Source organism: Chryseobacterium nepalense (assembly GCF_023195755.1).
Lineage (GTDB): Bacteria > Bacteroidota > Bacteroidia > Flavobacteriales > Weeksellaceae > Chryseobacterium > Chryseobacterium nepalense.
Genome location: NZ_CP096203.1, coordinates 3,633,303 through 3,989,211, shown reverse-complemented (window position 1 = coordinate 3,989,211; position 355,909 = coordinate 3,633,303). Strand labels below are relative to the sequence as shown.

Sequence of the window (355,909 nt, the reverse complement as noted above, 5' to 3'; positions counted from 1 at the left end):
AATTTATGCCCCGATTAGTTCTTAGTTAGTATTGTTTTTGGAAGGAAGACAAAGGTCCATATTTTTTATTTCAAAAAAAAATATTGTAGTTATTGATTATTTAAAAATATATTTGTATGTATATTTAAGCAGGAACAATGATACATACAAAACACTCATTACGAGTACGTTACGGAGAAACAGATCCCATGAAATACGTTTATTATGGTAATTATGCAGAGTACCTCGAAATTGGCCGCGTAGAACTTTTCCGCAGTATAGGAATGTCTTATAATGAGATTGAGAATCAAGGAATTTGGCTGCCTGTTTCGGAGTATAAAATTAAGTATTTGCGGCCTGCTTTTTACGATGAAAAACTGGAAATTCATACTTATGTTAAAAAAATTCCCGGTGTGAGAATTGAATTCGAGTATGAAATTTTTAACGAGGAAAATATTAAAATTACAGAGGCTTCTACCACACTGTTTTTTCTTGATGCTAAAACCAATAAAGTAGTGAAATGCCCGAATTACCTCATGGCACTGATTAAAGAAAACTGGAAAGAATAAATAAAGAATAATGAAGATTGCATTTTTGGGCCCGGAGGCCAGTTTTACACAGCTTGCAGCGATTCAGCTTTTCCCGGGAGAAGAGCTTATTCCTCAACCCAATATTCTCGACTGCTTTAAAGCGGTAGAAAAAGGCGAAGTGAATACAGCCGTTGTTCCCCTAGAAAATTCTATCGAAGGTACGGTTTCCATGACACTGGATTATTTATATAAAACAGCCGGAATAAAAATACTGGCTGAAGCAGTGATGCCGATTGCCCATCATCTGATGGTACATCCTGACTCAGATTCGGGGCCTGTTGAGAAGATTTATTCCCATCCGCAGGCTTTGGCGCAGAGTTTCCACTTTTTGGATATGCATTTTAAGGAAGTTCAGAAACAGGACTTCTCTTCAACTGCTGCTGCTGCAAGATATGTTTCAGAAAATGCAGACAGGAATTTAGCAGCCGTTGCCAATCAGTTTGCAGCCAATCTGTACGGACTGAAGATTATTCATCACAATATCCATGACTTTGAGCAGAATCATACAAGATTTATTATCATTTCCAAAGATCCGGGGAGCTATGACAACGAAAGCCTGAAAGTTTTAGGTGAAAAATCAGGATTGCTGGTAACCCTTCCGGAAGATCATGCAGGAGGCCTTCATCAGGTATTATCCGTATTTGCATGGCGAAAAATGAATCTCAGCAAAATAGAATCGAGAACGCTTAAAACAGGACTGGGAAATTATTTCTTTTTCATTAACGTGGTTGGAAAATGGGAATCTGCACTTCATCATAATGCTTTGGAAGAATTAAAAACGCTGGATGCAGAAACGTACTTCCTGGGAAATTACAAAGAGTTTGGATTAGAAAGTTAAAAGTTAATTTATATCCGAAAGATTTTTTAATGTAAATCTTTTGTCATAGAAATACAAATTGCAGTCAGCATACTTGTAAAACATTTAATTATATTTGATGTTACCAAATCCGAAGCAGATGTATATCCTGATCATCATTTTATTAATTATCATCATCATTCTTTTCAGAAGTCTGAATAAAAGGATCAGGAATCTCGAGAACGAAATTTCGAAAATCAGGGAAGAACAAACCGGAAACCGCAAAGAGGAAATAAAAGATCTTCCGGAGAGACAATTGTTTCCATTATCAGAAGAGATTATTGAAGAAAAGGAAAGATCTCACGATAATAAGAATACCGAAGTGCCCAACGTAAAAATCAGTCCCGTATTTGATTTTTTAAAGCAGAATGCCATTGCAATAGCCGGGATTTTCACATTGGTTCTCGGAATCGGGTATTTCGTGAAATATGCGATTGACAATAACTGGCTCGGTGAAGTTTCAAGAGCAGCAATAGGTTTTGCTGCAGGTGCGGGAATAATTACTGCCGGGCATTTTCTAAGAAAAAATTATACAGTTTTTGCTTCCATTATCACTGGTGGCGGTATTGCCGTACTGTATTTTACAACAACCATTGCATTTCGGGAGTACCATCTGTTTTCGCAGCAAGCAGCATTTTCAATGACATGTTTTGTAACACTGGTTTCCATATTTCTTTCTTATTATTACAAAAGTGAAATTCTTATTATTTTTTCGCTGTTCGGAGGATTTCTTGCTCCGTTGATGATCAGCACCGGACAAAGCAATTATCCTTTTCTTTTTATCTATATAACCGTCATTAATACCGGAATGCTTGCGATTGCATTCCTTAAAAAATGGAAGAGCATTGGCTGGATTTCATTTATTTTCACCTGTATCTACCTTTTTTACTGGACGCTGACAAAGACTGAAATCAACACAGTATATTTTTATGTAATAAGTTATATTATTTTCTACGCATTTGCATTACAGAAATATTTCACGGAAAAGAAATTGTTGCCCACTGATATTCTGATGCTTATTCTGGTGAACTTTACAGGAATTATTGGGACGGTATTTATTTTCAAACAATTACAATATGATCCCGTTATTATTTTCCCCGTTGCATTTGCTATAATCAATGGAATTCTGTTGTACAGAGAACATTCGGAAAAAAAATTCGGCAGCGCGCATTCCATATTTTCGGGGATTGCAGTGAGTCTTATTACGGCAGCTTTCGCACTTCAATTCAGTACTCATTTAATTACCACGGTCTGGGCTATTGAAAGTACCCTTCTCCTTTTCATCTGGAGGAAAACCCGTATTAGTATTTTCAGGAATTTTTTTTATATCCTCTTCCCTCTTGTGATTATTGCGCAAATAATGACCTGGGTAGAATATATAAATTCCCGGAATCTTAAAATCATTTTCAACCCTGTGTTTCTAACGAGTTTGGTAACTGTTATCACCATTTTTATCAACCTTAGCCTGCTCAGAAAAATACACCAGAAACAAAAAGACAGCAGCTTTTTTGAAAACCTGTTTTCGGCGGTAAGCTATGCGGTTATTTATATTGCCATTTTATCAGAAATCATTTATCATATTTCGGACGAACCGATGATCATTATTTTTACCATCGGAATGCTTTTCAGTTTGTATTTTATTTTTATTATTCTGCTTTTCAGAAAAAAACTTGGGATCGCAAAAATACTTGAATACGGACTTTTGTATATTTTTTTCTCCCTGATTATTCTGAACACCATCATCGCCGGCTCCGGAATTATTACCCATATTATTATGAAAAATGTTGACCTAAACCATTATTTCATGTATGGGCTGTATCTGATTCCTTTGATCTTTACCATAATAAAAATCATTCCCCATTCATCTTTTTTCACAATAAAGCTTTCCTATTGGCTTTTAGTAACTGCTGTTGTAACCGCTGTAAGCATGGAAACACATCACATTTATCTTTTAACCTTCTCGGAAAATATCGTCGGTATGAAAAAACTTCAGGAATACTTTACTCTACTTTACCTTCCGATTATATGGGCTATACTGGCAAGTATTTTTATTTATAAGGGGTTGAAAACCGATGCCAGAGAATATGCTAAGGCCGGCTTCGCTTTATTGGGCGTCACGATTGTCAAGCTCTATCTGTATGATGTCTGGAAAATGGATAATGTTTCAAGGATCATTGCATTTATCATACTCGGTTTTATTTTACTGCTCAGCTCTTTTTTATTCCAGCGACTGAAAAATATAGTAGTAACGATGGTTGAGAAAAAGGAAGAACCGGACAAAACAACCTGAAAATGGTTTATTTTTAATGATTTGATTAAATTATTATAAAATTTTCTTTACGCTTTCTAAAAAATAACTATATTTATCAAGTTTTTAACAGATACTTATTCCAAAAACATTATGAAAAAATTGCTCTACTCCTTTTTATTATTGTCTTCTGTCACTTTATTTGCACAGAAGAATGCTTCTACAAAATTTGCAGTGGCTGATGATATTGTCGGAACAGTAGATATGTTTACTGCCAATCATAAAACCGCTATTCAGAATACACAGACTTACAAATCTGCAGCAGAACTTCCGCAAAACCTTAAAAAATACAGCTTCATCGCTGAAAACGGTTTGGTAGTTTATAAATTAAAAAGCGACGAAGGAGCAATCGACAGGATTCCGCTTTCCGAACTTAACGTGCATTATGGCCTTGCCAAAGATACACCTGTATTCATTGACGGCTATGAATTTAAAAACAGTGATACAAAAGTTTTCGGTGATATCCTGAATAAAATGGAAGTTATAGACAACCATGGGGCAAAAGCCGTTTCCATCACAACTGCTATTAAGAAATAATTTTTTTAAACATTATATAAAAAAGGATACTTGTGTAAGTATCCTTTTTTTATTTATTCATTACAGCACAACATTAATATCTATTGTTCCATTTCTTTTTAAGTTCTTCATAGATTTTCTTTTCCGTTGCATTGTTGCCCGGCTGATACAATGTTACATCCCGGATCTCTTCCGGAAGGAAATCCTGATCAACAAAATTACCGTCATATGAATGTGCATATTTATATTCCTTCCCATAATCCAGATCTTTCATCAGTTTGGTAGGAGCATTTCTCAGGTGAAGGGGAACAGGAAGATTTCCGGTTTTTTTAACCAGAGCCAGCGCCTCATTGATAGCCATATAGGTCGAATTGCTCTTTGGAGAGACCGCCAGGTAAACTGCCGTTTCACTCAAGATAATCCTTGCCTCCGGATTCCCGATCACATTTACCGCCTGGAAACAGTTGTTGGCCATAATCAAGGCATTAGGATTTGCCAATCCGATATCTTCAGCAGCCAGTATCAGCATTCTCCGGGCTATGAACTTAATATCTTCTCCTCCCGCAATCATCCTTGCCAGCCAATACACCGCTCCATTTGGATCGCTTCCGCGCATTGATTTGATGAATGCTGAAATGATATCATAATGCTGTTCGCCGTTTTTATCATACAGTGCCATCGTTTCCTGCAGTACTTCCAGAACATCTTCATTACCGATCTCTTTTTTGGAAGAATTGATATATTGATTGAGCACCAGCTCCACAGAATTGATCAGTTTCCTTGCATCACCGCCGGAATATTGTATGAATGCTTCTTTTTCAACAACCTTAAAATCAGACTTTTCATCAGTATTAAATTTATCAAGAGCGATATCTATTAATTCCTCAAGTTTTTCATAGCTCAGTGCTTTCAGAATATAAACCTGACTTCTTGAGAGCAATGCGGAAACCACTTCAAAACTGGGATTTTCCGTGGTTGCCCCAATCAGGACGATCCATCCTTTCTCTACAGCATGCAACAGCGAATCCTGCTGTGATTTGTTGAATCTGTGAATTTCGTCAATAAATAAAATCGGAGATTTTCCCGAAAAAAGATTCTGTTTTTTAGCATCTTCAATGACATCACGGACATCTTTAACCCCCGAAGAAACTGCAGAAAGCTTATAGAATTTCCTTCCCGACTGTTCTGAAACAATTTCTGCCAAGGTTGTTTTTCCTGTTCCCGGCGGCCCCCAGAAAATTAAAGAATTCAGTGTATTATTCTGCAGCATTTTCCTTATGGTTCCCTTCTCACCTGTAAGGTGTTCCTGCCCGAGAACATCTTCCAGTGTCTTCGGTCTTAGTTTTTCTGCTAATGGAATATTTTGATTCAAGGTAGGTAAAAGTATTTGTTAAAGTTAAATATTGTGAACTGGTATTAATATGTAATGCAAAGTTAATAAAGTAATACAAATCTTATTCCTGTCACAGCATAAAAGAAACCCGCCAATGTATTGACGGGTTTTTGGGGCTAATTGATTTCTTATTCTCAAGGTAGCTTTTAATTTTTCCTCTACAGGCAAACATTTTTTTTATTCACCAGCAGTATATTATACTGATCCGTAAGCGTATTCAGTTGCTGATTGATGACTGTTTCGTATGGTGATAGCGGCATTTCCACCAGAAGATGAATCGTATCAATGCTGTCACGCAATGCATAATAGGCGGCATCCACCTCTTCTCTTTTAGACTTAATAGCTTCTGTACTTGCATATCCATATTCCTGGGCGCGGGAAAGATAGGCAGTATTAAACAGGTCATTGGCTGTTTTCATCTCATTGATCCATGCAGAAAGATTAAAGGTAGCAACCGCATTTGTAAGTTCGGGCTTATTTTCCCAATCTCTGATGAGATTATTAATCGTTGCGGTTTCTGTCCGATAATTTAAACGCACAATACCGCTTCCATACAGAGCCATATTATCGAGAAGCAATTGTGCCTTCTGTTTTTTATCTGCTTCGAAATGATAAGAATGCCCCAGAAGAAAATAATAAATTCCTTTGACGGCATTATCTCTTCTTTCATCCAACTGCAAAAGGTCCTGCGTTTTCCCGTTGTCCAAGGTTTCTTTGTACAGGTTTTCAAGCTCATCAATCCTGGTGTTAAAGGTTGAAAGTTTGGCATCGATCTGTAAGGTTGAAGGATTGTTCAGGGCGATAATTCCTGAGAAGTCTTTTACGTATTGCAGGTATTCTGCATCGCGGAGTTTAGGTAAATCAATAAAATTCATTTGTGTATTATTTTTATTATTTAAACCGTACGATACGATTTTTTATTTATCTGTTCCGGTTAGCCCCCTTCATCAATAAGATTACCTTCCGGATATTTCCGAAAATCTCCTGCAGGCTGCAGGAAGCTTTCGGGGTTTCCCGAAAAGCTGTTGCGAGGGTGCGACAAACTTTCGGGTGTTCCCGAAAAGTCATTACAGGGGTGCAACAGCTTTTCGGGAAAACAGGAAATTACTTGCGGCTTTCAGCCTGGGTTTTCCAGAATTCTACCTGTTCTTAACTTTTTATGTTCTTCTTTATTGCCGATAAGGTTTTGGGAAGAAGCATTTTATCAAAAATACATAATTTTCTTTTAGAAAATAACACGGATCGCAATAATTTAGGTTACAGCAATTTCACAAATCGACCAACACCAAAATATCTCCGATAAACACCCTCCTTTCCTGCCGAAACTTCCGGTATATTTCCGCCAACTTCCGATTTTTTACCCTATTTTTGCAATGTTTTGAAACGTACAGCCAACAAAATCATCACCTTTCCTTTGGTAATTCTCATCAGATTCTACCAATGGTTTATTTCTCCGCTGCTGCCTAAAAACTGCAGGTATGAACCTACCTGTTCGCATTATATGGTAAAAGCGTTACAGGTGCATGGGCCTTTGAAAGGATTCTGGCTGGGCATCAAAAGAATTTCAAGATGTCATCCTTGGGGAGGAAGCGGCTATGATCCCGTTCCGCCCCGACACAATAAAATTTAGAATATAACAAACTATAAAAGAATAGAAATGAGCAATATTTTTTTCAGAATGTACCTCGTTATTTTTGCGTTTATTACCCAGTGTTTATTTGCGCAGAATTATCCGGACGGAATGTCGGAAGGAACTTTAAAAATCAACAATGCAAATATTCCTGTAAAGATCTACAGTACTACGGAACTTGGAGACCTTAACGTGTTCCCGGACAGAAAAGTAGAAGGAAACGTACTGATTATTCTGAACGAAGCTAATTTTGAACCTGCCTATTTCAACATCAGTGCTCTTACTCTGGATAAGCTTAAAACAGCTCACTACCAGTTTTTGGATAAAAATTTCAAGCTTATAGAAACACCGGCCACGAAAGATAATATCGCAGCTTTCAAGTACGCGGTAAAATCAAGTAAACCGATTGCTTCATCAGATCAGATAAACCTGGAGACTTCTTTTAAGATCTGGGATCCTACAAAAGGAATTGTACTGGGACCAATAACCCTGCATTTTTACAGCTTAATGTTCATTTTCGCATTCGGTTTCGGGTATGTTTTAATGAACAGGATCTTTAAAATCGACAATGTCAACCAGAAATACCTGGAGCCATTATTTACCTGGACTTTGGTAGGAACAATTCTGGGGGCACGTTTGGGACACGTCATCTTTTACCAGCCGGAATTATTCAAAGAAGATTTCTGGAGCGTATTTTTACCGATCAGTACTAAAAATGGCCTTAAATTTACCGGGTTTTCAGGATTGGCAAGTCATGGGGCAACCATCGCACTGATTTTTACCACCCTTTATTATTCATTCAAAATTATTAAGAAAAATCCTTTATGGGTGTACGACAGACTTGGAATTGTTGTAGCACTGGGGGGTGCGTTCGTAAGACTTGGAAATTTCTTTAACTCCGAAATTATCGGAAAGCCGGTGGACCCCAACTCACCCTTCGCTTTACTTTTCCCGCAACAAAGCAGCGAGTACGGCGTGACGGTGCCACGTTATCCATCACAGCTTTTTGAAGCATTCGGATATATCTGTCTGTTTGTCCTGTTGTGGATTTTATACAGAAAAACCAATAAGAAATATCAGCAGGGATGGTTGTTCGGATTATTTTTCATCATTCTTTGGGCAATAAGATTCTTTGTAGAATTCCTGAAAGAGCCACAGGGTGATGAATTCATTCAGTTCGGAGGACTGAATACCGGACAGGTATTATCAATTCCTTTTATGATTGCCGGCGTCGTAATCATGATTATATCTAAAAAGTTCAGAATCACACAGGCGGAAAATGAAAAACCTGAATAATTCTTAAGATATTTTATTACAAACAAGTAAAAGCAAGTCGTGAAGGCTTGCTTTTTATTTGGTTATCATTTTTTGATTAAGATTATTCAATTATCTTTTGTCTTAGAATCGAAGATTATATTCTTTTACTCGGTGAATGTTATTTCGGTGTAGTCAAACAAAGTTCAAGACTGGAATCTGACGTATTCTCTCGTCTATTATCTTTAAAAGCTTCTCATAAAAGCTTCTCCACTTTACCATTCAATTCAGAAAATACATTCCCAAACTCATTAATTACATCAGATGGAAGCATGGATTCTTTGGAATGTTTCTCTGAAGCAAATTCAGCTGCTTTTCCATGGAACCATACGCCCAACACTGCTGCTTCCTGCTCTGTATACTGCTGTGCCAGGAATGAAGTGATAATTCCCGTAAGAATATCGCCGCTCCCGCCTTTGGCCAGCCCGGAATTGCCTGTGATATTATAGAAAACCTTGCCTTCCGGGGTAACAATCTGGGTATGATGATCTTTTAAAACAATATAAATCTGCAGCTCCCGGCTTTTACTTTTAGCCAGCTCCGTTCTTTCAAAAGAATTTTTCGTTTTTCCGAAAAGCCTTTCAAATTCTTTGGGATGGGGAGTGATAATCGATTTCTTAGGAATTAAATTTAAACTGGCAGGATCCTGAGCTATAATATTTAAAGCATCTGCATCAAGAATCAACGGTTTTGAATAGCTTTTTAAAAACTTAAGAAGACTTGTCGCTGTTTTTTCATGGGTTCCGATTCCGGGACCTATTCCGCAAACAGCTGTTTCATCAACATCGAAACTTTCAATACAATCTTTTCCGCCTTCGATAAACATGGCCTCCGGATCAGAAGTCTGCAAAATTTCGTATCCGCATTTTGGAGCCAGTGTAAAAGTGAGACCTGCACCTGTCTTCAGAGCAGACCTGGTAGAAAGTACTGCCGCTCCCATTTTCCCATAGCTTCCGGCGATAATATTTACCTTTCCATAAGTTCCTTTATGCGAAAATTCACTTCTTATTTTAAAAATAGTTTTAATGATCTCATCATCAATTACAAAATCTTCCGTTTCAGTTTCATCAATATAATCCTGACTTAAATGAATATCCAACACCTGAACTCTTCCTGCAAACTTTCCGGTTTCGGCATGGAGAAAAGATTTTTTCCAGAACTGGAAACTTAACGTATAGTCTGCCATAAAAACAACCGAATCAGAATCTGAAACAGCATCAGCCAGAAGACCAGAAGGCAGATCAATGGAAATTTTTATGTTTTTTTTCTGATTTAAAAACTCTACCAGGTTTTTCATATCACCGTCCAGACTTCTTGAAAGTCCGGTGCCGAAGAGCGCATCAATAATCACTGTTCTGCTGTCAAAACGATAATTGAATACTTCTTTAAACTCCCTGACTGTTATTCCTGAAATTTCTTTGATGTGCCTGAAATTTTCCTGAGCATCGGAAGAAAACTTAGCTTTTGTATGAGTAAATACATCTATATCGAATCCTTTCTGGTAAAGCATTCTGGCAATAGCAAAACCGTCGCCCCCATTATTTCCGCTTCCACAGAAAACAACAAAATTACGGTGATGATTACAGTTTTCAGAGATCCATTCCACGCATGATTCTGCAGCTCTTTCCATAAGCTGTACAGAAGAAACCGGCTCATTTTTTATAGTGTATTGATCACAGTCGCGAATCTGCTCTGCTGTAAAAATTTTCATTGATTGATATTTAATAATGTGCTATCAGCAATTTACAAAAAAGTAATTTTAAAAAAACCGGTACATATAAAATTTATAATAAAATATTAGAAAACAGTCCTTATCTACGCAAATTATTCGCTAAAGAAGGAATTAAAATGAAACAATTACATATTTTTTTGTAAATTAACCTGATTTTAGACAATAATTAAAAATATAAATATGGGATTTGTTAAAGAATTTAAAGAATTTGCGTTCAAAGGGAACGTGCTTGATCTTGCAGTCGGTGTCATCATTGGTGCTGCGTTCAGTGCCATTGTAAAGTCATTTGTTGATGACATCATTACACCACTTCTTCTGAATCCGGCTTTGGAAAAGGCTAATGTTAAAAATATTGCAGAACTTTCCTGGGGAGGGGTAAAATATGGTAATTTTTTATCTTCGGTTATCAGCTTCCTTATAGTTGCTTTTGTTCTATTTCTTCTTATTAAAGGTGTAAACAGTCTTAATAAAAAACCGGAAACAGCACCTCCGCCACCGGTACTTACGGAAGACCAGAAATTACTTACAGAAATAAGAGATTTACTTAAAACTAAAAATAATATATAAAGAAAAGCACTTCGTATGAAGTGCTTTATTATTGTGATTAATATTGTACTACTGAATCTGTAAAATACTGGATATCTGCTCTGCCAATGAAAGCCCGATTCTGTCCTGAGCTTCCAGTGTTGAAGCACCGGTGTGTGGTGTCATGGAAATTTTCGGATGATTGAGGATTTCTTTGGAAGGTGTAGGCTCATTGATAAAAACATCCAGTCCTGCGAATTTCACTTTTCCTGAATTTAAGGCTTCGATCAATGCTGTTTCATCGATAACGCCACCTCTTGAGCAGTTTACGATGGCAACTCCGTCTTTCATCATTTCAAATTCATTTTTACCGATCATATATCCGTCTTTTTGCGCCGGCACATGAAGCGTTATAAAATCTGAATGTTTAAGAACATCCTGTAGCGGTTCCGTTTCGATATCAACATTGATGAACTGGTTGTTATAGAAAGTTACCTTAATACTTGCTCTTCCCACATTGCTATCTGCTGCTACCACTCTCATTCCAAGGCCGAGTGCAATTTTAGCAACCTCCTGCCCGATTCTTCCCATTCCTACAATACCGATTGTTTTTCCTTTCAGTTCAATACCGGCTGCATATGCTTTTTTCAGGGCTGCAAATTCGGAATCACCTACCAAAGGCATTTTCCTGTTGGAATCCTGCAAAAATCTTGCTCCGGAAAACAAATGGGCAAAAACCAGTTCTGCCACCGATTCTGAAGAAGCTGAAGGCGTATTGATTACATGAATACCTTTTTCTCTGGCATAATCCACATCAATATTATCCATTCCTACACCACCTCTCCCGATGATTTCGAGGGACGGACAATTGTCAATAATATCTTTTCTGACCTGTGTGGCACTTCGTACCAGCAATGTGCGGATCTTATGCTCATTAATATAATCCATCAAAAACTCCTGAGGAACTTTTGCAGTGATTACTTCAAAACCTTTTTCAGTGAGTGCATCAATACCGGATTGATCCAGGCCGTCGTTTGCTAAAACTTTCATAAACTTTGTAGATTAAAGTAAAGACTAGCGATTAACCCAAAAATTAATCGTTTAATCTTTGAATTAAATTTTTATTCTCCGTCTTCTTTAAAAACTTCAATGGTAACCTGTTTTTCAACAAGATCAGTAAATTTACCTTTATACCGTGTTGCTCTTACCAGGTGATTATCGATCCAGTGGTAATTTCCCCCTCTTGGCTTTCCGCATAATACACTGTGGTATTTGAAACCGTGTTTATCCAGCCAGTCAATGGTAATCTGTTTCAGGTTTTCTGTTCTCGATGTGAAAAAACATATCTGGTGACCTTCATCATACCATTTGTTGATGGTTTCCAATGCATCGGGAAAAGGCTCGCAGGTAACCATTCTTTCTGGTTCTTCGTTCGGAACGTCCTCTGTAATGGTTCCATCGATATCAATGAGGTAGTTTTTTACGCCGTCTTTCAGGATAGGGCTAATGTGATCTTTGTACTCTAATTCCATCATAAAAAATTGAATGGCAAAGTTACGTTTTTTACATCAATAAGCCCTGCTAAACTTATTAAATGTAAAATTTTTAAACTAAAATTTGACAATTAGCGAATAATTTTAACTACAATAACTCTTTTATATAATTTAAGTTAAAAATTTTCTTTTTTTGATAACGTCCATTTACAGATATCTTTGAATATCAAAATCATGATGTTTTACCAAAAATTTTCAGAATACATATATTACGCTTACATTTGTAGAAATGGAAGAATTCGTAGTTTTAGTAAACCCCGAAGATCAAATTCTCGGTTTAATGGAAAAGCAGCAGGCACACATCAACGGCCTTCTGCACCGTGCTTTCTCTGTATTTTTGTTCAACAGTAACGGTGAAATGCTTTTACAAAAAAGAGCTTCCGGAAAATATCATTCCCCATTAAAGTGGACCAACGCGGTCTGCTCTCATCCCAGAATTGAAGAAACATATTTAGAGGGAGCCAGACGCCGAATGAAAGAGGAGTTGGGAATTGACGCTGAACTTTCAGAAAAATTCAGCTTTATTTATAAGGCAGATGTAGGAAACGGGCTATGGGAACATGAACTTGATCACGTTTTTACAGGGATTTTTGAAGAAGAATTTCATCTTAATAAAGATGAAGTAGAAGAAATACGATATATTTCAATGGAGGATCTCGACAAAGAAATAGCCGGAAATCCTGAAAATTTCACAGAGTGGTTCAAGATTATCCTTGATGAATATAAACACCATTTTAATTCATGAAAAAAATTTTTCTCGCATTTGTTCTTTTAACAGGAACTTTATTGATGGCACAATCAATTCCAACAGAGGTATATGATCATGAAAACTACTCTATCATTTATCCTCAAGGCTGGAAAGTCACCAATGACAGCGAGATAGTCAATATATTTCCACCAAGCCAGATAGGAGCCATTACCATTTCGGAATATCATGCCCTGAATCTGCCGAAATCCGAAACTAAAAAATTCATCCTTGCCCTTTACAAATCGTCCGATGACGAAAAGAAAGTAATTTCTAAAAGCGGCAAAAAAGGATATACAGAATATTTTTACGAATACCTTGACGAAAAAGAAAAGCTCGTTTGGCTTACCAAAGTCTACCAGAAAGATAAAGACCTGTACCTGATTTCCATCAACTGCGGACAGAAATACTGGAACGGCAATTTTATGAAGCTTTTCAATGAAGCTTTTGACAGTTTTAAAATAAAGAAATAGAAATAAAAATTAACTATGAAGAAAACAGCATTGTACGACAAGCACTTATCTTTAGGCGCTAAAATCGTACCTTTTGCAGGTTTTGAAATGCCTGTACAATATTCCGGAGTTACTGAAGAACACTTTGCCGTAAGAGAAAAGGCAGGTTTGTTCGATGTTTCTCACATGGGACAGTTTTTCATTGAAGGAACGGGTTCCAAAGAACTATTGCAGTACGTTACAACCAATAATGTAGATGCATTGGAAAATGGAAAAGCCCAGTATTCATGCCTTCCTAACGAAAACGGAGGAATCGTGGACGATCTTATCGTTTACAAAATGGAAGACGACAAATATTTCGTGGTTGTTAATGCTTCAAACATTGATAAAGACTGGGATCACATCTCAAAATATAATACTTTCGGAGCGAAAATGACGAACGCTTCAGACGATATGTCCTTACTGGCAGTTCAGGGTCCGAAAGCTACCGGGATTCTTCAGAAATTAACGGAAACCAATCTTTCAGAAATTCCTTATTATCACTTTACCGTAGGTTCCGTAGCAGGAGTAAATGATGTCATCATATCCAATACCGGTTACACCGGAAGTGGCGGTTTTGAAATTTATTTTAAAAATGAAGATGCGGTAACGCTTTGGGATGCTATTATTGAAGCAGGTGCAGAAGAAGGTATCATTCCTTGCGGACTGGCATCCAGAGATACGCTGCGTCTTGAAAAAGGGTTTTGCCTGTATGGAAACGACATTGATGATACGACATCGCCTATTGAAGCAGGATTGGGATGGATCACCAAATTTGACAAAGATTTTCTTTCGAAAAAAACATTTGCCAAGCAAAAAGAAGAAGGCGTTACCAGAAAACTGGTTGGTTTCGAATTGACCGACAAGGGAGTTCCGAGACACGATTACCCTGTTGTAGACGCAGAAGGCAACGTGATCGGGAAAGTAACTTCCGGAACACAATCTCCAATGAAAAAAGTAGGATTAGGTCTTGCTTACGTAGATAAGCCTCACTTTAAAATCGGTTCTGAGATCTTCATCCAGGTAAGAAATAAAAATATTCCTGCCAAAGTGGTGAAAGCGCCTTTTGTGTAGTTGAATATATATACAAGAATATAACCGCAGAAATATTATACCTGCGGTTTTTTTATTTCATTCAGTTTAAGACTGTGTATCTATTAATTCCCAAAAGCCGTTTTTCTGTTCATTTGCAGATTTTAATATTCCTTCTTTCCTTAATTTAGTAGCTGCCCATCTAACATCATATTGCCACGTATAAAATAAATCACCAGAATTTAATAGTTCTTTTTCATAATTAATCCATATAAATTTACAAACTTGAAGTAATCTCGCCTTTCCACCACTATTTCTAAGAGCTATTATAATCCAATCTTTTAAATTCTCCTTTTTCATTTTACTAGTTTATAATTTTAAATTAAAAATTCTCTCAAAGCTTCCACATTCTTCTTATCATTTCCCACGAAAATTTTATCATTGGTAATAAAAACCGGACGCTTCAAAAACGTATAATGATCCAATAACAATTCTTTAAAATCCTTTTCTGTTAAAGACTTTACATCCAGGCCTCTCAATTTAATCTGCGTAGACTTTTTACTGAATAATGTTTCATAAGATTGGGTTTTCTCATACATTTCGGCTAATTCCTCTTCCGTAACCGGTTCTTTTCTGATCTCGCGCAATTCCCAGTCTGATAAATCAAATTGCGCTAAAATCTTTCTGCAGGTATCACACGTATTCAGGTGAAAAACTTTTTTCATTTAAATAATATTCTAATCGTTAACAGAAAATATTCATTTTCATTCTTCAAAAGTAAGATTTAATCTAAAATTTTAAAAATTATAAATACCTTTATTCAAATTTTAAAAGAATGGAGAACAAACCTGTGACTTTTCAGTTTATTTCTGAACCTTCAGACGTAAATTACGGAGGAAATGTGCATGGAGGAAGCGTGATGAAATGGATTGACCAGGCCGGCTATGCATGTGCCACCACCTGGAGCGGGAATTATTCTGTTACTGTATATGTGGGCGGAATCCGGTTTTATGAGCCGATAAAAATCGGGGAAATTGTAAAAGTGGAAGCGCAGGTGATCTACACCGGTTCTTCAAGCATGCATATCGCCATCAATGTGTTCTCCAGAAATCTTAAGCAGCCTAAATTCGATAAGAAAACACACTGTATCATTGTATTTGTGGCAGTTGATGAGAACGGAAAAAAACTTCCGGTCCCGAAATGGATTCCCGAAACCGAAGAAGACAGACAGAAAGAACAGTACGCTATACGGCTAATGCAGCTGCGTACACAGATTGAAGATGAAATGAAACCCTTCCTGTAATGCATAGAAAAGATTTTATCAAGCTTTCATCGTTGGGATTCCTAGGTTTATATTCCTGTGGAATTTCTCCATTTAAAAAAAGACAAAATACATTGGCAATTCAGTTATACACCGTACGGGATGCAATGTCGGCAAACCCTGAAAAAACACTCGAAAGACTGGCAGCCATGGGCTTTACCGGACTGGAAATCTATGCGTACAACAGTACTTTTTTCGGAAAAACCCCTCAGGAATTTCAGCGCATTCTTAAAAATACAGGATTGAGAGTCATCAGTTCACATCATATAACAGGAAATTTTAATAAAGGACAGGGAACTTTACTCTATAACTGGGAAAAATCTGTGGAAGATCTTCATTTTATTGGTTCAGAATATATGGTTTGCTCTTACCTTTTTCCGCAGGAACGAAATTTGGAAAACTATAAGAAACTTCCTGAACTGCTTGAAAATTCAGGAAAAGTTACAAAAGAAGCCGGAATTCAGTTTGCGTACCATAATCACGATTTTGAATTTGAAAAGTTTGATGACAACCGAAATGTTTATGATTTTATTTTAGAAAATTCTTCACCGGAACTGGTTAAAATGGAGCTTGATCTTTACTGGATTTCAAAGGCAGGAATCGATCCGCTGATGTATTTCGAGAAATATCCCGGAAGATTTCCGCTATGGCACGTAAAAGATATGAAAGCCGGGACAAAAGATTTCACCGAGATCGGAAATGGTACCATCGATTTTGAGCGAATTTTTAAAGCCGGAAAGCAGGCGGGTCTTCAATATTGGTTCCTGGAGCAGGATTCCAGTGATAAAGATATTTTTGAGAGTATCTGCATCAGCAACGAATTTATTGCTAAAAACCGTTTCTTTTTAAAATAATTTTTATCTTTGTACAACAAAAAGGAAATGGTGTTCTTCCTTACCCAACCGCTTTCAAAAAGCTGATGACGCCTGATTAAGAAAGATTATTAACAATAATTTGATCAGGAAAATTATGTCTCCAAAACAAAGAACCCATACTCACGTAATACAACTTCAACTTCGTTTATTTTCACGTAAATACCCGGCATTGTTATATGTCATTAAATGGCTTTTCATTAGCTTAATCATTGGAATCACTGCAGGAACCGCTTCCGCAGGCTTTCTGGAATCATTGTCGTGGGCAACCCGTTTCAGGGAAAGCCATGTCTGGCTGATTGCCTTTCTTCCGCTTGCCGGACTTGCTGTTGGAATGCTGTATTATTACTTTGGAAAAGATGTGGAAGCGGGAAACAACCTTCTCATCGAAACCATTCATGAACCGGCGAAAAAAATCATTCCTTTTAAAATGGCCCCGTTTGTTTATATCGGAACTATTGTCACCCATTTTTTCGGGGGCTCGGCAGGGCGTGAAGGAACAGCGTTACAAATTGCAGGGGCTATTTCAGACCAATTTACAAAACTTTTAAAGCTGAATGAGCAGGATCGAAAAGTGCTTATCATCTCAGCAATTGCTGCCGGATTCGGTTCTGTGTTCGGAACTCCATTGGCAGGAGCGGTTTTCGGGCTTGAAGTTTTTCTCATAGGAAAAATTCGATACAATGGTATTTTTCCGGCTTTTGCATCCGCTATTCTGGCAGATCAGGTTACCCGATTGTGGCATGTTCATCATACAGAATATCTTATCGGAGTAATCCCTAAAAATGATTTTCTGCCTTTTATTTATTCTGTGATAGCAGGAATTGTTTTCGGGATCTGTGCTGCTGCTTTCAGCAGGCTAATGCATTATGGAGATTTTATTTTTAAATCAAAATTTGCATATCCGCCTTTACGCTCTTTTGTTGGAGGAATTATTATTGCCGCAGCGGTTTTTGCAATGGGAACAACACGATATATCGGACTGGGAATTCCCGTTATTGAAGAAGCTTTCGGAAAACAGCTTCCTTTGTATGATTTTGTGCTGAAAATGTTATTTACAGTCGTAACGCTTTCAGCGGGATTTAAAGGAGGTGAGGTTACCCCATTATTTTTCATCGGAGCCACTTTGGGAAGCGCTTTGTCTATATTCATTCCGCTTCCCTATGGATTACTGGCGGGAATGGGGTTTGTAGCAGTCTTTGCAGGTGCTACCAATACTCCCCTTGCCTGCACTCTGATGGGAATTGAGCTTTTTGGTGCAGAATGTGGAATATATGTTGCCATTGCCTGTATTGTAGCTTATTTATTTTCAGGAAATAACAGTATTTACACAAAACAAAAAATCGGGGAAGCTAAAAACAGCAGGTTCAGATATTTTAACAATAAGAATTTTGAAGATTTGTAAAATGATCGCAGAATTTCCAAATTCAGGGTGCATTATAATTCCATAATTCAATTCGGAAAGATACTTCCTGAAACTTTATATTTATAGTTTAATTTAAATATCTCTTTGATTGTCTGCAACCTTAGCCCCGATTGCAGCAATTGTCTGAGCTCATTTTTATAATTTTCGGCGCGGCGGCTTCGCCGAAAATTATAAAAATAGCGAGTGCGGAAAGCGCGAACAGCTCCTGAAAATTAATTTTTTAAAACCTGCATGCGCAATAGCAGTTTTCAATAATTACAAAAACCTTTTGGTAATCCCAAAAGGCTTCTGCGTATTAAATGTGGAAATGTTTATTTCTAATGAAATAATTCTCTTTTATACAAGATCCTTACAAGTATATACTTGTGGACATGCTATGTATTGGATGCAATATTTAGGGCCTGTTACAGATCCTGCGCAGTCGCATCCGCAAAGGGAAAGATCAGGCGTTCCGCTAATACCACCCGTAATGTTTTTAAGATCAGCTTTTTTTAATTTTGTGGCGTTTTTCAAAAAATTTTTCATTGTGATTTGGTTTTGGTGATTAATTACAGTTTCAAAGTTAAACAAATATTAATTATTCACAGCATAATTTAATATTAAATTTTATAATTAATTTATTTTGTTCAACTTAATATTTTTATAACGGTAAACTATACTAATTTATTTCTTAAACAGCTGAATTTATTCTGTAAATTCCAGATCCCTGTTGTGAGTTTCGGAAATCGTAAGCGATGAGTAGAAAGCAAGTGTAAAAACGATAAGACCTACTAATGCGGCACTTACAATTACCGTAAAATCATTTTTAAAAAAATCAAAAGCGAGGATCATTACCGGAACTAAACCACGAACCATATTGGGAACAGTAGTAGTTGCCGTATTCCTGATATTTGTTCCGAATTGTTCTGCTGCCAGTGTGACAAACATAGCCCAATATCCGGTGCCTAAACCAAGCCAGACACAGAAAATATAGTATTTTGTTTCCGTATCCGTATTGCCAAACAGCATGAAGGCAACACCTATAATGGTAAAAATCAGCATATAAAAAATAGCCATTTTCCGGGATTTCAGAAGATGCGAAATAAACCCGCTTGCCAGATCACCTACGGAAATTCCTATATATGCCCACATAATAGCTTTACCTGGACTCAGGTCTTTAATTCCCAGTTCAGGAGCAAACTGATTGGCAAGTACCGCCAGAATCCCGATACAATACCAGGTCGGTAATCCGATTGCAATGCATTTCAAATATCTTATCAGACGATCTTTATGGGTAAAAAATGTAAGAAAGTTACCTTTGGAAACAGATTTGTGTTCAATATTTTTATAAATCCCGGATTCCGAAACACTTATTCTCAGGAATAATAATAAAATACCGAGTACTCCTCCTATGATGTAAGAAATATTCCAGCCACCAGCCAGCTCTACCGTAAGCTGCGCGACTACTGCGCCCATCAGTCCGAAACCGGCAACAACAGAAGTTCCAATGGCTCTCAGATTTTTCGGCAGGCTTTCGGAAACAAGGGTAATTCCGGCTCCAAGTTCTCCGGCAAGACCTATCCCTGCCAAAAATCTTAATCCTGCATACTGATACACTAAATGTTCTTTTGGAAAATACGGTAAAAAACCACAGGCAATATTTGCTAAAGAATAAACCAATATGGATCCGAATAAAACCGACAACCTGCCTTTCTTATCGCCGAAAACTCCCCAGAATATCCCGCCTATCAGTAATCCTACCATTTGCGCATTGAGAATAAAGGTTCCATCCGTATCCGGATTTAAGCCTAAAGCTTTTAAACTGGGAATTCGTACAATGCCGAACAGAAGCAAATCATAAATATCAACAAAGTATCCCAAAGCGGAAATGATAACAGGAATCGAAAAAATGTACTTCAGTTTCGAAGAAGTGGAAAGTTCTTGCATCTCGGAGTTTTAATTTTGCTAAAAATAAAAAACCTTTCAATTTCTTGAAAGGTTTTTATGAAATATCTTTGAATATCGATTATCTCGCAATATTTACAGCTCTTGTTTCCCTGATTACGGTTACTTTTACCTGTCCAGGATATGTAAGCTCGTTTTGGATTTTTTCTGAAATATCATAAGACAGCTGGGAAGCGACTTCGTCATTCACTTTGCCGCTTTCTACCATTACTCTTAGTTCTCTACCCGCCTGAATTGCATACGCTGATGAAACCCCATCAAAACTTAACGCTGCAGATTCAAGATCTTTCAATCTCTGAATGTAGGATTCCAACACCTGTCTTCTTGCTCCCGGTCTTGCTCCTGAGATCGCATCTGCAACCTGGATAATCGGGGACAATAACGATGTCATTTCCACTTCATCGTGGTGAGCACCGATAGCGTTTACCACTTCTGCATTTTCGCCGTATTTTTCAGCCCACTGCATTCCTAGTAAAGCGTGAGGAAGTTCAGATTCCTGTTCAGGAACTTTACCGATATCGTGTAACAGACCTGCTCTTTTTGCTAGTTTCACATTTAATCCTAATTCAGCAGCCATGGTTGCGGCAATGTTTGCCACTTCTCTTGAGTGTTGCAGTAAGTTTTGACCGTAAGAAGAACGGTATTTCATTCTACCAACGATTTTGATCAGTTCAGGATGTAATCCGTGGATTCCTAAATCAATGATCGTTCTTTTTCCCACTTCAATGATTTCTTCTTCAATCTGTTTTCTGGTTTTCTCTACCACTTCTTCAATTCTCGCAGGGTGAATTCTACCGTCTGTTACCAATCGGTGAAGGGATAATCTGGCGATTTCTCTTCTAACCGGATCGAAACATGAAAGAAGAATTGCTTCAGGAGTATCGTCTACAATAATTTCCACTCCTGTTACCGCTTCCAAAGCACGGATATTTCTTCCTTCTCTACCGATGATTCTACCTTTTACTTCATCTGATTCAATATTGAATACCGATACGGAATTTTCAATGGCCTGCTCAGTTCCGATTCTCTGAATCGTTTGGATTACGATTTTTCTTGCTTCACTTTTAGCATTAAGCTGAGCTTCTTCCATGATGCTCTGCACGTGTGCCTGAGCTCTTGTTTTGGCTTCTGCTTTCATAGTTTCCACCAATTCTGCTCTTGCTTCTTCTGCCGTATAGTTGGAAATTTTTTCAAGAATTTCAACTTTTTTAGCGGTTGCAAGATCAAGTTCCTGCTGTTTCCTATCTAAAATTTCGTTTTTCTTGGCATAATCCGCGATTTGTTTATCGAGGTCCTTTTCCAGTTTTCCGGCCTTGCTAAGTTCATCGTTCAGTTTGTGTTCCTTATCCTTAATCCTTTTTTCAACCTCCTGCATTTTCTTTTCTCTTACCTGAATATCAGCATCATGCTGTGATTTCAGCTCCAGGAATTTTTCTTTTGCCTGAAGGTTTTTTTCTTTCTTTATGGACTCGGCCTGTACGTTGGCTTTTTCTATAAGGTTTTCGGCATTTTTCTTTGCATCATCTATAATAAATTTTGCTTTAGTATTGAGTGAACTTTTGGAGAAAAACACTCCTACTGCCGCTCCGATTACTAAACAAACAACGCCGACTATAACTTCTATCATAATGTATATTGAGTTTTAATTGTATTACATAAAAAAAGCCCACAATAATCCAGAGATTGAGAGTAAACTCCTAATCAACACGATTTGAACTGATTTCCACTGTCTGTAATCCGGACGAACCGGCACGCCATTCAATGGACATTTGTTCGGTAATTGTTTAGCGTTGAGTTTACCTTTAATGTGTTAGAATTATTGTAGGCAGCACTTTCCGGGAAAAAAAATCTATTTCCCTGTTTCATTCAACGATTGATTAATGTTTGTTAATCTTTCGTTGGTAGATTGTATTGTTTTTTCGTAGTTCATAGACACTACTTCCGCATTGGTTCCTAATTTCAGGGCACACATTGCCAAAGCATCCTGTTTGTCTCTCACATCGAAATTCTGTTCAAAATCTTTAATCATATTTTCAATCTGCTTCCCAACTTTGCGCAACGTTTCTTCTTCAGCTGCGGGTACGTTCAGCGGATATACTCTTCCTGCAATATTAATGGTTATTCTTCTTACTTCCATTATAATCCACTGTTTTGAAGCTGTGCAATACAGAAATCTATTTCTTTCACCAACCTGTTGATGTGATTTTTCATCAATCTGTTGTGTTCAGGATTTCCTGATATTGCTGAATAAAGTTTTATATTTTTTTGTTCTTCTGCTAATACCTGATTTTTTTTCCTTTCTTCATCATACCTTTTTTTCAGGTCTTCATGCTCCATGCTTAATTCCGAGAATTTTTCAGTAAGACTTTTGTAATTCTTTTGTAATAGCAAAATCTTTTTCTCTAATTCTGAAAAATTGTTTTCTAAATCTTGAAGCATTTCAGGTTTTGTATATTCTAACTAGTAGCAAAAATAACAAAATATTAACACTAACAAAAATAAAAGTCTTTATATTTTGATTTCAAACATAAAAGGAGGCACAAATGCGCCTCCTTTTTATCTCTTATTCTATTTTCTTATTCAAATTTCAGTACGAAGAAAACAGCTCTTGTCTGTAAGGTAGACATTGCTGCAGTCCAGTACGGAGGTGTTGTCGCATTATCTGCCACAATCTCGTTATTCATAATGAATGTTCCTCTGATTGCTGGTGTAAGCTTAAATTTATTAAAGTAAAACTGGATGCCCATTTCTGCAGACCATGCAAAATTGTGTGTTGTAGATCTGAAAACCTGCTGTAGGTTATCATCAGTAGAGTCTGAATTTGACTGTAGATTAACAATATAATTAACCCCTGCTGCAACATATGGTCTTGAATTGTACCATCTCTGTCCATGGAATTCCAGCAACACAGGAACGTCAACCAAAGTTGTTTTAATTTCTCTTACTCTGTCTTTTTCAGCCAAAGGAATAGGAATAAAAGGATCGTTTGTCAAAGTACCCGCTGCATACTGATCGTTAGACTGCGTATTGAAAGTTAATTGTCTCTGACCGAATTGTAACCCTGGTTCTAATCTTAAATCCAAATAATCGTTCAGTCTCCATTTTGCAATTAATCCGGCACCAAAACTGTAACTCTCTTTAGAGGTAACAAGATTCTGGTTATTACTTGAGCCATATCTTGGATTCAGAACGATACGGTAGTCTAGTCTGTTACCATTCAGATAAAAACCCCAGCTGAACTTTTGCTCATCAAAGTCTTCCAACTTATCCATTCTGTTTCGGGTTCTGAATTGCGCGTTTGCTAACAACGCAACATTTACTGAGGCTAAAACCAGTGCTTTTAATAAAAATTTATTCATAGGTTACTTTGTTGCTTTATAAATTGTGGCTATACCTAAACTTAGTTTTTTATATTCAACTTTTTTAAATCCTGTATCTAAAAGAATTTGTCTCATCTTTTCCCCGAAAGGAAAAGCATTTACAGAATCCGGAAGGTATGTGTATGCCCTATTATCCTTGGAAACCAGTCTGCCAATAGCAGGTAATATATTTTTAAAATAAAACATATAGAATGGCGCCATGAAACCCTCAACCTTTGAAAACTCCAGTATATAAACACTCTTGTTATCTTTAACAACTCTTCTCAACTCTGCCAAACCTTTGGTAAGGTTTTCAAAATTCCTCACTCCAAACGCAACGGATACCGCATCAAATCTGTTATCCTCGAAAGGTAAGTTTTCCGCATCTCCTTTTTGCATGGAAATTTTGCCGTCTAATTTAAGTTTTTTTATTTTAATAACGCCAACATTTAACATTTGTTGCGATAAATCCAATCCGATCACTTTTGAGCCTGTGCCTTTTTCAACAGCAATGGCCAGATCTCCCGTGCCGGTAGCGACATCCAGCACTTCCTGCGGGCTGTCTTTTTTCATCCAGCTCACTAAAGTATTTCTCCATAAAACATCAATTTTCATGGACAGCACATGATTGAGCAGATCATACTTCGGTGCAATATTGTCGAACATATCCTCTACCTGGCTTTTTTTAGTAGCTTCAGAGTTGTAGGGCGTAATTTTGGTAATATCTTTTGTCAAAACTTAAAACTTGTAATATTCTTTATAATAATTAAGGTAATCCTGTTTTCTGAAGATCTTTGATCTTGACTCTACCTTCTGAACGTTTTTGATTACTTTATCATAATCCTCATCTACGTTATAGTAAAAATCGTCGGTAAACAGTTTGTTGAAGCGTCTTGCTCCTCCAAAATAGGCTTTTCCGTCGATTATGGTTTTATCCAATGCCAAAAGTAGTGAATCTTTCTTAAGATTGTAGCCATAATACTGCTCATTGATATAATAATCCTGATGTGCAATATTAATAAGCCCTCTTATTTTATTAACTTCGAAAGCAGAATCAAACAACAATTTTTTATTCTGGTCAAACACTTTAATGGAATTTTTCCCTTTATTAAGGTCAACGTGAACGGTCTGCCCTCCTGCGATAGTTCCTTCTGAACCGTTGTTTATTTTATAATAGAATGTATTTGCCGTAGGATTGTCCACTACATAATAATTCCTTTTGGCCAGAAAGAGAAAGTAAATCCCAAAGGCAAAGATAAATGCCGCAATTGCAATAAGTAAGCCTTTTAAGGATGCATTATTTTTCATATGATTGTAAAGTACAATTTTTGCAAATTTAATAATATTTTTAATTCTCTGTTATTAATATTAATTATTAACTTTGCATCTTTAAAAAATCATTTAAACGAATGCCGAATACGATCATAATTGGTTCTGGATCTTACCTTCCCGGCAGAATTATCGGGAGAGACTATTTCTTAGGTTCAGATTTTTATTCAGAAGACGGGGTGAAAATTGATAAACCTGCTGAAGAAACGATTGCAAAATTTGTAGAAATTACAGAAATTGAGAACAGAAGATTCATAGAAGAAGATCTATCCAATTCACAAATCGGGTACGAGGCTGCCAAAATTGCGATTGAAGACGCGAAAATAGATCAGGAAGAACTTGATTATATTATTTATGCCAGCAATTTCGGAGAAGTCACGGTACACGGATATGCGGATTTCATGCCAACCATGGCGGCAAGAGTAAAGAATAAGCTCGGCATTAAAAACAGAAAATGTGTAACATATGATATGCTTTTCGGGTGTCCGGGATGGGTGGAAGCGATGATTTTGGCCGACAACTTAATTAAAGCTAAAGTAGCTAAAACCATTCTTGTAATCGGCGCAGAAACATTAAGCAGGGTAACTGATCCTCACGACAGAAACAGAATGATTTTTGCAGATGGAGCAGGTGCTGTTGTTGTAAAAGCAACAGACGATGAAAATGTAGGAATCATTGCCCACAACACCATTTGTGACAACGGCCCGGAACTGGATTATTTAGCAAATGGCCCTTCCATTAATAAAGAATCTGACCAGACGCGTATTTTTGTAAGAATGCAGGGAAGAAAAATTTACGAATATGCCCTGAAAAACGTTCCTGCAGCAATAAAAGAAACTATTGAAGACGCGGGACTTTCTATAGAAGACATCAATAAAATTCTGATTCACCAGGCTAATGCCAAGATGGATTATGCCATGATCGAAAGACTTCACAAGCTTTATAATGTGAAAGATTATGATCATTCTATTTCACCAATGACGATTCAGGAATTCGGAAATTCTTCTGTGGCAACCATTCCTACCATGTTTGATTTAATAATTAAAGGAAAAATGGAAGGTCAATCGTTTAAAGATAAAGGTAACATTGTGATGACTTCGGTAGGTGCCGGAATGAATATCAATGCTATCGTTTACAGATTTCCTTAATAATATTTAATTAAAATAACAAAAAGCACAGGGAAATTATTCTTTGTGCTTTTTTTAAACGATTATGCAAAGAAACTTTTTAATTATTGCTGCCGTCTTCCTCCTGCTGGAAGCATACATTTATCAGGCGATCAGAACCCTTACGGATAATTCCTGGATCAGGATCGGCTATTGGGTTATTACCCTAGTAGTATACGGTTTTTTCGCATACGAAATTTCTAACTTCAGCAGAGCCGACAGAAGTATGATGAGGGCCCAGATCATGATATCACTATTTTTGATCTTTATTCTGCCTAAAATTTTTGTCGTTTTATTTCTTTTAATTGATGATATCCTGAGAACCGGAGGCTACCTGATCGGACTGGCAGGATCTTCAGAGAATTTCTTTCCTGAAAGAAGAAAATTTTTAAGCATCGTAGGATTAGGACTCGGAGGTGTACTTTCCGCTCTTTTTATTGATGGAATCACCTTTGGGAAGTACCGTCATAAAGTAAGAAGAGTAAGGATTAATTTTGCCAATCTTCCGAAAAGTTTCAAAGGATATAAAATTGTACAGATTTCGGACGTACACAGCGGAAGTTTTTCGGATCCTTCCAAGCTGGAACATGCCATCAACCTTATCAATGAACAAAATCCTGATCTTGTACTATTCACAGGAGATATGGTGAATAATGTGGCTGAAGAATTTAAGCCATTTATCCCGTTGTTTTCAAAGATTAAAGCAAAAGATGGCAAATTTGCCGTTCTTGGCAATCATGATTATGGCGATTATATACAATGGAACTCACCGGATGAAAAGAGAAAAAACCTTGATACATTGATTGATTATGAGAGACAGGCTGGTTTTGATATGCTTCGGAATGAGCACCGCATTATTGAGAAAAACGGTGAAAAGCTATACATTCTGGGGGTTGAAAACTGGGGATTGAAACCTTTTCCGCAATTCGGGAGAATTGATGATGCGTTGAAAGGAGTTCCGGAATCGGCTACAAAAATTCTGATGAGCCACGATCCTACCCATTTCGATTATGTCGTAAAAAAACACCCGGGAAATATTCATCTGACCCTTTCCGGACACACGCACGGAATGCAGTTTGGGCTCGACCTTAAAAATATCAAATGGTCTCCGGTACAGTACAAATATCCGAAATGGGCAGATTTATATGAAAGTGAAGGAAAAATGCTGTATGTAAACAGAGGTTTTGGAGTATTGGCCTATCCGGGAAGAGTGGGTGTTTTACCCGAAATCACGCTTTTCGAACTGGCATAATTATCCATCTAATTAAGACATTAAAATGAAAGATACGGGAGAAAGACATATCATACATCAGCAATTTGCCAATAAATCTGAATTGTATCTGCACTTAATGCATATTGCAACCTATGAATACGCCAAAAAACTTGTAAAAGACAAAAAAGTCTTAGACTACGGATGCGGTTCGGGGTATGGTTCACACATGCTTTCTTTGACTGCTGCAAGCGTCACTGGTGTTGATATCAGCAAGGAAGCGGTAGACTTTGCAAATAATGAATATAAAGCTCCCAATCTGAATTTCAAAACAATTGCTGAATTAGGAAATGAAAAATTTGATGTTATTACTTCCTTTCAGGTTATTGAACATGTTCCTGATGATAAAAAATATACTTCTGCGCTAAAACAGCTTTTAAATCCCGGCGGAATCCTGATTATTTCAACTCCGGATAAAAAATACAGGCTGTTTAACTATATTCAGCAACCCTGGAATATTTTTCATCTGAAAGAATATACACCGGAAAGCCTGGAAAAATTGCTTAAAAAATATTTTAAACAGGTTGAAATTTTAAAAATAGGTTCAGATTCAGATTTAATTTTAGAAGAAATAAAAAGAACAAAAAAACAGCGAATAGCAGTTCTTCCATCCACTTTATCAATCTATCCTTACTCATTGAGAGTTTTCCTTTTAAATGTTCAGAAAAAGATATTTGAGCTTTTAAGAAAAATCAGGACTGGGAATAAAAATCCACTCCGGTCAGAGGACAATACTTCAGCTGATTTTGCATCGCAGTATTCCTATGAAGATATTGTATTTAAAAAAGAAATGCAATATTCTACAGATCTTCTGGCCATTTGTAAAAACGAAGAATAGAACTTTAAAAAATGTAATCTTTCATACGGGAAGTAGCCATTTCTTTCTCGTTGATCCAGTTGAGGAGATTATCCAGTTTGTCCTCCATTTTTTTGCCAGAATTCAGCCTTCTGTAAAAAGGAACATCAAAATGATATCTTGCGAAATCGGTAAACTGCCAGGAATTTAAATAGATCAGCACAAAGTCATCATTCTTTAATGTTTCAAAAACCATATTCCGGTAATACTTCATCGGCAGAACCTGAAACACAAAATCATTATATGGGAGCTGGCTGTAAGGTGAGATACTCTCCGGAACAATACTCAATCCGTCCTGCTCAATAATCTCCGTATCTCTTTTAAGTCTTTTGAAAGGAAAAAGTATACCGGCATTATCAATATTTGAAATATAACTGAACTCCATCAATTTCAACCTTTGATAAGAAATTTTATTGTCCTTTTGGCGGATTCCCTTGATCTGCTTTTCCAAAAAATCCTGAGTCATTCTTTTTGTATCTTCTATTTCTTCAGGACTTGAATTCTGATTGTAAAAAGCAATTTCATGCCCTTGGGATGAAATTGCTTTTAGTAAATTCTGCAGCTTTTCTGCTAAGGAAATTTCCACAAAAAAGCTTGCCTTTATATCATGTATATCTAAAATTCTTAAAATAGCTTTCGTATTATTTTCTGAAATTTTCAGCCTTTCCTCATCGGAAACTTCAGCGCCATCTTTACATTTTGCTACAATATTTACGACGTTAAAAGTTAATAATATCATTTAAAGTTAATTTTAAATAAAAAATATAATTAATTAAAAATCAGATGTTAAATAAAGTTATATTTAAAGCTATACTTTATCTATTGCTTTTTATTAAGTTTTATTCTTAAATTTTTAATCATATCTTTTGTCATTTCAGAAATTCCATATTCATAAGACAATCCCCAGTCTTTTTTCGCAACAGAATCATCAATTGATGCCGGCCAGGAATCAGCAATCTGCTGTCTGAAATCAGGCTTATAATCGATTTCAAAACCCGGTATTTCTTTCTTAATTTCTTCAGCCAATTCTTTTGGAGTAAAGGACATTCCGCCTAAATTATATGAAGAACGTACGCTGAGATTTTCTTTTGGAGCTTCCATAAGTTTAAGCGTTGCATTGATCGCATCATCCATATACAGCATTGGCATTCCGGTATTTTCAGAAATGAAGCTTGTGTATTTCCCTTCTTCAATCGCTTCATAAAAAATCTCTACGGCATAATCTGTAGTTCCTCCGCCGGCAGGAGTTTTCCAGGAAATAAGACCCGGATAACGAATACTTCTCACATCTACTCCATGCTTATCAAAATAATATTCGCACCATTTTTCTCCCGCCATTTTGGAGATTCCGTAAACGGTAGTAGGGTTTAACACTACGTCCTGACCTACATTTTCTTTTGGAATTCCTTTTCCAAATACAGCAATTGAACTTGGCCAGAAAATCTTCTGAATAAGTCCTTCTTTTGCCATTTCACAGAAGTGAAGAAGAGGTTCAAGATTCAGCTTCCAGGCAAAAATTGGCTGTTTTTCTGAAGTTCCGGATAATAATGAAGCCAGATGATACACTGTGGTGATTTCATAATCTTTAATGATCTGTCTCACCAGCTGGGTATTGGTTACATCCATTCTCTCATAATATCCTGCTGAAGTAATACCTTTCTGCCATCTGTCAAGACCTGAAGCAACTACGTTTTCTGCTCCATGAATTTCAACAAGTCTGTTAGTAAGTTCGGTACCGATTTGCCCTAAGGCACCCGTAATGAGTATTTTTTCCGTGTGGGATTCCATTTTATTTTTATTAGTTGATAAAAGCAAAAGTAATATTTTAAAGTCTATCTTAAAACAAAATCGTAAATTCGGTTGTAAAATTTGTAAATGAAAAAGATTATTATTTCTTTTATTTTATTTACTTCCACAGTATCAGCGCAATATACTGACATTAACATTCTAAAGGAAGTAAAGGTAAAAAATAAAGGTGTTGTTGTTTCGGCGCATCCTCTTGCAAGTGAGGCAGGTGCCAAAATATTGAAGATGGGGGGAAATGCTTATGATGCCATTGTTGCCACTCAGTATGCGCTTGCAGTGGTTTATCCGCAGGCCGGAAATATCGGAGGAGGCGGTTTTTTGGTAGGTGTAAAAAATAACGGTGAAAAATTCACACTTGATTATCGTGAGACTGCACCTTCAAGGGCTTCCCACGATATGTATCTAGATAAAACAGGAAAGGCAGATACAGACCTTTCCCAAAACGGAAGGCTTGCAGTAGGAGTCCCGGGAAGTATAGCCGGTTTTTTTGCAACACTGAAGCATTGCAGACTACCCATGGAACAACTTATTCAGCCGGCAATAGATTTGGCCGAAAAAGGATTTGCCATTACCCGCCAGGAAGCTGATCTTTTAAACGCCAATAAAGAAAAATTTGAGCGTCATAACAAAACAGGTATTGCTTTTGTAAAAAATATTCCATGGAAAACCGGCGACCTGCTTATTCAGAAAGAGCTGGCAGAAACTTTAAAACGCATCCAGAAATCCGGGCAAAAAGGATTTTATGAAGGCAAAACCGCTGAACTTCTGGTTGCTGAAATGAAAAAGGGAAACGGAATTATTACATCTGAAGATCTTATAAACTATAAAGTTATTGAAAGAAAAGCATTGGATTTTGATTATAAAGGAAACCAGATTGTATCTATGCCACTGCCATCAAGCGGCGGTATTCTTCTGGCACAAATGCTGAAAATGGCATCTTATGAAAATCTGGAAAAATACCAGCAGAATTCTACAAAAGCTGTTCAGATTATGGTGGAAGCAGAAAGAAGAGCTTATGCTGACAGGGCAGAATACATGGGAGATCCCGCTTTCATCCAGGATAAAACTTCATATCTTATTTCAGATGAATACTTAAAAAACAGGTGGAAAAATTTTAGTTTTAGCAAAGCCACCCCAAGTGCAGAAGTCGGAAAAATCATAAAGCAGCCTAAAGAATCAACAGAGACTACGCATATTTCAGTAATTGATAAAGATGGTAATGCAGCTGCTGTAACCACTACTCTGAATGGCTTATATGGAAGTAAAGTTGTTGTTTCCGGCGCAGGTTTTTTTCTAAATAATGAAATGGATGATTTTTCAATTAAGCCTGGCGTTCCGAATATGTTCGGAGCTGTGGGCGGAGAAGCAAATTCTATACAGCCTAATAAAAGAATGCTGTCTTCAATGACTCCCACAATTATTCTGAAAAACGGAAAACCTTATATGGTTGTAGGGACACCAGGAGGAACAACAATTCCCACTTCTGTTTATCAGTCTATTGTAAATGTAGTAGATTTTAAACTCAGTGCCAATCTGTCTGTCAATGCTCCAAAATTCCATCATCAGTGGCTTCCGGAAACGGTTGCTTTTGAAAAGAACTTTCCTGAAAGCACTATTAATGATATGGAAAAGCTTGGATATAAAGCTGAAAAATGGGGACAAATAGGGAGAACAGAAATGATTATGATTGACGATGAAGGGAATATTCATGCTGTTGCGGATGGCAGAGGTGATGATTCCGTAGCAGTGGAATAACAATTACGTTTTTTATTCTCCAGGACTTTATATAATTAGTTTCGGCGGGGCTTTCAGCCCCGCCGAAACTTTTACTGATATTTGTCATCAGAAACAGTAAATTTTTCATAATTTTCGTTCTTTAAAACAATTTCATTGAAAGCAAAAAAACTTTATCAGCAGCTTTATTTTCAGGTGGTGATCGCTATAATTGCCGGAATCCTTTTAGGAAAATTTTACCCTGAACTGGGAGAGAAGATGAAACCTTTGGGTGACGGCTTTATTAAACTGGTAAAAATGATTATTGCTCCGGTAATCTTCATCACCCTTACGTTGGGAATCGCTCACATGACAGACCTGAAAAAAGTAGGAAGAATTGCCGTTAAAGCGATGATCTATTTTTTAACCTTTTCAACATTAGCACTGATTATCGGACTTGTGGTTGGAAATATTTTACAGCCTGGCCATGGACTGAATATAGATCCTACTACCCTGTCCGGAGATGTGTCACAATACCAACAAAAAGCACATGAATCTACCCTTACCGGGTTTATCATGAATATTATCCCCGAAACACTTTTTAGTCCGCTGGTGGGCGAAAATATTCTTCAGGTTCTGCTGGTAGCCATTCTGATGGGTGTTGCTTTGGTGTTAACAAAAGAAAAGAGCGCGAAAGTAACCGAATTTCTGCAGGATCTTTCCACACCGGTTTTCAAAATTGTTCATATGCTGATGAAGCTGGCACCGATTGGAGCTTTTGGAGCGATGGCTTTTACAATTGGTAAATATGGACTTCATTCTGTTTTGAACCTCATATTTCTGGTGGGGACTTTCTACATTACTTCTGCATTGTTTGTGGTGCTGGTTCTAGGTTCTGTAGCGTGGTACAATGGTTTTAATATTTTCAAACTGATGTATTACCTTAAAGAAGAATTACTGTTGGTTTTAGGAACAAGTTCGTCTGAATCTGCACTTCCCGGAATTATGGAAAAATTGGAAAAAGCAGGCTGTTCAAGAGCTATCGTAGGTTTGGTGGTTCCAACGGGATATTCTTTCAATCTTGACGGAACCAATATTTATATGACACTGGCCTCATTATTTATTGCTCAGGCTCTTAATATTCATCTTCCGATTGAAAAGCAGATGATGCTGCTGTTAGTAGCCATGCTGAGTTCAAAGGGCGCTGCAGGTGTTACAGGAGCGGGTTTCGTGACATTAGCTGCAACGTTGGCCGTTGTTCCTGAAATTCCTATTGCGGGAATGACGCTGATTTTGGGAATTGATAAATTCATGAGTGAATGCCGTGCCTTAACCAATGTAATCGGGAATTCCGTAGCAACAGTTGTGGTTGCCAACTGGGAAAAACAACTGGATAAGGATCAACTGCAGTATTCTCTGAATCATCCCCGTGATATAGAAAAGAAATTAGAAATTTAATTGATGAAAAAATTATTCTATATTAAGCTTTTGGCCTCTTTATGCATATTAATTCCTTTTTCTGGAAATTCACAAATCAGCAATGACAAAATTCAGCAAATAGTCTTATCAAAAAGATTAATTGGAAAAAAAATAATCTTTGGAAAATGGACAGAAACGAGAGGAACAGAAACACATCTTACTTATCTTGGAAGAGTTAAAACAAATGAAGGCAAAACTTATAAAATAATGAATTCAACGTGGATTTGGGGATTATCTCGACGATCAACAAATAGAATACTTATTTTTAACGGAGAGAATCAATATTTAGGAAATTACACTGTTGGCGTAGATACAGATTTACCCACGAAGCTGATAAATAAAATTTTAATCTTTCAAAATACAAATTTGCATTGTAATAAAAATATTGTATCAAAAATCAGTCTTAAAAACGGTTTACCTAAAGAATTTTTCAAGGAATGCACCAATGGATATGGAGACATTTATAAATTTAACTGAATTAATAATTTAAATTAAAATATTCAAACTCGAAGGCTGCACTTTTACATGAATAGGTGACTTTATCTTATTGAACTCACCGTCAATATGCCAATTTTTGGTGTTTACCTTAAATTCCACTTCTGATATAGGGAGATAAGTAATATAGTTATCATCTTTCAGTTTTTTGGTAAACATTCTGAATGCAAATAACGGAGAATAAGTGATTGGAAATTTCTTTACCAGAACCATATCCACCAGTCCGTCACTTTTGCTTGCATGTGGTGCTATATATGCATTATTTCCAAACTGGCGTGTATTGGCAATATTCACCATAAGGTATTTACCATCGTATTCTTTATACTTTTCATCCAAAAATTTAACTTTTTTCGGCTTGTATTTGAAGAATGTTTTAAGGGAAACTTTAATATAATTTTTAAAACCCCGCGTTGTTTTTTCAAATTCTTTCACCACTTTACCATCGAAGCCGGTCCCCGAAACGTTAATGGACAGTCTTCCATTGATGGTAAAAGTGTCAATTTTTCTGGATTTCTTTCGTTTGAGTTTTTCAAGAAGTTCATCAAGATTCTTGCTAAAATTGGTCTCGTTGGAAAATCCGTTTCCGGAACCTGCCGGAAAAATAGCCAGAATTTTTTGTGTATTGATGAGATTACGGGCTACCGTTGAAATAGTTCCGTCTCCTCCTATCGCTACAAAAATATCAATTTCATCAAAATGATTATGAATAAAATCGTCGGTTCCCAAAATGGATTCTGAAATATAATACAAAGGATTTTTCACCTTGGCATGCAGTTCAGTAAGAAACGGCTGATAGTTTCTTTTGGCCGAAAAGGGATTGATAATGAAGGCTACTTTTTCCATTGATGCAAAAATAAAAAATGCTTTCAGATTAGAAAGCATTAAATTCAGTTAATTTTCATTCTTCTGGCAAAATCCGGCTTAATATATCCGTTCAGATCTTCCCATGAAATGGTGAGAATAATATCTCCGATATCATAATTATGGCTGATCTCATTCATATTGTAATGAAAATACAGGTTGGAATCATCAAAATAAAAATTCCTGGTCACCGGAAAAGTAATAGCAGAAAGAGCTGCATAAGCTTCCCGATCATAGGTTTTAATCTGCTGCATCATGGTTGTTTTTTCCAGGCTCAGTTTTAATATCCTGCGGATGGTTTCTTCGGAAAGAACTAATACGTCTGATAATTGAAGTTTCTTCTGATTTTTAAAATCGAAAACTTTCTCTTCATAATGATATTGAACTTTATTCTCATTCAGAAACTGACTGCTGTAATATTGAACAGCTACATAATTATTTCTGTTCATACGCACATTCATCTGAGAAATATAAGACCATTGTTGCTGCTGTTTTGCATCCGGCAGGCCACGAAAATTTTTCGTTCTGTCAAAAACAGATTCTTTTTCTTTATCAATATAAACCTGAAGTCCGTTTTTGGAGTAATCTGATATTTCTTCGCCGGAATAAATTTCCGAAAGAAATTTTTTATTGTCAAGACCGGGGAACCATAACAGCTTAGATGAATAACGCAATACAACAGAATCAGAAATTTTCAGGGTATCTTCTTCTATGACAGAATCTACAGTAGTTCTACCAAATCCGTTTTTTTCTGAATTTTTATTTTCATTTCCAAATTCTTTGCAGGCAAAGATGGCTGAAAGGAAAGACAATATCCATATGAAATAGATTTTTTTCATCATTTTGTATCGATCTTGGTATCGGCTTAATAGGTTATGCCCATTCTTTTTTCGAATTCAGGGCTAATGGTACCTTTCAGCTCTGTCCATGAAATAGGAATGGTAATATCTCCTGCAGCAAAAGCGGCAATTTCATAAGGACTGTAGTGAAAATAAAGGTTTTTTTCGTCAAAATAGAAATTTTCCGTTGCAGGAATCACATCTACCAAAAGCATCTCCGAATTATTAACTGCTCCGGTATTATCTGTAGTTCCGCTGTTTATTTTATTAATATTTTTCAGAAGCATGGATTCAATTTTCGATGTCGACATGCTGGTGATATCTTTTAGCTGAAGCTTTTTACCGTTTTTTACATCAAAAACTCTTTCTGAAAAACCATAATTGTCATGAGCACCTCCTTCATAAGAACCCCAGATATACTGAATATGTACATAATCATTCAGCTTTGATTTAAGTTTCATAGCTTTATCAGAATACCACTCCTGGGAAAAATTCATATCTGAAATCCAGTCTTTAGAATTTTTTTTAATGCTGTTGAAGTATTCGTTTTTATCTTTTTCAAGCCAATCCTGAATGCCGTTTTTCGAAAAATCACGGATATTTTTTTCTTCGAAATAAATGCTGTCCAGAAGTGCATTGTTTTTAATGTCAGGAAATACCAGCATTGTAGCTGAATATTTAACTTTAAGAGAATCACTCAATTTTAAAGAATCACTCACCTTTACAGAATCTACCATAAATGTATTTGCGTGTACAGAGTCATTCTTAATAATTTCCGTGCTGCTGTTTTCGTTTTTTTTACATGAAATGATAAAAAGTGGCGAAAGAGCAAGAGCGGCTATAGTGTTTTTCATAATTCTTTTTCTATATACATGCAAAAACCATTCAAAAAATGAATGGTTTTAAACTTATTTTAAAAATTATGTGGTTTTATTTTTTCACCAGGCTGATTACCTGATTCTCCTGTTTGGATGCTACCCCCCAAATCTGTTTGAATGCAGGATAATATTCTTTCGGATAGTTCGGGCTCAAAACTTTTGTGGTGGAAATCACTTCCAAAGTATTGCCTTTTTGCTCTGCGATATAGCTATACTCAATTTCTTTATCTTCGGTAACAATTTTTTTATTTTTCGGCATTTCTTCAATCGCATATCCTTCCGGAATCTGAAGAATGATCTTTTTCACTCTTGTAAAAGGTGTGATAAAATCAATCATGTATTTTCTTTCTTCCGTCTGATCAAATTCATTGGAGTTTTTATTCAGGAAAAGCATCGGATTGATGATGATCTTTTTGCCGACTTTATCAATAAGGTTTTCGGATGAAAACTTCATAGTGCTTTCAAAATCACCGTTTTCCATAACTTTAGAGTCAATATCGGTAAAATCTATTGCATAATTTTCTTTGTATTGTTTTTTGTATTTATCGGCATTTTCATCGTAGAATTCTTTGGCAAACATAGCATATGTTCCGGTATCTCTGTCTGAATAACTTCCGGAAATACTTCCGTCTTCATTAATTTTAGCCGTTGCCGTGAGATAGGTAAAGCTTGCTTTGGCATTGCTCATTGTAAGCTGCTGTGCTTTATCTTTAGAAAGCAGGATTCCAAACTGATTCCAGTCTCTTGCGGGAAGTTGGTCAATGGACGACTGCTTTACCGTAGCATCATACAGATGGAAACCGTCTTTCGTTTGAATTGCTGCAATTACAAAATTCATGTTAGAAACATTTGGAGAAACAAGGTTAATGAGTCCGTTACTTACTGTTGAAATAGCAAGAGGATCTGCTTTAATACCGGCCTCACGCAACAACATTACCAAGAAGAGATTAATTTCTGCAGCATTTCCCGTTTTTGTTTCAAGCATTTTTTTAATCCCGTCTTCCACATAGAGACCTCTGTCTTTATTCCATATAAAAGTATTTTTCACATAATCAAAAATGGCATTGGCTTTATCCAACTCATTGGAAATACCTGCAATATTGGCCGGCATGTTTTCCTTAGCTAGTTTTGTTTTCTTCAACTCCTCTCCAAAATCTTCACGTTCATAAAGACGATCTTTAATCTGCTCCCACGATGATGAGTAGAGTTTCAGTTCCCTAAAATTTGTAGAGTGAAGCTCTGCACCTATTTTTGTCCTGTAATTTCTGTCATTGTTTACAAACTTTTCCGTTTTGAAAGCTTTCAGATTTTCATAGGCAAACCGATAGGTTCTATAGCTCGCTCCATGTAAAGTTCTTTCATCAACTTCTTTATATTTTGGCAGCAGAGAACCTGTATAATTAAGATTGTATGCAATATTGGCAGGACTGTCCAAAACGTATTCCGTATAAAGGGAAGGGGCATCTGTTTCAATCAAAATTTCAGGAATAATGAAAAAAAAGGGAGATACTACCTCATACTGATATTCAATAACAGAACCGTTTTTCACATTAGGAAATGCAAGCTTGCTAATAGAAATATTTTTGCTTTCTTTGCTTTTATAGCTCGAGCTTTTGTCAACTTTTGTGGCTACAGCAACTCCGTTTTCAAGATTATAAGTGAAGGCCTTTACTTTGTTAAGCGTTTCTCTATTACCACCATTCTGATACAGCGGTATTTCGAGATTCAGCCATTCTTCAGCTTTATCTTTATCATAAATTTTTATCCTGTAAAATGTATTTTTGATAAGATTACCATTTAAGTTATCAACGCTGAAATGTAATGATCTGTAAAGAATTTCCGCCGGAGCATTTTCATCCAGAGTTGATTTCTGTTTAGATAAATCTGCATCATTGAATTTTGGCGGATCGAGAAATTTATGTTTTTGAGCATTCACAAAAATAAATTGAGCTGAGCAAAGAGCGATGAATACTATTTTTTTCATGTTAAATTTTAGATATTAAAACTTTTGAGTTGTCTATGTTAATTGTTTTTTTTCTGAAATTGATATAATCGTTATATTTCTCTTTCGGGTAAATACCTTTATTAATTCTGATGGATCTTGTGACCTTCAGCGATTCTCCGTTTTTCACAAAACTCAGTTTGTACGTTCCGAATTCCGAATTCAGTACAATATTTTCCGGAAGCTCTTCCACTTTATATTGCTGCGGAAGGATAAAGCTTACTTCATATTCATCTTCAAAAGACTGTCTCAATTCGAATGGCAATTCTCTGTTTTCTTCATTTTTATAAACATTGTTAGAAAAAATAGGAACTGCTCTGAAAATAATACTGTTTCCCGCATTTTTAGAATAATTGTTGGCTTTAAAATCCAGGTCGTATTTCGCAACTGCATTATCTTTATCATTCAGGAAATTTTTCATCTCGATTTTTTCAAAATGCAAAACATCCAACATATTTTTTACGGCTTCGGTTCGTTCTTTTGAAGACATGGAAGCAAGAGCAAGATTGTTATCATACTGAATTCCGGTATAAGAAAAACTTCCTTCACCCGAAATACTGTTATCTTCATTAATTTTGATTGTGAGCTTCTGCTTTTCTTTACTTTGTTCAGCGGTGTAATCCGGAGTATTAATAAGTTCAATACCTTCTTTTCTGATCGAAAGAACATTTCTTGCCGTTGTATTGTAACTTAAATGATTAAATGCCACTTGCTGGGAAGTATTTTCCAGCCAGATATTCCCTTTTTCTGTCGGCACCATTAAAATAACGTGATTGCCACCCATCTTTGGGAAATCTTTATCAAAAGATACAGGCGAAGTACCTGAATTAACTACTGAATAATACGATGGAATACCGGCTTCATCCAGCAAAGTTTTCATATAATTGGTAAGTCCTTTACAGTCACCATACCCTTTTTTCTGCACTTCATCAGGAAGCATAGGCTGCCATCCTCCTATTCCAAGCGCTACAAAAATATATCTTGTTTTAGCCTGCATATGCTGGTACAGCTTTTTTACTTTTTCTTCTGTTGCTCCTTTAAGATCAAGGCTCATCACCTCAGCTTTAATAGCAGGTGTAGATACAGAAACCGGCTGTAAAATGCTATTATAATACCAGCTTCCGAAATCTCCCCAGTTATTGATACTTCCCTGTTTTCCTTCAAGATTGAATTTTGTTAAAGCAAAGCTTACTTTAGGCAAAATTTTCACAGGTTGAGGCAGTAAAAACACATCATCTATAGCCGGAACATTTTTATACGTATAGTTTTTTTCGCCGGCATTTTCACTTTCAGTTACTGAAGTGTAATTATAGGGCGACGGATAAATTTTTGTTTTAAGATCTATTCCGGATTTATTGACAATTTTCATTTGCGCTTCTTCCAATGATACTTTCGTTGATCTGAAAGGTGTAAAATCAGGTAAGAATACCGTATTTTCATCACCGATCTGATAAGAAAATTCAACGGTGTAAGGATATTGTGTCGCCATATAAGGTAAAACCATTACCCTGTTATCCGAATAAAATGTTCCCTGATTATTATTTGCAAAATCATTGAAATCAGATTTGGAAAAAGACTTTATTTTTTTCCCGGCTTCATCATAGATATTCACCTTTACATCGGAAATACTGTTTCCTTTTTCATAAGGAATGAATACCTGGGCATCCGAATCTCCATCTTTATTGAGAACTGTTGTTACGGTATAATACTGGTATTTGATATCATCGATCTTATTGATCTGGACAGTAGTGAAATCTTTTCTGATAACTGCGTCTGCATTCTTCTTCAAATTTTCAGGAATTGCCGAAGCAGGAAAGCTCTGTGCATAATACAATGATGCTGTGGAAAGAGCTACGGTACAAAGTATTTTAATCATGGTTATTAAAATTTAGCAAAAATAAGAAAATCCTTTAAGTGTTTATAATTATTTTTTTTATGTTAAACAGGATTTAAAATAAAAGGAAAAGACCTCATTACTGAGGCCTTTATTATGTTAAATGCTATTATATTATGCATCAATTTTTGCATATTTTGCATTCTTCTCAATAAATTCTCTTCTCGGAGGAACCTCATCTCCCATAAGCATGGAGAAGACACTGTCTGCTTCTACTGCATTATCAATAGTTACCTGCTTAAGAATTCTGTGTTCAGGATTAAGAGTGGTTTCCCAAAGCTGTTCAGGATTCATTTCTCCAAGACCTTTGTAACGCTGTACTTCCACTCCTTTTCCGTCCGGAGACATTTCGAGGGTAAATTCTTCACGCTCCTTCTCATTATAGGCATAGACCTTTTTATTTCCTTTTTTCAGTAAATATAAAGGCGGCTGAGCAATATAAATATATCCGTTTTCAATCAGTTCTTTCATATATCTAAAGAAGAACGTCAGGATCAGGGTAGAAATGTGGGAACCATCGATATCGGCATCGGTCATGATAACAATCTTGTGGTATCTCAGCTTAGCCATGTTTAAAGCTTTGCTATCCTCTTCTGTTCCAACAGAAACTCCAAGAGCGGTGTAGATATTTTTTATTTCCTCATTATCATACACTTTATGAAGCATTGATTTTTCAACGTTAAGAATTTTACCTCTTAATGGAAGAATCGCCTGGAAAAACCTGTCTCTTCCCTGTTTTGCCGTTCCACCTGCGGAATCTCCCTCTACAAGGAAAATTTCAGATTCTGCAGGATCTTTTGAAGAACAGTCTGAAAGTTTTCCCGGAAGCCCGGAACCTCCCATTGGAGATTTTCTCTGCACCATTTCACGGGCTTTCTTTGCTGCCTGTCTAGCTTTTGCCGCTAAAACCACTTTCTGTACGATTAATTTCGCTTCGTTAGGGTTTTCTTCAAGGAAGTTTGTCAGCATTTCGCCTACAATCTTGTCTACAGCACCGGAAACTTCAGAGTTCCCTAATTTTGTTTTTGTCTGCCCTTCAAACTGAGGTTCCATTACTTTTACAGAAATCACGGCTGTTAATCCTTCACGGAAGTCATCTCCTGTAACCTCTACTTTTTCCTTTTGAGGAATACCCAGATCATCGGCATATTTTTTAAGGGTTCTCGTCAAAGCACGTCTGAAACCTGCTAAGTGAGTTCCTCCTTCATGTGTATTGATATTATTAACATACGAGTGAAGATTTTCGGTAAATGATGTGTTATAACGCATGGCTACTTCCACCGGAATATCATCTCTTTCGCCTTCCATGAAAATCACATTTTCCATAATGGATTCACGGTTTCCGTCAATGTATGCAACAAATTCTTTTAGCCCGCCTTCGGAATGAAAAACTTCAGACCTGAAAGACCCGTCTTCAAGTTTTTCTCTTTCGTCAGTTAAGGTAATTGTAATTCCTTTATTAAGGTAAGAAAGTTCTCTTAAACGGCTCGCTAAAGTATCATAGTTATAAACCAGTTCGGTAAAAATAGTATCATCCGGCTGGAAGAACTGTTTGGTTCCTCGCTTGTCGCTGTTTCCGATTTCTTCAACACCGGTCTGTGCTTTTCCTCTGGAATAGATCTGCTGATAAATGTTTCCATCTCTATAAACGGTGGTTACCATTTCATTGGAAAGTGCATTTACACAAGACACCCCAACTCCGTGAAGACCTCCGGAAACTTTATAAGAATCTTTATCGAACTTACCTCCGGCCCCGATTTTTGTCATTACAACCTCAAGAGCAGATTTTTGTTCTTTTTCATGGAAGTCTACCGGAATACCTCTACCATTGTCACTTACTTCAATTCCGTTTCCTTCTTTAATGCTGACAAAGATGGTATCGCAGTATCCTGCCAAAGCCTCGTCAATAGAATTATCCACTACTTCATAAACCAAATGATGTAGACCTCTTACTCCTACATCACCAATGTACATTGAAGGACGCATACGAACGTGCTCCATCCCTTCCAATGCCTGAATACTACTAGCTGTATATTGTTTCTGACTCATATAAAATATTAAAAATCCTGCTAAATGCAAAGACCCACAAATATCGTGATTTTTTTCGAGTTATGAAAGTTAAAATATGTCAAAAACCACGAGACTTTTCCACAGAATCTGAATAGAATTTACTCATAAAAAATACAAAGTTAAAATCTTCAATCTGAATAATAACTGTCGGAAATCATATTCGTATATAGGCAATTTATCCTTACATTTATTTACTTAAAATTTAGTATTTATGGACGATTTCCTTGCAGCTCGTGCCCAAATGGCAATGTCCCTCGGTTTTCATATTATTTTTTCGTGTGTGGGAATGGTTATGCCTTTTCTGATGGCGTTTGCCCACTGGAAATATTTAAAAACAAATAATGAAATCTACAAAGGTCTCACCAAAGCATGGAGCAAAGGCGTCGCCATACTTTTTGCCACCGGAGCTGTTTCCGGAACGATGCTTTCTTTTGAACTCGGACTTCTTTGGCCACACTTCATGAAACATGCAGGCCCTATTTTCGGGATGCCATTTTCCCTGGAAGGAACAGCCTTTTTTATAGAAGCTATTGCCATAGGATTTTTTCTTTACGGCTGGGACAGATTCAACAAATGGTTTCACTGGTTCTGTGGCTTTCTGGTAGGTATAAGCGGTTTAGCGTCCGGAATTTTAGTCGTTGCAGCCAATGCATGGATGAATTCTCCTGCCGGTTTTGATTATATTAACGGACAGTACCTGAATATAGACCCTATTAAAGCAATGTTTAATGATGCGTGGTTTCCGCAGGCGCTGCATATGACAGTCGCTGCATTTTGCGCCACAGGATTCGCCGTTGCAGGACTTCATGCCTATATGATTCTTCGCAAAAAGAATATTGAATTTCATACCAAAGCTTTTAAAATTGCTGCCGGATTCGCATTAATAGGAGCGTTTGGAGCACCTCTTAGTGGTGATGTTGCCGCGAAATCTGTTGCGGAAAGACAACCTATCAAATTAGCAGCAATGGAAGCACATTTTGAAACGGAAAAAGGTGCAGCTTTTGTGATTGGCGGTATCCCGAATGAGCAAAAAGCAGAAATAAAATATGCCATAAAAATCCCTAAAGTCTTAAGTTTTCTCGTAAGCAATGATTTTAATTCTGAAGTAAAAGGACTGAAAGATTTCCCAAGGGATGAATGGCCGCCGGTTGCTGTAGTGCATTTTGCCTTTCAGATTATGATTTTCTTCGGAGTGGTGATGATTATTATAGGAATTATTTATTTATATGCTGCGTTTTTTAAAAAAGAGTGGCTGAAAAAGAAGTGGCTGCTGAAAACATTCTTAATAGCAACACCTTTTGGATATATCGCACTGGAAGCCGGATGGACCGTAACGGAAGTGGGGAGGCAGCCCTGGATTATTTACGGAATTATGAAAACTGTTGATGCCGTAACACCGATGCCCGGAATTCAGTATTCATTCTATTTCTTTACCGCTGTTTTTGTTTCACTGTCTTTCGTTATTATTTTCCTTCTGACAAGACAGATCAAAATGGTCCCGAAACTTTACGATCCTACGGATCCTCAGTTTAACGATAAACAAAAAAAATTATGATATACGTAGTTATAGGTTTCCTCTGGCTGTCGATCTGTCTTTATGTGATTTTGGGCGGAGCAGATTTTGGAGCAGGAATCGTAGAGCTTTTTACGAGAAAAAAGAACCGTCCGAAAACCCAAGTGATCATGTATGAATCGATTGCTCCGGTGTGGGAAGCCAACCATATGTGGCTGATCATCGCTATTGTTATTCTTTTTGTAGGGTTTCCTGAAATCTATACCACCCTATCAACTTATCTGCATATTCCTCTGGTTTTAATGCTTATCGGGATCATTGCGCGAGGAACGGCATTTACATTCAGGCATTATGATGCCGTGAAAGATGAATGGCAGAGGCTATATACGCAGATTTTTTATTTTTCAAGTCTTCTGACGCCTTTTTTTCTGGGATTAATTGCTGCTGCAACTATTTCGCATTCTATTAATCCTGATGCCAAAGGGTTTTTAGATCTCTATATTTTCAGCTGGCTGAACTGGTTCGGGGTTGCTGTAGGACTTTTCACGGTTTCCATCTGTGCTTATCTGGCTTCTGTTTTTGCTTTGAGAGAAACAGTTGACCGCCTCGAACTTAATTTAATGATTAAAAAATCGAAACAAACGATGATTTTTGTTGTCATTACAGGAGCACTTGTTTTCTTAACAGCTTATCTGTCTGATATTCCCTTGATCATGTGGGTTTTTTCAAAGCCACTGGGAATGATGGCAACGGCTTTTGCAACCATTTGTCTCCTGTTGATTCTCAGAGCTATGAATACCAAAAAACTTCTTCCTGTAAGGGCATTAGCCGGGTTTCAGGTGATTATGATTTTAGTTGCAGCCACCTACCAGCATAATCCCAATATTATTCTTTTCGGAAACGGGCAGCACCTTTCTTTACTGGAGCATATTGCAGCTCCGAAAACCATTTCCGCTTTAGGCTGGGCACTGATTTTAGGGTCTATTTTTATTTTACCGTTTTTATTTTACCTGATGGCTTCGTTCAGCAAACTAAGAAGATAATATTAAATAACAACATTCAATAAAAACTTGTTATGGTGGAATTTGATCTGAAAAATTTTAAACTCATTTCATTGAGCCAGTATATTTACAGATTATTTAAAAATCATCATGACACTTATCTGATGGAAGTAACCTGCGGAACTCACGGTGTATGGGAAGTCTGGATACAACTTACTCAAGATGAAATTTTACTTTATAAAAACGAAGGAAATAAAGGATTGGAAAAAACAGCAAATTTGATTTCTTATCACTGTTATAATCCCGATTACCAGAAAAGATATTTGAAAATAACAGAATAATAAATTTTTACTTTTTACGCACCACAATTTCCACCCGCCTGTTTTTTATCATATCTTCTTCAGTACGTTCAGGATAAACGACGGGATTGAGATGTCCCATTCCGGTAACTTTTATCCGGCGCGAATCTATTCCCTGCTTTTCGAGAAATTCTCTGATCGCATGAGCTCTTGTCCAGGAAAGATTAAAAGTTTTCAGATCGAGATCTTCACCATCGAAATTATCATAATCACAACAGATATGTCCCTGAAGCTCCACTTCAAGAGATGGGTTATTTTTCAGCACATCAGCCAGCTGAATCAGAACTTTATTTCCTTTTGGAAACCAGACATGGCGCCCTCCGATAAAATTGACATTCGGTAAAGAATAATTCTCTCCAACTTTCATATCAGCAACCTTCCTGCTGAAAAAGCTTTCAAACGTTCTGCCTGATTTTATTTCGCCCGCCCTCAGCACCTGATCAATAAAAATATCTACTCTCCTGTTTTTACGGCGCAATTCTTCGGTACTGTTGTCATTGATCTGCTTTTCTTTTCCCAAACCAACAACGCTTTCCAGAGCAATCGTATTTCCGATTCTTGCCTGAAGATATTTATTCACTGCATTAGCCCGACTTTCAGATAGCTTTTTATTATACTCCGAACTTCCGGAAATATCACAGTTTCCAAAAATCCTGAATTTCAGATTGCTTTTCAGGTTTACCAGACTATCTAATTTTCTTCGGGATTCTTTCGTGAGTGTATAACTGTCATAATCGAAATAGACAGAAGTGAGCATCTGTGACTGAACACTTATACAACAGAAAACCAGCAATACGAGAGTTTTCATCTGATAGTTTTTAATGGAAACGGAGAATTAATAGAAATAGTCTGTCTATTTTTTAAAAAATTATGGGGAAGCGCGAACTACCCCATAAATTAAATTATAAACTTTTTATATTATTAAGATTCTTCAAATTCTTTTAATATTTCTATCATTTCGTCTTCCCCACCTTTCAATTCTTTAATTTTATTTATTAGTTCAGGTTTAGATTCTGTAATTCTTAATAAAATTTTCTCATTATTTTCAAATAAGCCAACTTTAATAGGTTCCCTTTTAGAATCTAAAAACAAATAATAAATTGCAGTATAATGCATTTGAGGGATAAATTGCTTATACAATTTAATATTTCCATCATATAAAAGCTGCATTAAACGATTTCTGGAAATTTCTTTATGATAAATCTTTTTTTTACCATCTAAGTCTGAAAAAGATAGTTCTTTAATATCTTGGGGCTGAACTGTATATAATTTTTTACCATTATCATCAACAACTTTTACTTTACGAAAAAAGCTGTCTTCGTCGATATTTACTCGTGATGATTCTTTAATCATTGGTATATCAACTTTTACTCTTAAAGAGTCATTATTTTCTTTGACAATTAAAACAGCTGTTAAATGTCTTTGGCTAAAAGTAAAAATGTAAAAAAAACAAAAAAAGAATGCCGTACTAGTTTTCATAAATGAGTTTTATGCTAACTTTATCAACAAAACCTCATCAATCTTTTCAACTTTCACCAGATTATTCTTTGTCAGAGTTTTTGAAGCTTTATCCCATTTTTTACCGGAAAGCTGGCTTCTTTCTTTCACTTCTGCCAAAGTAAACGGTTCTTCCTGGGAATTTAAAATTTCAAGAATCACTTTTTCGTCTTCACCTAATTCTATTTGCGGAACTGCTTTTTCAGGTCTCATCTGCGGGAAGAACAATACTTCCTGAATGGATGCATTATTCGTTAAGAACATGATCAGACGGTCCATTCCGATTCCTAAACCTGATGTTGGCGGCATTCCGTATTCCAGGGCTCTTAAGAAATCTTCGTCGATAAACTGACCTGCTTCATCATCCCCTTTTTCAGACAATTTTAACTGATCCTCAAAACGTTCTCTCTGATCAATCGGATCATTCAGCTCCGAGTAAGCATTCGCTATTTCTTTTCCGCAAACCATCAGCTCAAAACGTTCCGTAAGACCTTCTTTGCTTCTGTGTTTCTTCGTCAAAGGAGACATTTCGATAGGATAATCGGTAATGAAAGTTGGCTGGATGAAGTTTCCTTCACATTTCTCCCCGAAAATTTCATCAATAATTTTTCCTTTACCCATTGTTTCGTTCACCTCAATTCCGATAGACTTTGCGAAATCAAACAATTCCTGCTCTGTTTTCCCTGTAATATCAAAACCTGTGAATTTCAGGATTGCATCCGTCATTGAAATTCTTTGGTAAGGCGCTTTAAAATCTACTTCATATTCACCAAAAGTAGCCTTTGTCGTACCGTTTACCTGAATAGCGCAGAATTCCAGTAATTTTTCCGTGAAATCCATCATCCAGTTGTAATCTTTATAAGCTACATAGATTTCCATGGCTGTAAACTCAGGATTGTGAGTTCTGTCCATTCCTTCGTTTCTGAAGTTTTTGGAGAATTCGTATACCCCGTCGAAACCGCCCACGATCAATCTTTTCAGGTATAATTCATTGGCAATTCTTAAATATAATGGAATGTCTAAAGCATTATGATGTGTAATGAAAGGTCTTGCCGCTGCTCCTCCCGGAATAGACTGTAAGATCGGAGTTTCCACCTCAAAATATCCGGCATCATTAAAGAATGTCCTCATCGCATTAAACAATTTGGTTCTTTTCACGAAAACATCCTTTATCTGAGGATTTACCGTTAAATCTACGTAACGCTGTCTGTATCTTAGTTCCGGATCATTGAATGCATCATGCACCACTCCGTTTTCATCAGTTTTTGCCTGAGGGAGCGGTCTAAGTGATTTTGTAAGAAGGGTGAAGTTTTTTACCAAAACCGTTTTTTCGCCAACCTGCGTTGTGAAAAGTTCTCCTTCAACCCCGATAATATCTCCTATATCTAAAAGATGTTTGTATACCTCATTGTATAAAGTTTTGTCTTCACCGGTACAGATTTCATCCCTGTTGAAATAAACCTGGATTCTGCCTGTAGAATCCTGCAATTCAGCGAAAGATGCCTTTCCCTGAATTCTTCTTGACATTAATCTTCCTGCAATCTTAACCTGTTTATTATCAGCGAAATCCTGTTTTATAGATTCTGTAGTATCTGTAATTACATATTCATCTGCCGGGAATGCGTTAATCCCCATTTCAACAAGCTTGTTCAGCTTTTCTCTTCTGATAATTTCCTGTTCTGATAATTGCATTATTTCTATATTTCAATAACGCGCAAAGATAAGGGTTTTTGTCCTTAAAATTCAAAATTTTGTCTCATTTCAAAGTAAATTGGGTAAGATTATTGCTAAATAAGGATAAAAAAAACTGTCTCCCGTAATGAGAAACAGCTTTATTATTTTTCAGGATGAAATTATTTTTTCTTTAATGTTAAAATATATTCCACCATTTTTTTTGCCTCTTCTTTTGATACCTGAGGATGAGGTGCCATCGGCACACTGCCCCAGACTCCACTGCCGCCTTCTATAATTTTGGAAGCAAGCAGTTCAATATCTTTTTCAGCATATTTATCTGCAATTTCCTGGTAAGAAGGTCCTATCATTCTTTCATTAACCGCATGACATCCGGAACAGTCCAGACTTTCGATCATCTGTTCTCCGGAAAGACTGCTTTTTGCAGATCCCGCATCAACCCTTTTTTCCGGAGATGCTGTATCAACCGGTACATTTTCTTTTTTGGAACAGGAAATCAGGAATAAGCCCATGATCCCCGTAAGAAAAAGTCTTTTCATTATTTCGTAAGCGTATCAGCTTTTGCATCTTTGGCAGGAACTGACATCGCAGCATTCACATCAGCTTCCGGTGTATCTCTTGTGGTTGCGCTGGAATCCTGCTGTACTGCAGTTGGGGCGTCCGGCTCAGGCAACATTGTGTTGCTGTCTTGTAAGTCATGATTTGGCTTTTTAGAACAGTTAGCCACTAATAAACCTCCGATAAATGCGATTGCTAATACTTTTTTCATTTTCTATAAAATTATTAAGCAAAAATATAAAAAATAAAGTTTTAAACTCATGATAATTATCCGATTTAAAAATATTTCTGAGAAATAAATTACTTCTTTAAGACTTTATGCAGCAGGTTTGTCATCATTAGAATGATAATGGATGGGAATTAATTTTTCCGGATTTTATTTTTTGTATTGAAAAAAATATTTACATTTGTGGCATGTTTAATATCAACAACAATAAAAATTGGTGGTGGCTTTCAAACTCTTCGTCGGGTCTGAAGTTATTGTCGTGTTGGTGATTCTTGTACAGCGATTATAATTTAAAATTATATAATAAAGACTTTGACGTATTCCGTTGAAGTCTTTTTTTTGTTTAAATCATTTAAAGAAACTGCAATGTTCAGTAAAAAAATAAAAATAAAAACCGTTTCCAGAAAAAGTCTCGGAGATCTTCAGACTCCGATGAATATTTACCTGCAAGTGCGTGACAAATTCAGGGATACCATTCTGCTGGAAAGTTCGGACTCTAAAAATATCGAAAATAATTTTTCGTTTATTGCCATTAATGCCATCGCCGGTATTGAAGTTAAAAACATCCATGAATATGAGGTTAAACTTCCAGGACGACAGCCCATAAAATGTGATTTAGATAAAGATATTGCCGGTATTTTTAACGAATTTTCAAATGTGTTTGAATGTGAAAAAACACATGATCCAATTGCAGAAACCGCTCAAAGCCTTTTCGGATATACCAGTTTTGAAGCCGTACAGTTCTTTGAAAAACTTGAATTTAAGCCACAGAGTCCGGAAGTAGAAATTCCTCTTATGCGCTACCGGCTCTACCAATATGTGATTGCCATTAACCATTATAATGATGAAATGCACCTTATTGAAAATCAAATTGAAGGAATAAGATCTGACATATACACACTGGAAAGCTTTATTAAAAACAAAAACCCCGCAATTTATCCTTTTGAAAAAAACGGAGAAGAAACCTCGAATATTACGGATGAAGAATATATTGACCTGGTAAAAAAGGCACAGAAACATTGTATGAGAGGCGATGTATTCCAGCTGGTTCTGAGCAGAAGATTTGAGCAGAAATTCAAAGGTGACGAGTTCAATGTGTATCGCGCTTTGAGAAATATCAATCCTTCACCCTATTTATTTTTCTTTGATTACGGAAACTATAAATTATTCGGTTCAAGTCCTGAAAGCCAATTGATTATTAAAGATAACAAAGCGATTATCCATCCTATTGCGGGAACTTTCAAAAGAACCGGCGACTTTGAAACCGATTTGCAATCGGCTGAATCTTTAAAAAAAGATCCTAAGGAAAATGCAGAACATACCATGCTCGTTGACCTTGCGAGAAATGATCTCGGAAAGCTGGGAAAAAATGTGACCGTAACAAAGCTCAAGGAAATACAGTTATTTTCACACGTTATTCATATGGTAAGTGAAGTTACAGCAGATTTACCGGAAAACACAAAGCCGTTTGAAATGATGGCGGCAACCTTTCCACAGGGAACTTTAAGCGGAGCCCCAAAACATAAAGCTTTGCAGCTTATCAATACCTACGAAAAAAATTCCCGTGGCTATTACGGCGGGTGCATCGGTTTTTTCGGATTGAACGGAAGCTGCAACCAGGCCATCATGATCCGTACCTTTTTAAGCAAAAATAACACGTTGTATTATCAGGCAGGCGCAGGACTGGTCGCGAAATCAAGTCCTGAAAGTGAACTGCAGGAAGTCAATAATAAGCTTAATGCGTTGAAAAAAGCAGTGGAAAAGGCAGAAAAGCTGGCAGAATAATTAATGAAAAAATAAAATGAAATATAACCCAACAACCAACAACCAACAACCAGCAACTAAAGTTCTTGTCTTCGATAATTACGACAGCTTCACCTATAATCTGGTTCAGATGATCGAAAGAATACTTCAGATTAAAGTAGATGTAGTGAAAAACGACGAAATTACGCTGGAAGAGATTGATCAATACGATAAAATTGTACTTTCACCCGGACCCGGAATTCCTGAAGAAGCCGGAATTTTACTGGAATTAATTAAAAAATATGCTTCCACAAAAAGTATTTTAGGAGTTTGCCTCGGTCAGCAGGCTATTGCAGAAGCTTTTGGAGGAAGCCTTATTAATCTTTCGGAAATTTTCCACGGTGTTGCAACATCCGCAGAAATTATAAAACAGGAGACGAAAATTTTCAAAGATCTCAACAGCGGAATGGAAGTGGGAAGATACCACAGCTGGGTAGTGAATCCCAAAGATTTTCCTGAAGAGCTTGAAATAACAGCAGTAGATAAAGACGGAATGATCATGGCATTGCAGCATAAAACCTATGATGTTCATGGCGTACAGTTTCACCCTGAAAGCATTCTGACACCGGAAGGAGAAGTGATTATCAGAAACTTTCTGCTGGATTAATAATTTATCTAAATCAAAATCAATGAAAGAGATTCTTGAATATCTTTTCAATCATCATACTTTGTCTAAATCGCAGGCAAAAGCCATTATGATTGAAATTGCACAAAATAAGTTTAATGCTACTGAAGTAACCGCTTTTGTAACCATTTTCCTGATGCGGAATATTACGCTGCCTGAACTTCAGGGATTTCGTGAAGCTCTTCTGCAAATGGCTGTTCCGGTAAAAATTAATGCAGATGATGCGATTGACATTGTGGGAACAGGTGGCGACGGAAAAAATACCATAAACATTTCTACATTAGCGAGCTTTGTTGTTGCTGGTGCCGGACAAAAAGTAATAAAACACGGAAATTACGGAGCATCAACTCTCACAGGTTCTTCAAATGTTCTGGAACAAGCAGGATATGTCTTCAAAAAAACTTCGGAAGAACTACAAAAAGAACTGGATCAATCCAATATTTGTTTTCTTCACGCACCTTACTTTCACCCTGCCCTTCAATCCGTAGGCGCATTGAGAAAGTCACTCGGACTAAGAACATTTTTTAATCTTCTGGGTCCATTGGTGAATCCTGCCAAGCCCCGGTTTTCAGTAATAGGTGTTTATAATCTTGAGATTGCAAGAATTTATCAATACCTGCTGCAAAAAGATGAACGTGAATTTATGATCGTTCACGGAATGGACGGTTACGATGAAATCAGCCTCACCTATGACACGAAAATCATTACCAAAGAGGGCGAGAAAGTATATTCGACATCGGATCTGGACTTCGAACCTATAACTGCTGAAAGCATTCAGGCGGGATCATCTATTCAGGAAACAGCGGAAATATTTAAAAACATTTTACAAGGAAAAGGAACGTCACAGCAAAATGCAGTGGTTTTGGTTAATGCTGCCGTTGCGCTTCTTCATACAAAAAAATTCGGGGATTACAACGAATGTCTAACCCTTGCTAAAGAAAGTCTTTATAGCGGAAAAGCACTGAACAGCTTCGAACTGTTATTAAAATAATACCTTATGAATATACTTGATCAAATCGTTCAGAGAAAAAAGGAGGAAATTGAGTTTTCAAAGTCGAAAATTTCTGTTCAGCTGCTTAAAGATTCAGCATTCTTTGAGAGAAAAACCTATTCTTTGAAGAAAACCATCAAAACCAAAAGCGGAATCATTGCCGAATTTAAAAGAAAGTCTCCTTCAAAAGGAATTATTAATGACAATGTTTCTCCGTTAGACGTCGCTTCAGCGTATGAAAAGTCTAGAGCAAGCGCAATTTCGGTATTAACAGATCAGGATTTTTTTGGAGGAAGCTTTGATGATATCATTCAAATACGGCAACAGATCAGTATTCCTATTTTAAGAAAAGATTTTATGGTGGATGAATATCAGTTTTATGAAGCTAAAAATATGGGAGCCGATATCGTATTGCTTATTGCTGCCTGTCTTTCTGTTTCTCAAGTTGATGAATTTACAGATCTCGCTCATCAGCTCGGATTAGAGGTTTTGCTGGAAATTCATACCGAAGAAGAATTAAAACATTACAACAAAAATATTGACCTGGTTGGAATCAACAACCGGAATTTAAAAGATTTCCGTGTAGATCTCGAACATTCCGTTCAGTTAAAAAACCTGCTTCCAAAAGAGACCTTTTCCGTTGCCGAAAGCGGAATTTACAGCATTGAAGATTTCTTGTATTTGAAAGAAAAAGGGTTTGACGGTTTCCTTATGGGAGAATACTTTATGAAAGATGAAAATCCGGGAAATAAGTTCAGAGAATTTGTTTTGAATGTAACAATGTAACAGTTTAAAAATTTAACAATGATGGAGCAGCAAAAACTACTACCCGGAAATGATCTGTTGAAACTGAAAGTTTGCGGTTTAACACAACTGGAACAAATCGAAGAGCTGACTGCAATGAAAACGGATTTTCTTGGTTTTATTTTTTATGAAAAATCATCCAGATATATTTTAAATCATTTGAATTTAAAACAAATTGGAGAAATCAAACATCGGGGAAAAGTCGGGGTTTTTGTGAATGAAAGTTTAGAAAGAATAGCGAAGACCGCAGAAAAAGCAAAATTGAATTTTATCCAGCTCCACGGCGATGAAAGCAAAGATTTTACTATTGAATTAAGAAAAAAAATACATCCGGAAACCGGAATTATTAAAGTCATAAGAATGGGAAATCAAAACTCACATGAGTTACCGCAAATTATCCATGAAAACCAATCAGCAGATTATTTTCTTTTTGATACCGATTCTACAGCCTTTGGCGGAACCGGAACAACTTTCGACTGGAACATTTTGAACTCCATTGAAATCTCACTTCCCTATTTTCTAAGCGGCGGCATTTCATCAGAGAATATTGAAAAAATAAAGCTCTTAAAGCAAAAACCCTTCGCCATCGATATCAATTCGCGCTTTGAAATAAAACCCGGTGTCAAAGATTTGGAAAAAATAAAAATGCTAAACAAATATATCCACAAAACGGAGTCCTGAAGGGACGACCTATAACAGAATCGGATGTAAGTCCGATTTAAATTACATCAAAATAATTTAAAAACACAAACAGATGTCACAATCATTAGTAAAAAATTATGTACACATTGTTTTCAGCACAAAACATCGGGAAGATTTCATTGATGAAAAAATAGAAAAAGAATTATTTTCATACATCGCGGTCATTTGTAAAAATTTAGAAAGTACAGCATTGCAAATTGGAGGAACAGATAATCATATTCATATTCTTTGCATTTTGTCAAAGAAAATTGCATTAATGAAATTAGTTCAGGAAATTAAAGCCAATTCATCAAAATGGATAAAAACAAAAGGAAAAGAATATGAAAATTTCTTCTGGCAGGATGGCTACGGAGCTTTTTCAGTGACTGAAGAAAATGTATTTGTTGTCAGAAAATATATCAGAAACCAAAGACAGCATCACCAGCAAATCCATTACAAAGATGAGCTGATAGGCATTCTTGAAAAACATAAAATGAAATATGATGAAAAATATTTATGGGATTAGTTTAATTGGACTGCATCCAATCCTGACATAGGCCGTCCCTTCGGGACTCGCCCAATCAAAATAATATAACTTTAAAAACCAAAATATGAATTACAAAAATCCCGATAAACACGGATATTACGGTGAATTCGGAGGAGCTTTCATCCCCGAAATGCTCTATCCCAATGTAGAAGAATTACAATCCGGTTATCTTGAAATCATTGAATCTGAAAGTTTTCAACGAGAATATCATAGCTTATTAAAAAATTACGTTGGGCGTGCAACCCCTTTGTATTTTGCCAAAAATTTAAGCGAGAAATACAATACCCAAATATACCTCAAAAGAGAAGACCTTAACCATACCGGAGCCCACAAAATCAACAATGCGATCGGCCAGGTTTTATTGGCAAAACGACTCGGAAAAAACAGGATTATTGCAGAAACCGGGGCAGGTCAACATGGAGTAGCTACTGCAACAGCATGTGCTTTATTAGGTCTCGAATGTATTGTTTACATGGGCGAAATCGACATTCAGAGGCAGGCTCCGAACGTTGCCCGTATGAAAATGCTCGGCGCAGAAGTCATTCCCGCAACTTCAGGTTCCAAGACATTAAAAGATGCGGTGAATGAAGCCTTGCGCGACTGGATCAACAATCCCTCAACCACACATTATGTCATTGGAAGTGTGGTGGGACCACACCCTTTTCCGGATCTCGTAGCCCGATTTCAGAGTATTATTTCAAAAGAAATCAAAGAACAGCTGCTGGAACAGACGGGGCGTGAAAATCCTGATTACGTCATTGCCTGCGTTGGTGGCGGAAGCAATGCTGCAGGGGCTTTTTACCATTTTGTAGAGGAAGAAAATGTACAACTGATCGCAGCCGAAGCCGGAGGTTTCGGAGTAGATTCGGGAAAATCTGCTGCCACAACTGTTCTGGGAACTTTAGGCATTCTTCATGGAAGCAAAAGTCTGGTGATGCAAACAGTTGACGGACAGGTCATTGAACCCCATTCCATTTCCGCAGGTCTGGATTATCCGGGAATTGGGCCGTTCCATGCTAATTTATTTAAAGAAAACCGGGCAGAATTTTTCAGCATTAATGATGAGGAAGCCTTGCAATCGGCGTTTCAGCTCACCAGGATCGAAGGCATTATTCCGGCTCTGGAAAGTGCTCATGCTTTAGCCGTTTTGGATAAAAAAAGATTCGAAAAAGATGATCTTGTGGTGATCTGCCTCAGCGGCCGTGGGGATAAAGATATGGAAACCTATCTGAAACATTTATAAATAAATAGTATTACGTTTTTATCAACCCGTAAAAGAAGTAAATTATTAAAGAAAACATAATCAAAGATTTTACACTTTTGAAAGCTGTTGGTTTTGATTAATATTTACAAATATCTTTTGTCTCTTTTGCGGTTAAAACAACAACATTAAAAAAGGTTTAAAATGAAAAAACTAAACATATACTTCACTGCAGGAATTCCTCAACTGGAAGACACCGGAGAAATTATAAAACTTATTCAGGCTTCCGGTGCGGATATGATCGAAATCGGAATGCCTTATTCCGACCCGGTTGCCGACGGACCTGTTATTCAGAAGGCTCACGAATTGGCATTGAAAAACGGAATGACCATCGACAAGCTTTTCTCACAATTAAAATCAATTAAAAATGAAACAAACATTCCTTTGATTTTAATGGGTTACATCAATCCAGTGCTAAGCTTCGGCTTTGAAAGGTTTTGTAAAGAATGTTCCGAAAGCGGTGTTTCAGGACTTATTATTCCTGACCTGCCTCCCATTGAATTTGAAAGAAACTATCATTCAATTATTAAAAAATACAACCTGAACTTTACTTTTCTCATCACTCCGGAAACATCAAGTGAAAGGATCTTGTATCTGGATTCTTTAAGTTCCGGGTTTCTGTACGCCGTAAGCTCATCATCGACCACCGGAAATCAAAATGCAGATTTAAAAAATGAAGACTATTTTTCAAGAATCTCCTCTTTAGCTTTAAAAAATCCAGTAATGATCGGCTTCGGGATTAAAACAAAACAGGATTTTGAAAATGTGACCCAAAAAGCCGCCGGCGGAATTATAGGAACTGCCTTTGTCGATATTTTACTCAGTCATAGAAATTGGAAGAAGGAGGCTATAGATTTCATCCATTCGATCAAAGCGTAAAAATCACTAAATTTGTGTCATCAAAAAATAAAATGAATACACATCAGAATAAAGTTGTAGAATTTGAAGATTTGGGAACAAGAGATTACCAGTCAGCGTGGGATTATCAGGAGTCTCTGATGAAAAACATCATTGATCTTAAAATCAAAAACCGAGATCTGCCTGCAGAAGAGCATGCTACTACACCCAACCACTTCCTTTTAGTAGAACATCCGCATGTTTATACCTTAGGAAAAAGTGGACATGAAGAAAATATGCTCGCCGGAATCGACAAATTAAAGGAAATCGATGCGACTTTTGTAAAGGTAAACCGCGGCGGTGACATTACCTATCACGGATACGGACAAATTGTGGGCTATCCAATTTTAGATCTTGAAAACTTTTTCACCGATATTCATAAATATATGCGAAATCTGGAGGAAGTGATCATCAGAACCATTGCAGAATACGGACTGAAAGGCGAACGTTCCGAAGGGGAAACCGGAGTCTGGCTGGATGTAGGAAAACCTTACGCCAGGAAAATCTGCGCAATGGGCGTGAAAGCTTCTCGATGGGTTACGCTGCACGGTTTTGCACTAAATGTAAATACTGATATGCGCTATTTCGAATACATCATTCCGTGCGGGATCAAAGACAAACAGGTAACTTCCTTAAAAAGAGAGCTGGAAAGAGAACTTACACCTGAAGAAATGGAAGATATTAAAGAAAAAATCAAAAAGCATTTTACGGAGGTTTTTGAGGCGGAATTGCTTATGAAATAATTTTTTAACTATAGAATCTGTCCGTGTAGACAGATTTTTTTTTTAATAATTATTCTGCATGCAACAGATGAACAAACTGTAAAAATGACCGAAAAAAACTGGCTGATTTTTCTTCAAAGCTTTGACGTCAGGAATTTTCAAAATCACATTACTCCTGAAAGCTGACAGTACGGAAAAGTATCTTCCTTTGTTGGAGAAGGAATTTTCCGGTTCTTTATCCAAAAAGAAGAAAATGATTTAACATTTACTTTCAAGCATTTTAAAAACTACACTCAATAATTAAATTGCACACAATTTAATTTGGCAACATTTTTGCATAGACTAATTCAAAATAAAATAATTAACAAAATGTCATTAATAGAAGATTTAAACTGGAGACATGCTGTAAAAGCATATGATCCTACAAAAAAACTCAAAGAAGAAGATTTAAATAAAATTTTAGAAGCAGCAAGGCTTGCTCCCACTTCATCGGGTTTACAGCCATTCCGTGTTATTGTTGTTGAAAATCAGGAATTAAAAGAGAAAATGGTTCAGGGAGCCTTAAATCCTGAAGTGATGAGAGATTCTTCCCACGTATTGGTATTCGCCGCATGGGACAGCTATTCCGATCAAAAAATCGATAAAGTATATGATTATCATACTGATGTGAGAGATCTGCCTAAAGGCCGTTTTTCAAGCTACACTGATAAACTTAAAGAAATATACGGAGCGCAAACTCCTGAACAGCATTTCGCTCATACGGCAAGACAAACTTATATTGCTCTCGGACTTGCCATGGCTCAGGCTGCAGAACTGAAAATCGACAGCACCCCTGCAGAAGGGTTCAGCAATGAAGTGGTGGATGAAATTTTAGGACTGAGCGCTTTAGGATTAAAGAGCGTAAGTTTACTGTATCTGGGATACCGGGACGAAAAAAACGACTGGCTTTCCCACATGAAAAAAGTGAGAATTCCGATGGAGGAATTTATCATTAAAAAATAATCACCACCTTAATTTTTTCACATCATGGAACAACAGGAATCTTTAAAACTGCAAAACCAACTCTGCTTTCCGCTGTATGTAATCGCAAAAGAGATCACCGGCCTTTACCGTCCGTTCCTTGATGAGCTGGATATTACCTATCCCCAGTATCTTGTAATGATGGTATTATGGGAAAATGACGGTCTCTCAGTAAACCATATCGGAGAAAAGCTGTATCTCGACAGCGGGACACTGACGCCCTTATTGAAAAGGCTGGAAACCAAAGGTTTCATCCTGAGGAAAAGAAAAAAAGAAGATGAAAGGGTGGTTGAAGTATTCACCACGGAAACAGGGAAAGCTTTAAAAGCAAAAGCCTGTGAAATTCCGGAAAAAATATATAAAAAGATCGATGTATCCAAGCAGGATTGGATTGATCTTAAGACAAGTGTATTAAAAATATTAAATAAAATAGAAAAATAAATGAAAACCTTATATACAACAAAAGTAACAGCAACAGGAGGCAGAAACGGACATGTAAAAAGCGACAACGGAGTCCTTGATTTAGATGTTAAAATGCCGAAAGCATTAGGTGGTGCCAATGATGAGTTTGCCAACCCGGAAATGCTTTTCGCAGCGGGATACTCAGCGTGTTTTGACAGTGCACTGAACAGGGTGATCTCTTTATCAAAAGTCCAGACAGGAGAGACAACTGTTACTGCGGAAGTAAGCATCGGACAAATTGAAAACGGAGGTTTCGGGCTGGCTGTTCAGCTTGATGTCAATATTCCAGGAGTTCCCCTGGAAGAAGCACAGTCTTTAACAGAAAAAGCACACCAGATCTGTCCTTACTCCAACGCTACAAGAAATAATATCGAGGTGAAACTTTCGGTAACGAATAATTAGAAATTAGCTTTTACCTGTAATGAAGTTTAAACCTTCGGTTTGCGGTTAAAATAAAATCTGTTTCTCAGGAAGCAGATTTTTTCATATCACAGAAACTATCTGGTCACAGAATCTGCTTTTTTAAAAGCGTCCACTTTCTGGTACGCATTATTCTTTTCTTTCTCTTTTTTATCAGAAATTAAAATTCCGAAAAGATGGTCGATCTCATGCTGGAAAATAACGGCGGTAAATCCTTCCACCATCTCAGAATATTTTTGCCCTTTTAAGTCAACATATTCCAGCTGGATCACTTTGCTTCTGTAAAACTGATCCCTGAAATCAGGAATCGAGAGGTCGCCTTCCGGACCGAGATTCTGCAGCTCAGATCTCCAGACAATGACCGGATTGATAAAGTATTCCAACGGTTCACCGGGTTTATCAAACCGCTGTACCCAGATCACTTTGCGGTTGATTCCCACTTGCGGTGCCGCGATTCCTACTCCGCCATCCGTTGACAGCAGGGATTCTTTCATTCTTTTAACTAAAACTGCGGTATTTTTATCCAACGGATCAATTTCCGTAGAAAGACTTAGTAAAGTTTTATGCTGATGTTCATCAGTAGTCTGGTAAATCGGCAGTGCAGTATTGGTATCTCCCTGATTAATTATAAAAATCTCATCAGAAGAAAGTTTCTGTGCGTTCAAAAGACTCATTAAAAAGATGAAGAGAAATGATATTTTTTTCATATTACCGGAATATCAGACAAAAATAAAAGATGTTTTAAATTTTTCAAAGCCGATTCGTATTATTTAAGATCATAGTAACTTTTCGGGATCTCTTTGTATACAGATTCTCAGATGATCGTGAATAACTTTATTGATTTTTTTAAGTTTTATTTAAATTCTAAAATTAAGACTTAAATAAAATCTGCCTAATCCATGTAATCAGCAAAAATAAATTGAATCTACAAGAACATTTCTTACCTCTTACTTCTTACTTCTTACCTCTTACCTCTTACCTCTTACCTCTTACCTTCAATACGTTTTCGTCATATCCGCAGGCAATATCAGGTTAAAATCTGTTGGCACATACTCTTTTTCCGGAATTTTCAGCTCAGGATCTTCCGATTCAAAAACGGAGATTACAGCCATTTTAAGATCAGGATTCTTTTGTCTGATGTACCAATAAATTCCACCAAACTCTTTGCTGTGGTAATTTCCGTTGTAATGAATGAATGTTTTTCCGGACTGAATATTTTTAAGAATCGATTCCGCCATGGTGGCATCTTTAATGGCTTGTGCGGAGACAAAATTCATTACTTTCATTTCTTCCGCGTGGTCTCCCATCATTTTTTTCATTTCCTGATAACCTGGCGTTTCCAGAGTGACTTTTATCGGAAGCTGTGCAATATGGGTTTTATCTTTCGCCGGTAAACTGTTCAAAGATTCCAGTCCTTCCTTTGAAGTCTGGGAAGCATATCTTCTGGGAACATTGGTGGCAATGAAAGGCAGTTTTTTGGCTTTTGCAAAATCAACCAAAGGTTTATAATCTGTTGAAAAATTATTCCACAAACGGGCAGAATCTTTCAATCCTTTGGAATCGAATGTTCCGGAAAGATACTTATTAAGCTGTTCCTGATTGTCTCTTTCAAACATTTCTGCACCCAGGATCAGCTGTCCGTTTTTCTTTTGGTAAAGCGCCTCGGTAACTTTCAGCTGGAGCCAGTGATTGATAGAGTTATTATGATTTTCACCAAAGAAAATAATATCGTAATCAGCAAGTTCCTTAACCATTTTTTCGGTGCTGATTTCTTTTCCTTTTTTATTATAGAACTGATAAGCTTTAAAATTCTGGGCATTCAATGAACAGAAAAAAACAAGCAATACTATTGAGAAAATGTTTTTCATTTTTATTTATTTTTTAACACAAATAATTTTCACAAATATCACAATACTTTTTGATTTTTCAGGTCCATGATAATTTAATAAAAGGATTTGGGTTATTTATGAAATATTTTTGCAAATTGTGTTTAAATCAAAAAAGCCGCCCTGCACAAAACAAAACGGCTAAAAAAACGATCTAACTATTTATTTTTCAAGGTCTGCAACAAGGTTTTTCCATTCCTGTAGTTCTGGAATACCAGGCTTTCTTTTTCCAAAAAACTGTACGATGAAATCTCCTTCTTTGTTGAATACTTCAATAGCGGTAACCTCTCCGTCTTCCGTAGGTTTCTTCACGATCCATGCTTCAGCGATTTTTGTGACATCAAGGTGAAGGTTAAAATCCGGATCCATCACATTGAACCATTGCTGGTGCCAAAGTGTTTTTTTCACATTCCCGGTATGAATCTGGATAATTCCTCTGTTTCCAACAAAAATCATGATTGGCAGCTGTTTTTCAGAAGCGTCTTCCAAAACGTTAACTACTTTCGAGCTGTCGATTTTTTTGGTAAAACCTTCCGGAGCCAGTCGTAATGCCTGCGTTCTGCTCACCCCGAATTTTCTGGTCATCATAAAGAAATCATGCGTATCTTTCAGGTCCGTCCAGGCTTTTTGGAAACCTTCCACATCAATTTCGGAATCCGGCTTTTCTTCCGCTTTAGGAGCTACCGCTTCGCATTCTATGATTGAATGCTGCTCCTCTGCTTTAAATTTTTCCACTATTGCATCAAAAGCAGCCTCATTACTGTCTTTGGTTAAATAGATTTTATGTAATGCCAGTCCGTCTTTTCCGAAGAACTGCAGGCTTTTTTTATCACCTTCCACCACTGCAAAAGCGAACTTCCAATGGTTAAGAAAAATTCTGAGGTCAATATCCTCTCCCACGAAAAGCTGTGCATGAGGACTGCTGAAATCACCATTCAGGTAGGTTCCTTTTCTTTCATGAACACATTCGTCATTACGGGTAAGCGCCATTACTTTTCCCAGCTGTTCCGCTTCCGTCAGAATATCTTTAAATTCCGGCTTTAAAACCGTTACACCTTCGCCAACATTCGTAGCCAGCAGTTCTGCTTCGCTTACACCCAGCTCTGCCGCTGCATTGCGAATTCTCAAATGAGGATTATCTGCTTTAAGAGCTTCCCATTTTTCTTTAAGATCGTGTACTAATGTGCTCATTATTTTATTTTTTAATGGTTAAAATTGTATAATTTCTTGTTATTGTTTCTTCTGATGTTTTGCTTTTGATCTGCTCTTCCCGTTCTGAAATTTTCATTCTTTTAAAATTGCTTTTCGAGATTATTTCTTCCATTTCAGCGTTGCTGTACAATTTGAAATCAAACTGTGTGAAAGGCAGTTTTTCCATGAAATTCCGTTGTCCGAATGTGAGTACAAAGGTTCCGTTGTCCTTCAGAACCCGGTATATTTCATTTAAATATTCAACAGGCTGTTCCCAGAAATACACGGTGTTTACCGTAAATATCTTGGCAAAAGTTTTATCCTGAAATGGTAATTTCCTTCCCTCATACAAAACAAAATCCGCCTGACCTTCAAAATGCTTATTCAGTCTTTTTGCCTCGTTGTGCATGGTTTCGGAAATATCAATTCCGGTATATTTTATATTTGTAGCTTTGTTTAAAATGCTTTTTACGTGGTCAGCATTTCCGTGCCCGATTTCAAGGATGTATTCATCGTCTTCTATTAAAAGCGTCTGAATACTTTCCAGTGTCATTCCGATATTGGTGTCATTCATTATCTCACCAATTTCAATTCCCTTCTTTCCCTGCGGATTGGCAAGGTTCTGTGCTAATATTTTTAAATCCTGTTTTTCCATTTTATCCAAAAATAATCATTGGCCTGCCCGTAATCGGATGATCACAGATCGTGCAGGGAAAATTGTAGGCTTCACTGATATTTTCAGCGGTAAAAACTTCTGTCGGTGTTCCACAGGCCGTCACACGTCCAGATTTCATTAATAAGATTTTATCCGCGTACTGCGCCGCAAGATTCAGATCATGGAGTACAACAATGGCTGAATTCGTTTTTTCTGTAAATTTTTTGATGATTTCCAATGCTTTGTACTGATGTTTTACGTCCAGATTATTCAGAGGCTCATCAAGAAAAAGAACTTTGTGGGCAATTTCATTCTGGAGCTGTGCCATGACCCTGGATAAGTGCACTCTTTGCTTCTCGCCTCCTGATAACGTATTGTATTCTCTTTCTTTAAGATGGAAAATATCGGTTTCGAACATCATGGAATTCATGGCTTCATAATCTTCCTGAGCCGGTTGTGCATCGAAATACGGGTAGCGTCCCATCATCACAACATCTTTCACCTCAAGCGGAATATCATTGCTGTTGTGCTGTGAAAATTTTGCCTTATGTTTTGAAAGCTCATTGACTTTCCAGTCGCTGATATTTTTATCTTTAAATAAAACCCGTTGTTTTGACTTTACTTCATTCGCAAGGATACTCAACAAACTTGATTTTCCGGCTCCGTTCGGGCCTACGATAGCCAAAAATTCACCATATCCGAGATGAACATCCACCGAATCCAGAATATGAAATTCTTTGTGTCTATAACTGATCTGATGTGCCTTTATCATGACAGTGATTTTTTGAATTTAATTAAAATGGCAATGAAAATCGGACCTCCCATTAATGCTGTTAAAATCCCGACAGGAAGCTCCGAAGGTTCAACAATGCTCCTGCTGAATGTATCTGCCGTTAATAATAAAATACTTCCGCAGATTGCTGATAAAGGCAGGATAAAAGCATAATCTGATTTAAATAAAAGTCTTAAAATATACGGTACAATAAGTCCGACAAACCCAATTGTTCCCGAAAATGCCACACAGCTTCCGATCATTAATGCCGTAATAATGATAATCTGTTTTTTCAAGGCTTCGACGTTGATTCCCAAGTGTTGCGCATCTTTTTCACCCAGCATCATGGCATTCAATGCTTTACCTTTAGGCAACAGAATGCTGTAGGAAATCAGAAGGACAATTCCTAAAATGATGTTCTTCGTCCAGGTCGCAGCGGCTAAACTTCCTAAATTCCAAAATGTTAAATCTCTCAATTGTTCGTCTTTTGAAATATAAATCAAGAATCCGGTGATAGAAAATCCGATGGCTGTAATGGCAACTCCGGACAACAGCATCATAACCACATTGGTTTTTCCTCCCCTTGTTGAAATTTTATACACCAACAACATTGATAATAATGAACCGGCAAAAGCGGCAATACCCACCAGTGAAAATTGTACAGCTTCAGGAAGATACTGTCTGAAATGTCCTCCTAAAACAATCGTAATTGCAGCAAGTAACGTTGCTCCCGATGTCAGTCCGATTAAATCTTCTGTTGCCAGCGGATTTTTAAACAGTCCCTGAAGGCTCGTTCCGGAAACGGCAAGCATACTTCCGATAAGTATGGCCATCATAATCCTGGCAGCCCTTACGTCCCAGACTACATATTGATCACTTAAAGACAAGTGCAGATCATCTTTTATAACTTTTCCCAACACTTCAAAAGCAGATTTGCCGGCGAAATCATAAACTCCGGTATTAAGTGACCATACTGCTATGATGAGAAGCAGTATGGCACTTATGGTAAGGTAAACGTATAATTTACTTTGCGTTTTCAATGAGAAGTTTGTTTAATTCCACAGCAGCCTCACCCAGCCTTGGCCCGAAACCGGAAACCAGTCCGCCATCCATTGCGATGATCTTTTTATTTTTACCGGCGTTGGTTTGGGCAACACCCGGCATTTTAAGCGCGCCTTCATTTCCTCCTGCACCCTGCAGTCCGCTGGTGAAGAAGAATAAAACATCAGGGTTTGCTTTTACCACAGCCTCCGGTGTTAAAGGTTTAAAATCTTCAAAGTCATTAACTGCATTTTCGCCTCCTGCAATTTCAATTAAAGAAGCCATTGGTGTATTTTTTCCTGAAACCATCAGCATATTTCCTCTGGCGTAGATGAATAATACTTTCGGCTTCTTAGCGATCGGCTGAATCTGCTTCAAATCAGCATCAATTTTATCGTTGAGCTTTTGATAATCTGTATTTCCGATGGCTTTTGCAACATCTGCAATTAGCTTTTTGGTTCCGTCTACGGTAAATTCCTGCTTAAAAATTTCAGTTTTAATTCCTGAAGATTTGATTTTACCCATCAGTTCAGGATTAATGTCTTTATCTGAAGCTAAAATCAATGTCGGAGATACGGCCATGATCGGCTCAATTGTCATTGATCGTACATGCCCTAAATCTTTCGCTGTCGCTTTAAGAGATTCCGGATAAGTACTGGTAACATCTGTTCCCACGATTTCTTTTTCGTGGCCTAAAGCTGCTACAATTTCCGTGATCCCACCATTAAGCGTTACAATTTTATTACTTGATTTCGGTGTTTCGGCTTTTGTTTCCGTTTTAGTTTCCGTTTTAGCACCTTCCTCCTTTTTACAGGAAAATACTGCCATCAGTACAGAAGCTGCAAGGATGAATTTTTTCATAGATATACTTATTATTTGTTTATTTTAATTTGATGTAACGCAACGTCCACAAAGGATTTGTTAAAAATAATTGTGAATATTTCCGTTCGCAAAGGCGTTGCACTCAGCTAAGTACACTGATATTAAATATTATTAATTTATAAAGGTTTATATTCGAAAGAAGGAAAACCTCTTTCGTCTTTAACTCCCTGATCGTCCGTATTGGCTTTGGTAAGTCTGGTAAATCTCAGCTTGAAATAATACCCGTTGGGATCTTTGAGAATATAAAACCGGTCCCCGTAAACTTCCAGACCATTGGTACCTACAGGATTTCTCCAGTTGGAACCGATTACGCGCTGATCGTTGTAGATGAATTTGGAAGAATTAATATCAGAAGTTTTAAAATTATTATACGCTTCCACTCCTGAAGTTCCTGCAGGAACAATTACCTCGTAAGCGCCTGTTCCACCAACATTATTGATCGTTACAAAGTCGGCATAAATATAGCTTCCTGCTCCGGCAATCGTGTTGGTAAATACCGTGAAACACAGGTCCCATTTTTTCTTTTCGGGTTGAATGGATACTTCATTTTTATTTTTTAAACTGATAAAATTATAGTTATAGAGAGCATTTTTGGCTACCGTTATTTCAAAATAATTGTTTCCATCTATATCAGCAGATTTTACTTTATATCCTTCTCCTGAGCGTATAATCTGCACTTTTTTCCATCCGCGGCTGTCGCCTCCCGTAGCTACGGAACCAATGGGTACGGAACCATTATAGATTTCTTTACCCATATTGACAAGATAAACCGCATTCTCAGAATCATTGGCTTTAATTTCTTCAATAGCAGTATATCCGGAAGGAAAATTTCCTTTAACATCATCGATATAAACCTCGTTGGCAGGATTGAAGTTGGCTACCTGAACCTGATTTTTCAAGGTGGAAACGCTAGCTTCCGTTACCTGACTGAAATCCGTAACATTAGGGATTTTAGCTGCAGCCATCATGATGGAAGAATTCAACACGACTTTAAATTCCGGTCCTGAATACAGGGCGAGATCCCAATCGGTTCTTCTGGTCAGTTTTTGTACAGGTCCTTTCGTTATCGGGTCTGTTTCGCTGAGGTCGATCCACACCTGATTGGGTTGTGTTGCCCCACCTACCTTTGGATCTGCAATGGCACCTTCTATTTTGGCTACCGATACAGGATCTTCATTATCATTAATACAGGATTGAGAAATAAAGGAAGCTCCTACAAGCAAACAATAGAGTATTTTTTTCATTTTTAATGTATTTAAAAATTATAATTTAACCTCATGAAATAACTTCGTCCATAGAACAGATTCTGCAGTCCGGAAGAGGCATTGTGGGTATCTCCCGATTGAATGGTATTTTTCACACTCGTCACGTCGAAGATATTTTTGATCCCTGCGCTTATTTCAAAATGATTTTTAAAGAAAGGTTGGCTCACCGTGAAATTCAACATATTGAAATCCCCGATTTCCCCTAAAATATATTGCCCCGAATCTCCCGGATCGTTTTCTTTTCCCTGATAAGTGTACCGTCGCTGAGTTCCGGTGTATTTATAATACAGTGCAAACAATGTTTTTGTAGAAGGCAACGTGTAATTGGCGGCAAGATTCGCTTCAGCATAATAATTATAATCATCAGGTGAAGTAATGTTTCCTGTATTTAAAACCTGTGAAACGCCCATAACCGAAACTCCTGCATTTAAAGAAAGATCTCCTTTTCTTATATTAATTCCTCCTCCGAATAAGATTGATCTGTAATCGTCTACATTTAGGAAAGTTATTTGCAGCGGGCTGTTGTTGATGATCACATCTTGTATTCTGTTTTGCACGTCCAGGTACATTCCCGATAGGCTAAAATTAAATTTCCAGTTGCTGGAGTTGGTTAAAGCATAATCCCAGAAAACGGAAGCAGAATAACCGGTTTCAGGTTTTAAATTTTCATTTCCTCTGATGTCGTGATTGTTATCTACTACAAAAGTGTATAATTCATCGTAAGTTGGAAATCGGTTGGCTGAACCGAAAACAGCACGGATGTCCGAATTTTCAGAGGTTGTAAATCTTAATGTTCCCGAGTAATTATATTGCGAACTGAACCTGTCGCTCAGGGCCAGCCTTACTCCGGGACGGAATGAAAACCAGTCATTTACTTTCCATTCAGCTGATAAGAAATTAGCATAATTGAATATAGCGCGTTCAATACTTTTTCCATTGTTATTGCTTTCAAAAGTAGTTGCATCGGCAAAACCCTTCGTACGGTCTAATTCGTATCCAAGCTGGAAATTAATTTTTTCGTTATCTAAAAAATTACTGAACATTCCTCTTGAGTACAATACGTCGGATTTGTAGAATGTAATTTCAGAGTCTCTGGAGATTTCCTGTCGGTTGGGAACATCATACGCATAAACCTGTGATTTTCTTTCCTGGCTTTGATAAGAGAAGTCTCCGTTATAGTTAATTCTTCCGAATTTTGTCTGAATATTAAACTGGTGAATCCAGCGGTTGGTACGATAATCTTTGTCGTTTGCGGTATATGTTCTGTTTCCTCCACCCAGAGGAAGGTCTGTGACTAAAGGATTATAATAATTAATTTCTTCCGTAAGAAAGTTCAGCTTATAAAAGAAACTTGTATTGTCTTTATTGTAGCGGATTGTTCCGTTTGTGGTGAGCTGATCTTTCGGCTGCCAGTCGTACCCGCGCTTTCCGTCGTTATTTTCACTAAAATATTTATATCCGTTAAGCGAACCTTTATAACCTTGGAAATCATTATGATTAATATCTGCAGAAAGAGACCAGTTGTCATTAAACCTATAACCAAGATTCAGTGACTGGATATGGCGTCCATTTCCTTTTTTGAACCAGTCGTAGTCTTTTCCCACCGTTTCTTCCTGTATGGATGCCAGCGCGGTAAACTTTTTACTGTAATTTTTTTTCGTAATGATATTGATGACTCCGGCTACCGCATTATTTCCGTATTCCACGCCCATTGAACCTTTTACTACCTCAATTCTTTCGATATTGTTGACATTGATTTTGGTAAGATCTACCAGATTTCCCATGCCTTCATCGCTTACAACCGGAATATTATCAATAAGTATCTTGGTATATTCACCGCTGAGCCCCATAATATTCGCACTGGAGTTTCCTGAACTTTTACTGGGTTCTATTAAAATATTAAGATTTTGATTAAGCACTTCGGCAACATTGGTTACCGCCATATTTTTGATCTGCTGCGCATCAATTACTTCAACTTTATAGATCGATTTGTCAATAGATTGCTGTATAAATTGCCCGGTAATAATTACCTCATCTATTGTTTTCTGCTTAAGAGAATCTTTTTCCTGTGCATTCACCCATAAAACAACGGATAAGGATAGTATGGAAAGCACTTTCTTTTTCATAGACGAAAAATTTTTGACAAATATATAATTTTATTTAGAACAGTTAAAAATAAATATTATAATTTTGTGGAATGATTCTAAATAAAAATAATGTTATGAAACTAAGACTACTTTTAGGAACTTTACTTTTTACAACAATGGCTGCACATGCGCAGGTAGCAACACTTAATGAAAACTTTGACGGCTTTACCGCAGGGAACACTACTTTCCCACAAGGCGGCTGGTCGGCCATAACGGCTTCTCCAACCCAGGAATTTCCACCGGTATCTCCCAGAATGATCGTTGCAATAGACAATAATAATTCTGCTAATAAGTTCGTACAGTCTTATGCCGGAAACAACGGTTCTGCACCGTCTTACCTCATTTCTCCTCAAATTACAGCTCCTGCAGGCGACAAAACATTATCTTTCCAGACTACTCTGGTTTCTCCGTCGCCCGGTCCCGGAACGATTCAGGTAGGACTGGCTTCGAATCCCGCGGATATGTCTACCTTTGTTGCCGTTGGAAATCCAATCACTGTATCAACAATCGGAGCCGTTCAGAATATCAGCCTTACCATTCCGGCTTCTTCTTCACAGTATATTGTATTCCGCTTTACCCCTTCGACAACGCACGTGGCAGTACAGATTGATAATGTAGTATATAACACTGCTTCAAATCTTGCTGTTTCCGATCATATCAAATCTCAGGAATCTGTAAGATTTGCAGTGAATGCAGAAAATACTGTGTTACAGTTTATCACTAAAAAAGATCCGGAAAACATCAGTATTTATTCTGCATCCGGACAAAAAGTGGCGGGCGGCAAATTAGCCGGAAGATCTTTCGATATCAGCACATTGCAGACAGGAGTATATTATATCATTATTAAAACCGAAGAATGTTCTGCAGTAAAATCCAAGTTTATAAAGAAATAAGATTAATTAGACAGCCTTACGGCAGGAGACTGATTTATGATTTCATAGATCGGTCTTTTTTTATGTTTTAATAGTAGCCTGAACCTAATTATTTTCTTTAATAATTAAAATCAAATTTAAAACACGACAAAAATCATATTTTATTTAGAACAAATAAAAATAAATAATATATTTTTGTAGAATAATTCTAAATAATAATTTACATCTGATATTATGAAAACAAAACTACTTTTCGCTTCAATGTTCGCATTAGGGGTACAGCAGACTGTTCTTTCACAGGTTGATGCCAACGGATATACTACAGTAAATATGTCTATGGGTGCCAGTTACCAGAACCGTGTATTTTTCGATCTTAGTTCCAATACTATACAATCCCAGCCTGCCAATACCTGGGATATTGCGTTTTTCAGAAATTCGAGCATGAATTTCGGGACGAGAATCAATGATGCACAAAATATAGAAGTCTATCAGGCTTCCGCTAATCCGAACGACTGGAATTCCATTACCACAAACGTTGTTTCTTCATACGGATCACCATTATATAATCTTGACAATACAACATCTATCCAGGAAGGTGCTTTTGAACAGGGAACGGCTACTTACGGCTGGGGTGAATATAATCCGGGAAATCATCATATTGAAGGAAAGGTAATTTTTATCCTGAAATATGTTTTGAGCAATACTTATTATAAATTTATGATTGACGACTATTTCGGAGGGTATACTTTTAAATATGCCAAATGGAATGCCACCACTTCATCGTGGGATACTACGGTTTCAAAAACCATTGCCAACGGAACTGACGATGCTTATTTTAATTATTTCTCTTTTGCAACCGGAGATAAGGTGACCAATCTTGAGCCTTCAAAGGCTAATTGGGACTTTATGTTCACCAGGTACTGGACCGATTATCCATATACCGATCCAAATACAGGTCAGTCCGCTACCATGAAGTACAGGATGTCCGGTGTGATTCAGAATTCTAATATTAGCGTAGCGAAAGTACAGCCGGAAACACAGGCAACCACCACCACTATTCTTCCTTCATCTGCTGCATTTTCAAACAATATTACAGCAATCGGCCATTCGTGGAAACCGACGATGGGCGTATACAATGATGTGGTGTATTACATCAAACAGGGATCTGAATACTATAGAATGTATTTCACATCAAATGAAGGTTCACAGACCGGAAATATGTATTTTAAGTATAAAAATATCACTTCTGTTTTAGGGACAACCGATATTGCCGGTAAAAAAGCTTCTTTCGGAATTTACCCCAACCCGACAACAACAGATAAACAGGTAACTGTTTTATTTGATGTTAAAGAAAAGCTCAGCAACAAAGGGAATGTGGAAGTGTATGATCTATCAGGCAAAAAAGTGTATTCTGCTGAACTGACTAACCAGGCAGGTTTTTACAAACAGGATCTGAATCTTTCCCACCTCTCTTCAGGACATTATCTTGTGAAGATAACGTTCGGCGGACAAACGGAAACGAAAAAGCTGATCGTGAAATAGGCAATTGTGAATATCAATTGAGAATTTTAAAATTAACGATTCACAATTCACTTTCAAAATAATACTTTCTATTTTTTCTATAATAAAAGGCTGCCCTCATAGTGGACAGCCTTTTAGATTTTCACGGAATTGATTCTTATTTTTTTAAAGTGTTTTAAAACCTTTATACACTTCAGTAGAACTTTCCAGCATTTTAGATACGTCTTTTCTGAAATTGAGCAGATGATCCTGTCCGCTGTGGCGGTTCAGGTGGTCTTCGGTTTCCCATAATTCCACCATAAAGAATGTTCCTTTATTGTTTTTATCTTCTATGAGGTCATATTGAAGGCAGCCTTCTTCTTTTCGGGTTTCTCTTACCAGCGTCTGAAAAAGCTCAACAGCTTCCATTAAATAGTTTTCATTGAATTTAAAAACGGCAACAACATGTATGTTCATAGTATTTTTTTAATGATGTAAAAGTAAAATATTTTCAAATCAAAAATATTTTTTATTACCGTTATTTTTCAACACAGAGGCTTTTTATACTAAAAAACAGATTTATAAATCGTTATGGAACTCATAATGATTACGAGAAGCCCAATAACCACAAACATGCTTTTTACAGGAAGTTTCGCCGTAAGCATCGCAGAAAAAGGTGCGGTAAAGATCCCGCCGATCAAAAGTCCGAGAATGATATTCCAGTGCTGAATGCCCAATGTAAGCATAAACGTAATGGCTGCAGTAAGCGTTAAAATAAACTTGGCAACCGTAGAACTTCCCACTGCAAACCTTGGCGTGAAGGAATTTTTGATTAACGTTCCTGTTACCAAAGGTCCCCATCCTCCGCCGGCGAAAGAATCTATAAATCCTCCTGCTAAACCAAGTCTCGTAAGATTTGTTTTTCTTTTTAATTTTTTATCCTGTTTTTTCTTAAAGGCATTTGAGAAAATCCGAATTCCCAGATACAGTGTATAAAAAGAGATAACCGTTTTGGTTATTTTTGAATAATATTCGCCAAGATATGTCAATGAAATGGCACCGATCACAGCACCGATCACAGCGGGAACCGCAAGCCTTTTCACCAGATTTTTACTCACATTTTTCAGCCTTATATGACTAATGCTTCCTGCCGCAGTGGTAAAACTTTCCGCAGAGTGAATACTTGCACTTACCGCATGCGGCGGAATACCCAAAAACAACAGGGTGGTAGTACAGATTACGCCATAGCCCATTCCCATGGATCCGGCTACAATTTCAGCTAAAACCCCCACCAGCAGCATCCAGTAAAAAATATAGTTATCTTTAGCAAGGATCGTGAAAAGCTCATCCAGATATCCGAGTTCGAACATGGTGAAAACAGTAAGAGACAACACAGCGGCCGTTACAAAAAATACATTAAGCCTGAACTGAACTTTCCTGGAGATGATCATTGCTGTTTAATTTTATGTTGATAAAACAAGTATGTATTTACATTACAAGATCATGACAGCGCCAACTGTAGAATTGCTTGTTTCGTCGATCAGGATGGCATTTCCGGTATTTTGGCTGTCCTCAAAACTATCGAAGACAAGAGGCGAAGCCGTTTTCAATCGGACTTTTACCACTTCATTAAGCCTGATATTTTCCGTAACCGGTATCTTTTCTAACGTATTGACGTCAATTCTATACTCAATTTCTTTTACAAGGGTCTTCAGAAGTTTACTTTTATGTTGAATAAAATACTTACTCCCCTCTGTTAATTCCTTTTTATCCAACCAGCAGACAACCGCTTCAATTTCATTTTCCGTTTTTGGAAGGCTGTCCGGTTTAACAAGGAAATCACCGCGGCTGATATCAATATCATCTTCAATGTGAATAACGGCAGGCTGTCCGGCAAAAACGGCATCAACTGGTTTTCCGCCGGTTTCAATTGCTGATATTTTTGACTTGATATTTTGCGGAAGTACCGTAATTTCATCACCCTTTTTGTAGACTCCTGAAATTATTTCTCCGGCATAACCTCTATAATCATGAAGCGCATCGGTTTGTGGGCGGATCACATACTGAACCTGGAATCTTGGACTTTCAAATTCATCACTATTGCGAACCTGAACGGTTTCCAGAAACTCAAGCAGTGAAGAACCATCGTACCAGCTCATATTTTCTGATTGAGTAACAATATTGTCGCCATAAAATGCTGAAATAGGAAAATAACTCACATTTTCAAGTCCTAATTTTGCAGCTACTTCTTCATATTGGTTTTTAATATCATTAAAAACTCTTTGCGAATAATCAACAAGATCCATTTTATTGATAGCAACCGCTACATTCTTGATTTTCAGCAATGAAGCAATAATAGAATGCCTTTTAGTCTGCTCGATGACCCCTTGCCTTGCATCGATAAGAATAACAATCAATTGTGAGTTTGAAGCTCCGGTAATCATATTTCTGGTGTACTGAATATGCCCGGGAGCATCGGCAATAATAAATTTTCTTTTGGGCGTCGAAAAATAGCGGTAAGCCACATCAATAGTAATTCCCTGCTCTCTTTCAGCCCGCAATCCGTCTGTTAAAATCGCAAGATCTATTCCGTTTTCATTCTTATTTTTTGATTGCTTTTCCAGTGCTTCCAGCTGGTCCACCAATATATTTTTACTGTCATAAAGAAGCCTTCCGATGAGGGTACTTTTACCGTCATCCACGCTTCCTGCAGTGATAAATCGTAATATGTCCATGTTTTTTCTTAATTATGAGTAATAAGTAATGGGCAATAAGTAATCTTTGAATTCAATAAATTGTATTACTTATTATTATGTCAAAAATTTATATTCAATTTTAAAAGTAAATTTTACGTACGATTGGCATTATTTATTACCAATTGCTCATTACTTATTAAAAATACCCTCCTTTTTTTCTGTCTTCCATCGCCGCTTCCGTCACTTTATCATCGATTCTGGTTTCACCGCGTTCTGAAATTCTGGAAGCCGTGATTTCGTTCACAACCTCATCAAGAGTTTCCGCGTAGCTTTCTACGGCTGCCGTGCAGGTCATGTCTCCTACTGTTCGGTACCTGACTTTTTTATTGACAATTGTATCGTGCTCATCAATCCGGATAAAATCCGAAACGGCAATCAGCTGCCCTTCGTGTTCAATCACATCACGATCATGCGCAAAATAAATGGATGGAAGCTGAATATTTTCTCTCTTGATATAATTCCATACATCCAGTTCGGTCCAGTTGGAAATCGGGAAAACCCTCACATTTTCACCTTTACTGATTCTTCCGTTGTAAATATTCCAGAGTTCGGGGCGCTGTAATTTTGGGTCCCATTGCCCGAATTCATCCCGCACGGAGAAAAAACGTTCTTTCGCTCTTGCTTTTTCTTCATCTCTTCTTGCTCCTCCGATACATGCATCAAAACCGAATTCTTCAATGGTATCGAGTAAAGTATGCGTCTGCAGCCAGTTTCTTGAGGCAAATTTTCCTTTAGGCTCGGCTAATTTTTTAGCTTTAATGGTGTCTTCTACACTCCTCACGATGAGTTCTGCGTCAATCGTTTCTGCAAGATAATCCCTGAACTGCAATGCTTCCGGGAAATTGTGTCCTGTATCGATATGAACCAACGGAAAAGGGATTTTCATGGGTGCAAAAGCTTTCCTGGCCAGATGAACCAATGTTATGGAATCTTTTCCGCCGCTGAAAAGCAAAGCCGGTTTTTCAAACTGTGCGGCAATTTCCCGCATGATATAAATACTTTCAGCCTCCAGCTGTTCCAGGTAGTCTAGTTTATATGTATTCATTTTGAAAGTAATATTTGAATTAATGCGAATGAAGACCGCATTCTTTTTGTGAATTTTCCCACCACCAGCGTCCTGCACGCGGATTCTCGCCTTCAACAACAGCTCTCGTGCATGGCTCACAGCCGACACTGATGAATCCTTTTTTATGCAAAGGCAGCTCCTGAACCTTATTCTGTTGCAGATAAACGAGAACCTGCTGGTAATTCCAGTCAATTAGCGGATTGTATTTGTATAGCTTCCGCTCTTCATCCCATTCGATGACCGGCATATTTTCCCGGTTTTCCGACTGTTCCGAACGCAGACCTGTGATCCAGATTTCTGCATTTTCAAGAGCACGATTTAAAGGTTTAACCTTTCTTATAAAACAACATTCTTTTCTGTTTTCTACAGAATGATAAAACGCATTGATCCCTTTTTCATTCACATATTTTTCCACATCCGAAGGTTCCGGGAAATAGACTTGCGTTTTTATTTTGTACCTCGAGTTGTTTTTTGAAAGCAATTCATAGTGTTCATAAAAAAGCCTGCCTGTATCCAGTGTAAAAACCTTTATCGGAAGTTCATTTCTGAAAATAATATCGGTGATAACCTGATCTTCCTGACCAAGCGATGTTGAAAAAACAGCTGTTTCCGGAAATCGTAAAGAAATAAATTTCAATCCCTCCTCTGCTGAAAGCTGTTTGAGTGTTTCTGCATCTTCTTTTGAAATCATAATTTATTCATTTGAAGTAATGCAAATATCTAATAAAATTATTATCCCACCAAAAAAGTAGACTAATAATTCAAAAAAAAGGATCAGGTCAGTCGACCAGATCCATTAAAGTTTTTCTTTCGAGAATGTTAAGCGAAGCATCTCTCACTTCAATCAGCACATCATGCAGGCCACAGTGATCTTCCGTACAGTCTTCACATTTCTCGTAAAAATTCAGGCTTACACAGGGAAGCAGGGCAATTGGCCCGTTGACAAGGCGGATAATTTTAGCAAGCTTTACATTTTCCGGATTCTCTTTAAAAAAATAGCCTCCTCCTTTCCCTTTTTTACTATCAAGGATGCCGGCTTTTTTCAATTCGAGCAGGATATTTTCAAGAAACTTCAAAGGGATCTTCTTATGATCTGCAATTTCGGAAATAAGAATAGGCCCGTCGTTTCTTTTTTCTACAAGGTACGACAGCGCTTTAAACGCATATTGGGATTTTTTAGACAGCATTACTACAAAAATAAGAAAATAGTTTTAAATGCATTAATAACCTGATAAATTGAAAGATCCGGATATAAACCACATGTATTTTGCAGAACTAATTAATTTAATTTGATTTAAGCTAAATACTGCTGACATCCAGTTGTCACAAGGTCGGATTAATTTTGGCATATAATTAAATATCAAAAAATGAATTTATCATCAATCCGCATTATTACTGCAGAAATAGAACGATTAATCAAGTTTTATGAACATATCACAGGATTGTCCGTTGTACGATATACTCCTGATTTTGTTGAATTACGGACATCAACAACGACATTAGCCATCGGAAGTACAAAAACATTACAGTTTTTTGGCGGTAATGATATAGCTCAACCGGAACAAAACCGCAGCATTATCATTGAGTTTAAGGTAGATGATGTTGATCAAGATTATGAAAGATTATCTGCTTATCTTCAGGGAAGCATCGTACAGAAACCAACAATAATGCCCTGGGGAAATAAATCACTTTTATTTCGTGATCCTGACGGAAATCTTGTTAATTTTTTCACCCCTGTCACACCAGAAGCAGCAGGAAGAACTGAGCGAAATTAATACTGCTCCATCAACCAATCAAAGTCCCGTGAAGAATATTTTCAGGGACTTTCACTTCTTACTTTATTCTATTAAGGTCAAAATAGCTACTTTTGCTATATGTTCAGCAAACAGGAAGCACAACAGTTAAAAAAAGAGTTTTGGACGGCCTTTGGAAAATCTTTCCCGAGAAAGTGGATTTTATACGATACCAAGATTAAGGATATGTCGTTCAAGTTTTACGCAGATAATAAAAAGGCGGAGGTCTCTCTTGATATCGAAATGAAAGATGAAGTTTTCAGGGATGCCTATTACAATAAAATCTGGTCGCTGGAAGATATTCTGAAAGATTTTATCGGCGATTTTCATAAAGAAGAATTTTACACGCTGGAAAACGGAAAAGTCATCAGCAGGATCTGGATTGAAAAGCACGGCGTTTCCATTTTCAATAAAAATACATGGCAGGAAACTTTTCAGTTTTTTGTTGATAAAATGGATGCCTTTGAAAGATTTTATTATGAATATGAGGACTTTATAAAAGATGTTTAATTCTATAACAACCGATTTTTTATTTGCCAAATGGCAAATGCCACTATATTCTCTTTCCTTATCTTGCATCCATGAAAGAATTATTTGACTTTATCCTCAGATTCGGGAATCTCAACCAGCAGCAGATGGATTTTATTTCAGCAAAAGCAACAGAGATCAGTCTGCCCAAAGAAGAATATTTTTCTGAAGCAGGAAAAATTTCAAAACAGGTGGGATTTATCATTGACGGCATTTTAAGGGTATGTTATTATAACAATAAAAGCGAGGAAATTACCAAATATTTTATCGAAGAAAATAATCTGGTGGTGGATCTTGAAAGTTTTGACAATCAGATTTGTTCAAGCTCCTATGTCCAGGCCGTAACAGACTGTAAGCTTGTTGTTTTTGAAAGAAAAGACTGGATGGAACTCCTGCAGACCATCGTAGGTTTTGATGCCATCGTTCATAAAATCATTTCCAGAGCTTTGATGCAGAAGGTGGAAAGAAGAAGTCCACTCGTGACAGAAGATGCGACCACCCGTTACCTGAAGTTTCTGGAAATCTATCCTACGGCAGTCAACAGAATTCCGCTTTCTTACGTGGCTTCTTATCTTGGGGTGACACAGTCCTCTCTAAGCAGGATCAGGAAGAATATCACTTTGTAAATTTGTAATCTGGAAAATTAATTATTAAGGTGTTTAAAGAGTTTTCTTAAACCACCCGTCAAAAATTCCTAGAATTTTTGACATCCCTCTAAGTGAGGGGTATGTATGCGCTTAAAATACCAAGTGTTCTTTAAGTTTTATCATTTTTTCTCTTTTTGCCAAATGGCAAATGTCATCCTGTTTTATTATCGGAATTTTACATCAGTTAAAATATAAAAAATGAAAACAGTATTAATTACAGGCGCCAACAGAAGTATTGGCCTTGAAACCGCAAAACAACTTTCAGAAAAAGGATTATTTGTGTATTTAGGAAGCAGAAATCTCGCAAAAGGAGAAGCCACTGTAAAAGAATTATCAGAAAAGGAATTCCAGAATATCAAAGCGATTGAAATTGATGTTACCGATCCGGAATCCATTGTGAAAGCAAAAAACACGATTGAAAGCGAGCAGGTAAAACTGGATATTCTGATCAACAATGCAGGAATTTTAGGCGTAAACCCTCAGACCGCTGCCGAAACATCCGTTAATGACATCCGGGAAGTTTTTGATACGAATTTTTTTGGTGTAATCAATGTTACCCAGGCATTTTTAGATTTGCTAAAAAAATCAGACAGCCCAAGAATCAGCAATATTACTTCCGGATTAGGCTCACTTACTTTACATACTGATCCTGAATGGAAATATTATCACATAAAAACCGCCGCGTATGGCCCTTCCAAATCGGCTCTTAATGCGTATACTATTGCCTTAGCTTATGAGCTGAGAGAACTTCCATTCAAGGTTAATGTAATTGATCCGGGTTATACAGCAACCGATTTTAATGGCCACAGCGGTCCCGGTTCTGTCGAAAGCGCAGCTTCGTTCATTATTAAACATACAATAGCGGATGAAAATGGGCCGACCGGACAATATTTCAGTAATGATATTGAGGATGAAACCGGAATCAGTCCGTGGTAGATTTTCAATAATAATTAAAAGAGAGACTTAAAGCCTAAATTATATTGGAGATGGAAGCTGGGAGATGGAAGCCGGATTGTTTACCTTAGCTTTAACCTTATTCTTTCAATTCCAAACTGTATCACTATTATAATAAAATGCGGATTATTGAATCATTCACGATTTGGATACATCATTCGTGGATTAGGCTACTTTTAAAAACCACCTTCTTATCACCTTTGTACCATCATTTAAAACAATAAAAAATATTAAAAATGGAAACAAAAAAAGTATGGTTCGTGACAGGAGCGTCTAAAGGTCTTGGGTTTGAACTGGTGAAAAAATTATTATCTGATGGCTATAAAGTAGCTGCAACAAGCCGTACGGTAACATCTTTAACAGATGCATTCGGAGAAGTTTCCGAAAGTTTTCTCCCGTTGAGTATGAATATTACGGATAACAATGATGTAAAATCTGCTTTGGATAAAACGGTAGGACATTTTGGCAATATTGATGTGATCGTTAACAATGCAGGATACGGACAATTGGGTACCCTGGAAGAATTAAGTGATGCTGAGGCAAGAGCAAATTTTGACGTTAATGTTTTCGGAACACTGAATGTGATCAGGAATGCAATGCCTTATCTCAGAGGACAAAAATCCGGGAATATTTTCAACATTTCATCTGTTGGAGGATATTACGGAGGTTTTCCGGGCTGGGGAGTTTACTGTTCCACCAAATTTGCGGTAGCCGGTTTTACAGAGGCTCTGGCCGAAGAAGCGAGAGATTTCGGAATTCACGCAACGGTTGTTTATCCTGCTTATTTCCGTACGGACTTCCTGACAAAAGATTCGGTAAAAACGCCTGAAAATTCTATTGAAGCCTATGAAGCCGCAAGAAGTTCAGAGAAAGCACATTTGGATGAGATTAACGGTAATCAGCCGAATGATCCTGAAAAAGCAGCTGATGTTTTAATACAGATCAGTAAAGAGAAAAATCCGCCGGTACATTTGCTGTTGGGGGTAGGAGCTCCGGAATTCCTGAACAATAAGATTGAAGCGATTACAAAAGATGCCAGAGATTGGGAAAGTTTAACCTTATCTACAGCAATTTAAAAAATCAGTATCCAACATTCAAACAAAAGCTTTATACTGAAAAGTATAAGGCTTTTTTATTCTGTTAAAACAGAGAAAGCTGGATCGGTTTTGGTGGAGAAGGCTTCTGAGCGTCACCAAAAACCGTTTTCCCGCCAAACCGCCATGAATTCTGTCTCTCTTCTTCAATCACTTCCTGAATATCAAAATCAGGGGTAAAATCCTGTTCGGTTTTTACAACAATATCGTGAAGTTTATTTAATGTTTTTAATTTATCGGAATTACCGAGCTTTGATTTTTCGATTCCTTTTCTGATGATACTGATGCTTTCATCATATACTTTAGTGGGAACAGGAAAAGGATGACCGTCTTTTCCGCCGTTGGCAAATGAAAATCTTGCCGGATCATTAAACCTTGATGGCGCCCCGTGAATTACTTCACTCACTAAAGCCAGCGACTGCATCGTTCTTGGCCCTACTCCTTCCAGCATCAGTAAATCTTCAAAATTTTGAGGCTGCTGTTCTCGGGTCACATACAACAGTGCTCCGAGACGTTTCAAGTCAACATCGGAAGCCTGTACATCATGATGCGCGGGAAGAATTAACCTTGCAAAATCGCTCATGATTTCTGCGGAATCGGTATGGGAAATTTCCAGGATGCCTTTTCTGCTTTGCGAAGCGTCTGAATCAGTAAGATTTAAAATTTTACCTCTCGAAATTCCGTTAATTCCCGTGTGTGGTTCTTCTACAAATGACTTAATATTTTCAGAATGCCAGTGATATCTTCTTGCCGTACTGTCGGATTCATGCATTCCCTGCTGAACGATACTCCAGTTTCCGTTATCTGCCAGGATAAAATTATGCAGGTATAACTGATAACCATCCTGAATGGCCGTATTATCTACTTTTGCCGAAAGCTTGCTGGCTCTTACCAGTTCGTTTCCATTCAAGCCTGTTTTGTCAGCAATTTGAATCAGTTCCGAAGGAGTCTCTCGTGAAAACTTTCCTTTTCCGCCGCAGATATACAATCCGAGAGTCTGGGAATTTGGGTTGATGGAACGTTTCAACGCTCCCATAACGGAAGTGGTAATCCCTGAAGAATGCCAGTCCATCCCCATCACAGCACCAAAACTCTGAAACCAAAACGGATCTGCGAGTCTTCTCAGCACCTCATCTTTTCCATAATCTGCGAGAATCACCTCAATAATGGAAAGGCCGAGAACAGACATGCGTTCATACAACCACGGCGGTACTTTGCCATAGTGAAGCGGTAAATCTGCTGTTCCGGAACGTTTCATGATGTAAAGGTAGGACTATTAGAATTAAATTTTGATGATTGAGCTCAGTATTTTCAAGCATGAATCAGCTAGAATATTGTTGATGAATAGTACAGTATTATTGAATATTAGAGAAAAATTTGTGTTTAAATAAACAAAAAAGCCCTGCGAAAATTCCACAAGGCAATTATTAAAATATGATCTTTAATTATTTCAATGCAGCTAAAGCGGCTTCATAATTTGGTTCGTCGGCGATTTCCGAAACCTGTTCTGTATACACTACTTTATTGTCGGCATCAGTAACGATTACGGCACGGCTCAGAAGTCCTTTCATTGGAGAATCCGTGATAGTTACTTCATAATCGTCCCCAAAGTTGCTTCTGAAGTCTGAAAGGGTTTCAACATTATTCAGGCCTTCCGCAGCGCAGAATCTTCCCAAAGCAAAAGGTAAATCTTTAGAAACATTAATAACAACAGTATCTTCCAATGCAGAAGCTTCTTCATTGAATTTTCTTGCAGATGATGCACACGTAGGCGTATCAATACTCGGGAAGATATTGAATACTTTTTTCTTTCCGCTGAAGTTTTCAAGCGTTTTCACCTGCAAACCTGAATCTACCAGTGCAAAATCCCTGATGGTGGAGCCTACTTCCGGTAATTTCCCGATCGTGTGCACTTCATTTCCTTTTAAAGTAATTGTTGTTGACATAATTCTTTTTTTAGTTCCTCAAATTTAATTAAAAAACAGTGCTTTTTATCCGGTTTGAGGTTAAATTAATCTTAAAGTGGAAAATATTGGCTTATAATCATCTAAAAAATTAATTTTTACCTAAATTTGTGAGTCTTAAAAAATCAAATAATAAATAACAGTATAATGTCAGACAAATCAAAAATCTATTACACCCTTACAGATGAGGCTCCGATGTTGGCTACACACTCGTTTTTACCGATTGTAAAAGCTTTCACAAAATCAGCAAACATTGAGATTGCAGTACCGGATATTTCTTTGGCAGGAAGAATTTTAGCAAACTTCCCGGAATTTCTGAAAGAAGATCAGAAAATCGGTGATGCTTTGGCTGAACTGGGTCAATTGGCTACACAACCTGACGCTAATATTATCAAATTACCTAATATATCTGCTTCGGCACCTCAGCTTGATGCAGCAATCGCTGAACTGCAGGCTAAAGGTTTTGCAGTTCCTGATTATCCGGCTGAGCCAAAAAACGATGAAGAAAAAGCCATTAAAGCGAAGTATGCAAAAGTTCTCGGAAGTGCTGTAAATCCTGTGCTAAGGGAAGGAAATTCTGACAGACGTGCTCCTAAAGCTGTTAAAAACTATGCCAAGGCAAATCCTCACAGAATGGGCGACTGGGCTTCTGACAGCAAAACAGATGTTGCTCACATGGAAAGCGGGGACTTCTACGGAACGGAAACTTCAACCACTTTAGAAAATGCAACAAAATATAAAATTGTATTTAAAGGAAATGACGGTTCTGAAACTCAGCTGAAAGATTTCGCCAATCTTCAGGCTGGAGAAGTTATTGATTCATCCGTAATGAACCTTAAAGCCCTGAAAGCATTTGTTCAGCAGGCAATTCAAGAGGCTAAAAACAGAAATGTACTTCTTTCCGCACACCTTAAGGCTACGATGATGAAAATCTCCGATCCTATTATTTTCGGAGCTATTGTGGAAACTTTCTTTAAGGATGTATTCACTAAATATGCTGAAACATTTAAGTCTTTAGATATTAATCCTAATAACGGTCTTGCTGATCTTTTCGATAAAATTAAAGGAAATGCGCAGGAAGCTGAAATCAAGGCTGATATTGAAGCGGCTTTGGCGAACGGACCAAGAGTGGCCATGGTAAATTCTGACAAAGGAATTACCAATTTCCATGTTCCTTCCGACATTATCGTGGATGCTTCTATGGCGGCTTTGGTAAGAGGAGGCGGAAAAATGTGGAACAAAGACGGAAAAGAAGAAGATACGGTTTGTATCATTCCGGATCGTTCGTATGCAGGTTTCTATCAGTCTGTTATTGATGATATGAAAGCGCACGGAAAATTAGATCCAACAACAATGGGCTCTGTTCCGAATGTTGGTTTAATGGCTCAGAAAGCGGAAGAATATGGTTCTCACGATAAAACATTCCAGGCTTCTGCGGAAGGAACAATTGAAGTTCAGGACGAAAACGGTAACGTTCTTCTTTCTCAGAAAGTAGAAAAAGGAGATATTTTCAGAATGTGCCAGACAAAAGATGCGCCTATCCAGGATTGGGTGAAATTAGCCGTAAACAGATCAAGATTATCCGATACGCCTGCTATTTTCTGGCTGGATAAAGGAAGAGCACACGACAGGGAAATCATCAAAAAAGTTGAAAAATATTTAGCGGATCACGATACCAATGGTCTTGACATAAGAATTATGGATGTAAAAGATGCGATGACCGAAACTTTAAAGAGAGCAAGAGAAGGAAAAGATACAATTTCCGTTTCAGGAAATGTATTGAGAGATTATCTTACTGACCTCTTCCCTATTCTTGAGCTTGGAACTTCTGCAAAAATGCTTTCTATCGTTCCATTAATGAACGGTGGTGGTCTTTTTGAAACGGGAGCCGGAGGTTCTGCACCAAAACACGTTGAACAGTTTGTGGAAGAAGGCTATTTAAGATGGGATTCTTTAGGTGAATTCCTTGCATTACAGGCTTCTTTAGAACATTTAGCACAAACTCAGGGGAACACAAAATCTCAGGTTTTGGCGGATGCATTGGATGAAGCAAATGCTAAATTCTTAGCGACTGATAAATCTCCTGCCAGAAAAGTGGGACAGATCGACAACAGAGGTTCTCATTTCTATCTTGCCATGTATTGGGCTGAAGCATTAGCGAACCAAACTTCCGATACAGAACTTGCTGCTGAGTTTGCTCCGGTTGCACAGGCTATGAAAGAGAACGAAGAAGTAATCAACGCTGAGTTGATTGGTGCTCAGGGTAAACCTCAGGATATCGGAGGATACTACAAAACGGATACGTACAAAACGTATACTGCAATGAGGCCAAGCACGGTTTTAAATGAAATCATTGACGGAATTTAATTTGTCAAAAATGATATTAATGAAAGCTCCTTTTTAGGGGCTTTTTTTGGCTAAGCCAATTTTGATTATAATTAACCTGTAAACGGATATGCCCGTTTCTATTGATAAAAAATCATAATAAATCCTCCCGGTAATGAGAGGATTTATTGTTGATGTCGTAGAAAATTAAAAAGATGCCCTACGCATGTGCCTTTCTCATTTTAATCATGCTTAAAATAAACAGTCCTAAGATTCCCAACAAGAAATATCCTTCTGCAACTTCCAGCTGAACCTGTGGTTTTATAACCGCCACAATCCCGTAGCTGATGGCCGAGGTGATGATAAAAGCAACACCGCCGGTAAGACCTCCCGCAATGCCGGCAGAATTCGGGAACCTTCCGATACAGTAGGAGAAGTAATTATTGAAGATAAACCCTGCAGTAACGTGTATCAAAAATGCAAAGGCAACCAGACTGTAAATATTATTGGAAAAATACGAGGCAATAAACATCAGGACGATTAATAGCAGCTGAATAAAATTGGCATTCCGTATTTTCGGCAAAAATGCTTTATTAATGAGTGCTTTTCCTAAAAATCCTCCTGCCATCCAGGCAAATCCCAGAATCAGCGAAACGTAGCCCGCAACTACTTCGGAGTAGCCCATTTTATGCTCAATAATGAAAGACCCGCAGAGATTAAAAAACATAATCATCGAATAACTCAGTCCACACATAATCATTCCGTAAAAGAAATCTTTAGCTTTGAACATCGTATTGTATTCTTTAATGAGAAATTCCAGATGGAACGGATTTCTTTTTTTCAATGTTTCGCCTGAAAAAATAAATTCCAGAATTAAAACCAACAAGCTGTAGCCTGCCAATACATAAAAGTTGGACTGCCATCCGAAATTTTTCTGTAAATATCCTCCGATAAAAGGCGCAATAATAGGACCTACCGACCAGACAATGGTCATAATGCTCAGGTAATGTTTCCGCTTCTCTCCTTCGTAGACATCGACAAAGAAAGCTCTTTTGGCAACAACAGCAAATCCCGACAACATTCCCTGCAGAACTCGCATGGCGTAAATTACAAAAATATTATGGGTGGTTGCCGTAATTAGAAAAGATACTACGAACAGACCAAGTGACAGCATGGAAATTCTGTACCTTCCGAATGAATCTACAATACTTCCCGCAAAAAACTGGGTTAATCCATAACTGATTAAAAATATGGAAAGCGTCAGTTGAATATTGCTTTCCGGCTGGTGCAGCTCTGTTGCCATACTGGGCATGGACGGCAGATAAATGTCTGTTGCAAGACCCGACATCGGAATGACAGCGAATGCCAGGATCGTTGCAATAAACTTATTTTTTTCTTTAAGTGTAATCATTTTAGACTCTGTAAAACTCAGACTTTGAATTAATAAATCTGAATGGTAATGTTTAGTTATTAACCAATTTCATTGCGCCTTCGCTATATCGTGCACCAACGTTTGGATATTTATTTAAAATTAAATCAATCGTCTGCAGGTCAGATGCAGAAAGTTCAATATTTGATGCTTCGATATTTTCTACTAAATATTGGATACGTTTTGTGCCCGGAATAGGAATAATGTCCTCCCCTTGATTCAGAACCCAGGCTAAAGCTATTTGCGTTCCTTTAACACCTTTGGATTGAGCAAATTCATTGATTTCTTTCGCCAGATTTCTGTTATTTTCCAGATATTCTTCCTGATAGCGAGGCAGCGATTTTCTGAAATCATCGTCCCCGAAATTTGCAGTTTCATTAATATTCGAAAAAAGCCCTCTGGCCAACGGAGAATACGGTACTAAGGTAATTCCCAGTTCTCTGATCGTTGGAAGAATTTCTTTTTCGATATCTCTTGTCAGTAAAGAATATTCAGACTGCAATGCGGTGATCGGATGAATTGTATGCGCTTTCCTAATAGATTCTGCAGATGCCTCAGACAATCCTAAATATTTTACTTTTCCCGCTTTTACCAGGTCAGCCATGGCTCCGACAGTTTCTTCAACAGGAATATTAGGGTCTATCCTGTGTGCATAATATAAGTCGATCTCATCAATTTTCAGCCGTTGAAGACTCAGATCTACAGCTTTTTTAATCCACTCCGGTGAACCGTCAAAATACGTTCCGGGAACTCCACTATGGCCGGCTTTTCCGTCTTTAAAGCGAAATCCGAATTTGGTAGCAATAAAAATTTTATCGCGGTTTGGAACCAGCACTTTTGAAATCAGTTTCTCATTTTCGCCATTGGCATACATATCTGCCGTATCCCAAAAGTTTATACCCGAATCCAACGCCTTATGCAATGTATCTATGCTCTGTTGTTCGTCAGTTGGTCCATATGCTGTGCTCATTCCCATACATCCTAATCCAATGGCAGACAATCGTTCTCCTGTTTTTCCTAATGTTCTAAATTTCATGATAACTGTGATTTAAAATTTACAGTACAAAATTATAACAGCCCTACTTTGTATTCAATATAGAATTCAAACAAAGAATTATAAAAATCAAACAACAGCAGTTCTTACTGCATTGGGTGATATTCCGGTCTGCCTTTTAAAATAATTGGTAAAATAAGAAGGTTCTTCAAATCCCAAACCATAGGCTATTTCGGCAATGTTCCAATCTGTATGTTTCAGCAATGCATTGGCTTCCTGAATAATCCTTGCTGCAATCTGCTGACTGGTGGTTTTTCCGGTGATCTCCTTTACAGACCGGTTTAAAGAATTAACATGAATAGAAAGGCTTTCGGCATAATCAACAGGACTTTTTAACTTTAAAAACCTTTCCGGGCTGTCAATAGGAAACTGTCTTTCTAGTAATTCCATGAACAAAGAAGCTATTCTCTGTGAAGCATTCTGGTAAGATTCGAAATTTTCCGCGGGATGTATTTTCATGGCTTCATGGATCAGCAGATGCAAATAAGCCCTAAGCATATCATATTTATGCAGATAATCCGACTGAATTTCGGTCATCATCTTTATAAAGATGTCCGCAACAGTTTTCTGTTGTTCCTCATTAATAAAGAAAACCGGAGTTCCACCGATTTTAAAAAGGCTGGAATCCTGAAGATTTCCCAAACGGTTCCCGTCATGCACAAAATGATCGGTAAAAAGACAGAAATATCCTTTCTGGTTATTATCTTCTGCTTCCCAGGAATAAGGAATTAAAGGATTTGAAAATAATATAGCAGGGCGATCTACGTAAATCCATTTATCGGCGTAATGCAATTTACCCTTCCCTATGATCAATGAAATTTTATAATAATCTCTTCTGCTATAAGGTGTTATTAAAGAACAATTCTCGCGTGAAAATACATTGAAATGACCTACTCCCGGTGTTTTAATACATTGCAGTCCTACACGTTTGTAAAAACCTTTTATTGTTTCGTTAAATTCCATTTATCAAAATTATAAAAATCAAACAACACTTAATATAAAAATAACAGTAATAGATAAAATAAAAATAACCGGTCTCGTGACCGGTTATTAAAAAATTGAATGTATAGTTGGATGATGAATAAGTTCTATTTCCGTTCGTATATCATTTTTAATTTGTAATTTTAAGAGGGTAAATTTTCAAAATTATTTCATTAACACTGAAAATCTCAATATCATGGAAAATATAAAATTTGAAATATCTCCCTATGAGGATGAGTTGCAGATACTGATAGACGGTAAAAAATCCGGCTATATGTCTATCGAGGTTGATGGCAGACTGTTAATTGTATATTACACCAAACTTAACGAAAACCATGAAGGAAAGGGATATGCTAAAATGCTACTGGATGAACTCGTACGCTATGCAGAAGAAAAAGATCTCCTGATAGATCCTGAATGCGATTTTGTACGGCAGCAGTTTGAAAATCATCCTTCACGCTATAAAAATATCTGGCACACCTAATTATTCGAATTCCCACCATTTTTCAAAATGATGTTCTGCTGTATTAAGATCGACAGGCTGACCGATCATTGGTATTACAACAGAAAGGTTCTTACTTTCTGCCAGGCTTGTCACTTTTTTTAAAGGTTCATTCCAGGAATGCAGAGCAAGGGCAAACTTGGAAGAATGTACGGGGATAATATTTCTGGCTTTTACATCAATACTCGCCTGAATAACATCTTCCGGTAAAGCATGAATATATTTCCAGGCTTCATTATACTGTCCGTTTTCGATGATTGCGTAATCAAACGGCCCGTAAGTTTCTCCAATTTTTTTAAAATGGGTATCATAGCCGCTGTCGCCACCGAGAAATAGTTTTTTAGTAGGCGTATTCAGAACATATGAAGTCCATAAAGTAGCATTTCGCCTCATCTTACGGCCCGAAAAATGTCTGGCCGGAGTAAATATGATTTTAATCTCATTTTTCAGATCAACTTCAGTTTCCCATTCTTCTTCAATCAGCTGCTGCGGTGCATAGCCCCATCGTTCAAGATGTGCACCTACTCCCAAAGGTAGAATAACTTTCCCAACTCTGTTTTTAATCGCTTTTACCGTAGGATAATCAAGGTGATCATAATGATCGTGAGTGATGACCAGATAATCAATGGCAGGAATATCTTCAGGTTTAAAAACATCTGCCCCCGGAAATGCTTTATTGAAAAACTTAAAAGGAGAGCCGTACGAACTGAGCACAGGATCAATAAGAAAAGAAATTCCGTCGGTCTGGATATAATAAGAGGAATGCCCAAGCCATATAAAAACGTCCTGATCTTTTGGCAGACTTTTCAGGTCTGTATGTATTGAGGGAATTCTTGATAAAGGTTTGAGATGAGGATCTTTTTTGTCAAACAGAAAATTAAACATTACTTTGGGCATGGAATAACCTTCTGCCAACGCCGGAGTATAAGAAATATTCTGGAACTGCTTATTTTTATAATATCGGGAACGTTGCATTTTAATCAACCGCTCTCCTTTTGCTTCTGAACCAAAAACCTCTTGTCCGGTAATGATAAAATACACCAAGACAAGTAAAACAGCAAGACTAATAACTATGTAAATCATTTTTTTAGATAAATGTTAATAGATGACAATATCATATATGACGGTTACAGAAAATAAAACCTTTAATTTATATGAAAAAAGTACGCCTTTTTTCTAAACATAATAACTAAAATTTTAATTTTGAAATAAAAAAAGTGCAGAAAAATTATTTCATCCTGTTATTTCTTCTGTTGATTACAGCCTGCGGATCTGTCCGGAAACACAACGAACTGCAGAAAATATCTATTCCGCCTGAAAAGCTGAAACAGGATGTGGATTTTGCTTACTCCAAGATCAAAGAAATGCACCCCCAGCTTTTCTTGTATATTTCACAGCAGGAATTTGATCATAAATTTGACAGTGTAAAAAAGACCATTAATTCACCACTTACACCGCTTCAGTTTTATTTTAAGCTGCAGCCGGTAATTTCAGATATCCGTGAAGGTCATCTTTCGCTGAGAATTCCGTCCAAAAGGATCAGTAAAAAAGAAATCAGAGACCTGGAAAATAAAAAAGGAATGTTCAGCCGCTTTGATTATTACATTCAGGGGAACCGTCTTTTTATTATCCGAAATAAAGATTCTATTGAAAATATCAAACCCGGAACAGAAATCCTGGCCATTGATCATACACCTGTCTCTTATTATATCGACAGATACAGAAGGCTCATCAGCACCGACGGATTTAACACTACCTTTAAGCCGTATTTTCTGAAAGACCTCTTTTTCAATTATTACGTGGCAGAAAAAGGCTTCCAAAATAAAGCCCTTATTGAAACGGTTTATAATGGCAAGAAAAAAAACTATCAGCTGACACGAGAATCAAAAACCGAGAGTGATTTAAAAAAAGAAAAAGAAAACAAAAAAAGAACGGATGAGAAAAAAATCAATGATTACGTTGCTTTTAATGATTCTTACAACAGAAATTTTAGGTTTCTTGGTAAAGACAGTACCATTGCTTACATTCAGGTGAAGAGTTTTTCGGGAGTATATTCAGGAAAGTTTTATAAAAATGCTTTTGAAAACATAAAGAATGCACAATCAAAATATCTTATCATTGATATAAGAAACAATTACGGAGGTTCGCTGGAAGAAATTCACAAGTTGTATTCCTATCTTTCTCCCGAACCGTATATTTTGATCAAACCTTCCGAGGTAAACTCTGCAACAACACCATTAAAAACCAATTATTTCAGAAAAAGCAATGCTTTGCAATACACTTTCAAAACTCTCGCTTACCCTGCTTTTTTCTTTGCACAGACTTTCAGCACTTACAAAAAGGACGGGAAATTTTACTATAAAATAAAAGCTGACAAACTCTCAAAACCCGATAAAAATGTTTTTACCGGAAAAGTTTTCGTGTTGATTAACGGAGCCAGTTTTTCAGCATCATCCATTCTTACTTCTAAACTTAAAAATGATAAAAGAGCTGTTCTCGTCGGCGAAGAAACCGGCGGTGCCAATGACGGAACAGTAGCCGGATTTTATTCATACCAGACTCTGCCCAATTCAAAGATAGATCTGCCGATCGGGCTTGTTTTTGTACAACCTGATATTACCCCTACGCATACAAAAAAAGGCGTTGTTCCCAACGTTCCCGTTCGGGAAACAATGGACGATATCATTAATAAAAGAGATCCTCAGCTCAACTGGATTCTTAAAGAAATTGAAAAAGAAAAAACGATAAAATAATCATATTAACTGATGATTAAAAACACATTGAAGGTATTTAAAATACTTGCTTTTATAATACTTACATGGTTTCTCGGACATTCAATCTTCATTGTTTATGATGGACTTTCTGACAATGGTACAAAAGCAGATCTTGCCGTTATATTAGGAAATAAGGTTAATGAAGACGGAACTTTGTCCAAATGACTGGAAATGCGACTGAGAACCGGAGTGCAATTATTTAAAGCAGGACGTGTAAAACAAATTCTGGTAAGTGGCGGACTGGGAAAAGAAGGCTTTTATGAAGGAGATAAAATGAAAGAGTTTCTGAAAACCCATGATGTTCCCGATTCCGTAATTATCGTCGATAATCTCGGAAATAATACCAGAGCCAGTGTGGATAATACTTTAACCCTAACAAAGCGGATGTCTTTCGATAGCCTTATTGTTGTTTCCCAGTACTTTCATGTTTCCAGAACGAAAAAACTGTTCAGGGATCGGGGCTTTAAAAATGTAAGCAGTGCAAGTCCGGATTATTTCGAATGGCGGGATATATATGCCATAATAAGAGAATTTCCGGCTTATTATACACAATAAAAGGTTTCGGCGGGCTTTCAGCCCGCCGAAACTGCTAGGTAAGCTCGTTGACAAGAGATTCAATCTGCCGGATGTGTTTCCCGTATAGTCGGCTAAACCACCATTTACCGATAAAAAACAGCAAAGGCATCACGATAAGAATACTGCCGATAAGAATGCCGGCGATTTTCAGATGGGAAAGGGGCACCGGCCTTGGAATAAACTCAAGGACAATAATAATTTCGCACACTAAAAACGGGACAAAACAAAGATAGAAAGAAAGATAATACTGCTTATTGAGATCAAACTGGTGAAGCAGGTCTTTCAGGCTGTCGTAGGTCTTCATCATCGGGCTGCTCATATTGTTATACAGTTTAAAAAACTGACTGAAAAAAAAGAAAGTCACGAAAACCATCGAAGCAATAAGAATGGTAATATAAAATTTAAACTTAAAAGGGCCGGAAGATAAAGCGATCACAGTGAACGCAAAAATAAAAATCCCTATCGTAGACCAGAATTCCATGCGCATATTGCTTCGGATTTTTTCAAGAGGAAGATTAATTTTATTCTTCTGCTCCATGCTGATTCCCGGTGTTCCGTCAAAAGAATCGTCCTGATTCCATGTATTTTTTAATTCATCTATATTCATGACATTTGATTTTACTATTGTGATTTATTAGAGTTTAAAATATCTTTAAGTTTGTTTTTAGCACGGTTCATCTTTACCCGCACATTTCCTTCAGAGATTCCCATCTGCTCAGCAATTTCTTTTCCGGAAAAATTTTCGAGATAATAAAAAATAAAGGCCTTGTCGATAGAGCTCAGCTGGTTGATGGCTTTGTACATATCACTCAGCTTTTCTTCTTTTTCATTATTAAATTCTTCATGGGCAATTTTATATTCGGTGTAAGATCCGCCGCTGATAAAACTTCTTTTTTTCTCATTCTTAAGAAAAATAATAGCGGTATTAAGAGCGATACGATACAGCCAGGTAGAAAATTCACTCTGTCCTCTAAAATTAGGATATGCCTTCCAGACCTGATAGGTAATTTCCTGAAAAAGATCGTCCCGGTCGTCCTTATCGTCCATGTACATTTTAGAAATCTTGAAAATGATTCCTTTATGTTTTTCAATTTTATCTAAAAAATCCTGTTCCGTTGAGGCCATAATTTTCGTCTCTCTGTGAGGTTAGTTGCCTTCTTAAAAAAATGTTACAGCAAATGCCCATTTTTTTTAATAATTCTGAATTGAAATTGATTCGCACGCGTTTAACTAATTTATACAAATGATTCAAAAATTCTAATAATACTCTCCTAAAAAAATTCATAATTTTAAAAATCCGGTCTGGTTTATCATAAAAAACTGATAATAAAAGCTATGAGATGATTTTATGGCTTAATATTTGTGATTCCTGAGTAACACCAAAAAATATAAATATGCCTTTTATTACAAAACAGGACGATCAAAACGTCCAGCTTTATTATGAAGATTTAGGATCAGGACAGCCTATTATTTTGATTCACGGATGGCCGCTGAGCGGAAAATCATGGGAAATGCAGATTCCTGTTCTTCTCAATCTAGGATACCGCGTTATTTCTTATGATAGAAAAGGTTTTGGGAAATCATCCCCAAGCCTTGATGGCTATGATTACGACGGATTGGCAAAAGATCTTCATGAAATTATCACACAGCTCGAACTTAAAAATGTGATCCTTTTCGGATTCTCAATGGGTGGCGGCGAAGTAGTGCGTTACCTTACGAATTACGGAACCGAAAACATCGATAAAGTAGCATTAATTTCATCCATCATCCCGCTGGTAAAAAAGAAAGATGATAATCCGGATGGTGTGCCGCAGGAAAAGCTGGATGAGATTATGAATGCTTTAAAAACAGATCGCATTACGTTCCTGGAATCATTCCACAAAGATTTTTACAATGTCGGACTGCTCTCAAAAACAGTCAGCCAAAAACAGCTAGAGTATGATTGGGCCATTGCTTCATTCGCCAATCCTATCGCGACGATCAAATGTGCAGAAAGCTGGGCCAATACGGATTTCCGTCCCGAACTTAAAAATGTAACGGTAAAAACACTCATCGTACATGGAGATTCAGACAATATCGTTCCTATTGACACTGCAGGAAAACAGGCTGCTCAGGGAATTATCAACAACGATTTCATGATCATAGAAGGAGCGCCGCATGGTCTTAATGTAACCCACGCAGAAGAACTGAACGGTATTATCAGCAGATTCCTTACGTCACAATAACAATTCTCTTCAATATATGTCTTGATTTCATTTAATCAAAATTCGCAGCACCTTTGGTGCTGCGAATTTATTTTATATTATAAACTACATAATTTTTCAGCAATTCCCCTCCTTTGGAGGGTTGGCGGAAATTCAAAGAATTTACGACGGGGTGATTTAAAACGCTCTTCACAATTATTCACCATATCATTAAAACAAGCATTCATTGCTTCAACAAATCCCTCTTTGTGTCTTCCTGTAAGGATCTAAACCAATTAATAAAATGCACAATAAATCATTGTTGAAATGCTTTGACTCCGTCGAACCTAAAGGTTTCAGCATGACAAGCTAATGAATAGAAAAGATTCTTCACGCCGCTCCGCTCTGCTCAGAATGACAATAGCCCATCCTTGTTACAATCTAAAAAATATAATCCGTACTCAGGAAATTAGAATCATGATCCCGTACAATTGTATTCAGAAGGTTTTTATTAGATTCCGTTACTTTCGCGGCCACCAAAGATCGGATTGAGAATGACCGCAATGCATCAAAAACCGAAAGCGTACCTTCAGCACTGTCTTTTCTTCCCGTGAAAGGAAAAACATCCGGACCACGCTGTGCCTGACAATTGATATTCACCCGGCTTACGAGATTAACAAACGGATCAATCAGTTTCGATACTTCCATCGGGTCTTCACTGAAAATGCTTACCTGCATCCCGTGATCCGCATTCACCTGGTAATCGATCGGTTCATCAATGCTCTCAAAAGGAACCACCGGAATTACCGGACCAAACTGTTCTTCATGGTAAAGCTTCATATCGCTGTTAACAGGATAAACAACGGCCGGAAAAAAGAAAGATTCTTCACCGAAACCACCATTTTCATTGAGGACTTTTGCTCCTTTCGACTTTGCATCTTCAATACATTCTTTCAGATAAGGTGGTTTATTCACTTCAGGGAGCGGTGTTATTTTAACATCTTTTTCCCACGGCAGCCCCGGTTTCATGGCAGCAACAGCAGCGGTAAGCTTTTGGGTAAATTCTTCAGCAACATCTTTCTGCACAAAGATCAGCTTAAGAGCCGTACAACGCTGACCGTTAAAAGATAACGACCCCAGGATACATTCGCTTACCGCAACATCCAGATTTGCATTTTTAGTAACAATGGCAGCATTTTTCGCATCCAGGCTCAAAATAGCACGTAAACGATTAACCTTCGGATGAAGCTTTTTCAGACCATTGGCCACTTTACTGGAACCGATAAAAGCCAGTACATTTACCTTTCCGCTTTCCATGATCGGGGTGATGATCTCAGCGCCTTTTCCGTAAAGCGTATTTACCGTTCCTTTAGGAAATGCTTCCTTAAATGCTTTTAACAGCGGATAATGTGCCAGAACACCATGTTTGGGAAGTTTAAACAAAATCGTATTTCCCATAATCAGTGCAGGAATAAGTGTGGTAAATATTTCATTTAAAGGATAATTGAACGGTCCCATGCTTAACACTACGCCGAGAGGAGCTCTTCTGATCTGTGCAATTGTACCTTCTTCCTGCTGGAAACGGGACGACTCGCGGTCAAGATCTTTCAGCGCATCAATAGTCTGGTTGATATAATCTACCGTTCTGTCAAATTCTTTTGTAGAATCGGCCAATGTCTTTCCGATTTCCCACATCAGCAGCCTTATGATCACGTCGCGCTCCCTGATCATAAGGTATACAAACTTTTGCATACATTTAATTCTCCCTTCCACAGACATCGTTGGCCACTCTCCCAGCCCGTTGTCGTAGGCTTTTACGCAGGCATCCAGCACTTCCATTGCTTCTTTCGGTCCGATATTGGGAACGCTTCCCAACAGCTTTCGCTGCAGTCCGTTTTCCGTAGGAATGCAGACCGGCGAATAGATTTCCTGTACATCTCCGCTCCACACCACCAGTTCTCCATTCAGGAGATATTCGCGCTGATGGATTTCGGGAACTTTATATTCTTCCGGAATTTCGTTGTAGGATTTGAATATTTCGTGAAATGAAGGGGTGTTTGATGATTCCATAGATCTTTTTTATTGTATTATTATTTAGTGATATTATTTGAATAGAATAAAGGTAGACCTAAAAATTGATTTTAAAAAGAGCGAATTAATAGATTTGCTCTATTTAAAATAAATGTCATTCTGACGAAGGAAGAATCTCACCACGATAAACACTCAATCATCCGTGCAAATCCGAGAAATCTGCGGTTAAAAAGATTCTTCACGCCGCTCCGCTCTGTTCAGAATGACAACAACCAACAAAAACAATTATTTTATTGTTTTAAAATCATTACTTCATCTTCGTGGTCACAACAATAGCTCCGTTCTTCGCTTTCCTGCCATAAGCCGCAATCGCTTCTTCTCCTCTCACGACCCGGATGTTTTCAATCATCTTCGGATCAATATTTCTGAATTTCTTTTCGTTCATTCTTTTCCCGTCAACCACATACAGCGGAAGATTAGTTCTGATGCTTACCGTTTGTAGCCCTCCTACCACCATACTCACGCGTTTAACGGAATCCTTTATGACCACCGACTCTACATTTCCTTTCGTTGTCTCTTTCAGCATATTGTCTTTCTTTGGCTCGCATTGCTGGGCTTTAACAGCCGTAAATCCTCCGGCGGTCAGGATAAAGCCCACCGCAAACTTTGCAAACAGTGTGTTGATATAGGAAAACTGCAGGTCGCGGTTGAGCTGTGACGTTTTAAAACGGCCGCAGGTATCTTCAGAATTTTGCGAAAAGGCATCAACAATTCCTTCATCCGGAAAGGTGGTAAAATCTTTTACGGTTTTTACACATACAGAGCAGAATCTTCCCTGTTCAGCGGGAGCCATCAGATCCCAGTTTTCATGACATGGTGTCGGTATCGTTAATTTCATAGCAGATCTTTTCTTACAAAGATGCAGTATCCATTAAAAAGGTTGGAAATGGTAACATTTTATTTCCAATAATTCTTCCGTACAAATCATAAAAAACTCAGCGGGGTGCTGAGTTAATTCCATTATTCGTTTTTAGGCTGATCGTTTTCTTTGTCTTTTCCGGATGAAGAATTTTTGGCCGCTTTTACCAGTTCATTCACATCGCTGTAGAAAAGCTCCCATCCCGATACTTCCTTCATGCCCGTGAGCAAATTGAAATACGATTTAAGGTTTTTCTCAAGAACCTTCCGGATGGCCGATGCGCTGGACATCTGCCGGAGGTCTGCATTCGCTTCCGCCTGATCGGCGAAGATCAGTTCAAAAGCGTCATGCTTGGTTTTCATCTCGTTAAATGCTGCATCCAGGGAAAGTGCGGTGACTTTCTGTTTGTTTTCGGGACGTTCCAGTTCCTCAATCAGCTTTTTCATCTGGGCGGTCTGGGATGAATAACTCAGCCGGTCCAGATCCAGTCCGAACTGCTTGAATACCTGGTACAGATCTTCGGCCAGCTGTTGGTTGACTGCCGTGGGAAGCTTGCGGTAACCGTTCAGAAATGCTTTGAGGTTTTTGTAAGCAACGTCGCGTTCATAATCGGCGGTAGCAACATCTGTTCCTTTTCCGCTGTAGATCTGCTTGGTATACACCTCATCGTACGCTGCATAAGAAGTCTGTATCGCTGATACAAGAGGATGGTTGGAAATAACAGGGTATTTTCCCGATTGGGCATTCGAAATAATTCGTTGGGCAAGAGTAGCCAGATCTTTGGTACTCAATTTAGTAAGAGCAATTTTCATTTGTGTAAATTTTTAGATCACTGTTCCAAATATATAAAAAAGTTGTTAGGTTACAAACAACTTGTTGGAAACCTCCGGAGTCCTCCGGAAGTTCCCCGCACTTTGCGCAAGACCAAAGAAGTCCTCCGGAGGTTTCCCGCAACTTGCAGGAGACCTCCGGAGATGTACGGAAGAGTCCCGCAGACTGTTGGAGACTTCCGGAGGTGTACGGAGATTTGTTTCAGGGTTGTTTTTAAATTACGTAGAAATACGGAATGGAATGTGGTGGTGGTTTTTTATTTTTAACGGCTATTTGTTTGATAAATAAGCAAGAAATTATGCTGCTACGGGAAACCGTAACGGGATATTATCTGTTCTTATTACATTTGAACATGATATTTAAAGAAATTAAAAAAACTAAACTATGGGATTTTTTGACTTTTTAAAAAAGAAAGAATTAAATGAAATACAAGAATTAAAATCTGATTTGGATGCTTGTAATCAATCTAGAACTCAAAAAGAAAAAGATCTGGAAAAGTATTCTCCAATAATAGATCTGGAAAAAGAAAAAAAATCCATCATATCAGAAATCGCACAGGAACAGACTAAACTTATAAAATTAAATCAACAATATATAGATGCAATTACGGTCTACAAAAAACTGAAAAATGATATTTCAATATTTGAAAATAATTTAGAACTATCTGAATTCGGTATTTATGAGCCTATATATGATTTTGAAAAATCAGATGATTACAGGATCGAACAGAATAAAATTATTGAGCTCCAAAAAGCAATGATCAAAGACGGAACAGCCGCAATATGTAGAACAAACTGGACAGTTGACGGAAGTCTTTCGAAAGGAAAAGCATCAACAAATAGATTCATTAAGCTGATCTTACGAGCTTTTAACGGTGAGGCGGATTCTCTTATTGCAAAAGTAAAATGGAATAATGTAAATCAGATCAAAGAGAGGTTGAATAAATCTTTTGAAACTTTAAATAAACTTGGTGAAAGCCAGACAGTAGAAATTACTCAAAAGTATTTTAAACTCAAAATGCAAGAGCTTATTCTTGAATATGAGTACAGAGAAAAAAAGCAGCAGGAAAAAGAAGAACTCAGAGCTTTGCAAGAAGAATTGCGAGAGGAAGAAAAAGCCAAAAAGGAATTTGAAAAAGCTCAAAGAGAAGCTGAGAAAGAAGAGGCCTATTATCTGAAAGTCCTTGAAAAGGTGAAGAAAGATTTTGCTGACAAAAACGGTAATCCGGAAGAATTACAAAATAAAATATCGGAATTAGAAAAAGAATTGGAGGAAGCTCAACTCAAGAAAGAAAGAGCTTTATCAATGGCTCAACAAACGAAAAGAGGCCACGTTTATGTCATTTCAAATATTGGTTCGTTCGGAGAAAATGTGTTTAAAATTGGAATGACCCGAAGGTTAGAGCCTATGGATAGAATTAAGGAATTAGGAGATGCCTCAGTTCCATTCAGGTTTGATGTCCATGCATTAATTTATAGTGATGAAGCAAGAACTTTAGAATATGAGTTGCATAAAGCATTTTCAGAAAAAGCCTTAAACTTGTTTAATTTCAGAAAAGAATTTTTCAATGTAACTCTTGAAGAAATTGAGAGGAAAATAAAAGAGCTTGGTTTCTATGCCGAGTTTACTTCCGAGCCTGAAGCAATGGAATATAAAGAAACGTTAGCCATAAAGAATAAGGAAAATATTGAAGTTGTTGAAAGAGAAACACTGGAATCCGAATTTCCTCAATCCCTCATATAAGCAAACAATAATTAAAAACAATAACCATGAATAAACACTACTTAATGTCTCAAATGAAATCTACTGGAACAGCGTATCTATGCTGGTTTTTTCTGGGATGTCATTACGCTTATCTTGGAAAATGGGGATTACAGATTCTTTATTGGATTACTTTTGGCGGGTTAGGTATTTGGGCTCTTATCTATTATTTTAAAACAGTTCTGAAATCGACAAAATTTGACTTTTAAATTATTTACTTAGACGTTGTCTAATAATTTTAATAACAAACTATAATTTTTTAGTATCTAATTTAACAATACAATAAATATTACAAATCTTAGATATAAGTTTCTATTTTTGGTAGTTAACATTTACACTTATAATGAGAAGTTGATTTAACGGATTAAAATTTTTTTTAAAATATGCAATATTTAATGGTATTGTTAACTTAAATGATCTCAATGAACAATAGTAATTAATAAAAAATTAAAATCAATAATTGCAAAATTATTTATAATCTTAAATATTTATAATCATGAAAATAACAGCAAAAAAAGAGCAGGACGGATTGATCCTTGCTAAAGAACTTGAACAAGGTAATGAAATTTATTCAGCAATTTTATGGATTAGTAATGCTTCATCCTTAAAATTAATGTTTGGAGTAGAAGAGCATACAGATGATATAGTTCGACAATTTAAGGAATCTGTTGAAGATATTATTGTAAAGAATAATTTGAGCATAGACCTCGATGAAGTTGAAATCAAGCGTAGCGATGACGATACATTTAAATTGATAAGATCTTTAATTAGTACTTCTTCCGGTTACAGCAGTATCAGTCTCTCCGGAAATTTTGTAAATGGGATTAGAACCCCTGATTGTTTTGTTTATAGACTATTATAAATATAATGATCTCAAAATTATAAAAATCAATCCAATCTCCTATACAATGAAGATTTATTGAGAATGTATCACCACATCTTACGGAGTGCCCAACCAAAAACATTGTACAGATTACAAACCCGATCTCGCGGATTTGTAACTGTGAGCATACAAAACAAAATATGATACTATGAAAAACTAATATCAATTTTTCTTTTTCTTCCTGTATTTTCATTTGCTCAGACCGAATGGGAATACGTTGGAACAGATAATGCAAAGAGTGAATATTATGTGAAAGATTATTATAAAAAAGAATATTCTGAATATATCTCCACTTGGTTGAAAGTAGTACACCCTGACAAATTTGTAAGAACAAAAAAAGGTACAGTTAAAAAAAATGGAACTATTTCTATGCAAAAATGGAAATTCAACTGTTCAGAAAAAATTATGGCTTTAGTAAGCTATGCTGAATACTTAGATGGAAATTTGATAAAATCTGGTGAAGGACTTGAAAACAATACAGATGTTGTCCCCGAATCTATTGGAGAAAGTCTATTAAACTATCTATGTTCAAAATTTTGATATAATCCACACTAATAAGAAAAACCTGCTTTTGGCAGGTTTTTCCATTAATAACACTCTGAAATTTTTATATTTGAACAATAATCTTGAAGGATAAGCAACATGGCTAACAGAATACAAAAAATTGAAAATAATGTTCAGGACATCCATTCTGTCGCCTGGGAAAAACTTTGCGAATATGTTGATAAAGTTGCCCAAGAAGAAAGAGAAGAGTTTTCGCCATTAGATGAACTTGGACAGGAATTGTTCTCTCAAATTTATACCCTTCCTGAGAGTATTTCAAAACTGAAAAAAGTAAAGAAGGTCTGGCTTTATGGAAGTAATTTAAAACGCATTCCGCCGGAAATCGGGCAAATGGAATCTCTGGAATATTTCGACCCTTATACCTCGTACCACTTATATTGGTTTCCTTATGAAATCACCCGCTGCAAAAACTTAAAAGACAGCAGAGTCAGTACAAGAGCCTTGTACGGCAATTACAAAAACAGAATGGATTTTCCGGATCTCAGTAATAATCCTATACGTTATTTGGGTGATACCGTACAATGCAGCATTTGTAGCAAAGCGATGAGCTATGAAGAAACCAATCAGATATGGATTTCACTAACAGTAGGAACCGATGTATTGCCGTTATTAGCAAATGTATGTTCAACCCAATGCCGGGAAAGATTGCCCAAACCACCGGAGGGTTATATTCAATTTCCACACAAAGGAGGTTCAGCAGTAAAGCAGCTGCCGGATGAAGATGAAATGTTTGAATTGGAAATGATAAAACAGGACAGAGAAAGTAACATCCCAACAGAATCCGTTACAGAAGATGATAAAGCCTCCGGAAACGAAGTGCCGGTACTGCTAAAGCTGATTAGGAAATTGTGGGAGAAATAAAACAAAACCTGCCAACAGCAGATTCTCTTATTTTTAAACTTTGTCAAAAATCGGAACTTTGACAAAGCGGGGTCACCATACGGAAGTCGCTCCGTCAGTTCGAGTGTTTTTCGAAGCGTAGCGCAGAAAATGTATCGAGAACGCATCACCAACTTCTCGATACGCTTTTTCCAAAAGCTACTCGAAGTGACGACTTTCCCTGCAAAGAATAACGGCTTCCGTCAGTTCGAGTGTTTTCGCAGCGCAGCGCAGAAAATGTATCGAGAACGTATCACCGACTTCCCGATACGCTTTTGCAAAGCTACTCGAAGTGACGGGATTTTTACCATCTAAAAAGATTTTTATCCTAAAACCCTATAGTACCTAATCTGATTTTTAAGAATCCTTTGTGATCAGGCAACCATTCAACCCTTTTTTCGTCTTGTATATAGAACGTACCATTTTTAAAGATGTGCAACCTTTAACAATAATACGGTCTAGCCTATGTAACAGTAAATTATATGCGTATGAAAAAAGTGATTTATATTTTGGGATTTCTATCAACCTGTAATCTGTTCTTTGCGCAAAAAGATCATATTGCCTTTTTTGCAGGATTAGAATTACAACCTTCCTTTAAAAAATACCTGCCAGCTTTTCAAATGAATGGAAGAATATATGTGAATGACCGTATTTCGTTGGGTGGCGAACTGGCGTATACCCAACAGAATCATTCGGAAGATTTTGGATATCAGTCGAATAGAACCAGATCTTATCATACTACCTTCAACGTCCTTGCCCAAAATGATCTGATCAAAAAAGAAAATTTCTCTTTAAGCGTTTATATTTCTACGGGGATTTATTTTCTAAGCCTGGTAAATCCTGATGAAACATATACGGAAATGTCTTACAATCAAATCAAGGGAGTATGGTTTGTGAATGAATATGAAGTACCACGAAGATTAAGCCGGGATTTGTTTTATAATATACAGCCGGGACTGGATCTTTCTTATAAACTGGGAAACATCAACAAAGAAAACGTCGGGATCTATCTTACGTCTAGGATCGGTTATCAGTTTGTGGTGGGAAACGGGAGTTTTATCAACGGAACTCAACTGACCAAGCCTGTTTTTTCTCTGGGAATAACGTTTAACGGGCCTAAATAGAACGATAGATTTAAAAAAACCTGCTTTTGAGCAGGTTTTATTATTGTCCGTCATTGCGAGCAAAGCGAAACAATCCATTCAAATAATTTTCAACCATTCAACAGATTGCTTCGTCGTTCCTCCTCGCAATGACGTTAGAATAAACTTTCATCCACAAAATTAGGGAGCGTTACTTTGAGTTTTGGTTCTGCTTCCATGGCTCTTTTGATGGCGAAAACAGCTCCTTCATTTCTGGCCCAGCTTCTGCGGGAAATTCCGTTATTAACATCCCAGAACAGCATGGATTTTAATCTTCGGTCGGCATCATCGCTTCCGTCAAGCAGCATTCCGAAACCTCCGTTGATCACTTCGCCCCATCCTACTCCGCCTCCATTGTGAATAGAAACCCAGGTTGCCCCGCGGAAACTATCGCCGATCACATTGTGAATCGCCATATCTGCGGTAAATCTTGATCCGTCATAAATATTGGAAGTCTCGCGGTACGGCGAATCCGTTCCCGAAACATCATGGTGATCCCTTCCTAACACTACCGGTCCGATCTCCCCATTGCGAATAGCTTTGTTGAATGCTTCCGCAATCTTCATTCTTCCTTCCGCATCGGCATACAGAATCCTGGCCTGTGATCCCACGACCAGTTTGTTTTCCTGTGCTCCTTTGATCCACTGGATATTATCTTTCATCTGCTGCTGGATTTCCTCCGGAGAATTCTGCTGGATTTCCTCTAAAACGGCGCAGGCAATATCATCCGTTTTCTGAAGATCTTCCGGTTTTCCGCTGGTACAAACCCAACGGAACGGCCCGAAACCGTAATCGAAACACATCGGTCCCATAATATCCTGAACATAAGAAGGGAATTTAAATTCTCTTCCGAGTGTAGGATTTTCTGCCATTACATCGGCTCCTGCTCTGGAAGCTTCCAGTAAGAAAGCATTTCCATAGTCGAAGAAATAGGTTCCTTTGGCGGTATGTTTGTTGATCGCTTCTGCGTGTCGTCTCAACGTTTCCTGTACTTTTTCTTTGAATAATTCGGGATTTTCAGCCATCATCTTATTGGATTCTTCAAAGCTCTGCCCTGCAGGGTAATAGCCTCCCGCCCACGGATTGTGAAGCGACGTCTGGTCTGAACCGATATCAATTCTTATATTTTCCTGATCAAATTTTTCCCAAACCTCAACAATATTTCCAAGGTAAGCCAGGGAAACGGTTTCTTTGTTTTCCTGCGCTTTTCTTACTCTGAAAACGAGTTCATCCAGGTTTTCATGAATTTCGTTTACCCATTTCTGATCGTGGCGGATTTTGGTGATCTTCGGATTTACTTCCGCGCATACTGTAACACAGCCTGCGATATTTCCTGCTTTCGGCTGCGCACCGCTCATTCCGCCCAATCCTGAGGTTACGAACAGTCCGCCTTTTGGTTGTTTATTAATTTTTCTGAATGCATTCAGTACCGTGATCGTTGTTCCGTGAACAATTCCCTGCGGCCCGATGTACATATAACTTCCCGCTGTCATCTGTCCGTACTGCGTAACGCCTAATGCATTAAACTTTTCCCAATCGTCCGGTTTGGAATAATTCGGGATCATCATTCCGTTGGTTACGACCACTCTCGGTGCATCCTTATGCGAAGGAAACAATCCCATCGGATGCCCGGAATACATGACCAGAGTCTGCTCATCCGTCATTTCGGACAGGTATTTCATCGTTAAAAGATACTGCGCCCAGTTTGAGAAAACCGCTCCGTTTCCACCATAGGTAATGAGCTCGTGCGGATGCTGCGCCACTGCATAATCCAGATTGTTCTGAATCATCAGCATGATTGCTTTTGCCTGCTCCGATTTACCGAGATATTCTGAAATTGGCCTTGCCTTCATCTCATAATCCGGACGGAACCGATACATATAGATTCTTCCGTATTTTTCGAGCTCTTCCCTGAATTCAGGCAATAATTCTGCATGAAACTGAGGCTCGAAGTATCGCAAAGCATTCTTCAGGGCAAGTTTTTTTTCTTCTTCCCCTAAAATCTCTTTCCGTTTCGGAGCATGGTTGATATTGGTTTCGTAAGGTTTCGGCTGTGGCAGTTGGCTCGGGATGCCCTGCTGTATGTGTTCCTGGAAAGTCATATTACAGTTTAAAGTTCTATGTTTAACGTTTACAATTGGTTGAAAATTCAAAGTTTTAAAGATATTCAAATTCAAAAATTCCTGCAACTAATGTTTGAAATTTGGCACTCCTGAAATTCCCTTCTTGTGGAGGGTAGCGAAAATTCAAAGAATTTTTGACAGGGTGGTTTTATGCTGTGTTATTTATTATTTGTTGTTGCTCTTTTAACCACACGTCTTCTCCCGTTGGTCGAATCCACCAATGCCTCTTTCATTTTTATTTATAAATCGGAATCGGCGAATCTCGTTCCTCGATTTCCAAGGGAGGGGAATTTTATTCGTTAAATAATTCCAAATAGGGAAATTTTTTGAGGGCATGAGGAGGAATTTTCAAAAATAAAAAAACCTCACTTAGTATTCAATGAGGTTTGTATTATTTGATTAAGGTTTAATTATTATTCTTTACAAGGATCCAACCGGTGAAGGTTCTGCCGTCCGGAAGGGTAATGACGTACCAATAACTGGAAGTAGGGATTGCACGTCCCTTAATGGTTCCGTCCCAGAAAAACTGCGTGTTTGAACTCTGCTCGAAAACCTGATACTGGTACCGGTCGTAAATTTTAACCGTTGACATCCTGTTTCCGAATACCTGAAGGTCTTTAACAATCCACTGATCATTGATACCGTCTCCGTTCGGAGTAATGGCATTTTTAATATCCAGAACAACGCCCTGCTGTTTTACAATACAATCACTGTTTACGTATTTTACATAGAAGGTAGTAATTCCCGTTGGTAAATTATAAAACGTATTTCCGGCCTGCCATGTTACTCCGTCGATAGAATAAAGAATCGTCTGCAGACCTGTGGCATAAACAGCTGCCGTATTTCCGTTGAACTCCAGTTTTTCTATTACGGGAACATCAAAATGCTTGACTTCAAATGTATCGGTGAAAGTACATCCGTTTTGGGCTGTAACAGTAAGCGTATAGTTTCCTAATACAGTAATCCCGGTTATCGTATCTGTTGTAGAGATAATCTGTCCTGCCGGATTGGTCCACACATAGCTGGTGATGGTATATCCTTCAATATGCACTGTATAATCCAAAGAACCTTCCGGACAGAAATAAAGAGTAGGAATATCGAACACCGGAGTTGGTTTCAATGAAAGATTAATCTGTACAACATTCGGACAAGAGCCTGGAACACTTATTTTTACATATATGATGTTGGAACCTGCACCCTGAATGTAATTAAAGGCTGAAGGTGATGTAATCGCATTCGTCCCATTATTAAGATCAGCCAGAGAAGGATAATACGTGAAAGTAACATTTGCTCCTGTATAGATCTGGTTCTGGAACTGGGTGAGATCAATGCTTTCCGTTCCGTTATTTCCTATGTCGCAGACCGCAATCTGGAAAGGTCCGGGATTCTGTAAAACAAGTTTGTTTCCAAAATTGAAATTAACAGATGCAATATCGTCACAGCCAGGAATATTCTGAACTTTTACCCACACCTGAGCCGGGAAAGGATTCGCTGTAAAATTTCCGGGATTGGCAATCGCATTCGTTCCGTTCTCCGCATCCTGCTGGGTAAGATAAAAAGAGAATGAATTGGCAGGGTTTGGAATATCAACCATGAGGTTCGTAAAATTCAGCAGATTTACTTCATAGTTTCCATCTAAATTTTCATCACAGACTGTTATCGTTGAATTAATGGCTTTAGGCGGAAAATAGGTTTTAAGCTGAATAGGAGCCACTGAATAACATCCGGTAGTCTGCGACTGAAATCTTGCCCACACCTGAACGGAAGAAACAGTTGTTGTAACCGCCGGCCCGATCTGATTGGCTGAATTTCCTGCATTAGCCTGAGCTGCTGTATTGTAATAAGTAATTGTTATTGATGACAACGGATAGGTATTCTGTGAAGCTATAAATAACTGAGGAACCGCATCACTGAGCTGGAAGGTTTCATTCAGATTAAATTCTTCGTCACATTTTTCCAGAACGGCAGGATTCAAAACAACCGGCGGTAAAAAAGTGATCTGAATATTGAGTTTTGATACAGAAAAACATTCACTGTTATTGAATTTTACTTTTACATACACTGTTGCATTTCCTGCAGAAACAGGAAACTGGGCAGGATTTGCAATCTGATTGGAGAATACATTGGTAGCAGGGTTATAATTCAGGTAATACGTAAAACTTACATTTGACCCTGAATAAATCTGGGCCTGGGCCTGGGTAAGATTGTAGTTTTCGCTGCCGTCATTGTTATTATCGCAAATCGTATTAAGTGTTAAAGTAACTTCAGGGTTTACTGTAGGTGTTGAAGTCAGACTTAGATTTACCGGATAAATCTGTTCACAATTATAGGATGTTATTTTTACAAAAATCTGCTGGGTTCCGCTCAGGGTAATATTTGTAATCGGATTTGTTCCTGCTATGGCATTTGCAGAAGTCTGATAAAAAATAGTTGTTGCATTCTGATTTCCGATAATTGCCGGAGAAAACTGGGAAAGCTGTACATTTTCCGAATTATCATTATTGAAATCACACACCGTGAATGCAGACTGTACAATTACCGGATGTACAAGATTTACCACCAACGGCCGCACCGTATAACAATCATCAGAATTTTCGAAACGAACAAAATAAGTCTGTGTTACGAGGTTTCCGTCTGTCGTAATCGTCTGGTTGGGACTGATAGGATTAATTCCGGCATTGGCATTTGCTGCTGTGGTATAAAATTCCGTCACGGGAACCGAAGTTGGAGAGACCAGCATTCCAGCAGAAAGTGTATTGAGATCTACTGCAATATCATCCGTGCCGTTAAAACAGATGTAAGCTTTCTTTTCATTAGCAACAATTTTAGTGAAAGTTACATTCATATTTACGGTGGCCACTGCAAAACATCCGTTTGGAATTTCCACCCTTATGAAAATAGTATAAATCCCGCTTTTAATAGTATTTAAAACCGTTCCGGTTCCGGTAAATGCTTCATTATAGGTATTATATGCTTCAAATACAACGCCGGTTTGGGTGGTAATAAGCGGACCAATAACCGTTGAATAATTGAATGGTTCCTGATTATCTGCATTGATATCACAGACCGTATAGGTAAAATTTACAGGGTTATTTAAGTTTACTCCCGGGCTGAGCTGAAAATTTACAGGTCCTAAAATATACGTGCAATTAGCTTCCTGCAGCCTTATCCAGAGATTTGTAGCAGCTGTAATATTTACTGCAACAAGGGCATTGGTATTATTCTGGGCATCTGATTGTGACAAATAGTAAGAAATTCCGGTGGTTCCGGGAGGAAAAAGTTCTGTATTAAATGAGGCAACATCATAGTTGGACTCTATTCCATCATTATTGGTATCACAGATTTCAATCGTATTTTTAAGTAAACTTTTAGAAATAAGATTTAAAGTAAGTACCGCGATCCTGAAACAGGAAGGCGCAGCCGGATTCTGAATTCTGACATATAAAACGGTATTGGCTGTAAGCGTATAATTATTTGGCAGGGGATTCACGTTGTTTTGCGCATCCTGCTGGCTGGTATGAAAGCTAAACTGAAAACCTGCAGGATTCTGCGTTGTAAGATTCCCCTGAAAACTGCTTAACGTAAGATTTACAGAAGTATTTCCACAAAAATTCTGAGTATAGTTTTTTGCAATAGGATAAGTAGGATCAAACGTTACCGGAAAATCATCCGTTAATATAAGATCACTGTTTCCGCAGATATTAAATTTTACGTTGGCTGTAAAGGTATCATTTTGAGTAGGACAAACAGTTGTCTGAACTCCTGTACCGACACTCTGTCCTGCAGAATTTGTCCATGTAACCTCAGGTTCTATGACATTTCCCAGCGGACTGAATTTCCATCCTTCCTGGAGAGCCTGCCATACGCCGGTATTCCGGTTTGCAGGAGATGCGCCTTGTGTTCCGTCGCTGTTGAGAACGCCGATCAAAGCGTTTTCGAATTTTCTTGTAGGACAAGGAGTAGGCTTTTTTTCAACAAAAACTTCGATGATATTGGTTGTTTCGTGCAAAACAATTTGTGAGGAAGATCTGTCGGTACATCCGGACACGCGGCCCTCAAAAAAATTAATGACAAATTTTCTGTAAGGTGCTGTACCGATCGTAGAATAATAAATTTCCGATGCATCTCCTGCAGAAAATACCATATCGTGATACACTCCGAAAATAGAATTTTTAGGAAGATTTGGGCTTGGGTTTGCCCACTGTACATTTGGATAATTGATATTTCCAAGCTGAGCGAGGTCAAATGTCACCATTCCGTTGGATCCTATTACCAGCGATTGAAAATATTGATTGTAGAAGCAAAATTTAAAAGGCAGATCCAGTTTTGCTGCAAAAAGGTCATCATAGTTTGCATTAAGTGATGTTCCCTGATTTATCGGAATCGCGGGACTGTATGGCTCCTGGCTGACCTGATAACTTGCTGTCTGCCTGAGTACGGGATATTCAACACTTAAGGCAATACATCCGTTTGGGTCCAGATTATTATTACAGGTAACATTAAAACTTTCATTTCCGGCGTTATCTTTTACCTTCACATTCACGGGAACCTGTGAAAATGTAAATACGCTTATAGAAACGAACAAAATTTGTAAATATTTCAGCATATTTAATTATAATTAATCACTATTTAATGATAAATTTAATAATTAAAACTGTTACATTTTCTTTAGTTATAAATATTTATACTAAATTAATATGTATAACATTTATATAATTTTCTTTCAGCATTAGTTTTGAATTAAAAAATTTAATTGTTTCTTACATTCAGGAAATAAAAAAACCTTACCGGTTAAGGCAAGGTTAACGTATCAAGTCGTCGTTTTGTTCTTCGTGATCATCTTCATTATCACTATATCCCCAGTAGCTGTTTTCTTCATCCTCCCCGATATCATCGGTTCCGGCCTGATCATCAGCTCCGGGAATGTCAAGTCCTTTGTCTAATTTATCATCGTCGGTACTTTCATTAAAGACTGGTTTTCCATCACCATCTAAAGGGATATGTTCTTCCTGATTAAATATATCTTCATTAGGTTGGTAATCTCTCTGTTCCAATCTTCTTTCCTGTTCCTGTTCGCTGTTTTCGGGTATCATAATATTATATATTTAGTGTTATTACAACATAAACAAAAATAATTCCAAGTCTAAAAACAGGTGGTTTGATTTAGCAATTAAATATTAATATTTGCATATTAAATTTACTAATAATTTAATTAGCTTTTCTATCTTTCTGAATAAATTTCAGGATTGGCCGCAGCAGGCATTTTTTCACCTTTTGAAACGGCAATGAGATTTTCTGCCGCTATTTTTGCCATTCCGTTTCTCGCTTCAACTGTTGCCGAACCGATATGCGGGAGAACACAAACGTTTGACAGTTCCAAAATCGGATCATCTTTGTATATAGGCTCCGGATTGGTTACATCAAGTCCGGCTCCCCAAATTTTATGTTCTGTAAGCGCTGCATAGAGGTCTTTTTGATTGTGAAATCCTCCCCTTGCGGTATTGATAAAAATGGCATTCTCTTTCATTTTCTCAAAAACCGATGCATTGAAAAGTTCCGTCTGTTCGGGTTTAAAATTCGCATGAATACTTAGTACATCCGACTGTGAGATGAGTTCTTCGAAGGAAACATATTTTGCATCCAGTTCAGTTTCAGCTTCTTCATTTCTGTGACGATTGTGATATATAATGTCCATATCAAAAGCTGCCTTTGATTTTTTAGCCATTTCATAACCGATTCTTCCCAATCCGAAAATTCCCAGTGTCTTTCCGTAGAGCTCCTGACCAAGTGCATGAAGCGGATCAAAATCTCCCCAGTTTCCTGATTTTACCTTTTCATAATTGTAACTTGCCCTTCTTGCCACCGATTGCATGAGAAGAAATGCAATATCCGAAGTCGCTTTACTTAAGACATCAGGTGTATTTCCTACCGGAATTTTTCTGCGGTCTGCTTCCTGAATATCAACATGATCGAAACCTACTGAATATAAAGCAATTGCTTTCAAATTCGGACATTCATTGAAAAAGTCTTTGTCAAATTTGAATTCAGTTCCAACACTTAAAATCATATCGTGACTCTGGCAATACCCTATCCATTCTTCTCTTGATAGATTATCGTGGTCAGGAATAAAAATTTCAAAACCCGCATCCTTTAACATATGAATCCCTATTTCCGGAATTTGTTTATTGATAAATACCTTCATTGTAATGTATTGATTTTTTTTAGATGCTGATATTTCATCAAAAAACAAACCACCAAAGAAAAGTCCCATTAAAATTGATAAATGAGACACACTATTTTAACGCCAAATTTTATTGCAAAACTATAAATTCGTATTGCCGAGCATCGGAACAAATTTGTAAGCCCCGAATTCTTCTTTTTCAAATTCGGTTGGTGAAATTTTAGTAAACCTGTATAAAACCTGTTCATCTGTGGGACCTAAAGGAATCACCATTTTACCGCCGACTTTAAGCTGCTTCAGCAATTCCGTAGGTAAAACGGAAGCCCCACAGGTCACAATAATTTTGTCAAAAGGTGCAAAAGTAGGAAGCCCTGCAAAACCGTCACCAAAACTCTGAAATTTCGGATAAAGACCCATTTCTCGGAATTTCTTTTTGGAAAAATCAAAAAGATCTTTTTGCCTTTCAACGGTGAACACCAAGGCTTTCATGGCCAGTAAAACTGCCGTCTGATAACCACAACCCGTGCCGATTTCCAGTACTTTCTCACCTTCTTTTACCTGTAAAAGTTCCGACTGTTCCGCCACAGTAGAAGGATGAGAAATCGTCTGATGGGCAAGAATAGGAAAAGCTCTGTCTTCATAGGCAAAATCTTCAAAAATACTTTCTATAAAGAGGTGCCTTGGAACCTCATTCATTGCGGAAAGTACCTTTTCATCCGATATTCCGATCCTGTTCCTGAGATAATCCACCAAAATCTTTCTTTTACCTTTGTGTACAAACGAGTCTTGCGCCATTTAATTTAGTTTATATTTCAGGGATAATTTTTTACAAAAGTAAAAAAACATTCAGTATTTATCAACCTAAAAATGATCATCCGCCTACCGTTCTTTAAAATTCTTATATTTACAAAAATTTAATAAACATATGTTAAAAGCAGGTTTGGTAGGTGCCGGACATTTAGGAAAGATTCATCTAAAGCTTCTGAATCAATCGGATAAATATGAATTTGTAGGTTTTCATGATAAAGATATTGAAAATGGAAAAAAGCTGGAAGCGGAATTCGGATATCCTTATTTTGAAAATTTTGCTGAATTGCTGGATAAAATCGATATGCTGGATATTGTGACACCAACCATTTATCATTATGATTATGCTTTACAGGCAATTGAAAAAGGCCTTCATTTTTTTATAGAAAAACCCGTTACCCAAACCCTTGAGCAGGCAGAAGAGCTTTTAAAACAATGCCGGGAAAAAGGAATCAAAGCGCAGGTGGGCCACGTTGAGAGATATAATCCTGCTTTCATTGCAACAAAAGAGTATATTAAAAACCCGATGTTCATTGAAATCCACAGACTTGCGGAATTTAATCCGCGCGGAACGGATGTTTCGGTAGTGCTGGATTTAATGATACACGATCTTGATATCCTACTAAGCATCGTAAAATCTAAGGTAAAAAACATCCACGCAAGCGGTGTTTGTGTCGTGAGTAAAACTCCGGATATTGCCAATGCCAGAATTGAATTTGAAAATGGCTGCGTCGCTAACCTTACTACTTCCAGGATTTCCATGAAGGCCATGAGAAAGAGCCGCTTTTTCCAGAAAGATGCTTATATTTCCGTAGATTTTCTTGAGAAAAAAGCTGAAGTTATCCGAATGAAAGACGCACCGGAACATCCGACACCTTTTGACATGATTATTGAAAATGCAGAGGGTGAAAAAAATCAGATTTTATTTGAATATCCGGATATTCAGCCGAATAACGCAATTCTTGATGAACTGAATTCTTTTGCGGATTCCATTGTTGAAAATAAAAATGTTGAAGTTCCCATTGAAGACGGAACAGAAGCTCTGAAAGTAGCTTTACGGATTATGGAACTCATTTCCTGATTTAAATGAATTTAAATAAAAATCGGCTGTCAATAATTTGCAGCCGATTTTTTTTGCGTCATCTGATAAAACCATAAAGCGCATTCCAGAACTTATCATACACTTCGATATGCGGTAAATGGCCTGCATTTTCAAGTTCCACCAATTTTGAACCTTTGATTTCCTGCTGTGTTTTTTTTCCCAACAACTGATATTGCCCCATTTTAGGCTGCAGTTCCTTTGGCGTCCTGTCTTTTCCTATAGCGGTACGATCTCTTGTTCCGATAATCAAAAGTGTTGGAACTTTAATATTCTTAAATTCGTAGCAAACAGGCTGATTGTAAATCATATCCGAGGTTAAAGCAGCATCCCACGCTACTTTCGGATAATCAGGATGGAGAGTCCAGCCTGCAATTAAGTCCAGCCAGGGCTGATATTCAGGTTTCCATTTATTATCGTAATAAAATGTGAGCTGGTAATTTTTATAAGATTCTGCTGTGTTCTTCAGCTCTGACTGATATGCCTGATCGATGGTCTGATATGCTGCAAATGTTTTATAATCTTCCAGCCCAATCGGATTTTCAAGAATCAATTTTTCCACTCTTTCAGGATAAAGAAGAGTAAATCTTGTGGCTACCATTCCGCCCATGGAATGTCCTAAAACGATAGCCTTATCTATATTAAGATGATCTAAAACTGCTTTTGTATTTTCGGCAAGCTGCGAAAAAGAGAACTGATAATTTTGTGGTTTAGATGATTTTCCGAATCCGATCTGATCCGGAATAACTACTCTGAAACCTTTATCAGAAAGGTCCTTTGCTGTCTTTTCCCAATAGGCTCCATTAAAGTTTTTGCCATGGAGGAGCATAATAGTCTTTCCATTCGACTCTTTAGGCTGTACATCCATATATGCCATTTTCAGATCGTTATTCTGGGATTTAATATCCAGAAAATACACTTTAAATGGGTACTGATAGTTGGTGAGTTCGGCATCAAGTGGTTTTATCTGCGAAAAAAGAAATTCCGGAACAAGAATCAGTACTACAATAGTTAGAATATTTTTAAGATATTTCATAGTGGTTTATTTACAATTACATTTAAAACTGCTGAGAGAACAGTTTATTTTGATTCATGAATTGTTCAAACACTATACCACAGCAGGTTCTTTTTTAGGGAGATTCATCAGAACAATCGCGAAAAGAATCAATGCAATTCCGAGCCATTGAACAGCCGCCACTTTTTCGCCCAACAATACGAAAGCCATTGTTACTGAAACCGGCAGCTCCAGAGATGAAACAATACTTCCTAAACCCAACCCTGCATTAGGAAAACCTATATTAAATAAAATCGGTGGAATAATCGTACCGAATAATGCCAGAATAAAACCGTATTTCCATAAAATTGAATACCTGAAAGCGTGAATATGGTCTGTATTTTCTGTAAAATTGAGATAGAAAGTCTTTAAACTGTCAATATGCAACGGACCAACTTGAGCAAATATCAAAAACAAAAAGATCACCAAAGAACCTCCCGCAAGCATAATGATGCTTTTCCTGAAAACCGGAAGGTGTGTTGCCAGTTTGTTTGAAGTAAACATGGTAAGAGTGTATGAGGCTGCTGCCATTAATCCCCAAAAAACACCTTTGAAATCAATTTCAATTTGTGTGTTGACCAGGTCTGTAGCCAACACTGTTCCTGCCAGAACGATGAGTACCGATATAATTTTCCGCATCTGTGGCAGTTTTTTGGTTGTGAAACTTTCAACAATAACACTGAACCACACCGACTGCATCAGCAAAACAATCGCAACTGAAACATTAATATACTGAACGGCAATATAATAAAACAGACTTGTACAACCTAAAGATGTACCCGCCAACAGTAAGTTTCGTACTTCTCCGGAACTGGGTGACGAAAGTACTTTTTTTGAAGTAATGGTCTGGATAAAATTCAATATCAATAGCCCGATTAAACCTAATACGAACTGCGATGTCGTAACTTCTGAAGTTGTATAACCATCCTGATAAGCAAGTTTTACAAAGGTTGCAAGCATTCCGTAAATGCTTGCTCCGATTCCTACAAACAAAACTCCTTTCAATACATTTTTCTTCTGCATGATTCATTTTTAAAAGCCCGCAAAGTTACGGCTTATAAATGGAATAATTCGATATGATGCGTATAGATAAATTCTCCGGCGCAAGCGTAGCTTGCGCCGGAGAATTTTATTGTTATCTGACTTATTTTTTCACTATTAGTTTTGATGTTTTATCAATACCCATTCCTTTTACTTTTACCAGATAAGTTCCGTTTGTCAGCTTATCGGTAGAAATTGATTTTTTCATATCAGGAGAAATTTTATTTTCAGATAAAATCAGTTTTCCGGACATATCATAAATCTCGACATTTACTTTACCTAAAACGTTGTCTGGAAAATTAATGAAAAACTCATTTTTAGCGGGATTAGGATAAACCGTAATTGTATTATTGGCAGTATTAACCTCACCTGTTGCCAAAATACAGTCTGCCGGCGTGGTAAAATCTTCTATCTGATCATTAATATTTGTTTTGGATCCTGCTGATGCATTAACTCCAAGCCCTCTTTTCGCAAAAGCCCTCCAGATCATACATCGGTCCGCGCCTTGTGTAGTAGCAAGTTCGGCATTAAGAATTGCATTTCTTCCATCTATAAATGTAGGATTACAAACCTGAAGTTTCAAAGCGTCTGTTACCAGCTGAAGTATTCTTGAGCTTCCGTTGGTATTAGCAGTAACATCCGATGAATAGCCATATTTTGCTACATATTGCCAGTGAAGATCCCAAAGCACTGAAGCCCATACAAATCCTATTGAATGTACATCCGGAACTATCTGTCCGTTTGAATTTGTATATTCCATACCATTCGTATCACCATAAGTATAATCATTGATTGCGAAATCCGGTGAATATTTTGCCTGTCTGATTCCTCCTCCTGATATAGGCTGCCCTATGGCATAAGTACCGATTCCTCTCGCTACCGATGCATTGTCGCCCGGTTTATTGGTTAGCATTAATGCAAAAAAATCCGACCAGCCTTCTCCCATTTGTTCTTTGCTTACAGTAGAACTTAAACAGCCGGAACCTGTCCCCGTTAATCTGTTTGAAATACCGTGTCCATATTCATGAACGACAATTCCATTATCAAAACTTCCATCAGGAGTTATACTGAGTGCAGGATCATTTTTTAAAGTTACATTAACAACGGTATTAACAGAAAGCTGATCTTTAATATACTCTCCTTCAGTATTCGAGATTAAAACAGAAGGAATTATTATTGAAGCATCTGTACCAGACATGTTTCCAACCGTATTACCATTAGCTAAACTGTTATAAATAATGACAGCAGACGCTCCGGCATTCTGGGCATTCTTTACCTTTTCAGTAAAACTGCAGGTTCCCCTTTCTATCAAGCCTATTTTTCCGGTAAGTGAACCTGCGGGTATCGCTGTACAACCATCCAGCACGGAGGACAATTGAACGTTACCGGTAACTCCTACAGCATCCAAAGCATTTCCAAATACCGCGGTTCCGGCTATAGGCTGTCGGTTTACAGCAGTACCCGGAGCATTATAGAAAAAGATCCTGTTTACAGTGGACCAAAGAAACATCTGCATTCTTGGCCTGCTTCCATCAGCCGGACTTGAAAAGTTTGCATTATTTGTACCGCCTCCATCCTGAGCTTCAGCCTGTACATAATCGTTTCCTATACCTCCTAATCCAAAATTCGTATTTTGAAAATTCCTTGCTGAAGGAGTAAATCCAAACGTGTAGAAAATATCATGGATTCTATTATTCAGATAAAATAAATTGGTAATAGAAGCAGATTGATTGGTAAAAGGATCGTCATTAATTCCAAAATAATAATTAAAATTTCTGGTTGCACCAGCATCCGGAGAATATCCGGCTAGATTTGCTGCGGCATTGTCTTCATAAGCATAGACATTATTTCCTCTTGTTATTGTATACCGTGTATTACCATCGTAATGCCATCCTTCCGGAGAAGCTGACAAAATCCAGGGATTGCTCACAATAGTTCTGGAGCCGAAAGTAGGAGCTTCAATGGGTAAAGGAAAAACATTATAACTTGCGTTATCCGGAGCCAAGAGCGAGAAACTATTGTCAGAATGTTCGAATACCGGACCTATTAAATCTCTTTGAGAATTGATTGTACCATGAGAATATGCATCATGATGGAAATTGCATGACAGATTAAGATCTGTTTTGCTGATTATATTTCCATTATTAGCGTCAATAAGGACATCCCAATAATGTAAGGCATCAGGTTCCGGGAAAGAAAAATGATAGGCTAACTTTAAAATCCCACTGTCATAAACATAAGTTAGTCTTTGCTTTACCATTTTCCCATTTTCAGGTTCGGGATCTTTAAATTCTAATATTGAATAAGATTGTATTTCCGGTAGTTGAAGATATTCAGAAATTTTTTGTAGTGCTGTAGCTTTTGTTATTGCAGAATTGCCTGATATTGCTGAGCTGTAATCTTTCAGGAAAGTATCTGAATAATAAATAATTTTACGGTCTCTGATGAGCGCCGTTCCTTCAGCATTATAAACAGGATATCCATTATACATCTGCTGAAATTTCACAATTTCACCATTCATCGATTTTGAGTTATCAATATTGTCAATGACGAAGTTGATAAGATCAGATTTTTTGTATTCTCTGATTTTATTTTTAGAAATGTAATCTCTTATTAATGCCTGATTATCCTGTCCAAAAAAAATTGAGGGTAAAAATGCATAAAAAGCAACCAGTAATTGTAATTTATATTTTTTCATAACTTCAAATAAGTAGACCAAAATAAAAATAAAATACAATAAAAACAACAATAAATTAAATATAATTACAAAAATAGTCAAAAATATTATAATTTAATAAATTTTAATATTTTACAAATTACACTTATTTATTTAATTAAATTAAAATTATTCATAAAACGATATTAAAATAAAAAAGCCACTCAAAAGAGTGGCCTATTTCAAAAATATGTGAAGATTATTTACCTTCTTCCATTTTTCTTTTTAATTCTGCTAATGCATCGATATCTCCAAGAGTTGATCTTTCTTCATTGTTTGAAGATGAAGTGTTGTTAGATCTGTTGTTAGAAGCTTCTCTTGCATTCTTTTTCTCTTCATCTCTGAAGATACCTGTGTGAGAAACTACTACTCTTTTGAATTCTTTGTTGAATTCGATTACTTTGAAATCAGCTTCTTCTCCTTTCTTGATTTTAGATCCGTCTTCCTTCTCTAATAATCTTGACGGGCAGAAAGCCTCAACTTCAGCATCTTCGAACTGTACAGAAGCTCCTTTATCATGAACTTCTACTGCTTTACCAGCGTGGATTGTTCCTTCAGCATACTTTGTTTCAAACGCATCCCAAGGATTTTCTGTCAATTGCTTGTGACCTAGAGATAATCTTCTAGCCTGGATATCAAGTTCTAAAACTACAACATCCAGTTTATCACCAACTGCACAGAATTCAGATGGGTGCTTGATTTTCTTAGTCCAAGAAAGATCAGAGATGTAGATTAATCCGTCGATACCTTCTTCTAATTCTACGAATACACCGAAGTTAGTGAAGTTTCTTACTGTTCCTACATGCTTAGATCCTACAGGATATTTAGCTTCGATATTTTCCCATGGATCTTTGCTTAATTGCTTGATACCAAGAGAAATTTTTCTTTCTTCTCTGTCTAAAGTTAATACTTCTGCTTCTACCTCATCACCTACTTTCACGAAGTCACCTGCAGATCTTAAGTGAGTAGACCAAGACATTTCAGAAACGTGGATTAATCCTTCTACACCTGGAGCGATTTCTACAAATGCACCATAGTCAGCAAGAACCACTACTTTTCCTTTTACTCTATCTCCAACTTTAAGGTCAGCAGAAAGAGCATCCCAAGGATGAGCTTCAAGCTGCTTCATACCCAATTGGATTCTTGTTTTCTCATCATCGAAGTCAAGGATAACCACTTTCACAGTCTGTCCGTCTTCAAGGATTTCAGACGGGTGGTTCACTCTAGACCAAGAAAGGTCTGTAATGTGGATCAATCCGTCTACACCACCTAAGTCGATGAATACACCGTAAGAAGTAATATTCTTAACAGTACCTTCAAGAACCTGACCTTTTTCAAGCTGAGCGATGATTTCTTTTTTCTGACCTTCGATATCTGCTTCGATCAATGCTTTGTGAGATACTACAACGTTTTTGAACTCAGGGTTGATTTTCACAACTTTGAACTCCATTGTTTTACCTACGAACTGATCGTAATCTTTGATTGGCTTAACATCAATTTGAGAACCAGGTAAGAATGCTTCGATTCCGTGTACGTCTACGATCATACCTCCTTTCGTTCTTGATTTTACAAAACCGTTTACGATTTCACCTGTTTCGTGAAGTTCGTTTACTTTATCCCAAGCTTTAAGCGTTCTTGCTTTTCTGTGAGATAACTGTAACTGACCAGTTTTGTCTTCTCTTCTGTCTACCATTACTTCTACCTCGTCTCCTACTTTAAGGCCTTGGTTGTAACGGAATTCGTTGAGAGAAATAACACCTTCAGATTTGAAGTTGATGTCTACGATAGCCTCTTTGTCAGTTAATCTAACTACTTTACCAACCAATACGTCATTATCGTCCAGGTTGTTTAAAGATCCGTTGTAGATTTCCTCAAGATCGCTTTTCTCTTTTCTAGCATCAGCATCAAGACCGGACTCGAAAGAATCCCAGTCAAATTGTTCAGGTGCTACGTTTTGATTTAATAATAATTCTGCTGAATTTGTCTCTTTTGACATAATTCTAATAAAATTTGTATTCCTTCTCTTTCAACGGTTTGATAAATGTGAATTGAAAAATACGGAAGTAATTAATTTATAGTTATTTACTTTTCAAACCTTTTCGCCACAAAAGTGGTGCAAAGGTACGAGATTTATTTTATAATAACAAGCAGATTTTCTTTCTGTTATGATTAAAAAAGTTATACTTAAAAAACAAGCGTGATTTATATTAAATTTTATTTAAGCATTTAACAACATTTATTTACAACAATCAAACAACCAATATAAAAACTATATATTATGAATAAAACTATTTTTTTAATGATGATGAGTATCCTTATGTACGGCTCAGGTACGGCAAAAGCATGCACTATTTTTTCCTGTTCCAGAGGCGGAGAAGTATATGCAGCAGCTAATGAAGATGATACTACACCTTTTAACAGAATATGGTATAACCCGGCTACCAAAGACCGCTATGCTTCTGTTTGTTTCGGAGCACCGGATATGCAAATTGCTTCAGCAATGAATGAACATGGGCTGTTTTTTGATTATGCCGCAGCCAATTATGATTTAAGTAAGCTCAACCTGACAAACCCTTATAAAGGCGATATCATGTGGGAGGTTTTAGGAAAATGTAAAAACGTAAAAGAGGCCATCGTAATCTTAAAAAAATATGATTACATCTCCCAGTCTCAGGTCTTATTAGCTGATAAGGAAGGAAACTCTGTACTGATCAATCCAAAAGGTATTTTTGAAAAAAAAGGAGACTTTCAGATCAATTCAAATTGTAATATGATCAATGGAAAACTAGCATGCAGAAGACCTGAAATCGCCAATGAAATGCTCTCGGAATCTACGCAAAATAACATTAATTTTCTAAAAACCATTCTGGATAAAACCCATCAGGAAGGAGAACTGAACACTTTATATTCTACGATATGCGATCTAAAAAGAGGCATTATCTACGTATATCTTTTCCATGATTACAATACAGTATATAAAATTGATTTAAAAGCTGAGCTGAAAAAAGGATACAGAATAGAAAATCTGGCAGATCACTTTCCTGCTTCCTTTGCTTATGAAAGTTTCTCAAAAAATCACGCCCTATACCTTAAAGAATCTATTTTCCAGGAAATGAAGGATAAAGGCATGGAGCCTACCATTGATCGTTATATTGGGGAAAGCAGAACATCTCCTTCAAAAAATAAAAATTTAGATCCTGCCTTACTGGAAGTCGCCTTACAACTTATAAAATATTCATGGAATGAGCACAATAACGGCAGCATGTGGGATTATTGGTTCAGCAAGCCTCTTGGATATGAAATTAAACAATATAAAGATTCCAAAATTGATGCAGCACAAAGGATTTTAACGTATTTATCTGCTCAGAACAATCCAGATATCAAACTGCAAAACTTTATATATGAAATCTTGGGATTCATTAATCTTGTGCAGGGAAATAATAATTTAGCCAGAGATTTATATGAAAAAGCAATACATAATCCCGAACAGACTTACAATGTTACTCTTGTTCGGGGGAAAGAGATTCTTAAACGGATGAATAATCTAAAACAATAAACAAAATCCCGTCTCTCAAACTCCTTCATTACCGCCATGTAAATTCACTACCTTTGCACCATGGAATTACAATCGATCTACCAAAAACTACAGATTCAGGAGATGAATCAGATGCAGAAATCTACATATAAAGCTACGGAAAATAATCAGGACGTTGTTTTGCTCTCTCCTACCGGATCGGGGAAAACATTGGCTTTTTTATTTCCCGTTCTCCGAAATCTCAGCAAAAATGCATCAGGAATTCAGACTTTGATTTTGGTTCCGGCAAGAGAACTGGCCTTACAGATCGAACAGGTTTTCAAATCAATGGGAACAGATTTTAAAGTTTCGGTTTGTTATGGCGGTCATGATAAAAAAATTGAAGTCAACAACCTTATTGAAGCTCCGGCAGTGTTGATAGGAACTCCAGGAAGAGTAGTTTACCATATAAGAAATAACAATTTTGATCCGAAAACCATTCAGGTTCTGGTTCTGGATGAATTTGACAAAGCGCTGGAATTGGGATTCCATGATGATATGGAATTTATTTGTAATTCGTTAAAAGGTCTATCACAAAGAATATTAACGTCTGCAACGGCAATGGACGATATTCCTGCATTCACCGGACTTAAAGACGAAAAGATCATCAACTTTTTAAAATTAAATGAGGTAAAACCCGATATTCAATTAAAAAAAGTAATGACCACATCGGAAGAAAAGCTGGACACTTTATTTAATTTAATATGTAAGATAGGAAATAAGAGAACCCTGATTTTCTGTAATCACCGCGATGCTGTTGATAGAATTTCCGAGCTTTTGCATCAAAAAGGAATTGACAGGGAAACATTCCACGGAGGCATGGAACAGGATGAAAGAGAACGGGCACTTTTAAAGTTCAGAAATGATTCGGCAAGAATTTTAATTACGACAGATCTGGCGGCAAGAGGGTTAGACGTCCCAGAAGTTGAATCCATTGTACATTATCAGTTACCTCCGAAAGAAGATGCTTTTATCCACCGAAACGGTCGTACTGCAAGGATGAACGCGAAAGGTTTCGCTTATCTGATCATGACAGAGGAAGAAAATTTTCCTTTTATTAAAAATGATACCCCAGAAGAGAATGTTAGTGGTTTTGACAAAGTTCCTGAAAAAACACCCTTTCAGACTATCTACATCAGTGCCGGAAAAAAAGATAAAGTAAACAAAGTGGATATTGTGGGATATCTTCTGAAAAAAGGCGAACTTCAAAAAGAAGATGTAGGCGTAATCGAAGTAAAAGATACAACTTCTTATGTTGCGGTTTCAAGAAATAAAGTGAATTCTGTTTTACGAAAGCTTGCCAACGAAAAGCTGAAAGGCAAAAAAGTGAAAATGGAAGTGGCTTATTAATTTATAAAAAAAGTTACTTTCAGGAGAAAGCAACTTGAAAACCACCATTAAATATGTATTATAAGATATTTATTTAAAATTTTATATTATATCCCAGCATAAACTGTGTTCCAAATATGCTGAAATGCTGCGCATCATAACTTGACTGCTGATACCTTCCGTTAAAAGTGACGGCATTATAAATTTCGTCATACGAGGTACCGGAAGGGAGGTTCATCAACCCCCATTTAGGAATAACATTAAAGATATTCATGACGCTCAGATTGATGGTATTTTTATCATTAATATTATAGTTGATTGCAAGATCTGATGTTACTCTGGGACTAAATTCCAGATATGATTGCGAAGCTGCAGAAGGGTCATTCCAGGCAAGGCTGGCTCCCGGCATTCCGCTATTCGCATAGACAGCTTTTCCAAACAGCGTATTGTTGAGTGAAAAATTCCATTTTTTAATGGCATAATCTATTCCAAATACTGCTTTTAAAGAAGGTCTTGATGTTGTAGCAAGCGCTTCTTCCGTTCTGTTGAAAGGAGCTACAAGGTTTAATCCGTCCAACTTGCTTGAATTCTTTGTAATTTCAGAGTGATTGATATTCATTGCCAGGTTGAGGGCCATCTTTCCTGTAGCTATATTAATATTTCTGTAATTTGCAACAAGGTCAACACCTAAAGTATTGGTATCTACTCCATTAATAAAGAAGCTTGCTGCCGTAACATTGGAAACCCCGATTGCTGCTAACGGATTTAAAATGGTTGCCTGATCACTCATTCTGGAGCTCAATAAAATTCTGTCATAAAGCTTAATCAGATAGCCATCTATGGTAATTGAGAAATTTTTATTGGGCTGAATACCAAGTCCAAAAGTGAAGTTCAGGGATTTTTCGGCATCAAGACTAGGAATTCCTACCGCTTTGGCCTCTTTTCCGACATTATTAAAAAGCCCTTCCGATACAATGGTTCCGTTTGAAAAAACATTCTGAATAGTTGACAGATAAACCTGTTGAAGGGACGGAGCCTTAAATCCTGTAGACGCAGAAGCTCTTGCTATCAATTTTTTTCCTATAATATTCTGTTTAGCACTTACCTTCCACACCAATGCATTTCCAAAATCACTGTAATTTTCAAAGCGTGCTGTAGCATTAAGCGAAGTAGCATCCGAAATATCAAATGCCGCATCTGCATATACACCAACATTATATCGTGAAAATATTCCAGCATCATCCTGAGAAATCCCCGGAAAAGATATGGCTCCCGTCTGATAATAGGAAGCATAATCCCCGGCATAGATTTCATACTCTTCTCTTCTTGCTTCCGTACCAAAAGCCAATGCCACACTTTCTGAAAACCTTTTGGTAACATCTATATTACCCACAATATTATTGAATCTAAAACCACCGGGCTTAAAATTAATAGGACTGGATGCTCCTAAAGAGGAGTTAAAAGTATTTCCAACCGTATATAAAATTTTATTGCCCCCAAATGTAGCGCTCATATCTATATTCCAGTCATTTTCAGTTTTATTTTTATATCCGAGTGTAGCTCCATAATCCGTGAGATCACCAATAAAAGTCGGAGTAAATCCATCCGGTGAATTAATCACATTATTAGGATTCACCCAATAAGGAGTTCTGTGATTAGCAAAGCTATTCACCTTTTTTACTGCGAGTGAAGCATTTGCATAAAGACTCGAATGTTCAGACAAGATAACGGATGAGTTTACAAGAAAACTTATATTGCTTTTTTTAGGGTAAGCATTCTTATTTTGCGCATCTGGATATTTTGCAAGGTATGATTCCACTACATTTTGATTTGCCCCGAAGGTTTGTGCTTCCCAGTAAGCATTTACCTTTCCGTTTCTGTAGGCATAATCATTATTTTGAATATTTGACGAAAAAGTGACAAATCCTCCGTTTTTAAATGTTGTTCCGGTAATGATATTAAAGTTTTGAGAAAATCCGTCGCCTTTGGAAAACATTCCGAAGTTCGCGTTGGCTTCAGTAAAATCTATTTTATCCTTTAAGATAATATTGATAACACCTGCAATTGCATCAGAGCCATATTGTGCAGAAGCTCCATCGCGAAGAATTTCTATCTTTTTTATAGCAATACTGGGAATAGCGGAAAGATCGGTTCCCGTTTCACCTTTTCCAATTGTATTTTGAGTAAAAATTAAAGAAGACTGATTTTTTCTTTTTCCGTTTATAAGAACAAGTGTTCTGGAAGACCCCATGTTTCTTATTTCAAAAGGATCAAGCAATGAAGTAGCATCCTGCACTGCAGCACTTGTAGAATTAAAGGAAGGGATTCTATACTGTAGAGTCTGCCCTAACGGAGTATATCCGGACGACTTGATAATAGATGCATCAATATTATCAATCGGAAGGGGCGTAGTTACACTTGATCTTGGAGCGGCTCTCGTGCCAACCATAACAAGCTCATCAATTTTGGTGGTTGCCACCGAGTCTTTCTCCTGTGCTTTTAATAAGCTTACGGAGCATATCAAAAATGCAACCGCAACATAATTTTTTTTCATCATTCAGTTTTTTGTAATCAATTTTAAGTAATATATTGAATAATATTTAAATTTATACATAATAAATTATCAATTATTCAATACAACATTTTAATAAATCATTTAAAACTTAAAGAAAAATTTAATTTTTTTCCAATAATTCTATTTAAGTAAAATTATTATCACCATTTAATGATATATGATTAATCTTTTTTTAATATGCCATGCATATAAATTTATCAATAAATATATTTCTTGTTACATTTGCTCTTTTTGGTGTTAAGAATGTTCAATAAAAAAACCTTGTCATTCCGACAAGGTTGGTAATTTATTAAATGTATTAGCCAAAAATGATATCTATCTTACACCCGTTACTTTTGTAGGAAGAATGTATACTGATTTGGAAGCCGTTATAAATAATACATTATTATCCTTACCTCCGAATGTCACATTTCCTGTCCAGTCCTCATCAATAGGAATATGGTAAATCTTTTTTCCTTCATGATTGAAAACATGAACCCCATTTCCTGTAAGATAAAGGTTTCCGTGCTTATCGATCGTCATACCATCGGAGCCCATCTCACAGAAAAGTTTCTTTTCAGATAATTTTCCTTCACCCAGCATATCATAGACATATGTTTTTCCGGCACCAATATCTGATACATACAATTTTTTGAATTTTTCACTGCCAACAATTCCATTCGGCTGCGTAAAGGTTTCAATTTTTGTTACGTCACCATCTTTATTTCTGTAATACAAACTCTTATGAGGTGTTTCCTTCTTAAAATTGATCCAGTAATCTCTTTCATATAAAGGATCCGTAAAGTACATTCCACCGAATTTATCATTCCATACATCATTAGGACCATTCAGTCTTTTGCCTTCTACATTTGTCAGCAAGACTTCAATTTTTTTGTCTTTTGAAATTTTCCAGATCTCTCCTTTATTATCCGAGCAGGTGATTAGATTATCATCTTTGTCGAAATGAGTACCATTGGCTCTTCCCGTATTATTTAGAAACTCAACAATCTGGTTGGTTTTCCAATCCCAGTAATAAATCTTATCGTTGGGCTGATCGGTAAAATAAACATTTCCTTCTTTATCCGAAGAAGGTCCTTCTGTAAAAGTAAACTGATCCGAAATTTTTTTCGGCTGTACGTCTTCATAAAACATAGTATTGGTATTTACTGATTTGCAGTTGAGTACTACTAAAACCAAACCAATAGGGACAAACCGCAGAATATTTTTCATACAACATTAATTTTAATGGCACAATTTACGATTTGTACAATCAGATTCAAAGTTATTTTCTCATTTGCAGACATTAATAACGGATCCATTGCAGTTATTTAGTTTTTCACTGGACCGAAAATAAAAACGCTGACTAAGAATGATTTTTACCCCGTGATTCAACTTTTCCGGAAGTGTTTTGCTGATGAGATTTAAAAAATTTTTATCTTTGAAAATTAGGATTCTAAAAATGAAGATAAATTTACCAGATAAGCTGTATTATTCCATAGGAGAAGTTGCGAAAGCATTTGATGTAAACACTTCATTAATAAGATACTGGGAACAGGAATTCCCTATCATTAAGCCTAAAAAGAACAAAAAGGGCAACCGTTATTTCACTCCCGAAGACATCAAAAATCTTCAGATCATCTATCATCTGGTTAAGGAAAAAGGCTACACGCTCGACGGCGCCAAAATTGCCCTTACCACCAACAGCAAAATCTCGGAAACAATTACATTAATCGACAGGCTTGAATTTGTAAAAGCTGAACTGTTGAAACTTAAAGATTCTTTGGTGGAAAAAGATTCGGAATAAGTAAAATTTGAAGTTAATTTCTTTTTATCAGGATATTTTTCAATCATTTTCCTGAATTTATATTCTGAAATCATCCAATTGCAATCCGCTCATTGTTAATAACTGACAGAATTGTTAAGTTTGCGGCGATGAAAAAAAATTATTACCAACAGCTTGCATTCATGGGAATGCTGCTGATTATTTTGTTTGGATTTCAAAAATACAGGAGCAAAGAAAAGGAAAACTTCTCCGATGTGCATTTTATCGTCAATAATACAACTGCTCTACATTTGGCAGAATTTGATCCGAATGATCTTGATGAAAAGCAATGGCAACATTTAGGGTTCACTAAAAAGCAGACGTCAACCATTCTTAATTATAAAAAAATAGTAGGCGGAAAATTTCTTTCTAAAGAGCAATTTAAAAAATGCTTTGCGGTCTCGGAAGAAAAATTTTCAGAACTGGAACCGTACATATTATTGCCTGAAAACAACAGGGAAGCAAACATGAACGGTTTTGCTCATTTTAAAAAGAAATCAATAATGGTTTCGCGAAAATTTAATCCCGATTTTTATGCTGTAGCTGACTGGATAAAGCTTGGATTTTCAGAGCGGCAGGCGGAAGCTATTATTAAATATAAAAACTATTTGGGCGGAAGTTTTGTAAGCAAAGAAAAATTCAAAGAGTGTTTTATTATTAGCGAAGAAAATTATCAAAAGTTATCATCTTATCTTATTCTTCCTGAAAAAACACCTGCCGGATTTAATTATTACAAGAATAATTCAATTTCCGGAAAAACTAAAATTCAATACCGTCCTTTCGATCCGAATCTATTAGACACCGACGGCTGGAAATCGCTGGGCTTTTCTGATAAGCAGTCACAGATTATTGTCAATTACCGTGAACGGAATTTAAAGGGAAGCTTTAAAAACCTGGAAGATATTCAGAAATGTTTTGTAATATCCACTGAGAAATTTGAGGAACTGAAGCCGTTTATCAGATTAAATCAAGAATCCATTGCAGCCCGGCACAACACTGTACCGTCTGAAATTAAACAGCAGGAAAAAACAGACTTTTCTAAAATTGATCTGAATTCGATTACTTTCAGACAGCTTTTAGAATTTGGATTCGATGAAAAAGCAGCCGGCTCTATGATTGGTTTCAGGAAAAAACTGGGTGGATTTATGAATAAGGAGCAGATATTAACAACGTATAACATCGATATACCATTAATGGAGAAACTGCTTTCCACAGCTCAGCTTAACACATCGAATGTTATAAAATATACCTTGACCGAAGCGCCGGAAGAATGGCTTAAAAGCCATCCCTATTTTAAATATTCCGCAGATAAAATTATTTTCTACAGGCTTACCGAAAAAGATGAAAAGAAATTGTGGAAACTTTTAAAGATCAAACCGGAATATGAGGCTAAAATGAAGCTTTATCTTAAATGAGTTAAAAACTACTAAGTTAAATTATGGAAATATATACATAGCGTCGGGCTTTAGTCCCGATGTTTCAATAGGGACAAAATAAAGGTTTAGCTAAAACCTAAAATAAGTTAACCTTACAAATTAATCAAAAGTTTTACTGGAACCCTCAACCAGTTTTTGAAGTGATGATAATTCCTCTTCTGTCAGATCTCTCCATTTTCCAATAGGCAGATCCAGTTTAATATTCAAAACACGTATCCTTTTGAGTTTTTTCACTTCATACCCGAGGTATTCGCACATTCTCCGGATCTGGCGGTTTAGTCCCTGTGTAAGAACAATCCGGAAGTTCATTTCATCAATTTTTTCAACCTCACATTTTTTGGTTACTGTGTCTAAAATCGGTACACCATTTCTCATTTTTTCGAGAAATTTCGGCGTAATCGGCTTATCGACCCGTACGATATATTCTTTCCCGTGGTTATTTCTTGAACGCAGGATTTTATTAACAATATCGCCGTCACTCGTCAGAAGAATCAGGCCTTCACTTGGTTTATCAAGCCTTCCGATGGGAAAAATTCTTTTCGGGTGGCTGATGTAATCGATGATATTATTTTTCTCTCTTTTGGTATCTGTCGTACTAACGATTCCTACAGGCTTATTAAATGCAATATAAACATGGTCTTCCTGTGGCTCACGGATCGGCTTTCCATCTACTTCAATCACGTCTTCATCGGAAACTTTCGTTCCCATCTCCGGAATTTTTCCGTTGATCTTGATTCTCCCTTCTTCCAGAAGCTTATCTGCTGCTCTTCTGGAGCAGTAACCGACTTCTGATAAATATTTATTGATACGCGTTTTTTCCATTAATCTTCTCCGTAACCTGTATAATTTTTATTGCTGAAAATCGTCACCCCATAGCTTATCCCGATAAAAAATGGATTTGAATTCCCTAATTTATGACTCTCCAGGAAAATACCTCCTTCCTGGCTGATTCTTTTTGAATAAGAGACTTGCAGCCCCAATCTTCCACCCCAAAATTCAGCATCGGAAACCACTGTATGATTAAGCTGTTTTCCGTAATTCAGTTCAATATAAAATGGCCTGTCGCCGGGATCAAAAATAAATTTCGGCTGTACCATCAGATAAATCAGATGATAGTTGTCCTGAATAAAACTATATCTGAACCCTGTTCCTAAAGCAAAGTTAGGAAGAAAATTATAACCGCCTATCGCCGTAATGCCATACATGATTTTCTGTGGCGGCTGTGAAGTGATATATTGCGTATTGTTGGGAATTTCTTTCTCTTTATTTAATTTAAAACCAAGATGCAGGGAGGGGTTAAAATAAAATCCCATCGTCTGTTTTGCAGCTTTGGTTTCCTGAGAAAAAGCTTTTAAAAAAGAAAGTAAGGCAAATGCTATTATTAATTTTTTCATGACAGATTAAATCTAAAATCATTTTCCAGAAAATTAGAAGTTGCATCCTCAATCTTGTAATCCCCGATTTTGGTTCTTCTCAACTGTGTAAGATATGCTCCAACTCCAAGCTCCTGCCCGATGTCATGTGCAAGGCTTCTGATGTAAGTACCTTTTGAACAGCCTACGTTAAAACTCACCAGCGGAAGGTCAATTTTAATTTCATTGATATAAAAAATAGTTGTTTTCCGGGATTTCATTTCAACTTCCTCACCTGCTCTGGCCAGGTCATATGCTCTTTTCCCTTCAATTTTTATAGCGGAAAAAACCGGCGGAATCTGGTCTATTTCTCCCACAAATTTTTCTAATGCGCTATGAATATGTTCTTCCGTAATATGCGAAATATCCTGGTGAAGAATTTCCGGCTTTTCGGTATCGTAGGATTCGGTCTGAACACCAATTTTTATCTCTGTCCAATACTCTTTAGGCGCATCCTGGATTTCCGGAATTTTTTTCGTGAATTTTCCACAACATACAATCAGAAGTCCGGTCGCTCTCGGATCTAATGTTCCTGCGTGGCCGATCTTAAATTTTTTTGGGAGGTTAAATTCTCTTTTGAGTTTATATTTCATTTTATTGACCGCCTGAAAAGAGGTCCAATCCAAAGGCTTGTCCAATAAAAATAGATGTCCTGACTGTAAGTCTTCAGCTGTCATGGTCGATGGATAATAAGTAATGGGTAATGAGTAATGTTTGATTTATTCTAGCCTATTGAAAAAAATAAAAATAAATCAGCAAAGCTATTCCAACAAAAATACGATACCAGCCCCAAGGTTTAAAACCATATTTATTTAAAACTCCGATGAATGCTTTAATCGCAATCAATGCAACAATAAAAGCAACAATGTTTCCTATAATAAAAATAACTATATGATCCTGTGAAGACATAATCATCTCGTATCCTTTCTGTGGATTTGCCGTTTCTTTGCCCCATGTTTTTACAAAAACAGAATATACTGTAACAGCCAGCATCGTTGGAACGGCAAGGAAAAATGAAAATTCTGCCGCTGCTTTTCTCGTTAAACCCTGCGTCATCCCGCCGATGATAGACGCGGCACTCCGGCTGGTTCCCGGCATCATCGCCAGACATTGCCAAAAGCCAATGGTAACCGCTTTTTTTATGGTAATTCCTTTTTCATCATCAATTCTGGGATTTTTAAACCATTTATCCGCAAATAAAAGAACTACCCCTCCTAATACTAATACCGACGAAATAGCGATCTGATTTCCCAAAACCGCTTCTATTTTATCATCAAAAAGGTATCCTAATACAAGAGCAGGAACTACCGCAAAAGCGAGCTTAAAGTAAAACTGTAAATTTTTCAGATCAAAAAATTTTTTCCAGTAAGCAACAACTACAGAAAGTATGGCTCCAAACTGAATAGAAACCTGGAACATTTTTAAAAATTCATCTTCCGGCATTCCCATTAAACTGGCCGTAAATCCCATGTGCGCCGTAGAAGAAATTGGGAGATATTCTGTTAATCCTTCAATGATTGCAATAATTATTGCTTTGATTAAATCCATATTTTTTTGTATTTATCAAAAAAAACTTTGTCAAAGTCCTGAACTCTGACAAAGTTTATATCCTAAAATATTGTTTATTTTCTTTTTAAAATAGCATACACCTCGATCACAAATCCTATGACTACAAACAGCGGTGCAATTCTGATTCTACGGATAGAAAAGATCCCGTCATTCCATGAATTCGGATCAAATTTTCCGTCTACGGTATTGGCATCGGCACCCATCATCAGAAGAAATCCAACGATGATAAATGCAAGACCTATCAGCATCCACTTAAAGTTTTCCTTTCCGAAATAAAAGTTTGTTTCCTGAGGTACTTCATTGGGTTCTTTTCCGAAGTCTTCTGCGGAAAATTTATTTGTTTTTTTGCTCATTTTAAGAATAATATAAATCGTCAACGTTTGATCTTAAGAATCTCCAGGTAGCAACTACCGTACTCAGGACCGTGATAAAAATTCCTACTCCGAATACCAATAATACCAGCCAGAAATACTGATTATTGTCCTGTACGAAGGCTGAACCGATCTGGCTTGTAAAATAGTACCAGATCCCGAACAATGCCAAAAGCCCGATTACGGAACCAATTGCCCCAAGAACAACCGCTTCAATAATAAAAGGCTTAAGAATAAACCTTCTTTTCGCTCCTACAAGCTGCATGGTTTTAATGATAAATCTTTTGGAGAATATTTTCAAGCGGATTGAATTGTTGATTAATACAACCGCCAAAATTAAAAACAATATAGAAAAACCTAAGATCCACTTTAGAATCCTGCTCAGGTTATTATAGACATCCACCATCAGCGTACTATCATTTTTTACTTCAGCAATGCCCGGAACGGCTTTGATTACTTTCAGCGCCTCATCAATTTTGGCAGGATCTACATATTCCGGTTTTAATGCAATTTCTATAGATGATGGAAATATATTTTCTTCGAAAAGGGCATCCGTATCGATTCCCATGCTTTTTTTAGCTTCCTGAGATGCCATTTCACGGCTGATATAAGTTGCTTTTTTCACCGGAGCCAGCGTCTGAATTTCCTTGAAAACTTCGGCTTCCATTTTCGCAATCTTTACAGAATCTTTAGCATTATAATTTTCAGCGAAGTAGGCATTTACCACAAGCTGCTCTTTGATATAATCGGAATATTTCTGGGCATTGATTAAAATAAGTCCCATTAATCCCAATAAAAATAACACTAAGGCAATACTTATTACCACTGTAATATTGCTAGACCTAAGCCTTTTCTTATTAAATTCATCTACAGATTTAGCCATTAATATTAAAATTTTTGGCTAAAATAGAAAAAAACTTCCGAAATTTGGGAACGAAAAAGAGAAAATCACTGTTAATAAAATCATAAAAAACATTGAGTGTAAAAGCAAAAAAGCATCTTGGTCAGCACTTCCTGACAGATGAAAACATCGCAAGAAAAATCGTAGAAGGTCTGAGTTTTGAGGGCTACAAAAATGTAATGGAAGTGGGCCCGGGAATGGGAGTTCTCACCAAATATCTGCTGGAAAAAGACCAGCATATTTACCTCGCAGAAATCGACAACGAATCTATTGAATATCTGAAAAATAACTATTCTAAAGTAACGGAAAAAACTTTTGTCGGTGATTTTTTGAAACAGGATTTTCAATTTACCAAAGGTGAGCAAATCGCTATTATCGGAAACTTCCCGTATAATATTTCATCCCAGATTTTGTTTCAGATCGTAGATCATTATGAGCTGATCCCCGAAATGGTGGGCATGTTTCAGAAAGAAGTTGCTGAAAGAACAGCCGCGGTTCCGAGAACGAAAGATTACGGAATCCTTACTGTTTTGATCCAGGCCTATTATGATACTTCATATTTGTTCACGGTTCATGAAAATGTGTTCAACCCGCCTCCCAAAGTAAAATCAGGGGTTATCCGACTTACAAGAAATCCCAAAGAAGGACTTTCCGGAAATGAAGTTTTGTTTAAACAGATCGTAAAAGCAGGGTTTAACCAGAGAAGAAAAAAACTTTCAAATGCTCTGAAAATTCTCAATATTCCGGAGGTTTTAAAAACCCATGAATTCATGGACAAAAGAGCGGAAGAACTGAGCGTTGCAGATTTTATTTCATTTACTCAACTATGGAAAAATAATTTGTAATACATTCTAACTCATAAAAAACCTCCTGAATAATGATTAGGAGGTTTTTTTTATTATTTCAAAGTATGATTAATTTTCTAATTTGTGGACTTTTTTAGTTCCTTCATACATTTCGTACTGTAAAAAACGGGTCTCCAGTTTTCCATTGAAAAGTTTGATTTTTCTTGAAGGGCGAAGTCCTATTTTCTTTACCGCTTCCAAATCCGAAGAAATAAGCCATGCCAGAGTATTAGGATAATTGGTCTTGAAGGTATCTCCTATTTTTTTGTAAAAATCATCATCAGTAATAGAAATTCTCTCATCGTATGGAGGATTGAAAACCATTAATAGCGGGAAAAGTTCTTTTTTAGAATCGAAAAAATTCTGTTTCTTAACTTCTATAACGTCTTCCATTTCTGCAGCTTCGATGTTTATTCTCGCGGCATTCAGCATTCTGGCGTCAATATCATAGCCTATTATTTTTCCGGTGAATTCTTTTATTCGATTGACTCTGAATTCTTTTATTTTCGCAAATAAATCGGCATCATAATTTTTCCAGTTCTGGAAAGCAAATCTCTTTCTGAAAAGTTGTGCCGGAAGATCCATAGCAATCATGGCTGCCTCAATTAATAGTGTACCGGAGCCGCACATCGGATCAAGGAAATTTCCCTTTCCATCCCATCCCGCAAGCTGAAGCATTCCGCTTGCCAAAACTTCATTGATGGGTGCTTCCCCCTGCTCTCGTCTGTATCCTCTTTTAAACAAAGGATCTCCTGAAGAATCCAGGGAAATGGTAATCAATTCCCGGTCTATATGAAGATGGAATTTAATATCAGGATTTCGGGTTTCAACATTGGGGCGTCTTTTGAATTTTTCCTGAAAATAATCAACAATAGCATCTTTCATCTTCAGGGTTACGAATTGTGAGTGCTTAAATGTTTCTGAATTTACCGTTGCGTCAATCGCAAATGATTGTTCAACATCCATAAATTCTTCCCAATTGAATTTGAAAAGCCTGTCGTAAAATTGATGTTGATTGAAGGCTTTGAATTCATGAATGGGAACCAGAATCTTTAAAGCCGTTCTCGCAGAATAATTTATTTTATATAAAAAACCTAGATCTCCTTCGCAGTTGACCGCCCTGTTTTTTACTTCCACCTTTCTTCCGCCGAGTTTTTTAATTTCTTCCGCTAAAATCTGTTCTAACCCAAAAAATGTTTTTATCTGAATTTGTATATTTTCTGTATCCATATCTTATTATTAAAAGTTTAAATATTTAAGAATTAAAAGATTAGACATTCTGATTATTGCATGATTGAATATTTCGATCTTTCAATATTAAATACTTTTTCCTTTTACCGCACAAATTTAGTTATTTTTGCATTATGGAATGGTTTGAATCTTGGTTTGATACCCCTTATTATCATTTGCTTTACAGTAACAGAGATTACACGGAAGCAGAAAACTTCATTACAAAACTTACGGCAGACCTTCAACTGCCGCCAAATGCTAAGATTATCGACCTTGCCTGCGGAAAGGGAAGACATTCTGTTTTCCTTAATAGATTAGGATATGATGTTTTGGGTCTGGACCTTTCCAGAAAAAGCATAGAATTTGATAAAAAATTTGAGAATCAGACATTATCATTTGACGTCCATGATATGAGGAATCCCATTGATGCGGATCCTATGGACGCCGTATTCAACCTCTTTACAAGCTTTGGATATTTTGATAATGAAAATGATGACAAAAAAGTTTTTCATTCGGTTTTTAACGCTCTTAAACCAGGAGGCTTTTTTGTGCTGGATTATCTGAATGAAGAATTCGTACGGAAGAATATTGTTCCTGAAGCTGTCGTAACGCGTGAAGATATCGAATTTAAGATTACAAAAAAAATAGAAGGAAGACATATAATTAAAGATATCCGGTTTGAAGATAAGGGAAAACCTTACCATTTTTTTGAAAAAGTAAAACTTCATACATTGGAAGCGATAAATAGTTACGCTGAAGAATGCGGTTTTGAACGAATTAAAATCTGGGGCGATTATCAGCTGAATGAATTTGATAAAGAAAAATCCCCCCGCTGCATTAATTTATTTAAGAAAAAATGATAACTGTTCTTTTACTGATTTTAAGTGTTGTTTCCGGAGTATTTTTAGGAAAATATTTTGGAAAAAAAGAAAAGCTGGCTAAAAACTTATTAATTTTAAGTGCCGGATTTTTGATTACCATCTGTCTTAACGAAGTCTTTCCTCAGGTATATACTGCGGAAACAGGAACCAGTCTGGGTATCTTCGTCATTATCGGTGTTTTACTGCAGATGATTCTGGAAGCGCTCACCAAAGGTTTTGAACACGGTCATTTTCATCATCATAGCGAGCATAATATTCTTCCCGCGGCGTTAATGGTAGGACTTTTTATTCATGCATTTATTGAAGGAATTCCTCTGGCAAATGATGAACATGAACTTTCTCCTTATCTCTGGGGAATTGTTTTTCACAATCTACCTATATCTTTTATTTTGGGAGCTTTTCTATTTAACAGAAAAAATGAATCCAGATCTGCACCATCCTATCCTTCATTGCTGATTATAGCTTTATTTGCGCTGGCTTCGCCGATGGGAATGCTGTTGGGTAATTACTTTGATCCGGATCTGCAGCCTTATTTTCTGGCTATTGTAGGAGGTATCTTTCTGCATATTTCTTCAGTCATTATATTTGAAAGCAACAAAAACCATAATATCGACTGGTTGAAAATTGGTTTGGTAATTCTGGGAGTTTCGTTGGCTTTGGTGATGCATCTTTTTCATGATCATGGACATTTGGGACATCATCATTAGATTACATAACTTCCTGATTATAAACAAAGCTCCGAAATTATCGGAGCTTTTATTTTATATTAATATTATATATATTACATTAGAATTTCCATCCAAAGGTAATAAAGAAGTTATTTCTCACATTTTTCACATCCGATACTGCATATGCATCACTTGAGATCAAACGGCTCGGAGAATAATATCCTGCTTCATAAGCATTATCAACAACTCCATATAAAAACGGATTGCTATATTTTGAGGTTACATTCTGATACGATGCGTCAATATAAAATGATCTGAAATCATATCCCAAACCTACTGAAAGTGCATTCCTGTCATTTAAAATAAGATTATTGTAAGACTGACCTGTGATACCGCCATTATCCGTATATCTGTCAACATTTAGTGCATCAAAAGGACTTGAAGCATACGCATACCCTCCTCTTAATCTGAATTGTTTAATTCTGTATTCTGCTCCGATCTTTACTTCCGAAAGATTTTTATAATTGTCTTTGAAGAAATCATTCAGTTCAGTCTCTGCATCTCCGTATACTTTATATTTAGGCTTTGTTAAACCCAATGTATAATCGACGTTTAAAGCAAAACTTTTATTAGCAATAAATGCAGCACTCACGGTAGCTTTCATCGGCGAAGTCAGCTTTCTGTCTTCAACAGCATAATCATCACCGTAAATCGGGTCATTATAAAAACTATAGCTTCTGTCAATATTCCAGAAAGTAGGAGTTTCCAATGCAGCACCCAGTCTAAAATTTCGCCCAAATTTTCCAATTACCCCCAGTGATGCTGAAAAACCGTTTCCTCTTTCATAAAAAGGAGTGTTTTGCTTACTGAAGTATTCTGAGCTGCCATTTGATAAAGAATTAAAAATTGCAGTATCAGATTGGTCAATTGACGAATTGAAAAAATTAAGACCCGCTCCAAGATATAAATTATTGTTATAATTTGCACCTACACCAAAACTCGTTTTAGACATATAGCCATATCTGTCATATGCGTGTCTGCCTAATGAAGAACTCGTAGCATCAGGAAAATCATAAATTAAGTTACTATTTCCGGGAGTTTCAATATAATTATCGATCGATTGATTAGAGTAATTCACACCAATGTTGATGAATTTCCATGCACTTTCGGTCATCAATTGGAAGGTCATTACCGCTCCGACATTTCCAAGATCTCCTTTGTTGATCGTATATCCGTAAGACGATCCGGCATAAGAAGATGTGTTCTTATTGCTGGTAACAGAAAGCGTTCCCGAAATTTCTCCTGAAATGGCAACTCCAAGACCGGCAGGGTTGGTAAGAAGAGAATTGGCATCCCCTCCCAGCGCACCGTTAGATCCTGCCATGGCATTAAATTTTGCTGAACCGATATTAGGTGCATTGGAATAAACATCCGTCGTATTCCTTATCACTGAAACATCTTGAGCCTGCGCAAAAAATGCAGCAGAAATACTCATTATTGCTAAAGATTTTTTTAACATTATTTTTTTGAATAGTTATTTAATTTAAATTATCTGCCACCACGGAAGCCGCCGCCTCCACCGCCGCCGGATCTAAAACCGCCGCCGCTTCCTCCGCCAAAGCCACCGCCTCCTGATCTGAAGCCACCGCCACTGTTGGAATTATTAAAGCTGCCATTATTTCTGAAACCGCCGTCATTTCTTGGTTGGGAAGGCTGCTGATAATTGTAATTTGGTCTTGGCTGACCTTGGTTACGGAACCCGCCCTGAGGTCTCACCCCATTTTGATTTCTGAAACCACCATTGGTAGTATTTCCTTGTCTGAAACCACCGCTGTTATTAGATCCTCTAAAGCCTCCATTATTTGCATTGTCTCTGAAACTTCCGCTACCGGTAGAACTTCTTCTGAAACCGTTTGAACTGGTAACTCCGTATTTATTGGCAAAACTTCCGTTATAAGTATTAAATCCTCTTCCGTTAACACCGCTTCTTCTGTAATAAGGAGCATAGTAATTACCTCCCCAGTAGCCGCCGTAGCCCCAATATGGATTATAGCCTCCCCATCCCCAATAAGGATTATAGCCCCAATAAGGTGAATATCCCCAGCCCATATTCCAGCCGGCACCCCAACCCCATGAGCCTCCCCATGAAAGTCCGATGCCCCAGCCACCGCCGTAGCCCCAATACGGATTATAGCCTCCGTACCAGCCGCCCCAGCCCCAAGGATTACCCCAACCCCAGCCCCACGAGTTATCGTAGTAGTTGGTTTCACTTCCTGCATACATTCCCCAGTCTGAGTCGGTTGCTGTATTATTCCAGTTATAGTTGTTCCAGTCTTCATAACGCCCTGTTCTGGAATTGATCTCTGCATTCTGAATAAGATTAGAATCATCCTGATAATAATTATAATCCTCTCCTACCCTGTTTCCTCTGTCGTTGATAATTACGCCTTCCGGAAGGGTGTCTTTATTCGGGTCGTAATAAACGCCATCTGTCTCACTGTATCCACCCATCTGGGCACCGCAGGACATAAGTAATAATCCGCCTGCCACCGCTAAAATCCCTTTGGATTTAATGGCGCCAAGCAAATTTTTATGTATATTTCTTTTCATGATAACGTAAAAATTTTTTATTTAAATTATATTTGCAAAATGTACCAAAAATGTACCATTACCACAGGTACAAAAATCTATCAAAAATAGATTTTTATTTTTAGATAACAATAATAGCGAAAAGTTAAAAAAATTAAAAAAAAATTAATGGCAAAATTAACCTCAAGAAGCGAAGATTACAGCAAATGGTATAACGAGTTGGTAGTAAAAGCCGACTTAGCTGAAAACTCAGGAGTAAGAGGATGCATGGTAATTAAACCATATGGCTATGCAATCTGGGAGAAAATGCGTGACGAAATGGATAAAAAATTCAAGGAGACCGGTCACGTAAATGCATATTTCCCGCTTTTTGTGCCCAAGAGCTTATTTGAGGCTGAAGAAAAAAATGCAGAAGGTTTTGCTAAAGAATGTGCCGTTGTTACCCACTATCGATTAAAAACAGATCCGGATAACCCTTCTAAACTGATTGTGGATCCCGATGCAAAACTTGAGGAAGAACTGATCGTACGACCTACTTCAGAAGCCATTATCTGGAATACTTATAAAAACTGGATTCAGTCTTACAGGGATTTACCGATATTGATTAACCAATGGGCGAATGTTGTACGTTGGGAAATGAGAACACGTCTTTTCCTGAGAACTGCTGAGTTTCTTTGGCAGGAAGGACACACCGCTCACGCCACAAAAGATGAGGCGATTGAAGAGGCTGAAAAAATGAATAAAGTCTATGCCGATTTTGCAGAAAACTTTATGGCAATGCCTGTCATTCAGGGATTAAAAACACCTTCCGAAAGATTTGCCGGAGCTGATGAAACCTACTGTATAGAAGCATTAATGCAGGATGGAAAAGCACTTCAGGCAGGAACATCTCACTTCTTAGGTCAGAATTTCGCCAAAGCTTTTGATGTAAAATTCACCAATAAAGAAGGAAAAATAGAACACGCATGGGCCACTTCGTGGGGAACTTCCACACGTCTCATGGGAGCGTTGATTATGACTCATTCTGATGATTTCGGATTGGTGCTTCCTCCAACACTGGCACCTATTCAGGTTGTAATTGTTCCGATCTTTAAAGGTGAAGAACAGCTTGCTGAAATCAGTGAAGTAGCATTGGATATTCAGGCTAAACTAAGAGCAAAAGGAATTTCCGTGAAATTTGATGATGACACTCAGAACAAACCGGGCTGGAAATTTGCAGAATACGAGTTAAAAGGTGTTCCTGTAAGAATTGCAATGGGTCCTAGAGATCTTGAGAACAAATCGGTAGAAATCGCACGAAGAGACAATCTTACGAAAGAAGTGCGCTCTATTGAAGGACTGGATTCTTACATCGAAGATTTGTTGAAAACCATACAACAGGATATCTATAACAAAGCTTTCGAATTTAGAAAGAACAACATAACAAAAGTTGATTCATACGATGAATTCAAAAAAGTTCTGGAGGAAAAAGGAGGATTCCTATATGCACATTGGGACGGAACTGCAGAAGAAGAAGAACAGATCAAGGAAGAGACTAAAGCAACCATAAGATGTATTCCTTTGGATGATGATATCGAGGAAGGCGTATCTCTTATTTCCGGAAAACCTTCAAAAAGAAGAGTTTTGTTTGCAAAAGCATATTAACTTATCTTAAATGAGATTTTGAATCTGCAAAAATCCGATGGATTTTTGCAGATTTTTTTTTATCACAGCCGTTTGGACGAGTTTTTGATAGCATTCTACAACATTAATCTCAAAATAATTTACTATGTCTCTAAACATTATTGATCTTATTAAAGGACAGCTGGGACCGGCTTTGGTATCGCAGGCTGCTTTACAGTATGGCGAAAGCGAATCGGGAATTTCAAAAGCGATCGGCGGATTATTGCCTGCTGTAGTAGGAGGACTGGCCAATAACTCTGATAATCCTTTAGTATTGGATGCTATCATGAATTCCTCTTCACCGGATATCCTGAATAACCTTTCAGGAAATTCTTCAAATAATTCATCGATTGCCAGTGTACTTACGCAGATATTCGGCGATAAGATGAACGGACTTGTGAATTCTGTTGCTACTTACGCAGAAATCAGCAATAATTCTTCAAACTCTCTTTTACATTTGGTTACCGGCGCAACTGTGGGCACCATCAGCAAATACGCTGCAGATAATAATCTGGATAAAGCCGGAATTTCAGGTCTTCTTAATGACCAGAAAGGGATTGTTTCAACTTTATTGCCTGCAGGGCTTTCCTTTGCTTCTCTTAATATGGGAGACTGGGATGCAAGATATAAATTTGACAATGATAGAGATAAGATCAACATGCCGGCTCAGGAGGAACCTAAAATTCAAGTTACCAGAAGTACAACCCTTAATGGAACTTTTCCCGATAAAAATAAAGATAAGGACGGGTCTATATGGAAATGGCTTTTGCCTTTTTTATTGCTGATTGCCGCAGCCTATTTCATTTGGAGACAGTGTGAACAAAGAGAAACAACGACAACCACTATGGTAACTGATTCCGGCGAAGTGGTAACCGATACCGCAACTACTACCGGAAACAATACCGCGACAGGAATATCTGCTACTCAGGTAGATGAAGATATTGATCTGAACGGCACTCCGTTAAAAGGCTACAAAGGAGGTATGGAAGACCGAATGATTGCTTTTCTGAAATCAGACGGTTATAAAAATGCACAAAATGATGACGCATTAAAAGATACGTGGTATAATTTTGACCATGTAAATTTTAAAATGGGAAGTGCCAACCAGCTTGAAGCAGGATCTGAAGGCCAACTCCAAAATCTGGCAGCTATTTTAAAAGCATACCCTGATGTTAAGGTTAAAATAGGAGGTTATACGGATAAAACCGGAGATGAAAACACTAACCAAAAATTATCTGACGATCGTGCAAAATTTATAAGATCATGGCTGGATAAACAAGGTGTTGGATCACAAATTACCGGAGCAGACGGATATGGAAGCGAGTTTGCAACTGTTGATGCCTCTGCTTCTGATGCCGAAAGAGCCGTTGACCGTAAAATGGCGGTGCGTTTTGCAAAATAATTTTATTTAAATATATATTACAGATCCCGAAATGTTTCGGGATCTTTTATTGATGATTTTGTAGTTTTCATTTATTTAATTACTTTTGTTAGTCATTTCTAACATTTTTATGAATCTGAATTTAAAGAACGCCTGGCGACGAGATAAAACCTCAAATTCACTATCTGAAGTATATTCTTCGGTGAAAGTTCCTCAGAACGGAAGTTTCTGGAGGAAATATCTTGCCTTTGCCGGCCCGGGACTGATGGTTGCCGTAGGTTATATGGATCCTGGGAACTGGGCTACTGATATTGCGGGAGGAGCACAATTCGGATATACGCTGCTTTCCGTAATACTGATCTCGAATATTTTCGCGATGGTGTTACAACATTTATCCGTAAAACTTGGAGTAGTTGCCGAAAGAGATCTTGCTCAGGCCTGCAGGGATCATTTTAGTCCCACTACCAACTTTATATTATGGATATTTTGCGAAATTGCCATAGCTGCATGCGATCTTGCCGAAGTGATTGGATCAGCCATTGCGCTCAATCTCCTTTTCCAGATTCCTCTTACCTGGGGAATTGTTATAACGACAATAGACGTGCTTTTCATTCTTCTGCTCCAGTCTAAAGGATTCCGGTGGATTGAAAGTATTGTAGGCGGGCTGATTTTTATTATCCTCGCTTGTTTTGTTTATGAACTGGTGATTTCAGAGCCTGCCGTGAACGAAATTTTCGGAGGACTTCTGCCGAAAGCAGAAATCGTTCAGAATCCGGCGATGCTTTATATTGCTATAGGAATTTTGGGGGCAACCGTTATGCCGCATAATTTATACCTACACAGCAGCATTGTTCAGACGAGGGATTATCCAAGAAATAGTGAGGGAAAAAAAGAAGCCATAAAATTTGCAACATTAGACAGCACTTTTTCTCTGATGCTTGCGTTTTTTATTAATGCCGCCATCCTTATTCTGGCTGCTGCTACTTTCCATGTTTCCGGAAATCATGATGTAGCGGATATTCATGATGCCTATAAATTACTAACTCCCATTTTAGGCGCTTCCATGGCAAGCATTATTTTTGCCGTTGCTTTACTAGCCTCAGGGCAAAATTCTACTTTAACAGGAACTCTTGCCGGGCAAATCGTAATGGAAGGTTTTCTGAATATTAAATTAAAACCCTGGCTGCGACGTCTTATAACAAGATTGATTGCCGTAATCCCTGCGTTGATTGTCGCCATTCTTTATGGTGAACAGGGCACTACGGATCTTCTCGTACTGAGCCAGGTCATATTATCCATGCAGCTGAGCTTTGCCGTTGTTCCTTTAGTGATGTTTACCAGTGATAAAGCGAAGATGGGAGAATTCGTGAATAAACCCTTTCTAAAAATCTGTGTCTGGATCATTTCTTTTATTATAATTGTTTTAAATGTTTATCTTCTGTATCAGACATTTTTTGGAGAAGGAATTTAAATAGATTTAATTATTTAGATTAAATTAATAAGCCACGCCTTCAAAAATTCTTGAATCTTCGCCACCCTTACTACTACCCTAGCCGCGATAGTAACGGATACCCCACAGCACGCGTTGGCGGTGAAAGCATGCGGCTGCGCGAGGAGTATGAGTGGATAGCGCGAAAAAGCTCCTAAAAAATGATTGATGATTGATCGTTGATAGTTTTTCCGTAAACTTCTAACCTCTAACTTATAACTTTCGTCTGCCTTATTGTCACCCTTTCTCCTTTGGCAGAATGTTTGTCAATACTAACCCAAATAAATATTGAATTATGGAAAATCAGGATATCAACGAAGAAAGCATCAATAATCAGGAAGAAACGAATATTCAGAATGAAGCGATATCAGAAGACAATGTGACAGCAAAACCTTCTGCGGAGGAACTTTTGGCAGAGGAAAAAGACCGTTACATCAGATTGTACGCCGAATTTGAAAACTATAAAAAAAGAACGTCTAAAGAAAAAATGGAATTTTTCCAGTATGCCAATCAGGATATGATGGTTTCTATGCTGGGCGTTCTGGATGATTTTGAAAGAGCTTTAAAGGAAATTGCCAAAAATGGTAATCCTTCGGATCTTCAGGGCGTTGAACTGATCTACAATAAATTTAAAAGCAAATTGACCGAAAAAGGACTGAAAGCAATGGAGGTAAATCCGGGAGACAGCTTTAATGTAGACTTCCATGAAGCCATTACTCAGATTCCTGCTCCGTCAGAAGATCTTAAAGGTAAAATTGTAGACGTGATTGAGACAGGATATACTTTAGGAGATAAAGTGATCCGTTTTGCAAAAGTAGTAACCGGAAATTAAAATTTATGAATGATAAATGATGAGTGATAATTGATGTATATTCATTTATTTACCCATTTTAAATATCTATTATCATTTATCAATAATCAATTATAGAATAGACATGTCAAAAAGAGATTATTACGAGGTTCTTGAGATCAGCAAATCTGCATCAGCCGACGAGATAAAGAAAGCATACCGTAAAATGGCCATTAAATATCACCCTGATAAAAATCCGGGCGATAAAGATGCTGAAGAAAAATTCAAGGAAGCTGCAGAAGCTTACGAAGTACTGAGCGACGAACAGAAACGTGCCAGATATGACCAGTTCGGACATGCGGGAGTTGGCGGAAACGGTGGTTTCGGAGGCGGCGGCTTTGGTGGCGGAATGAACATGGAAGATATTTTCAGTCAGTTCGGAGATATTTTCGGAGGCGGCTTCGGAGGTTTTGGTGGCGGAGGCGGACGTCAGCAGGTTAAAGGTTCCAATTTACGAATCAGAATCAAGCTGAATCTTGATGAAATGGTGAACGGAACGCAGAAGACCATCAAAGTAAAGAAAATGAAGTTTGCTGAAGGGGCGACTTCAAAAACGTGTCCTACCTGCGGCGGTTCGGGAGTTCAGCTGAAAGTCATGAATACGATGTTCGGACAGATGCAGACGCAGACTACCTGCGGAACCTGTCAGGGAATCGGTAAAGTTGCTGATAAAATTCCGGCCGGTGCCAATGCACAGGGACTTATCAAGGACGAAGAAGAAGTTACCATTAATATCCCTGCCGGAGCAAGAGACGGTATCCAGCTTAATGTAAGAGGTAAAGGAAATGATGCGCCTTTCGGCGGTATTCCGGGTGATCTTTTGGTAATTATTGAAGAAGAGGTTGATAAAACCATCAAAAGAGAAGGTGATAATCTTCACCAGGAACTTTATATTTCTTTTGCTGAAGCAGCCTTGGGAACAAAAAAAGAAGTACCGACTGTTGGCGGAAAGGTGAAAATTACCATCGATGCCGGAACGCAATCCGGAAAAATCCTCAGATTAGCAGGAAAAGGCCTTCCAAGCATCGACAGTTACGGAAAGGGCGATATGTTTATCCATATCAATGTCTGGACTCCGCAAAAGCTTACTAAAGAACAGAAAGATTTCTTTGAAAAACAGATGAACAGCGGTGAAATGGTTGCTGAGCCATCCGGAAAAGAAAAAACTTTTTTTGATAAGGTGAAAGATCTATTCAACTAATATATAATAAAAAAGAGGCTTAAGGCCTCTTTTTTAGTTTCTTTATCGACAGCTTCTTCGAAGCCGCCGATAAAGAAAATCAATTTTATTATAAACTATTTCCTTTTAAAAGCCAGCGAATAAATTCCTTTTCCGGCAGTAAAAAGAGCTACTGCAAGCAACCCACCACCTAATCCGAAAACAAGTTCCTTAAGGATAGAAGGCCACGTTGGAAACAGATGGTGAAAATAATCGATTCTGTGTGCAAAAATTCCTCCGGCTACAAGAATCAGAGCAACAGTACCAATGATTCCCAATCCTTTGATGACAATTGGTAAAGCTTTTACCAAAAAATGTCCCAGCTTTCCAAAAAATCCTTTATCATTACTTTTCTTGATCAATTTGAATCCGGCATCGTCCATTCTTACAATTAAAGCAACAATTCCATACACCCCTACCGTAGCAATAAATGCAACCAGACTTGTTACAAGAATTTGCGTGATAAAAGGATGACTTTCTTCCAATACCGTTCCCAGCGCAATGATAACGATCTCAATGGATAAAATAAAATCTGTGGTTATGGCTGATTTTACTTTGGCTTTTTCAATTTCTTCCGGGCTCTGTCCTTTTGTGTCTTCAACTTCCTTCTCTACTTCATGGCCTTTTTTATCACGGTGGAATAAAAATTCAATAATTTTTTCCATGCCTTCAAAAGAAAGATACAGCCCCCCGAGAATCAGCACATAGTTAATCGCCGGAGCGTATAACCAGTTCAGTAAAAATACAATCGGTAAAATGATTAACTTATTGACGAAAGAACCTTTAGTGATAGCCCACAATACCGGAAGTTCGCGGGATGAAAGAAATCCGGTTGCCTTTTCGGCATTTACTGCCAGGTCGTCCCCCAGAATTCCTGCTGTCTTTTGAGTCGCAATTTTACTCGTTACCGCTACATCGTCCATTAGAGCTGCGATGTCATCCAAAATAGCAAAAAAACCAGATGCCATAAATTTTAATATTTTTTTAATAATTGTTAAACAAAAATAATTATTTAATTTGACTTGTTATAGAATTGATCAAGGTTTTGGAAAGAATTTAAATATACATTTAAAACCATGCCGTTGCAGACAAACGATTGTCAAATTCATGAGTTAAATAATAAAACGAGCCTTTTAGGTTCAAATTTCAGGCAAAAAGGTTCAACGATGAAGCAAAAAGGTTCAAAGATCACCCTTTTATACTCGCGGATAAGCCTAAAAGCTTCAAATTCCATGCAAAAAGGCTCAATGATGAAGCTAAAAGGTTCAACAACCAGTCTTTTATACTCAATGGTGAATCTAAAAGACCCAAATTCAAGACAGAAAGCTTTAACTGTGAGTAGAATCATATTCTCCCTGCTGCTTATTAGTTTATTTTTTCCTTATTTTTAACCTATGAAAAAGCTGATTCTTAATTATCATTTTTTCGTTCTGGGATTAATCAGCTTTGTATTACAGTCATGCAATACAAAATTCAGAGTCTGGGTAGGAACCAATAATGAACAGAAAATATACAATCTCAAGTACGGTGAAAATAAAAGGCAGAAAATGGATGTTTTCCTTCCTTCGGATTATCCCAATGATGCTCCGGTTGTCTTATTGATTCACGGAGGGGCCTGGAAATATGGAAAAAAAGAGCACATGATCCACATTCAGAAAATGCTTTTTAATCATAATATTCCGACCATCAATATGAATTACAGGCTGGTTTCAAAATCAAAAAAAATCACCTACCGGGAACAGCTGGAAGATATCAATGCAGTTATCACCAAGTTCAATGAACTGGCGGAAAAAGCAGAGCTACAGCCAAATAATTATATTCTTTTGGGTGAAAGCGCGGGCGGCCATCTTGCTTTATTGTACGGATACAAGAATCCCGAACAGATACGGAAAATTATTTCCATGAGTGCTCCCACCGATTTTTATTCTGCTGAATATCTGAATTCGTTCTATTCCAAATATTCTTCCCCTACACTTCAGGCTGTTGTAGGAAAAAAATTTCACAGGAAAAATATGTCGGAGGAATTCAAAAAGGCCAGTCCGATAGCTAATGTTTCTGATGTTCCGACTCTGATTTTCCAGGGTAACCAGGACTTTCTGGTGAATAAAAAACAGGGACTTGCTCTTGATTCGGCTTTAACCGCCCGGAAAATTCCGCACAAACTTGTCTTTATGAAAAATACGGGACATGCTCCAAGATTTTTCAACAAGAAAAAAAGAGACACCCTAATTTATCCGAATATTCTGGAATGGATTCAACAAAAATGAGTAATGAGTAATAATCGATGAGTGATGATTGATAATGATTGATGGTTGATAGTTGATTGATAAAAACAACGTTTCAATTGATTAATTTCTTCCACTTGCATTATATCTTATGCATAAAAAAGCCCGCTTTTTTGAGCAGACTTGTATTATTTAATTTGAATGAAATTATTCTTCGTCTTCATCAAATTTATGATTTTCATATTTTGAAAAATCCTGTTTCTTGCCGAATAAAAATTTCAGGATTACCGGTACTGTTGTAATCAGAACAATAACAATAATAATGAGTTCAAGTTTTTTCTTCAAATCGATTCCGAACTGATCAATGAAAAGCTTATCAAGATAATGTCCTGCAAAGATCAGTAAGAAAGACCACAGTACTGCGCCAATGATATTATCTCTTAAGAAATCCTTTTTATCCATTTTTACGATTCCGGCAACAATGGGTGTAAACGTTCTCACTACCGGCAGGAATCTTGCCATAATGATGGCTAATGCTCCATTTTTCTCGAAAAAATCATGAGCCTGATACAGATATTTTTTTTTAAACAACCATGTGTCTTCCTTCTTATATAAGGCAGAACCTGCCTTTCTTCCGAAATAATAACCTACTTCATTTCCTATAATCGCGGCAAGTGCTACAGAAGAGGCCAGAATAAATGTATCTAAGAAATCATTTCCTGTAGATCCGAACGTTGCACTAATAATGTCAATTGAATAAATTCCCGAAACAAAAAGAAGTGAATCTCCCGGTAAGAAAAATCCTACAAAAAGACCTGTTTCAGCAAAAATAATAAACAGAATAAGCCAAAATCCGCCAAGCTTAATATAAAACTCAGGATTTAATAAATCTTTCCAATTAGTGAAGTCTTCCATACATTTTGATAAGTAACAAAAATAGGATTAATAAACGTCATTCCGAAATTTATTATAAGATTTTAACGAAATTTAAACATGACTTTTACAAGTCCATATCATCATCAGAAACTGCGGTTCCATCGGCCATGAGAAATGCTTTCAGGAATGGCGTAAGATTTCCGTTCATTACAGAATCCACATCCGAAGTTTCATATCCGGAACGCACATCTTTTACCAGTTTATAAGGATGCATCACATAATTCCGGATCTGGCTTCCCCACTCGATTTTCATTTTATTAGCTTCGATCTCATTTCTGGCTTTCATTCTTTCTTCAAGCTCCATTTCATATAATCTGGAACGAAGCAACTGCATTGCCTTCTCTTTGTTCTGAAGCTGAGAACGGGATTCGGAGTTTTCAATGATAATTCCTGTTGGTGCGTGACGGAGACGAACGGCTGTTTCCACCTTGTTTACGTTCTGTCCACCTGCTCCGGAAGACCTCATCGTTTCAAAGGAAATATCTGCAGGATTGATGTTGATTTCTATCGTATCATCTACCAAAGGATAAACATACACCGAAACGAAACTGGTATGTCTTTTAGCATTGGAATCGAAAGGTGAAATCCTTACCAGACGATGAACACCGTTTTCTCCCCGCAAATACCCAAATGCAAATTCGCCGTCAATTTCAAGCGTTACCGTTTTTACACCCGCAACATCGCCTTCCTGAAAGTTCAGTTCACGGATTTTATAGCCTTGTTTTTCCGCCCACATGGTATACATTCTCATCAGCATGGAAGCCCAGTCGCAGCTTTCGGTTCCTCCTGCTCCGGCTGTAATCTGTAGTACCGCAGAAAGCTCGTCGCCTTCATTAGAAAGCATATTTTTGAATTCAAGATCTTCGATTTTCTCCACTAATTGAGGAAAAGTTTCATCAAGCTCTTTTTCAGAATCGGGATCTTCTCTGGCAAAATCCATCAACACCTGCAGGTCTTCAAACTGAGTATGAATTTCTTCATAAGCCTCTACCCATTTTTTCTTGGAGCGGAGTTGCTTCAGGAATGCTTCGGCTTCTTTCGGGTTGTTCCAGAATTCAGGAGCTGCGGTTTTTTCGTCATCATTCGCAATTTCAATCTTCTTTTTATCGATCTGAAGATATTTATGGAGGTCGTCAATTCTTGACTGAATTTCTTTTATCTGGTCGTTGTTTATCACGATTTTTTATTTTTGCAAAAATAGGAAATTTTTATTCCTTGTTTATGAATTCATAAAATCGGAAATTTATTTTCAATTAATTCTAATCTTATTTTTTTAATAAAGATGAATTAAGAATTCCTAAATCTTTTTTGGGCCCGCATCTTTATCTTCCTCTTCATTATGAGCAAACCCGATGACTCTTCTCGGTTCTTCCACCACTCTGTATGCATCGAGCTCAGATTTAAGATCTTTAACTCTGTTCTGGAACTGGTCAAAATTATTCACAATAACATCTGTTAAAAATCTGGCGATCTGGTCCAGGTATTCTTCCGTCAGCTTTCCCGCTGAATCCCGGAGAGCAGCTTTCAGAAGATTCTGATCAATCTTAAGATTTTCATTTCTGGTTTTCTGGTATAGATTTTTAATTCTTTTTTTAAGACTTTGTGTAAAATCGATCAGCATGGTATTGCTGAACACCTTCATTTGAGAGGAGATGGTATGCCAGAAAGGAATTTTATCGGCTTTGTTGTTTTTCAGGATTTTAAATAAAAGAGAATCTTTCTCGAGGTTTCTGGTCATCGCATACAGAATAATTTCTGACCTTTCCGCAAGGTTTGGAGGAAAAACAGGAATCATCACATCAAATCTTCCGGGAGCCAGAATTTCTTCATCGATTTCGGAAACAGAATTGGCAGAACCTACCATCAGCAGTTCTTCCTGTTCAAATTTTGAAATATAATGCAGAATAATCTCCTGAGTTTCAAGATTACAGGAAGCAACGTTGTTTTCAGCTTTTCTAGCCATCATAATATTATCAAAATCTTCCATGAACAGGAGAACTTTTTCTTCCTTCATCATTGCTATGAGAAAGTCATTAAAATTGGTCTGATTTCCGTTCACAAAAGAAGTTCCGAGATAATGTTTTTTTACTTCCTTAAATTGATACCCGATAATTTCTGCAATTTTGTTGGCCCAGAAAATTTTTCCGCTTCCGGGAGGACCGTATAAAATGATCCCTGCGGGCTTATTGATTCCCCAGTCTTTGATCTGCTGCGGATTAAGGAAAGGTTCCAGAACAGTGGAAATATGGAAGAACAAATCCCTGTACCCGATAAAATCTCTTTTCTGCAGACTTGTTTTGTGCCCGAAATAATCATACACAAATTTGTAATTACCTCCCAATCTGTTATCAATGCCGTAGCTGGACACCGAAGATTTAAAAAAACCGTTATCAAAAATATTAGGATCTGCTTCTTTGATTACTTTCTCCACCTCTTCTTTAGGCTGATTGATCTTTTCAGCAATCTGCTCCAGGGTTTTGGTTTTGTCAAGGTCTTTTTCGTAAAGCCTTAGAAACTCAATGTTTTCACGAACAAACTTTTCAAAGTCTTTTTTTATTTCAAAATTGATACTGATACAATCTATGAGGTCAAGATCGAAATCCTGAATAAACTGTTTTATTGCTTCCGCGGAAACATTCAGTTCTTTTGCCAAATCAACTAATTTCATAAAGATTCAATTATTACTAAACTTGTTTAAACATTTTATTTTTAACAACAAAAGAAATAAAGATTTGATGAAATACTAACGTCTGCACCAATGATAAAAAACTTATAATCCTGATAACAGATTTTTAAACAGCTTTTGAATTTTAGTATAGCCGATTTCCGTTTTGTTGTTAATTTTAAATTAATTTAAACAGATTTAATACCAAAAATAGCGTATTTGAAATTAAATTTAAATTGATTTAGGATAAAATTGTAACAAATGATTTTTTAAACAGACTACTACTATGTAAAACAAATTACATGGAAAAAATTCTGTCAGTAAAGAATCTTACTAAGAAATTCAAGAGAGTTGTGGTGAACAATATTTCTTTTGATGTAGAAAAGGGGAATGTGTACGGTTTACTCGGCCCCAACGGAAGCGGAAAGTCTACCACCTTTGGAATGCTTCTCTCCACTATTAACCCTACAAGCGGTGACTGGTATTGGTTTGGAAAAAAAGGAACCGATCCGGACACGCTCAAAAAAATAGGTGCCATCATCGAACAGCCTAATTTTTATCCTTACCTGAGCGCGGAAACCAATCTGAAAATAGTGGCTGAAATTAAAGGTACTCCTTACAACAGAGTTGATGAGGTTCTTCAGACGGTAGGCCTTTTGGAAAGGAAAAAAGATACTTTCAAAACTTTTTCACTGGGAATGAAACAGCGTTTGGCTATTGCTTCTGCAATGCTGAATAATCCGGAAGTGATGATTCTGGACGAGCCTACCAATGGTCTTGATCCGGAAGGAATTATCCAGATCCGTGAGATCATCAGCAATATTGCAAAACAGGGAATTACCATTATTATTGCAAGTCATTTACTTGATGAAATTGAAAAAATCTGCAGCCACGTGATTGTACTGAAGGAAGGAAATTCCATCTACTGCGGAAGAGTGGATGAAATGACGGCCAACAATGGCTATTTTGAACTGAAAGCAGACAACAATACATTGCTTTTGAATGCATTGAATTCTTTAGGTTGGTTCACTTCTGTTAATCTGGATGGTGATATCCTGAAAGCCCAGATCCGCGATGATGCATCTATTTCAGCGTCCGCATTAAACCAGAAGCTGGCCGAACAAGGGATATTTCTTTCTCATTTAACGAAGAAAAAGCTTTCTCTTGAATCTCAATTCCTTGAACTTGTAAAAAACACCAAATAATCATGATAAAATTATTTAAACTAGAATATTATAAAAATCTGAACTACAGACCATTCAAGATTTTTACGATCCTGTATTTTGCGATCCTTATCGCCTTGCTTTTCATCGGACTGATCGATTTTGATCTTTTCGGAGGAACGATCAACCTGAAAGAAGAAGGCATTTATAATTTCCCGGAAATCTGGAATTTCACAACATGGATTGTGGCTTTGCTGAAGATTTTCTTGGGATTGATCATTGTTTTTTCGATTTCGCAGGAGTTCAGCAACAGGATGTTTAAACAGAATACAATTGATGGATTGAGCAGGAAAGAATTTATCTCTTCAAAATTGCTGACCATCAGTATTTTCACTATAGTTTCTACGGTAGTTGTTTTTGCGATCACAATGTTTCTTGGATACAAATACTCCAATACGACGGAATCTGCGAAGGTTTTTGAAGAAATCTTCTTTATCGGAAATTATTTTGTAAAGCTGTTTACGTTCTTCTGTTTCCTTATGTTTCTTTCAATTTTGTTGAGGAAATCGGTTTTTGTTTTTCTTGCTCTTTTTGTCTTCTGGATCGGCGAAGGTATTTTATCCGGTGTGGAAGTATATATGAAAGTGCGCGGAATGCAGGGGCCTCAGAGAAATGAAGTGCTTCAGAATGATTTTTTTATTACGCATCTTTTACCATTGGAAAGTATGTCCAGCCTGATTCCTAATCCTATGATAAGGCTCAATATGGCAAAAATGATGGGCCTTAAATATGAATTCCACTACCCTACAGAAAGCATGATCGCGTGTCTGGTTTGGTGTGCAATCTTCATTGTCGGATCGTACTGGATTTTAAGAAAAAGAGACTGGTAAATCCTGATTTAAAGTTCAAAAATTCAAAGTTTAGAATTTTATTCATTAAATAGTAAAGTGGTTCGTTTTTCGAATCACTTTAATATTTTATTGAAGTTTTTATTTATATTTAATAAAAATTAATGGCATGAAGAGAATATATTACGTTCCCGGGGTCATCAGCGCTTTACTGATACCGGTTTTATTTTGGTTTTACGGGAGCCAAAAATATAGAGAAATACATGTAAACATGATTGATTTTAAATTCCCAGCTAAGTTTCAAGACGAAAAAGCAACGACCGTTGACGGTTTCGAACCTTACCGAAAGTTACATTATAAAAAAATTATAGTAAAACCTAATACAGCACGGGAAAATTCAGTTTTTTATATTTCGGAAATTAAAAAGCTTCAGAAACGGAATGAGAAAGATACTGGAATAGAATTTATTTTAAACGATAAAAACACCTACGACGATCTTGTTTCATTACGGAATGATATGGCTATCAGCAAACAATCATCTTATTACTTAGATCTTGATAAAACAGGACATTTTTTTGTTATTCTAAAACTTGATGGAGCTAGCCTATTTACCAATGATGATATTGTTGACAGATGTGGAAATGAAATTATTGACTTTTCAAGTGATTATTTTAAAAAATATTATTTAAAAGGCTTTCAAAAATTTGAATACCAGCTTACTAAATTACCAGAGAACTCTTACTACGTCATCTTCAGCTTCTTACTATTCTTAAATATTTCAATGTTTAGCATTAAAGAAAATCTTCAACTCAAAAAAAAAATTGCATGAAAAAGATATATTATTTCCCCGGGCTTATCAGCGCTTTGATTGTACCTGTTTTATTTTGGTACTATATTAATCCCTACATTGATAAAACTAAATATAATGTAGTTGATATTTGGCTTCCCCCAAAATTAACAGGAGATAAAATCAATAGTACCCTTAGTTTTGAATCCGTACGAAACTGGGATTATAAAAAAATAAAAGTTGATCCTTCAAAAGCTAAAGAAAATTCAAAGTTTTATGTTTCGGAAATTAAGTCTCTCCAAAAACGTAATGAAAAAAATACCGGAATAGAATTTATTTTAGATAAAAATAATACATACGATGACTTTGTTTCTTTATTAAATGATATGGCCATTGCAAAACATGAAACGTATGCATTGGATCTGCAAAAAACAGGAAATGTATTTGCCACTGTGAATTATAAAAGTCCAAAAACTGAAGAAGAAGAAATAGACTGCCTTTTATGCCATGACACGATTTATACTTTTGTTGAGGTAAAGCCCGATTTTAAACAATATTATCTTAGTATTTTTCAAAATCTCTCAAAACTTCCAAACGGAGCTTATTATATCTTTTTCGGATTTCTTTTATTTTTAAATATTTCCATGTTCAGTATTAAAGAAAGGTTGCAAATACATCCAAGGTAGATTCTTCACCATAAGCTCGCGGAAATAAAAAAGAAAGGACTGTCTTTCGGCAGCCCCCTCAATCACTTCACTTAAAACACTAGTTTTTATTTTTTGTCAAGGAGTGCGATATATTCGCCATATCCTTTTTCTTTCATTTCCGCTTTCGGGATAAATTTCAAAGAAGCACTGTTGATACAGTAACGCAGTCCGCCTTTATCTTCAGGACCATCATTGAAAACGTGTCCCAAATGAGCATCTCCTGTTTTACTTCTTACCTCTACCCTTGTCATTCCGTGGGAACGGTCCAGCTTTTCTTCAACTAATTTTTTGGTAATCGGTTTTGAAAAACTTGGCCATCCACATCCGGATTCAAATTTATCAGTAGAGATAAACAAAGGTTCTCCGGTAGTGATGTCCACATAAATTCCTTCACGCGTTTCATCCCAGTATTCATTCTGGAAAGCTCTTTCCGTACCGTTTTCCTGGGTTACGTTATACTGTTCGGCAGTCAGTTTTTCCTTTAAAACTTTTTTATCCTGTTTCTGATATTTCACTTCTTTTTTCTTTGGAGGATTCGCATTTCTTGCCATTTCAAATAATCCTGGTTCAATGTGGCAGTATCCTCCCGGGTTTTTGTCCAGGTAATCCTGGTGGTAATCTTCTGCTTTATAGAAATTTTTAAGCGGAATTGTTTCTACCAATACAGGCTTGCTGTAGTTTTTAGCCAATTTTGCCACTTCGGCTTTCACAATGGCTTCCGTTTCTTTATCAGTCGAATAAATTCCGGTTCTGTACTGGTCTCCCCTGTCGTTTCCCTGTTTGTTTAAACTCGTAGGATCAATGGTTTTGAAATAAAGGTCTATTAAAAGAGTAAGATCAACCTCTTCAGGATCATATTTCACTTTTACGGTTTCTGCAAAACCTGTAGTATGGCTTACAACTTCTTCATAAGTAGGATTTTCTTTATTTCCATTCGCGTATCCCACTTCAGTTCCTACGACACCTCTAATCTGTTGAAAAAAATGTTCTGTTCCCCAAAAGCATCCTCCTGCAAAATACACTTCTTTTAAATTTCTATTGTCCATAATGGTCTCATTTTCTTTTTTTGTTTCAGCAGACTTCATTTTTTTTGAATCTCCGCAGCTTGTTGCAAATACTGCTATTCCCAGCACAACGCCAAGTAAAATCAATATGTTCTTCATTTTTATATTTTTTTTCATTTTTTCAGATTTAAAATCATTAATCCAAATCCTAAAAGCATGATATCTTTTATGATAAAGAAGTCAGTTATCAAAATTCCATCGACTGTTTTCCAGATTCCCGGAGTCGTAAACAGATAGCTCAGTGTTATCAGGAAGGTAATAACCATTCCGATGGCGGCGTACTTTCTGAGTGATGCAAATTTCACACTAAACAATAACAATAATGCAATGATAATTTCTATGACTCCGATAGTATCGGACACTGCCTGAATGCTTACAATATCATATACGAAAAAAGTAAGGAAATGGTTTTCCACCAAAGGTTTTATGGCATTTGCTTCTGTAGGAGTGAATTTGAAAATTCCGATCCACAGCAGAATAATGACGGTTCCGAAAAGGGAGAGATAGTACCCCGTTTTTCCGATAAGGTTTTCATTATCAATTTTTAGTACAGTTCCATTCATTTTTTAAGATTTTGATTGAATACTTTATTATTTTCAAAAGTATAGTCGGAACCATTTCAAAATCCTGACAAATTATTTTATGAAATATCTAAATTTTTCAGAGCTCTTTCTTTAACCTTATGAATATCAGAATCATTAATTTCAACATTACTTTCATCCGAAAGCTTTCTTTTCAACATTTTATCCAATATTTCCAGCTTTTCTTTGTAGGCTCTGCACCATTTACAAATAGCAAGATGCAGGGAAAGCTTACGGTTTTCTTTTGGGGAAATATTTTCCGCATTCCGTTTTTCCATGAGCATCGTCGCTTTGCTGCACGGTAAAAAAATAATATGAATCAGTTTTTTAAGCATTTTTAGATCAGTTTTGATTGGCAAACCAGTTCATTTCCAGGCATTCTCTCAATTGCATCCTGCCTCTTTGCAGAATCTTCCATAAATTAGTCGTGGAAATATCAAGTTCCTGACTCACTTCCGGCGCTTTTTTTTCTTCAAGGTAATACAGCTTCATCGGAATTTTCCATCGGGAAGGCAGATCTTCCAGGCATTCCTCCAGGATTTTATTGAATTCTGCATTGTCTAACAGTTGTGTTTCCTGATTGCCTGCATTCCATTCATTCAAAATATCATTGTTTTTCCAGGCGCCGTCTTCATCAAAAAAATGATCCAGTTTAATGTTGGGTTCAGATTTATATTTTTTACGGTAAAAATCGGCCACTTTTCTGTTTAAAATAGTCATCAGCCAGGTGAGCGGCCGGCTTTTCCCTTCAAAAGATTCATAGGACGAAAAAGCGGAAATAAAAACTTCCTGAACAATATCTTCCGCCTCAACTTTATCGGACAACAGATACACTGCCCTTCTCATCAACGCTGCAGAATACTGTTCTATCCAGTTTTTGAATGTTTCGTTTTTGGTCATACTAACTTTTTGAAGATTTAAAATCCCTGAGATATTTTAACAATAAACGAATATATAAAGTTAAGACGATACACTGCAACGTTTTTTATGGATTCATTTTAGCTCTTGTGATTGTCATCCTGTCAAGCATCTAAACAATTAAATCAACTATGCTGAGATGCTTCCAGCATGACAAGCTTTGTGAAAATTATTGAAAACAAGAATACATGATCTTGACATTTATGATTTAATTATCAACAGCTTACACACTCCAATTAATAGGATGACTATAGCCTAGCCCTGATTGCAGTGAAAATCCCGCAATGGAGCGACGGAGCCTTGCCGGGCTTAAGACAGGCCAAGTCGGAGCCGCGCAATGAGGAATTGTAGCGGAAAGCGGGAAAAAGCTCCTGAAAACGTTTCTGCTCATTAAAAACAAATCTTCGCAAAAGTGTCAAATATTTCAACCTAAATCCCCTAAAAACCTTAAATTTGCATCTTATCAAAAAACTGTAAAAAGCAAAGCAATATAAATTATGACATCACAAGAGATTCGTCAAAAATTTTTAGATTATTTTAAAAGCAAAGGCCACCTCATTGTTCCTTCAGCACCCATTGTCCTGAAAGATGACCCTACACTTATGTTTTCCAATTCCGGGATGACGCAGTTCAAGGATTTTTTCCTGGGCTACAAGACTCCTACCGCACCGAGAATTGCCGATACCCAGAAGTGTCTGCGGGTTTCCGGGAAACATAATGACCTGGATGATGTGGGCCGTGATACGTACCACCACACCATGTTTGAAATGTTGGGAAACTGGTCTTTCGGAGATTATTTTAAAAAAGATGCTATTGCTTTTGCCTGGGAATTACTTACGGAAGTCTATGGAATTCCTAAAGAAAACCTATATGTAACCATTTTTGAAGGAGATGCTTCCGAAAACCTTGAAAGAGATCAGGATGCTTATGATTTCTGGAAATCCCACATTTCCGAAGACAGAATTATCAATGGAAATAAAAAAGACAATTTCTGGGAAATGGGAGAAAGCGGACCGTGCGGACCGTGCTCAGAAATCCATGTTGATTTGAGAAGTACTGAAGAAAAAGCGAAAGTTTCCGGATTAGAACTGGTGAACAACGACCATCCGCAGGTGGTGGAAGTATGGAATCTCGTTTTCATGGAATTCAACAGGAAAGCAGACAAAACCCTTGAAAAGCTTCCTGCACAACATGTGGATACGGGAATGGGCTTTGAACGTCTGTGTATGGCGCTTCAGGAAAAATCCTCCAATTACGATACTGATGTTTTCACTCCTTTAATTGCTAAAGTTGAAGAACTTTCAGGAAAAAAATACACCGGGATTTTAGAAGACGAAAAAGATATTGCGATCCGCGTGGTGGTAGACCATATCAGAGCGGTTTCGTTTGCGATTGCTGACGGACAGCTGCCTTCCAACGGAGGAGCAGGTTATGTGATCAGAAGAATCTTAAGAAGAGGAATTTCTTATTCTTACCGTTTCTTAGGAATGAAAGAACCTTTCCTTTATCAATTGGTTGCTGTTTTACAGGAGCAAATGGGAACTTTCTTTCCTGAACTTGAAAAACAGGGAAAACTGGTTTCTGAAGTTATCAAAAGTGAAGAAGAATCATTCTTAAGAACCATAGAAAACGGATTGATAAGAGTTGAAAAATTGATTCAGCAGACGATTGCCAATAATCAGAAGGTATTGCCAACTGAAGAAGTTTTTGAATTATATGATACTTATGGTTTCCCTGATGATTTAACGAGAATTATTGCGGAAGAAAAAGGTTTAACCATCGATGAGGAAGGCTTTAAACAAGCTTTAAATGAGCAAAAGAAACGTTCAAAAGCAGATTCTGCCCAAAAAGTATATGATTGGGTTACGTTGGAAGAAAAACCTGAAAATTTTGTAGGTTATGATCAATTTGAATCTGAAACCTATATTACAAGATACCGAAAAGTAGAAAATAAGGACGGAGAATTTTACCAGGTAGTTTTAAGCGAATCTCCTTTTTATCCGGAAGGCGGAGGCCAGGTAGGCGACAAAGGCGTTCTTGAAAATGCGACCGAAAGCTTTGAAGTTTTGGAAACCAAAAAGGAAAACGGATTGGTTATTTCTTTAATCAACGGTCTTCCGAAAGATGCAGGCGCTGTTTTCTATGCTAAAGTAAATGTTTCGGAAAGAAAAAATTCTCAGGCCAACCACTCGGTAACGCATTTGCTGCATGAAGCATTAAGAGAAGTTCTGGGAACCCACGTAGAGCAGAAAGGCTCATTCGTTGGTCCTGATTATCTGCGTTTCGACTTCTCTCATTTTAATAAAATGACGGAGGAGGAATTAACCTTAGTGGAAGAAAAGGTTAATGCAAAGATTAAAGAAAATATTGCTTTACAGGAATTCAGGAATATTCCGATCCGGGAAGCTCTGGACAGAGGTGCCATGGCTTTGTTCGGGGAAAAGTATGGCGACAGTGTAAGAATGATCCAGTTTGGAACTTCTATGGAACTTTGCGGAGGAACTCACGTGAAAAGCACCAGCGAAATCGGACATTTTAAAATCATTTCCGAAAGTTCCGCAGCAGCAGGAATCAGAAGAATTGAAGCGATTTCCGGAGATAAAGCTGAAGAGTATTTCAAAAATATTGAAAAACAGATCGCCGAAATATCACAGTTGCTGAAATCAAAAGATGTTGTACGTTCTATTGAAAAATTAATTGAGGAAAATACCGCATTGAAGTCTGAAGTAGACGCAATGAAAAAGGAAAAAGCAAAAGGAGAAATCGGCGAATGGAAAGGAGCTTACGAGCAAAAAGGTGATAAATTACTTCTGGTAAAAAGAACTTCTTTGGACGCCGGTTCGGTAAAAGACATCGTCTTCCAGTTAAAAAAAGAAATCCCCACTTCCATTACGGTTATTCTGTCCGACGCAGACGGGAAACCAATGATTACCGTTGGCGTTTCTGATGATTTAGCAGGAATTTATCAGGCAGGAGCCTTGATTAAAGATTTGGCAAAAGAAATCCAGGGCGGCGGCGGCGGAAATCCTGGCTTTGCCACAGCAGGAGGAAAAAATCTTGACGGATTGGAAAATGCGTATCAGAAAGCGCTGAATCTTTAAGAAATATTTTTAATAAAATTTAAATAATAATCATCCCTTTCAGCTTTGAAAGGGATGATTTTGTTATATGTCACTTCGAGGAGTTTTCGAAAAACATATCAAAAGTTTATGGCTAAAAGTCTTTTCAATCAGTGTTCTCGATACATTTTTCTCCGCCCTGTTGCGAAAACACTCGAACCGACGGAGGTTGTTATTTGATACAAATGATTTAATTTTTAACAAAACATTATATTTTCTTCTGTGGTATTGTAACTTTCTTATCAATAGTTTTGTCTAACTATTAAAAAGACTAATGACAAAACTTTTATTCCCGCTGTTTTTATTTTTTACAGCACTGGTATTCGGACAAACTCAGTTGAAAGTTTTCAGCAAGGCAACCAAGCAACCTATCTACAATGCAGCAGTGTACTGCGATGATGAGCTTCTCGGGAAAACCGATACCAGCGGAACTTTATCCTTTAAAACCAAATGTAAGAAAGTTGAAATTCTGGCCAGCAATTTTGAAGATGTCCTTGCAGAGGCAAGAAATACCATGGAAGTTGCAATGCAGCCGTTATCCGAAAAAAGAGGGAATATTGACCGTGTTATTATTAACGACAAAAGTGATCCGCGCGCTCTTAGAATTCTTGATGAACTGAATAAAAGAGCGAAGGAGAATTCACCCAAATCTTTAGAGTCGTACAATTTTAAGTCTTACACCAAATTTTCTCTTGATTTGGATAAAGATTCCATTGATATTTATAAGAATTTTTTAGCTGCCAGGAAAGATTCCATTTCAAAGGTTGATCAAAAAGGTTTTAAGCAAAAAGAAAAGGAAAAGAAAGATTCCCTTATCGCTGAAGATTTTATTGATGCCTCTGCGGAAGGCCAGATGTTCCTTTGGGAAAAAGCTACAGAATATAAATATTCCAGAAAATACGGTGAAAAAACAAATATTATCGACAACAGGATGTCCGGTTTTAAAAATCCGATTTATGAGGCTATGGCCCTCAATATTTCAAATCTTGACAGAACACCCAGACAGCTGAGACCTGAAAACAGGGATCTTTTTCATTATTATCTTTCAGATACCATACAGCTGGATGGAAGGCAGACCTATGTGATCAAATTCAAAGAAATTACCGATAAAAAGAAACAGAACCCGAGAAAATTCAACGGGAAAATATATGTTGACGCCGAAAGTTTTGCCCTGAAAAAATTTGAAAGCATCAGCAAAAAAATAAACGAGGGGAATATTGTTTCTGTCTGGAAACCCATCAATAATAAATGGTTCCTGGATTATGAAGATATCAGGCTTAAAATGGGCAATACCAGCTTCGATGTTTCAAAGAAAGACAGCCTGAAAGCAGGTGACACCAAGAAATACAACCAGAAAAAATTCGGAAATTACCTGTATGTAAAAAACAGGTTCTTCGATTTTGATATTAATGAACCTCAAAAAGCGTCTGATTTTAAAGGCTATTCGCTCGAAATGAAGAATTCAGACGGCAGCCTTTTGCAGCAATACAGAACCGACAGTCTTACTATAAGGGAAAGTAATACTTATACCAAGATCGACAGCTTTGTACAAAAGCATGATTTTGAAAAAAAACTCAATACTTTGACCCAGCTTTTAAGAGGAAATCTTCGCTATAAAATGATCGATTTTGATCTTACCAAATTCATCAGCTACGATAAATACCAGGGAATCCGTTTGGGCGCCGGATTGAAATTAAATGAAAAGTTCAGTAAAACATTTTCTCCGGACGGCTATTTCGGATATGGTTTTAAGGACCATCGCTGGAAATACGGATTAGGGTTGGATGTAAAACTTTCCGACAAAAGAACATCCGTTTTCAGAATTGAATATCTTGACGATGTTTTTGCAGCAGGAAGATTCAGCAATTATATGTGGGATAAAATGATGAAGCTCTCTGATATTAACCTGGATCTTCACAATGCCGTTTTCTATAAAAACCAGAAATGGAGCGCTTCTTACCTTTATGATATTTCCAATTCATTAAGCATGAAAATCGCGGTGAATAAAGAGAAACAGGAGGCTCTTTTTGATTATCAGTATAAAAACATGGGCAATAAGTTCGATAATACCAGCGCGGTTCTCTCATTAAAATTTTCCCCGAATGACAAAAACATCATGACGCCTACCGGAAAATACACCTATGAAAAAAATTACCCTCAAGTCTTCCTGAATTATGAAAAAGGATTTAATGCATTGGGAGGAGATCTTGATTACAACAGGCTTGATGCGCTGTTCATTCATCAGTTCAGAACAAAATTGGGATCTACCAACATTAAAATTTTCGGAGGAATCTCATCCGGAAGCGCACCAATCTGGAAAAATTTTGAAATAGCCGGTCAGAACGATGCCAATATTGATAAGTGGTATTCCAACATCAGTACCCCTTCAAACCTTGGATTTGCAACGATGCCTTCGGGAACTTTCTTCGCAGACAAATTTGCAGGGTTTAAAATTTCACAATACCTGCCTTTTAAATTTAAAACATTGGGTAAAAAATATTCGGATATCGAGCTTGAATACCAGTCGGCCATCGGCGGTTTTAAAAACAGGCAGGACCACCAGTTTGAATTCACCGCTCTGGATCATTATTACCAGGAAGCGGGACTAATCTGGAACCAGTTTCTGGGAACGAGCTTTGGCGTAGGATTTTCCTATAGATTAGGATATTACCAGACTTCGGAATTTAAAGATAATATCGGAATTAAAATAAAATTCAATCTTTTAAACTAATATTTTAGTATTAATAGTTAAACTCATTTAACCAGTTCGAAATCAAATTAGATGAGAATTAAAATATTTTACTGTTAAAAAAACGTGTTATTTGTTAAAAATTTAAGATAAATATAATAAGATCAGAAACTGTAATCCCGGAAATTCCGGGATTACGCCGTTTAGAAACATCATCAATGGAATCGGCTATTAATATCAATTAATAAACCTTTTACAGCATCATAAATATTATTAATTTTGTCAGGTCTTTATGAAAAGGATATTAGTGATTTTATGTTTCTGTATGTGCATTTTTGGTTTCTCACAATCAAAAGTCACTTCTATTGAAGCTGTTGTCATCAAAGATCAGAGTGATCCCAGAGCTCTTGAAATTCTGAAAAAAGTCAATCAGCAGTTTACTGAAAACTCTCCAAAGACGCTCGATTCCTACTCCTACAAATCCTATGAGAAAATTTCTCTGGATATTGATGAAGACAGTATTACCCAATACAGACAGTTTTTCGAAAATGCTGAATTATTCAGAAGAAAAAGAGAAAAAGATTCCCTGAACAATGTAACTGCCAGAAAAATATTTTCCAAAAGTAAATTATTCCTCTGGGAAAGAGCTCAGGAATTTTTATATTCGAAAAAATACGGTGAAAAAATCAATATCCTTGATAACAGGATTTCCGGACTGAAGCAGCCGATCTACGAAATGATTGCCCTGCAGCAAAGCAACAGAGACCAGATTCCCACCCAGCTGAAGCAGGAAAACAGAGGCTTATACCGATTCTTTTTAACCGACACTATTGAAATAGAAGGAAGAAAGAATTTTGTAATCCGTTTCAGGGAAGTCAATTATAAAAATCCGGACAAAAAAAGAAAGTACAATGGTGCCATCTATATTGATACCGATACTTATGGCATTAAAAAAATCGAAAATTTCAGCAAAAATAAAAACGACGGTATCATTACAAGTACCTGGATTTATTTCAACAACAAATGGTTCCTTTCCCATGAAACCGTAAAGCTGAAAATGAGCAATATGGTCATGCAGGAGGAAAACAAAGACTATCCTGAAGAAAAACATGAAAGGAATAAGAAGCAGAGCTTCGGGACGTATGCTTTTCTCACTTCCCAGTATTTTGATTACCAGTCACCTGCCCAAAATGATAAAAAAGACTTTAAAGGCTATACTTTTTCCGTAAAAAATATTGACGGAAAAACCCTTGACCAGTTCAGGACAGATCCTCTGACAGAACGAGAACGAAACACCTACAAAACCATCGACAGTCTTGGAAAAATATACAATATCGACCGGAAAGCAAGGGTTTTAAGCGGTTTGCTGCTAAATGGCCAGATAAAAGCAGGTATTGTGGATTTTGCGGTTGACGAGATCGTGAATTATAACCTGTATGAAGGCTTCAGAGTAGGTTTGAAAGCGAAGCTTAATGAAAATTTCAGTCCATACTTTTCTCCTGATTATACTTTTGCCTATGGATTCAAGGATGATAAATGGAAATACAGAATCGGACTTGATATTAAAACCACGCTGGAAAAAGATTCCTATTTCAGGATCGATTATTATGATGACGTGACCGCTTCCGGAGAGTTTTACCGGAGACTGTGGAATTTCAAAATGAGAACAGCTAACTATGGAAATAACCTTAATAATGACCGGTATTATCATTACAAAGGAGGCTCGGTTTCTTACCTTAATGATGTTACCAACGGCTTGACACTGGTTTTTGCAGCCCGTACCAATCTGGAAGAAGCCATGTTTGATTATTCCTTCCGCAACAGTGGTTCATCTTTTAATAATTTTAATACATTACTGACCTTAAAATATTCCCCGAACTCTACTAATATTATGACGCCTCAGGGAAAATCCCTCATCGATCAGAAATATCCGGAACTGTATTTCAATTATGAACAAAGCTACAAGGCGCTGAACGGTGATTTTAATTATACCCGGTTTGATGCCCTTTTTGTACACAATTTCAAATCTCTGCTGGGAACTACAGGATTCCGGCTCTACGGCGGAATGGTAATCGGAGAAGCTCCGATATGGAAAAACTTTACAATGAACGGACTGGCTTCGCCGAGGAGGGATTTTAATTTTAACTTAACTTCATTTCTAGGATTTGCAACTCTGGAAGGAGGTAAATACTATAATGACCGGTTCGTGGCGTATTATTTTACGCATAAACTTCCCTGGTATTTTAAAAGCTTAGGCCAGAATATTTCAAGTTTTGATTTTGTGTTAAGAGGAACCATAGGTAATATGAAGCATCCCGAATACCATCAGTTTAAATTTAAACCGCTCGACCATCTTTATCAGGAAGTCGGCCTGGAGTGGAACAATTTCCTCTCCACTTACTTTAATCTGGGGCTATTTTACAGAGTGGGCTACTACACTACACGAAATTTTAAACAAAATTTTGCCGTTCAGTTTAAACTGAAACTTCTGGAATTTTAAAATAAAAATAAAAAATAGAAATTAAACAAATGCAGACCATCCAAATACAGGCAGAACAATTTTTTGAATTGTTAAAATTAAAAGATACTTCTATGTGGGAAATTTTTGCCCAAATGATTGACGGAAATGAAAAGGAAATTATTTTTACAGATGGGGAAAACAAAATATTGTTCAACTATATCCTGCCTTCCAATCAGGAAAAGCTGGAGGAAGACCGAAAGGAATTTTCTAAACAGTTTGCGGATAAACTGGCGAATCTTAATTGAGTTTTAGAGTTTAGAGTTTAGAGTTTAGAGTTTAGAGTGAAAGTTAAATGGTGATTTTCAAAGGAAAGTTAATTTCATATTAATTCTAACAAAATTTATCCTTAATAAACGATCTCTAACCCTAAAACACCCCATTCTCAGACTCTCCCACTCTTAAACAAGTCAACCGTTTTTTGGGCTGCTGCAACATCATGAACCCTCAGTATTTTTGCGCCCTGCTGTAATACTTTCAGGTGAAGTTTTTGTGTTTCTTCGTTGATGTCCAAAGGAGACTTTCCCAAAGGTCTGTAGATAAAAGATTTCCTTGAAATGCCGATCAGTAAAGGAAATTTTCCAAAACCTAAATATTGTGTTTCATTGATCATTTTCATCTGGTCTTCTACCGTTTTACCGAAACCGAATCCCGGATCAAGGATAATATCTTTAACGCCTTTATTTAATAATTCTTCAGTCTTTTCAGAAAAATAGCGGTTGACGGAAAGTGTAATATCTGCAAATTTGATTTTATCGTGCATCGTTTCATAAGAAGGATTTACATGCATCAAAATATAGGGAAGTTTTGTTTCTGCAGCGGCATCAAACATCTTTTCATCGTAATGGCCTCCGGAAATATCGTTGATAATATCAATTCCCTCATTAAAACCAAACTTTACCGTTTCAGCATAAAAAGTATCCAGAGAGATCAATGTTTCCGGAAATTCTTTTTTGATGAATGAAATCATGTTTCCCAACCTTCTGATTTCCTCTTCTGCAGTTAAAAATTCAGCGTGCGGTCTTGTGGATTGCGGACCGATATCAATGATTTCGGCGCCTTCTTTAAGCATTTTACAAGTCTGGTCCAATGCCGTTTTTTCCGTATTGAATTTCCCGCCATCTGAAAACGAATCCGGCGTGAGGTTTAGGATTCCCATAATTTTAGGAACCGATAGGTCTATCAATTTCCCGTTACAATTCATGAAGTTGGAGTGCGGAAGAGTTGAAGAGTTAGAGAGTGCAGGTACTTGCAAAGCTTATAATTATGATTAGACTTAAAAAATAAACTGAAATTATCTTACAAAAATAAAAAATAAAACCTTTATCACTCAAAAAACTCAAACTCAAAAACTCAAACGCTTATACGCTCCTACCCGAAAACGCTACATTCTAAACTCTTTCACCAAAACAGTGCAACACACAAAATTTCGTATATTTGGGAGATTAAGAAAATTTATGTCAGAAACATCAGTACAGTTTGAGAAAATTATCAGCCAGTGCCGTGAGCTGTTCAGCAAGAAATTACAGGATTACGGACCGGCGTGGAGGGTTCTAAGACCAAGCTCTATTACAGATCAGATTTATATTAAAGTCAACAGAATCCGTACGCTGCAGATGACCGGAAAAAAAATGGTTGATGAAAGTGAAGAAGATGAATTTGTGGCGATTATCAATTATTCGATCATTGCGCTTATCCAGCTTGAGAAAGGATTTTCTAATGATTTTAATGAAAATAAACAAGAAATTCTGAATCTGTATGATCAATATGCAACTGAGGCCAGAAAACTGATGGAACGAAAAAATCATGATTACGGCGAGGCATGGAGAGATATGCGCATTTCATCGATTACGGACCTGATTTACCAGAAAGTTTTAAGAACCAAACAAATTGAAGATAACCAAGGAGTTACCGTTGTTTCCGAAGGGCTGGATGCCAATTATTTTGACATGCTGAATTATTCCGTTTTCTGTCTTATTAAATTTTCTGAGAAGAAAAACAGTATAGAATCTCAAAACTAATTTATATGATTAAAGGTTTATTACGTTTCGTTATTGCCGTTATTTTCATTCTTTCGGGGTTTGTAAAAGCGGTGGACCTGGTCGGTTTTTCCTTTAAAATGGAAGAATACTTCTCTCCTGCTGTCTTCAATATGCCGTTTTTTGAAAAGTTTGCGCTGTTGTTTTCGATAATTGTTGTCATTCTCGAACTTCTGTTAGGATTTATGCTGTTGCTTAAACTGAAGCTTAAATTTACCATTTCAGCATTGATTGCCCTGTGTGTATTCTTTGGTTTCCTAACATTTTATTCGGCATACTTTAATGTAGTAACAGATTGCGGATGCTTTGGAGATGCCATTAAATTTACACCATGGCAAAGTTTTATCAAAGATATTGTGCTCTTATTAGCTTTAATAATCTTATTTATACTTTACAGAAAAGAGTTCAGGAAAAAAGATGTGTACAGCTATGGTGAAAAGGAAGAATCCAATAAGGTAAGATACATCCTTTTAACGATATTTTGTTTGATAATGATCGGCATTGGAACATATGGAATAGTATATGAACCTGTGATTGATTTCCGTGACTATAAAATTGGTACCGACCTGAAGGCGGAGAAAGAAAAAATCAACAGAAATCCTTCGGAATACAAGACTTTTTATTCGCTTAAAAATGAGAAAACCGGAGAAATGCTGAAGGTAAACCAGGATGATTATATCAAAGAAACAAAATACTGGGCAGAAGGATCGCCTTGGAAAATCGAGGAAGGAAAAAATGAATCTGTCCTTATCAAAGAAGGCTATAAATCTGAAATTGTAAAGTTTAAGATTGAAGATCCTACAGGAATGGAGGTTACAGAAGAAATCATCAACGCCCCGAAAGCAATTCTTGTTTTCTCCTATCATCCGAAAGACGTTTCTCCTGAATTACTGAAACAGGTGGAAGCCAAAGTAAAAGCTCAAAAAGCCAATATTGTGTATGGCGTTTCTACAGAACCGAATACTTTCAAAACCATTAAAAATATGATGATGGACGGCACCGCAATTAAAACAATAGCGAGAAGCAATCCTTTTGTGCTTGTTTTAGAGAACGGAAAAATTATCGACAAACAGCCCGCAAAGGAATATATTAAATAGCCTTATCAAATTTTAATAAACACTAAACTTTATATTTACTCATGCAGAAATCTAATAAATCGATTGCAGGATACCATTTATTGATGATCTTATCTTCGGTAGACGGAGAATTTGCTCCGGAAGAAGGAATCTTGGTACAGCAATATCTGGCAGACGAATTTCCTTTCAAAATGGATCTTGATAATGAACTTGAAACCATTGCCCTTCTAAAACCTGAAGAATGGAAAGGACATTTTGAGTTCCATGCCCGTTGCTTCTATGACGATTCTACGGAAGAGGAGCGCCAAAACTTTATCCAATTTGCCAAAACGCTTATCAAAGCCGACAATAAGGTAACCGATGAAGAGCATTCATATTACACTCTTTTGAAAAAAATCTGGAATATTAATTAATTGGAATCAGATTAAAAGTTGGAATTCAATTTTGGTCTGATTTAACTTCAAAAATAAAAGAAACTATGAGAAGAAAAATAGTTGCAGGAAACTGGAAAATGAATAAAAATGTAATTGATGCACAACAGTTGATGGTTCAGTTACTAAGCTATAAAAACAATAATGCGACCAACTGTGAGGTATGGATCGCGCCGCCAGCTTTATATTTAATGATGGCAAAAGATATTTTTGAGAAAGATGAAATCGGCGTTTTTGCGCAGGATATGAGCGAGTATGAAAGCGGTGCCTACACCGGTGAAATTTCTGCAGACATGCTTGAATCAATTGATGCATCCGGTTCTCTGATCGGACATTCTGAAAGAAGACAATATCACGGTGAAACCGATTCCCACTGTAACAAAAAAGTGAAACTGGCTTTAGATAAAGGCTTGATTCCGGTATACTGTAATGGTGAAACCCTGGAACAGAGAAAAGCCGGACAACATTTTGAAGTGGTAAAAAACCAGACGGAAGTGGCACTTTTTACGCTTTCTGCAGAGGAAATTAAAAAAGTGGTCATTGCTTACGAACCGGTTTGGGCCATCGGAACCGGAGAAACGGCAACTCCTGAGCAGGCTCAGGAAATCCACGCGCATATCAGAAGCATTATCGCTGCAAAATACGGACAGGAAGTAGCTGATGAGGTTTCTATTCTATACGGTGGTTCCGTAAAACCGGACAATGCAAAAGAAATTTTCTCGCAGCCTGATATTGATGGTGGACTGATTGGCGGTGCTGCTTTAAAACTTGAAGATTTTTCAAAAATTATTGAGGCTTTTAACTAATGTGAAAAAGTTTATCCTCACATTTTTTGGAGTTCTTTTATTTGATATTGTCTATACTTTCTTGTATGATCAGTTTTTAATTGGAATTCAGCCTGAGTTTTTACAATATCCGTTGAGTGCCATTCAATACATGGCTTGTGCACCGGCAGTTTTTTTTAACAAACTATTGCCTTTTTATGCACCGATACCTATGTATCAGTCAATATTGATATTTTTGGGAAATGTATTTGTACAGACCTTATTGGTATATACTATTTTCTTTAAAAGGAAAAAGGCTATATTGGAAGAATAAAAAATTCGGCGGCATCTTCGATGCCGCCGAATTTTTTATTCTATGGTTTGCAATAAATTACAAAGTCTGCTCTTCATGTTTCCCTTCCTTGATCTCTTCCACCATTTTGGCATTGAAAGCCGGAAGATCTTTAGGAGTACGACTGGTAACCAATCCGTTATCGACCACGACTTCACTGTCTTCCCACTGTGCTCCTGCATTTTTAAGGTCCTGGCTAATAGAATTTACGGAAGTCATATTCCTGCCATCAACTACTTCAGCGTTGATAAGGATCTGCGGTCCGTGACAAATGGCGGCTACCGGCTTTTGCTGCTGGAAAAAATCTTTTACGAAAGACAGTGCACTTTCATTTGTTCTTAACTGATCAGGATTGATGACACCTCCCGGCAAAACCAATGCGTCATAATCGGAAGCGTTTGCTTCATCTAATGTCTTATCAACAGGATATTCCTGCCCCCAGTCTTTTTCAGCCCAGGCTTTGATTGATCCTGATTCCGGACTGATGATATGAGCAGTCCAGCCCTGTTGTTCTAAATGTTCTTTTGGAGATTTTAATTCGCTTTCTTCAAAACCGTGTGTTGCTAAAATTGCAATTTTCTTTGACATAATTTTTATGATTTAAGTGTTATGCCATTTTAATTGGAAAAATAATGCCATTAGACAATTTAATTTTATAAAGTTTGTTAAAGTCCTGATTTCTGGTCCGAAATCGGCCTTTTGATTATAAACTTTAACAAGTCTATCGTTTTAGCCCGGATTGAAGCAATTGTCTGAGCTCATTTTCAAGTTTGGGGCGGCGAAGCCGCGCCGCCCCAAACTTGAAAATAGCGAGTGCGGAAAGCCGGAAAAAGCTCCTAATAAAAAAACGCACCAAACAAATTGATGCGCCTTTTGTATTTTTACAAAAATTATTTTTTGTCTTTGGATCTTTGTAGTACTTCGTCTACCATTCCGAAACCTTTCGCTTCTTCGGAGGTCATCCAATAATCACGGTCTGATGCTTTTTCAACCCATTCATACGTTTGTCCGGAGTGTTCGGAGATGATTTCGTATAATTCTTTTTTCAGTTTTAACATCTCTCTTAAGTTGATTTCCATGTCAGAAGCTACCCCTTGTGCACCTCCTGAAGGCTGGTGAATCATCACTCTTGAATGTTTTAATGCAGAACGTTTTCCTTTTTCTCCGGCAACCAGTAATACAGCTCCCATTGAAGCGGCAATTCCTGTACAAATTGTAGCTACATCCGGCTTAATGATCTGCATGGTATCGTAAATCCCCAATCCGGCATAAACACTTCCACCCGGCGAGTTGATATAAATCTGAATGTCTTTGGAAGGATCTGCACTCTCTAAGAAAAGAAGCTGAGCCGTAACGATATTCGCCACCTGATCGTCAATTCCTGTTCCCAAGAAAATGATTCTGTCCATCATGAGACGTGAAAATACATCCATCTGAGCAACGTTCAATCTTCTTTCTTCCATGATGTACGGTGTAAGATTGGTAGGACCATACATTCCCATATACTGATCGGTAGCCAGACCGCTGTTTCCTAAGTGCTTTACAGAGAAATCTCTGAATTCTTTTTTAATGTCCATATTTCTGTTATGTATTATTAAATTTACGAAGTTTAAATTACAACTTTTATTCCTAAAATATTATAGGACTTTTTGTCACAGACTTTTTATAAAGAAAAATAATTAAAGGTTATCTGTCAGAATAAATTCCGGTAATTGCAGAATAATTCAGAATTTTTGATAATTCTACTGACACGAGGGTGAGCATCTGGATTTTTTTGATCAGTTCAAAATATTTTCCTTCATCAGAATCTGCATGCTCTGTAAGCTCTTTTTTGGTTTTTAAAATCAGGAAATTGACATAGCGGAATTTATGGATCAGGATGTCACCGGCAACCTGTTCGGGAATTTTGTCACCATAATTTGGCGAAAAAATATTCCGGGTGGACCAGTCGTTCAGTTCGCTGTAAATATTCATGGAATTAACGGCTGCTTTACTAAGCTCTTCATCCATCAATCCAAAAAAGAAATTTCCTTTTCTCAGCTCTTCTTTTTCAATTCCTTCTTTGATATAATCTACTATTTTTTTGTTAAGTTCTACCTGGAATTCGTAGCCGTCTTCCTCAAAATGGTGGAGAATTTCCTCAATGACCGTAATTTCATAGTTCTGTTCATCTGGTGTTGTTCGCTGCAATATTACATCGCCATAGTTCAGCATGTGGTTGATAAGGTCATTCTCCAATTTCGTAACATTAAAAACAATTGGATCCACCTGGTCTCTCGGATCATCCACGATCTGCAGTTTGGCAGGCTGTTGCGCTTCGGCTTTCACCTGAGCTTTTTGGGTCTGGTTCTGTGTGATCTGTTTCTGAACATCCAGTTCATTGAAAAGACTCTGCTCCGAAAGTCCGAATTTATTGGAAACTTCCTTAAGATACACTTCTCTTTTCAGGGCATTCTGAACAAAAGATACCGATTTAACAATATCCCGGATGGCTTCCGCTTTTTTGATAGGATCGTTACCTACTTCTTTAAGCAAAATCTCCGCTTTGAAGTCAATGAAATCCATTGCCTGGTTTTCAATGAACTTTTCAACATATTCCTGCGGGTACTTTCTGGCAAATGAATCCGGGTCGTCACCATCGGGAAACAAAAGAACACGGATGTTCATTCCTTCGGTAAGCAGCATGTCGATACTTCTGAAGCTGGCTTTTATCCCTGCGTTATCACCATCAAAAAGAATGGTAACATTCTCGGTAAGTCTTTTAATGAGTTTGATCTGCTCTGTGGTAAGTGACGTTCCCGAACTGGCCACAACATTCTCGATTCCGGACATATGAAGTGAGATCACGTCCATATAACCTTCTACCAAAAGGCATACATTTTTTCTTGAAATAGCCTGCTTACTCTGGTTCAGACCGTAAAGAACATTGGATTTATGGTAAATTTCCGTCTCCGGAGAATTGAGGTATTTGGCAGTCTTAACATTATTCTTGAGAATTCTCGCTCCAAAACCCAGCACTCTTCCTGAAAAACTGTGAATCGGGAAGATTACCCTTTCACGAAACCGATCCACTCCAGAAGGTGTATTTTCAGGGAAAATGGAAAGTCCGGATTTCTCGAGGATTTCTTTTGTGTAGCCTTTTTCCAGCGCATAAGCCGTAAAAGCATTCTTCTGTTCGGGAGAATATCCGAGCTGGAATTTTTTAATGATATCATCTTTCAGCTCCCGCTCTTTAAAGTACGAAAGTCCGATGGATTTCCCTTCTTCCGAATCCCAGAGTATTTCCTGGAAATAATTGTTGGCTACTTCGTGGATCTTATAGAGCATATCCCTTTCCGAATGTGCCTGTTTGGCTTCTTCGGAATATTCACGCTGATCTTCCTCAATTTCAATTCCGTATTTTTTTGCGGCATGACGCAGCGCTTCAGGATAAGTGAAATTTTCAATTTCCATCAAAAAGGAAATCGCCGTTCCTCCCTTACCTGTAGAAAAATCTTTCCAGATCTGCTTGCTCGCAGAAACTACAAAGCTCGGCGTCTTTTCATCATGAAACGGACTGAGTCCTTTGTAATTAGACCCTGCCCTCTTCAGCTGTACATATTCTCCCACAATCTCTTCTACACGGATTGTTGAGAATATTTTATCAATGGTCTGCTTGGAAATCATGATGCAAAAATATACAAAAAAATGTTCTTAGTACAATATGACAAAATAACAATATAATTCCTTTCTAAGGTGATTTTAGAGTTTTATTTTAATTATTTTTGAATAAAATAGCTCCATTTTATATGATGAAATATTTTAAAATCTCTACAGCTTTAGTTTTTACAGCACTTGTTTTACTGTTCTTTTATGTTGAGTTTGGCGGAAGATTTATCATCGGTAATTCTGATAAACGAATGATTACTCACGAAATAAAAACCAGCGAAAAACTTCCAGAAAATTTCACCAATTTTTACAACACCCTTTATCCGAATGCGTTGCATGAAAATTCGTGGCACTTGTTATTGCAATCAGTAATAAATAAAAATAATCAAAGAAAGGAATGCCCTTGCAATATTACTGCTTTTCAAATGATGCCTGTTTTAGCAATTGACAACAAAAAAAGTATAGATTAGTTTGTTGTTGCCAGATATCTTGAACGTCATTACAGTCAGGAAGAATGTCTGGCATTTAATTTTAGCCATTTCGACTTTTTGGAAAACAGAAAAGGTATTTCGAAACTTTCTAAATCTTTATTCAAAAAGGATATTAAAGATTTAAAATCAATTGAAATGTCGGAAATTGTGTCCCTTTATGAAAATCCTGTAAAAAATAACCGTTACAGAAATCCTGAAAGAGCAAAAACACGAGCCGAATATTTAAATCAGACTTATATTATTAATTCTAAAAGTAAAAAATAAGTTTTAAAACTGTATTCGAAATTGCCACTAAAATCATGAATAAAAATGAAAATCCCTTAGTATTTTTTGTTTATAAATAATTTATTGTAATTAATTATCTTTGTTTAAAAATATGCAATTCACGATTCATCATATGAACGACTGGCAAGATATTGCGGAAAAAGTCGGTTCAGCATTACAACACAACATCCTTCTTCTCAAAGGCAATCTCGGAGCAGGAAAAACCACTTTTACCCAATTTCTTCTTAAAAAACTGGGAAGCGAAGATGAAGTAAGCTCTCCCACATATTCTATTGTTAACGAATACAGTACACCACAGGGAAAAGTATTTCATTTTGATCTTTACCGGTTAAAAAATATTGATGAAGTTTACGATATCGGAATTGAAGAATACCTGGACAATGCCTTTTTATGCATAATCGAGTGGCCCGAAGTATACGAAGATGACCTTCACGGTCTTAAATACCACGAAATGAGCATTATCAACACAGGTGAACAGAGAGAAATCTCATTCGAGTAAATATTATGTATCTTTGTTTTCGAAATTGAATGTAAATAACGATCTGTAAGAATTTAATTATTTAAAGGATGAGTACTACAAATATTTTTACTCCTTTTACCGAAGAGGAACTGATGCCGAAAGAAGAGAAGCTGGAGGTCATCAAAAAAGGAAAACAATTCAGCATAGGAATTCCTAAAGAAACCTCCCTGAATGAAAGAAGAGCTTGTATCACCCCGGATGCTGTACAGGTTCTGGTAGAAAGTGGTCATGAAATCATTATAGAAGCCGGTGCCGGCCTCGGTTCTTTTTTTACAGATCTTCAGTATTCCGAGTCGGGCGCTAAGATTACCAACGATCCGAAAGAAGCTTTTTCCCAGGATCTTATCCTGAAGGTAAATCCTCCAACGGAAGAGGAAATTGAGTATATGCGTCCCAATACGTATCTTGTGTCTGCCCTTCAGATTAATCTCAGAGATAAAAATTATTTCCTGAAACTCGCAGAAAAGAAAGTAAATGCCATCGCTTTCGAATTTATTGTTGATGAATATAAGCAATTGGCTTTAGTAAGACTTGTAGGCGAAATCGCAGGAACAGTTTCTATTTTATATGCCTCAGAATTATTAGCTTTATCAAATGGGCTGATGCTGGGAGGAATTACAGGTGTAAGGCCTGCTGAAGTGGTTATTCTGGGTGCAGGAATTGTTGGGGAATTCGCCACCAAAGCAGCCATTGGTTTAGGAGCCAGCGTAAGGGTTTTTGATAATTCCCTTTCAAAGCTCAGAAGGCTTCATACTTTAGTAGACAGCCGGGTTCCTACTTCCATTATTGATCCCAAAGAATTAAAAAAAGCTTTACGAAGAGCAGATGTGGTAATCGGCGCTTTGCCAAGACTTAATATGACCCCGATTGTGACCGAAGATATGGTCATGAAAATGAAAAAAGGCAGCGTAATTATCGATATTACCATCGACAACGGAAAAGTTATTGAAACCTCAGAGCTTACCACCATGGAAGATCCTTACATCATTAAACACGGCGTGATTCACTGTGGACTTCCGAATCTAACCTCAAGAATGCCGAGAACAACAACGAAAGCCATATCAAATTTCTTCCTTTCCTACATTCTTCACTATGATGAAGAGGGCGGCTTTGAGAACATGTTGGTCCGCAAAAATGAAATGAAACAAAGCCTTTATATGTATAAGGGACGACATACAAAAAAGATCATCTGCGACCGTTTCGGGCTTACGTATCACGATATCAATCTTTTAATCTTCTAATGAAAAAACTCAAATTCTATATGATAGGTCTTATTCCGGGACTTATTATTGTATTTTTTATTTTAAACAAAAAAGGAGCAAGCTGCAGCGGATATCTTCCCAACAGCCGTGTCATCGCAGAAACACTGTCTAAAGATTTCACCTATTCCGATCAGTTTAAAGCTGAAATGGCTGCATTGAATGTCAATGAAAAATTTTTAAAAGACAGCATCATCACCAAAGGAACAATTGATTTCGATAAAAGTCATGCCCAGAAAAAGCCTTGTCCCGATTATCTTTTAATATATCCTAAAGAGAATCCGGTTTATGAACTTACATTTGAAAAATGTGAGGAAAAAGCAACAATGACGTCTCTAAAAAAGCTGAAGTAGAATATTTTTGATGTAAAAGAATGAAAATAAGAAACAGATTATCCATATTTCTTTGTTTTTTATCTGCAATCATACTCAGTTCCTGCGAGGCTGTACTACATTACGAAGGAAATATTTATGATTATAAAAACGAACCCGTAGAAAATGCTTATATCGCTCTGGTTATCAACAATAAAGACACCATAACAGAAGCAGGAGATAAATTTGATACCATTTCGCCTGCGAAAAGAAAAGAATTGCGAAAAAAAGGAGTAAAAGATAATTTCAGGTATACTATTAAAGGACTTTCTGAACCGGTAAGATTGTACACCGATAAAAATGGATACTTTACAACAACTCCTTTTTTAGTAAGCTGTCTTTTTAAGTGTCCTAAAGTAAAAATGCTTGTGCAAAAAGATAAGCTCTCAAAAGAATTTACGATAGAGTCCCTTGAAAAAATTCATGTGAAAAATGATTCTATAAAACGCGGCTCTTTCAGAGAAAATATATCGGAAAAATATCTAATTTTTTTATAAAACTTAATGGACGGCAATTACTACATGATTCATGATTATCTGATATTCATCGGGGTTTTTGCTATTTTCTTTTTTTTAACGGTAAGTATTTATCTGTTTGGCCAGAACCAGAAGTTTAAGATTAACAATGCGAAACTGAGCGAAGCCAATAAAATGATTCAGCAACGGCTGAATGAAGTTCAGCTGGAGCACATCGGGACAAAGCTAAATCCTCATTTATTCAAAAATATACTCAATTCCGTACAGTCACATGCTTATCAGACCTATATGTCGCTGGATAAACTGGCAAATGTTTTAGATTATATTTTATATGAAAGCAATAGCAAATTTGTAAGCCCTAAAGAAGAATTAAATTTTGCTTTAAGCTTAATTGAGATTAATAAAATAAAGGTAAATCCCCTTTTTGATTTTAGAATTAAATCTAGAATAGACACAGCGGATCATCTGTATGAGGAAAAGGTTTTTGCGCCGCTTATTTCAGTAGATTTAATTGAAAATGCTTTTAAACATACGGATTTTTTGGCTCAGGATTCATTTATTGCCATACAGACGGAATTGCAGGATGGAATTTTTTCGATGAAGGTAAGCAATAAAGCTTCGCTTAAAAATACGCTGGAAAAAGAAAAAAGCGGATTCGGAAGCCAGTCTCTGGATCAGCGCCTGAAAATGATTTACAACAATTTCTACAGTCTGCATAAACAATCAAAAAACGGGATCTTCACAGCAGAATTAACCATCAATTTAGGAGAATTTTATGATAAAATGCGTTATTCTTGATGATGAATTATTAGCCATCAGCTATCTTAAACTTCTTTGTGAGCAGATTGAAAACGTAGAAGTGGTAAAGGCATTTAATGATCCTAACCTCTTTTTAAATGAAATAGAAAATATTGATTGTAATGTCTGTATTTTAGATATCGAAATGCCTGGAATGAATGGTCTTCAGGTAGCAGAACACATTCCGGATTCAAAAAAAATTATTTTTACCACAGCCTACAAAGAGTATGCAGCAGAAGCCTTTGACCTGAATGTTGTGGATTATGTGCGAAAGCCTATCAAAAGAGAAAGACTCGCGCAGGCGTTCGAAAAAGCCGGGAAACTTGTACAAAATACAACAAAAAAAGATTTCATCGAATGGAATACCAATATCGGCAAAACCATCATCTTTACCAATCAGATTGCCTACATCAGGACCTCGGAAATCGACAGTCGCGACAAGGACATTACACTCAGAGACGGAACAACGATCGTACTGAAAAACCTTAACTATAAAAACCTTCTGGAGATGCTTCCTGCAAAGGATTTCGCACAGGTTAACAAGAAAGAAATTGTCGCACTGTCTTCCATTAAAGTTTTTTCCACCAACGAAATTATTACTACTATTCCCGAAAACGACAGTTTTTTAAAACTGCAGATTGGTGAAGCTTATAAGCACGCCCTTCTGGATAGATTCGGAAAATAAAATTCAAAGATTACAGATTTCATTACAGAAGTTACTCTCTTCATTACATCTGTATTATTTAAAACGCTTCCCCGATGTACTTTTGCAGCTGATTAAATTTATCATATGAAAAAAATTTTTTATGCTGCAGCAATCATTGTATCCGGATTCTGTTTTTCTCAGGAAAAAAATTACGGAATAAAAGCCGGATTTTTTGACGGAATCGTTACTGCAGGCTATGTAGACCATGGAGCATTTATTAATTTTACAGGCCCAAATATCAGCTTTAAAAATAAAGATATTAAAATATTGATTGGAATGCTTCCATCGCTCAGAATTAAAGAAGATAAGTCGGAAGGAGCAAAAAACAGCACCATCATTCCTACGCTGGGAGCAGGATTAACCTTCATTTACAAAAAATTTGCATTGCAGGTTCCCCTATATTATAATACAAAAACAGCAACACAGGACGGTGCGTGGAAAACAGGCCTCGGGCTGGGATATTCTTTCAGATAAGGTTTCATTACATTATTTGAAACATTGATTACATTTAAAAAAAAACATAACACATCATCACTATATTCTTAAGAAATTTGTGTTTTAAAATAAGGAGATTATGAATTTGGGAAAATATAGGAATATTATTTTTTACGTAAGCACAATTGCATTCTTTTCGATGCTGATATACTGGTTTTTTGTTGAAGGAAAAACACTGGAAATCGGAGAAAATATAGCCCAGTCCAAAAATACAGGCTCTACCATGTGGGAAAGTTTCACCGAATCTTTTCTCGAAAACCTCCATCATCCTTTAGCCCTGTTATTGGCACAGATCGTTACCATCATTCTTGTCGCAAGGCTTTTCGGATGGATCTGCATCAAGATCAAGCAACCGTCCGTAATCGGTGAAATGATTGCAGGAATCGTTTTAGGCCCCTCCCTTGTAGGAATGTATTTCCCCGAATTTTCCGCATTCCTTTTCCCTAAAGAATCCTTAGGAAATCTACAGTTTTTAAGCCAGATCGGGCTGATCCTTTTTATGTATATCGTAGGTATGGAACTGGATCTAAGCGTATTGAGAAAAAAGGCTCATGATGCCGTAGTGATCAGTCATGCCAGTATTATTATTCCTTTTGCGCTGGGAGTAGGACTGTCTTATTTTATTTACCGGGAATTTGCTCCTGATGGAATTCAGTTTACCTCATTTGCCCTATTTATTGCAATTGCCATGAGTATTACTGCATTTCCGGTACTAGCCAGGATCGTTCAGGAAAGAAATCTTCAGAAAACCAAGCTCGGAACTGTGGTGATTACCTGTGCAGCAGCAGATGATATTACAGCTTGGTGTATCCTGGCAGCAGTAATTGCGATTGTAAAAGCAGGATCTTTCGCCAGTTCGATTTATGTAATTTTAATGGCAATCGCCTACGTATTTATTATGATAAAAATCGTGAGGCCTTTTTTAAAAAGAATCGGAGATCTTCAGGCTGGGAAAAATACGATCAACAAACCGATGGTCGCTATCTTTTTTTTAACCTTAATTCTTTCAGCATATACTACTGAAGTTATTGGTATTCATGCATTGTTCGGAGCTTTTATGGCTGGTGCTATCATGCCTGAAAATACTAAATTCCGAACCATGTTTATCGAAAAAATAGAAGATGTTGCTCTCGTGCTTTTGCTTCCGTTATTCTTCGTTTTCACCGGACTCCGTACACAGATAGGACTTTTAAATGACGGGCACCTCTGGATTACAGCAGGATTTATTATCCTAACCGCTGTTGTAGGAAAATTTGCGGGCAGCACTTTAACGGCTAAATTTTTAGGTATCAACTGGAAAGAAAGTCTAACCATCGGAGCATTAATGAATACGAGAGGCCTTATGGAATTAATTGTCCTGAATATAGGATATGATCTTGGCGTTTTAAGTCCAGAAATTTTTGCCATGATGGTGATTATGGCCTTATTTACCACTTTTATGACGGGACCTGCACTGGATTTTATCAATTTTATTTTCAAATCTAAAAAAGGAAATGATGAAAATAAAGCAGATGATGATGCCCAGTATAGAGTTTTACTCTCTTTTGATAATCCTGAATCCGGGAGTACCCTCCTCAAGCTCGCGCATGATTTCACAAAAAAAATGAATGCCAACAAAAGCATTACCGCTATGAATATTGCCCCGGTAAACGAAATGCATGCTTACGATATTAATGAATATGAAAACGAACAATTCAAAAATGTCATTGATACCTCACAGGAACTCAGCCTGAAAATCACGACTCTTTTTAAAGCTTCTACAGACATTGAAAGTGATCTTACCCACATTTCAAACAAAGGAAATTATGATCTCCTGCTCATTATGTTGGGAAAATCAATGTATGAAGGAAGTTTATTGGGAAGGCTTTTAGGTTTTACTACCAAGATCATTAACCCCGAAAAGCTGCTTAATACCGTAAAAGGGAAAGGCAACATCTTCAACACATCTCCTTTTGACGATTTTACCCTTCAGATCTTAGATAAAACCAATATTCCCGTAGGTATTATGGTGGATAAAAATTTCAGCGCTGCAGATAAAGTATTCGTTCCGATATTTAATCTCAGTGATTTTTATCTCCTTGAATATGCCAAAAGGCTCATCAACAATAACAATTCCCAGATTATCATCCTTGATGTTGCCGGACAGATCCGGAGCAATATCGAAGTAAAAGAACTCATCAGGAGTATTGAACAGGTAGCCCCCAATCACATCACTTTATATAACGAGAAGAAAATTGAAAAAGAATTTCTCACTTCTCAGGACCTGATGCTGATCAGCAATAAAAGCTGGAAAAATCTGATTGACAGTAAAAGTCTCTGGCTTTCGGATATTCCTTCCACGTTGATCATCAGCAATCCTTAGTAAAAGTGAATGGTGAATATAAAAAGCAGTTAAGGCTCATTGTCAATCAGTTTGCTGTCATCATATAAATTGACAATTGACTACGAAGTAAAATTCACCATTCACTTTTTTAATTTCAATTAAAAAAATTGTTACCTTTGCCTTGTGATTACAAACATCGGAACATATTATTACGGAATTTTTAGCTCAGCTTTGGGATAAGGATTTCTTATATAGATAAACATAACCTCGTCCTTTGACGGGGTTTTTTATTTTAAAAAATTTAAAAGATGAAAATAAGTATTGTAGGAGTAGGTCTCATCGGCGGATCAATTGCCTTAAAACTAAAATCAAAAGGAATAGCAGACTTTATCTGTGGAATTGACAACAGCAGTAACCACCTGGATGAAGCATTGAAATTACATATTATTGATGCCCACGCTGATCTTGAAAACGGAATCAGAAATGCAGATCTCATCATTCTTGCGATTCCGGTGGATGCTGCAAGGAAACTTCTTCCAAAAATTCTCGATATTATTTCTGAAAACCAGATTGTCATGGATACCGGGTCTACCAAAGCCGGAATTGTACAAGCTGTAAAAAACCATCCCAAAAGATCAAGATTTGTTGCCTTTCACCCGATGTGGGGAACGGAAAACAGCGGTCCGAAATCTGCTGTTTCAGAAAGTTTTGCCGGAAAAGCGGGAGTCATCTGCAATAAGGAAGAATCTTCTGAAGATGCCCTGAAAACCGTAGAAAAAATTGTGGAAAGCCTTGATATGCATTTGATCTATATGGACGCGAAAGACCATGATGTTCACACGGCTTATATTTCACATATTTCCCATATCACTTCTTACGCACTTGCTAATACTGTTCTGGAAAAAGAACGTGAGGAAGAAACGATTTTCCAGCTGGCAAGTTCGGGATTTTCCAGTACGGTCCGACTCGCAAAATCACACCCCGAAATGTGGGTTCCGATCTTTCGGCAAAATAAAGAAAATGTTCTTGATGTCCTTAATGAGCATATCTCGCAGCTGCGAAAATTTAAATCGGCTTTAGAAAAAGAAAATTATGATTACCTGGGAGAACTGATTTCAAATGCCAACAAAATCAGGGGAATTTTAGATAAATAATTTTAATTAAAACAACTTTGACTGATCTTTTTCTACAAATCAGATTTAAAGCGATGTTGCAGTATAAAAGATATACCTGTGAAATTGATTGGAAACTTATAGGTTTCTATTTGTATTGTAACCCTGAAAATTACAATATTAATTGAAAATCCTCAGAAATATTTCATTCCGAGGATTTTATTCTTTATAAATTAAACTAATCCTAACATTCCGCTACATTTACAGCTATCGCCAAACCACCTTCGGAAGTTTCCTTAAAACGGTCGTTCATAGAAAGGGCGGTTTCCCACATGGTTTGAATAACTTGATCTAAACTTACCTTTGCTTTCGCCGGATCACTTTCCAGAGCAATATTGGCTGCGGTAATTGCCTTTATCGCGCCCATCGTATTTCTTTCAATACATGGAATCTGCACCAATCCTTTAATCGGGTCGCAGGTCATTCCCAAATGATGTTCCATAGCGATTTCTGCAGCCATCAGAACCTGTCCTACACTGCCGCCGAGAATTTCGGTAAGTCCTGCCGCTGCCATTGCCGAGGAAACCCCAACTTCTGCCTGACAGCCTCCCATTGCAGCAGAAATAGTCGCATTTTTCTTAAATAAAGTACCGATTTCTCCTGCCACCAGCAAAAACCGGATGATATCATCTTCACTCGTGAAAGGTGTAAAAGCCTGAGCATACATTAAAACCGCGGGAATTACACCGCTGGCCCCGTTCGTTGGTGCCGTAATGATTCTTCCGAAGCTTGCATTTTCCTCATTTACCGCCAATGCAAAACATGAAATCCATTTATTGATGTTGGTGAAATTTTCTTCCGCATCTACCACCTGCTGAAACCATTCATCTTTATTTTTATAGATTTTATCTCCCAGCAGCTTGCGATTAATTCCGGCAGCCCGACGCGAAACATTAAGTCCGCCTGGAAGAATACCTTCCTTATTCACACCTTTATAAATACATTCTTTGATCTGCTGCCAGATATACAATGCTTCTTTTTTCGTTTCTTCCTGAGATCTCCAGCTTTCTTCATTCATTAAAATAAGATCTGAAATTCTGGTAAGACCAAGTTTCTCACAATATTTTACAATATCCGAAGATTTATGGCAAGGATATAAGGTACGGATACAATGTTTTTCAATAGATTTTTTCTCCTGGCTCATAATAAAACCTCCTCCTACAGAATAAAAATCCTGCACTAATTCAGTTCCGTCCTCAAAAATTGCTTTAAAAATCATTCCATTCGGATGATAATCGAGCGACTGTTTCATATTTAATACCAGATGATGCCCGTAAATAAAAGGAATTTCTTTTTCACCACCGAGGTTGAGTTTTTGCGAACTTTTAATTTGTTCTATTTTTTCATCAATTTTTGTGGTATCAATGGTTTTAAAATCTTCACCACTTAATCCCAGCATCCCTGCAATATCAGTTCCGTGTCCGATCCCCGTTTTGGCAAGGGAACCGAAAAATTCAAGAAAAACTTCTTTCACTTCTGCAATTGATCTTTCTCTTTTTATAATTCTGATGAATGCAGAGGCCGCATTCCAGGGTCCCATTGTATGTGAACTGGACGGCCCAATTCCCACTTTTATAATTTCAAAAACCGATATTGATTCCATATAGAAATTCTCCTTTTTCTTTATCACAAAGATACATGATAAATCCAAATGCAAAAGCCGGAGATGAAAAATCAGCTCCGGCTTTCTAATTAAAACTATATGAACACTAGTAGATTCTTTTTATGTCAATAGTGAATGGTCAATTTGCTTTGCAGTCAATTTTAAATTTACCGGAATCATTCACTATTTAAGATGACAATTCACTGTTTAAAACTCCTAACACAGGCTTTCTTCGTGCTGGGAAATATCTAATCCGAGATCTTCAGATTCCTCCGAAACCCTCAGTGTAATAATGCTGTTTGTAATTTTATATAAAAGTAATGATCCGAAAAACGTAAATACTGAAACCAGAAGCAATGCCGCCATGTGATGTGCAAAAACTTCCAGACCGCCATGAAGAAGACTGGCATTTTCACCATGAGCAAAAATTGCGGTAAGAATCATTCCCATAATTCCACCGACACCATGACAGGCAAATACATCCAGTGTGTCGTCTATTTTTTTTAGTGCTTTCCAGTTCATCATCAGATTAGAAACAATTGCCGAAATAAATCCTATAAATAAACTTTCCGAAACCGAAACAAAACCACATCCGGGAGTAATTGCCACCAGACCGACCACTGCACCGATACATGCCCCTAAAGCAGAAACTTTTCTTTTGTTAATGCGGTCGAAGAAAATCCAGGTCATCATCGCAGAAGCAGAGGCAATTGTTGTAGTCCCGAATGCTGTTGCTGCAGTAGCATTGGCACTAAGTGCCGAACCGGCATTAAATCCGAACCATCCAAACCAAAGCATTCCCGTTCCCAGGATCACATAGGAAATATTGGAAGGCTCATGATGCGGCCTTTTTCTGTTTCCCACTACCAAAGCACCGGCCAATGCTGCAAATCCCGCACTCATATGAACAACTGTTCCTCCTGCAAAATCTTTTACACCAAAATATTTATTGAGAAGCCCGTCCGGATGCCAAACCATATGACAAAGCGGAGTATAGATAAAGATGCTAAAAAGCACCATAAATAAAAGATAAGAGATAAAACGTACCCTTTCCGCAAAAGATCCTGTAATCAAAGCAGGTGTAATTACGGCAAATTTCATCTGAAATAAGGCAAACAAGATAAACGGGATGGTAGATGCCATATATTTATGAGGAAGAACCCCTACTCTACTGAAGAAAGGATAGCTCAGCGGATTACCGATAATTCCGTAATGTTCCCCATTTAAAGTAAAGCCAATGGAATCTCCGAAAGATAAGGAAAAACCAATAACCACCCACAGAATAGAAATCACTCCCAATGCGATAAAGCTCTGGAGCATCGTAGAAATTACATTTTTTTTACCTACCATTCCTCCATAAAAGAACGAAAGTCCGGGAGTCATCAGCAAGACAAGTCCTGCAGCTGCAAGAATCCATGCGACATCGGCCCCTACAATATTTTCTTCACCAAGAAATTCTCCGGTATTCGGAAAGTCTGAAATAGGACTCCAGAATAGTCCCCCTACAGCAACAAGAGTAATGATACAGAATGAAACGATCCATTTTAAACCAACTGTCATAACAATTTATGTTTTACCCCTTCAAAAATAAACATAAATTTTTAAAAACAACTAAAAAAACCTCACAACCCCTAAAAAAAATAACATAAAATAATTTTAAATGCAAAATTTAATCAAACACCCCCTTTAATATCCCGGAAACTTCTTTTGATTTTGTTGCGGGAAACAAATGAGTTCCTCCTTTAATAATATAATCCGGTCTGCAGTTTTTAATCGGGAAGACGATGTCTTTATCTCCGAGAATTTGTATGACATCCGGGTTTTCTTCAAATTTCCAGTCGGATATTTTTTCAATAGACCATTTCAGATAATAAGGATCTCTCACCTGAAAATATTGTAAAATTCTTGGATTTTTAGGATCAAAAAACTTTCTGAACATAGAATAGATATTCGTTGTCTTTTCATTGAAAAACCTTACAGGTAAAAGCTTTGGGATTCTGGTAACCTGCCCGGTTTTAATTAGAACTGATTTTTCCTTATCTGACCTGATACTCCCCAAAATAACTACTTTTTTCGCAGGCTTCAGCTTATTTATTTCCTGAACCAGAATTCCGCCAAAGGAATATCCCAAGAGGTAAAATGGCTCCGAGTCATCAATTTTCTCTGCCATTCTCTGTACATAATGTAAGAATTCTTCATTCTGGTCCGGAATCAGCCAGTCGATAAAAACAACTTCATGGTGTTTTGGGAACTGTATTTTTTCAAGTACTTTAAAATCTGCGCCAAGACCGCTTACTACATATATTTTCATAGTACTAAAATATAAAAAAGCATCAAGACATGATTTTTATATTATGTAAAAATTAATCTTTATGATTAGAAATTCTTGTAACGCTATCAATATTTAAGGTTGTAATATCATCAGAGGCCACCCATTCTAATATATACCCGTTACCTGTACCGAAAGGACTTGGAAGGCTTGCCTGGTCTGCAATTGACGTAAAATTGTATACAAGAATACCACTCGTTTTACCTGATGGAATAACACCACTTACTTCAAGCCTGAAACTTGAAGAAGGATTTCGTAAAATGAATTTTATATCCTGACTTAATATATTTGAGCTTTTGGTGTAATTGACAATAACTCTCCATTGATGCACCTGTCCTAAAACTTCATTTTCTATAAATCTACCTCCGTTATAGATCTTAATGTCGCTAACGGTAGAGTTTTCCGGCCAGCTTGTTGTAGGAGAAGAAGCATATACTAAAGGCAACGAATACGTAACCTGTCGTGTGGTATTAGCCGGAGTATTGCTCCAACTTGGTTTTACGCCACCACTAGATCCACCAGCATTAATTTTCACCACTCCTTCATTAGGTTTCGTGAGCTGCGTACTGTATATTACCGTGTTCCATGTACTACCGTCAAAATATCTTATTGCTTTGTTGGTAGAATCATATAATATCATCCCTGCAACCGGAGTAATAACCGATACAGGATCTGCAAGTCTCGGAAGGACCACTGCAGAATTTGCAGAAGTAATATCTAAAACTCCTTTTGGATTTGTTGTATTAATACCAACCTGTGCATTATTAATAGTAAATTTAATTGTAAATAAGAATAAAAGAATAATTTTAATTTTCATGATCGTGTAATTTTAATATAATTATTTCAATGTTATCAATAGCAAATATGTAACAATACATTGGGAAATCAAAAAAAATAATCCAAAAAAAAACAGATATACTTGGATTAAATTAAAATCTATTCAGAACAAAATCAACAAAATCTTAAGTTATTAAAAATAATATAAATCACTTTTTAAAAAAACAAGAGTGGTATTCCGCAAATAACACTAAATACTAAAAAAGTGACTTCAAATGAAGTCACTCTATTTAAAATAATTTAATCTAAATTATTATTTCTTCTTTTTTACAGGAGTTCTGTTTTCATTATCTAATTTCTCAGTAGAAATCTTAAACTGAATATCCATTTCGTTTTTAATGAAATAATCTTTAAGGGAAGATTGGTAGAATACTTTAAAATCTCTTCTGTTTAATGAAAATTTTGCAGATTCTATCACCACAGTGAACTGTGTAATGTAAACATTTGCAGGGAAAGTGATGGTTTTTCTAACGCCTTTTATCGTAACATCTCCGTAAACCGTAGAGTTGAATTCGCTGTTTGCCAATGGAATAATCTTCGTTAAGTGGAATTTCGCTAACGGAAATTTTTTAACATCAAAGAAATTTGAACTTTTAAGATCATTCGTTAGTTTTACCATATCTTCATCCTGGCTTGAAACATCACCTGCCATAATCGATTTCATATCAACCACGAATTCTCCATCGATAAGAACGGTTTTGTCAAAAGTAAACTTTCCGCTTTTCAGCTTAACAGTCCCCGAATGTGTTGTAGGAACCGTTTTCACCACTTTATATCCCCACCATCTGATCTCAGACGATGTTACTTTTACCACTTTATCTCCTTTCTTCTGACCGAAAACAAATGACATGCATACACACATCATAGCAAACAATAGTAATCTTTTCATTCTTTTTTATTTACAATTCAACAAAAATAAAAAAAAGTGTAGAACTTCTACACTTTTAACAATCTTTTTTTGATTAAATTATTTTGCTGTCACTTTTACCTGCAAATCCATATCATCTTTCACAAGCACATCCTGCATGGTAGATTTGTAAGCAACATCAAATTTTTGTCTGTCAATTGAGAATTTGTTTGACATTAAGCTTACTACTCCGTTAGCATAAGTAATTTTTGCAGGGAAAGAAATTGCGTTGGTTTTTCCTTTTACCGTTAAATTACCTGTTACTAAGGAATTGTATACTTTATCATTGTTTTTCTTCACACCCGTGATTTTGAAAGTCGCAGTAGGATATTTTTCAACTTCAAAGAAATCACCGTTTTTAAGGTGTCCGTTTAGTTTTTGCTGATATTCACCGGAAAGATCAGTGGCATTGATAGAAGTCATATCTAACACAAAACTACCACCAACCAATTGGTTTCCTTTCATAATCATATCACCTGATTTCACCTTTACCGTTCCGTTGTGAGAGCTTGCTTCAGATTTTGCGATCTTATACCCCCACCACTGAACATCAGAGCTTACTACTTTTTTTGCCTGTCCGAAAGCTAGGCCACTTGCTAATACTGCTAATAAAAATATTTTTTTCATTTTGATAAAAATTATTTGCTTGTTTATTATTTACTGGTGCAAATGTAGTCAACAGAAATGATAGATTTCATTGATGTATATCAATTAATGCAATAATTTTTATAAATAAAAAAACTCCGGAAATCCGGAGCTTAAAGTTAGTCTTGATAATAAGCGGTGTATAGCGCTGCGCCATTCAAAGCTGTATTTTCGTTTTTATTAAGATAAATTGGAATATTTCTCAGCATTTCTTCCATTTTATCACTGATCTTGAATTTTTCGTAGAACTTATCTTTATCAATATAAGACCTGATTTCCTGAGGAATATCCCCTGAAATCAGTAATCCTCCTGTTGCTTTCAGTTTTAAGGTAAGGTTATTTGCCTCTCTTGCGAGAAACTCTATAAAGGTATCTAAAGCGATTTTACAGATCAGTACATCATCTTCAACAGCCGCTTTATATAACTCCTGAACGAAATTTCCTTCAGAAAGTCTTTCAGCAAGCCATTCCGGCTCAGGATGTCTTTTTACATCTCTTAAAAAACGGTAAATATTGAATAATCCTGTTTTAGACAAGACATTTTCCCAGCTAACAATTCCATAAATATTGTTCAGAAACTGGTAGAATTCTACCTCAACATTTGTTCTTGGAGAGAATTCTGAGTGACCTCCTTCCGTTGCAAATGGTCTTATATACTTTCCGTCAAAGAAATACCCTGCTTCCCCAAGTCCGTTTCCGGGAGCAAGAATGGCAACATTTCCTTTTTCGAGATTTCCGCTGGTATAGATGGGATCAAGATCAGAATCTTCCAGAAGTCCCATCCCGTAGGCAGAAGCTTCCTGGTCATTAAGCATATCTGCTCTCTCGAAATTAAAATCTCTTTTAAGCTCTTCAATATCTAGATTCCATCCCAATCGTATCGGATTACTTTTGCCGTTAAGCACAGGTCCGGGAACTGCCAGACTGAGTCTTTTAACGTTCTCAAGTTGATTATCCTGAATGAATTTCCTTAAAATATCTCCAAATGAAGCATATTCTTTGGTAGGATATATATTCTGGATTTTAAGTTCAAGGCCTTCGTTTGCGGAAATAAAATAGCCTAAAGTTGTAATATCTTCACGAAGGTTTGCGCCAATGATAGAAATGTTATCATTGCCAGCATTTTTTACTCCTGGTAAGTAAAGCGGAAATTTCGGATTCAAAATCATAACCTCAAATTTTATCAAATATAATAATACTTTTCGTAAATTTTCGTTAGAAATAAAAAACCTTCTCAAAAACTCGAAAAGGTTTGGCTAATAATTGCTTATATTTAAATCTAACTACTTTCCTAAAGGAATATTGTAGGAAAATCCTACCCCAATGTTACCCACATTGTAGTCCTGACCCGGCAAATCTCCTTTGCTTCCTACAAATACCTTTTGGTACTGCACAAAGAAGTTCCAGTCCTGATTGTGATAACCAATCTCAGGTTTTAGGTAAAAACCACCACTTGGCTTGTCCAGGGTTGTATTGGATGCTACCTTATCATCTCCAACAAGGAAGCCATATCCTAAATCTGTTCCAAAATAAAAACCTGTTTGTTTTGGATAAATTCTCAATAAGGCAGCCACAGGAACAACACCTACATCATTATTACTGTATCCGTTATTATCTTTCCCAAAATAATGAGTATATCCAGTAGCAATACCCAATCCGAATCCTGGCGTTACCAGATTCTGATAGGCTACATCAACACCTACAGCCATTGAAGTGTTATCAGATGGAACTGCTAAACCTACATTTGCTCCTACTTTAATCATATTATTCATCTGCGCACTTTGTGCACTTAATGCTCCAGCAGTAAAAATTCCGGCAAATAAAATTGCGTGTTTTAACATTTTCATAACTCTGATTTTTAATTTTACTACTGTGAAAACTATAAAAATCGTGCCAACCACGGTGTTTTCAACAATTCACAAGGAACGCAGATCACAAAATAATGATATTCAATATATTAAATTTAATTAAAATTAAATGCCTGTTTAATTGTTATGAGCAAGAATTTCTATAGCTGTAATATTAACAATTGTTAACCGTTATTTTATTTAACATTACCATCTTAATACCATCCAAAATATAAAATACAGCTATGGCACTCGAGTCAGTTATCCGAAATAAACACCTTCTTTGGCGAGCAGGCTTTGGCGCCGGGATTAACCAGTTTGAAGATCTTAACAATAAAAACTCTAAAACTTTTCTTGATGAGCTGCTGAAGGAAGAAGCTTTTACTTATATCAATTATGATACTCCGGATACGGACACGCTGGATTATATGAATGACAAATCTCCTGCGGAAAAGAGAAAAGAAATACAAAAGATCAACCGCCGGCAGAATGAAGAGCTTAATCTTAACTTTCTGTATAAAATGGTAACCGGTAACGAACAGCTCAGGGAAAAAATGGCATTCTTCTGGCACGGACATTTCGCTTCAAGAGTACAAAATCCGAAATTCAACCGTCAAATTCTTAATGTTATCCGGAAAAATGCTCTCGGAAGTTTCAGGGAACTGCTGTTTGAAGTAAGCAAATCACCGGCGATGCTGAGTTTTCTTAATAATCAGCAAAATAAAAAAGATCATCCCAACGAAAACTTTGCGCGGGAAGTGATGGAACTTTTCACGATGGGAAGAGGAAATTATTCTGAAAAAGACATCCGGGAAGGTGCAAGAGCTTTTACAGGCTGGGGTTATGATAAAGAAGGAAACTTTCAGGAACGAAAAAAACTTCATGATGAAGGCTCCAAAATATTTTTAGGCCAAACCGGAAACTTTACAGGAAATGATGTGTTAAATATCATTCTTGAACAAAAAGCAACTTCCAGATTTATCACCGCAAAGATTTACCGTTTCTTCGTCAATGAAACTGAAGATAAAGCAATTGTTGACCAGCTTGCAGATCATTTTTACAAATCCGGTTATGATATCCGGAAACTGATGATTGAAATATTCTCAAGTACCTGGTTTTATGAACAAAAAAATATTGGTAACAGAATAAAATCACCGATAGAGCTTATAGCCGGAATTATGCGTACACTGCCGATGAATATTCAGAATCCTGAAAACCTGATTGTATACCAGAAACTATTGGGACAAATGTTGCTTTACCCTCCGAATGTTGCCGGCTGGCCAAACGGAAAATCCTGGATCGACAGCTCTACCCTAATGCTGAGACTTCAGATTCCGCAGATCTGGTCCGGATTACGGCCCTTAGAATATACTCCACGGCCGGATGATGATATTGACATGGGAATGAAATCTCCGGAAAATATTTTAAACAAATCTTTTAAAAATCCTAATATTACCATCGACTGGGATCGTGTGGAAAAAGTTTTCAGCGGCAAAAACCCTACAGAATACCTGATTCAAAACACAAAATCTTTAGACATGAATTCCGTGAAAAACTTTTCTGACAACAGCATTAAGATGAATGTTATTAATCTGATGTGCACTCCTGAATATCAATTGATGTAATGACATCTGCAGCCCGCATTTTTTCAATTTAAAACCTAATGTTATGTTAATCAAAAGAAGAGAATTCCTGAAAATAAGTTCCCTGGCAACCGCTTCATTATTAATGCCGAATTTCCTGAAAGCCATGACGTTCGATGAAGCACTGGAACCCAACCAGAAAATCCTGATCGTTCTGCAGTTTACAGGAGGTAATGATGGGCTCAATACGATTATTCCGGTGCGGAATGATATTTATTTTAAAGAAAGAAGCAATATTGCCATTAATAATTCTTTGACTCTGAATGATGAAACGGGGATTAACCCTGCCCTTTCGTATTTCAAAGAACTGCATGACAACGGTGAACTTTCCGTGATGAACAATGTTGGATACCCCAATCCTGATAAATCCCATTTCAGGAGTATGGATATCTGGCATTCGGCCAGTAAAAGTGATGAATACCTGGAAACCGGCTGGCTCGGAAGATTTCTCGACGAAGAATGCTACCGTTGCGAACATCCTACCCAGGCTTTGGAGGTTGACGATATGCTGAGCCTTGCTTTAAAAGGTGAAAAAAATAAAGCTTTTGCATTTAAAGATCCCAAAAGACTGTACCAAACCAGCCAGGAAAAATATTTCAAATCGCTTTATGACCATCATCACGACGATGAAACGGTTTCCTACCTTTATCAGACCCTGGGTTCAACCATCAACAATGCCGGATATATTTTTGAAAAAAGTAAGGCTAAGAAAACCAATGAAACGTATCCCAATTCTCAGTTGGGAAAAGATTTTAAAACCGTTGCTTCTTTAATTAAATCCGATATCAACACACGGGTTTATTACCTTTCCATCGGAAGTTTTGATACCCATGTGAATCAAAATGAAAGACAGCAGAAACTTTTCAATGATATTAATGAAGCCGTTAAATCTTTCGTAGCAGATATGAAAAGCAACGGCCTTTTTGATAATATTTTACTGATGACATTTTCGGAATTCGGCAGACGGGTTTCCCAAAATGCCAGTAAAGGAACTGATCATGGAACCGCTAACCAGATGTTTTTTATCAGTGGCGGACTAAAGAAAAAAGGTGTACTAAATCCGCTACCAGATCTTACGAAGCTCAATGAAGGTGATCTTATTTATTCCGAAGATTTCAGGAAAGTCTATGCTACGGTACTCAAAAACTGGCTCAAAGCAGATTCTTCTAAAGTCTTAGGCTGGAAAAACGGAGTTTATGATTTTATATAAAAAAAAGAGGCTGTTTTTATTAACGCCTCTTTTTTCACAATATTAAACTAACTACTCCCAGTTTTGTACGGGAACCTGTTTTTTATCTTCTGCCGGCTGTTCATCGAACTTTTCGGCTATTTTTTTAATAATAAATTCTATCACCAAAGGTGCTACCACTGCTACCACAGCTTTTAATATTCTTGATTTCATATTATTATTTTAGTATTTTGGGTAATACAATTTCCACGCCATAGATGTTTTATTTCAGTCTTCATCTTGTGCATTCAGGTTCTTATAATTTCTAAATCCCGACCTGAATTTTTCCTGCATCCTTATTCTCAGTTTTTTCGGCTGGTGAACAATCAGGCAGTCTCCGAAACCTAATAACAATCGTTCCAGTTCATAATTGATCTGTACACAAATTTTAAACACTGTTCCTTCTTCTGTTTCGCTTATAATTTCCTGACTTTTATGAAATGGTTTGGTTTTTACATAAGGTGCGTTGGATGCATCTACAAAGAAAATCACTTGTCGTGGTTTCATTGTCCCGGAAACGGTTACGCCTATAATATCCTTGAAATATTCATCACCATCAAGATTTTTGTCTATATATTCTGCTTTTTCTTCCTGTTCAATGTGTTCCATGCGGTCCAGAGCAAGGTTATACATTTTGCCTTTGTAAACACAGATCAGGAACCAGCGGTTATTATATTCTTTTAACAGTTGCGGATGAACCGTAAAAATATTCGCCTCACGTGCCGTAAAACTTTTATACCGAATACGAAGTACTTTTTTACTTACAATGCTTTCATAAAGCACATCAATATGTTCCAGGCCCTTCAGCTGTTCATTTTTATCGAGATGAATAATCGATTTATGGATGGTTGCATGGATGGAATCTTCCAGTTTCTGGATGACCCCGTTCATTTCTTTGAACATGGAAAAATCTTTGAACTGCTTCAGAATCTGTACTGCATTATTCATTGCTTTCAGGTCACTTTCATTGACGGAAATATTGTGAATGCTGTAATCGGGATCGCTGTATCTGTAATATTTCCTTTCGTACACTTCAATCGGAGCTTCATACCCGAATTTTTCACTGCGCATATTCTGCAGGTCGAGCTGCACCGTGCGTTTGCTTACGAAAGATTCTTTGCCTTCGTACTCAAATAGTGCTTCTGAACATTCATCAATCAGATCTTCAAGCGTATATTTCCGGTACTTGTTTTTCAGACATTTATCCAGAGTTTTGTAGCGGATCAGGGCATTTTTGTTGGATGACATGGTTTTATATTTTATTTGGGCGTGTCCCTCTGCCTTGGCAGAATTCCTATCCATTCGGGCCGGGCTGCTTCGGGCTTCACTTCGTTTCGGTTTCGGCTCGGGGCGAAGCCCCGAGCCGAAACCCCTCCTTCCAGTCGGGCCCTTCGTATCCCTCACGCGGAAGAAGGAATACTTACACTTACTTTCAACAGTAAAAAGAGATTCTCCAATTTCTTTTTCAATCAGAATGACAATTTCAGACTCAAGGAAATTCCCGGGATTGCTTGGTCACAGTGTTCCTTGCAGTGAACTAAAAATTATTTTCTCACCAAAGCCTTTCCCTCAAAAGAAACTCCTTCCCAGCCGGATTCCATAAAATTTCTGATATTCTGATGATCAGCTCCGTCAGGATTTTTCAGGACATCTTCTCTGTAGAATTCTCCGAAAAGATTCAGCGTTTCTTCTTTTGAAAGATCATTCAATTGAGCAAAGCTGAAGATCTTGCAAGATCCGTTATTTTGTCCGGCTTCATTCACTGTACTTCCGTTGATAAATTTCGTAGGCGTGAAATCATAATGTTCATCAATAAAGGCAATAACTTCTTTAAACTGGATTTTCTCCGGCGATCTTTCTAATTGTTCAAATAACATTTCATTTAATTTTCTCAAAAATAATCAAAATAATTTCATCTGCGCAAAAACATTGCACACTTCAGTTCTTACTTTGCATCAACAAAAAGATAAAAACATGGAATTTAACGGAACCCATTTAATTGAATTAGGATACCGACCTGCAAAATGGTTTAAAGAAGCAATCGAATTCATTAATGAAAATAGTTTAGACGAAAATCAAATCAAAATATATCTGGAACAGTTTAAACAGCCTGAACCTATTCCGCTTCACGCAACGGCAAAAGATTTTGTGATTAATATCAGAGCGGAACACGAAAGCGAAAACGATAATGTTGAAAAAGTAATCAGTACCATGAAGGTTTTAATGAAAACGCCGACTCTCGTTCACGGAGCAATCATGCCGGATGCCTGTCCTACAGGACCTGAAGGACATATTCCTGTCGGAGGTGTGGTAGTTGCAAAAAACGCAATTCATCCTGGATTTCATAGCGCGGATATTTGCTGTTCGGTGATGCTGACTGATTTTGGAAAAGCAGATCCTAAAGAAGTGCTGGATGTTGCGCATTCGGTTACTCATTTCGGGTACGGAGGAAGACCGAGAGGTGAGCAAATGCCAATGTCTCAGGAGCTAATGGAGGCTTTCAGGGAAAATCATTTTTTGAATGATGAAAAACTCATCAGCATTGCCCGTTCGCACATGGGAACGCAGGGAGACGGAAACCATTTTCTTTTCGTAGGGGTTTCAAAAAATACCGGAAATACAATGTTGGTGACCCACCACGGATCGAGAGCTCCGGGTGCAGCGTTATATGACAAAGGAATGAAAGTAGCCAACAAATTCAGGATGGAAATCTCTCCGGAAACATTAAGAGAAAATGCCTGGATTCCTTATGAAACTGAAGAAGGAAAACAATATTGGGAAGCTTTACAGCTGATCAGGCAGTGGACCAAAGAAAACCATATTTCTATCCATAATGCAGTGTTAAACAAAATGAAAACTGAAAAACAAAACCGTTACTGGAATGAGCATAATTTTGTTTTCAAAGACGGAGATTTATTCTACCATGCCAAAGGAGCAACACCGCTGGATGATAAATTCCTGCCGGATATTACCGGACCGAGACTTATCCCTCTGAATATGGCGGAGCCCGTTCTTATTGTACAGGGAACAACGAACGAAAGAAATCTCGGTTTTGCACCGCACGGAGCAGGAAGAAACTTCAGCAGAACCCAGCATAAAAAATCGCTGGCCCATAAAACGATTGAAGAAGTTTTTGCAGAAGAAACCCAGGGGCTGGATGTCCGTTTCTTTACGAATGATATTGATATTTCAGAACTTCCGACTGCTTATAAAAGTGCAAAAAATGTACGGGCACAGATCGAAGAGTACGGATTGTGTGAAGTTTTGGATGAAGTGATGCCTTACGGTTGTATCATGGCAGGTGATGTTCAGAAGAATGCGCCGTGGAAGAAAAAGAAGAAGTTTAGGAAAGCATAGGCCTGTTTAATTTGTATTGAAATAAAGTCAGTTCAAAAACAATAGAACAAAAAATTCCAGTTTAGAACTTTAACTATAAAACAATGAAAACAAAAATATTAGAAAAATTAAAGGAAATAGAGGAAAAGCGCGGCATAGAAATACTCCTTGCCGTAGAATCAGGAAGCAGAGCATGGGGTTTTGCTTCACCCGACAGCGATTATGACATACGTTTTATCTACAGGCACGAAAAAGACTGGTATCTTTCACCGTGGGATAAAGATGAAACCATAGAATTCATGACAGAAGACGATCTGGATGGTTCCGGATGGGATTTGAGGAAAACATTTCATTTACTTTTGAAGTCTAACGCCGCTTTATTAAGCTGGTTTTATTCCCCAATTGTTTATGTAAAAAATGAAAGATTTTATAACTTGTTCAAGCCATTGGCAAATGAATGCTTTTCTCCAATAGCTGTTTCATATCATTACCTAAGCATGAGCAAAAAATACCTGGAAGACTGCCGAAACGATGAAGTTAAACTGAAATCTTATTTCTATTGTCTCCGAACAGCCTTAACGGGAAAATGGATTTTAGAAAAAAATACTGTTCCGCCTGTTCTGTTCAGTGAACTGCTAACTTTGGTGGATGATTTTGCAAGAACAAAAATAGAAAATCTTATTAATGTTAAAGCAACTAAAGGAGAGTCCTATTATCATCCAAACGACTGGGAACTTTTCGGGTTTTTAGAAAAAACAATTTTAGAAAATGAAGAAAGAGCAAAAAGTCTGAAGGGCGGTAATGCAGATAAAAATGAGATGGAAATAGTTTTCAGGAAAATAGTGAATTTTTAATATTAATTTATGACAATTTCAACCCTACAAAATAAAGACCTTATCCTTTTTGAAGCTATCTCCGGAAGCCGGGCTTTCGGGTTGGCTACAGAAAATTCAGATACCGATATCCGAGGGGTATATCATGTTCCGAAAGAAGATTTTTTCGGGTTACATTATACTCCGCAGATTTCCAATGAAACCAATGACATCACGTATTATGAAATCGGGAGATTCGTAGAACTTTTGCAGAAAAACAATCCGAATATTCTGGAAATACTGTCAAGTCCTGAAGATTGCATCCAGCATAAAAACACCTTGATGGATTTGTTAAAGCCGGAAGATTTTCTCTCCAAACTTTGCAAAGATACGTTTGCAGGCTATGCAATTTCACAAATTAAAAAAGCAAAAGGGCTTAATAAAAAAATTCTTAACCCTGTTGAAAAAGAAAGAAAATCAATCCTTGATTTTAGTTATGTTTTAGAAGGTCAGGGTTCTGTTCCGCTGAAAAAATGGCTTTCAGAAAACAGAAAAAATCAAGAAAAATGCGGACTGGTGAATATTGATAATACCAAAGGAGTCTTTGCGGTTTTCTATGATGAATCGGGAATTTTAAAGTATAAAGGAATTATCCAGAATGAAGAAGCTAATCAGGTTTCCGTTTCGTCAGTTCCGAAAAAGGAAAAACCTATTGCTTATTTATTTTGTAATCTTGATGCCTATTCCAGCTATTGCAAAGATTACCGTGAATACTGGAAATGGGTTTCTGAACGCAATGAAGACAGGTACAACGTCAACCGTGAACACGGACAGAATTATGACAGTAAAAATATGATGCACACAATTCGTCTTCTGCAGTCGTGCGAACAGATTTTCAAAACCGGTTCTTTGAATATCTGCGTAGAAAACCGTGATGAGTTATTAGATATTAAAAAAGGAAACCAATCCTATGAGGCTGTTATGAAAAAAGCAGAAAACCTTATAAGATCCATAGAATTTCACTATTCTCATTCAAAACTACCGGAAGTTCCTGATATTGAAAAGACAACAAAAATACTGACAGCAATCCGGGAAGCTCTTTATATAAAACTATAATATTACTTCCCTGACTATAAAATTAAAATCCCCGAAAAGTTAAACTTTCCGGGGATTTATTGTATTGAATTAATATCAGCCGATATTATTCTCTGTTTTTAAGCATAATCCAGCCAGACTGGCTCATCGTGGATTTTGTTTTCGGATACTGGAAATTAAATTTATACCAGTACGTTGCAGTCGGTAATTTTTTACCCCCAACGGTACCATTCCAGATTGGATTTTCTTTTGAGAACCTGAACATTTCAGAACCGTAACGATCATAAATAGATCCTGTAAAGTTGTTGAAACCTCCAAGTGCTGTAAGATCAAGGGTGTCATTAATACCATCATCATTCGGAGTGATAATATTTTTCACCTGGAAAGTAAAGAATTCTAATGCTCCCACGCAATGTGTTCCTACAGATCTAACCTGAATGTTATACGTCGTATTATCCTGAATACCCGTAAATACATTAGAATCCTGCCAAGAAATACCTCCGTCAATAGAATATTCTGCAGTTTGAGGGATATTATTGATCGTTGGAAATTCTGCCGTAATGGTTAAGGTATTGTTACTGTAATCAACATTCGAAACAAATGGAGATGCTGCACCCATTACATTAACCGTGAAAGTTTTTTCACAATATCCGTTATCGATTTTCACCGTATAAACGCCCCAGCTATCTACGTTAATAGTCTGAGTAATTGCACCGGTGCTCCATAGGTAGCTATAGTTAGGCCCGGCTCCTGCATCAAGAGTAATTCTGTCTCCCTGGCACATTTCAACATCCCGTAGTGGAGAGGTAAGTTCCGGCACAACTTCTACCGTTACTTTAGCTGGCAATGAAGACTGACATCCTTTTGCTCCTAAAGCATATACTGAAAAAGTTGTTGTATTATAAACAGTTGCCGTTTGTACATTACCGGTTCCCTGGAAATTAGCCCATTCATAAGTAGATCCTCCTGTTGCAGTAAGTTCTACTGTTGATCCCGGACAAACTTTAAGTTTTGATGCTACTAAACTTACGGTTGGTCTTGTTTCTTTCAATAATGTTAATTCAACCATTGTACTACAGAAACCTCCATTGGAAACAACCACATAAAGAATCTGCCCGTCATTGCCGGTATAATGTAAAACATCCTGAATATAATCATTATTCTGAGCTACAGCGTCTGCCTGATCTTCATAAAAATGGAATACTGCTCCCGGCGTCGTACTAATAGACGGCATAGCATCCGTCAGGTCAAACCAGGTAACATCCGGGGTTGAACAGAGCAATAGTGATGCGTCAACAGCTGAAGGAGTTGTTCCCCCGTTAATTTTTATATTTGCTTTACCAGGGCATGGATTTCCTGGGAATGTTACCTGAATCTCATAATTTCCCGGCTGTGTAGCAGTAATCGTAGGAGTGGTTGCTCCCTGAATGGCAACACCGTTGAAGAACCATTGGTAATTCATATTCGGGTCACTTACAGAAGCTGTAATTACCTGAGGAACATTGTCACACACATTAATTTCTTCCGGTAAAGTTCCTCCATTGGGGTCTAATAATTCAACGCCAATATTAAATGAACCTCCTTCCAGGAATACCGCAGAATCATAACTGCTGTCAATAGCATCCGCCAAAACCATTTTAAAGTGATAAGACTGTCCAGGCACTACTGTTGCAGTTGCCTGTAATGGCACTGTTCTTCCATTAAAGTTGGTTTCAATATTTGAGGTATTATATCCTCCGAAGAAAGCAACGTTCGGCGCCCCGCATCCCATATCAAACCCAGTAAAACTGTTTTGAGGGTGAATATTGGTAACACTTACAGGCCCGGTACCCGGAGCAGGTAATACTGCCATATTTACATAAGGCCCTCCTGCTGTTGGTCTTAATAATAATGCGAATGCATCAGAGAAACTACAAGGAAACGATCCTGTATATTCTTCGGAAGCAAATAAATAATTGAACTTCACCTGAGAAGAGGTGGGAACGAAATCAAATTCTAAAATAACGGCATCGTTAAGTGTTCCTGATGGGTTTGTAGCAGCTACAAGATCCGGATCACTCCCGGTGGGTAAATCATCTCCTAAAGTAGTGCTTATATAGCTATTTCCTGCTTTATTTGCGTAGCCGGTAGTGAGCACGATACCATCTTTAAAAGGAAAATTGGTTGTTCCTTTATGAAAGTAACCCCAGGATCTCTGAACATTACTTGCCGGTAAATTCGGGCTTACCTGAACGTTGGATACGGTTGGTGTCACACAAGAATTTGTTCCGGAAGAAATCAGTATATCTTTTACCAATTGTAAAGGAGTGTAATCGGTAGGTGCATATCCTGCAGCATTCACATCAATAAAAGCACCTGCTTTCATTGTCAGACTGGATGCCTTTTCTTTCTGAGGTTTTCTGGGAGTAATGTTCTGTGAATAAAAGAGACTCGACGACGAGACCGCGAATAAGGAAAACAATAGTAGGTATCTCTTCATAAATAAATTGTTTCAACAAATTTAATTTTTTTTTATAAATAAATATACTTATTTAACCTTTTTTATATCAAAAAAACAAATAAACCTCCCAAATTGGAAGGTTTATTATATTTATAACTATTAATTTCTGTTTTTTAACAAAATCCATCCACTGCGCTGCTCAAGTTTCTTGCTCGCAGGGTTTTCCCATTGTACCCGGTACCAGTATGTAGCAGTTGGAAGTACCAGACTTCCTCTCAGCAATCCGTTCCAGCTTGTAACATTTTTACCTGCCTTAAATACTTCCTGTCCATACCTGTCGAATATAGAAGCTGCAAAATTATTATACTTGCTGATTCCGGAAAAATCTACGGTATCATTTTTACCATCGGAATTAGGAGTAATAGCATTAATGACTACAAAAGTAAAGAAGGATAATGTAGTGCCGCATTTTGCATCTTTTACACGCACCATGAGGCTGTAATTATTATTATCCAGCATATTGTAAAAAATGTTGGAAGCCTGCCATGTCACTCCTGCGTTTGAAGAATACTCAAGCTCTCCTCCTGTAGGATTCGTTGCTGATATTGTTAACACATGGTTTTCGTAGGTAACGTTTGTAAACTGCGGAAGCGTCGGGTTAATTAATTGAGCACTGAATACTTTGGAGCACGTACCATTGCTGATCGTTACGGAATACGTTCCGGGAGTATTTACAGAAATAGTTTGAGTAGTGGCCCCCGTATTCCATAGGTAAGTATAATTTGGACCTGAACCCGCATCCAGAGTTCCTGAATCACCGGCACATGCGTACACATCTTTTAACGTCGACTCAATAGCAGGTACAACTTCAATGGTAATTGAGGTAGGAGTTGCCACTCTGCATCCGTTTCCACCTAAAGCAAAAACAGAATACGTTGTGGTAGCTGTAGGAGATACAACCTGAGTACTTCCATTCCCCGGTAAACCTACCCATTCATAGGTAACGCCGCCCGTAGCCGTTAATGTAACTGATTCTCCCACGCAAATCTTAGATTTTGACGCGGCCAGTATTGCTACAGGTGGTCCTACTACAATCGTAATAGTGGCAGGATTGGCAGACACACATCCATTGGCACCTACCGCATAAACCTGATATACCGTAGTGTTTGCAGGAGAAACCGTTTGTGTGTTTCCGTTGCCTGTAAGATTAACCCAGTTATACGTAGCCCCTCCGGATGCAGTCAAGGTGACAGATTCACCCGGACAGATTTGTTGTACTGGTGCTGTTACCGTTGCTACCGGAAGCGTAGTATTCTGCGTTACCGTAACATTGGAAGTGTAAGTACAGTTTAAATTTCCTGGCTGATTTATATTGGTAACCGTTAATGTATAGGTTCCTCCTGCATTAACAACAGGAGTTAATGTATTGGCCCCGGAAACAATATTTCCTCCGCCTGCTGCAGTCCAGGCAATTGCAGAGCCTGCCGGAATTACAGAAGCAGAAGCATTAAGTGTAACTTGTGGGGTATTACAGGTAATCTGCTGAGGCTGAGCAATAGTTAATGTTGTTTGAGGAGTTGCCAGCAACTGTAAATTTACAACGTATCTGCATCCTCCACTTATAACCAGCACATAAATTGTCTGATTTCCCGCACTGTTAAATAATGTAGGATTGGGTATAGTATTCGTATTTCCTGCATTTGCATCGGAAATATTCAGATAATATGAGAATGTAACACCCGGAGCAGTAGTTATCTGCGTTTGTGCCTCCGTTAAATCATAATTGATCCCACCGGCCTGATAACACTTTAATAAAGTGGCATTCTGAACTGTAATCGGCTGAGATACCTGTATTGTAATCGTTGCAGGCGTCTGAGATACACATCCATTTGCCCCGACTGCCGTGACCGTATAAGTTGTGTTTGCAGTTGGCGAAACAGTTTGTGTGTTTCCGTTACCCGGAAGGCCTACCCAGTTATACGTTACTCCGCCGGATGCAGTTAATGTTATAGAGTCTCCGGAACATATTAATATTTTAGAGGCCGTTAAACCTGTTGTTGGCGGTGCGCTGTCGCCGGTTACTGTTACGTTTGCCGTTGCCGTACACGTTAAGTTTCCTGGCTGATAAGTGTTTGAAATTGTTAAAGTATAGATTCCTGCCGTGTTCACTACCGGATTTAGAGTATTCACTCCGGATACGATGTTTCCGTTCGTAGTTGTCCATGCGAAAGTAGATCCTGCAGGATAAACAGAACCGGAGGCATTGAGTGTGGTTTGCGAGTTGGTACACGTTAATGTAGCAGGTGTTGCTATCGTAGCAGTTATCTGAGGAGCTTTAATCAATTGTAATTCCGCAATTTTCGAACAGAATCCATTTTTCACCAGCACATATATTGTTTGTCCGGCACTCTGAAAAGCAGTAGGATTGGCGATTACGTTTCCATTCCCGGCTAAAGCATCTGACTGGTTAATATAATAACTGAAAGTTGCTCCGGGTGTCGTACTTATTGACGTCTGTGCAGAGGTAAGATTGAATGTTGCATTACCCTGTGTATAACAAGCCGTTAACGTAGCATTCTGTACGGTTGGCGAAGTTCCTCCGACAATATTTACAGAAGCTGTTCCGGGACATGTATTCCCCGGTAAAAATACCTGAACCGTATATAATCCGGGCTGCGTTGCCGTATATGAAGCACTTGTTGCTCCCGGAATAGGATTAGTTCCCAATAGCCATTGATAGGTGGCGCCACCTCCCTGAACCGAAGCTGTAAGAACCTGTGGTGCATTATCACATACATTTATAGATGAAGGCAACTGAACACCGGCAGGGTTGAGAAGCTGAACACCAATATCAAAAGATCCTGCTTCCAGAAAAACAGCAGAATCAAAGTTTGAATCCTGATAATCTGCCAGAACCATTTTAAAATGATACGTTTCTCCGGGAATTACGGTTGCCGTTGCTGTAAGAGGAATCGTACGTCCGTCAAAATTAGTCTCAATCTGGGGGTTATTGATTCCTGCAAAATATTGAACATTCTTAGGCCCGCAAGGCAAGTTTGCAGGGATAATATTGGTAACGCTTACGGGATCACCGTTAGGAAGCAATGCTAAATTGGTGTATGTAGGATCTCCAACTTTTTTCAGTAACAGCGCAAATCCGTCTGAAATGTTGCATGTAAAATTACTCTGATATTCTTTGGATGCAAATAAATACCTGAAGGTAACTTTAGTTGAAGCAGGTACAAAATCAAATTCTATATAAGTAGCGTCTCTTAAACTTAAATTGTTTACATTTAAAGCTGTTGCAAGATCTATATCTCCTCCGGAACCAAGCCCGTCACTTAGGTTTCCCTGAAAAGTATTTCCTGCTTTTCTGGCATATCCGGTAGTAAGAACAATACCTTTGGCAAATGGAAAATTGGTAGTTGCCTTATTAAAATACCCCCAGCTTCTGTTCTGATCAGTTACTGCAAGATTCGGAGAGACAACCACATTGCTTACATTGGCAGCCGAACACGTAGACCCGCCACTGATAAGTACATCTTTTACCAATTGTGTAATACTGTAAGCAGATTCCGGATAACCGGCAGCATTCACATCAATAAAGACCCCTGCCTTCATACTTGCAGCCGTAGGTTTTTTAGCGGGTACTTTGCTTTGCCTGTCCTGGGCAAATACAAGAGATCCCATAAAAACTAAAAATAAAGCCAAAAGTAAATTTCTTGTCCTCCTATTTAACATTTTTATATTATTTTAAACAAAAATACTATTTTTTTTGATTAAATATCAATTCATAATAAATTACATTATTAATAATATAACTCATCTGATTTTACAATATTTGTTCAATTACTATAAGAACGAAAAAAAGACCAACAAATTGTTGGTCTTTCTTTGAATATTTAAAAATTATTATTTCATTATTATTCTATATTCTTAAGCAGGATCCATCCTGTTTTCAATGCAGGTTTTTTACTTGCCGGATCCTCAAAACTCACCTGATACCAGTATGATGATGTAGGCAGACGTTTCCCCTGGAAATAGCCGTCCCAATAAGGCTGAAGACTACTTGCTTTGTAAACTTCTTTTCCATATCGATCGAAAATAGATGCCTTGAAATCTTTATTCTGATTCACCCCTCTGAAATCGATGATATCATTAATATTATCTCCATTTGGTGTGATTACATTCTGCATCACAAAAGTAAAATACTGAAGGAATCCTACACAGCTCGTTTTTTTAACTCTTACCCGAATTGAAACCACGGTATTTCTCGGTACATTACTGAATGTATTGGAGTTTTGCCAGGTAAGACCATTATCAATAGAATATTCCAATGCTCCATTGCTTGGGTTACTTGCCGTAAGAATCATTGTTCCGTTCTCATTATAATTTACGTTGATAATTTCAGGAATAATAGCCTGAATCACCTGTGTTGTAAATACTTTTGAACAAACACCATTATTGATTGTCACAGAATATGTCCCCGGAGTTCCTACGGAAATTGTTTGCGACGTATCTCCTGTGTTCCATAAATAGCTGTAGTTTGGTCCAGGTCCTGCATCAAGAGTAATTACATCCCCTTGGCAGATCATTCCACCGGAAAGGTTTGAAGTAATAGCAGGGACTACTTCTATTGTAATAGATGCCGGCTGAAGTGATTTACATCCTTGTGCGCCGATAGCATAAACAGAATAGGTTGTTGTCTGAGTTGGAGAAACCGTTTGGGTTGCTCCGGTGCCCGTCATTCCTACCCATTCGTAAGTAGCTCCGTTGGCTGCTGTAAGAGTAGTAGATTCACCTACGCATAATCTTACTTTAGTGGCCGTAAGCTGTGCAATTGGCGTTGCCTCTTTTCTTAGAGTTAATGTAACCATTTTACTACAAAAAGCACCGTTGGAAACAACAACGTACAATACCTGCCCGTCGGCACCATTATAACTGCTTACTGCAGAAGCATTCAGGAAATTATTATTTTGTGCAACCGCATCAGCCTGGTTAACATAGTACCTTACAACAGCAGTCGTTGACGTGGTGATTAACGGAGTTGCATCATTTAAATTAAATGTAGAAACTGAAGGAGTTGTACACAGCTTCAGGGTTGCATTCTGTGCAGGCGGAGTAGTTCCTCCAACAATGGTTATTACTGCAGAAGCAGGACACTGATTTCCCGGTACAGACACTTTCACTTCGTAAGCGCCGGGAGATGTTGCTGTATAAGAAACATTGGTTGCACCATTGATTGCCACTCCATCCTTATACCACTGGAAAGTCATCCCTGGTGATACGGTAAGCAAAGCTGTTAACACCTGTGGCGTATTGTCACACATATTTACGGTATCAGGCAAAACAACACCGTTGGCATCTACAATTTTAATTCCTATATCAAAAGAACCTCCCTCAAGGAATACGGCAGAATCTAAAGTCTGATCATTATAATCTGCAAGAACCATCTTAAAATGGTAGGCAACACCTGGAGTTACATCCGCAATTGCAGTTAAGGGTACTACCCTTCCGTTGTAATTGGTTTCAATACTTGTAGTGTTATATCCTGCAAAATAAGTAGGGTTCAATGCCCCGCAGGTAAGTGTACCACCTCCAAACTGAGTTGCAGGACGTATATTCGTAACACTTACAGGACCAGCTCCTCCGGGAAGAATAGCAACATTTGTGTAGGCACCTCCCGCTACAGGCTTGATAAGTAATGCAAATGCATCCGAATAATTACATGGAAAGCCTCCGGTATATTCCTCGGAAGCAAATATATAATTAAATTTTACCTGATTTGAATTCGGTACGAAATCAAATTCCAGAGCAACAGCATCACGCTGATTGGAGATATTGGTATTGGTTGCTGCAGCAAGATCTGCATCACCACCTTCGGAAATGAGACCTGCAAGGTTGGTAGCAATTGCGGTATTACCGGCTTCTCTCGCGTAGCCTGTTGTCAAAACGATTCCGTCTTCGAAAGGGAAATTGGTTGTTCCTTTATGAAAATACCCCCAAAACCTGTCCGGATTAGTCACCGGATGATTGGGCGTAACCGTTACATTGCTTACATTCGGCGTTGCACAGCTTGATGTTCCGTTGATAAGGACCTGCTGAACAAGTTGCTGAATGTTGTAAGATGATTCCGGATAAGATGCGGTATTCACATCAATAAAAGCTCCCACTTTCATACTCTCGGAAGTCAGTTTAACTTTACCATTTTTTCTTGACGCATGCTGAGCAGCAGCTGATCCTGAAATCAAAAGCAACACTAAAAAGAAGAAGTAGTTTTTCAGTCTATAATTTAACATTTTGTTGTTGTTTGTTCAAAAATAATAATTTTTTGATTAAAATTTGATAAGAAATGAAATAATTGCAGTAAAAACCTAATCTATTTCATCAAATCCATACATATCAGATAATATATCTGTAATAATAAAAAAAAGACCAATTTTTTTATTAGCCTTTTGTGGAGTTATTTATATAAATCGAAATTTAAATCATTCATTCTTAAGTTCATTAATTTTTTCCTGAAGCTCCTGAATTTTATCCTTAAGTGCTTTGATCTCATTTTTATTTGAACTTACATTGCTTTTCAACATCACGTTTTTTGCACGCTCACTGTGATCATCTTCTTCATCTTCTTCATTAATTTCCTCAATATCTTCCTGGATATCTTCAATATCTTCGTTAATTTCTTCAATATCCTCACTGATTTCCTCTATATCTTCGCTGATCTCTTCAATATCTTCCTGGATATCCTCAATATCCTCCTGGATGTCTTCAATTTTCTCATGGCTTTTATTGACGGACATCTGAATAAAAATAGCTAGATAAATTGCTTCCAAAGAAACTACCGTGGTAAGAATCAGCAACATTTTATCAAATTCCACCAAGCCCAAAAGCGGTAAAACAAATGATATAATAAAAAACAATGTATGTGCAATCAGAGACGGTATAGAACCTATCCACCAGGTAATTCCGTTGGCAATTTTTTCTAAAGCCTCAGTTTTTTCTTCGTACTTTTTCATTGTGTTCTGCTTTTATAATAATTCTTTGGTAACTCCTAATCCGAACAATGCAAAATCATATTTTGCGGGATCTTTCTCATCAAACTTTCTGATTACGGCGTCCAGCTCTTCTACCGTTTTCCAGTCGTTCTGCGTTCTTGAAATAAGCCCTAACTTCCTTGAAATATTTCCCGTATGCACATCCAGCGGAATGGAAAGATATTGCTGTCCTGTATTTTCCCAGATACCAAAATCTACGCCACGCTTATCCTTTCGCACCATCCAACGCAGGAACATGATGATCCTTTTGGTGGAAGAATTTTTATACGGTGAACTTACATGTTTGTGGCTTCTGTGTTTTTCAGCACCCAAAAAACTGCTTCTGAACCGTTCAACAGAATGCAGAAAACTGGTTTCCGATTCATGGAGTCTGAATAAGCTTTCAAGACTTTGATTTTCACGGTAAATCCTGTTAAACTGTTTCATAAAATACACAAAATCTTCTCCATTGAAAGTGCGGTGAATGCTTTTATCTTCAATAGATCTCAAATCTTTTTCCGAATGATTCAATACGAAATCATGAGGGGTATTCCCCATAATATCCAACATTTTTTCAGCAGATTTTATAATCGCTTTCCGGTTTCCCCAGGAAATCGTTGCTGCCAGAAAACCTGCTATTTCAATATCCTGTTTCAGGGTGAACCGATGCGGAATCTGTATAGGATCATTCCCGATAAAATCCGGATGATTATACTGGTCTGCTTTTTCATCCAGGAAGATTTTCAGTTCTTCAAAATTCAACATCATTTATTTTAAATTTTCACAGGCTCCAGTGCCTTCGGTAAGAAAGTATTCGGAAAGATGGTTCTTGCTTCATCAGTGAATACTGTAAGATCTGCATACCTGTTTGAGAAGTGTCCTAAAATAAGTTTTCCTACCTCAGCTTTTCTGGCAATCATTGCTGCTTCCACTGCGGTCGTATGTCCGGTATAATCTGCCATATCCTTTAAATCATGTAAAAAAGTGGATTCATGATAAAGGACATTAACGTTTTTAATGACGGGAATCACATTTTCAAGATAACGTGTATCGCTGCAAAACGCATAAGAAACCGGAGGAACCGGATCTGTTGTAAGAATTTCATTTTTGAGAACATACCCATCGCTCAGCACAAAATCTTTTCCTGCCTTAATATTGTGATAATCGCAGGTTTCAATTTCTTTGTATTTTGAAATTTCCTGCATATTCAGGTGTCTTTCTTTAGGCTTTTCCTTAAAGAGATATCCGTTGCAATAAATCCTGTGATCAAGAGGAATAGTGTATACCTCTACCCGGTTGTCTTCATAAATTTTTTCGGAATAGTCCTTATCCAGTTCGTGATAAACCACTTCAAAACCGCGATGGGTTTCGGTAATGGTAAAAATAGTTTCCAGCATTTTTTTTATTCCCTTCGGTCCGTATACATGCAACGGTGTTTCTCTTCCTAAAAGACGGAAAGATGCAATAAGGCCGGGAAGACCAAAACAGTGGTCTCCGTGAAGATGGGAAATGAAAATATGATTAATTCTCGAAAATTTCGCTTTTGCTTTTCTCAGCTGAACCTGTGTTCCTTCTCCACAATCAATCAGAAAAGACCTTTCCTCCATTTCCAGGAATTGTGCGGTAGGAGAAGAATTGATGGTGGGAATTGCCGAATTAAAGCCTAATATCGTTAAATAAGTACTCAAATCTATCGTTTATTATATAGACAAATGTACGGAATTTAGGTTAAGAAAAGGCTGAGATTGAGATTAAGATTAAGGTTGAGCCTAAGGTTGAGAATAAAGCAGATGTATTAAAAATTGGCTTAAAGAGATATTATCTTTTTAATTAATATTACCTAAACTTTCTGTTTTTAAACACAATTGAAATTTCAAAAACTTCAACCTTAATCTTAACCATACTATTCTTTCAGAAAATCCAGAAAAAGATCCAGGGCCTGTTTTCTGTGACTGATTTTGTTTTTATCCTGAGGTTCCATTTCTGCAAAGGTTTTATCGTATCCTTCAGGAACAAAGATCGGATCATAGCCGAACCCTTTGAAACCTTTATTTTCATTCAGGAGATTTCCGTGAACCCTTCCGTCAAAATATTTTGCTCCGTTTTCATCATAATAGCATAAAACGGTGATGAAATAGGCTTTCCTGTTTTCAATGCCTTGCATTTCTCCCAACACTTTTTCAATATTCTTGGCAAAATCATGATCTCCTGCGTACCGTGCGGAGAATATTCCCGGTCTGCCGTCCAGCGCTTCAACAACCAATCCGCTGTCGTCACCTAAGCTTGGAATTCCTGTTTTTTCAAAGCAATATTTAGCTTTAATCAAAGCATTGGCGTTAAAAGAATCACCATCTTCCACAATTTCTTCATGAATATTGTAATCCGTTAAGCTTTTTACAAAAAAACCATCCCCTAAAATCTGCTGGATTTCTTCTTTTTTATGTACATTGTGGGTAGCAACCAATAACTCCATTTCCTTTTTTTATTTTTATTTTTTTAATCACAATATTTTTTGAATATTTATCTATTGTGATGACTCTTAAAGCAATTTGTAGTTAAATTTCAGAATAATGTACTTTATATTTTCTTGTAAAAAGATAATAAAAGACTGAAAAAAGTATAATACCAACGGCAAGTATTACCCATTCCTGGATTTTAAAAGCGTCTGCAAAACTTTCATTTTTCGTGTAAACAATCAATATGGTGGAACACAAATTATTGAAGCCATGAAGAAGCATCGGCAGCAATAAAGATTTTGTTTTGTAGTATACCAGACCAAGAACGCATCCCAATAAAACCGCTCCCACAAACTGCCACGGATTTCCATGAACCAGACCGAAAATAACAGATGCCATGAGAATCGCATTTACCGGCCGTACCCCTTTATTGATCAATCCCTTCTGGATAATCCCGCGGAAAACAATCTCTTCGAAAATAGGAGCACAAATTACAGCAGTGATAATCATCACCAACGGATCATCGGTAAGCTGCTCCATCAATCTTTCGAAAAATTCATAATATTTCCCGAAAAAAGGTCCTGTTGTAGGTATTTGTGAGGTGATAAATTCCGCGATGAGCATCATCCCGAACATCATAGGAAAAATCAATAAATAGGTGTAAAAATTGGTGGGTGAAAAATTGAAGTTCAGTTTTTTTCCGGTGCTTGGTCTTACGATAAAAAAATCAAAAAAAGCGATAGCGGTAAGAAATCCGGCGGCATTGGAAAGCATAAAGTACCAATCTTTATACTGAAGGTTTTCTTTGAAAGCAAACATCCAGAAGATATTAAAAAATGATAAGGCCATGGTTCCGACTATGAGCCCGGCCAGTAAGACAAGTCCGCCCAACCATGTAAATGTAAATTTCGGATACCTGCTGTTTTCCATACTTTATACTCAGATTTATCGGGCAAAGATAAAAGTTTTTGAGAAGTTTCTTTATTGTTTGAATAATGAAGTAATAAAAACATCTGCATTTTTTTGAGGTACAGATCTCTTCCTGAAGGAAATCATTTTCAGATTCCATTAAAAATTACGATTTTTGCAACTTCAAAATACGATATGTCAGACTTAATCAAAGAAATAGAGAAAAGAAAAACTTTCGGGATTATTTCTCACCCCGATGCCGGAAAGACGACGCTCACGGAAAAGCTGCTTCTTTTCGGAGGGGCCATCCAGGAAGCGGGAGCGGTAAAATCCAATAAAATAAAAAAAGGAGCCACTTCCGACTTTATGGAAATTGAAAGACAGAGAGGGATTTCCGTAGCAACTTCCGTACTTGCTTTTGAATACAGAGATCATAAAATCAATATCCTGGATACTCCGGGACACAAGGATTTTGCGGAAGATACCTACAGAACACTGACTGCCGTAGATTCTGTAATCGTTGTCATAGACGTGGCAAAAGGGGTTGAGGAACAAACTGAAAAGCTTGTACAGGTATGCAGAATGCGAAATATCCCGATGCTGGTATTTATCAATAAACTTGACCGTGAGGGTAAGGATGCTTTTGATCTCCTGGATGAGGTTGAACAGAAATTAGGTTTAACGGTTGTTCCGCTTTCATTACCGATTGGTATGGGAAGTGATTTTCAAGGGATCTACAACATCTGGGAAAACAACATCCAACTGTTTTTGGAGGAGAAAAAGCAGAAGGTTGGAGAAGCCATTAAGTTTGATGACATTAATGATTCTGCCATTGATGAATTAATCGGTGAAAAATCGGCAGCTACGCTTCGTGAAGAGCTTGATCTCGTACAGTCGGTATATCCTGAATTCAGCCGTGAAGATTATATGAAAGGTGATCTTCAGCCTGTTTTCTTCGGATCGGCTTTGAATAATTTCGGAGTGCGCGAATTGCTGGATGCCTTTATCGATATTGCACCGATGCCCCAGCCAAAGGAAAGTGATACGCGTCTGGTAAAACCTGAAGAAAATCAGTTTACTGGCTTTGTTTTCAAAATCCATGCGAATATGGATCCGAAACACAGGGACCGCTTGGCTTTCGTAAAAATTGTTTCCGGAACGTTTAAAAGAAACGAAAATTATCTATTGGTAAGAGAGGGTAAAAAAATGAAGTTCTCTTCACCCAATGCATTCTTTGCAGATAAAAAGGAAGTCGTGGAAGAGAGTTTCCCGGGAGATATCGTAGGGCTTCATGACACAGGAAGTTTCAGGATCGGTGATACGTTGACCGGAGGTGAAAAACTGAACTTCAAAGGAATTCCGAATTTCTCGCCTGAACATTTCAGATATATCAATAATAATGATCCGCTGAAAGCAAAACAATTGGCAAAAGGGATCGATCAGCTAATGGACGAGGGAGTTGCACAGCTGTTTACGCTGGAAATGAACGGCAGAAAAATCATCGGAACAGTGGGAGCTCTTCAGTACGAGGTAATCCAGTACCGTCTGGAACATGAATATGGTGCAAAATGTACCTACGAGCCGCTTTCCATGCACAAAGCGTGTTGGGTTGAAGCCGATGAAAAGTCTGAAGAATTTAAAGAATTTGCGAGATTAAAGCAGCGGTTTTTAGCAAGAGACAAATACAACCAACTGGTATTTCTTGCTGATTCTTCTTTTACCATCCATATGACGCAGGAAAAATTCCCGAATGTGAAACTGCATTTCATCAGTGAATTTAAGAATGCTTAATGAGAAATATTAATTCAGATATTTAATCCGCGGAATTTTCTGCGGATTTTTTTGTTTTTTATTGAACTATATTCAATATTCATTTGAAAAACAGATTGTATAATCGTTAATTTTATTTTACAAAACCATAAAAATCAAACCTTTATCAATTTACATCTTCAAAACAAACCTTTTACAATCTTTACAACAATTCCACTCCTAATTTTACTTCATCGAAAAAATTAATCGTATGAAAAAATTCATTTTACTTGTTGCCGTATCGGGAACATTCATCATGTGTAAAAAGAGAGAAGCTGCAACATCGCAGCTGGAAAATACCATCAGTTCGGCCGACAGTACCATTGCTGATGCCTCGGAAAAAATCATTACAATCAATGATCAGGCAAATGCTGCTTTAGACTCTGCGAATGTTAAAATCAAAGAATTTGAGACACTAAAAATGCGGTAAAAGATAAAATAGAAAGTACTTCCAAAATAGTAGATTCTCTTTCCGAAAAAATATCATCCGTAAAACTGGAATCTAAGAAGGAAAAGAAAGATTCGGCAAAGAAAGAAAATAAAATTGTAGTAAATGTTCCTGCCCCGAAAATTATTAAGGAAACAAAAATCGTTTATAAAAATTCTCCGAAGAAAGAAAATCCTGAATTGATTCAGCAGAATAGATTCATCAAAAAAGGAATAGTGGAACTTAGCGTAAATGATGCTGAAACTGCAAAAGAAATTGTAAAGGATGAAGTTGCCAAATACAACGGCTTTATAAGAAGTGAAAGTGTTTCCCTTCAAAATAGTGATAAAAAAACCGCCTATCTGAAAGTGAAAGTTCCTGTTCAGAAATTTGATTATCTTATGTCTGACCTCAACTACAATCTGGGAACGGTCGAAAATATGAACATTGAAACTTCCGGTCATGATATTGTTGAAAACACGATGTGTGAAATCGACATTACCCTTTACGGACAGCAGGGAAATATCGCGGATGATAAAAACCCTGAAACATTGGGAGCACAGTCCTTTGCTGCTATATCTTCGGGCTGGAATGTCATCACTTCTATTTTTCTGTTTATTCTTCCGCTTTGGCCGTTATTTGTGATTGCAGGAATCGGATATTATTTTTATAAAAAAAGAAAGGCTACGGATAAAAATCCTTAAGAAAGAATATTCCGATAGATTTTAATAATATTTTAATCATAATCACGTTATTCCGAAAATGATATTCCTAATTTTACTTCATTGATTATAATTTACATTTATCATTTAACTTAAGCTAAAAAAATCAATCAAAACAATAGTTAGAACAATATATTATTAATATTTTGTGGTTCGTGTGAAAGTAAAAAGGCTCCCATTTCTGAGAGCCTTTTACTATTTCATTTTTATAGTAAGCAATTACTTTGCAATGCTTCTTGAGATAACGATTTTCTGGATTTCAGAAGTTCCTTCATAGATCTGTGTGATCTTTGCATCTCTCATCATTCTTTCCACGTGGTATTCTTTTACATATCCGTATCCACCGTGAATTTGTACTGCTTCAATTGTCGTATCCATTGCTACCTGAGAGGCATATAATTTCGCCATCGCACCGCTTTCTGAAATATCCTTTCCAGCATCTTTTTCTACTGCAGCTTTGAAACAAAGCATTCTTGCCGCCGTGATTTGGGTCGCCATATCTGCCAGTTTAAATGCAATCGCCTGATGGTTGATAATTTCAGTTTTAAAAGCTTTTCTTGTTTTAGCATATTTTAATGCCAGTTCGTAAGCTCCTGAAGCAATACCTAATGCCTGAGAAGCAATCCCGATTCTGCCTCCGTTCAGAACAGCCATCGCAAAATTGAATCCGAAACCGTCTTCTCCGATTCTGTTTTCTTTCGGCACCTTTACATTGTTGAAGATCAAAGAATGCGTATCGCTTCCTCTAATTCCCAGTTTGTCTTCTTTAGGCCCGATTTCAAATCCTTCCCATCCTCTTTCAACGATGAAAGCATTGATTCCTTTATGTTTTTTCTCAGGATCCGTTTGTGCAATTACAATATAATAGCTTGCTGTACCACCGTTGGTGATCCAGTTTTTAATTCCGTTCAGCAAATAATAATCTCCTTTATCTTCTGCAGTGGTTTTTTGTGAAGTTGCATCAGAACCTGCTTCCGGCTCAGACAATGCAAATGCTCCGATTACCTGTCCGCTTGCAAGAGGTGTTAAATATTTTACTTTCTGTTCTTCAGAAGCAAATTTTTCAAGTCCGGCACATACCAAAGAATTGTTTACAGACATTACCACAGCTGCAGAAGCATCTATTTTTGCAATCTCTTCCATGGCCAAAACGTAAGAAACACTGTCCATCCCTGCACCGCCGTATTTAGGATCTACCATCATTCCCAAAAGTCCCATTTCACCCATTTTTTTCACCTGTTCTGCAGGAAACTTCTGATCGCGGTCTCTTTCGATTACCTCAGGTAATAGTTCGTTTTGTGCAAAATCCCTTGCTGCCTGCTGAATCATCAGCTGTTCTTCCGATAAATTAAAGTCCATAAAAATTGAATAATTAGATGGACGCTAATTTACACTTTTTGATCAAATCTGAAAATAGAATTAAAACTTAAGTCTTACATTCTGAAAATCAGGAATTAAACAAATATTAAAAAACAAATAAATTGATTAAAACATTATTAATTTATTTAATTAAAAAGTATAACAATTAATACATAATACGCCATATTCTTCAGTAATTGTAAATTTCCGAATGTGGTATTGCTAATTAAAAAAAATGCTTATATTTAAAATCCTTTAACTAATTACTTTTACCATCATGACTATAAAAAGATTATTCGATATTCCTCATTATGCTTTAGAGACCTACCCGAAAACGGATATGTTTGTAACAAAATATCAGGGGGAATGGAAGAAAACGTCTACTCAGGAATTTATCAATGAAGGCAATAAAATCTCACGCGGACTTTTAAAACTCGGGATAAAACCTGGGGACAAAATCGCGCTGATTACCACCAATTCCCGCACAGAGTGGGCCATAATGGATCTTGGGCTCTCTCAGATCGGGGTGGTTTCCGTACCGGTATATCCGAGTATTTCGCCGGAAGATTACGAGTTTATCTTCAACAATGCCGAGATCAAATATTGCTTTTTATCTGATAAAGATCTTTTAAATAAAGTAATGAAGGTAAAGCACAATATCCCTTCACTGCAGGGAATTTTCACCTTCGAGAATATCAGCGGAGCTGCCAACTGGAAAGAAGTGCTGGATCTTGGAGAAGACGATTCTACACAGATTGAAGTAGAAGATCTTTCTAATACGATCAATCCGGAAGATCTGGCCACCATTATTTATACTTCCGGAACTACGGGAAAACCCAAAGGAGTTATGCTGACTCACCATAACATTGTGTCCAACGTATTAGGATCAATTCCGAGAATCCCTAAAAAGAAAAACCTGGATTATAAAGATACGAGAGTATTAAGCTTTCTGCCCATCTGCCATATTTTCGAGAGGATGCTTTTTTACCTGTTCCAGTATAATGGTTTTTCCATTTATTTTGCGGAAAGCATTGAGAAGATGGGAGAAAATGTAAAAGAAGTGAAACCTCATTACATGAGCGTTGTTCCAAGGCTTGTGGAAAAGGTTTATGATAAAATTTATGCTACCGGATCTTCAGCAGGAGGTCTTAAGCAGAAGATATTTTTCTGGGCACTGAATCTGATTTCTAAAAAGAAAACAGTCTCCAAACCTTCCGGATTACAGGAAATAATTGCAGATAAACTGGTTTTCAAAAAATGGCGTGAAGGATTGGGCGGCGAAATTATCACCCTGGTTTCTGGCTCTGCAGCCCTTTCCACAAGACTGAACCTGATGTTTCAGAATGCCGGAATTCCTATTCTTGAAGGATATGGTCTTACGGAAACCTCACCGGTTATTTCCGTGAATGCTTTTGGGAAAATGAAAATAGGAACTGTGGGACTTCCTTTGGATAATGTCCAGGTAAAAATTCAGGAAGATGGAGAAATTACCGTAAAAGGGCCATCTATTTTTAAAGGTTATTTTAAAAATGAAGAAATGACAAAAGAAGTTTTTACCGAAGACGGATTTTTTAAAACAGGAGATATCGGGCACGTTGACAGCGATGGCTTTCTTCAGATTACAGACCGTAAAAAAGAAATGTTTAAAACTTCCGGCGGAAAATATATTGCTCCCCAAACCATTGAAAATCTTGCCAAAGCCTCTAAGTTTATCGAGCAGATTATGGTTGTTGGCGATGGTGAAAAGATGCCGACTGCAGTTATACAACCGGATTTTGAATTTGCCAAAAGCTGGGCTCAGAGAAACAACCTGAGTATCGGTTCTACACCAAAAGAAATTGCCAACAGCAAGGAACTCAAAGAAAGAATAGAAAAAGAAATCGAAAGTACGAACGAACACCTCGGAAACTGGGAAAAAATCAAGAAAATTGAATTGACACCGGAAGTCTGGAGTATTGATACCGGCCTTTTAACACCTACTTTAAAGCTGAAAAGAAAGGCGATTAAAGAAAAGTTTATTGATCTGTACAATAAAATGTATGAACATCATGAATAAATTGCAACCGCTTCTTTGAGGCGGTTTTTTTAATTTTAAGATTAAAACTGTGCGATCATTCAAAGCGAATGAAATATAGTATTGAATCTCAATACTATTAAAATTTCCAGTCTAAATTTTTAGTATAATAAATTTTATTTAAATAATGAGCAAAAGATGCTTTCCTGCAAGCTCTTCACAAAAAAAAACTGCCTCATATGAGACAGCTTTTATATTTTTTAAAATGGTGACTAATTAAAACTTAATCACTGATTTCATTTTTTCGTTTTCTTCCATTACCAATTCGTCATCCACAAGGATTTTTCCTGAATGCTCATCAATAATGATTTTCTTTCTCTGAGCGATTTCCATCTGCTTTTGAGGCGGAATAGTAAAGAATGAACCTTTTGGCGCCCCTCTTTCCAATCCTACTACTGCAAGTCCGTTCGGAGAATTGGTTCTGATTCTGTTGTAAGAAGCCAGCAATCTTTCATCGATTTTTGCAGCAAATTCTTTAGACTGCTCAATCAGATATTCTTCTTCTTTCTGGGTTTCAGAGATCAAACCTTCCAATTCTTCTTTTTTGAACTTCAGGTGGTTTTTAAGATCATCGATTTTTGCGTTAAGCTCATCCAGCGTTTCGTTTTTGTGGCTGATTTTAGCACCGAATTCTTTGATTCTTTTTTCAGCAAGCTGAATTTCAAGTTCCTGATATTCAACCTCTTTACTTAATGCTTCAAACTCTTTATTGTTCCTTACATTATCCTGCTGAGATTTGTATTTTTCAATTAAAGTTTTTGCATGGTTAATTACTTCATGCTTGGTTTTGATCTGATCTTCCTGATCTTTGATATCCGCATGAAATTTTTCAGCTCTTTTTTCAAGACCTTCGATTTCAATCTCAAGATCCTCTACTTCGATTGGCAATTCTCCTCTTGTATTTCGGATTTCGTCCAATCTGGAATCAATGATCTGCAAATCGTATAAAGCTCTTAACTTCTCTTCAACTGAAATATCGTTGGTTTTTGCCATATTTTAAATGAAATAATTTACCGGGTTCGTTTTCTCAATAGATTTTGAGATTGCAAATGTACTAAATTTTTGTGACAAAATTTCAAATAATTGTTGAGTAACAAATTGTTCTGATTCGAAATGACCAATATCACAAATCATCATTTTAGATTCGGCAAGGAAAAAATCATGGTATTTTACATCTCCCGTGAGATAAGCATCACATTTTTTGGAGATTGCAGACTTGATACCGCTTGCTCCGGAGCCTCCCAGAACACCTACTCTTTTAATCTTTTTCCTGGTAAAATCAGAATGTCTGATCACTTCAAGATTAAATTTTTCTTTAACAAATTTCAGAAAATCCTGCTCTTCCATCGGCTCTTCAAAATCTCCGTACATACCAAGACCAGTGTAATGATTTGTATTATCAAGGCTGTAAATCTGATGTGCTACTTCTTCATAAGGATGTGCCGATTTCATTGCTGCGACTACCTGCCCCTGTTTGTACCCTTCAAAAATAACGGAAATCATGTCTTCATCTGCATTCTCCCGAATTCCCAACTTTCCTGAAAATGGATCTGAGCCTTCTTTAGGGCGAAAAGTTCCGTTTCCGTTTATGCTGAAACTGCACTCATCATAAAAACCGATACTGCCCGCTCCCGCTTCGAAAAGCGCTTCTCTTACCTTTTCAGAGTATTCTTTCGGAACAAAAACGGTGAGTTGCTTCAGATCATTTTTTTTAGGCTGAAGAATTTTAAGGTTTTTAAGTCCGAGCTGCTGACAGATTCCTGCATTGACCCCAAAAAAATCATTATCGAAGGCGGTGTGAATGGCGTAAATTGCTATTTTATTTTCAATTGCCTTGATCACCGCTTTTTCAACGTAATTTTTTCCCGTTAATGATTTTAAGCCTGAAAAAATAATCGGATGAAAGCATACAATAAGATTGCAGTTTTTAAGGATTGCTTCATCTACAACATTTTCAAGGGCATCGTGACAGATCAATACCCCGCTAACATCACGATCCCATGAACCACAGAGTAACCCGACATTATCAAAATCTTCCGCCTGCTGGAGGGGAATACGCTTTTCTATCTTTGAAACGACCTCTCTAATTTTCATTTTATTCTGTATGTTTGTTACGAAAGTAAGGATAATTTGTTATATTTAAAAAAAGGTTAAAAATGGAAAGAGAACATAATCTTGTTCCGGAAGATGCGTGGTGGAAACGATATCTTTACAGAATTATTTACCGTTCTGATACAAAGCTCGGAAAGCTGTTTGATATTATCCTGTTGTTGCTCATTCTGATCAGTACCGCTATCATTATGATGGAAAGCATCCCTAAACTTGATAAACGTTACCATTATACCTTTCTTGTTCTGGAATGGATTATTTCCATCTTATTTTCAATAGAATACGCTTCAAGAATTACGGTTCTAAAAAACAAACGTCGTTATATTTTCAGCTTTTTCGGAATTATTGATTTTTTAGCATTGATTCCTTTTTATCTGAGCTTTTTCTTTCCGGTTACAAAATACTTCCTCATTTTCAGAATGCTCAGAATGCTGAGGGTTTTCAGAGTATTCAACCTCCTGGATTTTATGAATGACGGATTTGTTATTGTAAGAGCATTAAAGAACAGCTCAAGAAAAATCTATATTTTCCTGCTATTCCTGATTATCTTTTCAGTAATTGTCGGTTCTATGATGTTTATGGTGGAAGGCGGAAGGCCGGGGTTCGAAACAATTCCGCAATCGATTTACTGGGCGGTGGTTACGGTAACTACCGTTGGCTATGGTGATGTTTCTCCGATTACTCCTATGGGAAAGTTTTTTGCAGTTATTCTTATGCTTGCCGGTTATTCCATCATTGCTGTTCCTACAGGAATTGTAACGGCGGAAATGCGGAACAAGAGGCAAAATCTTGAAAAAGTATGCGACCGGTGCGGAAATGAGGATATTGATGATGATGCAAGGTACTGCAAACAATGTGGCAAGAAATTAGCTTAGTGTAAAATATTATAATATCTATTAACTAAATACCAACATCATGGAACCAAAAAAGAAAAATAAGCCAAATACTTTAGTAGTTATACTGTTTTCTTTGATTGTATTAATGGTCATTATTTATTTCATTCTCGTCACCTTCTTTCCGGCGGTTTTTGAGAGCCTTAATACCGGTGATCTACAGCCTGTTCCTGAAAACAGATAAATTATTAAAATTTAGCGCAAAATAAAAAAGGCGATCTGTTTGAGATCGCCTTTCTTGTATTATGATTGTATTGTTATTTTTTTATGGTTTTAATTGTTTGCTTAGAACCATCTTTCATAATAAGTGTCAATAAATACATCTCCTGTCTTAGTTCACCCAAATGAATTGAAGTTCCAGGGTTATCAATCACTTTTATCAATCTTCCGGAAAGATCGGAAACTGAAATTGATTTTACATTGGCAGCATCGGAAATATTTATCAGATCTGTAAACGGATTAGGATATACTTTGATATTTTTCTTTTCCGGCTTCACATCAGAAGTTCCCAGTACACCCTTGGTAATATTAATAGTAAAAGCACCTTCCGGTTCATCAGACCATCCACTATAGTATCCAACATTTACATAATACGTATTTCCTGAAAGTGTTGGGATTGAAAGTGTTTCGCTAACTCCCGTTCCTCCTGAATCTTCAGAATCTTCACATGACAAAGCAGAGCAGGTTCCGCTGTAAACTCCGATTTTAGGATCAAAATCACTTCCTGCAGGCATCGTAACTGTAATATTAAATGTATCTCCGTCTCCTACGAAAGTAAACCATGTACCGTCATTCATTCCGTTATTAGTACAGGCAGTAACCATACCGCCGTTATTTGTAGCCGCTTCTCCATCGTTCTGTACGAAAGTATATGGGAATGTAGTGGCTACAAGAGCTCCGCTACATTCATCATTTGCAGGTGGCGGCGGGAACGTTCCTACACAAACATCAAAACTCTGATTGCTTCCCGTACCATAATAGCTGTATACTCTTACCAGATATGTTTCACCCACAGTAAGACCTGTGACAGTTCCCGAAGCTGGATCTGAGCAATAGATACTGGACAATGCTCCACATCCGCCACTGAATACCTGGAAATAAGTATCGGTATCATTCGGCTCGGTTCCTACCGATTGAATATTTAAAAGAGAGATTTTATGAGAGGTAGCTGTTGCCACGAATTTAAACCATACATCATCATCAGGGTTCCCATAGCATGGATCAGGTATCATTCCAGAATCGGTAGCACCAATGGTATAACCCGGAGTTACAGTACCACAGTTGAGATCCGGATTCACCGTTAATGTAACCGCAGTAGCACATTCATCATTGGTAGGCGGCGGCGGTGCTGTTGTAAACATTATTTCCGAGCAGCCGGAAGATTCTCCTCCAGACCCTACAGCCACAACCTTCAAATAAAGTGTTGTATTGGGTGCGAATGGTGCTGCCGGTGTAAAGCTGTTTGTAGTTACAGCCACCTGGTTGGCTATGTCAGTTCCTCCGGAAGTTGTTCCGATAGAAACTTTATATCCTGTCGCTCCTGAAGAGTTAACCCAAGTAATTGTTGAACCTAGAGGAACAAAAGTTGAATTATTTGACGGATAAGAGACTACCGGGCAAAGAGGGATCGGATTAGCGGTAAGGCCTTCAAAAGTAGTAACGGATTTATAATTTTTCAGATCACCTGAAGAAGGCGGCGAAGCAGGATCCGGGTCGTTATAATCATTTTTATAATTAAGTGTGGAATTTGCTGCTGCCGGATAAACATACATTACTTCATCATAATCATTACTATCATAGCCTGAAGAATTCTCTTCAGCTGCTACAACAAGATTAGCAATATTGTCGTAAGCGAAGGGTGCAGAGAAAGTAATTTCAACAACACCATTATTGTTGGTGACAGTTCCTGAAAAAACCTGTGTCAGCTGTGAAAGAGGAATCCAGTCAGAATCCGATGCAAATGTCGTTTTTGAAGTCTGACCCAGATAGACTACCCATTCTGATGAGCTTGCAATAGACATGGAAGGATCCAGATAAAATTTTAATCCCGTAATGTTTCCTGCAGCATTAGCATTGATTTCCTGTTTTGTAAAAATCTGCTGTGTGTAAGAATAACCATAATATGTACTTATCGGGGCTGTCCCGACATTCGTACTTCCTGCACCCAAAGTTATTTGTGCATTAAGCATCATACTTAAAAACAATAAGCATGAAAGTAGAAATTTTGTCATAAATTTATTTTTGCTGATTAATACACTAATTTAGGAATAATACTGTGATTTCATCATAATAAATACCACTTTTTTTTAATAATTTTAATAAACTTAAAAATAATTATATATATAAATAAAATTTTACATTTTAATTATCCGCATAAAATAGCATGTATTCTATTAAAATCTAATTTTAAAATCAAAATTTAGTACCTTTTTTACAATACAAAAAGAAAGGTTTCACGCTATTAATTCACATCATTTAGAATTAATATCAATCTTAAAAAAATAGCGGCTGATATCAGCCGCTACTTTATCTTAATAGATTAAAAATTATTTTTTAATTGCCTTAATAGTTTGCTTAGAACCATCTTTCATTTCTAATGTAACTAGATACATTCCTTGTTTTAAGTCTCCTAAATGAAGTTCTTTACCAGGATTTGCAATAGTTTTCAACACCCTTCCTGAAACATCTGTTATCAAAACATTTTTCACATCAGAAGCATCAGAGATATTTAACACTTCGGAGAATGGGTTTGGATATACCTTAATGTTATTTTTAGCAATATCATTTATTTCAGATGTAGCTAATACTGCCGTAGCGGTGATATTAATATCATCAAGATATAAGTTAAACTGATCTGCTGCCGAATATGCATTAAATCCAAAATAATAAGTTCCGGAAGTTGTTGGCGTGAAATTAACAGATGCTGAATGAGAAACTTTATCATTAATTGATGGATAATCTGCTAAAACATTAGTCATAGCCGCAACCGCTGCAGAATTTCCGTATGCTACTTTTAATTTTTCCGTGTAGGTTGTGCTATTATTACCATATTTATAAGTAATTGTATACTGAGTACCTCCTGTAAGATTAATACCTTGGGTAAAGAACCATGCGTTAGCTGCTGAAAAACTATCGTATCCATATTGTAATACTTTTGTCGTGAAGCCCGGACAATCAGTTGGTGCGGATGCAGTAACCCAGTTATTACCCGTGCCCGCATTTATAGCTAAACTACAGTTAGGTAGAGATGGTGTAGTTAAACCTTCGAAGTCTAGAGTATACGGAACAGAAGCAACAGCTGAACATAATGTTGTAAAGTTTCTTTCTGTACAACTTAAAGAATTAGAGGTTGAAGAGTAAGAATTTAGTTTATAATAGTATTTTGTACCTGACATTAATGCAGAAGCAAATGTATAAGAAGTTACATTTCCTACATCAAGATTATTCAGTATATCTGTACCTCCAGACGTAGTTCCTACCGATAATTTATACCCAGCAGCGCCGGACAAAGCCGTCCAAGTAATGGTAGGTGTTACACTAATACCTGTTGCGCCTGCTGCAGGAGCCGTTACAGTTGGACAAGGTATAACTAAGGTTGTGAAACTTGTCTCCGTGCATCCTGTTGCCAACCCAAAGCTATTCTTAGGTATTATGGTAATATAATACATTGTTGAATAAGCCAATGTAGCAGCAGGAACCGTGTACGATGTAGTATTCCCCACATCCATTCCTGCCATCACCTGAGTACCACCTGGAGTTGTACCCATATTAATAACATAGCTGGAAGCACCTGCCGCAGCAGGCCAAGTGATTGTTGGAGTTAAAGAAATACCGGTAGCAGCATTTGCAGGGCTTGAGATTGCAACACAATTGGGAGCTGTAGTAGCAGCTTGCGAAAGCACTACATTATCAAATCCCATGTAAAAATCTCCATTCGTAGCGCTGGTACTTTTAAGCCTGAATTTAAAATTCGCTCCTGCCGGTATGGTACCTGCGGGTATAGTTCCGGAAACCGTTGTACATGGTATTGGAGTAGCATTAGGACTATTTAGAGTAACAGGTGTTAACAAATTATTCCATGTTGTTCCACCGTCTACTGAATAATCAGCCGCTACACTCCCATTAATATCACCTGTGGTAGAATAACCTTTCGCCAGGTATTTGAAAGAATAGTTCAGAGCAGTTGCATTCGAAGCTGTAGAAGAATAGGTCATATACCAACTTGTGTAAGTTGTGCCGTAAATGTTTTTATAAACAGCATTAGTTCCAGCACAAGCTGTTCCTGCTAAAGTCCCGTAGCCAGAAGGAGCAGATGAAAATCCTGAACCTGTTATTGTACTTATCCACCCAGTAGGCAATGTACTACCTTCAAAACTTTCCGATACTGTAATTTGTGCTGAAGCTCCTATCCCAAAAGCCATCATACATACTAATAGAATTTTTTTCATACTTATTTGAATTAAAATTAGGTGGTAAAAATATCAATTTATACAATATCAAACAAAAATATAATCAAATTATCAACAAAATCAGCTAAAGAATCATACAATATTTAAAAAAAACAAACATTTATTTAAATTTTATTAAAAAAATATAAAAATGTAATTATTTAAACTTATTGATTTACAATTAATTATGAAAAACAATTTAACATAATCAAATCCCAACCTTTTCATTTAACATAAAAAAAAAGTAGCGGCCGTTTTGACCGCTACATAATATAAGTAATTAAAAATACTATTTTTTAATCGCCTTGATTGTTTGTCTGGAACCATCTTTCATTTCCAGAGTCACCAAATACATTCCTTGTTTTAGTTCTCCCAAATGAAGTTCTTTACCAGGATTTGCGATTGTTTTTATCAATCTTCCGGCAATATCCGTTACCAGAACATTTTTCACATTTGAAGCATCAGATATATTCAACACTTCAGTGAAAGGGTTTGGATATAATTTAATTCCAGTATTAGCATTAGCCTTAACATCGTTTGCAGCAAGTACATTATTTACCTCTACTACAAAATTATCAATATAGAAATTATAGTCTTCAGTATCATCTACCGTACCATCATTTCCATAGAATGCGAATATTGTATTGGCACCTGTATAACCAGTTAAATCCAAAGAAAATGTGTTCGATGTATTGGAAGGAGCATTAGCTGCATTCCAGGTCTGAAGAACTGTCCAGGTATTTCCTCCGTCCTGTGATACCACAAACTGAACGACATCATCAGAACCCATTGCAGAAGCCGCAGTACCTGAATATGTTGTTACAGCATAATCAAATTTCACTCTGTATCCTCCCGCTGATAAATTTAAAGGAGCCATTTTTAACCATCCGGCTCTGTTCACAGAATACAAATTCATTCTCATTGATCCGGTACCTGAATTAGTAACAGGAGAATTTAACCAGTTGTTCTGTATCCAATAAGCCGTTGTTCCTGTTGGTGCACTTCCTGTAGGAGAACCTCCTGAAACATTTGAAGTACAAGCTCCAGCTGTTGAAGCAAAATCATTTGTATAAGTTGGCACTACTGAAGCACATGGTGTACTAAAGGTCAGAACATTAGACCAGCTGCTCATATCCGCTGAAGAACATTTCGATCTTACCCAAACATAATAGGTTGTTGCAGGTGAAAGCGTATTCAAAGACTGAGAAGTTCCTGTGATTCCTGAAACAGTAGGAACTGTTGTAGACACAGGAGCAGTATTTGTTGTGCTGTAATAGATTTCATAACCATTTGACGGCGCAGGAGCAGGGGCAGTCCATGCAACATCAGCAGATGTAGCCGTGATATTAGAAGATACTAAAGCAGTAGGCTCAAAACAAGTAGGAGTAACATCAATATTGATATCATCTACATAAATTCTATTCATATTAGCTGCAGAATACGCATTGAATCCAAAGTAATATGTGCCTGTTGAAGCAGGAGTAAAATCAACAAAATCACTTGTAATTACACCTCCCGTAATAACCGGATAATCTTTTAAAAGATTTGTCATCCCTACAGCGGTAGCTGAAGTACCATAAGAAATTTTCATTTTTTCAGGATACTGTGTCGTTCCTGTAGCATTAGAATATTTATACTTAATTCTATAGCTCACACCCGCTGTAAGATTAATTCCCTGAGTAAAGAACCATGTATTTGCAGCATTAGAAGTGTTATAAGTATAGTTTAAAACATTCCCGGTAAACCCTGTAGCCGTGGATGTATTCCACACATTTCCTGATCCTGAATTTACAGCTGATGTACAAACCGGTAAAGCAGGTGTGGTAACACTGTCAAAATTTAAAGTATACGGTACATTAACAGAAGTACATGCTGTAGTAAATGTAGCAGCAGTAGTCCAAACACTCTTATCAGCAGTACTGCACACAGAACGAACCCAAACATAATAAGTTGTAGAACTTGTTAAGCCTGATAAAGGCGCAGAAGTAGTAGCGCTTGTACCAGATGCTGTAGTTGAAGCTGTTGGCGCCGTGTTTGTCGTACTGTAATAAAACTCATAGCCATTGCCCGGAGCTGATAAAGGAGCTGTCCATGCAACAGTTGCATTATTTGCACCAATAGCTGAAACCGTAACCGCTGAAGGCTCTACACATGAAGGCATTAATTCATACACAACATCATCAATCAGAATACTGTACCCTGATGGTCCGATATGCTTAAATGCCATTGTGGTAACACCCGCAGGAGCAATAATATTATTAATTGTATAATTATCTACAACCGTTGCACTATTCGCAGTATAGGTAGTACCGAAAGACACGAATGTAGAGGCGTCGGAAGGATTGGTAAGATATCCTACATCTATTTTATCTCCGGCTGTAAAATTTCCTCTCATTTTAAATCTCAAACGATAAGTCCCCAACTGAAGTGTACTTACCGGCGGCATAGAAACTACCGCAGGAGAAGAAACTGAACTGGTATAAATATACATATTATTCGGAGCACTCATTGCGGTGCTTGCCTGAGTATAAGCACTACCGTTTGCGCCTACTTTAGCCCAGCAATTCGGCCATGAACCCGCTGTAACAGTATCAAAGTTTTCAGAAAAAGCTGTTACCGGAGTACATACAGTTGTAAAGTTTCTTTCCGTACATCCGGATGAAGTGGCAAGTGCAGAATAAGCATTTACCGTATAATAATACTTTGTACTGTTCATTAAAGCTGAACCGAAGGTATATGATGTTACATTCCCCAGATCAACATTATTTAAAACATCCGTTCCGCCGGCAGTTGTTCCTACAGATATTTTATATCCTGTAGCTCCCGTTGAAGCTGTCCAAGTAATGGTTGGCGTTACAGAAAGACCTACTGCAGCAGCTGCAGGAGCTGTAACAGCCGGACAGGAAATATTAGCAGTTGTAAAAGTTCTTTCTGAGCAGGCAGCAGAAGGAATGGCACCGTTGTAAGAGCTTACCGTATAATAATATTGTGTATTAAACTGCAAAGCAGATGCAAAAGTGTACGTGGTAACATTCCCCAGATCAACATTGTTGACTACATCAGTTCCTCCTGAAGTAGTTCCTACAGAAAGTCTGTATCCTGTAGCTCCACTCACTGCATTCCAGTTGATAGCAGGAAGCACGGAAACTCCTGTAGCCGCAGCTGTCGGAGCTGTAACTGCAGGACATGCAGGCACTGGGTTAGGAGCAAGACCTAACAAAGTAACTACAGACTGCGTTGCAGATCTTGTCCCGGTCTGAGTAATAGAGGCAGGATTCGGGTTGGTAGTGTCATTTCTGTAATACAACGTTTTGTTTGTCCCGCTGGTATAGGTATAAAAAACTTCACCTCCGTTATCACCGGCTTTATTTTCATCAACCGCAATCACAAGGTTGTTTACGTTATCGTAAGCAAAAGGCGATGAAAGTGTGATTTCCACAATACCCGCATTATTGGTTACTGTTCCGCTGTAAACCTGTGTCATTGCACTGGTAGGAATCCAGTCGGTAGTTGAGGAAAAAGAAGTTTTTGTAGTCTGTCCCAAATAAACAACCACATCATTTGAGTTGGTAAGACTGGCAGAAGCACTTAAATAAAATCGTAATCCTGTAATATTCCCTGCTCCGGCAGCATTGATATCGCTTTTAAGCAAAATCTGCTGGGCATAGCTGTACCCGTAGTAAGTACTCCATGGGACGGTGGCCACAGTTGTGGAGACACCACCCGATGTCGTTCCAGACCCTAAGGTAATCTGAGCCGACATTAATGTACCCAAAAATAAGAGGTACGTAAGTAAATGTTTTTTCATACTTAGTTAATTAAAATTAGGTGGTAAAAATATTAATTTAATTATATATTATCAAATATTATAATGAAATTTTTAATAAAATTTATATATCAACTAAGATAATTCAATAAAACTAAACAAATATTTGATTTTTGATAATTTATCCCTGATTGTTGATATATTTATATAATTGATTATTAATAATATAAAATTCAAATACATATTAAATCAATCCCAACCTCTTCATTTATACAAAAAAAATAACGGCCAAAAATGGCCGCTATTTAATATATGATGATGCTATTATTTTTTAATTGATTTTACTGTTTTTTGAGTTCCATCTTTTAAGTATAGCGTAATCATGTACATTCCTGATTTTAAATCGGCTAGATTAAGCTCAGATCCAGGCTTTTCAATTGTCTTTATCAATCTTCCGGAAAGATCCGTAACAGAAACCGATTTTACATTATCAACCTCTGAAATATTCAGCACATCAGAGAAAGGATTCGGAAATACCTTAATACCATCTTTTAAGGCTGAAGTTTCTGAAGTTCCAAGGCAAGAAGAGTTTACGATTACATTAACCGGCTGTCTTGCACTTTCACAACCAGCAGTTAATTGCCAATCATAAAAATAATAATATGAAGTAGAAGTGGTATTACCTGAACAGCAATTACCATTGGTGATCGTCATTACACCCGGAACGGAAAGCGGATATGCTCCCCAAGATGCTCCCGATTCTCTTACCAAACTGCTAACCCCTCCCGTTCTGCTCATCATCATTAATTTATAATTGCTTCCCGGTGTTACGGAAAAATTCAGAGGAACAAACGTTTTTACATAAGGAGCCGTTGTACCTGTAAGATTTACCGTAACAGTCTGTAAGGTAACTGCCGGACTAACATTTCCATCCTGTAAAGCGATGACAACCGTTCCCGCGCCTGTGCCTATAGGATAAACATACACCCCATTGATTGTAAAACTGGAAGTAGCATCAAAAAACAATCCCGCCTCTAAAGTATATCCACTCGTGGATATCGCATTTGCCAATCCTGCACTTGGGGGATTAGTCCCGGTTTTTGCCGATACATAATATGTAGTATTTGCTGAAATCACAGGTGTTGTGTAAGAATTCCCGGTACTTAAGACATTTCCTCCAGTAGCAGCATCATACCATGTAACAGTAGCACCTGAATCTGCCGTAGCCGATATGGTAGCCGAACCTGAAGCCCCACAAACAGTTGCCCCATTTACACTTAGGATAGCAGGAGGCTGACATGACGTTGCAAATGAAGATACTGTAGACCAAACACTCTTATCCGATCCTGAGCACACCGATCTTACCCATACGTAATAGGTTGTAGCAGGAAGCAAGCCACCAATTGATGCCGAAGCCGTTGTTGAAGTGACAGAATTTGATGCATCCAAAACCGTACTTGATGTAGGCGCAGTATTTGACGTACTGTAATATACTTCGTAACCATTACCCGGAAGTGCTGAAGGCGGAGTCCATGATACTACAGCTCCATTAGTGGTTACCGTTGCTAAAGGAACCGTTAAACCTGTAGGAACTATGCATGTTGGCGGCGCCCAGTTAAATGTTAATCCCGGAACAGGAAAACTCGTATTATCTCTCGCAACACTTGCACTGTTGGTAGTTCCGGCTGTTGTAGAATCCCACGGACTACCTGCCGCACCGGACCTGTTATTAAAATCAGCATTTGAAGCCCCTCTCAAACCAACCTGATTGGTTCTTGATGTCGTGTTAATATTATAACCCGGCCCGTAAACTATCGAAATACGGTTAGAAGTTTCAGCCAGCCTTAACTGAAAATTAAGATGATTACTTCCGGTTACCGCTGTACTGTAATCATTATATCCGATCCATTCAATAACAAAAACCCTGTTTGGAGCAACTCCTTCAACAGCGGTAAAAATCTTACCTGATCCATAACGCACTACAGCAGACGAAGAGCTGGATGTTGCAGGAGCAGACATGGTAATGGTTCCGGCAGTTTCATCAAAAGCCGTTACAGTGGCTCCCGAAGGAATTCCATTGACATTATTGAGCTGTTTTCCTATTTCAATACCTTTAAAAGAAGCCACATTGGTAATGATATCAGATCCGCTTGTGGTAACTCCGGAAGTAATAAATACACCCCACAAATCTCTGTTCATAACACTTACAGCTCCAGAAAATCCGGTAGTTGAAGATATTAAAGAACTGGCAGTACTGGTAGTAGCACCAAATGTTGCCCCTCCATTTGAATTGACAAATATTGAGGTATAATCTACCCCGTTAAAATTAAAATTAAAAGGAATAGTAACCGGCCAGCCTGCTGTATCATTAGTAGTTGATGTTGTAGCCTCACTCCCGGAAACAACCGTACCTGAAGAAGCAATACTATTGAATGTGCCTGTAGTCTGAGCAAATACATAGTTATTCACCTGCGCATTCATCGTCTGTACAGCTCCAAAGAATGCAAGGGCAATAATTCCCGTTTTTTTTAAGCCAAGACACCATTGCCACGGACTCGTGTAAAGTTTTCTCATAAAGATTCTTTTAAATTAGATTTTAAAAATAGCAAATAAAAAATATTTACTGTAAATTTTTGCTAATTTATTTTAAATTTAAATAAAAATAAATGATTTAAATTACAGAAAACGTAAATAAATTCAAAATATAGTGAATAAAACATAATTTAAATGTGGTATCATTTTTTTAAGAATCAGCCAAGTATTTACAAAACAACAGCGCGGCCTTCAGGCCGCGCTTTTTATAATATTTTAAATATTTAATTCAGATAAAATTCATATTTGCTAAGCAGTTGAATTTCCTTAATCAGTTCTCCACTGAGATGTACCGAATGCTTCATCGACTGAACTTCAATATGCTCTTCCCGATCATCTTCGGTATTTTTGATATAGAATTTCAGTTTCTGATCTCCCTGATTACGTTCCAGAACACTTCTGAAAAAAGTAAGATCTTCAGGCCTGAAATCCATCACATCCATGACCAGAGAAATGCTTTTGGCAAACCGTTCAAATGCTTCCTGAAGTTCAATCACCTCGTTTACATTCACGAAAACCCTTCCGTCTTTTACCTGTGCAAATTTAATCTTAAAGATCACAAAACGCTGAACTTCCAGCTTTTCTTTCAAACGCATATAATCCCTGTCTCCGAGCCGGAAAGAATAGGACCCAGAATAATCTTCAAGGGTAACAAAAGCAACCTTTTCACCGCTTCTGAAACCATCCTGCACACGATATTCAGTAATCAGTCCCGCGACCGTATATTCTTTACCACCTCCGCCATTTTCTCTTTCTTTCTGGATCGTTTTCCAGTCTTTCTTCTTCTCTTCAAACAATTCTTCCTGCTTGCCGGCAAAGGCTTGTTCTTTATAAGCATCTACCTCATCCAGATTAAGAAAATGAAAAACTCCTTTTGGCTCTGCCTTTTTCGTGACTTCTTCAATAATCTCTTCCTCCTCACCTGCAACAATATCATCGGAAACAATTTCTACAAGCTCAGTAACATCTTCAGGAGCATCCTGCTCAAGGATAGGAGCTTCATCCACTACCAGTTTTACTTCTTCCTCTTTTTCCAAAACAGCCTTTTTAGAAAGCTGTCCCTGCATAAACTGGTATTGATACCTGAACTCATCCAGAGGATGTGCGGAAAGATAGAATCCTATAATTTCCTTTTCTTTGTTCAGCTTATGCATATTCGGCCATTCCGGGCAGGGCGGCAGTTTGGGCTGTTCGATCTGAACTTCTTCCGCAAAATCTGCAAAAAGAGAATTTTCCATCTCATTTTTACTCTCCTGAAAGCTTTGTCCGTATCTGATCAGTCTTTCCAGATTGGTTCTCCCGGCCATATCTATATCGAAATACTGGCCCCGGTGGAAAGAATCCAGCTCATCAAAAGCTCCCGCCAACACCAAACTTTCCGCCACTCTTTTATTCATCTGCGAAGGAAGAATTCTTTCAAAGAAATCATAAATATTTTTGAATCTTCCGTTTGCTCTTTCCCTTGTAATAGCTTCACTCGGCCCTTCACCAATACCTTTAATCGCTCCTAATCCGAAACGGATCTGTCCTTTTTCGTTTACCGAAAATTTATACTGAGATTCATTAACATCCGGACCCAATACATCAACACCCATACTTTTACAATCTTCCATGAACATGGTAATCGAGTCGGTATTATTAATGTTGTTGCTCATTACACTTGCCATATATTCTGCCGGATAATTGGCTTTCAAGAACGCTGTCTGATAAGCAATAAACGCATAACAGGTAGAGTGTGATTTATTAAAGGCATATTCAGCAAAAGCTTTCCAGTCGTTCCAGATTTTTTCTAATCTTTCTTCATCAAGATTGTTTTTTCTTCCGCCTTCGATGAATTTCGGATACATTTTATTAAGAACGTCAATCTGCTTTTTACCCATTGCCTTTCTCAGCGTGTCCGCCTCACCTTTTGTAAAGTTGGCCAATTTTTGTGATAAAAGCATTACCTGCTCCTGATAAACGGTAATTCCGTAAGTTTCCTTTAAATATTCTTCAGTTTCGGGTAAATCGTAAACAATTTCTTCAATGCCATGTTTCCTGTTGATAAAGTTCGGAATATATTTTATCGGACCCGGACGGTACAAAGCATTCATGGCAATAAGGTCAGCAAAAACCGTTGGTTTAAGCTCCCTCATGTATTTCTGCATCCCGGGACTTTCATACTGGAAAATCCCGATGGTTCGTCCTTCTTTAAAAAGTTGATAGGTTTTAGCATCATCCAAAGGAATTTCGTCTGGATCAATATCCACGCCATGTCGTTCTTTTACGAGCTTCAAGGCATCTTTAATAATGGTAAGTGTTCTAAGGCCCAGGAAGTCCATCTTTAGGAGACCGGCACTTTCAGCAACAGAGTTATCAAATTGTGACACCAAAATATCCGCATCTTTTGCCGCAATCGTTACCGGAACCAAGTTACTCACATCTTCAGGTGTAATAATCACCCCACAGGCATGGATCCCTGTATTCCGGATACATCCCTCCATCTTTTTTGCACTTGCAAGCACGTCATGACGAGGATCAGAAGGACTGTCTAAAACCAGTCTCATCTCATCAACGAGCATCTGTTCTTCCGGTTTTAGTTTATCATATTTTGCCAAGGCTTTCGCAATATTCATCCCTGGCGTGGAAGGAATCAGTTTGGCAATATTATTCGTATCAGGAATCGGAACATCCAGTACTCTTCCTGCATCTTTAATAGCAGATTTACCACCCAGAACAGAGTAAGTAATAATCTGCGCTACCTGGCTCTGTCCGTACTTATCGATTACCCATTTAATAATCCGGTCACGGCCTTCATCATCAAAGTCAATATCAATATCCGGCATGGAAACCCTTTCAGGATTAAGGAATCTCTCAAAAAGGAGATCATATTTAATAGGATCCACATTGGTAATTCCGATGCAGTATGCTACAGCAGATCCTGCAGCAGAACCCCTGCCCGGCCCTACCCAAACTCCCATTTTCCGGGCTTCATTACAAAAATCCTGTACGATGAGGAAATAACCCGGATAACCCGTATTGGCGATTACTTCAAGTTCGAAATCGAGACGTTCTTTGATACCTTCAGTTATTCCATTAACTCCATATCTCTTTTTTGCGCCTTCATACGTTAAATAGGTAAGATAAGCCATTTCTCCACGTTTTCCTCCGTCAAGTTCATCTTCAGCATGTATGAATTCCTGAGGGATATCAAATTTCGGAAGCAAAACATCTCTTTTAAGGGTATAAGGTTTGAACTTCGCAGTAAATTCTTCATACGCATCAAAAGCATCAGGATAAGCAAGAAATGCTTCCTTGATCTCATCTGAATTTTTAATGTAATATTCTCCGGTAGCAAGACCTCTTCTTTTACCAAAACCTTTACCAACGGGCGTTGACAACTTTTCACCATCTTTGATACAGCTGACAATATCCTGAATATTGGAATCGTCTCTATTCGTGTAAAACGTTTCGTTCTGTGCTAAAATTTTAACATTATATTTATCGGCAAAATGAAGGAGAACATCATTTAAGTGCTCTTCTTCGGGTAGCTTATGATTCTGAATCTGAACATAAAAATCATCTTTAAAGGTATCTTTCCACCATTTGAACAGTTCTTCTCCTTTTTGCTCCCCGGTATTTAATATGGCATCAGGAATATCTCCATGAATACCTGAAGTTAAAGCGATAACTCCTTCTTTATATTGTGCGATCAGCTCGCGGCTTACTCTTGGAACTCCAAAATAAAATCCTTTCAGGAAACCGATACTGGAAAGTTTTGCCAGGTTTTTATATCCGTTAAAATCTTTTGCCAAAAGGACAACCTGTGTTCTTCGGTCGGGATCATCTTTGGTAAACTGCTTCTGTTCATACCGTTCAGAGATATAAAACTCACAGCCTACAACAGGAATTAACGGCTCTGACACAGGTTCAGCTTCATTAAAAGCTTCGCCTTTCTCTTCCGCTTCCTGTTTTTTTGCTAAATATTCCTTATGCTTTTTAGCACGATCTGAATTTGCTCCTTCCACCGCGGAAACAAATTTGAAAGCACCCATCATATTTCCCAGATCTACCATTCCGACAGCCGGGAAGTTATCATCGGTGGCTTTTTTAATCAGATCATTAATGCTGGAAGTCGCCGATAATGTTGAAAAAACACTGTGATTATCAAAATTGAAATATTTTCCCAGATCAATTTCATCAATACTTCCAAAATCCTGCTGTTTCTTTTTATTATGGAAATCCGCAACCTGCCTTCTGATAACAATATTGAAAGGTTTGATCGGGTCGGGATAAAGCGTTTTAAAATATGTAAGCTGATCTTCAGAAATCTTTAAAACTTCCGCAGGAATAACCCCGATTCTCATCATTTCGAAGAAAACCTGAGCGGTTGCATTTACGTCTGCAGCAGCATTATGAGCTTCATCAAACTTGTGCCCGTACAGCTTTTCGTACAACTCTTCCAGTTTTGGAGGCTTAAATCTGCCACCGCGGCCGCCGCCGAGCTGACAGAAATCTGTACCCAGAACCATGGTATCGGCTCTAGGCTTTTCCTGAAGGTTGTCTTTAATATTTTTACGGTAAAATTCTGCTCCTACAATGTTATAATCAAACTCTACATTGTGTCCGGAAACGACTCTTACTTTTTCTAAAACTTTAGAGAATTCATTTAAAATTTCAGTAAGATCACGACCTTCTTCATTGGCAATCTTCGTAGTAATACCGTGAATTCTCGCGGCGTTGAAGGGAATATCGTATCCTTCCGGTTTTATGATATAATCCTGATTTTCAATAAGTGTCCCATCATCATGATGCAGCTGCCATGCAATCTGAACCATTCTTGGCCAGTTGTCTGAGTCTGAAAGCGGAGCATTGAAATTCTTTGGTAAACCTGTGGTTTCTGTGTCAAAAACTAAATACATGTAATCTTCTAGCTTTTATTTAAAAAGAGAATGTAAAGTTACTTCATTTTTTGATTTCCTGTAAACTTTAAGCCTATTAAATAATCATCAGTTCGTACTAAACTAAATAGCATTAAATACACATTATTAAAAATTTAAGAATCATTAAAATTCAATTAATATTCATTATAGCATAAACAACATTTAATGAAAAATCATGAATCTTATTTACATTTGTTATCGATATTTATATAATCACTAGCGGCATGAGGAAAAATCTAATTGTATTAAGTACATTATTGGGTGTATTGGTATACTCACAGAAAAACAATGAAGTTTTAAGAAGAGAATTTGAACAGCAAAAGATTCAGAATGAGAAAAAGTTTGATCGGTATGCTGAAAAAGTCTACGGGAAAAGTCCGGACGCAGTCACTAAGAAAAAAATAGATTCTCTGAAATCACGGCTTGGAGGTTTTCATTTTGATATTCCTTACTTTTTACAGGAACAGGACACCAGGCAGCTATCCAATTCAAATTCTGATTTACTGAATACAGCCGGCAACGTAACAGGACTGACAGGAGCTTTCAATGGTGAAAACATCAAATATACCATCTTCGACGGCGGAAGAATTTACGGAGCACATACAGCTTTCAATAATGCGCCCGGAAGAATAAGCAATAAGGAGGCAAGTTCCCAGATTTATTCTGATCACTCTACAGGTGTAGGAAGCTTTATAGGAGGAAAAAGTGTTACTTTATCCAACAGTAGCGGTATTGTAGGAAACACAAAAGGAGTTGCCATTAATTCTACGATGGACAGCTATATGTTCGCAACAACCACTTTGCCCGGCAACAGTTCCAGCAGTAATGTTTTTGAAAAAATTATTATTGCATCTCCCAATATTTCCAATCATTCTTATGGTATTAATGCCGGTTGGGATGAAGATTATGACAGCAACGGAAATTTATATTATGTTTACAACGGTTCTAAAAGCGGTAATACATTTTACGATTTTCAGGGAACTTATGATGACAATGATTACAATTATGACGCTCTGGTTTACAATAACCCTTCTTTCATTATTGTAAAATCTGCAGGAAATTCATTCGGTATGGGCCCGAATGGAGGTTCAGCAACAATTCCTAAATATTACAGCACTTCGAACGGCCAGGCCGCATTTGGAAGCAACGACACTCCCCCACCGAATAATTGTTCACAGGGCTACGACTGTATAGGCCCCGGATCATTGGCAAAAAATATTATTGTTGTGGGAGCTACAGACATTATTACCACCAATAATTTCCGTTATACAGATTCATTTGATGTAGCACATTCCACTTACAGTAGCGCAGGTCCCAGAGATGACGGTGGAATAAAACCGGATATCTCTACTGTAGGAACGGACGTTTTGTATGCCGCTAGCTCAGCTTCGGGGAGCTCTCTTTGGGCAGAAGGAAGCGGAACTTCTTTTTCAGCACCTGTTGTTACAGGAATCATAGGATTATGGACCCAAATTTACAAGCAGCTGTTCAATAATGCATTACTTGATGCTGCTTCAGCAAAAGTACTTACTGTTCACTCCGCTTCAGAAGCTGGAAATATAGGACCGGACCCATGGTTCGGATGGGGTTTTATCGATGCTAAAAAAGGAGCAGAATTACTGGTAGGAAAAGCCAATAATACCGTAATTTTCAACAATGAAACTTTAAATAGCGGTGTTAAAAACAGCAAAACCATAATAGCGAGCGGAGGTGAACCATTAAAAGCCACCATTAGCTGGATAGATCCTCAGTATGAACCCAATTATCAGTTTATATCTGATGTTTACAACAACAGATCATCAAAATTAATTAATGATCTGGATTTGAGAATTATAGACCTTACTACGAATACCGTTTATTATCCCTGGAAGCTTAACGCCAACAGTCCTTTAACACCTGCGTCAAAAGCAGACAACACGGTGGATAATGTGGAGCAGGTAGTCATTGACAATCCCGTTGCGGGCAGAAGCTACAGAATTGAAATCACAAACAAAGGTACATTAGTCAACGATTCCGGAAGTACGTCTTCACAGAACTATTCCATTATGGTAACCGGGCAAACACAATCTTCATTGTCAACCAATGACCTTATAAAAAACAACGGAATGGTAATAGCGCCAACGCTTACAAAAGATTTCGTAAAAGTCTTAAAAGCCCCTAAGAAATCCGTTTATAATGTTTATGATCTTTCCGGAAAAAAACTTCAGACCGGAATTTTCAAAAATGAGGAAGAAACCATTGACCTGACACCTTATATCAAAGGAGTATATATTATAGAAGTTAAAACAGAGAAAGATACTGTTTCTAAAAAAGTAATTAAAGAATAACATTATCATTATTTTTATTTAAAACGCTCAAAACACTAACACTTGTTAGTGTTTTGTTTTTTTGTTTATCTTTGCTTTCTATGGAAAATACACTTCACGAGAAAGTTTCACAGGAGATTCTGCTAAAAGCATATAATCATATGATGCTTGCCAAGGCAATGGCAGACATTTACGAAGAAAACAGAAATGTTACCAAATATGTTCATAGCACTTCAAGAGGTCACGAAGCGATTCAGCTGGCTACTGCTTATCAATTAAAAAAAGAAGACTGGGTATCCCCTTATTACAGAGATGAAAGTATTCTTTTAGGAATAGGTTTCGAACCCTATCAGCTGATGCTGCAATTGCTGGCTAAAGCCGAAGATCCTTTTTCAGGAGGAAGATCTTATTATTCCCATCCTTCTAGCAGGGACGAAAACAAACCTAAAATCATTCATCAGAGTTCCGCAACCGGAATGCAGACCATTCCTACAGCAGGAGTGGCACAAGGTATAAAATATATTCAGGACTTTAATCTGCAGCACTTTGAAAACAATCCTGTTGTTGTATGCAGCCTCGGAGACAACTCCGTTACGGAAGGCGAAGTGAGTGAAGCGCTTCAGTTTTCAGCATTACATCAGCTTCCGATTATTTTCCTGGTACAGGATAACGAATGGGGAATTTCTGTAACCAAAGATGAAGCAAGAACCTGTGACGCTTACGATTTCGTGGCAGGTTTCACAGGCCTTAGCAGAATGAGAGTGGATGGTACCGATTTCATTGAAAGTTTTGAAGTCATGAAAAAAGCGGTTGATTTTGTGCGTAATGAGAGAAAACCTTTGGTTGTCTGTGCAAAAACTGTCCTTATCGGCCATCATACTTCCGGAGTACGAAGAGAATTTTACAGAGATGAAGAAGATCTGGCAAAACACAGAGCTAAAGATCCGGGAGAAATCCTTAGAAACCAGTTGCTGGATTCCGGTGTTGATGAAGAATTATTAAAACAAATTACCAAAAAAGCCCGTCTTGAAGCCGAAGAAGCCTTCGACAGAGCAAAAAATGCCGAGGATCCGAAACCTGAAACGGTAATGCAGCATGTGTTCGCACCGACTCCGATTACGGAAGAAACAGGAACACGTGAGCCTGCAGGTGGTGAAAAGATTGTAATGGTAGATGCTGCCATACATGCTATTCAGGAATTGATGTGGAAACATCCGGAAGCTTTGCTATACGGACAAGATGTTGGAGAAAGAATCGGTGGTGTCTTCCGTGAGACGGTAACATTAGGAAAAAAATTCGGCAGTAAAAGGGTTTTTAATACCGCTATCCAGGAAGCTTATATCATTGGTTCCACTACCGGAATGAGTGCGGTTGGCCTGAAACCGATCGTTGAAGTTCAGTTTGCCGATTATATCTATCCGGGAATCAACCAATTGATCACGGAAATCTCGAAATCGAACTATCTGAGCCAGGGAAAATTCCCGGTCAGCAATATCATCCGTGTACCGATCGGCGCTTATGGCGGCGGCGGACCATATCACAGCGGAAGCGTAGAAAGTATTCTTGCCAACATTAAAGGAATAAAAATCGCTTATCCAAGCAATGCGGCAGATTTTAAAGGTTTACTGAAAGCGGCCTATTACGATCCGAATCCGGTAATTATGCTGGAACACAAAGGTCTTTACTGGAGTAAAGTTCCTGGAACGGAAGATGCAAAAACAATAGAGCCGGCGGAAGATTATATTTTACCTTTCGGTAAAGGAAAAGTAATCATTGAAGCCGATAAAGATGAAACGGAAAAAGGCAGAACTTTACTGGTTGTTACTTACGGAATGGGGGTTTACTGGGCTAAAGAAGCAGCGAAAAATTTCGGCGGAAAAGTGGAAGTTATCGATTTAAGAACATTGATTCCTCTTGATGAAGAATTGATTTTTGAAAGAGTAAAAGCGCACGGAAAATGTATCGTTTTAACGGAAGAGCAGCTTAACAACTCTTTTGCGGAAGCTTTTGCACACAGAATTTCCAAAAACTGTTTCAGGTATCTTGATGCTCCGGTAGAAACGATGGGATCGCTTGACGTTCCGGCAGTTCCTATTAACCTTGTGCTGGAAAAAGAAATGTTGCCAAACGCTGAAAAGCTGAGCGCCAAAATTGAAGAAATGCTGAAATATTAATTTACAATAAAAATAAAATTGAGCCTCTAAAAATTTTTAGGGGCTTTTTTGTATGCTTTTTGTTACTTTTAATAATCTTTAAAAAAAGCATATCTTTTATGATCACTACAAAATATGTCAATTACAGGCAGGTTCTCAATTTATCGGGATTTCATCTTATTATGATTTCCATTTGGTGTACTTTGATTGCCATTCTTTTTCATTTTTTCAATTGGCATTGGATGATCATTCCCTGGGTTCCGGTAGCATTGATCGGTACGGCAGAAGCTTTTCTGGTTGGTTTTAAAAACAATCAGGCCTACGACAGATTGTGGGAAGCCAGGAAAATATGGGGTGGTATTGTAAATTCCAGCCGTATGCTCGGCTCCATGGTCTCTGCATTTGACACGGGAAACGATGAAATCGGAAAGTTCGATCTTGAAGACCGACGGAAAAAAATAGTGTACCGACACATTGCGTGGCTCTATCAATTGCGCGAACAGCTTTTGATTCCTACAGAATGGGAACATATTAAAGTGGAAGAAGACCAGCTAAAAAGTGTAGATCAGAAACGTAATCGTTTAATTAAAGCAGGTTTTCCAGATTATGGAAGAACTCCGATATTCCTTAATAAATATCTATCCGAAGATGAGGCAGCAATTCAGTCTGAATACAAGAATTTTGCAACCCATCTTATCGCACAACAATCAAAAGATATTAACGAATTAAAGAATATGGGTGCCATTTCAGGATTTAATCACATGCAGCTTCAGGACTGCCTGAACGAATTTTATACGTTACAGGGACAAGCTGAGAGAATCAAGAAATTCCCGTTGCCAAGACAGTTTGCCAGCACCGCTTTTGTATTTAACGTTATTTTCATCATGCTGCTTCCGCTAGGTCTGGTAAGCGAATTTGCCAAATTGGGAGACTGGGGCGTCTGGGCCTCAATTCCTTTTTGCATTACAATTGGATGGATTTACATCATTATGGAACTGGTAGGTGATTATTCTGAAAACCCTTTTGAAGGGCTCATGTTTGACATTCCGATGTTGTCCATCTGCAGGACGATAGAAATCGACCTGCTGCAAATGACAGGTGATACCGAACTTCCGGATCCGATTGCTTCTAAAAATGGTGTTCTGGTATAATCTAAAACTATTATTGAAGTAACAAACTGCGGCCTAGCCCCGATTGCAGCTTTGTCTGAGCTCATTTTTTGGTATTGGCGCGGCGGCTTCGCCGCGCCAATACCAAAAAATAGCGAGTGCGGAAAGCGGGAATAGCTTCAAATATTATATTCACAGAACAATCGCCGTTGTATTTTTCACTTCAGAGATCATAAAAGAGCTGTGGGTGCTTGCAATATGCTGTAATGTGGTAAGTTTGGAAAGCATGAAATTCCGGTAATCTTCCATATCCTTTACTGCGATTTTCAGAATATAATCATAGTCTCCGCTTACGTGGAAACATTCTGTAACTTTATCCAGGTTCATGATTTCCCGTTCGAACTGCAATACATATTCTTTTTTGTGCTGGGTTAATTTTACATGGCACAAAACAATAAAATCACGGTCGATTTTATGGCGGTTGAGAATAGCGACATATTTGGAAATAACTCCTGTATTTTCCAGTTTCCTGATGCGTTCATAAACAGCAGTTACAGACAAACCCAGCTTGTAGGACAGCTCTTTGGTGGTCTGCTTTGAATCTTCCTGTAAATAAAGGAGCAATTTTTTATCCGTATTATCCAGTGCCATAGATATTTTTTTGTTAAAAATTTACATTTATCAAATATAATAAACTTTATTTCTATCAGATTGATATTTAATAGATTTATATTCTGTAAAATCAATTTTTCCTTGTAAAAAAGAAGGAATACTTTCATTTTAGCATCGGAAAAAAATTAAATAGTTATGAAAGATTTTAACGCGGCAAATGAAATTCAGGATTTACAGTATTTCGGTGAATTTGGCGGGGTAAACCCATCCATTTCAGACAGTTCTACCTATACCTTCCTCTCCGCAAAAACAATGTTTGATACATTTGAGGGAAATGCGGAAGGCTGTTATCTGTACTCAAGGCATTCTTCTCCTATGAATCTGTATCTTTCCCAGGCCCTTGCCAAAATGGAAAATACGGAAGCAGCCAATGTTACCGCTTCAGGTATGGGCGCCATTACTTCGGTTTTATTACAGGTATGTAAAAGCGGAGACCATATTATTTCCAGCAGAACAATTTACGGAGGAACCTATGCTTTCATGAAAAATTTTCTTCCGCCATTTAATATTGAAACTACATTCTTAGACATCAATAATTTTGATTCTATTGAAAAAGCTATAAAGCCGAACACAAAGATTATATACTGTGAAAGTGTAAGCAATCCCCTCCTTGAGGTTGCCGACCTGAGAAAATTATCTGAAATCTGTAAAAAGCACAACCTGAAACTTATTGTTGACAACACCTTCTCACCACTTTCCATCTCCCCTTCATTACTGGGAGCGGATATTGTGATTCATTCCCTTACGAAATTCATTAACGGAAGCAGCGATACGGTGGGCGGTGTATATTGTGGAACCCAGGAATTCATCAACGACACCAAAAATGTGAATACCGGAGCATGCATGCTGTTGGGACCTACCATGGACAGCCTGCGTTCTGCAAGTATTCTGAAAAACCTCAGAACCCTTCACATCAGAATGAAACAGCACAGCCACAATGCCAAGTATCTTGCTGAAAGATTTGAAAATGACGGATTGAAAGTTTCATATCCCGGATTGAAATCCCACAAAAACCATGAATTAATGAAAAGCATGATGCATGAAGAATATGGTTTTGGAGGGCTGCTGACAGTAGATACAGGAACTACCGAAAAAGCCAACGAACTGATGGAAATGATGCAGCAGGAAAACCTGGGATATCTTGCGGTAAGCCTTGGATTTTATAAAACTTTATTCTCATGTTCGGGAAGCTCAACTTCTTCTGAAATACCGGAGGAAGAACGTGCCGAAATGGGAATCTCAGATGGCCTGATCCGTTTTTCCATCGGTCTCGATCATGATATCAAAAGAACTTACGAAAAGATGCGGGAATGCATGCTCAAAACAGGCGTTCTCAACCATGAAACCATATTTACATCTTAATTTCCTTTCAAAAAGCTGTTGTTCACTCAACAGCTTTATTTTTTTAATAAAGTTTAACGCTTTACTGTTATCTTAAAAGCATCCAGACATAGTTTTTGAAATGCATTGCTGAGATACCTTCTAAGATGAGAAACTTAATGCATTAAATGAAAATTAGACCATATATCTGCAAAATCTGTGGAATCTGCGGGAGAAAAATCAAGAGTTTGAAAATATTAAACAACAAAAGACGGATGATTAAGGTTGAAAGATAAAGCCTACAAAATTTTAAAATTTACATATTTTGAAGTAAAGCATTTTAATATAAAAATTGTTGCTGAGATTCTTCCCGAATGACAATGTGTACGTTTATAAAATAATTTAAATTAATTTTTATGAAAATGTTTCGGGAACGCTTCCTCCGGCTTCATCCTGAAAACATTTAACAATATCCATGATTTTAAAAATCCGTAACCATAAGAAAACATCTGGATATAAGTGGATATTACCGCCATTCCGGCAATACTGATATTTTTGGTGACAAATAATGCATGAAAGAGAACCATAAAAGTATACAGACCGTAAAAGGCAAGGATAATTCCTTTTCCCATAATAAAATATTCCAGGAAGCCCATAATGTAACCCAATAGAAACAAAGTAGGAAAAGCAAATGATATTTTCACATAATTCGGGTGCCGCTGATTCAGGATGGGCCTTGCGCAACCGAACTGATACACCTGTTTTGAGAATTTCCCGAAGTCTACCCTTCTCTTGTGATAAACAGCAATATTATCGAAAAAAGCAGTGGTATATCCGTTTTCCCAAAGTGTCATGGAAAGATCCGGATCCTCTCCTATCCGCATTTCAGAGAAACCGCCTACTTTGTCAAAAACTTCTTTTTTTACTCCCATATTAAAGCTTCTCGGCTGGAACTTCGATACCGCTTTTTTATTTCCTCTGATTCCGCCGGTGGTAAAAACGGAAGTCATGGAATAGGAAATCGCTTTCTGCATCAGGTTAAAGCCTTTATGCGCCTTATCTGCCCCGCCGAAAGCATCACACGGAATTTCAACAATATCCTTTTTGATATTTTCGATATAATCTTTTTCTACAATAACGTCACTGTCTACAAAAACCAGCCATTCATTGGCAGCTCTCCTCGCCCCGTAATTTCTCGAAAGTCCCGGGCCGGAATTATCTTTCCTGAAGTATTTTATCGATAAAAAGCTTTCGAAATTTTGAATCACAGGACGGAGGTCTACCAATGAGCCATCATCCACAATGATTATTTCAAAGTCTTTATCGGTTTGGGAAGTCAGGGAAGTGAGGAGCTCAAAAAGCTCATCTTTACGGTTAAAAATAGCAACAACTATGGAAATGGTAGGACTCAAATCTGAAAATTTTTCAAAATTACTTATTCATGAAGGAATGCGCAACGCATTTATGATAATTTATAACTTGAAAGGAGGATTTAACAGAATTAGATCAGGATATTAGAAAACACTTTTCTAATACTGTGAAATTTTAAACAAAATAAATTGGCATTTTAAACAAAACGAAAAAAAACTGTCTAATCTACCTTTGCCTCAATTAATAAAAATATTTAAAAATGAGACTTAGTAAATCACAACGTCCTATCAATTCGGGATTTAATGCACAATCAACAGCAGAAGAAGTAATCAGCGGAATTAATTTATCCGGAAAAACGGCAATTGTAACGGGAGGTTATGCCGGAATCGGACTTGAAACAGTAAAAACACTCACAGAAGCCGGAGCCTACGTCATTGTACCCGCGAGAGATCTTGAAAAAGCAGGAAAAAATCTTTCAGGCTTAAACAATATCGAAATTGAAAAACTGGACTTAATGGATCCGCAGTCTATCAGTAATTTTGCAGACCGGTTTTTAAGTTCCGGCAGAAAACTGGATCTGCTGATCAATAACGCCGGCATTATGTGGGTTCCTTTGAGAAGGGACAGCCGAGGAAATGTTTCATCTTACGGGCACCAGATGTCGCCATTTGACTTTAATGATCCCAATTTCGAGCACAGGACCTATGAAACACTGCTGGGTTACGGGCAATCGAAAACAGCCAGCAATCTTTTTGCAGTGGCTCTTGATGAAAGAGCAAAAAAATTCAATGTCCGTGCCTATGCTGTACATCCCGGTTCAGTATACGGCACAGATCTGGGAAGAGAAGAGCCCATCGATCTGTATATCCAGATGGGAACTCATGATGCAGACGGGAAAATAAAACCTGAAGTTCAGGCTCAATTAAAAACCATTCCGCAAGGAGCTGCCACAACAATTTGGTGTGCTACAAGTCCGGAACTTAAAGATATCGGTGGCGTGTATTGTGAAAACTGTGACATCGCTGAAATTGATCGCGGACAAATTGAACACAGATATGGCGACCCATCAACAATCAGGGGAGTTCAACCCTACTCCATAGATTTGAATTTGGCAGAAAAGCTCTGGATCCTCAGCGAAGAGATGACCGGTATAAAATTCGAAGCGGAATAATTCTTTTAATTAAATTTACCCAGGAAAATGTTTACCTATGGATTTTCAAATTAAATACATCACTCCGGATATCAAGCTTTCAACGTATGACGACAAACTCTTCAAAACAGAAACGGTTTTTGAATTTCACATGCTGGTCTGGTTTATCTCAGGGGAAACAAAAATCATTCAGGCAGACAAATCGTATCTTTTCAAAGCCGGTGACATTTTCCTGATTCCCAGAAATCATCTCGCAACCATCATCAATTATCCAAAAAACGGACTTCCGCACAAAGCGGTAGTCATGCACCTCACCACAGAACGGCTGAAGGATTTCTATTCTAATATTGAAACGCCGAAAAAAGATTCATCTGAAAAAACGACCATTCGTAGTTTTGAAAAACATCCTTTATTGGAAAGCTGTCTCGCATCACTCATTCCCTATTTCGACCTTACGGAATCTTTTCCCGAAAATATTGCAGCATTAAAAATTACGGAAGCCATAAGTATTTTAAGGGCAATCGATAAAACTATTGATTCCATTCTCGGTAATTTTGAAGAACCCGGAAAAATCGATCTGGTGGACTTTATGGAAAAAAATTACATGTTCAATATGCCGCTGGAGAGATTCGGGTATTTAACAGGAAGAAGCCTGTCTACCTTTAACAGGGATTTCAGAAAGGTTTTTCAGGTAACACCGCAACGGTGGCTTACCCAGAAACGGCTGGAACTTGCATTTTATCATCTTTCTGAAAAAAGTAAAAAACCGTCGGATGTTTTTATGGAAGTTGGCTTTGAAGATCTTTCGCATTTCTCTTATGCCTTTAAAAAACAATACGGTTTTGCTCCGTCACTGGTAAGATAATATTAATAGTACCGTCTCAAAAGTCAACTATTTATTTTTGTCATTCTGAGAGCAGCGAAGAATCTCTAAGCCAATCATTAAGATTCCCAATTAAACAATCAGAATATTCCTGATTTAAAATAAATCCACAGAAATACAGATACACACACTGTGGCTACCGAAAGACTGAAAAACAGCCACTGAAAAACGCTTTTAAAATAATACTTTCCCAAAAGATACAGCACAAAGAAAATAACCATCGATACTGCGAAGCCTAAAACCGAAGCTATAGCAACGGACTGGATATAATTTCCTGAAACAGTAGGATTTCTAAAAACAAAAAAGAAAAGAACAGCTGAAATAAGATACAATACTGCGCTTACCTTTTCAAAGACATATTTTCTTTTCTTCTTCTTATCAGGCAGATCATAATGAATCGAGTCTGAAGAACCACCATTAAACAGGTTAAGCGCATTACCACACAGGTCTAAAAATCAAAAAAGTCGAAATTCATAGGTTGAATTTCGACAAATTTAAAAATTTATTCGGTACACCGGAAAAAGCTTCCGGGTAATTTTATTTCACCAGCTGAATTTCCGCTGCGGAAAATCCTTTCGGTGATTTTTCTTTCTCGTAAGAAACTTTGTTTCCTTTTTTCACAGGTTCTGCACAGTTGTTACTGTGGAAGAAAATATTTTCCTTCGTTTTGTCTTCCGTGATAAAACCGTATCCTTTTTCGCTTAAAAAAGTAACGATTCCTGTTTTTCTGAGTTCCTCCGCCTCAATAGGAGCTGCACCCAACTGGATGTCATCAATGTTGATCTCAGCTTTTTCCCCCTGATCCGGTGGAGTTGAAGTCAATTGACCGTTTGCGTCTACATACATAAACATCTCGTCAAGACTTTTACCTTTGTTGTTGCTCGATTTACGCTCTTCACGTTTCAGAGCTTTTTCCTTTTGTTTTTGAACTTTCTTTTTGAAATTTTCTTTTTTAGAAAAAGAATCCGCCATATATTATTATAAAATTTAGTTGTTACATGAATACATTTTTCCGTTGCAGGAAAAGAAATAAAAAGTTTGAATAAGATCTCTGATTATGCCTTAAATAAGTGCTTAAAATGAAATAGTATTAAAATCTGTCAGCTGTAAAAGCAAAAAAAACCGATTGAAAATAGAAATCTAAACTGTTACAGAGAAAGGTTGTTTCCTTTTATTATCATACAAAGATACGAAAAAACATCCAAACTTCCTATTAATGAATTGGATCTCAATTTGTTTTTAGCCTAAAGCTTTATGAAATAGCATACATACGAGCAAAAAATCACATGAATGAACGACCTCAAAAGTCAAATCAATTTTTACGCGTTCTGTCATTGCTAAAAACAAAGGATTTTTTTTATCCAAACATTACGGTTTTTAATTGTTTTTATGAATTTGATGTAAATTATTAATATATTCGACAAATTAATAAAACTATGAATATTCAAAAAGAACTGGAAGAGAATAATATTATTGTTTTTGCAGGATCTGGCTTGTCTAAATCCTTGAACCTGCCTAATTGGAATAATATGGTTATTCAAAATATTAAAAATATTAATAAACCACATTTAAATCCATTTATAGATCTATTAAATAATAATACAATGTCAGCATTAGATGTGTTGGAATATTTAAAAACAGATGAAAATGAGATATACAATTATATCGGTTCTAATTTTAAAATTAGAAAAGATTGTAATCTTCAACTACATGAAAAGCTTCTAAAATTAAGCAATAATAAAGTTATTACAACTAATTATGACAATGCTTTTGAGCTAGCAGCAAATAATGAAATAATTCCATCAAAACCAACATCTAAATACACTATAAATAATATTAATAAAAATAGTAATGGCTTTATTTTTAAATTACACGGAAGTTTTGATGAACCTGATAATTGTATAGTTTTTAAGGAGGACTATGAAAAACTATATTCTTCTGATAATAATGAAGCCGCTCCGGAAAAATTAAAAAGTTTATTTACAAATTCGACATTTTTATTTATAGGTTTTAGCTTTAGCGATCCGGATATTAATTTAATATTTGATAAAATGAATAAGACCTTTGGCGGTAATAATAAACACTTTATAATAACTCCCGATGCCAAGGCCTTTGAAAAATATGATTTCCTTAATATAATTGAAATAGAAGATTATTCAAAATTAGAAACTAAAATCGATGAATTAATCAGTTTCAAAAAAGATATTATTCCAACACAAATTAATTTAAGCCAGCAGATTAAAATTGAACATAAAGTAAAAAAAATAGTCATACTTTATCCAGATATTATTGATCAAAATTATGCTGATGAATATAGAAATACAATTTCTCTATTTGAAAACATAAACGCGGAAATTCTAATCGGGTATCTAAATCTAAATACATTAAACTTAATTGAAGATTACGATTTACTCATAATAATATCAAATGTCTACAAAAACAATATCTATATCGAAGACAAAAATCTTAAAAATATTTTAATCTCTCTTGATGATATTGTAGATAATATAACTAATCCAAGTATACCTATTCTGTTACTAACAAATGAACAAGTAGAAATTAAGCATATAACTCATCCTATTATAAATATTTTTGAATACAAGAATCAAACAATTAAAAAATTTTTACATAAAATTATAACAGAAAAAAAAAATTCATTTACAGATACAAATATTAAGAGTAATGATGTTGAATGGAAAGTTGAATTAGAAAAGGGAAAAACGTTCAAAAATAATTTTTACGGCAATAATCGTAATTTAGATATTGGTAAGAAATGTCTTACTGATGTTATTGGGAGAATTGAAGAACAAAGTAATTTAATATCAAGGTTTTTATTTTTAAACTCATCAAACAAAATTTTAAATATTAAAGCCTCAGGTGGTTTGGGTAAAACAACACTAGTTAAAAAAATATCATACGAATTATACAATAGGGGTTACTATAAAAATGGTGTAAATTTTAAATCTTGTGAAACTATAAAGTCATTTGATGATTTTGAGGAAATAGTTATTGAAGGCTTTAATCTAAAAGATATATTAAATTTCAGAGAATATTTAATTGAAAATTATAGCTCAGAAAAAATAGATTCACTTTTAATATTAGATAATTTTGAGACCGTTGTAAATAATTTAGATAATGAGGAATATTTAAAAGTTATCGAACTTTTGGAATTTACTTCAGATTATTCCAATATAGTTATCACATCAAGAGATATTATAAGCAATAAAGAGTTTGAGGAAGTTTTTACTTTAACACCAATGACAACAGATGATGCGTTAAAACTATTTATGGCAAACTATGGTAATAAAAATTACTCTTCTGAAGATATAAAGATTCTCAGGACAGATATTTTAGAGGATTTACTAGCTAACAATCCATTAGCAATTAAATTAGTTACAACATCTCGTCCAACAATGAAGATTAGTCAACTAAGGGATCAAATCCGAGATCATTTCTTTGAAACTCTAAATGAAGAGTATTCAGACGTCTTTAAAAATACTGCCGATTTAAATATTGAGAGAACAAAATCAATTTTTCAATCTATTAATTATTCTTATACATCATTGAACTCAAGACAGAAATTAGCTTTTGAGTTATTAAGTCTTTTTCCAGATGGGATTAATTTACCAGATTTTAAAAAATGTTTTCAAAAAAGAAAATCGTCAAATAATATCACCGATACGGAAATAAAACAATTAGAAAATAAATCTCTTTTAGAAAATTACAATGGAATATTACAATTACAGCCTATAATCAGAAGATTTGCTGACTTTCAGTTTAACAAACATAAAGATAATAAGCAGAAATATTGTATTGATGCATATCTATATAATCGTTTTATTTTAAAAACTCTACATTTTTACTCACGGAAAAAAAGTGACTCATTTAGCTTAAAATTAAGCTTAAAAGTTAAAAATAATTTATTACAGGTTTTAGAATATATTTATTCTATAACAGGTAATGATTTATTAGGTATTAAAAATTCAATTTTAGAATACATATATGAACTTGAAGACTTTTTAACAAGTACCAAAAATGTACTTTACTTCAACAATAAACTAGAATCAATTATTGAATACTTTTCTGAAATTGAAGATGCTGAAAATCTGATAAAAACAATAATTTTACGAGAATTGTATTATCATGTTGAATTTGATAATTCATATATTGAGATGAAAAAATTACTATCAACTGATGAGATGAAAAATAGAAATATGAGTAATGAAAATAAAAGTGAACTTAAATGGAAAAATTTAATTTCACAAGTACATTCAATGGAGGGAAATACAATAGAATATCTTAAAATGTTTATTAAGAATGATAACTACGATAAAAATCTGTATAGTGACTATCATTACTTAGGAATAGATAATATAAAATATATTAAGAATATTAACTCATTCTATTACTTTGAATATTTATTACGAAGCAGAAGTCTAAATGTAGATGAATTGAAAAAACACATTAGTGATCTTTATATGGAAGAGCACCTTGAGATAATGCAATGCACATATACTTTATCAAAAGTTGAAAAGTTAACACTTAAAGAAATAAAAAAACTTGTCATAACAAATCCCTATACAAAAGGACTTAAAAATCTGATGTTCGCCTTTAATACTGAAGAGACAATTAGCAAAATAACATATTTTAAAGAAGCAATATCAAATTTAAAACATATTAAATATTACTATTTAGAAGCTATATTTTTCTATGCAAAATTTTTAAAAGAAATCGACTCAAAAGATTATGAAGATATCGTACAGGAAGGCCTATCACTTTCTAAATTTTACAAATACCAATATATAAATCATCTATTTGAAAATTTAGATAATAATTTAGACAGTAATTACAATTTTTCTTATTCGTATTTTGGTTTGGATAATTTAAAAAGTTTTGTAGAAACTAATACTCAAAAATGGGAAAAATTTATAGCTGCCCAATAATCTGATAACGTAGATTTTCCAATCACTTCTTAAAAACCCTCGCTCATCAGCCAGGGTTTTTACATACCCTTCACTTAACATAAAATAATAACACCCAAATACTTCCCTCCAAAATTTCTTCCCTTTAAAATAAATTTTATATTTGTTCCACTAACTTAAAAACACAAATGCATATGGAAACAAATCCCGAATTGCAGGGCAATCCTGAACCCGAGAAAAACAATCCAAAAACCGCGAGCGAAGTCGGCCATGCCCGAAATGTCGCCAACCTCCAAAAGCTCATCCAGCAGGTTTCCGTGTACAGTTTGTACAATCCGCCGGTTCCTGAGCTTACCGTAGCCAGCCTTCAGGCACTGTACAATACGGCAACAGCCAAAATAAGCGAAGTGGAAGATAAGCGGAATGCCAACAAAAATGCCATCGCCTTACGTCAGGAGGCTTTTGAGAACCTGAAAGCAACCTGTACCCGCATTGTGAACCGACTGGAAATCCTCGGATTACCACAAGGGACCATAGACCAGGCAAAATCATTGAACCGTTCTATCCAGGGAACCACAAAGAAATCTGTCAAAACAACCGAAACAGGAAAAGAAGCCCCAAAAACTATTTCTTCCTCCAGGCAGTCTTTCACCCAAAGGGCCGATAATTTCGGGGTGCTATTGCAGCTCTTAACAACCATTTCAGCGTATGCCCCCCAGGAAGATGAATTAAAATTAACCAGCCTCAACACTTATAAAAGCGAGCTGGTAAGCGCAACACAGGCAGTAGACCAGACCGAGGCGGAGCTGAATCTTAAACTGATAGAAAGAGATAAAATATTGTATACGGAAGGAACCGGCCTCTACTCGATTGCCCTGAATGTTAAAAAATATATGAAGAGCCTTTACGGTGGCACTTCCCCGGAATATCTGACGGTTTCAGGTATTAAATTTACTGTCGTTTCGAATCAGTAAACTGTAATGAAAAAGCCAGTAAACCAAAGATTCATTCTACAACAATCTATAATTTGATTTAAATCATCCTGATCGAATATTCGGTCAGGATATTTTTATATTCTGCCGCCTGCAAATTATATTTTTGCGTCTGCAAACCATAATATCACAACTGCAATATATATTCTTTTGCCTGTAAATAATATTCTTCAGCCTGCAATTTATATTCCTGCTCCTGTAAACAATATTTTTGCAACTGTAAATTATATTTTCATACCTGTATGATCCATTAATCCGGCATCAATAAAAGTAGTATACAACTTCCGTAGGAACAGCAGCTGTGTAGAAAAATAACAGTACGAAACAGCGGGACTCCGAAGGGGTCCAATCTCTGTAAATCTCAACGATACAATACATAGACGCAGATCGCGCGGATTTGCAATGCGTGTTCCCAACCTTACCCAAACAAAAAACCACCGGAATTCGGTGGTTTCATATAATCGATGATGATAATCTTAAGCTTCGTTAGAAGGATTCTGATCTCCGGCAGGTTTCTCGCCTTCGCCCTCTGGTCTTCTGTTGCCTTCTGGTCTCGCCGGTCTGTCAGCTCTGTTCTGACCTTCCGGTCTAGGACCTCTTTGCTCACCTTCCTTTTTCTCAGGTCTTGGTGGTCTTGGCAAAAGAACTTTTCTGGAAAGCTTCATTTTCTTACGGTCGTCATAACCCATAAACTTTACTTCCACTTCATCTCCTTCTTTGTAAGGTACTTTATCAAGACGAGCCCACTCGATTTCCGAGATGTGAAGAAGTCCTTCCGTTCCTTTTGCGATCGCTACGAAGGCACCGAAATCCATGATCTTAACAACTTTTCCGTTGTACACCTGTCCTACAACCGGTACAAAAGTGATCTCATTGATTTTCGCCACAGCAGCATTGATCTTCTCTCTGTCAGTACCTGCAATTTCAATACGTCCGATTTCTCCGATCTCTTCAATCGCGATCACCGTATCCGTATCTTTCTGCATCTGCTGAATGATTTTTCCACCAGGTCCGATTACCGCACCGATGAAGTCTTTCGGAATTTCCATTACCACCATTTTCGGAGCGTGAGGTTTTACGTCGGCTCTCGGTTCAGCAATTGTTTCCGTGATTTTATTTAAGATGTGTAATCTTCCGTCTCTTGCCTGCATCAACGCTTTTTCCATGATATCCATAGAAAGTCCCTGGATTTTGATATCCATCTGGCAGGCCGTGATACCGTCTGCAGTTCCGGTTACTTTAAAGTCCATATCTCCCAGGTGATCCTCATCTCCTAAGATATCAGAAAGTACGGTAAATTTACCGGATTTCGTATCCGTGATCAATCCCATTGCAATCCCGGAAACAGGTTTTGTAATCTGCACCCCTGCATCCATTAATGCCAATGTTCCTGCACAAACCGTTGCCATGGAAGACGAACCGTTGGATTCAAGAATATCGGAAACAATTCTGATGGTATATGGATTTTCTTCAGGAATTACAGCCTGCAGTGCTCTCTGAGCTAAGTTTCCGTGTCCTACCTCTCTTCTTGAAGTTCCTCTTAAAGGTCTTGCTTCTCCTGTTGAGAATGGAGGGAAGTTATAATGAAGGAAGAATTTCTCATCGTGCTGAGAAATTACACTGTCTACCATGTTGGCATCTTTTACAGAACCTAAGGTTACCGCTGTTAAAGACTGGGTTTCTCCTCTTGTAAAGATCGCAGAACCGTGTGCTCCCGGAAGATAATCAATTTCAGACCAGATCGGACGGATCGTTTGCGGATCACGGCCGTCAAGACGGATATTGTCTTCAAGGATCATCTGGCGCATAGCCTCTTTTTCTACATCGTGGTAATATATTTTGGCGAAAGGTGTTATTCTTTCCAGCTCTTCAGGATTATCCACGTACTGAGCCAGGAATTCATCAAGAACAGCCTTGAATTTTTCGTGTCTTTCTTCTTTTGCAGAAGGTGTTTTTGCTACTTCATATACTTTGTCATAGCACTCTTTCCACACTTTTTCACGGATAGCCTCCTCATGAACTTCGTGGGAATATTCTCTTTTAGGGAAAGCCTTACCTACTTTTTCAGCTAATCTTTCCTGAGCTTCAATTTGTTTTTTGATTTCAGCGTGTGCGAAGATAATGGCTTCCAGCATTTCCTGCTCGGAAATTTCTTTCATCTCTCCTTCTACCATTACGATAGAATCTTTAGTAGCTCCCACCATGATATCCAGCTCAGAATCTTTCAGCTGCTCATAACTTGGGTTAATAGCCAGCTGGCCGTCAAATCTTACCACTCTTACTTCAGACATCGGTCCGTTGAAAGGAATATCGGTAATGGCAATGGCTGCAGAAGCCGCCAAACCTGCCAGATCATCAGGAATGGTTTTCCCGTCGTAAGAAATAAGTGAAATCATTACCTGAACTTCCGCGTGGAAATCTTCAGGGAAAAGCGGACGCAGCACCCTGTCTACCAGACGCATCGTTAAAATCTCCTGATCAGAAGGTCTTGCTTCTCTTCGGAAAAAGTTTCCCGGAATTCTTCCTCCTGCATAAAATTTTTCTCTGTAATCTACCGTTAACGGTAAAAAATCCACACCGGGATTGGCTTCTTTATTGGCAACAACAGTCGCTAAAAGCATTGTTCCGCCACATTTTACGACTACGGATCCGTCTGCCTGTTTTGCCAGCTTCCCCGTTTCAATAGTAATTTCTCTGCCGTCTGCAAGAGTAATCGTTTCTGTAAACGCTTGAGGTATACTCATAAAAAATTGTCTTCTTGTACCCCGTATTGAGTACGATTAATATTTAAACTTTTTAAATTTTCGATGCAAATTTAATGTAATTATTTGGATCTAGCACCGCTTCCGGATAAAATCCATATCAAAATGGTTACTAATTTATGTTTTCAGTAACTAGCGCTCATTTTTCCGGGTAAATAATGATTATTGCAGAGATCCAAAAAAAATGAATAGGTGCATTCTTTACCAATTAAATGCACAAAAAAAGCAGCTTCTTCCGAAGCTGCCCTTTAAAATCTTTGTAGATTACTTTCTTAAACCTAATTCAGCAATAATTGCTCTATATCTTTCGATATCTTTCTTTTTAAGATAATCTAATAATCTTTTTCTTTTACCTACCAGTTTCACCAAAGATCTTTCTGTGTTGTAATCTTTGTGATTGCTCTTCAAGTGAGCAGAAAGGTGGTTGATTCTGAAAGTGAAAAGTGCAACTTGTCCTTCAGCACTCCCTGTGTCTTGTGCAGATTTTCCGTGTTTTGCGAAAATTTCCTGCTTTTTTTCTGTATTTAAGTACATTCCAATATTATTTAAATGATTATTATGTAACGGCTGCAAAAGTACGATATTTTTTTGATTTTACAAACATTATTGATTTCATAAATTGATTTTGATAGAAAAATATGTTAAATATTTCTTAAAAAAATTATGATATCGTGTTAAAAGGCAGTACTTTTGCATGGTATTCATGATGAGAAATTCTACTGTTTTCATACTATTCGCCATTATTATCTTTTCAGGCTCTTCTTTGCTGAAAGCGCAAAATAACCATGAGGCAAAAGTAAAGCGAATACTTTACTTCAATCCCCAGGTAGAACCCGATATTGAAGAAATTAAAGAACCCACCAACACAGCCTTTTTCAGTGCTGTTTCCGATAATCTGAGCGAAAGGAAAAACAAAATGCTCAAAACAGAAACTCAGATTTCGTTTGACAGCATCGATAAAAAAACCATTTCAGATTACTGCCTGAATAATGATGCAGATTTCGCTGTCATACCCAAAGTAAAATATTTTAAAGTAGGAATCGGGAAATATGTTTTTTCCAACCAGGTGATCGTGAGCATGAAACTTTTCGATGCGGAGGGTAACCTTATCACGGAAACAGATTATGACACCTACAGAAAAAATATGCGGCTTTTAGGATCTACGGTAAATTCCGTAAAGATCGGTACTAACGGGGCTATTAAAGACATCCTGAAACAGCTTCGAAAAATAAAACCTTCCGCAGAAAACGGTTTTTAGCCATTCAATCAAAAATTTTTTCACCAATCTTTTTTTAAATCTCTAATTGATATTATGCATATCATTGAATTTCATGAAATTATATTCATTACATGGTGAATAATTTAATTTATTTTAGTATTTTTAAATAAACAATTCATTCAAACTATCTCAATTCAAAATTCTTCTTACACTCGCAGTTTTTGTGGGTGTTTTTTTATGTATAAAATTTTCATACTTAATTTAGATAATAGATGCACGAGTTTAATTAATCCTTAAATTTAAAGCAGTATTCTCTTGTTTTAAAAATTTGAGTTATTTTTGCATAGCCAAAAAATAAGGTTTTGAATTCTAAGGACGAACTTATCTTTAACCCCGCCGACATTGCCGAAACTCTTAGCGAACTTCACGCTGACGAGAGGCTTTTGGCATTCCTGAAAGTTCCGAAAGAATACAAAGCAGAAGTTTTTTCTCACCTGGATCCTGATTTTCAGGAAGAAACAATCCGCAGTATCGGAAGTGATGAAGTGTCCGAAATCCTCAATGCGATGACCCCTGACGACAGAACAGCATTGTTTGAAGATTTTCCGGATGAGCTTATTAAATATTCCATCAATCATCTGAATCCTCAGGAAAGAAGAATTGCCCTGAAATTATTGGGTTATGATTCTGATTCTATTGCCCGACTGATGACGCCTTATTATATCCAGATCCGTAAAGAATGGACCATTAAAAGATGCCTTCAACAGATCAAAAAAGTCGGAAGTAAGGTAGAAACAATGAATTATCTTTATGTAGTGGACGAAAGAAACCGGCTGATTGATGATATTGCTTTAGGAAGTTTATTGCTTGCCGAAGAAGACACCATGGTTTCCGAGATCACCGATAATCATTTCGTAGCTATTACAACTACCACTTCAAAAGAAGATGCCGTTCAGTATTTTGAGAAATATGACAGGGCTGCGCTTCCTATTGTTACCGAATCCGGAGTTCTGGTAGGCATTGTAACAATTGACGATATCCTTGACCAGATTGAGCAGCAGAATACGGAAGATATCCAGAAGTTCGGGGGACTCGAAGCGTTGGATGTTCCGTACACCCAGACTTCTCTTATAGAAATGGTAAAAAAGAGAGGAATGTGGCTGATTATTCTTTTCCTTTCGGAAATGCTTACTGCTTCGGCGATGGGATATTTTGAAGATGAAATCCAAAAGGCAGTTGTTTTGGCATTATTTGTTCCTTTAATTATATCCAGTGGCGGGAATTCAGGTTCCCAGGCTGCAACATTGATCATCAGAGCGATGGCCCTTCAGGAAATCGGGCTGAAAGACTGGTGGTATGTAATGAGAAAAGAAATATTCACCGGGCTTTTCCTTGGTGGTATTTTAGGAATTATCGGCTTTTTGAGGATTATGATCTGGCATAAAGCAGGCTTTTTTAATTATGGTATTTATTGGCCTTTCGTTGGACTAAGTGTGGGCGTTTCTTTGGTAATGATCGTACTTTGGGGAACTCTTTCCGGCTCTATGGTTCCGTTTATTCTTAAAAAACTAAAACTTGACCCCGCTACTTCTTCGGCTCCATTCGTTGCAACTTTGGTAGATGTAACGGGACTTATTATCTATTTTTCTGTTGCCGGACTTTTCTTAACGGATAAACTTTTGTAATTTTAGGCAACGTCTAAAATATCATTATGAAAGTTGTTTCTCTTGTCCCCTCTATCACCGAGTCTTTATTTGATCTGGGCTTAACTGAAAATGAAGTCATCGGAAGAACAAAATTCTGTATCCATCCTTCTGAAAAAGTAAAAAATGTAACTGTTATAGGTGGTACAAAGAATATCAACATTGAAAAAATAAAAGCTTTACAGCCTGATCTGATTTTAGCTAATAAGGAAGAAAACGTAAAAGAGCAGGTTGAGGCCTTAATGGACGATTTTAAGGTAATTGTTACGAATGTTGAAAATATTGAGGACAATTATTATTTACTTAAAACTTTAGGCAGGTTATTCAACAAAGAAGAAAAAGCGCAATGTTTTAATCTCAAAATTTATGATATTCTGAATGAGGCCAAAGTTAGCTCCAGGGTTAAGGTTGCGTATCTTATTTGGAAAAATCCTTATATGACAATAGGTTCGGATACGTTTATTCATAAAATTCTTAGTGAAATTGGTTTTGAAAATATTTTTAAGGATCGGAATCGCTATCCTGTTATTGAAACCGAAGATTTAAAAGAAGCTGAAATTATCATGCTTTCTTCCGAACCCTTTCCTTTTAAAGAAAAACATATGGAGGAACTGAAAGTATTTTATCCTGATAAGAAAATCATGATCGTGGATGGGGAAGCTTTTTCATGGTACGGAACTCATATTGCCAAATGCGAAAGCTATTTCAAAGGACTGATTGCTGAAGTGGAAGCAATTAAAATGTGATCGGTAAGATTGCAGCTGTTTTTTTTCCACAGATTTCATGAATTACACAAATATGAGGGCAGATTAACTTATTTTTATAATCGATTCATGCCTTATAAATAGTATTTACAACGGATGTTACTGATTTACACGGATGGTCTTAAGCGTACGATTTTTGTTAATCTTTTTAGCTCCCGCGGATTTCAATGATTACGCAGATAATAAAAATTCGAAAGAAGAAAGAAAGAAAACTAAGAGACTCCGGCCCTTCGGGCCGGAGTCTTTATTTTAAGCAAAAATTTTAACTACAAAATCTTGGAAACCTCGTTGCAAAGCCATTCCAGCAACTCTTTATCTTCATCCGTGAATGGATCAACGGTATGGGAATCGATATCAATCTGCCCGATGTTTTTCCCGTCTTTAAAAATAGGAACAACAATTTCCGCTTTTGTATCAATGGAGCAGCTTAAGTAATTGCTTTCCTCATTCACATCCGGAACTACAAATGTTTCATTGGAAACGGCTACCTGTCCGCAAATCCCTTTACCATAAGGAATGATGGTATGATCGGTAGGAGCTCCTACGTAAGGACCAAGTTTTAACTCATCTTTATCTCCGTTTTTAAAGTAAAAACCCGTCCAGTTGAAATAAGAAATTTCCTGATCTAAAAGATGGCAAACTTTTTCAAGTTTTTCTTCCGTATTATGTTTTGGACTTTCCAGGATGGATAAAAGTCTTTTTTTTAATTCTGACATTTTTATATTGTTTAAGAGAATTGTTTTAGTGAAAATTCTTCTTTATACCCGAACATTCCGCGTTCTTTGATCATTTCTGCAACGCCTTCAGGAACCTGTGTTTCCCAGCCTTTGATATTACATGCAATTTTTTTAAGAATATCTCTTGAATAAATTTCCAGATATTCCGGATTGTAATTGGTAATATCCACAATGCGCTCGTTATGTTTGAAATATTTATACAGTTCTTTCAGATTTTCTTCCACTTTTAATGTAGAAGAGTCTAAAAGTTCATGTGTTTCAGGGTCTTTGTAAGGATAAAGATATACTCTCATTCCATTTCTGAAGAACTTTCCGAAAGCCTCAAGAATTCCTCCTGAGAGGTCTTTATAATATCTTTCATCAAAAACCATCAGAAGATTATTTACCCCCATCGCAACACCAATATTTCCGCTTGTATAGGAAGCAAAGTAATCAATAAGGCGATAATATTCCGAATAATTGGAAACGATAACGGTATAGCCGAGCTTGCCGAGAATATCTACCCTGTCCAGGAAATCTCTTTCATCAATATCGCCGTCTGCACGAAGATTTGAAATGGTTATTTCAATGAGAACTTCAGTTTCGTCGGTTGTACATATCGCATCTTTAAGAAACATATCGAGTCCGTTTTTCAGCATATCGATATTTACCTTTGTTACGGGCCTGAAGCTTCCTCTTACGGCAAAAATATTTTTTTTGTATAAAACATCTGCAGGAAGCATATTGTTGCCCTCTGAATTGAAAATCACCGCATCGGTCATTCCGTTTTTAACCAATTGTAAAGACATCAGCCTGTTATCAACATAAGTAAAAGCCGGTCCGCTGAAATCGATCATATCAATTTCAAGGTTATCTTTAGCTACATCGTCGTATAGAGATTCTATTAAATTCCTTGGATTGTCATAATAATGAAACGCCCCGAAAATAAGGTTTACTCCAAGATTACCAAGGGTTTCCTGTTGTAACGTGGCATCATTTTCCTTAAATTTTACGTGAATTACAATTTCGTTGTAATCTTCATTTTCATTCGCCTGAAAACGTATTCCAACCCAGCCGTGACCTTTTACTGTTTTATCAAAATTAATGGTGGTAACAGTATTGGCGTAAGAAAAGTACTTTCTGTTCGGGTGGTTTTCCCTTGAAATCCGTTCTTCAATCAAAGCGACTTCATAGCGAAGCATTTTTCGAAGCCTGTTTTGGGTAACGTATCGGTTTTTTACTTCTTTTCCGTAGATTGCATCACTGAAATCTTTGTCGTAAGCCGACATTGCCTTAGCGATTGTACCTGAAGCTCCCCCTGCTCTAAAAAAGTGCCGAACAGTCTCCTGCCCTGCTCCAATTTCCGCGAAAGTACCATAAATAGTAGGATCTAGATTAATTGTTAATGCTTTTTGTTTAGGAGTTAGTTTCTGATACATTAGGACATTAAATTTTTCGTAAATTTACCAAAATTAAAACAACCTCAAAAGAAATGAAGTTGAAATTTTTAGGAACGGGAACTTCCCAGGGTGTACCCGTGATTGGCTGCACCTGCGAGGTATGCACTTCAGAAAATCCCAAAGACAGCCGTCTCAGATCTTCTGTCATGGTGACCACCGATGAAAGTAAAAAAATACTGATTGATTGCGGTCCCGATTTCAGACAGCAAATGCTTGCTAATAAAGAAAATACGGTTGATATAGCTTTGCTTACGCATGAACATAATGACCATGTGATCGGTCTTGATGACATGCGCCCTCTGATTTTCAAAACAGGAAATGACATGCCTCTCTATTGCTATTCCAGAGTGGGAAATGAAGTAAAAAAACGTTTTCCTTACGCATTTGCTGATGAAAGATATCCCGGAGCTCCTGCTTTTGAGCTTCATGAAATTGAGAACAGTCCCTTTACCGTTTTAGATACAGAAATTACTCCGGTTGAAGTAATTCATTATAAAATTACCGTTTTTGGCTATAAGTTTAAAAATCTCGCGTATATTACGGACGCAGGTTTTATTTCCGACACGGAAAAAGAAAAATTAAAGAATCTGGATGTATTGATTTTAAATTGCATCAGGAAGTTTGATCCGCATCCGGCACACTTTATCCTTCCGGACATCCTTAAACTATTTGAAGAACTGAAACCTAAGCAATTATTTTTAACACACATCAGTCATCATTTGGGTCTGCATGATGTTGAAGACAAACAACTTCCATCCGGAATACATCTTGCCTACGATGGTCTTGAGATAAATTTTTAATTTTTTTGCTTAATTTTTTTTCGGTATTCATAAAAAGTTTCTATATTTGCACACCGATTCAAACACGGAAAAACAGTAGCCCAGGTGGCGGAATTGGTAGACGCGCTGGTCTCAAACACCAGTTCTTAGGAGTACCGGTTCGATCCCGGTCCTGGGTACAAGACCGGAGAGAGGTGATAATTCACTTTCTTTCCGGTTTTTTTCTATCCCTAACTCATTGTTTATCTGATATATATAACAGAGTAAAACATTGGGTCGGGTGGTTCGATAATGATTTTTTGAAAATTGCAATTTTTCAGGGAATATCGAGCCAATTATATTACGCTTCACCTCAATATCCCCATCAGTATAGACTTTCGCAAGGTCTACCAGGTTCGATAATGCTTGGTCTAGTAATTTGGTAAGATCTATTTTCTTATTCTCTTTTCCTTTAGTTAATTTAGCTTCGAGCTTTTCAATTTGCGCTTTATAGTCGGTTTTAATTTCGAGGTAGTCTTCATTATCAATTACTTCCTCCATCAGTTTATTTCTTGCCTGTTTCAAGCTGCTGTTTAAACGATCTATTTCTAATAGAATTGCTTTCTTTCCCTTTGGGGATTATTGATTAATCTTTCAAAATTTTGTTTCAGTGCTTTTTTTAAATAATTCTTATAGAGGCACGCATTTCCAAAGACTGCAATATCTCTAAAAATTTAGAATTAATAATCTCAGATTTGTAGCGGTATGAACACGGAGACTGGCAATGGTAGTAATAATACTTGTTTCCAGAACGCCCTGTAGATGCACTGCCTGTAATCAAATGACCACATTCAGGACATACAAGAAAACCTCTTAAAGGTAAATTATCGTCAGACAATACTTTAACATTGGGTCTGGCTGGATTCACATTACCGTCCATTATACATTGAACTTTTTCGAACAGTTCTTCACTGATCAGAGGTTCATGAATACTTTTAACAAAACAAGCCTCTTCCCCATTGAATTGCTCCACGTAAATTTTACCACAATATGCCGGATTGCGTAGACTTGCAAGAAAGGCACTAATCTTAACTGATTTTCCTTTCTTTCTGTTCATCATATCCATTATCTGGCTCGCTGAATACACGCCTTTGGACATTTCCGTAAATGCCCATTTCATGTTTGACGCTTCCGGTTCTTGTAGCGTTACATATTTTTTCCGTCCTCCGTTATTTTGTTAACATATCCGTAAGGTGCCCTTCCCATCAATCTTCCTTCCTTTTTAGCACGACGCATTCCATAATATGTATTCAGCGCTCGCCTGTCGTTTTCAACTTCCAGTGCCGCAAGATAGATCGCCAGCATCATTTTATTTTCAGTAATTGAAATATCTAATGGTTGCTCAATGGCCATATTCCCCGCCACAAAGAATCCCATATCCGTTGTCTGAATTACCGCTCTGGCTTCTTTATCCGAAGCGCTGCTAATAGTGGAATAGCTACTTACAGCATAGGTAATTTGTTAGATGCACAAACCATAAAGACAAATGGCACCAATACGATAAATCCAACATTGTAAAATAACGGTATGCCAACCAAAAAGCCCGTAAGCACCATGGCCCACGGTAAATTCTTTTTGCCAAATACCGCTGTCAATACCGTTGTAATACGCTCTGCAGCGCCGCCTTCTGCCATCAGCTTTCCAAGAACTGATCCAAAGGCCAGCAAAAGTCCTAATTGTCCCATCGTACTGCTTGCTCCAGTTTCAACAGATTTAAGAATTTCCTCAACGCTCATTCCCATGGCAAAGCCCACCGCGATAGAGGTTATAAGCAGGGAAAATACAGTGTTTAGTCTGATCGCAGTTACTAAAATGAGTAGCATAACCACTCCAAATATGATAATGATTAAAGGCATAGCGGTCGATTTATTTAAAACTCGTCTTCTAGCTTATTATAAAGTCGCTGAAATTGTTCAAAATTTCTTACATAGACCGCATGATTTTTCGCATTCGGTCTATACAATTGTTCAGCATTATCTGCCTTTGTGATTGGCTCCTTAAGCTCAATTCCTAATGCTTCCATACCTATGAGTGCCGCTCCCCATGCAGAGCTTTCCACGGTGTTTTTAATGAAAACAGGCTTGTTGAAAATATCTGCTAACATTTGAACAAGATTATGAGAACGTGCTAAACCGCCACTTGCATATATCTTGTGAATGGGGCCGGTGTTTTCCTCCAACGCAATGCCCACGCTGTAGATGACGAACAACATGCCTTCCATCATTGCACGGGCAAAGTGGGCCTTGGTGTGCTGCAACTGTATTCCAAAATAAACACCTTTAGCATTGGAATTCCAGTGCGGAGCACGTTCACCGGTTAAATAGGGCAAAAAGATCAAGCCTTCTGATCCAGGATCGATTGAATCTATCATTTCGTTTAATAAAGTGTCAGCATCCTTATCCTGTATTTTTTCGATTGGTTCGTCTAAGAAGGTATCCCGGAACCAGCTCCGCAAAATTCCCCCATTATTAACAGCGCCTCCAATGATATATTCATTCGGTCTAAGGAGATAGCTAAATAACCGTTGCTTTTGCTCAGGGTTTGGTAGAGGACTGGTTACCCGTATAGCTCCGCTGGTGCCAACAGTTACGGAAGCCACTCCCGGTTTCACAGCTCCAACTCCCAGATTGGCCAGACAACCATCACTGCCGCCAATAACAAACAAAGTACCTTCAGGGATGTGCATAGAGGCTGCGATATCTGGATCTAGTAATCTTGTAATATGATCAACAGGTACGGGCGTCGATAGTTGTTCGACCGAGATTCCCGCTACATTCAAAGCTACATCCGACCATGCTAATTGGTGCAAGTCAAATAGTCCCGTAGCCGACGCAATAGAATGGTCAACCAGATAAACACCAAAGAGTCGGTAAAAAAGAAATTCCTTAATGCCAATAAATTTATGCGATTGAAAAAACACTTTTTCATCATGGGACCTTATCCATATTAATTTGCAGAGCAAAGACATGGGATGAATAGGCGTGCCGGTCTGTTGATACAGTAGTCGTCCTTTTTCAGTTGCCTTCAATCCGATAGCTATCTCTTCACTTCTCCGATCAGCCCAAATGATACAATTCGTGAGCGGCTTGCCCGATTTGTCAACCGCTATTAATCCGTGCATGGCACTACTAACCGAAATACACATTGGATGTAGCACCTTATCATGATCCTGCAATTCGGTCATCACACGTGCAACGGAATCGATACACGCCCTATAAATAACTTCAGGATCCTGTTCGTAATATCCTTCCAAAGGATTCAGTATAGGATAAGATATACTGTGTGTGGCCAAAACCTGACCTTCCAGGTCAAATGCAACCGCTTTCGTAGATGAAGTGCCAATATCTAATCCTATTATCATAATTATAATCGTTCTGTGAGGTAGTTGTTTAAATATACAAAAGTTCTGCAATACCTTGACGATCATTATAAGACAAAGTAAATTTAAATATAGCCCTTATATACTTTTTACAACTATATTTAATTGGAACGCTATGTAATTACTTCAAACATTCAGCTATTTTTTTAAACCTTTCTTTTCATAGAGAAGCGTTCCTTCAGATAAATCTTTTTGCAGATAATTTGCCACTTCCATAATCCAAGTTAGCACATTTCATATACTAATATTAAATGCTTTTGTCATTAGGTAGAGTAAATCTCACGTTCTTGTTGCCACAAAAAATCACCTATACGCCTATCAATAAGCCATCGATCATCCTGACGGACATAGCGATCCTTGTAAACCGCTCCAACGGTAGTCATGATTTTCTTCTCTTTTTGATTACTGATCAGTGTAATGAGGCAATAACAGGTTCCTGTGGCCTCATTTCCTCTGATGGTAAATAAGGATGGTCCGTTAAAATGGTAAACGATATCCACATCTTTAAGAAATTCTGCGAAAGCCTTCGCCATGACTTCGCGGCCCTTTAATTCCATGATGACTTTACCGTCAGCTTTGGTTTCTGATGAGGCATTCTCTGTAAAAAGTTGTACCTGGTTATGGAAATCTTTTTCATCCCCCAACATAGAAACTTTATCGATGAGTTCTTTCAGCAATATTTTATCTTCTGTCAATGTATTGTTCATTAGGTTTTTAAATATAATTAAAGGCTTTCTTTATCGCAGAAAGCCTTGCTGTTGTTTATTGATGACCACATATTGGATTACTGGTCTACAGTTAAGACAATCTTTCCCTGTATATGCCCTAAAGCTGCTCTTTCATGCGCTTGACGGGCCTGAGCAAGTGGAAAAGTGCTGTCGATCACGATGCGGATAATTTCCTGATCAAGCAATGCTGCGAGTTCTGAAAGTTGTTTGCCATCAGAGCGCACCTGGGTTGCCGATACATTGACCCCTAATTTTTCTGCTTCGTCACGATCGGAAAATCCTAAAGGGAAGATCGGAAATAATGACCCTCCCGGCTTCAATATCTTTAAAAATCTTCCGGTGTTGGCCCCTCCAACTGTATCAATAACCAAATCGATATCTTTTAAGATTTCATCAGCATTGGTTTTCGTGTAATCAATAAATTCATCAGCACCCAGTTCTCTTAATAATTCTTCCTGCCGACCGGAAGCTACAGCAATAACTTTTGCACCTTTCCATTTGGCGATCTGTAATGCGAAATGGCCAACTCCACCCCCTGCTCCATTAATCATTATGGTTTTACCTTCGAGAGGAACCGGTACATGCTTATTGGGCTGAAGGGGATTCGGCTCATCATGACCGACCTCGATCATAAACTGCCAGGCAGTAAGCAACGACATTGGCGCACCGGCTGTATGGACATGATCAATACCGGCCGGTTTCAGAGCAAGTTCTGATACAGGTACATTAACGTATTCTGCATAAGCCCGGCTTGGGCCATAGCTGGGAAATCTCACCATGGAATAAACTTCATCACCAACAGAGAAGTCCTCAATATCATCGGCAACGGATTCAATGACTCCTGAAATGTCTGTACCCAGAATGATAGGAAAAGGGACCTTTGGCTGCCATTCGGGAGGCAGCATTTTGTATCCTTCCCGCAGATACCAGTCCGGTGGATTGAGGCCTATCGCATGCACTTTTACTCTTACCTCTCCTTTATTTAATTCGGGGATGGGAGCATCTTCGTATACCAATACTTCAGGGCCTCCAAACTCATGCTGGCGTACGGCTTTCATTGTTTTATCTTTTTCAACCATGTTTTTGATTTTATTTGACTGTTGCATCTTTAATTTTTTTTTAAAATGATGGTACAAAATTAATTTAATGGTATCTTTGCCACAAGTATGTACTTTTTGGTAATCTATATACTAAAAAGTATGTATTATTGAAAATCAATTCATTAAATCTATCATAAGATGAAAAATAAACCATCAATTCCAGAGGATAATCAGCAATGTGGTGTGGATTACGCATTCAAACGTATCGGTGGGAAATATAAGGGAAGAATCTTATGGCATCTCAATTCCAAGGAAGTATTGCGTTACGGGGAACTGAGAAGAACATTGCCTGATATCACTACCAAAATGTTGACACAGACTTTAAGGGAACTGGAGGACGACCGGTTAATCACCAGAAAGGTATACCACGAGGTGCCGCCAAAAGTAGAATATGCTTTGAGCGAAACCGGGATGGAACTGATCCCCTTTATCAAACATCTGCATCAATGGGGCAATAAGCAACTGGAGAAGGAGGTGATATCTTGTGAGAAATAATAAAGAATTCAATACTCAGTCTGGTGAATACTATATTGATGCACAAATCTTCAATTTTGTAGAAAGTTCAAAGGAAGAATTACTGTTGAACTTCGCGGCTTCGCCGCACTATTGTAAAATCCTTTTGGTTGCAATTGTTTTAATGCAACTCTACTTCCCAATCTTCAAATTCTGGGTCCACTTGATATGTATCATTTTCTTTCCTACAGACAAACCGAATCCATTGAGAGGCTCTTTTCATTGAGTGCGTAAGATTTAAAACTTTTCCAGATTCATCCATTTTTATATTGTTGGCAAAAATTGCAAATACTTGTTCGACCAAACTCGCTTCATCTTTTAAATCCTCTCTATAATCTATATCTTTTAGTAATTCACTATCATTTATAACGTAAGGCAACGTTCCATTTGTGTAATAATATACAAAGTGTCTTAATGCACTTTTAAAATCTTTAGATAATTCCATAACAAAATTAATTATTTCCAAGTTTCATAAAAATCAATATTAATTAATGCCTGATAACATTTTAGGGATTCTATAATTGCATTTTTTGTGAAAGTCTTGTTAAGCATTTATTTGCTATTACAGGCACGGATTACAAATCCGTGCTATCGGGTAAAGAGCCTAAAATTAAGAAGTTGACACTAACATAGCATCTTCTATTTCCCAATAATTATCATGCAATCTTAGTTCAAATACAGCATTTCTACCGTAATAATCTTTTTTTATACGATGGTCAACAAAACTAATGCTCTTTTTTTTGAAGTATCAAATACAATCTTTGAAAAATAGACAACACCTATCTCACATTCATTTGTATGTTTATCATACTCTGCCAGATCTAGAACGTTTGCGGTACACAAATTAAATTGATTTGCTTTCATAGAACGTCGTATACTCAAATTTTTAATATCTGGACTATTAGAAAAGTCTTTAAAAGAATCCTTCGTTATCAGAAATTATCATCCATTGATCTGGCGCCAGTATTGGACTCAAATCAACTACTGTTTTACATATACATACAAATTTTGGCATAATAAATTTATTTAGCACTATGATATAATCTTAACAATAAATAAAGTTAGTTGAGCAAACACACTTAACCAATATATTAGATTTTTTCTAAATAAATTTTTTCACACCTAATTAAAAAATCTGAGTAAGGATCAATTTCTAATAAAGAACCTGAATATTGCTTAGGAAAAAAATCAAATACAATTTCTCCATTTTCATACTTTAATAAAGCGTCTGTTATAACTGTACTAGACATTTTTCTCTGTTTAATAAATCTAAATTCTTCTATGTTTTCGAAAGTTAAAATAATATTTTCAAATTTATCATTACTCCAATTATAGGAAAACAAGTGAATTTTCGACAATTCAATCCATTCACCTGAATCATTTTTTTTATCGTAAAATTCTATTTTATTTATTACCGAGTCTGAAAATGTTTTGTAATCATTTAATATTATGGATATCATAATTTTTTTATTTAGCTAATGGTTGAGAATAATTTATTTTTTTAGGATTCCTTTATATTGGTTAGGAATAGCTGTATGCGGTATATGGTCTATATCTTTTAATGCTCCTTCTAAATGAATGCCCGTGCCCGGATAGCATTGTTTGAGTGTGCTTTTTAAAATTTACTACTAACACAGCTTTTCCTTCAGCATCATAAACAAAATTACTAGTAGCAGTTTTTCCGTCACCACTTAAATATGTATATATAGAAAAGGGTTCAGGTTCACATTCAGTTAATGCTCTTGCCTAAAATCTTTTGCAGCATCATTCCTTCTAATTCCATCAAACTTTTCACTAATTATATTACGATCAGACTTTGAAAATTGAAGGTCTGTTCCAAAATAAATAATTTCCCAATTATCTCCTGCATCTGGTAATTCATTGTCTTTATTTTTTGTTTGATGTATATTTCGTGAAATTGCTCATTATTTCTCTCATCTTGTATTTACCATCTGCTCTAAAAAATTAATGTAATAATTATGTTAAAATAGTAAGTCTTTTATGCCTGATAACATTTTAGGGATTCTATAATTGCATTTTTAGTGAAAGTCTTGTTAAGCATTTATTTAAACCAAAACTTTGCAGATTGCAAAGTTTTGGTTGCTATTACAGGCACGAATAACAAATTCGCGCTATCGCGTAAAGAACCGGAAATTAGGAAGTTGACACTAACATAAAATCTTCTATTTCCCAATAATTATCATGCAATCTTAGTTTAAATATACCATTTCTACCGTAATAATCTTTTTTTATACGATGGTCAACAAAAACTAATGCTATTTTTTTAGAAGGATCAAATACAATCTCTGAAAAATAGACCACACCTATCTCACATTCATTTGTATGTTTATCATACTCTGCCAGATCTAGGACTTTGGCCGTACACAAATTAAATTGATTTGCTTTTATAGAACTTCGTGTACTTAATTTTTTAATAATATCTGTATTACTGGAAAATTCTTTTAAAAGCTCCTTCCTACTTTTTATGTCATTTATATGAGCTTCGGGATGACCTGTAATAAAGTTTTTACTACTTGTAGCAAAATATGTATTTTTACTTTTAGTAGAATCTATATACAAATTGCAAAATTTTTCAGGATGATTAAAAATTTCGTTGTGCGCTTTTGTCTTCTCTTCGATATATAAATCATCATCGTGAACTCTTAAACTATCAAAATATTTTTTTTCACCTAAATAATCTTCTCTAAAAAAATAAGGTATCAATTGATCTGTTAAATCATTATATAGTTTTACATTAGTATCGGTTGATTGACTTACACATTTTTTCATTTCCTCCTTACAATTCGTAAGTAATAAAGAGGATAATAAAATCATAACTATTTTAGTTTTAAAATTCATATTGTTTAGGAATTTTGGGTTAATAACATGGTCTTACTCGCAAATTATCTTTTGGTTTTTTATAATTATCTAAAATAGATGGCACTTTTTGTGATTCAAGTCCCTGATTTCACGTTGTTGCCTAAAATCTTTTGCAGCATTATTCCTCTTAAATCCATCAAACTTTTCAGTAATTATATCACGATCAGAAGCAGAAAATTGAGTATCTGTTCCAAAATAAATAATTTCCCAATTATCTCCCGCATCTGGCAAACCACTTTTTGATTTAAGACCCATCTTAAAAGTCCGTCTTTTTCCTGAGATTTACCGTCCATTTTATAGTCTGCCCAATGACCACCTTCTTCTACATTTTTTTCAAGGTCGATTAAAAGTCGTTCTCAATTTTATATATTATAGGAGGTTGTTCAATTCCATTCCAGTATATATATAGTCTCCCACAATTAGGACATTTTGTTATTATTTTCATTTGATAATATAATTCATCCACTGTTGTATCTTCAGATAAATTATCAAATTCAGTATCTGAAATTGTTAGCCAGTCGTGCTCGCATGGAATATTACTTAGATCGGTGACTACACCACATTTACATTTTAATTTAGGCATTATTAATTATTTAGGCATTATTACAATATCATTAATATTTTTTGCACCTGCCCCTTGAACTCTTTTTAAGAGATTTCCCAGATCTAATGCTTTGATAGAAGTTTTTGATAAATCTAAGACGACCCCATTACACTGTGTATTTTTATTTCTAATTGCTCTTACAATGGAACTTATATTAGAAGTTTCAGGTGTATAAACATCATATGAAATCCCATTAATTAGTAAATCTGAGGTCCGCCCTTCGCACTTCCAGCAAAACATAACGTAAGATTACTTATTTCCCTCACTTGTCATATACTTTGCAGTATTAATTTCACTAACCGGATAGCTTCCCCCTTTTATATAAGTTCTCCCGACAACATAAAAAAACATATTTTTTTGCCAATAACAGCAAGTGTAAATGTAAAAAAAGTTGGGCACCATTTATTTTTAAATATTTTTCAGATATAGTCTTAGTTCTGAACGTATAATAAAAATTTGTAATAAAAAAATGATCTTATAACAACTGATCACAGATTTAATCTATTATGCCGATTATTAAAAAATATTTAACGAAACATCTTTATTAAAATAAATTGAATAAAAATAATTAAATTTGCAAAAAATTTATTTCATTATATGCGAAAATTCTTGCAAATTCTACTACTAACGAATTTCTTCATTTTTTTTAATGCTCAAAACAAATCAACATTAAGTATAAATTCAAAATCCCTAAGCGTTCTTGCAGAAGAGTACAAAGAGATTTACACCACTGCCAAAGAAATCATGACAAATCTTCTGGCAGAAAATAAAACTGCTGAAACAAATCATGTTGATTTCTCAGTATCAGATATTTCTTTAAATAAAACTGAACCTGCAATTGATTCCAAAAACATAAAATTTAAAAATACGCCACATCTGAATTGGGTTTCGGATATGAGCTATAACTTCAGTCCGGGATTTGGTGATGATGATAATATTTTTTACCGCGCAAGAGTATCTTCGGGTCTGGACTGGCTTGCTTTAGGAGAAGGAAGCCTCAAAAACCAGAAAATGCAGAACGCTCTCAATGAGAAAATGAGGAATATGGATGTTTTAGAAAAACAGAAATATAAAAAAGAACTCAATCATAAAGAGAATCTGGACCAGGTAAGAGCTGCCTTCGATGCAAAAAAAATAAAACTTTTATCTGATTATGAAAAACTTCTGAAAATTCAAAACGATTTTACTGCTAAACAAAATAAAATCGGATTAAAAAATGATGCAGAAGCCGCACAGTCGAAATACAGGCTGGATAAAATTTCCATAGAAAGAAAATCACTTGAAAGTCTTTCAAAAACTTCTGATAATCAAAATTTTAACAACGAAATAATCAATTCAGAAATTCCGGACCTGATACCGGTTGAAAATATTAATTTCAGTGCTCTGGTAAAAGACAAGGAAGTCGCTCTAAAAATGGAGAAAGAAATCCTGGACATGAAACGCAAAAGAGACAAGCAGCCTGATCTCAGATTTAAATTGCGCTACAATTATTATTCTGCATTATCAAGAGACCGGAATTTTGCCAGTGTTGGTGCTACTATCAATCTGCCAGTAAGCAGAAGTAAAAATGATCTTGAAAGTGAAAATGAGATGAAGCTGAAAGAAAATTCTATCCAGGATCTGCAGCTGCTGTATCGCAACAGGCTCAGTGAAATATACAGAGATTATTATCTTGCAAAATCTGAAATAGAAGTCCTGGAAAGCGAGGTACAATACCTTGAAGCAGAACTTAAAGTGAATTCCACCAACGAAAAAAGCAATACTTTCAGTCCTGCAGCATATCTTGCTACCGCAGAAAAACTATTAAATAATCAAATACAGATTTGTGATAAAAAATCAGACCTGTATGAAAAATACCTTGATTACAGAATGCTATCAGGAACAGATGATACAGCCGAAAACCTGCAGAAACTTACCAATAACGATAACGCGGGAAATGAAACCTATATCTGGAGCAGCTTTTTTACAAACTATTCCAATGCCTACATTATCAACCTGATGAATCACTGGCACATCAACAGGGTTTTCCTGTCGATTGGCAAAGTGACAGACCTTGTAAAAGTTTCAGATTTCATGGCGCTGGCTGCACAAAACAACATCCAGGTTTACCGCCTTATCGGTGAAAATTCTTATGCTAAAACAGATGATGGTTTTAATGATCTCCAGATCGCTTTGCAGGATGCGAAAAACATGGGATTTGCCGGGGTACATCTCGATATTGAACCTCACACTTTTGATGATTATAAAACCAATGTAGACCTTTATGCACAAAGGCTTATTAACCTTTTTACCAGCTCAAAGACCTGGTGTACACAGAACAATATGGATTTGGGAGTAAGCGTTCCGATGCAGCTCCCGGCAGAAGTAGCCACCGCTTTGTATAACAACAGCATTATGACCTATATTATGGCTTATGATGTTCTTACTCTCGATAAAAAATTAAATAAAACTGCGGTAATAAGAAATATTCTGGGTCCTGACCTGTATGTCTGGGTATTCCGGATTAATGATTTCCAGGTATTCAGTGATCTTCTGGATGCAGAAGCGTATGTACAGGCAGCAGGCGTTACAAAAATAGGATATTACGATCTATCACAAATGAATAATTTTAAGCCATAATTAATGGAAATCAATTTTAATGACGATAAAATAACAGAAGAATCTTACGAAAAACCTGTAAAAAAAAGAAGATGGGACCGTTGGATTTACTTTGGCATTTTATTGTTAATCGTTTTTTCTGTACTCAAATGGATCATTTCTTCATGGATATTTGATTATGCAGACGGATTTCTCAAGCAGCAGCAATTTGATGTGAAATTTACCAGCGATATACGAATCCTTAACTATACGGTAAAGGAAGGTTCTGCGGTAAAAAAAGGGGATACCTTGTTCAGCTATGAATTTTATGATACCAATCTTCGTAAAAACAGCATTCAGGATTCCCTGAAAAATCTCGTAGCCAATACGTCTTTTGATAATAATATTGCATCAATCAACGCCCAGATCTCAAAAAAGAAAAGCCTTGCAGCCGACCTGAGAAAAAGAGTGGCTTTCTGGCAAAGCGAGAAAAAAAGGAAAGAAAAACTGGTATATATCAACCAGATTACGCCAAACGAACTTGCCAACGTAGACCGGTCTATTGACGATCTTACCTATGAGCTCGCTTCGGTAAATGCCGATATTGTAGCACTGAATGATGAAATTGCAAAGATGTTCCAGATTAATAACCAGAGAAACAATCTGGCAAGAGAAGAAAACAGAACGTCCACCATTAACAATTATTATATCTCACCGGTAAATGGGAATACCGACCGTTTCAGAATTTCAGACGGGCAGGTTGCCTATAAATCAGACATTATTACATCAATTGTCCACAAAAGACAGTTTGTACAGGCATATATTGATATAAGCGATCTGGATGAATTTAAAGAAGGCGACCGGGTAGCCATAAAACTGCCTTACGGATTTAACAAAACGCTTACGGGACAGGTAAAGAAAATTTACTCTATTTCAGAGATTAAAGACAATACTCTTCTTAATAAAACCTTGAATGACAATAAATACGGCGTTGTAATTGATATTGTACCGATAGACGGAAAATCCTGGGAAGAAGTAAAGGTCAGTAATATTCCGGTAAAAGTAAGAAAACTAAAATTTACATAATCTATGCCTGACAAAATACTGAACCTCGAAAATGGGATCAGCGCACAATTGCTGGATGACTGTATTGACAGAAATGAAATTCCAGATGCAGACAATGCAGACATCTGGATTATTAACAACGATAAAGCCCGGAATGTAAGGAAATTCCTGGTTTCACTGATCAGACATCCGGATCCGAAAGTTTTTCTAAAGCCTGTTTTCCTGCAGAAAGACTTAAAAAAAGTTTACAAAGAATATAAAAATTATAATCTTAAACAGCTTTGTGACGGTTATATCAAAGAACTGGATATACAAAACAAAATACCCTATATACGATTTATTTTAAATTTCGTTAAAAATCTTAATCCTTCAATTTCTTTTTCTGAAGATGATTTACTGAAAAGAACATTGATGTATTATTATTCAAGAAATAAAGACATTGAATTTTACGAAAGCTCAGGCTCCCTCAGCGGATATTCTTACCCAAGAATAGAAGCATATTATGATGGTACTACCGAATCCTATGCAAACGGCAGGGCTCTTCTGAACAGTGCTTACAAAAATGACTTTCTTCGAAGGAATTATGTTGATACTTCGCATATCTGTAAAAAATGCTATTCCGGCTTTCTGAATTATAGGGAGGAATGTCCTAAATGCAAGCAGCACAACCTTCAGGTAAGGGTGCTGATCCATCACTTCAGATGCGCTTATGTAGCAACAGAACAGAGCTTCTGGCAGGGAGAAAAAATGATATGCCCGAAATGCAGTATGGAACTTAAAAATCTCGGTGTTGATTATGATAAACCGGGAAAAGTATTCTACTGCCTGAACGACCTATGTAAACACGAATTTCAAAAACCTCTCATAGGCGTACATTGCATCAATTGCAAAACAGAACAGACCCCTTCTGAACTGAATCTGGAGAAGATCTACAATTACGAGCTTACTCAAAAAGCCATCAGCGAAATGCTCAATTAACGAATTATCAGTGGAAAGTTTCTGGGAAATTATTTTTTCTAATATAAGGTATTCAAACTGGTCTACTATCCTGAACTGGGGCTGGTATGTTTTCATCATAGATATTCCAAGGTTTCTTATCCTGGAGGTCATCGTGCTTTTTGTTACCTTCAGAAATCGTTTTTTAAGTAAAGACAGATGGGAAGGAGCACATACAAGAATGATGAGGGAATATCCTTTGGTTACGGTTCTTGTTCCCGGCCATAATGAAGGAAGACATCTTCATAAAATGGTGGTTTCCATGCAGAAGCAGACGTATAAGAATATTGAAATTATCGTTGTTGATGATGGCTCTACGGATAATACCGGAATTATCGGAAGATCTTTTGAGAAAAAAGGGTTCATCACAAAATTCCTCCGGTCCGAAATTCGGGGCGGAAAAGCTTCGGCTGCCAATCTCGGACTGAAATATTCTAAAGGGAAGTTCATCGTACATATTGATGCAGACTCATCCCTTGACACCGATGCTATCGAAAAATCCCTCCTCCCCTTTTATGTTTACAAAAATGTTGGCGGTGTCGGCGGAAACCTAATGGTGAGAAACGATGAAGATTCCCTTACCTCTACCATGCAATATCTGGAATATCAGCAGTCGATCAGTATCTCAAGGATTGTTCTTTCCAGCTTAGGAATTTACAAGATTATTTCAGGAGCATTTGGTGTTTTCCCTAGAAAAGTACTGGAAAGAGTTGGTGGCTGGGATGTAGGTCCGGGTCTGGATGGTGATCTTACGGTGAAGATCAGGAAAATAGGCTATAATATTCATTTTGAGCAGAATGCAATATGCAATACCCATGTTCCGGTAGCATGGAGCAAACTTGCCAGACAGAGGTTGCGCTGGTCTCGCTCGCTGGTGCGGTTCAGGTTACGAAAACACTATGATATATGGATTCCTAACAAGAATTTCAGATGGTCTAACTTTTTCGCTTTTTTTGAAAATGTTTTTTTTGGATTAGTGCTGGATATCACCTGGATGATTTATATGCTAAGAATAATAATTGAAAATCCTGAATTCTTACTTTTTTGGCTGCCTCTTAAATATTTAGTATATTTGCTGCTCTATTTTATGCAGTTTATCGTTTGCCTGGTAATAGTGAAAAATAAAAAGAAATATTTATCAAAGATCATTTACATTCCGCTTTATCCTTTATATATGGGATACTTCATGCGCATCGTAAGAACTATTGCCTATTTCGACGAACTCTTCTTCTACGATTCTTACAAAGATCCGTGGAACCCCCAGAAAACTTCAAAAAAAGCACGTGAATTCGGTGCGTAAATTACTTAACGATTCAAAAAAACCTTATAAAACAAAACAACTTCCCCTTACAATGACTAAAAAACTAAGCGTAGTAATAGGATTTTCCCTTCTTGTTGCTGCAACCGGATGTTCTTCGGAAGATAATCTTCTTCCCGAAAATAACGAAACTTCCAACTCAATTACCAATGGAGATATTACCCTTCGATATGGAGGAGGCGATCTTGCCAAAAGTATTGAACTAAAAAACTCAGCGGTTGATTTCATTAGATTCGACCAAAACGGACAGAAAAATTCTGTTTCCCTCAAAACCGTAACCTATACCCCTAATCTTTCCGGTGCTATTGCTGCTGTAGGAAACAACTGGTATAACATTAACAACGGAGAAACCTATTATATTCCGGAAGGTACTACCTTTACAGGAGGATTCAATTTCAACTCTGCAGGAAAGATCATCGTTTTGGGTGAACTGGGCGGATCCAACTGGATCAACGTTCCGAATGGAGGTAAAGTAGAAGTAGGAAATAACGGTAAAATTTCAAGTTCCGTAAATTTCCACCTGAATTCCGGGGGTATGCTAAACAACTATGGATTTGTAACCTATACTACAGGATCTGTTGACGGAATCATCAACAATTACAACAATTTAAACTTCAATAATTCTGAAAGCCTTAACGGAAGTTCCACGGTAAACAACTACTGCAGAATGGTCTTTAATGCACAGAACAACTATCTGAACGCAAATCTTAACAATGAAGGTTATTTAACTTTTGAAAAAGGATTTCATATAAACGGTTCGGGGATACTGAATCTTAAGCCGCAGTCCTTTACGGAGGTTACCGGCGGAAGCGTTTCTGTGGACGGAAAAGTAAGCAATGCCGGAAACAGCTTTGCAAGAATGGATTTTTCGAATATGTCTTTCGGAAATCTTAACGCTTCTCCTGCTTTCACAGGACTTATTGATATGAACTTTGTGAATACTTCGTATTCTGTTCTTCAAAACAATAACAAAATCAACAACCAGGTTACTTTAAATTCAAACACGTATATTGCAGCAGGAGAATGTACACCTCAAAAAGGTATTGCACCTTGTTCAGACAGTCAGCTTCAGTTTACGGTAGTAGCCAATGTGGTAAGTCCTTCCATCAACAACACTACGCTTAGTGCAACAGGTGTTACGGTAAACAACGGTTTTGCTTACGTATCTTATCATACCAATGATGCGCTTTCCGGAAGCAATACGCAGGGAGCTATCAGAATTCTTAATGTGACGGATTACAGCGCTCCATCTCTTGTAAGCGAAGCATTATTCAACAACATCGAATTTAACAATGTTGATGTGGCGAACAATAAATTATACGCTGTAGGTGGAGATAAAAACGGTTCTAAACTGGTTACGGCACCACTTTACAATAATGTGTTCAATACTCAGGATCTTTCTTCATTCGTGAATTATAAACTTCCGAGTTCTACCGCAAAAAATTCTTATTTCTACAATAATTATCTTTATGCTTCTACAGGGACAACCGGCGGAGGTTTCTTCAAGCTGGATCCTAACAACGGATATTCTGTGGCCGAACAGTTCAACTTTGCAGGAGAGAGAGCCAAGTATGTTGCGCACAACAATACATACCAGGTATTTTTAGCAACCCAGGCCAATGGTGCATCTTTAAGAATTGCCAATAATGACGGTTCAAATGTGAAGGTTTACAATTATGCCGCACTTGCTCAATCTGTAACAGACGGTAAGAATGTTATTGTTCTTGATGATGAATATGTATACGTTGCTTTAAGTGATAAAGGGGTTGCTAAAATCAGACTAAACGACGGACAGCTGATGAGTACTTTTGTTCCGAGAAACTTTAAGGTTAATAATCAGAATGTCTTCAGCCAGACCGGACTTACCAATGCCGTTGCCGTAAGCAACTGCTACCTTTACCTGGCAAACGGTACAGACGGAGTCATTGTTTTGAATAAAACAAACTTTAAAGTAGTTGGTTATTATAAACTAAACGGTTCTGCCAATTATATTTATATCAATAACAACCTGGCATTTGTTGCCACAGGACAGTCTGGTCTTAATATTTTGAAAATAAATTAATTGCTACATTAATTAATATCCTGAATTAAAAGATTTAGGTTAAAACACAAAGGAGACTGTTTTGAAACAGTCTCCTTTATTATTGTCTACGGATTAAAAATTCTTGAAATGAGGGCCATTAATGATCTGGATTCTTCCTTATTTTAAAACTGTTTGATATAAAAAAAGAACTCAAACCCGAAGTATTTCGTGGCATATCTGGAAAATCCCTGCTTTTCATAGAAAGGAATATTGACTAATGTAGAAGTTTCCAGGCACATGGCTTCTTTTGAAGCTTTATAATATTCAATCAGCTCCTGTAAAAACAAGGTTCCTATTCCGTTGCCCTGTAATTTCGGCATTACCCCCAAAAACCACAAATGAATATAATCTACATTTTGAGGAAGGGTTTGCTCAGTAATGTCCTCTTTCTTCAGAACTTTCTTAATTCTTGATAGTCCTACCACTTTAAAGATCAATTGAAGATCAAGCAAAACCGATTGTATGCCAGGCTTTTTTTTCTTCGGATCCAGTAAAATGGCACAGACCGTTCTATCATCATTCATCCAGACATCACCAAAGAGAAACCCTTTTGCAATTGAATATTCAAAAAGTCCGGGAAGTGATTTTTTGTTCTTTACAGCAAAATTTGCAGATTTGTTATCTTCAAAAGATGCGGTCAGCAGTGCTACCAGTTTAGGAATATCTTCCTTTTTTGCCCTTATCATTGTTTTAAAAAAAATAATTACACGCGTTATATATTAATCACCCATTCAATTATTTACATAAGTAAATAATTGAATATTTCACTTTTCACGCATCAAAATTATTTAAAAAAAAAGAGGTATACCATTTTTATTCATTAAGGTTTATTAACAAAAACTCAACTTTACAAACATTTAAAATTAATAAAACTATCCGGCTGCTATTTCTTGCACAAGTGTATTTTGGGAATATACTTTATGGATACATTATTAATGAGTATCAGCGAAAATATCCCGAATTTTTATAAGAAAAAAAAGAGGCTGTCCATAAAGTTGGATGGTCTCTTTATTAAACTTATTTTTCAGTTTTAATCATCATTTTACACCGTAGTGCCTGAAATAATCATTTAATTTGTTCCTAAGGAGCATAAAAAATGATCTCTTCATCTTTGGTGGCGAAAAAAAACGCTCCTCAAACTTTTTGGACAGCGTGCAAGTAAGTCATGCATACAATATAATTTCTGAAGATTGATAAGAGAATTTAGGATTGATAATAATTTATAAATTAGAATTTAATTTTCACTCAACAATTTTTTACTGTTGATTTTTCTCTGTCTTATAAACTGGAAAACAGAACCTGCAATAAAAACAACAAAGAGAAAAAGAAGTGTCTGCCCGATTAACGGATCTTTAATGTCTTTAGCAAGCGGATGGCCAACCGGAACTCTTGTAAATGTCTCATTAACTGTGGGAACAAGAGAAAGAAAAAAGCTGAATGACAGCAAAAAATTTTCAAAATACCTCGCTTTGCTGCTTCCTTTTCTTTTCGAATATAAAAAATAAGCAACAGCAATAAGAAGAATAATAAATAATGAAAAAACATGCCCCGCATTAAAACCTCCGTGTTTTGATATACCCAATGCCGTAACCGAAGTCACAAGTGTTGTATAAAAATATACTTTCCCAGAACCCGCAGCAAGATTGATTTTGCCATATTTCACAAATCCTGTTACTGCTGCTACAATTGCCGAAATACCAATGATGGTATGAAAAATTCCTAAACCTGATAAATTCATTTTTGTTTTTATTTAAAATTTGTTTTCAACTAAAAATTGTCAGGCTTGTAAGAGAAAATTTTTTCCCTGAAACTGACAAGGCAAAGTTGCAACAGATAGACAAAAATGTTTTTGCGATTTGGTTCAGATATTTGCAATTTTGGTTCAAAAATCAACTCCGAAAATATTCAGAAATACTTATTCATCTGCTTTCTTTGTGGCTGAGACGGTAATTTGAAGGACTGCTGTGGAATTTATCCTGAAAGCTCTTCGTAAATGTTGCAAGATCATTAAATCCGCAATCATATGCAATATCGGTAATCCTTTCATCTGAAATCAGGAGTAGATCTGCTGCTTTCTCAAGTTTTTTATTTCTTATATAATGGGCAGGTGTGTCGTTATAAAGTCTTGCGAATTCTCTTTTGAAGGAAGAAACACTGAGGTTGTTCTGTTCGGCCAGCTGCTCAATAGTTAACTGTGAAAACAAATTCGCTTCAATGATCTGCTTAAAAGAATAAGCCGCCGGAGAAAAAAGCCGGGACAGGATCAACTGAACAGATGCTGCACTTTCAGACTGAGCCAGCAGTAAAATGATTTCCTTTAGCTTAAGAATCAGGATATCTTCGTTGACGAGCGAAGGGTTTTCGAAATAGAAAAGCAGGCCTTCCACATATTTCTTAACCAGAAAATCGTTATTAATCTTCTGATTGGATTTATTTGAAACCATATTTTCCGGTTTTTGCATAAGCAACGGCAATTCCCGGTCATAAATCTTCTTTAAAATATCAGGATAAAAAGTAACGATAACAATATGACAGCTTTCCTCACGACTGGAATTCTGAATATGCTTTCCAGAACTTATACAATTCAGAAATAATGAATAATCCGTAGGAATATTAACCGATTTATCATCCGATCTGTATTGAAGTTCTCCCTTCATCATATAAATAAAACACGCTTGTTCGGCCACCGGAAAATCGTATCTGAACGGCCCTGTCAGTTCGATTTTCTGCATCAGGGTCTTTCCGAATAGTTCATATTTTCTGTAATCATTAATCATAATTATTATTCATTAAACTTTATTCAAATTTATAAAATATATAAAGTTTAGGATGATCTCACGACAGTTTTCTATAACAGCAGTTTTCGAATATTTCACTATCTTTCAGAAAGAAAATAGAGAAGGCTGCAGAAACACCAAAACAAACAAGTGATCATTAAACTGTTTTTGATGTTCGGTTGCTTGGTTTAAAAATTTACCTCATGAAAAAACGCCCCCACTTTAAAGCATTAATGACTTATAAAACAACAGAAGATGGTGGCATTGTCACTCCTGTTTCATCCGGTTTCCGGGCTTCATTGAAATTTGCTTTCGAAAGCAAGCTGTATATGGCAAGCCAGACTTTTTCTGAGACAGAACTTGTATTTCCCGGAGATATTATCAGTGCCGAAATTACGATGATAAATGATGACCTGCCAAACGATAAATTCTACGAAGGAATGGATTTTGAGTTTGAAGATCAGTCGGGAACCATTGGAAGCGGCGTCATTATTACTGTTTATCCGCTGTAAATATTATTTTTCACTTAAATTCAGGTGATAGATATAAAAAGGAGACCAAAAAGGTCTCCTTTATTAATGTGTTATAATTTTGATTACAATTTATTATTAACATCCGTAAATGTTCCGGTAATGGTTGAAGTACCATTTTTGGTAACTGTCCCGTGAATGGTAATGGATGAATTGGTTCCGATAAATTCAATTTTTGATCCCTGGTTAATGGTAAGGTTTCCGAAAATCGTTACATTTCCTTCAATTTTCCAGTTGGCGTTGCTGTTAAGGATCATATGCCCATAAGTTGTAAGGTTACCTTTCAGGTTAAGGAGCGCGCCACTGTTGATATTAAGTGAGTTCCATGGGTTGCTTTGTGTACCCTGATAAAACTGCCCGTACATATTGAATGTTGAATTGCTGTTCAGGTTAACTCCCTGAGAAGCTGTTAATGCCCCGCACCAAGTAAGAGTCTGGTTTACATTGATTCCCTGAAGGCTCTTTGTTCCGGAGTATTCTAATGTTTGTCCGGAGTTCACATTCAGCCAATCACTTCCGTTGTAAACTGCATAACCAGAACAGTTGGGAGCACCACTTTCAGGAGCTACGGTTTTAATAATTTTTAATCCTCCGGTTCCTGTTGCAACGAAGATATACTCCCCTTTACTCATTACGAAATTAGAAGAACCTGTTAAATCAAGCGAACCCATAAGTTTAAGCTGATTATTATCCGTAGTATAAACATAAAGACCGGCCCCTCCATTGGCTACAAATATCCTTCCTGAATTTACAGATACTGCATTGCTTACAATATCCGAAGCATTAACACCCGGAACCTGTGTAGGTAAAGAAAGCGTTTGAAGTTTTGTTCCTGAAGTTAAGTTATAAACCCCAACTCCATTATATCCTTCCGAAACCAATAATTTCCCGTCGATAAAATCAATTGTTCTTTTAGCTTCTGCCACATCTGTGGAAGTTGAGAAAGAAGTGATTAAATTAAGACCATTTGCATCATAAATTTTTACACCTTCCGTTCCGCTCAATACAACAATTTTATTGTTGTTATATCCCAATGCTCTGAGATCAGTAAGAGGGATCGACATTTCAATTTGCTGACTGCTTTTATTAAGCTGTGCCAAAACACCCGTCGCTCCTGAAACAGCATAGTATTTTGAGCTGCTGGAAGTAACATCCGTTCCTACCTTACCGTTAAGTACAGTCTGCTGAAGTGTGTTGGTAAGCATACCACCGTTAAGCGTCATACTTCCTACAAAAGCAGGTGATGATGCTCCCGAAGCATAAATATCTTTAGCACCTGCAATATATAATTTACCGTTATCGTATCGTACAGAGCTTACATCTGTATCCGGGAGGATTGCCTGCATGACAAGCTGCGGAGCATTCGGATTTGTGATATTTAAAACCTCGATGGCTCCAAGATAGGTCTCGCCTTCCGTATTATAGGAAACATAAGCATAATTTCCTTCCACTGAAACATGAGTTGCTCTTAATGTTTTTCCGTTATAAACCGGCGGTGCTACTTCAGCTACCAATACGAGGGGAAAATTACCTGCCTGAACTGTTTTACCACCGGAACTTGGTTTCATATCCAGCACACCGGCATTTCCAAAGTCGATTCTTTTGCTTAATGTACCGGCATCAGAACTTAAAATAGGACCCGTTTCCTGCTGATCCTGAATTTCGTCGCCATCATTCCGGCAAGATAGAACTGTTAGAAAAGTAAGTACAGCGATGTACGGTAAAATTTTTCTCATAAAAATATTTTATTTATAATATTGACAAAAGTGACTATTTTTTTATAGCACAATTTAATTTGTATAGTTGTTTGTTGCTCTCTTTAAACATTACAAATCTACTGCGACAAGCAAGACCATTTTGTAGTCTAAACAGTACATTGATGTAGTAAAATAACTACAAAAATAGTATATGCTATAAATTTTTTATCATTAAATTAAAATCTAAATACCATTGCTGATAACTCATCAAAGTATTCTATTTAATCTCAGAAACTTATATGAAATTTATTATACCTGAAATATTTTTTTCTACCCTATCTAAAAGATTGGCAGGTTCCTTATTTTCGAAAAAAACTTCTATATGAAAATGATCGAGTTTGGCCATAATACGAATAAGCTCAAACTTTTGCTCACGAGTAAGCTTAGCCGAAACTATTCTTGTAAATTCGGAAAAGGACACTCACGCAAACTATAAATTACGCAACAATAACAAATGATTTACATAAAAACATTGCACTGTTTAAGGCACTACGGCTATAAAAAGATAAATTAAAAAAATCCCTACCAATACAATCCCCTGCATAATATTGGTCTTACCGGTAGCAAGTGATACCGTGATAATAAATAAAGAAAGCCCGAGAAGGACTGTTGATTTGATATCAATACCCAGCGTCATTCTTATACCGGTAATAACAGATATAATTGCAATAGCCGGAATACTTAGCCCGATACTTGCCAGTGCAGAGCCAAATGCAAGATTCAAAGAAGTCTGGATCTGATCATTTTTTGCAGCCCTGAACGCCGACAGCGCTTCGGGCAAAAGCACGATCCCGGCAATGATAATCCCAACTGCAGATCTGGGTGCACCAACAGCAATCACCAGAAATTCAACATCTTTAGAAAGCAGCTTTGCCATCAATACTACTATCCCAAGACAAAGCATTAGAAAAAAACTGCTGATGTAGATCGTCTTATAAGAACTTTTTTTATAATTATTTTTTTTACCATGATCTTCCAAAAGTTTGTTCTGAGGTGAAATAAAGAAGCTCCGGTGCCTTATTGTCTGAACCATTGTAAAGCCAATGTAAAGTGACAGGCAGATCAGCGCAATGAAAAGCAGCTGAAAAGATGTATATTCTCCGCCGCTGTGGCTCACCGTATAATTCGGGAGTATAAGCAGAAATACCACTACTGCTGTAAGAGTAATAAGAGCTGTGCTTACACCTTTCAGGGTAAAAGACTGCTCCCGGTATCTCAATGAACCTATGACAATACAGATCCCGATAATTCCGGTAAGAATAATCATTACGGCTGCAAAAACAGTATCTCTTGCCAGGGTAATTGTTTCCAGCCCTTTAGCGCCCAACATAATGGAAATGATAAGTCCCACTTCTATCACCGTAATGGCAAACGCCAAAAGCAATGTACCGAAAGGTTCACCAATGCGGTGTGCAATAACTTCCGAGTGATAAACTGCCGCCAAAACGCTTCCTAACAGTAAAAAAGTTAAAAGGATCGAATAATAGCCTGAAGAAAAAAAAGCACTTGCAAAATATAAGAGCCATGATAAAAGCGGAACAATGATTGTCCATGTCCGTAAGTATTTGTTTTTATACATAAAGATTTTATGATATTCTATAAAAAATGTACTTCTTATAAAAGTTAATGATGTTTATTCAAATGAAATTTTCTATTTGAACTGATAAAGAAATACCACATCGCCTGTATACGCAGGTTTAAGCTCGTTTTTAATAAGAAGCTTTGCCCCGACAATAACTTTAACCGTTCCTTTAAGGTTATTGACAGACCGGATAGTAGCCTGAAGAGAAACTTCACAATCAACTTTTACAGGAATCCCGAATCTGAAATTTTCTATTCCGTAATTGATTTCAAGATTGACATTACGTACCTCTGCGATCTGTTTCCAAAGATAAGGTATCAGTGAAAGAGTAAGGTAACCGTGCGCAATTGTCGACTGATATGGTCCTTCGTGCTCCGCTTTTTCACAATCTACGTGAATCCACTGATGATCCAGTGTCGCATCTGCAAACCGGTTGATCTGATCCTGATCTATGATATGCCAGGAAGAACTGCCCACCATTGTACCTTCCAGCAATTTATATTCTTCGTAATTGTTGATGATAACCATTGTTATATTATTTTAATTGTTAGGTGAATAAAATAAGTATTATTTCCGTCTGTATAATACTTAAACCGTTAAAGCCTCCTGCATAGAGCGAGAGGCTGATGATATAACGAAAATAAAAGTAATATATCGATTAAATTATGCGAGTTTTACGTTAACCGCATTTAAGCCTCTGTCACCTTTCTGTACATCAAAAACAACCTGATCGTTTTCACGAATAGATCTTGTGTTCAGTCCCGAAGAATGTACAAATATATCTGTCCCACCTTCTGAAGGGGAAATAAAACCGAAGCCTTTTGCTTCATTGAAAAATTTTACGGTGCCTTTTTGCATTGTAATTATTATTAAAAATTAATAGTATATCGTTCTGTATATTTTACAGAACTCATTTTTGAAATTGTCCAACCGGCATGGTAAAGCCAATCAGTTTTTGGATATTTTTTAAATCTACCTGTTCTTCTGCATTGCAGAGAGCAATTGCTCTTCCTTCGGCCCCTGCCCTTCCCGTTCTGCTATTTCGGTGAATATAGCTTTTCGGAACATCCGGAAGTTCATCATTTACAGCATCCACGCTCTTTGCCGACACAGGGTGTACTGTTACCTCAACAGGATTCTGCAGCATGGTTTTTGCAAATTTCCGAATGTCAACAGGCATTGTAGCAGAAAAAAACAGGGTTTGTCTTTTCTGTGGAATCATCCTCAGTATTTTGTTTACATCATTGATAAAACCCATATCCAGCATACGGTCTGCTTCGTCCAGAACGAGAACTTCTATTTTAGAAAGGTCAATATGTCTTTGCCCTGCAAGATCAAGAAGTCTTCCCGGCGTAGCTACAAGAATATCCACTCTCTTCCTTAAAGCAGCAAGCTGGCTGCCTGTAGAAACTCCTCCATAAACAGACAGCTGGGAAAGAGGAAGATACTTACTGTAGATTCTTAAATTTTCTTCAATCTGTATGGCCAGTTCTCTTGTGGGGGTAAGTATTAAAGTTCTTATTTCATTGTGATCGGGAGTATACTTTTTCAGCAGTTGCAGGATAGGCATTGCAAATGCAGCAGTTTTTCCGGTACCGGTCTGCCCACATCCGATGATATCCTTTCCGGCCAGAATATGAGGAATTACAGAATATTGTATCTCTGTAGGTTTGGAATATCCGGCTTCTGTTACGGCACGGATGATGGGATTAATTAAATGTAAGCTTTTAAAACTGATCATAACTGTTCGGGAGTTCCCGGTATCTTGTGAGCAAATCCATTTTCGGATCTGAATAGGCAATATTGTAAGGATAAATAAATCAAGTGATACCCTTTCCATTTATCAGCTTTTTGCTTAGCTTCCATGTTATTTCAAAATATCGGACAGCCTGCAATAACATAGCATTTCTTATAATTTTCGGAATTGAAGTTCCGGTTGTTAATTCGAAATCGGATTAATAATTGGGCAGCTGTAGAAGCAAGACTGAGAGATCTAAATATGATTTAAACGATGCCAGTTTTAGCGAAGGCAGGAACCTGTCTTATGAACACATTGCAAATGTACGGTAAAACAAAGTATAAAATAGCAAATATAATTAATTGATTATCAAAATTTTATTCGTAGCTTACACCTCAAACAAATTGTTTGCAAAAATGCGGATGATTTAAATTCCGTACCGATGCAAACCCACATGAACCTCTCGCAAACCCAATCCGAAATCCAGGATCAGCATTCACCCCGACAAGTCAGAATTGCCTATTTTATTATGGTACATCATAAAGCGGATGTTTTCAGGACCATGTTTGAAAAGATCTATACCCGGGATCAGTTTTACCTTATCCATATCGACAGAAAGGCCAAAGCGGAGCTAACAGAAGAAATTCAAGTGTATCTGATGCAGTATCCGAATGCATTTGTTTTGGAAAGTATGAATATCATGCCGGAAGGTTTCAGCATGATCCAGGCAGAGCTTAACGCAATGGAATACCTGCTGAATGTAAGTAAGGAATGGGATTACTTTATCAATTTAAGCGGTGAAGATCATCCGCTGAAGTCCCAAAATATCATCCGCCAGTTTCTTACAGCCCATAACGGCAGAAATTACCTTTTTTACTACGACCAGAAATTTTACAGACCTGATACATTCCGAAGAATTCAGAATCATTTTACGGAATTAAGCCATAAAATTTCTTCGTTAATTTATAAAAGAGAATTTATGGATGGAGTGATCCCCTATATCGGAGGCAAATGGTTTATATTTACCAGAGAAACCTGTACTTTTCTTGTTAATAACAAACGGGTGATGGACTTTGAGGATTATTACCTCCATACCCTTCTACCTGCAGAATCATTTTTCCAGACGGTCCTTATGAATACGGTTTTCAAGGATATTATTGTAAATGATGATAAAAGAGTCTCTATCGAAAAAAACTTTTTCAATAAAAATCAATATCAGATCCACCTTATTGAATCACTTAAAAACAGCAACCAGCTTTTTATCAGAAAAGTGAATGATAAAACCCATGAAGGCATTCTTCAATATATCAACGAAAGTTTTCATGTTCCTCTTAAGGAAATCGACGAAGTGCAAAGAGAACTTAAAAGAGAAGACCGCAACAATAACTGGTCTTAGCCAACATCTGAAAAGAGCAATGTGATATAAAAACATATATTTTATTAGGATAATTAATCACTTAATCGTAATATTGCAATATATAATTATTCATGGGCGCAACTAAAACAGATCATTTTACAGATCAACAGAATAAAATAGCAATCATTGCCAAAGCACTGGGACATCCCGCAAGAGTTGCCATTATTGAGTATCTGCTGAAGGTAGACACTTGTATCTGCGGCGACATTGTCAATGAATTACCTTTGGCACAAGCTACCGTTTCTCAGCATTTGAAAGAACTGAAAAATGCAGGGCTTATCAAAGGAAACATCGAAGGAACAGCTATCTGTTATTGCATTGATGAAAATACCTTTAGCGTACTGAAAGATTATTTTTCAAAAATAATTGTTACGGTTGCCAACCAAAAGTGCTGTTAAGTATTTTTTTACTTTTAATCATCGCAATATTGCATTTAACCAATAAACATAACATTATGAAATTATCAGAAATTAAAACAATTTTACCTACATTAGAAAATGTTGAATTTCAGCTGGAAGACGGAACCTTTGTTCCGGAACATTTCCACGTAACAGAAGTTGGAACAGTTATAAAACACTTTATTGACTGCGGAGGAACAATTCGTAAAGAAAAAACAGTAAGTTTCCAATTGTGGAATGCGAACGATTTTGAGCACAGGCTGAAACCCTCAAAACTTCTGAATATCATTAAGCTCTCCGAAGATAAGCTTGGTCTTGAAGACGGCGAAATTGAAGTAGAATACCAGAATACTACTATCGGAAAATATAATCTTGAGTTTAACGGGGAGAATTTTATTCTTACCAATACCACCACTGCCTGCTTAGCACAAGATGCCTGTGGAATTCCTGAAGAAAAACAAAAAATCAAATTATCTGAACTTTCTTCTGATTCATCTTCCTGCTGTACGCCAAACTCAGGGTGTTGTTAAATAATATCCTAAATAAATAATCAATGTATCCTAAACTATCAGAAACACTTGGCCTGATGAAGCACCAGGAAATCAGTCAGGAAAGAAAAAATACACTTGCCCCGTTAATTGATTTCATCCAGAAAAAGATGGATAAAAAAACAGAAATCCGAATTAATTTTATCTGTACGCATAATTCAAGGAGAAGCCATTTAGCACAGATCTGGGCGCAGACAGCGGCGGCTTACTATGATATTCCGGGACTGAGCAGTTATTCCGGCGGAACAGAAGAAACGGCATTGTTTCCTAAAGTAGCAGAAACACTTATCAGACAAGGCTTTTTCATTACAAAAATTTCGGATTCAGAAAATCCGGTGTATGCTGTTAAATACGATGAAAACAGTCATCCGATTATCGGTTTTTCTAAAAAATATGACAGTTCTTTTAATCCCCTCCGGGAATTTGCGGCGGTTATGACGTGTTCTCAGGCCGATGGTGGCTGCCCTTTTATTGCCGGTGCTGAACAGCGTATTGCCATTACATTTGATGATCCTAAAGTTTCCGATGGCACACCGGAACAGACAAGAATTTACCATGAAAGAAGCATGGAAATCGGCGCTGAAATGCTTTATGTTTTTTCACAGATAAAAAAATAAAATGGAAGTTATATCAATCAATAAAAATCATTATCCGGATATCGCTGAAATATACAGGCAAGGTATCGAAACAGGCATGGCAACATTTGAAATTTCCGTTCCTTCATGGGAAAGCTGGAATGAAAATAAATTGAAACACAGCAGATTGATAGCATTTGAAAATAACGAAGCGTTGGGATGGGTGGCTTTGTCTAAAGTAAGCAGCCGTTGCGTTTATGAAGGTGTTGCTGAAGTAAGCATTTATGTATCCAAAAATCACAGAGGAAAAGGGGTGGGAAAAATACTGATGGAACATCTCATTAATGAAAGTGAAACCCACGGAATCTGGACTTTGCAGTCGGGAATGTTTCCCGAAAACGAAGCAACCATAGCTTTGCATAAGCTTTTTGGATTCAGAATCATAGGCTATCGCGAAAAAATAGGCAGACTGGGAGGAATTTGGAGAGATAGCGTACTGATGGAAAGAAGGAGTAAAATAGTAGGAACAGATTAAAAGATATGCAAACAAAATTAAAATTTCCCGATAACTTCCTTACTCTTTGGATATTCCTGGCCATGTTTTTGGGAGTAAGCTTAGGATATTTCTTTCCCGGAATTGCCGAAATGGCCGATAGGATGTCCGCAGGAACCACAAATATCCCATTAGCAATCGGGCTAATCGTCATGATGTATCCTCCGCTGGCAAAAGTTGACTACACATTATTACCTAAAATCTTTCAGGATAAAAAAGCAATCGGAATCTCTTTAATTTTAAACTGGATAATCGGGCCTGTTCTAATGTTTATACTGGCCGTCGTTTTTTTAAGAAACGAACCGGACTATATGATCGGGCTTATTCTTATTGGTTTGGCAAGATGTATCGCTATGGTTCTTGTATGGAACGACCTGGCAAAAGGGAATCGTGAATATGGCGCATTGCTGGTAGCGCTGAACAGTATTTTTCAAGTATTGAGTTACAGCTTTATGGTATGGCTTTTCATTAATGTTTTACCTGAAAAATTAGGGCTTGCACATTTCGACGTCACCGTATCAGTGAAAGATGTTACTAAAAGTGTTTTGATCTATCTGGGAATTCCTTTCCTGGCCGGTTTCTTAAGCCGTTATTTTTTAATCAGACTGAAAGGAACAGAATGGTACAACAGGAAATTTATTCCTGCCGTTTCTCCTCTTACATTATATGCATTGTTATTAACAATTGTATTGATGTTCAGCCTTAAAGGCGACACCATTGTCAAACTGCCTTTAGACGTTGTAAAAGTGGCCATTCCTCTCATCATTTACTTTATGCTGATGTTTTTTGTAAGTTTCTTTATCAACAAATCACTGAATATCCCTTATGATAAAAATGCATCCGTATCATTTACCGCAACAGGAAACAATTTTGAGCTGGCCATCGCTGTATCCATTGCTGTTTTCGGAATCAGTTCCCAACAGGCTTTTGTAGGCGTCATCGGCCCGTTGGTGGAAGTTCCGGTTCTTATTCTGCTTGTAAAAATAAGCTTGTGGCTTAAAAAACGATATTATAGCTAGGATGGACCGAAATTATACCTTAATTTTTAAATATAATATTCAGTCACTTTAAAGCCTTCCACATACATTCATCATTTTAATCAATAAGCCTTAACATCAATTGTTAAGGTTTTTATTTTAGATGAATCCACATCTTCATTTCAGATTTCTAAATCTTAATTTCAAATCTTTTAATACTCTTTTATAAACACAGCAACTTTAACATTAGCTGTGAAAGTAATTATGCCAGATAAACAGATTATTTGGCGGGTATGTCAGCCTTGATCGGAGTAATTTTACACTAGTAAACATTCCAAAAACTATCAAAATGAGCACTAAGAATGAACAGGAAGCCCTGCAATCCATAGTACAGAAAGCATGGAAGGATCCGGTATTTAAACAAAATCTGATTGCCAATCCGAAACAGACTATTGAAAGTTTTTTAGGACGTTCCATGAACATTCCTGAAGGCAAAAACATTGCTGTTGTAGATCAATCCAACCCGGCAACAATTTTTATCAATATTCCGGCAGAGCCTGATATGGATGATATGGAACTGAACGAAGATCAACTGGATATCGTAGCCGGAGGTTCGGGACAGGCTGATCCGCCACCGGTAATTCTTATTATCAGTAATTCGAATGGCGATTTATTTGGTGGGAATTAATCTTAAATTCCATTTACTAAAGAACAATTCAACGTATATATTCAGCCTCTGAATGTATACGTTTTTGCTTACAATTTAAAGTACAAAAGAATTATGAAAAGGTTTCAGATACTTTCAACACTCCTCTTTTTTCTGGTCTTAGGAACTCAGAAACTGGGATTTTTCGGTCAGGTAAGTGCTGATCCGGTAAAAAATACAATTCCGAAAACCAGCCAAAACGGGGATGATTTTTATCAGAAAGGAGAAGCGTTGCAGAATGCAGGAAACTATGCCGAAGCACTGCACTTTTTTGAAAACAGCCTTGATATTTATAAAGAAAAAGGAAACACCAAAGGAGCCGGAGATGCTTTAAATAAAATCGGAACCATGTATTATTACCAGGGAAAATACCTTGAAGCCATGAATTACTTCAACCGGTGTGCTGAGGTTTATCAGAAAATCAATAATATCAAAGGGGTTTCTTCTGCGATGAATAATATCGGGGCTATTCATTATTATTTAGGAAACCATCTGAAAGCACTGGAATATTACAAAAAAGCCGTCGGAATTCAGGAAAAACTGGGCGATCAGAAAATTATTGCGGCCACCACCCAGAACATTGGCGGAATTTATTTGAATATTAAAGATTTCGGCAATGCCATGAAATATTATAAAAAGGCAAATGCGATTTATCAAAAGCTGAATGATCAGAAATCTTTAGCGCAAAATCTCAACGGAATCGGAGAAGTATATATGAAACAGCATGATTTCAAAAATGCCCGTGAAAATTTCATCAAATCCTTACAGATTGCAGAAGCTTTAAATGATAAGCAGAAAATAACGGAAGTTTTATTTAATCTCGGGGAACTGTTCAGAATGCAGAATGATGTGGAACAGGCAAGGAATTATTATAATCAGTCGCTGAAAACTGCAGTAAAAATCAATAACCTTCAATATACAAGTGTCTCGCAGATTGCCCTCGGAAATATTCTTCTGCAGAAAGGAAAAGCCGAAGAAGCAAGAATAAAATGTGAAACCGCTCTTTCCATGGCTGAAAAACTGGGTGCCGTGAGTGTAAAAAAGGATGCCTGCGATTGTCTGTATAAAACATATAAACTTTTAGGAAACAATAAAAAAGCGCTGGATTATTACGAAAAGAACCAGGCGTTCAAAGACAGCCTGCAGTCTGAACAAACTTCTAATAAAATTTTAGGAATGGAATTTCAGCAGAAACAGTTGCTAGACAGTCTTTCTTTTGTTAAAAAAGAACATCTGATCCAAACCAGACATAAGGAGGAAGTGGAAAAAAAGGAAAGACAGAAAAATTACATCATGCTTACGCTTTTCTTTATCCTGATTATTGCAGCCGGATTATGGAACCGCCTGGCTTTCATGAAAAAGTCCAGGGAGGCTATCCGTGTGGAGAAAGACAATTCCGAAAGATTATTATTAAACATTCTTCCGCAGGAAATTGCCGACGAGCTGAAAGAAAAAGGCTATGTGGATGCCCGGAATTTCAGTATGGTTTCCATTCTTTTCACCGATTTTAAATCATTCACGGAAACTTCTGAAAAACTCTCGCCTCAGGAATTGGTTGAAGAGATCAATATCTGTTTTAAAGCTTTTGACAGTATTTCTGAAAAGTACAAAATCGAAAAAATAAAAACCATCGGCGATTCTTATATGGCAGCCGGAGGTATTCCCCAGCCTCATAAGGATTCTTTACGGAATATTGTCTGCGCAGGTATTGAAATGCAGGAATTCATGCTGAAAAGAAAACTGGAAAATTCAACCGGCAAGCCGGTATTCGAAATGCGTCTGGGAATTCATGTCGGGCCCATAGTTGCCGGAATTGTCGGAGTAAAAAAATTCCAGTACGACGTTTGGGGTGACACCGTGAATACAGCAAGCCGCATGGAGAGCAACGGCATGACCGGAAAAGTAAACATCAGCGAATATTTATATGAACAAATTAAAGATGAAAAAGACTTTTCTTTTCACTACAGAGGAAATATCCAGGTAAAGGGAAAAGGAGAAATCAAAATGTATTTCGTGGAAAGAAACCAGGAAACATCGGCATCATACGCTGCTGTAGCCTTCATCGGACAATAAAACAACAAAAATAAATTGACAATCCTGTCGGCGATTTTGGCAAATTTATCATTCTTAAACAGTGTAGCTTTACAATATCAGAACAACGAAATAATGGAAGTAAAAACTGCACAACAAGTATTACAATTAGTGATCTCTAAAGCCTGGGAAGACCTGAGCTTCAGAAAAGAATTAATTGAGAATCCGGTAACAGCCATTGAAAACCTTACCGGCGCAAAGATCACCTTACCGGAAGGAAAAGAGCTTATCATAGCAGACCAGTCTGACAATTCTAAAATTTTCGTGAACATACCCTCCGAGCCGGATTTGGAAAACATGGAACTTTCCGAAGGCCAGTTGGAAGCTATTGCAGGAGGAGGACAAAACGTAATGGGAAGTATTGTGGACGTGCTATTTCCGAAATTACACGATTTTATAAAACTATAATAACAACACAAAGGAACTCATATTATGGAAATCACTCAAGAACAAAAAATGTACGCTGAAATTGTACAGAAAGCATGGGAAAATGCTGAGTTTAAAAATGAACTTGTAAACAACCCTATTGAAGTTATTGAAAAACTCACAGGAAAAAAACTGAATCTTCCTGAAGGTAAAAGAATTATAGTTCGGGATCAGACAGACGAATCGTCTTTATACATCAACATTCCGGCGAAACCTAATAATGACGATATCGAGCTTAATGAGAACCAGCTGGAAATGGTAGCCGGAGGCGCGGACACAGGAATTATAAAAGATGTTGTGGATTTCTTGTCCTCACTAAGCCTTTATTCACCCAAATAAAAATTAAACAAATACAAAAATTAATACGTATGGAATTTACTCAGGAACAAAAAACGTACGCAGAAATCGTACAAAAAGCATGGGAAGATGCAGCGTTCAAAAAAGAACTTGTAAACAATCCCGTAGCTGCCATCGAAAAATTAACAGGTAAAAAGCTAAATCTGCCGGAAGGAAAAAAATTAGTCGTAAGAGATCAGAGTGATGAATCGGTTGTTTACATTAATATTCCTGCACCTGCTAAAAATTCTGTAGACGCAGAACTCAACGAAGAGCAGCTGGAAGCCCTTTCTGGTGGAATTGCTGCCGGAGGATACATACCGGACTTTCCTTTTCCCGGAGGAACCACAGGACCTTACAATCCTTTTCCGCCAATTTTCAGCGAATAACTAACTAATACTAACTTAAAATATTAAAACATGGAATTCACTCAAGAACAAAAAACGTACGCAGAAATCGTACAAAAAGCATGGGAAGATGCAGAGTTCAAAAAAGAACTGGTAAACGACCCTGTAGCTGCCATCGAAAAATTAACGGGTAAAAAACTGAATTTACCGGAAGGAAAAAAATTAATCGTAAGAGATCAGTCTGATGAATCTGCGGTTTACATCAACATTCCGGCCGCTCCGAAAAACACGGCTGATGCAGAACTAAGCGAAGAGCAGCTGGAAGCAGTTTCTGGCGGGGTTAGCTCGATCTGGCCTTTAGACGATACTTTTCCTGGAGGAACAGGACCTTGTTTCCCTCCATTTATTTTAACTACTATCTAATCATAAATATTAATAACATGGAATTTACTCAAGAACAAAAATTTTATGCACAGATTGTGCAAAAAGCATGGGAAAGTGCAGAATTTAAAAATGATCTGATGGCTAATCCTATTGAAGCCATAGAAAAATTAACAGGGCAAAAACTAAATTTACCAGAGGGTAAGACTTTAGTAGTAAGAGATCAATCTGATGAATCTGTGGTATATGTTAATATTCCTGCAGCTCCTAAAAATTCAGAAGATTTAGAACTTACAGAAGCTGAATTGGAAGCTGTATCCGGAGGAGGCACAATTGTTACAACCATTTCGACACCTACTATTGTACCTACTATTATCGTATTGACAGTGGTACCTAGCCCAACATTCCCAACCAAAGATATTCAATTATAACCATTAAAAACTAAAAAATGAAATATACATTACAACACCAGCAACAAGGCGTAGAGCTAATGAAAAGCTTAGTTGAAAAAGCATGGGAAAATGCTCAATTTAAAGATCAGCTAATGAAAGAACCAAAACAGACCCTTGAGTCTTTTACGGGCGAAAAACTGTCTGATGAAACCAAAATTATTGTGGAAGACCAGTCTAATCCGGATGTTATTTATTTTAATATTCCAAGACAGGTAAGTTTAGATAATCTTGAATTAACAGACGAGCAATTGGAAATTGTAGCTGGAGGAGAAGTTGCTGTTACAGCAGGAATCGCTTTAGCTGCTGTTGGTTTATTCGCTGCGGGAATCGCAATTGGTCAAAATATGAAATAATAAAAAACTATATAATATGGAAATGACAATCGAAAATCAGAAAAAAGTAGTAGGATTAGTAAATGATCTTATTGAAAAAAGCTGGGAGAGTGAAACTTTCAAAAAAGAGTTCATGTCTTCTCCTGTAGCTGTTATTGAAAGAGTAACAGGACAAAAGGTTAATCTGCCTGCTAATACAAAAGTAATAGTGGAAGACCAATCTGATGATAACTATATTTATCTGAATATCCCTCAGAAAATTGATATCACTAACTTCGAATTATCCGATGAGCAGCTTGAAGTTGTTGCCGGAGGAGAAATTGCTGTTACAGCTACTGTTGCTGTAATTGGAGGTCTGGCTATACTAGGTGCGGGGATCTATGTGGGAACCCAAATGAAATAAAATATCATTTGATGATTAATCTGATTATATTTGATAATCGGATTAATCATCTTTTTAAATTATCAGTTATGAATAAAATAGTGCCATTTTTATTCCTTTTTATCGGAATACTGCTAATCCCTTTTGGGGTTTCTTTTAATAACAATCTTGTGTTATTGTGCGTAGCAGTTGTATTTTTATTATTCAGCCTTGTATTATTTGTAAGACAGATAACAGCTGCCAAAAAAAACAGAGAACAGCTTTAACACGCTGACTTCAACTGTAATTCATTGTAAAGTATAATCATTAATTGGTTGTACAGGTACCTTATATTCCAAAAACACCATCTCATAAAATTAACAGCCATGGAAAATTTAATAGAAAATAAGAAAAAATTAGAAAGTTTTTCAGATCTAATCTATCCTATACATACAGAAGATTTTAATGAAAATTACTGGGAAAAGAAAGTTCTGCATATCCAAAGAGATAATTCAGATTTTTTTTCTTCTTTATTTTCTCTTGAAGATTTGGATAAAATTTTAGAATACAGCCGCCCTAGAGGAGGCAGCCTGCGGGTTGTAAAAAGCCAGCAGCCTTTAAATGCTTCTATTTATGAAAATCAGGATGGAAGTCTGAACCTTAACCAGTTATACGCAGCATATGCAGACGGATACACCATTGTGATTAATGAAGTACAGCGTTTTTGGGATCCCATCAAAGCATTTATTCAAAACATAAGACAGCAGCTAGGACACAACCTTGTTGGTAATCTATATCTTACTCCTGAAAACGAAAAAGCGCTATCTCCTCATTATGACGCTCACGATGTTTTTGCCTTGCAAATTTCCGGGGAAAAACATTGGATCCTTTATGATGATGATAATTATAAAACCCCGTTACTGAACAGCTTCCAGCCAATTTTCCAGAGAGAACAGCTTACGGGAGCCAGAGAAATTACCTTAAAGGCAGGTGATATCATGTATATACCAAGGGGGGTTCCTCACGAAGCTTATACTACAGACAAATCTTCAATGCACATTACTTTTGGAGTTCATCCTACGCAGTGGGTTGATTTTCTTACTAAAAGTCTGACACATTTGGCACAAACCAACGTAGAACTGCGAAGAGCGCTTCCTATTGGATTCCTGCATTCTAAGCAAGAGCTGTTTTCTGCAGATTTTGAATTAGAACTGATGAACATTGTACAAAAAATGCTTACTAAAGAAAATGTGGAAGGAGCCTTAAACATTATTGAGGAAGAATTCCGAACAAAAGAACAGCCAAAACCGGACGGACATTTTGCCCACCTGGATAAAATCAATCGTATTGATACCCAATCATATCTTCAAAAAAGAGAGGGAGTTGAGTCTAAGGTGGTTAATCATTTTACAGGAGCCAGAATAATCTTCCAGGGAAATACCATTAAAGGTCCTTCCCAACTTGCCGCGACTTTAGAGTTCATCTCTGGGCAGCAAAAAGCATTTCAGGTAAAAGATATCCCATTCATCAGTGACGAAAACAGACTAAAATTGGCTAAAAGACTAATCCGTGGGGGGCTTTTAAGAATCGTTGAATAGCAGCTTTAAAATATTAAAAGAATGAAGACTCAGACTGTGCATACTTCTGCATTCAGGAAAATATCCTTTATTGATATTGTATATCCCTATTGCGAAGAATTTATACACAACTGTGAGCTATCCGGATTTTTAAAAGAAAAACTGAGTATTGCATTACTGGAAGAACTTAGCGTTCTTTCTGAACTGGTCATTCAGTATGAGCTCGAAAAATTCAGGAAATTCGGAAACCGAGATTTTCATGCTTTTGTGGAATATATAACTGATATATTACCTCAAAAATATCCTGTATTAGATAATCTTTTAAGAATTAAAGTAAAAGGATTTTCGGCGCACACTTCTAATATTATTAATCGTTTCCTAAAGGATAAGACTGAAATTTTCGAGGCCTTTAAAATACCTTATGAAAAGTTAGAGATTCAGGATATTGAGATCAATCTCGGAGATGGCCATAATGGCGAAGCTACCAGCATGATAACCCTGCATAATGGTATAAAATTAATTTATAAGCCAAGATCCACAGACATTACTAATGCTTATAATGCATTTATTGATTGGTTCAATGAAACAGTGAACGTGAACCTTCAAACTTTTAAAACATTAGATTGTGATCATTACAGCTGGATCGAATTTGTGGATTATCACGAAATAAATTCAGATACTGCATTGCAAAAATATTATTTTAACGCAGGTATAATTCTGGTAATTTCTATGATTTTAAACAGTAAAGACTGTCATCGGGAAAATGTTATCTCCGGAAAACAAAACCCCGTGATAATAGATCACGAAACCATCATACAACCCATTGAACTAAAAACATGGAAATCTTCGGAGAGTATTTCTACAGATTTTTCGGTACTGGAGAGTTTTTTAATCGCTACAAATAACAGTGGATTTGCATTAGACTGCGCCGGATACGGAATACAAACAAAAGTTGAAGCCACAGAAATCACTAAAAAAATTATCCCAAAAAACAGCATCGATTCTGAAAGAGTAACCCAATACTCCAAAAAAAGTTTAGTTGAAAAAAACATCCCAAAATACAACGGCAATTATATTTTTGCAAACGAATACCGTAAAGATTTTATTAAAGGATTTGACTTTGCTTATGATTTGTTTTTAAAGCTCAAACATCAGCTTATTTCGGATAACAAACCTTTAGCATCATTTAATAATAAGCAGATACGATATGTCTGGAGGCCTACCTATGTATATTTCAGGATTTTAAAGTACTTAAGATCTCCTGAGTTTATGTCAAATTTCAAGTCTTATGAGAGCAAACTTCACGATCTCTTATCAAAAGCATATACAGCCGAAGATATGCGTCAATTCGACTTTATTTTAGATCACGAAATGAAACAGATGGCGCAAGGCGATATTCCGATATTTAATTTAAATACCAATAATACCTTTTTGGATGTTAATCCCAGGTTTAAATTGTTTCAATTTAATAGTGTAGAGTATATAAAGCATAGAATTAGCAATCTCTCCGAAAACCACAAAAAAATTCAATTAGGCTATATAAATGAATGGCTCGACATCTAATAATCGCAGATGAGTAAAACCTATTCGTTCTGAATTTATTAATCAACAATTAAGCATTCAAATAAAAATTTTTAATAGTTTTGCAGCAAACAATTGTTTTAAAGCAACGCCATAAAAATTAATATCCCATGAATCACAACAAATGTCTAAACTGCAACAGCGAAACAGAAAACAACTATTGTTCTCACTGCGGACAAAAAACTTCTACACACCGTTTTTCTTTGCAGCATTTCCTGGCGCATGATCTTGTGCACGGCGTTTTTCATCTGGATAAAGGGTTTTTGTTTACCGTTAAGGAGCTTTTTACAAGGCCCGGCCACAGCATCAGGGAATATGTTCAGGGGAAACGGGTAAAACATTTCAATGCGTTTACCGCCATTATTTTTGTGCTTACCATAACGCTTGTCATTACAGGGGCAACCAAAGTGAAAGCCAGTGAAATTTATAATCAGGAACAATTAAGCGAATATTCAAAATTATTGAGGGAGTATTATAAGCTCATTATTTTATCAGGAATTCCGTTTTATGCGCTGGGAAGCTACTTTATCTTTAAAAAAACAAAACAGAATTACACCGAAAACCTTGTCCTGAATACGTATCTCACCATCGGCATGCTGATTCTTGGCTTAATTTTTCCCATCATCACCGTATTTTATACTAATGTAAATGCATTGTATTACCTTAAAGCCATTACGCCGATTCTTAATATCATTTATATATTCTGGTTTTACTATCAGTACTTTTCAGGATATGAATATAAAAAAGTTTCATTAATCATCAGAACATTACTCATTACTGTTTATATTCTTCTGATCAACGGCGCCATCAATGCATTAGCGAATAAAATCGGTATATTTTTACAGCATTAATCTTATCAAATAAGCATATTATTGGTTGCGAAAATAATCGCTTCTGAAATATTGGTAACTTCAAGCTTTTCAAAAAGCTTTCTTCGGTGGAATTTTACGGTATCCGGCGAGACGAAAATGGTATCGGCAATTTCATTGATTGTAAGGCCTCTAGTAGAAAGCTGAAGAATTTCTTTTTCTCTTTTGGAGAGCGAAACCTGTTCAGTCACTATCCAGGTGTTTGTTTCAAGATCATAGTTGTAGACCTTGTTTTGTCCTTTTTTGTAAATTTTTACATTTCCTGCCTCTTTACCTGATGACAGGGAGACGATGCATACTGCCTTCCATATTTTCCCCTGTTTGGTTAAAAACATGGGAGTAAGTTTATGATTAATAAGGATGAGTCTTCCTTCCTTGTTTTTTATATGAAAATCGTAAGAAATACTGTACTCTTTTCTTTCCGAAACAGGAATTTTTTCATAGAAATCAAAACCGGCATTGTTGATTTTCAGCAGCATCTGCAGATCACTTTCAGGGACATGTTTGAAATAAAAAGCGTAACCCATCTGCAGTACCTCTTCCGGGGTATTTCCGCATAGAAAAAGGGCATTATCAGAAACAAATTCAAACCCCTGTTTTTCATAGTCGATCACATAAATACTGGTGTAGGTAGCGCGGGCAAAAGACTTTATGGGTTCAAGATAATGAAGGGTCTCATCACCCAGATCTGATGAAGCTTCAACCGTGTTCCTTGAGTCAAAAAAAGAGTTTATGTCATTCCCACTCATATCCTTAGTTTTTTCCAAAAATAGTGAAAAGAATTTTACATTATACATTTTTCTAGAAAAATTATATCTGTTTTATTATTAGATACATATTTATTTTTTTAAATGTTACTTTTTTCACCCTGTCAGGAAAAACTACACTAAAAGATAGTTTTTTATCCCGCCTGTACATACTACCATTTAGTGTAGGAGTTTTCATTTTTTGATGAAATAGATTTGTTACAAACCAATAACCATGAAATCACAAAACTATTTTGAAAAGCTTGAAATGGATCAGCTGTCTGAATTGGCAAATTTCGTAGTTAATGAAAACATGTGCCATCACAATGACAATGAAACAGACGAAACGGAACATATCCAGGACATGATCACAAAAATGTATTATGAAGACCTTAATCTATTCTTCAATTCAGAATTTTTTGTTTCAAAGGATTCTTCAGGAGCAATAGAAGGTGTTATAAGAGTTGTAAAATGGGATTATCATCAGGAATTGCCAATTCAGAAATTATTCCAGATCGATCCCTTACAGCTCAGCAACAGAAAGCGTCGCACGCCCATCTGGCATATCGGAAGATTTGCAACCAGAAAAAACATTGGAGACCGGTTTTTATTTAAAAAATTAATGGTCTGCGCCATTGCTCCCTTGTGCCGAAAAAAAAGAGGGCTGGCTTTTGCAGAGTGCGACAGCAAACTTCTGAGAGCCATGAAGCTGCTGGGAATAAAAGCCAAAGTTTTAGGAAAATCCATCAATTATCTTGGATCAGAAACAATTCCTATTTCACTGGATTATGAAGGGCTAAAAGAATTTTATCACCAAAACAAAAAATTAATACATCGCAGAAAACTTACTCCGGCTACATAAAATTCACACCTACGTCACCAAACCGATCCACTACCAACACACCTTAACCAAATCAAACCATATAAAAACTGAGCTATGAATACCATGACTAACACTATTGACTGGACTTCACCGGATGTACTGAGCCAGATTGTCCACAACATTAAAAATCCTCTGGAAACCATCATTACAGCCAGCAGACAACATGAAAGACCGGGCCATGAAATTATTTTCAACAGCAGCAAACAAATCAATAATCTGATAGAGGAAATTTTAACCGAAATAAAATCCAAATCGGTAAGCCTGACATTTCATGAGCGCCCAGACATTTTCGGAATTTATGAAGCCAATGAAAACGTTCAGTGCATGTGTGCAAAAAAAATCAATCCCTCAAAAATTACAAAACTTGATCAAAACTGGCTGGTAAATCTCGAAAAGGAAATTTACAGATCCATTAATCAGAACGATATCAATATCTATGATCTTGCCTATAAAATGGCAGTAAGCGAGAGACAGCTTCATCGTAAAATAAACAGCCTGCTGTATCTCTCTCCCAACAAATATATCAGAATTCTTCGCCTGCACAAAGCTAAAGAATTGATCGATAATTATATCCAGAACTCAATTTCCCAGGTGGCATATGCAGTCGGTTACAATGATGTTCATTACTTCTCTAAACTATTTGTAGCCCAGTACAATATGTCCCCGAAAGAGCTTATTCATTCTTTAAAATAAAGAATGCAGGTAGTGCGAAGAGAGCATTACAAAAACATCCAACTAATATGAAACTAACAAACGAACAAAGGAAAGGACAGGAAGTGCTTTTTAAAATCATAGAAGAAGCATGGAATAATGAAGCGTTTAAAGAATCCCTCCTCTCCGATCCTGAAAAAACATTAGAAGCATTCTTTGGCAGAAATCTTCCTAATGGCAAGAAAATCAAGGTGACCGATCAGTCTGACCCGGATTATCTGTACATCAATATTCCTGTAAAGCCTTATTCAGATTTTGAAATGGACGATAAAGATCTGAATAAAATAGCAGGCGGAACCGATATACCGAAACCAGGAACAGCAAACACCTGAACGATACCCAAAAAACCTTAAAACGGAAAATGCCATGTCCGTTATCGCGTAAAAAATGGCAAATCCGTAAACTGATAATTAAATAATTTGGCATAACCATTTAAACTTAAAGATAATGAAACGTGTACTTTTTTTCTTAGGACAATTAAACGACATCGATGTAGAGTGGATGATTAAAAATGGAAGTAAAATTGAATTGAAAACAGGCAGTAAACTTATCCAGAAAGGACAGCCTATCGACAACTTATACATCGTGCTTTCCGGGCAGCTTGTAGTGTGTACAGACGGTGCGGATAATGAGACTATTGCAACACTGGGAGCCGGTGAAATCGTAGGTGAAATGTCTTTCCTTGAGTCAAGATCGCCCTCTGTTTCGGTAATTGCCACGCAGCCCACTGTTGCGTATGTAATTTCCAGAAATGTAATGGATTCCAGGCTTTCCACCAACTCGGATTTCAGGGCAAATTTCTACTATGCGCTGGCACTTTTTCTTTCTAACAGACTTCGGAAAACTACCGAGCAGATGGGCTACGGAAAACCTGAAGAAGAAGATTTAATAGACATGAATGTGCTGGATGGTGTGGCTCAGGCCGGATCAAGATTCGGACAGATACTCAACAGATTTTCAGAAGTTTAAAATTAGTAAGGATGAAAAATTTTAAAAGGGTAATTGCAAAATGTGCCGGTATTGTTTCTGTATTCTGTTTTGGAAGTACGACCATCGCCCAGTCTAAAATTACAAGTGATCTTTTTGTATTATCAGGAATGGCTTTTAACAAAAATCCTTCCATCCAAAGAAGTTTTCTTTCCATTAAAGATGCAGAAGCCAACTTTCTTATACAAAAAAGCATGTTTGACTTCAATCTCGGATCAGATGTATCCTACAAAAAAAGCCGTTATAATCTTTTGGAAAACGATCCCAGAAATCAATACCTAAACAGAATATTGACCGACAATGTAGATCTCACCAGCACCTTATCCAAAAAGTTCCGGACTGGCCAGACTGCAGAATTCGGGTTGCAGTATTCATACAACAGAAACAATTACCCTTTTAACGATTTCAGCCAGTATGTGGGACCTAATATCGGAAACCATTCCAGTTACATGAGCTTTACCCTGAGCCAGCCGCTTCTCCGCGGCAGAGGAAATGTGAATACGTTATATGAGAAAATATCTGCGCTGTATATTGAAAACTCAAAACATAATTTTGAATATTCAAATTCTTATGAAATTCTTCAGATCGCCAATGCGTACTGGAGTTATTACACCGCTTATAAAAGTGTAGACATTTACCGGCAAAATGAAGCCAGAGTACGCAATGTTCTGGAAATGACGAAAGAACTGGTAAAAGCAGATAAAAAACCTGCAGGAGATTTGGCCCAGGTGAATGCAGACCTTGCCAATCAGGAACGGTTGACCATCGCCGCAGAGCAAAACCTTTATAATGCAAAGCTGAATTTAGGAAGAGTAATCGGCCTTTCGGAAGCAGAAAGCGCCATGTTGGATATACCGGTAAATGATTTTCCTTCCATTGCAGAATCAGGATTCGAAAATTCCATCGATAAGGAAGCTTTAATCAATACTGCCCTTGAAAAGAGAGCCGACATAAAAGCCGTAACGAGAGTTGCCGAAGCCATTAAAATGGAAGTGGATATTGCCCACAACAATCTGCGGCCACAGCTTGATCTCTCGGGTTTTGTCTTCTACGGAAGCGCAAGTGTCGGAAACGGATTTGGCAATACGTTTAATGCATTTTCCAATTATCACGGAAGAAATTTTGGCGGCGGCGCTAGATTAACGTTCAATTTCCCGCTGAATAACAATTTGGCTAAAGGAAATTACGCTAAAGCAGTAGTCGCATCAAAAGATCAGGCTGTAAATAATGAAAACCTTAAAAGAAATATCTTACTGAATATCAATACTGATATCAATAATCTTAACAGCAGTGTAATCATTTTGAAAAAAGCAGAAGAAGCACTGATGTTCTACAAAGAAGCTTTCAGAAACGAACAGGAAAAATTCCAGACCGGTTTAACAACACTTCTGAATGTTATCTTATTTCAGGAACGTCTTACCTCGTCAGAATTGGATTACCTCCAGGCACAGCAGATTTTTGCCACGCAGATTGTGACGCTGCGCCACGACACAGGAACGCTTATTTCACAGGGAGAAAACGGTTTCACCGTAGATCCCAGATCATATTATACCATACCTAACAACTAATAACCTTTAAATATATTCACGATGTCAGCAAGTTTTTTTAGAAAATCAGCATTAGAAAAGCTCTCCACTCCGGAAAAGCTGGATCAGCTCATTAAAGTAACGGGCCCGAAAGCCTGGATTGCACTTCTCACCATCGCTTTGGCATTGGGGGTAGGAATCACATGGTCTGTTTTCGGCAGGGTTAAAACCAAACTTGATGTAGTGGGCGTTGTATTGGGAGGCGACGTTCATGAGGTAGTTTCCACAGCCCAGGGACAGCTGGTAGAACTGAAGGTAGCCATTGGGGACAAAGTAAAAAAGGGCGACATCATTGCAACGATTCAGCAGCCGGAACTTTCCCAGCAGATTGAAGACGCCAAAGCAGTGCTTGCCGACAGAAAATTTGAAATGGGAAAACTGCTTTCTTATGGAAGCCAGGGAAACCATCTTCAGGGAGAATATATTAGCCAGACCAGAGTAAGCATTCAGGGAGAAATTGAATCTGAAAAAAAGAAACTGGCCTTTTTAAATAATCAGCTTGAATCCGAAAACGGTTTATTATCAAAAGGATTAATTGTAAAATCTCAGGTTGCCAATACCAAACAGCAGATTGAAGCATCAAAAAATACTATCGAAAGGCTGAAGGGCCAGATGGTGGAGACTTCAAGCCAACAACATACATTAGGATATGATCTTCAGCAGAAAGTTACCTTACAGAATCAGAGAATTGCTGAAGCAGAAAGAACCTTACAGTTTTTAACCGAAAAATACGATACCCAGAAAAATATCCGGAGCCCGTACGAAGGCGAAGTGGTTGAGGTTCTTACCGACAGAGGCGTGGTTGTAGGTCTCGGCTCACCTTTATTCAAAGTAAAAAATGAAGGAAACTCCAATACAAAACTTGCCGGACTGAAAGGTGTTCTTTACATACCATCTAAAGACGGTAAAAAAATAAAAAAAGGAATGGAAGCTTTGGTGGCTCCTTCTACCGTTCAGCCGCAGGAATACGGATTTATTAAATCTAAAGTTACCTACGTTTCAGATTTCCCGATTACCGAAAAGGGAATGCTGACTTCCGTTAAAAATGATCAGCTGGCAAAAGGACTTCTGGCTTCAGGACCATTATTCGAGGTGCATGTAGATTTCGAAAAAGATCCTGCCTCCTACAGCGGATTCAAATGGACTTCTGCAAAAGGTCCGGACGTAACCATCAAAGAGGGGACATCCTGTATGGGTAAAGTAACCATCGAAGAAGAAAGACCTGCAACCATTGTAGTTCCCGCATTCAAAAAGTTCTTTGACCTTTATTAAATTAAAACATCCATGAAAAATAATACAACATTAACCATTGAGAAGCAGGCCCGTCCTACCAAAGTCCCTACTGTACTGCAGATGGAAAGCGTTGAATGCGGCGCAGCAGCTTTAAGTATTATTTTGGGGCATTTCGGAAAGTTTGTGCCTCTCGAAAAACTGAGAATTGCATGCGGTGTTTCCAGAGACGGGCTGAAAGCAACCAATATCATTAAAGCTGCCAAAGAATACGGACTGGAATCAAAGGGCTATGCAAAATCCATCGAAAAACTGATGCAGATTAAAACGCCAGCAATTATTTTTTGGAATTTCAATCATTTTCTGGTGCTGGAAGGTTTTACAAAAAATAAAGTGTACCTGAGTGATCCTGCCCAGGGAAGATATACCGTAACTCATCAGGAATTCGATGATGCTTACACAGGTGTTGTCCTCACATTTGAAACCACTGAGAAATTTGAAAAAGGAAATGAAAAGCGCGGCTTAATGGCTTCTTTGGCTTCAAGAATTAAATATTCAAAGCAAAGTATTTTCTTTATCATCCTGGCAAGTCTGTTCCTAGTTATTCCGGGACTGGTCATTCCTTCCTTTCTTAAAGTTTTTATTGATAAATATTTAGTTAATAATTTATCGGGCTTCGTGATGCCGTTATTATTAATTATGGCCGGGATTTTAATTGTAAATTCCGTTCTGGTGTACATTCAGCAGTATTTTTTATTAAAATTGGAAACCAAGCTTGCCCTCGCTACCTCGAGTAAATTTCTATGGCATGTTTTTCATTTACCCATTGCTTTTTTTACCCAACGATACAGCGGTGAAATCGGAAACAGGGTTTCCCTGAACGATAAAGTCGCCAAACTTCTGAGTGGTGACCTTGCCAATGCCGCATTGAATGTCATCGTCGTGATATTTTATGCATTGCTGATGTTTTCCTATGATGTCATCCTTACGCTTGTAGGGATTACCATGGCGGTCATTAATATTGTTATCCTGCAATATGTTTCCAGAGCGAGAAAAGACGGAAACCGCCAGCTGACCAATGAAACCGGAAAACTGCTGGGAACCACTACTTCGGGAATCAGCATGATTGAAACCCTGAAAGCTTCAGGGCGTGAAAATGATTTCTTTACCAACTGGATCGGGTATCTTGCTAAAGTAACCAATGCCCAGCAAGAATTAGGCTGGCTTTCCACAAGGCTGAACACAATCCCTCCATTGCTGACTTCCTTAACGACAAGTGCCATTTTAGGAATCGGTGCATTGAGAATTATGGACGGACAAATGACTCTGGGAGCTTTAGTGGCTTTTACCTACCTCATGAATAATTTTATTAATCCTGTTAATCAGTTGGTTTCGGTAGGTGCAATGCTTCATGAAACGGAAAGTGATATGAGCCGTATCGATGATGTAATGAATTATGAAGTTGACAATCAGTTCAGAGAAGAAAATGCGGTACAACCGAAATCTTCAACACAAAATAAACTGGTAGGCTATTTTGAAATGGACAACGTTACATTCGGGTACAATCCTACCATTCCGCCACTCATCGAAAAATTCAGTTTAAAATTAAAACCCGGAAGCAGGGTTGCTTTGGTAGGAGGATCCGGAAGTGGAAAATCCACAGTAGCAAAAATTGCCTCCGGATTATATGATCCCTGGGATGGAAAAGTCCTGCTGGACGGAAGATCCAGAAAGGAAATCCCAAGAAATATCATTACCGAATCTTTATCCGTGATCGACCAGGATGTACTGGTTTTTAACGGAACCATTAATGAAAACATCGCTTTCTGGGATACATTGATTCCTGAAAAAAATATCGTTCAGTCTGCAAGAGATGCGGCTATTCACGATGTGATTGCTGCGAGAAATGATGCCTACGATAGTAAAGTGATGGAAGGCGGTGCCAATTTCAGCGGCGGACAGCGCCAACGGCTTGAGATCGCAAGAGCTTTAGTAAGCAATCCTTCCATTCTCGTAATGGATGAAGCAACCAGCGCACTGGATCCCGCCACCGAAAAAATGGTGATGGATAACATCAAAAGAAGAGGATGTACCTGCCTGATTGTAGCGCACCGATTAAGCACCATTATGGATTGTGACGAGATCATTGTGATGGAATTCGGAAAAATAGTAGAACGCGGAACACATCAGGAATTGATGAGCATGAACGGTGTATACTCCCAATTAATTGAAACAAAATAAATTCAGAAAAATGGCAACTAACGAAAAAATACGCATCGGTGTTGAAGCACCTTTTTCTTTGGACAGTTCAGAAAAATTCTGGATGATTTTGTCTGGTGAGGTCAATGTTTTTTATACCGATATCGCAGAAGACGGAACTTATTTATCAGCCTTAAAATTTTTGTACACCGCCAAAAAAGGAGAATTGCTGTTCAGTTTAATTACGAAAGAAAATTCCGAAAATATAAGACTTATTGCTTTTTCCAATGATGCAACCCTTGTTTCTATAGATAAAAGCAATTTGCTGGAAATCGATCATTTTTTTCTTAAAAAAATGGTCAACAACTGGATCCTGAAAACATCCGCCGCACTCGATTCATCCAATAATCCGAGGGTTTATACAGCACTAGATCATTTTACTGTGATCAATATTACAGAAAATACCATTGCTTACCCTTCGTCAGGATTAAACTGGATTCAGGTATCGGAAGGAAAGCTGGAAATATTCTCAGGAAATAAGGTTTTGGAAGCGGGTCAGTATGAAGATTTTCCGGTTCCGGTATGCAGCAAATTATGGGTTAAATCTTTATCCGCAAAAACACTGGTAAAAATAATAAGCACTCGTGAAGTACTTGAAAATGATATTAATTTCTTGATTGCTGTTGATTATATTCAAAAATATTTCTTCAGCAGGCTTATTACCATTATTAATGATCAGCAGACTGAAGAACAGGAATATTTTAAAAGTAAGGCAGAAAACGAAAATACGGACCTCAGCAATACACTGGAAAAGATCAGATCCATTGTTACCGGACAAACGAAATCAGGTATCAGGGAAGAAGCTGTTCATCAGTCTAAATCAAAAAATATTCTTTTTTTAACCTGTAAATTAATTGGTGAGCATAACGGGTTTAATCTTGAAGAGCCTAAACACATCGAAAGTTATCAGAACAGTGTGACCAACCAGCTGATTGCCATTGCAAAAAGCTCTAAAATACGCGTAAGAAAAGTAATTTTACGGGGAGTCTGGTGGAAAGAAGAAAATGGAAACCTGCTGGCTTTCACGAAAGACGGCAATGTCCCGGTAGCATTAATTCAGAAAAGTTCTTCTCAATATATTCTTAAAAACCTGCAGACCAATGCAGAAACAACGGTAAACAATGAAATTGCAGAAACCCTGGAACCTATCGCTTATATGTTCTTTTCGGGTTTCGATGTAAAAATGACTTCCATAAAAAGAGTATTGGGGTTTGCTATGCAAGGTGCAAAAAGGGACCTCAAGTTCCTGATCATTGCTGCATTGGCAGGAAGCTTAATAGGTCTTCTGGTTCCTATTTTATCGGGAGTGATGTTTGACGATGTTATTCCAACCGCAGATCGTTCTTTACACTTCGAGATTTTCGGAATATTGCTCATCATAGGCTTTGTAACGGCCGGATTACAGCTTGTGCAGGGTGTTTTGCAGTTAAGAGTAGAATCAAAATCAAGCATCAATTTACAGGTTGGAGTCATGGATTATATCCTGCGGCTTCCTGTAACTTTCTATAAAAATTATACTGCGGGAGATCTTACCAACAGGGTATTAAGCATTAATTCCATCAGACAGATCGTTTCAAATACTTTGATTACCGCAGCACTGAGCGGAGCTTTTTCTTTCGTGAATCTGATCCTTCTGTTTTATTACGATTCCAAACTGGCCTGGATAGGAGTTGCATTGGGAGTAATTGCCGCGTTATTTACGGTAGGAATGGGATTGTTAAAATTAAAACACGACCGTCAGATTTCCCAGCAACAGGGAGAAATCCAGGGTTTTTTATTTGAATTTTTATCCGGAATTACCAAGATAAGAATGACAGGCGGAGAAAAAAGAATTTTCACATTATGGGCTGAAAAATTTTCAAAACTAAAAAAATTAGGCTTCAGCTCAGGGAGTTATCAGAATTTTGTAGAAACTTTTAATGCCTCCTACCCTCTTTTTACGAGTATTTTCTTTTTCTCATTTATTTATTACACCGTGCTGCATGCCGATAACGCTGCAAGTATGCTTACGGTAGGTGCTTTTATGGCTTTTATTACGGCTTTTAATAAATTTTTAAATGACAGTTTAAGAATCAGTATGGCCTTTATCACTTCCATGAATGTCATTCCTTTATATGAAAGGGTAAAGCCGATTCTGGAAGCTGAGCCGGAATCTGCCGAACACAGTACAGATCCGGGTGAACTGAGCGGCGAAATTGAAATGAATTCCCTTTCCTTCCGGTATCATGAAGATCAGCCTTTGGTACTGAATAATATTTCATTCAAAATAAAACCGGGAGAAATGGTGGCTTTTGTAGGTTCATCTGGTTCCGGAAAATCAACCATTATGAGACTTCTGCTGGGTTTTGAGCATCCTGAAGCGGGATCTATTTATTACGACGGCGAAAGCTTCGAGTCTATGAATAAAGAGCTGGTAAGGAGACAGATTGGTGTGGTTCTCCAAAACGGAGCACTGATGGCGGGAAGTATTTTCCAGAACATTATCGGCAATTCCGAACTTACACTGGAAGATGCCTGGGAAGCGGCACGTATGGCCGGAATGGAAGAAGATATCAAACATATGCCGATGGAAATGCACACCATGGTAAGCGAAGGAGCCGGAACATTTTCCGGCGGGCAAAGACAACGACTGATGATCGCAAGAGCAATTGTCCACAAGCCCCGACTTCTTTTTATGGATGAGGCAACCAGCGCCCTGGACAACAAAACACAGAATATCGTGTCTGAAAGTCTTGAAAAATTGCAGGCTACCCGCATCGTGATCGCTCACCGGCTGAGTACCATTAAAAATGCCGACAGAATTTTTGTGCTGGATAAAGGAAGCATCGTTGAATCCGGAAATTATGACGAATTGATGGACAAAAACGGACTGTTCGCAGAATTGGCAAAACGTCAGATCGCATAGCATGGAAAACAAGACAGAGCTGAAAGAAAATATGGTTTTACCAAAACAGCTACAAGATTATTTTTCAAATAAATTTACCGCTGATAATGCAGGAATTCAAAATTCATCAGATAAAACATTTTGGGAAGAATATATTGACCATTCTACCGGCAATATTCCGTTTCATGTGCTTCGTGCGTTTTATCCCCAGCTGAATTTTCCTATTGAAGAAGGAACAGACAAAAAGCAGATGTACCGCGATGCTGTTCTGAAAGGATCATTCATCATTTCAGATCAAGCCTTACAGCTGCAAAAAGAAAGTGAGATTACGCTGAAACTCCATCAAAGTATGGCTTATCATATCCCAGTGCTTACAGTTCCTGACGAAACTGATTTTGAAATGCTTATCCAATGTTTAATTCATAAAAACAATCCCGTGAAAATTCCGAAATCAATGGGTGCAAGCCTGATCAGCGGAATAAATAACTGGAAGAAGATCAATAATTTAAAACAGAAATGGAGTGAAAACAATTCATCTCTTTCCTGGAATGAGGAATTTTTAAAAAATATTGTACCCAATACGCATTTATATAAAGACAAAATTATTCTGCTGAGCATGAAACCTTACAGCAATGTAAACGCAGCAACACTAGACCTGAACAGTGAAAAATGGAAGGAGATCTCATTAAAAATACGGTTAGAGCATGAATGCGTTCATTTATACACATTAAAAAAGTTCGGTTCTGCTTCCAATAATCTTCATGATGAGCTGATTGCAGATTATATAGGAATTGTTGCCGCTTCAGGAACTTATCAGAAAAATTGGATGCTCACTTTTATGGGGCTGGAAGAATATCCGAAATACAGATCCGGCGCACGGCTCGAAAATTATCTTGCCGGAATGAATCTTTCTGAACCTGAATTTGCACAGGTAACAAAAATCATCAGAAATGCTATTGAAAATATTTCAGTTTTCAGTAGTCAGCTTAAAGAAATGAAAACTGATGAAGACAAAAGATCAAGGATTGAAGCGCTCTGCAAAACAGATCTTCTGCAAATTTCATCACCAGCTGGAGCCGGGTTGGTACTTGACAGCTATCAAAAAATTTCGGCGCGCTGATTCTCAGCGCGCCGAAGATATATAAAATGGTTATTAGTGTATAATTAATTCTGTATTGTTGTGAGATAAAATTCCGGAAAAGTCTTTACATTCTTTCCGATTGCAATCTCAAAAGCAATATGCGTACTCACGGCACCGGCCAGCCAAGAAGCAACAGCAAGCTGAGGCGGGGGAAAACTTCCGTTTTCTTCTTTGTATTTTTTTATAATATCATCAATCCATACCTGGCGATTTCCCCAGAAAGCTAAATAGCCGGTTGCATATTCTACAACATTCAGCTCATTAAATCTTTCATCTTCTTTTGATAAATAACGTAATCCCGGTAATCCGGAAATCACAAAAACAAGAGTACCCCATCCCAGATTATAAGGATGCAATACCGGAATGCCCTGCTTTTGGCAGGCTTCATCAAAAATAAGAGGAACGTCTGAAGTAAAATCCAAAGCATTAACGGCAATCTTGTGTCCCGGAATGAATTCCTGAACATTTTCAGGCGTCAGGAAACAATGGTGGACTTTAATCGCTGCATTGCTGTTGATAGACAGCAGTCTTTCCTTCAGAGCATTCACCTTCGGTACGGAAATATCTTTTTCGGTGTAATTCTGGCGGTTTAGATTAGACAATTCAACAACGTCGCCGTCGATAATGGTAAGGTTTTCAAATCCGAATCTCAGGAGACATTCTGCAATGATACTACCAATTCCGGCTCCCCCTAATAAAATCGGGAAATTTTTTATATACCGCTGTTCTTCTTCAGTGATATATAATCTGTTTCTGGTGTATCTTTCTTCCATGACGATCATGATTTAGACAAATGTAAAGAACAGGAACTGAAACTCCGCTACCTGAAAGTGTAGAATTATAGTAACGGCAGAATAATATTTAACTTAAAAAGGAAAAAGTCCGTTGCAGTAACGGACTTTTCATATACAACTATTTTAATATTTTTTCAACTTTAGGTGCAGTTCATATTCAGCTCCTCATTATTTGAGTTCATGAAACATTCACCCCGAAAATATGGCCTATCAGTGCTGTAATTCCCATTGCAACAGTACCCCAGAAACATATCCTCATGACAGCGATGCCAATTTTTGAACCGCCGGTTTTCGCGGAAATGGCTCCGAGAATCATCAGAAAAACAATTGAAAATCCATATTGAAAGTACACCATTTCTTTAATAGGTGCTGTAAGAGAAACAATAAAAGGAAGCAGTGCTCCAAGAGCAAAGGAACCAAACGAAGCAATAGCCGCCTGTAAAGGCTTTGCCTGGGTAATCTCATTGATGCCCAGCTCATCATGTGCGTGGGCTGCCAATGCGTCATGCTCCGTAAGTTCGGTAGCCACACGTAAAGCTGTTTCTTTACTTACTCCCCGTTTTTCATAGATTTTGGCAAGTTCCTGCAGTTCTATTTCCGGCATTTCTTCAAGCTCGCGTTTTTCACGCAAAAGATCTGCTTTTTCGGTATCTTCCTGAGAGCTTACGGAAACATATTCTCCGGCAGCCATGGACATGGCACCGGCAATCATTCCTGCGAGGGCGGCAAGAATAATGGTATTTTTCTCAGGTGATGCTGCAGCAACCCCAATAACAATACTCGTAGTGGAAAGCAATCCGTCATTGGCTCCCAACACCGCTGCACGAAGCCACCCTACCCTGTTTACATAATGTTTTTCTAAAAGATGATGCATAATTAAAAGTTTAAAACCATTCCTGCCCCAAAATTTTTACCATCCGCAACCGGATAAATCATGGTAAAACTTTTAGAATCTTTTTTATTAAATAGTGTATTAATTCTCGGAAACAGCCAGTAAGCCAACTCTGTACTTAAAATCCCAAATCCTGCACCGGCTACCACATCTCCTACCCAGTGTTTGTCATTAAGCGTTCTGTAAACACCTGTAAAAATAGCAATAGGATACCCCGAAAGAGACAACCAGAAATTTTCATCTTTATATTCCCTGAAAAGAAAATGAGCTGATGAAAAAGCAGTTGTTGTATGCCCGGAAGGAAAAGAAAGGTGGTTGGATCCATCCGGCCGTTCTTCTTTTACCAAATGCTTCAGAGGAAGAACAAATGCAGCCGAGATAACCTGTGAAGTTCCGTAAATAATTGTCCGTTCTTTGAAATTATGTTTTCCTTTAATTCCTGCAAGATTATATCCATATACCATTACTGCAGGAAGATACTGGGTGTAATTATCCAGTTTAATGTGTTTCGGCTGATGTTCTCCGATTTCATATTTCGTAGACCGGTTGAGGTTTTTCAATGCATCCGAAGTAAGGCTAATCGTTCCGTATCCGATAAAAACAGCCGGAACGATTAGCTTTTTATAATTGGGTTGATAAACTTTGTCCTGATATTCAAAATACTCAACGGACATGGAAGAATCTGCTTTGACCTGTCCATTCACAGAAAAAGAAAAGATCAAAGCAGTGAAAATTGTGATAAATGGTTTCATAGGTTATTATCTGAACCTTAAATTTAAGGAAATAATATCAGATTTCATCCCTACAGATTTTGTATAATGTCCATATCTTATTTCCAGCATATTCAGGCGTTCCACTCCAAATAACCCATTCTTCGGACTGATTCGGATTCCGGCCCCGTAAAAGTGGCTGTCGAATTTTGACAAATCATAATTACTGGTATAAAAATCATCAAAAGCCGTATGCTGCTGATAGGGCGCGAAATATTTTGTTGCCGTCTGCGAATAATACCTGTAGAAAGGACTTACCGAAATAAATGGTGAAATTTTCACCGGCGTTTCCAGGCTGAAGGTATTGGATTTCAGTCCCCAGTCATCAGTATAATACCGGTAATAGGCCCTCAGAATCACCTTATCTCCCAGAAAATAGTTGGCTCTCAATCCTATTGGAATTTTAAACCTTTTATCCGGTAAAGCTTCCTGATGTACAGAATTATCATTAAAATATACCCTGTGAAACGGCAGGCTTAAATATCCTGTTTGCTGAACAGCATCTCCCAAAACCTCGATCTGGAAATTCTGATTGATAATTTGGGAATAGGCCAGAGATAAAGCATAGGTATTTCTTCCGCTCGTACCGTAGCCTTCACTGGTTCTTAATTCGATAGGTGCAATAAGCTTAACCTGATCTAGAAAGGCCTGGAATTTTGCCGTAAATTCTCCCATCCGGTTTGCCGTTTTCTGCGAAAAGCCGATGTTTGCACCGTAAGACTGATAATCAAACTCAAAAGATGTGGAAACTCCCGCCATTAAGGTTGTTCCTTTGGATTCATTTTCACGGCTCCAGCTTAAAGCAGGATAAATTCTGTTGTCTGCATGGGATGCCGACGAGTTGGCCTTAAGATCAATCATATCCGAAGATGCGGAAGTATAATGATCAATCCCCACACTAAAACCGAATTTATTTTTTCGGTCTTTCTTATCGTATTTTACCATTGTTACATCTATGGTATTGGAAATATCGGTTAACTTTTCAGTGCCAATTCCTCCTGTAACGGCAGAATTATTTCCGTCCTGTTTATAGTAGCTTGAAACTAAATTTGCTTCATCAAACGTCAGCTTTTTTGGCTGTTCATTATTTGTATTTTCCTGTGCTTTTGCATTAAAAATTCCGAAAAGAGCAATAACACTTATGATTAATTTTTTCATTTTAGATCACTTTAATTTTATATGTACTCTTTTTAATTACACCCGCAGCCGCCGCCAACTTTCCCTGCATTGGCTCCGGAAGAGCCTTCTCTGTAAGACTGAAAGCTAAGCTCGGTCTTTTCGATCGGCCTGTTTCCGAGAATCATTTCAGAATCATTGAGCTTATTTTTTTCGTACTCCTTGACGGTAGTACAGGATTGCACTGAGGCCACGGTGATCAATAGGCAAATTGCCGCTATTATTTTTATGAAATTTTTCATTTGTTCTGAATTGTTTTTAGAAAGTCATTCTGAATTAGAAGAGAATTTTGTTTCACACCTCTGTTCAGAATGATAATGGTTTCATTTTAAATTAATGTTTTGTGATGAATATATTTTGTCCTGGTCATCAATAATAATACATTCCAGATGATTAATCTGATTAACCATATTGATTGCCGCAGTGATTCCCATAATGCTTACAGGCGTCGCCATGGCATCTGCAATTTCTGCATTAGGACAAAAAACGGTTACACTTTTTACTCCTGAAACAGGCATCCCTGTTTTGGGATTGATCGTATGCGAGTATCTTTTTCCGTTGATGATAACGAATTTTTCGTAATTCCCGGACGTTGCAATGGCCATATCGGTAATATTCATGTAGGAAAACGGCTGTCCGGCATTGTCTGGATCTGCAATTCCTATCGTCCAGGGTTTTCCGTCTGCCTGATTTCCCCATGCAGTAAGATCCCCGGAAGCATTGACGATTCCTGAGGTTGCCCCTCTTTTTTGTAAAAGCCTCTTTGCCATTTCGGCAGCATATCCTTTCCCGATTCCCCCGAAACCGATGCGCATTCCTTTTTCTTTTAGAAAGACCGTCTGGTTACTTCGATCAAGAATAATATTCCGGTAATTCACGAGCTTCAGATGATCTTTAATAAGTTCAGGATCTGGAAGTGCATTCATTGTACGGTCAAAATTCCAGAAGCTTTTATCAATTCCGCCATAAGAAATATCAAAATATCCGTCTGTAATGGCACTGATACGCATACTTCTTTCAATCAGATCAAAAATTTCCAGGTCAACCTGTACAGGTTGTATTCCTGCATTTTTGTTGATAAGGTTGGTCTGGCTTTCTTCACTGAAAGTGGTGAGAAGTTTTTCGATCCTGCGTATTTCTTCAATGGCTGCATCAATATGCTCCTGTGCTTTTTTATCATCATTTCCCACAACGGTAATTTCAAAAGCGTTCCCCATGAGTTTCTGAGGTCTTTTGAATTCTCTTAGCATACGCGTTAATTATTTTTGGTTTTCTTTGACTGAGCGGATTTCGTTACTGAAAGCCAAAGCATTTTCAGAAGGAAGTCCTTCCCAGGTTTTCAGTACCTTTCCTTCCTGGTTCAATAGCAGCGTATACGGAAAAAGCCCTTTTGGATTATATTGATCGGCAAGTGCTGCATTTTCCTTCTTCAGGTCCGCAGAAAGCTGATTTTTTTTGTTTCTCGGAAAGTCTGCATTAATGTAAAGAATAACGTTATCCGCTTGCAGCTTTTTAAAGTCTTCGGTTTCAATGATATTTTTATGCAGTTTGATACATGGAATGCACCAGTCTGAGCCCGAAAAGTTAAGTAAAATAAGTTCTTTATTTTCTGCTGCCGTTTTTTTTGCGGTTTCCAGCCTGGTCTGTGCGTGAAAACCAATGGAGAATACAACCATTACAATGGCTGACAATAGTGTTTTCATTATGTATATTTTATAATGATTTATAATTTAACGATATAATAATTTGATTTGTTTTAAATCAATTTTAAATTACCAGGGAAAAGCGCGGAGGTTCCCAGATGGAGCCTGCAAATCCTTTAAAACGAAAGTCCTCATCCTTTGACGAGATTTTATTGGATGTTATCTGTTGTACATGTGAATTTTTGGATTCAAAGCTAAATCCCGGATTCATTACGGTAAAAACCAAAGCCAAGGGTGCGGAATGGATGATAAAGGGAAGTTTCTGATCTTTTCCGTCATCTCCGTCATTAACAGGATGGTTGTAATGGGTTTTAAGGAAAGCGATGAGCGGCATTTCCGGATTGAGCTTTTTATGCTCACAGTAATGCTCTATGAGATTCGGGATTTTCAAAAGCTGATACAATTCGGTTGTAGAAACCAAATATAACGAGAGGAACAATATGGAAATCAACTTTTTCACCATTCAAATTTATAAAATGTTTCGTTTAGAATTACTTTAAATTAACATTTTAATATTTTTTTAAAGTCACGTTTGGACGGCTATTCTTATATCAGATTTCCGGAAAGATTAAAAATCCCGCAGATCGTTTGAACATGCGGGATTCTCAGCTTCTTCGGCTGTCATCATATTTCCTTTTTTTCGGAATGAGAACAGGGCATTGAAAATGTACTGAGAAAGGTAATGGTTGTTCGGTTTCCGCTTTCGTCAACTTTTATTACAAGCGATTTGCAGCAGGGTGATGCATTGAAATGGTTTTTGTATTGCGTTCCGCATTTGAAGCATTCCGTGATTACGGTTTCATTTTTTTCCATGATTATTGTGTTTGTTTATGATTATTCCGGATGAATTTATAATTTTTGACTGTTAAACTTCGGTTGATTATTCTCTTTCTGAAATTTATTGATGAGGGATACTTTGTAGAGTGCATCAATAACCTTTTCATCGCTGAGCTTTTTCTTTCTCACTTTTCGGATGTATGCCGGGTCTTTCGGTTCCTTTTTAAGAATGATGTTCACTGAAGTGGTATAGCGTGGCGGCAGCCATTGTTCGATAAAATCGAGCTTTTTGCCGGTTTTATCCTGATGAGAGGGTTTCATCAATGTGTTCATAGAAACGATAAATTTTGTTTAACCTTTTTTTGTAATTTTGTGTCTGTCTGATAAGACATTTGAAGAACAAATATACAATTATATATTAAAAACAACAAATTATTGAATTTAAACAACGATTTATTGTTTTCAATCTGATAAGAAACACTTAATATGAAAATTTACGAAAAGATCCGTGAGTATAGCAAGAGCAAAGGCGAAACCATGAAGGAAATTGCAAACGCATATGGTGTAACCCCTCAATCTATTCAGCTCTATTTTTCGGGAAAAAATGCAATGCCTCTTAATTTTCTTGTTTGGTATATCGAAGAACATCCCGATCTGGATCTCTATGCTCTTTTTAATAAAAATCAGCAGAGTATTGTTTCTGAACCTAAGCCTCCCTATCATAAAAAATCGAAAAAACAGGACGTGATTGACAGAATTGTAGAAATTCTGGAAAAAGAATTATAAATAATATTTAGGCAGTAAGACTCTATGATCAATATTGCTAAAATTTCCAATTTAATTAAATAAAAGATTTTTAATTTTATTCCTACCTGATTTAATCAGATAATTTTACTCAATTATTATTCTATGAATGTTAAATTTTAGCAAAATTAAAGACATTTATAGCAGTATTTATTTTTAATGAGCTACCTTTATCGGTGATATATAGAAAACATGCAATTTTATAATTTATTATTGTCTTTTTTGCATTTCTATTATTTTAATGATCAGGATTCCACAAATATATCATAAGATTTGTAATCAGGATTTTTGTTATTCAGGCGAATAATTTTCGCAGGTATACTAAAGGCTTCACCATTCTGAAGTTTTATGGACACTGGCTGAATAATAATTCAGCTATTTATGTATTAAGGATTAGAATCTTTTTGGATATGACAAGCAAAATCATAGGTGTAGGAAACTACATCCCCTCAGAAACCATCAGTAACTTATTTTTCGGCGAACATGTATTCCTGAATGAGGAAGGAAACTTACTGAAAGACAGTAATGAATCTATTACAAAAAAATTACAGAAAATAACAGGTATCGAAGAAAGAAGATATGCCGGCAGTACGCAGGTTGCTTCAGATCTTGGTCTTATTGCCGCACAGTCTGCGATTGAAGATTCCGGGATTGATCCGGAGACTCTGGATTATATTATTTTTGCCCACAATTTTGGAGATGTACGCTTCGGAACTATTCAGTCTGATACCGTTCCGAGCCTTGCTTCAAGGGTAAAGCACACTTTACGAATCAAAAATAATTTCTGCGTAGCTTATGATGTCCTTTTTGGCTGCCCGGGATGGATTGAAGGAGTAATCCAGGCGCATGCTTTTATTCGGTCCGGAATAGCTAAAAGATGTCTTGTAATAGGTGCTGAAACGCTTTCTAGGGTAGTAGACATTCATGACAGGGACAGTATGATCTATGCAGACGGAGCCGGAGCTGTTATTCTGGAAGCCAACGAAGCGGATGATTCGGGAATTAAATCGCATCTCTCAGCTTCTTATACCTTGAATGAAAAAGATTTCCTGTACTTCGGAAAATCTTATAACAATGAAAGCTGTCCGGATACCAAATATATTAAAATGGATGGAAGGAAAATTTACGAATTTGCACTCTCCAACGTTCCCACAGCAATGCAGAAATGCCTGGATGACAGCGGATATACGATCAATGACCTGAGCAAAATCATCATTCATCAGGCTAATGAAAAAATGGACGAAGCGATTGTGGAAAGATTTTATCAGCTTTACGGCATGAATGTTCCTTTGGGAATTATGCCAATGGTAATCAGCAAACTAGGGAACAGCAGTGTAGCGACAATTCCTTCCCTTCTTACCATGATCCTTAAAGATGAACTGGAATCACATACTATACAAAAGGATGATATTATTCTTTTTGCATCCGTAGGAGCAGGAATGAATATCAATGCATTGGTTTACAAATTTTAGTGATCTACCCTATTCAATTGTATAATGTACAAATATTTTTGATAATCAACAATTTAATTAACAGTACTATGGAAATTTTTTGTATATTTGCAGAACAAAACAGGTTTCTGCCTTTGCTATTCTGTAGAGCATAGATAATATTTTCTTTCAGTTTACTTTTTCAGCCATTTGTTTTTAATAAGGTCACAGCACAAGGCTTTGGCTTAACAATAATTTAATACCATTTACAATGCAAGAAGGCACAGTAAAATTTTTCAATGAAGCAAAAGGCTTCGGATTTATCACTCCAGCAGACGGCAGCAAAGACGTTTTCGTACATTCTTCCGGATTAATCTCAAGATCTATCCAGGAAAATGACAGAGTAGTTTTTGAAGTTCAGCAAGGCCAAAAAGGCTTAAACGCAGTGAACGTAAAATTGGCGTAATGCCGAATGTCAAGGTATTGACAGTTGAGACAAAAGATATTCACGGAGCTTTCTCAGTTAGCCAAATCTAGTTAATATCCAATTTATCTATTTTCTCATTCTGAATATATCACCTGAAAAGACATTATTGAATTGATTTAATCTTATTTTATATATGTCATAAACCTTCCACAATGTGGGAGGTTTTTTTATGTATTTTCATTAATGATTGATAAATAGTTTTCCTGTTTTTAGCAATTTATTTATCTTCGTTTCTTCAACCTTAATATTTTAATTTTGTCTCAAGAACCAGTAAATAAGCCAGTCAGCTCCTCCCATAAACTAATTCCTATGACGGATTTCGTTATAGAATATTACTCCCATGAAGGTTATGCAGATCTGCAGACCTTAAAACTGATGAATAATTATGCTAACTTCCTGAAAAAAACTTTGACACTCGGTATGTTTGTGCCGGTAGACAACAAAGGAAACATTCTGAAAGAGCCTAAAAATTATTCTTCCTGGAAATCTCTTGAGCATAACAAAAAAGCAGGCAAAACAGACAGCCCAGTTTTCGAAGAATATAAAATATACCGCAATGCAGAACAAAAATGCTTGTTTGAAGGATTCTCCATTGCTTACAACGGATATTCCGTAGTGCGGATCACCGCGATTTACAATCCTATGATTGAGCTTTCATTTAATAAAAACGATAAAACCTTTCAGAACTTCAGCGATGTAGAATCATTAACCTCTTTTGATGAAATATTTTTAAACGCCAATGCTTTAAAGAAACTGGGGCTTCGTTCGTAAAGTTGCAATTACGGCAACCTGATCAGCTTTTCACTGCTTTTCCATAAACTTCAAGTGCTCTTTTCCTGGCAAAAGTATGTTCTACCATTTCTTCAGCATTAATTTCATTTTCATTAAGCCACGTCCTGATATATTTTTGATCTTTGTCGAATTTTTTAGTCTGTTCCGAAGGATTAAAAACCCTGAAATAAGGTGCCGCATCGCAACCACAGCCTGCTGCCCACTGCCAGTTTCCATTGTTGGAGGAGAGCTCATAATCCAAAAGTTTTTCTGCAAAATATGCTTCTCCCCACCTCCAGTCAATTAACAGGTGTTTGGTAAGGAAACTTGCAACCACCATTCTTACCCTATTGTGCATGAATCCTGTTTCATTCAATTGACGCATTCCTGCATCTACAATAGGATATCCTGTTTGTCCTTTGCACCAGAGATGAAATTCTTTTTCATTGTTTCGCCATTGTATATTTTCATATTTCTGTTTGAAAGGTTGGTGAACGACTTTCGGGAAGTGATAAAGAATCTGCATAAAAAACTCTCTCCAGATCAGCTCATTCAGCCAGGTCTCATTATGTTCTAATGCGAACCGAACACATTTGCGTACGGAAATTGTTCCGAAACGGAGGGCTACACCAAGATGTGTCGTATGATCCATTCCGGGAAAATCCCTGTATTTATCATAATCATCAATGATTGATTTTTTTAATGCAGGATCCGTCATTTTCAAATCTGTCTTCTGGAAACCGATATCCTTAAGCTCAGGAAATTGGGAAGGTTTGTACGACAGAAAATTAGAAAAATTAATTGTGAAATTTTCGATTTTATGTTTCTTCAAAAGTTCTTTCCACTTTTTTGAATAAGGCGTGTAAACCGTATATGGTGTCCCATCATTTTTCATGACCTCATCTTTTTCGAAAATGACCTGATCCTTATAGCTTTTAAAATTGATCTGATGATCTTTCAGAAAATATTCGATTTCCTGATCGCGACTGATAGCCTGAGGTTCATAATCCGTATTGCAGAAAACCGTATCAACATCATAGTTTTTAATTAATTTTTTGAAAGCATCCAGAGGTTTTTCATAAAATACTGTGATTCCGCTGTTGTGTTTTTTAAGTTCACCATGAATCTCTTTCAGAGCCTGATGAAAATAATCCACTCTCTTATCCGACTTGTTTTCCAGCCTATCGAGAATTTCCTTATCGAAAATAAAAACAGGGAGCACTTTTTCTTTCTGTTGTAAAGCATAATAAAGACCGCAATTATCCTGCAGCCTGAGGTCTCTCCGAAACCAGAAGACGTTTATTTTATTCTTTTTTTCAGACATAGATCAGTTATTGATTGAAATATTTCTCCAGAACTTTAAAGCGGTAATCGAAAATATGTTCAAGCTTATTTTTAACAAAAAGTTTATCCGCAATTTCTCCGAGAAAACCAAACGGAAGCTCATAATCAACCCTGTCTTTCATTAAAACACCCTGCTCATTTTCGATAAATTCATGATGATGATTCCAAAGTTTGTAAGGTCCTTTTTTCTGAAAATCGGTAAAACTTTTCCTGAAATTTACCTGCGTAATTTCTGTTTTCCATTTCATTTTAATTCCAAAAAGTGGCGAAACGAAATAATCAATGATCATTCCTTCATATATTTCATTTGTCTCAAACTTTGTACGGACAATGAAGTTCATATCTTCAGGAGTAATTTTGGAAAGATTTCCGGGCGAAGAAAAAAACTCCCACGCTGTTTTCAGATCACAATGCAGCTGCTGCTCGCGGAATAATGTATGTTTCATCTTTTTCTCAATCAAATACAATTAAAGTACCACAACATTAAAATTTGCAATAAAAAAGTAAAATAAATTACTAATATTACAAATTTAATATATTTTTTTAACTCAGTAAAATTAAGTATCTTTAAAGGAATAAGCAATAGAGACAGATAACTCTTAATACTAACTTTTAATATTATAATAATAATCTTTGTGTCTTCGGTTAATAAAAAGTTAATCAGCTATCAATTATAGATCCACATCAGAACAGGAGTTTCTGATTGCTGCAAAATCGGATCGATTTTTTTCATGGCATTATTTGATATGGTAGGACAGCCCCATCCTTCGGGAGAACCTGTAGGAAAAGTTTCTTTATCACTCATCAGTTCCCAGGAATGAAATACAATGACTCTTTTCAGAGCATTGTTGTTGGTATCTTCCAGACCGTGCATCAAATATTTCACATTAATTCCCCAGTTACTGTACCCTCTTCCCTCAAGTTTGTATTTACCTAAAGAAGAAAGATGACTTCCGTCTTCATTACTGAATTGCGGCTTATCCTTTGACTCATCACTGCTCCAGCGATTATTTCCGCACCCATGCCCTACAAGATATGCTGCAGAAACAGAATCTTTTTTAAAATCCCAGATGAAAAACCGCTTTAGCCCGGAATGAACGCTCATATCAATCAAAATACAGAAATCAGTATTCAGTTTCTTCTTTTTACAGAATTGTAGTGCTTGACGGGCTTTATGCCTCATCTCTTTGAGATCAGATTTATCCGCAACGGTATTATTTTGCGTTAGAGAAGTTCCGGAATTGTTTTGCTGTTGTTCTTTCTGACAGGAAAGGAATGCATACAAAAATATAATGTTAAGATAAAGGAGCTTTCTCATTTTTTATAATGCAGAAATATTCCGTAATCAGTAGGCGTCCATAATGCAGCTTTTTGCCCGGCAGCTTTCAGTGCATTATTTGCCCAGGTATTACAGGTATCCAGAAAGCTGTATCTCCCTTTGGCATCATAGAATGCATCGTTATCTCCGTACACTGCATTGGTAGGAATAAGGATATTATTTCCATTTGAATCTTTATCAAATTTATCATCAACAAATTTCACCAGCTGTCTGTACTGATTTTTGCTGATCATAATCATTTTACAATCTTCGCCTTCTTTCATTTCGCGGTAATAGGTACAGTGCATGGCAGATTCGCTGAGCCAGAAGGCAGCTTTAAAAGCGGTGGAAAACTTAAGGTCGGCCCAGGTAGGCGTATCCAGGTAAAAACCTTTATCACCCCAGCCAATACCTACATATTTAAAATCTGATTTTTTTGATTTTGTGTTGGTGAAAGGGATTTCCCCACTCCAGTCGTGAAGATCATTTTTTACGGGCATTACAATATCTGTATGTACGCCGTTCGTATAAATATAAATGGGAATTTCTTTTTTCTCTCCGTCATCCTTAGCCGAAATTTCGATAAATGGCAGGAAATATCCGAGCGCGACATAAAGAGCAACAATGCCCACGATAATTCCTAATGTTTTAAGAATGATAAACAACATTTTTTTCACAGTCAAGCTAATAAATATAGTTAATAAAATTTAATAATAATTTTCACAAAAGTATTGGATATAAATAAATTTTTCTCTAAATTTAAGTACAAAATCTTCACAAATATGCAGAAAAACGCTAAATCCAACAAAAGATTTAAAATAAGAGTAAAAGTAGCTCCAAAAAGAGTACAAAAAAAACGTTGATTTTCGTTGGGATAAATAATCTCCGGAAGTCAATTTTTTTTTACGGAAATTTTCTTATTTGTCTGTAAATCCTGCCTCTTTAAATCCTGAATTTAAAGAATGGCCATTTATCCATTTTACTTTGGAAATTAAAAAATTCCAGACAGGAAATTGTCTCTCTAAAAATCTCCAGGTTTATTATTCTTTTCCAGAAATTCAATATTCCGTTTTAATCCGGCAAACTTTGTTCTCTTAACAGGAGATTTCCTGAAGATTTCCGAAAAAAGCTCCTGCGTAAGTTCTTTCCATTCACCTTTTTTAAAATTTTTCAATGCATCATTCGGGGCAAATTTTTTCTGCTTTGTAGGCGCTGAAAATCGGTTCCAGGGGCAAACATCCTGGCATACATCGCAACCAAACATCCAATCATCCATTTTATCTTTAAAATAATCGGGAATTTCATTTTTCAGCTCAATTGTAGCGTAAGAAATACATTTGCTCCCATCAATCAGCTTATCGGAAACGATGGCATTTGTAGGACATGCATCAATACATTTCCTGCAGGTTCCGCAATGATCTGTGGTGGGATGGTCTGGAATTAATTCCAGATCGCAAATAATTTCTGCAAGGAAATAAAATGAACCGCTCTGTTTCGTAATCAGGTTGGCATTTTTTCCAACCCAGCCTATTCCTGACTTTCTGGCCCAGCTCCTTTCCAGAACCGGCGCCGAATCTACAAATACCCGAAAAGCAAATTCCCCGATCTCCTCTTGCAGCCCAGAAACCATTTCTCTGAGAATATCTTTGATGACTTCATGATAATCTTCGGCATATGCATATTTTGAGATTTTAAAATTGTCCAGTGTCTGAATTTTCTCTTCGGGAAAGTAGTTATAAGAAAGAGAAATTACCGATTTTGAGCCTTCTACCAATAGCCTCGGATCTAGTCTTTTATCGAAATAATTTTCCATGTACTTCATTTCGCCATGAAAATTGCTCTTCAGCCATTCTTCAAGAGGCTTTGCATCTTCTTCCAGAAAATCAGCTTTAGAAATACCACAACTCTGGAAGCCAAAACTTTTTGCCCTGGCTTTTATCAACTGTGAATATTTTTCAGCGTTTGAATTCATAATTTTACCTTGCAAAACTAAGATTATTTTATAAATTTGTTTAAGATTTGAAGATTGAATTGCTGTATATCTGTTTTCAATAGTTCATTTTCAACAAATAATTCTAAAATATTAATATATGTCTCTATCAGAAGTTTTAAAATCAGGAAATTATGCATTAATCGACGTTCGTGAGCCCATGGAGCTTGAAATGGACGGAAGTATTGAGGGCGCTAAAAATATTCCTTTGGGGGAAGTGGAAGACAGACAAGAAGAAATCCTGTCTATAGAGAAGCCCGTAATTATTTTCTGCAGAAGCGGAAACAGAAGCGGAAAGGCTTTAGAATATCTTAACACACAAGGCCTTAAGGAAGGCTATAACGGCGGAGGCTGGGCAGAGCTGAAGCAGGCTATCGATGCAAATCAGGGAACTTTTTAAAGTTCCTTTTTTTATTTAAAATGTTTTACAATGCAGCTAAGAGAAAGATTTCTGCAAAACAGTCTTTTATACACCCAGGATCTCCATCTTATTGAAGGTTTTTGGACTGAAATTGAAAAAAGATATACCGAAAAAGGCAGACATTATCACAATTTTAACCATCTTGAAAATATGTTCTCCGAATTGGACAAAGTGAAAGATGACATTGAAAATTATCCTATTATCTCATTTTCTGTTTTTTACCATGATGTAATTTATGATGCTTCTTCAAAATCAAATGAAGAAAAAAGTGCGCGGTTTTCAGAAAAGCACCTCCAGCAAATTGGTGCAGAAGCAGGATTTATTGAAAAAATTTCACAACAGATTATGACTACCAAGTTTCATCAGAAATCGGGCGATAATGATACGGATTATCTAGTGGATGCTGACCTTTCGGTTCTTGGGCAAGAGCCTGAAAATTATAAAGACTATACTCAAAAAATAAGAAAGGAATATTCTGTTTATCCCGATTTTCTTTATAATCCGGGAAGAAAAAAAGTGCTGCGGCATTTCCTGGAATCGGAAAGTATTTTTAAAACAGAGTATTTTAAAGCGAAATATGAACGGCAAGCCAGAAAAAACATTTTGTCTGAAATTGACGGACTTTAGTTTTGCGTTTGTTGACAACCCCGTCTCAATTTTCTGAGAAATTGATCCACCCTTCCAAAGAAGGGGAATGCAATATTAATTGAGTTAAATAATTGAACTTATAAACTCCGCCGATTTTTTCAAAACCATCTCAGGAACTTCTTTGTGCGGAGTATGGCCAATACCCGGAATAATCAGTTTCTCAGAAGTTCCGCTCACTCCGGAAAGTGTTTTCTGCACCTGCTCTAATGTTCCATATTCATCATTTTCACCCTGAATAAAAAACAAAGGAGCATATATATCTTTAAGTAAATATTCTATATTCCAGTCTCGGAATCTGCCACTCAGCCAGATTTCTGTCCAGGCTTTAACCATTATTTCTACATGATTACCATGGTATTTCCGAAGACGATCCGAAAGATTGGTTGTCTTATAAGCATGTAAGGCATTAGCAACACCTTTTACCGTTACATCTTCCACAAAGATATGCCCCGCTTCACAAATGACCGCTGTTATCTTTTCAGGGTACTTTGCGGCTGTTATAAGTGCGATAGTCCCTCCATCACTGTGACCGAAAAGAATGGCTTCCCTTATATTTAATACCTTCAGCAAATCATTCAGGACATCTGCTTCGGTTTCCATGTAATTATTTTCCCTTTCATAAGTTGGCATCGGGAAAGATTGACCATATCCAAGACGATCATATATTAAAATATTGCATTCCGTTTCAGCCGCCAGTTTCTCAGGAAAATCCCTCCAAAGCTCCACTGATCCTAAAGAATCATGCAAAAAAACAATGGTGGGTTTATTTTCATATGAATTACTATATTCTGCATACAATTTTTTACCGTTTACATCAATAATCCTTCTCTCCATTAATTTAAACTATTACAAAACCGGGTTGCCTGTGTTCCTGAATTCTTCCAATAAATTATTGAATACTTTATCTACGGGAAGTACTTCATCAATTAAAGCGGAAACTTGCCCGATTTCCAGTTCGCCTTCCTCCATATCTCCTTCAAACATTCCTTTTTTTGCTCTTGCACGCCCCAGGGATGCGATCAGCAGATCTTTATTTCTTCCGGCAATATAAATATCTTCCAGTTCGTTGAAAAACTTATTTTTAACCATTCTTACAGGAGCCAGTTCCTTCAGCGTAAGATGTGTATCTCCTTCCTGAAGCTCAGTTATTTTTCTCTTCCAGTTATCGTGGGCACTTGCTTCAGCAGTTGCTGCAAAACGGGAGCCGATCTGTACTGCGTCTGCTCCCAGAATCATTGCTGCTTTCATCTGTGAACCTAAAGCAATACCTCCGGCCGCGATCAAAGGTTTTGAAATATGTTTTTTCACGTTTGGAATCAGGCAGAAAGTGGTGGTTTCGTCCCTTCCATTGTGACCTCCGGCTTCAAAGCCTTCTGCCACTATCGCGTCTACTCCGGCTTCTTCGCATTTGATGGCAAATTTGGTGGATGAAACTACGTGAGCTACTTTCAACCCTTCTTTCTGTAACGTTTCAGTGTATGTTTTAGGATTTCCGGCTGATGTAAAAACAATCTTTATCCCTTCTTCCAGTATAATCTGTATTATCTCATCAATATTCGGATAAAGCATCGGAACATTCACCCCGAAAGGTTTATCTGTTGCCTGTTTACATTTTCTGATATTTTCACGTAATACATCGGGATACATGCTTCCTGCCCCAATAAGGCCCAGACCGCCGCAATTAGATACTGCCGAAGCAAGTCTCCATCCCGAATGCCAGATCATCCCGCCCTGAATGACCGGATACTGAATATTAAAAAGTTGGGTGATTCTGTTTTGACCCTGCTGCATTTCATGAAGCTTTTTAGCCGAATTGAAATCTATAAAATTGCTCATGCTGTAAAAATAATAAAAACCAGGATTTATCGGGAATTTCGAATAAAAAAAACCTTCAGAAAATTCTGAAGGTTTTTTTTTATTTTTTGATGGCGTCTTTCTTCCAGTTTCCTTTGAAGGCGCAGTCGTTATAACGTCCGTCTATGGAAATAAATGTTGTTGGAAGTTTTGAATTAACAAACTTTTCCACCATTTCACTTCTTCTCTTGTTAAGAGCCATTTGTTTGATTCTGTCATAATCCGTTTCCAGGGTGATCTGGTGTGAAGGAATTACATCTTCAATCTTGATGATCTTTACAACTTTTCTGTCTCTTTCGTCTTTATCATCGAATGCATTGGTAATATCTCCTTTATTAAGACCAGCCAGCTCATAACTGATGGTTCCCGGAACAGATTCTCTTTCTATTTTGCTGGAACCATCTGATCCAGGGATTACTCCGGCATTGAACTTTGTTCTTTTATCGTCTGAGAATCTGAAAGCAGCATCTTTAAAGGTAATTTTACCACTGGAAATCAATCCTCTGATGCTGTCTAATTTCACTTTTGCTGTTTTAATTTCTTCATCCGTAGGAGTTGCCATTAAAAGAATATGTCTTGCATCATAGATCTTACCTGCTTTTCTCACCAGCTGTATGATATGATAACCGAATTCTGATTCTATCGGATCTGAAATTTCGCCTTCCTGAAGATTCAGTGCAGCTGCTTCAAAAGGTTTTACCATCTGTCCTTTAGAAATATTTTTCATAAGTCCTCCATTTGAAGCAGATCCCGGGTCTTCTGAATAGATTCTTGCCTGGCTTTCAAAGCTTTCTCCTCCTTCAATATCCTTTTTAATCTTTTTCAGTCTGTTGATGAGATCCTCCTTATGAGATTCAGTAAGTTTAGGATACATCATAATCTGTGATAAAGAAACCTCATCTTTTATTTCCGGAAGCTGGGTTTTGTACATGTTGTAGAAATCCGTTACCTCATTTGGAGTAACGTCTGCTTTTTCTGTAATTCTCTGGTATTTTGCCTGTGCATAATATTGATCCGTATCGATTTTCTCGATGGCATTTTTCATTTCATAGCCGTTTCTGAATTTATAAGCCGCAAGCATTGTTTTTTCATCAGGAAACTGTGACAGCAACTGTTGATATTTTCCGTTAGCCTGTTCTTTAATTGCTGCAGAACGGTTTTCGATCAGTGTATCTTTTCTTGCTTCATATACCAGAAGCTTATTATTGAGAAGGTTTTCCAAAAATTCACACTTATCAATATTGGTAGTTCCCTGCTGTTTTGCATAGTTCATCTGCTCATTTACGTCAGACTCCAGAACAATTTCATCACCGATTACAGCAGCAATACCATCCACTAAATCTCCTTGTTTCAGCTGAGCATTCAGCGAATTTGCACCAAACAAGATGATGAAAATTCCAAAAAGAAAAGTGATCTTAAGTTTATTTATCATTTTACTATTTTAAACAAGTTGCAAATTTAGAATTCTTAATGAATTACACTAAATTTTTTATTATAAATATTTCTTAAAAAAGACGTATTTATTGTAGTTCTATGTCAAAAGTTGTCAATTCTTTAAACTGTCTTAATCTTTCGAACATATCCGCTTCATTTACTTCTTCAATTCTTTCCGTCCCGAATTTTTCAACGGTGAAAGATGCCATTGCAGAACCTACGATAAGTGCAGATTTCATAGTTTCAAAATCAGTTTTTTCTTTTTTAGCCAGATAAGCTGCAAAGCCTCCTGCAAAAGTATCTCCCGCTCCGGTAGGATCAAAAACTTCTTCCAACGGTAGTGCCGGAATAGCGAATACTTTATTATCATGGAAAAGTAAAGCGCCATGTTCTCCTTTTTTAATGATGACGTATTCCGGTCCCATTTCGTGGATTTTTTTAGCTGCTTTTACGAGAGAATATTCGCCTGAAAGTTGTCTTGCTTCTTCGTCATTAATAGTAATAACATCCGTTTTAGCAATCATTTCCATTAAAATATCCCATGCGGTATCCATCCAGAAATTCATGGTATCAAGGATTACCAGTTTCGGACGTTTGTGCATTTTTTCCAATACGGAAAGCTGTACCCCCGGATGAAGATTTCCCAATAATAAAATCTCCGCATCCTGCATAGAATCCGGAATTTTAGGATCAAAATTCTCCAGAACATTCACTTCTGTTGCCAGTGTATCTCTGGTATTAAGGTCATTGTGATATTTTCCGGACCAGAAAAATGTTTTGCCATCTTTCACGATTTCAATTCCTTCTATATTTACGTTTCTGTTGGTGAACATATCCAGATGTTCCTGCGGAAAATCTCCTCCCACCACTGAAACAATTCCTGATTTTACTCCAAGTACGGATGAAGTAATTCCGATATAGGTTGCCGCACCTCCCAAAATTTTGTCTGTTTTACCAAATGGTGTTTCGATTGCATCGAATGCAACACTTCCTACAACTAAAAGTTTCATATTTTTTTCAAAGTATATTTAAAGAGTATTAATTTTTCCATTCAAATGTGTCCAGCAGATGCTTCATATCGTTTTTGATATAATCTATCGCCGGTGCCAGAGAATCCGGCTTTGGTCTTGTGTTGAAATATAAATAGGCCGTTACAAAATGTTTTGTACTGTCTGTAATGTAAAACTGAAGGTTTGAAGCACTTTGTCCTTTAAGCTCATAGAAATTTCCGTACACTTTTTTATCAGGATATTCGAATGATTTGGTATCAATGGCACTTGCTTTTATCGTATGCTCATACACCATTTTTTCAGCTTCCTGAATGTGGGCGGCAAAATCATTCTTGATCGGATAATAGGTCACGAAAATTTTCGCTTTCATTTTCGGATAATTCAGATAATACCAGCAAGGTCTTTTGGCATCTGTAATTGTTGCGAAATGGGAATATTCAAAAGTATAGGCACAGTTGTTTTCAAACTTCTGATATTTCGGCGCAGGATATTCCAGACGAAGTTCACCGTAAGGTTTCGGAACAGGATCTTTGGAACAGGACACCAATATCAGTGCGATAAAAATAAAAATGGCGTTTTTAAACATTTTGCAAAAGTACAAATTAGATTTCAGATTTCGGAAGACAAATTTCAGCATTTCAATCTGTAAGAGTGATTTTACAATTGATTTTTGAATACTTTGTACCTGTTAAAAAGTTTACTTTAATTTAAATCGCAAAATTATTCAACATTAAGATTTTCTAAGGTTTTAAAATCAAGTAGGAAATATCTTTGATATTTAAAGATATGACGCTTCTTAATGGCTTATCAACATCAATATTTCTTTCTTTAACGTTTAATTTAAAAAAGTTTATAAATAAAAAAACGAACTTCAAAAGTCCGTTCAAAATTATCCAATTCATTTAAAATTTCATTATGTCTTTTACCACTCCGTTCTTCTGCGTATGCTGCAGCAATTCCGTTTCAATGAATAATTTTATTGTTTCTTCGGAACCGTTATTCGGAAATAGAAGGTGAACATTGGCGCCGGCGTCAAGGGTAAAGAATAAAGGCAACCCGGTTTCTTTCCGGAAATCCCATATTTTATTGATGACTTCCAGCGTTCCTGTTTTCATGAGGATAAATGCAGGATCGCTCATCATCATCATTGCGTGGAGCGTTAATGCTTCATGTTCCACGAGTTTAATGAACTGATGCAGATCCCCACTGGCAAGAATTTCCTTCATCGGACCGAAGTTTTCCCTCGCTTCCTGAAATCTTCTGTCGGCGTAAGGATTGGTATTCATCAGGCCGTGTCCTACCGTTGAAGAAACACTTTTCTCACCTTCATGAATCAGTAATACCCAATCACTAAAATCTTTAAAAATCTCATGAACTTCGTCGTTGGGATATTGAACCGCAAAAAGGTCAGAACTTTCTTTCACCTGGCATTCTCCCCAAACCACCAATCCGCTATACAAACTTCTGCATGCACTTCCGCTTCCCAGCCTTGCCAGAAAAGACGCTTTTCTTAATGACTCCTCTTCCGAAGCTTTTCCAGAGAAAATTCCATCCAGATGCATCAGGCATTTTGCAACCGCACCAAAACCGGAAGCCGAACTTGCAATTCCTGAGCTGTGCGGAAATGTATTTTCTGTTCTGATAATGTATTTCCCCTTTAAAATCCAAGGAAGATATTGTTCTATCTTACTGAAATATTTTTCAATTTTTGCTGCAAATTTCGGTTCTTCATTACCCGCTAAAAAAGTCTGAACGGAAAATGCTTCATTCGCTATAAATTCCAGACTGGTATTGGTTTTACAATGATTCAATGTATAGCTGATACTCGGATTTGCAGGAATCTGATTATCATATTTGCCCCAATATTTAATCAGTGCTATGTTTGACGGACAGCTTTCTGAAACCGTCTGATCTTGTATTGTAAATTCTTTTTTTCCTAAAAATTCCTGTGTTGTCATAATTCTTTTTTTGTCAATCAGCTTAGTAATCCATCTATTTTAGTACATCTGATCAATAATCTCCGCATATTTTTTAAGAACCACATTTCTCTTCACTTTCAGCGTAGGCGTGATTTCTCCGGTGTTGATTTCAAATTCTGCGGGCATTAGAGTAAACTTTTTCACTTTTTCAAAGTCGGACAAATGCTCCTGAAGTTCTTTAATTTTATTTTTATAAAAATCGTTTACCTCTTTATTTTTCACCACTTCTTCCCAATTGGTAAAAGGAATATTATTTTTGGCAAGGTACTCTTTCAGGAACTCAAAATTAGGAACAATAAGTGCAGAAGCAAATTGTCTGCCCTCCGCGATCATTACAATCTGCTGGATGAAATTATTATTGGTGAGCAAGTTTTCGATCTGCTGCGGAGCAATATATTTGCCGTTTGATGTTTTCATAAGATCCTTCAGACGGTCGGTGATGATAAGATTTCCTTTTTCATCGATCTTTCCGGCATCACCGGTCTTGAACCATCCGTCTTCAGTGAACACTTTTTGGGTATCTTCCGGGTTGTTGTAATAGCCTTTCATAATTCCGTTTCCTCTTGCCTGGATTTCATCCTGATCTCCGATACGGATTTCTACTCCGGGAAGCGGTTTTCCGCTTGTTCCGTGTTCAAAATGAGTGAAAGGGAAAAGCGTAAGAGTAGCCGTAGTTTCCGTGAGCCCGTACCCTACGGTAACATGGATTCCTACCGACTCAAAAAAACGGGTAACCTCCGGAGATAAGGAAGCTCCACCACAAGGCAGAAACCAGAGTCTTCCTCCCATTCTGTTTTTAATTTTGCTGAAGACCAGAGCTTCAGCTATGTTTTGTTTTATTTGTAAACTTAAAGAAATGTGTTTTTCATTTCGTTTTAATTCGGCAGTCTCCCACCCTGTTTTTACAGCCCAGCCGAAGATTTTTTTCTTTAGTGACGACCCTTCTTCTGCCTTTTCCAGCACGCCTGCGTAAATTTTCTGGAAAAACCTCGGAACAGCGCACATCATTGTAGGTTTCACCTCTTCAAGCGTATTTGCAATATTTTTAGGATCTTCAAGAAAGTATACTCTTGCGCCTCCATACAGACAAAGAAGACTCCAGCTGCGTTCGAAAACGTGGCTTAGAGGTAAAAATGCAAGCGAAAGTTCCTCTTCGAAATTTTTAAATTTAAAAAACTTAAAATGAGCATCAAAAGCTTTGATGAAATTCCCGTGGGTAAGCATTACCCCTTTTGGCGTACCGGTAGTTCCTGAAGTATAAATCAGGGTTGCTACATCGTCATTTTCCTTTGGACAGAATTCTGCTTCTGCGGCTGATTTTGCAATAAAATCTTCCAGGTAGAAGCTGCTGAATTCTTTTTTGATCCAGACTGCTTTTTTGGAAACAATGATCGTTTCGAGGCTGCATTTGTTTTTTTTCACAATTTCAAGGCAGGCATCATACTGTGCCTGATCTCCTACCAAAATGATTTTTGCCCCGGAATCTTTAATGATATATTCTGCCTGCTCTGCATTATTAGTTGAGTAAATAGGCACGGTAACTGCACCCAGAGACATCGCCGCCAGATCAAAAATCATCCATTCTGAGGAGTTATCTGAATAGATGGAAACTTTATCGTTTTCTTTTATTCCCGCTTCTTTCAGAGCATTGGCTGTTTTAAAAATAATTTCCGAGAATTTCTTCCAGCTCAGCTCTTTCCATCCTTCTTTCTTTTTTTTAAACCCAATGGCGGATTTTAAGGGATGCTTTTCTATATTTTTTTGAATGATTGCCTCCGCAAGATTCATTGTTTTGCCTTTTTATCGTTAATATAATTTTTAAGGTGAAAGTCTATGGTTTCTTCCAACGGAATGAATGTATAATTCAGCCTTTCCTTCACTTTTTTATGGGATATGGTTTTCATTTGGGAAATTGCTTCAACATTCGATTTTGTCACCATCTTAAGTTGCGGAATGAGCCATCCGAAAAGCATATTCGCCACAATTCCCATAGTAAGCTGGAATTTTGAAAGTACTTTTGCCTCTTTCAGACCCAGTTCTTTTCTGATCTGTCTTGCCAGTTCTGCATATCTTTTATTTTCAGAAATAATGATAAACCGTTCTCCGAAAATACTCTTTTCCATGAGCTGAACTGATATTTCAGCAACATCCCTTACATCCGCATAGCTGGTTCCCCCGGAAAAAGTAAAGCTATTTTTTTCCATGGTAGGAAATATATCACCGCTGCTCTTGCCCCAGTTTCCGCTTCCGATGATCATTCCCGGATTTATGATTACAACATTGAGTCCTTCTGCAGATGCTCTCCAGACCTCCATTTCGGCAAGATGTTTTGAAATGGCATAGGCGGAATGGTCGTCTTTGGGATTAAAATCAGAATCTTCGTCAAGCTCACCGTTTTCATTGTCAATATCGAGAACGGCGACGGAACTTACGTGTAGAAATTTCTTTACCTCCGAATTTTCGCAGGCATATAAAAGGTTTTGGGTTCCTTTTACGTTGGTATGATACATTTCTTTTGCATCATCCGGATTAAAACCGACTTTGGCTGCACAGTGATAGACTTCATCCACACCTTTCAGCGCATCCTGAATCGAATGAATATCATCAAAATCGACATTTACCCATTCTATCTTATTGAAAAAATCGTCGGGATTTTCCGTATAAAATGAATAGGAATGCTTTACTTCGTCTAAATTGCTTGTCGCTCTCTTCGCAGCCCGAACGTTTCTTCCTTTTTTAAGAAGCTCCAAAACGATTACCCTGCCGAGAATTCCGGTAGCACCCGTTACAAAAACCATCCGTTATTTTTACTTGGTTGACTAATTTATGCTCACATTCTCCGTATTTGCAAATTTGCGATTTTTAAAGGAGAATTCAATTTTTAATTAATAACAAATTACAATAAATTGAAATGTGCACCAAAAGATTATCTGAAGCGTCAATAAAAAAAAACGGGCAGTGCCCGCTCTCATCAAAAATTAAAAAAAATCATTTCGTTGTTATGCTATGCCAAAACTTCATTGCTTCTTCTTGGGGCTTTATCGCACAAAATATCGGCAATGCTTTTTGAGATCAGGTTTCCTTCCGTGAGGTTATCCAGCCAGAAAAACTCTCCTGCCGCATTGATTTCGATAAAATAGTATTCGTCTTCCGGAGAAACAATAATGTCAATTGCGCCATAGTCTACATGATATACGTCCAGAAGCTCCAGCAGTTTTGCTTCAATATCAGAAGGCAGCTCCGTAGGAATCCATTTATCGATAAGGTTGACCCCGTCTTTTCTCCAGTCGATTTTTGCGGCATCCGACTGCTGGGAATCTATTTCAAAAGCAAAAATATCTCTTCCGACAACCGTTACCCGGAGTTCTTTTTTCTTCTCGATTTTTTTCTGAAACTGCATCGGACAATACAAAAGTGTATCCAACTCCTCCAGCTTGTCTTCATTAACAACATTGGTAAACACCACACTCTCCACGCCATCCTCATAGATGGCAAAACCGGTCTGCATTTTTGCCACTACATTCTGATGTTTTATGATAAACTGTTTTGCTTCTTCGGGATTATTGGTAACGCAGGTCTCGGGAATTTTAAGTCCGATTTTATCTGCAATTTTAAGCTGTTCTTCTTTACTGTCGAGCCTTCTGTAAACACTTGGTTTTCCCAGCGAATAAACATCAACAGATTCTAAAAACCCGAACAGGGTATTTCTTATCTCTCCCATTGCCGCTCCGTAGAACTTCTCATCGATTTCCTCTCTCAGGCCCCGTCCCATGTTATAAGCACGCCTGTACCAAACTGCTGAAATATCGTCCAGACGGTATTTTTTATCAGAGGTTTCAAGAATGGTTGTCCATTTTCCATCCTGGAATATGGAAGACAATTTGTTGGTTAATGGATATTCATCTACATTAAAGCGAATTACTTCGCATTCGTTTTTATCGATATATTCGGTTACTTTTTCAATTGAAAAATTATCTCCGGTATGGGTAATTATTAAAATTTTATTCATTGGTTTTCATTCTTTTTATAAGATTATCGGCAATTCTCTGTGCAATAGGAAAATTAAGATCTTTCTGCAGCATTCCCCACTCTCCCTGCGGATTGACCTCTAGAAAATAATATTTTCCGTCTTTTCCGCGGATCATGTCTATGGCGCCGAGGTAAAGTCCCATTTCTTTCATCATTCCTGTGAGACCTGACTTTATATTTTCGGGAAGAGCATAATCTGACCAGAAGTAGTTTCCTTTTGCAATCCTCCAATCGGTATTTTCGCTGTTATTGATTTTACCGGTGAAGAATTCTCCGTCAAGATAAACAATCCTCAGCTCATATTCTTTTTCAATGTAAGGCTGAAAGATCATCGGGCAGTATTCGATATCTGCAATATTTTCAAGAGAATCTTCATCAATAATATGGGTTGAAAGAAAATTTTCTCCGCCCATTGATTTTGAAATGACTCCGTGAAGCTTGGCCACCATTTTTCCGCTGCAATAAGTATAAAAAAATGCAGTAATGGCTTCGGCATCGTTTGAAAAAAGGGTTTCAGGGACAATCAGGCCGTTCTTTTCAGCAATATTCAGCTGTAGCATTTTATTGCCGTCTATTTTGTTTTCAATTTCCAAAGGATTAATCCACGGAACACGTTCCAATGCTGTGAAAAGATTGTAACGCAGGGTGGAATATTCCTGAATAAAGATCTTTTTATATTCTTCATCCAGCTCTTCGGGAGTATCAATTCTCCATGATTTCCTGTGCCAGACGCTTTTTACGTCTTCAGATTTTAATCTGTTTCCTGATTCATCGGTGAGTTCAAAAGAATTCTGGCTGATGCTGATTTTCTGAGCATGGTTAAGCTTATCAGAATTCAGCCTGAAATACGGAATATTTTTCGAGGTAAGGTATTCAAAAAAGAGATCAATATTGTAAAAATCCCGTGAATGTGTAATGCAAAGAATCATTTGCCTGTTTTTTATTAAAAAAGGAAACTTAGAGTGTAAGTTTCCTTTTGATATGATTTTGTTAATGTGTTATATATCAACAATTCCATTTATACAGTTGGAACATCATCGTCACCGTCTGATGGATATTTCATAGTATGAGCCATATCATAAATAGGCTTTGTTACGGTATCTGCAGTTTTAGACGTTGTAATAGGTCCGTCCTGCGTTGCAATCGTAACGTCAGTTCCTCCTTTGATTTTTTCAGGATCCTGAAGTTGTTTTTCAAGGAATGATGCAAAGAAAGGCTTCTTTTTTGAATTTTTGTTTTTCATAATAATTAATTTAGAGTTTTAATTTAATGGTCGTTTAGTCTTAAAGTGCAGTTGCATCTTCGTCACCGTCTGACGGATATTTCAGGGTAACATGATCACCTCCCGGTTTTGTAACGTTATCAACAGTTACTGATGTAACACTGTCTTTCAGTGCTCCGGTTATACTATCCTGCAATGCAGATGTAATTGTTCCTGAACCCCCTTTTACTGTTTCAGGGTCCTGGATTTGCTTTTCTAAGAATGAAGCAAAGAACGGTTTTTTTGTTTTTTTATCTTCCATGATGTTAATATTTAATGATTTAGAATGGTCTAAAAGTATTAAAAAAAAATCACCCAAAGAAGAATAAAATATTTTTTAAGAAAATTTTAACAATTAATAATTAATAACGAAATTATTTTAATTAATATGTAAAAATTCCTTAACAAAATTAGCAAAATCAACAGGATTTTCTGCCTGAACCCAATGTCCTGCATTTTTTATGATTACAAAATCTGCTTTTGGAAACTGCTGCCTGATCACAAAGTGGTCCTGAGGAAGAATATAATTTGATTTAGCTCCGGCAATGAATAAAGCCGGCCCGTCAAAAACACCGAATTTAATGGCATTGGATACAAATTCATTATATTTTTCGGATAAAGTTTTGAGGTTAAATCTCCAGTTCAGATTTTTATGATCGTCCCAGTACAAATTTTTTGTCAGGAACTGAATGGTAGATTTTTCAGGAATATATTGACTGAGCACTGCTTCTACGTCATTTCTTGAGGAAACCGTATTAAAATCAACCGTTTCCAATGCTTTAATAATTCCCTGATGGTGTGGCGGATATGCTTTTGGTGAGATATCAACTACAATGAGGCTTTCCACTTTTTCCGGGAATTTTATCGCAAATTGCATCACTGCTTTTCCACCCAGTGAATGTCCCAAGATATGGGCTTTAGTAATTCTATAATATTCTATATATCTTAGAATATCTTCTGCCAGATCATCATGAGACATGTTTTCCGAATGGAAGCTTCTTCCGTGATTACGAAGATCAATAAGATGTACCGGAAGGAATTCTCCCATATCTTTGCCGAAAGAGCCCCAGTTATCAAGCATTCCGAACAAACCGTGAAATACTAAAAGCGGTGTTTGCGAAAGGTTTTCACCGAATATTTTTGAATTTAAAATTTCCATATTTTTGTTATTCTACCATTTTGCAAGTCTCTTCAGATAAGCCTGAACCGTATTTTCCAATCCCATGTACAATGCTTCAGAAATTAAAGCATGACCGATAGAAACTTCCAGTAAATTAGGAATATTATCTGCAAAATATTTGAGATTATCAAGGCTCAAATCATGCCCTGCATTAAGTCCAAGTCCGAAATCTGCGGCTACCACTGCCGTATCGTAATAGGGCTTTATAGCCAGTTCTTTATTAGCGGTGTAATTTTTCGCATATGCTTCTGTGTACAACTCGATTCTGTCTGTTCCTGTTTTTGCGGCATATTCTACCAGCTCCGGATTAGGATCTAAAAAAATTGAAGTACGAATTCCGGCATTCTTGAACTCCGCAATAATCCCCGTAAGAAAATCAAGATGCTTTTTGGTATCCCATCCTGCATTTGACGTAATAGCATCATCAGCATCAGGAACCAGAGTTACCTGTTCCGGTTTTACTTCTAAGACCATATCGATAAAAGGTCTGTGCGGATTTCCTTCGATATTGAATTCCGTTGTTACAAGCGGTTTAAGATCATAAACATCTTTTCTGGTAATATGTCTTTCGTCCGGTCTCGGATGAATGGTAATTCCCTGCCCTCCATATTCCTGAATCTTTACTGCAGCTTCCGTTACACTGGGTGTTTCACCACCTCTGGCATTTCTTATGGTTGCAATTTTATTAATGTTTACACTAAGTTTTGTCATTTCTACTGATAAGTTTTTGAAGTACAGTTCTGAAGATAAAGGCAATTCGCAACAATTCAATAAAGACACAACATGCTTAGAATAATACCTTCAGACCTGTGATAGTTTTAAAGATACAAAGCTATTGATAAAATCCAGATTTCAGAAACGAAAAGACCAAATTCTATCACAGAAAAAAGTACAATGAAGTATTAAAATAAGTTCTGATTTAAAAGATTAAACTTTTACCTGCATTACCTCCAGATCAAATTCTTTTGAAGCAACCAATAAATGATCAAAGATGTCCGACTGTATTTCCTCAAACCGCACCCACTCGGTATCGTTGGTAAACGCATAAATTTCAAGAGGAAGCCCCTGCGGTGTGCTGTTCAGCTGACGGACCATGATAGGACCCTCTTTATCGAGCTCCGGAATACGTTCTATATATTTTTGGGCATAATACCTGAAAACACCAATATTGGTAAGCTGCCTGCCGTTCACGATCTCTTCTTTATGCGCCATGTTTTCTTTTTCTTTTTTCAGCTCAATTGATCTCTGCTCGAGATAATCAGAAATAAGATTAATGCTTTTCAGGCGCTCAATATCTTCTTCCGAAAGGAATTTAAATGAATTGATGTTGAAAAAAATAGATTTCTTGATTCTTCGGGCATTGGTCTCGGAAATCACCTGCATGTTTTTGATTTCTGTAGTGAGAAGATCATACGTAGGAATTGTGGAAAAGGTCCTGTCGAAATTATTGATTTTTGTTGTCAGAAGGTTGATTTCAGCAATATTTCCTTCAATATTATACTTCGGAATACTTACCCAGTCTCCCACTTTGAGGTTTTTAGAAGTTGCCACGTGAAGTCCGGTAACAAATCCCAGAATCGTATCACGGAATACAAGAACAAGAACAGCCGTAATTGCTCCCAGACTGCCGACAATAGTTGTTCCTTTAATCCCGAAAATTACGCAGATCCCAACAACCGAGAAGAGAAAGATTCCCAAAATTTTCACCGTCTCCGAAATAGCATTCAGGGCCATGATTTTGTAAAAATCCTGTTTAATGACGAAATAGTTTCTGAAAGCAGTCAGTCCCCGATACAGCATTCCGGCAAAGATCATTACAAGTCCTAAATTAACACATCTTATAATAAATGTAGTTGTTTTGGTTAAAGCACCTGCGAATATAGATTCATGAATACTTCCTATAATTAAAAGCGCAATTAAATGAGCAATTGAATTGGTAATTCTTGATTCATAAATTGAATTTATAGCAGGATATTTTTCTTTATTTCTGAAGATACTGAAAACGCTGTTGATTATAAGCTTAAAAATAAAGTCAATAACCAGAAAAATCGCGATCAATAAAAGAATCTTTACAATAATATGAAATACGAATTCCAGGCCGGACGGTGCAATGCGGCTGATGTATCGGTAAAGAGGCTCACTTAATCCCTGTATGAGATCCTTTGTTTCTTCTAATTGGTCGTTCATTACAGCAAATTTAGGAAATAAGTAATTTTTATACAGAATATCTTTCAGCAATTTTTATCCCAAAACTAATTAAGTTATTCTTTTAAATAGAAATTTTTCAGAATTTTTAAAACGATTAAAATCATTCACAAGCACGATTAACAAATAAAACTTTCATAACAATAAATAATATTACCACAATTTATTTAAAAAAAAACAACATTTTTATGAATTTATATTTAATAATTATTTAAATTTGATATAAACTAAATAAAATCAAAAAAACCATATACATATGAGAAAACACTACTTTTTTATTTTATTGTGTGTATTCACACTTTTAACGAACTGCTCCGGAGGAGACGATGCACCGGTAATTACGGAAAATACGAATACGGCCGTTAAAACCGGGAAGCTTACCGGGAAGGTAATGTCAAAAAACGGAACCAAACCTATTGGAGGAGCTTCTGTTTTTACCTTTGACGACAAGTATAAAATCTATTACACGACTTCTGATTCAGAAGGTAATTTCCTACTTGATGCTCCGGCCGGAAACCGCACAATCTACATCCAGACCGGTAACGGGACCAATTTCCGTACAGAAATTTCCGCAGTAGTTAAAGACAATGAAACAACTGCTCTTGATGCAAATCAGACAAAACTTAACCAAATTGCAAAAATCGCTTATGTAAAAGGAACTTATGATAAGATAGAGGATATTATCCAGATTCTAGGCTATACTGCAACCGAAATCACGAATAATGACCTGGCGAATATGACTACAATTTCGCAGTACGATATTATATTCCTCAATTGCGGCTCCAGAAGCAGCACGACAAATCCCGCACTTTACACGGCAATTGATGCCAACTTAGCTATTTTTGTGGCCAACGGAGGAAGTATCTATGCTTCAGACTGGGATGTTGCCTATTTAGTGGGCGGAACCACCAATACCAATAACTGTGGATTGCCGGGAGGATTTGTACCTGATTCAAAATTATGCTCCAAGAATATCGGAAACTCCGGAAATATCGGCGCTACGGTAAACAATGCCGGACTAACATCTGCTTTAGGATTCAATACGCTTAATTTAGATTATGATTTAGGAGCATGGCAAAAAATAATCAACTATGATCCTGCTTACTGGGAAGTACTTGTGAAGGAAACTTCATCAAATGATGCGTTGATGATCAGAACCAACCATTTTGCAGCAACAGGTATTCCGGTTACTCCAATAGGAAATGCTGCAAACACAACTTTTGTAACAGTTTGTGTTACCCTTCCGGGAAATATTCAGATCAGTCTTTCTGTTCCTCAGGCAGCCGTTCCTTTCCTTGTTGCATTAGGCGCAACAGTGGGACCTTGCTCAGGAGCTTCCAACAGCGGCTATATTTATTATACCACTTTCCACAACCACGCTTCCGGAAATATTGGTAATGCAGGTGTTATTCTACAATATGTAATTTTAAACCTTTAATAAAAACTTCACCTTAAACATGGAAGTGGCTTTTTTGAAGCCACTTTTTTTTATATCTTTTCATTAAATTAAAAAAAATGGATACAGCCTTAATTGATATTCTCTGCCTTATTCTTCTGTTTTTAGGAATTTTAGGAACTTTTTTACCAGTTTTACCGGGTCTGTTATTGAGCATCTGCGGACTTCTGATCTATAAATTCGGAACCGATTCGGATCTCAGCATGATATATATCTGGGCATTTATAATCCTTACCATTGCTTCAGTGGTACTTAATTATGTTATTCCGGCAAAGACCAATCAGAAATACGGCGGAACACGCTGGGGAAGTATTGGTTCGGTAATCGGCACCATCGTAGGAATATTTTTACCCATTCCTTTAGGATTTTTAGTAGGGATGTTTGCAGGTGTTTTTATAGGAGAACTTCTTCATGACAGTAAAGATATTAGCAAAGCTTTAAAATCAACCAAAGGAGCTTTTATAGGGTTTATTTACGGCACCGGATTCAGCTTCGTGGTGGGTGTGGCAATGTTTTTGGTGGTAGTATTAAATATGCTTTCCATTATTTAAAACAAGAAAAATGTTGTATAAAGCCATTATATTAAGCACAGGACTATTGTTAGTTAACTGCAAAACACAAAAAGGAACACAGGTTCCGCAAAAAGATCAAGTGAAAAATTCCGGGAATCTCACAAAAAACAGCAATGAAGGATCCGTCATCTACTTCAATGAAGGAGAAAACAGATTTCTTGATGAATATCAGATGAATGTAACATTCAAAGGTATTTCTGAAGACAGCTGCTGCCCGAAAGATGTTAACTGCATTTGGGCCGGCGTTGCCGTAGCCGAATTGGAGGTAATGGGAACTGCAACAAGACCTATGACTTTATCCCTTGCAAGCCTGGATAATAAAGGAAGAAATTACCATCAATCCGCAGATTTCAACGGATATACCATCACGCTAACAGAAGTAAATCCGTATCCCGGATCAGCAGAAGGCACAAAAAACCTTAAAGGAAAATATAGAATCGGTATTATGATCAAAAAATCCGATAACACCGCTACCATGAAATAGGCTTCTTTCCCTTAGAACTCAGATATTCATTAATTTTCGAAAAAGGTTTGCTTCCGAAAAATCCTCTGTGAACAGAAAATGGCGACGGGTGTGCAGACTTTAAAATAAAATGTTTGGCCGGATCAATAAGTTCGGCTTTTTTCTGTGCAAAAGCACCCCATAAGACAAAAACTACATTTTGTTTCTTATCCGAAATTTCTTTGATAATAAAATCCGTAAACTTTTCCCAGCCAAGATCCTTATGAGAGTTCGGAGCATGAGCACGTACGGTTAACGTTGCATTTAACAGCAAAACACCCTGTTTTCCCCAGTCATCCAATTCTTTTGAAGTTCTTTCCACACCGATATCATTTTTAAGCTCTATAAAAATATTCTTCAGGGAGGGTGGCGCGGCAACCTGCTCGGAAACGGAAAAACAAAGACCATTCGCCTGATAATCATTATGATATGGATCCTGCCCAATAATTACAACCTCAACTTCATCGAAAGGGGTAATTTCCAATGCCCTGAAAATCTGTTTTTTAGGTGGAAAAACTTTTGTTGTTGCATATTCCTGCTTTACTTTCTCCCAAAGATTGGTAAAATATTCGGTTTTTTTTATCGGGGCTAATATTTCTGTCCAGGTCATATTGTAATAATTTATCAGATGTTTTTATTGATAGGCTTTTAAACCTCAACTGCTCTGTAAGATCAAAAGTATTGCCATGAATTTAAAAATTTTTATAAAAATTATCATGGAACCTTTTTCTCGATCAGTGGTTATAATTGTCAAATATAAAAATATATCAGGATATCCAAAAATGAGCTCTGGGCAGCATTTATAAAGTAATCATTCATTGTCACACCAACAAGATAATTTCAGTGACTTTGATCAGTATTTATGCTGTAAAAATTTATATGATTTATTTTTTTTGATACGTTTAAGCAAATAATCGGCTGAAAAATCACAATTAGCGTTCAGTCTTTAACAAATTTTAACTTACATATTAATTTTGTTAGAAATTAAATAATTACAATCACAGTACAGATTTATATCATATTCAAAAATTATCATAAAATTAACATAAATTCTACCTTTATATCACAAAACAAAAGAATATTACATAACATAATTAATAAATATTTGTCGATATGAAAACTTTAAGAATTTTCTTGAATGCTACAGCGCTATGCGGAACATTATTTTTTTATCAAAATGTAGAAGCTCAAAAAATAAATCAAAAGACAACAGTAATTGCCGTTAACGGAACTTCTCCTTTACACGACTGGGAAATGAATTCTTCAGCAGCTTACTTTACAGGAACCGTAAATGGAAACAGCATATCCAACGCCACTTTTACCATGCCGGTAAAAAACCTGAAAAGCAAAAAAGGAAGCACCATGGATAATAAAGCTTATGAAGCATTGAAATCTTCACAATATCCTACCATCAGCTTTACAGCTGCCTCTATCAATTTCGGCAAAAGCAATGTAAGCGGAAAACTGACGATCGCAGGAGTTTCCAGAAATGTTTCTTTTCCCGTAAGCGTTGCTAAAAATGAAAACACTTACACCATTTATGGAACCGAAACCGTAAAACTTTCAGATTTCGGAATGAGCAGACCCGGATTCATGGGTATAAAAACAGGAGATGAAGTCACCATCAAAGTAAGCATTACAGCACAGTAAGAAATCAGCATTAAAACCATGATTAATCAATATTAAAAAAATAAAACGTTATGAAAACCATTTACATAAAAACAGCACTCTTAGGAACTATTTTACTTGCTAATGCCGCACAGGCTCAACAGTTTCCTTTAGATAATCTTAAACCAAGAGACCAGAGAGGGATCAATATTTTTGAAAATCCTAAAGATTCTGTAACAACCTTTGAGAAACTTAAAGTAAGAATCGGCGGAGCGTTTGCCCTACAATTCCAAGGTCTGAAACATGAAAGCGGGGCAGATCAATCCGTTCCGGCAACCCAACTGTACGACATCGGAAATAATTTTAACCTTGCTACAGCCAACCTTGATATTGATGTGGCTTTATATGACGGTATCAATTTACATTTAAGAACATTTTTAAGTTCCCGCCACCACAACGAAACCTACGTAAAAGGAGGCTACATTCAGATTGATAAGCTTGATTTTATCAAAAAAGATTTTTTGAGTGACTTTATGAAATATTCAACCATAAAATTCGGTCATGATGAAATTAATTACGGGGATGTGCACTTCAGAAGAAGCGATAATGCCTACACCACCCAAAACCCATTTGTGGGAAATTACCTGATGGACGCTTATGCAACAATGGTTTTTGCTGAATATTACTACCGCAGAGACGGATTCATCGGAATGGGAGGTATTACCAACGGAAGACTCAACCAGAATGCCAACGGAGGAACAAGCCCCTCTTTATATGCTAAAATAGGCTACGACAAACAGCTGAACAGCGACCTGAGAGTACGTCTTACAGGATCCGTTTACAACACCGCCAATACCCAAAGGCTGGATTTCTATGACGGAGACAGAGCGGGATCAAGATACTATTATGTGATGGAAAATGCCGCGGCCACCTCTTCTGCCAATTTCAGATCAGGACAGGTAGTACCGGATTTTAAAAACAAAGTGACTTCCATTATGATCAACCCGTTTGTAAGATATAAAGGTCTGGAATTCTTCGGAACTTTTGAAAACGCTTCAGGCAGAAATACAACAGAAATCGACCGCAGAACATGGAACCAGTATGCCGCGGAACTTATTTACCGATTCGGAAATAATGATAATCTGTACTTCGGGGGAAGATACAACCTGGTAAAAGGTGAACTGGCGACAGGAAACAAGGTAGATGTAACCCGTTACAACATTGGCGGAGGCTGGTTTATGACCAAAAACATCCTTACCAAAGTTGAATATGTCAATCAGAAATACGACGGCTATCCAACATCAAGCATCCTGTATGACGGCAAATTCAACGGATTTGTTCTGGAAGCTGCCATTTCTTTCTAAATGCCAATCACAGAAAAAGCTATCCCAAGTTTTTTCAAAACACTACCTGAATTATGAAACCTTTTTTAGCAGCAATTCCGTTTATAGCCGGAATATTTATGAATGCCCAGGAAAACTACATTCAGATCAACGGAAGCACCAATATTAATACTTTCAAATGCACCAACACTACATTCAGAACGCCCGGGGGCAATTTCATGATTAGTGAAAAAAGCCTTCCAAACATTGCACTGAAAGTAGACGATTTCGATTGCCACAACAAAATAATGACTTCTGATTTTCAGAAAACTCTTTTAGCGGAAGATCATCCATACCTTCATATAAAGTTTATTTCTTTAGACAGGAATAAAGCAGTATACAATGCACAGATAGAAGTAAAGATGATAAACAGAAGTAAAATATACAATATCACATTGTGCCTCGAAAACGGAAAACTTACCGGCAGAAGAAGTGTTAAATTCAGTGATTTTAACATATCACCTCCAAAGAGAATGGGTGGAATGATTGTAGTAAAGGATGATCTTAATCTTGTTTTTGCCCTTGCTGCCAACACACAATAAACAACACCATTTATTTTAGATTACAAGAAATGTTTAGAGATTGATAAAGTCTGCAGTATTCAGTTACTGCAGGCTTTTGGAATTGTAACCATCATTTTTCAGACTAAAAACCAGATTATCGGGAAACCCCTCATCTATTCTTTCCTCTTCCAATACAAAATTATGTTTTAAAAGAAGTTTTTTTGAATTATCATTATAACGGTGAGTCATTGCCACAATTTCTTTCAAAAACAAATTGTTAAAAGCGAAATTTATAACAGCTTTTAATGCCTCCGACATGATTCCTTTGTTGTGAAAATCAGGCAATAATTCATACCCCACTTCTGCAACCGTCCGGTCTTCAGAAAAATTCCAGAGACAGATTGTCCCTATAAGATTTAGTTGATCTTTTAAAGAAATCCCCCAGTAAAATGTCTGATTACTTTTAGTTCTTTCTTTAATCGTGAGAATAAACTGCAGCGCATCGTAATTATTTTTCGGAGAGACTCTCTGTACATATTGATTGATAATTTCGTTGCTGCGAATTTTCAGAATATCATTGACATAGCTTTCGTTGATTTCTTTCAACAATAATCGTTCTGTTTCAATCATACTTGTTATAATTTGTCATTTGATGATTTATCTTCTATAGAATGATCTCTTCAAATCATAAAGTTCTTTCAGAAATAAATTTTCATCCACTTTCCAGTCGATACCTGAAGTATCGTTAAGTGAAATTCGCTATTATTTTCTGTTTATAATTTTCTAATTCATAAAGATTTAATTCAATCACAAATATATAAGAATTACCGAAACCAATACACTGAATAGATTTATGTTCTAATTTTTTAAAAAAATTTTAAAATTAGAATCTTTATCTTAAAATATAAATCTATAGTCAGTTTAAAAAAAGAATTCAGACATAGGTAGAGTATTATAAAAACGAAGAATGAAATTAAATTTAAACAAAAATGAGTCCGATCTTGTATCTATCGGACTCAATAACCATCAAAATTAAAGGTAAGCTTGTCTAAACTTTTAGGCGCACTCTATAAAAATAGCTTCTCTTATTACCTAGACTTACACTGTCTTTTAATTAGGGGCAGTTAGCAGGCTTAGGATCAACTGTAAATGTAGAAGCTGATGAGGTACACCCATTAACTGTGGCTGTTATGGTATAGGTTCCCGTAGGCGCTCCTATCCATTTATTATTATTAGCATATCCTATTATTGGCTGATTAGGAGTTATGGTATATTTTGCGTTTGAGTCAAAATTGCTGATTTCATATGCACCATATCCTTGAGAGGCCGGATCACAGGTTGGCTGTTTTAATAAAGTCATAACTGGAGCAGGCGGAGGAGTTGGCTGTGGATTAACGGTAAAAGACGTTGATGCCGAGGAAGTGCAACCATTTACCGTTGCCGTTACAGTATACGCTCCTTCAGGAACTACCAACATTCCTGGTCCAAGAGGTGATGTTTGATTTGGACTGAATTGAGGTCCCGAAGGTGTAAAAGTATAACTAGCGTTTGAATTGTAATTGCTTATTTGATAAATGCCATATTTTGAACTACAGGTAGATTGTGAGTGAAATTTAATTGCAGGCGTTGGTGTAGGTGTTCCTGTAATAGTAAAAGATGCTTTGAAATTGCTTCCGGTATTATCCAGTTTCCGGGTTAAATCACAAGCAGTTGTTGAAGTTTCACTTCCAGTGTATTCAAGAAATAATTCAAGAGTATAATCTCCGGGGCATTGTTTGGTTAGATCAATGTTGTAATCTAATTTGTTCCATTTTTGGTCATGACCGGAACAAGCTCCTCCTGTGGGAAATGAACTTCCTGAGCAAGCTTCTTTAAAAGGCAAAGCTTCTTGTAAAAAAGCACCTGGAGTATCTCCGGTTTTATAAATCCTGTAATTAATGGTACCTCCACAGAAATTAGTTCCTGCCTGTTCGTAGTTTTGAAGCTCTAAACCGATAATTTTTAAGGTTTGACTATTTGCAGCAAAGCTTCCTAAATTAGCTCCATTAAACTGAGTTGTAGAAATTGCAGTGCCTTCGTAAGAGTACCATTTATTAGTACCGTTTGCATTAAACTGAATAGCTGCTTCAAATATTCCAATTTTTTGAGCACTGGTAGTTATTGAAAAACTACAAAAAACTACTGCTACGAGTAATTTTTTTACTAATGTAAATTTTTTTATCATTTGTGAATTTAATTTCAATTGCAAATATAATAACACTTAAATAATTCTTGAATATTCATTTTTAAACATATTCCTATAATATTTATAATTAAAATTGTTTCAAAGATGTTATTTCAAAAATATGTTCGATTTAGCTTATAAATAAATTCATATAAGTACATTTCAGATATTAAAAAAATAAATCTCAAATAATTCGTTTTCAAATTAAAATGCACATTTTTCACTAAATTTGCACTGTGTTTATAAATAAAGAAGATTTAAATGAATTAGAGTTTCCGCAATTGCTCGCGGAGATTTCTCCTTTTGCATATTCTCCCAAGACAAGAGAAAAAATTCTTCAGCTTCGTCCGATGGAAATTGATGAGGCCGAACTTTCCCTGAAGAAAACCTCAGAATATTTATCAAGTTTTGAAAGCTCTAATGCCGTTCCTTTCGACGAGTATGAAGATATCGAAAGCGAACTGAAATTAATGCTGATTGAAAATTACCGACTGGAAAACAGTGCTTTCATCAAAATAAAAACCCTCACGGAACAGATCGGGAAACTTCAGAAGTTTTTCCCAACCATGCCGGAAACCTTTCCTACTTTAATGGAAGATGTTTCTATACTGGAATTCAGAAAAGAAATTATTGACAAGGTTGATAAAGTTTTCAACCGTTTCGGTGAAGTGAAAAGTGAAGCCTCGCCGATTTTAAAAGTCTTGAGAACGGAAATCCAGCATGCCAAAAAAGCAATCCAGGAAAATTTTAACCGTGCTTTGTTCAATTATGGCCAGAGTGAATTTCTAGATGATATCCGTGAAACGATTATTGATGACCAGAGGGTTTTAGCGGTAAAATCAGGTTTTAAGAAAAGGGTTCCGGGAAGAGTATTGGGATTGTCCAAAACAGGGTCTATTACCTATATCCAGCCGGACTCTGTAGTGAAGCATTATTTTAAGCTTAAAGAAAATGAAGAGGAAGAGAAAAAGGAAATTGATAAAATTTTACGACAGCTTACTGCAGAATTGGCTGAATACCAACCTCAATTGTGGAGATACCAGAAATACATCTTCGATCTTGATTTAACGAGGGCCAAAGCGAAATTTGCAGAGCTGATCAATGGTGTTTTACCGAAAATCAACCGTCACAAAACATTGAGGTTAAGAGATGCTTTTCATCCTTTGTTGTTTTTAAGAAATAAAGCAGAAAATAAAACCATTTTCCCTCAGACGCTTACCTTCACGGAACATAACAGGATTATCTGTATTTCCGGACCGAACGCCGGAGGAAAATCAATCACCCTGAAAACTGTAGGATTGCTTCAACTGATGATCCAGAGCGGAATTCTTGTTCCCGTTCACCCAAAATCCGAAATGTTTTTCTTTGAAAAGATCATGACCGATATTGGTGACAATCAGTCTATTGAAAACCATTTATCGACTTATTCTTCGAGATTGA

The 355,909-nt window shown here is 37.1% G+C and carries 334 protein-coding genes, 1 tRNA gene and 1 riboswitch (1 of these 336 running past the window's edge); of the genes, 162 read left to right on the top strand and 173 right to left on the bottom strand.

The genetic code is table 11. The features are described from left to right. The first annotated feature begins 137 nt into the window (after positions 1-137). The 4 genes from M0D58_RS18090 to M0D58_RS18075 all read left to right on the top strand — a co-directional run bounded on the left by M0D58_RS18090 (position 138) and on the right by M0D58_RS18075 (position 4,270). Positions 138-548 carry an acyl-CoA thioesterase gene (locus tag M0D58_RS18090; RefSeq protein WP_248392429.1) on the top strand — a complete coding sequence of 137 codons (411 nt, stop codon included), beginning with the start codon at positions 138-140 and terminating at the stop codon, positions 546-548. Between the two features lie 10 nt (positions 549-558). Beyond that, positions 559-1,407, top strand: coding sequence for a prephenate dehydratase (gene pheA / locus M0D58_RS18085; RefSeq protein ID WP_248392428.1), 849 nt, complete (start codon positions 559-561; stop codon positions 1,405-1,407). Between the two features lie 97 nt (positions 1,408-1,504). Then, positions 1,505-3,715, top strand: a complete 2,211-nt coding sequence (locus M0D58_RS18080) for a DUF2339 domain-containing protein (protein ID WP_248392426.1) — start codon at positions 1,505-1,507, stop codon at positions 3,713-3,715. Positions 3,716-3,826: 111 nt separating this feature from the next. Beyond that, positions 3,827-4,270: a hypothetical protein gene (locus M0D58_RS18075; protein ID WP_248392424.1), complete on the top strand. Its 444-nt coding sequence runs from the start codon at positions 3,827-3,829 to the stop codon at positions 4,268-4,270. 73 nt (positions 4,271-4,343) lie between these two features. On the opposite strand, the gene M0D58_RS18070 is transcribed toward M0D58_RS18075, so the two are convergent. Further along, entirely contained in the window at positions 4,344-5,621 is a 1,278-nt protein-coding gene (locus M0D58_RS18070; protein ID WP_248392423.1) for a replication-associated recombination protein A, read from the bottom strand. 179 nt (positions 5,622-5,800) lie between these two features. Then, entirely contained in the window at positions 5,801-6,517 is a 717-nt protein-coding gene (locus tag M0D58_RS18065) for a DUF6261 family protein (RefSeq protein WP_248392422.1), read from the bottom strand. Positions 6,518-7,020: 503 nt separating this feature from the next. Between M0D58_RS18065 and yidD the strand changes: the two genes are divergently transcribed. Together yidD and lgt are read left to right on the top strand one after the other, a co-directional pair. Next, the gene (yidD, locus tag M0D58_RS18060; RefSeq protein ID WP_248392420.1) at positions 7,021-7,272 is read left to right on the top strand and encodes a membrane protein insertion efficiency factor YidD; all 252 of its coding nucleotides are present in this window, start codon (positions 7,021-7,023) and stop codon (positions 7,270-7,272) included. Between the two features lie 429 nt (positions 7,273-7,701). After that, positions 7,702-8,568, top strand: coding sequence for a prolipoprotein diacylglyceryl transferase (gene lgt / locus M0D58_RS18055; RefSeq protein WP_412059353.1), 867 nt, complete (start codon positions 7,702-7,704; stop codon positions 8,566-8,568). Positions 8,569-8,782: 214 nt separating this feature from the next. Here lgt and M0D58_RS18050 read toward each other — a convergent pair whose 3' ends face one another. Beyond that, complete coding sequence (locus tag M0D58_RS18050) at positions 8,783-10,297, bottom strand: NAD(P)H-hydrate dehydratase (RefSeq protein ID WP_248392418.1); 1,515 nt, start codon at positions 10,295-10,297, stop codon at positions 8,783-8,785. Between the two features lie 201 nt (positions 10,298-10,498). Between M0D58_RS18050 and mscL the strand changes: the two genes are divergently transcribed. Then, complete coding sequence (mscL, locus tag M0D58_RS18045; protein WP_248392417.1) at positions 10,499-10,885, top strand: large conductance mechanosensitive channel protein MscL; 387 nt, start codon at positions 10,499-10,501, stop codon at positions 10,883-10,885. A gap of 48 nt (positions 10,886-10,933) precedes the next feature. Here the strand turns inward: mscL and M0D58_RS18040 are convergent, their stop codons facing one another. Both M0D58_RS18040 and M0D58_RS18035 read right to left on the bottom strand, forming a co-directional pair. Continuing rightward, positions 10,934-11,893, bottom strand: a complete 960-nt coding sequence (locus M0D58_RS18040) for a D-2-hydroxyacid dehydrogenase (protein WP_248392416.1) — start codon at positions 11,891-11,893, stop codon at positions 10,934-10,936. 71 nt (positions 11,894-11,964) lie between these two features. Next, positions 11,965-12,375: an LNS2 domain-containing protein gene (locus tag M0D58_RS18035; protein WP_029294086.1), complete on the bottom strand. Its 411-nt coding sequence runs from the start codon at positions 12,373-12,375 to the stop codon at positions 11,965-11,967. A 250-nt stretch (positions 12,376-12,625) separates the two neighbouring features. Between M0D58_RS18035 and idi the strand changes: the two genes are divergently transcribed. The 3 genes from idi to gcvT are packed head-to-tail and all read left to right on the top strand — an operon-like array spanning position 12,626 to position 14,706. Further along, positions 12,626-13,141 (top strand): isopentenyl-diphosphate Delta-isomerase, encoded by a 516-nt coding sequence (gene idi / locus M0D58_RS18030; RefSeq protein ID WP_248392415.1) that lies wholly within the window; start codon positions 12,626-12,628, stop codon positions 13,139-13,141. Then, positions 13,138-13,614, top strand: a complete 477-nt coding sequence (locus M0D58_RS18025; protein ID WP_248392414.1) for a hypothetical protein — start codon at positions 13,138-13,140, stop codon at positions 13,612-13,614. Before idi ends, M0D58_RS18025 begins: the two co-directional genes overlap by 4 nt. A 15-nt stretch (positions 13,615-13,629) precedes the next feature. Then, on the top strand, positions 13,630-14,706 hold the full coding sequence (gcvT, locus tag M0D58_RS18020; protein WP_248392413.1) for a glycine cleavage system aminomethyltransferase GcvT: 1,077 nt from the start codon (positions 13,630-13,632) through the stop codon (positions 14,704-14,706). Between the two features lie 66 nt (positions 14,707-14,772). Here gcvT and M0D58_RS18015 read toward each other — a convergent pair whose 3' ends face one another. Beyond that, positions 14,773-15,024 carry a hypothetical protein gene (locus M0D58_RS18015; protein WP_248392412.1) on the bottom strand — a complete coding sequence of 84 codons (252 nt, stop codon included), beginning with the start codon at positions 15,022-15,024 and terminating at the stop codon, positions 14,773-14,775. A gap of 17 nt (positions 15,025-15,041) precedes the next feature. Continuing rightward, a complete protein-coding gene (locus tag M0D58_RS18010; protein ID WP_248392411.1) occupies positions 15,042-15,389 on the bottom strand; it encodes an arsenate reductase family protein in 348 nt (115 codons plus the stop codon). Between the two features lie 110 nt (positions 15,390-15,499). On the opposite strand from M0D58_RS18010, the gene M0D58_RS18005 reads away from it, so the two are divergent. From M0D58_RS18005 to M0D58_RS17995, 3 genes are all read left to right on the top strand, one after another. Continuing rightward, positions 15,500-15,967: an acyl-CoA thioesterase gene (locus M0D58_RS18005; protein WP_169229910.1), complete on the top strand. Its 468-nt coding sequence runs from the start codon at positions 15,500-15,502 to the stop codon at positions 15,965-15,967. Continuing rightward, positions 15,967-16,839 (top strand): sugar phosphate isomerase/epimerase family protein, encoded by an 873-nt coding sequence (locus tag M0D58_RS18000; protein ID WP_248392409.1) that lies wholly within the window; start codon positions 15,967-15,969, stop codon positions 16,837-16,839. The genes M0D58_RS18005 and M0D58_RS18000 overlap by 1 nt, the downstream gene beginning before the upstream one ends. 14 nt (positions 16,840-16,853) lie before the next feature. After that, positions 16,854-16,921: riboswitch (Fluoride riboswitch) on the top strand. Between the two features lie 33 nt (positions 16,922-16,954). Next, on the top strand, positions 16,955-18,262 hold the full coding sequence (locus M0D58_RS17995) for a voltage-gated chloride channel family protein (RefSeq protein ID WP_248392408.1): 1,308 nt from the start codon (positions 16,955-16,957) through the stop codon (positions 18,260-18,262). Between the two features lie 357 nt (positions 18,263-18,619). On the opposite strand, the gene M0D58_RS17990 is transcribed toward M0D58_RS17995, so the two are convergent. From M0D58_RS17990 to M0D58_RS17955, 8 genes are all read right to left on the bottom strand, one after another. Then, entirely contained in the window at positions 18,620-18,808 is a 189-nt protein-coding gene (locus M0D58_RS17990) for a hypothetical protein (RefSeq protein ID WP_248392405.1), read from the bottom strand. Positions 18,809-18,967: 159 nt separating this feature from the next. Continuing rightward, positions 18,968-20,209, bottom strand: coding sequence for an MFS transporter (locus M0D58_RS17985; RefSeq protein ID WP_248392403.1), 1,242 nt, complete (start codon positions 20,207-20,209; stop codon positions 18,968-18,970). 79 nt (positions 20,210-20,288) lie between these two features. Next, on the bottom strand, positions 20,289-21,854 hold the full coding sequence (gene rny, locus M0D58_RS17980; RefSeq protein ID WP_248392393.1) for a ribonuclease Y: 1,566 nt from the start codon (positions 21,852-21,854) through the stop codon (positions 20,289-20,291). A 222-nt stretch (positions 21,855-22,076) separates the two neighbouring features. Continuing rightward, complete coding sequence (locus M0D58_RS17975; RefSeq protein WP_248392391.1) at positions 22,077-22,364, bottom strand: cell division protein ZapA; 288 nt, start codon at positions 22,362-22,364, stop codon at positions 22,077-22,079. Beyond that, complete coding sequence (locus M0D58_RS17970) at positions 22,364-22,666, bottom strand: hypothetical protein (RefSeq protein ID WP_248392389.1); 303 nt, start codon at positions 22,664-22,666, stop codon at positions 22,364-22,366. The genes M0D58_RS17975 and M0D58_RS17970 overlap by 1 nt, the downstream gene beginning before the upstream one ends. 137 nt (positions 22,667-22,803) lie before the next feature. Then, entirely contained in the window at positions 22,804-23,586 is a 783-nt protein-coding gene (gene porT / locus M0D58_RS17965; protein ID WP_248392387.1) for a type IX secretion/gliding motility protein PorT/SprT, read from the bottom strand. Between the two features lie 3 nt (positions 23,587-23,589). Beyond that, complete coding sequence (gene ubiE / locus M0D58_RS17960; protein WP_282569130.1) at positions 23,590-24,321, bottom strand: bifunctional demethylmenaquinone methyltransferase/2-methoxy-6-polyprenyl-1,4-benzoquinol methylase UbiE; 732 nt, start codon at positions 24,319-24,321, stop codon at positions 23,590-23,592. A 3-nt stretch (positions 24,322-24,324) separates the two neighbouring features. Further along, positions 24,325-24,894 (bottom strand): hypothetical protein, encoded by a 570-nt coding sequence (locus M0D58_RS17955; RefSeq protein ID WP_248392385.1) that lies wholly within the window; start codon positions 24,892-24,894, stop codon positions 24,325-24,327. Between the two features lie 101 nt (positions 24,895-24,995). On the opposite strand from M0D58_RS17955, the gene M0D58_RS17950 reads away from it, so the two are divergent. The 3 genes from M0D58_RS17950 (at position 24,996) to M0D58_RS17940 (ending at position 28,189) form a co-directional block, all read left to right on the top strand. Further along, positions 24,996-26,063: a 3-oxoacyl-ACP synthase III family protein gene (locus M0D58_RS17950; protein ID WP_248392383.1), complete on the top strand. Its 1,068-nt coding sequence runs from the start codon at positions 24,996-24,998 to the stop codon at positions 26,061-26,063. 64 nt (positions 26,064-26,127) lie between these two features. Then, a complete protein-coding gene (locus tag M0D58_RS17945; protein WP_248392381.1) occupies positions 26,128-27,333 on the top strand; it encodes a metallophosphoesterase in 1,206 nt (401 codons plus the stop codon). Positions 27,334-27,358: 25 nt separating this feature from the next. Further along, positions 27,359-28,189: a class I SAM-dependent methyltransferase gene (locus M0D58_RS17940; protein ID WP_248392379.1), complete on the top strand. Its 831-nt coding sequence runs from the start codon at positions 27,359-27,361 to the stop codon at positions 28,187-28,189. A gap of 4 nt (positions 28,190-28,193) precedes the next feature. Here the strand turns inward: M0D58_RS17940 and M0D58_RS17935 are convergent, their stop codons facing one another. Together M0D58_RS17935 and M0D58_RS17930 are read right to left on the bottom strand one after the other, a co-directional pair. Next, on the bottom strand, positions 28,194-28,946 hold the full coding sequence (locus tag M0D58_RS17935; protein WP_248392377.1) for a polysaccharide deacetylase family protein: 753 nt from the start codon (positions 28,944-28,946) through the stop codon (positions 28,194-28,196). 80 nt (positions 28,947-29,026) lie between these two features. Then, positions 29,027-29,995 (bottom strand): NAD-dependent epimerase/dehydratase family protein, encoded by a 969-nt coding sequence (locus tag M0D58_RS17930; protein WP_248392375.1) that lies wholly within the window; start codon positions 29,993-29,995, stop codon positions 29,027-29,029. 87 nt (positions 29,996-30,082) lie between these two features. Here M0D58_RS17930 and ggt point away from each other — a divergent pair, with 87 nt between their 5' ends. From ggt to M0D58_RS17915, 3 genes are all read left to right on the top strand, one after another. Continuing rightward, entirely contained in the window at positions 30,083-31,768 is a 1,686-nt protein-coding gene (ggt, locus tag M0D58_RS17925) for a gamma-glutamyltransferase (protein WP_248392373.1), read from the top strand. Between the two features lie 135 nt (positions 31,769-31,903). Beyond that, complete coding sequence (locus M0D58_RS17920; protein WP_248392371.1) at positions 31,904-33,184, top strand: dicarboxylate/amino acid:cation symporter; 1,281 nt, start codon at positions 31,904-31,906, stop codon at positions 33,182-33,184. Between the two features lie 3 nt (positions 33,185-33,187). Continuing rightward, entirely contained in the window at positions 33,188-33,682 is a 495-nt protein-coding gene (locus M0D58_RS17915) for a hypothetical protein (protein WP_248392370.1), read from the top strand. Positions 33,683-33,691: 9 nt separating this feature from the next. On the opposite strand, the gene M0D58_RS17910 is transcribed toward M0D58_RS17915, so the two are convergent. The 6 genes from M0D58_RS17910 to gyrB form a co-directional block, all read right to left on the bottom strand. Then, positions 33,692-34,582: a diacylglycerol/lipid kinase family protein gene (locus tag M0D58_RS17910; RefSeq protein WP_428037167.1), complete on the bottom strand. Its 891-nt coding sequence runs from the start codon at positions 34,580-34,582 to the stop codon at positions 33,692-33,694. 5 nt (positions 34,583-34,587) lie between these two features. After that, positions 34,588-35,403 (bottom strand): hypothetical protein, encoded by an 816-nt coding sequence (locus M0D58_RS17905; protein ID WP_248392369.1) that lies wholly within the window; start codon positions 35,401-35,403, stop codon positions 34,588-34,590. A gap of 23 nt (positions 35,404-35,426) precedes the next feature. Then, positions 35,427-36,254, bottom strand: coding sequence for an RsiV family protein (locus M0D58_RS17900; protein WP_248392368.1), 828 nt, complete (start codon positions 36,252-36,254; stop codon positions 35,427-35,429). A gap of 76 nt (positions 36,255-36,330) precedes the next feature. Further along, a complete protein-coding gene (locus tag M0D58_RS17895; protein WP_248392367.1) occupies positions 36,331-38,262 on the bottom strand; it encodes a transglutaminase-like domain-containing protein in 1,932 nt (643 codons plus the stop codon). 1 nt (position 38,263) lies between these two features. Further along, positions 38,264-40,156, bottom strand: coding sequence for a DUF3857 domain-containing protein (locus M0D58_RS17890; protein WP_248392366.1), 1,893 nt, complete (start codon positions 40,154-40,156; stop codon positions 38,264-38,266). 132 nt (positions 40,157-40,288) lie between these two features. Then, complete coding sequence (gene gyrB / locus M0D58_RS17885; protein WP_248392359.1) at positions 40,289-42,223, bottom strand: DNA topoisomerase (ATP-hydrolyzing) subunit B; 1,935 nt, start codon at positions 42,221-42,223, stop codon at positions 40,289-40,291. Between the two features lie 232 nt (positions 42,224-42,455). On the opposite strand from gyrB, the gene M0D58_RS17880 reads away from it, so the two are divergent. From M0D58_RS17880 to M0D58_RS17870, 3 genes are read left to right on the top strand one after another with little or no spacing between them, the layout of a single operon-like run. Beyond that, a complete protein-coding gene (locus M0D58_RS17880; protein ID WP_248392353.1) occupies positions 42,456-43,799 on the top strand; it encodes a cytochrome ubiquinol oxidase subunit I in 1,344 nt (447 codons plus the stop codon). Then, on the top strand, positions 43,796-44,800 hold the full coding sequence (locus M0D58_RS17875) for a cytochrome d ubiquinol oxidase subunit II (RefSeq protein WP_248392352.1): 1,005 nt from the start codon (positions 43,796-43,798) through the stop codon (positions 44,798-44,800). Before M0D58_RS17880 ends, M0D58_RS17875 begins: the two co-directional genes overlap by 4 nt. Positions 44,801-44,832: 32 nt before the next feature. Further along, a complete protein-coding gene (locus M0D58_RS17870) occupies positions 44,833-45,099 on the top strand; it encodes a hypothetical protein (protein ID WP_248392351.1) in 267 nt (88 codons plus the stop codon). Positions 45,100-45,106: 7 nt separating this feature from the next. Here the strand turns inward: M0D58_RS17870 and M0D58_RS17865 are convergent, their stop codons facing one another. The 5 genes from M0D58_RS17865 to M0D58_RS17845 form a co-directional block, all read right to left on the bottom strand. After that, positions 45,107-45,925 (bottom strand): OmpA family protein, encoded by an 819-nt coding sequence (locus M0D58_RS17865; RefSeq protein WP_248392350.1) that lies wholly within the window; start codon positions 45,923-45,925, stop codon positions 45,107-45,109. 113 nt (positions 45,926-46,038) lie between these two features. After that, positions 46,039-46,596 (bottom strand): hypothetical protein, encoded by a 558-nt coding sequence (locus tag M0D58_RS17860; RefSeq protein WP_248392349.1) that lies wholly within the window; start codon positions 46,594-46,596, stop codon positions 46,039-46,041. Between the two features lie 9 nt (positions 46,597-46,605). Then, positions 46,606-48,306, bottom strand: a complete 1,701-nt coding sequence (lysS, locus tag M0D58_RS17855) for a lysine--tRNA ligase (protein ID WP_248392346.1) — start codon at positions 48,304-48,306, stop codon at positions 46,606-46,608. Between the two features lie 161 nt (positions 48,307-48,467). Further along, the gene (locus M0D58_RS17850) at positions 48,468-48,845 is read right to left on the bottom strand and encodes a c-type cytochrome (RefSeq protein WP_248392343.1); all 378 of its coding nucleotides are present in this window, start codon (positions 48,843-48,845) and stop codon (positions 48,468-48,470) included. Then, complete coding sequence (locus tag M0D58_RS17845) at positions 48,845-49,075, bottom strand: hypothetical protein (protein WP_169229170.1); 231 nt, start codon at positions 49,073-49,075, stop codon at positions 48,845-48,847. The genes M0D58_RS17850 and M0D58_RS17845 overlap by 1 nt, the downstream gene beginning before the upstream one ends. Positions 49,076-49,456: 381 nt before the next feature. Here M0D58_RS17845 and M0D58_RS17840 point away from each other — a divergent pair, with 381 nt between their 5' ends. The 12 genes from M0D58_RS17840 to M0D58_RS17785 all read left to right on the top strand — a co-directional run bounded on the left by M0D58_RS17840 (position 49,457) and on the right by M0D58_RS17785 (position 59,305). Then, complete coding sequence (locus tag M0D58_RS17840; RefSeq protein WP_248392340.1) at positions 49,457-50,875, top strand: anthranilate synthase component I family protein; 1,419 nt, start codon at positions 49,457-49,459, stop codon at positions 50,873-50,875. A gap of 16 nt (positions 50,876-50,891) precedes the next feature. After that, positions 50,892-51,500, top strand: a complete 609-nt coding sequence (locus M0D58_RS17835; RefSeq protein ID WP_248392337.1) for an anthranilate synthase component II — start codon at positions 50,892-50,894, stop codon at positions 51,498-51,500. Positions 51,501-51,522: 22 nt separating this feature from the next. Further along, entirely contained in the window at positions 51,523-52,509 is a 987-nt protein-coding gene (gene trpD, locus M0D58_RS17830) for an anthranilate phosphoribosyltransferase (protein ID WP_248392334.1), read from the top strand. Positions 52,510-52,515: 6 nt separating this feature from the next. Continuing rightward, positions 52,516-53,295 carry an indole-3-glycerol phosphate synthase TrpC gene (gene trpC, locus M0D58_RS17825; RefSeq protein ID WP_248392331.1) on the top strand — a complete coding sequence of 260 codons (780 nt, stop codon included), beginning with the start codon at positions 52,516-52,518 and terminating at the stop codon, positions 53,293-53,295. 18 nt (positions 53,296-53,313) lie between these two features. After that, entirely contained in the window at positions 53,314-53,994 is a 681-nt protein-coding gene (locus tag M0D58_RS17820; RefSeq protein WP_248392328.1) for a phosphoribosylanthranilate isomerase, read from the top strand. 73 nt (positions 53,995-54,067) lie between these two features. Beyond that, positions 54,068-54,520, top strand: coding sequence for an IS200/IS605 family transposase (gene tnpA / locus M0D58_RS17815; RefSeq protein WP_248392325.1), 453 nt, complete (start codon positions 54,068-54,070; stop codon positions 54,518-54,520). Positions 54,521-54,605: 85 nt separating this feature from the next. Continuing rightward, positions 54,606-55,784, top strand: coding sequence for a tryptophan synthase subunit beta (gene trpB, locus M0D58_RS17810; protein WP_248392321.1), 1,179 nt, complete (start codon positions 54,606-54,608; stop codon positions 55,782-55,784). Positions 55,785-55,946: 162 nt separating this feature from the next. After that, positions 55,947-56,681, top strand: coding sequence for a tryptophan synthase subunit alpha (trpA, locus tag M0D58_RS17805; protein ID WP_248392318.1), 735 nt, complete (start codon positions 55,947-55,949; stop codon positions 56,679-56,681). A 32-nt stretch (positions 56,682-56,713) separates the two neighbouring features. Further along, the gene (gene lipB, locus M0D58_RS17800; RefSeq protein WP_248392292.1) at positions 56,714-57,442 is read left to right on the top strand and encodes a lipoyl(octanoyl) transferase LipB; all 729 of its coding nucleotides are present in this window, start codon (positions 56,714-56,716) and stop codon (positions 57,440-57,442) included. 348 nt (positions 57,443-57,790) lie between these two features. Beyond that, on the top strand, positions 57,791-58,423 hold the full coding sequence (locus M0D58_RS17795) for an NAD(P)H-dependent oxidoreductase (RefSeq protein WP_248392275.1): 633 nt from the start codon (positions 57,791-57,793) through the stop codon (positions 58,421-58,423). Between the two features lie 24 nt (positions 58,424-58,447). Continuing rightward, a complete protein-coding gene (locus M0D58_RS17790; RefSeq protein WP_248392272.1) occupies positions 58,448-58,882 on the top strand; it encodes a MarR family winged helix-turn-helix transcriptional regulator in 435 nt (144 codons plus the stop codon). Next, positions 58,883-59,305, top strand: coding sequence for an organic hydroperoxide resistance protein (locus M0D58_RS17785; RefSeq protein WP_248392269.1), 423 nt, complete (start codon positions 58,883-58,885; stop codon positions 59,303-59,305). Positions 59,306-59,400: 95 nt separating this feature from the next. On the opposite strand, the gene M0D58_RS17780 is transcribed toward M0D58_RS17785, so the two are convergent. The 9 genes from M0D58_RS17780 to M0D58_RS17740 form a co-directional block, all read right to left on the bottom strand. Next, complete coding sequence (locus tag M0D58_RS17780) at positions 59,401-60,030, bottom strand: peptide deformylase (RefSeq protein WP_248392266.1); 630 nt, start codon at positions 60,028-60,030, stop codon at positions 59,401-59,403. Positions 60,031-60,318: 288 nt separating this feature from the next. Beyond that, positions 60,319-61,191, bottom strand: coding sequence for a ChaN family lipoprotein (locus M0D58_RS17775; RefSeq protein WP_248392265.1), 873 nt, complete (start codon positions 61,189-61,191; stop codon positions 60,319-60,321). A gap of 180 nt (positions 61,192-61,371) precedes the next feature. Then, a complete protein-coding gene (locus tag M0D58_RS17770) occupies positions 61,372-62,400 on the bottom strand; it encodes a hemin-degrading factor (RefSeq protein ID WP_248392263.1) in 1,029 nt (342 codons plus the stop codon). Between the two features lie 4 nt (positions 62,401-62,404). Further along, entirely contained in the window at positions 62,405-63,055 is a 651-nt protein-coding gene (locus M0D58_RS17765; protein ID WP_248392262.1) for a class I SAM-dependent methyltransferase, read from the bottom strand. A gap of 1 nt (position 63,056) precedes the next feature. Further along, the gene (locus M0D58_RS17760; RefSeq protein WP_248392260.1) at positions 63,057-63,827 is read right to left on the bottom strand and encodes a heme ABC transporter ATP-binding protein; all 771 of its coding nucleotides are present in this window, start codon (positions 63,825-63,827) and stop codon (positions 63,057-63,059) included. Next, positions 63,824-64,867, bottom strand: a complete 1,044-nt coding sequence (locus tag M0D58_RS17755) for a FecCD family ABC transporter permease (protein ID WP_248392258.1) — start codon at positions 64,865-64,867, stop codon at positions 63,824-63,826. The genes M0D58_RS17760 and M0D58_RS17755 overlap by 4 nt, the downstream gene beginning before the upstream one ends. Beyond that, positions 64,851-65,729, bottom strand: coding sequence for a heme/hemin ABC transporter substrate-binding protein (locus tag M0D58_RS17750; protein WP_248392256.1), 879 nt, complete (start codon positions 65,727-65,729; stop codon positions 64,851-64,853). The genes M0D58_RS17755 and M0D58_RS17750 overlap by 17 nt, the downstream gene beginning before the upstream one ends. 137 nt (positions 65,730-65,866) lie before the next feature. Further along, positions 65,867-66,994, bottom strand: coding sequence for an HmuY family protein (locus M0D58_RS17745; protein ID WP_248392255.1), 1,128 nt, complete (start codon positions 66,992-66,994; stop codon positions 65,867-65,869). A gap of 11 nt (positions 66,995-67,005) precedes the next feature. Next, positions 67,006-69,141, bottom strand: a complete 2,136-nt coding sequence (locus M0D58_RS17740; RefSeq protein ID WP_248392252.1) for a TonB-dependent receptor plug domain-containing protein — start codon at positions 69,139-69,141, stop codon at positions 67,006-67,008. Positions 69,142-69,236: 95 nt separating this feature from the next. On the opposite strand from M0D58_RS17740, the gene M0D58_RS17735 reads away from it, so the two are divergent. Together M0D58_RS17735 and M0D58_RS17730 are read left to right on the top strand one after the other, a co-directional pair. Next, the gene (locus tag M0D58_RS17735) at positions 69,237-70,055 is read left to right on the top strand and encodes a T9SS-dependent choice-of-anchor J family protein (protein ID WP_248392244.1); all 819 of its coding nucleotides are present in this window, start codon (positions 69,237-69,239) and stop codon (positions 70,053-70,055) included. Between the two features lie 213 nt (positions 70,056-70,268). After that, positions 70,269-71,576, top strand: coding sequence for a T9SS type A sorting domain-containing protein (locus M0D58_RS17730; protein WP_248392242.1), 1,308 nt, complete (start codon positions 70,269-70,271; stop codon positions 71,574-71,576). A 144-nt stretch (positions 71,577-71,720) separates the two neighbouring features. Here M0D58_RS17730 and M0D58_RS17725 read toward each other — a convergent pair whose 3' ends face one another. The 6 genes from M0D58_RS17725 to M0D58_RS17700 form a co-directional block, all read right to left on the bottom strand. Next, positions 71,721-72,011, bottom strand: a complete 291-nt coding sequence (locus tag M0D58_RS17725) for a putative quinol monooxygenase (RefSeq protein ID WP_248392239.1) — start codon at positions 72,009-72,011, stop codon at positions 71,721-71,723. Between the two features lie 89 nt (positions 72,012-72,100). Then, the gene (locus M0D58_RS17720; protein WP_248392237.1) at positions 72,101-72,985 is read right to left on the bottom strand and encodes a sulfite exporter TauE/SafE family protein; all 885 of its coding nucleotides are present in this window, start codon (positions 72,983-72,985) and stop codon (positions 72,101-72,103) included. Positions 72,986-73,027: 42 nt separating this feature from the next. Beyond that, positions 73,028-74,269, bottom strand: coding sequence for a sulfate adenylyltransferase subunit 1 (locus tag M0D58_RS17715; RefSeq protein ID WP_248392234.1), 1,242 nt, complete (start codon positions 74,267-74,269; stop codon positions 73,028-73,030). 157 nt (positions 74,270-74,426) lie between these two features. Then, a complete protein-coding gene (cysD, locus tag M0D58_RS17710) occupies positions 74,427-75,335 on the bottom strand; it encodes a sulfate adenylyltransferase subunit CysD (protein ID WP_248392224.1) in 909 nt (302 codons plus the stop codon). 19 nt (positions 75,336-75,354) lie between these two features. Beyond that, the gene (locus M0D58_RS17705) at positions 75,355-76,047 is read right to left on the bottom strand and encodes a phosphoadenylyl-sulfate reductase (RefSeq protein WP_248392221.1); all 693 of its coding nucleotides are present in this window, start codon (positions 76,045-76,047) and stop codon (positions 75,355-75,357) included. An 88-nt stretch (positions 76,048-76,135) separates the two neighbouring features. Continuing rightward, entirely contained in the window at positions 76,136-76,543 is a 408-nt protein-coding gene (locus M0D58_RS17700) for an RrF2 family transcriptional regulator (protein ID WP_029294220.1), read from the bottom strand. A gap of 180 nt (positions 76,544-76,723) precedes the next feature. Here M0D58_RS17700 and M0D58_RS17695 point away from each other — a divergent pair, with 180 nt between their 5' ends. The 5 genes from M0D58_RS17695 (at position 76,724) to M0D58_RS17675 (ending at position 80,354) form a co-directional block, all read left to right on the top strand. Next, complete coding sequence (locus M0D58_RS17695; protein WP_248392217.1) at positions 76,724-77,131, top strand: VOC family protein; 408 nt, start codon at positions 76,724-76,726, stop codon at positions 77,129-77,131. A gap of 99 nt (positions 77,132-77,230) precedes the next feature. After that, complete coding sequence (locus M0D58_RS17690) at positions 77,231-77,659, top strand: DUF4268 domain-containing protein (protein WP_248392215.1); 429 nt, start codon at positions 77,231-77,233, stop codon at positions 77,657-77,659. Between the two features lie 71 nt (positions 77,660-77,730). Next, positions 77,731-78,303, top strand: coding sequence for a Crp/Fnr family transcriptional regulator (locus tag M0D58_RS17685; RefSeq protein ID WP_248392213.1), 573 nt, complete (start codon positions 77,731-77,733; stop codon positions 78,301-78,303). A 219-nt stretch (positions 78,304-78,522) separates the two neighbouring features. Continuing rightward, the gene (locus M0D58_RS17680) at positions 78,523-79,260 is read left to right on the top strand and encodes an SDR family oxidoreductase (protein ID WP_248392211.1); all 738 of its coding nucleotides are present in this window, start codon (positions 78,523-78,525) and stop codon (positions 79,258-79,260) included. Positions 79,261-79,514: 254 nt separating this feature from the next. Then, a complete protein-coding gene (locus M0D58_RS17675) occupies positions 79,515-80,354 on the top strand; it encodes an SDR family oxidoreductase (RefSeq protein ID WP_248392209.1) in 840 nt (279 codons plus the stop codon). Positions 80,355-80,418: 64 nt separating this feature from the next. On the opposite strand, the gene M0D58_RS17670 is transcribed toward M0D58_RS17675, so the two are convergent. Both M0D58_RS17670 and tpx read right to left on the bottom strand, forming a co-directional pair. Next, the gene (locus M0D58_RS17670; protein WP_248392206.1) at positions 80,419-81,630 is read right to left on the bottom strand and encodes a DUF763 domain-containing protein; all 1,212 of its coding nucleotides are present in this window, start codon (positions 81,628-81,630) and stop codon (positions 80,419-80,421) included. 187 nt (positions 81,631-81,817) lie between these two features. Beyond that, complete coding sequence (gene tpx, locus M0D58_RS17665) at positions 81,818-82,318, bottom strand: thiol peroxidase (RefSeq protein WP_248392204.1); 501 nt, start codon at positions 82,316-82,318, stop codon at positions 81,818-81,820. 165 nt (positions 82,319-82,483) lie between these two features. Between tpx and M0D58_RS17660 the strand changes: the two genes are divergently transcribed. After that, complete coding sequence (locus M0D58_RS17660) at positions 82,484-84,703, top strand: NADP-dependent isocitrate dehydrogenase (protein ID WP_248392202.1); 2,220 nt, start codon at positions 82,484-82,486, stop codon at positions 84,701-84,703. Between the two features lie 178 nt (positions 84,704-84,881). On the opposite strand, the gene M0D58_RS17655 is transcribed toward M0D58_RS17660, so the two are convergent. The 3 genes from M0D58_RS17655 to M0D58_RS17645 form a co-directional block, all read right to left on the bottom strand. Continuing rightward, positions 84,882-86,072: an MFS transporter gene (locus tag M0D58_RS17655; protein WP_248392199.1), complete on the bottom strand. Its 1,191-nt coding sequence runs from the start codon at positions 86,070-86,072 to the stop codon at positions 84,882-84,884. Positions 86,073-86,124: 52 nt separating this feature from the next. After that, complete coding sequence (locus tag M0D58_RS17650) at positions 86,125-87,126, bottom strand: aldo/keto reductase (RefSeq protein ID WP_248392195.1); 1,002 nt, start codon at positions 87,124-87,126, stop codon at positions 86,125-86,127. Positions 87,127-87,213: 87 nt separating this feature from the next. Next, positions 87,214-88,107 (bottom strand): helix-turn-helix domain-containing protein, encoded by an 894-nt coding sequence (locus tag M0D58_RS17645; protein ID WP_248392191.1) that lies wholly within the window; start codon positions 88,105-88,107, stop codon positions 87,214-87,216. Between the two features lie 214 nt (positions 88,108-88,321). On the opposite strand from M0D58_RS17645, the gene M0D58_RS17640 reads away from it, so the two are divergent. After that, positions 88,322-88,609: a GNAT family N-acetyltransferase gene (locus tag M0D58_RS17640; protein WP_248392189.1), complete on the top strand. Its 288-nt coding sequence runs from the start codon at positions 88,322-88,324 to the stop codon at positions 88,607-88,609. Here M0D58_RS17640 and M0D58_RS17635 read toward each other — a convergent pair whose 3' ends face one another. Beyond that, positions 88,610-89,710: an MBL fold metallo-hydrolase gene (locus M0D58_RS17635; RefSeq protein ID WP_248392186.1), complete on the bottom strand. Its 1,101-nt coding sequence runs from the start codon at positions 89,708-89,710 to the stop codon at positions 88,610-88,612. Between the two features lie 134 nt (positions 89,711-89,844). Between M0D58_RS17635 and M0D58_RS17630 the strand changes: the two genes are divergently transcribed. Genes M0D58_RS17630 through M0D58_RS17620 form a run of 3 tightly spaced genes read left to right on the top strand, consistent with a single transcriptional unit; the run spans position 89,845 to position 91,956 of the window. After that, complete coding sequence (locus M0D58_RS17630) at positions 89,845-91,380, top strand: S41 family peptidase (RefSeq protein ID WP_248392184.1); 1,536 nt, start codon at positions 89,845-89,847, stop codon at positions 91,378-91,380. A 12-nt stretch (positions 91,381-91,392) separates the two neighbouring features. Beyond that, positions 91,393-91,566, top strand: a complete 174-nt coding sequence (locus M0D58_RS17625) for a hypothetical protein (protein WP_248392182.1) — start codon at positions 91,393-91,395, stop codon at positions 91,564-91,566. Between the two features lie 6 nt (positions 91,567-91,572). Then, positions 91,573-91,956: a YdcF family protein gene (locus tag M0D58_RS17620; protein WP_248392180.1), complete on the top strand. Its 384-nt coding sequence runs from the start codon at positions 91,573-91,575 to the stop codon at positions 91,954-91,956. A gap of 34 nt (positions 91,957-91,990) precedes the next feature. Here M0D58_RS17620 and M0D58_RS17615 read toward each other — a convergent pair whose 3' ends face one another. Further along, positions 91,991-92,584 (bottom strand): hypothetical protein, encoded by a 594-nt coding sequence (locus M0D58_RS17615; RefSeq protein ID WP_248392179.1) that lies wholly within the window; start codon positions 92,582-92,584, stop codon positions 91,991-91,993. A 14-nt stretch (positions 92,585-92,598) separates the two neighbouring features. Then, entirely contained in the window at positions 92,599-93,102 is a 504-nt protein-coding gene (locus M0D58_RS17610; protein WP_248392178.1) for an RNA polymerase sigma factor, read from the bottom strand. 269 nt (positions 93,103-93,371) lie between these two features. On the opposite strand from M0D58_RS17610, the gene M0D58_RS17605 reads away from it, so the two are divergent. After that, entirely contained in the window at positions 93,372-94,202 is an 831-nt protein-coding gene (locus tag M0D58_RS17605) for an alpha/beta fold hydrolase (protein ID WP_248392177.1), read from the top strand. A gap of 399 nt (positions 94,203-94,601) precedes the next feature. Here the strand turns inward: M0D58_RS17605 and M0D58_RS17600 are convergent, their stop codons facing one another. The 3 genes from M0D58_RS17600 to M0D58_RS17590 form a co-directional block, all read right to left on the bottom strand. Then, positions 94,602-96,230, bottom strand: a complete 1,629-nt coding sequence (locus M0D58_RS17600; RefSeq protein WP_248392175.1) for an NADP-dependent glyceraldehyde-3-phosphate dehydrogenase — start codon at positions 96,228-96,230, stop codon at positions 94,602-94,604. Positions 96,231-96,498: 268 nt separating this feature from the next. Beyond that, the gene (locus M0D58_RS17595) at positions 96,499-97,089 is read right to left on the bottom strand and encodes a TonB-dependent receptor (protein WP_248392173.1); all 591 of its coding nucleotides are present in this window, start codon (positions 97,087-97,089) and stop codon (positions 96,499-96,501) included. Between the two features lie 122 nt (positions 97,090-97,211). Beyond that, complete coding sequence (locus M0D58_RS17590; protein ID WP_248392171.1) at positions 97,212-97,922, bottom strand: DUF6261 family protein; 711 nt, start codon at positions 97,920-97,922, stop codon at positions 97,212-97,214. Between the two features lie 64 nt (positions 97,923-97,986). Between M0D58_RS17590 and M0D58_RS17585 the strand changes: the two genes are divergently transcribed. From M0D58_RS17585 to M0D58_RS17555, 7 genes are all read left to right on the top strand, one after another. Beyond that, positions 97,987-98,229: a hypothetical protein gene (locus tag M0D58_RS17585; RefSeq protein WP_248392169.1), complete on the top strand. Its 243-nt coding sequence runs from the start codon at positions 97,987-97,989 to the stop codon at positions 98,227-98,229. Positions 98,230-98,325: 96 nt separating this feature from the next. Beyond that, positions 98,326-99,684, top strand: coding sequence for an SNIPE associated domain-containing protein (locus tag M0D58_RS17580; protein WP_248392167.1), 1,359 nt, complete (start codon positions 98,326-98,328; stop codon positions 99,682-99,684). 26 nt (positions 99,685-99,710) lie between these two features. Further along, on the top strand, positions 99,711-99,911 hold the full coding sequence (locus tag M0D58_RS17575; RefSeq protein ID WP_248392160.1) for a TM2 domain-containing protein: 201 nt from the start codon (positions 99,711-99,713) through the stop codon (positions 99,909-99,911). Between the two features lie 287 nt (positions 99,912-100,198). Continuing rightward, positions 100,199-100,564 (top strand): hypothetical protein, encoded by a 366-nt coding sequence (locus tag M0D58_RS17570; protein WP_248392159.1) that lies wholly within the window; start codon positions 100,199-100,201, stop codon positions 100,562-100,564. Positions 100,565-100,834: 270 nt separating this feature from the next. After that, positions 100,835-101,125: a surface-adhesin E family protein gene (locus M0D58_RS17565; RefSeq protein ID WP_248392158.1), complete on the top strand. Its 291-nt coding sequence runs from the start codon at positions 100,835-100,837 to the stop codon at positions 101,123-101,125. Between the two features lie 102 nt (positions 101,126-101,227). Further along, positions 101,228-102,010, top strand: coding sequence for a hypothetical protein (locus tag M0D58_RS17560; protein ID WP_248392157.1), 783 nt, complete (start codon positions 101,228-101,230; stop codon positions 102,008-102,010). Between the two features lie 506 nt (positions 102,011-102,516). Next, entirely contained in the window at positions 102,517-103,152 is a 636-nt protein-coding gene (locus M0D58_RS17555) for a hypothetical protein (RefSeq protein WP_248392156.1), read from the top strand. Positions 103,153-103,286: 134 nt separating this feature from the next. Here the strand turns inward: M0D58_RS17555 and hutU are convergent, their stop codons facing one another. From hutU to M0D58_RS17530, 5 genes are all read right to left on the bottom strand, one after another. Next, positions 103,287-105,272, bottom strand: a complete 1,986-nt coding sequence (gene hutU / locus M0D58_RS17550; protein WP_248392154.1) for a urocanate hydratase — start codon at positions 105,270-105,272, stop codon at positions 103,287-103,289. Between the two features lie 427 nt (positions 105,273-105,699). Further along, positions 105,700-109,899: a T9SS type B sorting domain-containing protein gene (locus tag M0D58_RS17545; protein WP_248392151.1), complete on the bottom strand. Its 4,200-nt coding sequence runs from the start codon at positions 109,897-109,899 to the stop codon at positions 105,700-105,702. Between the two features lie 196 nt (positions 109,900-110,095). Continuing rightward, positions 110,096-110,386 carry a hypothetical protein gene (locus M0D58_RS17540; protein WP_248392149.1) on the bottom strand — a complete coding sequence of 97 codons (291 nt, stop codon included), beginning with the start codon at positions 110,384-110,386 and terminating at the stop codon, positions 110,096-110,098. A 128-nt stretch (positions 110,387-110,514) separates the two neighbouring features. Then, entirely contained in the window at positions 110,515-111,585 is a 1,071-nt protein-coding gene (locus M0D58_RS17535; RefSeq protein WP_248392147.1) for a 2-hydroxyacid dehydrogenase, read from the bottom strand. A gap of 30 nt (positions 111,586-111,615) precedes the next feature. Next, positions 111,616-112,269 (bottom strand): protein-L-isoaspartate(D-aspartate) O-methyltransferase, encoded by a 654-nt coding sequence (locus M0D58_RS17530; RefSeq protein WP_248392144.1) that lies wholly within the window; start codon positions 112,267-112,269, stop codon positions 111,616-111,618. A gap of 130 nt (positions 112,270-112,399) precedes the next feature. Between M0D58_RS17530 and M0D58_RS17525 the strand changes: the two genes are divergently transcribed. Beyond that, positions 112,400-113,362 (top strand): Gfo/Idh/MocA family protein, encoded by a 963-nt coding sequence (locus M0D58_RS17525; protein ID WP_248392142.1) that lies wholly within the window; start codon positions 112,400-112,402, stop codon positions 113,360-113,362. A 58-nt stretch (positions 113,363-113,420) separates the two neighbouring features. Here M0D58_RS17525 and M0D58_RS17520 read toward each other — a convergent pair whose 3' ends face one another. The 4 genes from M0D58_RS17520 to rpsA form a co-directional block, all read right to left on the bottom strand. Continuing rightward, entirely contained in the window at positions 113,421-114,416 is a 996-nt protein-coding gene (locus tag M0D58_RS17520; RefSeq protein ID WP_248392140.1) for an alpha/beta fold hydrolase, read from the bottom strand. 72 nt (positions 114,417-114,488) lie between these two features. After that, complete coding sequence (locus M0D58_RS17515; protein WP_248392137.1) at positions 114,489-115,457, bottom strand: EamA family transporter; 969 nt, start codon at positions 115,455-115,457, stop codon at positions 114,489-114,491. A 121-nt stretch (positions 115,458-115,578) separates the two neighbouring features. Then, positions 115,579-118,173: a T9SS-dependent M36 family metallopeptidase gene (locus tag M0D58_RS17510; RefSeq protein ID WP_248392134.1), complete on the bottom strand. Its 2,595-nt coding sequence runs from the start codon at positions 118,171-118,173 to the stop codon at positions 115,579-115,581. 217 nt (positions 118,174-118,390) lie between these two features. After that, complete coding sequence (gene rpsA, locus M0D58_RS17505) at positions 118,391-120,187, bottom strand: 30S ribosomal protein S1 (protein ID WP_248392132.1); 1,797 nt, start codon at positions 120,185-120,187, stop codon at positions 118,391-118,393. 282 nt (positions 120,188-120,469) lie between these two features. Here rpsA and M0D58_RS17500 point away from each other — a divergent pair, with 282 nt between their 5' ends. Next, positions 120,470-121,747 carry a carcinine hydrolase/isopenicillin-N N-acyltransferase family protein gene (locus M0D58_RS17500; RefSeq protein WP_248392129.1) on the top strand — a complete coding sequence of 426 codons (1,278 nt, stop codon included), beginning with the start codon at positions 120,470-120,472 and terminating at the stop codon, positions 121,745-121,747. A gap of 60 nt (positions 121,748-121,807) precedes the next feature. After that, positions 121,808-123,115: a DEAD/DEAH box helicase gene (locus tag M0D58_RS17495; RefSeq protein ID WP_248392127.1), complete on the top strand. Its 1,308-nt coding sequence runs from the start codon at positions 121,808-121,810 to the stop codon at positions 123,113-123,115. Between the two features lie 73 nt (positions 123,116-123,188). Here the strand turns inward: M0D58_RS17495 and M0D58_RS17490 are convergent, their stop codons facing one another. Both M0D58_RS17490 and M0D58_RS17475 read right to left on the bottom strand, forming a co-directional pair. After that, positions 123,189-125,651: a TonB-dependent receptor plug domain-containing protein gene (locus tag M0D58_RS17490; protein WP_282569129.1), complete on the bottom strand. Its 2,463-nt coding sequence runs from the start codon at positions 125,649-125,651 to the stop codon at positions 123,189-123,191. 333 nt (positions 125,652-125,984) lie between these two features. Beyond that, positions 125,985-126,878, bottom strand: coding sequence for an SMP-30/gluconolactonase/LRE family protein (locus tag M0D58_RS17475; RefSeq protein ID WP_248392125.1), 894 nt, complete (start codon positions 126,876-126,878; stop codon positions 125,985-125,987). A gap of 229 nt (positions 126,879-127,107) precedes the next feature. On the opposite strand from M0D58_RS17475, the gene M0D58_RS17470 reads away from it, so the two are divergent. Further along, positions 127,108-127,452, top strand: a complete 345-nt coding sequence (locus tag M0D58_RS17470) for a MerR family transcriptional regulator (RefSeq protein ID WP_029294276.1) — start codon at positions 127,108-127,110, stop codon at positions 127,450-127,452. Positions 127,453-127,580: 128 nt separating this feature from the next. Next, positions 127,581-128,885: a ComEA family DNA-binding protein gene (locus M0D58_RS17465; protein ID WP_248392123.1), complete on the top strand. Its 1,305-nt coding sequence runs from the start codon at positions 127,581-127,583 to the stop codon at positions 128,883-128,885. Positions 128,886-129,005: 120 nt separating this feature from the next. On the opposite strand, the gene rluF is transcribed toward M0D58_RS17465, so the two are convergent. The 6 genes from rluF to M0D58_RS17435 form a co-directional block, all read right to left on the bottom strand. Beyond that, a complete protein-coding gene (gene rluF / locus M0D58_RS17460; RefSeq protein ID WP_248392121.1) occupies positions 129,006-129,728 on the bottom strand; it encodes a 23S rRNA pseudouridine(2604) synthase RluF in 723 nt (240 codons plus the stop codon). Beyond that, the gene (locus M0D58_RS17455; protein WP_248392119.1) at positions 129,728-130,300 is read right to left on the bottom strand and encodes a hypothetical protein; all 573 of its coding nucleotides are present in this window, start codon (positions 130,298-130,300) and stop codon (positions 129,728-129,730) included. The genes rluF and M0D58_RS17455 overlap by 1 nt, the downstream gene beginning before the upstream one ends. Then, complete coding sequence (gene truB / locus M0D58_RS17450) at positions 130,297-130,995, bottom strand: tRNA pseudouridine(55) synthase TruB (RefSeq protein ID WP_248392116.1); 699 nt, start codon at positions 130,993-130,995, stop codon at positions 130,297-130,299. The genes M0D58_RS17455 and truB overlap by 4 nt, the downstream gene beginning before the upstream one ends. 52 nt (positions 130,996-131,047) lie before the next feature. Beyond that, complete coding sequence (locus M0D58_RS17445) at positions 131,048-131,866, bottom strand: undecaprenyl-diphosphate phosphatase (RefSeq protein WP_248392114.1); 819 nt, start codon at positions 131,864-131,866, stop codon at positions 131,048-131,050. Positions 131,867-131,940: 74 nt separating this feature from the next. Beyond that, positions 131,941-132,240, bottom strand: a complete 300-nt coding sequence (locus M0D58_RS17440; protein WP_248392112.1) for a DUF3098 domain-containing protein — start codon at positions 132,238-132,240, stop codon at positions 131,941-131,943. A gap of 1 nt (position 132,241) precedes the next feature. Beyond that, positions 132,242-133,141: a cell division protein FtsX gene (locus M0D58_RS17435; protein ID WP_248392110.1), complete on the bottom strand. Its 900-nt coding sequence runs from the start codon at positions 133,139-133,141 to the stop codon at positions 132,242-132,244. A 92-nt stretch (positions 133,142-133,233) separates the two neighbouring features. On the opposite strand from M0D58_RS17435, the gene rsmA reads away from it, so the two are divergent. After that, entirely contained in the window at positions 133,234-134,004 is a 771-nt protein-coding gene (gene rsmA, locus M0D58_RS17430) for a 16S rRNA (adenine(1518)-N(6)/adenine(1519)-N(6))-dimethyltransferase RsmA (protein WP_248392108.1), read from the top strand. 69 nt (positions 134,005-134,073) lie between these two features. Here the strand turns inward: rsmA and M0D58_RS17425 are convergent, their stop codons facing one another. Next, positions 134,074-135,234 (bottom strand): THUMP domain-containing class I SAM-dependent RNA methyltransferase, encoded by a 1,161-nt coding sequence (locus M0D58_RS17425; RefSeq protein WP_248392106.1) that lies wholly within the window; start codon positions 135,232-135,234, stop codon positions 134,074-134,076. Positions 135,235-135,368: 134 nt separating this feature from the next. Between M0D58_RS17425 and M0D58_RS17420 the strand changes: the two genes are divergently transcribed. Continuing rightward, a complete protein-coding gene (locus M0D58_RS17420; RefSeq protein ID WP_248392104.1) occupies positions 135,369-136,094 on the top strand; it encodes a class I SAM-dependent methyltransferase in 726 nt (241 codons plus the stop codon). Then, positions 136,094-136,822, top strand: coding sequence for a ZIP family metal transporter (locus M0D58_RS17415; protein ID WP_248394997.1), 729 nt, complete (start codon positions 136,094-136,096; stop codon positions 136,820-136,822). The genes M0D58_RS17420 and M0D58_RS17415 overlap by 1 nt, the downstream gene beginning before the upstream one ends. A gap of 79 nt (positions 136,823-136,901) precedes the next feature. Here M0D58_RS17415 and M0D58_RS17410 read toward each other — a convergent pair whose 3' ends face one another. Continuing rightward, positions 136,902-138,278, bottom strand: a complete 1,377-nt coding sequence (locus M0D58_RS17410) for an OmpP1/FadL family transporter (RefSeq protein WP_248392093.1) — start codon at positions 138,276-138,278, stop codon at positions 136,902-136,904. Positions 138,279-138,331: 53 nt separating this feature from the next. After that, positions 138,332-139,393 (bottom strand): prolyl-tRNA synthetase, encoded by a 1,062-nt coding sequence (locus M0D58_RS17405; protein WP_248392092.1) that lies wholly within the window; start codon positions 139,391-139,393, stop codon positions 138,332-138,334. 147 nt (positions 139,394-139,540) lie between these two features. Between M0D58_RS17405 and proS the strand changes: the two genes are divergently transcribed. From proS to dnaJ, 5 genes are all read left to right on the top strand, one after another. Continuing rightward, positions 139,541-141,016: a proline--tRNA ligase gene (proS, locus tag M0D58_RS17400; protein ID WP_248392091.1), complete on the top strand. Its 1,476-nt coding sequence runs from the start codon at positions 139,541-139,543 to the stop codon at positions 141,014-141,016. A gap of 124 nt (positions 141,017-141,140) precedes the next feature. Then, the gene (locus M0D58_RS17395; protein WP_248392090.1) at positions 141,141-142,436 is read left to right on the top strand and encodes an OmpA family protein; all 1,296 of its coding nucleotides are present in this window, start codon (positions 141,141-141,143) and stop codon (positions 142,434-142,436) included. Between the two features lie 109 nt (positions 142,437-142,545). Then, positions 142,546-143,886, top strand: a complete 1,341-nt coding sequence (locus tag M0D58_RS17390) for an Nramp family divalent metal transporter (RefSeq protein WP_248392089.1) — start codon at positions 142,546-142,548, stop codon at positions 143,884-143,886. 313 nt (positions 143,887-144,199) lie between these two features. Next, positions 144,200-144,736 carry a nucleotide exchange factor GrpE gene (locus M0D58_RS17385; RefSeq protein WP_248392088.1) on the top strand — a complete coding sequence of 179 codons (537 nt, stop codon included), beginning with the start codon at positions 144,200-144,202 and terminating at the stop codon, positions 144,734-144,736. A gap of 103 nt (positions 144,737-144,839) precedes the next feature. Further along, positions 144,840-145,955, top strand: a complete 1,116-nt coding sequence (gene dnaJ / locus M0D58_RS17380) for a molecular chaperone DnaJ (protein WP_248392087.1) — start codon at positions 144,840-144,842, stop codon at positions 145,953-145,955. Positions 145,956-146,050: 95 nt separating this feature from the next. On the opposite strand, the gene M0D58_RS17375 is transcribed toward dnaJ, so the two are convergent. Then, positions 146,051-146,941, bottom strand: a complete 891-nt coding sequence (locus M0D58_RS17375) for a DUF808 domain-containing protein (RefSeq protein ID WP_248392085.1) — start codon at positions 146,939-146,941, stop codon at positions 146,051-146,053. 426 nt (positions 146,942-147,367) lie between these two features. Between M0D58_RS17375 and M0D58_RS17370 the strand changes: the two genes are divergently transcribed. Continuing rightward, the gene (locus tag M0D58_RS17370; protein WP_248392083.1) at positions 147,368-148,240 is read left to right on the top strand and encodes an alpha/beta hydrolase; all 873 of its coding nucleotides are present in this window, start codon (positions 147,368-147,370) and stop codon (positions 148,238-148,240) included. 165 nt (positions 148,241-148,405) lie between these two features. Here M0D58_RS17370 and M0D58_RS17365 read toward each other — a convergent pair whose 3' ends face one another. The 3 genes from M0D58_RS17365 to M0D58_RS17355 all read right to left on the bottom strand — a co-directional run bounded on the left by M0D58_RS17365 (position 148,406) and on the right by M0D58_RS17355 (position 151,802). Continuing rightward, a complete protein-coding gene (locus tag M0D58_RS17365) occupies positions 148,406-149,113 on the bottom strand; it encodes a DedA family protein (protein ID WP_248392081.1) in 708 nt (235 codons plus the stop codon). An 85-nt stretch (positions 149,114-149,198) separates the two neighbouring features. After that, on the bottom strand, positions 149,199-150,311 hold the full coding sequence (gene prfB / locus M0D58_RS17360; protein ID WP_248392079.1) for a peptide chain release factor 2: 1,113 nt from the start codon (positions 150,309-150,311) through the stop codon (positions 149,199-149,201). Positions 150,312-150,431: 120 nt separating this feature from the next. Next, complete coding sequence (locus M0D58_RS17355) at positions 150,432-151,802, bottom strand: AAA family ATPase (RefSeq protein ID WP_248392077.1); 1,371 nt, start codon at positions 151,800-151,802, stop codon at positions 150,432-150,434. Between the two features lie 299 nt (positions 151,803-152,101). Here M0D58_RS17355 and M0D58_RS17350 point away from each other — a divergent pair, with 299 nt between their 5' ends. The 4 genes from M0D58_RS17350 to M0D58_RS17335 all read left to right on the top strand — a co-directional run bounded on the left by M0D58_RS17350 (position 152,102) and on the right by M0D58_RS17335 (position 155,283). Continuing rightward, positions 152,102-153,004: an ABC transporter ATP-binding protein gene (locus M0D58_RS17350; protein ID WP_248392075.1), complete on the top strand. Its 903-nt coding sequence runs from the start codon at positions 152,102-152,104 to the stop codon at positions 153,002-153,004. Positions 153,005-153,006: 2 nt separating this feature from the next. Next, on the top strand, positions 153,007-153,852 hold the full coding sequence (locus tag M0D58_RS17345) for an ABC transporter permease (RefSeq protein ID WP_248392072.1): 846 nt from the start codon (positions 153,007-153,009) through the stop codon (positions 153,850-153,852). Between the two features lie 127 nt (positions 153,853-153,979). After that, positions 153,980-154,639, top strand: a complete 660-nt coding sequence (locus M0D58_RS17340; RefSeq protein WP_248392070.1) for a hypothetical protein — start codon at positions 153,980-153,982, stop codon at positions 154,637-154,639. After that, positions 154,636-155,283 (top strand): hypothetical protein, encoded by a 648-nt coding sequence (locus M0D58_RS17335; protein ID WP_248392068.1) that lies wholly within the window; start codon positions 154,636-154,638, stop codon positions 155,281-155,283. Before M0D58_RS17340 ends, M0D58_RS17335 begins: the two co-directional genes overlap by 4 nt. An 86-nt stretch (positions 155,284-155,369) precedes the next feature. Here M0D58_RS17335 and msrB read toward each other — a convergent pair whose 3' ends face one another. From msrB to M0D58_RS17315, 4 genes are all read right to left on the bottom strand, one after another. Continuing rightward, positions 155,370-156,467, bottom strand: coding sequence for a peptide-methionine (R)-S-oxide reductase MsrB (msrB, locus tag M0D58_RS17330; RefSeq protein WP_248392065.1), 1,098 nt, complete (start codon positions 156,465-156,467; stop codon positions 155,370-155,372). Positions 156,468-156,481: 14 nt separating this feature from the next. Beyond that, the gene (locus tag M0D58_RS17325; protein ID WP_248392062.1) at positions 156,482-156,931 is read right to left on the bottom strand and encodes a DUF417 family protein; all 450 of its coding nucleotides are present in this window, start codon (positions 156,929-156,931) and stop codon (positions 156,482-156,484) included. 77 nt (positions 156,932-157,008) lie between these two features. Then, a complete protein-coding gene (locus M0D58_RS17320; protein WP_248392060.1) occupies positions 157,009-157,284 on the bottom strand; it encodes a hypothetical protein in 276 nt (91 codons plus the stop codon). A gap of 7 nt (positions 157,285-157,291) precedes the next feature. Continuing rightward, the gene (locus M0D58_RS17315) at positions 157,292-157,849 is read right to left on the bottom strand and encodes a sigma-70 family RNA polymerase sigma factor (RefSeq protein WP_248392058.1); all 558 of its coding nucleotides are present in this window, start codon (positions 157,847-157,849) and stop codon (positions 157,292-157,294) included. A gap of 515 nt (positions 157,850-158,364) precedes the next feature. Between M0D58_RS17315 and alaS the strand changes: the two genes are divergently transcribed. From alaS to M0D58_RS17295, 4 genes are all read left to right on the top strand, one after another. Further along, entirely contained in the window at positions 158,365-160,968 is a 2,604-nt protein-coding gene (gene alaS / locus M0D58_RS17310; RefSeq protein ID WP_248392056.1) for an alanine--tRNA ligase, read from the top strand. Between the two features lie 292 nt (positions 160,969-161,260). Next, the gene (locus tag M0D58_RS17305) at positions 161,261-163,717 is read left to right on the top strand and encodes a DUF5686 family protein (protein ID WP_248392054.1); all 2,457 of its coding nucleotides are present in this window, start codon (positions 161,261-161,263) and stop codon (positions 163,715-163,717) included. Between the two features lie 250 nt (positions 163,718-163,967). Beyond that, a complete protein-coding gene (locus M0D58_RS17300) occupies positions 163,968-166,175 on the top strand; it encodes a DUF5686 family protein (protein WP_248392052.1) in 2,208 nt (735 codons plus the stop codon). 29 nt (positions 166,176-166,204) lie between these two features. Further along, complete coding sequence (locus M0D58_RS17295; protein ID WP_248392050.1) at positions 166,205-166,441, top strand: hypothetical protein; 237 nt, start codon at positions 166,205-166,207, stop codon at positions 166,439-166,441. A gap of 137 nt (positions 166,442-166,578) precedes the next feature. Here M0D58_RS17295 and folP read toward each other — a convergent pair whose 3' ends face one another. Continuing rightward, positions 166,579-167,352, bottom strand: coding sequence for a dihydropteroate synthase (gene folP / locus M0D58_RS17290; RefSeq protein WP_248392048.1), 774 nt, complete (start codon positions 167,350-167,352; stop codon positions 166,579-166,581). Positions 167,353-167,650: 298 nt separating this feature from the next. On the opposite strand from folP, the gene M0D58_RS17285 reads away from it, so the two are divergent. The 4 genes from M0D58_RS17285 (at position 167,651) to tpiA (ending at position 170,545) form a co-directional block, all read left to right on the top strand. Then, positions 167,651-168,214 (top strand): DUF1599 domain-containing protein, encoded by a 564-nt coding sequence (locus tag M0D58_RS17285; protein WP_248392046.1) that lies wholly within the window; start codon positions 167,651-167,653, stop codon positions 168,212-168,214. Positions 168,215-168,219: 5 nt separating this feature from the next. Continuing rightward, on the top strand, positions 168,220-169,329 hold the full coding sequence (locus M0D58_RS17280; protein ID WP_248392044.1) for a BT_3928 family protein: 1,110 nt from the start codon (positions 168,220-168,222) through the stop codon (positions 169,327-169,329). 41 nt (positions 169,330-169,370) lie between these two features. Then, a complete protein-coding gene (locus tag M0D58_RS17275; RefSeq protein ID WP_248392042.1) occupies positions 169,371-169,721 on the top strand; it encodes a tellurite resistance TerB family protein in 351 nt (116 codons plus the stop codon). 65 nt (positions 169,722-169,786) lie between these two features. Beyond that, on the top strand, positions 169,787-170,545 hold the full coding sequence (tpiA, locus tag M0D58_RS17270) for a triose-phosphate isomerase (protein ID WP_248392040.1): 759 nt from the start codon (positions 169,787-169,789) through the stop codon (positions 170,543-170,545). A 349-nt stretch (positions 170,546-170,894) separates the two neighbouring features. On the opposite strand, the gene M0D58_RS17265 is transcribed toward tpiA, so the two are convergent. From M0D58_RS17265 to dnaG, 3 genes are all read right to left on the bottom strand, one after another. Further along, the gene (locus M0D58_RS17265) at positions 170,895-171,443 is read right to left on the bottom strand and encodes a type 1 glutamine amidotransferase domain-containing protein (protein ID WP_248392037.1); all 549 of its coding nucleotides are present in this window, start codon (positions 171,441-171,443) and stop codon (positions 170,895-170,897) included. A gap of 302 nt (positions 171,444-171,745) precedes the next feature. Beyond that, a complete protein-coding gene (gene clpP / locus M0D58_RS17260; protein WP_089999356.1) occupies positions 171,746-172,432 on the bottom strand; it encodes an ATP-dependent Clp endopeptidase proteolytic subunit ClpP in 687 nt (228 codons plus the stop codon). A 109-nt stretch (positions 172,433-172,541) separates the two neighbouring features. Then, the gene (gene dnaG / locus M0D58_RS17255) at positions 172,542-174,521 is read right to left on the bottom strand and encodes a DNA primase (protein WP_248392035.1); all 1,980 of its coding nucleotides are present in this window, start codon (positions 174,519-174,521) and stop codon (positions 172,542-172,544) included. 122 nt (positions 174,522-174,643) lie between these two features. On the opposite strand from dnaG, the gene M0D58_RS17250 reads away from it, so the two are divergent. The 11 genes from M0D58_RS17250 (at position 174,644) to M0D58_RS17200 (ending at position 183,381) form a co-directional block, all read left to right on the top strand. Continuing rightward, positions 174,644-174,973, top strand: a complete 330-nt coding sequence (locus M0D58_RS17250; RefSeq protein WP_248392033.1) for a hypothetical protein — start codon at positions 174,644-174,646, stop codon at positions 174,971-174,973. Between the two features lie 48 nt (positions 174,974-175,021). Beyond that, positions 175,022-175,258 (top strand): transglycosylase domain-containing protein, encoded by a 237-nt coding sequence (locus tag M0D58_RS17245; protein WP_248394996.1) that lies wholly within the window; start codon positions 175,022-175,024, stop codon positions 175,256-175,258. Between the two features lie 112 nt (positions 175,259-175,370). Next, positions 175,371-175,778, top strand: a complete 408-nt coding sequence (gene tsaE / locus M0D58_RS17240) for a tRNA (adenosine(37)-N6)-threonylcarbamoyltransferase complex ATPase subunit type 1 TsaE (RefSeq protein ID WP_248392032.1) — start codon at positions 175,371-175,373, stop codon at positions 175,776-175,778. A 68-nt stretch (positions 175,779-175,846) separates the two neighbouring features. Further along, entirely contained in the window at positions 175,847-177,040 is a 1,194-nt protein-coding gene (locus M0D58_RS17235) for an alanine dehydrogenase (RefSeq protein WP_248392030.1), read from the top strand. Beyond that, a complete protein-coding gene (locus M0D58_RS17230; protein ID WP_248392028.1) occupies positions 177,040-177,411 on the top strand; it encodes a hypothetical protein in 372 nt (123 codons plus the stop codon). Before M0D58_RS17235 ends, M0D58_RS17230 begins: the two co-directional genes overlap by 1 nt. A 20-nt stretch (positions 177,412-177,431) precedes the next feature. Next, positions 177,432-177,926 carry a hypothetical protein gene (locus M0D58_RS17225; RefSeq protein WP_248392026.1) on the top strand — a complete coding sequence of 165 codons (495 nt, stop codon included), beginning with the start codon at positions 177,432-177,434 and terminating at the stop codon, positions 177,924-177,926. 6 nt (positions 177,927-177,932) lie between these two features. Further along, positions 177,933-178,703 carry a histidine kinase gene (locus M0D58_RS17220; RefSeq protein WP_248392024.1) on the top strand — a complete coding sequence of 257 codons (771 nt, stop codon included), beginning with the start codon at positions 177,933-177,935 and terminating at the stop codon, positions 178,701-178,703. Continuing rightward, complete coding sequence (locus M0D58_RS17215; protein WP_248392022.1) at positions 178,681-179,388, top strand: LytR/AlgR family response regulator transcription factor; 708 nt, start codon at positions 178,681-178,683, stop codon at positions 179,386-179,388. Before M0D58_RS17220 ends, M0D58_RS17215 begins: the two co-directional genes overlap by 23 nt. A gap of 105 nt (positions 179,389-179,493) precedes the next feature. Next, positions 179,494-179,883 carry a hypothetical protein gene (locus tag M0D58_RS17210; RefSeq protein WP_248392020.1) on the top strand — a complete coding sequence of 130 codons (390 nt, stop codon included), beginning with the start codon at positions 179,494-179,496 and terminating at the stop codon, positions 179,881-179,883. 106 nt (positions 179,884-179,989) lie between these two features. Further along, positions 179,990-182,266, top strand: coding sequence for a cation:proton antiporter (locus M0D58_RS17205; protein WP_248394995.1), 2,277 nt, complete (start codon positions 179,990-179,992; stop codon positions 182,264-182,266). A gap of 269 nt (positions 182,267-182,535) precedes the next feature. Next, positions 182,536-183,381 (top strand): prephenate dehydrogenase, encoded by an 846-nt coding sequence (locus M0D58_RS17200; RefSeq protein ID WP_248392018.1) that lies wholly within the window; start codon positions 182,536-182,538, stop codon positions 183,379-183,381. 202 nt (positions 183,382-183,583) lie between these two features. Here M0D58_RS17200 and M0D58_RS17195 read toward each other — a convergent pair whose 3' ends face one another. The 8 genes from M0D58_RS17195 to M0D58_RS17160 all read right to left on the bottom strand — a co-directional run bounded on the left by M0D58_RS17195 (position 183,584) and on the right by M0D58_RS17160 (position 191,567). Beyond that, entirely contained in the window at positions 183,584-185,002 is a 1,419-nt protein-coding gene (locus M0D58_RS17195; protein ID WP_248392016.1) for an L-serine ammonia-lyase, read from the bottom strand. Positions 185,003-185,218: 216 nt separating this feature from the next. Beyond that, on the bottom strand, positions 185,219-186,562 hold the full coding sequence (locus M0D58_RS17190; RefSeq protein WP_248392014.1) for an ammonium transporter: 1,344 nt from the start codon (positions 186,560-186,562) through the stop codon (positions 185,219-185,221). 109 nt (positions 186,563-186,671) lie between these two features. Then, positions 186,672-187,313, bottom strand: coding sequence for an alpha/beta hydrolase (locus tag M0D58_RS17185; RefSeq protein WP_248392012.1), 642 nt, complete (start codon positions 187,311-187,313; stop codon positions 186,672-186,674). A gap of 52 nt (positions 187,314-187,365) precedes the next feature. Continuing rightward, positions 187,366-188,148, bottom strand: coding sequence for a hypothetical protein (locus tag M0D58_RS17180; protein WP_248392010.1), 783 nt, complete (start codon positions 188,146-188,148; stop codon positions 187,366-187,368). A gap of 273 nt (positions 188,149-188,421) precedes the next feature. Further along, positions 188,422-189,057: a YceI family protein gene (locus tag M0D58_RS17175; RefSeq protein ID WP_248392008.1), complete on the bottom strand. Its 636-nt coding sequence runs from the start codon at positions 189,055-189,057 to the stop codon at positions 188,422-188,424. A gap of 78 nt (positions 189,058-189,135) precedes the next feature. Beyond that, positions 189,136-189,702: a YceI family protein gene (locus M0D58_RS17170; RefSeq protein WP_248392006.1), complete on the bottom strand. Its 567-nt coding sequence runs from the start codon at positions 189,700-189,702 to the stop codon at positions 189,136-189,138. 137 nt (positions 189,703-189,839) lie between these two features. Continuing rightward, complete coding sequence (locus M0D58_RS17165; protein ID WP_248392004.1) at positions 189,840-190,889, bottom strand: glucokinase; 1,050 nt, start codon at positions 190,887-190,889, stop codon at positions 189,840-189,842. Between the two features lie 114 nt (positions 190,890-191,003). Further along, on the bottom strand, positions 191,004-191,567 hold the full coding sequence (locus tag M0D58_RS17160) for a hypothetical protein (RefSeq protein ID WP_248392002.1): 564 nt from the start codon (positions 191,565-191,567) through the stop codon (positions 191,004-191,006). A gap of 245 nt (positions 191,568-191,812) precedes the next feature. Here M0D58_RS17160 and M0D58_RS17155 point away from each other — a divergent pair, with 245 nt between their 5' ends. Beyond that, positions 191,813-193,192 (top strand): DUF1800 domain-containing protein, encoded by a 1,380-nt coding sequence (locus M0D58_RS17155; RefSeq protein WP_248392000.1) that lies wholly within the window; start codon positions 191,813-191,815, stop codon positions 193,190-193,192. A 43-nt stretch (positions 193,193-193,235) separates the two neighbouring features. Beyond that, positions 193,236-194,420 carry a DUF1501 domain-containing protein gene (locus M0D58_RS17150; RefSeq protein WP_248391998.1) on the top strand — a complete coding sequence of 395 codons (1,185 nt, stop codon included), beginning with the start codon at positions 193,236-193,238 and terminating at the stop codon, positions 194,418-194,420. A gap of 51 nt (positions 194,421-194,471) precedes the next feature. Here the strand turns inward: M0D58_RS17150 and M0D58_RS17145 are convergent, their stop codons facing one another. The 3 genes from M0D58_RS17145 to M0D58_RS17135 form a co-directional block, all read right to left on the bottom strand. After that, positions 194,472-194,612 carry a hypothetical protein gene (locus M0D58_RS17145; RefSeq protein ID WP_248391996.1) on the bottom strand — a complete coding sequence of 47 codons (141 nt, stop codon included), beginning with the start codon at positions 194,610-194,612 and terminating at the stop codon, positions 194,472-194,474. Between the two features lie 54 nt (positions 194,613-194,666). After that, positions 194,667-195,686: a helix-turn-helix transcriptional regulator gene (locus tag M0D58_RS17140; protein WP_248391994.1), complete on the bottom strand. Its 1,020-nt coding sequence runs from the start codon at positions 195,684-195,686 to the stop codon at positions 194,667-194,669. A gap of 296 nt (positions 195,687-195,982) precedes the next feature. Then, on the bottom strand, positions 195,983-196,315 hold the full coding sequence (locus M0D58_RS17135) for a HopJ type III effector protein (RefSeq protein ID WP_248391992.1): 333 nt from the start codon (positions 196,313-196,315) through the stop codon (positions 195,983-195,985). 97 nt (positions 196,316-196,412) lie between these two features. On the opposite strand from M0D58_RS17135, the gene M0D58_RS17130 reads away from it, so the two are divergent. From M0D58_RS17130 to M0D58_RS17120, 3 genes are all read left to right on the top strand, one after another. Then, positions 196,413-197,795 carry an RtcB family protein gene (locus tag M0D58_RS17130; protein WP_248391990.1) on the top strand — a complete coding sequence of 461 codons (1,383 nt, stop codon included), beginning with the start codon at positions 196,413-196,415 and terminating at the stop codon, positions 197,793-197,795. A gap of 83 nt (positions 197,796-197,878) precedes the next feature. Then, positions 197,879-198,628, top strand: a complete 750-nt coding sequence (locus M0D58_RS17125; protein WP_248391988.1) for a nucleotidyltransferase domain-containing protein — start codon at positions 197,879-197,881, stop codon at positions 198,626-198,628. 9 nt (positions 198,629-198,637) lie between these two features. Beyond that, on the top strand, positions 198,638-199,702 hold the full coding sequence (locus tag M0D58_RS17120; protein WP_248391986.1) for a nucleotidyltransferase domain-containing protein: 1,065 nt from the start codon (positions 198,638-198,640) through the stop codon (positions 199,700-199,702). Positions 199,703-199,787: 85 nt separating this feature from the next. Here M0D58_RS17120 and M0D58_RS17115 read toward each other — a convergent pair whose 3' ends face one another. The 8 genes from M0D58_RS17115 to M0D58_RS17080 form a co-directional block, all read right to left on the bottom strand. Then, positions 199,788-202,160 (bottom strand): choice-of-anchor L domain-containing protein, encoded by a 2,373-nt coding sequence (locus M0D58_RS17115; RefSeq protein WP_248391984.1) that lies wholly within the window; start codon positions 202,158-202,160, stop codon positions 199,788-199,790. A 120-nt stretch (positions 202,161-202,280) separates the two neighbouring features. Then, complete coding sequence (locus M0D58_RS17110; protein ID WP_248391982.1) at positions 202,281-205,862, bottom strand: choice-of-anchor L domain-containing protein; 3,582 nt, start codon at positions 205,860-205,862, stop codon at positions 202,281-202,283. 182 nt (positions 205,863-206,044) lie between these two features. Beyond that, positions 206,045-208,420, bottom strand: a complete 2,376-nt coding sequence (locus tag M0D58_RS17105; protein WP_248391980.1) for a choice-of-anchor L domain-containing protein — start codon at positions 208,418-208,420, stop codon at positions 206,045-206,047. Positions 208,421-208,609: 189 nt separating this feature from the next. Beyond that, positions 208,610-209,140, bottom strand: a complete 531-nt coding sequence (locus M0D58_RS17100) for a DUF1003 domain-containing protein (protein ID WP_248391978.1) — start codon at positions 209,138-209,140, stop codon at positions 208,610-208,612. A gap of 12 nt (positions 209,141-209,152) precedes the next feature. Beyond that, positions 209,153-209,923, bottom strand: coding sequence for a TIGR02757 family protein (locus tag M0D58_RS17095; protein WP_428037175.1), 771 nt, complete (start codon positions 209,921-209,923; stop codon positions 209,153-209,155). Between the two features lie 8 nt (positions 209,924-209,931). Further along, positions 209,932-210,846 (bottom strand): ribonuclease Z, encoded by a 915-nt coding sequence (locus M0D58_RS17090; RefSeq protein WP_248391976.1) that lies wholly within the window; start codon positions 210,844-210,846, stop codon positions 209,932-209,934. A gap of 215 nt (positions 210,847-211,061) precedes the next feature. After that, complete coding sequence (gene rdgB / locus M0D58_RS17085) at positions 211,062-211,631, bottom strand: RdgB/HAM1 family non-canonical purine NTP pyrophosphatase (RefSeq protein WP_248391974.1); 570 nt, start codon at positions 211,629-211,631, stop codon at positions 211,062-211,064. An 82-nt stretch (positions 211,632-211,713) separates the two neighbouring features. Further along, positions 211,714-212,544, bottom strand: a complete 831-nt coding sequence (locus tag M0D58_RS17080) for a CPBP family intramembrane glutamic endopeptidase (protein ID WP_248391972.1) — start codon at positions 212,542-212,544, stop codon at positions 211,714-211,716. 174 nt (positions 212,545-212,718) lie between these two features. Here M0D58_RS17080 and M0D58_RS17075 point away from each other — a divergent pair, with 174 nt between their 5' ends. The 3 genes from M0D58_RS17075 (at position 212,719) to M0D58_RS17065 (ending at position 215,463) form a co-directional block, all read left to right on the top strand. Further along, complete coding sequence (locus M0D58_RS17075; RefSeq protein ID WP_248391970.1) at positions 212,719-214,314, top strand: peptide chain release factor 3; 1,596 nt, start codon at positions 212,719-212,721, stop codon at positions 214,312-214,314. 229 nt (positions 214,315-214,543) lie between these two features. Beyond that, positions 214,544-214,762, top strand: a complete 219-nt coding sequence (locus M0D58_RS17070; protein ID WP_248391968.1) for a hypothetical protein — start codon at positions 214,544-214,546, stop codon at positions 214,760-214,762. A gap of 233 nt (positions 214,763-214,995) precedes the next feature. Further along, on the top strand, positions 214,996-215,463 hold the full coding sequence (locus tag M0D58_RS17065) for a DUF4349 domain-containing protein (protein WP_248391966.1): 468 nt from the start codon (positions 214,996-214,998) through the stop codon (positions 215,461-215,463). Between the two features lie 237 nt (positions 215,464-215,700). Here M0D58_RS17065 and M0D58_RS17060 read toward each other — a convergent pair whose 3' ends face one another. After that, entirely contained in the window at positions 215,701-216,840 is a 1,140-nt protein-coding gene (locus M0D58_RS17060; RefSeq protein ID WP_072885762.1) for an acyl-CoA dehydrogenase, read from the bottom strand. A 277-nt stretch (positions 216,841-217,117) separates the two neighbouring features. On the opposite strand from M0D58_RS17060, the gene M0D58_RS17055 reads away from it, so the two are divergent. Beyond that, positions 217,118-218,896: an AMP-dependent synthetase/ligase gene (locus M0D58_RS17055; protein ID WP_248391964.1), complete on the top strand. Its 1,779-nt coding sequence runs from the start codon at positions 217,118-217,120 to the stop codon at positions 218,894-218,896. A 234-nt stretch (positions 218,897-219,130) separates the two neighbouring features. Here M0D58_RS17055 and M0D58_RS17050 read toward each other — a convergent pair whose 3' ends face one another. Together M0D58_RS17050 and M0D58_RS17045 are read right to left on the bottom strand one after the other, a co-directional pair. Next, positions 219,131-219,907: a zinc ribbon domain-containing protein gene (locus tag M0D58_RS17050; protein WP_072885759.1), complete on the bottom strand. Its 777-nt coding sequence runs from the start codon at positions 219,905-219,907 to the stop codon at positions 219,131-219,133. Between the two features lie 3 nt (positions 219,908-219,910). After that, positions 219,911-221,008, bottom strand: coding sequence for a Nif3-like dinuclear metal center hexameric protein (locus M0D58_RS17045; RefSeq protein ID WP_248391961.1), 1,098 nt, complete (start codon positions 221,006-221,008; stop codon positions 219,911-219,913). Between the two features lie 62 nt (positions 221,009-221,070). Between M0D58_RS17045 and M0D58_RS17040 the strand changes: the two genes are divergently transcribed. Both M0D58_RS17040 and M0D58_RS17035 read left to right on the top strand, forming a co-directional pair. Continuing rightward, positions 221,071-221,898, top strand: coding sequence for an ion transporter (locus M0D58_RS17040; protein ID WP_248391959.1), 828 nt, complete (start codon positions 221,071-221,073; stop codon positions 221,896-221,898). Between the two features lie 40 nt (positions 221,899-221,938). Further along, positions 221,939-222,100 (top strand): hypothetical protein, encoded by a 162-nt coding sequence (locus tag M0D58_RS17035; protein ID WP_248391957.1) that lies wholly within the window; start codon positions 221,939-221,941, stop codon positions 222,098-222,100. A gap of 73 nt (positions 222,101-222,173) precedes the next feature. Here M0D58_RS17035 and M0D58_RS17030 read toward each other — a convergent pair whose 3' ends face one another. From M0D58_RS17030 to dnaE, 5 genes are all read right to left on the bottom strand, one after another. After that, the gene (locus tag M0D58_RS17030; protein WP_248391955.1) at positions 222,174-224,147 is read right to left on the bottom strand and encodes a T9SS type A sorting domain-containing protein; all 1,974 of its coding nucleotides are present in this window, start codon (positions 224,145-224,147) and stop codon (positions 222,174-222,176) included. Between the two features lie 315 nt (positions 224,148-224,462). Beyond that, positions 224,463-226,340, bottom strand: coding sequence for a T9SS-dependent choice-of-anchor J family protein (locus M0D58_RS17025; protein WP_248391953.1), 1,878 nt, complete (start codon positions 226,338-226,340; stop codon positions 224,463-224,465). Between the two features lie 313 nt (positions 226,341-226,653). Beyond that, entirely contained in the window at positions 226,654-230,172 is a 3,519-nt protein-coding gene (locus M0D58_RS17020) for a fibronectin type III domain-containing protein (protein ID WP_248391951.1), read from the bottom strand. Positions 230,173-230,454: 282 nt separating this feature from the next. After that, entirely contained in the window at positions 230,455-232,704 is a 2,250-nt protein-coding gene (locus tag M0D58_RS17015; protein WP_248391949.1) for an Ig-like domain-containing protein, read from the bottom strand. Positions 232,705-232,946: 242 nt separating this feature from the next. Then, on the bottom strand, positions 232,947-237,623 hold the full coding sequence (dnaE, locus tag M0D58_RS17010) for a DNA polymerase III subunit alpha (RefSeq protein ID WP_248391947.1): 4,677 nt from the start codon (positions 237,621-237,623) through the stop codon (positions 232,947-232,949). A gap of 245 nt (positions 237,624-237,868) precedes the next feature. On the opposite strand from dnaE, the gene M0D58_RS17005 reads away from it, so the two are divergent. The 3 genes from M0D58_RS17005 to M0D58_RS16995 all read left to right on the top strand — a co-directional run bounded on the left by M0D58_RS17005 (position 237,869) and on the right by M0D58_RS16995 (position 243,254). After that, complete coding sequence (locus tag M0D58_RS17005) at positions 237,869-239,971, top strand: S8 family peptidase (RefSeq protein WP_248391937.1); 2,103 nt, start codon at positions 237,869-237,871, stop codon at positions 239,969-239,971. Between the two features lie 80 nt (positions 239,972-240,051). Then, positions 240,052-242,124 (top strand): alpha-ketoacid dehydrogenase subunit alpha/beta, encoded by a 2,073-nt coding sequence (locus tag M0D58_RS17000; protein ID WP_248391935.1) that lies wholly within the window; start codon positions 240,052-240,054, stop codon positions 242,122-242,124. A gap of 98 nt (positions 242,125-242,222) precedes the next feature. Further along, positions 242,223-243,254: a bestrophin family protein gene (locus tag M0D58_RS16995; RefSeq protein ID WP_248391933.1), complete on the top strand. Its 1,032-nt coding sequence runs from the start codon at positions 242,223-242,225 to the stop codon at positions 243,252-243,254. A gap of 150 nt (positions 243,255-243,404) precedes the next feature. On the opposite strand, the gene M0D58_RS16990 is transcribed toward M0D58_RS16995, so the two are convergent. After that, a complete protein-coding gene (locus M0D58_RS16990; protein WP_248391931.1) occupies positions 243,405-243,863 on the bottom strand; it encodes an Lrp/AsnC family transcriptional regulator in 459 nt (152 codons plus the stop codon). Between the two features lie 156 nt (positions 243,864-244,019). On the opposite strand from M0D58_RS16990, the gene M0D58_RS16985 reads away from it, so the two are divergent. Further along, positions 244,020-245,246: an aminotransferase class I/II-fold pyridoxal phosphate-dependent enzyme gene (locus M0D58_RS16985; RefSeq protein ID WP_248391929.1), complete on the top strand. Its 1,227-nt coding sequence runs from the start codon at positions 244,020-244,022 to the stop codon at positions 245,244-245,246. A 365-nt stretch (positions 245,247-245,611) separates the two neighbouring features. Here the strand turns inward: M0D58_RS16985 and M0D58_RS16980 are convergent, their stop codons facing one another. Beyond that, positions 245,612-246,616, bottom strand: coding sequence for a glycosyltransferase family 2 protein (locus tag M0D58_RS16980; RefSeq protein WP_248391927.1), 1,005 nt, complete (start codon positions 246,614-246,616; stop codon positions 245,612-245,614). A 218-nt stretch (positions 246,617-246,834) separates the two neighbouring features. Here M0D58_RS16980 and M0D58_RS16975 point away from each other — a divergent pair, with 218 nt between their 5' ends. Then, positions 246,835-247,746, top strand: a complete 912-nt coding sequence (locus M0D58_RS16975) for an SDR family NAD(P)-dependent oxidoreductase (protein ID WP_248391925.1) — start codon at positions 246,835-246,837, stop codon at positions 247,744-247,746. Between the two features lie 37 nt (positions 247,747-247,783). Next, the gene (locus tag M0D58_RS16970) at positions 247,784-248,590 is read left to right on the top strand and encodes a helix-turn-helix domain-containing protein (RefSeq protein WP_248391923.1); all 807 of its coding nucleotides are present in this window, start codon (positions 247,784-247,786) and stop codon (positions 248,588-248,590) included. Between the two features lie 555 nt (positions 248,591-249,145). Here the strand turns inward: M0D58_RS16970 and M0D58_RS16965 are convergent. After that, on the bottom strand, positions 249,146-249,580 hold the full coding sequence (locus M0D58_RS16965) for a cold shock domain-containing protein (protein ID WP_072886276.1): 435 nt from the start codon (positions 249,578-249,580) through the stop codon (positions 249,146-249,148). 464 nt (positions 249,581-250,044) lie between these two features. Between M0D58_RS16965 and M0D58_RS16960 the strand changes: the two genes are divergently transcribed. Together M0D58_RS16960 and M0D58_RS16955 are read left to right on the top strand one after the other, a co-directional pair. After that, positions 250,045-253,551 (top strand): SIR2 family NAD-dependent protein deacylase, encoded by a 3,507-nt coding sequence (locus M0D58_RS16960; RefSeq protein ID WP_248391921.1) that lies wholly within the window; start codon positions 250,045-250,047, stop codon positions 253,549-253,551. Positions 253,552-253,724: 173 nt separating this feature from the next. Further along, complete coding sequence (locus tag M0D58_RS16955; RefSeq protein WP_248391918.1) at positions 253,725-254,504, top strand: hypothetical protein; 780 nt, start codon at positions 253,725-253,727, stop codon at positions 254,502-254,504. Positions 254,505-254,998: 494 nt separating this feature from the next. On the opposite strand, the gene M0D58_RS16950 is transcribed toward M0D58_RS16955, so the two are convergent. Together M0D58_RS16950 and rpsO are read right to left on the bottom strand one after the other, a co-directional pair. Next, the gene (locus tag M0D58_RS16950) at positions 254,999-257,266 is read right to left on the bottom strand and encodes a polyribonucleotide nucleotidyltransferase (RefSeq protein ID WP_248391916.1); all 2,268 of its coding nucleotides are present in this window, start codon (positions 257,264-257,266) and stop codon (positions 254,999-255,001) included. A gap of 282 nt (positions 257,267-257,548) precedes the next feature. Next, positions 257,549-257,818 carry a 30S ribosomal protein S15 gene (rpsO, locus tag M0D58_RS16945; RefSeq protein WP_066440668.1) on the bottom strand — a complete coding sequence of 90 codons (270 nt, stop codon included), beginning with the start codon at positions 257,816-257,818 and terminating at the stop codon, positions 257,549-257,551. 160 nt (positions 257,819-257,978) lie between these two features. Between rpsO and M0D58_RS16940 the strand changes: the two genes are divergently transcribed. From M0D58_RS16940 to M0D58_RS16930, 3 genes are all read left to right on the top strand, one after another. Continuing rightward, positions 257,979-258,542, top strand: coding sequence for a pyruvate decarboxylase (locus M0D58_RS16940; RefSeq protein ID WP_248391914.1), 564 nt, complete (start codon positions 257,979-257,981; stop codon positions 258,540-258,542). A 323-nt stretch (positions 258,543-258,865) separates the two neighbouring features. Continuing rightward, complete coding sequence (gene mgtE, locus M0D58_RS16935) at positions 258,866-260,188, top strand: magnesium transporter (protein WP_248391913.1); 1,323 nt, start codon at positions 258,866-258,868, stop codon at positions 260,186-260,188. A gap of 26 nt (positions 260,189-260,214) precedes the next feature. Continuing rightward, positions 260,215-260,952, top strand: a complete 738-nt coding sequence (locus M0D58_RS16930) for an ABC transporter substrate-binding protein (RefSeq protein WP_248391912.1) — start codon at positions 260,215-260,217, stop codon at positions 260,950-260,952. 284 nt (positions 260,953-261,236) lie between these two features. Here the strand turns inward: M0D58_RS16930 and M0D58_RS16925 are convergent, their stop codons facing one another. After that, the gene (locus M0D58_RS16925; protein ID WP_248391911.1) at positions 261,237-261,686 is read right to left on the bottom strand and encodes a GAF domain-containing protein; all 450 of its coding nucleotides are present in this window, start codon (positions 261,684-261,686) and stop codon (positions 261,237-261,239) included. 11 nt (positions 261,687-261,697) lie between these two features. Then, the gene (locus M0D58_RS16920; protein WP_248391910.1) at positions 261,698-263,125 is read right to left on the bottom strand and encodes a TonB-dependent receptor; all 1,428 of its coding nucleotides are present in this window, start codon (positions 263,123-263,125) and stop codon (positions 261,698-261,700) included. A 53-nt stretch (positions 263,126-263,178) separates the two neighbouring features. Here M0D58_RS16920 and M0D58_RS16915 point away from each other — a divergent pair, with 53 nt between their 5' ends. Both M0D58_RS16915 and M0D58_RS16910 read left to right on the top strand, forming a co-directional pair. Beyond that, complete coding sequence (locus M0D58_RS16915; protein ID WP_248391909.1) at positions 263,179-263,946, top strand: MBL fold metallo-hydrolase; 768 nt, start codon at positions 263,179-263,181, stop codon at positions 263,944-263,946. A 78-nt stretch (positions 263,947-264,024) separates the two neighbouring features. Then, positions 264,025-264,104 (top strand) — tRNA-Leu (locus M0D58_RS16910). Positions 264,105-264,583: 479 nt separating this feature from the next. Here the strand turns inward: M0D58_RS16910 and M0D58_RS16905 are convergent. The 6 genes from M0D58_RS16905 to M0D58_RS16880 all read right to left on the bottom strand — a co-directional run bounded on the left by M0D58_RS16905 (position 264,584) and on the right by M0D58_RS16880 (position 269,177). Further along, entirely contained in the window at positions 264,584-265,084 is a 501-nt protein-coding gene (locus M0D58_RS16905) for a recombinase family protein (RefSeq protein WP_248391908.1), read from the bottom strand. A gap of 26 nt (positions 265,085-265,110) precedes the next feature. Continuing rightward, positions 265,111-265,341, bottom strand: coding sequence for a hypothetical protein (locus tag M0D58_RS16900; protein WP_248391907.1), 231 nt, complete (start codon positions 265,339-265,341; stop codon positions 265,111-265,113). A gap of 65 nt (positions 265,342-265,406) precedes the next feature. After that, a complete protein-coding gene (locus tag M0D58_RS16895; RefSeq protein WP_248391906.1) occupies positions 265,407-265,820 on the bottom strand; it encodes a GntT/GntP/DsdX family permease in 414 nt (137 codons plus the stop codon). Between the two features lie 14 nt (positions 265,821-265,834). Next, positions 265,835-267,325 carry a gluconokinase gene (locus tag M0D58_RS16890; RefSeq protein WP_248391905.1) on the bottom strand — a complete coding sequence of 497 codons (1,491 nt, stop codon included), beginning with the start codon at positions 267,323-267,325 and terminating at the stop codon, positions 265,835-265,837. Between the two features lie 281 nt (positions 267,326-267,606). Beyond that, complete coding sequence (locus M0D58_RS16885) at positions 267,607-268,050, bottom strand: nuclear transport factor 2 family protein (RefSeq protein WP_248391903.1); 444 nt, start codon at positions 268,048-268,050, stop codon at positions 267,607-267,609. Between the two features lie 77 nt (positions 268,051-268,127). Further along, positions 268,128-269,177 carry an NADP-dependent oxidoreductase gene (locus M0D58_RS16880; RefSeq protein WP_248391901.1) on the bottom strand — a complete coding sequence of 350 codons (1,050 nt, stop codon included), beginning with the start codon at positions 269,175-269,177 and terminating at the stop codon, positions 268,128-268,130. Between the two features lie 132 nt (positions 269,178-269,309). On the opposite strand from M0D58_RS16880, the gene M0D58_RS16875 reads away from it, so the two are divergent. Next, the gene (locus tag M0D58_RS16875) at positions 269,310-269,666 is read left to right on the top strand and encodes a winged helix-turn-helix transcriptional regulator (protein WP_248391899.1); all 357 of its coding nucleotides are present in this window, start codon (positions 269,310-269,312) and stop codon (positions 269,664-269,666) included. Positions 269,667-269,805: 139 nt separating this feature from the next. Here the strand turns inward: M0D58_RS16875 and M0D58_RS16870 are convergent, their stop codons facing one another. The 5 genes from M0D58_RS16870 to M0D58_RS18190 all read right to left on the bottom strand — a co-directional run bounded on the left by M0D58_RS16870 (position 269,806) and on the right by M0D58_RS18190 (position 273,408). Beyond that, a complete protein-coding gene (locus tag M0D58_RS16870; RefSeq protein ID WP_248391897.1) occupies positions 269,806-270,129 on the bottom strand; it encodes a DUF7677 family protein in 324 nt (107 codons plus the stop codon). Positions 270,130-270,775: 646 nt separating this feature from the next. Next, complete coding sequence (locus tag M0D58_RS16865; protein WP_248391895.1) at positions 270,776-271,144, bottom strand: hypothetical protein; 369 nt, start codon at positions 271,142-271,144, stop codon at positions 270,776-270,778. A gap of 694 nt (positions 271,145-271,838) precedes the next feature. Further along, a complete protein-coding gene (locus M0D58_RS16860) occupies positions 271,839-272,543 on the bottom strand; it encodes a hypothetical protein (RefSeq protein ID WP_248391889.1) in 705 nt (234 codons plus the stop codon). Positions 272,544-272,612: 69 nt separating this feature from the next. Then, positions 272,613-272,819, bottom strand: a complete 207-nt coding sequence (locus M0D58_RS16855; RefSeq protein ID WP_248391888.1) for a hypothetical protein — start codon at positions 272,817-272,819, stop codon at positions 272,613-272,615. Between the two features lie 334 nt (positions 272,820-273,153). Next, on the bottom strand, positions 273,154-273,408 hold the full coding sequence (locus M0D58_RS18190) for a CdiA C-terminal domain-containing protein (RefSeq protein WP_428037165.1): 255 nt from the start codon (positions 273,406-273,408) through the stop codon (positions 273,154-273,156). A 369-nt stretch (positions 273,409-273,777) separates the two neighbouring features. On the opposite strand from M0D58_RS18190, the gene M0D58_RS16850 reads away from it, so the two are divergent. Genes M0D58_RS16850 through M0D58_RS16830 form a run of 5 tightly spaced genes read left to right on the top strand, consistent with a single transcriptional unit; the run spans position 273,778 to position 281,186 of the window. Continuing rightward, complete coding sequence (locus M0D58_RS16850) at positions 273,778-275,787, top strand: TolC family protein (protein ID WP_248391887.1); 2,010 nt, start codon at positions 273,778-273,780, stop codon at positions 275,785-275,787. A 3-nt stretch (positions 275,788-275,790) separates the two neighbouring features. Beyond that, on the top strand, positions 275,791-276,831 hold the full coding sequence (locus M0D58_RS16845) for an HlyD family secretion protein (protein WP_248391886.1): 1,041 nt from the start codon (positions 275,791-275,793) through the stop codon (positions 276,829-276,831). Positions 276,832-276,834: 3 nt separating this feature from the next. Next, positions 276,835-277,788 carry a TackOD1 domain-containing metal-binding protein gene (locus tag M0D58_RS16840; RefSeq protein ID WP_248391879.1) on the top strand — a complete coding sequence of 318 codons (954 nt, stop codon included), beginning with the start codon at positions 276,835-276,837 and terminating at the stop codon, positions 277,786-277,788. 10 nt (positions 277,789-277,798) lie between these two features. Then, positions 277,799-279,106 carry a glycosyltransferase family 2 protein gene (locus M0D58_RS16835; RefSeq protein ID WP_248391877.1) on the top strand — a complete coding sequence of 436 codons (1,308 nt, stop codon included), beginning with the start codon at positions 277,799-277,801 and terminating at the stop codon, positions 279,104-279,106. Positions 279,107-279,158: 52 nt separating this feature from the next. Beyond that, positions 279,159-281,186 (top strand): LVIVD repeat-containing protein, encoded by a 2,028-nt coding sequence (locus tag M0D58_RS16830; protein WP_248391875.1) that lies wholly within the window; start codon positions 279,159-279,161, stop codon positions 281,184-281,186. A gap of 143 nt (positions 281,187-281,329) precedes the next feature. Here M0D58_RS16830 and M0D58_RS16825 read toward each other — a convergent pair whose 3' ends face one another. The 3 genes from M0D58_RS16825 to M0D58_RS16815 form a co-directional block, all read right to left on the bottom strand. Next, the gene (locus M0D58_RS16825) at positions 281,330-281,893 is read right to left on the bottom strand and encodes a GNAT family N-acetyltransferase (RefSeq protein ID WP_248391873.1); all 564 of its coding nucleotides are present in this window, start codon (positions 281,891-281,893) and stop codon (positions 281,330-281,332) included. Between the two features lie 548 nt (positions 281,894-282,441). Then, complete coding sequence (locus M0D58_RS16820) at positions 282,442-282,945, bottom strand: hypothetical protein (protein ID WP_248391870.1); 504 nt, start codon at positions 282,943-282,945, stop codon at positions 282,442-282,444. Positions 282,946-283,126: 181 nt separating this feature from the next. Continuing rightward, positions 283,127-283,984, bottom strand: a complete 858-nt coding sequence (locus M0D58_RS16815) for a helix-turn-helix domain-containing protein (RefSeq protein WP_248391868.1) — start codon at positions 283,982-283,984, stop codon at positions 283,127-283,129. A gap of 203 nt (positions 283,985-284,187) precedes the next feature. On the opposite strand from M0D58_RS16815, the gene M0D58_RS16810 reads away from it, so the two are divergent. Next, entirely contained in the window at positions 284,188-284,496 is a 309-nt protein-coding gene (locus M0D58_RS16810; protein WP_248391866.1) for a hypothetical protein, read from the top strand. An 83-nt stretch (positions 284,497-284,579) separates the two neighbouring features. Here M0D58_RS16810 and M0D58_RS16805 read toward each other — a convergent pair whose 3' ends face one another. The 5 genes from M0D58_RS16805 to M0D58_RS16785 form a co-directional block, all read right to left on the bottom strand. After that, positions 284,580-286,250 carry an LVIVD repeat-containing protein gene (locus M0D58_RS16805; protein ID WP_248391864.1) on the bottom strand — a complete coding sequence of 557 codons (1,671 nt, stop codon included), beginning with the start codon at positions 286,248-286,250 and terminating at the stop codon, positions 284,580-284,582. A 502-nt stretch (positions 286,251-286,752) separates the two neighbouring features. Then, a complete protein-coding gene (locus M0D58_RS16800; RefSeq protein WP_248391863.1) occupies positions 286,753-287,850 on the bottom strand; it encodes a calcium:cation antiporter in 1,098 nt (365 codons plus the stop codon). 72 nt (positions 287,851-287,922) lie between these two features. Then, complete coding sequence (locus tag M0D58_RS16795) at positions 287,923-288,381, bottom strand: MaoC family dehydratase (protein WP_248391862.1); 459 nt, start codon at positions 288,379-288,381, stop codon at positions 287,923-287,925. 135 nt (positions 288,382-288,516) lie between these two features. Beyond that, positions 288,517-288,711: a cold-shock protein gene (locus M0D58_RS16790; RefSeq protein ID WP_248391857.1), complete on the bottom strand. Its 195-nt coding sequence runs from the start codon at positions 288,709-288,711 to the stop codon at positions 288,517-288,519. Between the two features lie 52 nt (positions 288,712-288,763). Then, positions 288,764-289,591, bottom strand: coding sequence for a DEAD/DEAH box helicase (locus tag M0D58_RS16785; protein ID WP_248394993.1), 828 nt, complete (start codon positions 289,589-289,591; stop codon positions 288,764-288,766). Positions 289,592-290,033: 442 nt separating this feature from the next. On the opposite strand from M0D58_RS16785, the gene M0D58_RS16780 reads away from it, so the two are divergent. From M0D58_RS16780 to M0D58_RS16695, 18 genes are all read left to right on the top strand, one after another. Next, positions 290,034-290,987 (top strand): beta-1,6-N-acetylglucosaminyltransferase, encoded by a 954-nt coding sequence (locus M0D58_RS16780; protein WP_248391855.1) that lies wholly within the window; start codon positions 290,034-290,036, stop codon positions 290,985-290,987. A gap of 92 nt (positions 290,988-291,079) precedes the next feature. Next, positions 291,080-291,406, top strand: coding sequence for an ArsR/SmtB family transcription factor (locus tag M0D58_RS16775; protein ID WP_248391853.1), 327 nt, complete (start codon positions 291,080-291,082; stop codon positions 291,404-291,406). A 56-nt stretch (positions 291,407-291,462) separates the two neighbouring features. After that, positions 291,463-291,936 carry a DUF6428 family protein gene (locus tag M0D58_RS16770; protein ID WP_248391852.1) on the top strand — a complete coding sequence of 158 codons (474 nt, stop codon included), beginning with the start codon at positions 291,463-291,465 and terminating at the stop codon, positions 291,934-291,936. A gap of 23 nt (positions 291,937-291,959) precedes the next feature. After that, complete coding sequence (locus M0D58_RS16765) at positions 291,960-292,571, top strand: low molecular weight phosphatase family protein (RefSeq protein WP_248391847.1); 612 nt, start codon at positions 291,960-291,962, stop codon at positions 292,569-292,571. Position 292,572: 1 nt separating this feature from the next. Beyond that, positions 292,573-293,064 (top strand): GNAT family N-acetyltransferase, encoded by a 492-nt coding sequence (locus M0D58_RS16760; protein WP_248391845.1) that lies wholly within the window; start codon positions 292,573-292,575, stop codon positions 293,062-293,064. Positions 293,065-293,069: 5 nt separating this feature from the next. Further along, on the top strand, positions 293,070-294,101 hold the full coding sequence (gene arsB / locus M0D58_RS16755) for an ACR3 family arsenite efflux transporter (RefSeq protein ID WP_248391843.1): 1,032 nt from the start codon (positions 293,070-293,072) through the stop codon (positions 294,099-294,101). 307 nt (positions 294,102-294,408) lie between these two features. After that, positions 294,409-294,747 (top strand): NHLP leader peptide family RiPP precursor, encoded by a 339-nt coding sequence (locus M0D58_RS16750; protein WP_248391841.1) that lies wholly within the window; start codon positions 294,409-294,411, stop codon positions 294,745-294,747. A gap of 93 nt (positions 294,748-294,840) precedes the next feature. Continuing rightward, positions 294,841-296,838 carry an adenylate/guanylate cyclase domain-containing protein gene (locus M0D58_RS16745; protein WP_248391839.1) on the top strand — a complete coding sequence of 666 codons (1,998 nt, stop codon included), beginning with the start codon at positions 294,841-294,843 and terminating at the stop codon, positions 296,836-296,838. Positions 296,839-296,874: 36 nt separating this feature from the next. Next, positions 296,875-297,264 carry an NHLP leader peptide family RiPP precursor gene (locus tag M0D58_RS16740; RefSeq protein WP_248391838.1) on the top strand — a complete coding sequence of 130 codons (390 nt, stop codon included), beginning with the start codon at positions 296,875-296,877 and terminating at the stop codon, positions 297,262-297,264. Positions 297,265-297,288: 24 nt separating this feature from the next. Continuing rightward, complete coding sequence (locus tag M0D58_RS16735; protein WP_248391837.1) at positions 297,289-297,621, top strand: NHLP leader peptide family RiPP precursor; 333 nt, start codon at positions 297,289-297,291, stop codon at positions 297,619-297,621. 29 nt (positions 297,622-297,650) lie between these two features. Continuing rightward, a complete protein-coding gene (locus M0D58_RS16730) occupies positions 297,651-298,007 on the top strand; it encodes an NHLP leader peptide family RiPP precursor (RefSeq protein ID WP_248391833.1) in 357 nt (118 codons plus the stop codon). A gap of 30 nt (positions 298,008-298,037) precedes the next feature. Then, positions 298,038-298,388: an NHLP leader peptide family RiPP precursor gene (locus M0D58_RS16725; RefSeq protein WP_248391831.1), complete on the top strand. Its 351-nt coding sequence runs from the start codon at positions 298,038-298,040 to the stop codon at positions 298,386-298,388. A 17-nt stretch (positions 298,389-298,405) separates the two neighbouring features. Continuing rightward, a complete protein-coding gene (locus M0D58_RS16720) occupies positions 298,406-298,777 on the top strand; it encodes an NHLP leader peptide family RiPP precursor (protein ID WP_248391829.1) in 372 nt (123 codons plus the stop codon). Positions 298,778-298,794: 17 nt separating this feature from the next. Further along, entirely contained in the window at positions 298,795-299,151 is a 357-nt protein-coding gene (locus M0D58_RS16715) for a class IIb bacteriocin, lactobin A/cerein 7B family (RefSeq protein WP_248391828.1), read from the top strand. Positions 299,152-299,167: 16 nt separating this feature from the next. After that, the gene (locus M0D58_RS16710) at positions 299,168-299,533 is read left to right on the top strand and encodes an NHLP leader peptide family RiPP precursor (protein WP_248391827.1); all 366 of its coding nucleotides are present in this window, start codon (positions 299,168-299,170) and stop codon (positions 299,531-299,533) included. A 344-nt stretch (positions 299,534-299,877) separates the two neighbouring features. Then, entirely contained in the window at positions 299,878-301,089 is a 1,212-nt protein-coding gene (locus M0D58_RS16705; RefSeq protein ID WP_248391826.1) for a cupin domain-containing protein, read from the top strand. A 21-nt stretch (positions 301,090-301,110) separates the two neighbouring features. Further along, on the top strand, positions 301,111-302,631 hold the full coding sequence (gene lanM, locus M0D58_RS16700; protein WP_248391825.1) for a type 2 lanthipeptide synthetase LanM: 1,521 nt from the start codon (positions 301,111-301,113) through the stop codon (positions 302,629-302,631). Positions 302,632-302,759: 128 nt separating this feature from the next. Next, positions 302,760-303,500 carry a DUF3667 domain-containing protein gene (locus M0D58_RS16695; protein ID WP_248391824.1) on the top strand — a complete coding sequence of 247 codons (741 nt, stop codon included), beginning with the start codon at positions 302,760-302,762 and terminating at the stop codon, positions 303,498-303,500. 5 nt (positions 303,501-303,505) lie between these two features. Here the strand turns inward: M0D58_RS16695 and M0D58_RS16690 are convergent, their stop codons facing one another. After that, a complete protein-coding gene (locus M0D58_RS16690; protein WP_248391823.1) occupies positions 303,506-304,267 on the bottom strand; it encodes a response regulator transcription factor in 762 nt (253 codons plus the stop codon). Between the two features lie 232 nt (positions 304,268-304,499). Here M0D58_RS16690 and M0D58_RS16685 point away from each other — a divergent pair, with 232 nt between their 5' ends. From M0D58_RS16685 to M0D58_RS16645, 9 genes are all read left to right on the top strand, one after another. Then, the gene (locus M0D58_RS16685) at positions 304,500-305,126 is read left to right on the top strand and encodes a hypothetical protein (protein ID WP_248391822.1); all 627 of its coding nucleotides are present in this window, start codon (positions 304,500-304,502) and stop codon (positions 305,124-305,126) included. A gap of 75 nt (positions 305,127-305,201) precedes the next feature. Beyond that, positions 305,202-305,840 carry a helix-turn-helix domain-containing protein gene (locus M0D58_RS16680; protein ID WP_248391820.1) on the top strand — a complete coding sequence of 213 codons (639 nt, stop codon included), beginning with the start codon at positions 305,202-305,204 and terminating at the stop codon, positions 305,838-305,840. 47 nt (positions 305,841-305,887) lie between these two features. Further along, the gene (locus M0D58_RS16675; RefSeq protein ID WP_248391818.1) at positions 305,888-306,190 is read left to right on the top strand and encodes an NHLP leader peptide family RiPP precursor; all 303 of its coding nucleotides are present in this window, start codon (positions 305,888-305,890) and stop codon (positions 306,188-306,190) included. A gap of 115 nt (positions 306,191-306,305) precedes the next feature. Further along, on the top strand, positions 306,306-306,827 hold the full coding sequence (locus tag M0D58_RS16670) for a cyclic nucleotide-binding domain-containing protein (protein ID WP_248391816.1): 522 nt from the start codon (positions 306,306-306,308) through the stop codon (positions 306,825-306,827). An 11-nt stretch (positions 306,828-306,838) separates the two neighbouring features. Continuing rightward, positions 306,839-308,413, top strand: a complete 1,575-nt coding sequence (locus M0D58_RS16665; RefSeq protein WP_248391814.1) for a TolC family protein — start codon at positions 306,839-306,841, stop codon at positions 308,411-308,413. Between the two features lie 21 nt (positions 308,414-308,434). Beyond that, positions 308,435-309,703 carry an NHLP bacteriocin system secretion protein gene (locus M0D58_RS16660; RefSeq protein WP_248391800.1) on the top strand — a complete coding sequence of 423 codons (1,269 nt, stop codon included), beginning with the start codon at positions 308,435-308,437 and terminating at the stop codon, positions 309,701-309,703. A gap of 12 nt (positions 309,704-309,715) precedes the next feature. After that, entirely contained in the window at positions 309,716-311,902 is a 2,187-nt protein-coding gene (locus tag M0D58_RS16655) for an NHLP family bacteriocin export ABC transporter peptidase/permease/ATPase subunit (protein ID WP_248391798.1), read from the top strand. A 10-nt stretch (positions 311,903-311,912) separates the two neighbouring features. After that, complete coding sequence (locus tag M0D58_RS16650; protein WP_248391796.1) at positions 311,913-314,825, top strand: NHLP bacteriocin export ABC transporter permease/ATPase subunit; 2,913 nt, start codon at positions 311,913-311,915, stop codon at positions 314,823-314,825. 1 nt (position 314,826) lies between these two features. After that, positions 314,827-315,924, top strand: coding sequence for a DUF7005 family protein (locus tag M0D58_RS16645; RefSeq protein WP_248391794.1), 1,098 nt, complete (start codon positions 314,827-314,829; stop codon positions 315,922-315,924). Positions 315,925-315,968: 44 nt separating this feature from the next. Here the strand turns inward: M0D58_RS16645 and M0D58_RS16640 are convergent, their stop codons facing one another. From M0D58_RS16640 to M0D58_RS16595, 10 genes are all read right to left on the bottom strand, one after another. Beyond that, positions 315,969-316,718, bottom strand: coding sequence for a ThiF family adenylyltransferase (locus M0D58_RS16640; protein WP_248391792.1), 750 nt, complete (start codon positions 316,716-316,718; stop codon positions 315,969-315,971). Positions 316,719-316,917: 199 nt separating this feature from the next. Beyond that, positions 316,918-317,613, bottom strand: a complete 696-nt coding sequence (locus M0D58_RS16635) for a VIT1/CCC1 transporter family protein (RefSeq protein WP_248391790.1) — start codon at positions 317,611-317,613, stop codon at positions 316,918-316,920. A gap of 2 nt (positions 317,614-317,615) precedes the next feature. Beyond that, positions 317,616-318,383, bottom strand: a complete 768-nt coding sequence (locus M0D58_RS16630) for a phosphatase PAP2 family protein (protein WP_248391788.1) — start codon at positions 318,381-318,383, stop codon at positions 317,616-317,618. Between the two features lie 6 nt (positions 318,384-318,389). Beyond that, the gene (locus M0D58_RS16625; RefSeq protein ID WP_248391786.1) at positions 318,390-319,559 is read right to left on the bottom strand and encodes a DUF3570 domain-containing protein; all 1,170 of its coding nucleotides are present in this window, start codon (positions 319,557-319,559) and stop codon (positions 318,390-318,392) included. 32 nt (positions 319,560-319,591) lie between these two features. Further along, positions 319,592-319,819: a DUF4266 domain-containing protein gene (locus tag M0D58_RS16620; protein ID WP_248391784.1), complete on the bottom strand. Its 228-nt coding sequence runs from the start codon at positions 319,817-319,819 to the stop codon at positions 319,592-319,594. Between the two features lie 81 nt (positions 319,820-319,900). Continuing rightward, entirely contained in the window at positions 319,901-320,827 is a 927-nt protein-coding gene (locus M0D58_RS16615) for an FAD:protein FMN transferase (protein WP_248391782.1), read from the bottom strand. A gap of 9 nt (positions 320,828-320,836) precedes the next feature. Beyond that, positions 320,837-321,280 carry a thioredoxin family protein gene (locus M0D58_RS16610; RefSeq protein ID WP_248391780.1) on the bottom strand — a complete coding sequence of 148 codons (444 nt, stop codon included), beginning with the start codon at positions 321,278-321,280 and terminating at the stop codon, positions 320,837-320,839. Between the two features lie 64 nt (positions 321,281-321,344). Next, complete coding sequence (locus M0D58_RS16605) at positions 321,345-321,743, bottom strand: hypothetical protein (RefSeq protein ID WP_248391778.1); 399 nt, start codon at positions 321,741-321,743, stop codon at positions 321,345-321,347. Between the two features lie 161 nt (positions 321,744-321,904). Beyond that, positions 321,905-322,093, bottom strand: coding sequence for a hypothetical protein (locus M0D58_RS16600; protein WP_248391776.1), 189 nt, complete (start codon positions 322,091-322,093; stop codon positions 321,905-321,907). Between the two features lie 36 nt (positions 322,094-322,129). Continuing rightward, positions 322,130-322,390 carry a hypothetical protein gene (locus M0D58_RS16595; RefSeq protein ID WP_248391774.1) on the bottom strand — a complete coding sequence of 87 codons (261 nt, stop codon included), beginning with the start codon at positions 322,388-322,390 and terminating at the stop codon, positions 322,130-322,132. A 153-nt stretch (positions 322,391-322,543) separates the two neighbouring features. On the opposite strand from M0D58_RS16595, the gene M0D58_RS16590 reads away from it, so the two are divergent. From M0D58_RS16590 to M0D58_RS16575, 4 genes are all read left to right on the top strand, one after another. Continuing rightward, a complete protein-coding gene (locus M0D58_RS16590) occupies positions 322,544-322,843 on the top strand; it encodes a helix-turn-helix transcriptional regulator (protein WP_248391772.1) in 300 nt (99 codons plus the stop codon). Positions 322,844-323,271: 428 nt separating this feature from the next. Then, positions 323,272-324,333 (top strand): 3-oxoacyl-ACP synthase III family protein, encoded by a 1,062-nt coding sequence (locus M0D58_RS16585; RefSeq protein ID WP_248391770.1) that lies wholly within the window; start codon positions 323,272-323,274, stop codon positions 324,331-324,333. A gap of 229 nt (positions 324,334-324,562) precedes the next feature. Beyond that, entirely contained in the window at positions 324,563-324,757 is a 195-nt protein-coding gene (locus M0D58_RS16580) for a cold-shock protein (RefSeq protein ID WP_066440788.1), read from the top strand. Positions 324,758-325,087: 330 nt separating this feature from the next. Beyond that, positions 325,088-325,549 carry a hypothetical protein gene (locus M0D58_RS16575; RefSeq protein ID WP_248391768.1) on the top strand — a complete coding sequence of 154 codons (462 nt, stop codon included), beginning with the start codon at positions 325,088-325,090 and terminating at the stop codon, positions 325,547-325,549. Positions 325,550-325,571: 22 nt separating this feature from the next. Here M0D58_RS16575 and M0D58_RS16570 read toward each other — a convergent pair whose 3' ends face one another. The 5 genes from M0D58_RS16570 to queG all read right to left on the bottom strand — a co-directional run bounded on the left by M0D58_RS16570 (position 325,572) and on the right by queG (position 330,183). Beyond that, on the bottom strand, positions 325,572-326,873 hold the full coding sequence (locus M0D58_RS16570; RefSeq protein WP_248391766.1) for a cryptochrome/photolyase family protein: 1,302 nt from the start codon (positions 326,871-326,873) through the stop codon (positions 325,572-325,574). A gap of 7 nt (positions 326,874-326,880) precedes the next feature. Continuing rightward, positions 326,881-327,339, bottom strand: a complete 459-nt coding sequence (locus tag M0D58_RS16565) for an SRPBCC family protein (protein ID WP_248391764.1) — start codon at positions 327,337-327,339, stop codon at positions 326,881-326,883. Positions 327,340-327,560: 221 nt separating this feature from the next. After that, positions 327,561-328,211 carry a murein L,D-transpeptidase catalytic domain-containing protein gene (locus M0D58_RS16560; RefSeq protein WP_248391762.1) on the bottom strand — a complete coding sequence of 217 codons (651 nt, stop codon included), beginning with the start codon at positions 328,209-328,211 and terminating at the stop codon, positions 327,561-327,563. Next, entirely contained in the window at positions 328,208-328,888 is a 681-nt protein-coding gene (locus tag M0D58_RS16555; RefSeq protein WP_248391760.1) for a TIGR02117 family protein, read from the bottom strand. Before M0D58_RS16555 ends, M0D58_RS16560 begins: the two co-directional genes overlap by 4 nt. Positions 328,889-329,232: 344 nt before the next feature. Continuing rightward, on the bottom strand, positions 329,233-330,183 hold the full coding sequence (queG, locus tag M0D58_RS16550) for a tRNA epoxyqueuosine(34) reductase QueG (protein ID WP_248391758.1): 951 nt from the start codon (positions 330,181-330,183) through the stop codon (positions 329,233-329,235). A 118-nt stretch (positions 330,184-330,301) separates the two neighbouring features. Here queG and M0D58_RS16545 point away from each other — a divergent pair, with 118 nt between their 5' ends. After that, positions 330,302-330,601, top strand: a complete 300-nt coding sequence (locus M0D58_RS16545) for a rhodanese-like domain-containing protein (RefSeq protein WP_248391756.1) — start codon at positions 330,302-330,304, stop codon at positions 330,599-330,601. Between the two features lie 30 nt (positions 330,602-330,631). Beyond that, positions 330,632-331,249 carry an HD domain-containing protein gene (locus M0D58_RS16540; protein WP_248391754.1) on the top strand — a complete coding sequence of 206 codons (618 nt, stop codon included), beginning with the start codon at positions 330,632-330,634 and terminating at the stop codon, positions 331,247-331,249. An 84-nt stretch (positions 331,250-331,333) separates the two neighbouring features. Here M0D58_RS16540 and M0D58_RS16535 read toward each other — a convergent pair whose 3' ends face one another. From M0D58_RS16535 to M0D58_RS16465, 15 genes are all read right to left on the bottom strand, one after another. Next, entirely contained in the window at positions 331,334-332,104 is a 771-nt protein-coding gene (locus M0D58_RS16535) for an alpha/beta fold hydrolase (RefSeq protein ID WP_248391752.1), read from the bottom strand. Positions 332,105-332,116: 12 nt separating this feature from the next. Beyond that, the gene (locus tag M0D58_RS16530) at positions 332,117-333,106 is read right to left on the bottom strand and encodes an NAD(P)H-dependent flavin oxidoreductase (protein ID WP_248391750.1); all 990 of its coding nucleotides are present in this window, start codon (positions 333,104-333,106) and stop codon (positions 332,117-332,119) included. Positions 333,107-333,185: 79 nt separating this feature from the next. Continuing rightward, entirely contained in the window at positions 333,186-334,556 is a 1,371-nt protein-coding gene (locus M0D58_RS16525; protein ID WP_248391742.1) for a peptidylprolyl isomerase, read from the bottom strand. An 88-nt stretch (positions 334,557-334,644) separates the two neighbouring features. Next, positions 334,645-335,568 (bottom strand): PfkB family carbohydrate kinase, encoded by a 924-nt coding sequence (locus tag M0D58_RS16520; RefSeq protein ID WP_248391741.1) that lies wholly within the window; start codon positions 335,566-335,568, stop codon positions 334,645-334,647. A 28-nt stretch (positions 335,569-335,596) separates the two neighbouring features. Further along, positions 335,597-336,154, bottom strand: a complete 558-nt coding sequence (gene gldD / locus M0D58_RS16515) for a gliding motility lipoprotein GldD (RefSeq protein WP_248391740.1) — start codon at positions 336,152-336,154, stop codon at positions 335,597-335,599. A 316-nt stretch (positions 336,155-336,470) separates the two neighbouring features. Further along, entirely contained in the window at positions 336,471-337,526 is a 1,056-nt protein-coding gene (locus M0D58_RS16510) for a diphosphomevalonate decarboxylase (protein ID WP_248391739.1), read from the bottom strand. 39 nt (positions 337,527-337,565) lie between these two features. Beyond that, positions 337,566-339,335, bottom strand: coding sequence for an AMP-dependent synthetase/ligase (locus M0D58_RS16505; protein ID WP_248391738.1), 1,770 nt, complete (start codon positions 339,333-339,335; stop codon positions 337,566-337,568). Beyond that, positions 339,332-340,345 (bottom strand): NAD-dependent epimerase/dehydratase family protein, encoded by a 1,014-nt coding sequence (locus M0D58_RS16500; protein WP_248391737.1) that lies wholly within the window; start codon positions 340,343-340,345, stop codon positions 339,332-339,334. The genes M0D58_RS16505 and M0D58_RS16500 overlap by 4 nt, the downstream gene beginning before the upstream one ends. Before the next feature lie 206 nt (positions 340,346-340,551). After that, positions 340,552-341,556 (bottom strand): MvdD family ATP-grasp ribosomal peptide maturase, encoded by a 1,005-nt coding sequence (locus tag M0D58_RS16495; RefSeq protein ID WP_248391736.1) that lies wholly within the window; start codon positions 341,554-341,556, stop codon positions 340,552-340,554. Beyond that, on the bottom strand, positions 341,549-342,505 hold the full coding sequence (locus M0D58_RS16490) for an MvdC/MvdD family ATP grasp protein (RefSeq protein ID WP_248391734.1): 957 nt from the start codon (positions 342,503-342,505) through the stop codon (positions 341,549-341,551). The genes M0D58_RS16495 and M0D58_RS16490 overlap by 8 nt, the downstream gene beginning before the upstream one ends. 89 nt (positions 342,506-342,594) lie before the next feature. Beyond that, positions 342,595-342,819, bottom strand: coding sequence for a microviridin/marinostatin family tricyclic proteinase inhibitor (locus M0D58_RS16485; protein WP_248391732.1), 225 nt, complete (start codon positions 342,817-342,819; stop codon positions 342,595-342,597). 40 nt (positions 342,820-342,859) lie between these two features. Beyond that, entirely contained in the window at positions 342,860-343,099 is a 240-nt protein-coding gene (locus M0D58_RS16480; protein ID WP_248391730.1) for a microviridin/marinostatin family tricyclic proteinase inhibitor, read from the bottom strand. 117 nt (positions 343,100-343,216) lie between these two features. Continuing rightward, the gene (locus M0D58_RS16475; RefSeq protein ID WP_248391728.1) at positions 343,217-343,996 is read right to left on the bottom strand and encodes an alpha/beta fold hydrolase; all 780 of its coding nucleotides are present in this window, start codon (positions 343,994-343,996) and stop codon (positions 343,217-343,219) included. Positions 343,997-344,008: 12 nt separating this feature from the next. Beyond that, positions 344,009-344,728 (bottom strand): pyridoxine 5'-phosphate synthase, encoded by a 720-nt coding sequence (locus M0D58_RS16470; protein ID WP_248391726.1) that lies wholly within the window; start codon positions 344,726-344,728, stop codon positions 344,009-344,011. Positions 344,729-344,944: 216 nt separating this feature from the next. Then, the gene (locus tag M0D58_RS16465) at positions 344,945-346,204 is read right to left on the bottom strand and encodes a mechanosensitive ion channel family protein (protein ID WP_248391724.1); all 1,260 of its coding nucleotides are present in this window, start codon (positions 346,202-346,204) and stop codon (positions 344,945-344,947) included. A gap of 274 nt (positions 346,205-346,478) precedes the next feature. Here M0D58_RS16465 and M0D58_RS16460 point away from each other — a divergent pair, with 274 nt between their 5' ends. From M0D58_RS16460 to M0D58_RS16450, 3 genes are all read left to right on the top strand, one after another. Then, positions 346,479-347,660: a type 1 periplasmic-binding domain-containing protein gene (locus M0D58_RS16460; protein ID WP_248391722.1), complete on the top strand. Its 1,182-nt coding sequence runs from the start codon at positions 346,479-346,481 to the stop codon at positions 347,658-347,660. Positions 347,661-347,737: 77 nt separating this feature from the next. Beyond that, positions 347,738-348,229, top strand: coding sequence for a DUF456 domain-containing protein (locus tag M0D58_RS16455; RefSeq protein WP_248391720.1), 492 nt, complete (start codon positions 347,738-347,740; stop codon positions 348,227-348,229). Positions 348,230-348,239: 10 nt separating this feature from the next. Then, positions 348,240-348,734: a hypothetical protein gene (locus tag M0D58_RS16450; RefSeq protein ID WP_248391718.1), complete on the top strand. Its 495-nt coding sequence runs from the start codon at positions 348,240-348,242 to the stop codon at positions 348,732-348,734. Here M0D58_RS16450 and M0D58_RS16445 read toward each other — a convergent pair. Continuing rightward, positions 348,721-349,362 (bottom strand): uracil-DNA glycosylase, encoded by a 642-nt coding sequence (locus M0D58_RS16445; protein ID WP_248391716.1) that lies wholly within the window; start codon positions 349,360-349,362, stop codon positions 348,721-348,723. The two genes, M0D58_RS16450 and M0D58_RS16445, sit on opposite strands and share 14 nt — an antisense overlap. A gap of 503 nt (positions 349,363-349,865) precedes the next feature. On the opposite strand from M0D58_RS16445, the gene M0D58_RS16440 reads away from it, so the two are divergent. From M0D58_RS16440 to M0D58_RS16430, 3 genes are read left to right on the top strand one after another with little or no spacing between them, the layout of a single operon-like run. Then, on the top strand, positions 349,866-350,402 hold the full coding sequence (locus M0D58_RS16440; protein ID WP_248391714.1) for a YceI family protein: 537 nt from the start codon (positions 349,866-349,868) through the stop codon (positions 350,400-350,402). 50 nt (positions 350,403-350,452) lie between these two features. Further along, positions 350,453-351,724 (top strand): hypothetical protein, encoded by a 1,272-nt coding sequence (locus M0D58_RS16435; protein WP_248391712.1) that lies wholly within the window; start codon positions 350,453-350,455, stop codon positions 351,722-351,724. Between the two features lie 53 nt (positions 351,725-351,777). After that, positions 351,778-352,284 carry a hypothetical protein gene (locus tag M0D58_RS16430; RefSeq protein ID WP_248391710.1) on the top strand — a complete coding sequence of 169 codons (507 nt, stop codon included), beginning with the start codon at positions 351,778-351,780 and terminating at the stop codon, positions 352,282-352,284. Between the two features lie 63 nt (positions 352,285-352,347). On the opposite strand, the gene M0D58_RS16425 is transcribed toward M0D58_RS16430, so the two are convergent. After that, a complete protein-coding gene (locus M0D58_RS16425; protein ID WP_248391708.1) occupies positions 352,348-352,875 on the bottom strand; it encodes a GNAT family N-acetyltransferase in 528 nt (175 codons plus the stop codon). A 484-nt stretch (positions 352,876-353,359) separates the two neighbouring features. Continuing rightward, complete coding sequence (locus M0D58_RS16420; protein ID WP_248391706.1) at positions 353,360-354,469, bottom strand: hypothetical protein; 1,110 nt, start codon at positions 354,467-354,469, stop codon at positions 353,360-353,362. A 236-nt stretch (positions 354,470-354,705) separates the two neighbouring features. Here M0D58_RS16420 and M0D58_RS16415 point away from each other — a divergent pair, with 236 nt between their 5' ends. After that, positions 354,706-355,909, top strand: partial view of an endonuclease MutS2 gene (locus M0D58_RS16415; RefSeq protein ID WP_248391696.1) — the 5' portion only. Its footprint extends 944 nt past the window's final position; the window shows 1,204 of its 2,148 coding nt (coding positions 1-1,204); the start codon lies at positions 354,706-354,708; the stop codon falls past the right edge of the window.

Bases quoted from the DNA above. Each gene is read 5' to 3' on its own strand.
- M0D58_RS18090 (WP_248392429.1), top strand. From the start codon at position 138: ATGATACATACAAAACACTCATTACGAGTACGTTACGGAGAAACAGAT.
- pheA (WP_248392428.1), top strand. From the start codon at position 559: ATGAAGATTGCATTTTTGGGCCCGGAGGCCAGTTTTACACAGCTTGCA.
- M0D58_RS18080 (WP_248392426.1), top strand. From the start codon at position 1,505: ATGTTACCAAATCCGAAGCAGATGTATATCCTGATCATCATTTTATTA.
- M0D58_RS18075 (WP_248392424.1), top strand. From the start codon at position 3,827: ATGAAAAAATTGCTCTACTCCTTTTTATTATTGTCTTCTGTCACTTTA.
- M0D58_RS18065 (WP_248392422.1), bottom strand. From the start codon at position 6,517: ATGAATTTTATTGATTTACCTAAACTCCGCGATGCAGAATACCTGCAA.
- M0D58_RS18050 (WP_248392418.1), bottom strand. From the start codon at position 10,297: ATGAAAATTTTTACAGCAGAGCAGATTCGCGACTGTGATCAATACACT.
- mscL (WP_248392417.1), top strand. From the start codon at position 10,499: ATGGGATTTGTTAAAGAATTTAAAGAATTTGCGTTCAAAGGGAACGTG.
- M0D58_RS18040 (WP_248392416.1), bottom strand. From the start codon at position 11,893: ATGAAAGTTTTAGCAAACGACGGCCTGGATCAATCCGGTATTGATGCA.
- M0D58_RS18035 (WP_029294086.1), bottom strand. From the start codon at position 12,375: ATGGAATTAGAGTACAAAGATCACATTAGCCCTATCCTGAAAGACGGC.
- idi (WP_248392415.1), top strand. From the start codon at position 12,626: ATGGAAGAATTCGTAGTTTTAGTAAACCCCGAAGATCAAATTCTCGGT.
- M0D58_RS18025 (WP_248392414.1), top strand. From the start codon at position 13,138: ATGAAAAAAATTTTTCTCGCATTTGTTCTTTTAACAGGAACTTTATTG.
- gcvT (WP_248392413.1), top strand. From the start codon at position 13,630: ATGAAGAAAACAGCATTGTACGACAAGCACTTATCTTTAGGCGCTAAA.
- M0D58_RS18015 (WP_248392412.1), bottom strand. From the start codon at position 15,024: ATGAAAAAGGAGAATTTAAAAGATTGGATTATAATAGCTCTTAGAAAT.
- M0D58_RS18010 (WP_248392411.1), bottom strand. From the start codon at position 15,389: ATGAAAAAAGTTTTTCACCTGAATACGTGTGATACCTGCAGAAAGATT.
- M0D58_RS18005 (WP_169229910.1), top strand. From the start codon at position 15,500: ATGGAGAACAAACCTGTGACTTTTCAGTTTATTTCTGAACCTTCAGAC.
- M0D58_RS18000 (WP_248392409.1), top strand. From the start codon at position 15,967: ATGCATAGAAAAGATTTTATCAAGCTTTCATCGTTGGGATTCCTAGGT.
- M0D58_RS17995 (WP_248392408.1), top strand. From the start codon at position 16,955: ATGTCTCCAAAACAAAGAACCCATACTCACGTAATACAACTTCAACTT.
- M0D58_RS17990 (WP_248392405.1), bottom strand. From the start codon at position 18,808: ATGAAAAATTTTTTGAAAAACGCCACAAAATTAAAAAAAGCTGATCTT.
- M0D58_RS17985 (WP_248392403.1), bottom strand. From the start codon at position 20,209: ATGCAAGAACTTTCCACTTCTTCGAAACTGAAGTACATTTTTTCGATT.
- rny (WP_248392393.1), bottom strand. From the start codon at position 21,854: ATGATAGAAGTTATAGTCGGCGTTGTTTGTTTAGTAATCGGAGCGGCA.
- M0D58_RS17975 (WP_248392391.1), bottom strand. From the start codon at position 22,364: ATGGAAGTAAGAAGAATAACCATTAATATTGCAGGAAGAGTATATCCG.
- M0D58_RS17970 (WP_248392389.1), bottom strand. From the start codon at position 22,666: ATGCTTCAAGATTTAGAAAACAATTTTTCAGAATTAGAGAAAAAGATT.
- porT (WP_248392387.1), bottom strand. From the start codon at position 23,586: ATGAATAAATTTTTATTAAAAGCACTGGTTTTAGCCTCAGTAAATGTT.
- M0D58_RS17955 (WP_248392385.1), bottom strand. From the start codon at position 24,894: ATGAAAAATAATGCATCCTTAAAAGGCTTACTTATTGCAATTGCGGCA.
- M0D58_RS17950 (WP_248392383.1), top strand. From the start codon at position 24,996: ATGCCGAATACGATCATAATTGGTTCTGGATCTTACCTTCCCGGCAGA.
- M0D58_RS17945 (WP_248392381.1), top strand. From the start codon at position 26,128: ATGCAAAGAAACTTTTTAATTATTGCTGCCGTCTTCCTCCTGCTGGAA.
- M0D58_RS17940 (WP_248392379.1), top strand. From the start codon at position 27,359: ATGAAAGATACGGGAGAAAGACATATCATACATCAGCAATTTGCCAAT.
- M0D58_RS17935 (WP_248392377.1), bottom strand. From the start codon at position 28,946: ATGATATTATTAACTTTTAACGTCGTAAATATTGTAGCAAAATGTAAA.
- M0D58_RS17930 (WP_248392375.1), bottom strand. From the start codon at position 29,995: ATGGAATCCCACACGGAAAAAATACTCATTACGGGTGCCTTAGGGCAA.
- ggt (WP_248392373.1), top strand. From the start codon at position 30,083: ATGAAAAAGATTATTATTTCTTTTATTTTATTTACTTCCACAGTATCA.
- M0D58_RS17915 (WP_248392370.1), top strand. From the start codon at position 33,188: ATGAAAAAATTATTCTATATTAAGCTTTTGGCCTCTTTATGCATATTA.
- M0D58_RS17910 (WP_428037167.1), bottom strand. From the start codon at position 34,582: ATGCTTTCTAATCTGAAAGCATTTTTTATTTTTGCATCAATGGAAAAA.
- M0D58_RS17905 (WP_248392369.1), bottom strand. From the start codon at position 35,403: ATGATGAAAAAAATCTATTTCATATGGATATTGTCTTTCCTTTCAGCC.
- M0D58_RS17900 (WP_248392368.1), bottom strand. From the start codon at position 36,254: ATGAAAAACACTATAGCCGCTCTTGCTCTTTCGCCACTTTTTATCATT.
- M0D58_RS17895 (WP_248392367.1), bottom strand. From the start codon at position 38,262: ATGAAAAAAATAGTATTCATCGCTCTTTGCTCAGCTCAATTTATTTTT.
- M0D58_RS17890 (WP_248392366.1), bottom strand. From the start codon at position 40,156: ATGATTAAAATACTTTGTACCGTAGCTCTTTCCACAGCATCATTGTAT.
- gyrB (WP_248392359.1), bottom strand. From the start codon at position 42,223: ATGAGTCAGAAACAATATACAGCTAGTAGTATTCAGGCATTGGAAGGG.
- M0D58_RS17880 (WP_248392353.1), top strand. From the start codon at position 42,456: ATGGACGATTTCCTTGCAGCTCGTGCCCAAATGGCAATGTCCCTCGGT.
- M0D58_RS17875 (WP_248392352.1), top strand. From the start codon at position 43,796: ATGATATACGTAGTTATAGGTTTCCTCTGGCTGTCGATCTGTCTTTAT.
- M0D58_RS17870 (WP_248392351.1), top strand. From the start codon at position 44,833: ATGGTGGAATTTGATCTGAAAAATTTTAAACTCATTTCATTGAGCCAG.
- M0D58_RS17865 (WP_248392350.1), bottom strand. From the start codon at position 45,925: ATGAAAACTCTCGTATTGCTGGTTTTCTGTTGTATAAGTGTTCAGTCA.
- M0D58_RS17860 (WP_248392349.1), bottom strand. From the start codon at position 46,596: ATGAAAACTAGTACGGCATTCTTTTTTTGTTTTTTTTACATTTTTACT.
- lysS (WP_248392346.1), bottom strand. From the start codon at position 48,306: ATGCAATTATCAGAACAGGAAATTATCAGAAGAGAAAAGCTGAACAAG.
- M0D58_RS17850 (WP_248392343.1), bottom strand. From the start codon at position 48,845: ATGAAAAGACTTTTTCTTACGGGGATCATGGGCTTATTCCTGATTTCC.
- M0D58_RS17845 (WP_169229170.1), bottom strand. From the start codon at position 49,075: ATGAAAAAAGTATTAGCAATCGCATTTATCGGAGGTTTATTAGTGGCT.
- M0D58_RS17840 (WP_248392340.1), top strand. From the start codon at position 49,457: ATGTTCAGTAAAAAAATAAAAATAAAAACCGTTTCCAGAAAAAGTCTC.
- M0D58_RS17835 (WP_248392337.1), top strand. From the start codon at position 50,892: ATGAAATATAACCCAACAACCAACAACCAACAACCAGCAACTAAAGTT.
- trpD (WP_248392334.1), top strand. From the start codon at position 51,523: ATGAAAGAGATTCTTGAATATCTTTTCAATCATCATACTTTGTCTAAA.
- trpC (WP_248392331.1), top strand. From the start codon at position 52,516: ATGAATATACTTGATCAAATCGTTCAGAGAAAAAAGGAGGAAATTGAG.
- M0D58_RS17820 (WP_248392328.1), top strand. From the start codon at position 53,314: ATGATGGAGCAGCAAAAACTACTACCCGGAAATGATCTGTTGAAACTG.
- tnpA (WP_248392325.1), top strand. From the start codon at position 54,068: ATGTCACAATCATTAGTAAAAAATTATGTACACATTGTTTTCAGCACA.
- trpB (WP_248392321.1), top strand. From the start codon at position 54,606: ATGAATTACAAAAATCCCGATAAACACGGATATTACGGTGAATTCGGA.
- trpA (WP_248392318.1), top strand. From the start codon at position 55,947: ATGAAAAAACTAAACATATACTTCACTGCAGGAATTCCTCAACTGGAA.
- lipB (WP_248392292.1), top strand. From the start codon at position 56,714: ATGAATACACATCAGAATAAAGTTGTAGAATTTGAAGATTTGGGAACA.
- M0D58_RS17795 (WP_248392275.1), top strand. From the start codon at position 57,791: ATGTCATTAATAGAAGATTTAAACTGGAGACATGCTGTAAAAGCATAT.
- M0D58_RS17790 (WP_248392272.1), top strand. From the start codon at position 58,448: ATGGAACAACAGGAATCTTTAAAACTGCAAAACCAACTCTGCTTTCCG.
- M0D58_RS17785 (WP_248392269.1), top strand. From the start codon at position 58,883: ATGAAAACCTTATATACAACAAAAGTAACAGCAACAGGAGGCAGAAAC.
- M0D58_RS17780 (WP_248392266.1), bottom strand. From the start codon at position 60,030: ATGAAAAAAATATCATTTCTCTTCATCTTTTTAATGAGTCTTTTGAAC.
- M0D58_RS17775 (WP_248392265.1), bottom strand. From the start codon at position 61,191: ATGAAAAACATTTTCTCAATAGTATTGCTTGTTTTTTTCTGTTCATTG.
- M0D58_RS17770 (WP_248392263.1), bottom strand. From the start codon at position 62,400: ATGAGCACATTAGTACACGATCTTAAAGAAAAATGGGAAGCTCTTAAA.
- M0D58_RS17765 (WP_248392262.1), bottom strand. From the start codon at position 63,055: ATGGAAAAACAGGATTTAAAAATATTAGCACAGAACCTTGCCAATCCG.
- M0D58_RS17760 (WP_248392260.1), bottom strand. From the start codon at position 63,827: ATGATAAAGGCACATCAGATCAGTTATAGACACAAAGAATTTCATATT.
- M0D58_RS17750 (WP_248392256.1), bottom strand. From the start codon at position 65,729: ATGAAAAAATTCATCCTTGCAGCTTCTGTACTGATGGCAGTATTTTCC.
- M0D58_RS17745 (WP_248392255.1), bottom strand. From the start codon at position 66,994: ATGAAAAAAATACTCTATTGTTTGCTTGTAGGAGCTTCCTTTATTTCT.
- M0D58_RS17740 (WP_248392252.1), bottom strand. From the start codon at position 69,141: ATGAAAAAGAAAGTGCTTTCCATACTATCCTTATCCGTTGTTTTATGG.
- M0D58_RS17735 (WP_248392244.1), top strand. From the start codon at position 69,237: ATGAAACTAAGACTACTTTTAGGAACTTTACTTTTTACAACAATGGCT.
- M0D58_RS17730 (WP_248392242.1), top strand. From the start codon at position 70,269: ATGAAAACAAAACTACTTTTCGCTTCAATGTTCGCATTAGGGGTACAG.
- M0D58_RS17725 (WP_248392239.1), bottom strand. From the start codon at position 72,011: ATGAACATACATGTTGTTGCCGTTTTTAAATTCAATGAAAACTATTTA.
- M0D58_RS17720 (WP_248392237.1), bottom strand. From the start codon at position 72,985: ATGATCATCTCCAGGAAAGTTCAGTTCAGGCTTAATGTATTTTTTGTA.
- M0D58_RS17715 (WP_248392234.1), bottom strand. From the start codon at position 74,269: ATGGACATATTACGATTTATCACTGCAGGAAGCGTGGATGACGGTAAA.
- cysD (WP_248392224.1), bottom strand. From the start codon at position 75,335: ATGAATACATATAAACTAGACTACCTGGAACAGCTGGAGGCTGAAAGT.
- M0D58_RS17705 (WP_248392221.1), bottom strand. From the start codon at position 76,047: ATGATTTCAAAAGAAGATGCAGAAACACTCAAACAGCTTTCAGCAGAG.
- M0D58_RS17700 (WP_029294220.1), bottom strand. From the start codon at position 76,543: ATGCTGTCTAAAAAATCCCAATATGCGTTTAAAGCGCTGTCGTACCTT.
- M0D58_RS17695 (WP_248392217.1), top strand. From the start codon at position 76,724: ATGAATTTATCATCAATCCGCATTATTACTGCAGAAATAGAACGATTA.
- M0D58_RS17690 (WP_248392215.1), top strand. From the start codon at position 77,231: ATGTTCAGCAAACAGGAAGCACAACAGTTAAAAAAAGAGTTTTGGACG.
- M0D58_RS17685 (WP_248392213.1), top strand. From the start codon at position 77,731: ATGAAAGAATTATTTGACTTTATCCTCAGATTCGGGAATCTCAACCAG.
- M0D58_RS17680 (WP_248392211.1), top strand. From the start codon at position 78,523: ATGAAAACAGTATTAATTACAGGCGCCAACAGAAGTATTGGCCTTGAA.
- M0D58_RS17675 (WP_248392209.1), top strand. From the start codon at position 79,515: ATGGAAACAAAAAAAGTATGGTTCGTGACAGGAGCGTCTAAAGGTCTT.
- M0D58_RS17670 (WP_248392206.1), bottom strand. From the start codon at position 81,630: ATGAAACGTTCCGGAACAGCAGATTTACCGCTTCACTATGGCAAAGTA.
- tpx (WP_248392204.1), bottom strand. From the start codon at position 82,318: ATGTCAACAACAATTACTTTAAAAGGAAATGAAGTGCACACGATCGGG.
- M0D58_RS17660 (WP_248392202.1), top strand. From the start codon at position 82,484: ATGTCAGACAAATCAAAAATCTATTACACCCTTACAGATGAGGCTCCG.
- M0D58_RS17655 (WP_248392199.1), bottom strand. From the start codon at position 86,072: ATGATTACACTTAAAGAAAAAAATAAGTTTATTGCAACGATCCTGGCA.
- M0D58_RS17650 (WP_248392195.1), bottom strand. From the start codon at position 87,126: ATGAAATTTAGAACATTAGGAAAAACAGGAGAACGATTGTCTGCCATT.
- M0D58_RS17645 (WP_248392191.1), bottom strand. From the start codon at position 88,107: ATGGAATTTAACGAAACAATAAAAGGTTTTTACAAACGTGTAGGACTG.
- M0D58_RS17640 (WP_248392189.1), top strand. From the start codon at position 88,322: ATGGAAAATATAAAATTTGAAATATCTCCCTATGAGGATGAGTTGCAG.
- M0D58_RS17635 (WP_248392186.1), bottom strand. From the start codon at position 89,710: ATGATTTACATAGTTATTAGTCTTGCTGTTTTACTTGTCTTGGTGTAT.
- M0D58_RS17625 (WP_248392182.1), top strand. From the start codon at position 91,393: ATGATTAAAAACACATTGAAGGTATTTAAAATACTTGCTTTTATAATA.
- M0D58_RS17620 (WP_248392180.1), top strand. From the start codon at position 91,573: ATGCGACTGAGAACCGGAGTGCAATTATTTAAAGCAGGACGTGTAAAA.
- M0D58_RS17615 (WP_248392179.1), bottom strand. From the start codon at position 92,584: ATGAATATAGATGAATTAAAAAATACATGGAATCAGGACGATTCTTTT.
- M0D58_RS17610 (WP_248392178.1), bottom strand. From the start codon at position 93,102: ATGGCCTCAACGGAACAGGATTTTTTAGATAAAATTGAAAAACATAAA.
- M0D58_RS17605 (WP_248392177.1), top strand. From the start codon at position 93,372: ATGCCTTTTATTACAAAACAGGACGATCAAAACGTCCAGCTTTATTAT.
- M0D58_RS17600 (WP_248392175.1), bottom strand. From the start codon at position 96,230: ATGGAATCATCAAACACCCCTTCATTTCACGAAATATTCAAATCCTAC.
- M0D58_RS17595 (WP_248392173.1), bottom strand. From the start codon at position 97,089: ATGAAATTAACGATACCGACACCATGTCATGAAAACTGGGATCTGATG.
- M0D58_RS17590 (WP_248392171.1), bottom strand. From the start codon at position 97,922: ATGAAAATTGCTCTTACTAAATTGAGTACCAAAGATCTGGCTACTCTT.
- M0D58_RS17580 (WP_248392167.1), top strand. From the start codon at position 98,326: ATGGGATTTTTTGACTTTTTAAAAAAGAAAGAATTAAATGAAATACAA.
- M0D58_RS17575 (WP_248392160.1), top strand. From the start codon at position 99,711: ATGAATAAACACTACTTAATGTCTCAAATGAAATCTACTGGAACAGCG.
- M0D58_RS17570 (WP_248392159.1), top strand. From the start codon at position 100,199: ATGAAAATAACAGCAAAAAAAGAGCAGGACGGATTGATCCTTGCTAAA.
- M0D58_RS17560 (WP_248392157.1), top strand. From the start codon at position 101,228: ATGGCTAACAGAATACAAAAAATTGAAAATAATGTTCAGGACATCCAT.
- M0D58_RS17555 (WP_248392156.1), top strand. From the start codon at position 102,517: ATGAAAAAAGTGATTTATATTTTGGGATTTCTATCAACCTGTAATCTG.
- hutU (WP_248392154.1), bottom strand. From the start codon at position 105,272: ATGACTTTCCAGGAACACATACAGCAGGGCATCCCGAGCCAACTGCCA.
- M0D58_RS17545 (WP_248392151.1), bottom strand. From the start codon at position 109,899: ATGCTGAAATATTTACAAATTTTGTTCGTTTCTATAAGCGTATTTACA.
- M0D58_RS17540 (WP_248392149.1), bottom strand. From the start codon at position 110,386: ATGATACCCGAAAACAGCGAACAGGAACAGGAAAGAAGATTGGAACAG.
- M0D58_RS17530 (WP_248392144.1), bottom strand. From the start codon at position 112,269: ATGGCGCAAGACTCGTTTGTACACAAAGGTAAAAGAAAGATTTTGGTG.
- M0D58_RS17525 (WP_248392142.1), top strand. From the start codon at position 112,400: ATGTTAAAAGCAGGTTTGGTAGGTGCCGGACATTTAGGAAAGATTCAT.
- M0D58_RS17520 (WP_248392140.1), bottom strand. From the start codon at position 114,416: ATGAAATATCTTAAAAATATTCTAACTATTGTAGTACTGATTCTTGTT.
- M0D58_RS17515 (WP_248392137.1), bottom strand. From the start codon at position 115,457: ATGCAGAAGAAAAATGTATTGAAAGGAGTTTTGTTTGTAGGAATCGGA.
- M0D58_RS17510 (WP_248392134.1), bottom strand. From the start codon at position 118,173: ATGAAAAAATATAAATTACAATTACTGGTTGCTTTTTATGCATTTTTA.
- rpsA (WP_248392132.1), bottom strand. From the start codon at position 120,187: ATGTCAAAAGAGACAAATTCAGCAGAATTATTATTAAATCAAAACGTA.
- M0D58_RS17500 (WP_248392129.1), top strand. From the start codon at position 120,470: ATGAATAAAACTATTTTTTTAATGATGATGAGTATCCTTATGTACGGC.
- M0D58_RS17495 (WP_248392127.1), top strand. From the start codon at position 121,808: ATGGAATTACAATCGATCTACCAAAAACTACAGATTCAGGAGATGAAT.
- M0D58_RS17490 (WP_282569129.1), bottom strand. From the start codon at position 125,651: ATGATGAAAAAAAATTATGTTGCGGTTGCATTTTTGATATGCTCCGTA.
- M0D58_RS17475 (WP_248392125.1), bottom strand. From the start codon at position 126,878: ATGAAAAATATTCTGCGGTTTGTCCCTATTGGTTTGGTTTTAGTAGTA.
- M0D58_RS17470 (WP_029294276.1), top strand. From the start codon at position 127,108: ATGAAGATAAATTTACCAGATAAGCTGTATTATTCCATAGGAGAAGTT.
- M0D58_RS17465 (WP_248392123.1), top strand. From the start codon at position 127,581: ATGAAAAAAAATTATTACCAACAGCTTGCATTCATGGGAATGCTGCTG.
- rluF (WP_248392121.1), bottom strand. From the start codon at position 129,728: ATGGAAAAAACGCGTATCAATAAATATTTATCAGAAGTCGGTTACTGC.
- M0D58_RS17455 (WP_248392119.1), bottom strand. From the start codon at position 130,300: ATGAAAAAATTAATAATAGCATTTGCCTTACTTTCTTTTTTAAAAGCT.
- truB (WP_248392116.1), bottom strand. From the start codon at position 130,995: ATGACAGCTGAAGACTTACAGTCAGGACATCTATTTTTATTGGACAAG.
- M0D58_RS17445 (WP_248392114.1), bottom strand. From the start codon at position 131,866: ATGGATTTAATCAAAGCAATAATTATTGCAATCATTGAAGGATTAACA.
- M0D58_RS17440 (WP_248392112.1), bottom strand. From the start codon at position 132,240: ATGAGCAAAAAAACAAATAAATTTTCCGCAGAAGACTTCGGAAAAGAA.
- M0D58_RS17435 (WP_248392110.1), bottom strand. From the start codon at position 133,141: ATGGCTAAATCTGTAGATGAATTTAATAAGAAAAGGCTTAGGTCTAGC.
- M0D58_RS17425 (WP_248392106.1), bottom strand. From the start codon at position 135,234: ATGGATACAGAAAATATACAAATTCAGATAAAAACATTTTTTGGGTTA.
- M0D58_RS17420 (WP_248392104.1), top strand. From the start codon at position 135,369: ATGGAATGGTTTGAATCTTGGTTTGATACCCCTTATTATCATTTGCTT.
- M0D58_RS17410 (WP_248392093.1), bottom strand. From the start codon at position 138,278: ATGAGTATTTCTGCTGCATTTTTTGCGCAGGCTCAAGATGTTTCAGTG.
- M0D58_RS17405 (WP_248392092.1), bottom strand. From the start codon at position 139,393: ATGAAAAGAAATATACATAAAAATTTGCTTGGCGCCATTAAATCCAAA.
- proS (WP_248392091.1), top strand. From the start codon at position 139,541: ATGGCAAAATTAACCTCAAGAAGCGAAGATTACAGCAAATGGTATAAC.
- M0D58_RS17395 (WP_248392090.1), top strand. From the start codon at position 141,141: ATGTCTCTAAACATTATTGATCTTATTAAAGGACAGCTGGGACCGGCT.
- M0D58_RS17390 (WP_248392089.1), top strand. From the start codon at position 142,546: ATGAATCTGAATTTAAAGAACGCCTGGCGACGAGATAAAACCTCAAAT.
- M0D58_RS17385 (WP_248392088.1), top strand. From the start codon at position 144,200: ATGGAAAATCAGGATATCAACGAAGAAAGCATCAATAATCAGGAAGAA.
- dnaJ (WP_248392087.1), top strand. From the start codon at position 144,840: ATGTCAAAAAGAGATTATTACGAGGTTCTTGAGATCAGCAAATCTGCA.
- M0D58_RS17375 (WP_248392085.1), bottom strand. From the start codon at position 146,941: ATGGCATCTGGTTTTTTTGCTATTTTGGATGACATCGCAGCTCTAATG.
- M0D58_RS17370 (WP_248392083.1), top strand. From the start codon at position 147,368: ATGAAAAAGCTGATTCTTAATTATCATTTTTTCGTTCTGGGATTAATC.
- M0D58_RS17365 (WP_248392081.1), bottom strand. From the start codon at position 149,113: ATGGAAGACTTCACTAATTGGAAAGATTTATTAAATCCTGAGTTTTAT.
- M0D58_RS17355 (WP_248392077.1), bottom strand. From the start codon at position 151,802: ATGAAATTAGTTGATTTGGCAAAAGAACTGAATGTTTCCGCGGAAGCA.
- M0D58_RS17350 (WP_248392075.1), top strand. From the start codon at position 152,102: ATGGAAAAAATTCTGTCAGTAAAGAATCTTACTAAGAAATTCAAGAGA.
- M0D58_RS17345 (WP_248392072.1), top strand. From the start codon at position 153,007: ATGATAAAATTATTTAAACTAGAATATTATAAAAATCTGAACTACAGA.
- M0D58_RS17340 (WP_248392070.1), top strand. From the start codon at position 153,980: ATGAAGAGAATATATTACGTTCCCGGGGTCATCAGCGCTTTACTGATA.
- M0D58_RS17335 (WP_248392068.1), top strand. From the start codon at position 154,636: ATGAAAAAGATATATTATTTCCCCGGGCTTATCAGCGCTTTGATTGTA.
- msrB (WP_248392065.1), bottom strand. From the start codon at position 156,467: ATGAAGAACATATTGATTTTACTTGGCGTTGTGCTGGGAATAGCAGTA.
- M0D58_RS17325 (WP_248392062.1), bottom strand. From the start codon at position 156,931: ATGAATGGAACTGTACTAAAAATTGATAATGAAAACCTTATCGGAAAA.
- M0D58_RS17320 (WP_248392060.1), bottom strand. From the start codon at position 157,284: ATGCTTAAAAAACTGATTCATATTATTTTTTTACCGTGCAGCAAAGCG.
- M0D58_RS17315 (WP_248392058.1), bottom strand. From the start codon at position 157,849: ATGACCAAAAACGAAACATTCAAAAACTGGATAGAACAGTATTCTGCA.
- alaS (WP_248392056.1), top strand. From the start codon at position 158,365: ATGACATCACAAGAGATTCGTCAAAAATTTTTAGATTATTTTAAAAGC.
- M0D58_RS17305 (WP_248392054.1), top strand. From the start codon at position 161,261: ATGACAAAACTTTTATTCCCGCTGTTTTTATTTTTTACAGCACTGGTA.
- M0D58_RS17300 (WP_248392052.1), top strand. From the start codon at position 163,968: ATGAAAAGGATATTAGTGATTTTATGTTTCTGTATGTGCATTTTTGGT.
- M0D58_RS17295 (WP_248392050.1), top strand. From the start codon at position 166,205: ATGCAGACCATCCAAATACAGGCAGAACAATTTTTTGAATTGTTAAAA.
- folP (WP_248392048.1), bottom strand. From the start codon at position 167,352: ATGGGAATCCTAAACCTCACGCCGGATTCGTTTTCAGATGGCGGGAAA.
- M0D58_RS17285 (WP_248392046.1), top strand. From the start codon at position 167,651: ATGTCAGAAACATCAGTACAGTTTGAGAAAATTATCAGCCAGTGCCGT.
- M0D58_RS17280 (WP_248392044.1), top strand. From the start codon at position 168,220: ATGATTAAAGGTTTATTACGTTTCGTTATTGCCGTTATTTTCATTCTT.
- M0D58_RS17275 (WP_248392042.1), top strand. From the start codon at position 169,371: ATGCAGAAATCTAATAAATCGATTGCAGGATACCATTTATTGATGATC.
- tpiA (WP_248392040.1), top strand. From the start codon at position 169,787: ATGAGAAGAAAAATAGTTGCAGGAAACTGGAAAATGAATAAAAATGTA.
- M0D58_RS17265 (WP_248392037.1), bottom strand. From the start codon at position 171,443: ATGTCAAAGAAAATTGCAATTTTAGCAACACACGGTTTTGAAGAAAGC.
- clpP (WP_089999356.1), bottom strand. From the start codon at position 172,432: ATGGACATTAAAAAAGAATTCAGAGATTTCTCTGTAAAGCACTTAGGA.
- dnaG (WP_248392035.1), bottom strand. From the start codon at position 174,521: ATGATTTCCAAGCAGACCATTGATAAAATATTCTCAACAATCCGTGTA.
- M0D58_RS17250 (WP_248392033.1), top strand. From the start codon at position 174,644: ATGATGAAATATTTTAAAATCTCTACAGCTTTAGTTTTTACAGCACTT.
- tsaE (WP_248392032.1), top strand. From the start codon at position 175,371: ATGCAATTCACGATTCATCATATGAACGACTGGCAAGATATTGCGGAA.
- M0D58_RS17235 (WP_248392030.1), top strand. From the start codon at position 175,847: ATGAGTACTACAAATATTTTTACTCCTTTTACCGAAGAGGAACTGATG.
- M0D58_RS17230 (WP_248392028.1), top strand. From the start codon at position 177,040: ATGAAAAAACTCAAATTCTATATGATAGGTCTTATTCCGGGACTTATT.
- M0D58_RS17225 (WP_248392026.1), top strand. From the start codon at position 177,432: ATGAAAATAAGAAACAGATTATCCATATTTCTTTGTTTTTTATCTGCA.
- M0D58_RS17220 (WP_248392024.1), top strand. From the start codon at position 177,933: ATGGACGGCAATTACTACATGATTCATGATTATCTGATATTCATCGGG.
- M0D58_RS17215 (WP_248392022.1), top strand. From the start codon at position 178,681: ATGATAAAATGCGTTATTCTTGATGATGAATTATTAGCCATCAGCTAT.
- M0D58_RS17210 (WP_248392020.1), top strand. From the start codon at position 179,494: ATGAAAAAAATTTTTTATGCTGCAGCAATCATTGTATCCGGATTCTGT.
- M0D58_RS17200 (WP_248392018.1), top strand. From the start codon at position 182,536: ATGAAAATAAGTATTGTAGGAGTAGGTCTCATCGGCGGATCAATTGCC.
- M0D58_RS17195 (WP_248392016.1), bottom strand. From the start codon at position 185,002: ATGGAATCAATATCGGTTTTTGAAATTATAAAAGTGGGAATTGGGCCG.
- M0D58_RS17190 (WP_248392014.1), bottom strand. From the start codon at position 186,562: ATGACAGTTGGTTTAAAATGGATCGTTTCATTCTGTATCATTACTCTT.
- M0D58_RS17185 (WP_248392012.1), bottom strand. From the start codon at position 187,313: ATGAAAATATATGTAGTAAGCGGTCTTGGCGCAGATTTTAAAGTACTT.
- M0D58_RS17180 (WP_248392010.1), bottom strand. From the start codon at position 188,148: ATGAAAATTAAAATTATTCTTTTATTCTTATTTACAATTAAATTTACT.
- M0D58_RS17175 (WP_248392008.1), bottom strand. From the start codon at position 189,057: ATGAAAAGATTACTATTGTTTGCTATGATGTGTGTATGCATGTCATTT.
- M0D58_RS17170 (WP_248392006.1), bottom strand. From the start codon at position 189,702: ATGAAAAAAATATTTTTATTAGCAGTATTAGCAAGTGGCCTAGCTTTC.
- M0D58_RS17165 (WP_248392004.1), bottom strand. From the start codon at position 190,889: ATGATTTTGAATCCGAAATTTCCGCTTTACTTACCAGGAGTAAAAAAT.
- M0D58_RS17160 (WP_248392002.1), bottom strand. From the start codon at position 191,567: ATGAAAATGTTAAAACACGCAATTTTATTTGCCGGAATTTTTACTGCT.
- M0D58_RS17155 (WP_248392000.1), top strand. From the start codon at position 191,813: ATGGCACTCGAGTCAGTTATCCGAAATAAACACCTTCTTTGGCGAGCA.
- M0D58_RS17150 (WP_248391998.1), top strand. From the start codon at position 193,236: ATGTTAATCAAAAGAAGAGAATTCCTGAAAATAAGTTCCCTGGCAACC.
- M0D58_RS17145 (WP_248391996.1), bottom strand. From the start codon at position 194,612: ATGAAATCAAGAATATTAAAAGCTGTGGTAGCAGTGGTAGCACCTTTG.
- M0D58_RS17140 (WP_248391994.1), bottom strand. From the start codon at position 195,686: ATGTCATCCAACAAAAATGCCCTGATCCGCTACAAAACTCTGGATAAA.
- M0D58_RS17135 (WP_248391992.1), bottom strand. From the start codon at position 196,315: ATGTTATTTGAACAATTAGAAAGATCGCCGGAGAAAATCCAGTTTAAA.
- M0D58_RS17130 (WP_248391990.1), top strand. From the start codon at position 196,413: ATGGAATTTAACGGAACCCATTTAATTGAATTAGGATACCGACCTGCA.
- M0D58_RS17125 (WP_248391988.1), top strand. From the start codon at position 197,879: ATGAAAACAAAAATATTAGAAAAATTAAAGGAAATAGAGGAAAAGCGC.
- M0D58_RS17120 (WP_248391986.1), top strand. From the start codon at position 198,638: ATGACAATTTCAACCCTACAAAATAAAGACCTTATCCTTTTTGAAGCT.
- M0D58_RS17115 (WP_248391984.1), bottom strand. From the start codon at position 202,160: ATGAAGAGATACCTACTATTGTTTTCCTTATTCGCGGTCTCGTCGTCG.
- M0D58_RS17110 (WP_248391982.1), bottom strand. From the start codon at position 205,862: ATGTTAAATAGGAGGACAAGAAATTTACTTTTGGCTTTATTTTTAGTT.
- M0D58_RS17105 (WP_248391980.1), bottom strand. From the start codon at position 208,420: ATGTTAAATTATAGACTGAAAAACTACTTCTTCTTTTTAGTGTTGCTT.
- M0D58_RS17100 (WP_248391978.1), bottom strand. From the start codon at position 209,140: ATGAAAAAGTACGAAGAAAAAACTGAGGCTTTAGAAAAAATTGCCAAC.
- M0D58_RS17095 (WP_428037175.1), bottom strand. From the start codon at position 209,923: ATGTTGAATTTTGAAGAACTGAAAATCTTCCTGGATGAAAAAGCAGAC.
- rdgB (WP_248391974.1), bottom strand. From the start codon at position 211,631: ATGGAGTTATTGGTTGCTACCCACAATGTACATAAAAAAGAAGAAATC.
- M0D58_RS17080 (WP_248391972.1), bottom strand. From the start codon at position 212,544: ATGGAAAACAGCAGGTATCCGAAATTTACATTTACATGGTTGGGCGGA.
- M0D58_RS17075 (WP_248391970.1), top strand. From the start codon at position 212,719: ATGTCAGACTTAATCAAAGAAATAGAGAAAAGAAAAACTTTCGGGATT.
- M0D58_RS17070 (WP_248391968.1), top strand. From the start codon at position 214,544: ATGAAAAAATTCATTTTACTTGTTGCCGTATCGGGAACATTCATCATG.
- M0D58_RS17060 (WP_072885762.1), bottom strand. From the start codon at position 216,840: ATGGACTTTAATTTATCGGAAGAACAGCTGATGATTCAGCAGGCAGCA.
- M0D58_RS17055 (WP_248391964.1), top strand. From the start codon at position 217,118: ATGACTATAAAAAGATTATTCGATATTCCTCATTATGCTTTAGAGACC.
- M0D58_RS17050 (WP_072885759.1), bottom strand. From the start codon at position 219,907: ATGGCAAAAACCAACGATATTTCAGTTGAAGAGAAGTTAAGAGCTTTA.
- M0D58_RS17045 (WP_248391961.1), bottom strand. From the start codon at position 221,008: ATGAAAATTAGAGAGGTCGTTTCAAAGATAGAAAAGCGTATTCCCCTC.
- M0D58_RS17040 (WP_248391959.1), top strand. From the start codon at position 221,071: ATGGAAAGAGAACATAATCTTGTTCCGGAAGATGCGTGGTGGAAACGA.
- M0D58_RS17035 (WP_248391957.1), top strand. From the start codon at position 221,939: ATGGAACCAAAAAAGAAAAATAAGCCAAATACTTTAGTAGTTATACTG.
- M0D58_RS17030 (WP_248391955.1), bottom strand. From the start codon at position 224,147: ATGACAAAATTTCTACTTTCATGCTTATTGTTTTTAAGTATGATGCTT.
- M0D58_RS17025 (WP_248391953.1), bottom strand. From the start codon at position 226,340: ATGATGGCTTTTGGGATAGGAGCTTCAGCACAAATTACAGTATCGGAA.
- M0D58_RS17020 (WP_248391951.1), bottom strand. From the start codon at position 230,172: ATGAAAAAACATTTACTTACGTACCTCTTATTTTTGGGTACATTAATG.
- M0D58_RS17015 (WP_248391949.1), bottom strand. From the start codon at position 232,704: ATGAGAAAACTTTACACGAGTCCGTGGCAATGGTGTCTTGGCTTAAAA.
- dnaE (WP_248391947.1), bottom strand. From the start codon at position 237,623: ATGTATTTAGTTTTTGACACAGAAACCACAGGTTTACCAAAGAATTTC.
- M0D58_RS17005 (WP_248391937.1), top strand. From the start codon at position 237,869: ATGAGGAAAAATCTAATTGTATTAAGTACATTATTGGGTGTATTGGTA.
- M0D58_RS17000 (WP_248391935.1), top strand. From the start codon at position 240,052: ATGGAAAATACACTTCACGAGAAAGTTTCACAGGAGATTCTGCTAAAA.
- M0D58_RS16995 (WP_248391933.1), top strand. From the start codon at position 242,223: ATGATCACTACAAAATATGTCAATTACAGGCAGGTTCTCAATTTATCG.
- M0D58_RS16990 (WP_248391931.1), bottom strand. From the start codon at position 243,863: ATGGCACTGGATAATACGGATAAAAAATTGCTCCTTTATTTACAGGAA.
- M0D58_RS16985 (WP_248391929.1), top strand. From the start codon at position 244,020: ATGAAAGATTTTAACGCGGCAAATGAAATTCAGGATTTACAGTATTTC.
- M0D58_RS16975 (WP_248391925.1), top strand. From the start codon at position 246,835: ATGAGACTTAGTAAATCACAACGTCCTATCAATTCGGGATTTAATGCA.
- M0D58_RS16970 (WP_248391923.1), top strand. From the start codon at position 247,784: ATGGATTTTCAAATTAAATACATCACTCCGGATATCAAGCTTTCAACG.
- M0D58_RS16965 (WP_072886276.1), bottom strand. From the start codon at position 249,580: ATGGCGGATTCTTTTTCTAAAAAAGAAAATTTCAAAAAGAAAGTTCAA.
- M0D58_RS16960 (WP_248391921.1), top strand. From the start codon at position 250,045: ATGAATATTCAAAAAGAACTGGAAGAGAATAATATTATTGTTTTTGCA.
- M0D58_RS16955 (WP_248391918.1), top strand. From the start codon at position 253,725: ATGGAAACAAATCCCGAATTGCAGGGCAATCCTGAACCCGAGAAAAAC.
- M0D58_RS16950 (WP_248391916.1), bottom strand. From the start codon at position 257,266: ATGAGTATACCTCAAGCGTTTACAGAAACGATTACTCTTGCAGACGGC.
- rpsO (WP_066440668.1), bottom strand. From the start codon at position 257,818: ATGTACTTAAATACAGAAAAAAAGCAGGAAATTTTCGCAAAACACGGA.
- M0D58_RS16940 (WP_248391914.1), top strand. From the start codon at position 257,979: ATGGTATTCATGATGAGAAATTCTACTGTTTTCATACTATTCGCCATT.
- M0D58_RS16930 (WP_248391912.1), top strand. From the start codon at position 260,215: ATGAAAGTTGTTTCTCTTGTCCCCTCTATCACCGAGTCTTTATTTGAT.
- M0D58_RS16925 (WP_248391911.1), bottom strand. From the start codon at position 261,686: ATGTCAGAATTAAAAAAAAGACTTTTATCCATCCTGGAAAGTCCAAAA.
- M0D58_RS16920 (WP_248391910.1), bottom strand. From the start codon at position 263,125: ATGTATCAGAAACTAACTCCTAAACAAAAAGCATTAACAATTAATCTA.
- M0D58_RS16915 (WP_248391909.1), top strand. From the start codon at position 263,179: ATGAAGTTGAAATTTTTAGGAACGGGAACTTCCCAGGGTGTACCCGTG.
- M0D58_RS16905 (WP_248391908.1), bottom strand. From the start codon at position 265,084: ATGAAATGGGCATTTACGGAAATGTCCAAAGGCGTGTATTCAGCGAGC.
- M0D58_RS16900 (WP_248391907.1), bottom strand. From the start codon at position 265,341: ATGGGATTCTTTGTGGCGGGGAATATGGCCATTGAGCAACCATTAGAT.
- M0D58_RS16895 (WP_248391906.1), bottom strand. From the start codon at position 265,820: ATGCCTTTAATCATTATCATATTTGGAGTGGTTATGCTACTCATTTTA.
- M0D58_RS16890 (WP_248391905.1), bottom strand. From the start codon at position 267,325: ATGATAATAGGATTAGATATTGGCACTTCATCTACGAAAGCGGTTGCA.
- M0D58_RS16885 (WP_248391903.1), bottom strand. From the start codon at position 268,050: ATGAACAATACATTGACAGAAGATAAAATATTGCTGAAAGAACTCATC.
- M0D58_RS16880 (WP_248391901.1), bottom strand. From the start codon at position 269,177: ATGCAACAGTCAAATAAAATCAAAAACATGGTTGAAAAAGATAAAACA.
- M0D58_RS16875 (WP_248391899.1), top strand. From the start codon at position 269,310: ATGAAAAATAAACCATCAATTCCAGAGGATAATCAGCAATGTGGTGTG.
- M0D58_RS16870 (WP_248391897.1), bottom strand. From the start codon at position 270,129: ATGGAATTATCTAAAGATTTTAAAAGTGCATTAAGACACTTTGTATAT.
- M0D58_RS16865 (WP_248391895.1), bottom strand. From the start codon at position 271,144: ATGATATCCATAATATTAAATGATTACAAAACATTTTCAGACTCGGTA.
- M0D58_RS16860 (WP_248391889.1), bottom strand. From the start codon at position 272,543: ATGAATTTTAAAACTAAAATAGTTATGATTTTATTATCCTCTTTATTA.
- M0D58_RS16855 (WP_248391888.1), bottom strand. From the start codon at position 272,819: ATGGGTCTTAAATCAAAAAGTGGTTTGCCAGATGCGGGAGATAATTGG.
- M0D58_RS18190 (WP_428037165.1), bottom strand. From the start codon at position 273,408: ATGTTTTGCTGGAAGTGCGAAGGGCGGACCTCAGATTTACTAATTAAT.
- M0D58_RS16845 (WP_248391886.1), top strand. From the start codon at position 275,791: ATGGAAATCAATTTTAATGACGATAAAATAACAGAAGAATCTTACGAA.
- M0D58_RS16840 (WP_248391879.1), top strand. From the start codon at position 276,835: ATGCCTGACAAAATACTGAACCTCGAAAATGGGATCAGCGCACAATTG.
- M0D58_RS16830 (WP_248391875.1), top strand. From the start codon at position 279,159: ATGACTAAAAAACTAAGCGTAGTAATAGGATTTTCCCTTCTTGTTGCT.
- M0D58_RS16825 (WP_248391873.1), bottom strand. From the start codon at position 281,893: ATGATAAGGGCAAAAAAGGAAGATATTCCTAAACTGGTAGCACTGCTG.
- M0D58_RS16820 (WP_248391870.1), bottom strand. From the start codon at position 282,945: ATGAATTTATCAGGTTTAGGAATTTTTCATACCATCATTGGTATTTCG.
- M0D58_RS16815 (WP_248391868.1), bottom strand. From the start codon at position 283,984: ATGATTAATGATTACAGAAAATATGAACTATTCGGAAAGACCCTGATG.
- M0D58_RS16810 (WP_248391866.1), top strand. From the start codon at position 284,188: ATGAAAAAACGCCCCCACTTTAAAGCATTAATGACTTATAAAACAACA.
- M0D58_RS16805 (WP_248391864.1), bottom strand. From the start codon at position 286,250: ATGAGAAAAATTTTACCGTACATCGCTGTACTTACTTTTCTAACAGTT.
- M0D58_RS16800 (WP_248391863.1), bottom strand. From the start codon at position 287,850: ATGTATAAAAACAAATACTTACGGACATGGACAATCATTGTTCCGCTT.
- M0D58_RS16795 (WP_248391862.1), bottom strand. From the start codon at position 288,381: ATGGTTATCATCAACAATTACGAAGAATATAAATTGCTGGAAGGTACA.
- M0D58_RS16790 (WP_248391857.1), bottom strand. From the start codon at position 288,711: ATGCAAAAAGGCACCGTAAAATTTTTCAATGAAGCAAAAGGCTTCGGT.
- M0D58_RS16780 (WP_248391855.1), top strand. From the start codon at position 290,034: ATGCAAACCCACATGAACCTCTCGCAAACCCAATCCGAAATCCAGGAT.
- M0D58_RS16775 (WP_248391853.1), top strand. From the start codon at position 291,080: ATGGGCGCAACTAAAACAGATCATTTTACAGATCAACAGAATAAAATA.
- M0D58_RS16770 (WP_248391852.1), top strand. From the start codon at position 291,463: ATGAAATTATCAGAAATTAAAACAATTTTACCTACATTAGAAAATGTT.
- M0D58_RS16765 (WP_248391847.1), top strand. From the start codon at position 291,960: ATGTATCCTAAACTATCAGAAACACTTGGCCTGATGAAGCACCAGGAA.
- M0D58_RS16760 (WP_248391845.1), top strand. From the start codon at position 292,573: ATGGAAGTTATATCAATCAATAAAAATCATTATCCGGATATCGCTGAA.
- arsB (WP_248391843.1), top strand. From the start codon at position 293,070: ATGCAAACAAAATTAAAATTTCCCGATAACTTCCTTACTCTTTGGATA.
- M0D58_RS16750 (WP_248391841.1), top strand. From the start codon at position 294,409: ATGAGCACTAAGAATGAACAGGAAGCCCTGCAATCCATAGTACAGAAA.
- M0D58_RS16745 (WP_248391839.1), top strand. From the start codon at position 294,841: ATGAAAAGGTTTCAGATACTTTCAACACTCCTCTTTTTTCTGGTCTTA.
- M0D58_RS16735 (WP_248391837.1), top strand. From the start codon at position 297,289: ATGGAAATCACTCAAGAACAAAAAATGTACGCTGAAATTGTACAGAAA.
- M0D58_RS16730 (WP_248391833.1), top strand. From the start codon at position 297,651: ATGGAATTTACTCAGGAACAAAAAACGTACGCAGAAATCGTACAAAAA.
- M0D58_RS16725 (WP_248391831.1), top strand. From the start codon at position 298,038: ATGGAATTCACTCAAGAACAAAAAACGTACGCAGAAATCGTACAAAAA.
- M0D58_RS16720 (WP_248391829.1), top strand. From the start codon at position 298,406: ATGGAATTTACTCAAGAACAAAAATTTTATGCACAGATTGTGCAAAAA.
- M0D58_RS16715 (WP_248391828.1), top strand. From the start codon at position 298,795: ATGAAATATACATTACAACACCAGCAACAAGGCGTAGAGCTAATGAAA.
- M0D58_RS16710 (WP_248391827.1), top strand. From the start codon at position 299,168: ATGGAAATGACAATCGAAAATCAGAAAAAAGTAGTAGGATTAGTAAAT.
- M0D58_RS16705 (WP_248391826.1), top strand. From the start codon at position 299,878: ATGGAAAATTTAATAGAAAATAAGAAAAAATTAGAAAGTTTTTCAGAT.
- lanM (WP_248391825.1), top strand. From the start codon at position 301,111: ATGAAGACTCAGACTGTGCATACTTCTGCATTCAGGAAAATATCCTTT.
- M0D58_RS16695 (WP_248391824.1), top strand. From the start codon at position 302,760: ATGAATCACAACAAATGTCTAAACTGCAACAGCGAAACAGAAAACAAC.
- M0D58_RS16690 (WP_248391823.1), bottom strand. From the start codon at position 304,267: ATGAGTGGGAATGACATAAACTCTTTTTTTGACTCAAGGAACACGGTT.
- M0D58_RS16685 (WP_248391822.1), top strand. From the start codon at position 304,500: ATGAAATCACAAAACTATTTTGAAAAGCTTGAAATGGATCAGCTGTCT.
- M0D58_RS16680 (WP_248391820.1), top strand. From the start codon at position 305,202: ATGAATACCATGACTAACACTATTGACTGGACTTCACCGGATGTACTG.
- M0D58_RS16675 (WP_248391818.1), top strand. From the start codon at position 305,888: ATGAAACTAACAAACGAACAAAGGAAAGGACAGGAAGTGCTTTTTAAA.
- M0D58_RS16670 (WP_248391816.1), top strand. From the start codon at position 306,306: ATGAAACGTGTACTTTTTTTCTTAGGACAATTAAACGACATCGATGTA.
- M0D58_RS16665 (WP_248391814.1), top strand. From the start codon at position 306,839: ATGAAAAATTTTAAAAGGGTAATTGCAAAATGTGCCGGTATTGTTTCT.
- M0D58_RS16660 (WP_248391800.1), top strand. From the start codon at position 308,435: ATGTCAGCAAGTTTTTTTAGAAAATCAGCATTAGAAAAGCTCTCCACT.
- M0D58_RS16655 (WP_248391798.1), top strand. From the start codon at position 309,716: ATGAAAAATAATACAACATTAACCATTGAGAAGCAGGCCCGTCCTACC.
- M0D58_RS16650 (WP_248391796.1), top strand. From the start codon at position 311,913: ATGGCAACTAACGAAAAAATACGCATCGGTGTTGAAGCACCTTTTTCT.
- M0D58_RS16645 (WP_248391794.1), top strand. From the start codon at position 314,827: ATGGAAAACAAGACAGAGCTGAAAGAAAATATGGTTTTACCAAAACAG.
- M0D58_RS16640 (WP_248391792.1), bottom strand. From the start codon at position 316,718: ATGGAAGAAAGATACACCAGAAACAGATTATATATCACTGAAGAAGAA.
- M0D58_RS16635 (WP_248391790.1), bottom strand. From the start codon at position 317,613: ATGCATCATCTTTTAGAAAAACATTATGTAAACAGGGTAGGGTGGCTT.
- M0D58_RS16630 (WP_248391788.1), bottom strand. From the start codon at position 318,383: ATGAAACCATTTATCACAATTTTCACTGCTTTGATCTTTTCTTTTTCT.
- M0D58_RS16625 (WP_248391786.1), bottom strand. From the start codon at position 319,559: ATGAAAAAATTAATCATAAGTGTTATTGCTCTTTTCGGAATTTTTAAT.
- M0D58_RS16620 (WP_248391784.1), bottom strand. From the start codon at position 319,819: ATGAAAAATTTCATAAAAATAATAGCGGCAATTTGCCTATTGATCACC.
- M0D58_RS16615 (WP_248391782.1), bottom strand. From the start codon at position 320,827: ATGCTAAGAGAATTCAAAAGACCTCAGAAACTCATGGGGAACGCTTTT.
- M0D58_RS16610 (WP_248391780.1), bottom strand. From the start codon at position 321,280: ATGAAAACACTATTGTCAGCCATTGTAATGGTTGTATTCTCCATTGGT.
- M0D58_RS16605 (WP_248391778.1), bottom strand. From the start codon at position 321,743: ATGGTGAAAAAGTTGATTTCCATATTGTTCCTCTCGTTATATTTGGTT.
- M0D58_RS16600 (WP_248391776.1), bottom strand. From the start codon at position 322,093: ATGGAAAAAAATGAAACCGTAATCACGGAATGCTTCAAATGCGGAACG.
- M0D58_RS16595 (WP_248391774.1), bottom strand. From the start codon at position 322,390: ATGAACACATTGATGAAACCCTCTCATCAGGATAAAACCGGCAAAAAG.
- M0D58_RS16590 (WP_248391772.1), top strand. From the start codon at position 322,544: ATGAAAATTTACGAAAAGATCCGTGAGTATAGCAAGAGCAAAGGCGAA.
- M0D58_RS16585 (WP_248391770.1), top strand. From the start codon at position 323,272: ATGACAAGCAAAATCATAGGTGTAGGAAACTACATCCCCTCAGAAACC.
- M0D58_RS16580 (WP_066440788.1), top strand. From the start codon at position 324,563: ATGCAAGAAGGCACAGTAAAATTTTTCAATGAAGCAAAAGGCTTCGGA.
- M0D58_RS16575 (WP_248391768.1), top strand. From the start codon at position 325,088: ATGACGGATTTCGTTATAGAATATTACTCCCATGAAGGTTATGCAGAT.
- M0D58_RS16570 (WP_248391766.1), bottom strand. From the start codon at position 326,873: ATGTCTGAAAAAAAGAATAAAATAAACGTCTTCTGGTTTCGGAGAGAC.
- M0D58_RS16565 (WP_248391764.1), bottom strand. From the start codon at position 327,339: ATGAAACATACATTATTCCGCGAGCAGCAGCTGCATTGTGATCTGAAA.
- M0D58_RS16560 (WP_248391762.1), bottom strand. From the start codon at position 328,211: ATGAGAAAGCTCCTTTATCTTAACATTATATTTTTGTATGCATTCCTT.
- queG (WP_248391758.1), bottom strand. From the start codon at position 330,183: ATGAATTCAAACGCTGAAAAATATTCACAGTTGATAAAAGCCAGGGCA.
- M0D58_RS16545 (WP_248391756.1), top strand. From the start codon at position 330,302: ATGTCTCTATCAGAAGTTTTAAAATCAGGAAATTATGCATTAATCGAC.
- M0D58_RS16540 (WP_248391754.1), top strand. From the start codon at position 330,632: ATGCAGCTAAGAGAAAGATTTCTGCAAAACAGTCTTTTATACACCCAG.
- M0D58_RS16535 (WP_248391752.1), bottom strand. From the start codon at position 332,104: ATGGAGAGAAGGATTATTGATGTAAACGGTAAAAAATTGTATGCAGAA.
- M0D58_RS16530 (WP_248391750.1), bottom strand. From the start codon at position 333,106: ATGAGCAATTTTATAGATTTCAATTCGGCTAAAAAGCTTCATGAAATG.
- M0D58_RS16525 (WP_248391742.1), bottom strand. From the start codon at position 334,556: ATGATAAATAAACTTAAGATCACTTTTCTTTTTGGAATTTTCATCATC.
- M0D58_RS16520 (WP_248391741.1), bottom strand. From the start codon at position 335,568: ATGAAACTTTTAGTTGTAGGAAGTGTTGCATTCGATGCAATCGAAACA.
- gldD (WP_248391740.1), bottom strand. From the start codon at position 336,154: ATGTTTAAAAACGCCATTTTTATTTTTATCGCACTGATATTGGTGTCC.
- M0D58_RS16510 (WP_248391739.1), bottom strand. From the start codon at position 337,526: ATGACAACACAGGAATTTTTAGGAAAAAAAGAATTTACAATACAAGAT.
- M0D58_RS16505 (WP_248391738.1), bottom strand. From the start codon at position 339,335: ATGAATCTTGCGGAGGCAATCATTCAAAAAAATATAGAAAAGCATCCC.
- M0D58_RS16500 (WP_248391737.1), bottom strand. From the start codon at position 340,345: ATGGTTTTTGTAACGGGTGCTACCGGAATTCTCGGCAGGGTAATCGTT.
- M0D58_RS16495 (WP_248391736.1), bottom strand. From the start codon at position 341,556: ATGAATAAAATTTTAATAATTACCCATACCGGAGATAATTTTTCAATT.
- M0D58_RS16490 (WP_248391734.1), bottom strand. From the start codon at position 342,505: ATGATTCTTTGCATTACACATTCACGGGATTTTTACAATATTGATCTC.
- M0D58_RS16485 (WP_248391732.1), bottom strand. From the start codon at position 342,819: ATGAAAAACAAAAATTCAAAAAAGAAGCCTTTCTTTGCATCATTCCTT.
- M0D58_RS16480 (WP_248391730.1), bottom strand. From the start codon at position 343,099: ATGGAAGATAAAAAAACAAAAAAACCGTTCTTTGCTTCATTCTTAGAA.
- M0D58_RS16475 (WP_248391728.1), bottom strand. From the start codon at position 343,996: ATGGAAATTTTAAATTCAAAAATATTCGGTGAAAACCTTTCGCAAACA.
- M0D58_RS16470 (WP_248391726.1), bottom strand. From the start codon at position 344,728: ATGACAAAACTTAGTGTAAACATTAATAAAATTGCAACCATAAGAAAT.
- M0D58_RS16465 (WP_248391724.1), bottom strand. From the start codon at position 346,204: ATGAACGACCAATTAGAAGAAACAAAGGATCTCATACAGGGATTAAGT.
- M0D58_RS16460 (WP_248391722.1), top strand. From the start codon at position 346,479: ATGAGAAAACACTACTTTTTTATTTTATTGTGTGTATTCACACTTTTA.
- M0D58_RS16455 (WP_248391720.1), top strand. From the start codon at position 347,738: ATGGATACAGCCTTAATTGATATTCTCTGCCTTATTCTTCTGTTTTTA.
- M0D58_RS16450 (WP_248391718.1), top strand. From the start codon at position 348,240: ATGTTGTATAAAGCCATTATATTAAGCACAGGACTATTGTTAGTTAAC.
- M0D58_RS16445 (WP_248391716.1), bottom strand. From the start codon at position 349,362: ATGACCTGGACAGAAATATTAGCCCCGATAAAAAAAACCGAATATTTT.
- M0D58_RS16440 (WP_248391714.1), top strand. From the start codon at position 349,866: ATGAAAACTTTAAGAATTTTCTTGAATGCTACAGCGCTATGCGGAACA.
- M0D58_RS16435 (WP_248391712.1), top strand. From the start codon at position 350,453: ATGAAAACCATTTACATAAAAACAGCACTCTTAGGAACTATTTTACTT.
- M0D58_RS16430 (WP_248391710.1), top strand. From the start codon at position 351,778: ATGAAACCTTTTTTAGCAGCAATTCCGTTTATAGCCGGAATATTTATG.
- M0D58_RS16425 (WP_248391708.1), bottom strand. From the start codon at position 352,875: ATGATTGAAACAGAACGATTATTGTTGAAAGAAATCAACGAAAGCTAT.
- M0D58_RS16420 (WP_248391706.1), bottom strand. From the start codon at position 354,469: ATGATAAAAAAATTTACATTAGTAAAAAAATTACTCGTAGCAGTAGTT.